This is a genomic window from Streptomyces sp. NPDC096152 (assembly GCF_044763235.1).
GTDB lineage: Bacteria > Actinomycetota > Actinomycetes > Streptomycetales > Streptomycetaceae > Streptomyces.
Window position 1 is genome coordinate 1 of the sequence record NZ_JBIWFW010000001.1, and the last position, 457,192, is coordinate 457,192.

The 457,192-nt window shown below is 72.3% G+C and carries 372 protein-coding genes, 11 tRNA genes, 2 rRNA genes, 1 other RNA gene and 14 pseudogenes (1 of these 400 cut by a window edge); 242 read left to right on the top strand and 158 right to left on the bottom strand.

Translation table 11 applies throughout. The features are described 5' to 3' along the window. Positions 1-73, top strand: a 23S ribosomal RNA gene (locus ACIQ9G_RS00005); the annotation flags it as partial. A gap of 86 nt (positions 74-159) precedes the next feature. Beyond that, positions 160-276: ribosomal RNA gene (gene rrf, locus ACIQ9G_RS00010) — 5S ribosomal RNA — on the top strand. A gap of 114 nt (positions 277-390) precedes the next feature. Here the strand turns inward: rrf and ACIQ9G_RS00015 are convergent. Genes ACIQ9G_RS00015 through ACIQ9G_RS00035 form a run of 5 tightly spaced genes read right to left on the bottom strand, consistent with a single transcriptional unit; the run spans position 391 to position 6,049 of the window. After that, a complete protein-coding gene (locus ACIQ9G_RS00015) occupies positions 391-1,701 on the bottom strand; it encodes a DUF58 domain-containing protein (protein WP_403603887.1) in 1,311 nt (436 codons plus the stop codon). Continuing rightward, positions 1,701-2,690 carry an AAA family ATPase gene (locus ACIQ9G_RS00020; protein WP_402441139.1) on the bottom strand — a complete coding sequence of 330 codons (990 nt, stop codon included), beginning with the start codon at positions 2,688-2,690 and terminating at the stop codon, positions 1,701-1,703. The genes ACIQ9G_RS00015 and ACIQ9G_RS00020 overlap by 1 nt, the downstream gene beginning before the upstream one ends. Next, complete coding sequence (locus tag ACIQ9G_RS00025) at positions 2,690-3,886, bottom strand: DUF4350 domain-containing protein (RefSeq protein ID WP_403603890.1); 1,197 nt, start codon at positions 3,884-3,886, stop codon at positions 2,690-2,692. Before ACIQ9G_RS00025 ends, ACIQ9G_RS00020 begins: the two co-directional genes overlap by 1 nt. Next, positions 3,883-4,659, bottom strand: a complete 777-nt coding sequence (locus ACIQ9G_RS00030; protein WP_403603893.1) for a DUF4129 domain-containing protein — start codon at positions 4,657-4,659, stop codon at positions 3,883-3,885. Before ACIQ9G_RS00030 ends, ACIQ9G_RS00025 begins: the two co-directional genes overlap by 4 nt. Positions 4,660-4,663: 4 nt before the next feature. Further along, positions 4,664-6,049: a glycerophosphoryl diester phosphodiesterase membrane domain-containing protein gene (locus tag ACIQ9G_RS00035; RefSeq protein WP_403603896.1), complete on the bottom strand. Its 1,386-nt coding sequence runs from the start codon at positions 6,047-6,049 to the stop codon at positions 4,664-4,666. A 140-nt stretch (positions 6,050-6,189) separates the two neighbouring features. On the opposite strand from ACIQ9G_RS00035, the gene mtnA reads away from it, so the two are divergent. The 7 genes from mtnA (at position 6,190) to ACIQ9G_RS00070 (ending at position 15,123) form a co-directional block, all read left to right on the top strand. Continuing rightward, positions 6,190-7,332 carry an S-methyl-5-thioribose-1-phosphate isomerase gene (mtnA, locus tag ACIQ9G_RS00040; protein WP_403603899.1) on the top strand — a complete coding sequence of 381 codons (1,143 nt, stop codon included), beginning with the start codon at positions 6,190-6,192 and terminating at the stop codon, positions 7,330-7,332. A 189-nt stretch (positions 7,333-7,521) separates the two neighbouring features. Continuing rightward, on the top strand, positions 7,522-8,211 hold the full coding sequence (gene mtrA, locus ACIQ9G_RS00045; protein WP_003975799.1) for a two-component system response regulator MtrA: 690 nt from the start codon (positions 7,522-7,524) through the stop codon (positions 8,209-8,211). 1 nt (position 8,212) lies between these two features. Continuing rightward, the gene (mtrB, locus tag ACIQ9G_RS00050; protein WP_403603903.1) at positions 8,213-10,294 is read left to right on the top strand and encodes an MtrAB system histidine kinase MtrB; all 2,082 of its coding nucleotides are present in this window, start codon (positions 8,213-8,215) and stop codon (positions 10,292-10,294) included. Next, complete coding sequence (locus tag ACIQ9G_RS00055; RefSeq protein WP_403603906.1) at positions 10,284-12,155, top strand: LpqB family beta-propeller domain-containing protein; 1,872 nt, start codon at positions 10,284-10,286, stop codon at positions 12,153-12,155. Before mtrB ends, ACIQ9G_RS00055 begins: the two co-directional genes overlap by 11 nt. 124 nt (positions 12,156-12,279) lie before the next feature. Beyond that, positions 12,280-13,167, top strand: a complete 888-nt coding sequence (locus ACIQ9G_RS00060) for a ComF family protein (RefSeq protein WP_403603909.1) — start codon at positions 12,280-12,282, stop codon at positions 13,165-13,167. A 309-nt stretch (positions 13,168-13,476) separates the two neighbouring features. Continuing rightward, positions 13,477-14,172: a ribosome hibernation-promoting factor, HPF/YfiA family gene (gene hpf / locus ACIQ9G_RS00065; protein WP_403603912.1), complete on the top strand. Its 696-nt coding sequence runs from the start codon at positions 13,477-13,479 to the stop codon at positions 14,170-14,172. Positions 14,173-14,376: 204 nt separating this feature from the next. Next, the gene (locus tag ACIQ9G_RS00070) at positions 14,377-15,123 is read left to right on the top strand and encodes a response regulator transcription factor (RefSeq protein ID WP_356189612.1); all 747 of its coding nucleotides are present in this window, start codon (positions 14,377-14,379) and stop codon (positions 15,121-15,123) included. A gap of 67 nt (positions 15,124-15,190) precedes the next feature. Here the strand turns inward: ACIQ9G_RS00070 and ACIQ9G_RS00075 are convergent, their stop codons facing one another. Together ACIQ9G_RS00075 and ACIQ9G_RS00080 are read right to left on the bottom strand one after the other, a co-directional pair. After that, positions 15,191-16,366, bottom strand: a complete 1,176-nt coding sequence (locus tag ACIQ9G_RS00075) for a winged helix-turn-helix domain-containing protein (protein WP_403603915.1) — start codon at positions 16,364-16,366, stop codon at positions 15,191-15,193. 56 nt (positions 16,367-16,422) lie between these two features. Beyond that, the gene (locus ACIQ9G_RS00080) at positions 16,423-17,001 is read right to left on the bottom strand and encodes a GNAT family N-acetyltransferase (RefSeq protein WP_403603918.1); all 579 of its coding nucleotides are present in this window, start codon (positions 16,999-17,001) and stop codon (positions 16,423-16,425) included. 270 nt (positions 17,002-17,271) lie between these two features. On the opposite strand from ACIQ9G_RS00080, the gene secA reads away from it, so the two are divergent. Continuing rightward, the gene (gene secA, locus ACIQ9G_RS00085; RefSeq protein ID WP_403603921.1) at positions 17,272-20,085 is read left to right on the top strand and encodes a preprotein translocase subunit SecA; all 2,814 of its coding nucleotides are present in this window, start codon (positions 17,272-17,274) and stop codon (positions 20,083-20,085) included. Positions 20,086-20,183: 98 nt separating this feature from the next. Here secA and ACIQ9G_RS00090 read toward each other — a convergent pair whose 3' ends face one another. Then, positions 20,184-20,903 carry an Rv3235 family protein gene (locus ACIQ9G_RS00090; protein ID WP_403603924.1) on the bottom strand — a complete coding sequence of 240 codons (720 nt, stop codon included), beginning with the start codon at positions 20,901-20,903 and terminating at the stop codon, positions 20,184-20,186. A gap of 329 nt (positions 20,904-21,232) precedes the next feature. On the opposite strand from ACIQ9G_RS00090, the gene ACIQ9G_RS00095 reads away from it, so the two are divergent. From ACIQ9G_RS00095 to ACIQ9G_RS00115, 5 genes are all read left to right on the top strand, one after another. After that, the gene (locus ACIQ9G_RS00095) at positions 21,233-21,748 is read left to right on the top strand and encodes a DUF6912 family protein (RefSeq protein ID WP_403603927.1); all 516 of its coding nucleotides are present in this window, start codon (positions 21,233-21,235) and stop codon (positions 21,746-21,748) included. Positions 21,749-21,832: 84 nt separating this feature from the next. Beyond that, complete coding sequence (locus tag ACIQ9G_RS00100; RefSeq protein ID WP_403603930.1) at positions 21,833-22,498, top strand: HAD family hydrolase; 666 nt, start codon at positions 21,833-21,835, stop codon at positions 22,496-22,498. Positions 22,499-23,298: 800 nt separating this feature from the next. Continuing rightward, positions 23,299-28,227 (top strand): NAD-glutamate dehydrogenase, encoded by a 4,929-nt coding sequence (locus ACIQ9G_RS00105; RefSeq protein ID WP_403603933.1) that lies wholly within the window; start codon positions 23,299-23,301, stop codon positions 28,225-28,227. Positions 28,228-28,418: 191 nt separating this feature from the next. Then, positions 28,419-28,916, top strand: coding sequence for a GtrA family protein (locus ACIQ9G_RS00110; protein ID WP_403603935.1), 498 nt, complete (start codon positions 28,419-28,421; stop codon positions 28,914-28,916). Then, positions 28,897-30,411, top strand: a complete 1,515-nt coding sequence (locus tag ACIQ9G_RS00115) for a hypothetical protein (RefSeq protein WP_403603938.1) — start codon at positions 28,897-28,899, stop codon at positions 30,409-30,411. Before ACIQ9G_RS00110 ends, ACIQ9G_RS00115 begins: the two co-directional genes overlap by 20 nt. A gap of 23 nt (positions 30,412-30,434) precedes the next feature. On the opposite strand, the gene ACIQ9G_RS00120 is transcribed toward ACIQ9G_RS00115, so the two are convergent. Both ACIQ9G_RS00120 and ACIQ9G_RS00125 read right to left on the bottom strand, forming a co-directional pair. Continuing rightward, on the bottom strand, positions 30,435-31,277 hold the full coding sequence (locus tag ACIQ9G_RS00120) for an ABC transporter ATP-binding protein (protein WP_403603941.1): 843 nt from the start codon (positions 31,275-31,277) through the stop codon (positions 30,435-30,437). Next, the gene (locus ACIQ9G_RS00125; RefSeq protein ID WP_403603944.1) at positions 31,270-32,181 is read right to left on the bottom strand and encodes an ABC transporter permease; all 912 of its coding nucleotides are present in this window, start codon (positions 32,179-32,181) and stop codon (positions 31,270-31,272) included. The genes ACIQ9G_RS00120 and ACIQ9G_RS00125 overlap by 8 nt, the downstream gene beginning before the upstream one ends. Before the next feature lie 172 nt (positions 32,182-32,353). Here ACIQ9G_RS00125 and ACIQ9G_RS00130 point away from each other — a divergent pair, with 172 nt between their 5' ends. Next, positions 32,354-32,992 (top strand): TetR/AcrR family transcriptional regulator, encoded by a 639-nt coding sequence (locus ACIQ9G_RS00130; protein WP_403603947.1) that lies wholly within the window; start codon positions 32,354-32,356, stop codon positions 32,990-32,992. Between the two features lie 98 nt (positions 32,993-33,090). Here ACIQ9G_RS00130 and galE read toward each other — a convergent pair whose 3' ends face one another. The 4 genes from galE to ACIQ9G_RS00150 form a co-directional block, all read right to left on the bottom strand. Further along, positions 33,091-34,071, bottom strand: a complete 981-nt coding sequence (gene galE / locus ACIQ9G_RS00135; protein ID WP_392196070.1) for a UDP-glucose 4-epimerase GalE — start codon at positions 34,069-34,071, stop codon at positions 33,091-33,093. Positions 34,072-34,174: 103 nt separating this feature from the next. Continuing rightward, entirely contained in the window at positions 34,175-35,776 is a 1,602-nt protein-coding gene (locus tag ACIQ9G_RS00140; protein WP_403606668.1) for a glycosyltransferase family 2 protein, read from the bottom strand. A 44-nt stretch (positions 35,777-35,820) separates the two neighbouring features. Next, the gene (locus ACIQ9G_RS00145; protein WP_403603950.1) at positions 35,821-37,107 is read right to left on the bottom strand and encodes a glycosyltransferase 87 family protein; all 1,287 of its coding nucleotides are present in this window, start codon (positions 37,105-37,107) and stop codon (positions 35,821-35,823) included. Positions 37,108-37,170: 63 nt separating this feature from the next. Continuing rightward, positions 37,171-37,674, bottom strand: coding sequence for a MarR family winged helix-turn-helix transcriptional regulator (locus tag ACIQ9G_RS00150; protein ID WP_403603953.1), 504 nt, complete (start codon positions 37,672-37,674; stop codon positions 37,171-37,173). A gap of 143 nt (positions 37,675-37,817) precedes the next feature. On the opposite strand from ACIQ9G_RS00150, the gene ACIQ9G_RS00155 reads away from it, so the two are divergent. Further along, positions 37,818-38,231: an organic hydroperoxide resistance protein gene (locus ACIQ9G_RS00155; RefSeq protein ID WP_356189642.1), complete on the top strand. Its 414-nt coding sequence runs from the start codon at positions 37,818-37,820 to the stop codon at positions 38,229-38,231. A gap of 213 nt (positions 38,232-38,444) precedes the next feature. Here the strand turns inward: ACIQ9G_RS00155 and ACIQ9G_RS00160 are convergent. The 4 genes and pseudogenes from ACIQ9G_RS00160 to ACIQ9G_RS00175 all read right to left on the bottom strand — a co-directional run. Beyond that, positions 38,445-39,711: pseudogene (locus ACIQ9G_RS00160) on the bottom strand (glycosyltransferase); the annotation flags it as partial. A 201-nt stretch (positions 39,712-39,912) separates the two neighbouring features. Continuing rightward, on the bottom strand, positions 39,913-40,824 hold the full coding sequence (locus ACIQ9G_RS00165; RefSeq protein WP_403603957.1) for a carbohydrate ABC transporter permease: 912 nt from the start codon (positions 40,822-40,824) through the stop codon (positions 39,913-39,915). Continuing rightward, positions 40,821-42,101 carry a carbohydrate ABC transporter permease gene (locus ACIQ9G_RS00170; protein WP_403606671.1) on the bottom strand — a complete coding sequence of 427 codons (1,281 nt, stop codon included), beginning with the start codon at positions 42,099-42,101 and terminating at the stop codon, positions 40,821-40,823. The genes ACIQ9G_RS00165 and ACIQ9G_RS00170 overlap by 4 nt, the downstream gene beginning before the upstream one ends. Positions 42,102-42,218: 117 nt before the next feature. Next, positions 42,219-43,607 (bottom strand): ABC transporter substrate-binding protein, encoded by a 1,389-nt coding sequence (locus tag ACIQ9G_RS00175; RefSeq protein ID WP_403603960.1) that lies wholly within the window; start codon positions 43,605-43,607, stop codon positions 42,219-42,221. Between ACIQ9G_RS00175 and ACIQ9G_RS00180 the strand changes: the two genes are divergently transcribed. Beyond that, positions 43,597-43,734 carry a hypothetical protein gene (locus tag ACIQ9G_RS00180; RefSeq protein ID WP_403603963.1) on the top strand — a complete coding sequence of 46 codons (138 nt, stop codon included), beginning with the start codon at positions 43,597-43,599 and terminating at the stop codon, positions 43,732-43,734. The two genes, ACIQ9G_RS00175 and ACIQ9G_RS00180, sit on opposite strands and share 11 nt — an antisense overlap. 113 nt (positions 43,735-43,847) lie before the next feature. Here ACIQ9G_RS00180 and ACIQ9G_RS00185 read toward each other — a convergent pair whose 3' ends face one another. Continuing rightward, on the bottom strand, positions 43,848-48,143 hold the full coding sequence (locus tag ACIQ9G_RS00185) for an FtsK/SpoIIIE domain-containing protein (protein ID WP_403603966.1): 4,296 nt from the start codon (positions 48,141-48,143) through the stop codon (positions 43,848-43,850). Between the two features lie 513 nt (positions 48,144-48,656). Between ACIQ9G_RS00185 and ACIQ9G_RS00190 the strand changes: the two genes are divergently transcribed. The 4 genes from ACIQ9G_RS00190 to ACIQ9G_RS00205 all read left to right on the top strand — a co-directional run bounded on the left by ACIQ9G_RS00190 (position 48,657) and on the right by ACIQ9G_RS00205 (position 55,147). Further along, entirely contained in the window at positions 48,657-50,309 is a 1,653-nt protein-coding gene (locus ACIQ9G_RS00190) for a protein kinase (RefSeq protein ID WP_403603969.1), read from the top strand. Between the two features lie 206 nt (positions 50,310-50,515). Next, a complete protein-coding gene (locus tag ACIQ9G_RS00195) occupies positions 50,516-51,760 on the top strand; it encodes a serine/threonine-protein kinase (RefSeq protein WP_403603972.1) in 1,245 nt (414 codons plus the stop codon). A gap of 1,102 nt (positions 51,761-52,862) precedes the next feature. After that, a complete protein-coding gene (gene prfB, locus ACIQ9G_RS00200; RefSeq protein ID WP_403603975.1) occupies positions 52,863-53,975 on the top strand; it encodes a peptide chain release factor 2 in 1,113 nt (370 codons plus the stop codon). 293 nt (positions 53,976-54,268) lie between these two features. Continuing rightward, a complete protein-coding gene (locus ACIQ9G_RS00205) occupies positions 54,269-55,147 on the top strand; it encodes a hypothetical protein (RefSeq protein ID WP_403603978.1) in 879 nt (292 codons plus the stop codon). A gap of 105 nt (positions 55,148-55,252) precedes the next feature. On the opposite strand, the gene ACIQ9G_RS00210 is transcribed toward ACIQ9G_RS00205, so the two are convergent. Further along, entirely contained in the window at positions 55,253-55,444 is a 192-nt protein-coding gene (locus ACIQ9G_RS00210; RefSeq protein ID WP_356189733.1) for a hypothetical protein, read from the bottom strand. 238 nt (positions 55,445-55,682) lie between these two features. Here ACIQ9G_RS00210 and ftsE point away from each other — a divergent pair, with 238 nt between their 5' ends. The 5 genes from ftsE to ssrA all read left to right on the top strand — a co-directional run bounded on the left by ftsE (position 55,683) and on the right by ssrA (position 59,642). After that, on the top strand, positions 55,683-56,372 hold the full coding sequence (gene ftsE, locus ACIQ9G_RS00215; protein ID WP_067235911.1) for a cell division ATP-binding protein FtsE: 690 nt from the start codon (positions 55,683-55,685) through the stop codon (positions 56,370-56,372). Positions 56,373-56,405: 33 nt separating this feature from the next. Continuing rightward, a complete protein-coding gene (gene ftsX / locus ACIQ9G_RS00220) occupies positions 56,406-57,323 on the top strand; it encodes a permease-like cell division protein FtsX (RefSeq protein WP_403603981.1) in 918 nt (305 codons plus the stop codon). Between the two features lie 67 nt (positions 57,324-57,390). Continuing rightward, positions 57,391-58,560, top strand: a complete 1,170-nt coding sequence (locus ACIQ9G_RS00225) for a S41 family peptidase (RefSeq protein ID WP_403603984.1) — start codon at positions 57,391-57,393, stop codon at positions 58,558-58,560. Positions 58,561-58,631: 71 nt separating this feature from the next. Continuing rightward, entirely contained in the window at positions 58,632-59,111 is a 480-nt protein-coding gene (gene smpB, locus ACIQ9G_RS00230) for an SsrA-binding protein SmpB (protein WP_403603987.1), read from the top strand. 162 nt (positions 59,112-59,273) lie between these two features. Continuing rightward, positions 59,274-59,642: a transfer-messenger RNA gene (gene ssrA, locus ACIQ9G_RS00235) on the top strand. 106 nt (positions 59,643-59,748) lie between these two features. On the opposite strand, the gene ACIQ9G_RS00240 is transcribed toward ssrA, so the two are convergent. Then, a complete protein-coding gene (locus tag ACIQ9G_RS00240; protein WP_403603990.1) occupies positions 59,749-61,038 on the bottom strand; it encodes an MFS transporter in 1,290 nt (429 codons plus the stop codon). Between the two features lie 590 nt (positions 61,039-61,628). On the opposite strand from ACIQ9G_RS00240, the gene ACIQ9G_RS00245 reads away from it, so the two are divergent. From ACIQ9G_RS00245 to ACIQ9G_RS00280, 8 genes are all read left to right on the top strand, one after another. Beyond that, positions 61,629-62,594, top strand: a complete 966-nt coding sequence (locus ACIQ9G_RS00245; protein WP_403603993.1) for a LysR family transcriptional regulator — start codon at positions 61,629-61,631, stop codon at positions 62,592-62,594. A 159-nt stretch (positions 62,595-62,753) separates the two neighbouring features. Further along, the gene (locus ACIQ9G_RS00250) at positions 62,754-63,866 is read left to right on the top strand and encodes a translation initiation factor IF-2 (RefSeq protein ID WP_403603997.1); all 1,113 of its coding nucleotides are present in this window, start codon (positions 62,754-62,756) and stop codon (positions 63,864-63,866) included. After that, entirely contained in the window at positions 63,866-66,196 is a 2,331-nt protein-coding gene (locus tag ACIQ9G_RS00255) for a glycosyltransferase (protein ID WP_403604000.1), read from the top strand. Before ACIQ9G_RS00250 ends, ACIQ9G_RS00255 begins: the two co-directional genes overlap by 1 nt. Then, on the top strand, positions 66,193-67,557 hold the full coding sequence (locus ACIQ9G_RS00260; RefSeq protein WP_403604003.1) for an acyltransferase: 1,365 nt from the start codon (positions 66,193-66,195) through the stop codon (positions 67,555-67,557). Before ACIQ9G_RS00255 ends, ACIQ9G_RS00260 begins: the two co-directional genes overlap by 4 nt. 89 nt (positions 67,558-67,646) lie before the next feature. Next, positions 67,647-68,303 carry a hypothetical protein gene (locus tag ACIQ9G_RS00265; RefSeq protein WP_403604006.1) on the top strand — a complete coding sequence of 219 codons (657 nt, stop codon included), beginning with the start codon at positions 67,647-67,649 and terminating at the stop codon, positions 68,301-68,303. Beyond that, positions 68,291-69,322 carry a hypothetical protein gene (locus ACIQ9G_RS00270; protein ID WP_403604009.1) on the top strand — a complete coding sequence of 344 codons (1,032 nt, stop codon included), beginning with the start codon at positions 68,291-68,293 and terminating at the stop codon, positions 69,320-69,322. Before ACIQ9G_RS00265 ends, ACIQ9G_RS00270 begins: the two co-directional genes overlap by 13 nt. Positions 69,323-69,437: 115 nt before the next feature. Beyond that, positions 69,438-69,983: an ArsR family transcriptional regulator gene (locus ACIQ9G_RS00275; protein ID WP_403604011.1), complete on the top strand. Its 546-nt coding sequence runs from the start codon at positions 69,438-69,440 to the stop codon at positions 69,981-69,983. Continuing rightward, complete coding sequence (locus ACIQ9G_RS00280; protein WP_403604014.1) at positions 69,983-70,450, top strand: hypothetical protein; 468 nt, start codon at positions 69,983-69,985, stop codon at positions 70,448-70,450. Before ACIQ9G_RS00275 ends, ACIQ9G_RS00280 begins: the two co-directional genes overlap by 1 nt. A 201-nt stretch (positions 70,451-70,651) precedes the next feature. Here ACIQ9G_RS00280 and ACIQ9G_RS00285 read toward each other — a convergent pair whose 3' ends face one another. From ACIQ9G_RS00285 to ACIQ9G_RS00295, 3 genes are all read right to left on the bottom strand, one after another. Continuing rightward, positions 70,652-71,110, bottom strand: a complete 459-nt coding sequence (locus tag ACIQ9G_RS00285) for a GNAT family N-acetyltransferase (protein ID WP_356189683.1) — start codon at positions 71,108-71,110, stop codon at positions 70,652-70,654. Positions 71,111-71,303: 193 nt separating this feature from the next. Further along, positions 71,304-71,486, bottom strand: a complete 183-nt coding sequence (locus ACIQ9G_RS00290; RefSeq protein ID WP_403604017.1) for a DUF397 domain-containing protein — start codon at positions 71,484-71,486, stop codon at positions 71,304-71,306. A 12-nt stretch (positions 71,487-71,498) separates the two neighbouring features. Then, entirely contained in the window at positions 71,499-72,353 is an 855-nt protein-coding gene (locus ACIQ9G_RS00295; protein ID WP_356189687.1) for a helix-turn-helix transcriptional regulator, read from the bottom strand. Between the two features lie 261 nt (positions 72,354-72,614). On the opposite strand from ACIQ9G_RS00295, the gene ACIQ9G_RS00300 reads away from it, so the two are divergent. The 10 genes and pseudogenes from ACIQ9G_RS00300 (at position 72,615) to ACIQ9G_RS00345 (ending at position 83,760) form a co-directional block, all read left to right on the top strand. Further along, entirely contained in the window at positions 72,615-73,112 is a 498-nt protein-coding gene (locus ACIQ9G_RS00300; protein WP_403604021.1) for an ATP-binding protein, read from the top strand. A 122-nt stretch (positions 73,113-73,234) separates the two neighbouring features. Next, entirely contained in the window at positions 73,235-74,587 is a 1,353-nt protein-coding gene (locus ACIQ9G_RS00305) for a nitrate/nitrite transporter (protein ID WP_403604024.1), read from the top strand. Positions 74,588-74,740: 153 nt separating this feature from the next. After that, a complete protein-coding gene (locus tag ACIQ9G_RS00310; RefSeq protein ID WP_403604027.1) occupies positions 74,741-75,916 on the top strand; it encodes a uroporphyrinogen-III synthase in 1,176 nt (391 codons plus the stop codon). A gap of 222 nt (positions 75,917-76,138) precedes the next feature. After that, positions 76,139-76,480, top strand: a pseudogene (locus tag ACIQ9G_RS00315) (ABATE domain-containing protein); the annotation flags it as partial. An 84-nt stretch (positions 76,481-76,564) separates the two neighbouring features. After that, the gene (locus ACIQ9G_RS00320; protein ID WP_403606674.1) at positions 76,565-77,080 is read left to right on the top strand and encodes a CGNR zinc finger domain-containing protein; all 516 of its coding nucleotides are present in this window, start codon (positions 76,565-76,567) and stop codon (positions 77,078-77,080) included. A gap of 279 nt (positions 77,081-77,359) precedes the next feature. After that, entirely contained in the window at positions 77,360-77,941 is a 582-nt protein-coding gene (locus ACIQ9G_RS00325) for a sigma-70 family RNA polymerase sigma factor (RefSeq protein WP_356189700.1), read from the top strand. Further along, positions 77,941-78,753: an anti-sigma factor family protein gene (locus ACIQ9G_RS00330; RefSeq protein WP_403604029.1), complete on the top strand. Its 813-nt coding sequence runs from the start codon at positions 77,941-77,943 to the stop codon at positions 78,751-78,753. Before ACIQ9G_RS00325 ends, ACIQ9G_RS00330 begins: the two co-directional genes overlap by 1 nt. Before the next feature lie 149 nt (positions 78,754-78,902). Continuing rightward, positions 78,903-81,299, top strand: coding sequence for a HelD family protein (locus ACIQ9G_RS00335; protein ID WP_403604032.1), 2,397 nt, complete (start codon positions 78,903-78,905; stop codon positions 81,297-81,299). A gap of 408 nt (positions 81,300-81,707) precedes the next feature. Then, a complete protein-coding gene (locus ACIQ9G_RS00340; RefSeq protein WP_403604035.1) occupies positions 81,708-83,132 on the top strand; it encodes an NAD-dependent malic enzyme in 1,425 nt (474 codons plus the stop codon). Between the two features lie 346 nt (positions 83,133-83,478). After that, the gene (locus ACIQ9G_RS00345) at positions 83,479-83,760 is read left to right on the top strand and encodes an HU family DNA-binding protein (RefSeq protein ID WP_003990598.1); all 282 of its coding nucleotides are present in this window, start codon (positions 83,479-83,481) and stop codon (positions 83,758-83,760) included. A gap of 270 nt (positions 83,761-84,030) precedes the next feature. Here the strand turns inward: ACIQ9G_RS00345 and murA are convergent, their stop codons facing one another. Next, a complete protein-coding gene (murA, locus tag ACIQ9G_RS00350; RefSeq protein ID WP_403604038.1) occupies positions 84,031-85,371 on the bottom strand; it encodes a UDP-N-acetylglucosamine 1-carboxyvinyltransferase in 1,341 nt (446 codons plus the stop codon). A 274-nt stretch (positions 85,372-85,645) separates the two neighbouring features. On the opposite strand from murA, the gene ACIQ9G_RS00355 reads away from it, so the two are divergent. The 8 genes from ACIQ9G_RS00355 (at position 85,646) to ACIQ9G_RS00390 (ending at position 95,115) form a co-directional block, all read left to right on the top strand. Beyond that, positions 85,646-86,215 (top strand): YqgE/AlgH family protein, encoded by a 570-nt coding sequence (locus ACIQ9G_RS00355; RefSeq protein WP_403604041.1) that lies wholly within the window; start codon positions 85,646-85,648, stop codon positions 86,213-86,215. Positions 86,216-86,243: 28 nt separating this feature from the next. Continuing rightward, on the top strand, positions 86,244-86,531 hold the full coding sequence (locus tag ACIQ9G_RS00360) for a DUF3039 domain-containing protein (RefSeq protein ID WP_403604044.1): 288 nt from the start codon (positions 86,244-86,246) through the stop codon (positions 86,529-86,531). Between the two features lie 74 nt (positions 86,532-86,605). Next, entirely contained in the window at positions 86,606-88,267 is a 1,662-nt protein-coding gene (locus ACIQ9G_RS00365) for a beta-N-acetylhexosaminidase (RefSeq protein WP_403604047.1), read from the top strand. A gap of 369 nt (positions 88,268-88,636) precedes the next feature. Next, a complete protein-coding gene (locus ACIQ9G_RS00370) occupies positions 88,637-89,530 on the top strand; it encodes an FAD binding domain-containing protein (protein WP_392196103.1) in 894 nt (297 codons plus the stop codon). Beyond that, a complete protein-coding gene (locus ACIQ9G_RS00375) occupies positions 89,527-91,755 on the top strand; it encodes a 2Fe-2S iron-sulfur cluster-binding protein (protein ID WP_403604050.1) in 2,229 nt (742 codons plus the stop codon). The genes ACIQ9G_RS00370 and ACIQ9G_RS00375 overlap by 4 nt, the downstream gene beginning before the upstream one ends. Beyond that, positions 91,752-94,055 (top strand): xanthine dehydrogenase family protein molybdopterin-binding subunit, encoded by a 2,304-nt coding sequence (locus tag ACIQ9G_RS00380; protein ID WP_403604053.1) that lies wholly within the window; start codon positions 91,752-91,754, stop codon positions 94,053-94,055. Before ACIQ9G_RS00375 ends, ACIQ9G_RS00380 begins: the two co-directional genes overlap by 4 nt. Then, a complete protein-coding gene (locus ACIQ9G_RS00385; protein ID WP_403604056.1) occupies positions 94,052-94,192 on the top strand; it encodes a hypothetical protein in 141 nt (46 codons plus the stop codon). The genes ACIQ9G_RS00380 and ACIQ9G_RS00385 overlap by 4 nt, the downstream gene beginning before the upstream one ends. Before the next feature lie 281 nt (positions 94,193-94,473). Then, a complete protein-coding gene (locus tag ACIQ9G_RS00390; protein ID WP_403604059.1) occupies positions 94,474-95,115 on the top strand; it encodes an SUKH-4 family immunity protein in 642 nt (213 codons plus the stop codon). Positions 95,116-95,130: 15 nt separating this feature from the next. On the opposite strand, the gene ACIQ9G_RS00395 is transcribed toward ACIQ9G_RS00390, so the two are convergent. Beyond that, positions 95,131-95,228, bottom strand: a tRNA-OTHER gene (locus tag ACIQ9G_RS00395). A gap of 217 nt (positions 95,229-95,445) precedes the next feature. On the opposite strand from ACIQ9G_RS00395, the gene ACIQ9G_RS00400 reads away from it, so the two are divergent. The 4 genes from ACIQ9G_RS00400 (at position 95,446) to ACIQ9G_RS00415 (ending at position 100,840) form a co-directional block, all read left to right on the top strand. Next, entirely contained in the window at positions 95,446-97,002 is a 1,557-nt protein-coding gene (locus ACIQ9G_RS00400; protein WP_403604062.1) for an MFS transporter, read from the top strand. 149 nt (positions 97,003-97,151) lie between these two features. Continuing rightward, entirely contained in the window at positions 97,152-98,951 is a 1,800-nt protein-coding gene (locus ACIQ9G_RS00405) for a DEAD/DEAH box helicase (RefSeq protein ID WP_403604065.1), read from the top strand. A 347-nt stretch (positions 98,952-99,298) separates the two neighbouring features. After that, a complete protein-coding gene (locus ACIQ9G_RS00410) occupies positions 99,299-99,940 on the top strand; it encodes an IclR family transcriptional regulator (RefSeq protein WP_392195062.1) in 642 nt (213 codons plus the stop codon). A 108-nt stretch (positions 99,941-100,048) separates the two neighbouring features. Further along, on the top strand, positions 100,049-100,840 hold the full coding sequence (locus ACIQ9G_RS00415; protein WP_403604068.1) for a S16 family serine protease: 792 nt from the start codon (positions 100,049-100,051) through the stop codon (positions 100,838-100,840). Here ACIQ9G_RS00415 and ACIQ9G_RS00420 read toward each other — a convergent pair. Genes ACIQ9G_RS00420 through ACIQ9G_RS00430 form a run of 3 tightly spaced genes read right to left on the bottom strand, consistent with a single transcriptional unit; the run spans position 100,837 to position 102,809 of the window. Beyond that, positions 100,837-101,649, bottom strand: coding sequence for an ABC transporter permease (locus tag ACIQ9G_RS00420; protein ID WP_403604071.1), 813 nt, complete (start codon positions 101,647-101,649; stop codon positions 100,837-100,839). The genes ACIQ9G_RS00415 and ACIQ9G_RS00420 overlap by 4 nt on opposite strands. After that, complete coding sequence (locus ACIQ9G_RS00425; protein ID WP_403604074.1) at positions 101,646-102,293, bottom strand: ABC transporter permease; 648 nt, start codon at positions 102,291-102,293, stop codon at positions 101,646-101,648. Before ACIQ9G_RS00425 ends, ACIQ9G_RS00420 begins: the two co-directional genes overlap by 4 nt. A gap of 36 nt (positions 102,294-102,329) precedes the next feature. Continuing rightward, complete coding sequence (locus ACIQ9G_RS00430) at positions 102,330-102,809, bottom strand: Lrp/AsnC family transcriptional regulator (protein WP_403604077.1); 480 nt, start codon at positions 102,807-102,809, stop codon at positions 102,330-102,332. Between the two features lie 123 nt (positions 102,810-102,932). Here ACIQ9G_RS00430 and hppD point away from each other — a divergent pair, with 123 nt between their 5' ends. Beyond that, on the top strand, positions 102,933-104,081 hold the full coding sequence (gene hppD, locus ACIQ9G_RS00435) for a 4-hydroxyphenylpyruvate dioxygenase (RefSeq protein WP_403604080.1): 1,149 nt from the start codon (positions 102,933-102,935) through the stop codon (positions 104,079-104,081). Between the two features lie 105 nt (positions 104,082-104,186). Here hppD and ACIQ9G_RS00440 read toward each other — a convergent pair whose 3' ends face one another. Next, positions 104,187-105,809: a tetratricopeptide repeat protein gene (locus ACIQ9G_RS00440; RefSeq protein ID WP_403604083.1), complete on the bottom strand. Its 1,623-nt coding sequence runs from the start codon at positions 105,807-105,809 to the stop codon at positions 104,187-104,189. A 93-nt stretch (positions 105,810-105,902) separates the two neighbouring features. Between ACIQ9G_RS00440 and ACIQ9G_RS00445 the strand changes: the two genes are divergently transcribed. Further along, a complete protein-coding gene (locus ACIQ9G_RS00445) occupies positions 105,903-107,318 on the top strand; it encodes an FAD-binding oxidoreductase (protein WP_403604086.1) in 1,416 nt (471 codons plus the stop codon). Between the two features lie 18 nt (positions 107,319-107,336). Here the strand turns inward: ACIQ9G_RS00445 and ACIQ9G_RS00450 are convergent, their stop codons facing one another. Beyond that, positions 107,337-107,771 carry an SsgA family sporulation/cell division regulator gene (locus ACIQ9G_RS00450; RefSeq protein WP_403604089.1) on the bottom strand — a complete coding sequence of 145 codons (435 nt, stop codon included), beginning with the start codon at positions 107,769-107,771 and terminating at the stop codon, positions 107,337-107,339. 289 nt (positions 107,772-108,060) lie between these two features. Here ACIQ9G_RS00450 and ACIQ9G_RS00455 point away from each other — a divergent pair, with 289 nt between their 5' ends. After that, positions 108,061-109,671 carry an RDD family protein gene (locus ACIQ9G_RS00455; protein ID WP_403604092.1) on the top strand — a complete coding sequence of 537 codons (1,611 nt, stop codon included), beginning with the start codon at positions 108,061-108,063 and terminating at the stop codon, positions 109,669-109,671. A 135-nt stretch (positions 109,672-109,806) separates the two neighbouring features. Beyond that, entirely contained in the window at positions 109,807-110,544 is a 738-nt protein-coding gene (locus ACIQ9G_RS00460) for an RDD family protein (protein WP_403604095.1), read from the top strand. Positions 110,545-110,704: 160 nt separating this feature from the next. On the opposite strand, the gene ACIQ9G_RS00465 is transcribed toward ACIQ9G_RS00460, so the two are convergent. Continuing rightward, the gene (locus tag ACIQ9G_RS00465) at positions 110,705-111,019 is read right to left on the bottom strand and encodes a hypothetical protein (protein WP_403604098.1); all 315 of its coding nucleotides are present in this window, start codon (positions 111,017-111,019) and stop codon (positions 110,705-110,707) included. Between the two features lie 451 nt (positions 111,020-111,470). Here ACIQ9G_RS00465 and ACIQ9G_RS00470 point away from each other — a divergent pair, with 451 nt between their 5' ends. Both ACIQ9G_RS00470 and ACIQ9G_RS00475 read left to right on the top strand, forming a co-directional pair. Beyond that, positions 111,471-113,822 (top strand): immune inhibitor A domain-containing protein, encoded by a 2,352-nt coding sequence (locus ACIQ9G_RS00470; protein ID WP_403604101.1) that lies wholly within the window; start codon positions 111,471-111,473, stop codon positions 113,820-113,822. A gap of 120 nt (positions 113,823-113,942) precedes the next feature. Then, positions 113,943-114,275, top strand: a complete 333-nt coding sequence (locus tag ACIQ9G_RS00475; protein WP_403604104.1) for a hypothetical protein — start codon at positions 113,943-113,945, stop codon at positions 114,273-114,275. 93 nt (positions 114,276-114,368) lie between these two features. On the opposite strand, the gene ACIQ9G_RS00480 is transcribed toward ACIQ9G_RS00475, so the two are convergent. Then, positions 114,369-114,962, bottom strand: coding sequence for an isochorismatase family protein (locus ACIQ9G_RS00480; RefSeq protein WP_403604107.1), 594 nt, complete (start codon positions 114,960-114,962; stop codon positions 114,369-114,371). Positions 114,963-115,317: 355 nt separating this feature from the next. Continuing rightward, the gene (locus ACIQ9G_RS00485) at positions 115,318-116,664 is read right to left on the bottom strand and encodes a nicotinate phosphoribosyltransferase (RefSeq protein WP_403604110.1); all 1,347 of its coding nucleotides are present in this window, start codon (positions 116,662-116,664) and stop codon (positions 115,318-115,320) included. Positions 116,665-116,846: 182 nt separating this feature from the next. Here ACIQ9G_RS00485 and clpS point away from each other — a divergent pair, with 182 nt between their 5' ends. The 8 genes from clpS (at position 116,847) to ACIQ9G_RS00525 (ending at position 122,451) form a co-directional block, all read left to right on the top strand. Next, the gene (clpS, locus tag ACIQ9G_RS00490) at positions 116,847-117,164 is read left to right on the top strand and encodes an ATP-dependent Clp protease adapter ClpS (protein ID WP_356192980.1); all 318 of its coding nucleotides are present in this window, start codon (positions 116,847-116,849) and stop codon (positions 117,162-117,164) included. Positions 117,165-117,218: 54 nt separating this feature from the next. Continuing rightward, positions 117,219-117,824, top strand: a complete 606-nt coding sequence (locus ACIQ9G_RS00495; protein ID WP_403604113.1) for a DUF2017 domain-containing protein — start codon at positions 117,219-117,221, stop codon at positions 117,822-117,824. Between the two features lie 316 nt (positions 117,825-118,140). Beyond that, entirely contained in the window at positions 118,141-119,601 is a 1,461-nt protein-coding gene (locus tag ACIQ9G_RS00500) for an amino acid permease (RefSeq protein ID WP_403604116.1), read from the top strand. Positions 119,602-119,734: 133 nt separating this feature from the next. Beyond that, positions 119,735-120,157, top strand: a complete 423-nt coding sequence (locus ACIQ9G_RS00505) for a Mov34/MPN/PAD-1 family protein (RefSeq protein WP_403604119.1) — start codon at positions 119,735-119,737, stop codon at positions 120,155-120,157. Between the two features lie 143 nt (positions 120,158-120,300). After that, positions 120,301-120,396: a putative leader peptide gene (locus ACIQ9G_RS00510; protein WP_403604122.1), complete on the top strand. Its 96-nt coding sequence runs from the start codon at positions 120,301-120,303 to the stop codon at positions 120,394-120,396. Positions 120,397-120,483: 87 nt separating this feature from the next. Beyond that, on the top strand, positions 120,484-120,762 hold the full coding sequence (locus tag ACIQ9G_RS00515; RefSeq protein ID WP_356192992.1) for a MoaD/ThiS family protein: 279 nt from the start codon (positions 120,484-120,486) through the stop codon (positions 120,760-120,762). Between the two features lie 5 nt (positions 120,763-120,767). Next, positions 120,768-121,718, top strand: a complete 951-nt coding sequence (locus ACIQ9G_RS00520; RefSeq protein WP_403604125.1) for a PLP-dependent cysteine synthase family protein — start codon at positions 120,768-120,770, stop codon at positions 121,716-121,718. A gap of 181 nt (positions 121,719-121,899) precedes the next feature. Next, complete coding sequence (locus tag ACIQ9G_RS00525) at positions 121,900-122,451, top strand: hypothetical protein (RefSeq protein ID WP_403604128.1); 552 nt, start codon at positions 121,900-121,902, stop codon at positions 122,449-122,451. 15 nt (positions 122,452-122,466) lie between these two features. Here the strand turns inward: ACIQ9G_RS00525 and ACIQ9G_RS00530 are convergent, their stop codons facing one another. Further along, the gene (locus ACIQ9G_RS00530) at positions 122,467-122,919 is read right to left on the bottom strand and encodes a type II toxin-antitoxin system PemK/MazF family toxin (protein WP_403604131.1); all 453 of its coding nucleotides are present in this window, start codon (positions 122,917-122,919) and stop codon (positions 122,467-122,469) included. 215 nt (positions 122,920-123,134) lie between these two features. Here ACIQ9G_RS00530 and ACIQ9G_RS00535 point away from each other — a divergent pair, with 215 nt between their 5' ends. Beyond that, positions 123,135-123,887 (top strand): MBL fold metallo-hydrolase, encoded by a 753-nt coding sequence (locus ACIQ9G_RS00535; protein WP_403604134.1) that lies wholly within the window; start codon positions 123,135-123,137, stop codon positions 123,885-123,887. Positions 123,888-124,000: 113 nt separating this feature from the next. Here the strand turns inward: ACIQ9G_RS00535 and ACIQ9G_RS00540 are convergent, their stop codons facing one another. Continuing rightward, positions 124,001-125,266: a PTS transporter subunit EIIC gene (locus tag ACIQ9G_RS00540; RefSeq protein WP_403604137.1), complete on the bottom strand. Its 1,266-nt coding sequence runs from the start codon at positions 125,264-125,266 to the stop codon at positions 124,001-124,003. A 313-nt stretch (positions 125,267-125,579) separates the two neighbouring features. Here ACIQ9G_RS00540 and ACIQ9G_RS00545 point away from each other — a divergent pair, with 313 nt between their 5' ends. The 4 genes from ACIQ9G_RS00545 (at position 125,580) to rdgB (ending at position 127,960) form a co-directional block, all read left to right on the top strand. Beyond that, positions 125,580-125,813 (top strand): glucose PTS transporter subunit EIIB, encoded by a 234-nt coding sequence (locus tag ACIQ9G_RS00545; RefSeq protein WP_055495256.1) that lies wholly within the window; start codon positions 125,580-125,582, stop codon positions 125,811-125,813. A 96-nt stretch (positions 125,814-125,909) separates the two neighbouring features. Beyond that, positions 125,910-126,647 (top strand): ribonuclease PH, encoded by a 738-nt coding sequence (rph, locus tag ACIQ9G_RS00550; RefSeq protein WP_403604141.1) that lies wholly within the window; start codon positions 125,910-125,912, stop codon positions 126,645-126,647. Positions 126,648-126,820: 173 nt separating this feature from the next. Beyond that, positions 126,821-127,228 (top strand): hypothetical protein, encoded by a 408-nt coding sequence (locus ACIQ9G_RS00555; RefSeq protein WP_403604144.1) that lies wholly within the window; start codon positions 126,821-126,823, stop codon positions 127,226-127,228. Positions 127,229-127,357: 129 nt separating this feature from the next. Beyond that, the gene (gene rdgB, locus ACIQ9G_RS00560; RefSeq protein WP_356193015.1) at positions 127,358-127,960 is read left to right on the top strand and encodes an RdgB/HAM1 family non-canonical purine NTP pyrophosphatase; all 603 of its coding nucleotides are present in this window, start codon (positions 127,358-127,360) and stop codon (positions 127,958-127,960) included. A gap of 52 nt (positions 127,961-128,012) precedes the next feature. Here rdgB and ACIQ9G_RS00565 read toward each other — a convergent pair. Beyond that, positions 128,013-128,096, bottom strand: a tRNA-Leu gene (locus tag ACIQ9G_RS00565). 39 nt (positions 128,097-128,135) lie between these two features. Continuing rightward, positions 128,136-128,603 (bottom strand): thioredoxin-dependent thiol peroxidase, encoded by a 468-nt coding sequence (gene bcp / locus ACIQ9G_RS00570; RefSeq protein WP_403604147.1) that lies wholly within the window; start codon positions 128,601-128,603, stop codon positions 128,136-128,138. 149 nt (positions 128,604-128,752) lie between these two features. Between bcp and ACIQ9G_RS00575 the strand changes: the two genes are divergently transcribed. Continuing rightward, positions 128,753-129,082 carry a DUF3618 domain-containing protein gene (locus tag ACIQ9G_RS00575; RefSeq protein ID WP_392195033.1) on the top strand — a complete coding sequence of 110 codons (330 nt, stop codon included), beginning with the start codon at positions 128,753-128,755 and terminating at the stop codon, positions 129,080-129,082. A 57-nt stretch (positions 129,083-129,139) separates the two neighbouring features. Then, positions 129,140-129,496 carry a GroES family chaperonin gene (locus tag ACIQ9G_RS00580; protein ID WP_403604150.1) on the top strand — a complete coding sequence of 119 codons (357 nt, stop codon included), beginning with the start codon at positions 129,140-129,142 and terminating at the stop codon, positions 129,494-129,496. A gap of 80 nt (positions 129,497-129,576) precedes the next feature. On the opposite strand, the gene ACIQ9G_RS00585 is transcribed toward ACIQ9G_RS00580, so the two are convergent. Next, positions 129,577-132,351: a transglycosylase domain-containing protein gene (locus tag ACIQ9G_RS00585; RefSeq protein ID WP_403604153.1), complete on the bottom strand. Its 2,775-nt coding sequence runs from the start codon at positions 132,349-132,351 to the stop codon at positions 129,577-129,579. Positions 132,352-132,553: 202 nt separating this feature from the next. On the opposite strand from ACIQ9G_RS00585, the gene ACIQ9G_RS00590 reads away from it, so the two are divergent. The 4 genes from ACIQ9G_RS00590 to ACIQ9G_RS00605 all read left to right on the top strand — a co-directional run bounded on the left by ACIQ9G_RS00590 (position 132,554) and on the right by ACIQ9G_RS00605 (position 136,185). Then, on the top strand, positions 132,554-133,354 hold the full coding sequence (locus ACIQ9G_RS00590; RefSeq protein WP_403604156.1) for an ABC transporter permease: 801 nt from the start codon (positions 132,554-132,556) through the stop codon (positions 133,352-133,354). Positions 133,355-133,445: 91 nt separating this feature from the next. Then, a complete protein-coding gene (locus ACIQ9G_RS00595; RefSeq protein WP_403606677.1) occupies positions 133,446-134,270 on the top strand; it encodes an ABC transporter permease in 825 nt (274 codons plus the stop codon). A gap of 128 nt (positions 134,271-134,398) precedes the next feature. Then, positions 134,399-135,373 (top strand): ATP-binding cassette domain-containing protein, encoded by a 975-nt coding sequence (locus ACIQ9G_RS00600; RefSeq protein ID WP_403604159.1) that lies wholly within the window; start codon positions 134,399-134,401, stop codon positions 135,371-135,373. A 59-nt stretch (positions 135,374-135,432) separates the two neighbouring features. Further along, entirely contained in the window at positions 135,433-136,185 is a 753-nt protein-coding gene (locus ACIQ9G_RS00605) for a DUF1707 domain-containing protein (protein WP_403604162.1), read from the top strand. A gap of 149 nt (positions 136,186-136,334) precedes the next feature. Here the strand turns inward: ACIQ9G_RS00605 and ACIQ9G_RS00610 are convergent, their stop codons facing one another. Further along, positions 136,335-137,717 carry an SGNH/GDSL hydrolase family protein gene (locus ACIQ9G_RS00610; protein WP_403604165.1) on the bottom strand — a complete coding sequence of 461 codons (1,383 nt, stop codon included), beginning with the start codon at positions 137,715-137,717 and terminating at the stop codon, positions 136,335-136,337. 196 nt (positions 137,718-137,913) lie between these two features. Between ACIQ9G_RS00610 and ACIQ9G_RS00615 the strand changes: the two genes are divergently transcribed. The 3 genes from ACIQ9G_RS00615 to ACIQ9G_RS00625 all read left to right on the top strand — a co-directional run bounded on the left by ACIQ9G_RS00615 (position 137,914) and on the right by ACIQ9G_RS00625 (position 141,713). Next, positions 137,914-139,278 (top strand): DUF445 domain-containing protein, encoded by a 1,365-nt coding sequence (locus ACIQ9G_RS00615; RefSeq protein WP_403604168.1) that lies wholly within the window; start codon positions 137,914-137,916, stop codon positions 139,276-139,278. Positions 139,279-139,536: 258 nt separating this feature from the next. Then, positions 139,537-141,054 (top strand): MFS transporter, encoded by a 1,518-nt coding sequence (locus ACIQ9G_RS00620; RefSeq protein ID WP_403604171.1) that lies wholly within the window; start codon positions 139,537-139,539, stop codon positions 141,052-141,054. Between the two features lie 185 nt (positions 141,055-141,239). Next, a complete protein-coding gene (locus ACIQ9G_RS00625) occupies positions 141,240-141,713 on the top strand; it encodes a carboxymuconolactone decarboxylase family protein (protein ID WP_403604174.1) in 474 nt (157 codons plus the stop codon). A gap of 138 nt (positions 141,714-141,851) precedes the next feature. Here ACIQ9G_RS00625 and ACIQ9G_RS00630 read toward each other — a convergent pair whose 3' ends face one another. Further along, positions 141,852-142,154, bottom strand: a complete 303-nt coding sequence (locus ACIQ9G_RS00630; protein WP_356195630.1) for a hypothetical protein — start codon at positions 142,152-142,154, stop codon at positions 141,852-141,854. A gap of 157 nt (positions 142,155-142,311) precedes the next feature. Here ACIQ9G_RS00630 and ACIQ9G_RS00635 point away from each other — a divergent pair, with 157 nt between their 5' ends. Together ACIQ9G_RS00635 and ACIQ9G_RS00640 are read left to right on the top strand one after the other, a co-directional pair. Beyond that, positions 142,312-142,734: an Hsp20/alpha crystallin family protein gene (locus tag ACIQ9G_RS00635; RefSeq protein ID WP_403604177.1), complete on the top strand. Its 423-nt coding sequence runs from the start codon at positions 142,312-142,314 to the stop codon at positions 142,732-142,734. 125 nt (positions 142,735-142,859) lie between these two features. Then, a complete protein-coding gene (locus ACIQ9G_RS00640; RefSeq protein WP_403604180.1) occupies positions 142,860-143,438 on the top strand; it encodes a DUF2267 domain-containing protein in 579 nt (192 codons plus the stop codon). Here the strand turns inward: ACIQ9G_RS00640 and ACIQ9G_RS00645 are convergent. Together ACIQ9G_RS00645 and ACIQ9G_RS00650 are read right to left on the bottom strand one after the other, a co-directional pair. Then, complete coding sequence (locus tag ACIQ9G_RS00645; RefSeq protein ID WP_403604183.1) at positions 143,431-143,628, bottom strand: DUF397 domain-containing protein; 198 nt, start codon at positions 143,626-143,628, stop codon at positions 143,431-143,433. The genes ACIQ9G_RS00640 and ACIQ9G_RS00645 overlap by 8 nt on opposite strands. Next, the gene (locus ACIQ9G_RS00650) at positions 143,625-144,473 is read right to left on the bottom strand and encodes a helix-turn-helix domain-containing protein (RefSeq protein ID WP_403604186.1); all 849 of its coding nucleotides are present in this window, start codon (positions 144,471-144,473) and stop codon (positions 143,625-143,627) included. The genes ACIQ9G_RS00645 and ACIQ9G_RS00650 overlap by 4 nt, the downstream gene beginning before the upstream one ends. Before the next feature lie 212 nt (positions 144,474-144,685). On the opposite strand from ACIQ9G_RS00650, the gene ACIQ9G_RS00655 reads away from it, so the two are divergent. Next, positions 144,686-145,156: an ATP-binding protein gene (locus ACIQ9G_RS00655; protein ID WP_403604189.1), complete on the top strand. Its 471-nt coding sequence runs from the start codon at positions 144,686-144,688 to the stop codon at positions 145,154-145,156. A 21-nt stretch (positions 145,157-145,177) separates the two neighbouring features. Here ACIQ9G_RS00655 and ACIQ9G_RS00660 read toward each other — a convergent pair whose 3' ends face one another. Then, complete coding sequence (locus tag ACIQ9G_RS00660; RefSeq protein WP_403606680.1) at positions 145,178-148,327, bottom strand: DUF3427 domain-containing protein; 3,150 nt, start codon at positions 148,325-148,327, stop codon at positions 145,178-145,180. Positions 148,328-148,483: 156 nt separating this feature from the next. Next, the gene (locus tag ACIQ9G_RS00665; protein ID WP_403604192.1) at positions 148,484-149,515 is read right to left on the bottom strand and encodes an SEC-C domain-containing protein; all 1,032 of its coding nucleotides are present in this window, start codon (positions 149,513-149,515) and stop codon (positions 148,484-148,486) included. Between the two features lie 474 nt (positions 149,516-149,989). Between ACIQ9G_RS00665 and ACIQ9G_RS00670 the strand changes: the two genes are divergently transcribed. The 10 genes from ACIQ9G_RS00670 (at position 149,990) to ACIQ9G_RS00715 (ending at position 159,597) form a co-directional block, all read left to right on the top strand. After that, the gene (locus ACIQ9G_RS00670; RefSeq protein ID WP_403604195.1) at positions 149,990-150,295 is read left to right on the top strand and encodes a hypothetical protein; all 306 of its coding nucleotides are present in this window, start codon (positions 149,990-149,992) and stop codon (positions 150,293-150,295) included. Positions 150,296-150,302: 7 nt separating this feature from the next. Next, positions 150,303-154,712 (top strand): RHS repeat-associated core domain-containing protein, encoded by a 4,410-nt coding sequence (locus tag ACIQ9G_RS00675; protein ID WP_403604199.1) that lies wholly within the window; start codon positions 150,303-150,305, stop codon positions 154,710-154,712. 224 nt (positions 154,713-154,936) lie between these two features. After that, complete coding sequence (locus tag ACIQ9G_RS00680; protein ID WP_403604202.1) at positions 154,937-155,233, top strand: hypothetical protein; 297 nt, start codon at positions 154,937-154,939, stop codon at positions 155,231-155,233. A 245-nt stretch (positions 155,234-155,478) separates the two neighbouring features. Continuing rightward, positions 155,479-155,727, top strand: coding sequence for a colicin immunity domain-containing protein (locus ACIQ9G_RS00685; RefSeq protein ID WP_403604204.1), 249 nt, complete (start codon positions 155,479-155,481; stop codon positions 155,725-155,727). Between the two features lie 90 nt (positions 155,728-155,817). Further along, positions 155,818-156,387 (top strand): Imm50 family immunity protein, encoded by a 570-nt coding sequence (locus tag ACIQ9G_RS00690; protein ID WP_403604207.1) that lies wholly within the window; start codon positions 155,818-155,820, stop codon positions 156,385-156,387. Then, positions 156,377-156,784 (top strand): Imm50 family immunity protein, encoded by a 408-nt coding sequence (locus tag ACIQ9G_RS00695; protein ID WP_403604210.1) that lies wholly within the window; start codon positions 156,377-156,379, stop codon positions 156,782-156,784. Before ACIQ9G_RS00690 ends, ACIQ9G_RS00695 begins: the two co-directional genes overlap by 11 nt. 22 nt (positions 156,785-156,806) lie before the next feature. Continuing rightward, the gene (locus tag ACIQ9G_RS00700; protein WP_403604213.1) at positions 156,807-157,223 is read left to right on the top strand and encodes a contact-dependent growth inhibition system immunity protein; all 417 of its coding nucleotides are present in this window, start codon (positions 156,807-156,809) and stop codon (positions 157,221-157,223) included. 172 nt (positions 157,224-157,395) lie between these two features. Next, entirely contained in the window at positions 157,396-157,716 is a 321-nt protein-coding gene (locus ACIQ9G_RS00705) for a DUF6412 domain-containing protein (RefSeq protein ID WP_403604216.1), read from the top strand. A gap of 137 nt (positions 157,717-157,853) precedes the next feature. After that, complete coding sequence (locus ACIQ9G_RS00710; RefSeq protein WP_403604220.1) at positions 157,854-158,567, top strand: YidC/Oxa1 family membrane protein insertase; 714 nt, start codon at positions 157,854-157,856, stop codon at positions 158,565-158,567. Positions 158,568-158,739: 172 nt separating this feature from the next. Beyond that, on the top strand, positions 158,740-159,597 hold the full coding sequence (locus ACIQ9G_RS00715; protein WP_403604223.1) for a fumarylacetoacetate hydrolase family protein: 858 nt from the start codon (positions 158,740-158,742) through the stop codon (positions 159,595-159,597). A gap of 129 nt (positions 159,598-159,726) precedes the next feature. Here the strand turns inward: ACIQ9G_RS00715 and ACIQ9G_RS00720 are convergent, their stop codons facing one another. From ACIQ9G_RS00720 to ACIQ9G_RS00730, 3 genes are all read right to left on the bottom strand, one after another. Next, positions 159,727-160,605, bottom strand: coding sequence for an LLM class F420-dependent oxidoreductase (locus tag ACIQ9G_RS00720; protein WP_403604226.1), 879 nt, complete (start codon positions 160,603-160,605; stop codon positions 159,727-159,729). 91 nt (positions 160,606-160,696) lie between these two features. After that, positions 160,697-161,212: a heme-degrading domain-containing protein gene (locus ACIQ9G_RS00725; RefSeq protein WP_403604229.1), complete on the bottom strand. Its 516-nt coding sequence runs from the start codon at positions 161,210-161,212 to the stop codon at positions 160,697-160,699. Continuing rightward, positions 161,209-162,282 carry a Gfo/Idh/MocA family oxidoreductase gene (locus ACIQ9G_RS00730; protein WP_403604232.1) on the bottom strand — a complete coding sequence of 358 codons (1,074 nt, stop codon included), beginning with the start codon at positions 162,280-162,282 and terminating at the stop codon, positions 161,209-161,211. Before ACIQ9G_RS00730 ends, ACIQ9G_RS00725 begins: the two co-directional genes overlap by 4 nt. 109 nt (positions 162,283-162,391) lie before the next feature. Here ACIQ9G_RS00730 and ACIQ9G_RS00735 point away from each other — a divergent pair, with 109 nt between their 5' ends. The 5 genes from ACIQ9G_RS00735 to ACIQ9G_RS00755 all read left to right on the top strand — a co-directional run bounded on the left by ACIQ9G_RS00735 (position 162,392) and on the right by ACIQ9G_RS00755 (position 168,704). Further along, positions 162,392-163,873 carry an ROK family protein gene (locus ACIQ9G_RS00735; protein ID WP_403606683.1) on the top strand — a complete coding sequence of 494 codons (1,482 nt, stop codon included), beginning with the start codon at positions 162,392-162,394 and terminating at the stop codon, positions 163,871-163,873. 286 nt (positions 163,874-164,159) lie between these two features. Next, on the top strand, positions 164,160-165,089 hold the full coding sequence (locus ACIQ9G_RS00740; protein WP_403606685.1) for a hypothetical protein: 930 nt from the start codon (positions 164,160-164,162) through the stop codon (positions 165,087-165,089). 161 nt (positions 165,090-165,250) lie between these two features. Further along, complete coding sequence (locus ACIQ9G_RS00745) at positions 165,251-166,030, top strand: HAD-IIA family hydrolase (RefSeq protein ID WP_403604235.1); 780 nt, start codon at positions 165,251-165,253, stop codon at positions 166,028-166,030. Positions 166,031-166,418: 388 nt separating this feature from the next. Next, a complete protein-coding gene (locus tag ACIQ9G_RS00750) occupies positions 166,419-167,291 on the top strand; it encodes a sortase domain-bontaining protein (RefSeq protein ID WP_403604238.1) in 873 nt (290 codons plus the stop codon). Between the two features lie 369 nt (positions 167,292-167,660). Continuing rightward, a complete protein-coding gene (locus tag ACIQ9G_RS00755) occupies positions 167,661-168,704 on the top strand; it encodes a glycoside hydrolase family 6 protein (RefSeq protein WP_403604241.1) in 1,044 nt (347 codons plus the stop codon). A gap of 81 nt (positions 168,705-168,785) precedes the next feature. Here ACIQ9G_RS00755 and ACIQ9G_RS00760 read toward each other — a convergent pair whose 3' ends face one another. The 4 genes and pseudogenes from ACIQ9G_RS00760 to ACIQ9G_RS00775 form a co-directional block, all read right to left on the bottom strand. Continuing rightward, positions 168,786-170,723 (bottom strand): galactose oxidase-like domain-containing protein, encoded by a 1,938-nt coding sequence (locus ACIQ9G_RS00760; RefSeq protein WP_403604244.1) that lies wholly within the window; start codon positions 170,721-170,723, stop codon positions 168,786-168,788. Then, positions 170,720-172,831, bottom strand: a complete 2,112-nt coding sequence (locus tag ACIQ9G_RS00765) for a glycosyltransferase family 2 protein (protein WP_403604247.1) — start codon at positions 172,829-172,831, stop codon at positions 170,720-170,722. Before ACIQ9G_RS00765 ends, ACIQ9G_RS00760 begins: the two co-directional genes overlap by 4 nt. A gap of 468 nt (positions 172,832-173,299) precedes the next feature. After that, positions 173,300-173,440 (bottom strand): annotated as a pseudogene (locus ACIQ9G_RS00770) (GntR family transcriptional regulator); the annotation flags it as partial. A gap of 121 nt (positions 173,441-173,561) precedes the next feature. Then, a tRNA-Lys gene (locus ACIQ9G_RS00775) sits at positions 173,562-173,635 on the bottom strand. A gap of 303 nt (positions 173,636-173,938) precedes the next feature. Between ACIQ9G_RS00775 and ACIQ9G_RS00780 the strand changes: the two genes are divergently transcribed. From ACIQ9G_RS00780 to ACIQ9G_RS00790, 3 genes are all read left to right on the top strand, one after another. Continuing rightward, positions 173,939-174,916: an SPFH domain-containing protein gene (locus tag ACIQ9G_RS00780; protein WP_403604249.1), complete on the top strand. Its 978-nt coding sequence runs from the start codon at positions 173,939-173,941 to the stop codon at positions 174,914-174,916. Between the two features lie 97 nt (positions 174,917-175,013). Continuing rightward, the gene (locus tag ACIQ9G_RS00785) at positions 175,014-175,619 is read left to right on the top strand and encodes a lytic polysaccharide monooxygenase (protein WP_403604252.1); all 606 of its coding nucleotides are present in this window, start codon (positions 175,014-175,016) and stop codon (positions 175,617-175,619) included. Positions 175,620-175,778: 159 nt separating this feature from the next. Then, a complete protein-coding gene (locus ACIQ9G_RS00790) occupies positions 175,779-176,243 on the top strand; it encodes a hypothetical protein (RefSeq protein ID WP_403604255.1) in 465 nt (154 codons plus the stop codon). Positions 176,244-176,293: 50 nt separating this feature from the next. Here the strand turns inward: ACIQ9G_RS00790 and ACIQ9G_RS00795 are convergent. From ACIQ9G_RS00795 to ACIQ9G_RS00825, 7 genes are all read right to left on the bottom strand, one after another. Next, a tRNA-Lys gene (locus ACIQ9G_RS00795) sits at positions 176,294-176,367 on the bottom strand. Positions 176,368-176,498: 131 nt separating this feature from the next. Further along, a complete protein-coding gene (locus ACIQ9G_RS00800; RefSeq protein ID WP_403604258.1) occupies positions 176,499-177,257 on the bottom strand; it encodes an IclR family transcriptional regulator in 759 nt (252 codons plus the stop codon). 206 nt (positions 177,258-177,463) lie between these two features. Beyond that, positions 177,464-178,252, bottom strand: coding sequence for an ectoine/hydroxyectoine ABC transporter ATP-binding protein EhuA (ehuA, locus tag ACIQ9G_RS00805; RefSeq protein WP_403604261.1), 789 nt, complete (start codon positions 178,250-178,252; stop codon positions 177,464-177,466). Beyond that, positions 178,242-178,892, bottom strand: a complete 651-nt coding sequence (gene ehuD / locus ACIQ9G_RS00810; RefSeq protein ID WP_392194999.1) for an ectoine/hydroxyectoine ABC transporter permease subunit EhuD — start codon at positions 178,890-178,892, stop codon at positions 178,242-178,244. The genes ehuA and ehuD overlap by 11 nt, the downstream gene beginning before the upstream one ends. After that, entirely contained in the window at positions 178,889-179,617 is a 729-nt protein-coding gene (gene ehuC, locus ACIQ9G_RS00815; protein ID WP_403604264.1) for an ectoine/hydroxyectoine ABC transporter permease subunit EhuC, read from the bottom strand. Before ehuC ends, ehuD begins: the two co-directional genes overlap by 4 nt. Further along, positions 179,614-180,525: an ectoine/hydroxyectoine ABC transporter substrate-binding protein EhuB gene (ehuB, locus tag ACIQ9G_RS00820; protein ID WP_403604267.1), complete on the bottom strand. Its 912-nt coding sequence runs from the start codon at positions 180,523-180,525 to the stop codon at positions 179,614-179,616. The genes ehuC and ehuB overlap by 4 nt, the downstream gene beginning before the upstream one ends. A gap of 123 nt (positions 180,526-180,648) precedes the next feature. Beyond that, positions 180,649-181,596, bottom strand: a complete 948-nt coding sequence (locus ACIQ9G_RS00825) for a D-2-hydroxyacid dehydrogenase (protein WP_403604270.1) — start codon at positions 181,594-181,596, stop codon at positions 180,649-180,651. Positions 181,597-181,974: 378 nt separating this feature from the next. Between ACIQ9G_RS00825 and ACIQ9G_RS00830 the strand changes: the two genes are divergently transcribed. Both ACIQ9G_RS00830 and ACIQ9G_RS00835 read left to right on the top strand, forming a co-directional pair. Then, positions 181,975-182,706 carry a decarboxylase gene (locus ACIQ9G_RS00830; RefSeq protein WP_403604273.1) on the top strand — a complete coding sequence of 244 codons (732 nt, stop codon included), beginning with the start codon at positions 181,975-181,977 and terminating at the stop codon, positions 182,704-182,706. A 229-nt stretch (positions 182,707-182,935) separates the two neighbouring features. Continuing rightward, complete coding sequence (locus ACIQ9G_RS00835; RefSeq protein ID WP_403604276.1) at positions 182,936-184,036, top strand: LLM class flavin-dependent oxidoreductase; 1,101 nt, start codon at positions 182,936-182,938, stop codon at positions 184,034-184,036. 216 nt (positions 184,037-184,252) lie between these two features. Here ACIQ9G_RS00835 and ACIQ9G_RS00840 read toward each other — a convergent pair whose 3' ends face one another. Then, the gene (locus ACIQ9G_RS00840; RefSeq protein WP_403604279.1) at positions 184,253-186,340 is read right to left on the bottom strand and encodes a putative bifunctional diguanylate cyclase/phosphodiesterase; all 2,088 of its coding nucleotides are present in this window, start codon (positions 186,338-186,340) and stop codon (positions 184,253-184,255) included. A 403-nt stretch (positions 186,341-186,743) separates the two neighbouring features. Between ACIQ9G_RS00840 and ACIQ9G_RS00845 the strand changes: the two genes are divergently transcribed. Beyond that, entirely contained in the window at positions 186,744-188,111 is a 1,368-nt protein-coding gene (locus tag ACIQ9G_RS00845) for a M6 family metalloprotease domain-containing protein (protein ID WP_403604282.1), read from the top strand. 110 nt (positions 188,112-188,221) lie between these two features. On the opposite strand, the gene ACIQ9G_RS00850 is transcribed toward ACIQ9G_RS00845, so the two are convergent. From ACIQ9G_RS00850 to ACIQ9G_RS00880, 7 genes are all read right to left on the bottom strand, one after another. Then, positions 188,222-188,295: transfer RNA gene (locus tag ACIQ9G_RS00850), tRNA-Lys, on the bottom strand. Continuing rightward, the gene (locus ACIQ9G_RS00855) at positions 188,286-188,999 is read right to left on the bottom strand and encodes a bifunctional DNA primase/polymerase (protein ID WP_403604285.1); all 714 of its coding nucleotides are present in this window, start codon (positions 188,997-188,999) and stop codon (positions 188,286-188,288) included. Before ACIQ9G_RS00855 ends, ACIQ9G_RS00850 begins: the two co-directional genes overlap by 10 nt. A 206-nt stretch (positions 189,000-189,205) precedes the next feature. After that, positions 189,206-189,580, bottom strand: a complete 375-nt coding sequence (locus ACIQ9G_RS00860; protein ID WP_356193125.1) for a hypothetical protein — start codon at positions 189,578-189,580, stop codon at positions 189,206-189,208. 142 nt (positions 189,581-189,722) lie between these two features. Further along, positions 189,723-191,072, bottom strand: a complete 1,350-nt coding sequence (locus ACIQ9G_RS00865) for an AAA domain-containing protein (RefSeq protein ID WP_403604288.1) — start codon at positions 191,070-191,072, stop codon at positions 189,723-189,725. Then, positions 191,069-192,727 carry a hypothetical protein gene (locus ACIQ9G_RS00870; RefSeq protein ID WP_403604291.1) on the bottom strand — a complete coding sequence of 553 codons (1,659 nt, stop codon included), beginning with the start codon at positions 192,725-192,727 and terminating at the stop codon, positions 191,069-191,071. The genes ACIQ9G_RS00865 and ACIQ9G_RS00870 overlap by 4 nt, the downstream gene beginning before the upstream one ends. Continuing rightward, the gene (locus ACIQ9G_RS00875; protein ID WP_403606688.1) at positions 192,718-193,926 is read right to left on the bottom strand and encodes a hypothetical protein; all 1,209 of its coding nucleotides are present in this window, start codon (positions 193,924-193,926) and stop codon (positions 192,718-192,720) included. Before ACIQ9G_RS00875 ends, ACIQ9G_RS00870 begins: the two co-directional genes overlap by 10 nt. After that, positions 193,877-194,833 carry a phosphatase PAP2 family protein gene (locus tag ACIQ9G_RS00880; protein ID WP_403604294.1) on the bottom strand — a complete coding sequence of 319 codons (957 nt, stop codon included), beginning with the start codon at positions 194,831-194,833 and terminating at the stop codon, positions 193,877-193,879. The genes ACIQ9G_RS00875 and ACIQ9G_RS00880 overlap by 50 nt, the downstream gene beginning before the upstream one ends. A 212-nt stretch (positions 194,834-195,045) precedes the next feature. On the opposite strand from ACIQ9G_RS00880, the gene ACIQ9G_RS00885 reads away from it, so the two are divergent. Beyond that, positions 195,046-195,642, top strand: a complete 597-nt coding sequence (locus tag ACIQ9G_RS00885) for a histidine phosphatase family protein (RefSeq protein ID WP_403604297.1) — start codon at positions 195,046-195,048, stop codon at positions 195,640-195,642. A 458-nt stretch (positions 195,643-196,100) separates the two neighbouring features. Here the strand turns inward: ACIQ9G_RS00885 and ACIQ9G_RS00890 are convergent, their stop codons facing one another. Continuing rightward, a complete protein-coding gene (locus ACIQ9G_RS00890; RefSeq protein ID WP_403604300.1) occupies positions 196,101-197,555 on the bottom strand; it encodes a tetratricopeptide repeat protein in 1,455 nt (484 codons plus the stop codon). Between the two features lie 329 nt (positions 197,556-197,884). Between ACIQ9G_RS00890 and ACIQ9G_RS00895 the strand changes: the two genes are divergently transcribed. Continuing rightward, positions 197,885-198,280 carry a hypothetical protein gene (locus ACIQ9G_RS00895; RefSeq protein WP_403606691.1) on the top strand — a complete coding sequence of 132 codons (396 nt, stop codon included), beginning with the start codon at positions 197,885-197,887 and terminating at the stop codon, positions 198,278-198,280. A 357-nt stretch (positions 198,281-198,637) separates the two neighbouring features. Beyond that, positions 198,638-199,507 carry a spermidine synthase gene (locus ACIQ9G_RS00900; protein WP_403604303.1) on the top strand — a complete coding sequence of 290 codons (870 nt, stop codon included), beginning with the start codon at positions 198,638-198,640 and terminating at the stop codon, positions 199,505-199,507. 27 nt (positions 199,508-199,534) lie between these two features. Here ACIQ9G_RS00900 and ACIQ9G_RS00905 read toward each other — a convergent pair whose 3' ends face one another. Beyond that, positions 199,535-200,053, bottom strand: coding sequence for a hypothetical protein (locus ACIQ9G_RS00905; RefSeq protein ID WP_403604306.1), 519 nt, complete (start codon positions 200,051-200,053; stop codon positions 199,535-199,537). Between the two features lie 139 nt (positions 200,054-200,192). Here ACIQ9G_RS00905 and ACIQ9G_RS00910 point away from each other — a divergent pair, with 139 nt between their 5' ends. The 3 genes from ACIQ9G_RS00910 (at position 200,193) to ACIQ9G_RS00920 (ending at position 203,898) form a co-directional block, all read left to right on the top strand. Beyond that, the gene (locus ACIQ9G_RS00910; protein ID WP_403604309.1) at positions 200,193-200,897 is read left to right on the top strand and encodes a response regulator transcription factor; all 705 of its coding nucleotides are present in this window, start codon (positions 200,193-200,195) and stop codon (positions 200,895-200,897) included. Next, positions 200,894-202,297: a sensor histidine kinase gene (locus tag ACIQ9G_RS00915; protein WP_403604312.1), complete on the top strand. Its 1,404-nt coding sequence runs from the start codon at positions 200,894-200,896 to the stop codon at positions 202,295-202,297. The genes ACIQ9G_RS00910 and ACIQ9G_RS00915 overlap by 4 nt, the downstream gene beginning before the upstream one ends. A gap of 110 nt (positions 202,298-202,407) precedes the next feature. Further along, the gene (locus ACIQ9G_RS00920; protein ID WP_403604315.1) at positions 202,408-203,898 is read left to right on the top strand and encodes a cellulose binding domain-containing protein; all 1,491 of its coding nucleotides are present in this window, start codon (positions 202,408-202,410) and stop codon (positions 203,896-203,898) included. 140 nt (positions 203,899-204,038) lie between these two features. Here the strand turns inward: ACIQ9G_RS00920 and ACIQ9G_RS00925 are convergent, their stop codons facing one another. The 4 genes from ACIQ9G_RS00925 to ACIQ9G_RS00940 form a co-directional block, all read right to left on the bottom strand. After that, positions 204,039-205,484, bottom strand: a complete 1,446-nt coding sequence (locus ACIQ9G_RS00925; protein ID WP_403604318.1) for a GH1 family beta-glucosidase — start codon at positions 205,482-205,484, stop codon at positions 204,039-204,041. A 188-nt stretch (positions 205,485-205,672) separates the two neighbouring features. Continuing rightward, positions 205,673-206,575, bottom strand: coding sequence for a carbohydrate ABC transporter permease (locus tag ACIQ9G_RS00930; RefSeq protein WP_403604321.1), 903 nt, complete (start codon positions 206,573-206,575; stop codon positions 205,673-205,675). Between the two features lie 11 nt (positions 206,576-206,586). Beyond that, positions 206,587-207,600, bottom strand: a complete 1,014-nt coding sequence (locus ACIQ9G_RS00935; RefSeq protein ID WP_403606694.1) for a carbohydrate ABC transporter permease — start codon at positions 207,598-207,600, stop codon at positions 206,587-206,589. A gap of 5 nt (positions 207,601-207,605) precedes the next feature. Next, positions 207,606-208,931 (bottom strand): ABC transporter substrate-binding protein, encoded by a 1,326-nt coding sequence (locus tag ACIQ9G_RS00940; RefSeq protein WP_403604324.1) that lies wholly within the window; start codon positions 208,929-208,931, stop codon positions 207,606-207,608. A gap of 369 nt (positions 208,932-209,300) precedes the next feature. Between ACIQ9G_RS00940 and ACIQ9G_RS00945 the strand changes: the two genes are divergently transcribed. Beyond that, entirely contained in the window at positions 209,301-210,365 is a 1,065-nt protein-coding gene (locus tag ACIQ9G_RS00945) for a LacI family DNA-binding transcriptional regulator (protein ID WP_403604327.1), read from the top strand. A gap of 124 nt (positions 210,366-210,489) precedes the next feature. On the opposite strand, the gene ACIQ9G_RS00950 is transcribed toward ACIQ9G_RS00945, so the two are convergent. From ACIQ9G_RS00950 to ACIQ9G_RS00965, 4 genes are all read right to left on the bottom strand, one after another. Beyond that, positions 210,490-210,562, bottom strand: a tRNA-His gene (locus ACIQ9G_RS00950). A gap of 115 nt (positions 210,563-210,677) precedes the next feature. After that, positions 210,678-211,280 (bottom strand): oligoribonuclease, encoded by a 603-nt coding sequence (gene orn / locus ACIQ9G_RS00955; RefSeq protein ID WP_356192343.1) that lies wholly within the window; start codon positions 211,278-211,280, stop codon positions 210,678-210,680. A 147-nt stretch (positions 211,281-211,427) separates the two neighbouring features. Then, complete coding sequence (locus ACIQ9G_RS00960; protein WP_403604331.1) at positions 211,428-212,669, bottom strand: helix-turn-helix domain-containing protein; 1,242 nt, start codon at positions 212,667-212,669, stop codon at positions 211,428-211,430. A 378-nt stretch (positions 212,670-213,047) separates the two neighbouring features. Then, entirely contained in the window at positions 213,048-213,380 is a 333-nt protein-coding gene (locus ACIQ9G_RS00965; protein WP_403604334.1) for a hypothetical protein, read from the bottom strand. 343 nt (positions 213,381-213,723) lie between these two features. Between ACIQ9G_RS00965 and ACIQ9G_RS00970 the strand changes: the two genes are divergently transcribed. Beyond that, a complete protein-coding gene (locus ACIQ9G_RS00970) occupies positions 213,724-214,251 on the top strand; it encodes a universal stress protein (RefSeq protein ID WP_403604337.1) in 528 nt (175 codons plus the stop codon). 138 nt (positions 214,252-214,389) lie between these two features. Further along, complete coding sequence (locus ACIQ9G_RS00975) at positions 214,390-214,953, top strand: GPR1/FUN34/YaaH family transporter (protein WP_403604340.1); 564 nt, start codon at positions 214,390-214,392, stop codon at positions 214,951-214,953. 164 nt (positions 214,954-215,117) lie between these two features. On the opposite strand, the gene glmS is transcribed toward ACIQ9G_RS00975, so the two are convergent. The 3 genes from glmS to ACIQ9G_RS00990 all read right to left on the bottom strand — a co-directional run bounded on the left by glmS (position 215,118) and on the right by ACIQ9G_RS00990 (position 218,316). Next, entirely contained in the window at positions 215,118-216,935 is a 1,818-nt protein-coding gene (gene glmS / locus ACIQ9G_RS00980) for a glutamine--fructose-6-phosphate transaminase (isomerizing) (RefSeq protein ID WP_403604343.1), read from the bottom strand. Between the two features lie 24 nt (positions 216,936-216,959). Further along, positions 216,960-217,217, bottom strand: a complete 258-nt coding sequence (locus tag ACIQ9G_RS00985; RefSeq protein WP_392194969.1) for a hypothetical protein — start codon at positions 217,215-217,217, stop codon at positions 216,960-216,962. Between the two features lie 214 nt (positions 217,218-217,431). Beyond that, positions 217,432-218,316: a DUF4429 domain-containing protein gene (locus ACIQ9G_RS00990; protein WP_403604347.1), complete on the bottom strand. Its 885-nt coding sequence runs from the start codon at positions 218,314-218,316 to the stop codon at positions 217,432-217,434. A gap of 144 nt (positions 218,317-218,460) precedes the next feature. On the opposite strand from ACIQ9G_RS00990, the gene ACIQ9G_RS00995 reads away from it, so the two are divergent. Further along, positions 218,461-220,077, top strand: coding sequence for a beta-N-acetylhexosaminidase (locus tag ACIQ9G_RS00995; protein WP_403604350.1), 1,617 nt, complete (start codon positions 218,461-218,463; stop codon positions 220,075-220,077). Between the two features lie 133 nt (positions 220,078-220,210). On the opposite strand, the gene ACIQ9G_RS01000 is transcribed toward ACIQ9G_RS00995, so the two are convergent. From ACIQ9G_RS01000 to ACIQ9G_RS01045, 10 genes are all read right to left on the bottom strand, one after another. After that, on the bottom strand, positions 220,211-221,980 hold the full coding sequence (locus ACIQ9G_RS01000; protein ID WP_403604353.1) for an IucA/IucC family protein: 1,770 nt from the start codon (positions 221,978-221,980) through the stop codon (positions 220,211-220,213). Then, positions 221,977-222,501 carry a GNAT family N-acetyltransferase gene (locus ACIQ9G_RS01005; RefSeq protein ID WP_403604356.1) on the bottom strand — a complete coding sequence of 175 codons (525 nt, stop codon included), beginning with the start codon at positions 222,499-222,501 and terminating at the stop codon, positions 221,977-221,979. Before ACIQ9G_RS01005 ends, ACIQ9G_RS01000 begins: the two co-directional genes overlap by 4 nt. Then, positions 222,498-223,781: a lysine N(6)-hydroxylase/L-ornithine N(5)-oxygenase family protein gene (locus ACIQ9G_RS01010; protein WP_403604359.1), complete on the bottom strand. Its 1,284-nt coding sequence runs from the start codon at positions 223,779-223,781 to the stop codon at positions 222,498-222,500. Before ACIQ9G_RS01010 ends, ACIQ9G_RS01005 begins: the two co-directional genes overlap by 4 nt. Further along, positions 223,765-225,231 (bottom strand): pyridoxal phosphate-dependent decarboxylase family protein, encoded by a 1,467-nt coding sequence (locus ACIQ9G_RS01015; protein ID WP_403604362.1) that lies wholly within the window; start codon positions 225,229-225,231, stop codon positions 223,765-223,767. Before ACIQ9G_RS01015 ends, ACIQ9G_RS01010 begins: the two co-directional genes overlap by 17 nt. Before the next feature lie 147 nt (positions 225,232-225,378). Next, positions 225,379-226,245: a siderophore-interacting protein gene (locus ACIQ9G_RS01020; RefSeq protein ID WP_403604365.1), complete on the bottom strand. Its 867-nt coding sequence runs from the start codon at positions 226,243-226,245 to the stop codon at positions 225,379-225,381. 40 nt (positions 226,246-226,285) lie between these two features. Then, positions 226,286-227,335 carry an ABC transporter substrate-binding protein gene (locus tag ACIQ9G_RS01025; protein ID WP_403604368.1) on the bottom strand — a complete coding sequence of 350 codons (1,050 nt, stop codon included), beginning with the start codon at positions 227,333-227,335 and terminating at the stop codon, positions 226,286-226,288. A gap of 147 nt (positions 227,336-227,482) precedes the next feature. Continuing rightward, positions 227,483-228,643 (bottom strand): acyl-CoA dehydrogenase family protein, encoded by a 1,161-nt coding sequence (locus tag ACIQ9G_RS01030; RefSeq protein ID WP_403604371.1) that lies wholly within the window; start codon positions 228,641-228,643, stop codon positions 227,483-227,485. A gap of 6 nt (positions 228,644-228,649) precedes the next feature. After that, positions 228,650-229,600, bottom strand: coding sequence for a hydroxymethylglutaryl-CoA lyase (locus ACIQ9G_RS01035; protein WP_403604374.1), 951 nt, complete (start codon positions 229,598-229,600; stop codon positions 228,650-228,652). Next, positions 229,597-231,537, bottom strand: a complete 1,941-nt coding sequence (locus ACIQ9G_RS01040; RefSeq protein ID WP_403604377.1) for an acetyl-CoA carboxylase biotin carboxylase subunit — start codon at positions 231,535-231,537, stop codon at positions 229,597-229,599. Before ACIQ9G_RS01040 ends, ACIQ9G_RS01035 begins: the two co-directional genes overlap by 4 nt. A gap of 16 nt (positions 231,538-231,553) precedes the next feature. Continuing rightward, entirely contained in the window at positions 231,554-233,170 is a 1,617-nt protein-coding gene (locus tag ACIQ9G_RS01045) for a carboxyl transferase domain-containing protein (RefSeq protein WP_403604380.1), read from the bottom strand. Between the two features lie 96 nt (positions 233,171-233,266). Between ACIQ9G_RS01045 and ACIQ9G_RS01050 the strand changes: the two genes are divergently transcribed. Next, the gene (locus ACIQ9G_RS01050) at positions 233,267-233,872 is read left to right on the top strand and encodes a TetR/AcrR family transcriptional regulator (RefSeq protein WP_403604383.1); all 606 of its coding nucleotides are present in this window, start codon (positions 233,267-233,269) and stop codon (positions 233,870-233,872) included. Between the two features lie 54 nt (positions 233,873-233,926). Here the strand turns inward: ACIQ9G_RS01050 and ACIQ9G_RS01055 are convergent, their stop codons facing one another. Further along, the gene (locus ACIQ9G_RS01055; protein WP_403604386.1) at positions 233,927-235,519 is read right to left on the bottom strand and encodes an alpha/beta hydrolase; all 1,593 of its coding nucleotides are present in this window, start codon (positions 235,517-235,519) and stop codon (positions 233,927-233,929) included. Between the two features lie 287 nt (positions 235,520-235,806). Here ACIQ9G_RS01055 and ACIQ9G_RS01060 point away from each other — a divergent pair, with 287 nt between their 5' ends. From ACIQ9G_RS01060 to ACIQ9G_RS01070, 3 genes are read left to right on the top strand one after another with little or no spacing between them, the layout of a single operon-like run. Then, a complete protein-coding gene (locus ACIQ9G_RS01060; RefSeq protein ID WP_392194954.1) occupies positions 235,807-236,964 on the top strand; it encodes an acyl-CoA dehydrogenase family protein in 1,158 nt (385 codons plus the stop codon). Positions 236,965-236,998: 34 nt separating this feature from the next. Further along, complete coding sequence (locus ACIQ9G_RS01065) at positions 236,999-237,874, top strand: acyl-CoA thioesterase (RefSeq protein WP_403604390.1); 876 nt, start codon at positions 236,999-237,001, stop codon at positions 237,872-237,874. 24 nt (positions 237,875-237,898) lie between these two features. Continuing rightward, a complete protein-coding gene (locus tag ACIQ9G_RS01070; RefSeq protein WP_403604393.1) occupies positions 237,899-238,576 on the top strand; it encodes a maleylpyruvate isomerase N-terminal domain-containing protein in 678 nt (225 codons plus the stop codon). A gap of 234 nt (positions 238,577-238,810) precedes the next feature. On the opposite strand, the gene ACIQ9G_RS01075 is transcribed toward ACIQ9G_RS01070, so the two are convergent. Both ACIQ9G_RS01075 and ACIQ9G_RS01080 read right to left on the bottom strand, forming a co-directional pair. Continuing rightward, positions 238,811-239,599: a phosphatase gene (locus ACIQ9G_RS01075; RefSeq protein ID WP_403604395.1), complete on the bottom strand. Its 789-nt coding sequence runs from the start codon at positions 239,597-239,599 to the stop codon at positions 238,811-238,813. 70 nt (positions 239,600-239,669) lie between these two features. Continuing rightward, entirely contained in the window at positions 239,670-241,502 is a 1,833-nt protein-coding gene (locus ACIQ9G_RS01080) for a helix-turn-helix domain-containing protein (protein WP_403604397.1), read from the bottom strand. Positions 241,503-241,703: 201 nt separating this feature from the next. Here ACIQ9G_RS01080 and ACIQ9G_RS01085 point away from each other — a divergent pair, with 201 nt between their 5' ends. The 8 genes from ACIQ9G_RS01085 (at position 241,704) to ACIQ9G_RS01120 (ending at position 254,066) form a co-directional block, all read left to right on the top strand. Continuing rightward, a complete protein-coding gene (locus tag ACIQ9G_RS01085) occupies positions 241,704-243,170 on the top strand; it encodes a sodium:solute symporter (RefSeq protein ID WP_403604400.1) in 1,467 nt (488 codons plus the stop codon). A 56-nt stretch (positions 243,171-243,226) separates the two neighbouring features. After that, positions 243,227-244,195, top strand: a complete 969-nt coding sequence (gene speB, locus ACIQ9G_RS01090; RefSeq protein WP_403604403.1) for an agmatinase — start codon at positions 243,227-243,229, stop codon at positions 244,193-244,195. A gap of 35 nt (positions 244,196-244,230) precedes the next feature. Beyond that, complete coding sequence (locus ACIQ9G_RS01095) at positions 244,231-245,916, top strand: thiamine pyrophosphate-binding protein (protein WP_403604406.1); 1,686 nt, start codon at positions 244,231-244,233, stop codon at positions 245,914-245,916. A 176-nt stretch (positions 245,917-246,092) separates the two neighbouring features. Next, on the top strand, positions 246,093-247,019 hold the full coding sequence (locus ACIQ9G_RS01100) for a serine hydrolase (protein WP_403604409.1): 927 nt from the start codon (positions 246,093-246,095) through the stop codon (positions 247,017-247,019). Positions 247,020-247,136: 117 nt separating this feature from the next. Next, a complete protein-coding gene (locus ACIQ9G_RS01105; RefSeq protein WP_403604412.1) occupies positions 247,137-248,198 on the top strand; it encodes an esterase-like activity of phytase family protein in 1,062 nt (353 codons plus the stop codon). A gap of 88 nt (positions 248,199-248,286) precedes the next feature. Beyond that, positions 248,287-252,006, top strand: coding sequence for an ABC transporter ATP-binding protein (locus ACIQ9G_RS01110; protein WP_403604415.1), 3,720 nt, complete (start codon positions 248,287-248,289; stop codon positions 252,004-252,006). Between the two features lie 82 nt (positions 252,007-252,088). After that, complete coding sequence (locus tag ACIQ9G_RS01115; protein ID WP_403604418.1) at positions 252,089-252,478, top strand: hypothetical protein; 390 nt, start codon at positions 252,089-252,091, stop codon at positions 252,476-252,478. 136 nt (positions 252,479-252,614) lie between these two features. Beyond that, positions 252,615-254,066, top strand: coding sequence for a S28 family serine protease (locus ACIQ9G_RS01120; RefSeq protein WP_403604421.1), 1,452 nt, complete (start codon positions 252,615-252,617; stop codon positions 254,064-254,066). Between the two features lie 25 nt (positions 254,067-254,091). Here the strand turns inward: ACIQ9G_RS01120 and ACIQ9G_RS01125 are convergent, their stop codons facing one another. From ACIQ9G_RS01125 to ACIQ9G_RS01135, 3 genes are all read right to left on the bottom strand, one after another. Beyond that, positions 254,092-254,736, bottom strand: coding sequence for a hypothetical protein (locus tag ACIQ9G_RS01125; protein WP_403606697.1), 645 nt, complete (start codon positions 254,734-254,736; stop codon positions 254,092-254,094). A gap of 141 nt (positions 254,737-254,877) precedes the next feature. After that, positions 254,878-256,734, bottom strand: coding sequence for a glycoside hydrolase family 3 protein (locus ACIQ9G_RS01130; RefSeq protein WP_403604424.1), 1,857 nt, complete (start codon positions 256,732-256,734; stop codon positions 254,878-254,880). Between the two features lie 321 nt (positions 256,735-257,055). Beyond that, positions 257,056-257,973 carry a LysR family transcriptional regulator gene (locus ACIQ9G_RS01135; RefSeq protein WP_403604427.1) on the bottom strand — a complete coding sequence of 306 codons (918 nt, stop codon included), beginning with the start codon at positions 257,971-257,973 and terminating at the stop codon, positions 257,056-257,058. 145 nt (positions 257,974-258,118) lie between these two features. Between ACIQ9G_RS01135 and ACIQ9G_RS01140 the strand changes: the two genes are divergently transcribed. After that, positions 258,119-259,069, top strand: a complete 951-nt coding sequence (locus ACIQ9G_RS01140) for an EamA family transporter (protein ID WP_403604430.1) — start codon at positions 258,119-258,121, stop codon at positions 259,067-259,069. Between the two features lie 452 nt (positions 259,070-259,521). On the opposite strand, the gene ACIQ9G_RS01145 is transcribed toward ACIQ9G_RS01140, so the two are convergent. Both ACIQ9G_RS01145 and ACIQ9G_RS01150 read right to left on the bottom strand, forming a co-directional pair. Then, complete coding sequence (locus ACIQ9G_RS01145; RefSeq protein WP_403606700.1) at positions 259,522-262,098, bottom strand: SpoIIE family protein phosphatase; 2,577 nt, start codon at positions 262,096-262,098, stop codon at positions 259,522-259,524. 264 nt (positions 262,099-262,362) lie between these two features. Next, positions 262,363-263,163: a sugar phosphate isomerase/epimerase family protein gene (locus ACIQ9G_RS01150; RefSeq protein ID WP_403606703.1), complete on the bottom strand. Its 801-nt coding sequence runs from the start codon at positions 263,161-263,163 to the stop codon at positions 262,363-262,365. Between the two features lie 480 nt (positions 263,164-263,643). Between ACIQ9G_RS01150 and ACIQ9G_RS01155 the strand changes: the two genes are divergently transcribed. Continuing rightward, entirely contained in the window at positions 263,644-264,450 is an 807-nt protein-coding gene (locus ACIQ9G_RS01155) for a CAP domain-containing protein (RefSeq protein WP_403604433.1), read from the top strand. A gap of 66 nt (positions 264,451-264,516) precedes the next feature. On the opposite strand, the gene ACIQ9G_RS01160 is transcribed toward ACIQ9G_RS01155, so the two are convergent. The 8 genes and pseudogenes from ACIQ9G_RS01160 to ACIQ9G_RS01195 all read right to left on the bottom strand — a co-directional run bounded on the left by ACIQ9G_RS01160 (position 264,517) and on the right by ACIQ9G_RS01195 (position 273,278). Next, positions 264,517-265,578 (bottom strand): LacI family DNA-binding transcriptional regulator, encoded by a 1,062-nt coding sequence (locus ACIQ9G_RS01160; protein ID WP_403604436.1) that lies wholly within the window; start codon positions 265,576-265,578, stop codon positions 264,517-264,519. A 535-nt stretch (positions 265,579-266,113) separates the two neighbouring features. After that, positions 266,114-266,503: a D-ribose pyranase gene (rbsD, locus tag ACIQ9G_RS01165; protein ID WP_403604439.1), complete on the bottom strand. Its 390-nt coding sequence runs from the start codon at positions 266,501-266,503 to the stop codon at positions 266,114-266,116. Continuing rightward, a complete protein-coding gene (locus tag ACIQ9G_RS01170; protein ID WP_403604442.1) occupies positions 266,500-267,402 on the bottom strand; it encodes a ribokinase in 903 nt (300 codons plus the stop codon). Before ACIQ9G_RS01170 ends, rbsD begins: the two co-directional genes overlap by 4 nt. A gap of 68 nt (positions 267,403-267,470) precedes the next feature. Further along, positions 267,471-269,423: a substrate-binding domain-containing protein gene (locus ACIQ9G_RS01175; protein ID WP_403604445.1), complete on the bottom strand. Its 1,953-nt coding sequence runs from the start codon at positions 269,421-269,423 to the stop codon at positions 267,471-267,473. Next, complete coding sequence (locus ACIQ9G_RS01180) at positions 269,413-270,999, bottom strand: sugar ABC transporter ATP-binding protein (RefSeq protein WP_403604448.1); 1,587 nt, start codon at positions 270,997-270,999, stop codon at positions 269,413-269,415. Before ACIQ9G_RS01180 ends, ACIQ9G_RS01175 begins: the two co-directional genes overlap by 11 nt. Beyond that, positions 270,996-272,042, bottom strand: a complete 1,047-nt coding sequence (locus ACIQ9G_RS01185) for a LacI family DNA-binding transcriptional regulator (RefSeq protein WP_403604451.1) — start codon at positions 272,040-272,042, stop codon at positions 270,996-270,998. Before ACIQ9G_RS01185 ends, ACIQ9G_RS01180 begins: the two co-directional genes overlap by 4 nt. Before the next feature lie 196 nt (positions 272,043-272,238). Next, positions 272,239-272,827: pseudogene (locus ACIQ9G_RS01190) on the bottom strand (hypothetical protein); the annotation flags it as partial. 46 nt (positions 272,828-272,873) lie between these two features. Then, positions 272,874-273,278, bottom strand: a complete 405-nt coding sequence (locus ACIQ9G_RS01195; RefSeq protein ID WP_403604454.1) for an ATP-binding protein — start codon at positions 273,276-273,278, stop codon at positions 272,874-272,876. A gap of 201 nt (positions 273,279-273,479) precedes the next feature. Here ACIQ9G_RS01195 and ACIQ9G_RS01200 point away from each other — a divergent pair, with 201 nt between their 5' ends. From ACIQ9G_RS01200 to ACIQ9G_RS01215, 4 genes are all read left to right on the top strand, one after another. Next, positions 273,480-274,316 carry a DUF5753 domain-containing protein gene (locus ACIQ9G_RS01200; RefSeq protein ID WP_403604457.1) on the top strand — a complete coding sequence of 279 codons (837 nt, stop codon included), beginning with the start codon at positions 273,480-273,482 and terminating at the stop codon, positions 274,314-274,316. Between the two features lie 8 nt (positions 274,317-274,324). Then, positions 274,325-274,510: a DUF397 domain-containing protein gene (locus ACIQ9G_RS01205; protein WP_403604460.1), complete on the top strand. Its 186-nt coding sequence runs from the start codon at positions 274,325-274,327 to the stop codon at positions 274,508-274,510. Between the two features lie 44 nt (positions 274,511-274,554). Next, positions 274,555-276,807, top strand: coding sequence for an ATP-dependent RecD-like DNA helicase (locus ACIQ9G_RS01210; protein ID WP_403604463.1), 2,253 nt, complete (start codon positions 274,555-274,557; stop codon positions 276,805-276,807). Positions 276,808-277,048: 241 nt separating this feature from the next. Continuing rightward, positions 277,049-278,338 carry a citrate synthase gene (locus tag ACIQ9G_RS01215; RefSeq protein WP_356192495.1) on the top strand — a complete coding sequence of 430 codons (1,290 nt, stop codon included), beginning with the start codon at positions 277,049-277,051 and terminating at the stop codon, positions 278,336-278,338. Positions 278,339-278,963: 625 nt separating this feature from the next. Here ACIQ9G_RS01215 and ACIQ9G_RS01220 read toward each other — a convergent pair. Beyond that, complete coding sequence (locus ACIQ9G_RS01220; protein WP_403604468.1) at positions 278,964-279,203, bottom strand: heavy-metal-associated domain-containing protein; 240 nt, start codon at positions 279,201-279,203, stop codon at positions 278,964-278,966. A 145-nt stretch (positions 279,204-279,348) separates the two neighbouring features. On the opposite strand from ACIQ9G_RS01220, the gene ACIQ9G_RS01225 reads away from it, so the two are divergent. Then, a complete protein-coding gene (locus tag ACIQ9G_RS01225) occupies positions 279,349-280,392 on the top strand; it encodes a zinc-dependent alcohol dehydrogenase family protein (protein WP_403604471.1) in 1,044 nt (347 codons plus the stop codon). Between the two features lie 149 nt (positions 280,393-280,541). On the opposite strand, the gene ACIQ9G_RS01230 is transcribed toward ACIQ9G_RS01225, so the two are convergent. After that, positions 280,542-280,742: a helix-turn-helix transcriptional regulator gene (locus ACIQ9G_RS01230; protein WP_403604474.1), complete on the bottom strand. Its 201-nt coding sequence runs from the start codon at positions 280,740-280,742 to the stop codon at positions 280,542-280,544. 475 nt (positions 280,743-281,217) lie between these two features. Between ACIQ9G_RS01230 and ACIQ9G_RS01235 the strand changes: the two are divergent. The 10 genes and pseudogenes from ACIQ9G_RS01235 to ACIQ9G_RS01280 all read left to right on the top strand — a co-directional run. Continuing rightward, positions 281,218-281,316: pseudogene (locus tag ACIQ9G_RS01235) on the top strand (5-deoxy-glucuronate isomerase); the annotation flags it as partial. Positions 281,317-281,347: 31 nt separating this feature from the next. Next, positions 281,348-281,540, top strand: a pseudogene (locus ACIQ9G_RS01240) (3D-(3,5/4)-trihydroxycyclohexane-1,2-dione acylhydrolase (decyclizing)); the annotation flags it as partial. Between the two features lie 14 nt (positions 281,541-281,554). After that, positions 281,555-283,057 (top strand): CoA-acylating methylmalonate-semialdehyde dehydrogenase, encoded by a 1,503-nt coding sequence (gene mmsA, locus ACIQ9G_RS01245; protein ID WP_403604477.1) that lies wholly within the window; start codon positions 281,555-281,557, stop codon positions 283,055-283,057. A 377-nt stretch (positions 283,058-283,434) separates the two neighbouring features. Next, positions 283,435-284,832 carry an APC family permease gene (locus tag ACIQ9G_RS01250; protein WP_403604480.1) on the top strand — a complete coding sequence of 466 codons (1,398 nt, stop codon included), beginning with the start codon at positions 283,435-283,437 and terminating at the stop codon, positions 284,830-284,832. Positions 284,833-285,364: 532 nt separating this feature from the next. Further along, positions 285,365-288,016, top strand: a complete 2,652-nt coding sequence (locus ACIQ9G_RS01255) for an alpha/beta fold hydrolase (protein WP_403604483.1) — start codon at positions 285,365-285,367, stop codon at positions 288,014-288,016. Then, a complete protein-coding gene (locus tag ACIQ9G_RS01260) occupies positions 288,013-288,930 on the top strand; it encodes an ABC transporter permease (RefSeq protein WP_403604486.1) in 918 nt (305 codons plus the stop codon). The genes ACIQ9G_RS01255 and ACIQ9G_RS01260 overlap by 4 nt, the downstream gene beginning before the upstream one ends. A gap of 128 nt (positions 288,931-289,058) precedes the next feature. Then, positions 289,059-289,887: pseudogene (locus ACIQ9G_RS01265) on the top strand (AMP-binding protein); the annotation flags it as partial. A 237-nt stretch (positions 289,888-290,124) separates the two neighbouring features. Next, entirely contained in the window at positions 290,125-290,394 is a 270-nt protein-coding gene (locus ACIQ9G_RS01270) for a hypothetical protein (protein WP_403604489.1), read from the top strand. 253 nt (positions 290,395-290,647) lie between these two features. Then, entirely contained in the window at positions 290,648-290,875 is a 228-nt protein-coding gene (locus tag ACIQ9G_RS01275) for a chaplin (RefSeq protein ID WP_403604492.1), read from the top strand. 115 nt (positions 290,876-290,990) lie between these two features. Further along, a complete protein-coding gene (locus ACIQ9G_RS01280; RefSeq protein WP_403604495.1) occupies positions 290,991-291,566 on the top strand; it encodes a chaplin in 576 nt (191 codons plus the stop codon). Positions 291,567-291,825: 259 nt separating this feature from the next. Here the strand turns inward: ACIQ9G_RS01280 and ACIQ9G_RS01285 are convergent. Next, positions 291,826-292,233, bottom strand: a pseudogene (locus ACIQ9G_RS01285) (glycosyltransferase); the annotation flags it as partial. 385 nt (positions 292,234-292,618) lie between these two features. Here ACIQ9G_RS01285 and ACIQ9G_RS01290 point away from each other — a divergent pair. The 4 genes from ACIQ9G_RS01290 (at position 292,619) to ACIQ9G_RS01305 (ending at position 294,823) form a co-directional block, all read left to right on the top strand. Beyond that, the gene (locus ACIQ9G_RS01290; RefSeq protein WP_402436052.1) at positions 292,619-292,858 is read left to right on the top strand and encodes a chaplin; all 240 of its coding nucleotides are present in this window, start codon (positions 292,619-292,621) and stop codon (positions 292,856-292,858) included. A 238-nt stretch (positions 292,859-293,096) separates the two neighbouring features. Continuing rightward, positions 293,097-293,375: a hypothetical protein gene (locus ACIQ9G_RS01295; RefSeq protein ID WP_403604499.1), complete on the top strand. Its 279-nt coding sequence runs from the start codon at positions 293,097-293,099 to the stop codon at positions 293,373-293,375. A 98-nt stretch (positions 293,376-293,473) separates the two neighbouring features. Beyond that, positions 293,474-293,989, top strand: a complete 516-nt coding sequence (locus ACIQ9G_RS01300; protein WP_403604502.1) for a hypothetical protein — start codon at positions 293,474-293,476, stop codon at positions 293,987-293,989. A 414-nt stretch (positions 293,990-294,403) separates the two neighbouring features. Continuing rightward, positions 294,404-294,823, top strand: coding sequence for a DUF6416 domain-containing protein (locus ACIQ9G_RS01305; protein ID WP_403604505.1), 420 nt, complete (start codon positions 294,404-294,406; stop codon positions 294,821-294,823). Between the two features lie 14 nt (positions 294,824-294,837). Here the strand turns inward: ACIQ9G_RS01305 and ACIQ9G_RS01310 are convergent, their stop codons facing one another. Together ACIQ9G_RS01310 and ACIQ9G_RS01315 are read right to left on the bottom strand one after the other, a co-directional pair. After that, positions 294,838-295,137: a hypothetical protein gene (locus tag ACIQ9G_RS01310; protein WP_403604508.1), complete on the bottom strand. Its 300-nt coding sequence runs from the start codon at positions 295,135-295,137 to the stop codon at positions 294,838-294,840. 119 nt (positions 295,138-295,256) lie between these two features. Further along, positions 295,257-295,778 carry a hypothetical protein gene (locus tag ACIQ9G_RS01315; RefSeq protein ID WP_403604511.1) on the bottom strand — a complete coding sequence of 174 codons (522 nt, stop codon included), beginning with the start codon at positions 295,776-295,778 and terminating at the stop codon, positions 295,257-295,259. Positions 295,779-295,912: 134 nt separating this feature from the next. On the opposite strand from ACIQ9G_RS01315, the gene ACIQ9G_RS01320 reads away from it, so the two are divergent. From ACIQ9G_RS01320 to ACIQ9G_RS01335, 4 genes and pseudogenes are all read left to right on the top strand, one after another. Next, on the top strand, positions 295,913-296,128 hold the full coding sequence (locus ACIQ9G_RS01320; RefSeq protein WP_403604513.1) for a hypothetical protein: 216 nt from the start codon (positions 295,913-295,915) through the stop codon (positions 296,126-296,128). A gap of 284 nt (positions 296,129-296,412) precedes the next feature. Beyond that, positions 296,413-296,670, top strand: a pseudogene (locus tag ACIQ9G_RS01325) (hypothetical protein); the annotation flags it as partial. A 164-nt stretch (positions 296,671-296,834) separates the two neighbouring features. Then, positions 296,835-297,155, top strand: a complete 321-nt coding sequence (locus tag ACIQ9G_RS01330; protein ID WP_403604516.1) for an ArsR/SmtB family transcription factor — start codon at positions 296,835-296,837, stop codon at positions 297,153-297,155. Beyond that, the gene (locus tag ACIQ9G_RS01335; RefSeq protein ID WP_403604519.1) at positions 297,152-297,562 is read left to right on the top strand and encodes an SRPBCC domain-containing protein; all 411 of its coding nucleotides are present in this window, start codon (positions 297,152-297,154) and stop codon (positions 297,560-297,562) included. Before ACIQ9G_RS01330 ends, ACIQ9G_RS01335 begins: the two co-directional genes overlap by 4 nt. Before the next feature lie 256 nt (positions 297,563-297,818). Here ACIQ9G_RS01335 and ACIQ9G_RS01340 read toward each other — a convergent pair whose 3' ends face one another. Continuing rightward, on the bottom strand, positions 297,819-298,007 hold the full coding sequence (locus tag ACIQ9G_RS01340; RefSeq protein ID WP_250399453.1) for a hypothetical protein: 189 nt from the start codon (positions 298,005-298,007) through the stop codon (positions 297,819-297,821). Positions 298,008-299,348: 1,341 nt separating this feature from the next. Here ACIQ9G_RS01340 and ACIQ9G_RS01345 point away from each other — a divergent pair. Continuing rightward, positions 299,349-300,836 (top strand): FG-GAP repeat protein, encoded by a 1,488-nt coding sequence (locus ACIQ9G_RS01345; RefSeq protein WP_403604522.1) that lies wholly within the window; start codon positions 299,349-299,351, stop codon positions 300,834-300,836. A 93-nt stretch (positions 300,837-300,929) separates the two neighbouring features. On the opposite strand, the pseudogene ACIQ9G_RS01350 reads toward ACIQ9G_RS01345, so the two are convergent. Then, positions 300,930-301,052 (bottom strand): annotated as a pseudogene (locus ACIQ9G_RS01350) (GntR family transcriptional regulator); the annotation flags it as partial. Between the two features lies 1 nt (position 301,053). Continuing rightward, positions 301,054-301,590, bottom strand: a pseudogene (locus ACIQ9G_RS01355) (transposase); the annotation flags it as partial. Between the two features lie 236 nt (positions 301,591-301,826). Here ACIQ9G_RS01355 and ACIQ9G_RS01360 point away from each other — a divergent pair. Beyond that, positions 301,827-302,522, top strand: a complete 696-nt coding sequence (locus ACIQ9G_RS01360; RefSeq protein WP_403604525.1) for a DUF4190 domain-containing protein — start codon at positions 301,827-301,829, stop codon at positions 302,520-302,522. Between the two features lie 218 nt (positions 302,523-302,740). Here ACIQ9G_RS01360 and ACIQ9G_RS01365 read toward each other — a convergent pair. After that, positions 302,741-302,920, bottom strand: a pseudogene (locus ACIQ9G_RS01365) (NUDIX hydrolase); the annotation flags it as partial. A 49-nt stretch (positions 302,921-302,969) separates the two neighbouring features. Between ACIQ9G_RS01365 and ACIQ9G_RS01370 the strand changes: the two are divergent. Further along, entirely contained in the window at positions 302,970-303,554 is a 585-nt protein-coding gene (locus tag ACIQ9G_RS01370) for a hypothetical protein (RefSeq protein ID WP_403604528.1), read from the top strand. Positions 303,555-303,639: 85 nt separating this feature from the next. Here the strand turns inward: ACIQ9G_RS01370 and ACIQ9G_RS01375 are convergent, their stop codons facing one another. Then, positions 303,640-304,119: an NUDIX domain-containing protein gene (locus tag ACIQ9G_RS01375; protein ID WP_403604531.1), complete on the bottom strand. Its 480-nt coding sequence runs from the start codon at positions 304,117-304,119 to the stop codon at positions 303,640-303,642. Here ACIQ9G_RS01375 and ACIQ9G_RS01380 point away from each other — a divergent pair. Continuing rightward, on the top strand, positions 304,114-304,530 hold the full coding sequence (locus ACIQ9G_RS01380; protein ID WP_403604534.1) for a site-specific integrase: 417 nt from the start codon (positions 304,114-304,116) through the stop codon (positions 304,528-304,530). The genes ACIQ9G_RS01375 and ACIQ9G_RS01380 overlap by 6 nt on opposite strands. 164 nt (positions 304,531-304,694) lie before the next feature. Here ACIQ9G_RS01380 and ACIQ9G_RS01385 read toward each other — a convergent pair. Then, a tRNA-Arg gene (locus tag ACIQ9G_RS01385) sits at positions 304,695-304,770 on the bottom strand. Positions 304,771-305,090: 320 nt separating this feature from the next. Here ACIQ9G_RS01385 and ACIQ9G_RS01390 point away from each other — a divergent pair. The 9 genes from ACIQ9G_RS01390 (at position 305,091) to ACIQ9G_RS01430 (ending at position 316,022) form a co-directional block, all read left to right on the top strand. After that, complete coding sequence (locus ACIQ9G_RS01390) at positions 305,091-306,701, top strand: dynamin family protein (RefSeq protein WP_403604537.1); 1,611 nt, start codon at positions 305,091-305,093, stop codon at positions 306,699-306,701. Positions 306,702-306,704: 3 nt separating this feature from the next. Then, entirely contained in the window at positions 306,705-309,032 is a 2,328-nt protein-coding gene (locus ACIQ9G_RS01395) for a GTPase (RefSeq protein ID WP_403604540.1), read from the top strand. A gap of 450 nt (positions 309,033-309,482) precedes the next feature. Beyond that, positions 309,483-309,947: a single-stranded DNA-binding protein gene (locus ACIQ9G_RS01400; RefSeq protein ID WP_403604543.1), complete on the top strand. Its 465-nt coding sequence runs from the start codon at positions 309,483-309,485 to the stop codon at positions 309,945-309,947. Positions 309,948-310,282: 335 nt separating this feature from the next. Next, complete coding sequence (locus ACIQ9G_RS01405) at positions 310,283-311,650, top strand: Cys-Gln thioester bond-forming surface protein (protein ID WP_403604546.1); 1,368 nt, start codon at positions 310,283-310,285, stop codon at positions 311,648-311,650. A 325-nt stretch (positions 311,651-311,975) separates the two neighbouring features. Further along, entirely contained in the window at positions 311,976-312,482 is a 507-nt protein-coding gene (locus ACIQ9G_RS01410; protein WP_403604549.1) for a hypothetical protein, read from the top strand. Positions 312,483-312,557: 75 nt separating this feature from the next. After that, positions 312,558-312,824 (top strand): hypothetical protein, encoded by a 267-nt coding sequence (locus tag ACIQ9G_RS01415; RefSeq protein WP_403604552.1) that lies wholly within the window; start codon positions 312,558-312,560, stop codon positions 312,822-312,824. A gap of 398 nt (positions 312,825-313,222) precedes the next feature. Next, positions 313,223-314,887, top strand: a complete 1,665-nt coding sequence (ettA, locus tag ACIQ9G_RS01420; protein WP_403604555.1) for an energy-dependent translational throttle protein EttA — start codon at positions 313,223-313,225, stop codon at positions 314,885-314,887. Positions 314,888-314,889: 2 nt separating this feature from the next. After that, positions 314,890-315,336 (top strand): acyl-CoA thioesterase, encoded by a 447-nt coding sequence (locus tag ACIQ9G_RS01425; protein ID WP_403604558.1) that lies wholly within the window; start codon positions 314,890-314,892, stop codon positions 315,334-315,336. Beyond that, positions 315,333-316,022 carry a hypothetical protein gene (locus ACIQ9G_RS01430; protein ID WP_403604561.1) on the top strand — a complete coding sequence of 230 codons (690 nt, stop codon included), beginning with the start codon at positions 315,333-315,335 and terminating at the stop codon, positions 316,020-316,022. The genes ACIQ9G_RS01425 and ACIQ9G_RS01430 overlap by 4 nt, the downstream gene beginning before the upstream one ends. 78 nt (positions 316,023-316,100) lie before the next feature. On the opposite strand, the gene ACIQ9G_RS01435 is transcribed toward ACIQ9G_RS01430, so the two are convergent. From ACIQ9G_RS01435 to ACIQ9G_RS01490, 12 genes are all read right to left on the bottom strand, one after another. Continuing rightward, positions 316,101-316,505 (bottom strand): globin, encoded by a 405-nt coding sequence (locus tag ACIQ9G_RS01435; RefSeq protein WP_403604565.1) that lies wholly within the window; start codon positions 316,503-316,505, stop codon positions 316,101-316,103. A gap of 249 nt (positions 316,506-316,754) precedes the next feature. Next, entirely contained in the window at positions 316,755-318,080 is a 1,326-nt protein-coding gene (locus ACIQ9G_RS01440; protein ID WP_403604568.1) for an FHA domain-containing protein, read from the bottom strand. A 93-nt stretch (positions 318,081-318,173) separates the two neighbouring features. Continuing rightward, on the bottom strand, positions 318,174-319,556 hold the full coding sequence (locus tag ACIQ9G_RS01445) for a VWA domain-containing protein (RefSeq protein ID WP_403604571.1): 1,383 nt from the start codon (positions 319,554-319,556) through the stop codon (positions 318,174-318,176). A gap of 136 nt (positions 319,557-319,692) precedes the next feature. Continuing rightward, positions 319,693-321,069 carry a protein phosphatase 2C domain-containing protein gene (locus tag ACIQ9G_RS01450; protein WP_403604574.1) on the bottom strand — a complete coding sequence of 459 codons (1,377 nt, stop codon included), beginning with the start codon at positions 321,067-321,069 and terminating at the stop codon, positions 319,693-319,695. A gap of 3 nt (positions 321,070-321,072) precedes the next feature. Beyond that, the gene (locus tag ACIQ9G_RS01455; protein ID WP_403604577.1) at positions 321,073-323,622 is read right to left on the bottom strand and encodes a tetratricopeptide repeat protein; all 2,550 of its coding nucleotides are present in this window, start codon (positions 323,620-323,622) and stop codon (positions 321,073-321,075) included. Next, positions 323,619-324,953 carry a hypothetical protein gene (locus ACIQ9G_RS01460; protein ID WP_403604580.1) on the bottom strand — a complete coding sequence of 445 codons (1,335 nt, stop codon included), beginning with the start codon at positions 324,951-324,953 and terminating at the stop codon, positions 323,619-323,621. Before ACIQ9G_RS01460 ends, ACIQ9G_RS01455 begins: the two co-directional genes overlap by 4 nt. Positions 324,954-325,005: 52 nt before the next feature. Beyond that, positions 325,006-326,025: a glutamate ABC transporter substrate-binding protein gene (locus tag ACIQ9G_RS01465; protein ID WP_403604583.1), complete on the bottom strand. Its 1,020-nt coding sequence runs from the start codon at positions 326,023-326,025 to the stop codon at positions 325,006-325,008. A 14-nt stretch (positions 326,026-326,039) separates the two neighbouring features. After that, the gene (locus ACIQ9G_RS01470; RefSeq protein WP_403604586.1) at positions 326,040-327,497 is read right to left on the bottom strand and encodes a hypothetical protein; all 1,458 of its coding nucleotides are present in this window, start codon (positions 327,495-327,497) and stop codon (positions 326,040-326,042) included. A 203-nt stretch (positions 327,498-327,700) separates the two neighbouring features. Then, the gene (locus tag ACIQ9G_RS01475) at positions 327,701-328,684 is read right to left on the bottom strand and encodes an N-acetylglucosamine kinase (protein ID WP_403604589.1); all 984 of its coding nucleotides are present in this window, start codon (positions 328,682-328,684) and stop codon (positions 327,701-327,703) included. Then, positions 328,675-329,940, bottom strand: a complete 1,266-nt coding sequence (locus tag ACIQ9G_RS01480) for a 6-phospho-beta-glucosidase (RefSeq protein WP_403604592.1) — start codon at positions 329,938-329,940, stop codon at positions 328,675-328,677. Before ACIQ9G_RS01480 ends, ACIQ9G_RS01475 begins: the two co-directional genes overlap by 10 nt. An 85-nt stretch (positions 329,941-330,025) precedes the next feature. Continuing rightward, positions 330,026-331,237 (bottom strand): ROK family protein, encoded by a 1,212-nt coding sequence (locus ACIQ9G_RS01485; RefSeq protein ID WP_403604595.1) that lies wholly within the window; start codon positions 331,235-331,237, stop codon positions 330,026-330,028. A 204-nt stretch (positions 331,238-331,441) separates the two neighbouring features. Then, entirely contained in the window at positions 331,442-332,539 is a 1,098-nt protein-coding gene (locus ACIQ9G_RS01490; protein WP_403604598.1) for a mechanosensitive ion channel family protein, read from the bottom strand. A 323-nt stretch (positions 332,540-332,862) separates the two neighbouring features. Between ACIQ9G_RS01490 and ACIQ9G_RS01495 the strand changes: the two genes are divergently transcribed. Continuing rightward, the gene (locus ACIQ9G_RS01495) at positions 332,863-333,399 is read left to right on the top strand and encodes an HNH endonuclease (protein WP_356180599.1); all 537 of its coding nucleotides are present in this window, start codon (positions 332,863-332,865) and stop codon (positions 333,397-333,399) included. Positions 333,400-333,489: 90 nt separating this feature from the next. Here the strand turns inward: ACIQ9G_RS01495 and ACIQ9G_RS01500 are convergent, their stop codons facing one another. From ACIQ9G_RS01500 to ACIQ9G_RS01515, 4 genes are all read right to left on the bottom strand, one after another. Next, complete coding sequence (locus tag ACIQ9G_RS01500; protein WP_403604601.1) at positions 333,490-334,860, bottom strand: ABC transporter permease; 1,371 nt, start codon at positions 334,858-334,860, stop codon at positions 333,490-333,492. Continuing rightward, positions 334,857-335,546 (bottom strand): ABC transporter ATP-binding protein, encoded by a 690-nt coding sequence (locus ACIQ9G_RS01505; RefSeq protein ID WP_403604604.1) that lies wholly within the window; start codon positions 335,544-335,546, stop codon positions 334,857-334,859. The genes ACIQ9G_RS01500 and ACIQ9G_RS01505 overlap by 4 nt, the downstream gene beginning before the upstream one ends. Beyond that, positions 335,543-336,076 carry a PadR family transcriptional regulator gene (locus tag ACIQ9G_RS01510; protein WP_403604607.1) on the bottom strand — a complete coding sequence of 178 codons (534 nt, stop codon included), beginning with the start codon at positions 336,074-336,076 and terminating at the stop codon, positions 335,543-335,545. Before ACIQ9G_RS01510 ends, ACIQ9G_RS01505 begins: the two co-directional genes overlap by 4 nt. A 127-nt stretch (positions 336,077-336,203) precedes the next feature. Then, on the bottom strand, positions 336,204-339,299 hold the full coding sequence (locus tag ACIQ9G_RS01515) for a beta-N-acetylglucosaminidase domain-containing protein (protein WP_403604610.1): 3,096 nt from the start codon (positions 339,297-339,299) through the stop codon (positions 336,204-336,206). A gap of 230 nt (positions 339,300-339,529) precedes the next feature. On the opposite strand from ACIQ9G_RS01515, the gene ACIQ9G_RS01520 reads away from it, so the two are divergent. The 3 genes from ACIQ9G_RS01520 (at position 339,530) to ACIQ9G_RS01530 (ending at position 342,515) form a co-directional block, all read left to right on the top strand. Next, positions 339,530-339,772, top strand: coding sequence for a hypothetical protein (locus ACIQ9G_RS01520; protein WP_403604613.1), 243 nt, complete (start codon positions 339,530-339,532; stop codon positions 339,770-339,772). After that, on the top strand, positions 339,773-342,043 hold the full coding sequence (gene malQ, locus ACIQ9G_RS01525) for a 4-alpha-glucanotransferase (protein WP_403604616.1): 2,271 nt from the start codon (positions 339,773-339,775) through the stop codon (positions 342,041-342,043). A gap of 211 nt (positions 342,044-342,254) precedes the next feature. Further along, positions 342,255-342,515: a hypothetical protein gene (locus tag ACIQ9G_RS01530; protein ID WP_403604619.1), complete on the top strand. Its 261-nt coding sequence runs from the start codon at positions 342,255-342,257 to the stop codon at positions 342,513-342,515. Positions 342,516-342,700: 185 nt separating this feature from the next. On the opposite strand, the gene ACIQ9G_RS01535 is transcribed toward ACIQ9G_RS01530, so the two are convergent. Continuing rightward, positions 342,701-343,288, bottom strand: a complete 588-nt coding sequence (locus ACIQ9G_RS01535) for a TetR family transcriptional regulator (protein WP_403604622.1) — start codon at positions 343,286-343,288, stop codon at positions 342,701-342,703. A 178-nt stretch (positions 343,289-343,466) separates the two neighbouring features. Between ACIQ9G_RS01535 and ACIQ9G_RS01540 the strand changes: the two genes are divergently transcribed. Continuing rightward, positions 343,467-344,966, top strand: a complete 1,500-nt coding sequence (locus ACIQ9G_RS01540; protein WP_403604626.1) for an FAD-dependent monooxygenase — start codon at positions 343,467-343,469, stop codon at positions 344,964-344,966. 350 nt (positions 344,967-345,316) lie between these two features. Here ACIQ9G_RS01540 and pepN (ACIQ9G_RS01545) read toward each other — a convergent pair whose 3' ends face one another. Together pepN (ACIQ9G_RS01545) and ACIQ9G_RS01550 are read right to left on the bottom strand one after the other, a co-directional pair. After that, on the bottom strand, positions 345,317-347,896 hold the full coding sequence (pepN, locus tag ACIQ9G_RS01545; RefSeq protein ID WP_403604629.1) for an aminopeptidase N: 2,580 nt from the start codon (positions 347,894-347,896) through the stop codon (positions 345,317-345,319). Positions 347,897-348,077: 181 nt separating this feature from the next. Continuing rightward, positions 348,078-349,094, bottom strand: a complete 1,017-nt coding sequence (locus ACIQ9G_RS01550) for an aspartate-semialdehyde dehydrogenase (RefSeq protein ID WP_403606706.1) — start codon at positions 349,092-349,094, stop codon at positions 348,078-348,080. A gap of 356 nt (positions 349,095-349,450) precedes the next feature. Between ACIQ9G_RS01550 and ACIQ9G_RS01555 the strand changes: the two genes are divergently transcribed. Beyond that, positions 349,451-349,984, top strand: a complete 534-nt coding sequence (locus tag ACIQ9G_RS01555; RefSeq protein ID WP_403606711.1) for an RNA polymerase sigma factor — start codon at positions 349,451-349,453, stop codon at positions 349,982-349,984. 1 nt (position 349,985) lies between these two features. Then, on the top strand, positions 349,986-350,852 hold the full coding sequence (locus tag ACIQ9G_RS01560; protein WP_403604632.1) for a hypothetical protein: 867 nt from the start codon (positions 349,986-349,988) through the stop codon (positions 350,850-350,852). A gap of 343 nt (positions 350,853-351,195) precedes the next feature. Here ACIQ9G_RS01560 and ACIQ9G_RS01565 read toward each other — a convergent pair whose 3' ends face one another. Further along, positions 351,196-354,498 carry a S8 family serine peptidase gene (locus ACIQ9G_RS01565; protein WP_403604635.1) on the bottom strand — a complete coding sequence of 1,101 codons (3,303 nt, stop codon included), beginning with the start codon at positions 354,496-354,498 and terminating at the stop codon, positions 351,196-351,198. A 391-nt stretch (positions 354,499-354,889) separates the two neighbouring features. Here ACIQ9G_RS01565 and ACIQ9G_RS01570 point away from each other — a divergent pair, with 391 nt between their 5' ends. Continuing rightward, positions 354,890-355,342, top strand: coding sequence for an NUDIX hydrolase (locus ACIQ9G_RS01570; protein ID WP_403604638.1), 453 nt, complete (start codon positions 354,890-354,892; stop codon positions 355,340-355,342). A 261-nt stretch (positions 355,343-355,603) separates the two neighbouring features. Next, positions 355,604-357,373 (top strand): TIGR03767 family metallophosphoesterase, encoded by a 1,770-nt coding sequence (locus tag ACIQ9G_RS01575; protein WP_403604641.1) that lies wholly within the window; start codon positions 355,604-355,606, stop codon positions 357,371-357,373. A 90-nt stretch (positions 357,374-357,463) separates the two neighbouring features. Here ACIQ9G_RS01575 and ACIQ9G_RS01580 read toward each other — a convergent pair whose 3' ends face one another. Both ACIQ9G_RS01580 and pepN (ACIQ9G_RS01585) read right to left on the bottom strand, forming a co-directional pair. Then, positions 357,464-358,525 carry a hypothetical protein gene (locus tag ACIQ9G_RS01580; RefSeq protein ID WP_403604644.1) on the bottom strand — a complete coding sequence of 354 codons (1,062 nt, stop codon included), beginning with the start codon at positions 358,523-358,525 and terminating at the stop codon, positions 357,464-357,466. Positions 358,526-358,692: 167 nt separating this feature from the next. Continuing rightward, complete coding sequence (gene pepN / locus ACIQ9G_RS01585; protein ID WP_403604647.1) at positions 358,693-361,293, bottom strand: aminopeptidase N; 2,601 nt, start codon at positions 361,291-361,293, stop codon at positions 358,693-358,695. Between the two features lie 173 nt (positions 361,294-361,466). Between pepN (ACIQ9G_RS01585) and ACIQ9G_RS01590 the strand changes: the two genes are divergently transcribed. Then, positions 361,467-362,129, top strand: a complete 663-nt coding sequence (locus ACIQ9G_RS01590; RefSeq protein WP_403604650.1) for a DsbA family protein — start codon at positions 361,467-361,469, stop codon at positions 362,127-362,129. A 158-nt stretch (positions 362,130-362,287) separates the two neighbouring features. On the opposite strand, the gene ACIQ9G_RS01595 is transcribed toward ACIQ9G_RS01590, so the two are convergent. Then, a complete protein-coding gene (locus ACIQ9G_RS01595; RefSeq protein ID WP_403604653.1) occupies positions 362,288-363,670 on the bottom strand; it encodes an amino acid permease in 1,383 nt (460 codons plus the stop codon). A gap of 433 nt (positions 363,671-364,103) precedes the next feature. On the opposite strand from ACIQ9G_RS01595, the gene ACIQ9G_RS01600 reads away from it, so the two are divergent. Further along, complete coding sequence (locus tag ACIQ9G_RS01600) at positions 364,104-364,685, top strand: biotin transporter BioY (protein ID WP_356180663.1); 582 nt, start codon at positions 364,104-364,106, stop codon at positions 364,683-364,685. A gap of 398 nt (positions 364,686-365,083) precedes the next feature. On the opposite strand, the gene ACIQ9G_RS01605 is transcribed toward ACIQ9G_RS01600, so the two are convergent. Beyond that, a complete protein-coding gene (locus ACIQ9G_RS01605; protein ID WP_403604658.1) occupies positions 365,084-366,562 on the bottom strand; it encodes an amino acid permease in 1,479 nt (492 codons plus the stop codon). Between the two features lie 218 nt (positions 366,563-366,780). Here ACIQ9G_RS01605 and ACIQ9G_RS01610 point away from each other — a divergent pair, with 218 nt between their 5' ends. The 4 genes and pseudogenes from ACIQ9G_RS01610 to ACIQ9G_RS01625 form a co-directional block, all read left to right on the top strand. Continuing rightward, the gene (locus ACIQ9G_RS01610) at positions 366,781-367,266 is read left to right on the top strand and encodes a ribose-5-phosphate isomerase (RefSeq protein WP_403604661.1); all 486 of its coding nucleotides are present in this window, start codon (positions 366,781-366,783) and stop codon (positions 367,264-367,266) included. 191 nt (positions 367,267-367,457) lie between these two features. Further along, a complete protein-coding gene (locus tag ACIQ9G_RS01615; RefSeq protein ID WP_403604664.1) occupies positions 367,458-368,279 on the top strand; it encodes an Fpg/Nei family DNA glycosylase in 822 nt (273 codons plus the stop codon). 189 nt (positions 368,280-368,468) lie between these two features. Continuing rightward, a complete protein-coding gene (locus ACIQ9G_RS01620) occupies positions 368,469-369,650 on the top strand; it encodes a PP2C family protein-serine/threonine phosphatase (RefSeq protein ID WP_403604668.1) in 1,182 nt (393 codons plus the stop codon). Between the two features lie 29 nt (positions 369,651-369,679). Next, a pseudogene (locus tag ACIQ9G_RS01625) lies at positions 369,680-370,132 on the top strand (HD domain-containing protein); the annotation flags it as partial. A gap of 85 nt (positions 370,133-370,217) precedes the next feature. On the opposite strand, the gene ACIQ9G_RS01630 reads toward ACIQ9G_RS01625, so the two are convergent. Continuing rightward, complete coding sequence (locus tag ACIQ9G_RS01630; protein WP_403604671.1) at positions 370,218-371,321, bottom strand: acyltransferase family protein; 1,104 nt, start codon at positions 371,319-371,321, stop codon at positions 370,218-370,220. Positions 371,322-371,884: 563 nt separating this feature from the next. Between ACIQ9G_RS01630 and ACIQ9G_RS01635 the strand changes: the two genes are divergently transcribed. Continuing rightward, positions 371,885-372,079, top strand: a complete 195-nt coding sequence (locus ACIQ9G_RS01635) for a hypothetical protein (RefSeq protein WP_392192896.1) — start codon at positions 371,885-371,887, stop codon at positions 372,077-372,079. An 896-nt stretch (positions 372,080-372,975) separates the two neighbouring features. On the opposite strand, the gene ACIQ9G_RS01640 is transcribed toward ACIQ9G_RS01635, so the two are convergent. Together ACIQ9G_RS01640 and ACIQ9G_RS01645 are read right to left on the bottom strand one after the other, a co-directional pair. Further along, positions 372,976-373,173: a hypothetical protein gene (locus tag ACIQ9G_RS01640; RefSeq protein ID WP_403604674.1), complete on the bottom strand. Its 198-nt coding sequence runs from the start codon at positions 373,171-373,173 to the stop codon at positions 372,976-372,978. A 177-nt stretch (positions 373,174-373,350) separates the two neighbouring features. Then, a tRNA-Gly gene (locus ACIQ9G_RS01645) sits at positions 373,351-373,421 on the bottom strand. Positions 373,422-373,621: 200 nt separating this feature from the next. Here ACIQ9G_RS01645 and ACIQ9G_RS01650 point away from each other — a divergent pair. The 6 genes from ACIQ9G_RS01650 (at position 373,622) to ACIQ9G_RS01675 (ending at position 379,015) form a co-directional block, all read left to right on the top strand. Further along, positions 373,622-373,698: transfer RNA gene (locus tag ACIQ9G_RS01650), tRNA-Pro, on the top strand. A gap of 180 nt (positions 373,699-373,878) precedes the next feature. Next, positions 373,879-375,273 (top strand): trigger factor, encoded by a 1,395-nt coding sequence (gene tig, locus ACIQ9G_RS01655; protein WP_403604677.1) that lies wholly within the window; start codon positions 373,879-373,881, stop codon positions 375,271-375,273. 403 nt (positions 375,274-375,676) lie between these two features. After that, positions 375,677-376,282: an ATP-dependent Clp protease proteolytic subunit gene (locus tag ACIQ9G_RS01660; protein WP_189705719.1), complete on the top strand. Its 606-nt coding sequence runs from the start codon at positions 375,677-375,679 to the stop codon at positions 376,280-376,282. A 132-nt stretch (positions 376,283-376,414) separates the two neighbouring features. Next, positions 376,415-377,095 carry an ATP-dependent Clp protease proteolytic subunit gene (locus ACIQ9G_RS01665; protein ID WP_356180691.1) on the top strand — a complete coding sequence of 227 codons (681 nt, stop codon included), beginning with the start codon at positions 376,415-376,417 and terminating at the stop codon, positions 377,093-377,095. Between the two features lie 168 nt (positions 377,096-377,263). Further along, positions 377,264-378,550 carry an ATP-dependent Clp protease ATP-binding subunit ClpX gene (gene clpX, locus ACIQ9G_RS01670; RefSeq protein WP_403604681.1) on the top strand — a complete coding sequence of 429 codons (1,287 nt, stop codon included), beginning with the start codon at positions 377,264-377,266 and terminating at the stop codon, positions 378,548-378,550. A 126-nt stretch (positions 378,551-378,676) separates the two neighbouring features. Beyond that, positions 378,677-379,015, top strand: coding sequence for a hypothetical protein (locus tag ACIQ9G_RS01675; RefSeq protein WP_403604684.1), 339 nt, complete (start codon positions 378,677-378,679; stop codon positions 379,013-379,015). Positions 379,016-379,084: 69 nt separating this feature from the next. Here the strand turns inward: ACIQ9G_RS01675 and ACIQ9G_RS01680 are convergent, their stop codons facing one another. Beyond that, complete coding sequence (locus ACIQ9G_RS01680; RefSeq protein ID WP_403604687.1) at positions 379,085-380,032, bottom strand: hypothetical protein; 948 nt, start codon at positions 380,030-380,032, stop codon at positions 379,085-379,087. Positions 380,033-380,168: 136 nt separating this feature from the next. On the opposite strand from ACIQ9G_RS01680, the gene ACIQ9G_RS01685 reads away from it, so the two are divergent. The 12 genes from ACIQ9G_RS01685 to ACIQ9G_RS01740 all read left to right on the top strand — a co-directional run bounded on the left by ACIQ9G_RS01685 (position 380,169) and on the right by ACIQ9G_RS01740 (position 396,700). Continuing rightward, positions 380,169-382,826: a valine--tRNA ligase gene (locus tag ACIQ9G_RS01685; protein ID WP_403604690.1), complete on the top strand. Its 2,658-nt coding sequence runs from the start codon at positions 380,169-380,171 to the stop codon at positions 382,824-382,826. An 83-nt stretch (positions 382,827-382,909) separates the two neighbouring features. Further along, positions 382,910-384,427, top strand: a complete 1,518-nt coding sequence (locus ACIQ9G_RS01690; RefSeq protein ID WP_403604693.1) for a bifunctional folylpolyglutamate synthase/dihydrofolate synthase — start codon at positions 382,910-382,912, stop codon at positions 384,425-384,427. A gap of 6 nt (positions 384,428-384,433) precedes the next feature. Next, positions 384,434-384,796 (top strand): DUF4233 domain-containing protein, encoded by a 363-nt coding sequence (locus ACIQ9G_RS01695; protein WP_403604696.1) that lies wholly within the window; start codon positions 384,434-384,436, stop codon positions 384,794-384,796. 65 nt (positions 384,797-384,861) lie between these two features. Next, positions 384,862-385,275 (top strand): nucleoside-diphosphate kinase, encoded by a 414-nt coding sequence (gene ndk / locus ACIQ9G_RS01700; RefSeq protein WP_403604699.1) that lies wholly within the window; start codon positions 384,862-384,864, stop codon positions 385,273-385,275. Positions 385,276-385,599: 324 nt separating this feature from the next. Next, positions 385,600-386,619, top strand: a complete 1,020-nt coding sequence (locus tag ACIQ9G_RS01705) for a rod shape-determining protein (RefSeq protein WP_356180712.1) — start codon at positions 385,600-385,602, stop codon at positions 386,617-386,619. A 231-nt stretch (positions 386,620-386,850) separates the two neighbouring features. Further along, positions 386,851-387,792, top strand: a complete 942-nt coding sequence (gene mreC, locus ACIQ9G_RS01710; RefSeq protein ID WP_403604702.1) for a rod shape-determining protein MreC — start codon at positions 386,851-386,853, stop codon at positions 387,790-387,792. Positions 387,793-387,806: 14 nt separating this feature from the next. Next, positions 387,807-388,481 carry a rod shape-determining protein MreD gene (gene mreD, locus ACIQ9G_RS01715; RefSeq protein ID WP_403604705.1) on the top strand — a complete coding sequence of 225 codons (675 nt, stop codon included), beginning with the start codon at positions 387,807-387,809 and terminating at the stop codon, positions 388,479-388,481. 130 nt (positions 388,482-388,611) lie between these two features. Beyond that, a complete protein-coding gene (gene mrdA, locus ACIQ9G_RS01720; RefSeq protein ID WP_403604708.1) occupies positions 388,612-390,861 on the top strand; it encodes a penicillin-binding protein 2 in 2,250 nt (749 codons plus the stop codon). Continuing rightward, positions 390,858-392,057 carry a rod shape-determining protein RodA gene (gene rodA, locus ACIQ9G_RS01725; RefSeq protein ID WP_403604711.1) on the top strand — a complete coding sequence of 400 codons (1,200 nt, stop codon included), beginning with the start codon at positions 390,858-390,860 and terminating at the stop codon, positions 392,055-392,057. Before mrdA ends, rodA begins: the two co-directional genes overlap by 4 nt. Before the next feature lie 104 nt (positions 392,058-392,161). Continuing rightward, on the top strand, positions 392,162-393,661 hold the full coding sequence (locus ACIQ9G_RS01730) for a CHAD domain-containing protein (protein ID WP_403604714.1): 1,500 nt from the start codon (positions 392,162-392,164) through the stop codon (positions 393,659-393,661). Positions 393,662-393,731: 70 nt separating this feature from the next. Then, positions 393,732-395,702 carry a TIGR03960 family B12-binding radical SAM protein gene (locus tag ACIQ9G_RS01735; RefSeq protein ID WP_403604717.1) on the top strand — a complete coding sequence of 657 codons (1,971 nt, stop codon included), beginning with the start codon at positions 393,732-393,734 and terminating at the stop codon, positions 395,700-395,702. Positions 395,703-396,154: 452 nt separating this feature from the next. Then, a complete protein-coding gene (locus ACIQ9G_RS01740; protein ID WP_403604720.1) occupies positions 396,155-396,700 on the top strand; it encodes a PH domain-containing protein in 546 nt (181 codons plus the stop codon). Between the two features lie 108 nt (positions 396,701-396,808). On the opposite strand, the gene ACIQ9G_RS01745 is transcribed toward ACIQ9G_RS01740, so the two are convergent. Together ACIQ9G_RS01745 and ACIQ9G_RS01750 are read right to left on the bottom strand one after the other, a co-directional pair. Then, the gene (locus tag ACIQ9G_RS01745) at positions 396,809-397,405 is read right to left on the bottom strand and encodes a hypothetical protein (protein WP_403604723.1); all 597 of its coding nucleotides are present in this window, start codon (positions 397,403-397,405) and stop codon (positions 396,809-396,811) included. A 373-nt stretch (positions 397,406-397,778) separates the two neighbouring features. Continuing rightward, a pseudogene (locus ACIQ9G_RS01750) lies at positions 397,779-398,106 on the bottom strand (transposase); the annotation flags it as partial. Between the two features lie 59 nt (positions 398,107-398,165). On the opposite strand from ACIQ9G_RS01750, the gene ACIQ9G_RS01755 reads away from it, so the two are divergent. Beyond that, positions 398,166-399,104 carry a DUF5996 family protein gene (locus ACIQ9G_RS01755; RefSeq protein ID WP_403604726.1) on the top strand — a complete coding sequence of 313 codons (939 nt, stop codon included), beginning with the start codon at positions 398,166-398,168 and terminating at the stop codon, positions 399,102-399,104. 274 nt (positions 399,105-399,378) lie between these two features. Here the strand turns inward: ACIQ9G_RS01755 and ACIQ9G_RS01760 are convergent, their stop codons facing one another. Continuing rightward, complete coding sequence (locus tag ACIQ9G_RS01760; protein WP_403604729.1) at positions 399,379-399,852, bottom strand: VOC family protein; 474 nt, start codon at positions 399,850-399,852, stop codon at positions 399,379-399,381. 132 nt (positions 399,853-399,984) lie between these two features. Between ACIQ9G_RS01760 and ACIQ9G_RS01765 the strand changes: the two genes are divergently transcribed. Beyond that, entirely contained in the window at positions 399,985-400,338 is a 354-nt protein-coding gene (locus ACIQ9G_RS01765) for an antibiotic biosynthesis monooxygenase family protein (protein WP_403604732.1), read from the top strand. A gap of 48 nt (positions 400,339-400,386) precedes the next feature. Here the strand turns inward: ACIQ9G_RS01765 and ACIQ9G_RS01770 are convergent, their stop codons facing one another. Together ACIQ9G_RS01770 and ACIQ9G_RS01775 are read right to left on the bottom strand one after the other, a co-directional pair. Continuing rightward, positions 400,387-400,998: an FMN-binding protein gene (locus ACIQ9G_RS01770; RefSeq protein WP_403604735.1), complete on the bottom strand. Its 612-nt coding sequence runs from the start codon at positions 400,996-400,998 to the stop codon at positions 400,387-400,389. A gap of 63 nt (positions 400,999-401,061) precedes the next feature. After that, a complete protein-coding gene (locus ACIQ9G_RS01775) occupies positions 401,062-402,393 on the bottom strand; it encodes a ferric reductase-like transmembrane domain-containing protein (protein WP_403606714.1) in 1,332 nt (443 codons plus the stop codon). A 312-nt stretch (positions 402,394-402,705) separates the two neighbouring features. Between ACIQ9G_RS01775 and ACIQ9G_RS01780 the strand changes: the two genes are divergently transcribed. Then, positions 402,706-402,942 (top strand): hypothetical protein, encoded by a 237-nt coding sequence (locus ACIQ9G_RS01780; RefSeq protein ID WP_403604738.1) that lies wholly within the window; start codon positions 402,706-402,708, stop codon positions 402,940-402,942. 18 nt (positions 402,943-402,960) lie between these two features. Here the strand turns inward: ACIQ9G_RS01780 and ACIQ9G_RS01785 are convergent, their stop codons facing one another. Then, on the bottom strand, positions 402,961-404,067 hold the full coding sequence (locus tag ACIQ9G_RS01785) for a glycosyltransferase (RefSeq protein ID WP_403604741.1): 1,107 nt from the start codon (positions 404,065-404,067) through the stop codon (positions 402,961-402,963). A 204-nt stretch (positions 404,068-404,271) separates the two neighbouring features. Between ACIQ9G_RS01785 and ACIQ9G_RS01790 the strand changes: the two genes are divergently transcribed. Beyond that, a complete protein-coding gene (locus tag ACIQ9G_RS01790) occupies positions 404,272-405,783 on the top strand; it encodes a glycosyltransferase family 39 protein (RefSeq protein ID WP_403604744.1) in 1,512 nt (503 codons plus the stop codon). Between the two features lie 103 nt (positions 405,784-405,886). Here ACIQ9G_RS01790 and ACIQ9G_RS01795 read toward each other — a convergent pair whose 3' ends face one another. After that, complete coding sequence (locus tag ACIQ9G_RS01795) at positions 405,887-406,669, bottom strand: hypothetical protein (RefSeq protein ID WP_403604747.1); 783 nt, start codon at positions 406,667-406,669, stop codon at positions 405,887-405,889. Between the two features lie 311 nt (positions 406,670-406,980). Then, positions 406,981-408,132, bottom strand: coding sequence for a glutathione-independent formaldehyde dehydrogenase (locus ACIQ9G_RS01800; protein WP_403604750.1), 1,152 nt, complete (start codon positions 408,130-408,132; stop codon positions 406,981-406,983). A gap of 284 nt (positions 408,133-408,416) precedes the next feature. On the opposite strand from ACIQ9G_RS01800, the gene ACIQ9G_RS01805 reads away from it, so the two are divergent. The 12 genes from ACIQ9G_RS01805 (at position 408,417) to ACIQ9G_RS01860 (ending at position 428,343) form a co-directional block, all read left to right on the top strand. Beyond that, positions 408,417-409,571, top strand: a complete 1,155-nt coding sequence (locus tag ACIQ9G_RS01805; RefSeq protein ID WP_403606717.1) for a hypothetical protein — start codon at positions 408,417-408,419, stop codon at positions 409,569-409,571. A 48-nt stretch (positions 409,572-409,619) separates the two neighbouring features. Next, positions 409,620-410,405 carry a TIGR03936 family radical SAM-associated protein gene (locus ACIQ9G_RS01810; RefSeq protein ID WP_403604753.1) on the top strand — a complete coding sequence of 262 codons (786 nt, stop codon included), beginning with the start codon at positions 409,620-409,622 and terminating at the stop codon, positions 410,403-410,405. Positions 410,406-410,666: 261 nt separating this feature from the next. Continuing rightward, a complete protein-coding gene (locus ACIQ9G_RS01815) occupies positions 410,667-415,055 on the top strand; it encodes a ribonuclease E/G (protein WP_403604756.1) in 4,389 nt (1,462 codons plus the stop codon). 242 nt (positions 415,056-415,297) lie between these two features. Next, entirely contained in the window at positions 415,298-415,618 is a 321-nt protein-coding gene (gene rplU, locus ACIQ9G_RS01820) for a 50S ribosomal protein L21 (protein WP_003990208.1), read from the top strand. Positions 415,619-415,632: 14 nt separating this feature from the next. Then, positions 415,633-415,887: a 50S ribosomal protein L27 gene (gene rpmA / locus ACIQ9G_RS01825; RefSeq protein ID WP_171107435.1), complete on the top strand. Its 255-nt coding sequence runs from the start codon at positions 415,633-415,635 to the stop codon at positions 415,885-415,887. 130 nt (positions 415,888-416,017) lie between these two features. Next, positions 416,018-417,454, top strand: coding sequence for a GTPase ObgE (gene obgE / locus ACIQ9G_RS01830; RefSeq protein WP_403604761.1), 1,437 nt, complete (start codon positions 416,018-416,020; stop codon positions 417,452-417,454). A 254-nt stretch (positions 417,455-417,708) separates the two neighbouring features. Continuing rightward, positions 417,709-419,109: an FG-GAP repeat domain-containing protein gene (locus ACIQ9G_RS01835; protein ID WP_403604765.1), complete on the top strand. Its 1,401-nt coding sequence runs from the start codon at positions 417,709-417,711 to the stop codon at positions 419,107-419,109. Between the two features lie 94 nt (positions 419,110-419,203). Continuing rightward, entirely contained in the window at positions 419,204-420,685 is a 1,482-nt protein-coding gene (locus ACIQ9G_RS01840; RefSeq protein ID WP_403604768.1) for an FG-GAP-like repeat-containing protein, read from the top strand. 220 nt (positions 420,686-420,905) lie between these two features. Further along, positions 420,906-422,456, top strand: coding sequence for an alkaline phosphatase D family protein (locus ACIQ9G_RS01845; protein ID WP_403604770.1), 1,551 nt, complete (start codon positions 420,906-420,908; stop codon positions 422,454-422,456). Between the two features lie 540 nt (positions 422,457-422,996). After that, positions 422,997-424,496, top strand: coding sequence for a D-ribitol-5-phosphate cytidylyltransferase (locus ACIQ9G_RS01850; protein ID WP_403604773.1), 1,500 nt, complete (start codon positions 422,997-422,999; stop codon positions 424,494-424,496). A 255-nt stretch (positions 424,497-424,751) separates the two neighbouring features. Further along, a complete protein-coding gene (locus ACIQ9G_RS01855; RefSeq protein WP_403606720.1) occupies positions 424,752-426,842 on the top strand; it encodes a hypothetical protein in 2,091 nt (696 codons plus the stop codon). Positions 426,843-427,116: 274 nt separating this feature from the next. After that, positions 427,117-428,343, top strand: coding sequence for a glycosyltransferase family 2 protein (locus ACIQ9G_RS01860; protein ID WP_403604776.1), 1,227 nt, complete (start codon positions 427,117-427,119; stop codon positions 428,341-428,343). Between the two features lie 110 nt (positions 428,344-428,453). On the opposite strand, the gene ACIQ9G_RS01865 is transcribed toward ACIQ9G_RS01860, so the two are convergent. Further along, complete coding sequence (locus ACIQ9G_RS01865) at positions 428,454-429,791, bottom strand: polysaccharide pyruvyl transferase family protein (protein WP_403604779.1); 1,338 nt, start codon at positions 429,789-429,791, stop codon at positions 428,454-428,456. A 273-nt stretch (positions 429,792-430,064) separates the two neighbouring features. Here ACIQ9G_RS01865 and proB point away from each other — a divergent pair, with 273 nt between their 5' ends. From proB to ACIQ9G_RS01890, 5 genes are all read left to right on the top strand, one after another. After that, positions 430,065-431,246 (top strand): glutamate 5-kinase, encoded by a 1,182-nt coding sequence (gene proB / locus ACIQ9G_RS01870; protein ID WP_403604782.1) that lies wholly within the window; start codon positions 430,065-430,067, stop codon positions 431,244-431,246. Positions 431,247-431,389: 143 nt separating this feature from the next. Then, positions 431,390-431,851, top strand: a complete 462-nt coding sequence (locus ACIQ9G_RS01875) for a hypothetical protein (RefSeq protein ID WP_403606723.1) — start codon at positions 431,390-431,392, stop codon at positions 431,849-431,851. 61 nt (positions 431,852-431,912) lie between these two features. After that, positions 431,913-433,199, top strand: coding sequence for a glutamate-5-semialdehyde dehydrogenase (locus ACIQ9G_RS01880; protein ID WP_403604785.1), 1,287 nt, complete (start codon positions 431,913-431,915; stop codon positions 433,197-433,199). 116 nt (positions 433,200-433,315) lie between these two features. After that, positions 433,316-433,912 carry a hypothetical protein gene (locus ACIQ9G_RS01885; RefSeq protein WP_403604788.1) on the top strand — a complete coding sequence of 199 codons (597 nt, stop codon included), beginning with the start codon at positions 433,316-433,318 and terminating at the stop codon, positions 433,910-433,912. A 99-nt stretch (positions 433,913-434,011) separates the two neighbouring features. Next, positions 434,012-435,082, top strand: coding sequence for a hypothetical protein (locus tag ACIQ9G_RS01890; protein ID WP_403604791.1), 1,071 nt, complete (start codon positions 434,012-434,014; stop codon positions 435,080-435,082). A 12-nt stretch (positions 435,083-435,094) separates the two neighbouring features. Here ACIQ9G_RS01890 and ACIQ9G_RS01895 read toward each other — a convergent pair whose 3' ends face one another. Continuing rightward, a complete protein-coding gene (locus ACIQ9G_RS01895; protein ID WP_403604794.1) occupies positions 435,095-436,267 on the bottom strand; it encodes a M48 family metallopeptidase in 1,173 nt (390 codons plus the stop codon). Between the two features lie 105 nt (positions 436,268-436,372). On the opposite strand from ACIQ9G_RS01895, the gene ACIQ9G_RS01900 reads away from it, so the two are divergent. The 10 genes from ACIQ9G_RS01900 (at position 436,373) to ACIQ9G_RS01945 (ending at position 441,650) form a co-directional block, all read left to right on the top strand. Beyond that, positions 436,373-436,537, top strand: coding sequence for a hypothetical protein (locus ACIQ9G_RS01900; RefSeq protein WP_403604797.1), 165 nt, complete (start codon positions 436,373-436,375; stop codon positions 436,535-436,537). 129 nt (positions 436,538-436,666) lie between these two features. Next, entirely contained in the window at positions 436,667-436,822 is a 156-nt protein-coding gene (locus tag ACIQ9G_RS01905) for a hypothetical protein (protein ID WP_356180821.1), read from the top strand. 112 nt (positions 436,823-436,934) lie between these two features. Further along, positions 436,935-437,609: a nicotinate-nucleotide adenylyltransferase gene (gene nadD / locus ACIQ9G_RS01910; protein WP_356180824.1), complete on the top strand. Its 675-nt coding sequence runs from the start codon at positions 436,935-436,937 to the stop codon at positions 437,607-437,609. Positions 437,610-437,625: 16 nt separating this feature from the next. Further along, positions 437,626-439,338 carry a LytR C-terminal domain-containing protein gene (locus ACIQ9G_RS01915; RefSeq protein WP_403604801.1) on the top strand — a complete coding sequence of 571 codons (1,713 nt, stop codon included), beginning with the start codon at positions 437,626-437,628 and terminating at the stop codon, positions 439,336-439,338. Positions 439,339-439,444: 106 nt separating this feature from the next. Beyond that, positions 439,445-439,891: a ribosome silencing factor gene (gene rsfS, locus ACIQ9G_RS01920; RefSeq protein ID WP_403604804.1), complete on the top strand. Its 447-nt coding sequence runs from the start codon at positions 439,445-439,447 to the stop codon at positions 439,889-439,891. Next, entirely contained in the window at positions 439,888-440,559 is a 672-nt protein-coding gene (locus tag ACIQ9G_RS01925; protein ID WP_403604807.1) for a histidine phosphatase family protein, read from the top strand. The genes rsfS and ACIQ9G_RS01925 overlap by 4 nt, the downstream gene beginning before the upstream one ends. 118 nt (positions 440,560-440,677) lie before the next feature. Beyond that, a tRNA-Ala gene (locus ACIQ9G_RS01930) sits at positions 440,678-440,750 on the top strand. A gap of 279 nt (positions 440,751-441,029) precedes the next feature. Continuing rightward, positions 441,030-441,203 carry a hypothetical protein gene (locus ACIQ9G_RS01935; protein WP_403604810.1) on the top strand — a complete coding sequence of 58 codons (174 nt, stop codon included), beginning with the start codon at positions 441,030-441,032 and terminating at the stop codon, positions 441,201-441,203. 3 nt (positions 441,204-441,206) lie between these two features. Then, positions 441,207-441,440, top strand: a complete 234-nt coding sequence (locus ACIQ9G_RS01940) for a hypothetical protein (protein WP_019523121.1) — start codon at positions 441,207-441,209, stop codon at positions 441,438-441,440. Positions 441,441-441,577: 137 nt separating this feature from the next. Next, positions 441,578-441,650: transfer RNA gene (locus ACIQ9G_RS01945), tRNA-Ala, on the top strand. Positions 441,651-441,762: 112 nt separating this feature from the next. On the opposite strand, the gene ACIQ9G_RS01950 is transcribed toward ACIQ9G_RS01945, so the two are convergent. Together ACIQ9G_RS01950 and ACIQ9G_RS01955 are read right to left on the bottom strand one after the other, a co-directional pair. After that, positions 441,763-443,367, bottom strand: a complete 1,605-nt coding sequence (locus ACIQ9G_RS01950) for an NADH-ubiquinone oxidoreductase-F iron-sulfur binding region domain-containing protein (protein WP_403604814.1) — start codon at positions 443,365-443,367, stop codon at positions 441,763-441,765. Continuing rightward, entirely contained in the window at positions 443,364-444,662 is a 1,299-nt protein-coding gene (locus ACIQ9G_RS01955; RefSeq protein ID WP_403604817.1) for a cytochrome b/b6 domain-containing protein, read from the bottom strand. Before ACIQ9G_RS01955 ends, ACIQ9G_RS01950 begins: the two co-directional genes overlap by 4 nt. Before the next feature lie 433 nt (positions 444,663-445,095). Here ACIQ9G_RS01955 and leuS point away from each other — a divergent pair, with 433 nt between their 5' ends. From leuS to holA, 8 genes are all read left to right on the top strand, one after another. After that, complete coding sequence (leuS, locus tag ACIQ9G_RS01960) at positions 445,096-447,978, top strand: leucine--tRNA ligase (protein ID WP_403604820.1); 2,883 nt, start codon at positions 445,096-445,098, stop codon at positions 447,976-447,978. Positions 447,979-448,136: 158 nt separating this feature from the next. Continuing rightward, positions 448,137-448,865, top strand: coding sequence for a hypothetical protein (locus ACIQ9G_RS01965; RefSeq protein WP_403604823.1), 729 nt, complete (start codon positions 448,137-448,139; stop codon positions 448,863-448,865). Positions 448,866-448,937: 72 nt separating this feature from the next. Then, complete coding sequence (locus ACIQ9G_RS01970; RefSeq protein WP_403604826.1) at positions 448,938-449,783, top strand: DegV family protein; 846 nt, start codon at positions 448,938-448,940, stop codon at positions 449,781-449,783. A gap of 837 nt (positions 449,784-450,620) precedes the next feature. Further along, entirely contained in the window at positions 450,621-451,307 is a 687-nt protein-coding gene (locus ACIQ9G_RS01975; RefSeq protein WP_403604829.1) for a helix-hairpin-helix domain-containing protein, read from the top strand. A 290-nt stretch (positions 451,308-451,597) separates the two neighbouring features. Further along, positions 451,598-454,252, top strand: a complete 2,655-nt coding sequence (locus ACIQ9G_RS01980; protein WP_403604832.1) for a ComEC/Rec2 family competence protein — start codon at positions 451,598-451,600, stop codon at positions 454,250-454,252. A gap of 4 nt (positions 454,253-454,256) precedes the next feature. Beyond that, positions 454,257-455,123, top strand: a complete 867-nt coding sequence (locus ACIQ9G_RS01985; RefSeq protein ID WP_403604835.1) for an arylamine N-acetyltransferase — start codon at positions 454,257-454,259, stop codon at positions 455,121-455,123. 33 nt (positions 455,124-455,156) lie between these two features. Beyond that, positions 455,157-455,402, top strand: coding sequence for a hypothetical protein (locus ACIQ9G_RS01990; RefSeq protein WP_403604838.1), 246 nt, complete (start codon positions 455,157-455,159; stop codon positions 455,400-455,402). Between the two features lie 344 nt (positions 455,403-455,746). Continuing rightward, entirely contained in the window at positions 455,747-456,736 is a 990-nt protein-coding gene (gene holA / locus ACIQ9G_RS01995; RefSeq protein WP_403604841.1) for a DNA polymerase III subunit delta, read from the top strand. A gap of 306 nt (positions 456,737-457,042) precedes the next feature. On the opposite strand, the gene rpsT is transcribed toward holA, so the two are convergent. After that, positions 457,043-457,192: the 3' portion of a 30S ribosomal protein S20 gene (gene rpsT / locus ACIQ9G_RS02000; protein ID WP_356180869.1), read on the bottom strand. 117 nt of this gene lie beyond the right edge of the window; only the last 150 of its 267 coding nucleotides appear in the window; the start codon falls outside the window, past its right edge — the gene reads right to left on this strand; the stop codon is at positions 457,043-457,045.

Consider the following 457,192-nt stretch of genomic DNA (forward strand, 5'->3'; position numbering starts at 1 on the left):
GTTGATAGGCCGGATCTGGAAGCACGGTAACGTGTGGAGGTGACCGGTACTAATAGGCCGAGGGCTTGTCCTCAGTTGCTCGCGTCCACTGTGTTGGTTCTGAAACCACGAACAGCCCCGCCCGTAATGGGTGGTGTGGCGTTCACAGTTTCATAGTGTTTCGGTGGTCATAGCGTGAGGGAAACGCCCGGTTACATTCCGAACCCGGAAGCTAAGCCTCACAGCGCCGATGGTACTGCAGGGGGGACCCTGTGGGAGAGTAGGACGCCGCCGAACAATTTTTGGGAAAACCCCGCACCTCACGGTGCGGGGTTTTCTGCGTTTTGGCCCGGATAACGAGAATGGGGCCGACGGCCGGAAAGCCCGGCCGTCGGCCGACCGATGGGGATCTCACAGCCGACCCGCCGCTTTCAGTGCGAGGTAGGCGTCCGCGAGAGCCGGCGCCAGGTCGTCCGGTGTCGCGTCGACGACCGTGACGCCGTGGCGGCGGAGCTGCTCGGCGGTGCGATGGCGTTCGGTCCGGGCCTGGGCCGCCGCGGCGGCTTCGTAGACGGCCTCCGCCTTGCCCCGGCCCGTGGCCATCCGGGCCACATGGGGATCCGCCACCGAGGCCACCATCACCGTATGGCGCTGGGTGAGCTGCGGGAGGACCGGCAGCAGACCCTCCTCGACCGGGGCGGCGTCCAGGCTGGTCAGCAGCACGATCAGCGAGCGGCGCGGAGCCGTGCGCAGTGCTGTGGCCGTGAGCCCCCGGGCGTCCGTCTCGACGAGAGCCGGCTCCAGCGTGGCCATGGCGTTCACCAGCGACGGCAGGAGGTCGCCCGCCGCACGGCCCTGGACGAGGGCGCGCATCCGCCGGTCGTAGGCGAGCAGGTCGACGCGGTCCCCGGCGCGGGAGGCCAGCGCCGCGAGCAGCAGGGCGGCGTCCAGCGACGCGTCCAGCCGAGGGGCGTCGCCCACCCGGCCCGCGGAGGTGCGGCCGGTGTCGAGAACGAGGAGGATGTGGCGGTCGCGTTCCGGACGCCAGGTGCGAACGGCGACCGAGGACTGGCGGGCCGTGGCGCGCCAGTCGATCGACCGGGTGTCGTCGCCGGGGACGTACTCGCGCAGGCTGTCGAACTCCGTGCCCTCGCCGCGGGTGAGCAGGCTGGTGCGGCCGTCGAGCTCACGGAGCCGGGCGAGCTTGGCCGGCAGGTGCTTCCTGCTGGTGAACGGGGGCAGCACGCGGACGGTCCAGGGGACCTTGTGGGCGCCCTGGCGGGCAAACAGCCGGAGAGGGCCGTAGGAGCGGACGGTGACGCGGTCGGCCTGGCGGTCGCCGCGCCGGGTGGGGCGCAGGTGGGTGGTGACACGGCGGCGTTCGCCGGGCGGCACCGTGAGGCGGTGCCGGGAAGCCTCGGTCTCCGTGCCGGGCAGCCAGCTGCTGGGCGGCCAGGCGTCGCGCAGCTCGGCGCGCAGAGGGCGACGGGACGGGTTGCCCACGGTGAGCGTGACGTCGGCGGACTCGCCCAGGCGTACGGAGGTGTCGCCGGAGCGGGTCAGGCCGAGGCGGCGTACCGGCGCGGCGAGGGCGTAGTCGCAGGCGCAGGCGACGGCCAGCGGCGCGTTGACCGCCAGGATGCCCGCCCAGCCGGGACCCCAGATGCCGACCGGGAGCGAGCCGAGTGCCGCGAGGAGCGCGGCGCGTCCGGTGAGGGCCATCAGCGGGGGACCGGCACGTGGGCGAGGATCGCGTTGATGACGGAGTCGGCGGTCACGCCCTCCATCTCCGCCTCCGGGCGCAGCTGCACGCGGTGGCGGAGGGTGGGCAGGGCGAGGGCCTTCACGTCGTCGGGTGTGACGTAGTCGCGGCCGGTCAGCCAGGCCCACGCACGGGATGTCGACAGCAGGGCCGTGGCCCCGCGCGGGGAGACACCGAGGGTGAGGGACGGCGATTCGCGGGTGGCCCGGCAGATGTCGACCACGTAGGCGGTGATCTCGGGGGAGACGGTGGTCTCGGCGATCGCGGCGCGTGCGGCGTCCAGGTCGGCGGGCCCGGCGACGGGGCGTACGCCGGCGGCGCGCAGGTCGCGCGGATTGAAGCCCCCGGCGTGCCGGGCGACGACGTCGATCTCGTCCTGGCGGGACGGCAGAGGGATCGTCAGTTTGATCAGAAAGCGGTCCAGTTGGGCCTCGGGCAGCGGGTAGGTGCCCTCGTACTCGACCGGGTTCTGAGTGGCGATGACCAGGAACGGCTCGGGGAGCGGGCGCGGGGTTCCGTCGACGGTGACCTGGCGCTCCTCCATGGCCTCCAGCAGCGACGACTGGGTCTTCGGCGGGGTGCGGTTGATCTCGTCGGCGAGGAGGAGGTTGGTGAAGACCGGGCCGGGCTGGAAGGAGAACTCGGCGGTGCGGGCGTCGTAGACGAGCGAGCCGGTCACGTCGCTCGGCATGAGGTCCGGGGTGAACTGGACGCGCTTGGTGTCGAGTTCGAGCGCGGCGGCGAGGGTGCGGACGAGCAGGGTCTTGGCGACTCCGGGCACGCCTTCGAGAAGGACGTGTCCGCGGCAGAGCAGGGCGACGACGAGGCCGGTCACGGCGGGATCCTGGCCGACCACGGCCTTGGCGATCTCGGCGCGCAGGGCCTCCAGGGAGGACCGCGCGGGGCCGGCGTCCCCAGGGTGCCCGGCGTTGTCGGTGGTCGGGTCCATCATGGACGGCGTACCTCTCTTTCGAGGGCGTCGAGTTGGTCGGCGAGGGAGACGAGGGCCGCGTCGTCGCCGGGCGGCGGGCCGAAGAGGAGGGAGTGCAGGGACTGTCGGTCGCCGTGGAGGTGGGCTGACAGCGCGGGGAGCAGGGCCTCGGGCGCGTGCGCCTGGGCCACGGGCACGCCGACCAGGGGGGCGAGGCGGGTGCGGGTGGTGGAGCGCAGAGCGTCGGCCGCGCGGTCGCGGGCGTTCGCCTTGCGGTAGAGGCGGGCGCGGCCTTCGACGGTTTCGGAGGCCCGGATCGCCACGGGGAGTCTTTCGGGCACGAGGGGGCCGAGCCGGCGTGCCCGCCACAGGGCGGCCAGGGCCGCGGCGACGAAGAGCTGGAGTGTGGCCCACAGCCAGCCGGAGGGGAGCAGGTCGAAGAAGCTGCGGGTGCCCGTGTCGGGGGCCGGTTCGTCGGCGAGCGAGGGGAGGTACCAGACCAGATGGGGGCGGGAGCCGAGGAGTTGGAGGGCGAGCGAGGCGTTGCCCTGCTTGTCGAGGCGGGTGTTGTAGAGGATGTCGGGCGCGCCGAGGACGACGGTGTCGCCGCCCTTGGCGGACCGCGGCAGGAGCAGCAGGGTGGGCAGGCCGTCGCTCGGGTAGCAGGAGCCGGCGCCGGGGACGGTGGCCGAGTAGCGGAGGCCGCCGCCGGTCTCGGCGCTGCCCGCGCGCCGGGCGGCGGGCAGCGAGCAGCCGGGGGAGAGGGTGGTGTCGAAGCTGGGGGCGCCGGCGGCGATGACACCGGGGGCCAGTCTGCCGACGGACGGGGTGTCGGGGGCGACCAGGACGGTGCGTCCGCCGGATGCGGCGGTGGCGGTGTAGAGCCGGGACTGCTGATTCTTGGTCAGCAGGTCGGGGACGGCGACCAGAAGGGTGGTGTCGGGACCGGCCGCGGCGCGCGCCTGGCCGAGGGTGGTGACCGTGCGCGTGGACACGCCGTGGTCGGCGAGCAGCGCGGTGACGGCGTGACTGCCGTAGGGGTCGGCGGAGCGCGGGTCGAGACGGCCGTGCTGGGTGCCCGAGTGGAGCAGGGCGAAGGCCACGGCGCCCGCCAGCAGGAGCACGAGCGCGAGCAGGATGCCTCGCGTGCGGGTCCACATCTGGCGGGTGGTGGGCGAGGCCGAGGTGGACGGGAGCGTGGCCTCGGTGGTCATCCGGCGGCTCCCTGGCGGGCGTTGCGGGCGACGCTCGGGTCGCTGCTCGCGGTCTGTGGCCTGGTGCGCTCCAGGTCGCGGTCGAGTTCGGCGATGCGGTGGTACGACTGCTCGCTCGCCCCGCGCCCGCCGTATGTGACGTCGTCGAAGTCCCGGGCGGCCGCGCGCAGTCGGTCCGTGTGGGCGGGCAGGGAGCGGCCGGCCTCGGCGGCCGCCTCGTCAGCGGTGCGGCCGGGGCGGACGTCGAGGAGGGCGCGTTCCTCCAGGGAGCGGACGATGGCGCGCATCCGTTCCTGCACGGCCTGGCTCCAGTGGCCCTGGGCGGCGTGCGCCTCGGCGGCCGCGCGGTGCTCGGCGGCGCTGCGGGGCCGGTCGTCGAACAGGGCGGCGGACGAGGCGGCCTCGCGGCGCGGTGTGCCGAGCCGCCACCAGAGTGCGGCCAGCACCAGCAGTACGGCCACGAGGAGGACGACGAGGCCGAGGGTGCCCCCGGGTGCCGCGGCCGAGGCGGTGTCGAAGAGCTTGGCGACCCAGTCCCAGAAGGCGTTGAGGGCCCGTTGCAGCAGGCCGGGGTCGTTCTCGTGGTACATGCGCTTGGACAGCTCGCGCCGGGCCGCCTCCCGCGCGGGATCACGCGGGATGGTCACCGGCGGCTCTTCGCCGCCGGCGCGCGCCAGTGCCAGGGCGGCTGTGCCGCGGGCGCGCCCCAGCGCTCGTACGCCCGTGTCGGCCGCCCCGGTCAGCGCCGTGAGCGCTCCCCCCGTCAGGCTCACGCCATCAGCTCCCCGAGGAGGTGCTGTCGCCGCCGTAGCCCTGGACACCGGCGGCGCGGGCCAGTTCGAGGTCGAGGGCCTCGCGGCGGATGCGCTGGTCGATGTAGAGGAGCACCGTGACGCCGGCCGAGATGGGAAGCGTGATCGTCGATCCGATCACCGCTCCGACGCCGCTGATCAGGAGGTACGTCCAGCCGAACTCGACGGTGCCGTTGAGGAGGCCGCCGACGCCGTCGCCGCCGAACGCGGAGGCGATGAGGGTGAAGGGGATGACCACGATCGCCGAGATGATGCTCGCGATGAGCACGGCCAGCGACTGGATGCCGCAGACCCGCCACCAGGAGCCGCGGACCAGCTTGGCGGAGCGGCTCATCGCCTTCACGATGCCCTGCTTCTCCAGCATGAGAGCCGGGGAGGCGAGGGCGAAGCGGACGGCCAGCCACAGCGCGACGACCGCGGCGCCGAGGCTGCCCAGGACGGCGAGCCCGAAACCGGCGGCGGGCGAGCCGGCGACGGCCACGAGGATGCCGGGCAGCGCGCCGACGCCGATCACGGTGGCGCCGATGAGCAGCAGCAGGAGGATCAGGCCGAACAGCCGGGGCACCTGCGGCCGGGCGTCCCGCCAGGCCTCGCCCGCGGTGACCGGCTTGCCGAGCACCGCGCGGCTGGTGACGGTCGTGAGCAGCGCGGTGGCGAGGACGGTGCCGATCATGGAGACGACGAAGAGCAGGCCGGAGCCGAGCATGGTGTCGCGCATGGCGCCGAGCAGTTCGTGGGGGGTGGCGTTCGGGTCGTTGAGGACCTGAGTGCCGGCGCTCTGGTCGAGGGCGAAGCGCTGCAGCAGGATGACGAGGATCTCGGTGACGACCGCGACGACCAGGGAGATGCCCAGGACCGTGCGCCAGTAGGTGCGCATGGTGGACACCGCGCCGTCGAGGATCTCGCCGACGCCGAGCGGGCGCAGCGGGATCACGCCGGGCTTGGCCGCGGGCGGCGGACCGCCCCAGCCGCCTCCCCAGGCGGCGTATCCGCCGGGACCGCCGTAGCCGCCCGGTGCCGGACCGCCGTAACCGCCGTGGCCGTACCCGCCCGGGCCGCCGTGGCCGCCCTGGCCGCCGCCCGCCGGGGGCGTGCCGCCCCAGCCGGGGCCGGGGGGCGGGGGCGGCGGGGTCGCGCCGGGGGCCGGGGTTCCGGTGGGGGCGGACCACTGACCGGGGGGCGGCTGCTCCTTCGACCACTTCGTGCCGGGGCCCTGCGGCTGCGCGCCAGGCTGGTCCGCGGGCTGTGCGGGGCCGGGACGGCCGGCGGCGTCGGCAGGCCCGGACGCACCGGGTTCCTGCCCGTCGGACGGGGCGGATCCGGGCGAGGCCCAGCCCGGAGTGTCGTTCATCGTCGCTCCTTCACGGTGCCCGTCCGCGGTCGCGGTGGCAGGTTGGCAGCCATCGTGCCATGGGGTGGTCTTCGGCGGATCGGCCGCGGTGGAGGCCGCACACCTTCAATTGTCCGCCCGGTACGGGGCAGACTGACGGCATGGCTGATCAGTACGCGCAGACCCGCGAGGACAACCGGCCGGCCGGGACACCGGCGATCCGCTGGGAGGAGCCGCCCGAGGGCCCGGTCGTGGTCCTCCTCGATCAGACGAGGCTGCCGGCCGAGGAGGTCGAGCTGGTGTGCACGGACGCGCCCGCGCTGGTGGAGGCGATCCGGTCGCTCGCCGTGCGCGGGGCACCGCTGCTCGGCGTCGCGGGGGCGTACGCCGTCGCGCTCGCCGCCGCGCGCGGTTTCGACGTGGACGATGCCTCGGCCACGCTGGCGGCCGCCCGGCCCACGGCGGTCAACCTCTCCGTCGGCGTGCGCCGGGCGCAGTCCGCGCACCGGGCCGCGCTCGCCAGGACGGGTGATCCGCGGCAGGCCGCCGCGGCGGCGCTGGCCGCGGCGCGCCAGCTGCACCAGGAGGACGCGCGGGCCAGTGCGCGGATGGCCGAGCACGGGCTGACGCTGCTGGACGAGCTGGTGCCCGGCGGCGGGCACCGCCTGCTCACCCACTGCAACTCCGGGGCGCTGGTGTCGGGCGGGGAGGGCACGGCGTTCGCGGTGGCGCTCGCCGCGCACCGCGCGGGCCGGCTGCGGCGGCTGTGGGTGGACGAGACCCGGCCGCTGCTGCAGGGCGCCCGGCTCACGGCGTACGAGGCGGCGCGCAACGACATGGCGTACACGCTGCTCACCGACAGCGCGGCGGGTTCGCTGTTCGCGGCCGGCGAGGTGGACGCCGTGCTGGTCGGCGCGGACCGCATCGCCGCCGACGGGTCGGTGGCCAACAAGGTCGGCAGCTACCCGCTCGCGGTGCTGGCGCGCTATCACCACGTGCCGTTCATCGTGGTCGCGCCGGTGACGACGATCGACCTGGAAACGCCGGACGGGGCGTCCATCGAGGTCGAGCAGCGCCCCGGGTACGAGGTCACCGAGATCATCGCGCCCCAGGTCCCGGTGATGGGCGCCGGCGGGGGCATCCCGGTCGCGCCGCTCGGTACGCAGGCGTACAACCCGGCGTTCGACGTGACCCCGCCGGAGCTGGTGACCGCGATCGTGACGGAGGAGGGCGCCGTGTCGCCGGTGACCGCCAAGGCTCTCGGCGAGCTCTGTGCCCGCTCGCGGCACGAGAGGGTCGGCTAGCACGGACGTCGTACGGATCGCGTGATCGGGCCCTGCCACCGGGGGCGTCCCACCCCCGGTGGGCGCCTCCCGCGCCCCGCCGGCATCCCCGGCCCCGGACCGAGGGCAGACAGTAGCGGCTCCATACGACTATCGTCACGGGCCAGTGACGTGCCTCACCAGTAGCTTCGTCACTGTTACGAGAATGGGATGATGTCGTTTATGAAGGGACGAGTCCTTGTCGTCGACGACGACACCGCACTGGCCGAGATGCTCGGCATTGTGCTGCGTGGTGAAGGTTTCGAGCCGTCTTTCGTAGCCGACGGCGACAAGGCGCTGGCCGCTTTCCGCGAGACCAAGCCCGATCTGGTGCTGCTGGACCTGATGCTGCCCGGCCGGGACGGCATCGAGGTGTGCCGCCTGATCAGGGCGGAGTCCGGGGTGCCGATCGTGATGCTGACGGCCAAGAGCGACACGGTCGACGTGGTCGTCGGCCTGGAGTCCGGCGCCGACGACTACATCGTGAAGCCGTTCAAGCCCAAGGAGCTGGTCGCCCGTATCCGGGCGCGGCTGCGCAGGTCGGAGGAGCCCGCGCCCGAGCAGCTCGCCATCGGTGACCTCGTCATCGACGTGGCCGGGCACTCGGTGAAGCGGGACGGGCAGTCGATCGCGCTGACGCCCCTGGAGTTCGACCTGCTGGTCGCCCTGGCCCGCAAGCCGTGGCAGGTGTTCACCCGTGAGGTGCTCCTCGAGCAGGTCTGGGGCTACCGTCACGCGGCCGACACCCGCCTGGTCAACGTGCATGTCCAGCGGCTGCGTTCCAAGGTCGAGAAGGACCCGGAGAAGCCGGAGATCGTGGTGACCGTCCGCGGTGTCGGCTACAAGGCCGGGCCGAGCTGACGTGTCCGGGGACAGTGCCGCTTCGCCGCCCGGGCGGACCGGGGCCGGCGCGCGGCGGCCTGTCGGCCGGACCGGCGGCTCCCGCTGGGCGCGCCTGCTGGAGGGCGGGTTGCTGAACGGCGGCGTGCAGGGCAGTCCGGTCCTGCGTCTGTTCATGCGCTGGGTGCGCCGTCCGCTGCTGCCCGTGATGCGGCTGTGGCGGCGCAACATCCAGCTCAAGGTCGTCGCCACCACGCTGCTGATGTCGCTGGGCGTCGTGCTGCTGCTGGGCTTCGTCGTCATCGGCCAGGTGCGCAACGGCCTGCTCGACGCCAAGGTGAAGGCGTCGCAGAGCCAGGCCACCGGCGGATTCGCCGTGGCCAAGCAGAGGGCCGACGAGGCGGCGAGCGGCACCGGCGACAACGGCTCGGCCGCCGACGGCCACGCCTCGCAGAACGTCATCCAGTGGATGAGCGACCTGGTGTCGTCCCTCTCCAGCGGCGGCCAGGGCGCGTTCGACGTGGTCACGCTCCCCGCGGGCGACGACAGCGGCGGCGGGCGCGGCCCGCGCTCCTCCGGCGACGTGGACCCCACCGCGAGCGTGCCCGAGGACCTGCGGGCGCGGATCAACGGCAGCACGGTGGCCGCCCAGAGCTACACCCGGATCCTCTACAAGGACGGCGGCAAGGAGTCCCAGCCCGCCCTCGTCATCGGCAAGCAGGTCAACGACCCCAACGGCGACCCGTACCAGCTCTACTACCTCTTCCCGCTCACCCAGGAGGAGAAGTCGCTGAGCCTGGTCAAGGGGACCCTCGCGACGGCCGGCCTCTTCGTCGTCGTACTCCTCGGGGCCATCGCGTGGCTCGTGGTGCGGCAGGTCGTCACACCGGTGCGGATGGCCGCGGGGATCGCGGAGCGGTTGTCCGCGGGGCGGCTGCAGGAGCGGATGAAGGTCACCGGCGAGGACGACATCGCGCGGCTCGGCGAGGCCTTCAACAAGATGGCGCAGAATCTGCAGCTGAAGATCCAGCAGCTGGAGGACCTGTCGCGGATGCAGCGCCGGTTCGTCTCCGACGTCTCCCACGAGCTGCGCACACCGCTGACGACCGTGCGGATGGCGGCCGACGTCATCCATGAGGCACGGGTGGACTTCGACCCGGTGACCGCGCGGTCGGCGGAACTGCTCGCCGACCAGCTCGACCGGTTCGAGTCGCTGCTCGCGGACCTGCTGGAGATCAGCCGCTTCGACGCGGGCGCGGCGGCGCTGGAGGCCGAGCCGATCGACCTGAGGGAGGTCGTGCGCCGGGTCGTCAGCGGGGCCGAGCCGCTCGCCGAGCGCAAGGGCACGCGGATACGCGTGGCCGGCGACCAGCAGCCCGTGGTCGCCGAGGCCGACGCGCGGCGCGTGGAGCGCGTCCTGCGCAACCTCGTCGTCAACGCCGTGGAGCACGGCGAGGGCCGGGACGTCGTCGTGAAGCTCGCCGCCGCCGGCGGCGCGGTCGCGGTCGCGGTGCGCGACTACGGCGTCGGGCTCAAGCCGGGCGAGGCGACCCGTGTCTTCAGCCGCTTCTGGCGGGCCGACCCGGCACGCGCGCGGACCACCGGCGGCACCGGCCTCGGGCTGTCGATCGCCCTGGAGGACGCCCGGCTGCACGGCGGCTGGCTGCAGGCCTGGGGCGAGCCGGGCGGCGGCTCGCAGTTCCGGCTGACGCTGCCGCGGACCGCGGACGAGCCGCTGCGGGGCTCGCCGATCCCGCTGGAACCCAAGGACTCGCGGCGCAACCGCGGCCTCGACGACGCCGGTCTGCCGCGCGGCGGCGACAAGCTCGCCACGGTGCCGGCGCAGGCGTCGGGCGAGCATACGGCGCTCCCGGCACGGGACCCGCTCGCGTCCCGGTCGGCCGCGGCGGCCCCCACGGCCGACCCGACGGCGCTGCCGGGCAACGGCGCGCGCGTGGTGCCCCGTCCCGCCTCGGGCGTACGGCGACCGGAGGCCCTGCCCGCCGCGGACAGGGCGGGCAACGACAGCACGAGCCCCACGGAACCGGGGGGAGCCGGGCCGCGGGGCGCGCAGAAGCAAGGGGAGGCATTTCGTGGGCGCTGACCGCGAGGGGGGCGCGCGGCGGCGGCCGATACGCGCGGTGGCGTACGCCGCTTGCGGGGTCGTACTGCTGGCGGGATGCGCCTCGATGCCCGACAACGGTGATCTGCGGGACGTCGAGTCCACCCCGCGCCAGGACGCCCAGGTGCGCGTGTTCGCCATGCCGCCCCGGGAGGACGCCCCGCCCGTGGAGATCGTCCAGGGCTTTCTTGAGGCGTTGACCAGCGACGATCCGCAGTACGCGACGGCCCGGCAGTATCTGACGCCGACGGCCGCGCAGCAGTGGAGGCCCGAGCGGTCCACGACCGTGCTGGCGGGTGGGCCGGACATCCAGGTCGACCACAGCATCGGGCGGGACGACACCGACGACTACGCGTTCAGGCTGACCGGCAGCAAGGTCGCCCGGGTCGACGCGCAGCAGGCCTACACCCCGCTCGGCGGCGACTACGGCGAGCCCGTGCACCTCAGGCGGGACCGCAAGACGAGGCAGTGGCGCATCGACGGGCTGCCCCAGGGCGTCGTCATGGGGCAGTCGGACTTCCAGCGCAACTACATGTCCGTCAACAAGTACTACTTCGCCTCGAACACCTCGAGTGCCGCCGGCGCTTCGGGTGCGGCGGACGCCCCGGCCGCGTCCGGGGAGCACGCGACGGCGGTCGCCGACCCGGTGTACGTGCGCCGGCGGGTGGACGCGATGACGCAGATGGTGCGCTCCCTCCTCAGCGGGCCGACGCGCTGGCTGGGGCCCGTGGTCAGGTCGAGCTTCCCCACCGGTACGGCGCTGCGCAAGGGCGTGACCTCGCTGACGCCCGACGACCAGAACAAGCTGACCGTGCCGCTGAACGAGAAGGCCTCCCGGGTCGGGCACGAGAAGTGCGTGGAGATGGCGACGCAGCTGCTGTTCACGCTGCAGAACGTCACCCCGACCGTGGACACCGTGGCGCTGCAGCGAGCCGACGGCACGTCGCTGTGCACGCTCGGCGAGGGCCGTGCCGAGGCCGTCGCCACCCGCGGGTCGGTGAAGCAGCCCGAGTTCCTGTACTTCGTCGACGACAAGGACCGGCTCGTCCGGATCGCCGGCGGCAGCGCCGACACGGCCGCCAATCCGGTGCCGGGTGCGCTCGGCGAGGGCACACGGAAGCTGCGGTCGGCGGCCGTGTCGTGGGACGAGCAGAGCGCGGCCGGGGTCGGCCTCGACGGCAGGTCGCTGTACGTCGGCTCGCTGGTGTCCGGCGGTTCGCTCGGGGAGCCCGTGCTGCAGAGCAGGGGCAGGACCGAGGACGACCGGCTGACGACGCCCAGCTGGGACGCGCGCGGTGACCTGTGGGTGGCCGACCGCGATCCGGCCCGGCCGCGGCTGCTGGTGGCGGAGCAGGGCGCGGGACAGCCGCTGGAGGTGCGGGTCCCCGGGCTGAGCGGGCGTGTCAACGCGGTGCGGGTGGCTGCCGACGGGGTGCGGATCGCGCTGGTCGTGGACAAGGGCGACAAGCGGTCCCTGCTGGTCGGGCGCATCGAGCGGGACGTGAAGAGCGGGGAGCGGCCTACGGTGTCGGTCCTGGAGCTGCGTCCCGCCGCGCCGGAGCTGGAGGACGTGACCGCCGTGTCCTGGGCCGGCGACAGCCGGCTCGTGGTGGCCGGGCGCGAGCAGGGGAGTGTGCAGACGATCCGGTACGTCCAGGTCGACGGCTCCGCTCCGGAGGGGCCGACGCCCGCCGCGCTGACCGGGGTGAAGTCGGTCGCCGCCTCCGAGGACGACCGGCTGCCGCTGGTGGCGTACTCGGAGGACGGCATCGTGCGGCTCCCGTCCGGTGCGCAGTGGCAGCAGGTGGTCAAGAACGGGTCGGCGCCGGTCTATCCGGGGTGACCGGCGGGGCCCTCACCAGGGCCCACTCGTGTGGGTGAATCCCTGGTCGGCGCGGTGGCGGTTGTCCACAGGGTGTTTTCCACAGGGGTGGCCGCGAGGGGGCGGCCTTGGCACAGTGGAGGACATGCGCGGGTGGTGGCGGGACCTCACCGACCTGGTACTGCCGACCGAGTGCGGAGGTTGCGGCAGGCCGCGCACGGTGCTCTGCCCGGAGTGCCGGGCGGCGCTGAGCGGGGCGGTGCCGTGCCGGGTGCGGCCGCTGCCGGAGCCGCCCGGTCTGCCGGCCGTGCACGCGGCGGCTCCGTACACGGACGAGGTGCGGGCCACGCTCCTGGCCCACAAGGAGCGCGGCGCCCTGGCCCTGTCCGGCCCGCTGGGCGCCGCCCTGGCCGGTGCGGTGCTGGCGGCGCTCCGGGCCGGGCTGAAGGCGGATTGCGGGGTGCGGGTGGGTCTCGGGACGAGGGCGGATCCCGGAGCGCGGACGGATCCCGGGGCGGGCGGGCCGGTGCTGCTCGTACCCGTGCCGTCCGCGCGGAGTGCGGTGCGGGCCCGGGGGCACGATCCGGCGCGGCGGATCGCGCTCGCCGCGGCGGGTGAGCTCAGACGGTCCGGGACGCCGGCCCGGGTCCTCGCGGTGCTGCGGCAGCGCCGCGCCGTGGCCGACCAGGCGGGGCTGAACTCCCGACAGCGCATGGGCAATCTCGCGGGTGCGCTGGAGGTGGCCGCCGGCAGTGCCCGGCTGCTGCTCGGCGGTCCGGTCGTGCTCGTCGACGACCTGATGACGACGGGGGCCTCGTTGAGGGAGGCGGCGCGTGCCCTGAATACGGCCGTGTACGTCGCGGAGACCCGGGAAGAGATGGGGGAACGGAAGATCGGAACGGGGTGGAAGGGGGCGAGCTCGGTGTATCGCGCACCGGAAATGGCGAGTGCGCACCGCGCCCGTGAGGTGATCTGCGCGGCCGTCGTCGCGGCCCCGCCGGATTCTTTCGCAATAAACCGGAACTGGCAGTGAAGTTGCGTCGTTGCAGGCAATGAGAGGACCAATTCACCTGATCGGAGGTACGTCGCAGTAGAGGGTGACGTCATCCGTCCGGGCGAGATATGTTCGGTTGGTAGGGAAAGGCGCAGGCCATCCCCGTCATATCCGATTGCCGCGCCGCGGGTTTTTCGCAATCACCCGCGCCGACGGGGTGGAGATCTCGCCCACGGGGGAGGAGGAGGTGGACGTCACCGAGTCCGAGGTTCCGGGCCTGACCGGAACCGGGTGCAAAAGGGAGATGCTCCGCCAGTGGAGCGGAGTGATCCGGGAACGGAGTTCTGCGTGGACATCGTCGTCAAGGGCCGCAAGACCGAGGTGCCCGAGCGGTTCCGCAAGCACGTGGCCGAGAAGCTGAAGCTGGAGAAGATCCAGAAGCTCGATGGCAAGGTGATCAGCCTCGACGTCGAGGTGTCCAAGGAGCCCAACCCCCGACAGGCCGACCGGTGCGACCGAGTGGAGATCACGCTCCGCTCCCGCGGTCCGGTGATCCGGGCGGAGGCAGCGGCCAGCGATCCGTACGCGGCACTCGACCTCGCCGCGGAGAAGCTGGACGCCCGGCTGCGCAAGCAGCACGACAAGCGGTTCTCGCGTCGCGGCGCGCGCCGGATCTCGGCCGCCGAGGTCCCCGACCACGTGCCGGACGCGGCGACGCTGAACGGGAACGGTGTACCGGTCCGGGAGGAAGAGGAAGAGGGCCAGGTGCCCATCAAGAGGATCGGCTCCCTGGAAGTGCAGGGGGACGGGCCGATCGTCGTCCGCGAGAAGAACCACGTCGCCGCCCCGATGACCCTCGACCAGGCTCTCTACGAGATGGAGCTGGTCGGGCACGACTTCTATCTGTTCGTCGACTCCGAGTCGAAGGAACCGAGCGTCGTCTACCGGCGCCACGCCTACGACTACGGCGTGATCCACCTCAGGACGGACACGATGGTCACGCAGGCGCCCCCTCCCGAGGCGGGCGGCACGCTGGGCGGCTGACCCGGCGGACCGGCAGTTGAGACGGTGCCCCTGGAGCGCGCGTGCGCCCCCAGGGGCACCCGTGTGCGACCCCTTCGCGCACTGCTCTGTCACCGCGGCGCCGTCCGAGCATGAAATCATGGCCGCAACGGCTCAACCGATGGGCCGTTGCCTTGGGTTGGCGATGGCGTCGAACAGCAGGCCAAGCCTTCAGGGGGAGGAACGATGGCGGACAGCTTCGGACCGATGCGGGACGAGGATGCCGGCGGCGGCGTCGTCGGCATGGGCCCGGAGGCGGGCACTTCACGCAAGGAGCCGATCAGAGTCCTTGTCGTGGACGACCACGCCCTCTTCCGCCGCGGCCTGGAGATCGTGCTGGCGGCCGAGGAGGACATCCAGGTCGTCGGCGAGGCGGGCGACGGCGCGGAGGCCGTGGACAAGGCCGCCGACCTGCTGCCGGACATCGTGCTGATGGACGTGCGGATGCCGAAGCGTGGCGGGATCGAGGCGTGCACCTCCATCAAGGAGGTCGCGCCCAGCGCCAAGATCATCATGCTGACGATCAGCGACGAGGAGGCCGATCTCTACGACGCCATCAAGGCGGGCGCGACCGGCTATCTCCTCAAGGAGATCTCCACCGACGAGGTGGCCACGGCCATTCGCGCGGTGGCCGACGGCCAGTCGCAGATCAGCCCCTCGATGGCGTCGAAACTGCTCACCGAATTCAAGTCGATGATCCAGCGGACCGACGAGCGACGTCTCGTCCCCGCTCCCCGGCTGACCGACCGTGAGCTGGAGGTCCTGAAACTCGTGGCCACCGGGATGAACAACCGGGACATCGCCAAGGAGTTGTTCATCTCCGAGAACACCGTGAAGAACCACGTGCGCAACATCCTGGAGAAGCTCCAACTGCACTCCCGGATGGAAGCCGTGGTCTACGCGATGCGTGAGAAGATCCTCGAGATCCGGTAGACCCGTCGGCCCCGCCGGCCGTCGCCCCCCGGTCCCCGAGCCGCCGGGGACCCGTCGCCGGCAGCGGTCAGGCGACGGCCCGTGCCAGTTCCCGGACGAGAGGTTCGCGGAGTTCGGACGCGTCCACCCGCTCCACGCGTACGTCCGTGCAGTCCACCCAGCTCGCCGCCTCGACGAGCGCCTGCGCGACGGCGGACACGGCCCGGGCGCCGTCCAGGGTGACCTGCTTCGCCACCAGCGTCCGGCCCTCCCTCGCGGGATCCACCCGGCCGACGAGGCGCCCCCCGGCCAGCACCGGCATGGCGAAGTAGCCGTGCACCCGCTTCGGCTTCGGGACGTACGCCTCCAGGCGGTGGGTGAAGCCGAAGATTCGCTCCGTGCGCGCCCGCTCCCAGATCAGGGAGTCGAAGGGGGACAGCAGCGTGGTGCGGTGGCGGCCGCGCGGGGGCGTGGCGAGCGCCGCCGGGTCCGCCCAGGCCGGCTTGGACCAGCCCTCGACCGCGACCGGGACCAGACCGGAGTCCGCGATCACCGCGTCGACCTGCTCGCCCTTGAGCCGGTGGTAGTCGGCGATGTCAGCGCGGGTGCCGACGCCCAGGGACTGGCCGGCGAGTCCGACCAGGCGGCGCAGGCACTCGGTGTCGTCCAGCTCGTCGTGCAGGAGCGCCTGCGGCACCGCGCGCTCGGCCAGGTCGTACACCCGCTTCCAGCCGCAGCGCTCCACGCAGACCACCTCGCCGTACATCAGGGCGCGTTCGACGGCGACCTTGGTGCCGGACCAGTCCCACCACTCGCTGGTCCGCTTCGCGCCGCCCAAGTCGGTCGCCGTCAGCGGGCCTTCGGCCCGGAGCTGCTTGACGACCTGCTCGTAGGCGCCGTCGGGCAGTTCGTGGTTCCAGTGCGGGCGGTTGCGGTAGGCGCGGCGGCGGAAGGCGAAGTGCGGCCACTCCTCGATGGGGAGGATGCACGCGGCGTGCGACCAGTACTCGAAGGCGTGCGTCCCCTTCCAGTAGGCGTCCTCGACCGTCCTGCGGCCGGCCGCGCCGAGGCGGGCGTAGGGGACCAGTTCGTGGGAGCGCGCGAGGACGGAGATGGTGTCGAGCTGGACCGCGCCCAGATGGCGCAGCACGCCGCGGACGCCGGACCTACGGTCGGGGGCGCCGAGGAGGCCCTGGGCGCGCAGGGCGATGCGGCGGGCCTCGTCCGCGGAGAGGGCGGTGGTGGGACGCGGGGCGGTCGTCATGGGCGGCACCTTAGGCGGTGGCACTGACAGCGCGGCCTGAGCTGCGCCTTCGCCGGCTACACCGGCCGGGTGGGGGCGGGCAGGTACGGCGCCGCCGACGCCAGTTCCAGGTCCGACGGCAGCAGGGAGCCCACCCAGCAGTCCCGGCGCACACCTCTGCTGTTGAGTGCCGAGCGCAGAGTGCCCTCCAGCGTGAACCCCGCCCGCTCGGCCACCGCGCGGGAGGCGGCGTTGCCGACCTCGGCGCGCCACTCCAGCCGGTCGACCGACAGCGCCGTGAAGGACCAGCGGGCGGCGGCGAGGGTCGCCTCGGTGATGTAGCCGTTGCGGCGGTGCTCCTTCGTGGCCCAGAAGCCGACCTCGCCCTCGCCCAGGGAACGCATGGTGATGCCGACCACCCCCGCCAATTCGCCCCCGGGCAGGAAGACCCCGAAGGTGAACATCGACCCGTCGGCCCAGCCCCCGGGGACCATCTCCTCCGTGAAGCCCCGCGCGTGCTCCGGCAGGTACGGGGAGGGGACCGTGGTCCAGCGCTGGATGTCGGGGTCCTGCGCGGCGGCGTACACCGCGTCGGTGTCCTGCGGGCCCACGGTGCGCAGCAGGAGGCGGTCGGTGGTGAGCGTGACGGGTTCCATCGGCCGATTCTGCTCGGGAGGCCCGGACGAACGCCATTCCTTTGCCGCCGGTGAGCGGGCGATCACAATTCGCGCAATTCGCGGCCCCGGCGCGGCACCATCCGCGACCCCCGTCCGTTGTCCCCTGTGAAGGCGCCGCGAAGCCGCCGAGAACCGCCGTCACGGCAGGCCCTCCCGGCTTGGCGGGGTCCTCGCATACGATGGCCGTTGCTCAGTACGTCCAATGGAAACCGACCGTCCCAGGCCCGACCGGCAAGGAGACCAACCCCCGTGTCCGTCCTCTCGAAGATCATGCGTGCAGGCGAAGGCAAGATCCTGCGCAAGCTGCACCGCATCGCGGGCCAGGTCAACTCCATCGAAGAGGACTTCGTCGGCCTCTCCGACGCCGAGCTGCGGGCCCTCACCGACGAGTACCGCCAGCGGTACGCGGACGGGGAGAGTCTGGACGACCTGCTGCCCGAGGCCTTCGCCACCGTGCGCGAGGCGGCCAAGCGCGTCCTCGGACAGCGCCACTACGACGTCCAGATGATGGGCGGCGCCGCGCTCCACCTCGGTTACGTCGCCGAGATGAAGACCGGTGAGGGCAAGACGCTGGTCGGCACCCTGCCCGCCTATCTGAACGCCCTGTCGGGCGACGGCGTCCACATCGTCACGGTCAACGACTACCTGGCCGAGCGCGACTCCGAGATGATGGGCCGCGTCCACCGGTTCCTCGGCCTGAGCGTCGGCTGCATCCTCGCCAACATGACGCCGGCCCAGCGCCGCGAGCAGTACGCGTGCGACATCACCTACGGCACGAACAACGAGTTCGGCTTCGACTACCTGCGCGACAACATGGCCTGGTCGCAGGACGAGCTCGTCCAGCGCGGGCACAACTTCGCCGTCGTCGACGAGGTCGACTCCATCCTGGTCGACGAGGCCCGTACGCCGCTGATCATCTCCGGCCCGGCCGACCAGGCCACCAAGTGGTACGGCGACTTCGCCAAGCTGGTCACCCGTCTGAAGAAGGGCGAGGCCGGCAACCCGCTCAAGGGCCTCGAGGAGACCGGCGACTACGACGTCGACGAGAAGAAGCGCACGGTCGCCATCCACGAGGCCGGTGTCAGCAAGGTCGAGGACTGGCTGGGCATCGACAACCTCTACGAGTCGGTGAACACCCCGTTGGTGGGCTACCTGAACAACGCCATCAAGGCCAAGGAGCTCTTCAAGCGCGACAAGGACTACGTCGTCATCGACGGCGAGGTCATGATCGTCGACGAGCACACCGGCCGTATCCTCGCCGGCCGCCGCTACAACGAGGGCATGCACCAGGCGATCGAGGCGAAGGAAGGGGTGGACATCAAGGACGAGAACCAGACACTCGCCACGATCACCCTGCAGAATTTCTTCCGCCTCTACAACAAGCTCTCCGGCATGACCGGTACGGCGATGACCGAGGCCGCCGAGTTCCACCAGATCTACAAGCTCGGCGTGGTCCCGATCCCGACCAACAAGCCGATGGTCCGCAAGGACCAGTCGGACCTGATCTACCGCACCGAGGTCGCGAAGTTCGAGGCGGTCGTCGACGACATCGCCGAGAAGCACGAGAAGGGCCAGCCGATCCTGGTCGGCACCACCTCGGTCGAGAAGTCCGAGTACCTCTCGCAGCAGCTCAGCAAGCGCGGGATCCAGCACGAGGTGCTCAACGCCAAGCACCACGAGCGCGAGGCCCAGATCGTCGCGCAGGCCGGCCGCAAGGGCGCCGTGACGGTGGCCACGAACATGGCGGGCCGCGGTACGGACATCAAGCTCGGCGGCAACCCCGAGGACCTCGCCGAGGCGGAGCTGCGCCAGCGGGGCCTGGACCCCGAGGAGCACATCGAGGAGTGGGCCGGGGCCCTGCCCGAGGCGCTCCAGCGCGCCGAGCACGCGGTCAAGGCCGAGAAGGACGAGGTCGAGCGCCTCGGCGGCCTCTACGTCCTCGGTACCGAGCGGCACGAGTCGCGCCGGATCGACAACCAGCTGCGCGGTCGTTCCGGCCGTCAGGGCGACCCGGGCGAGTCCCGCTTCTACCTCTCGCTGGGCGACGACCTGATGCGCCTGTTCAAGGCCCAGATGGTCGAGCGCGTCATGTCGATGGCGAACGTGCCGGACGACGTGCCGATCGAGAACAAGATGGTCACCCGCGCGATCGCCTCCGCCCAGTCGCAGGTGGAGACGCAGAACTTCGAGACCCGTAAGAACGTCCTGAAGTACGACGAGGTCCTCAACCGCCAGCGCGAGGTCATCTACGGCGAGCGGCGCCGCGTCCTGGAGGGCGAGGACCTGCACGAGCAGGTCCAGCACTTCATGGACGACACCATCGACGCCTACATCCAGGCCGAGACCGCCGAGGGCTTCCCGGAGGACTGGGACCTCGACCGGCTGTGGGGCGCCTTCAAGCAGCTCTACCCGTGCAAGGTCACCATCGAGGAGCTGGAGGAGGCGGCCGGTGACCGGGCGGGCCTGACCGCGGAGTTCATCGCCGAGTCCATCAAGGACGACATCTACGAGCAGTACCAGGCCCGTGAGGCTCAGCTCGGCTCGGAGATCATGCGTGAGCTGGAGCGCCGGGTCGTCCTGTCGGTCCTCGACCGCAAGTGGCGCGAGCACCTCTACGAGATGGACTACCTCCAGGAGGGCATCGGCCTGCGCGCGATGGCGCAGAAGGACCCGCTGGTCGAGTACCAGCGCGAGGGCTTCGACATGTTCACCGCAATGATGGAGGGCATCAAGGAGGAGTCCGTCGGCTACCTGTTCAACCTGGAGGTCCAGGTCGAGCAGCAGGTCGAGGAGGTCCCGGTCGAGGACGCCGAGATGGTGCCGGAGGGCGTCCAGGAAGCGGTTCCGGCGCAGGCGGGTGCCCGCCCCGAGATCCGCGCGAAGGGCCTCGACGCCCCGCAGCGGCGGGACCTGCACTTCTCCGCGCCGACCGTGGACGGTGAGGGCGGCATCGTCGAGGGCGAGTTCGCCACCGACGACGAGCCGTACCGCTCCGAGTCCGACGGCCTCACCCGTGCGGAGCGCCGCAAGCAGGCCAAGGCGGGCCGTCGCCGGAGGAAGTGACGGCGGCTCCGTCAGGAGCAGCGACCTTCGAGGGCCGGGCATCCCCAGGGATGCCCGGCCCTTCGTCTTCCGGTCCTTCGACGTCCCGCCGGTGGTTCTCAGTCGTCGTCCGGGCGGGGCATCCGGGGGCCGCCCAGTTCCACCGCCGTGCAGCGCCAGCGCAGATCGCGGCCCTGCTCCAGGCGGAAGGCCATGGCGCGCAGTTGTTCGCCGGCGCCGATGCGGGCGAAGGCCTCCAGGGCGCCCGGCCGGGCTTCGTAGTAGCCGATGTCGCGGACGACGGGACGGGTGCCGCGGGCGCGCAGGGGGCCGCGGTCCGCGAGCCAGGCCAGTTCGTCGTAGGCGCGGCCCGCGGTGTGGCGGAGCATCCAGTGCACCGGCCGCTGCCCGCTCAGCACGGCCAGCAGCCGGTCGGCGAAGAGCTCGGCGGTGACCGGGTGGGGGCAGGCACCGGGCCGGCCGGGGGAGGTGCCGCTCCGGCCGGCGTCGGCGCTGCTCCGGCCGGGTGGGGCCGCACCCGGGCCCGGGGCAGTCGCGCTCGGGCCCGGGACGGCGGCGCTGATGCCCGGGGCGGACGAGGGGCGGGTGGCCGTGACTGAGGACGGGCCGGCCGGGGAGGCCGGCGGGCGGGTGTCGGCGGGACGGGTGCGGGTGGCGGGTGTGGCGCGCGGTGGGCCCGGAGGGCGGCTGCCTCCTGCCGTACGGGTGGGGGTGCCGCCGGGTGTGCGGGGCGGGCCGCCGCCGGGGCGGCGGGAGTCGTGACGGCCCGCGGGGCGGGTTCCGGGGCGGCGCTGGTTCCTGGTCATGACCTTGTTCATGGAGTCCCCGATCGAGGTCGCCCGGGTTGTACCGGTCGGTAACTTGCTGTCGAGGATCTTGTACGGGGCCGGGACCGGCGACGGCAAACGCGCCGCGGCCCTGAGCGGCCGACGGACGAATTCACCTATCCGAGTGGTCGCGGTGGCGGAAAAGCCCGAGGGGACGGGGATGTACCGGGTGACGGGGGAGGCGTGAGGTGGACGGGTCCGGGGGTGCGGCCGGGGACCCGAAAGGGGACGGCCGCACGTATCCTGAAGGGCGTCCGGGAGGCGGGTTCGCAGCCGCCCGGAGCCCCTGCGGAACCCACCGACCACGAAAGCGGCCAGCCATGCGCGTCTACGTCCCCCTGACCCTCCCCGGGCTCGCCGAGGCGTACAAGACGGGTGAGCTGGCCGCGGGACCGTTCGTCGCGTACGCGGTCACGCCCGCGCTGCGCGAGTGGTACGTCTCCGACGACATCGAGGAGCTGGAGTACGCGGCGCTCAGCCGGTCCGCGCTGGCCTCGCTGCGTCTTCTCGCGGCGGACCCGGACGCCCCGCGGCGCCGGGTCGTGGTCGCGGTCGACGTGCCCGACGGCGCGGCCGCGGCCGACCCCGACCGTGGGCTCGACCCGGCGGCGCTCGGCGAGGTGCGGGTGGCCGGAAGCGTGCCGCTGGCCAAGGCGGCGGCGGTGCACGTCGACGCCGGCGACGCGGAGGCCGATGTGGCCGCCGCGGCCGGGGCGCTCCAGGCGGCGGACGGGGGCGACGACGACGCGCAGTTCGTCGTGGACGGCGCCGAGGACCACGAGCTGCTGTGGTACGCCACGCAGGAGATCCCCAACCTGGTGGGGCTCGGCGACTGAGCCGCCGGCCGTGCGCCGGGCCCGCCCCGGTACGCTCGTCCGCCGTTCTCTTGTTTGTCGGTGGCGGGGGGTAGGTTCTTGGACATGGGGAAGTCAGGGGCGCACATCGTCTGGGACTGGAACGGCACGCTGTTCCACGACAACGAGGCGATCATCGGGGCGACGAACGCGGCCTTCGCCGAGCTGGGCCTGGAGCCGATCACGCTGGAGCAGTACCGGGCGCTGTACTGCGTGCCGGTGCCGAAGTTCTACGAGCGGCTGCTGGGGCGGCTGCCGACCGAAGTCGAGTGGCTGATCATGGACGAGGTCTTCCACCGGCACTACACCGAGCACCGGGTCCGCTGCGCGCTGACCGACGGCGCGGTGGAGCTGATCACGGGCTGGGCCTCGGCCGGGCACAGCCAGTCGATCCTCAGCATGTACGGGCACGACGACCTCGTGCCCCTGGTCCGGGGCTTCGGCATCGAGGCCCACTTCCTGCGCGTCGACGGGCGTACGGGGCCGTCCGGCGGCAGCAAGGCCGAGCACATGGTGCGCCACCTCGGCGCCCTGGCGGGGGCGGTGCGTGCCGAGCGCACGGTGGTGATCGGCGACGCGGCCGACGACGCGGTGGCCGCGCGGCACGCGGGGGCCCGGGCGGTGCTGTACACCGGCGGTTCGCACAGCCGGGCCAGCCTGGAGGAGGCGGGGGTGCCGGTGGTGGACACCCTGGCGGAGGCCGTCGCCGAGGCGCAACGACTCGCCGCCTGACCGCACGACCGGCCCGCGCCTGGACCTGCACAGACCCGCGCACCCGGCTCGCGCCTGACCGCGCCACCGCCGCGCCTGGCCGCGCAACAGGCCCGCACGACGCGCCTGGCCGCACGACCGGCCCGCACGACCGGTCCGCACGACACCCCTGGCCGCGCGACCGCCCGCGTATGACCGCGCCTGGCTGCGCAACCGCCCGGCGCGACCGCCCGCGTATGACCGCCCCTGGCCGCGCAACCGTCCGCGCATGACCGCGCCTGGCCGCGCCCCACTGCGCCGGGCCGGGCGCCCCACCGCCCAAGGCCGCGCGCCCCGCCGGGACGCCCCGCCGGGACGCGCCCGGCCCGGATACGACGCCCGCGCTTCCGCCGCCCCTGTGCAGATCGTCAAAGTTCGCCCCCTGTATTTGTACACATACGGCTCATGACGGGTCCCCCGTCGGGAGCGATAGCCTGGTGGCGTGATCAGCGCGATAGCTCGCGGAGGCACCGGCGCCTCCGCCCCGCGCCCGGCGTGCACGGACGACATCCGTGACCGGGCGGCACTCGCTGGTCCGCGCGGGCGGGACGGGTCCTCGACGGCCCCCAGGACGCCGCACGAGGGCCGGATGCCGACGCCGCCGAGAGCAGCGTCACACGCATCGGTCGGGTCGAAAATGGCCGACAACCCCCCGCTCATCTCACCTTGCGGCATAGCGTCGGAACGGACCGGACACCCCGGGCCGCGGCGTCACGCCGAAGGGGAAGAGACCGTACTTCCTTCTACGTCACGCAACGGCGCGCGACAGGAGCCAGAGGACAATGCAGACCAAGCTGGACGAAGCCAAGGCCGAGCTGCTCGAGAGGGCCGCCCGGGTAGCTGAGAACAGTCCGGTCGGGGGGCACCTACCGACCGGTACGACGGGCGGGGGCACCCCGGACCGGGATTCCGTGCTCGCGTTCCTCCAGCGCTACTACCTGCACACCGCCCCGGAGGACCTCGCCGACCGCGACCCGGTCGACGTCTTCGGAGCCGCTTTCTCCCACTACCGCCTCGCCGAGAACCGCCCGCAGGGCACGGCCAACGTCCGGGTGCACACCCCGACCGTCGAGGAGAACGGCTGGACGTGCAGCCACTCCGTGGTCGAGGTCGTCACCGACGACATGCCGTTCCTCGTCGACTCCGTCACCAACGAGCTGACCCGGCAGGGCCGGGGCATCCACGTCGTCGTCCACCCGCAGTTCGTCGTCCGCCGCGACGTCACCGGCAAGCTCCTGGAGGTGCTGCCGAAGCCGCCCGCCGGCGAGTCTCTGCCCCACGACGCGCACATCGAGTCCTGGATCCACGTCGAGATCGACCGCGAGACCGACCGCGCCGACCTCAAGCAGATCACCGCCGACCTGCTGCGTGTCCTGTCCGACGTCCGGGAGGCCGTCGAGGACTGGGAGAAGATGCGCGACGCGTCGATCCGCCTCGCCGAGGCGCTGCCCGGCGAGCCCAGGCCCGCCGACCTGCGCGCGCAGGACGTCGAGGAGGCCCGCGAGCTGCTGCGCTGGCTGTCCAACGACAGCTTCACCTTCCTCGGCTACCGCGAGTACCAGCTGCGCGGGGACGACTGCCTGGCCGCCGTGCCCGGCACCGGGCTCGGCATACTGCGCGCGGACCCGCACCACGCCGGTGACGACGCCCACCCGGTCAGCCCGTCCTTCGAGCGGCTGCCCGCCGACGCCCGCGCCAAGGCCCGCGAGCACAAGCTGCTCGTGCTGACCAAGGCCAACAGCCGCGCCACCGTGCACCGGCCCTCGTACCTGGACTACATCGGCGTCAAGAAGTTCGACGAGCAGGGCGAGGTCATCGGCGAGCGCCGCTTCCTCGGGCTGTTCTCGTCCGCCGCGTACACCGAATCGGTGAGGCGGGTTCCGGTCATCCGGCGCAAGGTCGAGGAGGTCCTGGAGCGCGCCGGCTTCTCGCCCCACAGCCACGACGGGCGCGACCTGCTGCAGATCCTCGAGACCTACCCGCGCGACGAGCTCTTCCAGACCCCGGCCGACGAGCTGCAGGCCATCGTCACCTCCGTGCTGTACCTGCAGGAGCGCCGGCGGCTGCGCCTGTACCTGCGCCAGGACGAGTACGGCCGCTACTACTCGGCGCTGGTCTACCTCCCGCGCGACCGCTACACCACCGGTGTCCGGCTGCGGATCATCGACATCCTCAAGGAGGAACTCGGCGGCATCAGCGTCGACTTCACGGCCTGGAACACCGAGTCGATCCTGTCCCGGCTGCACTTCGTGGTCCGGGTCCCGCAGGGCACCGAGCTGCCGCAGCTGTCCGACACCGACAAGGAGCGCATCGAGGCCCGTCTGGTGGAGGCCGCCCGCTCCTGGGCCGACGCCTTCTCCGAGGCCCTGACCGCCGAGCTCGGCGAGGAGCACGCGGCCGAACTGCTGCGCCGCTACCACAACGCCTTCCCCGAGGGCTACAAGGCCGACCACTCCCCGCGCGCCGCGGTGGCCGACCTGGTGCACCTGGAGCGGCTGAACGCCGACCGGACGTTCGCCCTGAGCCTGTACGAGCCGGTGGGCGCCGCGCCCGAGGAGCGCCGCTTCAAGATCTTCCAGAAGGGCGGCTCGGTCTCCCTGTCCGCCGTCCTGCCGGTGCTCAGCCGGCTCGGCGTCGAGGTCACCGACGAGCGGCCGTACGAACTGCGCTGCGCCGACCGAACGACCGCGTGGATCTACGACTTCGGCCTGCGGATGCCAACCTCGGGCACCGGCGACTACCTCGGCGACGACGCCCGCGAGCGGTTCCAGGACGCCTTCGCGGCCGCCTGGACCGGCCGGGCGGAGAACGACGGGTTCAACGCCCTGGTGCTGAGCGCCGGGCTGACCTGGCGGCAGGCGACGGTGCTGCGCGCGTACGCCAAGTACCTGCGCCAGGCGGGCTCCACCTTCAGCCAGGACTACATGGAGGACACCCTCCGCGACAACGTCCACACCACCCGCCTCCTGGTCTCCCTGTTCGAGGCGCGGATGGCGCCGGAGCGGCAGCGCGCCGGGCACGAGCTGGTGGACGCGCTGCTGGAGGAGGTCGACGCGGCGCTCGACCAGGTGGCCTCGCTCGACGAGGACCGGATCCTGCGGTCCTTCCTCACCGTCATCAAGGCGACCCTGCGCACCAACTTCTTCCAGGCGGCGGCGGACGGCGGCCCGCACGCGTACGTCTCCATGAAGTTCGACCCGCAGGCCATCCCGGACCTGCCGGCCCCGCGTCCGGCGTACGAGATCTGGGTGTACTCGCCGCGGGTCGAGGGCGTGCACCTGCGCTTCGGCAAGGTCGCCCGAGGCGGCCTGCGCTGGTCCGACCGGCGTGAGGACTTCCGCACCGAGATCCTCGGCCTGGTCAAGGCGCAGATGGTGAAGAACACCGTCATCGTGCCGGTCGGCGCCAAGGGCGGCTTCGTCGCCAAGCAGCTCCCGGACCCGAGCGTGGACCGGGACGCCTGGATGGCGGAGGGCGTCGCCAGCTACAAGACCTTCATCTCCGCGCTGCTCGACATCACCGACAACATGGTCGCCGGGGAGGTCGTCCCGCCCAGGAACGTGGTCCGGCACGACGGCGACGACACCTACCTGGTGGTGGCGGCCGACAAGGGCACGGCGACGTTCTCGGACATCGCCAACGAGGTCGCCGAGTCGTACGGCTTCTGGCTCGGCGACGCCTTCGCCTCCGGCGGCTCCGCGGGCTACGACCACAAGGGCATGGGGATCACCGCCCGCGGCGCCTGGGAGTCCGTGAAGCGGCACTTCCGGGAGCTGGGCGTGGACACCCAGACGGAGGACTTCACGGTCGTCGGCATCGGCGACATGTCCGGTGACGTGTTCGGCAACGGCATGCTGCTGTCGGAGCACATCCGCCTGGTGGCGGCCTTCGACCACCGGCACATCTTCATCGACCCGAACCCGGACGCGGCCACCTCCTACGCCGAGCGCCGCCGCCTGTTCGAGCTGCCCCGCTCCAGCTGGGCCGACTACGACACGGGGCTGCTGTCGGCGGGCGGCGGGGTGTTCCCGCGGAGCGCCAAGGCCATCCCGGTCAACGGGCACATCCGCGAGGCCCTCGGCATCGAGCCGGGCGTCACCAAGCTGACCCCGGCCGACCTGATGCGGGCGATCCTCAAGGCGCCGGTGGACCTGCTGTGGAACGGCGGCATCGGCACCTACGTCAAGGCCAGCACCGAGTCCCACGCGGACGTCGGCGACAAGGCCAACGACGCCATCCGCGTCGACGGAGCCGACCTGCGCGTCCGGGTCGTGGGCGAGGGCGGCAACCTCGGCCTGACCCAGCTCGGGCGGATCGAGTTCGCGCGCCACAACGGCAAGATCAACACGGACGCGATCGACAACAGCGCGGGCGTGGACACCTCCGACCACGAGGTGAACATCAAGATCCTGCTCAACGGCCTGGTCGCGGACGGCGACATGACCGTCAAGCAGCGCAACAGGCTGCTCGCGGAGATGACCGACGAGGTCGGCGCGCTGGTGCTGCGCAACAACTACGCGCAGAACACGGCGATCGCCAACGCGCTCGCCCAGTCCAAGGACATGCTCCACGCCCAGCAGCGCTTCATGAAGCACCTGGTGCGCGAGGGCCACCTGGACCGGGCGCTGGAGTTCCTGCCCACCGACCGCCAGGTCCGCGAGCGGCTGAACTTCGGCCAGGGCCTGAGCAGTCCGGAGACGGCCGTCCTGCTGGCCTACACGAAGATCACGGTGGCCGAGGAGCTGCTGCACACCTCGCTGCCGGACGACCCGTACCTGCGCGGACTGCTGCACGCCTACTTCCCGACGGCGCTGCGCGAGCGGTTCCCGGAGGGCGTCGACGGCCATCCGCTGCGCCGTGAGATCACCACGACCGTGCTGGTCAACGACACGGTCAACACCGGCGGCACGACCTATCTGCACCGGCTGCGCGAGGAGACCGGCGCCTCGCTCGAGGAGATCGTCCGGGCGCAGACCGTGGCCCGCGCGATCTTCCGCTCCGGCCCGGTGTGGGACGCGGTCGAGGCCCTCGACAACAAGGTCGAGGCCGATGTGCAGACCCGGATCCGGCTGCACTCCCGCCGCCTGGTGGAGCGCGGCACGCGCTGGCTGCTCAACAACCGGCCGCAGCCGCTGGAGCTCACCGACACCGTCGCGTTCTTCGCCGACCGCGTCGAGCAGGTCTGGTCCGAGCTGCCCAAGCTGCTGCGCGGCGCGGACCTGGAGTGGTACGAGCAGGTCTACGACGAGCTGACCGCGGCCGGGGTCCCGGACGAGGTGGCCACGCGGGTGGCCGGCTTCTCCTCCGCCTTCCCGGCGCTGGACATCGTCTCGGTGGCCGACCGGATGGGCAAGGACCCGATGGACGTCGCCGAGGTGTACTACGACCTCGCCGACCGCCTCAGCATCACCCAGCTGATGGACCGCATCATCGAGCTGCCGCGCGCCGACCGCTGGCAGTCCATGGCCCGCGCGGCGATCCGTGAGGACCTGTACGCGGCGCACGCGGCGCTGACCTCGGACGTCCTGGCGGCCGGCAACGGCAGCTGCACGCCGGAGCAGCGCTTCAAGGTGTGGGAGCAGAAGAACGCGGCGCTGCTGTCCCGGGCGCGCACCACCCTGGAGGAGATCCGCGGCTCGGACGAGTTCGACCTCGCCAACCTGTCCGTGGCGATGCGGACGATGCGTACGCTGCTGCGCACCCACTCGTAACCGCACCGCGTTCCGCGTCATCGAGGGCGCCCCGGGCCGCACCGGCCCGGGGCGCCCTCATGTCGTCCTCACGCCGTCCCCTGGCCGACCTCACACCGTTCTCATGCCGTCCTCCGGACGGGCCCCGCACGGCGCCACACGGCACATTTACCTTTTCCTGCTAATCGGGATGATTCGGATAAAGTCGCCGGGTGTCTGTGAATCTCACCGAGAGCCGTCCGGCCACGACCGCACCCGTGCGGATCACCGCGATCCCCCGGGCTCCGGCGCGGCCGGTCGCGCGAGTCGTCCTCGAAGTCGTGAAGTTCGTCGTCGTCGGCGGCAGTGGTGTTCTCGTCAACTTCCTGGTCTTCAACCTGCTGCTGCACGGCCTGGGCCGGCCCGCGATGGCCGCGACGGTGCTCGCCAGCTGTGTCGCCATGGGCACCAACTACCTGGGCTTCCGGTATTTCGCCTACCGAGACCGGTCCTCGCGCACCCCCCGGCAGATCGCGCTCTTCTTCCTCTTCAGCGGACTCGGCGTCGTCATGGAGAGCGGCCTCTTCTACGCCGGGTACCACGGACTCGGCCTGGACGGCCCCTGGGTGTCGAACGCCGTGAAGGCGCTGTCCATCGTGCTCGCCTCCGCGTTCCGCTTCCTCGTCTACCGCACCTGGGTGTTCCCGCACGATGCGCGCCGCGCCGCCTGAGGCGCCCGCCGCCGGCCGGGCCGCCTCCCGGCCGGCGAGCCTCGCCGGCGGAGCCCGCGTGCCCCTGACGGCCGTCGTGCTCGTCGCCGTCCTGCTGCTCGTGGTGGTCGTGCGGCTGCCCTGGGCCGGCGACCTCGGCATGCACGCGGCGACCATCGCGCGCCTGCGCCACAACCTTCTGCACCCCGGCAACCCGCTCGTCGCCGCCGACACCCCGAGCCCGTACTACTCGCCGTGGATACTGCTGCTCGGCTGCGTCGCCGAGGTGACCGGCTGGTCGGTCTTCGACGTGTTGCGGCTCGCCGCCCTGGCCGGACTCGGGCTGCTGGCGACCGGGGTGTGGGGCTACGTCCGTACGCTGAGCGCCCACCGGGCCGCGCCCGCGCTGGCGGCCCTGAGCCTGGTCCTGCTGTGGGGCACGGACCTCATCAACTGGAGCGGCTTCCTCGCCCTCAACTCCCTGGCGCTGACGGTGTCCTATCCGAGCGTGTTCGCCCTCGGCCTCGCCTTCCACTTCTGGGCCTGGCTGACCCGGGCGCTGCGCGGGCCGACCGGGTGGGGGAGCTGGTTCGGGATCGGCGCGCTGTGGGCGCTGATCCTGCTCTGCCACCAGTTCACCGGGGTCGTCGCCACGCTGGGCGGGACCGCCGCGGTGCTCGCGGCCCGGCCCGCGCGGACGCTGTGGCCGCGGCTCGGCGCCGGGGCGGCGCTCGGCCTGCTGGCGCTTTGGCTGTGGCCGTACTACGACTTCTTCGCCCTGTTCTCGGCCGGCGGCGACCTGGAGGAGGTGCACCGGGCGCTCTACGAGCACTTCCTCGCCCGGTACTGGCTGGCGCTGCTCGGGGTGGCCGCCCTGGCCCTGCGGGCGCGCCGGACGCGGCACGACCCGCTGGTGCTCTTCTTCCTGCTCGGCGCCCTGGTGTGCGCGGCGGGCTGGGCGAGCGGCCACTACTCCTGGGGGCGCGCCCTGCCGGCCGCGCTGATCCCCGCCCAGCTCGCCGCCGCGCTGGAGGTCGCCGAGGGCGGGCGGCGGGCCGTGCGGATCCGGTGGGCCGCGGCGCTCGCCGCCGCGCTCGCGGTGGGGGCGTGGACCCAGGCCGGCGTGCTCGGCTACGTCGCGGGGCGCGCGTCACTGCCGAAGGAGCTGGCGGAGCGGTACACCACGCCGTGGACCGGATACCAGTGGATCACGCCGTACGTGCGGTACGGGCAGGTCGTCATGGCCCGTTCCTGGCCCAGCCGCGTGATCCCGGCCTACGGCGCCTACACGGTCGCCCCCGGCTATCCGGACTTCTTCCTGCCGGACGAGGCCCGGCGGCAGGCGGCCGTGGAGCGCTACTTCGCGCGGGCGACACCGAGCGGTGTGCGCCGGGACATCCTGCGCAGGTACGGGGTGCGCTGGGTCCTGGACCGCGGCCGGACCGCCGGGGAGGGCGGACTGCGCGCGGTGGCGTACGGGCCGGGCGGCGAGGTGCTGTACGCCGTGGTGCGCTGACCGGCCCGTACCGGAACCGGTGACTAGCCCTTCTTCGCCTTGTCGCCGCCGCCGGTGAAGGCCTCGTAGGCCTCGAGGACCTCCTCGGTCGGCCCGTCCATGCGCAGCTCGCCGCGCTCCAGCCACAGCACCCGCTCGCAGGTGTCGCGGATCGACTTGTTGTTGTGGCTGACCAGGAACACCGTGCCCGCGTGCCCGCGCAGCTCGCGGATCCGCTCCTCGGAACGCCGCTGGAAGCTGCGGTCGCCGGTGGCCAGCGCCTCGTCGATGAGCAGCACGTCGTGGTCCTTGGCGGCGGCGATGGAGAAGCGCAGCCGGGCCCCCATGCCGGAGGAGTACGTCCGCATCGGCAGGGTGATGAAGTCGCCCTTCTCGTTGATGCCGGAGAAGTCGACGATGTCCTGGTAGCGCTCCCTGATCTGCTCGCGGGACATGCCCATGGCCAGGCCGCCCAGATGGACGTTGCGCTCGCCGGTCAGGTCGTTCATCAGGGCCGCGTTCACGCCGAGGAGGGAGGGCTGGCCGTCCGTGTAGATGGCGCCGTTCTCCACCGGGAGCAGGCCGGCGACGGCCTTCAGCAGGGTGGACTTGCCGGAGCCGTTGGTGCCGATCAGCCCGATCGCCTCGCCCTTGTAGGCGACGAACGAGACCTTCTTCACCGCGTGCACCCGGCGCACGCCGGCCGCCTTCTCCGCCTGCTTGGGGCGCAGGATGCGGTTGAGCGCGGCGGTCGCGGAACCGCGGCCGGCGCCGGTGCCGTGCACCCGGTAGACGATGTCGACCTGGTCGGCGACGACGGTGGGGATGCGGTCGCCGGCGGCCTCGGGGGCGGCGGCGCCGATGCGTTCGATGGTCTGCTCAGCCACGGCCGTACGTCTCCTCAGCCTTCCAGAAGTAGATGAACCCGCCGACGCCGGCCAGCAGCGCCCAGCCCGTCGCGTACGCCCACACGTGGTGCGGGAGCTGGTGGGCCTTGAAGCTGTCGATCAGCGCGAACCGCATCAGGTCGATGTAGACGGCGGCCGGGTTCGACTCCAGCAGCACCTTCGCGGAGTTCGGCATGCCGCTGTGCTTCAGCGTGTTGTCGATGCTGAACATCACGCCGGAGACGTACATCCAGGTGCGCAGGATGAACGGCATCAGCTGCGCGATGTCCGGCGTCTTGGCGCCCATCCGGGCCATGATCATCGAGACGCCCGAGTTGAAGACGAACTGCAGGAACAGCACGGGCGCGATCAGCAGCCAGGAGACGCTCACCGGGATGCCGAAGCAGAGCAGGATGACCACCAGGGCGGCCATGGAGAACAGCAGCTGCTGGAGCTGCTGGAGCGCGAACGAGATCGGGAGCGCGGCCCGGGGGAAGTGCAGGGCGCGCACCAGGCCCAGGTTCCCGGAGATCGCCCGGGTTCCCGCCATGATCGAGTTCTGGGTGAACGTCCAGATGAAAACGCCCGTCACCAGGAACGGGATGTAGTCCGAGACGCCCCGGCTGGTGCCCAGGAGCACGCCGAAGATGAAGTAGTAGACCGCCGCGTTCAGCAGGGGGGTCGCCACCTGCCAGATCTGGCCGAGCTTCGCCTGGCTGTACTGGGCGGTGAGCTTGGCGGTGGCGAAGGCGGTGATGAAGTGCCGCCGCGCCCACAGCTGGCGGACGTACTGGCGCAGGGAGGGGCGGGCGCCGCTGACGGACAGGCCGTGGCGTGCGGCGAGCGCCGCGAGGTCGCCCTCGGCCGGGGCCGGGGCGGGCGGTGTGTGGAGGACCTGGCTCACATCCGTTGCTTTCGCTCGGGGGGTGGGGGTGCGGGCGCGTCCGGTTCCGTGGCGTCGCCCGTTTCCTTACGGTTCTCTTCACGTATTCTTACGTCGGGACGGGACCGTATCGTCGCAACGTGAGCGTAGGACGGATCGACGTCGGAACGCAACTGTTTCGTCGTAACGCCCTATGCTGGAGTGCATGACGACGAACGCCGATCAGCCCCGGACGCCCGCGCGCCGCCGGACCCCCGCGGGGGCGGCCGTGCTCCGCGAGGACGTGACCGAGGCCATCCGGGCCGCCGTCTTCGAGGAGCTCGCGGCCGTCGGCTACGCGCGCATGTCCATCGAGGGGATCGCGCGGCGCGCGGGCGTGGGCAAGACCGCGGTGTACCGGCGGTGGCGTTCCAAGCTGCACCTGGTGCTCGACATCGTCTCGGCGCTCGCGGTGCAGGGCCTGCCCGCACCGGACACCGGCTCCCTGGAGACCGACCTGCGGCTGCTGTACGAGGTCACGTCCCGGGCCCTGCGCCACCCCGTGGCCTCGCAGATCATCCCCGACCTCCAGGCGGAGGCGGCGCGCAACCCCGACATCGCGGAGGCCATGCAGAAGGCCCTGCGGGACGGGCAGGAGAGTGTGGCCAGCAGCATCCTCGCGGCGGCCGAGCGACGCGGCGAGATCCGTCCCGGCCCGGACCAGGACCTGGCCCTCGACCTGATCTCGGGCCCCCTCTACTGGCGCGCGGTCGTCATCCGCAGCCCGAAGCTCCCCAAGGGCTACCTGGACGCCCTGGCCCGCGGCACGGCGGAGGCCATAAAGGCACTCTGACGCCGTGCCGGGCCCGGACAGGCCCTAAGGTCCCGTCGTCGAACTCCCGCCTGCCGTGCGACGGACGACGGGAGTTCGACGGCAGGACCTGGGAGTCGTCACCGGCGGGCTGCCTCCGGGTGGTGGTGGGTCCAGCCGTCCCAGGCCGAGGTGATCATGTCCTGGACGTCACGCTTGGCGTGCCAGCCGAGTTCGGTGGCGATACGGTCGGCGGAGGCGACGACACGGGCCGGGTCGCCGGGGCGGCGCGGGGTGACCGTCGGGGGGCGGTCGTAGCCGGTGACCGCGTTGATCGTGTCGATCATCTCGCGGACCGAGACCCCCTCGCCGCGGCCGATGTTCAGGGTCAGGTCGAGGCCGGGGTTGGCCTGGAGCGCGCGGGCCGTGGCCACATGGGCCTCGGCCAGGTCCACCACGTGGATGTAGTCCCGGATGCAGGTGCCGTCGGGCGTGGGGTAGTCGTCGCCGAAGATGCGCGGGGCGGCGTCCTCGGTCAGCTTCTCGAAGACCATCGGGACCAGGTTGAAGACGCCGGCGTCCGCCAGTTCGGGGCTCGCCGCGCCCGCCACGTTGAAGTAGCGCAGCGACGCCGTGGACATGCCGGTCGCGCGGCCCGTCGCCCGGACCAGCCACTCGCCCGCGAGCTTGGTCTCGCCGTACGGGGACATGGGCGCGCACGGAGTCTCCTCCGTGACCAGGTCCACGTCCGGCATCCCGTACACGGCCGCCGAGGAGGAGAACACGAACGACGGGACATCGGCCGCCGTCACCGCCTCCAGCAGGACGCGCAGCCCCTCGACGTTCTCCCGGTAGTAGTGCAGCGGCCGGTCCACCGACTCGCCCACCTGCTTCTTCGCGGCGAGGTGGACCACGCCGGTGACCTCGTGCTCGGCGAGGGCGCGCGCCACCCGGTCCCCGTCCAGGGTGGAGCCCACCACCAGTGGGACCCCGTCCGGGACGCGTTCGGCGATGCCGGTGGACAGGTCGTCGTACACCACCGCCCGCTCGCCCGCTTCCGTCATCGCGCGGACGACGTGCGCTCCGATGTAGCCGGCGCCGCCGGTGATCAGCCAGGTCATGTGCGGCCGTCTCCTCCTCGGTTGACCCGCGGGGGATCCGTTCGGGAGATCCGCGGGGTCGGTTTCTCGGTCAGCTGGTCGGGTCGCTCCCCGTGGCCCGGGCTCAGCGCATCAGGCGCCGCAGCCGGTTGCGGAGCACGTCGGCGACCCCGCGCACCCCGGCCGCCACGCGTACGGAGAGCGAGCCGGAGTGGGTGGCGTAGGGCTGGACCAGCAGAACGCCGTACCGCAGGCTCGCCACGGCGCTGCGCCGCAGCCGGCCGTCGCCCGTGCGCGCGTGCGCCGTCGTCTCGCGGGCCGTGCCGTCGGCGAGGCGGACGTGCAGCCGCAGGTCCCAGGTGCCGGCGCCCAGCGCGGCCAGGTCCACGGGCGTCTCGGCGGACCAGGTGCCGTCCGCGCCGGGCGTCAGGGGGAGCGTGGCGCGCTGCGCCGTACTCCCCTCCTCGCGGTGCCGCCACTCCACCTCCAGCGCCTCGGGACCGGCCTCGGCCAGCCGCCCGTACATCTCGTGCAGGCGCAGCCGCAGCCGGGTGTCCCCGGTCCGCGGGCGCAGCTCCCCGTCCACGGCGAGCGGCAGCAACTCCACCGCGCGGGTCAGATACGGCTCCAGGGTGAGCTGCGGCAGGTCCCGCGACCAGATCGGCGTGCCGTCCTCGGCGCGCACGTAGGGCGGGCAGAGGCGGGCCGGGCGGGCGGCCAGCTCCCGCAGGCGGGGCAGGTCGCGCGGTTCGGGGGAGGCCAGCACGACACGGGCCAGCAGACGGCCGGGGGCAGCGGGGTTGAGCGCCCAATCAGCGGCGTCGTACTCCGTGAGGTACTCCCGGGTGAGGGTCCACCAGGCGCTCCGGTACTCGGCGTCGCGCAGGCCCAACTCCCGTGCGTACATGCGCAGCTCGTGGTCGAGGAACTTGGCCCGGGCGGCCCGCGCCAGCTCCTTCTGCCCGGCGTTCAGCAGGATTTCGTACGCCGTCCGGGACGCCTCGATGCGCGCCCGCCAGTTGTCGATGCCCGCCCGGTCCAGGGAGATGGACAACTGCTCGGCGGACCGGCGCACATGCCACACGTACACCTGCTCGGGGACGAGGGCCAGGCGCGGGCCGGCGGCCAGCACGCGCGCGGTGAAGACGAAGTCCTCGTAGGGGAAGCGGCCTTCGGGGAAGCGGATGTCGTGCTCGCGCAGGAAGTCGCTGCGGTACAGCTTGTTGACGCACAGGGTGTCGTGCACCAGGCGCGGCAGTTCCGCGGGGCGGGCGAGCACGGTGTTCTCGGCGTACAGGCGGTCCTGCCAGGGCACCTCGCGCCCGGAGGGCAGTTCGCGGCGCACGCACAGGCCGCCGGCCACCTCCGCGCGCTCCTTCACGGCCGCCGCGAGCAGCGCGTCGACCGCGCCGGGTGGCAGTACGTCGTCGCTGTCGAGGAACATCACGTACGGCGACGTCACCGCGTCGATGCCGGTGTTGCGGGGGCTGCCGCAGCCGCCGCTGTTGCTCTCGCGCCGGATCACCCGCACCTTCGGCTCCGTCCCGGCGAGGCGGGTGAGCAGCTCGAAGGTGCCGTCCGACGAGCAGTCGTCCACGGCGACGACCTCGCGGACCGCTGGGCCCTGCGCGAGCGCCGAACGCACAGCGTCGGCGATGTGGGCGACGTCGTCATATCCGATGACGACGACGCTGACGTGTGGTGCCTGCTGGGGGTGCGGGTGCATGGAGTCCACGGGCCGGAAGGGTAGGTGTGGTAGGTAATTTCCCGTTAAGAGGGGCTTAGGGCCCCGTGCGGAAGACGGTTGGATCCCCTCGCGGGTTCCCCCGGCAGCGGCACCAGTTTCGTCGATCGCCACAACCGGACGAAAGAGGTTACCGCGGCGGCGGCCAGCAGTCCGTTGCGCGTCAGCATCAGCGCGCAGCCGGTCCAAGTGCAGCTTGCCACTTCGTGGTAGAGGGCCGGGTAGGCGACGACGCTGACCGCGCTCGCCACCGCGACCAGCGCCGCCACGGGGCGCTGCGTGGTCGCCCGTGAGGTCAGGCAGACCGCGGCCAGGCCCAGCAGCCAGACCATGTACTGCGGGCTGATCACCCGGCTGGTGACGGTGAACAGCAGCACCGCGCTCAGCGCGGCGTCGTAGGGCGTCGCGGGCGTCCGGCGCCGGGCCCGCAGCCGCCACAGCACCAGCAGCGCGAGGGCCGCCGCAGTCAGGGCGAGTGAGAGATGTCCCACGGCCGCGACGTGCGGTCCGGTGAACTCCAGGGCCCCGTACCGGTACCGGACCCGGCCCGGCCAGCCCGCGTGCGTGGCGAGGGCCAGCGCCGTGCCGCCGAGCGACTCGATCTGCACGCCCCGCCCGCCCTGCTGGCGCGCGAAGGCGAGCGGGTTGCGGAACAGGGCGGCGAACGCCGCGAAGGAGACGGACCCGGTGACGGCCGCCCACAGCCACGCCGACCGGGTGACGCGGCCCGGCGGCACCCCCAGCAGCACCAGGGCCGGCCACACCTTCACCAGCGCGCCCAGCGCGGCCAGCGCGGCGCCCGCCCGCGGGAAGCGTGTCAGGGTCAGCAGGGACAGCACGGCCAGGGCGGTGACCTGCACGTCGTACCGGGCCAGCGGGACGTGCAGCAGGAGCGGCAGCCCCAGCGTCCAGTAGCCGGCCCCGCGCAGGCTGCGGCCGGGGCGCGTGCCCGCGCGGGCCAGTGCCACCGCGACCACCGCGTCGGTGACGAGGGTGAGCGCGACGAACGCCTGGAAGTACGTCAGGCCCGGCAGCAGCGCGGGCGACAGCAGCACCGCCCCGGCGCCGGGCGGGTACTGCCACAGCGTGTCGTGCGCCGGGAAGGCGCCGTGCGACAGCACGACGTACCAGTGCTGGTACAGCTTCCACACCTCGCGGGCCACCGCGCCCCGGCCCAGCAGGGGCAGGGTGTCGTGGGCGAGCAGGGCCAGCATGGCGGTGCGGGTGACGAGCCAGACGGCCGCCAGGGCGAGGAGGCGGTGTCTCGTCGGCACGCGGGTGCGGGCGGGCGTCACGCTCTGGAAGGGACTCATCACCGCGGATGATAATCGGCATGAATGACGCAATCCGGTTCATACGCGGTCGACGTCGGGGGCTCACGGCCGGCCCGTGGTCTCCTCCGGTGCCGCCGCGTCCAGTGCCGCCGCGTCGAGTGCCGAGGTGAGCCGGTCGAGGCGGGTGCGCAGGTCGCGGATCTCGTCGAGGGTGAAGCCGGTCGCCGAGACGATCCGGCGCGGCACCTCGCTCGCGCGCTCGCGCAGGGCGGCGCCTTCCGCCGTCAGGCGCACCTGGACCGACCGCTCGTCCCGCGCGCTGCGCTCGCGCCGCACCAGTCCGGCCGCCTCCAGCCGCTTGAGCAGCGGGGACAGGGTGCCGGAGTCCAGGCGCAGGTGCTCGCCCAGCCTCTTCACGGGCGTCTCGCCGTGCTCCCACAGCACCAGCATCACCAGGTACTGCGGATAGGTGAGGCCCAGCTCCTTGAGGAGGACGCGGTAGACGCCGTTGAAGGCGCGTGAGGCGGCGTGCAGGGAGAAGCAGATCTGGCCGTCCAGGCGCAGCCAGTCCTCCTCGGGCGCGGGCCGCGGGACCTCGGTGTTCATGGCTCCAGGGTAGCCCGGGCGAGCAATTTGGTTGTGCACAACTTAATTGTGTGCTCTACTCGTGGTCGTGGGCGGCCCGGCCGTGAGGCCGCAGACCGGCCGCCCGGACACGCACCCGACGCATCGAGAGGGATGGTTTTCCCATGGACGCGCTCTACACCGCCGTCGCCACCGCCACCCACGGCCGCGAGGGCCGCGCCTTCACCTCCGACGGCAAGCTGGACGTGCAGCTGGCCCCTCCGGTGGAGCTCGGCGGCAACGGGCAGGGCACCAACCCCGAGCAGCTCTTCGCCGCCGGGTACGCCGCATGCTTCGCCAGCGCCCTCGGCCTGGTCGGTCGGCAGGCGAAGGTGGACGTGAGCGACGCCGCCGTCACCGGCGAGGTCGGCATCGGCAAGCAGGGCGAGGGCTTCGGGCTCGCCGTCACCCTCCGCATCGAGCTGCCCGGTTCCGTGGACGAGGCCACCGGCCGCAAGCTGGTCGAGCAGGCCCACCAGGTCTGCCCCTACTCCAACGCCACCCGCGGCAACATCCCGGTCGAGCTCGTCGTCGAGTGACCCCACGGCCCGGCGGCGTCGCGGCCCACGGCCCGACGCCGCCGGGCCGCACCCGCTCCCGGTGTCACCTCATCGAGGGTCGTCGCACCGCTGCCGATTCACCTCATCGTGTGATCGGGCCCTCGTCCGGCTTCGTCAGGCTCTCGTCCTCGGTCCGGCGCGGTGCCGGGATGCCGTCGGCGGGGCGGCGGGCCGGGGCGCCGGTGAACACAGGCCGCCGTGCGCGTAGTGGGCGCGGGCCGGCACCACGAAGCGCGGGCCCAGCCGCCACAGGAAGCGCTCCAGGTCGAGGGCGGGCCGCCGGGTGCGCCGGTAGTAGCGGTGGGTGGCCGCGTACAGCAGCGCGACCGTGCCCTCCGGGATGCCGAGCGACGCGCGCAGCCGGAGCACGTCCGCCGCCGTCGCCGTCTGGAGGCGGAAGGCACAGCTGGACGCGGTAGTGCAGCTGGAGGAGGGCGGCCCGCAGCGCGCGCAGCGACTTGGCGGTGACCTTCGCCGCCCTGCGGCGGAGTGCCATCGCCCGCTGCAGGGCGCGGAACGTGCGGTGCGGGCCCAGCCGGACCAGCGCGTGGCGCAGCCGCGAACGCGGCGGCACGGGGAAGCCGGTGGTGCGATAGCGGCGGTAGTACGTACGGGCCCGGCGCAGGAACTCGGCGCGGCAGCCGCGGGGCCGCCGGCCGGGCCGGGTGAACACGGTCGTGAAGTGGTCGACCATGCGGCGGAACAGCACCGGCCGCCACCGCGCCAGGTCGGCGCGCCGGTCGAGATGGGCGAAGACCCGGTCGTACTGCTCGAAGACGTCGAAGTGCCGGCGGCTGGTGCTGCCGAGGATGCTGCCCTGCCGACGCTGCCGGTAGTGCACGCACACGCGGTCCACGGTGGCGATCGTCTCCGCCGCCATCAGGACCGGGTACGTCCACGGCGCGTCCTCGTAGCAGCCGCTGGGGAAGGCGAAGCCCGCGCGCGCCACGAACTCCCGCCGGCAGGCCTTGTTCCAGGCGACCATGAGCACCCTGAGCAGGTCGGGGCGGTCCGCCAGGCGGAACGGGGCCGGGCCGTCCTCGGACAGCGGTGCGGTGACCGAGGCGCGGACGGGCAGGCCCGTCCAGTCCGTGTGCGCGTAGTCGTAGACCACGACGTCCGGCTCGCCGGTCTCCTTGACGCGGTCGGCGATCGCCCGCAGCGCGTCGGGCGTGAGGGTGTCGTCGCCGTCCAGGAAGACCAGGTAGTCGCCCCGGGCCGCGGCCATCCCCGCGTCGCGGGCACGGCCCAGGCCCTGGTTCTCGGGCAGGTGGACGGGCCGGACGCGCGGGTCGCGGGCCGCGAACTCCTCGATGATCGCGCCGCAGGCGTCGGGCGAGCAGTCGTCGACGGCGATCAGTTCCAGGTCCATGAACGACTGGGACAGCACCGACTCCAGGCACGCGTGCAGGTACGCCTGAACCTGATACACGGGAACGATGACACTGAACCTGGGCAAGGGGACATCCAAGGGGCGGCGCGCTGACGTCTTGCCGGAAACGGCCGATGGAGTGAATTGGTTACGGTTCCTCGGGCATGTGGGGGGGCGTCCGGGTGAACGGCGAAGGGCGAGCCGGTGCCGGCCCGCCCCCGTGTTCCGCCTGCTCGACCGCGTCCCGCCTACCTGCCTGCCGGCCCGGTCACTTGCCCGCTGTCCCGCTCACTTGACCGCGCCCGCCATCACGCCGGACACGAACTGCCGCTGGAACGCGAAGAACACGGCCAGCGGGATCACCATCGAGATGAAGGCGCCCGGCGCCAGCACATCGATGTTGTTGCCGAACTGGCGTACCTGCGTCTGCAGGGCGACCGTGATCGGCTGTGTGCCGGACTTGGTGAACACCAGCGCCACCAGCATGTCGTTCCACACCCACAGGAACTGGAAGATGGCGAGGCTCGCGATCGCGGGGCCGCCGAGCGGCAGCACCACCCGGGCGAACAGGCGCAGTTCGCCGGCCCCGTCGAGCCGGGCCGCCTCCAGCAGCTCCCGGGGGATCTCCGCGAAGAAGTTCCGCAGCAGGAACACCGCGAAGGGCAGGCCGAAGCCGGTGTGGAAGAGGACCACTCCGAAGATCGTGCCGAACAGCCCAAGTTTTCCGAACAGTTCGGCGATCGGGATGAGCGCCACCTGCACCGGCACCACCAGCAGACCGACCACGGCGAGGAACCACCAGTCGCGGCCCGGGAACTCCATCCACGCGAACGCGTAGCCCGCGAGCGCGCCGACCACGACCACCAGGACCGTCGCCGGGACCGTGATCAGCACGGTGTTCACCAGGGAGCCGGTGATGTCGCCGTTCTCCAGCAGCTTCTGGTAGCTGTCGAAGGTGAGTTGGGAGGGCTTGGTGAAGACGGTCCACCAGCCGCTGCCGCTCATGTCCTCCGGCGAGCGCAGCGACGACAGCAGCAGCCCGATCGTCGGCACCAGCCAGAACAGGCCCACCACGATCAGGAACGCCCGGACCGCGCCGCCGCTGACGGCGTCCGCCAGCCGCGACCCCAGCGACTCCTTCGCCCGCACCCCCGCCGGCGCGGCGGCCGCCGCGGAGCGGCCCTCGGCCTCGGCCGTCATCGCCGCACCTCCCGCCTCAACCTGCGCATGTTGAACAGCATCACCGGGATCACCAGCAGCAGCAGGAACACCGCGATGGCGCTGGCGATGCCCGGCCGGCCCTCCGAGAAGCCCTTGCGGTACAGCTCCAGCGCCAGCACGTTGGCGTCGTCCTGGGAGGAGCCCGGGGCGATGATGAAGACCAGGTCGAAGACCTTCAGCACGTTGATCATCAGCGTGACGGCGACGACCGCGAGCACCGGCGCCAGCAGCGGCACCGTGACCCTGCGGAACACCTGCCACTCGTTGGCGCCGTCCACGCGGGCCGCCTCCAGCAGTTCCCGGGGCACGCCCGCGAGCCCGGCGGCGATCAGCACCATCGCGAAACCGGCCCACATCCACACGTACGACCCGATGATGGCCGGCGTGACCAGCGACGGGCCCAGCCAGTCCACCCCGTTGTACGGCTCCCTGAAGTTGGCCGCCGGGAGCCGCAGCCGGGCCCCGTCGGCCTTCGCGGGCAGGGTGAACGTGCCGTCGGCGGCGGCCTTCGCCGACGCCACCACCGTGCCGTCCCTGACCGCCTCGATCCGCATCCCGGCGTAGCCCAGCTCGGACGGGTCGACCGCGCCGAGCGTCCCGACCCCCTTGCCGCGCGTGAAGTCCTGCCAGGTGGTGCCGGTGATCTTCCCCGGTTCGGGGCGGGCCCGCGCGGCCTTCCGGGCGCTGTCGGGCATCTGGTCCGGCGCGACGCCGACGAGCGGCAGGGCGACCGACTGGCCCGTGTGCACCGGGCCGGTGGTGACGAAGCCGCCCCCCTCGGGCGTGAGCGGGGACTTCCGGCCGGGGTGGGCCTTCGGGAACGCCGAGGACTGGGCGAAGGTGTCGTGGACGCCGACCCACACCGCGTTCGCCACGCCCTTGTCGGGGTCCTGGTCGTACACCAGCCGGAAGATGATCCCGGCCGCCAGCATCGAGATCGCCATCGGCATGAAGACGACCAGCTTGAACGCCGTGCCCCAGCGCACGCGTTCGGTGAGCACCGCGAAGATCAAGCCGAGCGCGGTGGAGACGGCCGGCGCGAACACCACCCAGATGACGTTGTTCTTCAGCGCGGTGCGGATGCCGTCGTCGGTGAACAGGGCCTTGTAGTTGTCGAACCCGGCGAAGCCGCCGCCGGAGGAGTCGTAGAAGCTGCGGACGATCGAGTACCCGATCGGGTAGACCACGAGCGCGCCGAGCAGCACCAGGGCGGGCAGCAGGAAGAGCACCGCCACGGTCCTGCGGGTGCCGGTCACGCTCTTGCGCCGCCGGGGGGCGGAGGGCGTCGCCGGTGTCTCGGCGACGCCCTCCGCCGCTGCCGACGTCATCGCCGGACCGTCCCGCGTCCGTCGTGGAGCCGGGTCATCGCGGGATCAGCTCCCGCTCCCATAGGCGGCCGCGGCGTCCTTCTCCAGCTTCGCCTGGGTGCCCGCGACGTCCTTAGGGTTCTTCAGGAAGTCCTGGAGGTCCTTCCACTCGCCCTTGCCGGGCGTGCCGCCGAAGGCCTGCGGGGCCTGGTCGGACATGTCGAAGCGGAAGGAGTCGCCCGACGCGATCAGCGCCTTGGCGATCCTCTGCTGCACCGCGTTCGGGTACGCCGAGTCCGGCACGTTCTTGTTCGGGGAGAGGTAGCCGCCGAGCTTCGCCTGGATCATCGCGGCGTCCGGCGAGGCGAGGAAGGTGACCAGCGCCTGCGCCGCCTTGGAGTCCTTCAGGACCACGGCCGCGTCGCCGCCGGAGACCACCGGCGCGGTGCCGCCCACGGCCGGGAACGGGAACACCTTCGCGCCCGTGCCCACCTTCGCCTTGGTCTCACCGATGTTGACCTGCACGAAGTCGCCCTCGTAGACCATGCCGGCCTTCGGCTGGTCGCCGCCGGTGAAGGTCTGGGTGACGGAGGCGGGGAACTCGGTCTGCAGCGCGCCGTCCGGGCCGCCCGCGAGATAGTCCTTCCTGCCCCAGATCTGCGCCAGCGTGGTCAGCGCGTCCTTCACGGACGGGTCCGTCCACTTGATCTTGTGCTGGGCGAGCTGGTCGTACTTCTCCGGGCCCGCCTGGGAGAGGTAGACGTTCTCGAACCAGTCGGTGAGCGTCCAGCCGTCGGCGCCGCCCACCGAGAACGGGGTGACACCGGAGTCGTAGACCTTCTGCGCGGTGGACAGCAGGTCCTTCCAGGTCTTGGGCTCCTGGGCGCCCGCGTTCTCGAAGACCTGCGCGTTGTACCAGATCAGCGACTTGTTCGCGGCCTTGTAGTAGACGCCGTACTGCTTGCCGCCCACCGTGCCGATGTCCTGCCAGCCCCGCGAGTAGTTCTTGGCGAGCTGGGCCCGCGCCTCGGCGCCGAGGGGCTTGGCCCACTTCTTGTCGACGGCCTGCTTGATCGCTCCGGGCTGCGGGAGCAGCGCGACGTCCGGCGGCTGGCCGCCCGCGATCTTCGAGCCGAGGAAGTTGATGATCGGGTCCTGGGCGGGGACGAAGGTGACCTTGGCGCCCGTGCGCTTCTCGAACTCCGCGAGGACCTTCTTGAAGTTGGCCTGTTCGGCGCCGGTCCAGACGGCGGCGACCTCCAGGGTCGTGCCGTTCAGCTTCGGGAGGGTGACGGTGGCGCCGGTCTCCGTGCCCTTGCTGCTCCCGTCGCCGTCGCTCTTCTTGTCGCCGCTTCCGCCGCACGCGGCCAGCGAGAACGCCAGCGCTCCCGCCGCGACGGCCGACGCTGTTCTGGCGGCCCTGTGTGTCCGGATGGTGCTGCTCGTGCTGCGCATCACTGCCCCGTTCTTCGTCCTCGTCGAACGTCCGAGCGCTGTCCCGTGCGATCTGGTCTACGCCCGGGCTCCCGACGTCTGCAAGAGCGCCCACACTGTCAAGTGGACGATCGTGACCACGTCGTGACGGTACGTTCGGTCCCCGGCCGGAGCGGAGAGCGGCGCACGGAGCCGAGGCGGGAAGCGGGGACGGGAACGGGAACAGGGACGGGAAACGGGCGGGGGAGCAAGGGGCGGGGGTCAGAGCAGGGAGGGCACCTCCGCCGCCGACACCTCCCGTGCCGCCCGCTCCAGGGCACTGGCCAGCAGGGCCAGGTCCGTGGGCCCATTGCCCAGCTCCCGGACGGAGCGGCGGGCGGGCGGGTCGCCCATCCGGTGCCACTCCAGGGCCACCACCGTGGGGCGCTGGGTCGCCGTCCGCGGGATACGGCCCGTGACCCGGCCGCCCTGGAACGGCGTCATCCGCCCGTCCTCCGCGGTCAGCCGGCCGCGTCCGGGCGCCGGTTCCTCCGGGCCCGTGGCCGGGGCGTCCAGCGTGACGCGCAGCGTGGCCCGGCGCGCCGGTTCCGACTCCGCCGTACGGCCGTCCGGCGCGGCCGCCGCCACCAGGTGCACGCCGAGCCGCTCGCCCTCCCGGGCCACCGCCTCCAGCGCGCGTACGACGGAACCGGCCGCCGGCCGGCCCGGCGAGCCGAGCGCGGGGGAGACCAGGGCGTCCAGGTCGTCGACGACCACGACCAGCCGGGGCAGCGGCGGGGCGGCCTCGGTCCGCGCGGCGGCGGCCGAGGGGCGCAGCCGCAGCGTCGCGCTGGGCGGGCTGTCCAGGTCGGCGGCCCCCGGTCCGGCGTGCGCGCCACGGCCCGGCGCCGTGCGCTGGGCGACGATACGGCCGGACACCGCGCGAGCGGTGTGCCACTCGACGAAGTCGGCCCGCCCGAGCAACTCGGCCCGCCGCTTCAGCTCGGCACTCAGCGACTGGGCGAACTCCCGCATCCGGACCGGGTCGTTGGCGGTGAGATGGGTGGTGACGTGCGGCACGTCCGTACAGACCCGCAGGCCGTCGCCCGCGCCGGTGCCGTCCCGCCCGTCGACCAGGACGATGCCGAGGCGGTCGGGGCGCTCGGCCGCGGCGAGCGAGGCGACGACGGACCGCAGCAGCTCCGTACGGCCGCTGCCCGCCGGGCCCTCGATCAGCAGATGCGGGCCGCCGGCCACGAGGTCCGCGCAGACCGGTCCGCGCGGACCGGCCCCGAGTACGGCCCGGGCCCGCCCGCCGAGGGCGGCGCCGTCGTCGGCCGCGTCCGCCCAGCGGGCCAGCAGCGACGCGGGGGTGGCCCGGGCCAGGCCCAGCTCGTCCAGCAGCCGCGCCGACAGCGGCAGCGGCGCCGACACCCGCGCCGGCCGGTCCCCTGTGGTCCCGTCCGTCCGCAGCGGGGCCAGGGCCCGCGCGAACCGCTCGGCCCAGGCGACGGACACGGCGTCGACGACGGCGACGGTGCCGGGGGGTATGGGGGTGGGGGTTATGGAGGTGTGGGCGGGCGTCGCGTTGGGGGTGGGGTGCGGGTGCCGCCCAGGGGCTGGTGGTGTCGCGGTGGCCGGTGTGGTTTCCGTGGTCGCGCGGGGGTGGCCGGTGGGGGTGGAGGCGGCGCTGTTGGCGGTTGCGGCGGGGTGGCCGGTGGGACCGCCGAAGGCCGGGTGGTCCGCCCCGGTCCCGGGAGGCACGGGGGCGTGCGCCGCGACGCGCATCAGCCGCAGTGCCGTCGCCACGTCACCGCTGAGCAGTGCCACCGCCCCGCACGCGCGGAACACCGGGGACAGCGCGCACGCGGCGTCGTACGTCTCCGTCACCGGGGACGCCGGTGAGGCGGGTGGCGTCTCGGCGAGGCACATGAGGTGGATGCCGGCCCGCGGTCCTTCCTGGGCCAGCCGCGCCAGCGCCTCCCGCGCGGCGGCCTCTCCGGGATCGCCGTCCACGACGACCACGGTGTACGGCCCCGCGAAGCCCTGCTCGTCCGCCGCGTCGTCGGTTCGGGCCCAGGAGGGACGGCGCACGGCGCCTCGGGCGCCGCCGTCGGCCGGACCGGCCCACGCGGCGAGGGGTGCGCGCCGGCCGGCCGTCCCCGGGGCCGTGCCCGGAGCGGCCGGTGCCGGGTCCGCGACGGGGCCCCGGGTGTCCGACAGGTGGTCCTCCAGCCGGCGGAGGAGTTCGCCCGTGCGGGCCTCGGCCTGCTCGTCGTCGTAGGCGAGGAGGAGCCGGCAGTCCTGGCCGTGGCCGGGCCGCACATGGGGGAGCCAGCCGAGCCAGGACCATTCGGCGGTGCGCTCCTCCAGGGGGCGGGCGCGGTCCGTGCTGAGCAGGACGATCTCGAGCGTGTCGGGGGAGTGCAGCGTGGCGAGCTGGGCCAGCACCGCGCGAGCGAGGCCGGAGAGACGGGCGCGCGGTCCGGCCAGGCCCAGCGCCCCCACCTCGCGCAGACCGGCGGTCACCGGGACCGCGGGCAGCAGCCCCGAGCCGTCGAGGGCCGCCCGGTCGGTGGTGCCGAGCCGCACGGTGAGCGCCTCGGGGTGCCCCGGCCCGCGCTCCCACAGGCGCCGGCCCGGCCCCAGCGCGGTCAGCAGCAGCGCGGCGGGGTCCGGCCAGGTCTCGGGCAGCTGCGGTCCGGTGGGGGCGGGGGAGGCGCTGTACGCCGTCACCTCGGGCGCCGGTCCGGCGTCGTACGCCCCGGCCTGGTCCGGCGTCTGCTCCCCGCGTCCCCCGGCCAGCCGCCGCGCCCACGCGCCGAGTCCGCTGCGCCTGCGCACGCCCTGCGGCACGTCGGTGCCCCTCAGCGGGGTCCCCTTGCGCCCGCTCGAACCGGCCCCGCCGTCCGTCCGTCCGTCGGGGGCGGCCGCACCGCCGTACCCGTGGATCTCGGAGGAGCCGTAGGTGTCGTGAGTGATGCCGGAGGGCGCGGGTGTCCCCCGAGACCCAGGAGCTCCCAAAGCCCCGCCGGCCGCAGCGGTGGCCCCGGCCCCGTGAGATCCATGGGGCCCGGGGTCTCCGGAGCGGGCGGATCCTGCTGCTCCTGCGGGTCCTGCGGGTCCTGCGGGTCCTGCGGGTCCTGCGGTTCCGCCGGTGGAGCCGGTCGCTCCGGATGTGAAGGGAGCCCCGTGTCCGGCCGCGCCCAGGGGACCGCCGTGCGTGTCCCCGGGGTCGGCCGGCCCGGCGCCTCGGGCGTCCGTGCCCCGCGCGCGGCCCTGGTCCTCCATCCGCGGCGCGTGGCTCTGCGCCGGGAACACTGGAGGTTCGCCGGGCCCGTGCTCCTGCGCGCCCGGGGCGGCGTCCCCCGAAGCGCCCCAGCCCGCCGAGCCGTACGCGAGCCGCTGCCGCCCCTCAGCACCGGTCGCCGGGGGACCCGCCGGACCCGTACCGCTGCCCGCTCCCGGGCCGCCGTCGGCACCAGGGCGGCCGTCCGCGCCCCACCGGCCGCCGGTGGCCTGCCCGCCGGTGCGCCCGCCGTGCGTGTCCCACCCGCCGCCGGTGCCATGCCCGCGGTCGGCGCTCGTGGCGCCGCCCGAGCCTCGCCCGTCGCCTGTGCCGCGTCCGCGGTCCGTGTTCCACTCCCCGCCGGTGCCGCGCCCACCGTCCGCGCCAGGACTGCCGTCCGCGCCCCATCGGCCGCCGGTGGCACGCGCGCCGTGCGTGCCCCGCCCACCGTCCGCTCCAAGGCCGCCCGTCGGAGCCGACGTCCCGCCCGTCGTCGCGGCGGGGGCGTCCGGTCCGTGTTCGCCGTCGGAGGGGACGCGCACGTGCCCCTCGCCGTCGGGTGCGGTCCGGGCCCGGGCTCCCGGGCCCGCTGCCGGCGTCAGCCGCAGGGCCGACTCGCCGATCCGCAGCAGGGAGCCCGGCGCGAACCGGACCGGGCGGGTGCCCACGGGCCTGCCGTCCAGCACCGTGCCGTTGGTGGAGCCGAGGTCGGCCACCGAGACACGGCCGTCGGAGCCGACCGTGACCGCGCAGTGCAGCCGCGAGACGTCGGGGTCGTCGAGCGGGACGTCGGCGTCGGCGGAGCGGCCGACGGTGATCTGGCCGCCGTGCAGCAGGTGCACCCCGCCCGCGTCCGGCCCGGCGACCACGTGCAGCTGGGTCGGGGCCTCGTCGAGCTCGGGATGCGGCTCGGGGTCGGCGGGGGCGCCCAGGGACAGCACCGCGCCGTCGAGCAGCGGGGGCTCGCCCAGCGTGCAGCGCTGGACGTCGAGCCGCTCCGCGCCGGCGTACAGCACGACCGGGCCCGCGCCCGGTTCGCGGCCGCGCTCGCCCGTACCCCGCTCCCGGCCGCGCTCGGACGCACCGCGCTCGCGGTCCCGCTCGGCGGCACCGCGCTGTCCGCGCTCGGACCCGGACCCGTCGCCGGCCACCGCGGCGGCGAGCGCCGACGCCACCGCGGCCAGGGCCGTGCCCGCGGGCGCCGTCACCAGCACGTCGCAGCTCGCGGCGCGGCCCGCCGCCGCGGAGGACGGGCCCAGCGGGTCTACGACGGTCAGCCGGATCTGCATCGCCGTCTGCGGTCCCTTCTGCGCGGGCGCCCGCGAGCCGGGGACGAAGCCCTGCCGCGATCCCCCACCACCGCGGACTTCCCCACCGCCGCACGAGCACGTCGGCCAGTAACTGGAGGCATCCTTGCACCTGGCACTGACACCGCGCCCGCCGCCCACCGTCAAGTGATCTTGATTGGTCGGCTCTGCCCGCAAAAGTGCCTGACCAGTGCCCCGCGAGTGTCCTCTTGGTACCCGCTTGAGATCGGTCACGTCCGCACCGGGCAACCAACCGACCCGAGTCGAGCGTCTTTCCGTCGAACATGTACGGCGTCCGGTGCGTACTCGCCCGAAGGGGCCGGTGCCGCGCGCACGGACCACCGGGCGCAGTAACACGACAGCCCGGCACCGAGGGTGGCGGCACTACAGTGGGTCGGAACACCCTGTCCCCCCTCTCGACTCCGTTCGAATGGGGGACCCCACCGGGCCGGACGCGGCGCGGGGACCAGGCAAGCAAGCAGCAGGGAGCGCGACGTGCGGCCGGTAGGCAGCAAGTACCTGCTCGAGGAGCCGCTCGGACGCGGCGCCACGGGCACCGTCTGGCGAGCCCGCCAGCGGGAGACCGCGGGCGCCGAGGCCGCCGTGCCCGGCCAGCCCGGCGAGACCGTCGCGATCAAGGTCCTGAAGGAGGAGCTGGCCAACGACGCGGACGTCGTGATGCGGTTCCTGCGGGAGCGTTCCGTGCTGCTCCGGCTGACCCACCCGAACATCGTCCGAGTCCGCGACCTGGTGGTCGAGGGCGATCTGCTGGCGCTGGTCATGGACCTCGTCGACGGCCCCGACCTGCACCGCTACCTGCGGGAGAACGGCCCGTTCTCGCCCGTGGCCGCCGCGCTGCTCACGGCCCAGATCGCCGACGCGCTGGCCGCGAGCCACGCCGACGGGGTAGTCCACCGCGACCTGAAGCCAGCGAACGTCCTGCTCCAGCAGGGTGGCGGCCAGATGCACCCGATGCTGACCGACTTCGGCATCGCGCGCCTCGCCGACTCGCCCGGTCTCACCCGCACCCACGAGTTCGTCGGCACGCCCGCCTACATCGCGCCCGAGTCCGCCGAGGGCCGCCCGCAGACCTCCGCCGTCGACATCTACGGCGCCGGCATCCTGCTGTACGAGCTGGTCACCGGCCGTCCCCCGTTCTCCGGCGGTTCGGCCCTCGAGGTCCTGCACCAGCACCTGAGCGCCGAGCCCCGCCGCCCGTCCACGGTCCCCGACCCGCTGTGGACGGTCATAGAGCGCTGCCTGCGCAAGAACCCGTCCGAGCGGCCCAGCGCCGAGAACCTCGCCCGCGGCCTGCGCGTCGTCGCCCAGGGTGTCGGGGTGCACGCGGGAGCCGCGCAGATCGCCGCCGCGGAGGGCGTCGGCGCGCTGCTGGCCCCCGACCCGGAGCCCGCCACCGTGCCGGGGGGCATGCCCGGCGCCGCCGACGCCACGCAGGTGCTCCAGCACGGCGCGGGGGCCTACGACCCCAACGCCGCGACCAGCGTCCTGCCGCACACCGGCGGCCCGCAGGGCGCGGCCGACCCCACCACCGTCCTGCCGAACCACGGCGCGGCCGACCCGACGCGCATGATGCCGCCGATGCCGCAGAACCAGCCCGGCGCCGGCCCGCAGGGACAGCCCGACCAGCCGCACCCCTGGCAGACCCAGTTGCGCGCCGCCCGCGACCGCAACGAGCAGACGCAGGTCCAGTACCTGGACCCGAACGAGGACCCGCTGCGCCGCCGCCCCCAGCGGCAGGTCGCCCGGCCGCAGCAGCAGCGGCCCCAGTCGGGCTACGGCCATCCGCAGCAGCAGCAGCAGCGGCCCCAGCCCCAGCAGTACGCCCCGCCGCAGCACCGCCAGCCGCAGCGGTACGCCCCGCCCCCGGCGCCGGAGCCCCGGCGTCCCGCGCGGGAGCCCAGGCAGCGCAGCGCCAACCCGATGAAGATCCCCGGCCTCGGCTGCCTGAAGGGGTGCCTGTTCACGATCGTCATCCTGTTCGTGGCGGGTTGGCTCATCTGGGAGCTGAGCCCGCTGCAGGACTGGATCGGGACCGGCAAGAGCTACTGGGGCGAGATCAGCCACCTGTTCGACAAGGTGACCGGCTGGGCCAAGGACCTGGGCGGGAGCACCTCGAAGGGCAACTGACGGCCGGGCGGACCGGGCGTACCGGCGGGCGGACCGGGCGGACCGGACGACCCTCCGGACGGGCGGACGGGTGGAGGGCACGCCGTGGTTCTCCACCGCGATCCTGGAGATTTATCGACATCCGACGGTCGATTTCCGTCTCCGCGGTGAAGGTTGGTTCGCCGGACGCGTAGCTTTGTCGGCAACACGCGTCTGTAGGAGCAGTCTTGGCACGGAAGATCGGCAGCCGGTACACCGCCCACCAGATCCTGGGACGGGGCAGCGCCGGCACGGTGTGGCTGGGCGAGGGGCCGGACGGGCCCGTGGCAATCAAGCTGCTGCGCGAGGATCTCGCCTCCGACCAGGAGCTCGTGGGCCGCTTCGTGCAGGAGCGGACGGCCCTGCTGGGCCTGGAGCACCCGCACGTGGTCTCCGTACGGGACCTGGTGGTCGACGGCAACGACCTGGCCCTGGTGATGGACCTCGTCCGCGGCACGGACCTGCGCACCCGCCTGGAGCGGGAGCGGCGGATGGCGCCCGAGGCGGCGGTGGCCGTCGTCGCGGACGTCGCCGACGGGCTGGCGGCCGCCCACGCGGCCGGGGTCGTCCACCGGGACGTCAAGCCGGAGAACGTGCTGCTGGACATGCAGGGCCCGCTCGGCCCGGGCGGGTCGCACCCGGCGCTGCTGACCGACTTCGGGGTGGCCAAGCTCATCGACTCGCCGAAGCGGACCCGCGCGACGAAGATCATCGGCACGCCGGACTATCTGGCGCCGGAGATCGTCGAGGGCCTGCCCCCGCGCGCCGCGGTCGACATCTACGCCCTGGCCACGGTCCTGTACGAGCTGCTCGCGGGCTTCACCCCGTTCGGCGGCGGGCACCCCGGCGCGGTGCTGCGGCGGCACGTCACGGAGACGGTGGCGCCGCTGCCCGGCATCCCGGACGAGCTGTGGCAGCTGCTCGTGCAGTGCCTGGCGAAGGCCCCCGCGTCCCGGCTGCGCGCCTCAGAGCTGGGGGTGCGGCTGCGGGAGCTGCTGCCGATGCTCGCGGGGATGCCGCCGCTGGACGTGGACGAGCCGGACACGGAGCCGGAGGGGGAGCCGCAGGAGGAGACGTCCGAGGAGGCCGTGGAACCGGCCGGCGAGCGGGCGCGGCGGCGGGGCGCGGTTCCGCTGGTCCCGGGGGCCAGGCCGGACTCCAACCGGGACACCCACACCTCGATGCGGGTGCCGGGCCCGGACGAGCTGGCCGGCGGCGCCCGCGGCACCGCCCGGGTTCCGCGCGCCACGGGCTCCCCGCGCCCCGGCTCGGCCCGGCACCGGGCGGTCGCGCGACGGCGCCGGATCACCCTCGGCGTGGCCGGGACCGTGCTGGCTGCGGCGGTCGGCGTCGGGGCATGGCTGGCCTCCTCGGACGACGACCCGGCCCCGCCACCCCAGGACAAGGGCCACTCGGCACCGGCATCCCCCTGACCCGCCCCCGTCGCCCCGCGCGGCGGGCGCAGCAGGGGCCGGAGAGGGCGTAGGGGAGCCAGAAACCGGCAGGGGTCGGAGAGTCCGTAGGGGACAGAACCGGCAGGGGGCGGAGAGGCCGGAGGGGGAGAACCGGCGGGGACCGGAGCGCCGCTGGGGGCCAGGGCCCACAGCCCCGGGCGTCTCTGCCCCGGGCGCCCCGCGTGGCGAGGACGGCCGGGGCAGGAGGGTCCGGAGAGTTCGGAGAGTCCGCCGGGGCTCCGGAGGCCGGGAGGACCGCCCCGGGACGGCAGGGGCCGCAGGCCCGCGGCGGCGTCCGGGGCAGGGTCTTCCGCCTCGGCGGCCCGGGGGCCTCCTGATACGGGTCTCGCCGCGGTCTCGACGGCCCGGCGGCCGCCCACTGGCGGCCCGATGACCCCGGCACCGGGTCCGTCCTGGTGGCCCGATGACCCCAGCCTGGGATCCTGGCGGCCCCGGGACTCCCCCTCGATCGGGTCCGGGTGGCCCGGGGACCCCCTGTTCCGGGCCCCCGGCGGACCCGGCACCTCCGTTCCGGGTCCTGGCGGTCCGGGGGCGCCCAGCTCCGGGGTCCTGGCGGTCCGGGGGCGCCCAGCTCCGGGGTCCTGGCGGTCCGGGGCCCCTGCTCGGGGTCCGGGTGGCCCGGGGGCCCCGGCTCCGGGTCCCCGGCGGCCCCGGGACCTCCTGTTCCGGGCTCTGGCGGTCTGGGGCCCTGCTCCGGGTGGCCGGGGCCCAGCTCCGGGGTCCTGGCGGTCCGGGGGCGCCCAGCTCCGGGTTCCCGGCGGTCCGGGGCCCCTGCTCGGGGTCCGGGTGGCCCGGGGGTCCCGGCTCCGGGTCCCCGGCGGCCCCGGGACCTCCTGTTCCGGGCTCTGGCGGTCTGGGGCCCTGCTCCGGGTGGCCGGGGCCCTACTCGGGGGCCTGGCGGCCCAGGGACGCCCAGCTCCGGGCCCTGTCCCGGGCTCTGGCGGCCCGGGGCCCCAGCTCCAGGCCCCGGCGGCCCCGGGCGCCCCCTGCTCCGGCCCCGCCGCCCGCCGACCGTCCGCGCCCGGCGTTCCCCACTTGGCGGAGCCGTTACGCTGGAGGCGTGGCAGTCGTCGATGTATCCGAAGAGCTCAAGTCCCTCTCCTCGACCATGGAGTCGATCGAGGCCGTTCTGGACCTCGCCAAGCTGAGGGCAGACATCGCCGTGCTCGAGGAGCAGGCGGCCGCGCCGTCCCTGTGGGACAACCCGGACGAGGCGCAGAAGATCACCAGCAAGCTCTCCCACCTCCAGGCGGAGGTCAGGAAGGCCGAGGCCCTGCGCGGACGGATCGACGATCTCGCCGTGCTCTTCGAGATGGCCGAGGAAGAGGACGACCCGGACACCCGTGCCGAGGCCGACTCGGAGCTCGCCGCCGTCAAGAAGGCGCTCGACGAGATGGAGGTCCGCACCCTCCTCTCCGGCGAGTACGACTCCCGCGAGGCGCTCGTCAACATCCGTGCCGAGGCCGGCGGCGTCGACGCGGCCGACTTCGCCGAGCGGCTCCAGCGCATGTACCTGCGCTGGGCCGAGCAGCACGGCTACAAGACCGAGATCTACGAGACGTCGTACGCCGAAGAGGCCGGCATCAAGTCGACCACCTTCGCCGTGCAGGTGCCGTACGCCTACGGCACCCTCTCCGTCGAGCAGGGCACGCACCGGCTGGTCCGGATCTCCCCGTTCGACAACCAGGGCCGCCGCCAGACCTCCTTCGCGGGCGTCGAGGTGCTCCCCGTCGTCGAGCAGTCCGACCACGTCGAGATCGACGAGTCCGAGCTGCGCATCGACGTCTACCGCTCCTCCGGCCCCGGCGGCCAGGGCGTGAACACCACCGACTCCGCGGTGCGCATCACCCACCTGCCCACCGGCATCGTGGTCTCCTGCCAGAACGAGCGGTCCCAGATCCAGAACAAGGCCACCGCGATGAACGTCCTCCAGGCCAAGCTGCTGGAGCGGCGGCGCCAGGAGGAGCAGGCCAAGATGGACGCCCTCAAGGGCGACGGCGGCAACTCCTGGGGCAACCAGATGCGCTCGTACGTCCTGCACCCGTACCAGATGGTCAAGGACCTGCGTACGGAGTTCGAGGTCGGCAACCCCGAGGCCGTGTTCAACGGCGAGATCGACGGGTTCCTGGAGGCCGGGATTCGCTGGCGCAAGCAGCAGGAACAGCAGAGCTGAGCGCTTTGTCGGCAAGGCAACTGCCGCCCTCGGGGCGGCAGTTGCCTTTTGTGTGCCCCGATGTCCGGGATTCGCGTCACACTCACATGATTCACTCCCCGGCAAAGGACGCGAACCCGGACATCGCCCGCGCAACGGCCTTGACGCTGCTGTGAATTGTGGGAAGGGTAAAGCGCGGCATGCGTATCTCTGGGGCGCATGTGAACCGGGGGGCTCCATTCGTGCTGCACCTCCGTCGATCACTGCCCCGTGCGCGGCCTCATTGACGATCGGCTACTGGGGGTAGCAACCACATGACCAAGAAGACACGGATCCGTGTCGCGCGTATAGCCGCGGGTGCCGTGATCGCCGCGGGCGCCTCGCTGACCGCCGCGGGTGCCGCTTCCGCGCTCGACCTCGGCGTGACGCTGGACGCGGGCGTCGGTGTCGCCGCCGACGGGGGTACGACCGCGGGCACCGACGGCGGTTCCTCGTCGAACGGTGGCAGCGAGGGCACCACCGAGGGCGGCGCCTCGGTCGGCGTGACCGAGGGCACCACCGGCGGGTCCTCCTCGGACGGCGGCACGTCCAGCGACGGTGGCACGTCCACTGACGGCGGCACGTCCAGCAACGGTGGCACGTCCTCCGACGGCGGCACGTCCAGCAACGGTGGCACGTCCTCCGACGGCGGCACCACGGACGGTGGTGCGGTCAACGGCGGCACGGCCATCGGCGGCGTGATCGCCGGCTCCACGGGCGGCAGCACCACCAGCGGTGGCAGCACCACCACCGGCGGCTCCTCGAACGGCGGGACCACCACCGGCGGTTCGACCACCGGCGGGTCCACCGACGGCGGCTCCGGCAACACCGGCGGCAACGGCACCTCCGGCGGCACCGGCGGTTCCACCACCGGCGGCGGTTCCACCACCGGCGGCGGTTCCACCACCGGCGGCCCCGACGTCAACGGCGGCGGCAACGACAACACCGCCCAGGAGGAGGGCTCCTCGGCCCTCACCGACACCGGCTCGGACGCGCCCAACACCTCGGCCCAGGGCAACGGCAAGCAGCTCGCCGAGACGGGTGCCGGCCAGACCGCGTTCCTGCTGATCGGTGCCGCCACGATGATCGCCGGCGGTATCGGCTTCCGCGTCCTGCCGCGCGTCATGGCGGGCCGCGGCGGCGCTGCCGCCTGAGCGTAGCCGAAGCCCTACGGGGCGTATGCGGCTCGATCACGCGTAAGGGCCCGGAGCTTCCCGCTCCGGGCCCTTCGTCAGTCCTTCGGCAGCCGCTTCGGCCGCTCAGGCCGTCTGGTGCGCCAGCAGCGCCACAGCGGCGATCAGCACCGCGAGCAGCGCGATCAGCGCCATGGGGTTCAGCCCCGAGAAGAAGTTCTCCTGCTGCAGTCGCTCGCGGTTCGCGCGGCACACCGGGCACCGGCCCTCGCTCACGGGCGCCGCGCAGTTCGCGCACACCAACCGGTCGTACGTCATGCGCTCGCCCTCCTTGCACGTCTCCACCTACACAACGCTCGCGGACACACGAACGTTCCCCACCCCACTGTGCCAGGTTCCGTGGATTTCAGCGCGGGTTCCCCAGGAGGCCCACTTCCGCGACAAAGTCCCGTACAAAAACCCACAAGCCGCGCGCAACCGCGACCGGCGACTGCGCTCGCCCACCCGGGTCGCGTATGGTCACGCTCATCTACCCCCGGCGACCCGTGGTGCATCCGTGATCCGATTCGACAATGTCTCCAAGGTCTACCCCAAGCAGACCCGCCCCGCCCTCAGGGATGTCTCCCTCGAGGTGGAGAAGGGCGAGTTCGTGTTCCTCGTGGGGTCCTCCGGCTCCGGAAAGTCCACCTTCCTGCGGCTGGTCCTCCGCGAGGAGCGGTGCAGTCACGGTCAGGTGCACGTCCTGGGCAAGGACCTCGCGCGCCTCTCCAACTGGAAGGTGCCGCAGATGCGACGCCAGTTGGGGACGGTCTTCCAGGACTTCCGCCTGCTGCCCAACAAGACGGTCGCCGAGAACGTGGCCTTCGCGCAGGAGGTCATCGGCAAGTCCCGCGGCGAGATCCGCAAGTCCGTGCCGCAGGTGCTCGACCTCGTCGGGCTCGGCGGCAAGGAGGACCGGATGCCGGGCGAGCTGTCCGGCGGTGAGCAGCAGCGCGTCGCCATCGCGCGGGCCTTCGTCAACCGGCCCAAGCTGCTGATCGCCGACGAGCCCACCGGCAACCTCGACCCGCAGACCTCCGTCGGCATCATGAAGCTGCTCGACCGGATCAACCGGACGGGCACGACCGTGGTGATGGCAACCCACGACCAGAACATCGTGGACCAGATGCGCAAGCGCGTCATCGAGCTGGAGAAGGGCCGCCTCGTCCGCGACCAGGCGCGCGGCGTCTACGGCTACCAGCACTGAAGAGTTCACGTCGGAAAGGCTTGACCAGACGTCATGCGCGCCCAGTTCGTCCTGTCGGAGATCGGTGTGGGTCTCCGCCGCAACCTGACGATGACGTTCGCCGTCATCGTCTCCGTCGCCCTGTCCCTGGCCCTGTTCGGCGGTTCGCTGCTGATGAGCGACCAGGTGAGCACCATGAAGGGCTACTGGTACGACAAGGTCAACGTCTCGATCTTCCTCTGCAACAAGAGCGACGCCGAGAACGACGCCAACTGCGCCAAGGGCGCGGTGACCACGGACCAGAAGAAGCAGATCCTCGCCGACCTGGACAAGATGTCGGTGGTGCAGAAGGTCACGTACGAATCGCAGGACGATGCGTACAAGCACTACAAGGAGCAGTTCGGCGACTCCCCGCTGGCGGCCTCCCTCACGCCGGACCAGATGCAGGAGTCGTACCGGATCAAGCTGAAGAACCCGGAGCAGTACAAGGTCATCGCGAGCGCCTTCAACGGGCGTGACGGCGTGCAGTCCGTGCAGGACCAGAAGGGCATCCTGGACAACCTCTTCGGGCTGCTGAACCTGATGAACAACGCGGCGCTCGGCGTGATGGCGCTGATGCTCGTCGTCGCGCTGCTGCTGATCGTCAACACGGTGCGCGTCTCCGCGTTCAGCCGCCGGCGCGAGACCGGGATCATGCGGCTGGTCGGCGCCTCCGGCTTCTACATCCAGGCGCCGTTCATCATGGAGGCCGCGGTCGCCGGGCTCATCGGCGGTGGCCTGGCGTGCGTCTTCCTGGTCGTCGGGCGGTACTTCACGATCGACCACGGCATGGCCCTGTCCACGAAGCTGAACCTGATCAACTTCGTGGGCTGGGACGCGGTGCTCACCAAGCTCCCGCTGATCCTCGCCGCGAGTGTGCTGATGCCCGCGCTGGCCGGGTTCTTCGCGCTGCGCAAGTACCTGAAGGTGTGACACATGCCAAGGGGGTCGTACGGTCAAGCGGCCGTACGGCCCTCTTGCGTTGTCTAGACTCACCGCCATGTCAGGCCGTGACCTGTTCTGCCCGCCCCGCCGCCTCCGCCGCGGGGCCGCCCTGGCATTGGTGTTCGCGAGCGTGCTCGTGGCCGGTGCGGCGACGGGTTCCCTCCCTGGCCCCGACACGGCGCCGCGGGCCGAAGCGGCCGGTTCGCCCGTCACCGTCGGCCGTCACCAGGAGGTGGCGAGGGCGGCCGCCCGGGCCATGGCCGACGGCACCTCGCCGATGGAGGCCGCCGAACGCGCCGTGAGCCGCAGCGGGGACCGCTGGGACGCCGTCTACTCCCAGGGGGAGTACAAGGAGTTCGAGCAGGCCCTCGACGGCCGCTACACCGGCGTCGGCCTGTGGGCGCGGCGCGAGCGGGACGGCCGGATCGAGGTGACCCGGGTGAGCGGCGGCTCGCCCGCGGCCGTCGCCGGGATCCGCGGCGGCGACCGGCTGCGCACCGTCGACGGCGAGAAGGTCGACGGGCGGCCCGTCACCGAAGTCGTCTCGCTGCTGCGCGGGGACGCCGACGACGCTCCCGCAGGGACCTCCGTCACCCTCGGCCTGGAGCGCGGCAAGCGCGCGTGGAGCCTCACGCTGCGCCGGGCCCGCCTGTCCACCGACTCGGTCACCGTCCACCGGCTCCCCGACGGCGCCACCGTCATCAAGGTCGCCGCCTTCACCCGGGGCGTCGGCGGCACCGTCCGCACCGCCGTGCGCGACGCCCCGGCCGACGCCGGGATCATCCTCGACCTGCGCGGCAACTCCGGCGGGCTGGTCACCGAGGCCGTCACCGCCGCCTCCGCCTTCCTCGACGGCGGCCTGGTCGCCACCTACGACGTCGACGGCCGGCAGCGCGCCCTGCACGCCGACCCCGGCGGCGACACCGCGCGCCCCCTGGTCACGCTCGTCGACGGCGGCACCATGAGCGCGGCCGAGCTGCTCACCGGCGCTCTCCAGGACCGCGGCCGCGCGGTCGTCGTGGGCTCGCGCACCTTCGGCAAGGGCTCGGTGCAGATGCCGAGCCGGCTGCCCGGCGGCTCCGTCGCCGAGCTCACCGTCGGTCACTACCGCACCCCCTCCGGTCACGCCGTCGACGGCCGGGGCATCACCCCGGACCTGGACGCGGGCCGGGACCCGCTGGGGCGCGCGGAGCGGGTGCTCGGCGGGCTCGGCGACCCCTCGTAGCCGCCCGCGCGCGGCGATCCGTTAATCGGCTTTCCGCACACCCCCCGCGTAGTGCGAAAATGGGTCGCACTATGGCTAAGGAAAAAGGGCGCAAGCTGATCGCGCAGAACAAGAAGGCGCGGCACGACTACCACATCCTCGACACCTACGAGGCCGGCCTGGTCCTCACCGGGACCGAGGTGAAGTCGCTGCGTCAGGGGCGGGCGTCGCTGGCCGACGGCTTCGTGCAGCTCGACGATCACGAGGCGTGGCTGCACAACGTGCACGTGCCGGAGTACAGCCAGGGCACCTGGACCAACCACAGCGCCCGCCGCAAGCGGAAGCTGCTGCTGCACCGGGTGGAGATCGAGAAGCTGGAGGCCAAGTCCCAGGAGACGGGGCACACGATCGTGCCGCTGGCCCTGTACTTCAAGGACGGCCGGGCCAAGGTCGAGATCGCGCTGGCGCGGGGCAAGAAGGAGTACGACAAGCGGCAGACGCTCCGCGAGAAGCAGGACCGCCGCGAGGCGGACCGCGCCGTGGCGGCGGTCCGGCGCAAGCAGCGGGCGTAGCGGCGCAAGCAGCGGGGTAGCTGCGCGGGCAGCGGCCGCGGGCCCCGAGCCGCCGCCCGGGAATACGCTGGCATCGACCTGTGTTGGTCACGTACGATGGCAGCGCACCTCACAGAGGGTGCGGGTCTCTCCCCGGAGAGGCCGGCTTTGAAAAATCAACATGGGGATGATCGGTTTCGACAGCGGCTGTCGAAGCAGGGGAAGCGTGTCGAGGAAGCGGCCATGATCTCGTAAACCACAGGCCGAAAAAAATAATCGCCAACACCAAGCGCGATTCCTTCGCCCTCGCTGCCTAAGTAGCGACTTGCGAAGTGTCAGCCCGGGGCTGTTCCCGACCCGGATCCTGGCATCAGCTAGGGGACTAAACCTTGATCCCGGTCACGGGGTGAAGAGGGAAATCAAACAGTGACTGAGCCCGTCGGAGACTTGTCCGCGTGATCTCCGGGGCCGAGAAAAGCGAAGCGGACTGCACACGGAGAAGCCCTGATTCCGCACCGTTGGACGCGGGTTCGATTCCCGCCATCTCCACTCATCCCATGTGGGCACGGGCCCCGCCGCTTCCGAGCGGCGGGGCCTTTGTCGTGCGCGGTCTTCGTCGTGTGCGGTGCGCCGCGTACCAGCTGGGGCGGGCCCCGGATCAGGCGTCGTCGGCCGGCTGTGCCAGGGAGATCAGCAGCGCGGCCGCCGCGGCCGTCACCGGTACGCCGTAACCGGCCGTCGGTGAGAGGTGCTCCACCACCCAGCCGCCGGCCGCGCTGCCGCAGGCGATGCCGCCGAGCAGGCCGGTCACCGCCAGGGTCATGCCCTCGTTGAGGCGGCCCTCAGGGGTGTGCTGCTGGACCAGGGTCAGGTTGGTGACCATCGTCGGAGCCGTCGCCGTGCCCGCCACCAGCAGCGCCAGCGCCACCAGCGGCAGGGAGCCGGTCAGCGCGGCGGCCAGCAGCGGCAGCGTCATGAGCGCCGTCATCGCCGCGACGCACCACGGCAGCCGCCGTGCGGCCGGGCCCGAGGGCCGCAGCGCCCCGTACACCAGCCCCGCCACGCAGGAACCGGCCGCCTGGAGCCCCAGGGCGACCCCCGCCGCCGACCGGTGGCCCCGGTCGTCGGCGAACGCCACGGTGACGACCTCCATCGCGCCGAAGACCGCACCCATGGCCAGGCACACCGCCAGCCGGCCCGGCATCCCCGGTGCGCGCAGCGGCGCCTTGGCGGGTGTACGCGGCCGGGGCGGCGGCTCGGTCGAACGCTGGGCGGCGAACAGCACCACCCCGGTCAGCAGCAGCACCGCGCCGGCCAGCGTGCCCGCCTCCGGGAAGAACGTCCCGCACAGATAGGCGGCGAGGGCCGGGCCCAGCATGAAGCACAGCTCGTCCGCCGCCTGTTCGAAGGAGTTCGCGGTGTGCAGCGCCCGCGCGTCGCCCGCCAGCAGGTGCGCCCAGCGGGCCCGGGACATGCCGCCGGTGTTGGGCGTGGTCGCGGTCGCGGCGTACGCGGCGAACAGGGTCCAGTCGGGGGCGTCGTAGTGCACGCACAGCAGCAGCGCCAGGCTGCCGAGCGCGGCGCACACCGTGGCGGGCACCGCGATCCGCGCCTGGCCGTACCGGTCCACCAGCCGGGCGATCCAGGGGGCGGTCAGCGCGGTGGCCGCGAGGCCGGTGGCGGTGACCGCGCCGGCGAGCGCGTACGAGCCGCGGGAGGCGGCGATCATCACCACCGCGCTCACGCTGAACATGCCCATGGGCAGCCGGGCGACCAGGTTCCCCGCGGTGAAGGCCCGGGCCCCGGGCACGGTGAACAGGCGGCGGTACGGGCCCGGCGGACGGTGCCGGGTGCGCGGGGCGAAGTCGACGGCGACGAGGGTGTCGGCGGTGACGGTGAACAGGAGAGACCGGGCGGTCGCGTGGTCACGCGTGGGCGGCTGCGGCATGGAGTCCACCGTCCCGGCCGCCGGAACGGGCGTCCAACACCTTCGCGGCACCCATTCACGCAGCTGTGTTGTGAAAGCCGCCGAGCTGCCGCGCTCCGAGCCGCGCCCCTGAGCCGCCGCGCCCCCGAGCTGCCGAGCCTCCGTGTCGCCGAGCCGTGGAGCCTCCGTGTCGCCGAGCGTCGAACGCCGAGCGTCGAACGCCGAGCCCCGAGCCCCCGGGCCGCCGCGCCCCAAGCTGCCGAGCTTCGGAGCCCCGTGCCTCCGAGCCCCGTGCCTCGGTGCCTCCCAGCCCCGGGCCGCCGAGTCCCGCGACCCCGCGACCCCGAGTCCCGCGACCCCGAGTCCCGCGACCCCGAGTCCCGCGACCCCGAGTCCCGCGACCCCGCGTCCCGCGACCCCGAGTCCCGCGACCCCGAGTCCCGCGACCCCGAGTCCCGCGACCCCGAGTCCCGCGACCCCGAGTCCCGCGACCCCGAGTCCCGAGCCGCGAGTTGCCGGGCCGCAAGCCTCCGAGCCCCGAGCCCCGAGCCCCGAGCCCCGAGCCCCGAGCCCCCGGAAGGGTGCGCACAGCGCCGTTGTAGGTTCGGCCCATGCCCGCCCACCTGGACCCGCGCCTGCTGCGCGCCTTCGTCACCGTCGCCGAGGAGCTGCACTTCACCCGGGCCGCGGTCCGGCTCTACCTCGCCCAGCAGGCGCTCAGCAGGGACGTACGGCGGCTGGAACGGGAGCTGGGCGCCGAGCTGTTCGTCCGGACCACCCGGCAGGTGACCCTCACGGCGGACGGCGAGCGGCTGCTGCCGTACGCACGGCGCGCCCTGGAGGCCCAGGACGAGCTGCTGGCCGCCTTCGGGCAGGCCCGGCCCCTGCTCGTCGACCTCAACTCCCCGAATCTGGACACCGGCCGCCGCGTGCTGCACCGGGCCCGCGAACTCGCCCCCGAGCACGAGATCATGGCTCGCTTCGAGAGCGGATTGGCCCACGCCGCCGCCGAGGTGCTCGCGGGGCGGCTGGACGCGTCCTTCGGGCGGTTCGCCGGTCTGGACCCGGGACTGCGGACCCGGCTGGACCACCAGCACGTGCGGTACGAGCCGATGGCCCTGCTGCTGCCCGAGGAGCACCCGCTGGCACCGCTCGCGGCCGTCCCGCTGGCCGCGCTGGCGGGCGAGACCGTGTACGCCGGCGCGGGCAACCCGCGCACCCCGGAGTGGACCGACCTCGCGCACCGCCTCTTCGACCCCCGCGGCATCGCGGTCGCGCCCCCGGCCCCGCTGGCGGTGGGAGAGGAGGAGTTCCAGCGGCTCATGGCCAAGTCCGGGCACCCGGTACTCGCGGTGGTCGGCTTCGCCGCCCTGCCGGGCACCGTCGTACGGCCGCTCGTCGACCCGGTGCCGCTGTCCCCGGTGTCCCTGGTGTGGCGCAAGGGGCTGACGCACCCGGCGTTCGGCGCGGTGCGCCGCGCCGCCGCGGAGATCGCCGAAGCGGAGGGTTGGCTGCGACGACCCGAAACGGGATGGATTCCGGACGTCGACGAATCGGTCAATTCCGTTCACCATTGAAACATCGCAAATCCGCGCGTCCCGCGGACGCTACGTTCGTGTCTGCCGAGCACGGTGTGACAAGGGGGGCGCTCGGACCGGTGGGGGCCGAGTCCGGCGACGCGGGCTCGGAGTCGTATGCGCACCCGGAACACTCCCGTGGGGGGAACGTACGTGCGCGTGAAACACCTGAAGAACGCCCTCAAGGGCCGGGAAGGCACCCAGCCGGAATGGCCGGCGACCGCCGCCGCGACCGGTGAGGTGCCCACTGCCGAGGGCGCCGTCCGGACGGTTGGGGAGACCGTCCTCACCGGCGCCCTGCGCGTCGAGGACCCGTGGCAGGACCCCGAGCCCGGCAGCGGGACCGGCGGCGGCCCCAGCGGTGGGACCGGCGGCGGGCCCGGCGACGGGCGGAGCACCGGCGACGCCCCGGATCCTGCCGAGGTGACCGTCCAACTCGACCGTGTGGCTGGTCGGCTCGACCGTGGGGCGGGCCGGTCGCCGGGCCGGTCCGCCCCACGCGGCGCGTACGGCCGGGACGGCGGCTCCGACGGACCCGTCTTCGTCGACGAGTCCGGCCGCCGCAGCCGCCGGTTCCGCCGTATCGGCATGGCGGTCGGCCTCACCTGCGCGGTCTACGCCGTCGTCATCGTCGTCACCCTCGTGTCGGGCAACTCCAACGCGCCCTGGCTGCCGGTGCCGGGCCAGGCGGACGACCCGCCCGCGAGCACGGTCGACGCCTCTCCCGCCCCCTCGGACCCGGCCCGCCCGCCCGGCGCCGACGGCAGCGGCGCCCTGCCCGGGATCCCCCCGACGGCCGCCGCCGTCGTCCGGCCCACGCCCGGCACCACCGCCGGCGCACCCCGCGTCTCCGCCGGACCGACCAAGCCGGGCGCCTCCGCCACGCCCCGGCCGTCCGTCACCGGCACCCCGAAGACCCCGGGCACCGGCGCCACCGTCCCCGCCGTGGAGCCGTCCCCGCCGCCGGTCTCCGCCTCGCCCGACCCCAGCCCGTCCGCGGGCGGCGGCGAGTCCTCGCCCGGCCCGTCCCCGTCCCCGGTCTCGGGCGGCTCCGGCCCGGGCGGCCCCGGCACGGTGGCCGACGGCCCCAGCACGCCCACGCCGGTGGCCCAGGAACCCGGCCCGAGCGCACCGGGCACCACGGCCTCCGAGCCCCCGGCCACCACGGCCTCCGAGCCCCCGGCCACCGAGGGATCCGGCTCGCCCACGCCCGCCGCCGGGGACACGGCCCCGGCCGGCTCCGGCGCCTCCCTCACGGTGCAGGTCGTCTGATGGCCCCGCCCACCCGCCGCCGGCCGAGGACCGGGGGCCCGGCCCGCGACGGCTCGCGCGCCCGGCGCACAGCGCCCGGCACGACCCGCGGCTCGCGCCCCGGCCGTACCGCTCCCGCGTCCGCGGCGCGCGGGACCGCCCGGCGCCGCCTGCCCCTGCGCCTGCTGCTGCCCACCCTCTTCCTCGGCGCGCTGATGGCGATGCTGATGCTGCGCGGATACGTGCACAGCGAGATCCTGGCCGACCACCGCATCCAGTCCGAGAGCGCCACCGACCAGGTCCCCGAGAAGATCCTCGACGGGGGCCCGGTCATCGACACCCGGGGCGGCCGCGCGACCAGCCTGCGTGTGCCCGACCACCGCCTGGTGCTCACCTTCGACGACGGCCCCGACCCGACCTGGACGCCGAAGGTGCTGGACGTGCTGAAGAAGCACCACGCGCACGCGGTCTTCTTCGTCACCGGCACCATGACCTCGCGCTACCCGGAGCTGGTCCGGCGCATGGTCGCCGAGGGCCACGAGGTGGGGCTGCACACCTTCAACCACCCCGACCTGTCATACCAGTCGAAGAAGCGCATCGACTGGGAGCTGTCCCAGAACCAGCTCGCCATCACTGGCGCGGCCGGCATCCGCACCTCGCTGTTCCGGCCGCCGTACTCCTCCTTCGCCGACGCCATGGACGACAGGTCCTGGCCGGTGACCGAGTACATCGGCTCCCGCGGCTACATCACCGTCGTCAACAACGCCGACAGCGAGGACTGGCGCAAGCCCGGCGTCGACGAGATCATCCGCCGCGCCACCCCGCAGGGCGGCAAGGGCGCCGTCGTCCTGATGCACGACTCCGGCGGCGACCGCCACCAGACGGTGCGGGCGCTGGACCGGTTCCTGCCCGAACTCCAGGCCCGCGGCTACCGGTTCGACAACCTGACCGAGGCACTCGACGCGCCGAGCGCGCACACCCCGGTCACCGGGGCCGACCTGTGGAAGGGCCGGGCGTGGGTCTTCCTCGTCCAGGCCTCCGACGACATCACCGGCGCCCTCGTGGTCTGCCTCGCGGTGGTCGGCGGCCTGGTCATCGCCCGCTTCGTGCTGATGTTCCTGCTGTCCGGGGCGCACGCCCGGCGCGTGCGCCGCCCCGGGTTCCGCTGGGGGGATCCGGTCACCGAACCCGTGTCGGTGCTGGTGCCCGCCTACAACGAGGCCAAGTGCATCGAGAACACGGTCCGTTCACTGACCGCGAGCGAGCACCCGATCGAGATCCTCGTCGTCGACGACGGCTCCAGCGACGGCACGGCCCGCATCGTTGAGGACATGGGCCTGCCGGACGTCCGGGTCGTCCGCCAGCTGAACGCGGGCAAGCCCGCCGCCCTCAACCGCGGCATCACCAACGCGAGCCACGATCTGATCGTGATGATGGACGGCGACACGGTCTTCGAACCGTCCACCGTGCGCGAGCTGGTGCAGCCCTTCGGCGACCCGCGCGTCGGCGCGGTCGCGGGCAACGCCAAGGTCGGCAACCGCGACTCCCTCATCGGCGCCTGGCAGCACATCGAGTACGTGATGGGCTTCAACCTCGACCGGCGCATGTACGACATCCTGCGCTGCATGCCGACGATCCCCGGCGCGGTGGGTGCCTTCCGGCGCTCGACCCTCGAACAGGTCGGCGGCATGAGCCACGACACGCTCGCCGAGGACACCGACATCACCATGGCGCTGCACCGGGCCGGCTGGCGGGTGGTCTACGCCGAGAAGGCCCGCGCCTGGACCGAGGCGCCGGAGTCGGTCCAGCAGCTGTGGTCCCAGCGCTACCGCTGGTCGTACGGAACCATGCAGGCGATCTGGAAGCACCGCGGGGCCCTGCTGGACCGCGGCCCCTCCGGCCGCTTCGGCCGCGTCGGCCTGCCCCTGGTCTCCCTGTTCATGGTGGTGGCCCCGCTGCTGGCCCCCCTGATCGACGTGTTCCTCCTCTACGGCGTCGTCTTCGGCCCGACCGGGAAGACGATCCTGGCCTGGCTGGGCGTCCTGGCCGTCCAGGTGGTCTGCGCGGCGTACGCCTTCCGCCTGGACCGCGAACGCATGACCCACCTGATCTCACTGCCGTTGCAGCAGATCCTCTACCGCCAGCTCATGTACGTGGTCCTGCTCCAGTCCTGGATCACCGCACTGACCGGCGGCCGCCTGCGCTGGCAGAAACTGCGGCGCACGGGGGTGGTGGAGGCGCCCGGGGGCGGGGCCTCGGCGCCGTCTTCGGCCCCGGCAGCTTCCCTCCCCCAGTCGTCGGCGGCGGAGGGGCGGACGGACGACGCAGCGGAACGGAGGCCGGTGCGATGACACAGGGACACCTGGGCGCGGAGCCGACGCCGGAGCCGATGACGGCGAGCGCCGAGCCGACGCCGGAGTACGGATTCCCGCGCCGGCGGACGGAGGCGGCCGAGCCGGCGCCGGCCGCGACGAGCACGCAAGACACGAGGAGCGCGGCGAGCGTGAAGGCCGCCGATTCGTCAGTCGCCTCGGGAGTCGCCTCGGGCGGGAAGCCGTCCGGCCGGGACCGCTACCTGGACCTGCTCCGCTCCCTCGCCCTGGTCCGGGTCGTGCTCTACCACCTCTTCGGCTGGGCCTGGCTGACGGTCCTCTTCCCGTCGATGGGCGTGATGTTCGCGCTGGCGGGTTCGTTGATGGCGCGCTCGCTCCAGCGCCCGGCGCTGAGTGTGATCCGGGGCCGGCTCCGCCGACTGCTGCCGCCGCTGTGGGCGTTCAGCGCGGTACTGCTGACGCTGATGTTCACCGCCGGCTGGAACCCGGCGAAGGACCCGGACATCGGCGGCACCCTGGGCCTGACGCGCCTGCTGGACTACATCGTCCCGATCGGCGCCCCGCCGTACCCCTGGCACCTCGGCTCCGACTCCGGCCTGCTGGAGAGGACTTGGGCGGACGACGCGGCGGGTCCGCTGTGGTACCTGCGCGCCTACCTGTGGTTCGTGGTCGCCTCCCCGCTGCTGCTGTGGGCCTTCCGCCGCGTCCCGTGGCCGACGCTGCTGGCCCCCCTGGCGCTCACCGCGGTCGTGGGCACGGGCGTGGTGACCATTCCCGGCGAGACCGGCAACGCGGTGACGGACTTCGCGGTCTATGGCGGCTGCTGGGTGCTGGGTTTCGCGCACCACGAGGGCATGTTGGCGAAGTTCCCGCGCTATCTGGCCGTCTCCCTCTCCGTCTTCCTGATGGCCTTCGCGCTGTGGTGGGCCTCGGGCCACCAGGGCCCGGACCACTGGGACCTGAACGACATTCCGCTGGCCCAGGCGTTCTGGTCCTTCGGTTTCGTCGTGATCCTGCTCCAGTACTCCCCGTCCTGGCGGGAACTCCCGGGCCGCCTGCGCCGCTGGGACAAGCTGGTCACGCTGTCCAACAACCGTGCGGTCACGATCTACCTCTGGCACAACCTGCTCATCACGGCCACGGTCCCGCTCATCGACCTGGCCTACGACCTCCCCTTCCTCCAGAGCGACGCCGCCACCTCCGCGCTGGACTCCTCCTACACCCTGTGCATGTTCCTGCTGGTGTGGCCCCTGATCGCCCTGGCGATCCTCACCTTCGGCTGGATCGAGGACGTGGCGGCGGGACGGAGGCCGCGGCTGTGGCCGAGCGGATCACGGAGGCGCGCATTCCGTTCGCGTACTTCTGATGTGAGGGCGTAACAAACGCAATGCCGTGTGGTGTGGCAGCCGGTGACCTCGATACGGTAACGGCTGCTTCACCCACCACAGACGCCCCATCAGGAGCCCCAGTGACCCGCCGAACCCGCTTGCTCAGCACAGCCGTTGCCGGAACAACGGCCGCAATCCTCCTCACGGGGTGCGGCGGAGGCGACAGCGGCTCAAAGGGCAACGACAAGATCGCGGGGGCGGACACGGGGAAGTCGGCATCGCCCTCGCCGAGTACGACGGCGTCGGCTTCGGCGAGCCGCCCCAAAGTCGAGTTGCCTTCGGATGTGACCCTGGTCTTCGAGGAGACGAAGACAGGTGACCCTGTGAAGGACGTTGTGTTGGCGGACAATGCAGAGCGCATGCGCGCTGTTGACGCGGCCATCACAGGCACGGATCCCAAGGGTGAGGCTCTCGCCTTCTACAACACCGGCAAGGCGCGCGAAGCTGCGCTGTCCTGGGTCGGCCAGTTCAAGGCGGCCGGGGTCACGATCACCGGAAAGGCGCGCTACTACGACCGCAAGGTGACGCTGCGGACCAAGACGTCGGCCGCTCTCACCTTCTGCGCCGATGAGACCAAGGGCTACAGCAAGGACAAGAAGACAAACAAGATCAACAAGACGTCGCCCTCCAAGGATGATTACGTCTTCTACAACACCCGGCTCGACAAGAACGCTGACGGTGTCTGGCAGACCTCTCAGATCATCTCCACCAGGGGGGCAGCCCAGTGCCAGCAGTAGCCAGGATCTCGGCGTGCGTCGCGATCGCCGCAGTGGCAGTGTGGGCCTCTGGCTCCGTGGCCTGGGCCGGCTGGAAGCCTGGGAGCGGCAAGAGTGGGTCCGAGACCCAGGTGCATGGAGGCGAGCACAGTCAGAAGATCTCGGCGACCGCCGGCGCCGTGGTCTTCGACCGTTCCAAGAACGGCTCCGGTGAGTCGGCCGGTCCGGTGGCCTCCGCCACGACATGGACCCCGCCCGCCTGCTACTACGCGCCCAAGTACAGCCCCGCCGAGCTCAAGGCGTACCTGGAGCCGATCTGGGAGGCGGGCTCGACCGGGTACGAGTGGGAGGCCCAGCAGCGAGACCGCTACGTGAACGGTCACCCGTACAAGGACTTCAACAAGGACAAGGCCGGCAAGGGCTATTGGTGGGACTCGTACGTCACGGCAGGCCGTGAGGGCGACCCGGGTGCCCTCGACTGTGACAAGCCGATCTTCTGGGTCGACAAGGGCGACCCCCCGCCGGCGGACACGCCGCAGGCGGTCACGCCCGAAATCCTCGCGGAGCTGGCCTACAACGAGATCCGCGTTCCCAGTACCAAGGTCACCCTGGCGCCCGCCGGTACTACGAAGGTGAATCTGCCGACCTGGGCCTGGCTGGACGGGGCACAGTTCAAGCCGGTGTCCGTCACCGCGTCCGTCCCGGTGCTGGGTATCTCGGCCACGACCACGGCGGAGCCGATCTCCCTGAAGATCGACCCGGGAACCTCCGACGCGGAGACCTACCCGGCGTCCGGTGTCTGCCCGATCGACGGCGGCCGGATCGGTGAGCCGTACGCCAAGGGCAAGGCGAACGAGACCCCGCCATGTGGGGTGAAGTACCTGCGCTCCTCGGGCAACGGCTCGTACCAGCTCAGGGCCACCCTGACGTGGAAGATCCACTGGACCGGTACGGGCACCCCCGGTGGAGACCTGCCCGAAGGCACCTTCGGCGCCAGCCAGGACGTCGTGGTCCAGGAGATCCAGTCCGTCAACCGCTGACCCGAGCTCTACCCTCAGTGACTATTTAAGTGCTGGTTGTTACTTTCATTGGACGCTTGATATCCTGCGTCCGATGAAAGTATCGCCGAGCCTGCTTCCTGTCCTGCGATCCCGTATGCAGGGCGAGCTCCTTGCACTCGTGCTGCTGCACCCGGAGCGCGAGTACACCATCACCGAGCTGGCCGCGGAGATCGGAGTGTCACCTACGGCCGTCCTGCGCGAGGTCGACCGGTTGACCGGTGGTGGCATCCTGACCGATCGGAAGGTGGGGCGCAGTCGCCTCGTCAAGGCTCGTACGGACACCCCGCTGTACCGTCCGTTGAGCGACCTCATGTCGGTCTCCTTCGGCCCGATGCCCCTGCTCACCGAGGCGCTGGCGAAACTCGACGGGGTGCGGCAGGCCTACATCTACGGCTCCTGGGCCGCCCGGTACAGCGGTGAACCGGGGCCACCGCCCGCTGATGTCGATGTCCTCGTCGTGGGAGATCCCGACCCCGATGCGCTCTTCGACCTTGCCGAGGATGCTTCTCGTCGGCTCCGCCGTGAGGTCAACGCCCACCGGGTCTCCGTGGAGGCGTGGGAGGCTCGCACGGATGATCCGTTCCTCACCAGCGTTCGCGAACGCCCGCTGGTCCGGCTGAACCTTGACCTGGAGACTTAGTGACGCGCTGGAATCAAGGCCGGTCGACAGTCGACGCGCTCATCGGCAGTGGTGAGCTCGAGCGCGTACCCGCTTCCCAGCAGGCCGCCGAAGCGGAACTGGTCCGGGCCCGTAAGCATGTCGGCTCCGCCCGCAAGCTGTTGGCCACGGATCCGGAGGGTGCCTACACACTCGCTTATGATGCCGCCCGCAGAGCGTTGGCCGCGGTACTCCAGAACCAGGGGCTGCGCGCCACCAGCCGGGGTGGTCATGCGGTCATCTACGAGGCCGTGCGAGCACAACTCGACCCGCCGCTCGGATCCCTGCTGCGTCCCTTCAATCGCATGCGAGCCCGGCGCAACGAAGTCGAATACCGGTCTTCGGAGGCTCCGGCCGTGACACCGGGCGAGGTCGAGGCCGACCTGAAGAAGGTCGAGGCGCTCATCGAACTCGCGGAGAAGGCGATCCCGAACATGCCCCGATACTGAGGCCGCCCCGCAGCTGAAGGTTCCGCTTCGTCTCGGCATGGAATGCCTGGCGCTGCTTTTCGGCCGGATCGGATGGCCGTGCGTTGCGTGTAGTCCGGTCCGGCCGAAGGGTGCCCTCCGCGCACAGGGCAGCGGGCTCTTGTGGCTGTTTCCCGCTGACTCGCGACCGGCCGCAGAACTCATAGCTCCTGGCTCTGTGCGTCATTCGCCAGCAGGGATGGTCGTTTCCTTGCTCAGCAGAGTGCCGCGAGGCCCGAAGCCGGACGCGGAGTAGAAGCCCGCAGCCTCCTTGTTCGGAGCGAAGACGCCGGCGTAGAGGATGGAGACACCGTGGTCTGCGGCCGTCTGCTCCGCCGCCGCGACCAGAGCCGACCCCACACCGCGGCCGCGATGCTCGTCAAGGACGACCGTGTGGATGTCGGCTCTGCGCCGCGGTATCAGGATCTGGTGGTCCGGGGGGTCATCGAGCAGGACGACCTCTGCCATGCCCACCACCGCGCCAGCCATCTCCGCGACGGAGATCAGCACTTTCACGCCGTCCGCGAGCACCTGTTCGAAGTGCCTCGTCACGGCCTCGAGGTCAGGAACCCGATAGATGTCGGGAGCGAGCCGCACATGCCGTTCCGCGTTAGCGAGGCGCAGACGGACAAGAGCGAGCACGTCTCGGTGTTCAGCAGGTCGGACCAAGATCGACGTCGCAGAGCTTCCCACAGCGCGAACCCTCAGCCCTTCTGGATGCGGCGGCCCTCGGCCACGAGACCCGGGAGGCAGGGCGGGGCCAGCACGTGCGTGATCCTCGGTCCATCCGTCAGGACGGTATCGAGAGTGGAGGATTTCTCCTGCGTGCGGCAGCTCAGCGGTCCCGTCCCGCTGCGTAGGAGAGGAAGCCCGCCCAAGCGGTGGGTGGGAAGGTCAGGTGGGGGCCGGTGGGGGTTTTCGAGTCGCGGACGTGGATGGTTCTGGGGGCGTGGGATATCTCGACGCAGTTCGAGCCGTCGCCGCTGTAGGTGGACTTCTGCCAGTGGATGTCTTGCACGGTGGGTGCCTCTCAGGTGTCCTGTGTGAGGTGGTGGATGAAGTCACGTGAGGCTTCAGGGGGCAGCGCGCAGGACTCCATGCGGTCCAGCACCGCGCGGTACTTGTGCAACTGTGCCTCCGCGTCGAGGAACTCGCAGGCGCCGTGTGCCGAATCCAGTTGGACGGTGTCCAGTTGGGGGACTGCTCCCTCGACGTAGTCGAAGGACTGGCCCGTGGTGGGGAAGCTGTCCGTGCCGAAGGGGATCACCCTGACTGTGACGTGCGGCAGTTCGCCCATGTCGTTGAGGTGCTTGAGCTGGCCGCGGGTGATGACGGAGCCGCCGAACCCCATGCGGAGTGCGGCCTCGTGAATGATCGCGGTGTAGGACGGCGGGCCGTCCCGGTGCAGGATGCCCTGCCGTTTCATGCGGTGGGTCAGGCGGTGTTCGACCTCGTACTGCCGCATGGGTGGTACCACGCCCTGGAAGAGGGCGCGGGCGTGATCCGCGGTCTGCAGTAGCGCCGGGATGTTGATGATCAGCGCCACACGCAGTGCTGTCGCGTGGTGCTCCAGCTCGGCGAGGTCGACCAGCGCGGCGGGGACGTGGTCGCGGTACTCCTCCCACCAGTGGCGCGTACGCCGGCCGGTCATCGCGGCAAGAGCCTCGACGAGCTGCTCGTCGGAGCAGTCGTAGGCGTGCGCCATGGCGCGCAGCTTCTCCGCGCTGATGGGTGTGCGCCCTGTCTCGATCATGCTCACGCGCGCCTGGTTGACGCCGAGCAGTTCGCCGGCGGCAGTCGCGGTGAGGCCGGCCCGCTCGCGGAGTTTGCGCAGCTCGGCGCCGAATCTGCGTTGCCGCAGCGTGGGGTTGCTGGTGGGCGGCACGGTGTTCCCTTTCCGGCTGCGACAGGCCGACCTTCTCCCTCACACGAGTGAAGGTTAGATGCTTCTGGTTCGTTTGGTTAGAGGTATCTAACCATCTGTCCTACGGTTCTCACGTACCGCCCAACTCCCCCCGCCCATAAGCCGGAAGCGCACCACCCCAGGCACTGCCACCGCCCGGCGCGGACGTTGGCGCATGCGGCCCACGCAGCCCACGCGGCGCGTGCAGCGCATGCACGCCCCCCTTCTTCTCCGGAGGTCTTCATGGTCACCGTAGCCCTGCCCGACACCTGGGTGTACGCCCTCCGCCTGCCGCATGACCCCCGCGCCGCACGCGTCGCACGGATGACCGTACGGGCAGCCCTGAACAGCCATGGAAGAGAAGAAGTCCTCGATGCCGTCGAGCTGTTGACCTCCGAGCTGGTCACCAACGCCTACCGGCACACCCACGGGCCCGCCTCCCTCCGGCTGACGGCCCTGAGCGGCGGGCGGCTGCGCGTCGGGGTCTGGGACAGTCATCCGCACATTCCCGCCCCGTTCGACGGGCCTCCCCGCGACCGCGTCCCGCCGGCCCCGGCCGGTGCCGAGGGCGGGCGGGGGCTGTTCCTCGTACAGCAGTACGCGGACTCCTGGGGCGGGTGGACACTCGGCGGCGATCTGCTCGGGCGGGGAGCCGGGAAGCTGCTGTGGTTCGAGGTGGGCGGCGGGCACCCCGCACGAAGGGGGTCCACCCACCTCTCATCCCCCCACCCCGCCGGGTGAGAGCAACGTTCCCTTCCGGTCACCCACGGCCACAGCGCGGAAACGCGTCCTCCCTACCTTCGGGACTCAGCCACTCGCAGAACCAGCCGAGCACCCGAGCACCGGAGCACCGTGGAGGCGTCATGACAGCCAGGCGTTGGATCGAGCACTGGGATCCGGAGGACGAGGTCTTCTGGGCGGAGACGGGGGAGAAGGTCGCCCGGCGGAACCTCCTCTTCTCCGTCCTCTCCGAGCACATCGGGTTCTCGGTGTGGACGCTGTGGTCCGTGCTCGTGCTGTTCATGGGGCCGGAGTACGGGCTCACCCCCGCCGACAAGTTCCTGCTGACCTCGATGGTCACCCTCGTCGGCGCGGTCGTCCGCGTGCCCTACACCTTCGCCGTCGCCGTCTTCGGCGGGCGGAACTGGACGATCATCTCCGCCAGTCTGCTGCTCGTGCCGACCGTCGCCGCGTTCACCGTGATGGAGCCGGGGACCTCCTTCTCCACCTTCCTGTGGGTCGGGCTGCTGGCCGGCATCGGCGGGGGCAACTTCGCCTCCTCCATGACGAACATCAACGCCTTCTTCCCGCTCCGGAAGAAGGGGTGGGCCCTCGGGCTCAACGCGGGCGGCGGCAACATCGGGGTTCCGGTGATCCAGCTCGTCACGCTCGCGATCATCGGCGCGAGCGGCGGCCCGCGCGTCCTGCTCGGGATCTACATCCCGCTGATCGTCGTCGCCGCCGTCCTCGCCGCCCTCTTCATGGACAACATCGCCTCCGTGAAGAACGACACCGGCGCCGCCGTGGACGCCGCCAAGGACGCCCACACCTGGATCATGTCGTTCCTCTACATCGGCACGTTCGGGTCCTTCATCGGCTACAGCTTCGCCTTCGGCCAGGTGCTCACCAACCAGTTCGGCAGGACCCCGCTCCAGGCCGCCTACCTCACCTTCGTCGGGCCGCTCCTCGGCTCCCTCATCCGGCCCGTGGGCGGCCGGCTCGCCGACCGCTACGGCGGAGCGCGGATCACCCTGTGGAACTTCGTCGCCATGGCCGCCGCGACCGCCGTCCTGGTCGTCGCCAGCATGGAGAAGTCGCTGCCGCTGTTCGTGGCCGTCTTCGTCGTGCTGTTCGTGCTCAGCGGGCTCGGCAACGGATCGACGTACAAGATGATCCCCGGCATCTTCCAGGCCAAGGCCCTCGCCAAGGGGCTGGAGGGGGAGGAGGCCGCGGCGTACGGGCGGCGGCTGTCCGGCGCCTCCATGGGGCTGATCGGTGCCGTGGGCGCGCTCGGCGGCGTCGGCATCAACCTCGCCTTCCGCCAGTCCTTCCTCTCCTACGGCTCCGGCACCGGCGCCTTCGTCGCCTTCCTCGCCTGCTACGGCGCCGCCTTCGCGGTCACCTGGGCCGTATACCTTCGCCGCCCGGCCCGCCAGATTCCGGCCAAAGCCGCCGCGACGGAGGCGGAACCGCAGCTCAGCTATGCCGAGGTGTGACGTAACACTGGTGACATCAAGTCGAACCGAGCCTGTCACGCGCCGTTGACAGGCTCGTTCGGCATACAGGGGCGGCCCCCAGGGACGCACGCGGGGACACGCCCTTGTGCGGTCCCCTCGCAGGGACGACGACTCGAGTGCGGGACGAGAGCCATGTACGACGAACAGCAGCGACCGGGACAGCGGACGGGACAGCGGACGGAACACGGGCCCCTCGCCGGGTTCACCGTGGGCGTGACGGCCGCGCGCCGCGCCGACGAGCTCGGCGCGCTGCTCCAGCGGCGCGGGGCCACCGTCGTGCACGCGCCCGCCCTGCGCATCGTGCCGCTCGCCGACGACGGCGAACTCCTCGCCGCCACCAAGGAGATCATCGGCCTGGCGCCCGACGTCGTGGTCGCCACCACCGCGATCGGCTTCCGCGGATGGGTGGAGGCGGCCGACGGGTGGGGTCTCGGCGAGGCGCTGCTCGCCCGGCTGCGCGAGGTCGAGGTGCTGGCGCGCGGGCCCAAGGTCAAGGGCGCCATCCGGGCCGCCGGGCTGACCGAGAAGTGGTCGCCGTCGTCGGAGTCCATGGCCGAGGTGCTCGACCGGCTCCTCGAGGAGGGCGTCGAGGGGCGCCGGGTCGCCGTACAGCTGCACGGCGAGCCGCTGCCCGGGTTCGTGGAGGCGCTGCGGGAGGGAGGCGCGGAGGTCGTTCCCGTCCCCGTGTACCGGTGGATGCCGCCGGAGGACCTCAGCCCGCTCGACCGGCTGCTCGACGCCGCCGTCTCCCGCGGCCTGGACGCGCTCACCTTCACCAGCGCGCCCGCCGCCGCCTCGCTGCTGTCCCGGGCCGAGGAGCGGGGGCTGCTGCCGGAGCTGCTGACCGCGCTCGGGCACGACGTGCTGCCCGCGTGCGTCGGGCCGGTCACCGCGCTGCCGTTGCAGGCCCGCGGCATCGACACCGTGCAACCGGAGCGGTTCCGGCTCGGGCCGCTGGTGCAGCTGCTGTGCCAGGAACTGCCCGGCCGGGCGCGGTCCTTGCCGATCGCCGGGCACCGGGTGGAGATCCGGGGGCACGCGGTGCTGGTGGACGGGGACCTCAGGCCCGTGCCGCCGGCCGGGATGTCGCTGCTGCGGGTGCTGTCCCGGCGCCCGGGATGGGTGGTCGCCCGCGCCGAACTGCTGCGGGCGCTGCCGGGGGCCGGGCGGGACGAGCACGCGGTGGAGACGGCGATGGCCCGGCTGCGTACGGCGCTGGGCGCGCCCAAGCTGATCCAGACGGTGGTCAAGCGCGGGTACCGGCTGGCCCTGGACCCGGCGGCCGACGAGAAGTACGCGGACGCCTAGGGCCGGCGGCCGACGAGAGAGAGGTACGCGGATGCCCAGGGGCGGCGACCGAGGAGAAGGGCGCGGACGCCCAGCGCGGGTGGCCGAGTGTCGGGGCCCGGCGGTACGAGGGGTTCCGGTGGCGGGGGCGGACGGGCACTGTGGAAGGGAACGCTTTCCCAGCCCTGACGAGCACCCCGCCCACCTCTGCTGACCGGGGTGACCCTAGGCGGTGACAGGCACATGGCACTGGGCACGGCGACGGCCCCGTACGAGCTGCGGTTCGACGCGGGGCGGATCTGCCTGGATCTCCTCTCCACCACCCACCCCGAGGAACGCCTCGGCTCCGTCGCACCGTTGCGTGCCTGGATCACGGGCTCCGGCCTGGTCCCGGCGGCCACCGAGCTGGCGCACGTCGACGCCTCCTGGCCGGTCGCCTTCCGCGAACTGCGCGGTCACCTGGGCCGCCTGGTGACCGGCTGCCTTCCGCCCGGGTCCCGGCCGTACGCCCTCGCCCCCATCCGCGCCGAGGACCTCGCCCCCGCCCGAGCCGACGGGCTCCCGCCCGACCGGCCCGACGGCCTCCCGCCCGCCCACGCCGAGGGACGTACCCACGCCGAGGGAGGCACCCACGTCGACGCCCTTCCGTCAAGCCCCGCCGAGGGCCTCCTGCCCGCCCGCGCCGACGGGCTCACGCCTGCCCGCGCCGACGGGTTCACGCCTCCCCTCCCCGATGGCCTCCCGCCTTCCCTCCCCGACGGGCTCACGCCTGCCCTCCCCGACGGCCTCCCGCCTTCCCTCCCCGACGGCCCCACCCCCTCCTGCCCCAGCCGGTTCACCCCCGCCCGCCCCTACGACCTGGCGCTCGCCCGGGTCAACGAGGTCGCCCGTGCCGCGCCGCCCGTGCCCCGTCTGGTGCGGTCCCAGGACGGGGTGCTGGTGCGGGAGTTGGCCGAGCCGCCCGGGTGCGCCGCGCTGCTCGCGGCGGTCGCGCGGGACGCCGTCGAACTGCTCACCGACCCCGTCGCACGGGCCGGCCTGCGCCAGTGCGAGGGCGACAACTGCCCGATCGTGTACCTGGACACGTCCCGGGGACGCAGGAGGCGCTGGTGCTCCAGTGAGGTGTGCGGCAACCGGGAACGGGTCGCCCGGCACCGCCGCCGCGCGGCCCTCGCCCGCGCCTGACGGCACTCCGGCGCCCCAATTGCTGCTTCTGTGCGTCCACTTGTGAAGTGATTTCGGCAACACCCGGTTTCGCCGCACCGGCGGACGGGCATGTTCGCAGACTCTCCGACTCCGTTCCCCATGTGCCGGATATGTAAAGATCGCGCGGGAGGAATGTGTATTCATGTCCCTCTCGTCACGTCACCCCGCAGAAATTCGTCGCCTCGCTTTGAACACGAGGCACTCCGCGTCCGTACCCGTCGGTGCGAGACCGACTGGGGGAACCCCCGGACACCGGAGGTGGGCGTGCGCAAGGATTCCGTCGTGGCCAATGAACGTGGACAGAGGGCCCGACATCGCATGTCCCAGCCTTCGGAACCCGACGAGGAGTTGATGCGTGCCCTGTACCGGGAGCACGCCGGACCTCTGCTCGCGTACGTCCTGCGGCTGGTGGCCGGAGACCGGCAGCGCGCCGAGGACGTGGTGCAGGAGACGCTCATCCGTGCCTGGAAGAACGCCGGCCAGCTCAATCGAGCGACCGGTTCGGTACGCCCCTGGCTGGTGACGGTCGCCCGGCGCATCGTCATCGACGGCCACCGCAGCCGGCAGGCCCGGCCGCAGGAGGTCGATCCGTCGCCGCTGGAGGTCATCCCCGCGGAGGACGAGATCGACAAGGCGCTGTGGCTGATGACGCTGTCCGACGCGCTCGACGACCTGACCCCGGCCCACCGGGAGGTGCTCGTCGAGACGTACTTCAAGGGGCGTACCGTCAACGAGGCGGCCGAAACGCTGGGTATACCCAGCGGCACTGTGCGCTCACGGGTGTTCTACGCCCTGCGGTCGATGAAGCTGGCTCTGGAGGAGCGGGGGGTGACGGCGTGATGAGCATGTACGGGGGGTTCGGAACGGGTGGTTCGGGTATGTCTGGGTCCATGCAGGGATCACCGGCCCCGAACGAGCACGAGACCGTCGGCGCCTACGCCCTCGGCATTCTCGACGACGCCGAGGCAACCGCATTCGAGGCGCATCTCGCCACCTGCGAGTGGTGCGCCCAGCAGCTCGACGAACTGGCCGGAATGGAACCGATGCTGGCCGCGCTCGCGGACCTGCCCGGCTCCGGCACGCCCGCGGTCGGCGAGTCCCTGTCGGCCAGGCCCAGCCCGCGTCTGATGGAGAAGCTCGTCGACGAGGTGGCCGAGCGCCGCGCCCACAAGCGCCGGCGCGGCTTCTACCTGGTGGCGGCCGCGGCCGCGCTGATCGTCGGCGGACCGCTGACCGTGCTCGCGGCGACCGGCGGTTCGGACGACGGCGGCGATCACAACATGGCGGCGGGGCCCGCGCAGACCGCGTTCCAGACCATGTCCGACAAGCGCACCGCCACGGACCCGGGGACCCACGTCACCGCGACCGTCGCGATGGAGAAGCGGGACTGGGGCACCCACGCGGTCCTCCAGCTCAAGAACGTCACCGGCCCGCAGAAGTGCTCGCTGATCGCCGTCGGCAAGAACGGCGAGCGGGAGACGGTCACCTCCTGGGCCGTCCCCAACTGGGGGTACGGCGTTCCGAACGCCAAGACGGAGGAGGCCAAGAACCCCCTCTACGTCCACGGCGGCGCCGCCTTCGCCCCCAACCAGATCGACCACTTCGAGGTCATGACGTTCGACGGCAAGCGGCTCGTCGAGGTCGACGCCTAGACGTCCGGTCCCGCCCGGCACGATCCGCCGGACCCGCCCGGCACGATCCGTCGCACCTGCCCGGCACGATCCACCGGGCAGGTCCGTAGCCTCGCGGGGCCCCCTTCGCGTACGGTTGACGGCTGCCCAGCACGTCAGAAGGGGGCCCGGTGGCCGCTCAGGCTCAACAGGAAACCGCGGTCGGCTCGGTTCACGACGCGGCGCACGAAGCGGCGCACGACTCCGTACGCGACCGAGAGATCAGCGTGGAACAGGCACACCTCGACCGGGTGTACCGGCGCCTCGAGGAGAAGATCCACGAGGCCGAGTTCCTCATGCACGACGCGGCCCGGCGCGGCCAGGTCGGCACGCCCGGCGCGCTGGCCGAGCGCGACGCCCAGGTGTTCCGGGCGGGCGTCCACCTCAACCGCCTGAACAACGAGTTCGAGGACTTCCTCTTCGGCCGTATCGACCTGCTGCTCGGCAAGGACGGCAAGAAGGGCCCGGACGGCGCCTACACCGCGGTCGAGCCGGCCGAGGGCGCGGTCCGTCCCGACCGCACGGCCGACATCGCCGAGACCCTGCACATCGGCCGCATCGGCGTGCTCGACGAGGACTACGCGCCGCTGGTCATCGACTGGCGGGCGCCCGCGGCGGGCCCGTTCTACCGCTCCACCCCGGTCGACCCGGGCCGGGTCGTGCGCCGCCGGGTCATCCGCTCCAAGGGCCGCCGCGTCCTCGGTGTCGAGGACGACCTGATGCGCCCCGAGCTGACGGCCTTCCTCGACGGCGAGGAACTGCCCGTGATCGGCGACGGCGCCCTGATGGCCGCGCTCGGCCAGGCCCGCACCCACACCATGCGGGACATCGTCGCGTCGATCCAGGCCGAGCAGGACATGGTGATCCGCGCGCCCGCCTCCTCCGTCACCTATGTCGAGGGCGGTCCCGGCACCGGGAAGACCGCCGTCGCCCTGCACCGGGCGGCCTACCTCCTCTACCAGGACCGGCGCCGGTACGCGGGCGGCATCCTCATCGTCTCGCCGACCCCGCTGCTGGTCGCCTACACCGAGGGCGTGCTGCCCTCCCTCGGCGAGGAGGGCCAGGTCGCCATCCGCGCCATCGGCTCGCTCGTCGACGGCGCCGAGGCCACCCTCTACGACTCCCCGTCGACGGCCCGCGCCAAGGGCTCCTCGCGGATGCTGAAGGTGCTGCGCAAGGCCGCCCGCGGCGCCCTGGAGCTGAGCGGCGCGCCGGACCGGCTCCGGGTCGTCGCCTTCGGCCGCCGGCTGGAGCTCCAGGCGGAGGAGCTGGACCGGTGCCGCCGCGCCGTGCTCGGCGGCACCGCCCCGGTGAACCTGCTCCGCCCGCGCGCCCGCAAGCTGCTGCTCGACGCGCTGTGGGAGCGCTCCGGCGCGGCCGGCCGGCACACCGACCCGGAGCTGGCCGCCGAGCTGCGCTCCTCCTTCGACGAGGACGTGGCCGGCGAGGACGAGTTCATCGCCTTCCTCGACGCCTGGTGGCCCGAGCTGACGCCGCGGGCCGTGCTGGAGGCCATGGCCGACGAGCGGCGGCTCGGCCGCTGGGCGCGGCGGGTCCTCAACCCCGGCGAGGTGCGCCGGGTCGCCCGCTCGCTGCGCCGGGAGGGCCACTCGGTGCACGACATCGCGATGCTCGACGAACTCCAGGCGATCCTCGGCGCCCCGGCCCGCCCGCGCCGCAGGCGCGAGATGGACCCGCTGGACCAGCTCACCGGCCTGGAGGAGCTGATGCCGGTGCGCGAGGAGACGCAGCGCGAGCGGGCCGAGCGCCTGGCGCAGGAGCGCACCGAGTACGCGCACGTCATCGTCGACGAGGCGCAGGACCTCACGCCGATGCAGTGGCGCATGGTCGGCCGCCGCGGCCGGCACGCCACCTGGACGGTCGTCGGCGACCCGGCCCAGTCCTCCTGGTCCGACCCCGACGAGGCCGCCGAGGCCCGTGACGAGGCCCTCGGCACCCGCCTGCCCGGCTCCCGGCACCCCGCCGGGGGAGGCGGCTCGGGCCGACTGTCCCGCGGCCGCCGCTTCGAGCTGACGGTGAACTACCGCAACCCCGCCGAGATCGCCGAGCTGGCCGCGAAGGTGCTCGCGCTCGCCATGCCCGGCGCGAAGGCACCCTCGGCGGTGCGCTCCACCGGCGTGGAGCCGCGCTTCACCGTCGTCAACGAAGTAATGCCGTCAGGCACACGGGACACGCTGGAGCGGACCGTGCGGGCGGAGGCGGAGCGGCTGCTGGACCAGGTCGACGGCACGGTCGGCGTGGTCGTCGCCATGAACCGGCGCGAGGAGGCCCGGCGCTGGCTGGCCGGGCTCGGCGACCGGGTGGTGGCGCTCGGCAGCCTGGAGGCGAAGGGCCTGGAGTACGACGCGACGCTCGTCGTCTCGCCCGCGGAGATCGCGGACGAGTCGCCGGCCGGCCTGCGGGTGCTCTACGTCGCTCTGACCCGGGCCACCAGGCAGCTCACCGTCGTCTCGGGCGAGCGGGACAAGCCGGACCCGGCCGGGGTGCCGGACCTGCTCCGGGACTGACGGGCGGCCGGCGCCGTGGGGCCGACCGGGGGACGGGAAGAGGAACTCCCGCCACGGGAATTGCCCTACCGGATCCGTTTGTTAGCCTGGACGTGACACCGGCCCGATCCAAGCCCCCGGGCCCAACCTTCGTCGCTACGAGCGACCACTTGCCGCGAGGCGAGCATGGCGGGTCGGTGTCACTGAACGTGAGAGAGGCCCGCGTCGCACTGTGACGCGGGCCTCTTTCGCTGCCCCGACGCCTGACACGGCCTGATCCACTCTCGTATGGTGGAAGTGATTTTCCGATGTCAGCCCCCCCTCGTGAACAAAACGTCCGCAATCCAGTGCGGCTACCACGTACTCAGGGGTAGGTGCGACGATCGGACGGCACAACCCGCTACACGGTGAAAGCAGAGGAAGTCGGCCATGGCAACGGCGCCCAGCGTCTCCTACTCGATGACGGTCCGGCTGGAGGTGCCCGCGAGCGGAACCGCGGTCTCCCAGCTCACCACGGCCGTCGAGTCCCACGGAGGCTCGGTGACCGGCCTCGACGTCACCGCGTCCGGCCACGAGAAGCTCCGTATCGACGTCACCATCGCGGCCACCTCCACGGCGCACGCCGAGGAGATCGTCGAGCAGCTGCGCGGCATCGAGGGCGTCACGCTCGGCAAGGTCTCCGACCGTACGTTCCTCATGCACCTCGGCGGCAAGATCGAGATGGCGTCGAAGCACCCCATCCGCAACCGTGACGACCTGTCCATGGTCTACACGCCGGGTGTGGCCCGCGTCTGCATGGCGATCGCCGAGAACCCCGAGGACGCCCGCCGCCTGACCATCAAGCGCAACTCCGTTGCGGTCGTGACGGACGGCTCGGCGGTGCTGGGCCTGGGCAACATCGGCCCCAAGGCCGCGCTGCCGGTCATGGAGGGCAAGGCGGCCCTGTTCAAGCGCTTCGCAGGCATCGACGCCTGGCCGATCTGCCTGGACACCCAGGACACCGACGCCATCGTCGAGATCGTCAAGGCGATCGCCCCCGGGTTCGCCGGCATCAACCTGGAGGACATCTCCGCCCCCCGCTGCTTCGAGATCGAGGCGCGGCTGCGCGAGGCCCTGGACATCCCGGTCTTCCACGACGACCAGCACGGCACCGCGATCGTCGTGCTCGCCGCCCTGACCAACGCGCTGCGCTGCACCGGCAAGGCGATCGAGAACATCCGGGTCGTGATGTCCGGGGCCGGCGCGGCCGGTACGGCCATCCTGAAGCTGCTGATCGCCGCGGGTCTGAAGAACGCGGTCGTCGCCGACATCCACGGCGTGGTCCACGCGGGCCGCGAGGACCTGCTCGACGCCGCCCCCGACTCGGCGCTGCGCTGGATCGCCGAGAACACCAACCCCGAGAACCTCACCGGCACGCTGAAGGAGGCCGTGCGCGGCGCGGACGTCTTCATCGGCGTCTCGGCGCCCAACGTCCTCGACGGCGACGACGTGGCCGCCATGGCCGACGACGCCATCGTCTTCGCGCTCGCGAACCCCGACCCCGAGGTGGACCCGGCGATCGCCCGCCAGACGGCGGCAGTCGTGGCCACCGGCCGCTCGGACTTCCCCAACCAGATCAACAATGTGCTGGTCTTCCCGGGTGTCTTCCGCGGCCTGCTGGACGCGCAGTCCCGCACCGTCAACACCGAGATGATGCTGGCCGCGGCGCAGGCCCTGGCCGACGTGGTGACCGAGGACGAGCTGAACCCGAACTACATCGTCCCGAGCGTCTTCAACGACAAGGTCGCGGGCGCGGTGGCCGACGCGGTGCGGGAGGCGGCCAGGGCCGGCGGAGCGGCGCCGTCCGTCTCGTAGGGGACTGTGAGGATTGCCACGATTGGTACCCGGCGCGTCGCGGAACCCGGGTCCTTGTGTCGCCCTTTATGGTGTCGGCCAGGATCAAGCCCTCCCTTCGTGTGACTCCCACGGGTGTTCTCACGACTCCACCGGGTGCCGGATTGGCTTTCCCGCCGCAGGTAGGGGCAGGATGCTCCCTCAGGACCGCGTCCCCGGGGGCACCCCAGGGGCGCGAGGGTCAGAGGGACGGACCCGGGTCCGGGGACTCACCGAGGACCTGGCAGCATCGGCTTCGCTGGTGCCCGACATGCGGCCTTCGCCGCGTGGCACGCCTCAACGGCAAGAAGAACACGGGAGTAAGAACATGAACCGCAGTGAGCTGGTGGCCGCGCTGGCCGACCGCGCCGAGGTGACCCGCAAGGACGCCGACGCCGTGCTGGCCGCGTTCGCCGACGTCGTCGGCGACATCGTCTCCAAGGGGGACGAGAAGGTCACCATCCCTGGCTTCCTCACCTTCGAGCGCACCCACCGTGCCGCTCGCACCGCCCGCAACCCGCAGACCGGCGAGCCGATCCAGATCCCGGCCGGCTACAGCGTGAAGGTCTCCGCGGGCAGCAAGCTCAAGGAAGCGGCCAAGGGCAAGTAAGCCCCGCCGCTCGTGCGCCACGTGACGGCGTACGGGGCCCACGGGGCCCTGTGAAGCACGAAAACGCCCATGGGGCGGCCCCCCGGTGAAGGGGGCCGCCCCATCGGCGTACACGGGACCGGACGGTGCCGCCGGCCGAGCGCCGCCCAGGCGCCACGGCCACCCGGACCCCCGGCCGGGACCGTGCAGGGCCCGGGCGGAGCGAAGTGGTCGGCGCCGGCCCAGCGTGCCCTGGCGGTGGTGTGCCCGGCCGGAGTGGGAGGGTGGGCGTCAGCCGAGTGCCTTGCCCGGCAGTTCGACCTTCGCGCCGAGCTCCACGAGCTTCTCCATGAAGTTCTCGTAGCCCCGGTTGATGAGCTCGATGCCGTGGACCCGGGACGTGCCCTGGGCCGCCAGGGCGGCGATGAGGTAGGAGAAGCCGCCGCGCAGGTCCGGGATGACCAGGTCGGCGCCCTGGAGCTTGGTGGGGCCGGACACGACCGCGGAGTGCAGGAAGTTGCGCTGGCCGAAGCGGCAGTCGGAACTGCCGAGGCACTCGCGGTAGAGCTGGATGTGGGCGCCCATCTGGTTCAGCGCGGAGGTGAAGCCCAGCCGGGACTCGTAGACCGTCTCGTGGATGATCGACAGGCCCGTGGCCTGGGTGAGCGCCACCACCAGCGGCTGCTGCCAGTCCGTCTGGAAGCCGGGGTGGACGTCCGTCTCCAGCGCGATCGACTTCAGCTGGCCCCCGGGGTGCCAGAAGCGGATGCCCTCGTCGTCGATCTCGAAGGCGCCGCCCACCTTCCGGTAGGTGTTGAGGAACGTCATCATCGAGCGCTGCTGGGCGCCGTGGACGTAGATGTTGCCCTCGGTGGCGAGCGCCGCGGAGGCCCAGGACGCGGCCTCCAGCCGGTCCGCGAGGGCGCGGTGGGTGTAGCCGCCGAGCTTGTCCACACCGGTGATGCGGATGGTGCGGTCGGTGTCCATCGCGATGATCGCGCCCATTTTCTGCAGGACGCAGATCAGGTCCTCGATCTCCGGCTCGACGGCCGCGTTGGACAGCTCGGTCACGCCCTCGGCCAGCACGGCCGTCAGCAGGACCTGCTCGGTCGTGCCGACCGACGGGTACGGCAGCCGGATCTTCGTACCGCGCAGCCGCTGCGGAGCCTCCAGGTACTGGCCGTCGGCCCGCTTCTCGATGGTCGCGCCGAACTGCCGCAGCACGTCGAAGTGGAAGTCGATGGGCCGGCCACCGATGTCGCAGCCGCCGAGGCCCGGGATGAACGCGTGCCCGAGGCGGTGCAGCAGCGGGCCGCAGAACAGGATCGGGATACGCGACGAGCCCGCGTGGGCGTCGATGTCGGCGACGTTCGCGCTCTCCACGTGCGTCGGGTCGAGGACCAGCTCGCCCGGCTCGTCACCCGGACGGACCGTCACCCCGTGCAGTTGCAGCAGACCGCGTACGACCCGGACGTCACGGATGTCCGGAACGTTGCGCAGTCGACTTGGCTCACTGCCCAGCAGAGCGGCGACCATGGCCTTCGGTACGAGGTTCTTCGCACCGCGGACACGGATCTCGCCCTCCAGCGGGGTTCCGCCGTGGACAAGCAGGACATCGTCGTTGACGGTCATGAATCTCGCGTTCCGATGAGTCGGGCAGGGGCCGGCCGATCATTTGGGGAGGGGCCGGAGAGACAGAGTAATCGCCGTGTGCCCCCCTTCCGTAAGCCCAGGCGCGACCCAGCCATGTCATTGCCGTGTCACAACACGAACCGTTCCGCGGTGGGCACATGGGGTCACCGGGCCGTCCCTGCGCCCGGACCGCACCGGTGCGCCCTGAGCTGCCTTCACCCCCATGACCCGATTGCCTCCCCATGCCGAGGCAAGATGCGGGATCATGTCTGGCATGACCGAGGTGTCCTCGCTCACAGGGCGGCTGCTCGTGGCCACCCCCGCCCTGGCGGACCCGAACTTCGACCGTGCGGTGGTGCTCCTTCTCGACCACGACGAGGAGGGCTCCCTGGGTGTCGTCCTGAACCGTCCGACGCCGGTGGACGTGGGCGACATCCTGCAGGGCTGGGGGGACCTCGCCGGAGAGCCCGGGGTGGTCTTCCAGGGCGGCCCGGTGTCGCTGGACTCCGCGCTGGGCGTCGCCGTCATCCCCGGTGGCTCCGGCGAGGGCGGCCCGCTGGGCTGGCGCCGGGTGCACGGCGCGATCGGTCTCGTCGACCTGGAGGCCCCGCCGGAGCTGCTGGCCTCGGCCCTGGGCTCCCTGCGGATCTTCGCCGGATACGCCGGCTGGGGCCCCGGCCAGCTGGAGGACGAGCTGGTGGAGGGCGCCTGGTACGTGGTGGAGTCCGAGCCGGGGGACGTCTCCTCGCCGGCCCCGGAGAGACTCTGGCGCGAGGTGCTGCGCCGCCAGCGCAACGAGCTGGCCATGGTCGCCACGTATCCGGACGACCCTTCGCTCAACTGATGGCTGTGAGCTTCAGTACCCTTGCCGTATGAGCACTCTCGAGCCCGAGCGCGGGACTGGTACGGGGACCCTCGTAGAGCCGACGCCGCAGGTGTCCCACGGTGACGGCGACCACGAGCGCTTCGCCCACTACGTCCAGAAGGACAAGATCATGGCGAGCGCCCTCGACGGCACGCCCGTCGTGGCGCTGTGCGGCAAGGTCTGGGTGCCGGGCCGCGACCCGAAGAAGTACCCCGTGTGCCCGCTGTGCAAGGAGATCTACGAGTCCATGAGCAGCGGCGGCGACGGCAAGGACGGCAAGGGCGGCGACAAGTAGCCGGCCGAGAGTGGTTCAGACCTCTGGGGTGCGGGCCTCTTGTGGGCGTCCCCGGCGGTCCCTAGGCTCCGGCCGTGCCGCGGGACGAGCTCGCTCATGACCTGATCCCGGCGCCGCGCGCCGTCGAGCACGGCGAGCGCGGCGCCGTGCTGCTGGACGCGGACACCGCCCTGTGGGCCGCCCCCGGCACGGGCACCTCCGCACGCTGGATCCGCGCCACGCTCGGCGCGGCCCTGGGCCTGTCCTTCCCGCCCGCCGCCGCGCAGGACGCCCCCGGCTCCGTACGGCTGCTGCTGGACGGCTCGCTCGGGTCCGAGGCCTACCGGCTCACCGTCGCCGCCGGCCGCGGGATCGAGATCCGCGGCGGCGACGCGTCCGGTGTCTTCCGGGGCGCCCAGACCCTGCGCCAGCTGCTCGGCCCGGACGCCTTCCGGCGCGCCCCGGTACGGCCCGGGGTCACCCGTTCCGTCCCGGCCCAGCGCGTCGAGGACGCCCCGCGCTTCCGCTGGCGCGGTCTCCTGCTGGACGTGGCGCGGCACTTCACGCCCAAGGACGGCGTCCTGCGCCACCTCGACCTGATGGCCGCGCACAAACTCAACGTCCTCCACCTCCACCTGACGGACGACCAGGGCTGGCGCCTGGAGATCAAGCGGTATCCGCGGCTGACGGAGGTCGGCTCCTGGCGGGCGCGCACCAGGTTCGGCCACCGGGCGTCCCCGCTGTGGGAGGAGAAACCGCACGGCGGCCACTACACCCAGGACGACATCAGGGAGATCGTCGCCTACGCCGCCGAACGGCACATCGCCGTCGTCCCCGAGATCGACGTACCCGGTCACTCGCAGGCCGCGATCGCCGCGTACCCGGAACTCGGCAACACCGACGTCGTCGACACCGGCGCCCTGACCGTCTGGGACGACTGGGGGATCTCCCCGCACGTGCTCGCGCCCACGGACCACACCCTGCGCTTCTACGAGGGCGTCTTCGAGGAGGTGCTCGGCCTGTTCCCGGCGGACGCCGCCGAGTTCTCGGAGTTCGTGCACATCGGGGGCGACGAGTGCCCCAAGGAGCAGTGGCGGCGGTCGCCCACCGCGCAGGCCCGCAAGGCCGAACTCGGGCTCGCGGACGAGGACGCGCTCCAGGCGTGGTTCATCGGCCATTTCGACCGCTGGCTGGCCGCGCGCGGGCGCCGGCTCATCGGCTGGGACGAGATCCTGGAGGGCGGACTGGCCGCGGGCGCCGCCGTGTCCTCCTGGCGCGGTTACGCGGGCGGGATCGCGGCCGCGCGGGCGGGCCACGACGTCGTCATGTGCCCTCATCAGCACGTGTACTTGGACCACCGCCAGGCGCCCGGCCCGGACGAGCCCGTGCCGATCAGCCATGTGCGCACCCTGGAGGACGTCTACCGCTTCGAGCCGGTTCCGCCGGAGCTCGACCGGGAGCAGGCGCGCCGGGTGCTGGGCACCCAGGCCAATGTGTGGACCGAGGTGATGGAGGACGCCGGGCGCGTGGACTACCAGGTCTTTCCCCGGCTGGCCGCGTTCGCCGAGGTCGCCTGGAGCGCCCTGCCCGCCTCCGGGGAACGGGACTTCGCCGGCTTCGAGCGGCGGATGGCCGCCCACTACCGGCGCCTCGACGCCCTGGGCGTCGCCTACCGGCCGCCCGCCGGACCGCGGCCGTGGCAGCGCCGGCCCGGCGTCCTCGGCCGCCCCGCCGAGGGTCCGCCGCCCCAGGAGTAGCGGGTCCCGGTCACCGCTGGGCGCCGGTTCCGGTCACCGCGGGGAGCTGGTTCCGGTCGCCGCGGGGAGCCGGTTCCGGTCACCGCGGGGAGCCGGTTCAGGCCGCCGCGAGCGCCGCCCCGCGGGCAGCCGTATCGAACAGACGGTGGAAATAGACCGCAGGAGTCAGCGAAGAGGGGGAATTCGCCCGCACCGGTGATGTGGTGCCAAAACGGGCGAGGTCCCCGGTGAGATGGGTGAAAGGCTCCTGACGGACCCCCGCGTTCGAGCCCTGCGAAGATGTGCCAGAGTTGCCACGTCCGGCCTGTCAGCACGTACCGTACGGCACACAGGTGGGACCAGTGGGGGCAGCGGGAAGGGGCAGCCGGTTTGACCACGCACGCACCGCAGGCGGCGCAGGCCGTCACGCTGCCCACGACGCTGGACGAGGCCGTGGCGGCGCTCACCGCCACGCCGGCCGCCGTGCCCGTGGCGGGCGGCACCGACCTCATGGCCGCCGTCAACTCCGGGCAGCTCAGGCCCGCCGCGCTGGTCGGCCTCGGCCGCATCAGCGAGATCCGCGGCTGGCAGTACCAGGACGGGCACGCGCTGCTCGGCGCGGGCCTCACCCACGCCCGTATGGGCCGCCCCGACTTCGCCGCCCTGATCCCCGCGCTCGCCGCCGCCGCGCGTGCCGCGGGCCCGCCGCACATCCGCAACGCGGGCACCCTGGGCGGCAACATCGCCTCGGCCGCGCCCACCGGGGACGCGCTGCCCGTGCTGGCCGCCCTGGAGGCGACGCTGATCGTCGCGGGCCCGGGCGGAGCCCGCCGGGAGGTCCCGGTGTCGCATCTGCTGGCCGGGGTGGAGATGCTCCGCGGGGGCGAACTCGTCGGCTACGTGCGCGTGCCGCTGCTGCACGCACCGCAGGTCTTCCTGAAGGCGACCGGCCGGACCGGGCCGGGCCGCGCCGTCGCGTCCGTGGCGCTGGTCCTCGACCCGGCGCGGCGCGGAGTGCGGTGCGCGGTCGGCGCCATAGCGCCGATGCCGCTCAGGCCGCTGGACGCCGAGCAGTGGGTGGCCCAGCTCATCGACTGGGACAACAGCCGCGCGATCGTCCCCGAGGCGCTCAACGCCTTCGGCGAGTACGTCGCCGCGGCCTGCATCCCCGACCCGGCCCCGGCCGAGGACGGGTCCGTACCGCAGCTTCCGCCCGCCGTACTGCACCTGCGGCGCACCGTCGCCGCGCTGGCCCGACGAGCACTGGGGAGGGCGTTGTCGTGACCGACGACCAGCACGCCGAGGGGACGCCCGCGAGCGGCGGCCGCTGGGACCCGCTGCCGCAGGGCGACTACGACGACGGCGCCACCGCCTTCGTGAAGCTCCCCGAGGGCGGCATCGACGCCCTCCTGGCCGCCCACAGCCCGCTGGCCGCGCCCGGTCACGGCTATGTGCCGCCGCAGATAACGGCGACGTCGGCCCAGGCCGCGGCGGCCGACCCGTCGGCCACGGGCCACTGGGCCGTGCCCGCCGAGGGCGCCCAGTGGCCCGACCCGAACGCGGTGCCCCAGGACCCGGGCGCGGACGACCGGTTCACGTACCAGCCGGGCGCCACCCAGCAGTGGCACTTCACGGAGCAGCACGGGACCCACGGGGGCCAGGGGCTCCCGGGGGGCGGAGCCGCCCACGGAGACCAGGGGCCCTACGGCGGCCAGGAAACCCACGGCGGCCAGGGGCCCCGTGGTGGTCAGGCGCCCGACGGTGGTCAGGGAACTCATGGGGGCCAGGCCGAGGACGGGCCCGGACACGACGTCACCGGGCAGTGGTCGATCCCCGTCGCCGGAGGTGACCTTCCGGACGAATCGGGCGAGTTCACCACGTCGTCCCTGATGCAGCAGTGGGGCGGCACGCCTCCCGCCACGCTCCCCGGCGGCGCGCCCGCGCCCTGGGCGACGGAGGGGGCGGGCGCGCCGTGGGGGCAGCAGCCCGCGCCGGACGGCGAGCACCGGCCCGGGGGAGCGTACGCCGACGGACCCGGGGCGGGTGCCCCGTACGCGGAGGAGCGGCCGCCGGGCGCTCGCTACGCCGATGAGCGGCCGTACGCGGATGAGCGTTCGTACGCGGACGACGGGCGGCGGTACGCCGACGACCAGCCGTACGCCGACGAACAGCCGTACGCCGACGAACAGCCGTACGGGGAAGACCAGTCGTACGGAGAGGGCCGGTCGTACGCCGACGAGCGCGGGTACGCCGAGCCGCCGGGGTATGCCGACGAGCAGGCGTCGCACGCCGCCGCCGAGCCCGCGGGCGCCGATGGGGACCCGGGGCACGCGCACGGCGGTCCTGGAGCGCACCCGGGCGACCACCCGGCGCACACCCCCGCGCGGCCCGCCCCGCACGCCCCCGAGCGGCACGGTCCGCAGCACGCGCCGTACCCGGACGGCACCGCGGCGGCGGACGAGGACGCCGTGGCCGGCACGGACGGCGCTCCCGATCCGTACGACGCTCACGAAGCGGGCGGCGCGGACGGCGCCGAGCCGTCGCCCGGACGCGCCGACGAGGCCGCACCCCCCACCCACTTGACCGCCGTCGCCCCCGAGGACGCCGAGGGGGCCGTGGAGGCCCCCGGCGGGCCCGCTGAGCGGCCCGCGGGTCCCGCCCCGGCCGAGGAGGCCGCGCCGGGCGCCCGGGCCGCCCAGGAGCCCGCCACGGCCTCCGGCTCCAAGGCCCCGGACGCGACGTCCGCGGATTCCGGCGACGGGGACCCGGACCCCGTGGACCCGGACCCGAACTCCCTTGCCCCGGAGGCCCGTTCCGAGGGCGAGGCACAGGGCCCGGCGCCCGCGGACGACGACACGCTCTCCGCCACCCCGCACGACGAGCACCCGCTCGCCTCGTACGTGCTGCGCGTCAACGGCGCCGAACGGCCCGTCACCGACGCCTGGATCGGCGAGTCGCTGCTGTACGTGCTGCGCGAGCGGCTCGGGCTCGCCGGTGCCAAGGACGGCTGCTCGCAGGGCGAGTGCGGCGCCTGCAACGTGCAGGTGGACGGACGGCTCGTCGCCTCCTGTCTGGTGCCCGCGGTCACCGCGGCCGGCAGCGAGGTGCGCACCGTCGAGGGCCTGGCCGCCGACGGGCGGCCCTCGGACGTGCAGCGGGCGCTGGCCCGGTGCGGGGCGGTGCAGTGCGGCTTCTGCGTGCCCGGCATGGCGATGACCTTGCACGACCTGCTGGAGGGCAACCCGGCGCCGACCGAACTGGAGACCCGCCAGGCCCTGTGCGGCAACCTGTGCCGCTGCTCGGGCTACCGGGGCGTCCTGCGGGCCGTCCAGGAGGTCGTCGCCGAGCGCGAGGCGGACGCGGGGGGCGGCGCCTCCGAGCCGGACGCCGGCGAGCCGCGCATCCCGCACCAGGCGGGCCCGGGCGCCGGGGGAGTGCACCCCTCCGCGTTCGAGTCCCCCGAGACCGGACCGCACGACCCCTACGGCCAGGACGGAGGCCGGGCATGAGCAACGAGGCCGCCACCGCCCCCGCGGAGACCGCCCCCGTCCCCGAGCCGCTGCCGCACGGCATCGGTTCCTCCCTGCCGGCCGCCGACGCCCCGGCCAAGACGGAGGGCACCTTCCCGTACGCGGCCGACCTGTGGGCCGAGGGCCTGCTGTGGGCGGCCGTGCTGCGCTCACCGCACCCGCACGCGCGCGTGCTGTCCATCGACACCAGCCACGCGCGCGAGATGCCCGGCGTGCGCGCCGTCCTCACCCACGAGGACGTGCCCGGCACCCCGCTGTACGGCCGCGGCACGGCCGACCGCCCGGTGTTCGCCTCCGACGTCGTACGCCACCACGGCGAGCCCATCGCCGCCGTCGCCGCCGACCACCCGGACACCGCGCGGATGGCGGCGGCCGCCGTCATCGTCGAGTACGAGGTGCTCGACCCGGTCACCGACCCCGAGCAGGCCTTCGAGGCCGAGCCGCTGCACCCCGACGGCAACCTGATCCGCCACATCCCGCTGCGGCACGGCGACCCGGACGCGGCCGGCGACGTCGTCGTCGAGGGTCTGTACCGCATCGGCCGCCAGGACCCGGCCCCGATCGGCGCCGAGGCCGGCCTCGCCGTGCCCCGCCCGGACGGAGGCGTCGAGCTGTACCTGGCGTCGACGGACCCGCACGCCGACCGCGACACGCTCGCCGCGTGCTGCGGGCTGGACCCCGAGCGCGTGAAGATCGTCGTCACCGGTGTGCCCGGCGCCACCGCCGACCGCGAGGACCAGGGCTTCCAGCTCCCGCTCGGCCTGCTGGCGCTGAAGACCGGCTGCCCGGTGAAGCTGACGGCGACCCGCGAGGAGTCCTTCCTGGGCCACGCGCACCGCCACCCGACCCTGCTGCGCTACCGCCACCACGCCGACGCCGAGGGCAGGCTGGTGAAGGTCGAGGCGCAGATCCTGCTCGACGCGGGCGCCTACGCCGACACCTCCTCCGACGCCCTGGCGGCCGCCGTGGCCTTCGCGTGCGGCCCGTACGTCGTCCCGAACGCCTTCATCGAGGGCTGGGCCGTGCGCACCAACAACCCGCCGTCCGGCCATGTCCGAGGCGAGGGCGCGATGCAGGTGTGCGCCGCCTACGAGGCGCAGATGGACAAGCTGGCCAAGAAGCTCGGCCTGGACCCGGCGGACGTCCGCCTGAGCAACGTCATGGCCACCGGCGACGTCCTGCCCACGGGCCAGACGGTGACCTGCCCGGCCCCGGTCGCCGAACTGCTCCAGGCGGTACGGGACCACCCCCTGCCGCCGCTGCCCAAGGACTCCCCCGAGGAGGAGTGGCTGCTGCCGGGCGGCCCCGAGGGCGCGGGCGAACCCGGCGCCGTACGGCGGGGCGTGGGCTACGCCCTGGGCATGGTGCACATGCTCGGCGCGGAGGGCGCCGACGAGGTGTCCACGGCAACCGTGAAGGTCCAGGGCGGCGTGGCGACCGTGCTGTGCGCGGCCGTGGAGACCGGCCAGGGCTTCACCACGCTGGCCCGGCAGATCGTGCAGGAGACGCTCGGCATCGACGAGGTGCACGTGGCGCCGGTCGACACCGACCAGCCCCCGGCGGGCGCGGGCTGCCGCGGCCGGCACACCTGGGTCTCGGGCGGCGCGGTGGAGCGCGCGGCGAAGATGGTCCGCACGCAGCTCCTGCAGCCCCTCGCCCACAAGTTCGGCATGTCCACCGAGCTGCTCCAGATCACCGACGGCAAGATCACGTCGTACGACGGGGTGCTGTCCACCACCGTGACGGAGGCGATGGACGGCAAGGAGCTGTGGGCCACCGCCCAGTGCCGTCCGCATCCCACGGAACCGCTCGACGAGTCCGGGCAGGGCGACGCCTTCGTGGGTCTCGCGTTCTGCGCGATCCGCGCGGTGGTCGACGTGGACATCGAGCTCGGGTCGGTCCGGGTGGTCGAGCTGGCCCTCGCCCAGGACGTCGGCCGGGTGCTCAACCCGGCGCAGCTCGCCGCCCGCCTCGAGGCGGGCGTCACGCAGGGCGTCGGCATCGCCCTCACGGAGAACCTGCGCACCCCGCGCGGGCTGATCCGGCACCCCGACCTCACCGGGTACGCGCTGCCCACCGCCCTGGACGCGCCCGACATCCAGATCGTCAAGCTCGTCGAGGAGCGGGACGTGGTCGCCCCCTTCGGCGCGAAGGCGGTCAGCGCGGTGCCCGTGGTGACCTCCCCGGCGGCGATCGCCTCCGCCGTGCGCGCCGCCACCGGCCGCCCGGTCAACCGCCTTCCGATCCGCCCCCAGGCCGCGGTGGTGAACGCCCCGTGAGCGGCCGCCACCCGGACCCGGACCCGGAGGGCCCGCGCTACGAACCCCCGCCCAGCGTCGGCAAACTGCTGGTCTGGGTCCTGGTCTTCGCCATGGCCGCACTCGCGGTGGTGCTGGGCGGGGTGTACTTCACCTAGGGCCGCTCTTCCGGTTCTTGCCGGGGTCCCGGGCCCCGGCACGCGCTCCCGCCGCCTCGTGAGTCGGGCCCGAGCCGGGCGCGTGCCGATGAGTGCCGGGGCACGGGCAACGGATTCGGGCCGCCCGGCGTCTTCCCCCGCGGATATTCCGGGGCCGTTGTCAGTGCCCCGGCGTAGTCTTCGAGGCAGTGGGGACCGCGGGTTCGCCTCCGCCCAGGAGCGGGGGCCGGCCGTACCCTGCCCAGCACTGTGGATCTTCATGCGCGGGGGGAGCGATGAACATGACCGGCACCGTTGCGGCGACCGTCCCGACCGGAGCCGACCCGGACCACCGCGTCGCGTGCGCGCCGACGCGCGCCCGGCCGATCGGGCCGGGCCTGATGGACACCCGCCCGCTCGCGCCCTGCCTGGAGACCCTGGTCCGCTTCGTGGCGATGACCCGTGAACTGGCGGGCTCGCACGGCGGGTTCGCCCTCCGTCCGGGACGTCACGGACTGACCCTGGACCTGCCCGCGCGTCTGCCGGCCCGCGAGTTCGGCCCCGGCCGCGTCGCCCGCTTCGAGGACGTCGACTTCCCCGCGGCCCTGACCCACGAGCCGACCCGCCGCTTCCTGCGCGAGACGGGCCTGCCCGACGACGGCCGTCTGCTGTGGACGGACTCCGACATCCCCCTGCCGACGCTCGCCGAGTACTGCGCGGACGAGCACCCCGGCCCGACCCTCACGGCCGAACTCGCCGCCGACGCGGACCGTTTGATCCATCTCGGCCGCCTGATCGACGGCACCACCGTCCTCCTGGACGGCACGACGGGCGCCATCCTGAACTGGCCGGGCCCCGGCCACCCCGGCCGGAACCCACGCCCACTGACCACGGACGTCTCCACCCTGACCCTCACCCTGTGCCTGCTGCACCGGGGGATGTGACGGGGGCGTCCCCGGGGGCCGTGGCGGGAATCGAACCCGCGTGACTCCCCGCGAGCGGAGCTCGCTGATGAATGCTGCGCAGGCGAGTCCCCGAACCACTCGGGCACACGGCCGTGCCGGGGGCGACGGGGGGCCGCCGGTCCGAACTCGGCGAGTCGACCGCAGGGCGGGGGAGCGGGGGGCTCAAGGAATGCGGCGGGGGTGCAACAGGACCGCTGTACGGCGTTCACGAACGGGGCCGGGGGCGGCCGGTCGTACGACCAAGGTCTCGGTGCGGGACCCTCCTCCCGACAGGGGTCAAACTCGGTCGTGGACCTTACCCTGGCGACCATGACCACCCCGGAACCGCGCGACACCGGTGTCGCCGACGTCCCCCTCGCCCCAGAGGCCTCTGTCGCCTCAGAAGTCTCCCTCGCCCCCCTCGCTGCCGCCCTCCCCGACGCCGCCGGGCGGCCCGAGCCCGGCGACCCGGGGGGCGACACCGTGCTGGGCCGGGCCTACCGGGCGCTCAGTATCGGCATCGTCACCGTCGTCCTCCTGATCGCCTTCGAGGCGACCGCCGTCGGGACCGCGATGCCGGTCGCGGCACGGGAGCTGGACGGGGTGTCGCTGTACGCGTTCGCGTTCTCGGGGTACTTCACGACCAGCCTGTTCGGGATGGTGCTCGCCGGGCAGTGGTCGGACCGGCGCGGCCCGCTGGGGGCGCTGACCACGGGCATCGGCGCGTTCGCGGCCGGGCTGCTGCTCTCCGGGACGGCGGGCACGATGTGGGTCTTCATCGCCGGGCGGGCCGTCCAGGGCCTCGGCGGCGGCCTGGTGATCGTCGCCCTGTACGTCGTCGTCGGCCGCGCCTACCCGGAGCGGCTGCGCCCCTCGATCATGGCGGCGTTCGCGGCGGGCTGGGTGGTCCCGTCGATCGTCGGCCCGCTCGCCGCGGGCGCGGTGACCGAGCACCTCGGCTGGCGCTGGGTGTTCGTCGGCATCCCGGCGCTGGTGGTGTTCCCGCTCGCCATCGCCCTGCCGCAGATCAGGCGGCGGGCCGCAGGGCCGGTGGGCGAGGAGGGCGCGCCGCCGGAGCGGACCTCCTTCGACCTGCGCCGCATCCGCCTCGCCCTCGGCATCTCCTGCGGCGCCGGGCTGCTGCAGTACGCGGCCCAGGACCTGCGCTGGCTCTCGCTGCTGCCCGGCGCGGCGGGGGTCGCGCTGCTGGTGCCGACGGTGCGAGGGCTGCTGCCGCACGGCACCTGGCGGGCCGCCCGCGGACTGCCGTCGGTCGTGCTGCTGCGCGGGGTCGCCGCGGGCTCCTTCGTCGCCGCCGAGTCCTTCGTGCCGCTGATGCTCGTCACCCAGCGGGGGCTCTCCCCGACCCTGGCCGGGTTCTCGCTCGCCGCGGGCGGTGTCACCTGGGCGCTGGGGTCGTGGGTCCAGTCCCGGGCCCGCCTGGCGCCGTACCGGGAACGGCTGATGACGCTCGGGATGGTGCTGGTGGCCGCGGCTGTCGCCGCCGCGCCCAGCGTGCTGATCCCCGCCGTCCCCGTCTGGACGGTCGCCGTCGCCTGGGGCTTCGGCTGCTTCGGCATGGGCCTGGTCATCGCCTCCACCAGCGTGCTCCTGCTGCGCCTGTCCGCCCCCCGGGAGGCGGGCGCCAACTCGGCGGCGCTGCAGATCTCCGACGCCCTGTCCAACGTGCTCCTGCTCGCCGCGGGCGGCGCCGCCTTCGCCGCGCTCGGCGGCGGCGCGGTGGCCCATACGGCCACGACCGCCACGGCCGCCGCGGCGGGCGGCCGGGCGAGCTCCCATCCGGCCGCGTTCGCCGCGGTGTTCCTGCCGATGGCGGCCGTGGCGCTGGCCGGAGCCTGGGTCACCACCCGGGTGCGGGAGCGGTGAACGGGCCGCGCCGCCACCGGTGATCTGTGACGCGTGTCGCACCCGGGGCCGGTGCGGCCATGCATGACCGAGTGACGGGTGAGCACACCGGTAGGGTGGCCCGGTTGTCATACGTAGCCGAGCCGCTCGACCCCACCGAACCGGAGACCGTGACTACTACAGCCGCCAGCTCGTCCCACTCGCACCACCTCTCGCCGGCCTTCCCGGGCCGCGCCCCCTGGGGCACCGCCAGCAAGCTGCGTGCCTGGCAGCAGGGCGCGATGGACAAGTACGTACAGGAGCAGCCGCGTGACTTCCTCGCGGTCGCCACGCCCGGCGCCGGCAAGACGACCTTCGCCCTGACGCTGGCCTCCTGGCTGCTGCACCACCACGTCGTGCAGCAGGTGACCGTGGTGGCGCCGACCGAGCACCTGAAGAAGCAGTGGGCCGAGGCGGCCGCGCGGATCGGGATCAAGCTCGACCCCGAGTACAGCGCCGGCCCGCTCGGCAGGGATTACGACGGGGTCGCCGTCACCTACGCCGGTGTCGGCGTGCGCCCCATGCTGCACCGCAACCGCGTCGAGCAGCGCAAGACCCTGGTCATCCTCGACGAGATCCACCACGCCGGTGACAGCAAGTCCTGGGGCGAGGCCTGCCTGGAGGCGTTCGAGCCGGCCACCCGCCGCCTCGCGCTCACCGGCACCCCGTTCCGGTCGGACACCAACCCCATCCCCTTCGTCACGTACGAGGAGGGCCAGGACGGCATCCGGCGGTCCGCCGCCGACTACACCTACGGGTACGGCAACGCGCTCGCCGACCATGTCGTCCGGCCGGTGATCTTCCTCTCCTACAGCGGCAACATGCGCTGGCGGACCAAGGCCGGTGACGAGATCGCCGCCCGGCTCGGCGAGCCCATGACCAAGGACGCCGTCAGCCAGGCCTGGCGCACCGCCCTCGACCCGCGCGGCGAGTGGATGCCCAGCGTGCTGCGCGCCGCCGACCAGCGGCTGACCGAGGTCAGGAAGGGCATCCCGGACGCGGGCGCCCTCGTCATCGCCTCCGACCAGGACTCGGCCCGCGCCTACGCCAAGCTCATCCGCGAGATCACGGGTACGAAGGCCACCCTCGTCCTCTCCGACGACGCCGGCGCCTCGAAGAGGATCGACGACTTCAGCGGGAACGACGACCGCTGGATGGTCGCCGTCCGGATGGTGTCCGAAGGCGTCGACGTGCCCCGGCTCGCGGTCGGCGTCTACGCCACCACCATCTCCACCCCGCTGTTCTTCGCGCAGGCCGTCGGCCGTTTCGTGCGGTCCCGGCGGCGCGGCGAGACCGCCTCCGTCTTCCTGCCGACCGTCCCCGACCTCCTCACCTTCGCCAACGAGATGGAGGTCGAGCGCGACCACGCCCTCGACAAGCCGAAGAAGGAGGGCGAGGAGGACCCGTACGCCGAGTCCGAGAAGGAGATGGAGGAGGCGAACAAGGAGCAGGACGAGGACACCGGCGAGCAGGACATGCTCCCCTTCGAGGCGCTGGAGTCCGACGCCGTCTTCGACCGGGTGCTCTACGACGGCGCCGAGTTCGGTATGCAGGCCCACCCGGGGAGCGAGGAGGAGCAGGACTATCTCGGCATCCCGGGGCTCCTCGAACCCGACCAGGTGCAACTGCTGCTCCAGAAGCGGCAGGCCCGGCAGATCGCGCACAGCCGCAAGAAGCCGGACACCGAGGCCGACCTGCTCGAACTGCCCGCCGAGCGGCGGCCGGTGGTCAGCCACAAGGAGATGATGGAGCTGCGCAAGCAGCTCAACACGATGGTGAGCGCCTACGTCCACCAGAGCGGCAAGCCGCACGGGGTGATCCACACCGAGCTGCGGCGGGTGTGCGGCGGCCCGCCGAGCGCCGAGGCGACCGCCGGGCAGTTGCGTCAGCGCATCGCCAAGGTGCAGGAGTGGGCGACCCGGATGCGGTGACGCGGGCCGGCCCCCGCACCCGGGGCCCGGTGGGCGGGGGAGTCCGGTGCGGACTCGACGCCGCAGGTGAGCGTACGTATCGGGACGAACGAACTTACTCCGTACCGGCCGTTGCCCGGATTCTGGACGAAGTCTTCCGCTGAGCGAACCGGCTTCGCTACTGTCCCGCTACGCACACGCCCCGTGGCAGCGCCGCCGCGGAGCGCAGCCGTGAAGCGACTGAGTCCGGGACGACCGACCCGGACGGCCGGCCGATCGGCGGCCTCTGACGCGCGTCACTGACGGGACTCGGTGACGCATCCGCCGCGACGAGGTCCGCCGACCTCACCACTGAAGGAGTGGGCGTCGTGACCGCGGAGACCTCCCAGACGCTCGACCGGGGACTCAAGGTCCTCAAGCTGCTGGCCGACACCGACCACGGGCTGACCGTCACCGAACTCTCCCAGAAACTGGGGGTCAACAGGACCGTCGTGTACCGGCTGCTCGCCACGCTGGAACAGCACTCGCTGGTACGCCGCGATCTCGGCGGGCGGGCCCGGGTGGGACTGGGGGTGCTCCGGCTGGGCCGCCAGGTGCACCCGCTGGTACGCGAGGCGGCGCTCCCCGCGCTGCGGTCGCTGGCCGAGGACATAGGGGCGACGGCCCATCTGACGCTGGTGGACGGGGCGGAGGCGCTGGCGGTCGCCGTGGTCGAGCCGACGTGGACGGACTACCACGTGGCCTACCGGGCCGGGTTCCGCCACCCCCTGGACCGGGGTGCCGCGGGCAAGGCGATACTCGCGGCCCGCCGCCGGCCGCCCGAGGAGCCCGGCTACACCCTGACCCACGGCGAGCTGGAGGCCGGGGCCAGCGGCGCGGCGGCACCGCTGCTCGGCGTCACGGGAGTGGAGGGCAGCGTCGGCGTGGTGATGCTGGCGGACTCCGTGCCGGAGCGGGTCGGCCCGAGGGTCGTGGACGCGGCACGCGAGGTGGCGGAGGCGCTGCGCTGACGGAACGCGACGGGGCCCGCCGCGACCGGCGCGGACGGGCTCACGGCGGGCCGCGGACGGGATGCGACCGGCGGATGGCCTGAAGTCGTCGTCGCGTAGATTGATGGCGTGCTCTCTCGTCTCACACGCCTCCAGGCCGTCGCCGTCTGCGCTCTGCCCGTCGTGGCTCTGCTCGCCGCGGCGGTCCTCGCGCCGCTGCCGTTCTCGGTGGCGCAGCCGGGGATGACGGCGGACGTGCTCGGGAAGAACAAGGGCACCCAGGTGATCACCGTCTCCGGCGCACCCACCCGGGACACCGAGGGGCAGCTCCGGATGACGACGATCGAGGCGACCGGCCCGGACGCGCACGTCTCGCTCGGCGACGTGCTCGACGGCTGGTTCGCCACCGACCAGGCGGTCATGCCGCGCGACGCGGTCTACCCGAGCGGCGACAGCGTCAAGGAGATCGAGCGGCACAACACCCAGCAGATGCGGCAGTCCCAGGACGCGGCGACCCGGGCCGCCCTGAACTACCTGCACCTCGGCGACAAGAACGTCAGGGTGAGCCTGAAGCTGGCCGACGTCGGCGGTCCCAGCGCGGGCCTGCTGTTCTCCCTGGGCGTCGTCGACAAACTCGACGGCGACGGCAGCGGCGGCGACCTGACGGGCGGCCGTACGGTCGCCGGGACGGGGACGATCGGCGCCGACGGCACGGTCGGCGCGGTGGGCGGCGTCTCCCTGAAGACGCGGGCCGCCCGGCGCGACGGCGCCACCGTCTTCCTGGTGCCGAAGGCCGAGTGCGCCGACGCGAAGGCCGAACTCCCCAAGGGCCTGCGGCTGATCCCGGTGACCACGCTCAAGGGCGCGGTCGACGCTCTGGTCTCCCTGAAGAAGGGCGGGGGCCCGGTCCCGAGCTGCTAGGTCCCCGGCCGCTCCTCTCCCGCCCGGCCCGCCGGCCGCCACAGGTGGGGCAGCAGGGTGGTGACCCAGTCGGCCAGCAGGGCCAGGGTGAGGGCGAGGACCGAGCCCAGGACCAGGACCGGGGTGCGCTGTTCGGTGATCCCGGCGCTGATCAGGGTCCCGAGGCCGCCGGCCCCGCCGAAGGCCGCCAGGGTCGCCGTACCGACGTTCAGGACGAGGGCCGTGCGCAGGGCCGTCAAGAACAGGGATACCGCCGATGGCGGTGTCGCCCGGGCCGGCCTCTCCGGCGTGGGCGACTGGGCCGGCCGGGTGGGCGGCACCGGGCCGGCCGCGTGCGCCTCGGCGACCGTTCGGGACAGCACCGGCAGGAAGGCGTACGCGACCAGGGCGGTCACGGCGGCGGGGGTGCCGGTGCCGAGCCGGAGGACCGCCAGGCCGAGCACTCCGAGCGCGGGGACCGCCCGGCCGGCCCGGACGAGGGCCCGGGGCACCGGGGCCGCCCGCAGGACGGTGCCGCGCGTCAGCGCGACGGCCGGGGGAAGCACGAGGGCCAGCACGAGGACGGTCGAGACCACGGTGAGCTCGACGTGCCGCCACAGGGCGCCGGGCACCTGGCCGTGCGCCAGGGCGTCCACGGAGACCGGGTCTAGACGCGCCCGCCGGAACCACAGCCAGGTCAGGAGCAGGACGGCGACGATCAGGGCGGGCCGGACGGTCAGCCGCTGCCAGGTGACCCGGCCGAGCGGCCCGGCGGGCGCCGCGGCGGGCCGGGGGGCGTCCCGGGTCTCCTCCACCTCCGGAGCACTCACGCCACCCGCCCCCTCCGCACGGTCAGCCGTCCCAGCAGGACGAGTACGGCGTCGAACAGCAGGGTCAGGGCGGCGATCCCGAGGGTGCCCGCGAGGATCTGGGCGGGGGCGTCGGCGCTGTCCGGGGCGGTGAGGCCGCGGAAGATCTCGTTGCCGAGGCCGGGGGCGGAGACGTAGGCGGCGACCGCCGCGATGCCGGTCAGCTGCCGCGTGGCGGTCCGGACCCCGTCCAGGATCGGCGGCCAGGCCAGGGGCAGTTCCACCCTGAGCAGCCGGACCTGGCGGGACATGCCGAGGCCGCGGGCCGCGTCCACCGGCGAGGAGCCCACCGTGTGCAGGCCGCGGACCGTGTTCCGGGCCACGGGCAGCAGTCCGAGGAAGGTCAGTGCCGTCAGGGTCGGCGGCAGCCCAAGGCCGAGGACGGCGACGAGCAGGCCGATGAGGGCGAGGGACGGGACGGCCAGGAGGGTGCGGGCGGCCGTGGCGGCGAGATGGGCCGCCCGCTCACCGCGGTGGGCGACGACCCCGACCAGCACGCCGAGCACCGCCCCCGCGGCCACGCACGGCAGGACGAGCCCCGCGTGCCCGCCGGCCTCCGCGAGCAGCAGCGCACGGCGGCTGTCGAGGTACTCCCAGAACGTCACGCGCACCCCCAGCCACCACCGGCGTCAGGTCCTCGGTCAACTCCTCTCCCGGTCCTCCGCGGCCTGCTCCACCAGCGGGATGATCCGCAGCGGAACGGCATTCTCCATGACGATCGCCGTGGAGGCCCGGACGATGCCATCAAATCCGACAACCCGGTCGATCACCCGCTGGAGGTCGGCGTTCGAGCGGGCCACCAGACGGCACAGCATGTCGCCGGTGCCCGTGGTCGTGTGCAGCTCCAGCACCTCCGGCACGGTCGCCAAGTGCGCCCGTACGTCGGCCCCTTGACCCTGACGGATCTGCAGCGTGGCGAACGCGGTGACCGGGTAGCCCAGCGCCGCCGGATCCACCTGCGGACCGAATCCGCGGATGACTCCGTTCGACTGAAGCCGGTCCAGCCGGGCCTGCACTGTCCCCCGGGCCACCCCCAGCCGTCGCGACATCTCCAGGACACCGATGCGCGGCTCGCGCGCCAGCAGCACGATGATGCGGCCGTCCAGATGATCGATCGCCATGGCAGCCTCCCGGAGTGGTCATCCTGTACAGAAAGTCCGTCGACGCGGGTCGTTCACTGGTCGTATTGCCCAGTGAATACGCAGACTATTGCGCACCTTGCAGGGCCAGGTGAGGCTTCGCCCATGACGCAGACCACACACGACACTCCCGAAGCGACCGCCCGGCAGGCCGACCCCTTCCCGGTCAAGGGAATGGACGCGGTCGTCTTCGCCGTGGGCAACGCCAAGCAGGCGGCGCACTACTACTCCACGGCCTTCGGCATGAAGCTGGTGGCGTACTCCGGACCGGAGAACGGCAGCCGGGAGACCGCGAGCTACGTGCTGGAGAACGGCTCCGCGCGCTTCGTGTTCACCTCCGTGATCAAGGCATCCACCGACTGGGGCCGCTTCCTCGCCGAGCACGTGGCCGAGCACGGCGACGGCGTCGTCGACCTCGCCATCGAGGTGCCCGACGCGCGCGCCGCGTACGCGTACGCCATCGAGCACGGCGCCCGCCCGGTGGCCGAGCCGTACGAGCTGAAGGACGAGCACGGCACGGTCGTCCTCGCCGCGATCGCCACCTACGGCAGGACCCGCCACACCCTCGTCGACCGCTCCGGCTACGACGGCCCCTACCTGCCCGGCTACACCGCCGCGCGGCCGATCGTCGAGCCCCCGGCCCAGCGCACCTTCCAGGCCGTCGACCACTGCGTCGGCAACGTCGAACTCGGCCGGATGAACGAGTGGGTGGAGTTCTACAACAAGGTCATGGGCTTCACGAACATGAAGGAGTTCGTGGGCGACGACATCGCGACCGAGTACAGCGCGCTGATGTCGAAGGTCGTGGCCGACGGCACGCTCAAGGTCAAGTTCCCGATCAACGAGCCCGCCATCGCCAAGAAGAAGTCGCAGATCGACGAGTACCTGGAGTTCTACGGCGGCGCCGGCGTCCAGCACATCGCGCTCAACACCAACGACATCGTGCAGACGGTCCGCACGATGCGCGCCGCCGGCGTCGAGTTCCTGGCCACGCCCGACACGTACTACGACACCCTCGGCGAGTGGGTCGGCGACACCCGCGTCCCGGTCGAGACCCTGCGCGAGCTGAAGATCCTCGCCGACCGCGACGAGGACGGCTACCTGCTGCAGATCTTCACCAAGCCGGTCCAGGACCGCCCGACCGTCTTCTTCGAGATCATCGAACGGCACGGCTCGATGGGCTTCGGCAAGGGCAACTTCAAGGCCCTGTTCGAGGCGATCGAGCGGGAGCAGGAGCGCCGCGGCAACCTGTGACCCGCCGGCCCGGCGCCGGGGGTCCGGCCCCGGTCCGGCCCTGCTCCGGCGCCGCCGGCCCCCCGGGAAAGGGGCGGCCGGCGGCGCCGGAGCCGTGCGACGCCCTCAGCGGGACGGCCCCGGGACGCTCGGCGGGGGTCCCTCGCCGGGCGCGGGTGCCTCGGTGGGCGGTGGCGCGGGTGCCTCGGCGGGCCCCTGCGAGGGCCCCGCGCCGGACGGCGGCGAAGGCTCCTCGGCAGGGGGCGGCGAGGGCGCGTCGGCGGACCGCGGCGCGGGCTCCCCGGCAGACGGGGGCGGCGTCTCCTCGGCCGGGGGTTCGCCCAGGTCCGCCAGCGCCGTCCGGGCCGACGGCACCCACAGCGGCGAGAAGTAGGGATTGGTCCGCAGCGCCAGTTCCAGATGCCGCCGGGCCGGCCCGGACAGGTCCAGCGCCCGTTCGATCATCCCCCGGTGGTAGGCGTACAGCGCGTCGCGCACCCCGCCGCCCTTCACCGCGTCCGTCGCCGCCGCGGCGAACTTCAGCGCCTCCTCGTCCTGCCCGGCCCGGTGCAGCGCCCAGCCGAGCGCGTCGGCCACCGCGGTCCCCGGCTGCCGTTGCCACTCGCCCCGCAGCCGCAGCACCGCCGACCGCGCGTAGCCGTGGTCCGCCTCGAACCGCCCCAGCACCAGCTCGTCGTCGACGCCCTCCGCCGCGTCCTGCCGCACCCGCGTGCGCAACAGGTCGTACTGCGTCCTGGCCTGCGGACCCAGCCCCAGCGCCTGGTACAACTCGCCCAGCTCCAGGGCGTACTCGGGGCAGGGACGATGGGCGAGCGCCCTGCGGTACGCCTTCACCGCGTCCACGTCGCGGCCCAGCGCGGCCAGCGCCCGCCCCTGCCCGACCCGCGCGGCCCACTGGTCGGGATCGAGCCGCACCGCCGCCTCGAAGTGGCGCAGCGCGTCCTCGCGGTCGCCCCGCTCCCACGCGATCCGCCCGGCCTGCTCCAGATACTCCGCCCGCTCCGCCGGCGCGGTCGCGGCCGCCGCGGCGTCCGACAGCTGGGCCGCCGCGTCCTCGCGCCGGCCCAGGTCCCAGTACACGCCCGCGGCCCGCGCCTTCGCGGCCGGTCCCTGGTGCAGCTTCAGCAGCCTGTCCAGGGTGCGTTGCACGGCCTTGTGGTCGCCGAGCCCGGTGTAGGCGTCGATCAGCGGCGGATACGCCGTCCACCGCCCCGGCTCCCGCTTCAGCGCTTGCTCGCCCCACGCCCGCGCCGCCCGGAAGTCCCGGCGTGCGACCGCCAGCGCCGTCATGCCGTCCAGCGCCGCGCCGTTGCCCGTCGCGCGCAGCCGCAGCGAGGTCCGCAGCGCCCGTTCGGCCTTCGGATAGTTCCGGGCGTCCGCCGTCCGCCGCCCCCGCTCCACGTAGGCGGCCCCGAGCACCGCCCACGCCCCCGCGTCCCGCGGATGGGCCCGCACCAGCCGCTCCCGGTCGTCGATCAACGCCGTCAGGCCGGACAGTGAGGCCGGCGCGCCCGCCGACACCGCCGCCAGGGCCCCCGCCGCGGGCGCCGCCGCCGGGTGCTCCGGCTGCCGCTGAGACGCCAGCAACGCCCAGCCACCGCCCGCCACGGCACCGCACGCGGCCAGCGCGGCGAGCGTGCGGCGCGCCGTGCGGGCCCGGCGCCGCCGCGCCGTCTCCGGGCCGGTCTCCGGTCGGATCTCCGTACCGCGCACCGTGCGTCTCTCCATGCAGCACACTGTGCGTCAATACGATGAGCGCCACCCGGTAGGCGGAGGGGTGCCGTCCACGGGGTTCACACCGATGGCCCCGAGTGCGACGCTGTGATCATGAGCCGCATCCAAGCCGTGCCCGATGGAGGCACCGAAGCCCAGGGCGACCTCACCGACCGGCTCCTTGCGGGCCTGCCGGCCGAGGCGGTCCTCACCGATCCCGACGTCACCGCCTCCTACGCCAACGACATGGCGAGCTTCTGCCCGTCCGGTGCCCCGGCCGTCGTCGTCCTGCCGCGCACGGTCGAAGAGGTCCAGCACGTCATGCGCACCGCCACCGAGCTGCGCGTGCCGGTGGTCCCGCAGGGCGCCCGCACCGGCCTGTCCGGCGCCGCCAACGCCTCCGACGGCTGCATCGTGCTCTCCCTGACCAGGATGAACCGCATCCTGGAGATCAACCCCGTCGACCGCATCGCCGTCGTGGAGCCGGGCGTCGTCAACGCCGAGCTGTCCCGCGCGGTCAACGAGCACGGTCTGTACTACCCGCCGGACCCCTCCAGTTGGGAGATGTGCACCATCGGCGGCAACATCGGCACCGCCTCCGGCGGCCTGTGCTGCGTGAAGTACGGGGTCACCGCCGAGTACGTGCTCGGCCTCGACGTCGTCCTCGCCGACGGCCGCCTGATGTCCACCGGCCGCCGCACCGCCAAGGGCGTCGCCGGATACGACCTCACCCGGCTGTTCGTCGGCTCCGAGGGCTCCCTCGGCATCGTCGTACGGGCGGTGCTGGCGCTCAAGCCGCAGCCGCCGCAACAGCTCGTGCTCGCCGCCGAGTTCGCCTCCGCGACCGCCGCCTGCGACGCCGTGTGCCGGATCATGGCGGGCGGCCATGTGCCGTCGCTGCTGGAGCTGATGGACCGTACGACCGTGAAGGCCGTCAACGACCTCGCGCACATGGGCCTGCCGGAGACCACCGAGGCGCTGCTGCTCGCCGCCTTCGACACCCCGGACCCGGCCGCCGACCTGGCCGCCGTCGGGGCGTTGTGCGAGGCGGCCGGGGCCACCCAGGTCGTCCCGGCCGACGACGCGGCCGAGTCCGAGATGCTCCTGCAGGCCAGGCGGCTGTCGCTCACCGCGCTGGAGGCGGTCAAGGGCACCACGATGATCGACGACGTGTGCGTGCCCCGCTCCAAACTCGGCGAGATGCTCGACGGAATCGAGCGGATCGCCGAGAAGTACCAGCTCACCATCGGGGTCTGCGCGCACGCCGGGGACGGCAACACCCACCCGACCGTCTGCTTCGACGCGCAGGACCCCGACGAGTCGCGGCGCGCCCGCGAGTCCTTCGACGAGATCATGGGCCTCGGCCTCGAGCTCGGCGGCACGATCACCGGCGAGCATGGCGTGGGCGTCCTGAAGAAGGAGTGGCTGGCGCGCGAGATCGGCCCGGTGGGCGTGGAGATGCAGCGGGCCGTCAAACATGCCTTCGACCCGCTGGGGCTCCTGAACCCGGGCAAGCTGTTCTGACACGTGGCGTCCCCGCGCTCAGACGCCCGGGGCGAGCAGCCGGGCGAGGCCGTCGTCGAGGCCGCGCCGCTCGCCCTCGCTCCCCGGCGGCACCACGCGCAGGGTGCGCTCCAGCCAGGCCGACAGCTGCGCGGCCGGTGCCTCCAGCAGCGCCCCGCCCTCGGGCGAGGCCGGCGCCGGCAGGACGACGGCGCGGCCCTCCGCCTTCGACGGCCACACCCTCACGTCCCCGTGCCCGCACGGCCGGCACACCCCCTCCACGAGCAGCGCGCGGGCGAACGCCCAGTGCACGGGGTGCTCGGAGTCGACGTGGAGGGCGATGTGGACGGCGTACGGGTCGTCGGTCCGGTAGCCGAGCCGAGCCGAGCCGCGCCGCGCCGGGCACGGGACGCCGCGCTCGGGCGACAGGACGAGCCTGAGTTCGAGCTCCCGCTCCACCACGGTGTACTGCATGGCGTGTTCTCCTCTCCGGTCGGGGCCCCGCGAGGGGCCGTACGGCCCGCTACGGGTCGGTCCGTACGAGCCCGCCGCGGGCGGTCCGCACCGCCCCGCGACGGGGTCCGTACGAGTGAGAGGCGCCCCGGCGGAGTTTTTTCTCCGGTACCGCTTCCGGGGTTGTGAAGTACGTGCACGAGGTTGCCCGGAAAGGAGTGGGTCCGGTCGGACTGGCGGTACCGGATGCGCCGGTCTGATAGATGTGTAGGCCCCCAGACGACCCCCGAGCAGATACGGGACGACGGACATGAGCGCCCCAACCCCGGCACCCGGCGACGACAGGCCCCGCGAGGGGTACTACCCGGACCCGTCCATCCCTGGATACGTCCGGTACTGGAACGGTGCCGCCTGGGTACCGGGCACCAGCCGGCCCGCGCCGACCGACGGCGAGCCGCTCAGCCCGCCGCCCGGTGCGCGCCCCGCGCCCGCCGCGATCCCGGCGGTCGAGGAGACGGGTCCGCACTTCTTCGACGAGGACCCGATCGACGCGCCGGGCCCGGCCGGGGCGCCGCATGGCGGCCGGCCCGAGCCGGCGTCCGCGTGGGGCGCCGACCGCTCCCACCAGTCCGGCTTCGGCGGCGACCAGGACCGACGCGTCTCCTGGGGCGCCCCGGCCGCGGCCGACCCGAGGGCCGCACTCGGCGACCCGGCCGTGGGGCAGCCGGACGGCCGCGCCGCCCGCACCGACGGCACCGCGACGATCCCGCCCGCGGACCCGGAACCGGCCTCCGCCGACGGCACGTTCGTCTTCCGCCGCCCGACGGCGCAGGCCCGGGGGACCGGACCGGCGACGGACGGGACCACGGGGACCGCGCCCGGTACGCCCGCTCCCGGCGGCCCGCCCGCCGACGAGGGCACCATGACCTTCCGCCCGGTACCCCGCACGGACCGGCCGGCCGGCCGGGCGAACACCCCGGGCACCCCCGCCTTCCCCGCCCAGGGCTCGGCCGCGTCCGCGGGCTCCCGTGGGGGCGGCTCGGGCGGCCCGGGGACCCCGAGTGGCTCCGCGGGGGCCGGTACGCCCGCTCCCGGCGGGGCCGGAGGACCGGGCTTCGGCGCCGGCAAGGAGGCCGCCGCCCGCGCGGCCACGGGCCGGCCGGAGACACCGGCATCGCAGGCCTCCGCCCTCTCGGCGGGGGCGAGTTCGCCCGCCGCCGCACCCTTCCCGCCCTCGGCCGCGTCCGTCCCCCAGCAGTCCGCCGCCCCGGCCGCGTCCGCCTCCGTGGGCACCCCGGTGACCAGCGGCCCCGGCGGCGGCCAGTCCTCCTGGGCCCAGCAGGTGCACCGGCTCGCGGGGGCCGACGACGACCAGCCGGTCGTGCCCTGGAAGCCGCCGGTGGAGGACGTGTTCGCGGCCGCCGCGCGGCGGCAGTCGGAGGCCAGGCCCGCGGGTCTCGGCAAGCGGCTGGCCGCCCGGCTCGTGGACACGGTCGTGCTCGCGGGCGTCACCGCCGCGGCCGCCGTACCGCTCGGCACCAGAGCCGTCGACCACGTCAACGCGAAGATCGACGCGGCCAGACTCTCCGGCCGCACCGTCACGGTGTGGCTCCTCGACGGCACGACGGCGAAGTATCTCGGCATCGTCCTCGCCGTCCTGCTGCTGTTCGGCGTCGTCTACGAGGTGCTGCCCACCGCCAAGTGGGGCCGCACCCTCGGCAAGAAGCTGTGCGGCCTGGAGGTGCGGGACATCGAGGCCCACGAGCCCCCGGCCTTCGGCGCGGCCCTGCGCCGCTGGCTGGTCTACAGCGTGCCCGGTCTGCTCGGCGTCGGCGTGGTGGGCGTCCTGTGGTGCCTGTTCGACCGGCCGTGGCACCAGTGCTGGCACGACAAGGCGGCGCACACGTTCGTGGCGCGCTGACCGGAACCGCCACTCGGTGCCCCGGCCGGGACCGTCTTACGGGGCGCCGACCCGGACGGCGTGCGGGTGGCGGTCCGTCGCCCGTACGGCCGCGCGCCGGATGCGGGCGCGCCGTGATCGCGGTGCACTCGGCCCATGAGCACCGAACCGCCCTCCGGCTCCGGACCGCAGCCACCGCCCCCAGGCGGCGGCCCGTACGACGGCGGCTCCTCCGGCGACGGCCCGCACGGAGGCGGCCCTCCCGGCGGCGGCCCCCCGCCGGGAGGCACCCCACCTGAAGGCCCGCCCCCCGGCGGCGCCGGGAGCGGCCCTCCCGGCGGCGGCTGGCAGGGGGGCGGCCCACCACCCGGAGGCGGCCCCTACGGAGGCGGCCCCTACGGCGGAGGCCCGCCCGGCGGCCCGTACCCGCCCGACCCGCTCGCCGGTATGCCCCCGCTCGCCGACAGCGCCAAGCGCACCGCCGCCCGCATCATCGACATGATCATGGTGGGTGTCGTCGTCTGGCTGCTCACCCTCGGCTTCCGGGTGAACGACTACACGATGAACGCGGACCGCTTCCAGTTCGGCGCATCCGTGGCGCAGGCGGTCGTCGGAGCCGTGCTCTACATCGCCTACGACACCTTCATGATCTCCAGGTCGGGGCAGACCCTCGGCAAGAAGTGGCTGGGGATGCGGGTGGCCAACCTCGCGGACGGCTCCACGCCCTCCGTGTCGACGGCGCTGGGCCGCGCCGCGGTGCTGTGGCTCCCCTTCTACTTCTGCTGCCCCTGCCTCTGGCTCGCGCTGGCCGGCGGCTGGAGCTACTTCGACCGGCCCTACAAGCAGGGCCTGCACGACAAGGCGGCCAGGACGGTGGTGGTCAGCGTCGAATGACGCACACCGATCGGCGCACACCGATCGGCGCACGGGAAAGAGAACGGCGGGCCCGTCGGCAGGGGCCCGCCGTTCCCGCGTCAGACGTCCAGGCGTTCAGGCGCACAGGTGTTCAAGAGCCCGGGTGTTCAAGAGCCCGGGCGTTCGCGTCGGGGGCGCCTCAGGAGCCCGTCGGCTCCCGCACCGGCTCCACGCGGGCGGAGACGGGCTCCCGTCGTACCGGCACCCGCACGGGCTCCGGAGCCGCCGGGGACACCACCGGGGGAGCCGTCGCGGACGCCGTCCCGGGCGTCGTCGCGCGGGACTTCGGCAGCGGCACCGTCATGGCGACCAGGAGTCCCAGGGCGAGCGCCGCCAGGGCGACGACCGTGATCCCCAGCGCCGAACTCGTCTGTGACAGCAGCAGCATGGCGAGCGTCGAGAAGATCACGGTGCACGAACCGTAGGCGAGCTGTGCGGCGGTCGGACGAGGCATGGCAATCGGTCCTCGGAAGTGGGGTCTCCCCCCTGCCTCTCACTGAGGGGAGGTGCGGACAGAATCTGGGGTGAGACAAGGAGGTCGGCCTGGCTTTCCTCCGACTCCCGGGCACGGGGCCCATCGACTCTATTCGGCTGCATGCCCGAACGGAACGGCCGGTAAGCGTGACCTAACCCACGGTGCCGAAGCATGGGGGGCGCACGGAGTCATACCGTCCGCCAAGTGGACGGATCCACGCGCCCGGAGGGCGTCGTCCGGGCGTCCGTAAAGCGAACGTCCGCTCCGCATAATGCACTTGAGCTGTTCAAGTCAAGGTCTGTCTTTTCTTGTAAACCTCTAGTCAAATGTCGTCACTTGACTACACGCGTTGAGCGCGTGCGGACCTTCCTGGGCAGAGGCAGAGACCCCCCTTCCGCGCGCTTGCACACGCGTCAGGGGAGGACATCAAGTGATCAGCAGAACCTGGACGTTCAGAACGGCCGCGATCGCTGTCGCGCTTGCGGCGGGGACCGCCACGTTCTCGACGTTCGCCGTTGCGGAGGCCGCGACCACCGGCACGTCCGCCACCGTGGACCGGCACGACCCCGCGCCGGTCGGGCAGCAGAAGCACGACCTCGACGGGCCGCTGAGCAAGACTCAGGAGGCCCAGCGCCAGGAGGCGCTGAACCAGGTCATCGCCGGCAAGGCCCAGGTGAAGGACCGCAACGGTTCCAAGGTCGTCCAGCTCAAGAGCAAGAAGGGCGACAGCAAGTACGTCGAGATGAGCCGGGAGAAGACCGACAAGATCTTCACCATCCTGGTCGAGTTCGGCGACAAGACGGACCCGAAGTACGGCGGCACGGCCGGCCCCCTGCACAACACGATCGCCGCGCCGGACCGCACCAAGGACAACAGCACGGCCTGGCAGAAGGACTACAACCAGCAGCACTTCCAGGACATGTACTTCGGCACCGGCAAGGGTGTCGAGTCCGTGAAGAAGTACTACGAGAAGCAGTCCTCGGGCCGCTACTCGGTCGACGGCGAGGTCTCCGACTGGGTCAAGGTCCCGTACAACGAGGCCCGTTACGGCTCCAACTACTGCGGCTCCACCAACTGCCCGAGCGTGTGGAACATCGTCGGCGACGGCGTCACGGCCTGGGTCGCGCAGCAGAAGGCGGCCGGCAAGTCCGACGCGGACATCAAGACGGACCTGGCCAAGTACGACCAGTGGGACCGCTACGACTACGACGGCGACGGCAACTTCAACGAGCCCGACGGCTACATCGACCACTTCCAGATCGTGCACGCCGGTGAGGACGAGTCCGCCGGCGGCGGCGTCCAGGGCACCGACGCGATCTGGGCGCACCGCTGGTACGCCTTCGGCACCGACGCCGGCGCCACCGGCCCGGCGAACAACAAGCTCGGCGGCGCCCAGATCGGCGACACCGGCATCTGGGTCGGCGACTACACCATCCAGCCGGAGAACGGCGGACTCGGCGTCTACGCCCACGAGTACGGCCACGACCTCGGCCTGCCGGACGAGTACGACACGGCCGGCGGCGAGAACTCCACCGGCTTCTGGACGCTGATGTCCTCCGGTTCCTGGCTGGGCCGGGGCAAGGACGCCATCGGTGACCTGCCGGGCGACATGAACGCGTGGGACAAGCTCCAGCTCGGCTGGCTCACCTACGACACGGCCAAGGCCGGCGTGAAGTCCTGGCACAAGCTCGGCCTCGCCGAGTACAACACCAAGTACCGCCAGGCGCTGGTGGTCTCCCTGCCGGACAAGGCGGTCACGACCGAGGTCGTCACCCCGGCCCAGGGCGCGACCCAGTGGTGGAGCGGCAGCGGTGACGACCTCAAGAACACGCTGACCCGTTCCGTGGACCTCACCGGCAAGAAGTCGGCCACCCTCACCCTCGACGGCTGGTACGACATCGAGGCCAACTACGACTACCTCTACACCGAGGTGTCGACCGACGGCGGCGCCAACTGGACCGCCCTGGACGGCACGGTAGACGGCCAGGCCATCCCGCGCGACGGCAGCGACAAGCCGGCGCTGACCGGTTCGGTCGACACCTACAAGAAGCTGGCCTTCCCGCTGGACGCCTACGCGGGCCAGAAGATCCAGCTCCGCTTCCGCTACCAGACCGACGGCGGTCTGGCCATGAAGGGCTTCGCGGCCGACGAGATCGCGGTGACCGCGGACGGCGCGGCGCTCTTCTCCGACGACGCGGAGAACGCGGACGCGGCCTGGACGGCGAACGGCTTCTCCCGCATCGGCGCGTCCTTCACCAAGGACTACAAGCAGTACTACCTCGCCGAGAACCGCCAGTACGCGTCGTACGACAAGACGCTGGCGACGGGCCCGTACAACTTCGGCTTCTCGACGACCCGTCCGGACTGGGTGGAGCACTACCCGTACCAGAACGGCCTGTTGATCTGGAAGTGGGACACCTCCCAGGCGGACAACAACACCAAGGCCCACCCGGGCGTGGGTCTGATCCTCCCGGTCGACTCGCACCCGCAGCCGCTGAAGTGGTCCGACGGCACGCTGATGCGCAACCGCATCCAGGCCTACGACTCGCCCTTCAGCCGCTTCGCCACGGACGGCATGATGCTGCACAAGGCGGGCGTCGCGGCCATCATCGATTCGTCGAAGGGGGTGCCGGTCTTCAACGACCACACCAGCACCTACTACGACGCCTCGAACCCGGCCGCCGGTGTCAAGATCACTGACACCAACACCACGATCAAGATCGAGAAGGAGGCCCGGGACGGGTCCACGATGGAGCTCGAGGTCGGCCGCGCGGTGAAGTAGGTCGCATCGTCGCAGGTCACAAGCGTATCGGCGGCAACCCCTTGGCGGGTTGCCGCCGATCGTGTTTAGGTGCGTCCTGTGGCTTTCTTATTGACACCGACCGAAACGGGGATGTGACGCATGGCCGCAGGAGGCTTCAACAAGCTGCCGAACGGCACGGTGGTGGTGGCGCTGAATCTGCCCAGCCCCGCCGCGGACGGCGCCGGCAGTGTCCGCGTCCTCGTCCACGCCCGCAACCGGGCCCGCGCCCTGACGCGGCTGCGCAACCAGGGACTGCGCGCCGTCTACCTGCGGGGCAACGCGGCCCCGCCCACCCCGGACGAGATCACGGCCGTACTGCACCATCCCGACGGCCTGATATGGCGTACCGCCCCCGACAACGCTGTCGGCCGGCCGCCGGAGCTGTGGCGCCCTATCAGGTCGCTTGTCGGGCGTCCGGCGGTGCGGGCCTGAGACGGGCCGGTCCGCCCGGTCCGCCCGGTCCGCCGGGCGGACGCCGGTCTGGGTCTGGGTCACAACGGCTCCGCCGGGCGGGGCGGCCGGGGCTCAGGTCCCGGCCACGACCGGCTTGCCGGTGAGCTCGACCCCCGCCTGCCGCATCTCCTCCAGCGCCCGCTCGGTGGTCTCCTGGGCCACCCCGGCGGTGAGGTCCAGCAGCACCTGGGTGCGGAAGCCCTCCTTCACCGCGTCCAGGGCGGTGGCCCGCACGCAGTGGTCCGTGGCGATGCCGACGACGTCCACCTCGTCGATCTCCCGGCCCCTGAGCCAGTCGGGGAGGGACACCCCGTTCTCGTCCGCGCCCTCGAAGCCGCTGTACGCGGCGGCGTAGGCGCCCTTGTCGAAGACGGCGTCGACCGCTCCGGAGGCGACGACCGGGGCGAAGTTCGGGTGGAAGCCCACCCCCTCCGTGCCCGCAACGCAGTGCGCGGGCCAGGAGCGGACGAAGTCGGGGTTGTCGGCGAAGTGCCCGCCGGGTGCGATGTGGTGGTCGCGGGTCGCCACCACGTGCCGGTACCCGGCGGGCGCCTGGCCGATCAGCTCGGTGATCGCGGCGGCGACATCGGCACCCCCGGCCACCGCGAGACTCCCTCCCTCGCAGAAGTCGTTCTGAACGTCAACGACGATCAAGGCGCGGCGCATGGTCGGTGTCCTTCGGCTATCGGGTCGGGAGCATGGCGTGCGGTTGCCCGGCCGGTGCACTTACGAGCCTAGAGACTCCCGCGGTCGCGCGGGAGAGGGCGGGGTGCCGGGCGGGCGGTCGGGCGGCCATGGGCCGGACGGGCTGAGGCGGGCGGTCGGGTCACTGAGGGTGGACGGCCGACGACAGGGCGGACGGCCGGGACGGGCGGAAGCGGGGCCGATGGCCGGGCGGCTCGGCGCGGACGGGCGGGACGCCGCAGCCGGGCGGGCCTGCGGAGGCCGGACGGACGGGCGGGGACGGACGGGACGGGCACGGGCGGGCGGGGGCGGGGCCGTGGGCCGGGTGGCACTCGCTTTAGCTACCCGAGCCGCCGTGCACGTACTCCGTCGCGATGACCGGTTCCCCGCGCGAGAGCTGGGTCGCCGACAGGGGCAGGCCGGCACGGGCCGCCGCGTGCCGGTCGCGGGCCGCGTCCAGCGGCTCCCGGGCGACCACGTCGCCGCCCTTGACCAGCTCCACCAGAAGCTGCCGTCCGGCGAGCTCCGCGGGCACCGCCCCGGTGCCGACCACCTCGGCCTCCGCCACGCCGTGCTCGTCCAGCCGCCGGGCCGCCCACTTGCGGCCGCCGACGGACGTCTTGCCCCCGCTGGACCTCTTCGCCACCGGCACCAGCGGCGCCGCCGTGTCGGCGGACTCGGCCCGCGCGACCAGCTTGTAGACCATCGAGCACGTCGGGTGCCCGGAGCCGGTCACCAGCTGGGTGCCGACGCCGTACGCGTCCACCGGCGCCGCCGCCAGCGAGGCGATCGCGTACTCGTCCAGGTCGGAGGTGACGACGATCTTCGTGCCGGTCGCGCCCAGCTCGTCCAGCTGCTGCCGCACCCGGTGCGCGACCAGCAGCAGGTCCCCGGAGTCGATGCGCACCGCGCCCAGCTCGGGCCCGGCCACCTCCACCGCCGTACGGACCGCCTCGGCGACGTCGTAGGTGTCCACCAGCAGCGTGGTGTCCCGGCCGAGCGAGTCGACCTGCGCCCGGAAGGCGTCCCGCTCACGGTCGTGCAGCAGGGTGAAGGCGTGGGCGGAGGTGCCCACGGTCGGGATGTTGTAGCGGAAGCCGGCGGCCAGGTCGGAGGTGGAGGTGAAGCCGCCGACGTAGGCGGCCCGGGAGGCGGCGACCGCGGCCAGCTCGTGGGTGCGGCGGGCGCCCATCTCGATCAGCGGCCGCCCGCCGGCGGCGGAGGCCATGCGGGAGGCGGCGGCCGCGATCGCCGAGTCGTGGTTGAGGATCGACAGGATCACCGTCTCCAGCAGCACGCACTCGGCGAAGGACCCCTCGACCCGCAGGACCGGCGAGCCCGGGAAGTACACCTCGCCCTCGGGATAGCCCCAGATGTCACCGGCGAACCGGTAGTCGGCCAGCCACCGGAGCGTGGGCTCGTCGACGATCCGGCGCTCGCGCAGGAAGTCGAGGACGCCGGTGTCGAAGCGGAAGTTCTCCACCGCGTCCAGCACGCGCCCGGTGCCCGCCACCACGCCGTAGCGGCGCCCGTCCGGCAGCCGCCGGGTGAAGACCTCGAAGACGCTGCGCCGCCCGGCGGTGCCCGCCTTCAGCGCGGCCTGCAGCATCGTCAGCTCGTAGTGGTCGGTGAAGAGCGCCGTCGAGGGGACGTCCACCGGCAGCCCAAGGTCCGCTACGCCCACCGGAATCTCCTAGTTCATGTCTCGCGGGCCGACCCCCGGTGTCGGCCGGGGGCCCGGGGGGGTCGCCCCGGAAATGCAGCATGGCGAAGGATCGTACTCCCATTTCGTCAGTCTGACGATTTTGGATGCCGGCCCGCGCCGGCCCGGGCCGGTTTGTGCTCCCACCCCCCTGCGGTGGCAGCATGGGCTGTGTGACGTCACCCGCGCCCGTAGAGATCGAACGCCCCGAGTCGGCGGAGGAAGCGCTCGCCGTCCCCGAGCCCGACGTCCCGTGGGTCACGATCGTCCACAACGACCCGGTCAACCTCATGAGCTACGTCACGTACGTCTTCCAGTCGTACTTCGGCTATCCCAAGGACAAGGCCACCAAGCTCATGCTCGACGTCCACCACAAGGGCCGGGCGGTCGTCTCCAGCGGCAGCCGCGAGGAGATGGAACGCGACGTGCAGGCGATGCACGGCTACGGCCTGTGGGCCACGCTCCAGCAGGACCGCAAGTAGCCCCGAGACCGCAGACCGCGAACCGCCCCGGACCGGAAGCAGCGAACCCCCTTCATGCCAGGAACCTTCGAACCGCTCCCCGGCGGCGGCGCGGCCGTCGCGCTCGACGAGGTCGAGATCTCGATCATCCGGTCGCTGGCCGTGCAGCTCCTGGAGCTGATCGGCCCCGGCCCGGGCGAGGACCGGCCCGACGACCCGCTCGCCGAGCTGTTCGCCGAGGGCCCGAGCGAACCCCCCGCCGACCCGGTGCTCAAGCGGCTCTTCCCGGACGCCTACAGCGACCCCGAGCAGGACCCCGGCTCGCCCCGCGAGGCCGAGGAGCAGCGCGCCCACTCCGCCGAGTTCCGCCGCTACACCGAGAACGACCTGCGCGCCGGCAAGCGCGAGAACGCCCTGGCGGTGATCCGCTCGCTGGACGAGCTGTCGTCCCCCGGTGAGGGCGGAGCCGTGCTGAAGCTGTCGGTCCAGGAGTCCCGGCAGTGGCTCGGCGCCCTCAACGACCTGCGCCTGGCCATCGGCTCCCGGCTGGACATCGTCGACGAGGACGAGACCGACGACCTCTACCGCCTGCCGGACGAGGACCCGCGCAAGCCGATGGTGATGGCCTACCTGTGGCTCGGCGGACTCCAGGAGACGCTCGTCTCGACGCTTATGCCCTGATCTCTCCGGTTTTCGTGTTCGCTCAGAGGACGCTCAAATCCGGATAACGATCGAGTCACCGTGGCGGCCCCGTATGGCCATTTGGGGCAACTTTTGTCCACTTCTTCCTGTGTGATGCGCCACAGGACCTTCCGGCGATCAGTGTTGCGGCCGTGATAGATCTTCACGACCGCCCGACGGACACCACCCATGTCCCGTCGGGTGCGCCACCGAGCCGGCGACCGCCGGCCAGGCACAGCTCCAGTTCCGGGGGGATCGCAACCCGATCCGAGGTCGACCAGCGGCCCGGGTCGGCATGGAGAAAGGCGCACCACACATGACCTCGTCGCAGGTCGGTAAGAACGGTACGAGCCGGGCCGGCAGTGAGGCCGTGAGCGGCGACGCCCCCGAGGAGGGGTACGAGCGCGGGCTCGGCAGCCGTCAGGTCCAGATGATCGCGATCGGCGGCGCCATCGGCGTCGGCCTCTTCCTGGGTGCCGGGGCGAACATCGCCAAGGCCGGACCCAGTCTGATCTTCATGTACGCCCTCGCGGGCGTCATCATCTTCTTCATCATGCGGGCGCTCGGCGAGCTGCTGCTCTACCGCCCCGTCTCGGGCTCCTTCGCGGAGTACTCCCGTGAGTTCCTCGGCCCGTTCTTCGGCTACTTCACCGGCTGGACCTACTGGCTGATGTGGGTGGTGACCGGCATGGCCGAGCTGACGGCCGCCGCGATCTACGTCCACTACTGGTTCCCGCACATCCCGCAGTGGGTGACGGCCCTGGTCTTCCTGGTGGTCCTCTTCGTGGCCAACCTGATCTCGGTGAAGCTGTTCGGCGAGATCGAGTTCTGGTTCTCGATGGTCAAGGTGACCGCGCTCATCGGCATGATCGTCATCGGCCTGGGCGTGCTGACCTTCGGCTTCAGCGCCGCCGGCGACACCGCCTCGGTCGCCAACCTCTGGCAGTTCGACGGCTTCTTCCCCAAGGGCATCGGCTCCTCCCTGATGACCCTCCAGGGCGTGATGTTCGCCTACCTCGCCGTCGAGCTGGTCGGCGTCACCGCGGGCGAGTCCGAAAACCCGGAGAAGACCCTCCCCAAGGCGATCAACACCCTGCCCTGGCGCATCGCCCTGTTCTACGTCGGCGCGCTCACCGTCATCCTGTGCGTGGTGAAGTGGACCCAGTTCGCGGAGGGCGTCAGCCCCTTCGTGAAGGCGTTCGCCGTGATCGGCATCCCGGCCGGCGCGGGCATCGTCAACTTCGTGGTGCTCACCGCGGCCCTGTCGTCCTGCAACTCCGGCATGTACTCCACCGGCCGTATGCTGCGCACCCTCGCGGACAACGGCGAGGCGCCCCGCGTCTTCAGCCGGCTGTCGGCCTCCAAGACCCCGGCCCTCGGCATCACCGTCTCGGTCGCCTTCATGGGCATCGGCGTCGTGCTGAACTACATCGTCCCGGAGAAGGCCTTCGGCTACGTCACCTCCGTCGCCACCGCGGCCGGCATCTGGACCTGGCTGATGATCCTGGTCAGCCACGTGCTCTACCGCCGCGCGGTCGACGCGGGCCGGCTGCCCGCCTCCGCCTTCCCGGCGCCGGGCGGCGCGAAGTGCAGCTGGGTCGCCATCGTGTTCCTGCTCTTCGTCACCGGCCTGATCGCCATCGACGCCGACTCCCGCGTCTGCCTGTACGTGATGGCCGTCTGGGCCGCCGTCCTGGCCGCGGGCTGGGCGGTCCTCAAGGCCCGCAACCCCCAGGTCGCCGAGCGCCGCGACCCGGAGCTCGAGAAGGTCGGCTGACCTCACCCGCACGGACGTCCGGCCGCCGGGGCTGCTCGTGGAAGCCCCGCGGCCGCCGCTCAGGGCGTCCGTCATATGGGCCGTTCCGTACCACCTTCCGGTACGGGACGGCCCTCTGCTTATGCTGGCCGTCATGCTGACCCTCACCCAGGCCCTCTACGACCAGATCGTCGCCCACGCCCGCGCGGACCACCCCGACGAGGCGTGCGGCGTGGTCGCCGGCCCCATGGGCTCCGGCCGCCCGGAGCGCTTCGTCCCGATGCTGAACGCGGCCCGCTCGCCCACCTTCTACGAGTTCGACTCGCAGGACCTGCTCAAGCTGTACCGCGAGATGGACGACCGCGACGAGGAGCCGGTGATCATCTACCACTCCCACACCGCGACCGAGGCCTACCCCTCCCGCACCGACCTCTCCTACGCGAACGAGCCCGGCGCCCACTACGTCCTGGTCTCCACCGCGGACACCGACGGCGCGGGCGACTTCCAGTTCCGCTCCTTCCGCATCGTCGAGGGCGAGGTCACGGAGGAGGAGGTCAAGGTCGTCGAGGCCTACTGAGCGCCTGCCGAACGCCCGCCGCGCCCGCCGAAAGCCCGCCGAGCGCCCGCCGGGCCCGGTCGCATCCCGCAATTCGGTCAGAATTCATCCACGATGCGAGATCACATGCCGGTGGCCGGACCGGGAATCGATACGATGACCGCATGGTTGTTGATGACGTGAGCGACAGGACGCCGGGCACGCTGCTCGTGGCGCGGCTGCACGTCGACCTGTGCAGGCTGAACAGCGCCATCTGTTGACGCACCCCGCCGCCGTACGGCCGTGAGCCGCGGTGCGCTGTCGCGCGCCCGTCCAACCCCCAGACTTACCGACAGGAGCCCCAAGCCATGGCCATCGAGGTCCGCATCCCCACCATCCTGCGCCAGTACACCGACGGCCAGAAGGCCGTCGAGGGCACCGGGGACACCCTCGCCGACCTGTTCGCCGACCTCGAGACCCGGCACCCGGGCATCCAGGCCCGCATCGTCGACGGCGGCCAGCTGCGCCGCTTCGTGAACGTCTACCTCAACGACGAGGACGTCCGCTTCCTCGACGGCATCACCACCAAGCTCGCCGACGGCGACAACGTGACGATCCTGCCGGCCGTGGCCGGCGGTATGGCCTGATCCCCATGCGCTACGACTCCCCACTGGCCGCGGTCGGCAACACCCCGCTGGTGCGCCTGCCGCGGCTCTCGCCGTCCGACGGCGTCCGCATCTGGGCGAAGCTGGAGGACCGCAACCCCACCGGCTCGGTCAAGGACCGCCCCGCCCTGTACATGATCGAGCAGGCGGAGAAGGAGGGCCGGCTCACCCCGGGGTGCACGATCCTGGAGCCGACCTCCGGCAACACGGGCATCTCCCTGGCCATGGCGGCGAAGCTCAAGGGCTACCGCATGGTGTGCGTGATGCCCGAGAACACCTCGCAGGAGCGTCGGGACCTGCTCGGCATGTGGGGCGCGCAGATCATCTCCAGCCCGGCGGCCGGCGGCTCCAACACCGCCGTACGGGTCGCCAAGGAGCTGGCCGCCGAGCACCCGGACTGGGTGATGCTCTACCAGTACGGCAACCCGGACAACGCGGGCGCCCACTACGCGACGACCGGCCCCGAGATCCTCGCCGACCTGCCGTCGATCACGCACTTCGTGGCCGGCCTCGGCACCACCGGCACGCTCATGGGCGTCGGCCGCTACCTGCGCGAGCACAGGCCGGACGTGCGGATCGTCGCCGCCGAACCGCGCTACGACGACCTCGTGTACGGCCTGCGCAACCTGGACGAGGGCTTCGTCCCCGAGCTGTACGACGCCTCCGTGCTGACCACCCGCTTCTCCGTCGGCTCCGCCGACGCGGTCACCCGCACCCGCGAACTCCTCCAGCAGGAGGGCATCTTCGCCGGCGTCTCCACCGGCGCCGCCCTGCACGCGGCCATCGGCGTCGGCCGGAAGGCGCTGAAGGCGGGGGAGAGCGCCGACATCGTGTTCGTCGTCGCCGACGGCGGCTGGAAGTACCTCTCGACCGGCGTCTACACGGCGGCCACCACCGAAGAGGCCATCGAGACGCTCCACGGCCAGCTCTGGGCGTAGCACACCCCGACTTCCATGGGCCCCGGCCGCGATACGCGGCCGGGGCCCCGGCGTGCGCGGCGCCAGGGATCCTGATGTGCTGGAGAAACGTCACATCCGAGAACGGCACCACAGCGGAAGAGCACAACGACAGGACCGACAGGACACGGCACCCCGGGCACGGCAGAAAGGCGGACGCCCCATGCGCCGTACGACGCTTCCCCGCACCACCGTCACCGCCGCCGCGGCAGCGGCCCTCCTCCTCACGGGCTGCACCACGCGGGACGGCGGCGGAAGCCCGGGGAGTGGCGCGGCCTCCCCACCGGCGTCCGGGCCGGTGTCCTCGCCCGCGAGCCCGTCCGCCTCGCCCCCGGCGTCCGCCTCGGGATCACCCTCCGCGCCCACCTCCGGGCCGTCGTCACCCACGACGGCCCGCTGCGCCGACCGCGCCGAACTCGGCGCCGCCGACTCCGGCCGCACCCTCTGCCTGAAGACGGGCGGGCAGGTCCGCCTCACCCTGGACGGCACCAGGGACCGCCCGTGGTCGCCGGTCCGTACGACCGGCGGCGCGCTGCGCGCGGCCAACGCGGGCATCGTCATCCTGCCGGGCGACGCGGTGGCCGCCTTCGACGCCGTCGCCCCGGGCACCGCGCGCCTGACCTCGTCCCGGCCCGCGTGCGCCACCGGCGGTGGGGGCGTCTCGTGCAAGGGAGTCCAGGAGTGGACGGTCACCGTGAAGGTGACGCGGCCATGAGGTCCGCGCCGCCGCTCATCCCGCCAGGTAGCGCACCTGGTCCCAGAGGACGGGGTCCACGACCCCCACCCGGCGCCGGAAGTCCCACACCGGCACCTCCCGCACCTCGTCGGTCTCCAGGAAGCTGGTCCGCCCCTGCGCGTCCCCCACCGAGCCCGGCGGGAGCGGGATGACCCCGGACCGCTCGTCGTGGTACTTGCTGGTGATCTTGGCGACCCTGGCCCGCTTGCCGTGCACGGAGAGCACCAGACAGGGGCGGTCCTTGACCCCCGCGCCGTTGTCGAACGGCACGTTCGCCCACCAGATCTCCGCCGGCCGCGGACGCGCCGCGGCCCGTCCGGCCGGGCGCCCGGGAGGCCGCGTCCGCCGCCCCTCGGGCCGGCGGCCCCGCCCCCAGCCGTCGACGAGCGTGGCGACGAGCGCGAGCAGCACCACCGCCGCGAGCGCGAGCCACCAGGACGTGTCCATGGGGACGACGTTACCGGCGTGCGATGCCCGGCGCGCGCCCTTCTCCGCGCTACCCGCGCCCCACGTCCAGCCGAACCGGTGACACCACAGGTGAGTTCGCCCACAACAGCCCTTGGTGGAGGAGCTACCGGAGGTTTTGCGCCTTACTCTCGACGGACCGCACGACCCCCGTCACTGTCTGTTCGATGTTTCCCGCCAGCGGAGGTTTCTGCTCCATGAAGCTCACCGTCGTCGGCTGCTCGGGGTCGTTCCCGTCCGCGGAATCGGCCTGCTCGAGCTACCTCGTCGAGGCCGACGGCTTCCGGCTGCTCCTCGACATGGGCAACGGCGCCCTGGGCGAGCTGCAGCGCCACTGCGGTCTCTACGACCTCGACGCGATCTTCCTGAGCCATCTGCACGCCGACCACTGCATCGACATGCTCGCGTACTTCGTCGCGCGCTACTACCGGTACGACGGCGGCCGCTGCGACCCCCTCCCGGTCTACGGACCCGAGGGCACCGAGCACCGGCTCACCACCGCCTACGCCGACACCCCGACCGCCTCGTCCATGAGCGAGGTCTTCGACTTCCACACGGTGAAGCCGGGCACCTTCGACATCGGCCCGTTCACCGTGCACACCGAGCGGGTCGCCCACCCCGTGGAGGCGTACGGCATCCGGATCGAGCACGGCGGCAGGACGCTGACGTACTCCGGCGACTCCGGCCCCAGCGACGTGCTGGAGGAACTCGCCCGGGACGCCGACCTGTTCCTGTGCGAGGCCGCCTTCACGCACGGCAAGGAGGACATCCCCGACCTCCATCTGAACGGCCGCGAGGCGGGCGAGACGGCCGCCCGGGCCGACGCCCGGAGCCTGCTGCTCACCCACATCCCCCCGTGGACCGACCCGCAGATCAACCTCGCGGACGCCCGCGCGGTCTACGGCGGCCCTGTCGAACTGGCGGCGCCCAGGGCGTCGTACGAGATCTGAGGCCCGTACGGCCGAGGCCGCGATCCGAGCCCCGGCAACGGCCGCGGCCCCGGAACGGAGACGTTCCGGGGCCGTCGTGGTGCCGCTGCCGTGGACTACACGGTCGCCGTGGCCTACTTGGCCTCGGCCTTCTGGAGTTCCGCGAGCTCCTCGTCGGACTCGCGGCCCGGCGTGGGCAGGTTGAACCGGACGATCGCGAAGCGGAAGACCGCGTAGTAGACGACCGCGAAGCACAGACCCACCAGGACCAGGCCCCACGGGTTGCTCGCGATGCCGAGGTTCAGCCCGAAGTCGATCGCGCCCGCCGAGAAGCCGAAGCCGTCCTTCATGCCGAGCGCCCACGTCAGCGCCAGAGATATGCCGGTGAGCACCGCGTGGATGGCGTACAGGACCGGCGCGATGAACATGAACGTGAATTCGATCGGCTCGGTCACGCCCGTCACGAACGAGGTCAGCGCGACCGAGACCATCATGCCGCCGACCACCTTGCGGCGCTCCGGACGGGCGCAGTGCACGATCGCCAGGCACGCCGCCGGCAGACCGAACATCATGATCGGGAAGAAGCCGGTCATGAACTGGCCCGCGGTCGGGTCGCCGGCCAGGAAGCGGGCGATGTCACCGCTCTTGCCGTGGTAGTCGCCCGCCTGGAACCACGGGAACGAGTTGAGCAGGTGGTGCATCCCGATCGGGATCAGCGCGCGGTTGGCCACACCGAAGATGCCGGCGCCGACCGCGCCCGAACCCACCAGCCACTCACCGAAGTTGTGCAGGCCCGTGCCGAGGACCGGCCAGATGTAGCCGAAGACGATGCCGAGGAGCAGGCCCGCGAAGGCGGACAGGATCGGGACCAGCCGGCGGCCGCCGAAGAAGCCCGCCCAGTCCGGCAGCTTGGTGCGGTAGAAGCGCTGGTACAGCAGGGCCACCACGAGACCCATGACCACACCGCCGAGGACCTTCGCGTCCACCGGGGCGTTCACCATGACGACCTTGCCGTCGACGGCCTGCGCCACCTTCGGCAGGTTCTTGTCGGTGAACGTGCCCAGCACGTTCTTGAAGACCAGGTAGCCTACGACTGCCGCGAGAGCGGTGGAACCGTCCGACTTCTTGGCGAAGCCGATCGCGATGCCCACGGCGAACAGCAGCGCCATGTTGTCGAGGATCGCGTTGCCGCCGGCCGCCATGAAGCCCGCGATCTTCGTCAGGAAGGCCGGGAAGTCCGGGCGACCGAGCATGTCGGTGTTGCCGAGGCGCACCAGGAGAGCGGCGGCGGGCAGGACCGCCACCGGCAGCATGAGGCTGCGGCCGATGCGCTGCAGCACGGCCATCACGCCGGCGCCCTTCTTCTTGTCGGCCGCGGGAGCGGCGGTGGCCGTGGTCATGACGTCCTCCAGTGGGCATGGCGCCGCCCGGGACCAAGGGGGACGGCGGCGTCTGTGGTCTACACCACTCAGTGGTGTAGACCTGTTGTAGCACGATGAAGGGCGGGTAAGGAACCCGCGATTCCCGCTACCGAACCACTACGCGCCGTACCCGCCGCAGGCCCGCCCGCGAGGCGGCGACGAGGCGGCGGCGGGGGAGCCGCGAGTAGGCGGAGGACGGGGCCCCCGGGACCCCCGACCGCGTTTGGCCCCCGTCCGCAAGGTGGTGTAGACCGGTCGGTCAAGAATGCGGTTCGGATCAGGGAGAAGGAACATGGCCAGCAAGGCTGAGAAGATCGTCGCCGGGCTCGGCGGCATCGACAACATCGACGAGATCGAGGGCTGCATCACCCGCCTGCGCACCGAGGTCAACGACCCCTCACTGGTCGACGAAGCCGCACTCAAGGCCGCCGGCGCCCACGGCGTCGTCAAGATGGGCACCGCCATCCAGGTCGTCATCGGCACCGACGCCGACCCGATCGCCGCGGAGATCGAGGACATGATGTGAACACGTGAACCCCGGACCCGCTCCGGGATTCACTCCTCGGGGCTCCTTCCCACCGCGGAAGGAGCCCCGACGCCCGAGGGGGCTAGGCTCGAGGCCATGTCTCGAATCGACGGCCGCACCCCCGAACAGCTCCGCCCGGTCACCATCGACCGCGGCTGGAGCAAGCACGCCGAGGGCTCCGTCCTCGTCTCCTTCGGCGACACCAAGGTCTTCTGCACCGCCTCCGTCACCGAAGGGGTCCCGCGCTGGCGCAAGGGCAGCGGCGAGGGCTGGGTCACCGCGGAGTACGCCATGCTGCCCCGCTCCACCAACACCCGCGGCGACCGCGAGTCCGTCCGGGGCAAGATCGGCGGCCGCACCCACGAGATCTCCCGCCTCATCGGCCGCTCCCTGCGCTCGGTCGTGGACTACAAGGCACTCGGCGAGAACACCATCGTCCTCGACTGCGACGTCCTCCAGGCCGACGGCGGCACGCGCACGGCGGCCATCACCGGCGCGTACGTCGCCCTGGCCGACGCCGTCGCCTGGGCCCAGCGCAAGAAGCTGATCAAGGCCGGCCGCCAGCCGCTGACCGGCACCGTCAGCGCGGTCTCGGTCGGCATCGTCGCCGGCGTCCCACTGCTCGACCTCTGCTACGAGGAAGACGTCCGGGCCGACACCGACATGAACGTCGTCTGCACCGGCGACGGCCGCTTCGTCGAGGTCCAGGGCACCGCGGAGGCCGAGCCCTTCGCCCGCGACGAACTCAACGCCCTGCTCGACCTCGCCGTCGCCGGCTGCAGCGACCTGGCCACCATCCAGCGCACGGCCCTCGAGGCGACCCTCACCCAGTAACCCGACGGCACAAGGTAAAGGGCGCCCCAAGAAGCCCGCCCGCTCCGGGCAACCCGCCCGGCCCCTCCCGCGTCCCTACCGGTACGGGCGTACGGCCCACCGCCGTACGCCCGGCCACGCACCACGCACGGGACCGCCCCCGCGGCGGCCGCACACGGGGAGGGAACCCAGCCATGGCCGCGAGCCGACGCCGACGCCCGGGCCGCACCACCGCCATCGCCGCCGCGGCGGCCGCCGTCGCACTCACCGGCGCGGCCCTCACCGGCTGTGGCGCGGTCGACAGGGCCCTGGACTGCGTCCAGACCGCCGACTCCATCGCCGACAGCGTCACCGACCTCCAACAGGCCGTCGAGAACGCGGCGAACGACCCCACCCAGGCCGACGAGTCCCTCACCGCCATCGAGAAGGACCTGGGCAAGATCGGCGACCGGACCGACAACGCCGACGTCAACAAGGCCGTCGACCACCTGAACAAGGCCGTCCACAACGTCCGTACCGCGATCAGGAACGGCGACCGGACTCCGGACATCACCCCGGTCACGGACGCGGCCGGCGAACTGACCAAGGTCTGCACACCGTAGGCGGGAGGGCAGGCACCGCCCGGACCGTGTGGCCCCTGGCGCCGCCGGGACCGCGCGCTCCGGGCCGCCCGCGGCCGCTTCGGACCGCCCGCTCCGGGCCGCTCGGGACCGCCCGCGATACTGGACGGCATGACCCGCTTGATCCTCGCCACCCGCAACGCCGGAAAGATCACCGAACTCAGGGCGATCATCGCCGACGCAGGCCTGCACCACGAACTGATCGGCGCCGACGCCTACCCCGACGTCCCCGACGTCAAGGAGACCGGCGTCACCTTCGCCGAGAACGCCCTGCTCAAGGCCCACGCCCTGGCCCAGGCGACCGGCCTGCCCGCGGTGGCGGACGACTCCGGCCTCTGCGTCGACGTCCTCGGCGGCGCCCCCGGCATCTTCTCGGCCCGCTGGGCCGGCCGCCACGGCGACGACAAGGCCAACCTCGACCTGCTCCTGGCCCAGCTCGCCGACATCGACGAGGCCCACCGCGGCGCCCACTTCGCCTGCGCGGCGGCGCTCGCCCTGCCCGACGGCACGGAACGCGTCGTCGAGGGCCGCCTCACCGGCACCCTGCGCCACGCCCCCTCCGGCACCAACGGCTTCGGCTACGACCCGATCCTCCAGCCCGAAGGCGAGACCCGCACCTGCGCCGAACTGACCCCACCCGAGAAGAACGCCATCAGCCACCGCGGCAAGGCCTTCCGGGCGCTGGTACCGGTGGTACGGGAACTCCTGGGCTGACGACGACGAAGGCCCGGCTCATGTGTCCTCGAGCCGGGCCCCGAAGCGGCAGTGCGGCCGGAGGGACTCGAACCCTCACGGGAGTTACCCCACTGGGACCTAAACCCAGCGTGACTGCCAATTCCACCACGGCCGCCTGGTGTTGCCCGGCCATGTTACTGGCCGGGCAGCCCCGTCAGATCCCCAGATCCTTGATGATCTTGGCGACGTGGCCGGTCGCCTTGACGTTGTACAGGGCGCGTTCGACCTTGCCGTCCTCGCCGACGACGACCGTGGAGCGGATGACGCCGACGACCGTCTTGCCGTACAGCTTCTTCTCGCCGAAGGCGCCGTAGGCCTCCAGGACCTGCTTGTCGGGGTCGGCGAGCAGGGTGACGCGCAGGCTCTCCTTCTCGCGGAACTTCGCCAGCTTCTCGGGCTTGTCGGGGGAGATGCCGATGACGTCGTAGCCCGCGCCGGCCAGGAGCTCCAGGTTGTCGGTGAAGTCGCAGGCCTGCTTGGTGCATCCGGGCGTGAGGGCGGCCGGGTAGAAGTAGACGATGACCTTGCGGCCCTTGCGGTCGGCCAGGGACACCTCGGTGCCGTCGGCGTCGGGGAGGGTGAAGGCGGGGGCCGTGTCCCCGGGCTGGAGTCGCTCGGTCATCGGGGTCGTCTCCTCGTACGTCTGTTCAGTGAAGGTGCGGCGGCCATGCCGTCCCGGTCCGAGGGTATCCGGGGGTGCCGACAGTACGGTCGGACGCAGAGCTGACAGACTGTCCCGAACAGGCATCAGTTGACTTCGGAGGCGGAGCGGTGGCGGACACGGCGGACACCAGGACCCCGGCTGAGATCGAGGCGGACATCAGGCGCCGTCGCGAGGTGCTGGCCGAGACGCTCGACGAGATCGGGGTGCGCGTGCACCCGAAGACCATCGTCGGAGACGCCAAGGCCAAGGTCGTCTCCAACATCGACCACACGCTCGGCCGGGCCTATGTACAGGTCAACCGGGTCGTGACGGATGTGCGGGCGCAGTTCGTGGACGAGGAGGGCGCGCCCCGGCTGGAGCGGATCGTGCCGGTCGCGCTCGTCGCCGTCGGGATCGTCGGGCTGCTCGCCCTGGGTGTGCGGCGGAGCCGGGACTGACGCGGGGGCGGCGACCCACCGGCGTACGGATGTGCGGAAGGCAGGTAGGTTCGAGGGGTGAGCGCCAACAGACATGAGCACAGCACCCACCACGACAAGCTGCCCATCCGCATGCTGCACGACCGTGTGCTCGTGCGGCAGGACACCAGTGAGGGCGAGCGGCGTTCGGGCGGCGGCATCCTGATTCCGGCCACGGCTGCGGTGGGACGCCGGCTGGCCTGGGCGGAGGTCGTCGCGGTGGGGCAGAACGTCCGTACCGTCGAGGTCGGCGACCGGGTGCTGTACGACCCGGAGGACCGGGCCGAGGTGGAGGTGCGGGGCATCGCCTACGTGCTGATGCGCGAGCGCGATCTGCACGCGGTGGCCGCCGACCGCTTCGAGGGGTCGGAGGACTCCACCGGGCTGTACCTGTAGGACGCGCGGGCGGAGAACGGGAAGAGGGGCCGGTGACCTTGGTCACCGGCCCCTCTCGCGTTCCGTGTCGCCGGTCGGTGTCACCGTGGCCAGGCGGCCGGTGTGCCTCCGGTGCCCGTCGTCGTTCCCCCGTCGCCGTTCGTGCCGTCGGTGGTGGTGCCGGTGGTGTCGCCCGTGGTGCCGCCCGTGGTCGGGGTGGGACCGCCGTTCGTGCCGCCGGTGGTGCCGCCCGTCGTGCCGCCGGTGGCGGCCCCGCCGTTCGTGCCGTCGGTGGGGGTGCCGCCGGTGGTGCCGCCCGTGGTCGGGGTGGCGCCGGTGGTGCCGTCGGTGGGGGTGCCGGTCTGGCCCTGCGTCGCTCCCGCGTCCTGGCCCTGGGTGTCCTGGCCGCCGGTCGGGGGCCAGGTGCCGTCGTCGCCCTGCCCGCCGGTGCCCGGCGTCTGCCAGGGGTCGGTGGGCGGCGCCGGCGTCTCGTCGGCGCCGTTCTGGAGCTGGAGGTCGAAGTCGGTGGCCGGGGTGTCCTTCAGGGCGTCCCTGGTGAACTGGGACCAGATCTCGGTGGGCGCCCCGCTGCCGTTGATCCGGGGCAGGCCCAGCGCGCCGTAGAGCGGCTTGTGGGCGGCGGTGACCGGGTCCTGGCCCATCACGGAGACGACGGTGGCGAGGTCGGGGGTGTACCCGGCGAACCAGGCCGCGGTGTCCTCCTCGGCGGTGCCGGTCTTGCCGGCGGCGGGCCGGCCGACGGCCTGCGCGGGGGTGCCGGTGCCGTTCTGGACGACGCTCTGCAGCACCGCGGTGGTGGTGTCGGCGGCCTCCCGGCTGACCGCCTGCGAGGTGGTCCGCTGCGGCAGCTCGACGACCTCGTCGCCGCCCTTGGTGACCTTTTGGATCATCGTGTACGTGCCGCGTTCCCCGTGGTTGGCGAGCGTCGCGTACGCCTGCGCCATGTCGAGGACGCTGGCGGTGGCCGGGCCGAGGGCGATGGAGGGGGTGGCGGTCAGGTCGGGGGTGGTGGCGGGCAGACCGAGGGCGATCGCGGTCTCCTTCACCTTGTCGGGTCCGACGTCGACGGCCATCTGCGCGTACACCGAGTTGACGGACATGTCCGTCGCCTCGCGGGCGGTGATGTCGCCGTACGAGCGGCCGTCCTCGTTCTCGGGGGCGTAGGAGCCGTTCCAGCCCTCGACCGGGCGCTCGTTGGTGCCGTCGTAGACGGTGTTGGGGTTGATCATGCGGCCGTCCTGCGTCTCGGAGTGGTTCTGCACGGCCGAGGCGAAGACAAGCGGTTTGAAGGTGGAGCCGACCTGGAAGTCGCGGCGGGTGGCGTTGGGCGTGTACTGCTTGACGTAGTCGACGCCGTTGTACATCGCGACGACCTTGCCGGTCTTGGGGTCGATCGCGGCCCCGCCGGCGCGGACGTAGGAGTCCACCTTGCGGTTCTTCGGGTCGAGTCTGGCCATCAGCTGGTCGTCGACGGCCTTGACGAAGGCGTCCTGCTTGCTCTTCTCCAGGGTGGTGGTGATGCGGTAGCCGCCGGCGGCGAGCTGCTCCTCGTCGAGGATCTTGTTGCCGGTGAGGTAGTCCCGGATGATCCGGACCAGGTAGCCGCGCTGCCCGGACATCCCGGCGGAGACGCTGGACTCCTTCGGCATCGGGAAGGTGAGCCCGGCCCGCTCGGACCTGGCGAGCCAGCCCTGCTTGACCATGCCGTCCAGGACGTAGTTCCAGCGGGCCACGGCCGCGCTCTTGTTCTCCGGGTGGGCGACGACGTCGTACTCGCTGGGCGCGTTGACCAGCGCGGCGAGGTAGGCGGCGCGGGCCGGGTCGAGGTCGGTGGCCTTCCTGCCGTAGTAGGCCTGTGCGGCGGCCTGGATGCCGTAGGCGTTGCGGCCGAAGTAGCTGGTGTTGAGGTAGCCCTGGAGGATCTCGTCCTTGGTCTCGTTGCGGTCCAGCTTGATCGCGATGAAGAACTCCTTCACCTTGCGGGTGACGGTCTGTTCCTGGCCCAGGTAGTAGTTCTTGACGTACTGCTGGGTGATCGTGGAGCCGGACTGCCTGCCCTTGCCGGTGACGGTGTTCCAGCCGGCCCGCAGCATCGCCTGGGGGTCGACGGCGGACTCGGTGTAGAAGTCGCGGTCCTCGGCGGCCAGGACGGCGTGCTGGGCGTTCTTGGAGATCTGGGCGAGGCCGACGTTCTCCCGGTTGACCACGCCGTCGCGGGCGATCTCGGTGCCGTCGGCGTAGAGGTAGACGTTGCTCTGCTTGAGCGCGAGGGCGTTGGCGGGCGGGATCTTGACCAGGGAGTAGCCGAGGAAGAACCCGCCGATCAGCAGCAGGAGGGCGAGGAGGAAGCCGCCGAGCACCATGCGCCAGGTGGGCAGCAGCCGGCGGAGTCCGGTGCGTCCGGGGCGCCTGGCCGTTCCGCTCTCCGCCACGGTCGTCCCGCTCTCCGCCGCGGCTGCCTCGCTCCTCGCCGTGGCTGTCTCGCTCTTCGTCATGCGCGGGCCGGCCTCCGCCGCGGCTGTCCCGCCGTGCGCCACGCGCGGGATGACCGCCGTCGCGTCCGTCCCGTTGTCCGTCGCGTCCGTCCCGTTGTCCGTCGCGCGGTCCGCCGCGGGTGTCCCGCTCTCGATCGCGGCCTCCCCGCCCTCCTCAACGCCCGGGCCGCTCTTCGTCGATGCGGTCCCTCGGTCCGCCGCGGGCGTCCCGCTCTCCGGTGCGTCCGGGCCACCCTCCGCCGCGGGTGCCGTGTCCTCCGCCGAGGGTGCCGCGGGCGGCTCCTCGGAGACCGGGCCCTCCGCCGGTTCCCGCGGCTGCTGCGGCTGCGCCGGTTGCTGCGGCTGCGGCTCGTCGCTCATCTCGTGCGGGTACTCCTGTTTCGCGTCGTACGCCTCGTTAGCCCATATGCGCCTGCTGCGCCCCTGATGAAGACTCCCGCGCCCCGCGTTCCGTTCCCGGTCGAGGGAGATGGGTCCCGTCCGGAAAACGCGTGGCACGCCCACTCAGGTGCGCACTAAGCTCCTGCGCTTCGGTGTCGGCGGACCTTGGAGGGCGGTTGGCGTGGGCGCTGGACGGTTGTACACGGCCGTCGCGGCGGGCGGGTTCAGACGGTACGCGACGTATCGGGCGGCCACGGCGGCCGGGGTGTTCACGAACACGGTGTTCGGCCTCATCCTCGTGTACACGTATCTTGCGCTGTGGGACGCCCGGCCGCACCTCGGCGGATACGACCGCGCGCAGGCCGTGACGTACGTGTGGCTGGGGCAGGCGTTCCTCTCGACGCTCGCGATCGGGGGCGGCGGCGTCGAGGCCGAGTTGATGGAGCGCATCCGTACGGGTGATGTCGCGATCGACCTGTACCGGCCCGCGGACCTCCAACTGTGGTGGCTGGCCGCCGACCTGGGCCGGGCGGTGTTCCAGCTGCTGGGCCGGGGTGTGCTCCCCTTCGTCTTCGGGGCGCTGTTCTTCCCGGTGGCGCTGCCCACGGACGTGCGGACCTGGGTGGCGTTTCTGATCGCGGTGCTGCTGGGGATGCTGGTGAGCTTCGGGATCCGGTTCCTGGTGGCATTGAGCGCGTTCTGGCTGCTGGACGGCAAGGGGGCGCTGCAGATGATGATGATCACCGGGACCTTCTGCTCGGGGATGCTGCTGCCGCTGAACGTCTTCCCGGGCGTGCTCGGCGAAGTCGTACGGGTTCTGCCGTGGTCGTCCCTGCTCCAGGCGCCGGCGGACATTCTGCTGGGACGGGCCGGGGCACTGGGCACGTACGTCTTCCAGGGCGCGTGGGCGGTGACGCTGCTGCTGGCGGGGCGCCTGCTGCAGTCGGTGGCGACGCGGCGGGTGGTGGTCCAGGGTGGGTGAGACCCGCGCACCGGGCCCGCGCGCCACGGCGGAGGGGAGCGGCGACGGCCCCGCCGGCCTGCGTGCGCCGGCGGACGCGAGGAGCGGTCCCCTGGGCCGGCGCCGGCGTGCCCTGGCGGACGGGCTGCGGGCCTACCGGCTGATCGCCGGGATGTGGATCCGGTCCACGATGGCCTACCGGGCCTCGTTCGTGATGACCGCCTTCGGCAACTTAGCGGCGACCACGCTGGACTTCGTGGCGATCCTGCTGATGTTCTCCCGGGTCGACGGGCTCGCCGGCTGGCCGCTGCCCGACGTGGCTTTCCTCTACGGGCTCTCCGCCGTCGCGTTCGGGCTGGCCGACCTCGCGATCGGTTCGGTGGAGGGGCTGGGGCGGCGGGTCCGCGACGGCACGCTGGACCTGCTGTTCCTGCGGCCCGCGCCGGTGCTCGCGCAGCTCGCGGCGGACCGCTTCGCGCTGCGCCGCCTCGGCCGGATCACGCAGGGACTGCTCGTGCTGGGCTTCGCGCTGGTCGCGCTCGACGTGGACTGGACCCCGCTGAAGGTGCTGCTGATGCCGGTGACGGTGGTCAGCGGGGCGGTGATCTTCGGCGCGGTGTTCGTGGCCGGCTCGGCCTTCCAGTTCGTCGCGCAGGACGCCTCCGAGGTGCAGAACGCCTTCACCTACGGCGGGGTCACGCTGCTGCAGTACCCGCCGACGGTGTTCGCGAAGGAGCTGGTGCGCGGGGTGACCTTCGTACTGCCGCTGGCCTTCGTCAACTGGCTGCCGGCGACCTATGTGCTCGGGCGGCCGTATCCGCTCGCGCTGCCGGCCTGGATGGCGTTCGCGTCGCCCCTGGCGGCCGCGGGCTGCTGCGCGCTGGCGGGGCTGGCCTGGCGGGCGGGGCTGCGGTCGTACCGGAGCACGGGGAGCTGAAGGGGTGTGAGGACGTGACGGTGGACGGCCGTACGACGGCGGGCGGAGGCGGGCCGGTGGGCGGTGATGGGGCCGGGGGCGGTCGCGGATCCGGGGGCGGAGACGGGCCCGGGGGAGGCGGTGGGCCGGTGGGCGGCGGCTTCATCGAACTCGACCGGGTCGAGAAGGTCTTCGACGTGCGCAAGCGGACCGGGTTCCTCAGGAGCGAGCGGCGGCAGGTGCGGGCGGTGGACTCGCTCTCCTTCACCGTGGCGCGCGGCGAGATGGTCGGTTACATCGGCCCGAACGGCGCGGGCAAGTCGACCACGATCAAGATGCTCACCGGCATCCTGACCCCGAGCGGCGGCCGCCTGCGGGTCGCCGGCATCGACCCCGCACGCGAGCGGACGCGGCTCGCGCAGCGCATCGGCGTGGTGTTCGGCCAGCGTACGACCCTGTGGTGGGACCTGCCGCTGATCGACTCCTACCGGCTGGCGCACCGCATGTACCGCATCCCCGTGGCGCGTTACCGCGAGAACCTCGACCGCTGCGTCGAGCTGCTCGAACTGGGCGACCTGCTGGACGTGCCGGTCCGGCAGCTCTCGCTCGGGCAGCGGATGCGCGGTGACATCGCGGCGGCCCTGCTGCACGATCCGGAGGTGCTCTACCTCGACGAGCCGACGATCGGCCTGGACGTGATCAGCAAGGCGAGGGTCAGGGAGTTCCTGCGGGACCTGAACGCCGAGCGCGCCACCACGGTGCTGCTGACCACGCACGATCTGCAGGACATCGAGCAGCTGTGCTCGCGGGTCATGGTCATCGACCACGGGCGCCTGATGTACGACGGTCCGCTCGCCGGGCTGCACGAGGCGGGGGAGAGCGAGCGGACGCTGGTGGTCGACCTGGAGCGGGAGATGCCGCCCGTGGAGGTGCCGCCGGCGCGTGTGGTGCGCGTCGAGGGGCCCCGGCAGTGGCTGGCCTTCCCGGCGGGGGAGTCGGCCGCGCCGCTGGTGGCGCGGATCGCCGCCGCGTACCCGCTGGTGGACCTGTCCGTGCGGGAGCCGGACATCGAGGCGGTGATCGCCAAGATGTACGCCTCCGCCTCGGAACGCGCGGTCCCGTAGCCGCCCTGGCCCGCCGGCAGGGGGTGCCCGCGGCCGCCGGAACTCGTAGGCTGCTGTGCATGACCGACGATGCTCCGGAGCTGCGCGCCTCCGATGCCGATCGTGAACGAGTCGCCGAGATCCTGCGGGACGCCCTCGCCGAAGGGCGTCTGGACATGGGGGAGTTCGAGGAGCGGCTGGAAGCCACTTACAAGGCGCGCACGTACGGGGAGTTGGCGCCGATCACCCGGGACCTCCCGGCCGCCGGTGCCGCGGCTCCCGCCGTGCCGCTGAGCAAGGAGACGGCAGGGGAAGGGAGTTGGCCGGGGCGGATCACCGGTGGCGAGGGGTCCTCGGCGTGGGCGGTGGCCGTCATGTCCGGCTTCCAGCGCAAGGGCCGCTGGACGATGCCGAAGCGCTTCCACTGCTTCGCCTTCTGGGGCGGCGGCGAGATCGACCTGCGCGAGGCGGACTTCGCCGACCGCGAGGTGGAGATCAACTGCGTGGCGATCATGGGCGGAGTGCAGGTGATCGTGCCGCCCGGTGTCGAGGTCGTCGTGCGCGGCATCGGTGTCATGGGCGGCTTCGACCACAGCGAGGAGGGCGTGCCGCCGGAGCCGGGCGCCCCGCGCGTGGTGGTGACGGGCTTCGCCTTCTGGGGCGGCGTCGGGGTCGAGCGCAAGCTCACCAGGGCCGAACGCCTCCGCCTGAAGGACGAGCGCCGCCAGGAGCGCCTGGACCGCCGCACCGAACGCCGCGAACTCCAGTCCGCCCGCCGCGAGGAGCGCTGGGCGGCCCGCGAGCGGCGCAGGCAGGGGAACGGCCGCCCCTGAGGCCCCGGGATCCGGAGGCCCGGAGGCCCGGAGGCCCCGGAACCGGGAGTCCCGGAGACCCCAAGGCCCACACGCCGGAAGTCCCGGGAACGCCAAGGCCCGTATGCCGGGAAGCCCTGAGCCCCTCGGGCCAGGAGGCCCCGCGCCGCCTACAGCTCCGCTTGCCCCGCGCCCTTCAGGCTCTCCAGGTCGAAGACCTGCCCCATCTCCTGGAAGCCCAGATCACTCGGGTGCAGGTGGTCGCCCGAGTCGAAGTCGGGCCGCAGGCGACGCGGGTCGGCCGGGTCCCGCAGCGCCCGGTCGAAGTCGACCACCGCGTCGTACACCCGGCCCGCCCGGATCTGCGCGTTGATCTGCTGGCGGACCGCCTCACGGGCCTCCGTGTAGCCGCGGTGCCCCTGGAAGGGCATCAGCGTCGCGCCGACGACCTTCAGGCCGTGGGCGTGGGCCCGCCGTACGAGCGTGCGCAGTCCCTCGGTGATCCGCACCGGGTCGGCCAGTCGCGGGTTGCGCAGGATGTCGTTCACGCCGAGGTCGATGACGACGACCTTGACGTTCGTGCGCTCCAGCACGTCCCGCCCGAACCGGTTCAGGCCGCTGGGGTTGTCCGCGGGCCGTCCCAGCCCGTCCGCGAGCACCTGGTTGCCGCTGATGCCCTGGTTGACCACGCTGTAGCGCGGCACGTTCCGGCCCGCCTGCACCTCGGCCCGCAGCCGGTCGGAAAGCACGTCGGTCCAGCGGCGGTTGGCGTCCATGGTGGAGGTGATGCCGTCGGTGATCGAGTCGCCCAGGACGACGACCGTACCCACGGACTCGTTGCTGAGCACGTCCAGCGCGGTCAGGTAGCGCCAGTGATTCGTCCGCTCCGCGTACGGCACCCCGGTCACGTCCTCGGCGCGGTCGCCCTGGGCGACGTAGGAGATCTGACGCGCGTGCGGGTGGTACGTGACCGGGCCGGACGGGGTGGGGGAGTACGTGGTGACCAGGACGTTGCCGCCCTGCGGGACGGGGACGCGCACGGCGTCGCTCATCACCTGCCCGCCGGCCGGGACCACCACGGAGGCGGCGCCGGAGAAGGTGAGCCGCCGCATGGTGCCCGTCGTGGCGGCCGCGGTGTCACCCGCGGCGACGGCGAGCGAGGCGTGCGTGATGGTCAGCGGCGACTGGCCGTAGAGATTGGACAGCGTGATACGGGCACTCGTACCCCCGACGCTCGCGTGCACGACGTTGCGCACCGAGCGGCCCGCCAGGCCCGCGGTCTCCGTGCCCGGCTCGGCGCCGGCCGGCGAGGTGGACCAGGTGCCCACCCAGGTGCCGGTGGAGGCCGGGGCGGCCGGATTGCGCGGGGCGCGGTCGGCGGCGACGGAGTGCGGGGGCGTGCCGTCGTCGGAGACGACGGAGACGTAGAAGGCGGTCGACAGGACCGCGATCAGCGCGACGATGGCGGCCGGCAGGGCGCGGTGTTTGGCGGGGGCTGCGGGCAGCGGCTGCTGCGTGGCCGGCCCCACGCCGCCGACGTGACGCTTGGTCATGCGGGCGTTGTTCTCCTCGGGCGATGGGAGCCCGGGGCTCCGATCTGATGAGTTCATGATGCGTCATGAACGCGGGGGAGTTGACAGGGCCCTGCCTGATTCTCCCCCACCGACAGACGCCGGGAACTCCGGTTCCGTTCCGGAAGTAGCTCAGCAAGGGACAATTGTGTGCGGGATCACCGGACAGGTGGAGCGTATGGAACGGACGACACCGGAATCAGCGACCGATCGGGCGACGGACGCCGCCCCGGACCGCGCGCCCCAGCAGGCGGCCGCGCAGGCGGCCTCGTACCGCGCGATGACCGTGTTCAGCGCCGCCGACGAGGAGCGCCGGCGCGGGGTGCGCCGGATGAAGCTGACCGCGACCGGGCTGCTGCTGGCCGTGGCCGTCGTGTACGTCCTCGCCAAGTGGGGCCAGAGCGCGGGCGCCGGCGGATGGACGGCGTACGTCGCGGCGGCCGCCGAGGCGGGCATGGTCGGTGCGCTGGCCGACTGGTTCGCGGTCACCGCCCTCTTCCGCCACCCCCTCGGCCTGCCCATCCCGCACACCGCGATCATCCCCACCAAGAAGGACCAGCTCGGCATCTCCCTGGGTGAGTTCGTCGGGGAGAACTTCCTCTCGGAGGACGTCGTGCGCCAGCGGCTGCGCGCCGTCGGCATCGGCAGCCGCCTCGGCTCCTGGCTCGCCGTCCCCGAGCACGCCGACCGCGTGACGGCGGAGCTGGCCACCGCGCTGCGCGGCGCCCTGACGGTGCTGCGCGACTCCGACGTCCAGGCGGTGGTCGGCGAGGCGATCACCCGCCGGGCCAACGCCCAGGAGATCGGCCCCGGCATCGGCAAGATGCTGGAGAAGGTCGTCGCCGACGGCGGCCACAAGCGGGTCGTCGACCTCGTCGTCTCCCGCGCGCACGACTGGCTGGTGCTGCACAGCGACTCCGTGATGGACGCCGTGCAGGGCGGCGCGCCCGGCTGGACGCCGAGGTTCGTCGACAAGAAGGTCGGCGAGCGGGTCTACAAGGAACTGCTGCGCTTCACCACCGAGATGCGCGACATGCCCTCCCACCCGGCGCGCGGCGCCCTCGACCGGTTCCTCACCGACTTCGCCGGCGACCTCCAGTCCGACACCGAGACCCGCGCCCGGGTCGAACGGCTCAAGGGCGAGGTGCTCGGCCGCGGCGAGGTGCAGGACCTGATCGCCTCCGCCTGGACGGCCGTACGATCCATGATCGTCTCGGCGGCGGAGGACGAGCGCAGCGAGCTGCGGACGCGGGTCCGCGCCTCCCTGCTGTCCCTGGGCGCCCGCACGGCGGTCGACTCCCGGGCACAGGGCAAGGTCGACCGCTGGGTCGAGGGCGCGGCGGTGTACGTGGTCACGACCTACCGCAAGGAGATCACCTCCCTGATCACCGACACGGTCGCGAGCTGGGACGCCGAGCACACCACCCGCAAGATCGAGGCCCACATCGGCCGCGACCTCCAGTTCATCCGCATCAACGGCACGGTCGTGGGCTCCCTGGCGGGCCTGCTGATCTACGCGGTGTCGCGGGCGGTGGGGGCGTGAGGGGGCTTTCGGGCGCGGTCAGCAAGTTGAGCCCGTCCGGCGATTGAGGACGAGGCCGTTCAGGCCGAAGCGGGGGGTCTGGGGGCGGCAGCCCCCTGGGACGGCACACCGACCCAGGGTGACCACTCACCGGCGTACACCGCGCACCGGCGTACACCACTCCCCGGCGTACACCGCGCACCGGCGTGGCCAACCCCCGGCGTAAAGCCGCAGCGCCCGGGCACCCGATGGTGGTTCCGCTCGCTGAGGAGGGAGCCCATGGCCACCACGCAGGCCGAGACCGGCCGAACCATCACCACCAACATCCCCGCCCGCCTCGACCGGCTGCCCTGGTCGCGCTGGCACTGGACGATCGTCATCGGTCTCGGCACCGTGTGGATCCTCGACGGTCTCGAAGTCACCGTCGTCGGCAACATCGCCGGCCGTCTGTCGGAGCCCGGCAGCGGCCTCGCCATCAGCTCCGCCCAGGTCACCGGTCTCGCCGCCGCCCTGTACGTGGCGGGTGCGTGCCTCGGAGCCCTGTTCTGGGGACGCCTGACCGACCGCTTCGGCCGTAAGAAACTGTTCATGATCACCCTGGCGGTCTATCTCGGGGCCACCGCGCTGACCGCGGTGTCCTTCAACGCCTGGTGGTTCCTCGCCTTCCGCTTCCTCACCGGCTTCGGCATCGGCGGCGAGTACGCGGCCATCAACTCCGCCATCGACGAGCTCATCCCGGCGAAGTACCGCGGCCGCGTCGACCTGATGATCAACGGCAGCTTCTGGGTGGGCGCCGTCGGCGGCTCCCTGCTGTCGATCTTCGCGCTGAACACCGACTTCCTGGCCGCGAACGTCGGCTGGCGGCTGACCTTCGCCCTCGGCGCCGTCCTCGCCCTGGTCATCCTGCTCGTACGGCGGCACGTCCCCGAGAGCCCGCGCTGGCTGCTGATCCACGGCAGGGATCGCGAGGCCGAAGAGGTGGTCTCCTCGATCGAGAGCCGGATCCGGGCCGAGCAGAGCGAACCGCTCCCGGAGCCGGACAGCGAGATCACCATCCACCAGCGCCGCAGCGTCTCCTTCCTGGAGATCGGCCGCACGGTCTTCGCCGACTACCGCAAGCGGGCCGTCCTCGGCTTCTCCCTCTTCATCGGCCAGGCGTTCCTCTACAACGCGATCACCTTCGGCTTCGGCGCGATCCTGACGAAGTTCTACGACGTCCCCGCCGACCACACCGGCTACTACTTCGCCGTCATCGCGGTCGGCAACTTCGCGGGCCCGCTGCTCCTCGGCAAGCTCTTCGACACGATCGGCCGCCGGGTGATGATCGCGTCGACGTACCTGCTCTCCGGTCTGCTGCTGTTCGGCACGGCCTGGCTGTTCGACCAGGGCGCGCTCGACGCCGGGACGCTCACGGCGTGCTGGTGCGCGGTGCTGTTCTTCGCCTCGGCCGGCGCCTCCAGCGCCTACCTGACCGTGTCCGAGGTCTTCCCGATGGAGACCCGGGCGATGTCCATCGCCTTCTTCTACGCCCTCGGCACCGCGGCCGGCGGCATCAGCGGCCCGCTGCTGTTCGCCGACCTGACCGGCACCGGCAAGGTCGGCGACACGGTCCTCGCCTTCGGGATCGGCGCGGTCCTGATGTGCGCGGCGGGCCTGGTGGCCGCGTTCCTCGCGGTCAACGCCGAGCGCCGTTCCCTGGAGGACATCGCCAAGCCGCTGACGGCGGTGTCGCAGAAGGCGAAGGCGGCGACCGCCGCCCGGGGCGGCATGACTCCCCCGTCTTCCCGCACGGCCTGACGAACACGGGGTCCTCCCGGGCCTCCGGGCTCCACGAGTGACGAGCGAGCAGCGGGCGTGACCCAGGTCACGCCCGCTGCTCGCGTGCTGCTGTCACACCCCGCGGCCGCGCTCCGTCGTATCTGTGCACCCATCAGGCGAAGCTGACACTCGCACAGGCTCAGACGCAGACCAGGGAGACCACGATGGAAGCACGCATCAACCTCTTCGGCAGCCCCGTCGCGACCAAGTTCCTCCGGTACATCAACTCGGCGGGCAAGGTCCTGTCGGACTCGACCCTCCCGGCGGCGACGCAGGAACTGGTGAAGCTCCGCGCCAGCCAGATCAACGGCTGCGGCTTCTGCACCGACATGCACTACAAGGACGCCGTGCACGCCGGGGAGAGCCCGTTGCGCCTCAACATGGTCGCCGCCTGGCGCGAGGCGAAGGTCTTCACGGAGGCCGAGCGCGCGGCCCTGGAACTGACCGAGCAGGGCACCCGCATCGCCGACGCGGCAGGCGGGGTCACCGACGCGGCCTGGGAGAACGCGGCCAAGCACTACGACGAGGCCCAGCTGGCCGCCCTGGTCGGCGCGATCGCCTTGATCAACGCCTACAACCGGATGAACGTCATCGTCCAGCAGCCGGCGGGCGACTACGAGCCGGGCATGTTCGACTGACCCGAGCGCCCGCCCATCCGGCGGCGACGGCCGGTCCCGAGGGGCGCGGCCGTCGTCGCCGCAGGACCGGTCTCCACCAGGGGCGCGGACGCACCAGCCCCGCATCCGGAGTTCGCTCCCTAGCTCGCTCCCTCTACGTCACCCGCGCCGGTCGGCGACGGCCCAGGAGGCCAGCGCCATGGCCCCGGCCACCCCGAACACGGACGGCCAGGCGCCGACCTTCTTGGCCAGGGGGTGCGACCCGGCGAAGGCGGCGACGTACGCGGCCGTGAGCGCCCCCGCGGCCTTGCCGCCCGCCCGCTCCTGCCACTGCCGCGCGGCCGCGGCTCCGGCGACGGCCAGCACGGCCCCGCCCAGCGGCCGCTTCCGCGTCCAGCGCGCCACGCCGTACCCGCCGACCAGCCCGCCCGCGGCGACCACCGCGCTCGGAACCTTCGCCATGAGATGCCTCCTACGTCCCGTTTCGGATGGCGTGAAGGTTATCCATGGATCGCGATCCACCCCGAACCTGAGCCTTCGCTTGTCAACTTTCCTCCTCCGCGCTATATAAGAAGCCGTAGGGCATCGCACCCAGTACCGACGAAGGGAGTGACCTGTGATGCTCATGCGCACCGACCCGTTCCGCGACCTCGACCGACTCGCGCAGCAGGTCTTCGGTTCCACCACCCGCCCGGCCGCGATGGCGATGGACGCCTACCGGTCCGGTGACGACTTCATCGTCCACTTCGACCTTCCGGGTGTGGACCCCGAGACCATCGACCTGGACGTCGAACGCAACGTGCTCAATGTCCGCGCCGAGCGCCGCAATCCGGCCCCGGAGGGCGCGGAGATGCTCGTCGCCGAACGCCCGACGGGCACCTTCACCCGCCAGCTCTTCCTCGGCGAGACCCTCGACACGGAGCGCATCGACGCGTCCTACGCGTCCGGCGTCCTGACCTTGCGCATCCCGGTGGCCGAGCAGGCCAAGCCGCGCAAGATCCAGATCACCGGGGGCGACGACCGCAGGCAGCTCAGCGGCTGACCGCACCCCGCCGAAAGCGTCCCGCAGGCCCGGCCTCGCCTGCGGGACGCCGTCACGTCACATCATGTCGCCCACGCCCGCCCGGCCGGTCCCGCGGTGGGCTGCCCCGAAGGAGGACCCGCACGATGACCGCGACCACGGTGCCGAGCATGACGGTGCCGCGAGTGACGGTGCCCGGCCCGCCGCAGACAGGCGTCGCGCGCCCGGGCGAACAGCCGCTGAAGGCTCTCTTGACGACGCGGACGAGGTCACGGCTGCCCGCGGGGCCCGACGCCGTGGCCACGTGGCGGGACCTGACCGAACGGGTGCGGTCGGCCGGCCAGTATGCGGAGCGAGCGGAGGCGGAACGCATCACCCGCATCGTCCTGTCGGCCCTCGGCGGCCACGTGGTGGGCGACGAACGCGTCGAACTGGCCCGCGCCCTGCCCGAGGAGGCGGCAAGCGTGATCGCCGCCCAGATCCCCGTCGTCCGGCCCCTGACGGCCGCGCAGTTCGTCGACTCGGTGGCCGAACGCATCGCGGGAGCCACCCCCGCCACGGCCCGCTGGCACGCCGGCTCGGTCCTGAGCGCCCTGGCGGCCCTGCTGCCCGACGACCTCCTGACCCGCATCCTGGCCGAGCTTCCCCGCGGGTACGCGCTGCTGTTCGGCAGGGGGGAGTTGGGGGTGACGTCGCGTAAGGAGTCGATGTCGAGGCCTACTTGAGCGCGTCCCGCGCCAAGGCCTGCACGAACGTGCGCCAGGCTCCCGAACGAACCCGGACAAGCGGACCGTCAGCCCGCTTCGAGTCGCGTATGAGCGTGCTGTCGTGGGCGTACGCGCACTCCAGGCACTCGGTCCCGCTGCCGCCGCTGTAGGAGGACTTGAACCAGTGCGACTCTGACGGTGCCGTCATTGAGGCTCCCTGCTGATCCGGTCGACGAGCTCGGCTGAGGACTCCAAGTCGAGCGCCTGTGCGCTGAGGTACTCGAACGCCAACCTATAACGCTCCAGTTCCTGAGGCTTCTCCATGAAAAGGCCCCCGCCGAGGAGGTCGACGTACACGACGTCCAAGTCGGGGGCCTGCCCGCGCAGCACGGCGAAGCTGCCGACCGCCGCCGCGTGGGCGCCGCGTGCGAACGGCAGTACCTGGACGGTGACGTGAGGGCGTCGGGACATGGTGAGCAGGTGCTCCAACTGCTCGCGCATGACTTCATGGCCGCCGACCTGCCGTCGGAGCGCCGCCTCGTCGATCACGCACCAGAGGTGCGGCGGCTCCTCCCTCTCTAGTAGTTCCTGTCGCTTCATGCGGATATCGACCATGTGCTGCACCTCGCGCTCCCCGCACTGCACTTCCGAAGCCCGATGCACGGCCTCGGCGTATGCGCGAGTCTGGAGCAGGCCGGGGACGTACATGCAGGCGAAGTGGTCCTCGCGTACCACTTCGTCTTCGAGGGTGAGCATGAGGTTCATGGATTCCGGGATGGGGTCCGCGAGAGATCGCCACCAGCCCTGGATCTTGGCGCCTTTCGCGAGCTCGACGAGTGCAAGGCGCTCCTCATCGGTGGCCGCGTACTCCCGGCAGAGCGCGTCGACGGCCGGCCACTTGACCGCGCCTTCCTTCGTCTCATAGCGGCTGAGCGTGGCCTTGGAGATTCCGACGCGCGCTCCCGCCTCCTCGAGGGTCAGTCCCTTGCGTTCCCGGAGGCGGCGCAGGTCGGCGCCCAGCTGGCGCCTGCGAGTGGTGGGTCCAACTGTCATGCCAACGGCCCTTCATATCGGTCTGGTCGATCGTCGTCGGCTCACGGGGTGGGCGGCAAGGTGGTGTGCGCCGGGGCGCGCTTGGGGAGGCCGTGCTCCCACTCGCGCATTATGAGAGTTCCATTTTGAAAGTCTCACTGCCACTCTAAGTTGTCATGAGACCACAGAAAGTGCGGAGCGCTCGGCGTGCGGATGGCGGACTGGACCAGCGCATGGACCTCACCGGCTGTATGCCGAGAACGCCTTGGGATCTTTCGTTCCTGGCCGAGCCCGAGGAGGTGGCCGCCTTACGGCGCATCCTGTGGCTCCGCTTGGAGCTCTGGGGCCTGCAGGAGCTCAGCGAAGCCGCCCAGTTGTGCGTCAGCGAGCTGGTCGCCAACGTCGTCAAACATGTCGGTCCCGGCACGCCGACCACGCTCGCTGTCTCCATGCGCGGCGCTCACCTGCGCATTGAAGTGCGCGATCCCGATCTCCGGGCTCTGCCCACCCTGACCGAAGCAGGACCGGACGCCGAGTCGGGCCGGGGCCTGGCGCTTCTCGACGCCCTCGCCGACCGGTGGGGCGTCGAGCTCACCGCGGACCGCAAGTCGACATGGTGCGAACTGAGTACGGGCATCTCCGCAGTCCACAATCCGCTCGACCGGGCTCAAGTCCATTTCGAGGCGGAGCCCGGCGCGTACTGACTGTGGGTAGCGGCCCGGGCGTCAGCTGGCCGTGATCGCCGAATACGTCCACACGTCGGCCGGGAGTTCGTGCTTCAGCCGCCAGGTGATCGCCATCGGCTTGCTGCCGGTGTGGCTCTCGTAGGTCGCCGGGCCGAGGAGCATCCAAGGCTGCGACTTGCCTATGTCGGTGTTCTTGTAGCGCCGCATGAACAACAGGACGTGGCTGCCGTGCTGCTTGTGCTCCCGGTACCGCAGGCCCGTACGGGAGTCGGCCGCCGTGGCGTTCTGGGACTCCCAGTGGAAGAGATTCGGACTCAGCGCGTAGTCCTTGTAGCGGATAGTGGGCGAGAAGTCCTTCTCGTTCTTCTCCAGGGTGACGAGCAGGGCGTCCGTCTGGAGTTCCTCGACCCATTGCACGCCCTGCGCGAAGGAACGGGGCATCTGCCCGCCGAAGCGGGCGACCCCGAGAGCGGCGAGGATCTCCGAGCGGTTGTACGCGCTGTGGACCTTCAACGGGACCTGGCTCAGACGTCCGGAGAGCGAGAGAGGTACATGGTCCGCCTGCTCCATGACGTGCGACAGCACCTGCCTGAGCTCATCGCTGAAGGTCCGCTGGGATCGCAGTGACGCAAGGCCTTCCTGGAAGGTGGTGAACCCGCCCGCGTCGTCCCAGAGGTTGAAGAACAACATGCGGGCGTAAGACTGGTCACGCGGACCCAGATCGTCGTACGGCGGCGAGTCGTCCTGGAGGAGCCGGAGGTATGCGGTGGCGCGCTCGGGGTCGTCGACGTGGAGGAACGCGTGCACCCGCTTCAAGAGTGCTGCCTCGCCGGGCGGTTCGGCCTCATCGATGAGGCCGGCCCGGCGCAGCACGGTCGTCCAGGAGTTGCCGCTCTTGTACAGTTCCTTGATCTCCCGGCGGCTCTCGCGCAGGTAGTCCGCGAGATGCGGCGTGCCGTAATCCCTCACCTCTCTGACCAGCGTCTTCACGGTGGCGCCCAGTTGCGTCCGGATGTTGTCCAGGACGAGGTCCTTGGACTTGCCCTCCAGGATGATCTGGCAGCCGGACGGCAGTTGCGGGAAGTCGTGCTCGATGTGGTCCACGAGCCGGTTCCGCGACAGATTGGTCAGGGCCCGGAACTGCTCCTCGAAGCGGAACTCCGCCCGATGCTGACCGATGAAGTCGAGCACCGTGAGGACCGGCTTGGTTTCGGTGCGCCGCAGCCCCCGGCCCAACTGCTGGAGGAAGACGGTGGCGCTGTTGGTCGGGCGGAGGAGGAGCAGGGTGTCGACGTCGGGGATGTCCAGGCCCTCGTTGAACAGGTCGACGGAGAAGATCACCTGAAGCTTCCCATCGCGCAGATCGGACAGCGCCCCGGCACGCAGGTCAGCGGGGGAGTCACTGTCAAGCGCCATGGCCTGGAAACCGGCCGCGCGGAAGAAGTCCGCCATGAAGTGGGCGTGCGCCTTGGTCACACAGAAGCCGAGCGCCCGCATGGCGCCGGGATTGGAGACCTTGTCCCGGATCTGCTTGACCACGATCCGGGCGCGCGCGTGGTTGCCCGTGTAGAGGTTGCCGAGGTCCTGGTCGGCGTAGGAGCCCTTCTGCCAACCCAGGTTCGTCAGGTCCGTACCGTCCGGGATGCCGAAGTAGTGGAAGGGGCACAGCAGATCGTTTTCCAGGGCCTCCCACAGCCGCATCTCGGCGGCGATGCGGCCCTCGAAGAACTCGTCCTGGACGTTACGCCCGTCCATCCGCTCCGGTGTGGCGGTGAGCCCCAGCAACTCCTGCGGCTCGAAGTGGTCGATGACGCGCCTGTAGGTAGTGGCGGTGGCGTGGTGGAACTCGTCGATGACGATGACGTCGAAGTGGCCCCGGGCCAGTTGCTCAAGGCGCTGTACGTTCAGTGACTGGACGCTCGCGAAGACGTGATCCCATGCGCGCGGTTCCCTGCCGGCGTGGAGCAGCTCACCGAACGAGGCGTCGTCCAGCACTTCCTGGTAGGTGCGCAGCGACTGCCTGAGGATCTCCTTGCGGTGGGCGACGAACAGCAGCCTCGGCCGGCCGCCGTCCGTCTTACCGCACAGGCTGCGGTAGTCGAGAGCGGCCATCACGGTCTTCCCGGTACCGGTGGCCGCGACCAGCAGGTTCCGGTGCCGCCCGCGGATCTCGCGCTCGACGGTGAGCCGTTCCAGCATGTCCCGCTGGTGCGGGAAGGGCCGCACCTCCAGGCCGGAGAGGTTGATCTTCAGGTCGGTGTTCGGGCCGCTGCCGCTCGCCTGCGTCAGGGCCTCGTCGAGGCGTTCCCTGTGCAGGTCGGGGTCGTACGTCTCGAAGGCGGTGTCGTTCCAGTACGCGTCGAAGGTCGCCTCGAACTTGTCCAGGACCGCGGGCGTGGCGATCGAGGACAACCGGACGTTCCATTCCAGGCCGTCGAGCAGTGCCGCTCGGGACAGGTTCGAACTGCCCACGTAGGCGGTGTCGAAGCCCGTCTCGCGCCGGAACAGCCAGGCCTTGGCGTGCAGGCGGGTGGAGCGGATCTCGTAGTTGACCTTGACGGTGGCACCGAAGTCGCGGACCAGGCGGTCGAGCGCGTGGCGGTCGGTGGCGCCCATGTAGGTGGTCGTGATGACCCGGATCTTCACACCTCGCTCCCTGGCGGAGCGCAGGGCGTCTTCCAGGACGCGAATGCCGTACCACTTCACGAACGCGCAGAGCAGGTCGATCCGGTCCGCTGTGGCCAGCTCGGCCCGCAGCTCCGAGCCCAGACTCAGATCCTCCGGCGAGTTCGTGAGCAGCGACGTCTCGGAGAGGGGAGTGAGCGGGCGGACGGCGTAGGCCCCGGGCGCTTCCTGCTTTGCGAGGGCGAGCAGCTGCCGGGGACCCTCGGCGACCGTGCTGAGGGGATCAGCGTCGCCCTGGCCGGGGACTTCGCTCGCCAGCGACTTCAGGACCTGGTTGGCGAACGGGACCTGCTGGTGGGGCGGGAGCTGGTGGAGCCTGCGGGCGACCACGTCACTTATGTGGCGCGCCAGGACGTGGGGCGAGGACTCGGCGCTGACCTCAGCGTCGACGGCCTTCCACCCCACGGACTCGAGCCGCTCCAGCTCGTCCTGCACGCTGTGGGTGATCAGCTTCTCGTACACCCCGGCCACCGGCTGCGCCAGATCCCCCGCTTCCGCCACCATGTCCCCCTCGGCCACGCGTCAATGTGTCTCTGTTCTAACAGGAGCCACTGACAACCGGAGCCAAAGTGGGGGACGAGAACGAGCTCACCTCCAGACCCACCTTCGGCCCCACCCTTGGCACCGAAAAGAATTGCTCTGACGGACGTGGCCGGACTCTCAGGCGGTCGCCGCCGCTTCGGGCGTGCCGTGGCACTCCCCATAAGCCCGCCCCGACCCGCACCAGCACCCCGCCGCCCGCTGGGGCGGCCAGGTGACCGCTCGCCCCCGGGCGGCCAGCGTCGTCGCGTACTGCGGGAGCAGGGTCGCGTCCGACGGGGAGGAGCCCTCCGAGGCGGCGAAGGCCTCGTAGGAGGGGACCGTGCCCGTGACGATGCCCAGGTTGGGGGTGCCCGAGGAGGCGAGTTCGCGCAGGGACGTCTCTATCGTCGCCAGGTGGGCCTCGTAGGAGGGGTACTCCATGGCCAGGTCCGGGTAGTCCGTGACCAGTTCCGACAGCTCCCCGGCCGGCCAGTGGAGGACCGCGACCGGGAAGGGGCGGGAGAGGGCCTCGCGGTAGGCGCCCAGTTCGGCGCGGAGGCGGTTGATCTCCGCTTCCAGCTCCGCCGGGTTCTCCGAGCCCAGGGACCAGATCCGCTTCGGGTCGTGCAGCTCGTCCAGGGAGACCGGGAACGAGTGCAGGGTGTCGGCCACCCCGTCCCACTCGTCGTGCGACAGGCCCAGCATGCGCCGCACGCGGTGGCGGCCGAAGAGCAGCGAGCGCGTGGCGTACGGGGGCTCCGCGACGTCCGTCAGCAGCAGCTTCGTCCCCTCCGTGAACGTCTCGTGGGCCGCCTCCAGCTCGTCGTGCGACTCCAGCGCCTCCGCGACGATCACCCAGGGCGCCGGGTCCCGGGGAGCGGAGGTGCGGACGCCCTCGATGATCGCCCTGGCCTCCGCCTCATGGTCGTACTCCCACAGGTTCGACGCCTTCAGGGCGCGCACCAGGTGGGGGTTCTCCAGGCCGTCGGAGGACGACAGCAGGCGGTCGTAGAGCGTCGTCGCGGCGGGGCGGTCGCCGGACAGTTCCAGGTGGGCCGCGGCCTGGAGGAGCAGGGCTTCCGCGTCCTCGGGGTACAGGCCGGCGGTCCGCTCCAGGCGGGCCGCCTCGGCGGCGTGGTCGACGTTCTCGGCAGGCGTGTCGGGGCGCATGGGGGACACCGTACTGCCGTGCGGTGACAAAAGTGAGATATCTGCAGGCCAGGGTGGTCGTACGTGCTCTGGGGTCCGGGGCGCGCCCCGGTGGTCGGCGCCGTCGTGCGCCGCCACCCCTCCGCGCCCTCACGCGCCTACGCGCTCGGGGCCGTACACCCGCTGACCGGCGGACACGTCGGCCCTGTCCTGGTCCCCGACAGCCGCGCCAGGCAGACATGCATGCAGGAGCCTTCGCGTCGCCACCTCACCATGACCCCCTGCCCACCGGAGTGCACGTCCCGCTCCCGGCTCGTCGCCGGGGGACGTTCCCCGCAAGGGCGCGACTCCGAGACATCCCAACTGCGGTTCGCCGCAGGCCATCTTTGCGCGTGCTTGACCCTTCCCATACTTCCGGCATAACCGCTGTCCCTAGGGTCGGTCGGGTTGGCATCTGCACAGAGTGAAGCGACGTACGTACGGGGGATGGGCGGTATGTCGGACCTGAGGAAGGAAGCCGCGTCGATGCACAAGGCGGCTTCCGGGCTGCGGGCGGTGGGGCATCACACGGCGAAGCCGTTGCAGGAGTTCAAGGCGGCCGCGCACGACCTGGACGCGCTGGGCGCGCTGGGTTCGCTGATGCACGCCAAGAGCCAGGTGCGCGAGGGCATGGACACGCTCGTCAAGCTGACGAAGCAGCTGGACGAGGAGTGGCAGGGGGAGGCGAAGCTGATGGGCGAGGTGTCCGACGCGTTCGACCTGCTGGACCTGCTGCTGGCCGCGGCGCAGAAGAAGGGCTGAGCGGCTCGTGGTCGACCTCAATCCGCTGCACTACGTCAACAAGTTCAACCATATGTTCGGCGACACGGTCGCCAGCGGACTGGAGTTCCTCGGAATCTCCGATCCGGCCGTGGACCCGGACGGTGTGCGGGAGATCGCCAAGAAGTGGCGCCACCTGGCCGGCGGGCTGGACGGTGCGGCGGCCGCCGCGGAGAAGTCGCTGGCCGGTGTGGAGTGGGAGGGCAAGGCGGCCAAGGCGTTCGCCAAGCGCTCCAAGGCCGCCCGTAAGCAGGCCACGGACATGGCGCACGCCCTGCGCAAGGGCGCCAAGGCACTCGACGACTTCGCCGACAAGGCGCACGAGATGCTGTCCGAGATCGGCGTACTGCTGGCGGAGATCGCCGAGTTCGAGATCGCGGGCCTGGCTCTGGACGTCCTGACCCTGGGTGCCTCCTCGGTCGCCTCCAGCCTGATGGCCGGTGAACGGGCCTTGAAGGTGGTCGCGTTGATCGGACGGATCGAGGAGGAGGGCACCGCCCTGGGCGCGGTGGTCCGGGGTGTGCTGGAGGTCATCCGGAACGTGGAGCGGGCGCTGAAGGTGCTCAAGGAGGTCCGCGGGGTCAGGGCTGTGGGGAAGATGGCCGCGGAGGGTGCCAAGTTCTCCGCGTTCACCACCGCGCTGGAGGACCCGGGTGCCTTCAAGGACCCGGAGAAGCTGGCCGGCATCCTCACCGAGGGCGCGCTGATGGGCGTCGGGTTCGGGGTGCTGGGCAAGGCGCTGGGCAAGGGGCTGAAGGCGCTGGGGCCGGCGGCGCTGGCCAAGCTCGGCAAGTCCCTCGGCCTGGACTGCGCGGCCTTCGAACGGCTCAAGCTGCGGCCCGGGTTCGACAAACTGCCCGCCTCGATCCGCAACGCGTTCAAGAAGTTCGTCCGCGACCCGATCGACGTCGCGACCGGCGACATGGCGCTGACGCGGACGGACGTGACGCTTCCGGGGGTGCTGCCGCTGGTCCTGGAGCGGGTGCACGTGTCGTCGTACCGCTTCGGTGGCTGGTTCGGGCCGTCCTGGGCCTCCACGCTGGATCAGCGTGTCCAGGCCGACGAGGAGGGTTTCGTCTACGCCGCCGCGGACGGCGCCCGCCTGTGCTTCCCGGTCCCGGACACCGAGAGCGGTGAACCCGTCCGCCCGGAGACCGCCGGCTCCCGCCTGCTGCTGTCCTGGGACGACGAGACGGACGGCGCGCTGCGGATCACGGACCCCGACACCGGCCTGATCCACGTCTTCCACTCCCCGGTCGCGGCGGACGGTGACACGGCCGTCGACCTGCCCCTGCAGCACATCCAGGACCGCAACGGCAACCGCATCACCATCGAGTACGACCGCGGCGACATCCCCGCGCGGGTCGTCCACTCCGGCGGATACCGCATCGCCCTGGACCACGACGCGTCCGCCTCACGCATCACCGGCCTGCGCCTGCTCGACCCGGACACGCCCGAAGGGCCGGGCATCACCCTGCTCACCTTCGGCTACGACGAGACCGGCCGCCTGACGGAGGAGACCAACTCCTCGGGCCTCCCCCTGCGCTACACCTACGACACCGACGGCCGCATCACCTCCTGGTCCGACCGCAACGACACGACGTACTGGTACGCCTACGACGACCGCGGCCGGGTCACCGCCACCGGCGGCACGGGAGGCGCCCTCGCCTCCACGCTCACGTATGAGGACGCGACTCGTACGACACGGGTGACGGACTCGCTCGGGCATACGCGGGTCTACGAGCACAACGAGGCACTGCGGTTGGTTCGGGAAACCGACCCCCTTGGGCACACACGCCATCTGGAATGGGACGCTGACCACCAGCTGACCAAGATTACTGACCCTCTTGGCTTCACCACGCGGTTCTCCTACGACAAGAACGGCCGAGTGGCGTCGATCGTGCGACCTGACGGCCACGCGGCACATGCCCAGTACAACGGGCTCGGTCTTCCGACCGCCGTGATCGGCCCCGATGGCGGGACGTGGTTTCAGGAGTACGACGAGCGCGGAAATTGCACCGCGGCATCGGATCCCCTCGGCATGACCACGGTTTTTTCGTATGACACGGCAGGATGTTTGACCGCTGAGACCGACGCTCTGGGCAACACCACCCGTCTACGGTGCAACCAGGCAGGGTTGCCCATAGAGGTCACTGACCCACTCGGCTCAGTGACTCACTATGAGCGTGACTCTTTCGGCCGCATCGTCAGGATCGCCGATGCGCTCGGCGCCGAGACCTGCCTTGAGTGGACTGTGGAAGGTCGGCTGAGTCGCCGAATCGTTGCGGACGGGACCACCGAGTCGTGGGCCTACGACGCGGAGGGCAACTTGACCTCTCATAGCGACCCCGCAGGAGCTGTATCGAGAATCGGCTATACCTATTTCGACTTGCCTGCCACGCGGACCGGCGCCGACGGAGTCAGCTACTCCTTCGTCTACGACACTGAGCTGCGTCTGATTGCGGTCACGAGCCCGCAGGGCCTGATCTGGCGGTATGTGTACGACCCAGCAGGGCGACTTGTCGCCGAGACTGACTTTGATGAACGAACTATCACCTACGCTTATGACGGGGCGGGACGGCTTACATCACACACCACTGCCTTGGGGCAGATCATCACCTACGAACGTGACGCCCTCGGCCAGGTCACAAGTAAGGACGCCGCAGGAGTCGTCACTAGCTATGCCTACGACCTCGCCGGACAACTCGTCCACGCAGCCAGCCCGGACGCGATACTGGGCCTGGAGCGCAATGCACTCGGCCACGTGGTCTCAGAGAGCGTCAATGGCCGTACAACCACTTACACTTACGACGCCCTAGGGCGCCGCTCGCTCCGTACTACGCCCAGCGGAGCGATCAGTAAATGGAGCTACGACGAGGTGGGCCGGTGCGCCACACTGGCAGCCGGCCGACGGGTCATCCGCTTCGACCATGACGCTGTGGGACGCCAATTGGCGCGCCAGATAGGAGAAAAGCTCACACTGACCAACTGCTTCGATGTCCTCGGTCGTGTGACCACGCAAGCAGTCGTTGACATCGATGGGCGCAGCATCCAGCGTCGTGAATATCGTTACCGGCCGGACGGCATCCTGATGCATGTCGATGACCAGCTCAATGGAAGCCGCCACTTCGACCTGGATCTCGTGGGTCGCGTCACCCAGGTGCGAGCTGCCAGCTGGACCGAACGCTACGCGTACGATGATGTGGGCAACCAGACCGAGGCTGTGTGGCCTGAGGTACACCCAAACCGCGAAGCGATCGGCGTTCGCACGTATTCCGGCAGTCGAGTCAAGCGTGCCGGTAGTATCCGCTACGAATACGATGGTCTTGGGCGCACAGTTGTTCGTCAGAAGGTTCGACTTTCCCGTAAGCCCGACACCTGGCGTTTCAGTTGGGATGCCGAAGACCGTTTGACTTCCGTCACCACACCGGATGGCACCCGTTGGCGGTATCTCTATGATCCTCTTGGTCGTCGTATTGCGAAGCAACGACTCAGAGGAGACGGAGAGAGCGCGGTCGAAGAAGTGCGCTTTGTCTGGGATGGGAACACGCTCTGCGAACAGACCTCTACTCTCGAAGAGTCTCCGAATTTGGTCACGCTTACATGGGAGTACGAAGGTCTGCGCCCCATCGCCCAGACTGAGCGGATCACGTTTGTTGAACAGTCTCAGCATGAGATCGACTCGCGCTTTTTCGCGATCATTACTGACCTAGTCGGTGCTCCCACTGAACTACTCGATGAGACTGGTGACATCGCCTGGCGCTCACGTAGCACTATCTGGGGTACGACTTCCTGGGCGTCAGACAGTACCGCGTACACGCCCATCAGATTCCCAGGGCAATACTTCGATCCCGAAACGGGTCTGCACTACAACTACTTCCGGCACTATGATCCTGAAGCTGCCCGGTACCTCACCCCCGACCCGCTTGGACTGGCACCATCTCCGAACCCGGTCGCCTATGTACACAACCCGCTCACCTGGGCGGACCCACTAGGCCTGAAATGCGTTGATCTGCCTGAAGGGCATACTTCACAGCCTGCGTTCATTAACGACCCGTACAATCCAGATGTAGTTAATCGGCGCATTCTGGACATGCGTAAGCTGTATGGGGTCAAGGAGCCCGTGCCGGGCGGAATGATCGGTGCCAACGGCACCCAACTCACCAGCAAAACGCTGTGGAATCACGGTCCATATCGCATCGACGTCGAGAACCCTAACCCCGGCCAGCGGGCCGGTCAGCTACATTTCCAAGATCAGAGCAACCTCGGCGCCAAGTACCAATACAATTTCGAAACTGGCAAATTCGACGGCCTTCCGCGTTCCGTCGAAAAAGAAGTTAGCAAAAACCCTGGGTTCCAGGCTGGAATCCGAAAAGGGCTTCGATTTCTGGGAGAGTAGCTGCGATGAGGATGAATGTCAAAATGTCTCGTCTTCTCGGGTCGTGTCAAATCCGTGCCCACGAGGCAGACGTTCCTGAGCCTTTCCGCGCCGTAGTGCGCGAAGGGTGGACGATGGATTGCGGTGCGAATCTCCTTGCGGCTTTGAAGGCTGGTTATGTAGGCGGCGGTTGCGGGGAATTCTCCGACGCTGTCCACTACGAGGCAACGGTCAACGGTCGCGGCATGATTGACTACGACCTGCCGAAATCAGGGGCCGAGCGCACTGAAGTGCTTCTGCGTCGTTCCCTCGGGTACGCCTGCATGGCGCTGGTGGCGGCACCCGGAAATCAGCAATGGCCAGTCCTGGCATACATCTCATTGTCCGAGGGTGGCCTGGAGGATGATTTTCTGACTTCAAATGTCACTTTCTGTTCTGATCGCCCGGACCTGCCGCGTTATGTGGACGACGTAGAGTCCTACACGCAGGAAGCGCTCCTCGAGCTCTCTGCGGCGGACGCCACCATGATGCTCACGCAGTGAAAGCCCGCAGGCCCCGACTCATTCGTGGGACCTAGAACGCTACGTGGCGACCATGAAGAACCGTGACCTGATCCAGGCGGCCCTGTCCGCTGCCGGGGAGTTTCGTGCCGACTGGCTGGGCGCGTCGGGCGGTTGAAGAGCCACACCTCGGGGCGGTGGCTGCGGGCTTCCCCCCACTGAACAGGTCATGGAATGCCCCCAGCGAGATCCCCGCTGATAGCTACACGGGGCGGCAGTTGACGTTGATGCGCGAGCTCTCGGACGGTGCCGTCGGTGGAGCGACTTTCGCTCGACGGTGGCTTGCGGGACGTCGCCATGCGATGGGTGCGGGAGAGCGCCCGAGTGATGCAATCACCGCTGCCCTGGACGAGGTCTTCTATGGGTTGGAGGACTACGCCCTCGACCCCACCCTTCAGGATGAGGAGGACCTGACCGACGAGGAACTGCGCCGGCATGTGACGGATGCTGTGCAGCGAATTCGCGATCTCAGGTGAGACCGGACCCTGATGGAATGGTGCGCGCGTGTACCGAAGTCTGTCGCCCGACGAGGTCGACCTAACCATTTATCCAAGAGGTGTACGGGCATGGCCGTACGTAGTGGCGGAGAGCTTCAAATTATGGTCTCAGATTATCAATTCTTGGGGCGTGTCATTTCTGTGATCGGCGAGTTTCACCTGGTGAACCACGAGTTGCTTGGTTCGCTCTACGGGCGTGTTCCGGACCTCTCCGATGTCAGGATTCGGTCGATGAATCTGAGTCGGGCCGGACCAACGTTGACTTTGAGGATCGACCTGCCGTACTTTCCGCGTTCGGCGCCGCGGAAATGGATTGATGCCGGGGCGGACACGGTTCAGTGTCAGTTCCAGTTCCTGGCAGTGGAGAACATTTCTTTGACGTGCTGGGCTCCGCCGACCCGAGGGACACTTGTGGTGCAGCCCTTGGGGCGCGAGCGTCGTATGCGGGTTTCTGTCAGCGGTCATGGGATCGCGTTGACATTCGAGAGCAGTGAGTTCGTGCAGGTCGGCCATGTGAGCGCCTTCAAGGTGGAAGCTGATGGCTCGGATGGTGGGCGGCATTTCTTCGTGAGCAGGGTCGATGCACGAAAGTACGAATCACTTCCCGGCACTGACGAAAAAACCTTCTATGAACGCTGACTGGTCGCAGCTTCTCGCATCGCCGGAGCATCTGGGAGAGTTGTATGACGGCCGTCTGCCATCGCCTCAGACGTGTGATCTCTTCTACGTGCACATCGATGAGCGCGAGAAATCGGTGACTCTGGGATTCGATACCCGTGAGTTCCCTGTCAATCCGCCTGAACAATGGGTGTTGAAGCGGTTCAATGCCTTTGAATTCTACCTTGTATTTACTGGCGTGGAGGATCTTTGGGTTACAGGGTGGGGAGCCTCTGTGGCGAAACTGGCAACTGTCGGTCATTTGGGCGCTCAGGTATTTGAGGTGATCCTGGGGTCAAGGGAATCAGGGATAGGCTTTCGCGGTTCGGCTGCTCGCATGGCTAAGACGCGGGCGTATCTTGCCTCCGGCAGTCCGTAAGCCGTTCCAAAAAGGATCCCGTATGTCTCAGCTCATCGATCGTGGCAAGTCGCTCGAACAGTTGGAGGGCCGATGCTGGCCGGACCCCCCGGAGGAGACGACCTCGTTGGTCAGGAGCGTTCACGCGCTCCGTCGACGACCGATCGGTGCGCTGCAGTCGCATGAACTCGCCAGGTTGATCGGTCAAAGTGTCGGTTTGCCGTGGCTGCTCCCCTTGGCGGTGGAGATCCTGCGGGACACCGCGCCCGACCGGGCCGCAGGAGGGTTCTACGATGACGATCTGCTGTACGCGGTGGTAACCGTCAGTCCGGAAGTGTGGAAGGAAATGCCTGCCCTCGCCTCTGATCTGAAAGCCACCGTGACAGAGCTCACTGATTTGTCGAGTTACGTAAAACCTGACGTCGATCAGTTCCTGGCCTCTCTCCCCGAGGGAGTCTGACCGAGCTGTACCTCACTTTTCCCCAGCCGCCAGCGCCGGCCTCGCCAGCTGCCCCGTCCCCTGCTGGGGAACCTTCGGGCGGGCGCGGACGTCCCCCTAGAGGTGGGGTCGGACTGGGCCCGGCAGGCGAGTCCGGGTCCTGCTTGGGCACGGTTGAGGCGGGGAGGGGTGCGTGATCCGGAGTCGGGCCGGCGGGCGTTGCGGCGGCGTGCTTCTGCTTCTGGTGCTTCAGCTTGTGCTGCTCGATGCCGGCAGTCTTTCCGCGACCGTGGCCCTTGCCGCTACCGCGGCCGCCGGGTCCGCTCTCCTCGTCTGCGCGTTGTTCGCCGCGCGGCTCGCGCCCGCTGTGCCGCCGACCCGGGTGCGTACTGCGATTCGCGACCGTGCCCGCCGTACGGCCTTTTTGCCGCAGCGGGATCCCGATGCCGCCGGTCGGCCCCGGCCTCGTGCTCCCGGGCGCGCCCTCCTGGCGACCCTCGCACAGGGCTTGTAGGCGAGCACGCGTGTAGCGCGCGTCGCGTCAGGAGCGCCCCACGGCTTCCTGGGTGTGGGTCGTCATGCCGTTTTTCGCAGGTGCGCACGAAGACACGTGCGCGCTCCCGGCACGACGAGACCCCGGAGGGCTCACCCATGTCCGTTTTCGCCAAGCTGGTCGAGCAGCTCGCCGATCTGCTCCAGCCGCTGTTCCACGCCTCCGCGGCCGCCGCCGCGATCGTCCTGTTCACCGCGCTCGTACGGCTGCTCGTGCACCCGCTGTCCCGGGCCGCCGCGCGGGGTCAGAAGGCGCGGGCCGCGCTCCAGCCGCGGGTCGCCGAGTTGCGGAAGAAGTATCGGAAGGACCCGGAGAAGCTTCAGAAGGCGGTGCTGGAGCTGCATGCCGAGGAGAGGGTGTCGCCGTTGTCCGGCGTCCTGCCGGGGCTCCTGCAACTGCCTGCCTTCTTCGTTCTCTACCAGCTGTTCTCCAACACGACGATCGGCGGTGACGCGAACACGCTGCTCGGGCATCGGCTGTTCGCGGCGCCCCTCGGTGGGCGGTGGGCCGACGTCTTGGCGCAGGGCGGGGTGGTCGGGGCTGCCGGGCTCGTCTACGTCGGGCTGTTCGTGGTCGTCGCCGTCGTGGCGACGTTCAACTTCGTTCGTGCCAGGCGGGCGACCGCGGTGAACGGCCCCGCGGCGGTCGCCGGTGGAGAGCAGGTCCCCGGGCTCGCGGTGGTCGGGAAGGTCGTGCCGTTCATGTCCTTCTTCACCCTTGTCACCGTGGCCGTCGTGCCGCTGGCCGCCGCGCTGTACGTCGTCACCAGTACGGCGTGGAGCGCCGTTGAGCGGGCCGTGCTCTATCGGTGAGTTGACGGGGGCTGGGTGGCCCGCGTTCACCGTCCGTGGTCCAGTACGTGAACCGGGTCTTGCGGACTGGACTTCGAGCTTGGACGATCGACCAGTCCTCCGGTCGTCGCGTCCGCCGCACCCGGGTCGTCTTCGTCGGCGGACGGCCCGCGATCGAGGGAGATGGTGGAACATGAAGCTGCTGCGAGTCGGTACGGCCGGGGCGGAGCGGCCCGCGCTGCTGGACGCCGAGGGGACCTTGCGGGACCTGTCCGGCATCGTCGCGGACGTCGACGGCGGCCTGCTCGCGGACGACGCGGTGCTCGAGCGTATCCGTGCCGCCGCCGAGGCCGGGGAGCTCCCCGCGCTGGACGCGGCGGGGGTGCGGATCGGGGCGCCGCTGGCGCGGATCGGCAAGATCGTGTGCATCGGGCTGAACTACCACGACCACGCCCGCGAGACCGGCGCCGAGCCGCCGGCCGAGCCGGTGATCTTCTTCAAGGCGCCGGACACCGTGGTGGGGCCGTACGACACCGTGCTCGTGCCCCGCGGGTCCACCAAGACGGACTGGGAGGTCGAGCTCGCGGTCGTCATCGGGCGTACCGCCCGCTACCTGGAGACGGACGAGGAGGCGCTGGCGCACGTCGCCGGGTACGCCGTCGCGCACGACGTCTCCGAACGGGAGTTCCAGATCGAGCGGGGCGGGACCTGGGACAAGGGGAAGAACTGCGAGACGTTCAACCCGCTGGGGCCCTGGCTGGTGACGGCGGACGAGGTGCCCGATCCGCAGGCGCTCTCGCTGCGGCTGTGGGTGAACGGCGAGCTGAAGCAGGACGGCAGCACCGCCGAGCAGATCTTCCCCGTCGCCGAAGTCGTGCGGTACGTCAGTCAGTTCATGACGCTCTACCCCGGGGACGTCATCAACACCGGGACGCCGGCGGGGGTGGCGATGGGGAGGCCTGAGCCGAAGCCGTATCTGCGGGGTGGGGATGTCGTCGAGTTGGAGGTGTCGGGGCTCGGGCGGCAGAGGCAGGAGTTGAAGGACGCCTGAGGGGGAGTTTTGGGACGCCTGAGGGGGTGGGGGCTGCGGTGCGGGCGCGGCTGTGGGTGCGTCGTGGCCGGTCGCGCAGTTCCCCGCGCCCCCTTGCGCAGTTCCCCGCGCCCCTTCAGGTCGGTCCGGTCACGCCAGTAGAGACGCCAGCCTGCGCCACTCCTGCCTCGGCAGGGCGTCCCGGTCGCTGCTTCCCGTCACGACCTGAAGGGCTACGTGGTCCGCGCCCGCCGCGTGGAACTCCTCGACGCGGGCGCGGATGCGGGTGTCGTCGCCCCAGGCGAACACCGCGTCGACGAGGCGGTCGCTGCCGCCGTCCAGCAGGTCGTCCTCGGTGAATCCCAGGCGCAGGAAGTTGTCGGTGTAGTTGGGGAGCGCCAGGTACATCACGAGATAGGCGCGGGCCACCTCCCGGGCGCGGGCCGGGTCGGACTCCAGGACGACCTTGAACTCCGGGGCCAGGAGCGGGGCTTCGCCCAGGATCTCGCGGGCCCGGGCGGTGTGCTCCGGCGTGACCAGGTATGGGATCGCGCCCGCCGCCCGGTCCCGGGACAGCTCCAGCATCCTGGGGCCGAGGGCGGCCAGCACACGGCGCTCGGTGGGCACGCCGGCCCGGTCCAGCTCGTCGAGGTAGCCGACCATCGCCGAGTACGGGCGGCGGTACTGCTCCGCGAGCTTGGCGTGGCTCACCCCGAGGCCTAGCACGAACCGGCCGGGGTGGGCCGCCTCCAGCTCGGCGAAGTCGGCCGCGCTCGTCTCGGCGTCGTGCTGCCAGATGCTCTGGATGCTGGTGCCTACGGCGAGCCGCGAGGTCGCCGCAAGCAGCGGGGCGGCATTGCCGGGGGCGCTGCTGCCGCCGAGCCAGGCGATTCCGTAGCCGAGGGACTCCAACTCGGCGGCGGCCTCCTCGATCTCGCCGCGCCGGGCCGGGTCCTCGGAGCGGAGGCCGACGCTCCAGACTCCGTACCGTCCGACCGTCTCCTTCAGTGAAGCTGCCGTGTCGCTCATCGGTTGTCCATCCCTCCGGGCGGGGTGCCGTGATCATTCCGCGTACAGCCACCCCAACCCGGGGGAACGCGCCGGTAATCCCCCGACGGGCCTACCGGTCCAGGAACCGCTCCAGCGCCTCCACCACGAACCGGTGGTCCTGGAGCTGCGGCAGCCCGGACACCGTGACCGCGCCGATCACGCCCACGCCCTCGACGGTGATCGGGAAGGAGCCGCCGTGCGCCGCGTAGACGTCGGGGTCGAGCCGCGAGGAGTCCTCGAACGTCGTGCCCTTGGCCCGGAAACGGGCTCCCACCAGGTACGACGCGGAGCCGTAGCGCTCCACCACCCGGCGCTTGCGGGCGATCCAGGCGTCGTTGTCGGGGGTGGAGCCGGGGAGGGCCGCGTGGAAGAGCTGCTGGCCGGCGCGGTGGATGTCCACGGCGACCGGGGCCTGCCGCTCCCGGGCCAGTTCCACCAGCAGGGAGCCCAGCGCCCAGGCGTCGTCGCAGGTGAACTGGCGGAACACCAGGCGGCGCTCCTGCGCCTCCAGTTCCTCGACGCTCGGCGTGGTCTCAGGGGCGGACTTCGGAGTGGGCTTCGCGGTGGGCTTCGGGGTGCCGGTCACAGCGTCACCTCCACGCGGTCGCGGGCCGAACGGCGGGCGGCCTCCAGGACGTCGAGAGCGGCGGCCGCCTCGAGCGCGGTCACCGGGTTGGGGGCGCCGTCGCGGAGGGCGGCGGCCACGGCGGCGTAGTACGCGGGGTAGTCGCCGGGCAGGGTCGGTACGGGGCGGCCGCCGCCGGTCACCGGGGACTCCCCGGCGCCGAGCCGGCCCCAGAGCTCCTCGGACTCCGTGCCCCAGTCGGGCGCCGTGCCGGGGCGCCGGCCCTCGCGCAGGGCCGGCTCCTGCGGGTCGAGGCCGTACTTCACATAGCCCGCCCGCGAGCCAAGGACCCGGAAGCGCGGGCCGAGCTGGGCGGTGGTGGCGGAGACGTAGAGGTGGGAGCGGACACCGCTCGCGTGCGTGAGGGCGATGAAGGTGTCGTCGTCGGCCTCGGCGCCCGGGCGGCGCACGTCCGACTCCGCGTACACGGCGGTCGCGGGGCCGAACAGGAGGAGGGCCTGGTCGACGACGTGACTCCCGAGGTCGTAGAGCAGACCGCCGATCTCCGCGGGGTCGCCGGACTCGCGCCAGCCCCCCTTCGGCAGCGGCCGCCACCGCTCGAACCGGGACTCGAAGCGCCATACGTCGCCCAGCTCGCCCTCGGCGATCAGCGCGCGCAGGGTCAGGAAGTCGTTGTCCCAGCGGCGGTTCTGGAAGACGGAGAGCAGCAGTCCCCGCTCCTCCGCCAGGGAGGCGAGGTCGCGGGCCTCGGCCGCCGTGCCGGCGATCGGCTTGTCCACGACCACGGGCAGACCGGCCTTGAGGGCGGCCGTGGCCAGCGGGACGTGCGTCTTGTTCGGGGAGGCCACGACGATCAGGTCGAGCTCGTCGGCGCGGGCGAACAGCTCGTCGGGGGCGGCGGCGACGCGGACGTCCGGGAACTCCGCACGGGCCTGTGCCTGCCGCTCGGGGTTCGAGGTGACGACCGTGTCGAGGGTCAGGCCCTCGGTCGCGGCGATCAGCGGGGCGTGGAAGACGGAGCCCGCGAGGCCGTAGCCGACGAGGCCCACGCGGAGGGGAGTACCAGTCATGGCTCTACTTTCGCAACGCTGTTGCCAAAGTGCAAGCGCGGGCGACAATGGGGGTGTGAGCAGCGAGAAGGGTGGCGCGGTGGCGGGCTGGAGCGGCACGGTGGCGGCGATGAGGGGAGCGACCGCGGGGGTGAATCTGCTCGCGTTGCGCAGCCACAACACCGCGCTGGTGCTCGATCTGCTGCGGGCCGCCGGGCCGGACGGGATCAGCCGGCTGGAGCTGGCCGAGCGGACGGGGCTGACCCCGCAGGCGGTCAGCAAGATCACCGCCCGGCTGCGGGAGGAGGGGCTCGCGGCGGAGGCGGGACGGCGCGCCTCCACCGGGGGCAAGCCGCGCACGGTGCTGCGGCTGGTGCCGGAGGCGGGGCACGCGGTGGGCGTGCACGTCGACCGGGACGAGGTGCGTGCGGTGCTGGTCGATCTGAACGGCGCGGTGATCGGGGAGCGGCGCCGCCCGCTGGATCTGGAGGCGGGGACGGGGGCGGAAGCCGTGGTGGAGGCCGTGGCGCGGGAGGTCGAGGGCCTGGTGGCCCGGGTGGTGGGGGAAGGAGGGTGGCTGCGGGGCGCCGAGGGGGCGCCGCCCGGGGTTCCGGTGGCCGGAGTGACGGCGGCTGGGCAGATGACGGCCGGGCAGGTGACGGCCGGGCAGGTGACGGCCGGACAGGTGGTTGCCGGGCCGGCCGGGCAGGCGGCGGCCGAAGGGCCCGCGCCGGGGAGGCCGGTGACCGGGCAGACGGCGGCCGGGCAGACGGCGGCCGGACAGGTGGTTGCCGGGCCGACCGGGCCGGTGGCGGCCGAAGGACCCACGCCCGGGACGCCGCTGACCGGGCAGGCGACGGCCGACGGGCCGGGGGGCCAGGCGCTGGCGGGAGGGGCCGGGGCGCAGGCGCCGGAGGCGGTCGGCGCGGCGCCGCTCGCCCGGGTCGGGACCCTGCTCGGCGTCGGGGTGGCGCTGCCCGGTCCGCTCGACCATGTGCGGGGGGTGCTGCACCGGGTGACCGGGTTCCCGGAGTGGGACGGCTTTCCGTTGGGGGAGGCGCTCGCCCGGCGGCTCGGGGTGCCGGTCGTCGTCGACAAGGACACCAACGCGGCGGCGCTGGGACTGGCCGTCGCGGGGGAGGGCGGGGCGTTCGCTTACCTCCACCTCGGCACGGGACTCGGCGCCGGGCTGGTGATCGGCGGGAGCGTGCACCGGGGGGCGCGGACCGGGGCGGGGGAGTTCGGCCACCAGGTCATCCAGCTGGACGGGCCGCCGTGCGGCTGCGGCGACCGCGGCTGCGTCGAGGCGCTGTGCCTGGCGGCCGTGGAGCGCGGGGAGACGGCGGAGGCGGCGCGCGTGCTCGGCGCCGGTGCGGCCAATCTCGTGGGGCTGCTCGACATCGACCTGGTGCTGCTCGGCGGCCGTACGGTCGCCGCCGCCCCGGAGGCCTTCGTGGCCGGCGTGGGCGCGGTGCTCGCCGCGCGGGCCCGGCGCGAGGGGGTGCCCGGCGGGGCCGTCCCCGTGCGGATCGCCCCCGGCGGCACGCGGGGGGTCGCGGAGGGCGCGGCCCAGCTCCTGCTCGCACCGCTGTTCGGCCGGGGCGACGGCTGACGAAGGGTGGCCGGAGGCGGTGTGGGATCAGAGGCTGTCCGGGCCGGGGCGGTCCAGCACCGGACGATCCCTGACCCCGACCGCCGCCGGACCGCCCAAGCACCGGACGTCCCCTGATCGCGACCGCCGCCGGACCGCCCCGGCACCGGACGTTCCCGGAGCCCGCACCGCCACGGACGGCCCCGGGTCCAGTGCAGCCGGTCGGGTAGATCCGTACGGCCGTTCGTGGTCTGTGTCCGGAGTGGCTCCACCGCAGGCCCGGTTCCTCCGGGATGGTCATGTGTTCATGCGACTGTGCACATTATTGTCCCCCTGCCTTGCCGCAGCCGCCGTCCTCCTGTCCGGGCCGGCCCACGCCGACGCGCGTCCCACCTGCGCCGGGCCGGACGACCGCAGCTTCCCGATCACGACCCGCATCCACGGTGGTCCCGGCACCTTCGAGGCCGGCGGTGGGTACGGCACCTTCCTGCTCGACCTCACCAACACCACCGACCGCACCTGTGCCGCCATCCACCCCGTGCTGGTGCTGGTCGACTCCCGGCACGCGCTCAAGGTCGGCCAGCCCCGGCTGGAGTTCTACGACGCCGGCCGCCCGCACCCCGTGCGCTTCTCGGCCACCGACCAGGACGAACTCGTCGGCCCCTTCGACGCGGGGCTCCCGGGCTTCACCGTCGAGCCGCGCCGGACCGTCACCGTGAAGGTCCGGCTGGCGCTCACCTCCGACGCCGTGGCCAACGACGTCACCGCCAAGGCCGCCGTCGTGCAGCGGCACGAGGACGACGGGGACTGGGTGGGGCAGTCCAACGACTACCGCTTCCGCGTGCACGGCGCCCCGGCCAAGGACGCGGCCAGTGACCCGCCGGCCAAGGATCCCGGCTCCACCGCGCGTCCCGACGCGAGTACGGCCTCCCACGCGACCGGGGCCTCCGACCCCGCGACCCGCCCCCGTCCCACGGCCGACTCCAGCACCGGCACCGGCACCGGCAACGGCACGGGCACAGGCAACGGCACAGGCAACGGCACAGGCACCGGCAACGGCACCGGCAACGGCACCGGCACCCCGCCGTCCCCGGCCCCCACCGCCTCGGACAGCGGGCTGCCGTTCGCCGACGAGCTGGCCGGCACCGGCCTCGACACCCCGCTCGGCGTGATCACGGCGACGGCGCTGCTGCTCGCGGCCGGCGGAACGGTGGTGCTGACCTGGAGGCGCCGCTGATCCGGAGGCCGGGACCACCGACCCGGAGACACCGGGACCGCCGGTCCTGAGGTGCGTGGGGAGCGGAATGCGGGGCACCGGAGACGGACCGTTCCGGCACGATTCGGCCACTGGCTAGGCTGGGGCCACGCTGGCCCCGCGTACGGCAGGAGATCCCGCACATGGCAGACCGCAAGCCCATCGAGTCGTGGCTCACCGACATGGACGGCGTCCTGATCCACGAGGGTGTGCCGATCCCCGGCGCCGACGCCTTTCTGAAGAAGCTGCGTGAGTCCGGCAGGCCGTTCCTCGTCCTCACCAACAACTCCATCTACACCCAGCGCGACCTGCACGCCCGGCTGCGGCGGATGGGCCTGGAGGTGCCGATGGAGAACATCTGGACCTCGGCCCTGGCCACGGCCCAGTTCCTGGACGACCAGCGGCCGGGCGGCAGCGCGTACGTCATAGGCGAGGCGGGCCTGACCACCGCGCTACACGAGATCGGGTACGTCCTGACCGACCACGAGCCCGACTTCGTGATCCTCGGCGAGACCCGGACGTACTCCTTCGAGGCCATGACGAAGGCCGTACGCCTGATCAACGACGGGGCCCGGTTCATCGCCACCAACCCCGACAACGTCGGTCCCTCGGCCGAGGGCGCGCTGCCCGCCACCGGCTCGGTCGCGGCCCTGATCACGGCGGCCACCGGCAAGAAGCCGTACTTCGTCGGCAAGCCCAACCCGCTGATGATGCGGGCCGGGCTGAACGCGATCGGCGCGCACTCGGAGACCTCCGCCATGATCGGCGACCGGATGGACACCGACGTGCTCGCGGGTCTGGAGGCCGGGATGCGGACCTTCCTGGTGCTGACCGGCGTCACGCGGCCGGAGGAGGTCGACCGCTACCCGTACCGGCCCTCCATGGTCGTCGACTCCATCGCGGACCTCGTCGAGCGGGTCTGACCGGCCGCTCAAACCTGTGTTAACCCGTATGGAGCAGCGCGGCCGTCGCTGCGGATGCGGGGCCCGGCCCCCGGGAGTCTGCTGGATCCCGGAGGTCTCACGATGGGTTCACTCAACCTCACTCTCTGTACGGGGGTTCTGGTGGCCGCCGCGTCGTCCCCGGCGGCCGCAGCCTCGCCGGCCGGCGCCTCGGTGGGCGTGCCCGCGTCCCGGGACGGCGCCTCCGGGCGTCTCGGGCCCGCCGGTCCCGGTGCGGCACAAGCGGTGACCGGGCTGGTCCTCGCCGGTGCCGCCGGCGCCTTCCTGCCCCGGGCTCCCGGTTCGTCCCGGAGCGGGGAAAGCCGTCCGGCGGACCGTGGCCGGGGGGCGGAGGAAGGAGGCGATCACGGTGTCCGGCGGTGAGCGCTCCCTCGCCACCGGCCGGCTCCTGGCGGGCCTGGCCTGGGTGGTGCTGCTGCTCGGACTGTGGCTGTGGGGACGCGATCTGACCGACGCGCGCCCGCAGTCGACAGGACCGGCCATCGGGGACATGGCCGCGGTCGGCCGCCCCCCGCAGGACGACCTCCTGCCGCCGGCCGCCGCGCCGCTCAAGGGCGCCCTGCCGCAGGCGCTCGACATCCCCGACCTCGGCGTGCGGGCGCCCGTGGTGGCCCGCGGCCTGGACGGACGGGGTTCCGTCGAGCCGCCCCCGGCCGACCGGCCCGGCCTCGTGGGCTGGTACGGCGCCGGTGTGCGGCCGGGGGCGCCCGGGACCGCGCTCCTGGTGGGGCGCGCCGGCACCGGGACCCGGCCCGCCGTGTTCGCCAGGCTGCGCGCGCTGCGCCCCGGCGAGACGGTCCGCGTGCTCCGGGACGACGGACGGGCCGCCGCCTTCACCGTCGAGGACGTCAAGGTGCTCACCCGCGACCCCGGCCCCGCCTCCGGCCCCGTCCTCAAGCCCGACCCCGCCCCCGAGCCCGACCCCGGCCTGAACACCGCCCCTGACCCCAACCCGAACCCCGACCCCGGCCTGAGCCCCGCCCCCAACCTGAACCCTGCCCCCAAGTCCGGCCCTGACCTGAACGCCGCCCCCAAGTCCGGCCCCGCCTCCGCCCCCGATCCCCGGCCCGCGCACCCCCGACAGGCCCCCACCCCCACCCCCCACCGGTCGGACCGCGCCGAGCTGCGGCTGATCACCTGCGAAGGTGCCTCCGGCCGCGCGGGCGGCGGCTGTGCCGCGGACGTGGTGGTGTCGGCGTACCTCACCGGGACCGTTCGCTGAGATCACCTGGCCCGGTCGGCGACCCGCTCCCCCGGAGCCGCCGGCCGGGCCGGTCCTCGACCGCCTCCGGCTGCGGGAGTGACCAGGCGACCGGCCCGGGAGCAACCCGGTGACCGGCGCGGGAGGCCTCGGGCCTCCTGCGCGGGCGGTGGGCCACGGTGGTGGGCCACGGCGATGCGCGATGGCGGTGCGCCACGGCGGTGGGCCGGGACCGTGCGGCACGACTCCAGAACGCGCGAACAGCCATGATCTAGAGGCGAGTTGACGTAATGCCCCAGAGCGGTGGCGCTGCGTTGCTCAGGAGCCCGCCGTCGCCGCACCGGCTGTGTCAGCATGGTGACTTGGCCGACTGCACCAAGGGGGAGTGGGATGTACGGCATGAGGGGGGCCTTCCCGTGCGCCCCTTCGGCGGGGGTACGGGCGTCCGCGGCGGTGCTGGGGGCGGCGCTGCTGGTCGCGGGGTGTTCTTCGGAGGGCGGGGGCGAGAAGGACGGCGACAGGGGCGGGGGCGCCACGATCACCCAGCAGCCCCGGGAGGCGGACCCGTTCTGGGTCAACCCGGACAGCAACGCGGCCCGGCAGGTCGCAGCCCATGTCAAGGCGGGCCGCAAGGCGGACGCCGAGCAGATCCGGAAGATCGCCGCGCAGCCGACGGGGGAGTGGATCGGCCCGGAGAATCCCGAGGCGGAGGCGCGCGGTTTCACCGAGGCCGCCGACCGGGCGGGCCGCACCGCGCTGCTCGTCCTGTACGACATCCCGCACCGCGACTGTGGCCAGTACTCGCAGGGCGGTGCCGCCGACGGCGACGCCTACCGGGCGTGGCTCGACGGCGTGGCCCGGGGCATCGGGGACCGCGCCGCGACGGTGATCCTGGAGCCGGACGCCGTGCTGCACCTGGTGGACGGCTGCACCCCGGGCCAGTACCAGGAGGAGCGCTACGACCTCCTCAAGGGCGCGATCGGCAAGCTGAAGTCGCTGCGGAACACCAAGGTCTACCTGGACGCGGGCAACGCCGGCTGGGGCCACCCCGACCAGATCTTCCAGCCGCTGCGCCGGGCCGGTGTCGACCGGGCCGACGGCTTCGCGGTCAACGTCTCCAACTTCTACTCCACCGAGGAATCCATCGCCTACGGCAAGCGGCTGTCCGCCAAGATCGGTGGCAAGCACTTCGTCGTCGACACCAGCCGCAACGGCAACGGCCCCTACGCCGACGGCGATCCGGGCGAGCGCTGGTGCAACCCGCCCGGCCGGGCGCTGGGCGAGCCGCCGACGATCAGGACGGACGACCCGCTGGTCGACGCCTACCTGTGGGTCAAGCGCCCCGGCGAGTCCGACGGCACCTGCAAGGGCGGGCCGAAGGCGGGGGACTGGTGGGCCGCTTACGCGCTCAAGCTGGCGGAGGCCACCCGGTAGTTCTCCGTTCCGGCGGTTCTCCGTACGTCACTGGGGTCGCCCTCCGCGGCGGAGGGCGACCCCAGTGACGTAGAGGCGTTTCTAGGGCACCTTGACCCACTGCGCCTTGCTGGGCGTCCCCTGGTCGTCGTCCGCGAACAGCATGTACCAGCCCGACTGCACCAGGTTCCGGTTCTTCGGCACCGTCACCGTGATCCGGTCGCCGGAGGACTTGAAGTCCAGTGCGATCGAGCGCTGGTCGACGTCCGTGACGTGGGTGGAGGCGCTCGGGCGGATCATCCGCACCTTCCTGATGGCCGACGCGTGCCGTGACGTGAACGTCCCGGACGCGCCGCGCGCGATGGTCCGCGGGCCGCCCGCCAGGGAGGGCCGCGCGCCGCGGTACAGGTAGGGCGGCGTGTAGATCTCGATGCGCTGCTCGAAGGTGCCCGGCTTGGTGTTGGCCTTGTCGCCGTAGAGCGAGTCGGAGCCGAAGAACATCACCCGGCCGTCGGGCAGCAGGATCGAGCCCGAGTGGTAGTTGCGGCCCACCAGCGGGTCGGCGACCCGCTTGAAGGTGTTGGCCGCCGGGTCGTACAGACGCGCCTGGTGGATGTTGGAGTCGCCGCGGCCCCGGTAGTCCTCCGAGCCGCCGGAGACCAGCACCGAGTCGTCCGGCAGGATCGAGGACTGCGGATAGCGGGTTCCCTTCTCCAGGGACGGCCCGTCCACGAAGTGCGGGTTCCCGGCCTTCAGGTCGACGACCCGCGTCCTGCGGCTGGACAGCTTGGACTCGCCGACCCCGCCGCCGCCGATCACCAGGAACCTCTCGTTCTGCGCCGGAGGCAGCAGGACCGTGCCGGAGGTCTCCATCATGTTCGCGTCGCTGAGGCCGGGCAGCTTGGTGAACCGGTTGCTGGCCACGTCCCAGACGCCCGGCTCGCGGCCCACGTCGTCCGGACCGTAGCCCGCGTTGGAGCCCGAGTAGAACAGCTTGCCGTTCTGCAGCAGGAACAGCGCCGGGTAGGTCGGGAACTGACGGATCTTCGGGGTGTACGCCCACTTCCGGGTCGTCGGGTCGAAGATCTCGTTCTTGCCCGGGACGAGCTGCCCGATGTCGTCGAGGCCGGAGACGCTGAGGATCCGCCCGTCGCTCAGGGTGGTGAGCGTCGGGTACCAGCGGGCCTCGTTCATCGGGTCGACCTTGATGTACCTCTCGGCGACCGGGTCGAACTCGTAGGCGTCCCGGATCCCCTGGAAGTCCTTCTTGTCCAGGGCGAGCTTCTGTGCGATGCCGTAGGTGTTGCGGGCGTCCACGCCGGTCAGGCCCTGGATGCGGTAGTTGTCCTGGGTGCCGGTCTCGTACCGGCTGCCGCTGCGCTGCGCCTCGACGTAGATGCGGCCCAGGCCCGGGTCGTTGCGCAGGAACCTGCCGGTGCCCCGGTCGAAGACCTTCTTCGCGCGCGGCACGAGGACGGGGTCCTTGGAGACGAAGGTCCTGCCGTTCGCCTTGCCGGTGAACCGGGTGCCCGCGGGCAGCGTGATCGGCTTGTCCGGGTTCTCGTTGTGGACGATCATCAGGCCGCCCGCCTTGGTGACGTCGCCCTTCAGCTTCTCGTACCGCTTGGTGCCGCCGGCGATCAGGATGTTGCCGTTGGCGAGCTGGGTGTGGCCGGTGCAGAACAGGTCCTTCGGCGTGGGCACCTTCTTGACGGTGCCCTTGACCGGGTCCCAGATCCGGCTGTCGAACTTCTTGGCGTCGAAGTTGTCCTGGTTGTTGCCCGAGCCCGCGACCAGCAGGACCTTCCCCGTGTGCAGCAGCACGGCGTGGATGGTGTCCTGGCGGTACCGCCGGGGGAACTCGACGATCTCCCAGTGGCCGTTGGCGGCCTTGTACTCGGGCTTGTTGATCACGTACTGGTGGTAGCGCTCCGTGCCGAAGCGGTACAGCCACGGCCCGTTCATCCCGGCCAGCGCGATGACCACCACCGCGCCGATTCCGAGCCGACGGGCGCGGCGGAGGCCGGCCTGGTCCCTCATTCCTTACGACCCCCCGGTCCACCCAGGGCGATCTGCATGGTCTGGCCGCCCGTACCCGTCTCTCCGGCCTCCCCGGCCGTCCCGTCCGCCGCGCCCTCCGCGTCGGGAGCGGGTGGGCCCGGCGGACCGTCCGGCCCGGCCCAGCTGGGCCGTGGCCGCGGAGGGTGCGCCGGGTGCGGCGACGGCGGGGCCGCCGCGGAGGTGGGCGCTCCCGGCGCGGGCGGGTGCGCCGCGTACGCCGGTACGGCGTCCCGCGGCTCCGGCGCGGCGGCGGACGCCGCACGCCCGCGGCGCTCCTGCCGCAGCGTCCACCGCCAGGCGAAGATCGGGGACGCGGTGATCAGCAGGGCGAACGCGCCCCAGGTGATCATCGCCGGGTGGGAGTGCCCGAGGGCGAAGCCGGCGGCGAGGGAGCCGCCGAAGACCAGAATGAAGAACCAGTGGACGCGGAACGTCCCGAACAGGGTGTCGGGGCTGGCCGACTCGCCCTTCGGGGTCACCACGAACGTGCTCTTGCGGCGCAGCGCGGCGTCCATCAGGGAACGGGCGTAGATCGGCGCCGACAGCGCCGACATCACCATGCCGGCCACCCCGCCGGAGCCCTCCGGCTCGTGCGGGGAGACGTTGTGCCGGCGGTTCCAGATGTACAGGCCGATCTGGAGCGCGGAGGCGTTGCCGTACAGCATCAGCCACACGGTCGGGTCGATGTTGACGCCGGAGGCGCCCAGGCCCAGGAACAGCGCGCAGCTCAGCGCGGCCAGGATCCAGTTGAGGGCCGACATCGGATAGAAGATGATCATCATGGTGTAGTTGAAGAGCTTGCCGGGCGGCATCGAGCCGAAGCCCTTCCAGTACTGCTTGAGTATCGTCTCGTACGTCCCGCGTGACCAGCGCAGTTGCTGGGTGAAGAAGTCCGTCCAGGCGTTCGGGCCCTCTCCGACCGCGAGCACGTCCGGGGTGTAGACCGAACGCCATTTGCGGCCGGTCGCCGGGTTCTTGGCGCGGTGCATCTCGAAGCCGGTGGCCATGTCCTCGGTGATCGAGTCGTACAGGCCGCCGATCTGCTTCAGCGCCTTGATGCGTACGGCGTTCGAGGTGCCGACGAACATCGGCGCGCCGTAGCGGTTGCCGGCGCGCTGGATGAGGGCGTGGAAGAGGAACTGCTGCGACTCGGCGGCCTTGGTGACGAAGGTGTCGTAGTTGCCGTACACCTGCGGGCCGATGACGAAGCCGACGTCCGGGTCGCGGAAGTAGCCGAGCATCCGCTCCAGGTAGTTGGGCAGCGGGACGTGGTCGGTGTCGACGGAGGCGAAGAAGTCGTACGCGTCGCCGTGCGCCGCCAGCCAGGCGTTGTAGTTGCCGTGCTTGGTCCTGGCGCGGTGCGGGCCCGTGGGCTGGTTCCACCGCGCGACGCCCTTGCGGGAGAAGTGGTGGACGCCGAGCCGGGCGCAGACCTCCTTGACCTCCGGGTCGTCGCCCTCGTCCAGCAGCCAGACGTGCAGCAGGCCCCGGTGGCGCAGCCGTACGGCGGCCTCCAGGGTCCTGGTGACCATCTCCAGCGGCTCCTTGCCGGGCACGAAGGAGGTCAGGAAGGCGACCCGCGTGCCGGTCTCCGGCACCACGGGCACCGGGTCGCGGGCGACCAGGGTCGCGTGCGCGTTCGACAGTACGTTCATGCAGCGGAAGAACTCGATCAGGCCGATCGAGACCAGCATCACGGTGTCGAGGGCGGGCAGGAAGTCGTGGGCCGGGTAGTCCCGTTCGGTCCAGTGCTCCGGCTGCAGCAGCCAGCCCAGCAGGACCAGCGACAGCAGCGGGGCGGCGGCCAGCATCAGCGCCACCCGTATCCGGTGCGGTTCCTGTGAGATCAGCGACCGGTACTGCACCCGGTACGGCTTGTCCGGGTCGGGCTGGGTGAGAGGTCCTGCCAGGCGGCTGTAGTGCTCGTAGTCGTATCTCGGCAGGGTCCTCTTGATTCTCCGGAAGGTTCCGGTGGTGGTGCTCGTGGTGGTCCCCGTGGCGGCACCGGAGCGCTGCGCGGGCGGCCTGGCGGCGGCCGCCGGTGAAGAATGGTGAGTGTGTCCGGCGCCGGTCGGCGTCGACGTCATGAGTCATCCCCCCACACGCAAGATCAGCGCGTGTTCGTTCGGTTCGTTCGCCTGCTTGAGGTCCCCCTCGACCGGCACAGGCGTCTGCGTGGTGGGCCGCAGGCACCACCTCGTCCCTACCCCATGGACTGAGGACCGCGGCCATCCGGTTGCATGGTTGCCCCCCTCGGCAGCCATCGACGCACGGGGCCCCTTTTCCCCGCAGATCCGGCAACCGGCCCTTTACCCCCCAAGTGCCGCGCGAGGGCGGCAGCTCGGCGTCCAGGGTTCTACGGTGTCCAGCATGATCGCAAGATGCGAAACTCGGAGTTTACCGGTCATACAAGCGCATTGTGGCGCGAGTGGGTGACCTGTGAGCCGGTACCGGACAGGCGGGAGCGGATGGTGCCGAAGTGGTCCCTTACCGCCTTTTTGGCGGCCTCCTCTTCCATACGGGCGAGGAGCGACTTCAGTTCAACGAGGTCCGCACTTGAGCGTCTGACACACCGCGTTCCGGCTCGCCCCGAGGAACTCCAGCAGCTCGGGCTCGGTCGGCAGCGGGGCTCCGGAGGCCGGCCGGCGGTCGACGATCAGCTTCTTGATCCGCTCCTGGAGGTCGCGCGCTGCCATGGCGGGAGGGTATCCGGTCAAAACAGGGGGAAGGCGGTGTTCCGGCCAGGCGGAGAGATGCGGAAACAGCGATGGCGAGCCGATCCGCGCTGTTCGCGGACGTGGCTCGCCATCGTCGTCGTGCGCCGCCAGGGACTCGAACCCCGGACCCGCTGATTAAGAGTCAGCTGCTCTAACCAACTGAGCTAGCGGCGCCTGGTGACGTCGTTAACTCTACATGACGTGCGGAAGTGCTCCGGACCGGCCGCCCCCGCCTGGCGGCGGGCCCCGCCGGGGGTGGGCCCCGGGCCGTCCGTGTACGTCGTTCGGACCGTCGACATGCGCGTCCGGCGGGCGCTGGCGACACTGATCTTCGTACACCGTTGCGGACATGTCCCCCGAGAGGTGAGGTGACGCGCACCCCGTCGTACCCCCTGGCCGGCCGCACCCCGGCTCCGGCGCCCGCCCGGTGGGCGGCCCACTGTCCTGAACCGACCGGCGCGGAGGCTGGAGGCAGGTTTGCGTACGACGGCCACGTCCCCCACCCCCGATCCCGCGGAGTCCGGCGGGCAGGCGGGAGCCGGGGACGGCCAGGGCGGCCGCCCTGCCCGGCTCATCCACACCGAGGTGACCACCGAGATCCCCGTCCACCTGCTGTTCCGTGACGAGGCCGCTCCGGCGCCGGTGCCGCCCGGGTCCGCGGTCGTGGCACGCCGGCCGGGCACGGGTGAGCAGTCGCGGCCGCGGAACCGGAGCGCCGCGGCGGTGCGGGCGGTGCCGGAGGTGGAGGCCGGTCTGGAGGAGCGTGCGGCGCGGGTGCTGCCGGGGGTGGCGGGGGTGGCCGCCGGGGGCGTCGGCACCGCGGGCTGTGTGCTCGCCTCCTGGTGGGCCGGTGTGCTGCCGTCGCTCGTCGCAGGGGTGCCGCTGCCGGACATCGCGGGCGCCGGGCCGGGGCTGCCCCAGTTGGCGGCGTGCGCCGGGGCCGGGGCGCTCGGGCTGGCCGGCTTCGCCGGGCTGGCCCGGGGGCGGGCCGGGCGGGCCTGGGTGCTCGGCCTGTTCGGCCGCTACCGGGGGACGGTGCGGCGCACCGGGCTGCTGTGGGTCAACCCGCTGGTGTCACGTCGCCGGGTGGACGTACGGCTGCGGCACTGGCGCAGCGAGCCGATGCAGGCCGCCGACCCGGACGGCCTGGCGCTGCGGGTGGCGGTGCTCGTGGTGTGGCGGGTGCGGGACACCGCGCGGGCCGTGCTCGGGGTCGACGACCACGAGACGTATCTGCGTGCCTGTGTGGAGGTCGCACTGGCCCGGGTTCCGGTGGAGCCGCCGGGGACGGGACGGGGTCCGACGGAGGCGGCCGAGGGTGTGCTGACCCGGCTGGTGGCTCGGGAGACGGCGCCGGTCGGCCTGGAGGTGTTCTCGGTGCGGCCGGCCCGGGTGGAATGGGCGCCGGAGGCCGCCGTGGAGTTCCGCGCGGACTGCCGCGAAACAGGCCCGTGATTGGTATGGACATGTTCAACTACCGGTCATAATCTGAGACTTGGTCTAGACCTGCACGGCTCACCGAACCTCCCCCACGTTCTCCAGGAGCGGCAGCATGCGCACACAGGCCACGTTGTACGCCGCCGTGCTGGGCCTCACGACCGCCGGAGCCCTCGTGCTCTCCACCGGCGGCGCCAGCAGCCACGGCTACACCGATCTCCCCGTCAGCCGGCAGAAGCTCTGCGCGAACGGCACCGTGCCGAACTGCGGCGACATCCAGTGGGAGCCGCAGAGCGTCGAGGGCCCCAAGGGCTTCCCGGCGTCCGGTCCGGCCGACGGCCGGCTCTGTTCCGGCAACAACACCCGGTTCGCCCAGCTCGACAGCCCGCGGACCCCGTCGGGCGGCGCCTGGCCCACCACGCGAGTCACCGGCGGGCAGAGCTACACCTTCCGCTGGCAGTTCACGGCCATGCACGCCACCACCGACTTCAGGTACTACGTCACCCGCCAGGGCTGGAACCAGGACCACGCCCTGACCCGCGCCGATCTCACCACCACACCGTTCCTCACGGTGCCCTACGGCGGTCAGCGCCCGCCCTCGACCCTCAGCCACAGCGGCACCCTGCCGTCCGGGCTCAGCGGCCACCACGTCATCCTCGCCGTCTGGACGGTCGCCGACACGGGCAACGCGTTCTACGCCTGCTCCGACGTCACCTTCTGACCCCCCGCGGGCAGGCCGCGCGTGCCCCGGTACCGGCCGTACCGGCGCACGCGCGGCCCTGATCTCTGAGCCTCCCTTGAGCCACCGGACGCGCCCGCCTGGGTAGGTTCCTGGCACGCCGACCGAACGGGGGGAGGCGGACCGACCACGGGGGATCTCATGAACGCGCTGATGTATGCCGTACCCGTCCTGATCATGGGCGTGGCCCTGTTCCTCGCGTACCGCGTGGTGCGCCGCGCGATACAGCTGCGGCGGGCCTGGAACAGCGGGCTCACGGCCGAGGGCCGCTGTCTGCGGATGTTCACGACGACGCACGGCGGAGCACACGACACCTCCGTCCGGACCGAGCTCCACCACGTCTACGAGTTCACCGCGCGGGACGGCCGCCTGGTCCGGTTCGAGGAGGAGGGCGGCCCCGCGACCGTCCTCGAGGGGGACGTCGTCACCGTCTACTACACGCAGGGCCGCGAGATCGCCGCCACGGCCCGGCGGCCGAGCCGGGGGAAGAACGCGGCCGCCACCCTCGGCACCCTCGCCTTCCTCGGCGCGGTCGTCGGATTCTGCGTCGGCTTCATGGTCACGTACGCCGACACCTTCGGCCTGACGGGCGCCGGCGGCTTCTGAGGCGGCCGACGCAGAAGGGCCCCTCGTGTGCACGAGGGGCCCTTCACCGGTGCGCCGCCAGGGACTCGAACCCCGGACCCGCTGATTAAGAGTCAGCTGCTCTAACCAACTGAGCTAGCGGCGCATGACTCCCGCCGTCCGCTTCCCGCGGCCGACGACGAAGAAAATACTACCTGGTCCCCAGGGGTGCTCCCGACCAATTTCCCGGGGGCCGGGACCGGCCCGGCCCCCGGGAAGATCCGAGAGAGGGATGTCCTAGATCGCCAGGGACAGCAGCACCGGCGCCGCGCTCCGGTTCAGCTGGTCCGCGGCCCGGCGCAGCCGGTGCGCGTGCTCGACGGGAAGCGACAGCGCCAGGCAGCCCACCGCGGAGCCGGCGGTGATCGGGACGGCCGCGCAGACCGTGCCTATCGCGTACTCCTGGAGGTCGAGGACCGGCACGGTGGGCGGCTGCGCCGCCAGCCGGGAGAGCAGCACCCTGTCGCTGGTGATGGTCCGCGAGGTCAGCCGGGCCGGCTTGTGCCGGGCGAGGTGGTCGCGCCGGGCGTTGTGGTCGAGCTGGGTCAGCAGGCTCTTGCCGACCGCGGTCGCGTGCGCCGAGTAGCGGAAGTCGACCCACTCGTTGACCGCCGGGGTGGCCGGGCCGTCGGCGTACTGGGTGACCCTGACCTCGCCGTCGATGTACCGGCTGATGTAGACGGCCGCCCCCACCGTGTCGCGCAGCCGGTCGAGGTTCTGCTGGATCTTGTCGCGCAGGGCCTGGTCGCGGCCGCGCGCCGAGCCCAGGCGGGCCAGTGCGTCCCCGGTGACGTACGCCCCGTCGCCACCCTGTTCCACGTACCCCTCGCGGCGCAGCATCCGCAGCAGGGCGGTGAGCCGCTCGGGGCCGAGGCGGGTGGCGCGGGAGAGTTCTCCGCCGGTCACTCCGGCGGCGTGCTGTGCCACGGTCTCCAGGACGCGCAGGGCGTCCTGGGCCGATTGGTACGGTGCGGTCGGCTCGTGCATCAGCGCCACGGTTTCCCCCTGCGCTCGCTTACTGTGCCGTGATCTGGTCAGCGATCGCTTCCACGATAACGGGCAAACGCCCTGCGGGGAGCGGGGGTTGGCGAGATCGTGCCACTTTCAACTGTATGGTCGGCACCCTGGCACATGCCATGGCCATCACCCGATGCGCGGACCTCGGGTGATGGATCGATCTCGCACGTCCCGTCTTCAGATCGTCAGATCACGGCGCTGAGGAATTCCCGGGTCCGCTCCTGCTCCGGATCCCCGAAGATCTTCTCCGGCGGCCCCGACTCGACGACCCGGCCCGCGTCGAACATCAGGACCTGGTCGGAGATGTCCCGGGCGAAACCCATCTCGTGGGTCACGCAGAGCATCGTGATGTCGGTGGTGCGGGCGATGTTCCTGAGCACGTCCAGGACACCCGCGACCAGCTCCGGATCCAGCGCCGAGGTCACCTCGTCCAGCAGCAGCACCTGCGGCCGCATCGCCAGCGCACGGGCGATCGCCACCCGCTGCTGCTGGCCGCCGGAGAGCTGCGAGGGCCGGGCGTCGCACTTGTCGGAGAGGTCCACCATCTCGAGCAGCTCGCGGGCGCGCGCCTCGGCCTCGTCCCGGGACAGGCCGAGCACGGTGACGGGCGCCTCGGTGATGTTCCTGAGCACCGTCATGTTCGGGAACAGGTTGAACTGCTGGAAGACCATGCCGATCTTCTTGCGGACCTCGCGGACCTGCTTCCCGGTGGCCGGGAAGAGCCGCTCCCCGTCGACCGTGATCGTGCCCTCGTCGGGCCGGGTCAGGGTCATCAGCATCCGCAGGATCGTGGTCTTGCCCGAGCCGGAGGGGCCGATGAGGGTGACGTGCCTGCCGGCGTCGACGGAGAAGTCGAGGCCGTCGAGGACGGTGTGGTCGCCGAACCGCTTGGTGACGTTCTCCAGCCGGATCAGTTCACCGGTGCGCGGGTCGGTTCCGGGGTGTTCGGTGTTCTTCGTGGCGTCAACGGACAAGACGTCGCTCCAGTGTTCGCAGGAGGAGGGAGGCCAGGTAGGACACGAGGATGAAGGCCACCCCGATCACGGTCAGGGGCTCGGTGAACTGGAAGTGCTGCTGAGAGAAGAGGCGCGCCCGCCCCAGCATCTCCAGCACGGTGATCACCATCAGCATCGGCGTGTCCTTGAGCATGGCGATGACGTAGTTGCCGAGGGCCGGGACCACCCGGCGGATCGCCTGCGGAAGGATCACCGCCGTCCAGGTCCGGCGCCGCGGCAGGTTCAGCGCCGTCGCCGCCTCCCACTGGCCGGCCGGAACCGCCTCGATGCCGGCCCGGTAGACCTGCATCGTGTACGTCGAGTAGTGCAGCCCGATCGCGAACACACCGGTGGTCAGGGCCGAGAAGGTCAGCCCCCACTCGGGCAGCACGTAGAAGAGGAAGAACAGCTGCACCAGCAGCGGCGTGTCACGGACGAACTCCGTCACCGCCCCCACCGGCCAGCGCACCCACCGGGTCGGCGTCCGCATCAGCAGCGTCCACACCAGCCCCAGCGCGAAGGAGATCAGCGAGCCGAGCGCCAGCGCCTGGAGGGTGACGAGCAGTCCGTCCCAGAAGTGCGGGAGGAAGTCGTGCACGGCGTTCCAGTCCCACTTCATGCCACACCACCGCCCGCGGCGCCCACGCCGGTCGTCTCGGCGCGCTTGGTCTCCCGCGGGGCCGCGGCGGTCGGTGCGCCCTTGCCGACCCCGGCCTTGAGCCGCTTCTCCAGCCCGCGCATCAGCCGGGTCAGCAGGAACGCGATCACGAAGTAGATCAGCAGCACGTAGGTGTAGATCTGCGCGCTCTCCTGGAGCGCCAGCCGCACCAGGTTGCCGCTGAAGGCCAGGTCGCCCATGCCCATGACGGACACCAGCGAGGTGCCCTTGAGCAGTTCGACCAGCAGGTTGGAGAAGGACGGGATCATCTCCGGCACCGCCTGCGGCAGCAGGATCAGCCGCATCCGCTGCCAGGGCGTGAAGCTGAGCGCGACACCGCCCTCCCGCTGCGCCGGGTCCACGGAGTTCAGCGCGCCGCGCACGATCTCCGAGCCGTACGCCCCGTACGTCAGCCCCAGCGCCAGGGTGCCCGCCCACAGCGGCACCAGCTGCCAGCCGAAGGCGAGTGGCAGCACGAAGAAGACCCAGAAGATCATCACGAGGGCCGACGTACCGCGGAACACCTCGGTGTAGAACCCCGCGAGGAAGCGCACGAGCCGGCGCCTGTGGGTGCGGGCCATGCCGACCACGAAGGAGACGGCGGCGGCCAGCAGCGCGCTGAGGACGAGGAGTTGGAGGGTGGTCCATGCACCCTTGAGGACGAGTTCCCAGAGCCCTGTGGTCATCCGCCGCACAGCTCCTTCATGGTCAGGTCCGTCATCTCGGCCCGGGTGAACCCGAAGGGCCGCAGGATCCGGAACAGCTCGCCGCTCCGCTTCAGCTTGCGCAGCTCCACGTTGAAGGCGTCCCGCAGTGCCGTCTCGGTCGGCCGGAAGGCGAAGGCGCCGCCGTCGACGTGCGGTTTGCCGCCGACCAGCGGCGCGAACTGTTTGGTCGCCTCGGCCTTGGCCGACTTCTTGACCACCTCGCGGACGGTCAGCGCCGTACCGGCGAACACGTCGACGCGGCCGGCCTCGACCGCGTTCAGGCCGGCCACCTGGTCGGGCACGATGAGGATGTCGCTCTCCTTGTACCCGGCCTCCACCGCGTACTGGATCTCCGCGTATCCGGTGCCGGTCGCGAACTTCGCCTTCTTCGCGACGATGTCCCGGTAGTTGTGCAGCCCCTTGGGGTTGCCCTTGCGCACGATGAACGCGTCGAGCATCTGGTAGTCGGGATCGGCGAAGATCACCTGCTTGCACCGCTCCGGAGTGACGTACATCCCGGCGGCCACGACGTCGAACTGCTGGGAGTTCAGGCCCGGGATGAGCGAGCCGAACTCGGTCGGCACGGGCTGGACCCGGTCCACGCCCAGCCGTTTGAAGATGATGCGCGCCAACTCCGGTGCCTCACCGGTGAGCCGGCCGTCACGGTCGATGTATCCGAAGGGGATCTCGCCGGCGATGCCGAGCTTGACTACCCCCTGCGCTCTGAGCCTGTCGAGCAGGTCACCGCCCTTCGCGGTGGACGCCGTGGCCACCCGGCTGCATCCGGCGGCGCCCAGCGCGCCGAGCGCCGCGACCCCCGCGAGCAGCGACCGGCGGCTGGGCCCTGGTATCTGTCTGTCTTTACGGCCTGGAAGTGGTGGAGCCATGGGCGCGCGGCTACCCAAGGCGATACGAGTCATGCCGCCGCACCCTGTGGGGGTCCGGTGCCCGCTGTGTGGCGATCCGGTGCCCTGTCAGCAGAGGTGTGACGGCAGGCGGTTGGGCTGCGGTCAGTGCCCGGGGACGTAGCCGAGCTGCTTGTCGACCACGTTCGGCAGCGGCCTGCCCGCCTGCCAGCGCTCGTACAACTCAACGAACTGTGCCCCCAGTTCGTCCCGCCATCCCACCGTGTCCCCGCTCATGTGCGGGGACACGATCAGCCCCGGCACCTGCCACAACGGGCTCTCGGGGCCTAGCGGTTCGTCCTGGAACACGTCCAGGGCGGCGCCCGCGATCCAGCGCCTGGCGAGCGCCTCCGCCAGCGCCTCCTCCACGACGAGCCGCCCCCGGCCGACGTTGACGAAGCGGGCCGAGGGCTGCATCACCCCGAACCGGCGGGCGTCGAACATGCCCCGGGTCCGCTCGGTCAACGGCGCGGCCGCGACGACCCAGTCCGCGCGGGCGATCAGCCGGTCCAGGTCGTCGGGGCCGTGGATGCCGGTGCGCGGCACCCGGCCGACGATCGCGGTCGTCACGTCGAGCGCCCGGAGCGCGCGGGCGATCGCCCGGCCGATCGGCCCGGAACCGACGACGCACGCGCGGGTGCCCGCCACCCGCTGCGCCTCACGGTGCCGCCACGTCCGCTCGCGCTGGAGATCGAGGGTTCGCGGCAGATCCTTGGCCATGGCCAGCACGAGGGCCGCGACGTACTCGGCGACCGGCTGTTCGAAGACACCGCGCGCGTTCGTCACCACCGTTTCGCCGGCGGCGAGTTCGGCGCACATCAGATGGTCCACGCCCGCGCTCGCCGTGTGCACCCAGCGCGGCCGGGGGCCGCCGCCCGGCCAGGCCCGGCGCACCGCCGTCGAGGTGAAGTCCCACACCAGCAGCACGTCGGCCTCCGGCAGCCGCGCGGCGAGACGGGCCTCGTCCGTGTGCACCACCCGGGCCCGGCCGGTCAGGCGGCCCAGCCGGGGCGGTGGGTCGGCGTCGAGGACGAGCAGGACGGGGACGGTCATGGCGAGCCGTTTCTCCAGGGGGCAGCCGTCTGACGTGCACGGATCGACCACGCTCGCACCCCGACCCGGCGCCGTCAACACGGCCTCCGCCCGGGCGGCCGGGGTGTGGTGCCGCTCGGGCCCCGGGGTGCGAATCCGTACGGGGCCGGGGCGGGCGGTGCCCTACGGGACCGGGTGCGGCGCCGCGCCACGACCGGCCTGCCTTCGGCCAACCCGGTCATGAGATGCGCGCCGCCGCGCCCACGGGGTACCTGAGCCATGGGGCCGCCACGGGCGCCGCCGCGCACGCCGGTGCGCGCCCGGGCCCGCACGGCCGGACCGACGGCGGAAGGCCGCCGCCCGGCCCGTACCGCCGGACCGACAGCAGGAAGGCTGGACATGACCGCACTCGGATTCCTCTACCCGGGCCACTTCGCCGAGGACGACTATCCGCGCATCGAGCAGCTCCTGGGCAGCGACATCCGGGTGGACGTGGTCCACACCGAAGCGGGCGAGGGCGCGCACCGGCCGGCCGTGCCGCGCGAGCCCGGGGCGGCCGAGCGGCTGGCCCGGGGCGTCGAGGGGCTGCGGCTGTCCGGCGCGGAGGCGGTGGTCTGGGCGTCCGCGAGCGGCAGCTTCGCCGACGGCTGGGAGGGCGCGCACGAGCAGGTCCGCACGCTGGCCCACGCGGCCGGGATGCCGGCCTCCTGCACGTCCTTCGCCTTCGTCCACGCGGTACGCGAGGTCGGCGCACGGCGGGTCGCGGTGGCCGCGACGTACCCGGCCGAGGTCACCGGCCTCTTCACGGACTTCCTGCGCGCCGCGGACGTGGAGGTGGCCGCGGCGCACAGCGCCGGACCCGTCGCGGCGGCCGAGGCGGCGACCTGGGGCGAGTCCGAGATCCTGGCGCTGGCGCGGGAGGCGGACACCCCGGACGCCGAGGCGGTCCTGCTGCCCGACTCCGCCCTGCACACCGCCTCGCACATCCCCGCCCTGGAGAAGGACCTCGGCAAGCCGGTCCTCACGGCCAGCCAGGTCACCGTCTGGGAGGCGCTGCGCCTGACCGACCGCCGGGTGAACGCCCCGACCCTGGGCGCCCTCTTCACCCGCGAGCCGATCGTGCAGGTCTGACGCGGGGCCGGGGAGGTCCGAGCGCCGGGACGGGGTAGATGCGACGGCCGGGGTCGGGCAGGTCCGGGCACCCGGAATGGGTAGGTCCGGCTGCCGGGAACGGGGGCCGGCCGCCGGGAACGGGCAGGTCCGACGGCCGGGGTGGAGCCCGGCACGGGGAACAACCGGGGGCCGTCTCCTGTTGACGCCGGGCGAGACAGCGCACGGCCACGAAACAGGAGGCACCCCCGTGTCGGCAGACGAGATCCGCGGCGAGGCCCACGGCACCGCACCCGTACCCCTCTCCGTACTGGACCTGGTCACCGTGGGCGCGGGCCGCACCGCCTCCGACGCGCTGCGCACCAGCGTCGCGATCTCCCGCCTCGCGGAGTCCCGCGGCTACCACCGCTACTGGGTCGCCGAGCACCACTCCATGCCGGGCGTCGCCTCCTCCTCCCCGGCCGTGATCCTCGCCCACCTCGCCGCGCACACCGAGCGCATCCGCCTGGGTTCCGGCGGCGTCATGCTGCCGAACCACGCCCCGCTGGTCATCGCGGAGCAGTTCGGCACCCTGGAGGCCATGGCCCCGGGCCGCGTCGACCTCGGCCTCGGCCGCGCGCCCGGCACCGACGGCGCCACCGCCGCGGCCCTGCGCCGCACCGAACGTCTGAACGAGGGCGCCGACGACTTCCCCCAGCAGCTCGCCGAGCTCACCCGCTTCCTGGACGACGACTTCCCGGACGGGCACCCCTACGGCCGTATCCACGCCGTCCCCGGCCCGGTCCAGGCGACCTCCCCGGGCGGGGTCCAGTCGCCGCACCGCCCGCCCATCTGGCTGCTCGGCTCCTCGGGCTTCAGCGCCCGGCTGGCCAGCGTGCTCGGCCTGCCCTTCGCCTTCGCGCACCACTTCTCCGCGCAGAACACCGTCCCGGCCCTCGACCTCTACCGCGAGTCCTTCCGGCCGAGCGAGGTCCTCGACGCCCCCTACGCCCTCATCGGCGTCGCCGCCCTCGCCACCGACGAGGAGCGGGAGGCCCGCCGGCAGGTGCTCGCCGCGGCGCTCAACATGGTCCGGCTGCGCTCCGGCCGCCCCGGTCTCGTGCCCACCCCGGAGGAGGCGGAGGCGTACGACTTCAGCCCGATGGAGCGGGAGTTCGTCACCTCCTGGAACGCCAACGTCGTCCACGGCACCCCCGACGAGGTCCGGGCCGGCCTGGACGACCTCCAGAAGCGCACCGGCGCCGACGAGCTGATGATCACGAGCAACGCGCACAGCGGCGACATACGCCTGCGCTCCTACGAACTCATCGCGGACGCCTACGACCTGCCGGGCGGGCCCGGGTCCGCCTGACGGACCTCACGGTCTGACGGTCTGACGGAGTTCACGGCCCGACGGAGTTCACGGCCCGACGGAGTTCACGGTCTGACGGCCTGACGGAGTTCACGGCCTGGCGACCTGACGGCCGGATGGGCTGACGGAGCTCACGGCCTGGTGAAGCTCACGGCCTGGTGCAACTGACGGCCTGGACGTCCGAAGGCCCGGGCGGCCGGGCGGCCGGGCGGTGGCTCACGGCCTGCGGCAGGCGCGTCCGTCCAGCAGGTCGGAGATGCGGTCCGCCGACACCGGGCGGGAGTACAGCCAGCCCTGTCCGGTGTCGCAGCCGATGCGGCGCAGCCGGCTGGCCTGGTCGGACGTCTCCACGCACTCCGCGGTCACGGTCAGCCCCAGCCGGTGGGCGAGCTGGATCATCGCCTCGACGATCACCTCGTCGGCGGGGCTCGGCCGCGCCGCCGCGTCCCGCTCCGTGTGCTCGAAGCCCCGTACGAAGGCCCCGTCCAGCTTCAGCCCGGACACCGGGAGCCGGCTGAGGTAGGCGAGGTTCGAGTAGCCCGTGCCGAAGTCGTCGATGGCGATGCCCACGCCCATGTCGCTGAGCGCCTGCAGGACCTGGATCGGGCGGCCGGCCGAGCCCATCACCGCCGACTCGGTCAGCTCCAGTTGCAGCAGCCGGGGCTCCAGCCCGGTCTCCGCCAGGATCGCCGCCACGTCGGCGATCAGGTCGGAGTCCCATACCTGCCGAACCGCCACGTTGACGCTGACGAAGATCGGCGGCTCGTCCGGGTGCTCCAAGTGCCAGCGGCGGGCCTGGCGGCAGGCGGTGGCCAGGATCCAGCGGCCGAGCGGCACGATCGCGCCCTCCTCCTCCGCCAGTCCGATGAACCGATTCGGCGTCAACATGCCGAACTCCGGATGGTTCCACCTGACGAGGGCCTCGACCCCGCGCAGCCGCCCGTCCTCCATGCCGACCAGCGGCTGGTACTCCAGGGTGAACTCACCGCGCTCGATGGCCTGGCGGAGCGTCGAGGCGAGGGCCTGGCGGGTCATCCGGTGCGCGTTGCGCTCGGGGTCGAACAGGGTCCAGCGGGCCTTGCCGTCCGCCTTGGCCCAGTACAGGGTCGTGTCGGCCGCCTGCATCAGCGCGGTCGCCGTCGTCCCGGCCGCGTGCCGCTCGACCACGCCGATGGACGCCGACACCGACAGCCGCCGACCCGAGATCTCGAACGGCGCCTGGAGCGCCTCCAGCACCGACTCGGCCAGCCCGGCCAGTTGCTCGGTGCCGGTCGACTCCTCGACGAGCAGGGCGAACTCGTCGCCGCCGAGCCTGGCCACGAGGGGAGCGCTCGGCCGGCCGTACCCCGCCTCGTCCGCGCAGCGCGTCAGCCGCTCGGCGACCGCGGCGAGCAGCCGGTCGCCGACCCGGTGGCCGAGGGTGTCGTTGATCGCCTTGAACCCGTCGAGGTCGAGGTAGCACAGGCCGATCCGCCCGGTCGTGCTCTGCTCGTACGACTCCGCCTCCAGCGCGGCCGACAGGCGTTCGAAGAACAGCGTGCGGTTGGGCAGCAGGGTCACCGGGTCGTGCATCTGCAGGTGCCGCAGCCGGGCCTGGAGTTCGCGGCGGGCGGTGATGTCGGTGAGGGACAGCAGCACCCCCTCGGACTCGGGCGCCAGGGGCGCGGCCGTGACCTGGACCCACAGGGAGTGGCCGTCGGGGTGCTTGAGGCGGCGTGTGCAGCGCAGCCGGGCCTGGCGGCCGCGGAGCACCTCGCGGTAGGCGTGCCAGGTACGGGCGTCGGAGGCCAGGTCCACCAGATCGGTGGCGACCTGCCCGGCGAGCGTGTCGGCCGGGACGCCGAGCAGGGACCCCAGGGCGTCGTTCGCCACGACGACCAGCCCGTCGCGGTCGACGACGGCCAGGGGGACGGGCGCGAGACGGAAGGCGGGGCGGAAGGGCGCGGAAGACGGCTCGGCCGAACCTGCCGATGCGGCCGAACGGGTCGGGTCGGCCGGTGCGGCGGGCTCGGGCGGCGCGGGCGGTGTCAGCTCGGTCAGTCCGGGGAGCGGTTCGGCGGGGCCGGCCGGGGCGGACTGCGCCAGTTCGGTGAAAACGGGCGAGGGTTGGGCCAAGTCGGTGAAGACGGCGGCCGCGGCGGCCTCGGCCAGGTCGGTGAGCGCAGGGGCGGCGGCATCCGTGAGCCGCCCGCCGGAGGCGGGCGCGACCGGCCCGGCACCCGGCGACTTCGCGACGTCACTCTCGGTGATGCCCGGCCGGGTGAGGCCTGCCGCGGGCGTGGGCCCTTCGGACGTTCCGCTCACTGCTAGCTCCCGCAGTGCACTCGGTCTTCGTATCGGTCTCGTCGGGTTGGCCGACCGGGTGACGATCGGCCGCTCGGTCCGTGTCCGCGCAGGAAAGTGCCACCAAAGTGTGCCGATCATAGATGCTGTCGCGCAGCCCCTTCCAGCCACTTGCCGGTCTCCGGTCACACCCCGACCCTCTGGCAGATCGTTTCTGCCCGCACCTGGCCGGGTTCTTCAGGTGGCCGATCACTTGTGACGTTCCGTGAGTGGCTCGGGGGTGTCGCATCCCCGGAACCCCGCCGATTCTCGGGCCCGGTGGATCCGGGCCTTTCACTCTTCCGGTGTAGGCAAACAGGGCGTACAACAACAAACTCGCACAATCTGGGTGCGGTGTCCCCGCGCAACGCACCCGGAGGTCCCCGTGCCGCGTCAGCTCCCGTTGAAGGCACTCCACTGTGAGGCCCTCAAGGTGCTCGGACGTGCCGGGGTGCGGCCCCGACTGCGCAGTACCGCGGCCGTGTTCACCACCCTGTCGGCGGTGGCCGCGACCTCGATCCTGACCGGGCCGTCGGTCGCCGAGCCGTTCTCGGCCACCCCCTGCGCCCTGCGGCGGACCGACGCGCACCACTCGGAGGGGTTGGACACCTGGAACGCCGCCTACACCCGGCCCGCCCGGCAGTTGAACGCCGTGTTGGTGTTCCTGTCGTTCCCGGACTCGACCCCGCTGACCCCCCCGGCCGAGCTGGCCGCCGACCACTTTCCCGCCACCAGCCGCTTCTTCGAACAGGCGTCGTACGGGAAGTTCACGCTGCGTCCGCACCCGCTGCGGCACTGGCTCCGGATGCCGCGGCCGTCCACGGCGTACGCGATGCACCGGGACTGGCAGGCCGCGGACCGGTCCGCCTATCTGAGTGACGCGCTGGCCGCGGCCGACCCGGAGGTGGACTTCTCCCGCTACGACGTCGTCTACTTCGTCGCCGACCCGGACGCGCCCGGCGTCGACTCGGACGCGACCAAGGTCGTCAACCTGGACACCCCGCTGCGCGCCGACGGAGTGGACATCCGCCGGGTGGTGACGGTGTTCGAGCGGCATCCGCCGGACCGGCTGGTGCTCGCGCACGAGACCGGCCATGTGTTCGATCTGCCGGATCTGTATCACCGGCCGGCGGACGACAAGGGCGACTGGGACACCTATGTCGGGGACTGGGACCTGATGGGCAGCCAGTTCGCCGATTCGCCCGACCTGTTCGCCTGGCACAAGTGGAAGCTCGGTTGGCTGGACGCCCACCAGGTGGTGTGCGTGCGCGGGACCGGGCCGACCCGGCTGACCCTGGAGCCGGTGGAGGTGGGACCGCGGGACGCGGGCCCGGCGGTGACCGGCGCGGCGGGAGCGGTGGCCAGGGGGGAGGGCGTGGCGGGGGCGGGCGCGGCCGGGAGGCCGGGGTTCGGGACGGGGAACGGGACGAAGCTGGCGGTGGTGCGCACCGGCAGCGACAGCGTGCTGGCCTTCGAGGCTCGGGCCTCCCTCGGGAACGACGCGGGCGGCTGCCGGCAGGGCGTGCTGGTGTACCGGGTGAGCAGCGGGGCGGAGTCGGGCGGCGGCCCGGTCCAGGTGGTCGACGCCCATCCCCACTCCGAGGCCTGCTGGGAGAACTCGGTCTACCCGCCCCTCGCGGACGCTCCGGTCGCGGAGGGGGAGACGTTCACCGTGCCGGGGGACGGCGTCCGTGTCGAGGTGGAGTCCCGCATGGCCTCCGGGTCGTACACCGTCAAGATCACCCCGGGGTGATGCCGGGTGCGGGTGCGGGTGGCGAAGCCGTGCGGGGCCGACGGCCGTACAAAACAGCGATGGCGAGGCTCGTTCGCCTTGTCCGCGAACATGCCTCGCCATCGTCGTCGTGCGCCGCCAGGGACTCGAACCCCGGACCCGCTGATTAAGAGTCAGCTGCTCTAACCAACTGAGCTAGCGGCGCCTGCTGACGTCGTAGACCTTAGCATCCTGATCGGCGGGAGGAAAAATCGATATGCGTACGGCGGCCCGGGCCGCCCGCACCGCCGCCCAGAGCAGGATTTCCGGGCCCGGCAGCCAGGGATGACGGGTGTCCGGGGCGACGAGCCAGCGCGAGGCCGGGCGGCCCGCCGGGGCGTCGTCGGCGGGGCCCGCGTCGACCGTGGCTCGGGCGACCGGGGTGCCGTCGGCCGCGGCGTGGGAGGCGGGGGTGCCGCCGGCCAGGACCGGTGCCGGGACGGTCACCGCGTCGCCGGTGCCGTGGCACAGCAGCGGTGGCACGTCTTCGGTGCGGCCGCCCTCCCTCCCCACGGAGGACCCCCACTCCTCCCACTCCAGCAGCGAGGGCAGCCGCTGGGCGGTGCCCGGCGCGGCGAACAGCAGCATCCGCCCCCGGTGGACGGCCACCGGGCCCGACCCCGGGCCCTCGTCCCACAGCCGGTCCAGCATCCGGCGCCCGAAGATCACCGGTGCGTTGACCACGTCGAAGGCGATGCCGCAGGGCAGCACGACCGGGGCGTCCGGCCGCTCCCGCCAGAAGGCGAGCGTGCTGCGGGGATACGTTCCTGCCGAGGCCAGCCAGGCGGCACCCTCCGCGGTGACGCCCGTGGCCCCGTGGCGGCGGTCGTCGCACTGGTCGAAGAACGGCTCGTTCCCTATAGGGCTCATGCCGGATACATCTACCGGCCGTGACGGTCCGGTTCCCCAGGGTTGCGGGAAACCGGGACAAGGAGAGCCGGCAAGGGGTATCGTCCGCGCCCGGCATATGCCAGAGCGGGATGCGGGGGCGGGACGCGCGGGCGATGCGCCGGGTCAGGGGCGTCGGGCGCGGGCGCCGGGCGAGGGCGTCCCGCGGAGGTGCCGGGCGTCCCGGGTCACACGGGGTCGGCGGGGCTGGCGTGTCCGCCGCCCTCGGCTCCCCGCAGCAGGTCGCGGCCGAAGTCCACCATCTTCTTGGCGTAGTCCTCGGTCCACTCCGCCCGCTCGGCGATGTCCGCCGGGGTGAGCCGGTCGAACCGGCGCGGGTCGGCGAGCTGCGCCGCCGCGATCGCCTGGAACTCCACCGCGCGGTCGGTCGCCGCCCGGAACGCGAGCGTCAGTTCCGTCGCCCGCGCGAGCAGCTCCCGGGGGTCGTCGATCGACTCCAGGTCGAAGAAGTGCTCGGGGTCGGCGGCCGCCTCGGCGGGCTCGAAGATCAGGGGCGCGGGGCGTAGCCGCGGCTCGTTGCGACGCGGCGTGGGCTCCGCCATGTCTTCTCCTCCTCGTACGGTTCGGGTGGCGCCGCCTTGTGGAAGGGCCACCGTCCATTGTCGCGCGGCCGCGCAAGGGGGCCGCTGCCACCGGCACGTGCGCCGGGCAGCGGCACGTCGCGGGCCGGGGGCGTCCGGGGTCTCAAGGCGTCCAGGCCACGCGATGTTCCCGCAGGTGGGCCAGTACCGCGTGGTTGGCCTCCCAGCCGTCGGGGAACTTCACCGTCACCCCCAGCTGCACCGGCTCGGTCGAGGGATGCTCGTCCAGCAGTTCGCTCACCCCCGCCCGGCACACCACGACGCAGGCGTGCCGGTGCCGGGACGCGAGCACGCACAGGCGGCCGGTCTCCAGGTGGAAGGCGGTGGCGTCGGGGCGGCCGGAGAGCGGGTGCAGGACCACCGTGACGTCGAACTCCCGGCCCTGCAGCCGGTTCGCCGTGTCCACGGTGACGTCCGAGACGCCCAGCTCCGCCAGGGCCGCCCGTACGGCCGCCGCCTGGTCGCGGTGCGCGGTGCCGACGGCGATCCGGTCGGCGGTCAGCGGGGCGGGGTCCGGCGACCGCTCCGAGGCGGTCGCGCCGCCCCGGTCCAGCAGCCGCCGTACGACCGCGGCGACCGCCCGCACCGCCTCCGGGTCGGTGCGCGGGGTGTGCCGCGGGGGAAGCTCCAGCAGGCCCCAGCCGGAGGCGGCCGCCTCGTCGATCACGCGGTCGGGGCCGGAGCCGTCGGACGGCACCGCGAAGGCCAGCCGCCGGTCGCCGTGGCCGGTGCCGCTGCGGAACGGCGTGTACGGGTAGAAAGCGGCCGAGACCAGCGGCGCCGCGGAGGCCGGCAGCCGCCAGGACACCGGCAGCCGGTGCTGCGGCAGCTCGGGGTTGTGCGCGAGCAGCGTCGTCACGGCGGAGGCCGAGGGGTCGTACGACAGCCCCGCCCACTGCTCGCCGCCGACGATCGAGAACGGGTCCAGCTGCCCCGGGTCGCCCACGAAGAGGGCCCGCTCGAACAGCCCCGCCACGGCGAGCAGCGCGTCCGAGCGCATCTGGTAGGCCTCGTCCACGATCGCGTGCCGCCACGGCTCGTCGGTCTTCACGTGCGCCCACTTCGCGGCGGTCGACAGCACCACGTCCAGACCCGCGAGGTCGGCGGCCTTCGCCGACTTCCGTACGTTCGGCAGGGCGTCCAGCGCCTTGTCGTAGGCGTCGGTGTCGCTGCTGTGCAGCCGTCCGACCGGCAGCTCGGGGTTCTTCTCCGCCAGCCGCAGGACCAGGTCGTCGACCTGGGCGTTGGTCTGCGCGACCACCATCAGCGGCCGCCCGGCGGCGGCCAGTTCCAGCGCTGCGCGCACCACGAGGGTGGACTTGCCGGCCCCGGGCGGGGAGTCCACGACGACGCCGCGGTGCGAGCCGTGCAGGGTGTCCCGGAGGATCGCCTCGGTGGCACGGGCGGCGGCCGCACCAGGGTCGAAGGCGGTCTCCGGGGCGTGGGTCGTCACAGGGCGTCCTCCTCGGTCACCGGGTCGGCGGCTTCGGGCGCGGCGGCCTCGCCCGGCGGCCCGCCGTGGGTCCACGGGGTCTGTTCCGGGTCGGGCAGCTTCGCGCCGCCGCGCTGCTCGTGCTCGAAGAGCGTGAAGCAGAGGCGGTCGCCCTTCTCCGGCACGGAACCGGCCTCGGGCTCCTTGCCGCGGCCCATCTTGTCGAGCACGCGGAGGACGACCAGGGCGCCGCCGGTGCCGTCCGCCCCCGCGGCCCCCTCCGGGACCTCCGCACCGTCCGAACCGTCCGCCCCGTCGTCCGCGTACCCGACGAACTCGGCCGACTGCGGCTTGCCGCCCAGCGAGCGGTACACCCTGGCCCGCTCGCCCAGGTGCGGCCGGTCCTCCGTGCGCACGGTGACCAGGGGCCGCGGACTCGGGCGCTTGCCCTCGCCGTACGCCATGACGACGTCCGTGACCTCGCCCGCGAACGCCTCCCCGGCCAGCCGGCGCCCGGCCATCACCAGCGGATCGTCCAGCGCCTCCTGCGCCTCCAGGCGGGCCTGCTCGCGCTCGCGGGTGGCGAGCTTGTTCGCGGCGGTGACGGCGTCGTCGTGGCGCGGCTGCGGGGGCTCCCCGGCGAGGACGCGGTCGCGGTGCCCGGTGAACGACCAGCGGTCGCGCGTCCACCGCTCCTCGACATGCGCCCCCTCGGGCAGCGCCCGCAGCAGGTCGAGCCCCTCCCACACCGCGTCCCAGGCCGGGCGCGTACGGCTCTCGACGAGGGCGCGGATCTCGTGCTCGGCCGCGGTGAGGGCGCCGAGCCGGTCGTCCGCCTCCAGTCCGTCCTCGGCGGCGGCCAGGGCGGTGCGGGCACGGTCGTAGCGCTCGATGGCGGGGGCGAGCAGCCTGTTGTCGAACGCCGGGTCGGTGGCCGGACCCGCGGGCGGGCACACCAACTGCCCGGCCGCGTCCCGCGCGAGCTCCGCCCGCAGCGCGGCCTCCGCACCCGAGGCGCCCTCCGGCGGGGCGATCCAGGCCAGCAGGGCCCCGAGGTGCTGGTCCTCCAGACTGGACTGGCCGGTGATCCAGTGCCCGGCCAGGACGTCGCTCAGCGCCAGCAGCAGCGAGGAGCCGGGTACCCGGGCCCGCTCGCCGAAGTGGGTCAGCCACCGCCCGAGCAGCGGCACCCGGGGCGGGGCCGGATGCGGCGCCTCCGGCTCCTGCTCGGCGGTGCGCCGGAAGCGCATGGAGCGCCCGAGCAGCCGTACGAAGTCGATGCCCGCGCGGCTCGGCACGATCAACTGGGCTGCGTCCGCGCACAGTTCGACCTCCACCTTGACCCGCTTGCCGGTCTCCGGGTCGGTCTCGCTGCGCTCGGCGGCCTCGACCGTCCCGGCGTACGCGTCGATGTACGGCAGGACCACGTCGGCCAGCTCGGCGAGGAACGCGAACCTCAGGTCGCGGTCGCGCGGCTGCGGCACGGCCAGCAGCCGCGGCGCGGCACGGTCCGTGCCGACCAGCGCGCCGAGCGGGGCGCCCGCCTCACCGGCGGTGGTCAGCGGCACGAAGACCAGCGGGCGCGCGGACAGATGCCGGTGCCGGACCGTCGCGGCGGGCTGGGCGCGCCCGGACCGCACGGCCTCCAGCCGGCCGAGGGTGGCGATCAGCGACACGGGGCCACCTCCCGGCCGCCGGCGCGGGACGGATCGTCCCCGGCGGTGCCCGGCGGCCGGTGTCCGGCGGCCGCGAGCGCCTCCGCGCGCAGGGCGGCCGCCCGCCGCAGCGCGGCGACCGCCGGGTCGTCCGGGTCGCCGGCCTCGCCCTGGGCCGCCGCCAGGACGTCCTCGACCGTGGTCAGGCCGCCCAGTTCGGCGCGGACCGAGCGGCCCAGGGCGGTCACCGCGCCGGCCGCGCGGGACCGTGCGCGGCAGTGGAAGGCCAGCTCGCAGGCGGCCAGGCACTCGGGCGCGTACGCCGCCGGGACCGCCTCGACCGCGGCCGTCAGCTCGTCGGGCGGCAACTCGGGGGAGAAGCAGACCCCTTCGGGGAGCGCGTCGGCGATGTCCTCGACGCGGGTCAGCCGCGCCAGCTGGCGGGCCGTCACCGCGCGCTGCTTGCGGACGTCGACGGCGGAGGCGGTGGGCAGGTTGGAGAAGTCCTTGGGGCACACGAGCAGCACCTGGTGCCGCACGGGCGGGGCAGGGTCGAGCCGGGCGGCGACGTCCTCCAGCGCCAGCACGTACACCGCCGACTGCCGGGCGGCCGCGCCCACCTTCGCCGGGTCCGCGGAACCGTCCAGCATCGGGAAGGACTTGATCTCGACGACCGTCCAGCCGCCGTCCGGGTGCACCACCACCGCGTCCGGCTCCAGGAAGGCGGGGGAGCCCGCCACGTCCAGCGCGAGCATCGGATGGTCGAGCAGCGTCCACGCGCCCGTGCCCGTGCCCGAGTCGGTGTCCGTGCCGGTCGCCTCGCGCAGAGCCAGTGCCGTACGCGTCGCGCGTCCCTCGGGACCGGCGGCCGTCAGGTCGGGCACCTGGGCCCGCCCCGGAGGTTCGGCGCCCGGGTCCAGCGTCCGGTGCACGAGCCGCAGCAGCTCCGCGCCGCCGTCCGCCTTGACCCGCGCCTCGAACGCGTTGCCCCGCATGAAGGCGAACTGGGACTGCCCGAAGCCGGAGGGCGTGCCGAGCGCCCCGGCCAGCGCCGCCTTGTCCACCCCCGCGCCGTCCAGGATCGCGCGCCGTCTGCACCCCGGGTTCGCGGCGAGCGCCGCGAGGGCGCGGGCGTCCAGCGCCCTGGCCGGTACGCCGGGGCCGCGCAGTTCAGCGAGCCGGTGCCGGAGCGCCGTCCCCCGCGTCCGTGGGGGAGGCACCCGGCTCGGCTCGGGGTCCGAACCGCGACTCGCGCTGCCGTGGAATTCGCTCACCCGGGGAAGTCTGGCATCCGCCACTGACAATCGAGGAACCCGCGACGGGAGCGGCGCCCGCGGCGGCCGCGACCCGGGCCGCCGGCAACGCCGCGCGGACCCGGTCCGCGGCGCGCAGCACGTACGGCGTCAGCAGCAGCCCGGCGCCCATCACGGCCACGCCCGCGACCGCGTCCAGGAAGTAGTGGTTCGCGGTGCCCATCACCACGAGCGCGGTCAGCAGCGGATAGGCGACGCCCGCCGCCTTCGCCGTCCGCGTGCCGCCGTGGCGCCACAGCATCACCCCGCACCACAGCGCCCAGCCCACGTGCAGGCTCGGCATGGCCGCGTACTGGTTCGTCATACCGCCCAGGCCCCGCGGGGCGCTGGCCTGGCCGCCCCACCAGCCGTACGAGCTGTACTGGGCCATCGTGTCGACGAAGCCGTGGCCCGGCGAGAGCAGGCGGGGCGGGCAGGTCGGCACCAGGGTGAAGCCGATCAGCCCGATGAAGGTGGACGTCATCAGCCAGGTGCGGACCGCGCGGTACAGCCCGGTGCGCGTCCTGAACAGCCACACCAGGATCGCGGGCGTGACCAGGTAGTGCAGCGACGCGTACCAGAAGTCGGCCGGGACGCCGAGCCAGGCCTCGCGCGTGAACAGGCGGTTGAGCGGGTGCTCGGCGTTGAGGTGCAGCAGCTTCTCGGCGCGCAGGACCGCCAGGCCGTGGCCGACGGCGGAGGAGACGTCGCCGCGGGCGAGGAGCCGCCCCGCCGAGTAGCACCCGTACACCAGCACGATCAGCGGCAGCTCGGTCCACCAGCGCAGCCGGATCCGCGGGGCCGTCGCGGTGCCCGGTGCCTCGGTCTGAAGCATCCGATGCCCCTCCCCCTGATCGATGTGATCGATGTCGCCCCGGCGCCCGGTGCGGTCCGGCCGGACGTGTCACTTTACGGTGTATGCGCCCCCTGCGGAGGGGCGCCCCCGGCCCTGATAGACGCCCGGATCGCCCCCCGGGTTGCCCGCGCGGGGCGTGCGCGATGATGGGAGGAATTCACGGCACGTTCTCTCCCGGGAAGGTCTTCTTCATGGCACCGCGCATCCTGCTGGCCCGGCACGGACAGACCGCGTGGTCGCTGTCCGGCAAGCACACCGGCAGGACCGACATCCCCCTCCTGGAGGAGGGCCGGCGCGGCGCCAAGCTGCTCGGCGAGCGGCTGCACCGGACGCCGTTCGACGGCCTGCCCGGGGTCGAGGTCCGCACCAGCCCGCTGGCCCGCGCGCGCGAGACGTGCGAACTCGCCGGGTTCGGCGACCGCGCGGCGCGCTGGGACACCCTCATGGAGTGGGACTACGGCGCCTACGAGGGCATGACGCCGGAGGAGATCAAGGCCGAGCGGCCGGGCTGGCTCATCTGGCGGGACGGCGTTCCGCGCGGTGAGAGCCTCGCCGACGTGACCGCGCGCGCGGACGAGGTGGTGACCTGGGCGCGGGCCGAGGACCGTGACGTGCTGGTCTTCGCGCACGGGCACATCCTGCGCTCGATCGGCGCGCGCTGGCTGGGCCTCCCGCTGGACTTCGCGGCCCGGATACGGCTCAACCCGACGTCCCTGTCCGTCCTCGGCTGGGCCTACGGCGAACCGGCGATCGAGAGCTGGAACGACCTGGGGCACCTGGCGGGGTAGCACCCGCGGGTCGCGTCGCGCCCTGCCTGCCGCTTGGCGGGCCGCCCACGGGCGCCGGCCCGGTGGTGCGCCGGCCTGGCGCGGAGCGGGCGTCACTCATCGATCGGCGCGACCGTGTCGAGCCCGGCGTGACGCAGGCTCCGCCGGGCGGTGCGCCGCGTGCCCCGGACGGTGAGCCCCGCGATCGCGGGCCATCCGCTCGCAGCTCGCAGCTCGCAGCTCGCAGTCTGGCGCGTCTGCCGCCCGCGTCCCGCCGTCTGCTGCCCGCGCGGCCTCCCGCCTGCCGCTCTTCTTCCTCTCCTCGCGGCGCGCGTCCCGCGGTCCGTCGGTGATCGTGGCCGTCGTCCACCCGGGCTGCTTCGCGTCCCGCGGTCCGTCGTCCGCCGCCGCCGAACCCGGGGCCGGCTGCCCGGGTGTCCGCACCGCGTCGTGCGGGGCGGGCTCGCCGGGTTCGCGGCTCACGCCGTCCGCGGCGCGTTCGCGTGGCGTTCCAGGAAGACGGACACCCCCGACGCCCGCCGGTGCGGCAGCAGCACCCGCGCCGTGCCCGCCAGCATCGTCTGGATGCGCGACGACTGGACCTCCTCCAGCAGGTCCAGCACCCGCATCCCGGCCGTCGCCGCCTCGTCGGGCCGCCCCCCGCGCGCGAGGTCGTCTGCCAACTCGGCCGTGTAGAGGGCGATGTTCCGGGTGAAGTGCGGATCCTGCAGCTGGGCCGCGCGCCGCGCGTGCCGGGCCGCCCGCGGCCAGTCGCCCAGCGTCGACCAGCACTGCGCCTCCAGGCCCTCCAGCTCGGCCTCGCCGTAGAAGCTCATCCACTCGGGGTCGGCGTCCGAGGTGCCCCGAACGTACAGCGCCTGGGCGCGGGCGAGCGCCTGCTCGCACGCGGTGCGGTCGGCGAGCCCCGCCCAGCCGCCCGCCTCGCGCAGCGCGAGCAGCGACATCAGGCGCGCGGAGCCCAGCCCGCGCGCGATGCGCTGCGCCGCCTGCGCCGCCCGCACCGCCTCCCGGGGCCGTCCGGTGTCCCGCGCGAGGAACGCCGTGTTGCAGAACGCGTGCGCCTCCAGCGCCGCGTCCCCGGTCATCCGGGCGGTCGCGAGCGCCTCCGCGTAGTGCGAGCGGGCGTCGTCGAAGCGCCCCGAGTCGTGCGCCAGCCAGCCTACGGAGATGGCCAGTTCACCGGCGCCGGCGTGCAGCCGGTCGGCGGTGGTCTGCCGGGTGGCACCGGCGTCGAGCAGCGCGTACGCGGCGCGCAGCGGAGCGGCGGCGCGCCGGTAGAGGCCGTCCGCGCCGTGCCGGTCGTCGAGCAACCGGATCCTAAGGACGGCCTCTTCGAGGGCGCTCGCCTCGCCCGAGCCGGCGCGGCGGACGGGACGGTCCGCGGCCGACGCGTCGAAGGCGAGCCCCAGGGGGCCCAGCGAGGCGGCGGCCACCGTGGCGCCCCCGCGGGTCATGAATGCGCGACGCAGCACGTCGCTCTCCTCGTGGTCTTCGTGCGGGTGGTACGGGTCGTGCGTGTTCTGCGTGTCATACGGGTGGGTCGCCCCTCGCGTTTCATGCGGGGCGCCGGCGGGGCTCGTGGTGCACGAGGGGGGCGCGTCGTCCGTGGAGGCGCGCGCCCCGCGTCCGCGCACGGACGAGCGCGGCGCGAATCCCAGGTCGGCCAGCGTGCTGCCGGGGAACATGTGCAAGAACACCCGTTCGTATGCGTAGTTGGGGCAGCGGATCTCACCCGCCTCGACCCGGCCGATGTAGCGCGCGTCACAACTGACCCGCTCACCGATCTCGCGGGCCGCCCGCCGCACCGCCGCGGCGAACTCCGCCGGCGAGCGCTGTCCGCGCAGCCGCCGGAAGGCGAGATTCGGCCGCGGTGGCCGGGGGGACTGAGACGAGGTCACCGCTGACGACGCCATGGCCGGGCCCTCTCTGCGAACCGTCGAACCGTGCCGGTTTCGGGGTGAGTTGTCCGAGTGGCACCCTTGTTTCCGGCGAGCAAGAACGTACCTGCTGTATCTGGTCCGCCATGCGGTGTTTAGCTACAAACCGGATATCTCATCCACGATCTGCCATGAACTGCCATCCTTTGCGGCTGACTTCCGCCGTAGCCGTTGACGCGCTGCCGCGTTGTACCCCGTGGACCGGGAGCCGCCAGACTCCCGACCCGCTCGCCCACGAGGAGGGTTCCGTGAGGGAAGCACGGAGGGACACCGACCAGAGCGTCGACCATGGTGTGCTGTCGGCGGTGGCCTGGCCCCTGCCGACCGCGCCGAGCGACGGGCCGCCGGGCGCGCAGGCCGCGTGCGACCTGGTGACGGTGCCCGCCCGGCAGGGGCTGGAGGCCGTGGACATCCTGCGCCGCGGCGCGGGTGACGCGGTCGGGCCCGTACTGCACGACGACGGGGGCGGCACGCTCGGGTTCGTGGTCCCGGCCGGCACGGCCGCCGGGTGGGACCTGCCGGGGAGCACGTGCACCGGGACCGACGGGCGGGGGCTCCGGCTGGTCCCGGAACCGGCGGTGCGGGGGGCGGACTGGCTGCTGCCGCCCGGTGAGGCCGATCCCGCGACGGATCCCGCGGTGCTGCGGCGGGCCCTGGGCGAGGCGGCGCGAATGATCGAGGCCGCGGACGGCTGCTGCTGAGCCGAGGAGACGGGCCGCCCAGCCGCTTCCTCCGTCGAGCCGCGAACGGGCACGGGCGAGTCGCGAACCGTCTCCGTCGAGTCGTGAACCGGCACGTTCGAGTCGCGAACCGTCTCCGCCGAGCCGCGAACCGTCTCCGCCGAGCCGCGCACCGTCACGGTCGAGCCGCGACAGCCTCCGCCGGGTGGCGCGACAGCCTCCGCCGGGTGGCGCGGCAGCCTCCGTCGAGCGCGCGCGGCCGTCGCCGAGTAGCGGACCGTCTGCGCCGAGTCGCGGAGAGCCACCGTCGGCAGGTGCCGGCGGCGGCCGCCCTCCGCGCCGATCGCCGGCTCCTCCGGAGCCCCCGATAATGGGGTGGTGGGAAAGTCCAGGAGTGCCCGCCGTGCGCGCGGCGCCGTCGAAGCCGTCGTCGAGCGGGTCGACGGCGGGCTCGCCGAACTCATACCCGACCGGGAGCGGGCGCGGGCCTGGACCCTGCTGATCGACGGCGCACCGCAGTCGCACGTCGACCTCGACGACCAGGCCCACCTCTCCTTCGAGTACCAGCGGCGGCTCGGGCACGTCATCGACCTCGCCGCCCCCGCCGGGAAACCGGTCCACGCGGTGCATCTCGGCGGCGGGGCGTTCACCCTCGCCCGGTACGTCGCAGCCACCCGCCCCCGGTCCACCCAGCAGGTCGTCGAACGCGACGCCGCCCTCGTGCAACTGGTACGCCGCAAGCTGCCGTTGGACCCGAACGCCCGGATCCGGGTGCGCTCCACGGACGCCCGGGAAGGACTGGCCAAGGTGCCGGACGGGTGGGCCGACCTCGTCATCGCGGACGTGTTCAGCGGGGCCCGCACCCCCGGTCACCTCACCTCGACGGAGTTCCTCGACGAGGTCCGCAGGGCCCTGAGACCGGGCGGGGTCTACGCCGCCAACCTCGCCGACGGGCCGCCGCTCGCCCATCTGCGCGGCCAGATCGCCACCGCGGCCGCCCGGTTCGCGCAGCTCGCACTGGTCGCCGACCCGACCGTGCTGCGGGGCAAGCGGTTCGGCAACGCGGTGCTCGTCGCCTCCGACCTGCCGCTGCCGGTCGCCGAACTGACCCGCCGGGCCGCCTCCGACCCGCATCCCGGCCGCGTCGAGCACGGCAGGGCCCTCACCGACTTCACCGGCGGCGCCGCCCCGGTGACGGACGCCGCCGCGGTGGCCTCCCCGGCCCCACCCGCCTCCGTCTTCCGCTGACCAGGCGCCCCCGGTCTCCGACAGGCCCTAGTAGGTGCCCACCTCCACGTGCGGCGGTCCGTCGTGCCAGGTGCAGAACACCGACACCCGGTCGGCGCCCGAGGTGAACTCCACGCGGATCCAGGACTCGGTCTTCCACACCTGCATCGACCAGCCCGTGCCCGGAGTCGCCGAGACCAGGGAGGCGGAGGCCGGACCGAGGTCGAACACCACCCGGCCGCCGCCGGTGTCGTAACCCCTGACCCGGCCCGCATCGCCGGGGGACGGGCTCAGGCGCGCGGGGGACGTCGGCTTCGTGGCGGTGGCCGACGGGCGGGGCGATCGGCTCGGGCGCGCCGACGCGCTCTTCGAGGGGGCCGGCCGGCGGGTCGAGGAGGCGCTGGGATCCGACGCGGGAGCGGCCGCGCCGGCCGCGGTGATCGGCAGCGCGCGCGGCGGGTCGTAGGCCGTGCCCGCCATCACCGTGTGGACGCCCCACCACGACAGCGTGACCGCCGCGCCCGTGGCGAGCGTCCAGGCCAGTACGTGAACGAGTCCTCTGCGCATCGCGGCCATACTGCCTCACCCGTCCCATCCGTGTCCCCCGAGCGCGGTCCGGGTGAGGTTGTCCACAGGCCCTGGGCGGCCAGGGGGAGTTGTCCACAGGCCCGCACCCGCTCCGCCCGCATGGCGTACGGTGCGGCGCATGGCAAGTGTGCTCGTGGTCGAGGACGACCAGTTCGTACGCTCGGCGCTGATCCGGCACCTGACCGACGCCTCGCACACCGTGCGCAGTGTCGGTACGGCACTGGAGGCGCTGCGCGAGGTCGCCCATTTCCGCTTCGACGTGGTGATCCTGGACCTCGGACTGCCCGACCTGGACGGTTCCGAGGCCCTGAAGATGCTGCGCGGCATCACCGACGTCCCCGTCATCATCGCCACCGCGCGGGACGACGAGGCGGAGATCGTCCGGCTGCTCAACGCCGGGGCGGACGACTACCTGACCAAGCCCTTCTCCGTCGAGCACCTCTCCGCGCGCATGGCCGCCGTGCTGCGCCGCTCCCGCTCCGGCGCCGGGGACGCACCGCCGTCCACCGTGATCCGCGTCGGCGGCCTGACCCTCGACCCGCTGCGCCGCCAGGCCGAGTTGGACGGGACGCGCCTGGACCTCACGCGCCGCGAGTTCGACCTGCTCGCCTTCCTGGCCGGCCGTCCCGGAGTCGTCGTCCCGCGCAAGGAGCTGCTGGCCGAGGTGTGGCAGCAGTCCTACGGCGACGACCAGACCATCGACGTCCATCTGTCCTGGCTGCGGCGGAAGTTGGGGGAGACCGCCGCACGGCCCCGCTATCTGCACACCCTGCGCGGGGTCGGCGTGAAGCTGGAGCCCCCGGGAGCGGAGCCGCCGCGATGAGATGGGCACTGGTCAAGGTCTGTCTGGCCGTCACCGCCATGGTCGTGGTCGCCTTCGCCGTCCCGCTGGGACTGGTGGTCAAGGAGATGGCCCGGGACCGCGCGTTCTCCAACGCCGAGCGGCAGGCCGCGGCGGTCGCCCCCGCGCTGTCCATCACCACCGAGCGGGACCAGCTGGAGCGGGTCGTCGCCTCGGCGGGCTCGGACACCGAGATGGCCGTGCACATCCCGGCGGTCGACGGCCAGGCGGCCGTCGACATCGGGCGCCGGCGCGCCGCGGGCGAGGACATCGCGACCGTGCGGAAGCTGGGCCGCGCCTCCACCACCGAGGTGCCCGGCGGCTCCACGCTCCTTCAGCCGGTCGCGCTCAGCTCCGGCGCGATCGCGGTCGTCGAGGTCTACGTCCCCGAGTCCGAGGTCAGCAACGGCGTCGGCACGGCCTGGGCGGTGCTCGCCGCGGTCGGCGTGGCCCTCGTCGTCGGCTCGGTCGCCGTCGCCGACCGGCTGGGCGTCCGGATGGTGCAGCCCGCGCAGCGGCTCGCCGAGAGCGCGCACGAGCTGGGGGAGGGCAAGCTGGGCGCCCGGGTGCCCGAGGAGGGGCCGACCGAACTGCGCCTGGCCGCCGTAGCGTTCAACTCCATGGCCGACCAGGTCGTCCAGCTGCTGGCCAACGAGCGGGAGCTGGCGGCCGACCTGTCCCACCGGCTGCGCACCCCGCTGACCGTGCTCCGGCTGAACGCGGCCTCGCTCGGCGAGGGGCCGGCCGCCGAGCAGACCCGGGAGGCGGTCGCCCAGCTGGAGCGCGAGGTCGACACCATCATCCGGACCGCGCGGGAGGCCAAGCCGCAGACGGCGGTCGCCGGACCCGGCGCCGGATGCGACGCGGCCGAAGTGGTCCGGGAGCGGATGGAGTTCTGGTCGGCGCTCGCCGAGGACGAGGGGCGCAAGTGGCGGCTGGCCGGCGTCGAGCGGCCGGTGCGCATACCCGTGGCCCGCGCCGACCTGGCCGCCGCCCTGGACGCCCTGCTCGGCAACGTCTTCCGGCACACCTCCGAGGGCACGGCCTTCGCGGTCGACGTGCACAACGGCGACGACGCGGTGATCGTGCTCGTCTCCGACGCGGGCCCCGGCATACCCGACCCCGAGGCGGCCATGGCGCGCGGCCGTGGCTCCGGCGACGACGGCTCCACGGGGCTCGGCCTGGACATAGTGCGCCGGCTGGCCGAGGCGACCGGCGGTGACGTGCGGATCGGCTCGTCCGTGCTGGGCGGCACGGAGGTGCGGATCTGGATCCAGCTGGACGGACGGCAACCGGTGCGCCGGGGGCACCGGGGCACCGTGCGCCGCCGCCGGCCGGGCAAATTGGTCTCGACCTTTAACCGTCCCCGATCCCTCCCTTAAGCGCACCCTAAGATCCTCGACGGCCGTCCCGTTCAAGCCGTTTGCCCGATTCCTGGTCGCTAGCGTGCTGCCGCATCCCACCCCCCGTGAACAGCGAAGGCAGGCACGCGATGAGCACGCACCGGCGACGTATCAGTGGCAGGAACAAGGCGATCGGCGGTCTCGTCGCCGCGGCCGTGGTCGGCGGCGGCGCGCTCGTGTTCACCGGTATCGCGCAGGCCGCGGGCGTCGGCGCCGCGTACACGAAGACCAGCGCATGGCCGACGGGGTACACCGCGCAGTACGTCGTCACCAACAACACCGGCCAGGACGAGAAGGACTGGACGCTGGAGTTCGACCTCCCCGCGGGCAGCAGGCTCGGCTCGCTGTGGAACGCCGAGTCGAGCGCCAGCGGGCAGCACGTCACCGTGAAGCCCGCGAAGTGGGACACCGACGGCCTCGCCCCCGGCAAGTCCGTCACCGTCGGCTTCGTGGTCGACGGCACCGGCGACCCGGCCGGCTGCCGTATCGACGGCGCCTCGTGCTCCGCCGACGGCGGGGCCACCCCGGAGCCGAGCGGCCGCCCGACCCGGTCCGCCACTCCGGCCCCCACCGCCACGCCCACCCGGTCAGGCACACCGACCGCCACCGCGAAGCCGACGGCCACGCCCACCCCGACGGCCACCGCCTCGCCCTCGCCCTCGCAGACCACCGGCACCGGCACGAAGGCCGCGGCCGGCTTCGCGCCGTACGTCGACACCTCGCTCTCCCCGGTCTTCGACCTGCTCGCGAGCGCCGACGCCACCGGTGTGAGGAACTACAACCTCGCCTTCGTCACCGACGGCGGCGGCTGCACCCCGAAGTGGGGCGGCGTGACCGACCTCGCCGGCGACGGCGTCGCGGCCCAGATCGGCGCGCTGCGCGCCAAGGGGGGAGACGTGCGTGTCTCCTTCGGTGGCGCCTCGGGCGCGGAGCTGGCGACCACGTGTTCTTCGGCGGACGCGCTGGCCGCCGCCTACGGCAAGGCCGTGGACGGGTTCAAGCTGACGAAGGCCGACTTCGACATCGAGGGCGGCGCGCTGCCCAACACGGCCGCCAACACCCGCCGGGCGCAGGCCATCGCCAAGCTCCAGCAGCAGCACCCCGGCCTGGACGTCTCCTTCACCCTCCCCGTCATGCCCGAGGGACTGACCCAGGACGGTGTGAACCTGCTGTCCGACGCCAAGTCCCACGGCGTGCGGATCTCCGCCGTCAACATCATGGCGATGGACTACGGCGCCTCCTACAACGGTGACATGGGCACCTACGCCGAGCAGGCCGCCACCGCCACCCAGGCCCAGATCAAGGGTGTCCTCGGCCTGTCCGACAGCGCCGCCTGGAAGACGGTCGCCGTCACCCCGATGATCGGCGTCAACGACGTCTCCACCGAGGTCTTCAAGGTCGACGACGCCACCCAGCTGGTGAACTTCGCCCGCTCCAAGGGCATCGGCGCGCTGTCGATGTGGTCGGCGACCCGCGACAAGCAGTGCGCCGGCGGGCCCAAGCCCACCGCCGACGCGACGTGCAGCTCCGTCGCCCAGGAGAAGTTCGCCTTCTCGAAGGCCTTCGGCGCCTTCAACTGAGCGGTCGAGGGGCCGGATTCCCCACGTCCGGCCGGGGCGCGGCACTCCCCTAGGTCTTCTGTGCCGCGCCCCGCCCCCTGTTCAGCCGACGCCGGATGCCCGGATGCCCGGCTGCCGGGACGTCCGGCCCCCGGCCGCCGTCAGACGGCGTCCACCGGGGCGAGTTCCCCGCTCCGGGCGGCCTTCGAGTACCACAGCGCGCTGGACTTGGGCGTCCGGGCGAGCGTCGCGTAGTCCACGTAGACCGCGCCGAACCGCTTGCCGTAGCCGTAGGCCCACTCGAAGTTGTCCATCAGGGACCACAGGTAGTACCCGCGCACGTCCGCGCCGTCCGTGATGGCCCGGCGGACCGCCGCCAGGTGGCAGCGCAGATAGGCGATGCGCTCCGGGTCGTGCACCCGGCCGTCCGCGTCCACCTTGTCGTCGTAGGCGGCGCCGTTCTCCGTGATGTAGAGCGGCAGGCCGGGAGCCTCCCGGGTGTAGCGCATGATCAGCTCGTGCAGACCCGTCGGGTCGATCGTCCAGCCCATCTCCGTGCGGTCGCCCGGGGTCTGGTGGAACATCACGTCGTCCGCGCCCGGCCACGGCGAGAACGCGCTCGCCCCGTGGCCGTCCGCGCGCGGGCCGTCCGCCGCCGCGTCGGCCGCCGACACCAGTGCCGGGGTGTAGTAGTTGAGGCCGAGGGCGTCCAGCGGCTGGTTGATGCTCCGCAGGTCGCCGTCGAGGACGTACGACCAGTCGGTGATGGACGAGGTGGCCTCCAGGAGCGTGGCCGGGTAGGCCCCGTGCAGCATCGGGCCGTGGAAGACGCCGTTGGCCAGGTCGTCGATCCTCCGGGCCGCCACCAGGTCCGCCGGGTCCTGCGAGACGGGCCGTACCACGGAGGAGTTGAGGCTGACGGCGACCGTGTTGCGGGCGGGCATCACCGACCGCAGCGCCTGCGTGCCCAGCCCGTGCGCCAGGTTCAGATGGTGGGCCGCGCGCAGCGAGGCCTGCGGGTCCGTGCGGCCGGGTGCGTGCACGCCGGAGCCGTAGCCCAGGAAGGCGCTGCACCACGGCTCGTTGAGCGTGATCCACTGCTCCACCCGGTCGCCGAGCGCCTCACCCACGATCTGCGCGTACTCGGCGAAGCGCAGCGCGGTGTCCCGCTCCGGCCAGCCGCCCGCGTCCTCCAGCTCCTGCGGCAGGTCCCAGTGGTAGAGCGTGACCGCGGGCTTGATCCCGTGGGCGAGCAGCTCGTCGACCAGGCGGCGGTAGAAGTCCAGGCCCACCTGGACCGCGGGGCCGCGTCCCGTGGGTTGCACACGCGGCCAGGAGACGGAGAAGCGGTAGGCGTTCAGGCCCAGCTCCGCCATCAGCGCCACGTCCTCGCGGTAGCGGTGGTAGTGGTCGACAGCGATGTCACCGGTCTCGCCGCCGGCCGTCTTTCCCGGCGTATGGCTGAAGGTGTCCCAGATCGAGGGGGTGCGGCCGTCCTCCCGCACCGCCCCCTCGATCTGGTACGCGGAGGTCGCCGCGCCCCAGAGGAAGGAGGGAGGGAAGGTCACCGGGGTCACCGGGGTCACCTGCTGTGCGGACTCAGACATGGAAGCGCTCCCAGAGGAGGTCGTTCGGACCGACGGGTAGGGGGAGGGAAAGAAAGAGGGAAGGAGAAGGAGAAGAAGGGGGAGGGAGAAGAAGAGGAGGGAGAAAGAGGGGCCGAGACTTCGGTGACCCGGCCCCCTGGGGCGTACGCGGTGCGCGGCAGTCGTACGGCGGCGCGCGCCGCGGGAGTTCAGCCCTTGACCGCCCCCTGCATGATGCCGCCCACGATCTGCTTGCCGAAGATCGCGAAGACCAGCAGCAGCGGCAGCGTGCCGAGCAGTGCGCCCGCCATGATCAGCGACTGGTCGGGGGTGTAGCCGCGGCCCAGGCCCGCGATGGCGACCTGCACGGTCGGGTTGCCGGTCTGGGTCAGTACCAGGAACGGCCACAGGAAGTCGTTCCACGTCTGCACGAACATCAGCATGCCCAGCACCGCCATCGCCGGGCGCGCCGCCGGGAACACCACGTGCCACACCACGCGCCAGCTGCTCGCGCCGTCCACCCGGGCGGCCTCGATGATCTCGTCCGGCAGCGCCTGCAGCAGGTACTGCCGCATGAAGAACACGCCGAACGCGCTGACCAGCGAGGGCAGGATCACCGCCTGCAACTGGTCGGTCCAGTCGAGCTTGGCGACCATCATGTACAGCGGGATCACGCTGAGCTGCGGCGGCACCATCATCGTGCCGATCACGATCAGCATCAGGGCGCCCCGGCCCCGGAAACGCAGCTTGGCGAAGGCGAAGCCGGCGACCGTCGACAGGAAGACGATCGTCAGGGACGACACGCCCGCCACGATCGTGGTGTTGAGGAAGGCCTTGCCGAGGTTGGCGTCCGTCCAGGCGACCGAGAGGTTGTGCGGCAGGTTCGAGCCGAACCAGAAGGGCGGTGGGGTCTGCGCCAGCCGGTTGTTGTCGCGGGAGGCGGCGATCGCCGTCCACACCAGCGGGAACAGCGAGCCGACGGTGAAGAGGGCCAGGACCGCGTACCCGAGCGGGCCGGCGTAGCGCTGCCCGCCCGCGCGGGCGGCCCGGGGCCTGCGCACGCGGCCCGCCTCGGCGGTCGGCGTCCCGGGGTTCGTCAGGATCGTCGTCACGGCCGTACTCCTTAACTACTGGCGCGCAGCCGGCGCGAGATGACGTAGTTGACGATGCCGATCACGATCAGGATCAGGAACATCATCCAGGCGATCGCGGAGGCCCGGCCGAGGTGCTGGTTGACCCAGCCCTGCTCGTACAGGTAGAGCCCCAGCGTCTGGAACTGGTGCTCGGCACCGCCCGAGGCGCCCTTGTTGGCGTCGAACAGCAGCGGCTCGCCGAAGACCTGGCTGGCGCCGATGGTCGACACCACGGCGGTGAACAGGATCGTCGGCCGCAGCTGCGGCAGCGTGACGTGGACGAACTGCCGCCAGCGGTTGGCGCCGTCCAGCGCCGCCGACTCGTATAGCTCCTGCGGGATGGCCTGCATCGCCGCGAGGTAGATCAGCGCGTTGTAGCCGGTCCAGCGCCAGATGATGATCGTGGACACCGCGATCTGGGAGGGCCACTTGCCGCCCTGCCAGTCGATGGCGTCGACGCCGAAGAAGTGCAGCCCCCAGTTGATCATGCCGTAGTCGCGCCCGAAGAGCAGCACGAAGACCAGCGAGGCGGCGGCGATCGACGTCGCGTACGGCGCGAGCATCACGACCCGGTAGAAGGTCGAAGCCCGCAGCTTGTAGTTGAGGATGTGGGCGAGCCCCATCGCCATCGCCAGTTGCGGAACGGTGGAGAGGACGCCGATGGTCAGGGTGTTGCGCGCCGCGTTCCAGAAGAAGTCGTCGTCGAGGAGCCGGGTGTAGTTGCGCAGGCCGGCCCAGTGCATGTCGGTCGGCGCGGTCAGCTCCACCGTGTGCAGCGAGGCCCACGCGGTGTAGATCAGCGGGAACAGGCCGAACGCGACGAACAGCAGGAAGAACGGCGAGACGAACGCGTACGGGCTCCAGCGCACGTCCCGCTGCCAGCGGCGGGACAGCCGGGCCCGGTGCCGCAGCTCCGCCTCGGACACGGCGCCCGCGGCCGGGCGGGCCGGGGCCGCGCCCCCCTCCTTCACGGGGGGCGCGGCGATGTCGTGCCGGGTGGCCATACCGGTCACTGCTCCAGGTTGTTGTCGATGGTCTTGGTGGCCGTCTTCCAGGCCTCGGCGGGCGACTTGCCCTTCGTCACGAGGATGACGCCGTTGTCGGTCAGACCCTGCTGGATGATCTGGTCCTTCGGGCCGATCGTCTGGACCGGGATGGCCTTGGCGGCGTTCGCGAAGATCGTGCCGATCGGCGCGTCACCGGTCATCTCGTTCTTCGCGCCGGTGACCGCGGCACTGCTGTAGGCGGCCGGTGCGCTCGGGAAGCTGCCCTGGACGGCGAACAGCTTCGCCTGCTGGGCGGGGGCGGTCAGCCAGGTGATGAAGGCCTCCGCCTCCTTCACGTGCTTGCCGCTCTTGGGCACGGTCAGGAAGCTGCCGCCCCAGTTGCCGGACTTGGGCGCGACGGCCACGTCCCACTTGCCGGCGGCCTCCGGCTTGGACTTGCCCTTGAGGTAGCCGAGCATCCACGGCGGGCAGGCGACGGTGGCGAACTTGCTGTTGGCGATCGTCTGGTCCCAGGCCGGCTGGAACTGCGTCTGGGCGCCGACCAGGCCCTGCTGGGCGGCCGTGGCGGTGAGGTCGAAGGCGCTCTTGACGGCCGGGTTCGTCTTGTAGACGACCTTGCCGGAGGCGTCGTAGAACTTGTCCTTCTCGCTGCTGAGGACCGCGTTGAGCAGACCGCCGGGGGAGTCCATGAAGTAGGTGCCGCCGGGCGCCTTCGCCTTGAACTTCTTGCCGGTCTCCACGAACTTGTTCCAGTCGCCCGCCCACAGCTTGCCGACCGCCTCGCGGTCGGTGGGCAGGCCGGCCTTCTGGAAGAGGTCCTTGCGGTAGCAGATCGCCATCGGGCCGATGTCGGTGCCGAGGCCTATGGTCTGGCCGTCCTTGGTGGTGGCCTGCTGCCACTTCCAGTCCAGCCAGTCGCTCTTGTTCACGCCGGAGACCTTGGAGAGGTCCTCGAGCTTGGCCGCCTGCGTGTTCACCACCTCGGCGATGTTGCCGACCTCGACGGCCTGGACGTCCATCAGGCCGCTGTTGGTGGTGAGGTGGTTGACGAGCGCCGGGTAGTAGTTCTCGTTCCGCTCGGTGACGTTCTCCTGGATCTTGATGTTGGGGTGGAGCTTCTCGTACTCGGTGTAGAGGCCGGCTTCCTTGAAGCCCATGGTGCCGAAGAGGCCCAGGGTGATCGTGGTCTTGCCGTTCGAGCTGCCACCGTCCGACGAGCCGGACGAGTTCTTGCCGTCGTCGGCACAGCCGGCCAGCAGCCCGGCGCCCAGCGTCGCGACTGCCGCCAGGGCCACCGCCCTCGTGGCGGTACGGGTACGTGCTCGCATTGCGTCCTCCTGTTGCCCTGACGTGCCGACCCCCCGGCCAACTGAATCTGCTGGGCCCCTATGTTCTCGCTGCGGCTCGGGCGGGGAACGTGCGGGTTGTGTATGTGCCAGGTACCGTGGGAGCGCTCCCACGAATGATGTGTTGAAGGGTCGCGGGTTCGGGCGGGGGTGTCAAGGGAGTCGGCAAGCGGAGATGGCTTCAGTTATCGGCCTGTTAACTGGGCCCGTTCGCACCCGGTCCGAGGTGCGGGGCGAGCCGGTGCGGGCCGGGGGGCGGCCCGCGGTGGCACACCCGCGGACGGCCGCTCTCCCTGGTGCGGCTGTTAGATTCCAGCTCAGCGTGATGACGACGGCGGAGAGGCGGGGCCCATGGCAAGCCACGGAGCGCGGAGCCGGAGCGGTGGGCGGCCGACGCTCGAAGAGGTCGCCGCACGGGCGGGCGTGGGACGCGGCACGGTCTCCCGGGTGATCAACGGCTCGCCCAGGGTCAGCGACGCGACCCGCGCCGCGGTCGAGGCCGCGGTCGCCGAACTCGGCTACGTCCCCAACACGGCGGCGCGCGCCCTGGCCGCCAACCGCACCGACGCGATCGCCCTCGTCGTCCCCGAGCCGGAGACCCGCTTCTTCGCCGAGCCGTACTTCTCCGACATGCTGCGGGGCGTCGGCTCCGAGCTGTCGGACACGGAGATGCAGCTGCTGCTGATCTTCGCGGGCAGCGACCGGGAGCGCAGGCGGCTCGCGCAGTACCTGGCGGCGCACCGCGTCGACGGCGTGCTGCTGGTGTCGGTGCACGCCGACGACCCGCTGCCCGACCTCCTGGCCCAGCTGGAGATCCCGGCGGTGATCAGCGGCCCGCGCTCCGCGGGGGAGACGCTCACCTCGGTCGACTCCGACAACTACGGCGGCGCCCGCTCGGCGGTGGAGCACCTGCTCGCCCGTGGCCGCAGCACCATCGCGCACATCACCGGCCGCATGGACGTCTACGGCGCCCAGCGCCGCGTCGACGGCTACCGGGACGCGCTGCGCGACGCCGGCCAGGATGTGGACGAACTCCTCGTCGAGCCGGGCGACTTCACCGAGGAGGGCGGCCGCCGCGCGATGGCCCGGCTGCTGGAGCGGCGCCCCGGCCTGGACGCGGTCTTCGCGGCCTCGGACGTGACGGCGGCCGGCGCCCGCCAGGTGCTGCGCGAGGCGGGCCGCCGCATTCCGGAGGACGTGGCCCTGGTCGGCTACGACGACTCGGCCATAGCCCGCCACATGGACCCGCCGCTCACCAGCGTCCGCCAGCCGATCGAGGAGATGGGCCGCGCGATGATCGACCTGCTGCTGACGGAGATCGCGGACCGCCGCCCGGCGGTCTCCCGGGGGCTGGAGCGGCGGCACGCGGTGCTGCCGACGGAGCTGGTGGTGCGCACGTCGTCGGAGCGGTCGTAGCGGTCGCGGCGGCCTGACCCGCCCGGTCGCCCGGCCCGCCGGCCGTGGGGCGCGGGCTGTGGGGCGTGGGCACAAAAGAATCAGCCGGTGACTCCGTTTCCGAAGTCACCGGCTGAATCACCAGGGTGAGTGACGGGACTTGAACCCGCGGCCACCTGGACCACAACCAGGTGCTCTACCAACTGAGCTACACCCACCATGACCGGCGGTTTGCTTGGCGGCTTCCCGACCGGACGAGAAAAAGTGTACAGGGTCCGGAGGGGTGCTCGCGCACGGCTTTCTCCGGGGCCCCGCCACGTGTCCCCGGCGCCCCTACCGCGCGGGCAGGACGTGCTTCGCGGCGATCGCCTTGGCGGTGTCGGAGTCCGGGCCGGGCTGCGGCACGAAGACGGCCTCGCGGTAGTAGCGCAACTCCGCGATGGACTCGCGGATGTCGGCGAGGGCGCGGTGGTTGCCGTTCTTCTCCGGGCTGTTGAAGTACGCCCGCGGGTACCAGCGCCGGGCCAGCTCCTTGATCGAGGAGACGTCGACGATCCGGTAGTGCAGATAGCCCTCCAGCGTCGGCATGTCGCGCAGCAGGAAGCCGCGGTCGGTGCCGACCGAGTTGCCGCACAGCGGGGCCTTGCCCGGTTCCTTCACGTGCTCCCGCACATAGGCCAGGACCTGCTCCTCGGCGTCCTTCAGCGTCGTGCCGCCGGCCAGCTCGTCGAGCAGGCCGGACGCGGTGTGCATCTGACGCACCACCTCCGGCATCGTCTCCAGCGCAGCGTCCGGCGGGCGGACGACGATGTCGACTCCCTCGCCGAGCACGTTCAGCTCGGAGTCGGTGACGAGGGCGGCCACCTCGATGAGCGCGTCGTCGGACAGCGAGAGGCCGGTCATCTCGCAGTCGATCCACACCATGCGATCGTTCATGTGTCTAACCTTACGGCGCGCCGCGGCGGGCTGAGCCGACCGTGCGGCGACCTTGTTCCGGGGGCCGTCCGAAAGATCCCCGCGAGCGGCTTCTACGTCGGTCGAGCCGGGCGGGTGGGCGAGGGATCCCCCGCCCACCCGGTCCGGTCAGCTTCCGCTGCGCTGCCCCGGCAGGCTCGCCATCGGTGCCGGCGTACGGCGGCCGTGGTGCGGCAGCGGTCCCGGCCCCTCCGGGTGGAGGGACGGTGCCGGGGCGGACGGACCCGGCAGCCCGAGCGGGCCGGACGGAGCCGTCGAGCCGCCGGTCCCCGCGGGTCCTGCGGGGTTCGCCGGTCCCGTCGGCCCGTCGCCGTCCATGGGCCGCTCACCCTGGGGGCGGCGCGCCCGGTAGGCCGCCCGGTAGGCGGCCGGGGACGAGCCCAGCTGCCGCCGGAAGTGCCCGCGCAGCGCCACCGGCGAACGGAAGCCGCAGCGCCCCGCGACCTCGTCCACCGAGTAGTCCGACGTCTCCAGCAGGCGCTGCGCCTGCAGCACCCGCTGGGTGATCAGCCACTGCAGCGGCGCGCTCCCGGTGAGGGAGCGGAAGCGGCGGTCGAACGTACGGCGGCTCATGTACGCCCGTGCCGCGAGCGTCTCCACGTCGAACTGCTCGTGGAGGTGCTCCAGTGCCCAGGCGACGACCTCGGCGAGCGGGTCGGCGCCGATCTCCTCCGGTAAAGACCTGTCGAGATAGCGCTCCTGCCCGCCGCTGCGGCGCGGGGGGACCACGAGGCGCCGGGCGAGCGCGCCCGCCGCCTCGTTGCCGTGGTCCGTCCGCACGATGTGCAGGCACAGGTCGATCCCGGCCGCCGTACCGGCGGAGGTGAGCACGTCGCCGTCGTCGACGAACAGCTCTCTCGGATCGACGTGCACCGACGGATAGCGCTTGGCCAGCGTCGGCGCGTACATCCAGTGCGTGGTCGCCGGGCGAGCGTCGAGCAGGCCCGCCGCGGCCAGTACGAAGGCGCCCGTGCACAGCCCGACGATGCGGGCGCCCTCCTCGTGTGCCCGGCGCAGTGCGTCGAGCGCCTCCTCCGGTGGCGGAGAGGTGATCGAGCGCCAGGCCGGCACGACGACCGTGCCCGCGCGTGAGATCGCCTCCAGGCCATGTGGCGCGGTGAGTTCCAGGCCCCCTGTGGTCCGCAGCGGGCCTTCCTCGCCACCGCACACCAGCAGGCGGTAGCGCGGCACTCCGGCGTCCTGGCGGTCAATCCCGAACACCGAAAGCGGTATGGAACTCTCGAAGATGGGGCCGCCGCTGAACAGCAGCACCGCGACGATCTCCTTGCGACGTCGCCCGGAGAGTTTCCGGGCCGCGGCTTCCGGCGCGGCAGTGGAGTCGTGGCTCATACTGCTAAGCCCCCCTCGGTGGTCGCGGCTCCTCGGTTGTGTCGCTCCTGCACGTTTCCCCTCGGTTTTGCACGAGTCCCCCGCCGTAAGACAGTCAAGATCGAATCTACTGGGTCCCGCCGTGCCGACGTGGCCGGTTCAGCACCCGGCGGATTGTCGACATGGCAACTTGGCGTAAAGCATTCGATCACGAAGCGTTGCACTCGGGGAGCGTGCAGGGAAGTGCGCCTTGTGGCGGTGGCCAATCCACATAGGGTGCGCGGGGCCCTTCGGACCCTTTCGGTGCAGGTGGAACGGGGGTTGGGGGGTACCTGGGGGCGGTGATGCGCCATCGCGAGAAGTTGGCTGAAAAGATACGGGCAGGAGTGCGGAAACCGGTCAGCCGACCGGTGTGGATCCGCCGGTGTGCCGTCCGCCTCGGTGGGCTCCGGTGCCCGTCCGGTGCCGGCGGCCGCGATGCGGACCGCGCTCTTCGGCGAGCAGCCGGGCCGCCCCGCGCTCCGACTGGCGCAGCAGCACGCGGCAGGCGGCGGTGACGGCCGCCAGGCCGAACGCGGTGCCGGTCGCGCCGGCCGGCGAGGTGCCGTACCAGAGCAGGACCACGGGGACGAGGGCGCAGCTGAACGCCGCCCAGCGCACCACGTCGCTCGCGGTGTCGGTCGCGGGGGGCGGCGACGGGCGCCGCTCGGGGACGGTGCGGGGTCCGGACACGAAAGGTGCTCCCTACGGCGGTGGTTCACCGGGTTCAACGCCTGTTCGAACCGCCGGTCACTGTGCGGAACGCGTCACCCTGCGGTCGCGTTGGGTGAACGCCGTGCGAACCGCCTGTACGGGGCAGCGACCATTGCCATCCGGGCGTCACTCGTGCATGCTCCGGGGAGCCGCGACCACGGGGGTCCCCCTGTGCCCCGAGAAGTCGGGGGAGTGCGCGGTAACTGGGCCAAGGAGGCGTGCCGCCGTACCCTTGGGGGTATGGGGACGGGAAGACTATTCCCGGACACAGCTCCGCCGCAGACCGAAGTCCCTCATAAAGGATCACATCGCCGAGACAGCCATGGCCGGTCACGAATTCTTCGAACCCGCGGACCGCAAGCGTCCGGTCGCCGACCCCACGGCGGCCGATCCCCTGGCGGCCGAAGAGCCGCGCGCCGCGTGCGATCCCGCCTTCCAGCACGGCGTCGTCGTCGGCTTCGACGGATCCACGTCCAGCGAGCGCGCCCTCGCCTACGCGATCGGCATGGCGCACCGCTCCCGGGCCGGGCTGATCATCGTCCATGTCGCCAACCGGCTGCCCACCACGGTGTGGGCGGGGTGCGAGCCGCCCGTCTTCGTGGACGTGCCGGACCACCGCACCGAGGTCCTCGGGCTCGAACTCGCCTGCGCGGAGTACCTCGCCGAGGTGCCCTGGATCCTGGTGGAGCGCGGCGGCGACATCTGCCACGAACTGGAGGAGGTCGGCAAGGAGTACGAGGCGGACGCGATCGTCGTCGGCTCCACGCACGGCCTGGTCGGACGCCTCTTCGGCTCCGTGGCCGGCCGGCTCGCCAAGCGCGCGCAGCGGCCGGTCGTCGTCATCCCGTAGGCACCCGCGCACGGGCGCCCGCGCACGGCGCGACTTCCTTCCCCGAGCGCTGAATCTCCCCTCGCGCAGAGGTGTTTGTGCCCTTGTGAAGGGCATATACCGGTCACGCACCCTGCGCACGCATGAAGGGAGCCCGCCGTGGACAACGACGTCTCCGCGGGAAGCACCACCACCATCGCCGGCCGACTCGCCCTGGGTATCACCCTGTTGGCCTTCGGCCTCGGACACACCAGGGTCATCCACGGCGTCACGGCGGCCGACGCCGTGACACTCGCTCACTATGTGGGCGGCGTGGCCCTGTTCGTCACCGGCCTGCTCGCCCTGCGGGACCAAGACACCGCGAGCGGTACGGCGTTCACCGCACTCGGCGCCCTGTGGTTCACCTGGGCCCTCTCGGCCGGCGGCCCGGCCTCCGGCAACGGCGCGGGAGTCTTCCTGCTGCTGTTCGCCCTCGTGGCCCTCACCCTGACCCTCGCCGGCGGCGACCTCCTCGGCCAGGGCACCTACGGGCTGTTCCTCGTCTCCCTGCTCCTGCTCGCCGTGGCGGAGTTCGCCGGCAGCGGCAGCCTGGCGAAGGCCGGCGGCTGGTTCGCCGTCGCGGCCGGCGCGGTCTCCTGGTACGCGGCGACCGCGGCCCTCACCCACTGGCCCACGGCACTTCCGCGACGCGCTGCCGGCCGGGGGGTGACGGCCACCGGCTGAGGCAGCCGCGGGCCGGGCAGTTGGGCGGACCCCGGCCCCTGTGAGGAGCGACCCCCTGCGCCGGTGGCACCAGGGGGTCGCTCATGTCCGATCGGTCGCGGGGGAGTTGGGTCCGATCGACCGCTACTCCGCGACCTCGCGGCGGAGTTGCTCCGCCGCCGCGGTCACTCCACGGTGACGGACTTGGCCAGGTTGCGCGGCTTGTCGATGTCCCGGCCCAGCGCCAGCGCCGTGTGGTAGGCGAGGAGCTGAAGCGGAATGCCCATCAGGATGGGGTCCAGCTCGTCCTCGTTCTTCGGCACGACGAGCGTCTGGTCGGCCTTCTCCTGCTCCTGGTGCGCGACCGCGAGGATCTTGCCGCTGCGGGCCTTGATCTCCTCCAGCGCCGCCCGGTTCTTCTCCAGCAGGTCGTCGTCCGGCACGATCGCCACCGTCGGCAGGGCGGGCTCGATCAGCGCCAGCGGGCCGTGCTTGAGCTCGGAGGCCGGGTAGGCCTCGGCGTGGATGTAGGAGACCTCCTTGAGTTTCAGGGAGGCCTCACGGGCCACCGGGTAGCCCCGCACCCGGCCGATGAAGAGCATCGAGCGGGCGTCGGCGTAGCTCTCCGCCAGCTTCTTGATCTCCTCCTCCTGCTTCATGATCTGGGAGATCTGCTCCGGCAGCCGGCGCAGGCCCTCGATGATGCGCTTGCCGTCGCGGACCGAGAGGTCCCGGGTGCGGCCGAGGTGCAGGGCGAGGAGCGCGAAGGCGACCGTGGTGTTGGTGAAGCACTTGGTGGACACCACGCAGACCTCGGGTCCGGCGTGCACGTAGATGCCGCCGTCCGCCTCGCGGGCGATCGCCGAGCCGACCACGTTGACCACGCCCAGCACCCGGGCGCCCTTGCGCTTCAGCTCCTGGACGGCGGCCAGCACGTCGTAGGTCTCACCGGACTGCGAGACCGCGACGTACAGCGTGTCGGGGTCCACGACCGCGTTGCGGTAGCGGAACTCGGACGCGGGCTCGGCGTCCGCGGGGATGCGGGCCAGCTCCTCGATCATCTGGGCGCCGATCATGCCCGCGTGGTACGAGGTGCCGCAGCCGAGGATCTTCACGCGGCGGATCTGGCGCGCCTCGCGGGCGTCCAGGTTCAGGCCGCCGAGGTGCACGGTGGAGAAGCGGTCGTCGATGCGGCCGCGCAGCACGCGGTCCACGGCGTCGGCCTGCTCGTGGATCTCCTTGTGCATGTACGTGTCGTGGCCGCCCATGTCGTACGACGCGGCCTCCCACTCGACGGTGGTCGGCTCGGCGGTCGTGCGGGTGCCCTCGGTGGTGTACGTACGGAAGTCGTCGGCCTTGAGGGTGGCCATCTCGCCGTCGTCGAGCGTGACGATCTGGCGGGTGTGGGCGACCAGCGCGGCGATGTCCGAGGCGACGAACATCTCCTTCTCGCCGATGCCGAGGACGACCGGGGAGCCGTTGCGGGCCACGACGATGCGGTCCGGGAAGTCGGCGTGCATCACGGCGATGCCGTAGGTGCCCTCGACGACCCGCAGCGCCTGGCGGACCTTCTCCTCCAGGGTCTCGGCCTGGGAGCGGGCGATCAGGTGGGTGAGGACCTCGGTGTCGGTCTCGGAGAGGAACTCGACGCCGTCCGCCTCCAGCTTGCGGCGCAGGTCGGCGGCGTTGTCGATGATGCCGTTGTGCACGACGGCGACCTTGTCGTCGGCCGACATGTGCGGGTGGGCGTTCACGTCGGAGGGGGCGCCGTGGGTGGCCCAGCGGGTGTGGGCGATGCCGGTGGTGCCCTTGAAGCGCGCCGGGACCTTGGCCTCCAGGTCGCGGACCCGGCCCTTGGCCTTGACCATCTTCAGGCCGGCCGTCTTGGGCGAGGTGACGACGATGCCCGCGGAGTCGTACCCGCGGTACTCCAGGCGCTGCAGCCCCTCCAGGAGCAGCGGCGCGACGTCACGCTTCCCGATGTATCCGACGATTCCGCACATATATACGCATCCCTCAGTCTGGACTCAGCCGTAGACGATGCGCCGCAACTGCCGGAGGGTGAGCTCCGGCGGCGCCACGGCCCGGTATTTCAGGTCCGCCGCGATCCGTTCGAAGATCGTCGCGTTCACCAGGCCCTGGGCCTGGAGCTCGCGGTGGCGGCGACGGACGTATTCCTCGGTCGTCTCGTCGAAGTAGGCGAGCACGTCCTGGATCACCCGCAGCGCCTCGCCCCGGCTCAGGGGCGTGGAGCGCGTCAGATGATCAACAAGTTCGTCGTGCACCCGGTTGATCCTGGGGTACCGGCGCGGCTTTCGCAACCAGCCTGCCCGATTTCGGGCACGATCCCGTTCAAACTGTCGTGGATCTCTCGTCGCGGGCGGTCCGGGGGCAGGCCGGTGGCCGCCCGGTGACGGCTCGGTGGCAGTCCGCCGGCAGTCCCGCCCGTCCCGGCCCGGTGGCTGCCCGGTCGCGGTTCCACTGCCCTCCGGGGTGCCGTTACATGCGCCGGAGCACCGCCTGCTTGGCCAGGGAGAACTCCTCGGCCGTCAGTACGCCGGTGCGGCGCAGCTCGCCCAGCTCCCGCAGCCGCCGCAGCAGCGCGTCGTGGTCGTCCTCGGCGGCGGGCGGGAGTGGCCGGGGAGCCTCGGGCTCCGGCGCCCGCACGGCCCCCGCGCCGGGCGCGCAGGGGTGCGGCAGCCGCGCCTGCACGGCCGCCGCGACCAGCGCCATCAGCGGGTCCTTCCGGAAGCCCCACAGTTCCACCGCGTTCGGGTCGAACTTCGGCGGGGCCTTGGTGGGCGCGTTGCGCACGGTGAAGCGGAGGTGGCCGTTCTCCAGCCCGGCGGCGGGCAGCCACTCCACCGCGGTGATGTCGGACAGGGCCAGCGTCCGGGTGCCGGCGGCGGCCTTGGCGTCCTCCGTCTTCCAGTTCCACTCCATGCGCACCTGCTCGCCGTCGAAGCTCGCCGTGCCGTCCCCGGCGGACGCGGACAGCGGCACGGGCGGGCCGGGCAGCAGGTACTCCGTCACCGGATCGGACGCAACCTCGTCCAGCAGCAGCGCGTTGCGGACCTCGTCCACGACGTACTCGGCGACGCCGTAGCGGTCGGACTCCACGAGCAGCTGATAGGGGTCGTGCGGCTCGGTCAGCCGTCCGCCGGTCGCGTGCAGCAGCGGATCGGCGCCGTCGCGCAGCCGCAGCCTGAGCCGCCCGGACTTCCTTCCCTGTTCGAACGACACACCCGCCAACGCCACCAGCGGGACGACGAGTTCACCCAGACTCTTACGGAGCACGCTGACGTTCTTGTCCCGTCCCGGCGTCAGCCGCAGGGCGTCGCCGTCGAACACCCACGTGCCGTCCTTCTGGATGATTTCCGCCATGGGGGGATTGTTTCACCGCAGCCACTTCTGCGAGAGAGTGGTCTATACCCGTCGGGGCCGCCGGGCCCCGGAGTCGAGTTCAGTCGAGTTCAGCCGAGTTTCAGTCGAGACCAGTCGAGAACAGCCGAGTTCAAGGGAGCGCATGTGAGACGGCACCCCAGCACGACTCCCCGCACCCCCCGGTTGACCCGCGTCCTCGGTTCGCTGCTGCTCGTGGCGGCGGCCGGGGTCTTCGCCGTCGGCGCGGCCCCCGCCGGGCAGGAGCGGGCCGACGCGACACCGCTGGACCGGATCGTCCCGGCCCCCGCCTCGGCCGAGGTGTTCGGGCCTCCGTACCGCATCACCCGCGACACCCGCATCCGGATCGACGCCGGGCGCGAGGACACACGCCGGATCGGCGCCTACCTCGCGGACGTCCTGCGCCCCTCGACCGGCTATCCGCTGCCGCTGACCACGCACGGCCGCGGCGGCATCCGGCTGCGCCTGGCGAACGGCCGCTTCGGCGCCGAGGGCTACCGCCTCGACAGCGGCGCCCAGGGCGTGACGATCACCGCCCGGGAGCCAGCCGGCCTCTTCCACGGCGTGCAGACCCTGCGGCAGCTGCTGCCCGCCGCCGTCGAGCGCAAGTCCGCGCAGCCCGGCCCGTGGCTGGTCGCGGGCGGCACCGTCGAGGACGCCCCGCGCTACGCCTACCGCGGCGCGATGCTCGACGTCTCCCGCCACTTCTTCGCCGTGGCCCAGGTCAAGCGCTACATCGACGAGCTGGCCCTCTACAAGATCAACAAGCTGCACCTGCACCTCAGCGACGACCAGGGCTGGCGCATCGCCGTCGACTCCTGGCCGCGCCTGGCGACCTACGGCGGCTCCACCCAGGTCGGCGGCGGCCCGGGCGGTTTCTACACCAAGGACGACTACCGGGAGATCGTCCGGTACGCGGCCTCCCGCTACCTGGAGGTCGTCCCCGAGATCGACATGCCCGGCCACACCAACGCGGCCCTCGCCTCCTACGCCGAGCTGAACTGCGACGGTGTCGCGCCCCCGCTCTACACCGGCACCAAGGTGGGCTTCAGCTCGCTGTGCGTGGCCAAGGACCGCACCTACGACTTCGTCGACGACGTCGTCCGCGAACTGGCCGCCCTCACCCCCGGCCGCTACCTGCACATCGGCGGCGACGAGGCGCACTCCACCAGCCACGACGACTACGTGAAGTTCATGGACCGGGTGCAGCCGGTCGTCGCGAAGTACGGCAAGACGGTGATCGGCTGGCACCAGCTCACCGGCGCGGACCCGGCCCCGGGCGCGCTCGCCCAGTACTGGGGACTGGACTCCACCGGCGCCGCGGAGAAGGAGCAGGTCGCCAAGGCCGCACGGAACGGCACCGGGCTGATCCTCTCCCCGGCCGACCGGGTCTACCTCGACATGAAGTACACCAAGGACACCCCGCTGGGGCTGGCCTGGGCCGGCTACGTCGAGGTGCGGCGGTCCTACGACTGGGACCCCGGCGCCTACCTGCCCGGCGCCCCCGCCTCCGCCGTCCGGGGCGTGGAGGCCCCGCTGTGGTCGGAGACCCTCTCGACCTCCGCCCACATCGACTACATGGCCTTCCCGAGGCTGCCCGGCGCCGCCGAACTCGGCTGGTCGCCCGCGGCCACGCACGACTGGGAGACCTACAAGGTGCGCCTCGCGGCTCAGGCACCCCGCTGGGACGCCCTGGGCATCGGCTACTACCGCTCGCCCCAGGTGCCCTGGCCCAGCCGGTGACCCGGTAGGACACGGCCACGCACGGGTGCCCCGGAGGACCGTACTCCGGGGCACCCGTCCGCCCGGGCCATCGCCCCGCGGGGGGCTTCACCCGCCCGGGCCATCGCCCCGCGAGGGGCTTCACCCGTCCGGGCTACCGCCCCGCGAGGGGGTTGGGCAGCGTGCCCGCCAGCCGGAGGGAGCCGGCCGGGTCGGTGAGGTCGACCATCCGGCCGTTGTCGCGCAGCTGGAGGCGGTTGAGGCAGGAGAGGGCGAACTCGGGGGCGAACAGGTCGTACCGGCGGAACCGGTCGGCCAGTCCGGGCGCCGAGTCCTGGTACTCCCGGACGACCTCCGCGACCGTGCGCCAGAAGTCGTCCTCCGGCAGGACTCCCTCGGCGGCGAGGCCGGCGGCGAGGAAGCGGAAGAAGCAGTCGAAGACGTCCGTGAAGACCGACAGCAGCTTCCTGTCCTCCGGCACGTCCACCCGGATCCGCCGCACCTGGGGCGGCAGCGCGGCGTCCGGGTCCATCACCGCGATCTCCTCGGCGATGTCCTTGAAGATCGCGCGCCGTACGGCACCTTCCTCCAGGACCAGGATCACGTTCTCGCCGTGCGGCATGAAGACCAGGTCGTAGGCGTAGAAGCAGTGCAGCACAGGGACGAGGTACGCCCGGAGGTAGCCGCGGAGCCACTCGGCCGGCCGCAGCCCGGAGCGTGCGATCAGCGCGCCGGCGAAGGACGCGCCCTCGTGGTCCGCGTGCAGCAGCGAGGCCATGGTGGCCAGGGACTCGCCCTCCTGGAGGGAGGGCACCGGGCTCTCCCGCCACAGCGCGGCCAGCATCTTCCGGTGCGGCGAGTGGCGGTCCGTCGCCGCCTCGTACTCCAGGTGCCGGTAGCCGACCGCGGCCCGCTCCCGGACGATCGACAGGCCCGTCGCCTTCAGCGCCGGGTCGCCCTCGATCAGCCGGGCCAGCCAGTCGTTGACGGCCGGGGTGACCTCCATGTAGGCCGCGGACAGCCCCCGCACGAAGCCCATGTTGAGGACCGACAGCGCCGTCTTGACGTAGTGCCGGTGCGGGTGGGAGGTGTTGAAGAAGGTCCGTATGGACTGCTGGGCCAGGTACGTGTCGTCGCCCTCGCCGAGACACACCAGGTGCCGGCGGGCGACCTCGGCGGCGAAGGTGACGGAGAGCTTGTTCCACCACTGCCAGGGGTGGACCGGCATGAGCAGGTAGTCGGCGGGGTCGAGCCCCTGGCCGCGCAGGACGCCGTCGAAGCGCTCGACCGTCTCCGCGCCCAGCTCCTGCCGTACGAACGTCTCGTACGCGATCCCGGCCCCGGCCGTGAACACCGCCCGGGAGCGGTGCGCGGCCAGCCACACCAGCCGGACGGGACGCGCGGTCTCGGGGGCGTACGCCAGGTACTCGTGGATCCCGAAGCCGAGCCGCCCGTTGTTGGCGACGAAGCAGGGGTGGCCCTCGGTCATGCCGGTCTCGACGGCCTGGAAGCCGCTCGCCGCCAGCTCGGCCGACGTGACGCGCGGCTTGGCGAGCTTGTAGCAGGTGCCGGCCAGGGTGGAGGAGATCTCCTCCAGGTAGACCGGCAGGATCTCGTCGCTCAGGCCCAGGGAGTCCTTCAGCTCGACGACGAAGTCCATCGCCGAGAGGGGGAGTTCGGTGCCGCCGCGGTGGCGGGTGACGGAACCGGCGTCCACCTGCCAGTGGTCGAGCGCGCGGCGGACGGCGGTGAAGCGGTACCGGGTGCGGCCGTCGTCGCTGCGGACGGTGTAATGGCCGCCGTCCCGCTCGGGGGCGATCAGCCGCTCGTGCGCGAACTCGGCGAGCGCCTTGCGCACGAGGAGGCGGTTGGCGGTGTCCCAGCGGTCGGGGGAGAGGTGGGCCACGGCGTCGGCGGGGTTCACGCGCCCACCGCCCTCTCGAACCGCTCCCGGGTGCAGAAGCTCAGCAGCGCCGTCTTCTCCGGCGTCTCGATCTCGCGCTCCGGCACGAACCCGACGGCCGCGTTCAGCGCGTGCACGGCCGTGTTGCGGACATCGGGCTCCACCACGACCCGGTGCGTCGCCGGATCCTCGAACAGGTGCCGCATCACCGCGGTGATCACGGCCCGGGTGAACCCGTGCACGGGCGTTTCGGCCGGTGCGACCAGGAAGTGCATCCCGACGTCGCCCGGACGCGCCGCGTACAGCCCGGCCAGTTCCCGGTGGGCGGGGTCGTAGCGCTCCATCAGGAAGACCGGCTCGCCTCCGTGCAGCCCGAGGAAGGCGTCGTGGTGCTCGTCGGCCGCGATCCCCTCATAGACGCGCTCCACGTCCTCCGGTCGCGCGTCCCGCATCATCCAGAACGCCGCCTTGGGGTGCGTGACCCAGCCGTGCAGCAGTCCGGCGTCCCGCGCCGGGTCGAGCGGGCGGATGGTGAAGGTCATACGGCGAACTCCTGGAAGGCGATGGTCTTCTCGACCGGGTAGTACTCGCTGCCGAGCAGCTCGCGGATGATGCAGCTGTTGCGGTAGGCGCCCATGCCGAGGTCGGGGCTGGTGATGCTGTGGGTGTGGACTCCGGCGTTCTGCAGGAAGACGCCGCGTCCGGTGACGTCGATCGCGTAGTTGCGGGCGACGTCGAAGTTGCCGTGGGAGTCGCGGCGCAGGCGGTCGCGGACGGGCGCGAGGAAGTCCGGCTCCCGGTACCGGTAGCCGGTGGCCAGGACCAGGCCCTCGGAGCGCAGCTCGAAGTCCTTCCCCTGCTCCTCCTGGCGGAAGGTGAGGGTGTACGTGCCGTTGTCGTGCCGCGCGCCGTTAAGGCTGGAGTTGGTGAGCAGGCGGGTCGGGACCGGGCCGGCGAGGTTCTTCTCGTAGAGCAGGTCGAAGACGGCGTCGATCAGGGCGCCGTCGATGCCCTTGAACAGGCCCTTCTGCTCGGCCGTGAGGCGGTAGCGGGTGGCCTCCGGGAGCCGGCGGAAGTAGTCGACGTACTCCGGGGAGGTCATCTCCAGGGTGAGCTTGGTGTATTCGAGCGGGAAGAAGCGCGGGGAGCGGGTCACCCAGTTCAGCCGGTAGCCGTGGACGTCGATCTCGCCGAGCAGGTCGTGGTAGATCTCGGCGGCGGACTGGCCGCTGCCGACCAGGGTGATCGACTCCTTGCGCTGGAGCTCCGCCCGGTGCCGCACATAGCGGGAGGTGTGGATGAAGTCGCCGCCCAGGCCGCGGCAGGAGTCGGGGAGGTGAGGCGAGGTGCCGGTGCCGAGGACCAGGTGGCGGGCCCGGTACGTCTCGCCGTCCGCCGTCCGCACCGCGTAGAGCCCGTCCGCCTCGTCGTACGTCACCTCGGTCACCGTGGTGCCGAAGCGCACGCCGGTCAGTTTCGAGGCGGCCCAGCGGCAGTAGTCGTCGTACTCGACGCGCAGCGGGTAGAAGTTCTCGCGGATGTAGAACGAGTACAGCCGTCCCCGTTCCTTGAGGTAGGTGAGGAAGGAGTACGGGGAGGTGGGGTCGGCCAGGGTGACCAGGTCCGACAGGAACGGGGTCTGCAGGTGGGCGCCGTCGAGGAACATCCCCGAGTGCCACTCGAAGCCGGGCTTGGACTCCAGGAACACGCCCGTCAGTTCGGGGATCGGCTCGGTGAGGCAGGCGAGGCCGAGGTTGAACGGGCCCAGGCCGATCCCCACGAAGTCGTACTCGGCGCCCGGGCCTTCAGGATGCGCGGTCAAGGGACTCTCCCAGGTACTGCTCGGCGTGGCCGGCGATCAGGTCGAGGACGGCGGCGAGATCGGCCGTCGTGGTCTCGGGGTTGAGCAGGGTGAACTTCAGGTGGTGGCGGCCGCCGACCTTGGTCCCCGCGACGACCGCCGCACCGGAGGCGAACAGGGCCTTGCGGGCGTGAAGGTTGGCTCGGTCGATCTCGGCCGGGTCGGTGGGGGCCGCCGGGACGTGGCGGAAGACGAGGGTGGACAGCGCCGGTTCGACGACCACGTCGAAGCGGGGGTCGGCGGCGAGCATCCGCCAGCCCTCGGCGGCCAGGTCGCACACCTCGTCGAAGAGGCGGCCGATCCCGTCGGCGCCCATCACGCGCAGGGTCGTCCACAGCTTGAGGGCGTCGAAGCGGCGGGTGGTCTGCAGGGACTTGTCGACCTGGTTGGGGATGCGCTCGCTCACGGTGCGGCGCGGGTTGAGGTACTCGGCGTGGTAGGTGGCGTGCCGCAGGGCGGACGCGTCCCGGACCAGCAGGGCGGAGGAACTCACCGGCTGGAAGAAGGACTTGTGGTAGTCGACGGTGACCGAGTCGGCGCGCTCGATGCCCGCCAGGAGGTGGCGCCGGGTGGGGGACACCAGCAGGCCGCAGCCGTAGGCCGCGTCCACGTGCAGCCACACGCCGTACCGGTCGCACAGCTCGGCGATCTCCGGCAGCGGGTCGATGGAGCCGAAGTCGGTGGTGCCGGCGGTGGCGACCACGGCCATCGGGACCAGGCCCTCGCGGCGGCAGCGCTCCAGTTCGTGGGCGAGCGCGACGGTCCGCATCCGGCGGTCCCGGTCGACGGGGAGGGACACCACCGACTCGGGGCCGAGGCCGAGCAGTTTCGCCGCCTTGCGCACGCTGAAGTGACCCGCCTCGGAGACGAGGATCCGCAGCCCGCCGAGGGAGTCCGCCCCCGCGCGCCCCGCCTGCCCCGGCTTGGCCTCCTCGCGGGCCAGCAGCAGCGCCTGGAGGTTGGACTGGGTGCCGCCGGAGGTGAACACGCCGTCGGCGGCGGGGCCGAGGCCGATGCGGGAGGCCGTCCAGTCGACCAGCTTGCGCTCGATGAGGGTGGCGCCGGCCGACTGGTCCCAGGTGTCGAGGGAGGAGTTGACGGCGGAGAGGACCGCCTCGCCGAGCACCGCCGGGATCACCACGGGGCAGTTGAGGTGGGCCACGTAGCGGGGGTGGTGGAAGTGGACCGCGTCCCGGAGGTAGACCTCCTCCAGTTCGTCGAGGACCGCCGAGGTGTCGTGCAGCGGCCGGTCCAGGTCGATGCCGTCGATGCGGGGGGCGAGGGCGTCGGCGGTGATACCGGTGAACGGACGGTCGGTGGCGGCGAGGTGGGCGGCCACCCGCTCTACTCCTTCGGTCACGGAGCGGCGGTAGTGCTCCGCGGTGAGGTCATTGAGCAGGTGCGAGCGCATGTGGGGGTCCTCCGGTGGCGTGGGGACGGTCCGTGCGGACGTGGACGAGGGGCGAAGCTCCGCGGCATTAACTTAGGTTAGCCTAACCTAAGTTATTCCTGGAACTCCGCCCCTCGGTGACCGCGTCACGTCACCGCTGCCGCCGCGTCACTCCCGGGTGCGCAGCTCCTCCTCGCTCAGGCCGTGCCGCCAGTAACCGACGAAGGTGACGCGCCGCCGGTCGATCCCGCGCTCTCCGACGAAGTGCCGGCGCAGTTCCCTGACGCATCCCGACTCGCCCGCGAGCCAGACGTACGGGCGCGCCCCGGAGGGCAGCCGGACGTCCCGTACGGCGTCGAGGGCAAGGGGGGACCGCGCGGCCCGTCCGGGGCCTTGGACCAGCCAGTTCACCTCGGCGTCGGCCTCGGTCGGCACGTCCTGGATGTCCCCGGCGTGCCGCACCTCCAGCCAGGCGCGCACCCGGGTGCCGGCCGGCAGGGACTCCAGGACGGCGCTCGCCGCGGGCACGGCGGTCTCGTCGCCCCACATCAGGACCAGGTCGGTGTCCCCGGGCGGGCGGAAGCGGATCGCGCGGTTGTCCGCGACGGCGGGGCCCAGCAGCAGCACGCGGTCCCCGGGGGCGGCCCGGGAGGCCCAGCGCGAGGCGGGGCCCGCCGGGGCCGTGGCGCCCGGCCCGACCCCGTGCAGCACGAAGTCGATGTCGATCTCGGCGGTGCGGCCGCGGGCGTCCCGGCGCAGGGCGCGCAGGGTGTACGAGCGCATCACCGCCCTTCGGTCGTCCGGGAGTTCGCGCCAGGCCTGCCACCACCCGTCCCCGAAGCCGACCGGGACGACGGGTTCGCTCGAGCCGGGGCGCGGCAGGAACAGCGACAGGGACTGGTCGCGTCCCCCGGAGTGGAAGGCGTCCAGGCCGGGGCCGGTGAAGGTGACGCGGGCGAGCGAGGGACCGAGCCGCCTCGTCGCCACGACCTGGAGGGAGAAGAAACGGAACGGGGCGGCCACGGCGGTGGTCATCGGGGCTCCTGAGAACGTCGTCCGGGGTGGGGCCGGGCTGTCAGCCGACCTTCTGGGCCTTCTCGATGGCCGCGGCGAGGTCGTCGAGCAGGGGCGCGCACTTGTCGTACGACAGGATCGGCTCGGGATTGCGGGCGATGACCTGGCCGGCCTTGACGGCGGGGAGCTTCTTCCAGGTGCCCTCGGTGATGTCCGCGGGCTGGATGGCCGAGGTGCGGTTGTCCATCATGATGATGTCCGCCGCGTACTTGTCGACGTTCTCCCAGCTCAGCGACTCGTACCAGCCGCCGCCCTCGGCCTTGGCCCGCTCCGGGGGCTCGACGAAGGTGACGCCCAGGGCCTTGAAGTACTCGAGGTCGACGGAGAGGTCGGTGCCGGAGACGTAGAACAGGTCCTGGGCGGCCGAACCGGCCAGCACCCTGATGCCGGGGTTGGCCCGGGCGGCGGCACGCAGCCGGGCCGCCGCGTCCTCGAAGCGCTTCCGGGCCTGCTTGATCTTCTGCGTGGTGACATCGGCGCCGAGCGACTCGGCGAGGGCGAGCATGCGCCGCAGCGGTTCGGTGAGTTGACGGTCGTAGACGGAGAGGCCCACGGTCGGGGCGCCGACGGCGAGGATCTTCTTCTTCGACTCCTCGGGGACGTACCAGAGGGTGCCGGCGTCGTCGAACATCGTGGAGACGAGGAGGTCGGGGGCGAGGGCCGCGTACTTCTCGATGTTGAACCGGCCCCACGCGTTGCCGAGGACGGTCACCTTGCTGACGTCCATGTCGCCGGCCTGCACGTCGGCCCTGCCGTCCTTGGTCCTGGTCGGGCCGAAGACGCCCTTGGCCTGGATGCCGTAGTCGTACAGCGCGGCCGCGACCCCGACGAAGGCGACGATGCTGGACGGCACCCGGTCCGCCTTCGCGCTCCGGCCGCGGTCGTCCCGGAAGGACCAGCGGCCGGACCCGGCGGACCCCGCCGCATCGCCCGGGCCACCGTCTTCCGCGTCCTCGCCGCCGCAGGCCGCGAGGACGGCGCCGAGGCCGAGGGCGCCGCCCGCGGCGAGGATGCCGCGGCGGGAGAGGTGGGTGGCACGGGACTTGGGCATGGGTGCGACTGCTTTCGAACGGGGCGGGGCGCCCGCCGGACGGAGTGAAAGTTAGGTTAGCCTAACCTCACTCCCTGTCCAGGGGTGGTGCCGCGCCCGGCCCGGTCGGCGGCCCGTGCGCTGTTCGGTTGTCGGTTCGTCAGCTCGTCAGGTGGTCAGTCCCAGCTCTCGTGCGATGAGCATCCGCTGGACCTCGCTGGTGCCCTCGCCGATCTCCAGGATCTTGGAGTCGCGCCACATGCGGGCGACCGGGTACTCGTTCATGAAGCCGTAGCCGCCGTGGATCTGGGTGGCGTCGCGGGCGTTGTCGACGGCGATCGTCGAGGAGTAGAGCTTCGCCAGCGCCGCCTCCTTCTTGAAGGGCTCGCCCGCCACCAGGCGGCTGGCCGCGTCGCGCCAGGCGAGGCGGGCCGTGTGGGCCTTCATCTCCATGTCGGCGATCTTGAACTGGACGGCCTGGTTGGCGCCGATGGGCCTGCCGAAGGCGTGCCGCTCCTTGGCGTACTTCACCGACTCGTCGACGCAGCCCTGGGCCAGGCCGGTCGCCAGGGCCGCGATGGCGATGCGGCCCTCGTCGAGGATCCGCAGGAACTGCGCGTAGCCGCGGCCCTCCTCGCCCAGCAGGTTCGCGGCCGGCACGCGGACGTCGGCGAAGGACAGCTCCCGGGTGTCGGAGGCGTTCCACCCGACCTTCGAGTAGGCGGGCGCCACCGTGAAGCCGGGCGTGCCGGAGGGGACGATGATCGCGGAGATCTGCGGCCGTCCGTCGGGCTTGCGGCCCGTCACCGCCGTGACCGTGACCAGGCCCGTGATGTCGGTGCCGGAGTTGGTGATGAAGCACTTGGTGCCGTTGATCACCCACTCGTCGGTGTCCGGGTCCAGGCGGGCCGTCGTCCGGGTGGCACCCGCGTCGGAGCCGCCGTCCGGTTCCGTCAGGCCGAACGCGCCGAGCATCTCACCGGAGCACAGGCGCGGGAGCCACGTGCGCTTCTGCTCCTCGGTGCCGAAGAGATGGACCGGCATGGCACCCAGCGAGACGCCCGCCTCCAGGGTGATCGCCACCGAGGAGTCCACCCGGGCCAGCTCCTCCAGGGCGATGCCGAGGGCCAGGTAGTCGCCGCCCATCCCGCCGTACTCCTCGGGGAACGGCAGCCCGAACAGGCCCATGCGGCCCATCTCCCGCACGATCTCGTACGGGAACTCGTGGCGCTCGTAGAAGTCGCCGATCTTGGGCGCGACGACGTCGTGCGCGAACGCCTCCACGGTACGGCGGAGTTCTTCCAGCTCGGGGGAGAGACGGTGGTCCATCGGTGATCACTGCTCCTTGTGGGAGAGGGCTCGTACGGTGCGGGACGGGCTGGGCCGGCCCAGCCGCTCGGCCATCCACTCGCTCGTGGCGACGAGGCGGCCGAGGTCGACTCCGGTGTCGATGCCGAGGCCCTGCAGCATCCACACGAGGTCTTCGGTGGCGAGGTTGCCGGTGGCGGACCTGGCGTACGGGCAGCCGCCGAGGCCGCCCGCGGAGGCGTCGACCGTCGTGACCCCGTGCTCCAGCGCCGCGTAGGTGTTGGCCAGTGCCTGGCCGTAGGTGTCGTGGAAGTGCACCCCGAGGACGCTCGTCGGCACGCCCGCCTCGTTCAGCGCGGCGAGCAGCTCCCGCACATGGCCGGGGGTGGCGACGCCGATGGTGTCGCCGAGGCTCAGCTCGTCGCAGCCCATGTCCGTCAGCGCCCGGCACACACCCACCACCTGGTGCAGCGGGACCGCCCCCTCCCAGGGGTCGCCGAAGCACATGGAGACATAGCCGCGGACGTGGGCGCCCTCCTCCTTGGCGCGGGCGACCACCGGCTCGAAGACGGCGAGGGACTCCGCGACCGTGCGGTTGAGGTTGGCCTTGGCGAAGGACTCGGTGGCGCTGGCGAAGACGGCGATGCGGTCCGCGCCGAGGGCGAGCGCCCTCTCCAGGCCGCGCGCGTTCGGCACCAGGACCGGGAGCCGCACCCCCGGCAGATCCTTGACCTGCGGGAACAGCGCCTCCGCGTCGGCCAGTTGAGGCACCCACTTCGGGTGCACGAAGCTGGTCGCCTCCACGGTCGTCAGGCCCGCCCCGGCGAGACGGCGGATGAACTCCGCCTTCACCTCGGTCGGCACCGCGTTCTTCTCGTTCTGCAGGCCGTCGCGCGGGCCGACCTCGTGGATCCGCACCCGCTCGGGCAGGTTCCGGGCCGGGACGACCATGGGCAGGCCGATCTCGGATGCGCTCATTCCGGCTGCGCCCCTTCCTCCTCGTGCGGCGCGATCACGGCCAGCACCTGGTCCATGGCGACCGTGGTGCCCGGGGCCACGTCCAGGCCGGTGACGGTGCCGGCGTGCGGGGCGGAGATGACGTGCTCCATCTTCATCGCCTCCACCACGAGCAGGCTCTGGCCCGCGGTCACCTCGTCGCCGACGGCGACCTTCACCACCGTCACCGTGCCGGGCATGGGGGCGGTGAGCGAGTCGGCGCCGCTGTGCGCGGCCCGGCTGAGGGACGCGGCCACCGGGTCGTGGTCGCGCACGTGCCAGGCGTCGCCGTCGCGGCCGAGCCAGTCGGCGGCGCGGTGGAAGGTGTGGCGGACGCCGTCCAGGGTGACGGAGACCGTGTCGCCGGTCACGGTATGGGTGCCGCGCGGGGTGTGCTCCACGGGGTCGGCCACCCGCAGCGGGAAGGCCGCCGGCTTCGGCTCCCCGCCCATGCGCCAGCCGCTCGGCACCGAGAACGGGTCCTTCCACCCGTCGCCCGTCGGGCGCAGGGCGTCGAGCCGCACCGCCGCGGCGGCCTCGTAGACCTCCTCCGGCACGTCCGCCGGGACCAGTTCGTCGGCCACGCGCTCGACCAGCCCGGTGTCCAGCTCGCCCGCGACGACCGCCGGATGCGCCAGCAGCCGCCGCAGGAAACCGGCGTTGGTCTGCACCCCCAGCGTCACCGTCTCCGCCAGGGCGGCCCGCAGCTTCCGCAGCGCGGTGGCACGGTCCGGCCCGTACGCGATCACCTTGGACAGCATCGGGTCGTACAGGCTGCCGACCTCGGTGCCCTCGCTGAGCCCGGAGTCGGTGCGCACCCCGTCGCCCTGCGGCTCGCGCAGCCGCAGCACGGTGCCGCCGGAGGGCAGGAACCCGCGCGCGGGGTCCTCGGCGCAGAGGCGCGCCTCGACGGCGTGCCCGGTCAGCCGGACGTCCTCCTGCGTGAACGGCAGCGGCTCGCCCGCGGCCACCCGCAGCTGCCACTCCACCAGGTCCAGGCCGGTGACCAGCTCGGTGACCGGGTGCTCCACCTGGAGGCGGGTGTTCATCTCCATGAAGTAGTACGACGACGGGTCGCCGCCGGGGACGATGAACTCCACCGTGCCCGCGCCCCGGTACCCGCAGGAGCGGGCCGCCTGGACCGCCGCCTCGCCCATCGCGGCGCGGATCTCCTCGTCGAGCAGGACGCTCGGCGCCTCCTCGATGATCTTCTGGTGGCGGCGCTGGAGCGAGCACTCGCGCTCGCCGAGGTGGATCACGTTGCCATGGCCGTCGGCGAGGACCTGGATCTCGATGTGGCGGGGGGTGTCGACCCAGCGCTCGACGAGCAGGGTGTCGTCGCCGAAGGAGGCGCGGGCCTCGCGGCGGGCCGCCGCGATCTCGTCGGCCAGCCGGCCCTCGTCGCGTACCAGCCGCATTCCCTTGCCGCCGCCGCCCGCCGAGGGCTTCAGCAGCACCGGCATGCCGATCTCACGGGCGGCCTCGGCCAGTTGCGCGTCGGTCAGGCCCGAGCCGCTGGAGCCGGGCACCACCGGCACCCCGGCGGCCCGGACCGTCTCCTTGGCGCGGATCTTGTCGCCCATCAGGGCGATGGCGTCGGCCGGCGGCCCGATGAACGCGAGCCCGGCCTCGGCGCACGCGCGAGCGAAGCCCGCGTTCTCCGCGAGGAAGCCGTACCCGGGATGGACGGCCTGGGCTCCGGTGCGGGCGGCGGCCTGAAGGAGCCGCTCGGCCGACAGATAGCTTTCGGCGGCCGCCGCCGGGCCGATCCGGACCGCGGTGTCCGCCTCCCGGACGTGCCGGGCGTCGGCGTCGGCGTCGGAGAAGACGGCCACCGACCGCACGCCCAGGGCGCGCAGCGTACGGATGACCCGGACGGCGATCTCGCCGCGGTTGGCCACAAGAACTGTCTCGAACATGGTCGGAAGGTCCCCCTCACATCCGGAAGACGCCGAACTGGGGTTCACCCAGCGGGGCGTTGGCGCACGCGGTCAGTGCCAGGCCCAGCACCTGACGGGTCTCCAGCGGGTCGATCACGCCGTCGTCCCAGAGGCGGGCGGTGGCGTAGTAGGCGTTGCCCTGGTGCTCGTACTGGGCGCGGATCGGCGCCTTGAAGGCGTCCTCGTCCTCGGCGGGCCACTCCTCGCCCCGGGCCTCCATCTGGTCCCGCTTCACGGTGGCGAGGACGGAGGCGGCCTGCTCGCCGCCCATGACGGAGATCTTGGCGTTGGGCCACATCCACAGGAAGCGGGGCGAGTAGGCCCGGCCGCACATGGAGTAGTTGCCCGCGCCGTAGGAGCCGCCGACGACGACCGTCAGCTTCGGCACGCGGGTGCAGGCCACCGCCGTGACCATCTTGGCGCCGTGCTTGGCGATGCCGCCGGCCTCGTAGTCCCGGCCGACCATGAAGCCGGAGATGTTCTGCAGGAACAGCAGCGGGATCCCGCGCTGATCGCACAGCTCGATGAAGTGGGCGCCCTTCTGGGCGGACTCCGAGAACAGGATGCCGTTGTTGGCGACGATGCCGACCGGGTGGCCGTGGATGCGGGCGAAGCCGGTGACCAGGGTCTGCCCGAACTCGGCCTTGAACTCGGCGAAGCGGGAGCCGTCGACCACGCGCGCGATGATCTCCCGGACGTCGTAGGGGGTGCGCGAGTCGACCGGGACGGCGCCGTAGAGCCCGGCGGGGTCGACCTTCGGCTCGATCGCCTCGGTGACCTCCCAGGGCAGCGCCCCGCGCGCGGGGAGGGTGGCGACGATGTTCCGCACGATCCGCAGCGCGTGCGCGTCGTCCTCGGCGAGGTGGTCGGTGACGCCGGAGGTCCGGGAGTGCACCTCGCCGCCGCCGAGCTCCTCGGCGGTGACGACCTCGCCGGTGGCCGCCTTCACCAGCGGCGGGCCGCCCAGGAAGATGGTCCCCTGGTTGCGGACGATCACGGCCTCGTCGCTCATCGCCGGTACGTACGCCCCGCCGGCCGTGCAGGAGCCGAGCACGGCCGCGATCTGCGGGATGCCCGCGCCGGACATCCGCGCCTGGTTGTAGAAGATCCGCCCGAAGTGCTCGCGGTCGGGGAAGACCTCGTCCTGCATCGGCAGGAACGCGCCGCCGGAGTCGACGAGGTAGAGGCAGGGCAGCCGGTTCTCCAGCGCCACCTCCTGCGCGCGCAGGTGCTTCTTCACCGTCATCGGGTAGTAGGTGCCGCCCTTGACGGTGGCGTCGTTGGCGACGACCACGCAGGCGCGGCCGCTGACCCGGCCGATACCGGCGATCACCCCGGCGGCCGGTGCCTGTCCGTCGTACAGCCCGTCGGCGGCCAGGGGGGCCAGCTCCAGGAACGGCGACCCGGGGTCCAGAAGAGTGTCCACGCGCTCGCGGGGCAGCAGCTTGCCGCGCGCGGTGTGGCGGGCGCGCGCCTTCTCGCCGCCGCCGAGCCGGGCCGCGGCGAGCTTGCCGCGCAGCTCCTCGACGAGCGCCCGGTGCGCCTCCTCGTTGGCCCGCCAGGCGTCCGACGCGGGATCGGCCGCGCTCGTCAGCTCCGGTGCCTCGTGCATCCTGCGGTACCCCTCACCCAGTGGTCGACTGTTAATGAGCGTTAACCATTTCCTTCAGGTTAACGACCGCTAACCTCGCTGTCTAGAATTGTTTTCATGGCCACCAGAACCGACGCCCCCACCCGCCGCGAACAGATCCTCAAGGAAGCCGCCCGGCTCTTCGCCGAACGCGGCTTCCACGGCGTCGGGGTCGACGAGATAGGCGCCGCGGTCGGGATCAGCGGGCCCGGTCTGTACCGGCACTTCGCCGGCAAGGACGCGATGCTCGCGGAGCTGCTGGTGGGCATCAGCGGCCAGCTGCTGACCGGAGCGAAGCGGCGCCTGGCGGAGGCCGGCGCGGGGGCCGACCCCGGGGCGGTCCTCGACTCGCTCATCGAGGGGCACATCGACTTCGCGCTCGACGACCGCCCTTTGATCACCTTGCACGACCGCGAGCTGGACCGCCTGCGGGACAGCGACCGCAAGCTCGTGCGGCAGCTCCAGCGGCAGTACGTCGAGCTGTGGGTGGAGGTGCTGCGCGCGGTCTACCCGGCGCTGGCCGAGCCCACCGCCCGCTCGGCGGTGCACTCGGTCTTCGGCCTGCTCAACTCCACCCCGCACCTGGGCCGCCCCGGCTCCCTGCCCGGACGGCAGACCACGGCGACCCTCCTGCACCGCATGGCGCGGGGCGCGTTCGCGGCGGCGGCCGCCGGCGACGACTGACGCGCGCTGAGGGCGGCCACCCCGGAGTACGTGGGCCGTGCCGGGGAGGCGCTCTCACTTGCCGGGCGCGCGGGCGTCCGGCGCGAACGGCCGGACGTCCTGGCCGCAGACGGCGCCGCGGGGCGGCAGGGCGCCGGAGAGGAAATAGCGGACCTCGTGGTTCCCGACGCAGGAGCTGGGGTTCAGCAGCGTGGTGTGCCCGTAGCCCCGCACGGTGACGAGTCGGGCGTCGGCCAGGTGCCGGGTCAGGTCCACCGCCTGCTGGTACGGGGTGGCCGGGTCGAAGGTGGTGTTGACCGTGAGCAGGGGAGGGGTGGGCCGGTTCCACGGTCCGGTGTAGCGGTCGGCCGCCCGCGCGGGCCAGGTCGCGCACGGCTCGGCGAGCCAGGTCCAGTACCGGCCCACGTCCCCCGACCGGGCATAGGCCTGCTGTTCGAAGGTGTGGTAGCGGCGGGTGTCGCGGGGGACCGGGCTCTCCGAGCACTGCACCGCGTACGGGGGCTCCACCTCGGGGTAGGCGGCGGGCTGGAGCGCGCCGGTGCCGGCGGTCGTCCTGGCGAACGGGGACGTCCTGGCGGCGGGGGCACCGCCGTCCCACAGGGCCTGGAGGACCTCGGCCAGTTCGGTCCACCCGGGATCGACGACGTACAGCCCCTCGACGACCGCCGAGACGGTGGCCGCGTAGGTCCACTCGCCCTGGGGGTGCGCGCTCAGGCGGCGCAGCAGCCGCTCGTACTTGTCCCGGGTGGCCCGCGGGGTGCCCGCGGAGAAGGCGCAGCGGTCCGTCGTGGTGCGGCCGCACAGGTCGAGGAAGCGGGCGAGGGTCCGCGCGGACCCTATGTCGGCGCGCCGGCGCAGCTCCGTCGGCAGCGGCGGGGACAACCGCACCCAGGTGACGGGATCGACGGCGCCGTCCAGCACCATGGCCCGCACGTTGCGGGGGAAGAGGTTGGCGTAGGTGGCGCCGAGGAAGGTCCCGTAGGAGACGCCCAGGTAGTTCAGTTTCCGGTCGCCCACGGCGCGGCGCAGCAGGTCCAGGTCGCGGGCGGTGTCCGTGGTGGAGACGTGCCGGAGGAGATCCGGGAGGCGCTGCTCGCAGATCCGGCCCAGTTCGGCGAAGGCGGAGATCCACGACGCCCGCTCGCGGGCACCGACCGGGAAACCGTCGGGCACCCGCGCGCTCCAGGCCGCGAACTCCTCGGCGCTCCTGAAGCATCGGACGGCCGTGGAGCGTCCGACCCCGCGGGGGTCCCAGCTGACGATGTCGAACCGCTCGCGCAGCTCCCGGGGGAAGGCCTCGTACGCGGCGGGAAGTGCCGCCGTTCCGGCCGTCGCGTTTCCGGGGCCACCGGGATTGAAGAACAGTGAGCCGGCCCGGTGGGCCGGGTCCGTCGCCGGCCGCCTGATGACGGCGAGTTCGACGGTGCGCCCTTGGGGGTGCCGGTGGTTCAGCGGCACCTTCGCCGTCGCGCACTCGAACCCGGGCGCGTAGGAACAGGGGCTCCAGGCCAGGCGGGGCACGGGCGCTGCCGCCGCCGGGCGCCCGGCCGCGGCCGGGGCGGCCGCGGCCACCGTGGTCACGAGGCAGGCCACGGCCGCCGTTGCGGCGACGGCGGCCCGCCACCGGGGCCTTCGGGGAGATGACATGCGTGCGGCCTTCCTTCAGATCACTGCCCGGCAGCCTGTGCGACGCCCGTGAGGCGGACTTTTCGCAGCCTGCCGCGGCGCGGAGGGGCGCGCCCGGTGGGGCGGGCCGTACGGGGGCCGCGTCCCGGCCGGCCGGGTGAATGGCGTGACCCGTCGGCCGCGCGGCGCGGCGAGGGTGACGAGCGTTACGCGGACCCCTCTGGACGCCTCCGCCTACTCGCCGGTACGTTGACATGAGCAAGCGCTTAGACATGCTCAGACATGCCGAAGTACGTGGAGGTGGCGGCGTGCGCCGTACGGTGTTCAACGAGGATCACGAGGCGTTCCGGGAGACCCTTCGCGCCTTCATCGAGGCCGAGGTCGTCCCCGTCTACGACGAGTGGTTCGCCGCGGGCCAGGCGCCGCGCGACTTCTACTACAAGCTCGGCGAGCTGGGCATCTTCGGCATCAACGTGCCCGAGGAGTTCGGCGGCGCGGGCATGGACAGCCACAAGTTCGAGGCCGTCCTCTACGAGGAGACCGCGCGCGCGGGCGTCCAGTTCGGCGGCTCCGGCGTGCACGTGCTGCTCGCCCTGCCCTACATCAAGATGCTCGCCACCGACGAGCAGAAGAAGCGCTACCTGCCGAAGTTCGTCACCGGCGAGGAGATGTGGGCCATCGCGATGACGGAGCCGGGCACCGGCTCCGACCTCGCGGGCATGAAGACCACCGCCAAGCTCTCCGAGGACGGCACGCACTACGTCCTCAACGGCGCCAAGACCTTCATCACCGGCGGTGTGCACGCCGACAAGGTCATCGTCTGCGCCCGGACCTCCGCCCCCACCGCCGAGGACCGCCGCTTCGGCATCTCCCTCTTCGCCGTGGACACCAAGTCCGAGGGCTACTCCGTCGGCCGCAAGCTGGACAAGCTCGGCCTGCGCACCTCCGACACCGCCGAGCTGGCCTTCGTCGACGTCAAGGTGCCGGTCGAGGACCTGCTCGGCGAGGAGAACAAGGGCTTCTACTACCTCGGCCACAACCTGGCCTCCGAGCGCTGGGGCATCGCCTTCGGTGCCTACGCCCAGGCCAAGGCCGCCGTCCGGTTCGCCCAGCAGTACGTGCAGGAGCGCACCGTCTTCGGCAAGCCGGTCGCCCACTTCCAGAACACCAAGTTCGAGCTGGCCGCCTGCCAGGCCGAGGTGGACGCCGCCGAGGCCGTCGCCGACCGTGCCACGGAGGCCCTGGACGCCGGTGAGCTCACCCCCGCCGAGGCCGCCAGCGCCAAGCTGTTCTGCACCGAGGTCGCGCACCGCGTCATCGACCGCTGCCTCCAGCTGCACGGCGGTTACGGCTACATGAACGAGTACCCGATCGCCCGCCTGTACGCGGACAACCGCGTCAACCGCATCTACGGCGGCACCAGCGAGATCATGAAGTCGATCATCGCCAAGAACATGGGGCTGTAAGGTCCCGGAAACCGGTGCAGGATACAACTGACGCATGAGTCAGGCACTTCAGTCGCTGCTCGATCTGCTCGACCTCGAGCGGATCGAGCAGGACATCTTCCGAGGCCAGTCCCGCTCGGCGGTCGTCCCGCGCGTCTTCGGCGGCCAGGTCGCCGCGCAGGCGCTGGTCGCCGCCGGCCGCACGGTCCCGGCCGACCGGCACGCGCACTCGCTGCACGCGTACTTCCTGCGGCCCGGCGATCCCGGCGCGCCCATCGTCTACACCGTGGACCGCATCCGCGACGGCCGCTCCTTCACCACCCGGCGGGTGGTGGCGGTCCAGCACGGGCAGCCGATCTTCCACCTCTCGGCCTCCTTCCAGACGGACGAGGAGGGACTGGACCACCAGGCCCCGATGCCGTCCTCCCCGGACCCGGCCACCCTGCCGACCTCCCAGGAACGCCTGCGCGACTACGGTCACCTCGACCCGGCGGTCGTGGAGAAGTTCCTGGAGGCGCGGGAGGCGGTCGACCTGCGCTACGTGGACGAGCCGCCGTACGGCAGGTTCGGCGAGCCGCGCGAGCCGCACTCCCAGGTGTGGTTCCGCACCAACGGCAAGCTGGAGGGCGGGATCGACGAGCCGCTGCTGCACGTCGTGCTCGCCACCTACGTCTCCGACATGACGCTCCTGGACTCGGTCCTGCTCGCGCACGGGCGCGGCGGCTGGGCCGTCGGCGACGTCGTCGGGGCCTCGCTCGACCACGCGATGTGGTTCCACCGCCCGTTCCGGGCCGACGAGTGGCTGCTGTACGACCAGGAGTCCCCGTCGGCGCACGGCGGGCGCGGCCTGGGCCAGGCCCGCATCTACACGCAGGACGGCCGCCTGGCGATCTCGGTGATCCAGGAGGGCGTGGTCCGGGTTCCCCGGTGACCGGCTCCCCGCTTGGATAGGGACATGACAGTCACCGAAGAGCCGTGGAACTGGCGGGGCGGACGGGTCCGGGCGGCCTTCCTGGAGGCGGCCGGACACGTCGCCGACCTACTGGCCGAACCCGCCGTCGCCCACGCCTGGAACGACCCCAGCGCACTGAAGGACTTCAGCGTGCGCGGGCTCGCCGGGCACACCTTCCGGCAGGAGCTGGAGCTGCCCGGCCTGCTCGCGCGGCCGGTGCCCACGGAACCGGTGGTGTCGTTGCGGGAGTACTACCTGGAGCGCGTCGTCTGGCTCGACGCCGGTCCCGACGCCGCCGTGAGCGCGCGGATCCGCCGGAGCGGCGAGGACACCGCCGCCGACGGGCACGCGGCCCTGCTCGCCCGTGTACGCGAGGCGGTCGGGAAGCTGCGCACCGTCGTACCCGAGGCTCCCGCCGGACGGCCGGTCCACGTGCCCACCTGGGGCGAGTGGTCCCTGGACCTCGACGACTTCCTGCTCACCCGGCTGATGGAACTCGTCGTCCACGCCGACGACCTGGCGTGCAGCGTGGGGCTGCCGGCGCCCGAGTTCCCCGAGCACCTGACGGCCCCGGTCGTCGACCTGCTGGCCCGTCTCGCGGTCCGCCGCCACGGCCCGGCCGACGTCATCCGGGGGCTCGCCCGCGTCGAACGCGCCCCCGCCTCGATCGCCGGGATCTAGTGCTGTGGCCGGAGAGGTTCACCGGCTCGCGACGCCCGGCACGGCTCCCCCAAGCTCTGCGAGCAGGGGGACCCCCAGCCGCGTTGTCGCATCACCCGAGTACATCCAGTACGCGGGCGATGCTCCGCCTTGCGATGCTCCCCCACAGCCTGAACGGCGTGGGAGGTGCCCCCAGCACCGGACGCCGCGAGCTTTCCGGCAAACCGTTCCGGCCGCAGCACTAGAAAGCGGGGGTCACTCCAGCCCCGCCTGCTCCAGCAGGTATGCCGTCATCGGGTCGTAGTGCCGGGGGCTGACCACGTGGTCGTCGAGGGGCACCGTCACCTGGAGGGTGCCCTCGGACTCGGCGAGGAAGAGGGCCGGGTCGTTGCTGTCGGCGTAGCCGACGGAGTCGATCCCGTGCTGCCCGGCGTATCCGGCCCAGCCGTGGTCGGCGACCACCAGGTCGGGCAGCGGGCGGCCCTCGCGCTCCAGGCCGGTGAGGACGGCCCGCATCGGCGCGCCCGAGTGCGTGTGCCACAGCGTGGCGCCGTGCTCAAGCACCGCCACGTCCGCGAACTGCATCACGTACCCCTCGTCCGTCTGCAGCCCGTCCGGGATCACGACGATCTCGCACCCGGCGGCGCGCAGCGCGGCGGCCGTGGCCCGGTGCACGTCGAGCAGGCCGCCGGGGTGGCCGGTGGCGAACAGCACCCGCTGCCGCCCCTCGGCCGCCTTGCGCAGACGCCCCGCCAGCCGCTCCAGGGCGTCGACGGTCAGCTCGGGGTCGATGGTGTCCTGGCCGTACCGGTGCTCCGGGTCGTCGTTGACGCCGACCCGCTCCGCCATCACGGCGAGCACGTCCTGCTCGTCCCGCCAGCGGTCGCCGAGTTCCAGGCCGAGCCAGAAGTTGCGGTCGCCGTTCGCCAGCTTGCGGTAGTGGGAGAGGTTGTTCTCGCGGGGGGTGGCGACGTCGCCCGCGATACGGGTTCTGACGAGGTGGTCGACGAGCTCGGCGCGGCTGGGAGTCCCGGGTATCGGCATGGCTCCCATTGTGGGGCAGCCGCCTGTCCCCGTGTCCCGGGCGGAGCGCGCTGGGACGCGGGTCACGCCATCAGATCCGCCCCAGGGCGAACCACAGTTCCATGCGGACGTCGGGGTCGTCCAGGTCGGTGCCGAGGAGGGCCGCGCAGCGGGCGACGCGCTGGCGGACGGTGTTGCGGTGCACGGACAGGGCGACGGCGGTGCGGTCCCAGCTGCCGTGCAGCGACAGCCAGGTGCGCAGGGTCTCGGTGAGCGCCGGAACCGCCGTGACGGGGGCGAGCAGCGCGCGGGCGTGGGCGTCTGCCTCCTCGTGCGGGACCAGGTCGGCCAGGCCGCGCCGGGCGGTGTGCCGGACCAGCGGGGTGCGGGTGGCCCGGGCGCGGGCCAGGGCGCGAGCCGCCTGGGTGTCGGCGGCCGGCCAGTCGCCGGGGGCGACGGCGGCGCTGACGCCGAGGGTCCAGCCGGGCTGCGCGGCCGGTTCCCGCCCGGCGGGGACGAGGACCCGTACGGCCTCGTCCGCGAGGTCGACCAGCGCGGAGCCGAGGGCGGCGCCGAGGGCGGAGGCGGCCACGGCGTCGGGGGCCTGCGCGTCGGGCCGCGCGTGCACCACGAGCCACTGCCCGGCGCCCAGCAGCGGGGCCACGTCCTCGGGCGGCGCGCCCAGCAGCAGCCGGACCAGGGCCGAGGAGCGCGCCGCGCCCGTGGCGCTCTGGTGCTCGCCGGTGAGGAGGGAGAGGAGGACGGCGGCGACGGACACGACGGTGTGGTCGCCGGGCTCCCGCCGCGCGGCGGCCACCCCGAGCACGAAGCCCTGGCCGGTGCCGAGCGCGTAGGCGGAGAGATGACCGCCGGGGACGGTGTCGGTGGCGGAGGAGGGGGCGGGGCGGGTGGTTGAGGGCGGGGTGGTGCGCCCGGTGGCGGGCGTCGCGACGGGACGGCCGGCGGGCGTCGCGACGGGACGGCCGGTGGGGGACGGGGCAGCGGGGTGGCCGGTGAGGGACACGGCAGGCCGACCGGTGGGCGAGGCGCCAGGGCGGCCCGCGGGGAAGGCAGCGGGCCGGTCGGCGGGTGCGGCGGCGGGGCGGTCCTCGGGGGAGGCCGCGGGACGGTCGGCGGGCGCGGCGGGGCTGCCGGACGGGGAGGGCGCAAGGCCGTCGGGCCGGGAGTGCGTGGGGCTGCCGGGCCGGGAGGGTGCCGTGTCGTCGGGAGCCGTGGGGCGTACCACCTGTGCCAGTCCGGCCAGGGCCTGCCGTACCTCCTCGTCCGGCTCCCGGCCCGCCGCCGCGATCTCCGTCCCGTCCGGTCCGTAGAGCACCGCCCGGCCCGCCACCCGCTGGGCCAGTTGGCGCAGCACCGCGGGCACGGGGTCGGGCCGGGAGGCCGCGACGGCCAGGCTCCGCTGGGCCTCGGTCACCCGGCGCAGTTCGGCCAGCCGCGCCTGGGCCATCAGCTGCCAGACCGCGCGGGCCACGCCCGAGAAGGTGGTCTGCGGCGGGACCTCCAGGAGCGGCAGCCCCTGCGCGTCGCAGGCCTCCACCAGCGCCCGCGGCACCGTGTCGTGCACCGGCGCCAGACCGAAGCCGAGGGCCGCGCCGCCCGCCGCCACGATCCGCGCGACGTAGCCGTCGAAGTAGTCCCCCCAGCGCTCGGCCTCGCTCGTGCCGGGGGGATCCCCGTCCGGGTCCGCCGCCCCCGGGACGTGCACGCCCGCCGTCAGCAGCAGCTCGCCGCCCAGCAGGTACGGATAGGGGTCGGCCATCTCCGAGGTGTGCGCCCAGTGGATCACGGTGGCGGGGTCCGCCGGCCCCGCGATCCGGCGCAGGCCCAGGTCCTCGCGGGCCAGCAGCGCCGCCAGCGGGACCGGTGGGGTCGGCGGGACCGCCGGGGCGGCCGAGTCCGGCATGTGCACTCCCTCCATCCGGCTCCGCTGGAATGGATGAAACGTACACTTCGCAGTCGCTTTCCGGCCACCTAGGGTCAAGCGCAGACCGGCGGCCGCGGGTACGGGCGGATGTCCCCGCGAACCGCTGCCGGCGTCCCTGTTTCCAGGAACCCCCCACGTACCTGCACGACACGCCACCGGAATGTGCGCGAAGGAGGGCCCATGGCCGTCGACTACACAGTGATCGTCGTCTATCTGGCCGGAATGCTGGCCATGGGCTGGTGGGGCATGCGCCGCGCCAGGTCCAAGAGCGAGTTCCTGGTGGCGGGCCGCCGCCTGGGGCCCGCGATGTACTCCGGCACCATGGCGGCGATCGTCCTCGGCGGCGCGTCCACCATCGGCGGCGTCGGCCTCGGCTACCAGTACGGCCTCTCCGGCGCCTGGATGGTGTTCACCATCGGCCTCGGGCTGCTGGCCCTGTCCGTCTTCTTCTCCGCCCGCATAGCCCGGCTGAAGGTCTACACCGTCTCCGAGATGCTCGACCTGCGCTACGGCGGCCGGGCGGGCGTCATCTCCGGCGTCGTCATGTGGGCGTACACCCTCATGCTCGCGGTCACGTCCACCATCGCCTACGCCACGATCTTCGACGTGCTGTTCGACATGAACCGCACCCTCGCGATCGTCCTCGGCGGCTCGATCGTCGTCGCGTACTCGACCCTCGGCGGCATGTGGTCGATCACGCTGACCGACATGGTGCAGTTCGTCGTGAAGACGATCGGCGTGCTGCTGCTCCTGCTGCCCATCGCGGTCGTCAAGGCGGGCGGCTTCTCCGAGATGAAGGCCAAGCTGCCCACCGAGTACTTCGACCCGCTGGGCATCGGCGGCGAGACGATCTTCACCTACGTCCTGATCTACACCTTCGGCATGCTCATCGGCCAGGACATCTGGCAGCGCGTGTTCACCGCCCGCAGCGACACCACGGCGAAGTGGGGCGGCACGGTCGCCGGCACCTACTGCCTGGCGTACGCCCTGGCCGGCGCCGTCATCGGCACCGCCGCCAAGGTGCTCTACCCCAAGCTCGGCAGCGCCGACGACGCCTTCGCGACCATCGTCAAGAACGAACTCCCCGTCGGGGTGCGCGGACTGGTGCTCGCCGCCGCCCTGGCCGCGGTGATGTCGACGTCCTCGGGCGCGCTGATCGCCTGCGCGACCGTCGCCAACAACGACATCTGGTCCCGGCTGCGGGGCCTGACCCGGCGCGCCTCCGACGGGGACGAGCACGACGAGGTCAAGGGCAACCGGGTGTTCATCCTGATCATGGGGCTCGCCGTGATCGGCACGGCGATCGCGCTCAACAACGTCGTCGAGGCGCTGACCGTGGCGTACAACCTCCTCGTCGGCGGGCTGCTCGTGCCGATCCTCGGCGGTCTGCTGTGGAAGCGCGGCACCGTGCACGGCGCGCTGGCCTCCGTGATCGTCGGCGGTCTCGCGGTCATCGGCCTGATGGCCACGTACGGCATCCTCGCCAACGAGCCCGTCTACTACGGCCTGCTGTCCTCCCTGGCCGCCTACGTCGCCGTCTCCCTGGCGACGAAGCCGACCGACGCGGCCGTCCTCGCCGCCTGGCGCGAGCGCCTCGCCGGGCGGACCCCCGAACTCGCGTCCGAACCGGTCCCGGCTCACCAGTAGAGTCGTACGGAAAGCAGTACATGCGCGACCAAGCGCAGGAAAGAAGGCATTTCACCATGAGCAGCAGCGAGACGCCCCGCGGTCCCGTCGACTCCTCCCGCATCCCGCGGTACGCCGGTCCCGCCACCTTCGCCCGGCTGCCCCGCCTCGACGAGGTCGGCGCCGCCGACGTCGCCGTCGTGGGCGTGCCGTTCGACTCCGGCGTCTCGTACCGGCCGGGCGCCCGCTTCGGCGGCAACGCCATCCGCGAGGCGTCCCGGCTGCTGCGCCCCTACAACCCGGCGCAGGACGCGTCCCCGTTCGCGCTCGCCCAGGTCGCGGACGCCGGTGACATCGCCGTCAACCCCTTCGACATCAACGAGGCCGTGGAGACCGTCGAGGCCGCCGCGGACGAGCTGCTCGGCGCCGGCGCCCGCCTGATGACCCTCGGCGGCGACCACACCATCGCGCTGCCGCTGCTGCGCTCGGTCGCCAAGAAGCACGGCCCGGTCGCCCTGCTCCACTTCGACGCCCACCTCGACACCTGGGACACCTACTTCGGCGCCGAGTACACCCACGGCACCCCGTTCCGGCGCGCGGTCGAGGAGGGCATCCTCGACACCGAGGCGCTCTCCCACGTCGGCACCCGCGGCCCGCTGTACGGCAAGCAGGACCTCACCGACGACGAGAAGATGGGCTTCGGCATCGTCACCTCCGCGGACATCTACCGCCGGGGCGCCGACGAGGTGGCCGACCAGCTGCGGCAGCGCATCGGCGACCGCCCGCTGTACATCTCCATCGACATCGACTGCCTCGACCCGGCGCACGCCCCCGGCACCGGCACCCCCGAGGCCGGCGGCATGACCTCCCGCGAACTGCTGGAGATCCTGCGCGGCCTGGCGTCCTGCAACCTGGTGTCGGCGGACGTCGTCGAGGTGGCGCCCGCCTACGACCACGCCGAGATCACGTCGGTGGCGGCCTCCCACACGGCGTACGAGCTCACCACGATCATGACCCGCCAGATCGCCGCGGCCCGCACCGCGTAACTCCCGCGTACGACCTCCGAGGAGACCGAGCACCAGTGACCCACGACCACGACCTGGTACTTCGCCCGACGCCCGCCCAGAAGGAGGCCGCTCTCCGGCCTCCCCCCGGCCGCATCGGCGGAGACCTGGTCGTGGAGACCCTGGCCGGGCTCGGCGCGACCACCGTCTTCGGCCTGCCCGGCCAGCACGCCCTCGGCATGTTCGACGCGCTGCGCCGCTCGGAGCTGCGGTACGTGGGCCTGCGGGTGGAGAACAACGCGGGCTTCGCGGCGGACGCGTACGGCCGGATCACGGGCGAGGCGGCGCCCCTGCTGCTGTCGACCGGCCCGGGAGCCCTCACCTCCCTGGCCGCGCTCCAGGAGGCGGCGGCCGCCTCCGCGCCGGTCCTGGCGATCAGCAGCCAGGTCCCGACGGCCGGGCTCGGCGGCGGCCGGCACGGCTATCTGCACGAACTGCCGGACCAGGCGGCCTCGTTCCGCGGCGTGGTGAAGTCGGTCCACACGGTCCGCACCCAGTCCCAGATCCCCTCGGCGATCGCCGCCGCCTGGAAGTCGGCGCTCACCGTGCCGCACGGCCCGGTGTGGGTGGAGATCCCGCAGGACGTGCTGCTGGCCGAGGCACGGCTGCCGGTGGTGACGGCGATGGACGCGACTCCGGAGGAACTGCCCCCGCGCCCCGAACTGACGGCGCTGGCGGCCGAGTCGCTGTCGAAGTCGGTCCGTCCGGCGATCATCGCGGGCGGCGGGGTGGTCCGGGCGGACGCCTCGGGCAAACTGCTGGCGCTGGCCGAGAGGCTGAACGCGCCGGTGGTGACCACCTTCGGCGGCAAGGGCGCGTTCCCCTGGGAGCACCCGCTGTCCCTCCAGTCGTGGCTGGAGGACCGGCACACCACGGACTTCCTGGAGGACGCGGACGTCCTGCTGGTCGTCGGCTCCGGCCTCGGCGAACTGTCCTCGAACTACCACACGTTCCGGCCGCGCGGCCGGGTGATCCAGATCGAGGCGGACGCCGGCAAGCTGGAGTCCAACCATCCGGCACTGGGCATCCACGCCGACGCCCGCCTTGCCCTGCAGGCGCTGCTGGAGACGGTCGAGGACCGCGTGGACGAGGGCGCCGAGCAGCGCGTACGGGAGCTGCTGGTCAAGGTGCGCGACCGCATCGCGGCGCAGGAACTCACCCTGGAGCAGGACGTGCTGGCCGCGGTCCGGCGCGCCCTGCCCGCGCACGCACCGTCCTTCTGGGACATGACGATCCTGGCCTACTGGGCATGGTCCGCCTTCGACCCGCGCGCCGCCAACACCATGCACTCGGCCCAGGGCGCCGGCGGCCTCGGCTACGGCTTCCCGGCGGCCCTGGGCGCCGCCGCCGCGGACCCCACCCGCCCGGTGCTGGCGGTCTCCGGCGACGGCGGCGCCCTGTACTCGATCGCCGAACTGGCCACGGCCCGCCAGTACGACCTGGACGTCACCTGGCTGATCGTCGACGACGGCGGCTACGGCATCCTCCGCGAGTACATGACCGACGCCTTCGGCCGGCCCACGGCGACGGAGCTCACCCGCCCCGACTTCGTGGCCCTGGCCGAGTCCTTCGGCGTCCCCGGGGTCCGTACGACCCCGCGAACCCTGGAGACCGACCTCGCCAAGTCCCTGTCGGAACCGGGCCCCTCGGTCGTCGTGCTCCCGGCGGTGCTGCGCATGTTCGCGCCGACGCACTCGAGCTGAGGGGGCCTGGTCGCGGTGACCCGCACCAGCCTCGCCGCCGTACGGGCCCGCCCGGTGCGCCACGGCGAGCGCCGCTGCTTCGGCCCGGCCCGCGACCCGGCCCCCGGCGGGTAACGACTCGTCAAACCCTTCCCGGCGCGTACAACCTTTCCCGCGAACTCGCGCGTCAACTCAGCATGACTTACTCGATATCCCGACGCGCCAGAGCGCTCGCGGCCGTCGGCGTCGGCGCCGGGATGCTCGTCCCCTGCGTGGCCGCCGCGACGCCCGCCGCGGCCACCACCCCGACGGTCAGCTGCACCTCCGGCAAGGCGGGCCTCGCCGCCAAGCTGGAGAAGGACATCACCGCGGCCATGGCGACCCGCAAGGGGACGATCGCCGTCGGTCTGCGCGACCGCAGCACCAACACGACCTGCACGCTGCGCGAGTCGACCGCCTACGACTCCGCCAGCGTCGTCAAGGTCACCGTCCTCGCCACCCTGCTGTGGGACGCCAGGAAGCACAACCGCTACCTCACGCAGCGCGAGGCCGACCTCTCCAGGGCCATGATCACCCAGTCGGACAACAGCGCGACCACCACGCTGTGGAAGCAGCTCGGCATGACGAAGATCAATGGCTTCCTCACCGCCGCCGGCATGACGCAGACCAAGCCGGGCGCCAACGGCTACTGGGGCCTGACCCAGATCACCGTGCGCGACGAGCAGCGGCTGCTCGGCCTGATCACCGCGAAGAACACGGTGCTGAGCGACAACTCCCGCGCCTACATCCTGAAGTTGATGGGCCAGGTCATCTCCTCCCAGCGCTGGGGCACACCCGCCGGGGCGCCGTCCACCGTCGCCGTGCACGTCAAGAACGGCTGGCTGCAACGGGCCACGCACGGCTGGCGGGTGCACAGCGTCGGCACCTTCAACGGCGCCGGCCACGACTACATGATCACGGTGCTCACCCAGGACAACAGCACCATGAGCTACGGCGTCACCACCATCCAGAACATCGCCAAGGCCATCCACAAGGACATCGTCCCCACGACGACGAGCACCCTGCGGTACACGCCGACGAGCACGCCCCGGGAGGCGTTCGTGGCGGTCCCGTCGAACGGCTGACGCTCCATGAGGCGACGCGGGGCGAGGGCTGACGCTCCATGAGGCGGTGCCGTCCGACGGGCGTCGCTTCACGGGGCGGTCTCCCGCCGGTCACCGGCACGTCCTACGGTGACGGTCATGCGCCTGAGAACCACACTCGCCACCTTCGCCGCCGGCCTGGCGGCGGCCACCTGCCTCACCGCCGGTCCGGCCGCCGCCGACAGCGCCTGGCCGATCGCCGCCGGGCCGACCACCACCACGACCGGCGGCCACGCCTGCTCGCCCGCCGTCTCCATCGACCGCTTCTCCGACGCTCTGGACAAGACGACGTACCAGGGCACCTTCGTCGGCAACCTCTCCGCGCTCGCGGTGGACCGCGACGGCTCCCTCGCGGCGCTCTCCGACCGCTCCGCCCTCTTCCGCCTCGACCCGAAGACGCCGCGGCCCACGGGCGTCGTCCGGCTCGCCGACGAGAACGGCGCGGAACTGGACTCCGAGGGCCTGGCCATCGCCGGCGACGGCACCCGCCTGATCACCTCCGAGACGGAGCCGTCCGTACGCCGCTACTCCCGTGACGGCCGTATCCTCGACCGCCTGCCCGTGCCGGACGCCCTCCGCGTCGCCCCGGCCGGCCGCGCCACCGCGAACCAGACCTTCGAGGGCCTGACCCTGCTGCCCGGCGGCCACCGGCTGCTCGCCTCGATGGAGTACGCGATCTCCGGCGACACGCCGGGCATCGTCCGCTTCCAGAGCTGGGAGCGGGCGCGGACCGGTCACTTCCGCCTCGCCGCCCAGTACGCCTACCGCACCGACCCCGGTCTGGGCGTCCCCGAGATCCAGGCGACCGGCGACGGCCGGCTGCTCGTCCTGGAGCGCGGCTTCACGGCCGGCGTGGGCAACACGGTCCGCCTCTACCTCGCCGACCCGCGGCAAGCCACCGACACCCGTGGCGTGGACCACCTCACCGGCCAGGCGGGGGTGCGGCTGATCAAGAAGACGCTGCTCACCGACCTCGTCTCCTGCCCGTCCCTGGGCGCCACCGCCAAGCAGCCCCAGCCCAACCCGCTCCTGGACAACATCGAGGGCATGACGATCACGGGCCGGGACACCGGCGGCCGTCTGAGGGTGCTCCTGGTCAGCGACGACAACCAGAACCCGGCCCAGACGACCCGCCTCTACTACCTGCGCGTGCGCGTCTGACCGAACCCCTGTCGCCGCGGAGGGATGAAATCCGCTCGGTCGCGCGTTGGTGCCTTCCGGCAGATCATGTTTACAGGGAGGCACCGACGTGGCAGCGCAGCCGGGATGGGCGCGAAGACTGGCCGGATACGCCTGGCGGTATCCGAAGGACGTCGTCCTCTCCCTCGGCGCCTCGCTCGGCGGCATGGCCGTCATGGCGCTGGTCCCGCTGATCACCAAGGTGATCATCGACGACGTGATCGGCGGCCACAGCCGCGCCATGGCCCCCTGGGCGGGCGCCCTGATCGGCGCCGCGCTCGTCGTGTACGTCCTCACCTACATCCGCCGTTTCTACGGCGGCCGGCTCGCGCTCGACGTCCAGCACGACCTGCGCACCGAGATGTACGGCACGATCACCCGCCTCGACGGCCGCCGCCAGGACGAGCTGTCCACCGGGCAGGTCGTCGGCCGCGCCACCAGCGACCTCCAGCTGATCCAGGGCCTGCTCTTCATGCTGCCGATGACCATCGGCAACGTGCTCCTCTTCCTGATCTCCCTGGTGATCATGGCCTGGCTGTCGCTGCCGCTGACCCTGGTCGCGCTGGCGGTGGCGCCCGCGCTCGGCTGGATCGCCCGGCGCAGCCGCACCCGGCTGCACCCGGCCACCTGGTACGCCCAGGCACAGGCCGCCGCCGTGGCGGGCGTGGTCGACGGCGCCGTCAGCGGCGTACGCGTGGTGAAGGGCTTCGGGCAGGAGGAGCAGGAGACCGGGAAGCTGCGCGAGGTCGGCCGGCGGCTGTTCGCCGGGCGGCTGCGCACGATCCGGCTGAGCGCGAGGTTCACCCCGGCCCTCCAGGCCGTGCCCGCCCTCGGCCAGGTCGCGATGCTGGCGCTCGGCGGCTGGCTGGCGGTGCGCGGGCACATCACGCTCGGCACCTTCGTCGCCTTCTCCACCTACCTCGCCCAGCTCGTCGGCCCGGTCCGGATGCTGGCCGTGGTCCTCACGGTCGGGCAGCAGGCGCGGGCGAGCTCCGAGCGCGTGCTGGAGCTGATCGACACCGAGCCGACGACGGCCGACGGCACCAAGGAGCTGCCCGCCGACGCGCCCGCGACCGTCGAGTTCGACGACGTCTCCTTCGGCTACGCGGACGGCCGCCCGGTCCTCCAGGGCCTCTCCTTCGAGATCCGCCCCGGCGAGACCCTGGCCGTCGTCGGCTCCTCCGGCTCCGGCAAGTCCACGGTCTCCCTGCTGCTGCCGCGCTTCTACGACGTCACCCACGGAGCCGTCCTGGTCGGCGGGCACGACGTGCGCGAACTGACCCTCCAGTCGCTGCGGGCCGCGATCGGCCTGGTGCCCGAGGATTCCTTCCTCTTCTCCGACACCGTCCGCAACAACATCGCCTACGGCCGCCCCGACGCGACCGGTGAGGAGATCGAGGCCGCCGCCCGCGCCGCCCAGGCGGACCGTTTCATCACCGAGCTGCCCGACGGCTACGACACCAAGGTCGGCGAACACGGCCTCACCCTCTCCGGCGGCCAGCGCCAGCGCATCGCGCTCGCCCGCGCCCTGCTCACCGACCCCCGGCTGCTCGTCCTCGACGACGCGACCTCCGCCGTGGACGCCGGCGTCGAGCACGAGATCCACGAGGCGCTCAAGCAGGTCATGGAGGGCCGCACGACCCTGCTCATCGCCCACCGGCGCTCCACCCTCGGCCTCGCCGACCGCATCGCCGTCCTGGACGGCGGCCGGCTGGCCGACCTCGGCACCCACGACGAGCTCCAGCAGCGGTCCGCCCTCTACCGCCGCCTGCTCACCGACCCCGACGAGCTCGGCGGGGTCTCCCCGGGCCACGCCCTGCCCGCCGTGCCGCAGGAGGACACCTCCGTCCGCGAGGAACTGGACGCCGAGTTCGACGCCGAGCGCGGCATCACGCCGGCGCTCTGGGCGGGGGAGCGCGAGCCCCGGGACGCGGCCATGGACGGGATGCCGGCCACCCCCGAAATCCTCGCCCAGGTCGAGGCCCTGCCGCCCGCGACCGACACCCCGGCCGTCGACGAGGCCCGCGCCGTGCGCCCCGAGGAGTCCTACGGCCTGCGCCGCCTCCTGCACGGCTTCGGACTGCCGCTGCTGGTCAGCCTGTGCCTGGTCGCCGTGGACGCGGGCATGGGCCTGCTGCTGCCGATCATGATCCGGCACGGCATCGACCAGGGCGTCTCCCGGCTCGCCCTCGGGGCCGTCTGGTCGGCGTCCCTGCTCGCCCTGCTCGCCGTGCTCGTGCAGTGGGCGGCGCAGATCGGCGAGACCCGGATGACCGGCCGCACCGGCGAGCGCGTCCTGTACGCGCTGCGCCTGAAGATCTTCGCCCAGCTCCAGCGGCTCGGCCTCGACTACTACGAGCGCGAGCTGACCGGCCGGATCATGACGCGGATGACGACCGACGTCGACGCGCTGTCCACGTTTCTGCAGACCGGCCTGGTCACCGCGTTCGTCTCGCTGGTCACCTTCTTCGGCATCATGGTCGCCCTGCTGGTGATCGACCTTCAGCTGGCGCTGGTCGTCTTCGTGACGCTGCCGCCGCTGATCGTCGCCACCTTCTTCTTCCGCCGGGCGAGCGTGAAGGCGTACCAGCTGGCCCGTGAGCGGGTGTCGGTGGTCAACGCCGACCTGCAGGAGTCGGTGGCCGGGCTGCGGATCGTGCAGGCCTTCGGGCGCGAGCGCGACGGCGGGCGCCGGTTCGCCGAACGCAGCGACGGCTACCGCCAGGCACGCGTGCGCGGCCAGCGGCTGATCTCGGTCTACTTCCCCTTCGTGCAGTTCCTGTCCTCGGTCGCGGCGGCCTCGGTGCTGATCGCGGGCGCCGGCCGGGTGGAGGCGGCCACGCTCACCACCGGCGCGCTGGTGGCGTACCTGCTCTACATCGACCTGTTCTTCGCGCCGGTCCAGCAGCTGTCCCAGGTCTTCGACGGTTACCAGCAGGCGACCGTCTCCCTCGGCCGCATCCAGGAGCTGCTCCGGGAGCCGGCGTCCACCGGGTCCGCCGAGAAGCCGCGGCCGGTCCACTCGCTGCGCGGCGAGATCGCCTTCGAGGACGTGCGCTTCGCCTACGGCACCGACGAGGACGCCCTCACCGGCATCGACCTGACCATCCCCGCCGGGCAGACCGTCGCCTTCGTCGGCGAGACCGGCGCGGGCAAGTCGACGCTGGTCAAGCTGGTGGCCCGGTTCTACGACCCGACCGGCGGCCGGGTGACCGCGGACGGCACGGACCTCAGGGACCTGGACCTCACCTCGTACCGCCACCGGCTCGGGGTGGTGCCGCAGGAGGCGTACCTCTTCCCGGGCACCGTCCGCGACGCCATCGCCTACGGCCGGCCCGAGGCCACCGACGCCGAGGTGGAGGCGGCGGCCCGGGCGGTCGGCGCGCACGAGATGATCGCCACGCTGGAGGGCGGCTATCTGCACGCGGTCGCCGAGCGCGGCCGCAACCTGTCGGCCGGTCAGCGCCAGCTGATCGCGCTGGCCCGCGCCGAGCTGGTCGATCCTGACGTGCTGCTCCTGGACGAGGCGACGGCCGCGCTGGACCTGGCGACCGAGGCACAGGTCAACCAGGCCACCGACCGGCTCGCGGGCCGGCGGACGACGCTCGTGGTCGCGCACCGGCTGACCACCGCGGCCCGGGCCGACCGGGTGGTGGTGATGGACCACGGCCGGGTCGTCGAGGACGGCACCCACGAGGAACTGCTCGCGCTGGACGGGCGGTACGCGCGGCTGTGGCGCACCTTCATCGGCGCGAGCGAGCCCGAGGAGCCGGTCGGCGCCTCCCGCTGATCTCCCGACGCAACCATCGGACTGGTGTACGGCGTCCGTACACCAGTACGTTGCTGTGTTTGCCGTAACGGGAGGGACGACCGTGGACAGTGGTGCGATACGCCGGCGACTGACGCTCGGCCTGGGCGTGCTGACGGCGTCGCTGGTGCTGGCCTGCGCCGTGCCCGGCACCGCGCAGGCGGCCCCCTCCACCTGCTCCGGCCGCCAGGTCAGGACCCTGTGGTTCGCGGCCGGTTCGGTGCACGTCTACAAGCGCGACGGCTACGTCTGCGCCGTCACCCGGGCCCGCGTGCCCGGCGCCAAGCGGCCGATGTCGGTGACCGTGCAGGCCCGCGGCAACCGCCCGGTCACCGACCAGGGCTGGTTCGGCAGGCTCGCGGGTCCGGTGACCGTGCACGCCGGCCACCGCTGTGTGCGGGTGGGCGGATCGGTGGGAGGCACGTCGGTGAAATCGGGCTGGATCCTGTGCTGACCGTCCCGGCCGCCTGGACCGCCGGGCGCACCGAGGGATTTCCCCACCTTCCCCGGCGCGTCGGCCAACTCCCCTGGTGCGTGACCGAGTTGCTCCGATAGCTTCCGGCGCACATCTGTCTCACAGGGGAGTGTGCATGCGCAAGGCGCTCAGATGGCTGCTCGCGCTCACGGTGTCCGTCGGCACGCTGAGTTCGGCGGGGGCGGCCACCGCGGCCCAGCCGGAAGCCACCGCCACCACCGCGAGCACGACCGACGCGGACATCAAGGACCGGCTCCTCGCGATTCCGGGCATGCGCCTGGTCGAGGAGAAGCCCTACACCGGCTACCGGTACTTCGTCCTCACCTACACGCAGCCCGTCGACCACCGCCACCCGTCCGAGGGCACGTTCCAGCAGCGGATCACCGTGCTGCACAAGGACGTCGACCGCCCGACGGTGTTCTACACCGGCGGCTACAACGTCTCCACGAACCCGAGCCGCCGCGAGCCGACGCAGATCGTCGACGGCAACCAGGTCTCCATGGAGTACCGCTTCTTCACCCCGTCCCGGCCCGACCCCACCGACTGGTCCAAGCTCGACATCTGGCAGGCGGCCAGCGACCAGCACCGCATCTTCCAGGCCCTGAAGCCGATCTACGGCAAGAAGTGGATCGCCACCGGCGGCTCCAAGGGCGGCATGACGGCGACCTACTACGAGCGCTTCTACCCGCGGGACATGGACGGTGTCGTCGCGTACGTCGCGCCCAACGACGTCGTCAACGACGAGGACTCCGCCTACGACCGCTTCTTCACCACCGTCGGCACCAAGGAGTGCCGGGACCGGCTCGACGCGGTGCAGCGCGAGGCGCTGGTGCGCCGCGAGCCGCTGGAGAAGAAGTACGCGCAGGCCGCGGCCGACAACGGCTGGACCTTCACCACCATCGGCAGCCTGGACCGGGCCTACGAGGCGGTCGTCCTCGACTACGTGTGGGGCTTTTGGCAGTACAGCCTGCTGAAGGACTGCGACACGATCCCGGCGGACGCCGGGAACGCCACCGACCAGGAGATCTGGGACTCCGTCGACACCATCTCCGGCTTCTCCGCCTACACCGACCAGGGCCTGCAGACGTACACGCCGTACTACTACCAGGCGGGCACCCAGCTCGGCGCGCCGACCATCCACTTCCCGTACATCGAGAAGCAGTTGATCCGCTACGGCTACCAGCCGCCGCGCAACTTCGTGCCGCGCTCGATCCCGATGCGCTTCCAGCCGTGGGTGATGCGGGACGTGGACGGCTGGGTGCGTCACCACGCCGAGCACATGCTCTTCGTCTACGGCCAGAACGACCCCTGGGGCGCGGAGCGGTTCCGGCTCGGCCACGGGGCGCGGGACTCCTACGTCTTCACCGCGCCGGGGCTGAACCACGGCGCGAACGTCGCGGGCCTGGTCCCGGACGAGAAGGCGCTCGCCACGGCCAGGATCCTCGAGTGGGCCGGTGTCGCCCCCGCCGCGGTGCGGGAGAACCCGTCGGTGGCCAGGCCGCTGGCCCGCTACGACGCGAAGCTGGACGTGCGGGACGTGGAGCGTGAGCCGGCCCTCAGGCCGTGACGCTCCGGGGCCGCGCCCGGAGGCGTCACAGTCTCCGGGCGCAGCCCACCGGCCGCTCCCCGCCCAACTGCACGTACAGGGCCGTCGAGGCCGGGCACTCCGAGCGGTCGCGCACCGCCCGCGTCACCCGGTACTCGGGCTTCCGCTTCCCCGAGCCGTCGCACGCGGTCTCCCGGACCTCGCCCCGGCCGGCGCCGTAGACGCAGTCGCCGACGACGGTGCGCGGGCCGCCCCCGCCGCCGGGGTCGCCGGGGTGCGGCGGCTCCAGGTTGCGCATACAGGCGTAGCCCTGCGGGATCGTGCCGTCGCCGTCCTCGCCGGAGGACCGCCGCTGGGCGCTGATGTGCAGCACGAAGTCGCTGGTGGGCGGGCAGGGCGGGCCGTCGCGCACCGCGCCGTCGTGCCGGGCGATCACCCGGGCCGCCGCCCGTTCCCCGGAGCACGGCACCTCGGTGAAGCTGGTCGTACCGAAGGAGCTGCACTCGTCCACCGCGAGGAACACCGCCCCGTAGCCGGAGGGCCGCGAGGCCGTCGGCGTGCCGCCGGGCGGGCCGTCCTGCGCGGACGCGCCGGCCCCCACCTTCTGGCAGCCCGTCAGCACGGTGGCCAGGAACACGGCGGGCAGAGCCGCCCGGGCACACGCCTGCCCCACGGACCACATCTCGCGCATCGCCATCCCCCCGGTCCACCCGGGGTCCAGCGTGGCCCGCCGCGGCGGCGCCACGCCAGACATGTGGGGTGGTTCGGTCCAGTTGGAGGCGGTGCGCCGGGTGCGCGTCGTACGTCTGGTACGTCCGACGCGCGAGCCCGGTCAGTACGTCAGGCCGTACCCGAGGGGATACAGCACCGTCGCCGGGTCGTCCGCCCGCTGCACGGGCACCGGCAGCTTCCCGTTCGGCTCCACCCGGCCGGCCACGACGCGTGCGGCCGCGCGCAGTTCCACGTCCGTCCAGGAGTACGCCGCCAGGAAGGCCGGGACGGAGGGCAGTTGGGCGACGTCGTAGGGATTCCTGATGGCGATGGCCACCACCGGGCGGCCGGTGGCCACGAGCCGTTCCACCAGGGTCTGCTGCGAGCTGCCCGCGCCGACGTTGTACGTGCCGACCACCACCGCGTCCGCGTCCCGGGCCGCCGCGACCGCCTTGTCGATGGTGGCCGCGGACGGGGTGATGCCGGTCGACAGGACGGTGGCCGTGAAGCCCAGTTCGGTGAGGGCGGCGGCGAGCACGCCGGTGGGCGGGCCCGTGGTGCCCGACGGGGAGGCGGGATCGGCGCCGACGACGAGCAGCCTGCGGTGCTCGCCGCGGGACAGCGGCAGCAGCCGGTCCCGGTTGACCAGCAGCGTGGTCGTGCGGTCGGCGATGCGGGCGGCCGTGTTCCGGTGCGCCCAGGTGCCGACTGTCATGGCGACCTGGCCCCGGCTGGTGTAGGGCTGCTCGAACAGCCCGAGCCTCGTCTTCAGCCGCAGGATGCGCAGGATCGATTCGTCGAGCCGGGACTCGGTCAGCTCCCCCTCGCGCACGGCCTGGAGCACCGCGTTCCAGGCGACGTCCAGGGACGGCGGGTTGAGCAACTGGTCCACGCCCGCCTTCAGCGCGAGCACCGGCACCCGGTCGTCGCCGTACTTGGTGCGGACGCCCTGCATGCCGAGGGAGTCGGTGACCACGACCCCGTCGTAGCCGAGCTCGCCCCGCAGGATGCCGGTCAGGATCGGGTGCGAGAGGGTGGCCGGGTCGCCGGAGTCGTCGAGCGCCGGGAACTGGATGTGCGCGGTCATGATCGAGTCGATGCCCGCCTCGATCGCGGCCCGGAAGGGCACCGCGTCCAGCTTCTCCCACAGGTCGCGGCTGTGCGTGATGACCGGGAAGCCGTAGTGGCTGTCGGTGGCGGTGTCGCCGTGCCCGGGGAAGTGCTTGGCGGTCGCCGCGACCCGCGAGCCCTGGTAGCCCTCCACCTCGGCCGCCACCAGGGCGGCCACCGCGTCGGGGTCGGCGCCGAAGGACCGCACGCCGATGACCGGGTTGGCCGGGTTGACGTTGACGTCGGCGTCGGGGGAGTAGTCCTGGTTGATGCCCATCGCGCGCAGCTCGGCGCCCGAGATGCGGCCCAGGGCGCGGGCGTCGGTGCGGGAGCCGCCGGCGCCGATCGCCATCGCGCCGGGGAAGAGGGTGGCCGGCTTGCCGATCCGGCAGACGATGCCGTGCTCCTGGTCGGTGGTGACGAGCACGGGCAGACCGCGCGGCTGCTCCAGCGAGGCCCGCTGGATGCCGTTGGAGAGGTCCGCGATCTGGTGCGGGTCACGCGTGTTGTGCGCCCAGGTGAAGTAGATGATGCCGCCGACCCGGTACCTGGCGATGAGCTCGGCGGCCGTGCGGACGCCGATCTCCTTGAGGTTGGCGTCGATGTCGGCCTGGTCGGGGGCGGTGGCCGAGTGGCCGTAGACCCGCATCACGAAGAGCTGGCCGACCTTCTCCTCCAGCGTCATGCGGGAGATGAGGGCGCGGAGCCGGTCGTCGTCGGCGGGGGCGGCGTGCGCGGAGCCGCCGACCGCCAGGGCGGCGGTGAGCCCCGCCGTCGCGGCGAGGACGGAACGCCTGGAGGGCCCCGCGGCCCGTCTGTTCCCCGCGCCTTCCGTGCTTCCCTTGCTTCCCGTGCTGGTGTCGTGCACGTGCGCTCCTTCCGGAGGTGATCCGCTGGAGTGTCGCTGAAGGAAACTTCCGAGGAGTCACCAATATCCGGGAAGTTTCTGCCAGTCAAGGGAACGCACAGGACTCGGCGGGGGGCCGCCATCGGCGCTGTGAAGGGGGCGCGCCGACGGCGGCGTGCTGCCGGCCGCGGTACGGCGGAGAGGGTGGTCGGCGATCGCAGCCAGCAGCGAGGGCCGACACCGCACGGCGGAGACTCATCCGGCAGCCTGTGCATGGGACGAGCGGGGAGGGGGCCGGGTTCCCGGCCGGGCGCGGATCGCCGGAAGTTGGTGAGGGCGTGCTCAGCGGGGTGTGTGAGCCGACACCGCCGGCCAGTGTTCCCGCAGGGTGCGCACCGTCTCCGCGATCGACGGACGGCGCGCGGCGCCCTGACGCCACAGCGCGTACAACCGCCGTACGGGCAACGGGTCCAGCGGGACCTCGACCACCCCGTCCGGGAGCGGGCCGCGGCCCAGGCGCGGGATCAGCGCGACCCCGAGCCCGGCGGCCACCAGGGCGACGAGCGTGGGGTTCTCGTCGGCCTGGTGCACCACGTCCGGTTCGTGGCCGGCGGCCCGCAGCGTGCGCAGCAGCCAGTCGTGGCAGACCCGGCCCGGCGGCTGGCAGATCCACCGCTCACCGCCAAGCTCCGCGCGGTGCACCGCCGTCCGCCCGGCGAACGGGTGCCCGGCCGGCACGAGCAGGTCGCACAGGTCGTCCCCGACGAGCGCGTGCTCCACCCCGGGCGGGGCGGGCAGCGGCGCGATGTCCCAGTCGTGCGCGACGGCGAGGTCCACCGCGCCCTTGGCCACCAGGTCCACGGACAGATGCGGGTCGATCTCGCTGAGCCGGGCGTCGAGGGCGGGGTGCCGCCGGGCCAGGTCCGCCAGCACCGGCGGCATGAGCCCGCGCGCCGCCGAGGCGAACGCGGCCACGGTCAGCCGCCCCGAGGGCAGCCCGCGCCGCTCCTCGAGCTCGGTCTCGGCCCGCTCCACGATCGCCATCAGCTCCCGCGCCGTGGCGACCAGTTGGTGCGCCTCGTCGGTGAGCCGGACCCCGCGCCCCGCGCGTTCGAGCAGCACCGTCCTGGTCTCCCGCTCCAGCTTGGCGATCTGCTGGGACACGGCGGACGAGGTGTAGCCGAGCGCGGCGGCGGCCGCCCCCACGGTGCCGTGCGCGGAGACGGCGTGCAGGGCGCGCAGACGCTGGAGATCGAGCATGGCGGGGCCTCCCGGGGGACTGGACCGTCAGCCTAGGCTCACCGGGTCGGCCCGTCGCCGCCACGGTATCCGTAAGCAGTGCTTCATCCGTCCCGGTAGGAATCCGCGCTGGTGCTGCACGGTCCGGCGGGCGAGGCTAGACCGCATGAGACCCGCACACCTCCTCCTCGCCGTCCTGGTCGCCGCCGTCTGGGGCGTGAACTTCACGGTCGTCGAGGTCGGCCTCGGCCACTTCCCGCCCCTGCTGTTCTCGGCGCTCCGCTTCCTGGCGGCCGCGGTGCCCGCCGTCCTCCTCGTGGGCCGGCCGAAGGTCGCCTGGAAGTGGATCGTGGCGGTAGGACTGGTGCTCGGCGTCGCCAAGTTCGGGCTGCTCTTCGTCGGGATGAGCGCGGGTATGCCCGCCGGGCTGTCCTCCCTGGTCCTGCAGATCCAGGCGGTGTTCACCGCGCTCATCGCCTGCGCCGTCCTCGGCGAACGGCCCACCCGGCCGCGGGCCCTGGGCATGGCGGTGGCCCTCGGCGGCGTGGCGCTGGCGGCCGTCGACGAGGGCACGGCCGGGCCGCTCGGCGCGTTCGCCCTCGTGGTCGCGGCGGCCGCCTGCTGGGGCCTGTCCAACGTCCTCACCCGCAGGGCGTCCCCGCCGGACCCGCTGAACTTCATGGTCTGGGTGAGCACGGTGCCGGTGCTCCCGCTGCTCGGCCTGTCGCTCCTGACGGAGGGTCCGTCCCGCGACCTCGCCGCGCTGCGCGCCCTGGACTGGCAGGGCGCGGGCGTCGTCCTCTACGTCGCCTGGGTCACCACGGTGTTCGGCTTCGGCGCCTGGGGCTGGCTGCTGCGCCGCCACCCCGCCTCCACGGTCGCGCCCTTCTCCCTCCTCGTGCCGGTCTTCGGCATGTCGTCCGCGGCACTGTTCCTCGGCGAGCCGGTGAGCCCGCTGCGCTGGTGCGCGGCGGCCCTGCTGGTCGGCGGGGTGGCGCTGACGTCCCTGGCACCGGCGAGGGCGCGGGCTGCGGACGGTGCGGCGGAGACGGGGGCGGGGGATCCGGTCGGGGTGGTGGGGGACACGGTGCGGCCGGCGGAGGCGGCGGGACGGTAGGGCTCGTGGCGCCGGGCGCGGGCGTGGGAGGGCAGGACCTGGGCGCGCCGGAGGACGGTGCGGCGGGGCTCGTGGCGCCGGGGCGCGGATGTCGTCGGGAGGGGCTGGGGCGTCGGGTGGAAGGTGCGGCTGGGCTCGTGGCGCCGGGGCGCGGGTGTCGGAAGGCGGGGCCCCGTGCGTGCGGGGAGGACGGTGCCGTAGGACTCGCCCGCGCCGGCGCGGGCGCCGGAGGGCAGGGATCGGACCGCTCGGAGGGTGGTGCGGGGGCGCCGGTGGGGCGGTGCGGGGTGGCTCGGAGGGCGGTGCGGGGCGCCGGAGGGCGGTGCGGGGCGCCGGAGGGCAGGGACCGGGCCGCTCGGAGGGCGGTGTGGTGTGGGGGCGCCGGTGGGGCGGTGCTGAGTGGCTCCGAGGACGGTGCGGGGCCGTCTGAGGGGCGGTGCGGGGCACCGTGCTCAGCCGAGCGGGCGGCTTACGGGCCGTGGGGGCGGTTCCGGTCCCGGCTCGTGGGGCGCGGGTGCCTCCGGACGGGCCGCCACCGACCGGGCGCGCTGCCCGGTCCGGGGTGCCGTCGCCGGGCCGGGCAGCGCGACCAGGAGCAGGGTCACGTCGTCGTCGTGGGCCTCCGTGTCCGGGATGAGCGCCTCGACCAGCCGGTCCGCGGCCCGGTCGAGGGCGTCGGAACCGGCGGGGGCGCCCTCCAGCGCGCTGCCGAGGGCGTGGGCGAGGAGGTCGATCTGGGCGTCGATGTCGGTGCCGGGCCGTTCGACCAGCCCGTCGGTGTAGAGGGCGAGCGTGCTGCCCGGCGCCAGCGGCAGGGTCACCGCCCGGTACGGCGTGCCGCCGCCCGGATCGTTGACGCCGAGGGGCACGTCGACCGGCACGGGAAGCCGCCGGGCGGGGCCGCCGGGCGGCAGCGCGATGACCGGCAGATGCCCGGCCGAGCACAGGGTGATCTCGTCCGTCTCCTGGTCGATCACCAGGTAGCAGCAGGTGACGAGCTGCTCCGCCAGGTCGGCGACGAACGCGTCCAGCCCTGCCATGAGCCGGCCGGGCGCCATGCCCGTACGGGCCAGGGCGTGGGAGGCGGCCCGCAACTGCCCCATGACGGCCGCCGCCTCCAGGCCCCGGCCCATCACGTCGCCGATGACGACGCCCGTGCGGTGCTCGTCCAGGGGGACGAGGTCGAACCAGTCGCCGCCGACCCCGGGATCCTGGAGGGAGGCGAGGTACCGGTGGGCGCTGGGCAGGTGCGGCAGACGGGGCGGCACGCCCATGAGGCTGTGCTGCAACGTGTAGGCGATGCGCCGCTGCTGCTCGTAGCGTTCGGCGCGTTCGGCCTCGGCCTGTCTGCGTTCGGTGATGTCCCGGACGGTCAGGAAGACCAGGGTGTCCTGCTCGGCCTGCAGGGTGCTGACGCTCACCTCGGCCGGGAACTCGCTGCCGTCCCCGCGCAGCCCGTAAAGACCCCGGTCCACGACCGTCGGCTCCGGATCGCGCAGCCGCAGGTACGCGTCGAGGAGCGCGGTGTGGTGCCGGCGCCGCGAGCCGGGCACCAGCTCGTGCACGCTGCCCCCGACGAGATCGCGCGGCGTGCGGCCGAACAGCGGCTCCACCTGGGCGTTGGCCATGACGACGATGCCGTCGCCGTCGGTGATGAGGGTGGCGTCGGGAGCGGACTCCAGAAGGGCGAGGAAGCGCCGGGTGGACCGCGCGATCTCGTGCTGCGCCGCGACCCGTTCGTTGATGTCGGTGGAGACCCCGCACACGGCGTAGGGGCGGCCGGACGGATCGGTGAGCGCGAAGAGGGTGGTCAGGTAGTGCCGCGGCGCCTCCGCCACCCCGAGGAGGTCCTCACGCTGCACGGGCGTGCCCCGGGCGAGCATCTCCAGGTCGGCGGCGCGCGCGTGCCGGGCGACCTCCGGCGGCAGCACGTCCTCGTCCCGGCGGCCCAGCGCCTGCCGGCGGGAGACGCCGGTGCTCTCCTCCCACCGGGTGTTGACGGCGAGGAAGCGCCCGTCGAGGTCCTTGATGAACACCACCGCGGGCGTGTGGTCCATGAACGCCTGGAGCAGTTCGTTCTGCCGCACCTGCCACTCGGCGCGGGCGTGCGCCACCTCGACCCGGCGGCCCACCGCCAGCGCGGCGAAACTCACCGCGGTGAACACGGCCACCTGGCCGCACACCAGCAGCGCGGTGGCCAGGTGCTCCTCGTACAGCCCCGCGTTCTGGCCGGCCAGCACGAGCCAGCCCAGCAGGGGCGGAGCGACCAGGATGGCGGCGAGCAGCCTGCGGCCCAGCGCGCCCGTGGTCCCGACGTTCGTCACCAGCCCGGCCGGGCCCTCGTCCGGCCGGGCCAGGAAGGCCGCGACGCCCAGCAGCACCATGGCCAGCGCGGTGTGCAGGGCCATGCCCCGGAAGGCGCCGAGCCGGTCCAGCTGCGGCACGTCGTAGAGGAACCCGTAGAACCGGAGCAGGCCCAGGGCGAAGACGGTCAGCCCCGGGATCTGGGCCGTCCAGGCGGGCAGCCTGGCCGTGCTCCCGCACAGCGCCGCCACGCCGCCGAGCACCAGCGCCCCGGCAGCGGTCGGCGCCATGCGCCCGGGTGCCAACGTCTCCACCTGGGCCGTGTTGTCCTTGAACAGCAGCTCGTCGATGCCCAGGCTCTTCCCGGTGGCGTACTCGAGGAGTGTCAGGGCGCCGATCACAACGGCCAGGGCGGCGGCCGCGCGGGCCGCCGCGAGCGCCTGCCGGGAGGTGGGGGCGCGGGCCACCACGAACAGGGAGAGACCCAGCGCCAGCACGGCCACCGCGGTGTCCGCCTTCATGGACGCGGTCACGCCCGGGAGCACGCTCTTCAGGACCTCGATGCCGAGGATCCAGCCGGACAGGCCCACCGCGCCGAGGGCGGCGGCCACCAGGGCGGCGACCTGCGCCACCGCGCGGGCGGCGGCCAGGCTGGGGCCGTGGAACGGCAGACCCTCCGCTCCCGGGGCGGCGGGCCCCCCGGGCCGCCGCCGCTGTGCGCGCATCACGGGCCCTCTGTCCTTCGGGGACGAAATGTCTTAGATCCGTATCAACAGCTTAAATAGTGCGGCTGGGACACGACCGGGAGACATGCGCCCACTCGCGCGCTCGAGGTCCGGTGGAGCGCCTCACGAGATCCGTGGAACCCCTCACGAGCCCCGGTGGAGCGCCTCACGGGCTGCGGTGAAGCGCCTCACGGGGCTCTCAGGTGGAACGCCTCACGGGGCTCAGGTGGAACGCCGCACGGGCCCCGTGGAGCGCCCGGCGGCTCACGCCGAGTCGCTGAGCAGCCGGACCAGGTGCTCCCGGCCGGGGCCGAGCAGGTCCGGCAGCGGCGCGGCGGCCTCGTGCCACCGCTTCTCGTACTCCCAGCACAGCCAGCCGTCCCAGCCGTTGCGGGAGAGGACCTCCACGCACTCGGTGAGCGGCAGGACGCCGGCACCGAGCGGCAGCGGGCTGGTGTCGTCGGCCGAGGCGATGTCCTTGACCTGGACGTAGCCGAGGTAGGGGGAGAGGGCCGCGAAGGTCTCCTGCGGCTGCTCGCCGCCCAGCAAGGTCTGCATCACGTCCCACAGCGCGCCCACGTTGCGGTGGCCGACCGCGCCGAGGACGCGGAGGGCGTCGGTCCCGGTGCGGTGCGAGTCGTGGGTCTCCAGCAGGATCCGCACCCCGAGGTCGGCGGCGTACTGGGCGGCCGTGCCCAGGCGACGGGCCGCGGTGGCGTCGGCCTCCTCCGGGCTCTGCTCGGGCGGGGCGCCGGGGAAGACGCGGACGAAGGGGGCGCCCAGGTCGTGGGCCAGGTCGAGGAGGCCGCGGATCTCGGCGAGCACGGGGCCGTCGTCACCCGGCGCGGCCACGCGCGCGTACCCCCCGAGCCCCAGGATCTCGACCCCCTGGGCCTTGAACTCCGTGACGACCCGGTCCCGCTCGGCCTGGTCGATGCCGGGGTGCACGGGCTCCTCGGGATGGGCGCGCAGTTCGACTCCGTGATAGCCGTGGGCGGCCGCGAGCCGGACCACGTCCGGTATCGGAAGGCCAGGGACACCGAGGGTGGAGAACGCCAGCTTCATGCTCACGGACCCTACTCGCCGCACCCCGGCGGCGCCTGTCGTCACCGGGGCGTTTCGCGCGGGTCGAGGCCGGCCGGCGGTGGGGGCGGAGGCTGCGGTTCCGTGACGTCGGTCACAGGGGAATCGGCGATTAGGGGTGCGGGATAGTAGACGGCGGCCCAGGTGACATAGTCGACTATGTCCGTCTTGGTGTGACCTGTCGCGGCGCCGGGCGCTACGGCATCCCCTCTCTCCGCCGCGCCCGCCGACTTCTCCCGCCCGGCACCGTGCTGACGGGGCGTCGCCTTCTGGCGGGGTCCGCGGAGGGCGCGCCCACCCGCCGTCAACCCTCGGCAAGATCCACCGCGCGCCTACGAGGACAGGTAGTAGAAGCGCCCTTTGCGCCGGGTCCGGGGCCGTCCCAAGAATGACGACCCGCAAGGCGTCGCCGCAGACCGGAAGCGGAGTTCAAGCCTCGGCGATCACCGAGTGAGGTCACGCATGGGCAAGCATCGCAAGGACAGCCGCTACCGGCGCATAGTCGTCGCCGCCGTCGCCGTGGGCGCCGTGGGCGTGCCGTCCGTGGCCATGGCCTGCGTCGACTGGCAGGACGACGGTGGTGACACGTCCGCCGCCGCGAGGGACACCTCCCGGGACTGGTGGAACGACAGCGACCTGTACCGCGCCTGGAGCACCGACGGGGGCGGTGAGCGGTCGGGGACTCCGACCCCCTCCGCGAGCGCTTCGAAGACGGCCGGGCACCGGCACTGGCCGAAGGCCGCCAAGCCGTCGCAGCGGACCAGGCACCACACCCCCAGGGCCACCGCGTCCCACCCCACCCCGAAGGCCACGGCCTCCACCCCCGTGGCGAAGGCCACCGCCTCCGCGACCCCCACGGCGCCGAGCACCCCGAAGCCCACCGCCACGGCGTCCGGGGTCACCGCCCGGATCGTGGAACTCGTCAACGCCGAGCGCGCCAAGGCCGGTTGCTCGCCCGTGACACTGAACGCGACCCTGACCAAGGTCGCCCAGGCGCACAGCGAGGACATGGCCGCCCACCAGAACATGTCGCACACCGGCTCCGACGGCTCCTCCCCGGGCGACCGGATCACGCGGGCCGGCTACGACTGGAGCACCTACGGCGAGAACGTCGCCTACGGCTACTCCACCGCCGACCAGGTCATGTCCGGCTGGATGTCCAGCCCCGGCCACCGGGCCAACATCCTGAACTGCTCCTTCAAGGAGATCGGCGTAGGCCACGCCGGCCCCGGCGACTACTGGACCCAGGACTTCGGGGCCACCCGGTAGGAAGCGGCTTCGGGGCCACCCGGTAGGAAGCGCTGAGGGGCGCGGGGAAGCGGGGCCGCGAAGGCCCTACGCCCCTACGCCCCCACCCCGAGGCACCCCCGAGGACCCCCGCACCATCAACTCCCCGCGCAACGTGGCGATCCCGCCGGGTGGGGGCTCCTCGCGCCCCATCGCTATGCGGCCCGCCCGGGCGCCCGCCTCCGCGAGGGGGAGCCGGACCGTGGTCAGCGAGGCCACCGCGTCGACGCTGAAGGGGAGGTCGTCGAAGCCCGCCACCGAGACGTCCTCCGGGATGCGCAGCCCGGAGTCGCGCAGCGCGGCGCACGCGCCGAGCGCGACGGAGTCGTTCGCGGCGACGACGGCGGTCAACGTCGCGTCCCGGCGCAGCAGTTCCAGCGTCGCCTCGTAGCCGGACCGCCGGTCGTAGCGGCCGTACACCGTCCGGCGCGGGTCCTCCTCGATCCCCGCCGCCGCCAGCGCCGCGCGGTGCCCCTCCAGGCGGTGGCGGGTCGTGGTGCGCTCCTCGGGACCGGCGAGGTAGCCGAGCCGCCGGTGGCCGAGGCCGATCAGATGGTCCGTGAGCTGCCGGGCGCCCCCGCGGTTGTCGAAGGCCAGCGCCACCGCGTCGGTGTCCGGGGCCGGCGGCCGGCCGCACAGCACCACCGTCGTCCCGGCGTCCGCCAGCCTGCGCAGCTTCGCCGTCATGGCCGCCGCGTGCGAGGCGTCCTCGATGGCCCCGCCGGTCAGCACCACCGCGGCGGCCCGCTGCCGTTGCAGCAGCGTGAGGTAGGTCAGTTCGCGCTCCGGGGAGCCGCCCGTGTTGCAGACCACCGCCAGCCGTTCCCCGCCCGCCCGGCCACCCGGACCGCCGATCTCCGACTGGATCGCGCTCGCCATGATCCCGAAGAACGGGTCGGCGATGTCGTTCACCAGGATGCCGACGAGATCGGAGGTGGCGGCGGCGAGCGCGCTCGCGGGGCCGTTGAGGACGTAGTCCAGCTCGTCGACCGCCTTCAGCACCCGCTCGCGCGTGGTGGCGGCCACCGGGTAGTTGCCGTTCAGCACGCGCGACACCGTCGCGGGCGAGACCTGGGCGCGGGCCGCCACGTCCGCCAGGGTCACCGTCATGTCGTCGTCCTCCGGTCGCGCGTCTGGTCGTACGTCCTCGCCGGCGCGGCCCCCGGCTGCCCGCCGCCGGCCACACCCCCACGGCCCGCGGCACCCCCGTCGGCCACGCCGTGCTGCCGACCTTACGGCCCCGGCTCCCTCTCGTTCGACCCCTCGAACAACACGGCGTGGACACAGTCTTGTCCCGGCCACCGCCCGACGCCCGGCTTCATACGCGGGTGCGCCGACGTGGGCGCAGGACGTCCGGGAGGTGCCGGCCTGGACCGCGACGCGGTTCGTCGAACACGCGAGTGGAACGCGTAGGGGGACTCGCGCCGGCGCGCCGGGCGGGGGAGCGGATCGGCCCCTGAGCACGGTTCATAAGAAAATCCGGAATCCGTGCAACCTTTTCCGCGCTGCCGGTGTCGTACCTGGCATCAGAACTTCTGGAGGGGGATCTGGGGGGATCGCGGGGGTTCTGATGCAGGAGGGGAAAGCCGAGGGGGCCCGGTCCATCGGACCGGGCCCCCTCCAGGCTTCGTGCGCCTGACCGCGCCTAGAAGAACACCCCGCACCGCAGCAGCACGTTCGCGTACGGCCGTGCCTCCCCGGTCCGTACGACCAGACGCGCGCCCGCCGACAGCTCCTTGAGCCGCTCGTGGGGGACGAGTGCGAGATCGGGGAAGTGCCCGTCCAGCAGCGCGGATGCCGCCGGGTTGGCCCCGCGCACCTCCGCCGCCGCCGTCGCCCCCTCCACCACCAGCTCGGCCAGCAGCCCCTCCAGCACCTCGGCGAAGGACGGCACCCCGGCCCGGAACGCCAGGTCCACGATCCGCGGGCCGTCCGGCACCGGCATCCCCGCGTCGCACACCAGCACCCCGTCGCCGTGGCCCAGCTCGGCCAGCGCGCCGCACAGGTGACGGTTCAGAATCCCGGCCTTCTTCATACGGCCGCGACCTCCGCCGCCGTCGGGAAGGACTCCTGCGCCCCGGGCCGGGTGACGGCCGCCGCCCCGACCCGGGCCGCGTACGCGGCCGCCTCGGCCAGGGCCGCGCCCGTGCCCAGCTTCCAGGCCAGCGCGGCGGTGAACGCGTCGCCCGCGCCCGTGGTGTCCACGGCGTCCACCCGCACCGACGGCACCCGTGTGACCTCCGTGGCGGACGCCACCAGCGCGCCCCGCGCGCCCAGCGTGACCACCACCGAGCGCGGGCCGTGCGCGAGCAGCGCCCGCGCCCAGTCCTCGGGCGCGTCACCGGCGCCGGAGGAGCCCAGGATCACCTTGGCCTCGTGCTCGTTCACGATCAGCGGGTCGCACGCGGCGAGGAGCTCCCGCGGCAGCGCGCGCGGCGGCGACGGGTTCAGCACGAACCGGCTGCCGGGCGCCAGGTTCCGCACCACCTCCACGACCGTCTCCAGCGGGATCTCCAACTGCGCCGAGACCACCCGGGAGGACCGCAGGAGGCGGTCCGCCGACCGGACGTCCTCGGGGGTGAGCCGCCCGTTGGCACCGGGGGAGACCACGATGCTGTTGTCCCCGGACGGATCCACCGTGATCAGGGCGACCCCGGTCGGCGCCCCGCCGGCGAGCACGCCCGCCGTGTCGACCCCGGCCGCCCGCTGCGCGTCGAGCAGCAGCCGCCCGTGCGCGTCGTCGCCGACCCGGGCCAGCAGGGCCGTACGGGCTCCGAGCCGGGCGGCCGCGACGGCCTGGTTGGCGCCCTTGCCGCCCGGGTGGACGGCCAGGTCGGAGCCCAGCACGGTCTCCCCGGCGGCGGGCCGCCGCTCGACGCCGATCACCAGGTCGGCGTTGGCCGACCCCACGACCAGGAGGTCGTAGTCGTACATGTGTTGACTCCCCTGAGAGATGACGGGAGGCGGGCGGTCGCCGTGACCGCCCGCCGCCCGCCCGATGTTCAGCCGCTGAAGCCGGCCACGTTCTGCTTCGTGACCACCTTGACCGGCACCTTCACCGTCGTGGCGACCTTCTTGCCCTGGGCGGCCCGCAGTGCGTTGTCCACCGCGATCCTGCCCAGCCGGCTCGGCTGCTGCGCCACGGACGCGTACAGCGTGCCGCCCTTGACCGCCGTCAGGCCGTCCGGCGTGCCGTCGAACCCGACCACCTGGACCGACTTGCCGGCCTTCGCGCCCAGCGCCTTGACCGCGCCGAGCGCCATCTCGTCGTTGGCGGCGATGACACCCTGGACGTCCGGGTGCGCCTGGAGCAGGTTCGACATCACGTCGAGGCCCTTGGTGCGGTCGAAGTCGGCGGGCTGCTGGGCCACGACCTCGATGCCCGGGTAGTCCTTCAGGCCCTGGGCGAAGCCCGCGGCGCGCTCCCGGGCGGCCGAGGTGCCGGCCTGGCCCTGCAGGATCACGACCTTCCCCTTGCCGTCGAGCTTCTGGGCGATCGTCTTCGCGGCGAGCTCGCCGCCCGCGACGTTGTCGGACGCCACCAGCGCCTTCGTCGTCGCCTTGTTGACGCCCCGGTCGACGGCGATCACCGGGATCTTCGCCTGGGCGGCGGTGCGGACCGACGGTCCCGCCGCGTCCGAGTCCACCGGGTTGACGATGATCGCGCCGAGGCCCGAGCTGGTGAAGTTCTGCAGCTGGTTGGCCTGCTGGGAGGCGTCGTTCTGCGCGTCCGTGACCGTCAGGTCCACGCCCAGCCTCTTCGCCTCGGCCTGCGCGCCCGCCCGGATCTGCACGAAGAACGGGTTGTTCAGCGTGGACAGCGACAGGCCCATCTTCGGCGCGGCGGTGGCGGCGGAGCCGGAGTGCAGCAGCGAGGTCGCGGCCACCACGGCCGCGGTGACCACGGCGGCCAGGCCGTACAGGGCGGCCTGCCTGCCCTTTCCGCCCGGGGAGGTGCCGGCGGCGACGGGGGTGGCCCCCGCCTTGCGCCGCACCGTGTCCAGCAGCACCGCCAGCGCGATCACGACACCGATGACGACCTGCTGCCAGAAGGCCGACACCGACAGCAGGTTGAGGCCGTTGCGCAGCACCGCCAGGATCAGCGCGCCGACCAGCGTGCCCGAGGCCTTGCCCGTGCCGCCGGCCAGCGAGGCGCCGCCGATGACGACCGCCGCGATCGCGTCCAGCTCGTAACCCTGCGCGGCCTGCGGCTGCGCGGAGGACAGCCGCGCGGCGAGCACGATGCCCGCGGCCGCGGCGAACAGCCCGGACAGGGCGTAGATCGCCAGCTTCTGCTTCTTGACCTTCAGACCCGACAGCCGGGCCGCCTCCTCGTTGCCGCCGATCGCGTACATGGAGCGGCCGATGTACGTCCGGCCCAACACGAAGGCCGTGAGCAGGCCCATGACCACCATCACGAGCACCGGCACCGGCAGCCAGCCGCCGAGCGTGTCGCCGAGGTGCGAGACGGAGTCCGGCAGGGCGATCGGGGAGCCCTGCGAGATCACCAGGGACAGACCGCGGCCCACGGACAGCATGGCCAGCGTCGCGATGAACGGCGGCAGCTTCCCGTACGCGATCAGGAAGCCGTTGACCAGGCCGCAGACGATGCCGGTGGCGACGGCGAGGACGACCGCCAGCACCACCGGGACCCCGGCCGAGGTGGCGCTCCAGGCGAGCACGGTGGCCGACAGCGCCGCCACCGAGCCGACCGACAGGTCGATGCCCGCGGAGACGATCACGAAGGTGACGCCGAAGGCGAGGATGGCGGTGACGGCCGCCTGGACGCCGATGTTGAGCAGGTTGTCCGTCGTCAGGAAGTCGCCGGACAGCGCCGACAGGGCTATGACGAGGACGACGAGCGCGGTGAGCGCGCCGTTGTCGAGCAGGACGCGGCGCAGGCCGCCCGAGGCGCCACCCGCGCCCGTCGTGCTCTTGAGCGTGTCAGTGGCCACGGGTGGCCTCCCGTCCGGTGGTAGGGGACTTGGGGGACTTGGGGGACTTGGGGGAGTCGGGGGCGCCGCCGGGCGTGTCCGGCGTGCCGGGGGTGCCGACGGCGAGCGCCATCACGGCGTCCTGCGTCGCCTCGGCGGCGGGGAGTTCACCGGCGATCCGGCCCTGCGCCATCACCAGCACCCGGTCGCTCATGCCGAGCACCTCGGGCAGATCGCTGGAGATCATCAGGACGGCGGCTCCGGCGGCCGTCAGCTCGTTGACGAGCTGGTAGATCTCGACCTTGGCGCCCACGTCGATGCCGCGCGTCGGCTCGTCGAGGATGAGCACCTTGGTGTCGGCCAGCAGCCACTTGCCGATGACGACCTTCTGCTGGTTGCCGCCGGACAGCGTCCGCACGTGCTGCCCGAGCCCGGCCATCCGCACCCCGAGCTGCCCGGCGATCCGCTCGGCCGCCGCGTGCTGCCCCTTGCGGTCGACGAGCCCGGCGCGGGTCGCCGAACGCAGGGTCACCAGGCCGAGGTTCTCCTCGACGGAGGCGTCCAGCACCAGCCCCTGGCCCTTGCGGTCCTCCGGCACCAGCCCGATCCCGGCGGCCATGGCCGCGCCCACGTCGTGGCGGCGCAGCGCGGCGCCGTCGACCCGCACCGCGCCCCGGTCGTAGGGGTCGGCCCCGAACACCGCCCGGACGACCTCGGTGCGCCCGGCGCCGACGAGCCCCGCGACACCGACGACCTCACCGGCGCGCACCTCGAAGCTGACGTCGTGGAAGACGCCGTCCCGGGTCAGTCCCTCGACGGTGAGCAGCGCGGAACCGGTCTCGGCGCGCTCGCGCGGGTACTGCTGCTCGATGGACCGTCCCACCATGAGCCGTACCAGCTCGTCCTCGGGGGTGGACGCGGGCACCTGGCCGACGCTCCTGCCGTCCCGGATGACCGTGACCCGGTCGCCCAGGGCGGCGATCTCCTCCAGGTGGTGGGTGATGAAGACGACGCCGACCCCGTCCGCGCGCAGCGCCCGCACGATCGCGAACAGCTTCTCCACCTCCTCGGAGGTGAGCACGGCGGTCGGCTCGTCCATGATCAGCACGCGCGCGTCCAGGCTGAGCGCCTTGGCGATCTCGACCATCTGCAGCCGGGCGATGCCGAGTTCGCGCACCCGCGCGCGGGGGGACACGTCGACGCCGACCCGCTCCAGCAGGACGGCGGCGTCCGCCTCCATCCGCTTCCGGTCGATCATCCCCAGCCGGCGCGGCTGGCGCCCCAGGAAGATGTTCTCGGCGACCGTCAGATCGGGCACCAGGTTGAACTCCTGGTAGATGGTGGCGATGCCGAGGCGCTCGGAGTCCCCGGCGCCCTGGATGCGCACCTCCTCACCGTCGACCAGGACACGTCCGGCGTCGGGGGTGTAGGCGCCGGAGAGCATCTTGATGAGGGTGCTCTTGCCCGCGCCGTTCTCACCGAGCAGTACGTGCACCTCGCCGCGGCGCAGATCGAAGTCGACGCCGTCGAGCGCCACCACGCCGGGGAAGGTCTTCCGTATGCCTTCGATGCGCAGCAACTCGTCCGGGTTGCTCACGGAGTGCTCCTTTGCAGGGGGGAGAGCCGCGCAGCGGGGGCCTGCGCGGCGGCCGGCTCGCCGCACGAGCGGCGGACGACGAGCCGGGCGGGGAGGGTGACGGACCGGGGAGGCCGCCCCTCGATGCGGTCCACCAGCGCGCGCACGGCGGCGCGCCCCAGCTCGCCCGTGGGCTGGGCGATCGCGGTGATCGGCGGGTCGGTGTGCACGAACCAGCGGATGTCGTCGAACGCGGCGAGCGAGATGTCGTCGGGCACCCGCAGCCCGCGCGCGCGGAGGGCGTCCAGCGCGCCGAGCGCCATCAGGTTGTCGGCGGCGAAGACGACCTCGGGCGGCTCGGGCAGGTCGAGGAAGCCCTCGGTGACCCGGCGGCCGCTCTCGGCCTGGAAGTCGCCCTGGCCTATGTAGGCGTCCGGGAGCGGGATGCCGTAGGCGGCCAGGGCCTCGCGGAAGGCGTCGACGCGCTCGCGGCCGGTGGTGGTGGCCGCCGGGCCCGCGATGATGGCGAGCCTGCGGTGTCCCAGCCGGTGCAGATGCGCGACGAGGTCCCGGACGGCGGCCCGGCCGTCGGAGCGCACCACGGGCACGTCCACCCCCTCGATCCACCGGTCGACGAACACCATCGGCGTCCCCGCGCGGGCGGCGTCCAGCATCAGCGGGGAGCCGCCGTCGGTGGGGGAGACCAGCAGACCGTCGATCCGGCGGTCCAGCAGGGTCCGTACGTGGTGGTCCTGGAGGTCGGGGCGCTCGTCGGCGTTGCCGATGATCACGCTGTAGCCGAGGGCGCGGGCCTCCTCCTCCACCGAGCGGGCCAGTTCGGTGAAGTACGGGTTCATTACGTCGCTGATGACCAGGCCGAGGGTGCGGGTCTGGTCGGTGCGCAGGGAACGGGCGACGGCGTTCGGGCGGTAGCCCAGCGACTGGACGGCGGCCAGCACGCGCTCGCGGGCGTCGGCGCTGACCGACGGGTGCTCGTTCAGGACGCGCGAGACCGTGGCGACCGATACGCCCGCCGCGGCGGCGACGTCCTTGATGCTCGCCATCGCCGTTCCACCTCCTCGTGGAATCGATTACACGGAGGATTGGAATCGATTACACGCGCGCAGGCAAGGGTGTGTTGCCGAATCGTGATGCGCGGCTGGTGGTGCGGTGACCGTCCTGCGGGGCTCGCCGGCTGTCGTCGTGGGGCGCGCCCGCCGGGCCACCCACTGAACGGCGGGCGGCCCGGCGGACGGTCGCTCACTCCTCGGTGAACAGTTCCTGTGCGGCGGTGGCGTGCAGGGCCCTCCGGGCCCAGATCTCGAGACGGTCGAGGTCCGTGCAGGCTTCGACCCGCTCGCGGACGTCGTGCGGCACGGGGATGTCGCGCCACTCGAGGATGCGGACAACCATTTCGGCCCTGACCTCTGCCCTGCCCTGCTCCCGCCCCTCTTCCCGTACCTGTTCGGCCAACGGGTGGCGCCAGAAGTACTGAATCGCCATCAGGTCCGTCCCTCCGCCTCTGCTTCGCCTGGGAGTCGGCCAGGCATGAATCGACGAACTGCACGAAGACCGCGGCGCTGTCGGGGTCGATGGTCCGCAGGGCGGATGCCAGGGACTCCAGTATTGCCGGAGCCTGCGGGCCACGCCCGTGTGTCATCGCCGAGAGAACCGCAAGAGGTACGTCGTGTTCGGCCTGCCGCTCGTCCGCGATGCCCGGCACGTTGTCCGGGCCCAGCACCAGCGGCCGGACGGTCAGCGAATGCCAGCCGGAGAAGCCGAGCCGGATCGGCCGCGACGCCCAGCGCGCCGTGGCACTGCTCTGCGTGATGACGATGAGCACCGGCTCACGAGCCGACCATCAGCTCTCCTTTCCGTACGACGTGATCAACGAGCTAGGCCGCCGCAAGTTCGCACCACACGTACTTCCCCCGGTCCCCGAAGCGCGCCGACGGGTGCCAGCCCCAGAAGTCCGCGCACGCCTTCACCAGTCCCAGCCCCCTTCCGCCCTCCGCCTCCGCGACCTGCTCCAGGGGGCGTGGCGGGTCCGGAGGTGCGGGATCGGTGTCCCACGCCCCGATCCACACCACTCCTTCCGGGGTCCGGCGGACCCGCAGCGCGGCCGGCCCCTTCGTGTGGCGCACGGCGTTGGAGACCAGCTCCGCGGCCAGCAGCTCGGCCGTGTCGGTCAGCCCGATCAGACCGTGCAGGGTCAGGATCAGGCGCAGGGTGCGGCGGCAGACGGTCACGGCTCTCAGGTCGTTGGGGATGTAGAGGGTGTAGTCCCAGGTTTCGGGCATGCGTCATCAACTCCCTTGACGGGGAGGGGATTTGGCGCACGGTGGCATTGCCGCAGCCGTCATGGCACGGCGGAGCGGTGCGCTTCCGCTGCGTGTGCGTTGCGTCACCGACGGTAGATCTAAATTTAGGGACGCGGCAAGCCGGTCGCGTAATCTGCCCCCTAACGAGTCGCGCCTGCGGCGCGTTAGGAGGGCCGGTAGATGGTGAAGAGGCGTGAAACCACGGCACGCCAGATGCGACTGGCCACTGAGCTGCGCAGACTTCGCGAGGCCGCGGGCCTCAACTCCCGTCAGGCAGCCGCGCTGCTCGGTGTCGGAGCCGCACAGATCACCCATATCGAGTCGGCGCTCGCGGGTGTGAGCGAGCAGCGAGTCCGTCGCCTCGCATCTCACTACGCCTGCACGGACCAGGAGTTCGTGGACGCCCTGGTTGCGATGGCCACCGATCGGACGCGCGGCTGGTGGGAGGACTACCGGGGTCTGCTGCCCACGTCCTTCCTGGACTTGTCGGAGTTGGAGCATCACGCGCGGTTCCTACGGCACGTGGCGATCCTTTACGTGCCGGGCCTGCTGCAGACTGAGGACTACGCACGTGCCGTCTTCGAGTCGAGGGTGCCGGAACTGACCGGCGAAGAGGTCGAGTTGCGCATCCAGCACCGAAAGGCGCGCCAGGACTTCGCCGTCCCGTACGAAGCCGTGATTCATGAGGCGGCACTCAGGATCAGAGTCGGCGACCGTGTCACGGCAAGGGCTCAACTCACCCGGCTTCTCGAATTGTCCGAAGCGGACCACATCACCGTACGCGTCATCCCCATGGACCTGGACGGCTTCGCCACGGCGTCGAGCACGATGACGTATGTCGGTGGCCCCTTGTCCAAGTTGGACACAGTCGTGCGTGACGCGCCCCATGGCTCACTCCTCATCGACGCCGAGGCACAGCTCACCACTTATCGAACGCGCTTCCATAGAGTGGAAGCCGCATCACTTGCCCCCGACCGGTCGCGCGACTTCATCCACAATCTGACGAGAGAGCTGTGAGGCCCCCGATGGACAACTGGCGGAAGTCGTCCTACTCCGGCGAGGGTGACGGCAACGAATGCGTCGAGATCGCGAACCGCCCCACCCACATAGCCGTCCGCGACTCGAAAGTCCCCGCCCGAGCCACCCTCACCTTCCCCACCCCCGCCTTCGCCGCCTTCCTCGCAGACCTCAAGAAGCGCCCGCGCCCGTAAGGCGGACCGTGTCCGTTGTCGTACCCCGCGGGTACCGTCGGATCATGGCGCAACAGGCGGGGACCGACACGGGCGAACGGCGGCTCGCCGTGCTCGAAGGCGTGCTGGAGCGGATCACGTACGCCAACGAGGAGAACGGGTACACGGTCGCCCGCGTCGACACCGGCCGCGGCGGCGGTGACCTCCTCACGGTCGTCGGCGCGCTGCTCGGCGCGCAGGTCGGCGAGTCCCTGCGCATGGAGGGCCGCTGGGGCTCCCACCCGCAGTACGGCAAGCAGTTCCACGTCGAGAACTACACGACCGTCCTGCCGGCCACCGTCCAGGGCATCCGCCGCTACCTCGGCTCCGGCCTGGTCAAGGGCATCGGCCCGGTCTTCGCCGACCGCATCACCCAGCACTTCGGCCTGGACACCCTGAAGATCATCGAGGAGGAGCCCAAGCGGCTGATCGAGGTCCCCGGCCTCGGCCCCAAGCGCACCCGGAAGATCGCCGACGCCTGGGAGGAGCAGAAAGCGATCAAGGAGGTCATGCTCTTCCTCCAGACCGTCGAGGTGTCCACGTCGATCGCGGTGCGCATCTACAAGAAGTACGGCGACGCCTCGATCTCGGTGGTGCGGAACCAGCCGTACCGGCTGGCGTCGGACGTCTGGGGCATCGGCTTCCTCACCGCCGACCGGATCGCGCGGTCCGTCGGGATCCCGCACGACAGCCCGGAGCGCGTCAAGGCGGGCCTGCAGTACGCGCTGTCGCAGTCCACCGACCAGGGCCACTGCTTCCTGCCCGAGGAGCGGCTGATCGCGGACGCGGTCAAGCTCCTCCAGGTCGACACCGGCCTCGTCATCGAGTGCCTGGCCGAGCTCGCGGAGCCCGCCGAGGAGGGCGCCGACCCCGGAGTCGTACGGGAGAAGGTGCCCGGCCCGGACGGCGGGGACCCGGTGACGGCGGTCTACCTCGTCCCCTTCCACCGCGCCGAACTCTCCCTGGCCGCCCAGGTGCTGCGCCTGCTGCGCACGGAGGCCGACCGGATGCCGTCCTTCCGGCAGGTGGACTGGGACCGGGCCCTGGGCTGGCTGCGCGGCCGCACCGGGGTCGAGCTGGCGCCCGAGCAGGAGGCGGCCGTGCGGCTGGCGCTCACCGAGAAGGTGGCCGTGCTGACCGGAGGCCCCGGCTGTGGCAAGTCCTTCACCGTGCGCTCGATCGTGGAGCTGGCCCGGGCCAGGAAGGCCAAGGTGGTGCTGGCCGCGCCCACCGGCCGGGCCGCCAAGCGGCTGGCCGAGCTGACCGGCGCCGAGGCGTCCACCGTCCACCGCCTGCTGGAGCTCAAGCCCGGCGGGGACGCGGCGTACGACAGGGACCGCCCGCTGGACGCCGACCTGGTGGTCGTGGACGAGGCGTCGATGCTGGACCTGCTGCTGGCCAACAAGCTGGTCAAGGCGGTGCCCCCGGGCGCCCATCTGCTCTTCGTCGGGGACGTGGACCAGTTGCCCAGCGTCGGCGCCGGCGAGGTCCTGCGGGATCTGCTGGCCGAGGGCGGCCCGGTCCCCGCCGTCCGCCTCACACGCGTGTTCCGGCAGGCCCAGCAGTCCGGCGTGGTGACCAACGCGCACCGGATCAACGCGGGACAGTACCCGGTCACCGACGGCATGAAGGACTTCTTCCTCTTCGTCGAGGACGACACCGAGGAGGCCGGCCGGCTCACCGTGGACGTGGCGGCGCGGCGGATCCCGGCCCGGTTCGGGCTGGATCCGCGCCGGGACGTGCAGGTCCTCGCGCCCATGCACCGGGGCCCGGCGGGCGCCGGCACCCTCAACGGCCTGCTCCAGCAGGCCGTCACACCGGGCCGGCCCGACCTCCCGGAGAAGCGGTTCGGCGGCCGCGTCTTCCGCGTCGGAGACAAGGTCACCCAGGTCCGCAACAATTACGAGAAGGGGAGGAACGGTGTCTTCAACGGCACCGTGGGCGTGGTCACCTCGCTCGACCCGGTCGACCAGCGCCTGACGGTGCTGACGGACGAGGACGAGGAGGTGGCCTACGAGTTCGACGAACTGGACGAGCTGGCCCACGCGTACGCGGTGACCATTCACCGCTCCCAGGGGAGTGAATACCCCGCCGTGGTGATCCCCGTCACCACGGGCGCGTGGATGATGCTGCAACGCAACCTGCTGTACACGGCGGTGACCCGGGCCAAGAAGCTCGTCGTCCTCGTCGGTTCCCGCAAGGCGCTCGGACAGGCGGTCCGCACGGTGTCGGCGGGGCGGCGCTGCACGGCACTCGACTTCCGGCTCGAACGGGCCTGAACCGGCCCGAACAGGCCGTCGGAGCCCGGCATCCCAAAAAATGATCGATCAAACGAGTCGCAAAGGTCACACAGCACTTCCCGTGACCGGATCGAGCGGGCAGGATGAGCAGGTTGGCGGCACTGAGTGCCGCCAATAGGCCCAACGGTCGACCCCGAGTGCACTCTCCTGAGCCAAATGGGGGATGGTAGAGACAGTCAGGGCACCTCGAAGATGAGGCACTACGTCGGTGAGGGAAGACGTGAGCGACAACTCTGTAGTACTGCGGTACGACGGCAGCGAGTACACCTACCCGGTGATCGACAGCACCGTCGGCGACAAGGGCTTCGACATCGGGAAGCTGCGCGCCCAGACCGGTCTGGTGACCCTGGACAGCGGGTACGGCAACACGGCCGCCTACAAATCCGCCGTCACCTACCTCGACGGTGAGCAGGGCATCCTCCGCTACCGCGGCTACCCGATCGAGCAGCTGGCGGAGCGCTCCACCTTCCTGGAGGTGGCCTACCTGCTGATCAACGGTGAGCTGCCGACCGTCGACGAGCTCACCACCTTCAAGAACGACATCACGCAGCACACCCTGCTGCACGAGGACGTCAAGAACTTCTACAAGGGCTTCCCGCGCGACGCCCACCCGATGGCGATGCTGTCGTCCGTCGTCTCGGCGCTGTCCACCTTCTACCAGGACAGCCACAACCCGTTCGACGAGAAGCAGCGCAACCTCTCGACCATCCGGCTGCTCGCCAAGCTTCCGACGATCGCCGCGTACGCGTACAAGAAGTCGATCGGTCACCCGTTCGTCTACCCGCGCAACGACCTCGGCTACGTCGAGAACTTCCTGCGCATGACCTTCTCGGTGCCGGCCCAGGAGTACGACCTCGACCCGGTCGTCGTCTCGGCGCTCGACAAGCTGCTGATCCTGCACGCGGACCACGAGCAGAACTGCTCGACCTCCACGGTCCGCCTGGTCGGCTCCTCGCAGGCCAACATGTTCGCGTCGATCTCGGCCGGCATCAACGCCCTGTGGGGCCCGCTGCACGGCGGCGCCAACCAGTCCGTCCTGGAGATGCTGGAGGGCATCCGCGACTCCGGGAACGACGTCGACACCTTCATCCGCAAGGTGAAGAACAAGGAGGACGGCGTCCGCCTGATGGGCTTCGGCCACCGGGTCTACAAGAACTTCGACCCGCGTGCCAAGATCATCAAGGCCGCCGCGCACGACGTGCTCTCGGCCCTGGGCAAGGATGACGAGCTCCTCGACATCGCCCTGAAGCTGGAGGAGCACGCCCTCTCCGACGACTATTTCGTCGAGCGCAAGCTCTACCCGAACGTCGACTTCTACACCGGTCTGATCTACCGGGCCATGGGCTTCCCGACCGAGATGTTCACGGTCCTGTTCGCCCTCGGCCGCCTGCCGGGCTGGATCGCCCAGTGGCACGAGATGATCAAGGAGCCGGGCTCCCGCATCGGCCGCCCGCGCCAGATCTACACGGGCGTGGTCGAGCGCGACTTCGTCCCGGTCGAGGAGCGATAGACCTCGGGCGCACAGCGGACAAGCGGAAGGCGCCCTGGCGCCGGTCCCCCCACGGGCCGGCGTCCAGGGCGCCTTCCCATGTCCCGGTGCGGATTCCCCCCACGGGATCCGGCCGGGCGTCTATGAGGCCAGCGCCTGAATTCGCTGTGTGAGCAGAACGAGCAGAAGTCGTCGTGCTCCCGCACTTCCGTGCGGTCGTGCCATTGTGCTGTCGTACTGCTGTGCGATCTGCCGGGACGCGCACGCGCGGGAGGGCCGCTCAAAGCTTCCCGGTGTACGTGCCCCGGCAACGCTCCCCCAAGCTCTCAACGTCGTGCGAGCAGGGAGGTACCCCCAACTGAGGAAGTCCCCCAAGACATCCTCAGATGCCAGCCAACGCCCCCCAAGACGCTGTCTGACATCGCCAACTTAGACCTTCGAACCCCTTCGATGGTTACATTCGCATCACTGTGATCTGCATCTCTTGCATCTGTCCGTTTGATGCGCAAGGTCCCCGATACGGCGATCGAGGCTCCAGCGTAAGGAAGATGCGCGAGCCTTGTGAAGAGCTTATGTGAGGCGCGCGCCCGACTCTAGAGGGACTCTTACTTCCGCCGCAGTGAAATCGCCGCGGCCGGAGCGCGGTTCAGGCCGTGCCGACGAGTTCGAAGCCCGCCTCGTCGATGGCGGCGCGCACGGCCTCCTCGTCGAGCGGCGCCGCGGAGACGACCGTGACCTCGCCGGTCGAGGCGACGGCCTTCACCGAGTCGACGCCGGGCAGCTCCGAGAGCTCGGCGGAGACGGAGCCCTCGCAGTGTCCGCAGCTCATTCCGCTCACCTGGTAGACGGCGGTGACGGTGTCCGGGGTGCCGGTGTGGACGGTCATGGCGTTTCTCCTTGTCGAGGCGGACGAAACCGGTGTGGCCAACGAGGAGAACTATACCCCTAGGGGGTATAAAGCCCGCTTCGCCCCGCCGGACGGGGGCTACCGTTCCGCCAGAGATCCCGGCGGAAGGACGGCGAGGCGGCGGATGCGGGCTGTGGTGTTCGAGCGGTACGGAGAGCCGGCCGAGGTGCGCGAGGTGGCCGACCCGCGGCCCGCGGAGCACGGGGTCGTGGTGCGGGTCGAGGCGACCGGCCTGTGCCGCAGCGACTGGCACGGATGGATGGGCCACGACCCCGGCATCACGCTCCCGCACGTGCCGGGCCACGAACTCGCCGGGCTGGTCGAGGCGGTGGGCCCCCGGGTGACCCGATGGCGGCTCGGCGACCGGGTCACCGTCCCCTTCGTCTGCGCCTGCGGCAGCTGCCCCGCCTGCGCGGCCGGGGACCAGCAGGTGTGCGAGCGGCAGACCCAGCCCGGTTTCACCCACTGGGGCTCCTTCGCCCAGTACGTCGCGCTCGACCACGCCGACGTCAACCTGGTCGCCGTGCCCGAGGCGCTCTCCTTCGCGACGGCGGCCTCGCTCGGCTGCCGGTTCGCCACCGCGTTCCGCGCGGTGGTGCGGCAGGGCCGGGTCGCGCCCGGCGAATGGGTCGCCGTGCACGGCTGCGGGGGCGTCGGCCTGTCGGCGGTGATGATCGCGGCGGCCTCGGGGGCCCGGGTCGTGGCGGTCGACGTGTCGCCGAAGGCGCTGGAACTGGCGCGGACGTTCGGCGCGGCCGCGTGCGTGGACGCGGCGGCCGCGCCCGACACCGCCGCGCGGATCCGCGAGGTGACCGGCGGCGGCGCCCACCTCTCCCTCGACGCGCTCGGATCCGCGGCCACCTGCGCGGCCTCCGTGAACGGGCTGCGCCGCCGGGGCCGCCACGTCCAGGTCGGCCTGCTCCCCTCCGCGACGGGCACGACCCCGGTGCCGATGGCCCGCGCGGTCGCCCTGGAACTGGAACTGCTCGGCAGCCACGGGATGGCCGCGCACGCCTACCCCGAGATGCTGCGCCTGGTCGAGGCCGGCGTGCTGCGCCCCGACCTCCTGGTGACGGCGACCGTCCCGCTCGCGGCGGCCCCCGGCGCCCTGGCGGCGATGGGGACGGCGCCGGGCTCCGGGGTGACGGTCGTCGAGCCGTGGGACTGACTCGTCGAGCCGTGGGACTGCCCATCGGGCCGGGGGACTGACTCGTCGGGTCGTGGGACCGACTCGTCGGGCTGTGGAGCCGACATGACGGCGCCCCACTCATGGGTGGGGCTCACCGTCACGCAGGGCCGCGGGGGAGAAGCCGCGGGTCAGTCGCCTCTTTGGCTGCGGTTGCGGGGCCGGGAGGCGACCCAGGTCCGGACCGTGTCGGCGTACCAGTAGGGCTTGCCGCTCTCCACGTGGTCGGGCGGGGGCAGCAGGCCGTGCTTGCGGTAGGACCGCACCGTGTCCGGCTGCACCTTGATGTGCGCCGCGATCTCCTTGTACGACCAGAGCCTTCGGTCGGTCATGCGTGGCACCTCCCCGCGCGCGCCGCGGCGGAGGCCGGGTGGGCCGTCGGGGGAGCCGGGCGCTGTGCTGGCGATCACAAAGCCTGTGTACCGGGAACGACCCACGCCGAGGAGCGGCAAGTGCCTGTCGAGGGGGTGTGACGGACAACCCGCCTACACGCGACATGTGTGACACGGGTGAGGTCTTTGTGACGGAACCGATGCACAGGACACCCGTGACCGGAGAGGTGACGGGACGGTGGACAGCTGGAGAATGTCTAGTCCGAATGTCCGGACAAAACATTGACAGGGCTCCATGTCCGGCACTACAACCGGGGGAGGCGATGCGAAAGGGAGCCGATGGCGTACGACCTCGTCACCGGGGCGGAGCGGGGTGGGCCCGTGTCCGCCGCCCGGAGACGGGGAGCAGCGCATCCCGGGCCGTGCGGGCGTGTCCGGCGGGGCCGCCCGCCCCGTCCCCGCGCGTTGCGCCACCCGGGTACAGATCGCCTCCGGCGCGGGAGGCCGCTTCGCCCTGGCAGGAGCGAAGTGCGAGCGTCGACTCCCCGCCCGCCACGGCCCCGCGCCGGAGGTTCTACCCCCGGGCACCGTCGAGGTCCGGTGGCCTCGCGGGGGCCCCGGGGGCGCACACTCCCACATGTGTCTACACGGGGACCGAAACCGCAGACACAGTGTCGGGCGCGCCCTCGCCGCCGGCCTGGTGGGATGGACCTGTGACCGCGGCCGCGACGATCGTCGGCGGCCGGGGCACATGAGCCGCACGCACGGCACGTCTCGACCCGACGCCGCCACTTGTGAAGGAGTTACCGGGCATGACGAAGATCGTCAACCACTGGATCGGCGGGAAGACCGTCGAAGGCGCCTCGGGTACGTACGGGCCGGTCACCGACCCGGCGACCGGTGAGGTCACCACCAAGGTCGCCTTCGCGACGGTCGACGAGGTGGACGCGGCGGTCGCCGCCGCCAAGGACGCGTTCGCCGGCTGGGGCCGGTCCTCGCTGGCCCAGCGCACCTCGATCCTCTTCAAGTTCCGCGCGCTGCTCGACGCGCACCGCGACGAGATCGCCGAGCTGATCACCGCCGAGCACGGCAAGGTGCACTCCGACGCGCTCGGCGAGGTCGCCCGCGGCCTGGAGATCGTCGACCTCGCCTGCGGTATCACCGTGCAGCTCAAGGGCGAGCTGTCCACGCAGGTCGCCAGCCGTGTCGACGTGGCCTCGATCCGGCAGCCGCTGGGCGTGGTCGCGGGCATCACGCCGTTCAACTTCCCGGCGATGGTCCCGATGTGGATGTTCCCGATCGCCATCGCCTGCGGCAACACCTTCGTACTGAAGCCGAGCGAGAAGGACCCCTCCGCCTCCCTGAAGCTCGCCGAGCTGCTGGCCGAGGCGGGCCTGCCGGACGGCGTGTTCAACGTCGTGCACGGCGACAAGGTGGCGGTGGACCGCCTCCTGGAGCACCCGGACGTCAAGGCCGTGTCCTTCGTCGGCTCCACCCCGATCGCCCGCTACATCCACACCACCGCCTCCGCCAACGGCAAGCGCGTCCAGGCCCTCGGCGGTGCCAAGAACCACATGCTCGTGCTGCCGGACGCCGACCTGGACGCGGCAGCCGACGCCGCAGTCTCGGCCGCCTACGGCTCCGCGGGCGAGCGCTGCATGGCCATCTCCGCGGTCGTCGCGGTCGGCGCCATCGGCGACGAGCTGGTGGAGAAGATCCGCGAGCGCGCCGAGAAGATCAAGATCGGCCCCGGCGCCGACCCGGCCTCCGAGATGGGCCCGCTGATCACCAAGGTCCACCGCGACAAGGTGGCGTCCTACGTCGAGGGCGCGGCGGCCGAGGGCGCCGAGGTGGTGCTCGACGGCACCGGCTTCACGGTGGACGGCTTCGAGGACGGCCACTGGATCGGCATCTCGCTGCTCGACAGGGTGCCGACCACCGCCAAGGCGTACCAGGACGAGATCTTCGGCCCGGTGCTGTGCGTGCTGCGCGTGGACACCTACGAGGAGGGCGTGGCCCTCATCAACGGCTCGCCGTTCGGCAACGGCACCGCGATCTTCACCCGGGACGGCGGCGCCGCCCGCCGCTTCCAGCTGGAGATCGAGGCCGGCATGGTCGGCGTGAACGTGCCGATCCCGGTGCCGGTGGGCTACCACTCCTTCGGTGGCTGGAAGGACTCCCTCTTCGGCGACCACCACATCTACGGCAACGACGGGACGCACTTCTACACCCGCGGCAAGGTGGTCACCACCCGCTGGCCGGACCCCTCCGAGGCCCCCACGGGCGTCGACCTCGGGTTCCCGCGCAACCACTGATCGTCACCGAACGCCGTCGTCAGGCCGTCCGTTATGCGGACGGCCTGACATTTTTTTGCCCCCCGCGCTGCGGATGTCGTGCGCGTGGGACGAAAAGGGTGATGCAGGCCACGTGTTGTGATGGCATTGGAAAGCAAGGTCAGTTTCCGAACAGGCTTTCTGAATGCCCTGTTGTGGTCTCGACGCCTGGGAAAGTGATGTCAGCTCAGGCGATCGACGAGTACGGATTCCGTAGGTAAACGGCCATTGACGTGGCGGTTTTCGTCGGGGTTCCATTCAGCGCCGGGAGCGGACGACAGTACGTAGGACCGAAGCCGCCGGAGGCGATAACGCTCCCGAAGCCCTCATCTGCTGCACGAGTCGATCGGAACCGCCGCATGACCGACACGCTCCGCCCTGTCGAGAACGCCGTCCCACAGGCGACAGACAGCCCCCAGACGCTCAAGCGCTCCATCGGGGTGGTCGGCGGCACGCTCCTCACCCTCTCCTGCGTGACGCCGGCCTCCACGCTGTTCGTGGTCGTCCCGGACCTGTTCGGATCCCTCGGCACCGCCACCGCCCTGACGATCGCCATCGGCTCCCTCCTCTGCATCGCCGTGGCGTTCTGCTACTCGGAGCTGGGCACCCTCATCCCCAGCGCGGGCGGCGAGTACGCCATGGTGTCGACGATGGCCGGACGGCTGGCGGGCTGGCTGGTCTTCGTCCTGTCGCTGCTGGTCGTGATGATCGTGCCGCCCGTGATCGCCATCGGCACGGCGGACTACCTGGCCCCGATCGTGCACCTCGACGCGTCCTGGACCGGCGCCGGCGTGATGCTGCTGGCCACTCTCGCCGGTCTGCTGGACCTGCGCGCCAACGCCTGGATCACCGGCATCTTCCTGGTCCTCGAAGTGATCGCCGCCGGTGTCGTGGCCCTGCTGGGCTTCGCCCACAGCCACCGCGGGGTGGGCAGCCTCGTCTCGATGCAGGTGGCCGGCACCGACGGCCACACGGACACCGTGACGGCCATGCTGATCGTCTCCGGCCTCGCCATCGCGCTTTTCGTCACCCAGGGCTTCTCGACGGCCGTCTACCTCTCCGAGGAGCTGGAGCACCCGCGCCGCAACGTGGCCCGCACGGTGCTCGCCACCCTCGCCATCTCCACCGTGATCATCCTGGTGCCGGTCGTCGCCATCACCATGGGCGCCTCCGACGTCAAGGAGCTCACCGGCGGCGACCTCAGCGGCATGGTGACCGCCTGGTCCAACTCCGCCGTCGGCACCTTCGTCAGCCTCTGCGTGGCCCTCGCGATCATCAACGCGGGCATCGTCATGGTCATCCAGAACTCCCGCGTCCTCTTCGCCTCAGCCCGCGACAAGGCCTGGCCCGAGCCGGTCAACAACGTCTTCGCCAAGCTCGGCCGGTTCGGCTCCCCGTGGGTCTCCACGCTCGCGGTGGGCGTGCCCGGGGCGGCCCTGTGCTTCGTCAACCTGGACACCCTCTACGGCGTCACGGGCGTGTCGGTGACCGGCATGTACCTGCTCGTCGCGGTCGCCGCCCTGCTCGCCCGCCGGGGCTCGCACAAGCACACGCCCGCCTGGCGGATGCCGCTGTGGCCCGTGATGCCCGTCCTGCTGATCGCCGTCCTGACGTACGTCCTCAGCCAGCAGGAGACCGGCTACCTGCTGTGGACCGGTGGCATCACCGCCGTCGCCACCCTGTACTGGGCCTTCTACCTCCGCCCGCGCCGCGACACCCGCTGGCTGGTGTCCGTCCCGGAGGACGCCCGGGTCTGACCCTCGGGCGAGGTCCCAGGTCATCACCGAGCACGATCGTCGTCCTTGCCCCCGCACTGCGGTAGGTGGCAAGGGCGACGTCGTTTCCGGCGTCGACCAGGACCCACATGCCGTGGCAGCCCGCCTCCCGGCCCAGCGCTGCGAGCCGCCCGATCAGGGCCCGCGCGCCCCCCGCCGCCGGTACGGCTCGGCGACCGCCACCTCGTACAGGAGCAGTTCGGCGCCCTTGTCCGGACGCACCGTCTCCACGCCGGACACGAAGCCGACGGGCGCCTTCGCGTCGTCCGCTTAGGCGGGGAGGAGATGGTGCCCGGCGGCGGTCAGGAAGCACTCGGCCCCTTCCGGACGGACCGGATTGCCGAACAGGTGCTCGGCAGCGGCCGGTTCGGAGACAGTGGCGGCCCTTCGAGTCTCCACGGGCCTTCGTACCACGGCCGCAGTATGCCGCGGCAGGCCCGTACTCCCCGGGGAGGGCACCGGGTTCGGCCCGACGGGCGCTTCGGATGTCGGTGGTGGCCCGTACCGTGGACGCATGGATCTTCGACTCCCCGCACCACGGGGCCTGCTGCGGGGACCCCGGCGCCTGCTGGCCGCCGGGGCCGCCGTCGCGGTGCTCGCCGGTGCCGGCGCGTGGACGGCGGCCGCCTCCGACGGGCCGGCCCCGGTGCACCGCGCCGACCGGGTCGCGGACATGGGCGGCGGAGTGCGCGTCGACACCTCGTACTTCACCTCCGGCGGCACCGCCCGCCGCCCCGCCGTCCTGCTCGCGCACGGCTTCGGCGGCAGCAAGGACGACGTGCGGCAGCAGGCCCAGGACCTGGCCCGGGACGGGTACGCGGTGCTGACCTGGTCCGCGCGCGGCTTCGGCCGCTCCACGGGGAAGATCGGGCTGAACGACCCCGGGGGCGAGGTCGCCGACGTCTCCCGGCTCGTCGACTGGCTGGCGAAGCAGCCGCAGGTCCGGCTCGACGCGCCCGGCGACCCGCGCGTGGGCGTGGCCGGCGCCTCCTACGGCGGTGCGGTGTCGCTGCTCGCCGCGGGGCACGACCGCCGGGTGGACGCCATCGCCCCGGCGATCACGTACTGGAACCTCGCGGACGCCCTGTTCCCGAACGGCGTCTTCAAGAAGCTGTGGGCGGGCGTCTTCGTGAACTCCGGCGGCGGGTGCGCCAGGTTCCGGCCCGAGCTGTGCCGGATGTACCAGCGGGTCGCCGAGTCCGGCAGCCCGGACGCCGAGGCCCGCCGGATGCTCCAGGAGCGCTCGCCCTCCGCCGTCGGCGACCGCATCAAGGTGCCGACGCTGCTGGTGCAGGGCCAGTCCGACTCCCTCTTCCCGCTCGGCCAGGCCGACGCGGCCGCCCGGGCGATCCGCGCCAACGGCGCCCCGGTCGACGTCGACTGGATCGCGGGCGGTCACGACGGCGGCGACCTGGAGACCGGCCGCGTCCAGGCGCGGGTGCGGGCCTGGTTCGACCGGTACCTCAAGGGCGACCGGGGCGTCGACACCGGCCCGGCCTTCCGCGTCACCCGCACCGGAGGCGTCGACTCCACCGACGGCGCGGCCCGGCTGCGTGGCGCGGGCGGCAGCGCGTACCCGGGGCTGGCGGGCGGACGGCGCCCGGTCGCGCTCACCGGCGGCGAGCAGCGCTTCGAGAACCCGGCCGGGGCGAACCCGCCCGCCGTCTCCGCCCTGCCCGGCCTCGGCGGCTCCGGCGGCCTCGCCCAGCTGTCCTCGCTCGGCGTCGGCGTGTCCCTGGACTTCCCGGGCCAGCACGCGCGGTTCGACTCCGCCCCCGTCCGCGACGACCTGCGGATCACCGGCTCGCCGACGGTGCGGGTCCGGGTCGGATCGACCAGCGCGGACGCGGTGCTCTTCGCCAAGCTCTACGACGTCGGGCCGGGCGGCGCGCGGCCGGTGCTGCCCTCCCAGCTGGTGGACCCGGTGCGGGTCGAGGGCGCCCGGGCGGGCAGGGACGTGACGCTCACCCTCCCGGCGATCGACCACGAGGTGCAGAAGGGCCACCGGCTCCGCCTGGTCCTCGCCTCCACCGACCTCGGCTACGCGTCCCCGCTCTCCCCGGCGACGTACACCGTCTCCCTCCGGAGCGACCTGGAGGTGCCGACGGCGGCCGGTGTGACCAGCGCGGCGGCTCCGCTGCCCGCCTGGGTGTGGTGGCTGCCGCTCGCGGGCGCGGCCGTCGCGCTCGCGCTGCTGTCGACGGCCCGCCGCCGCACGGCCGCCCCCGCCCCCGACCCGGAGTCGGCCGAGGTCCCGCTCCGGATCACCGGCCTGAGCAAGCGGTACGCGAAGTCGGCGGACCGGTACGCGGTCAGGGACCTGTCCTTCCGCGTGGAGAAGGGCCAGGTGCTCGGCCTGCTCGGGCCGAACGGGGCGGGCAAGACCACCACCCTGCGCATGCTGATGGGCCTGATCACCCCGGACGACGGCGAGATCCGCGTCTTCGGCCACGCCGTGCGGCCAGGCGCGCCGGTGCTGTCGCGGGTCGGCGCGTTCGTGGAGGGCGCGGGCTTCCTGCCCCACCTGTCCGGCCGGGAGAACCTGGAGCTGTACTGGCGGGCCACCGGCCGCCCCCGGGAGGACGCCCACCTGGAGGAGGCCCTGGAGATCGCGGGCCTCGGCGACGCCCTGGCCCGCGCGGTGCGCACCTACTCCCAGGGCATGCGCCAGCGCCTCGCCATCGCCCAGGCCATGCTCGGCCTGCCGGACCTGCTCATCCTGGACGAGCCGACCAACGGCCTCGACCCGCCCCAGATCCGCGAGATGCGCGAGGTGATGATCCGGTACGCGGCCGCCGGCCGGACGGTGATCGTCTCCAGCCATCTGCTGGCGGAGGTCGAGCAGTCCTGCACGCACCTGGTGGTGATGGACCGCGGCCGGCTGGTCCAGGCGGGCCCCGTCGGCGAGATCGTCGGCTCCGGGGACACCCTGCTCGTCGGCACCGGCACGCCCGTGGACGAGCCCGTCGCGGAGAAGGTGGCCGCGCTGCCCGGCGTGGCCTCGGCGGTCCGGACGGAGGACGGGCTGCTGGTCCGGCTGGAACCGGGCGGCACGGCCGAGCGCCTCGTCGTGGAGCTGGTCCGGCTGGAGGTGCCCGTCGCCTCCGTGGGCCCGCACCGCCGCCTGGAGGACGCCTTCCTCACCCTGATCGGAGGTACCGCATGAGCACGCTCGCCGATCACGCCGATCACGCCGATCGCACCGATGGCCCGGTGCGCGGTGAGCCCACCGGGCCGCGTGAGACCGCATCCGGCTACCGGGCCGGCCGCACCCTGCCCCTGAGGGTGGAACTGGTGCGGCAGCTGAAGCGGCGCCGCACCCTGGTCATGGCCGGGATCCTGGCCGCGCTGCCCTTCGTGCTGGCCGTCGCCTTCGCCGTCGGCGGCGACCCGGGCGGCCGCAACGACCGCGTGACCCTGATGGACACCGCCACCGCGTCCGGCGCCAACTTCGCCGCGGTGAACCTGTTCGTGTCGGCGGGCTTCCTGCTGGTCGTCCCCGTGGCGCTGTTCTGCGGGGACACGGTGGCCTCGGAGGCGAGCTGGTCCTCCCTGCGCTATCTGCTCGCCGCGCCCGTGCCGCGGGCCCGGCTGCTGTGGTCGAAGCTGGTGGTGGGGCTCGGGCTGAGCCTGGCGGCGATGGTGCTGCTGCCGGTGGTGGCGCTCGCCGTGGGCACGGTGGCCTACGGCTGGGGCCCACTGCAGATACCCACCGGCGGCGCGCTGGACACGGCCACCGCGACCGGGCGGCTGGCGGTGGTCGTCGGGTACGTCTTCGTCTCCCAACTGGTCACCGCCGGGCTCGCGTTCTGGCTGTCGACCAGGACCGACGCCCCGCTCGGCGCGGTCGGCGGCGCGGTCGGCCTGACCATCGTGGGCAATGTGCTGGACGCCGTCACGGCGCTCGGTCACTGGCGCGACTTCCTGCCCGCGCACTGGCAGTTCGCCTGGGCCGACGCCGTGCAGCCGCACCCGGAGTGGTCCGGCATGATCCAGGGCACGGCGCTCTCCGTCGGCTACGCGCTCGTCCTGTTCGCCCTGGCCTTCCGCTCCTTCGCCCGCAAGGACGTCGTGTCGTAGGGCCGGGACGGCGGCCCTACGCGGTGTGCGGCCCATTGACCTTTCCTTACGCGTGAGTAAGTTGACCTTCTGGTAAGTACGTACGGCAGCAGTTCGGTTCCAGCCGCGACCGGGAGCCGTCATGGGCGGTCCACCGGCGCGTCCGCAAGGAGCTCGGCGGTCGGATGCGCTACGCGATCAGCGGCGGCTCCCCGCTGGACGCGACCTCAACCTCTTCCTCCTCGCCGCCGGCATCGTCGTCTACGAGGGCTACGGCCTGACCGAGACGACGGCCGCGGCCACCGTCGTCCCGCCGCTGCGGCCACGCCCCGGCACGGTCGGGCTCCCGGTCCCCGGCACGGCGGTCCGGATCGCCGACGACGGCGAGGTGCTCGTCAAGGGCCCGGTGGTCTTCGGCGCGTACCTGAACAACCCGGCGGCCACGGACGCGGTGCTCGACGACGGCTGGTTCGCCACCGGGGACCTCGGTTCCCTCGACGACGAGGGCCACCTCGCCCTCACCGGCCGCAAGAAGGACATCCTCGCCATCACCGGCCGCAAGAAGGACATCCTCGTCACCTCCGGCGGCAAGAACGTCTCCCCGGCCGTCCTGGAGGACCGGCTGCGCAGCCGGCCGCCGGTCGGGCAGTGCCTCGTCGTCGGCGACAACCGCCCCTTCGTCGCCGCCCTGATCACCCTCGACCCGGAGTCCGTCGCACACTGGCTCTCGGTCCGCGGGCTGCCCGCCGGCACCCCCATGTCCGAGGTCGTCCGGGATCCGCGGCTGCGCGCCGACGTCCGGAAGGCCGTGGACCACGCCAACCGGGCCGTCTCCCGCGCCGAGCCGATCCGCGCCTTCACCCTGGTCGGGGCGAGTGCAGCGAGGAGAACGGGCTGCTCACGCCGTCCCTGAAGGTAAAACGGCACGCCGCGGTGACGGCATACGCGACGGAGATCGAGGCGCTCCACTCCCGCTGAACCGGGCCGCGGTCGCCGGACCGTCCGCGTTCTGGTCGACTGCGCGGATCGTGCGTGGCTTCCGCCGTTCACCCCGCCGGTGGATGTCGCGGGCTGGTTGTGTGTTTTCCCGACCCGGTGATTTTCCGGCGTTCCGAGGGGCGTGCGGGCCAACCGGGTGAACCCCCGAAACCAAACCCCGGATGCCGTGTTGAACGAGGCGTAGGGCATGCGTCGCCACGAGGAAAGGAACGCGAAGTGCTCAGGAAGGCAATGGTCGCCGCCGCGGCCGCCGCTTCTGTCGTCGGAATGGCGGTGGCGGCCGCTCCATCGGCGCTTGCCATCGGCAACGACAACGGACCGGCGGTGACGAACGGTACCGGCGCCACGTCGTCGTTCGGCAACTCGGCGGCGAACGCAAACTTGAGCCCGCAGCTCTCACCGGTTCAGGGAACAATGCGGGACAGTGCGCTGTCCCGCGCCCTGGAGAAGCTGTCGGGCCTGTCGGCCAACGGCGAGCAGGGCTGAGCCGATTGAGACCGGCCTGGGCCGACCGCCGCTGCTTTCGCGGACTTCCCGGGCCTTTTCCAAAAAAGTGTTTTCGGCACTCCGGTCGAGGGTGAAACGTGTGACGGACGGATGCGATCGAGTGAATAGCCCGCCGCGTTACGTTCCATCAGTTCCTATTTCGTACAACCCTCGTTCAGTGCTGCGAATTTTCAGGTCGTGCTCATCCGGTTCCGGCCGGAATGGGGGCATGACCCCGAAGAAGGGAACATTCATGAAGAAGAGCTTCGCCGTCGTCACGGGCACCATCATGGCCCTGGGTATGGCTGCCCCCGCTTTCGCCGACGCGGGTGCCGACGGTTCCGCGGCCAACTCCCCGGGTGTCCTGTCGGGCAACGTCATCCAGGTTCCGGTGCACGTCCCGGTCAACGTGTGCGGCAACACGGTCGACGTCATCGCCCTGCTGAACCCCACGTTCGGCAACGCCTGCGTCAACGGCTGACCTCGTCACGCACCAGCCGTCCCGGCTGTGCCGCAGCCGGCCTTGGACCGTCTCACCCCGGCCAAGGCCGGCTTTCCCACTTCTCCACGTTCTTCAAGTAGGAAGATCAACGATAGTGCGACAGACCCTGAGCAGGGGAGTGTTCGTGGCGGCCGCCGCGACGAGCGTGCTGTCCCTGTACGCCAACCCCGCCCTGGCGGACACGTACGCGAACGGCAGCTCCTCGGGCTCGCCGGGCGTCCTGTCCGGCAACACCGTGCAGGCCCCCGTCGACGTGCCGGTGAACGTCTGCGGCAACACCGTGGACGTCGTCGCGGGCCTGAACCCGGCGTTCGGCAACTCGTGCGCCAACCAAGCGGACGCGACGGCGACGACGGACACGCCCACCCCGCCGGTCCGCAGTACCCCGGAACCCGGCTCCGGCGACGAGCAGCCGCCCGCCGGGGAGTACCACACGCTGCCCGCCCCGACCGACAAGCACTCGACTCCTCCGGGGCACGGCGACCAGGAGCCCGGTCCGACGCCCCCGCGTGGCGCGGCCATGCCTCCGGTCGAGCACATGCAGCCGCACGCGCCCGAGCTGGCCCAGACCGGCACCGGCGCCCTGCTGGCCACCTCGGCCGCCAGCGCGGCCCTCATCGCGGGCGGCGCGGTCCTGTACCGCCGCGCCCGGTCCACCGCGCGCCGCTAGGCAGCGTCCCACCGGGACAGACCGTGGGCCCCGGGTGCCGGCCCCGCACGATCCGGCACCCGGGGCCCACAGCCATGTCCGCAAGCGCGCCGGCGACAGCTGCCTGCCGCCCACCTCCTCTTCGGCACGGTCCTCGGGCCCGATCCCCCGAGCGGGGAATCCCGGCACCCGAAGGCCGTAGCGGCGGTGGTGACGTCTCCTCTCCCGCGCCTGCTTTTTTATGACTGTCCGTCAATAATGTCCGCGATGGCGGTACGGGACGTTCCCACGCGCGCGCGAGGGCCGCGGTGATTCCGTCGACCGCCTCGAACGGCCAGGCGTGCGGCTGGACACGGTCGGGACGCGTCCGCGCACCGCGAGCCGTCCGGCGAGTCCGGCCTTCGCGCTGTGCGCGTGCACCGGATCGGGGCGCACCGCGCGGACCACCCGGGCCAGATCCCGTACCTCCCGAGCGAGCGACGGACCCGGCGATCGCGTGGCCTACCAGGGCCGTACGTCGCACCGAGCGCCCGGAGCCGGGCGGCGAGGTCACCGCCGGGACAGGCCTCGGCGACGTCCAGGCCGTCCGCGGGCTGAGCCCGCACCGGGTCCGTCACGACGCGCGCGACCCCGCCGTCACGGGCTGGGTGAGACGCAGGGCCCGCGGGCCGGAGTTGGTGGGTGACAGGTGTGGGCGCGGATTTCCGTGCTCGTGATAGCACTTCGTACGGGCGGGGACGTGTCTCACTGCCGGGCGTCGGCGGCGGAGTGGGCGCCGGCCCATGCCGTGCCCCGCTGCGAAACGAGCCGTACGGCCGGTCGGTCACCCCCGCGGCGGGGCCGTTCCGGGGCGTACGCGGCGGATTCGTGGCCGAGGCGGTTCGTCTACGCCGGTTGGCGCGCCGGGGGAGCCGCCCCCGGCGCGCTGACCGCGGGATTCGGAGTGCCGGCACGGAGGCGCCCCCTGGTCGAGATCACCCCTTTGGCGGCACAACTCCCCGGCACGCCAGCCGTTGACTAAGCGCCGGGCATCCGCCCAGGTGTTTTGCGTCAACCCCAAGGAGTACCTCTCGATGTCGCGTATCGCGAAGGGCCTGGTCCTTACCTCCGTCGCCGCCGCGGCCGTCGCCGGCGGTGCCGGCCTCGCCTCCGCCGACAGCGGGGCGACCGGAGCCGCCGCGCAGTCCCCGGGCGTGCTGTCGGGCAACGTGATCCAGGCCCCGATCCACGTCCCGGTCAACGTCTGCGGCAACACGGTCAACGTCATCGGCCTGCTGAACCCGGCCGCTGGCAACGCCTGCGCCAACACCTGACGTCCGCGCGTCCGCTGAGCCGGCCGTCCTCCTCGGGGCCACCGTGGGAGGGCGGCCGGCCGCGTTTCCGCACCCGGTCCGGCTCATGGCCGCGGCCGCCACCTCATACGAAGTCATATGACGTCTTCGTATGACGACTCGGCAATCCGGCGCCCCGGGGTTTCCGTCCCCCGGAGGGCTCGTTAGGCACGGCGACGAAGACACTCCGGTGACGCACGTCGCCGAGGAAAGGAACACGATGAAGTCCTTGAAGGCCGCCGCCGTCATCGCCGGGTCCCTGGTGGTCGCCGGCGCCGCCGCGCCCGCGTTCGCCCAGGGCCCCGCCGACCTCACACCCACCAGCCTCAACGACGGCGTGAGCACGCTCGCCAAGGGCCCCATCGACGTGATGCCGCTGAAGCACCAGTCGGACGCGCTCGACACCGAGAACAAGGGCTCGGTGCTCAGCACCGTGAAGGGCACCACCACCGACCTGAACCGCAACTCGCTCCTCGGCGGCCTGCCCCTGAAGGGCTGAGACAGCCCGCCGGCGCGCGCCGGGCCCCGAGCTCCGGACGCCCGGCCCCGAACTCCCGACGATCGACCTCTGTGTACCTGAAAGGGACCGTAGCTGAGATGAAGTCGACCACCCGACGAACCCTCGCCGCCGTCATCACGGGCGTCGCGGCCGCAGTGGGAGCCGCGGCGACCCCCGCGGCCGCGGCGGGCACGGTGCCCGTGACCGTGCCGCTGAACGGTGCGGAGAAGGCTCTCGGCACGGAACTGCCCGAGGTCGGCGGAGAGATCCCGCTCCCCGCGGCCGACAGGCCGGAGGCCCCGCGCTTCGTCACCGGACGGCTGCTGCCGGAGCGGACGGTACCGCAGGTGCCGGTCAACGGCGGCCTGCCCGGCCTGGGCGCGCGGGCCCCGCTGGCCCACGTGCTCGGTGACGGCTTCGACCACGTCGGCGTCGCCGCGCCCGCCACGCCCCTGCGCACGCTGACGCCCGGCCTGTCCCTGGACGCCCCGCTGACCGCGCCGAACCCGGCCGGCTCCCACCTGCCGGACCTGAAGCAGCCGGAGATCGGCATTCTCGCCCCCGTGCTGCGGACCGACCCCGCGGCCGCCCTGACGGCGGGGACGGGCCGGTAACGGCGCCCACCGCGAGGCCCGTCCGGTAACGGCGGCCCCCTGGTAACGGCGGCCACCGGGAGGCCCGCCGGGTAATGGCGCGCACCGCGACGGCCGTCCGGTAATGGCCGCCACGGGGCGGCCCACCCGGTGACCTGCGCCGCTCACCGTCCTCGCGGCGCGTGGGTGACGGCGTGAGGCGTCCGGTGTTGACGCCGTGAGGCGTACGGCGGCGACGGCGTGGGGCGTCCGGCGCGAACGGCATGTGGCGTCCGGCGGTGACCGTGGGAGGCATCGCCCGAGACGTCCCGGTCAACCACAGTCCCGCCTTCGCGCCCGTCACGCAGCCGACCCTGGACACCGGCGTCAGCGCCCTGACCGTCGCAGCCCTCGCATCGGACGGAATGATGGCACTCAAGAGATGCGGAGGCGGGCATGACGGCGTATTTGACTGAGGTCGATCCGCGATGGGCTGAGCACTCAGGCGGAGAGGGACACCACGGTGCCCCGGAATGGGGCCCGGAGGACTTGGAGCGCGCCGCAACGTTCTTGGCCGAACTCGCGCCGCAGGCCGGGCGGGTGTTCGAGTATCTGCTGCGCCACCCTGGCCGGAGGATCCACTGCACGGAGCTGGTGGACAAGGCCCTGGGCGGGCCGAACGAGGGCGATCCGGCGCGGCGCGTGGCAGGCGTGCTGTCCGGGATGAGCAAGGCGTACAGCAATAGTGGGCGGCGGTTTCCGTTCTACTGGTGGGAGGCTCCCGAGGGGAGCGTCGGCGCAACGTACGCGGTCCGCCCCTCGGTGGCAGCGGTGTTCCTGGCCGCTCAGCTCGGACGGCGTCCTTCAGGAGCGTGAGCGCCGTGCAGCCGTCATACGCGAAGGCGGCCGGCGCGCCGGCCGACGTACTGCAACACCCCACCGCAGATCAGCATGAGCAAGCCGCAGGCGAAGACGACGCCGGACGTGGTGAGGTCGCGTACCGTGCCGCCACAGCGGCACAGCGCCAACCCCGCGCCGAACAACAGGGCTCCGTAGCCCCACACCCGCGGCCGCAGGATGTACCCCCGCTGCCATGGCACGGCCCGGCCGGTCGTGATGGCCAGGACACCCGCCACGGCATAGAGCACCACGACAGCCGCCACCGCGACCAGTGAAACGACGTGGAACATCGACCCCCCTCGCCCAGGTACCCGATCGTGGCACCGCGTGCTGAGGACGGCAACCGACGTCATCCGTCACGGCGCCAGGCCGGCTGTGCCATCTCACGACGTCGGTGCCACGGTCACGATTACTGCGCGGGAGGGTCGTTGTAGTCGTTGAGAAGGGGGCTGTGGCGTTCGGTGAGTGGGCCGACGCCGAGATCTTCACGCATGAGCTTGCGCATCTTGGCGGCTGCTTGGCCGCGTGCCTCCCAGCGGGTGCGATCCTCTGGACTGCTGACAGCAGTGCCGTCGATGTAGCCGTCGCAGATGCGTCGCAGGCAGTGGAACACGCTGTTGGAGGCCTTGACGACGGGTTGGGGCGCGATGAGCCACATCCGTTCCGATGCGCTGGCTATGCCTGAATCCCGAAAGGCTTCGCGCAGCGCGAGCGCCCGCTCGTCGTCGGAAGGGTGCTCTCGCTCGGCCAAGGCCCGCAGGCTCTCACCGAGGACCTTCACGGTGGTGGTGTACTGCGTGTAGATGTCGAGCCGCAGACGGAGCGCTTCTTTGACATCCTCGTGCTTCCACCGATTTCGATCGGCGACGAGAGTGGCGACGATGCCGATCGCGGCCCCGGCCAGGGTGGAGAGCAGTGGCAACCAATCCATGCGGGCCAGCTTGGGCCATCCCCTGATGGCCGCGCCAGGTGGGCTTCGAGGACTGGGCGGCGGCTCTGCGACAATCCCGCGATGGCGACGCTGTTCATGGCGCAGGGGGAGGAAAAGGCGTGGTTCTCCGCGGGGTGCTCGCACTGATCGCGGGCAGCGCTCTCATCGTGGTGGCCTGCGGTTACCGCGGCGTGGACGTGTGGGTATGGGACTGGGCAGATGTGACGTTCTCGCAGCGTTACAGGACCCGATGGGGAACGCCCTGGAAGAGCCTTGAACGCATGAGAATGCAATTCGGGTTCCTTGGAGTCGTGTTCGTGGTGCTGGGGCTGGTGACCGTAGCGCGCTGAGATCGCGGAGCGGACCGCCGGCCACGACGGGGTTCTCCCTCGTCTCATGGCCGCGTCCGCCGGTCCGGCCGCTGGCCCGGTGCGGGATCAGCGGGCCGTACGAACACACCCGCGCGCCCGGCAGCGCCGGCCCGTCGGCGCCTTGCCGCTACCGTGCCGGGCCGCCCAGCGCCGCTGACGTCCATCGTCGTTGCCGTCAACATCGCCGTCACTGTCGTTGGCACCGTGGCGGCGAACAGACGACCCGGCAGCACTCCCCCACCACGCGGGGCAATTTTGCCGCCGTGACACGCGCAGCGCAGCGCCCCGCCCTCTTCCTCGACGTTGACGGTCCGCTCATCCCGTTCGGGTCGTCGCCCGGCTACATACACGCCACTGGTTCCGAATCCGCGGCGCCTGTCGATCAGGGAAACCCGCTGCTTGAGCGGATCGACCCGGCGATAGGGCCGCGCCTCATGGCCCTGGGCTGCCAGCTCGTGTGGGCCTCGACCTGGACGGAGGACGCGAACGAGGCTGTGGCCCCACGCCTCGGACCGCCGCAGGGGCGGCACCCGCGGCGGAGCCGGGAAGCGCGCCCGGCGGAGCGGACCGCAACCGGGGCTTGATGAACGTGAGGAACCTCTTCCCCCGCTGAGATGAGGTGCCTGCCGGCACAACGCGTCGGAGATTCTTGACGCGTCGGATTCTTCCGACGCATACTCGGGTCATGCCTACCGACGTGTTCGGCGTGCTGGCCAATCCAGTGCGCCGCAGACTGCTGGAAAGCCTGCGTGAGGGGCCTCGTTCCACGGGGGAGCTGGCCGGCTTGTTCGAGCTCGGGAGGCCTGCGGTCTCCGAGCACCTGGCGGTGCTCCGGACCGCTGGACTGGTGCGTGAGGAGCCACGTGGCCGGCACCGCTTCTACCACCTCGAACCGGCCCGGCTGGCCGAGGTGAGTGAGTGGCTGCACCCGTTCGAGCACTACTGGAGACAGCGCATGGACGCACTGTCCGATCTCCTGGACGAAGAAGAAGGAAACGAGAGATGACCCAGCCCGACACCATCACCTGCGAGAAGTTCCTGACCCACTCTCCAGCGGCGGTATGGAGGGCCCTGACCGACCCCGACCTGCACGCCCGCTGGTGGGCCGCAGGCGACGTCAAGCCGGTCGTCGGGCACCGCTTCACCCTCGACATGGGCAACTTCGGCCACCAGCCTTGCGAGGTGACGGCGGTCGAGCACGAGCGCCTCCTCGCGTACCGGTTCGCCGAGGGGACCCTCGACACCACCATCACCTGGACGCTCCACCCGCAGGGCGAGGGCACCCGGCTCGTCCTCACCCACGCCGGCTTCGACCTCGACTCCCCGCTGGGCCGACAGGCATACGAGGGCATGGGGAAGGGCTGGCCCCACGTCTTGGAGCGCCTCGACGCGGTCCTGGGCGAGTTCGCCTGACGCGCACACGACCCGAGCATCCTTGCTATTGATGTCACCTGTGGATGTAGCCGGGTTTCGACCACTTCGTCATCAGCTCTTCCCACCAGGCCGAAGGGCTGGACATCGGGTGATCCGCAGGCCAAGTCAAGCTGTTCGCATTCACCCAAGGATGCCGACGCTTTGCTGAAATTGGCGGGCGACGCGTTCGGATGCCTTCCATGGAGTTGGAGTCGTAGCGCCCCGCAACGCGTGGCTGCGGGGCGCCTAGTGGGGTTTAGTCGACCATCTGCCCGTCGTACATACCGCCACTGCAGGTGTTGGTCGCCCAATTGACCGTTCCGCCGCCCTGCTCGCACTCACCCGGGGTGAGGCTGGCGGCGGTGGCAGTGGCGGCGCCTGTGAGGCCGAGTCCGGCGAGGGCTGCCGTGGCTATGACGGCGGCGAGGATTCGTCGAATACGCATTTGGTTCGCCTTTCACGGATTGCCTCGGTTGGGACACTACTCAGCCAATTGTTCATCCATGTGGGCGACACGTCATGTTGGGCTGTCGGGTGCCGGGGATCGGTGATGCGACCCGTCAGACAGGCCCCAGTGGGCGGTGCTGCGCGCGGCCACCTCGCGGTCCCGTTCTTAAGGAGATTGCCGGTCCACGGGCCGCAAATGGTTGAACTGACAAGTTCAGTCGAGGACTCACAGGGAGGAGTCTGGGCTGCCTGCGATGTGGCGGCCTGGGCCCGGGCTACCGCCCGCGCCATGTAGCGCCGCACGGCGCGGCTGACGAAGTGGCTCAACGACGGCATCCCGCCCGCGCAAGTGGCGGAGTGGGCCGGCAACAGCGTCGCCGTGCTCCTGGCCACATACGCCCGCTGCATCGACGGTCAGCTGCCGGATCTGAAGCGGCGACTGGAAGTCGCGGGCGACCTGCCACAGATGCCGGGTGCCGGCTGAGCCCTGGCCGAGAACTTCGACACGTATTCGACACAGCCACCCGCGAAAACCCGGTGACAGCCGGACAGCCCCGGGCCCGCCCTTGATCGTCAAGGGGGTGTCCGGGGCTTCGTCGTGTCGAGCGTTACCCGTTCTGACCAGCGAAAAAGCCCTCCCGAGGGGAGGGCCCCCAGTGGCGCCCCCGGCAGGACTCGAACCTGCGGCCAAGCGCTTGGAAGATGCGGGCACGCCGTGGTGGGCCGGTCAGATCGTCTCGTGCCGCCACCGTGCCGGGCTGCCCCGTGCCGCGGCTGTCCGCCGCCGTTGCCGTCAGCGCTGCCGTCATTGCCGTCGCGGCGTAGGGCAAGGATCGGAGTGCGAGCATGGTCAGGTGGACGTAGAGACGCAACTGCGCAGTCTCATAGGTTCCTTGTCACGGGAATATGGCGTCTTCGGTCGCGTGGTCGCTGCAGCTGGCGCCTCTGTTCCGGACCTCGTTCGAGAGGTGGCCGCAAAGGCGGAACGGCCCCTGAGGGGAGTACGGGCGCAAGGTACGCGGTCCGCCCCACCGGTGGCAGCGGTGTTCCTGGCTGCTCGACTCGGCGAGTGACCTCATCGCCCATGACCTGGGGGCCGGTGCTCTCGTTGTGGCGCCTCGCCGACGACCGTCTGTCGTCGGCGGGGCGCACGCCTTTTGAACCTCGCACGGCGCATGTCAGTCGCCCTGCGAGCAGCAGCTGCTGTAACCGATTCAGGAACTCCCGCCGTCTTTCAGGGCAACCCTGCCACCACCACGGGAGTCGTACTGGCGGCGGAGTGAGGATCTTGACTTCTCCGTCGGGCAGCTGCACTTTCAGCGCGGGAGTTGGGTTCCACATGAGAAGACGCAAGTTTCGTTCCCGCCTCGGACTCCTGGCCGCCGTGGCCGTCGCCGGAGCCGTTGTCGGCCCGGTGAGCGCGCACGCGGCCGGTACGGCGAGCGCCGGGGCGACGAGCGTGCGCGCCGACTTCAACGCCGACGGCTACACGGACCTCGCCGTCGCCGCCCCCTGGGGCACGGTCGGCGGGTACGCCCGTGCCGGGTACGTGAGCGTCGTGTACGGCTCCTCGCAGGGGCTGGACATCAAACACCGGCAGGTCATCAGCCAGAACACGGCCGGCATACCCGGCGCCGCCGAGACCGGCGACTGGTTCGGCTGGGGCCTGTCCCTCGGCGACCTGGACGGCGACGGGTACACGGACCTGGTCGTCGGTGCGAGCGGCGAGGACATCGGGACCGTGGATGACGCGGGCACCGTGACCGTCGTCTGGGGCGGGAAGGCGGGGCTGTCCGGCGGCAAGGTCGTGGCGACTGGCGGCACGCTCGGCCTGATCGCGCCCCGGCATGTCACCGTCGGCGACTTCAACGGTGACGGTCACCCCGACGTGGCCACGGACAACCGCCTGCTGAGCGGTCCGTTCACCCGCACCGCCGGCGCCGCGGCGTCCGCGGACATCGCCTTCGACCTCAGCTACGAAGACGCCGGCTTCGTCATCGACGACGTCGCCGCCGGGGACGTCGACCACGACGGCATCACCGACCTCGTCGGGCTCGTCCACACCCCCACCGAGGAGGGGCCGCCGGGCGCCGCCTATCGCATCGCCTACCTCCACGGCACCAAGCAGGGGCTGAGCGACCCCGTCGTCCTGAAGCGGTCCGACGGCACCAACATGCCCGGCGGCTCCAGCCTCGGCATCGGCGATGTGAACAAGGACGGGTACGCCGACCTGGTCGTCGGGCGCCCCGTCGACGGCCAAGGTGAGCGATCCGTCGAACCGGCGCTCCTCGGCGGGCAGGTCGGCGTGGTGTACGGCTCGGCGAGCGGGCCCGACACCTCCCGTACGACGGTGATCAACCAGGACACGGTGGGCGTGCCCGGAGTGTCCGAGTATGGCGACGACTTCGGCCTGGGCATCTCCGTCGGGGACACCAACGGCGACGGGTACGCGGACGTGGCCGTCGGCTCCCCGGGTGAGGACATCGGCACGGTCGCCGAGGCGGGCGGCGTGGCCGTGCTGCGCGGCGGAGCGTCCGGCCTCACCGGCAGCGGAGCCGTGTCCTTCAGCCAGAACACCACGGGTGTGCCCGGCACCGCCGAGAAGGGCGACCTCTTCGGCGGGCACACCGCACTGGCCGACACCAACCACGACGGCCGTGCCGAGCTGTACGTCGCCGCGCACGGCGAGAACACCTACGACGGCGCCGTCTGGGCCTTCCGCTCCACCAGCACCGGCCCGACCGCCTCCGGCTCGGTCGCCTTCGGGCCCGCCGACGTCGGCGCGCCCGTCACCGACGCCTGGTTCGGCTACGGCTTCGCCCGCTGACGCACAGCCCACGCCCTGTCCCGGGCAACAGCCCCGGCGGACATGTTCCGCCGGGGCTTCCCCTTGCCTGGCGCGGCGTCAGCAACACTCAAGCTAACGGTTGATCGGGATCTCGTAGACGATCTCGCAATGAGCGGCGGGCACCACGATGTCCGCCGTCTCCACGGGCCGCCCGTCGTCGCTGTAGTGCGTCCGCCGGATGTGCGTGACGAGGGCTTCCGGCGGCTGAGGCCAGGTGGCCGGCGTCGGTGTAGGCGGTCATGTCGCCCGAGGCGACGACGAACTCGGCTCCGAGGATGGGGCCCATGCCGGGCAGTGACTCGATGATCTCGGCTTGTGGGTGGGTGCGGAAGGCGTCGCGGATCTACCGGTCGATGCGCTTGAGTCGGTCGTCCAGGGCCAGGATCTGAGTGGCCAGGTCGGGGACGATCTGTGCGGCGGCGTCTTCGCCGGGCAGGGCGGTCTGCTGGGCGGCTTCCATGGCCGTGGCGGCCACGCTGTCCGCGTCGCGGACGCCTCGATTGACCAGCCAAGAGGTCAGGCGGGCCAGGCCGCGTCGGCGCAGGGCGGCCGGGGTCTGGTAGCCGGTCAGCAGCACCAGTGCGCCCTTGCGGGCCGAGTTGTCGAAGGCTCGCTCCAGGGCGGGGAACATGCCGGGGAGCACGTCGCGGAGCCGGTTGACCGTTCGCACTCGGTCGGTGACCAGGTCGGTGCGGTGAGCGGTTAGAAGTGCGAGGTCGGCGGCCGGCTGCGCGCTCGACGCTCTCCCGGCGCACCACGGGATAGCCGTCGTAGGGACCATTAAGTGCCCCCGGAAACGGCCTCTCTGACGCCCACCCGCAAGCTCACTCACTGACAGGCAGCGGGGCCCGGCCTCGCAGCCCCCGGCAGTTCATAACGATCAGGTGAATAACACCAGATCGAGGCAACCACACAGCAGCTCCACAAGTCACACGCAAGCAAGTCACAACCCAAGCCCCAGGGGGGACCATGAGCCAGCAGTACCCGCCCCAGCCCCAGCAGCCCGGCTACGGCGAGCCCCAGCAGCCCGGCAGCAACGGCCTGGCCACCACCGCACTCGTCCTCGGCATCATCGCCGTCGTAGTCAGCTTCATCCCTGTCCTCAACGTGGTCGTCTGGCCGCTCGCGATCCTTGGCATCATCTTCGGCGCCATCGGCCTCTCCAAGGCGGGCAAGGTCCTCAAGGGCAAGGGCGCCGGCATCACCGGCCTCGTCACGTCGGCCGTAGCGATCATCATGTTCTTCGCCATGAACGCCCTGTTCTTCTCCGCCGTCGACAAGGCCGGTAAGGAGCTGGACAAGTCGTACGACTCCACCACCGTCGGCGACGGTAAGTCCAAGACCGGCGGCGCCAAGGAGTCCGAGGTCATGAAGGACTTCAAGGTCACTAAGTGCGACGTGGTCACCGGCGACCTCGGCATCAAGGAGATGGCCATCCACGTCGACTACGCCAACAACGGCGACCGCCGATACTCGTACCTCGTTGAGGGCGAGGTCCTGGCCGACGGCAAGAAGGTCAACGACTTCATGTCAACCGCCGAGAACCTCGCCCCGGGCCAGAAGTTCACCGACAAGGACGCTGGTGCGCTGGTGAACGCGGACGAGATCAAGGACGCCAAGAAGCTCGAGTGCAAGACCATCAAAGCGTCCCGAACTGACTTCTGATCGCTGACGTCGCGCGACGCTGACCACCACCCCGAGGCCTCGCCGCGCACCCCGCAGCGGCGGGGCTCGCTGCATCATGGAGACCATGGAGTCGCAGCGCGGCACGGGCGCCGGCCGGGCTGGAGCGGGGCGGAGACATGAGCGCAGGCCCAGCCGGGGGCCGGGCCGTGCGCGGGGAGCGGAGCGAGCCGCCTTGATGAACGTAGGGAAAGTCTTATCCCGCTGGGATGAGGTTGCCTGCCGTCGTGGCTCCGTACGTGTGGCCCGTCGCCCTCCAAGGCATCCAGGACTTTGATCGCGAAGATCTCGGACATGTGCCGGCGGATCTCGTCGGGCGTGAACCAGCCGACGGCAGCCGACTCACTGGACGTGCGCTCCGTGCCGACCGCTGGCTTGCAGCTGGTTGGCCCACGGATCGTTGTCAGAGGCGCGCTGTAACTTCCCCACATGGGTGTGTACCTGGTGAGCGTCGACGCGGAGGAATGGTTCGGTGAGGAGGAAGACGGGTGGGGGGAAGTTGCGTCAGCGCTCAACGCTGAACTCCGGCGGCGGGGCCTGCCGCCCTACGAGGACGTCCCCCCGGAGACGGACTTCGCAGCTGGCTCAGGCCAAGCCTTCGAGGAGAAGCTGACCCCCTCCATGGCCGGGTTCCTCGCCTTGTGTCAGACGCACTTGTCACCAGAGGAATCGGAGATCCTTTGCGGCTGGACCGTGCTCGTGCCCGTCTCGCTCGATGAGGAGATCTGGTTGCCTGTCGACTCCGGCTACTGCGAGTCGACCATGGTCGTCGGTGCTCCCCAGGTGCTACCGCTTGCGGAGAAGCTGGCGGCAGCCATCGAACTGCCGTCCGAGGCCCCAGCGACATGCGACAACCTCGACCTGAGTATGTGGTTCAGGAACCAAGCAAAGGGGCTGGCCACTACTCGAACGGGATTGTGGAGCACGGACCTGGGCACAGCCTTCTACGTGGCACTGTTTCTGCGCGCTGCCCAGCACTCGATCCGGCGCGGCTGCCCCATCGTCTGCACCTGAGGCCCATTCTGCCGTCTCCCCGCACGGTGAGTCCGGCGACTGAGCCGAGTGTTGTGGGCTCCCGTTGCACTTGCCCGCGCTCCCGCTACGCCGCCGCGTCACCTGGCGCCTGGCCGTGCTCGAGGTACACCGGGGCGCTCTTGGCCCGGGCCTCGATCGCTGCCAGGATCCGGCGGGCCAGTCGTGGGATGGTGCGGTCTGGGCTCTCGTGCGGGGGTACGAACCTGACGGCCTTCAGCTCGTCTGCCTGCGGGCGGATCCGCTCTACGGCCTCGGGGGCGAGCTGGCCCCCGTCGAAGAGCACCTTGTCGCCTTCGGTGGCGTTCGGTGCCCAGTCGACGGCCAGGAGGCGGCCGAGCGCGGTCGTGATGCCGAGTTCCTCCTGGACCTCGCGGGCGGCAGCGTGGAGCGGTGATTCGCCGGTCTCGACGTAGCCCCCGGGAATGTCCCAGTGGTCCTTGTACGTGGGCTCCACCGTGAGGGCGCGTCCGCCGGCATCAACAGCGCGGCCTACGTGCTCGCGCTGTACCTGGGGCTCCGACGGGGTGAACTGCTTGGTATGCACTGGTCGGACATTGACCTGAGCGGTGGATCTCTGGAGATCCGTACGGCCCTTCAACGGGTCAACGGAGAGCTGACGCTGACGGCGCCCAAGACGCGCCGCTCAGAGCGGCCGGTACCGCTTCCGGCCGTATGTGCCGACGCCCTCCGCCGGCACCGTGCGCGCCAGGCCGAAGAGCGTCGGGCGGCGGGGGAGCAGTGGCAGGAAACCGGCTTGGTCTTCACCACCAGGCGGGGGACTCCGATCGAGCCGCGGAACCTGAACCGGCACTTCTACCCGATCCGTGAGCGGCTGGGCCTGGAGGTGCGCTTCCACGACCTGCGGCACACCTGCGTGACGCTGCTGCTGGGCCTCGGTATCCCGCCGCACATCGTCCGCGACATCGTAGGACACAGTGCGCTGGACGGACCATGAACATCTACGCGCACGCCCACATGACGGAGAAGCGGGCCGCCCTGGATCGGCTCGGGGGGCTGCTGGCCGACGAGTGACGGGGTCGTTGCCGTCAGCGTTGCCGTCAGAGACACGAAACGCCCTGGAGGGAAGATCCCCTCCGGGGCGTTCTTGCTGGTGGCGGGTGGCGCCCCCGGCAGGACTCGAACCTGCGGCCAAGCGCTTAGAAGGCGCCTGCTCTATCCACTGAGCTACGGGGGCCGGTGTGGTGGCCTCTGTCGTGGTGCCCGAGTGCGGGCTGATCCGTGACGTCGCCGGGGACAAGGATAGGGCTCCCCGCTCCTTGTCCCTGTTGCTTCGCCTCCGTGGCTCAATGTGGAGGTTCGGTGAAGCGGTCCTGATAATCGCAGGCAGGTACGAATCGTGCACCGCTTTTGGCGTCTGGCGCACCGGGTGTTGTGCACTCGTTATGCCTGGACTGTACCCGCGTCCCAGTCATCCCTTCCGTCCGTTGTGTTCGGTCGGCGCGCAGACATGCTCATATGCTTCAGAATTCCCCTAAAATTGGGCATTCTTCCCATGTGGTGACCTTGGACGTACGGCCTCAGCTGCTCGACGCACTCTCCGCCCTGCGCGACCGTGTCGCCGCCGCACGCTTTCCGCTGCCCCTCCCCGGGGCTCCACGCGCGCGTGCCAACCGCGACGAACTGCTCGCCCAGCTCGACGACTACTTGGTGCCCCGGTTGAGACACCCCGAAGCGCCCTTGCTGGCGGTTGTCGGGGGTTCCACCGGCGCGGGCAAGTCGACCCTCGTCAACTCCCTCGTGGGCAGACGGGTCTCTGAGGCCGGAGTGCTGCGCCCGACGACCCGGACCCCGGTGCTCGTCTGCCATCCGGAGGATCACCACTGGTTCAGTGGAGTGAGGATCCTGCCCGACCTCGCGCGCGTGTGGCTGCCCCGGCAGGACCCCGGGGAGGACCCGCCGACGCCGGCGGAGGACGACACCACCCGCGTCCTGCGCGTGGAGACCGTCGACACCCTGCCGCCGGGCCTCGCGCTCCTCGACGCCCCCGACATCGACTCGCTGCTGGCCGAGAACCGCGTCCTCGCCGCGGAGCTCGTCTGCGCCGCCGACATCTGGGTCATGGTCACCACGGCCGCCCGGTACGCCGACGCCGTCCCCTGGCATCTGCTGCGCACCGCCAAGGAGTACGACGCCACGCTCGTCACCGTGCTGGACCGGGTGCCGCACCAGGTCGTCTCCGAGGTCTCCCGGCAGTACGGGGCGCTGCTCACCAAGGCCGGGCTCGGGGACGTGCCGCGGTTCACCGTGCCCGAGCTGCCCGAGTCGGTCTGGGGCGGGGGGCTGCTGCCCGCCTCCGCCGTGGCGTCGCTGCGCACCTGGCTGGTCCACCAGGCCCAGGACCCCGTGGCCCGGCAGCACACCATGGACCGCACCGCCCACGGACTCCTGGACTCGCTGAAGGCCCGCCTGCCCGAGCTGGCCGGTGCGTCCGCCGCCCAGTACGCGGCCGCCCTGCGGCTCACCTCCGCCGTCGACAGCGCGTACGACACCGAGTACGCGCGTGTGCGGGGGCGGTTGCGGGCCGGGGCCGTGCTCGCCGGGGACGCCCTGAAGCGGTGGCGGGCCTTCCCCCTCGACTGCACCGCGAGCGAACTGCTCGACGCCCTCGTGGAGAGCCTCAGCTCCCTCCTGATGTGCGCCGTCACCGCCGCCGACGAACGCGTCGACGACGCCTGGCGCCGCGAGCCGGCGGCGGGCGCGCCCGGCCTCTCCGACCCCGACTCCTCCCTGCAGAACGCCGAGCACCGCATCGGGATGGCCGTACGGCGGTGGCGGCGGGAGCTCGAGGAGGTCGCCGAGGACGAGGTGCGCGGACACGACCGGAGCCCCGCACCGGATCCCGAGGCCGTCGCCGCCCTCGTCGCCGCCGGCCTGCTGGGCGGCCGCCGGGCGCGCACCGCCGGCGAGGGCCTCGCCGAGCGGATCGGCGCCCACGGCGCGCTGCGGCTGCGCGAGCGCGCCGCACGGCTGCTCACCGACCACCTGGACCGCGTGATGCACACCGAACGCGAGCGGCGGCTGGCCCCGCTCGACGTCCTGGAGGTGCACCCGGAACCCCAGGCCGAACTCATTGCCGCGCTGTCCGTACTGCTGAAGGAGAGATGACCGGTGGCCGCCGTCACTGACCAGGACCGCAGGGAGCACGCCGATCGGACGGAGGGCTTGGTTTCCGAGGACACGAAGGGCGCCGGGGACACCGGAGGTGCCAGTGGCATCGGAAGCGGCCCGCCCGGGCAACGGGCGCCGAGCGCGGGAGGACGCGACGCGACGCGGGCCACGCGGGCCGCGTCGGCCGACGACTCTGGAGCGGGCGCCCCGGGAACGGCCGCCTCGGGAGCGGGCGCCCCGGGAACGGCCGCCTCGGGAACGGGCGCCCCGGGGACGGCCGCCTCGGGAACGGGCGCCCCGGGGACGGGCGGGCCGGAGACCGAGCAGCCCCGAGCACGAGCCAAGGACGCCCCCGCGCGCGTGCACCACGACCCGCACGACCCACACGGCCTGCACGACCCGCGCGACCTGAAGGACGGCGACGGGCACGCGCGTGCGCGGAGGGAGGCTGTGGGCGGCGCAGGACCCGCCCGTCCCGCGTGCGGTCCGCCGGGCGGTGCCGGGCTCTCCCGTACGACGGACGACTCGGCGGGGGGTGACGAGCACACGCGCGCGGGACAGCACGGGCCGCACGCCGACGGTCACGCGCGCGGGCAGGACGACGACTCCGCCTCCGGCCGTACGGAGCCCACCGACGTCTGGGACGACGGCCTCATCGCGCGGCGCGTGACGGAGAGCACCGCCCCCGAGCACGTGCCCGCCGCGGAGACCCGGGTACCCGGCCCGCTGCCGGTGCCCCCGCTCGCGTACGACGGCCCGTTGCGGTCGCGGCTGGACGCGCTGCGCGAACTGGTCGGCCTGTCCCGCACCCGGCTCGACAGCCGCACGCTGGCCGAGGCCGGCCGCGTCCTCGACGAGGCGGCGGCGCGGCGGCGGCTGTCCGGGCAGCACACCGTCGTGGCCATCGCGGGCGCCACCGGCAGCGGCAAGTCGCAGCTGTTCAACGCGCTCGCCGGGGTGGCCATCTCGGAGACCGGCGTACGGCGGCCGACCACCGCCGCCCCCATCGTTTGCAGCTGGAGCGACGGCGCGGCGACCCTCATCGACCGGCTCGGCATCCCGGGGCGGCTGCGCAGACGCCCGGTGCAGAGCCCGGACGCCGACCCGCAGCTGCGCGGTCTCGTCCTGGTCGACCTGCCCGACCACGACTCTGCCGCCGTGCAGCACCGTGAGCACGTGGACCGTATCCTCGGGCTCGTCGACGCCGTGATCTGGGTCGTCGACCCGGAGAAGTACGCCGACGCCGTCCTGCACGAGCGCTACCTGCGGCCCATGGCGGGCCACGCGGAGATCATGTTCGTCGTCCTCAACCAGATCGACCGGCTGCCCGGGGAGGCCGCCGACCAGGTCCTCGACGATCTGCGGCGCCTCCTGGACGAGGACGGGATCGCCCTCGGGGAGTACGGCGAGCCGGGCGCGACGGTGCTGGCGCTGTCCGCGCTCACCGGGGACGGAGTCGGGGAACTGCGGGAGGCGATCGGCCAGTTCGTGGCGGAGCGCGGGGCCGCGGCCCGGCGGATCTCCGCCGATGTGGACGCGGCGGCCGAGCGGTTGCGGCCCGTCTACGCCGCGCGGCGGCGCGCCGGGCTCAGCGAGGAGGCACGCGAGGAGTTCGCGGCGCGGCTGGCGGACGCCGTCGGTGCCACCGCCGCGGGCGACGCCGCCGAACGGGCCTGGCTGCGCAACGCCAACCGCGCCTGCGGCACCCCCTGGCTCCGGCTGTGGCGCTGGTGCCACGCCCTGCGCGAGCCCGCCACCGGACGCCACGCGGTGCGCACGCAGCCGGACGAGGAGGCCACGGCCCGGCAGCGCGTCGAACAGGCGGTGCGTACGGTGGCCGACCAGGCCGCGACCGGTCTGCCGGCGCCCTGGGCTCTGGCGGTGCGGGAGGCCGCCGTACGCGGGGCCCAGGGGCTGCCCGAGGCGCTGGACGAGCTGGCGACCCGGGCCGGGCTGCCCCCGGGGCGGCCGCCGCGGCCGGGCTGGTGGCCGGCGGCGGTGCTCGGGCAGGCGGCCATGACGCTCCTTCAGATTCTGGGCGGCCTGTGGCTGGTGTGCCAGATCGCCGGTGTCATGGCGCCGAACCTGGGCGTGCCTGTGCTGCTCATGCTCGCGGGCATCGCCGGCGGTCCGCTCGTCGAGTGGAGCTGCCGGATGGCGGCGCGCGGCCCGGCCCGGCGGTACGGCCAGGAGGCGGAACGCCGGTTGCGCGAGGCGGCGGCGGGGTGCGGACGGGCCCGGGTGCTGGACCCCGTGGCGGCGGAGCTGTTGCGGTACCGGGAAGTGCGGGAGCAGTACGTACGGGTGTTGGGGTCGGGGGCGGGATGAGCCAGCGGGGGCGGTAGAAGTACAAGGCCTTCGACATACGAGGTCTTCGGCATACGAGGTCTTCGGCATACGAGGTCTTCGGCATACGAGGTCATCCACGCACGAGGTGTTCGGCGTACGGGACCTTCCATGCACGAGGTGTTCGGCGTACGAGGCCTTCCACGCACGAGGTGTTCGACGTGCGAGGTCTGCGAAGTACGGAGGGGACGGGACGGCGTACACGTGCACGTACGGGGACGAGGGGGCCGTGGGCCGGTCGTCCCCGTACGGGTGGCGGAGTTTTCCACAGGCAGGTGACGGTCCACAGGGCTCAGCGGGCTCGTCCCGGCGGAGGCAGTCTGGTGGCGCGGCGATCGCGACGGACGCGGTCGGCGCGGCGGACGCAGCCGTACGGGACGGGCCCGTACGCGTGTCGGCCCGGCGAGCGGCCGGGCGAGGGAGGGACTCACGATGAACGAGACGATGGTCTGCGCGGTGGGAAACGTGGCCACACAGCCGGTGTACCGGGAGCCGGCGTCGGGCGCGGCGACGAGGTTCCGGCTCGCGGTGACCTCGCGCTACTGGGACCGCGAGAAGAGCACATGGACGGACGGGCACACCAATTTCTTCACGGTGTGGGCCAACCGCCAGCTCGCCACGAACGCGATGGCCTCGCTGAACGTGGGCGACCCGGTCGTCGTGCAGGGCCGGCTCAAGGTGCGCGTGGAGACCCGGGACGGTCAGAACCGGACCTCGGCCGACATCGACGCGGTGTCGATCGGCCACGACCTCGCGCGCGGCACGTCCGCCTTCCGTCGCTCGGGCAGGCCCGAGCCGGGCCCGACGGCCTCGCCCCAGCAGCCGCCCGAGCCGGCATGGGAGACACCGGCGGCCGCCGAGGACCGGCCGCAGGCGGAACCGGCGGCCGTGACGTGACGTCGGAGAGGTGCTGAGGCTCCCGGGCCGAACCGCGCCTCGTCGACGAGTGCGCTCGGGAAAGCTCCGGCGGCCCGGCCGATGTGCCCTGCTTGCAAAGGGTGTTGGCGATAACGATTCCGATTCGGATCAGTCATCCGACCATATGACGGGGGGTGGCGCTGCGGGTGATCTCTAGGATGCCGGACATGGTCCTCGGGGCCTGAAGATTCTGCAGGTGGGACCGTGCCCCCCACGTCAACGGGTCCTGCTCGAAGGGGAATTCTGTGTGTGCTTCGTTCTCTGCGCCGACCGCGCGCAGGCGGGGGGCGGCGCGTCTCGCCGCCGCGACCCTGATGTCCGGGCTCGTCGCCGCCGGCGTGCTGACCGCCGCCGGCCCGGCCGCCGCGGGTACGGCACCGCAGAGCCAGGGCGGCGCGACCGCCACCATGGGCGGCCTGAAGACCTACGGCACCGCGGTCGTCCATGACGAAGGCGGCGACTACCAGGTCTCCGCGGGCCTGTTCGAGATGTTCGTCGACGGTGGCGGCATGCTGCAGACGTACTGCGTCGACCTGCACAACCCCACGCAGCGGGACGCCAAGTACCACGAGACGCCGTGGAGCGGCTCCTCGCTCGGCACCAACAAGGGCGCCGGGAAGATCCGCTGGATTCTGCAGCACTCCTACCCGCAGGTGAACGACCTCGCGGCACTCGCCGCCAAGGCGGGCGTCACCAACCTCACCGAGCAGGACGCGGCGGCCGGCACCCAGGTCGCCATCTGGCGCCACTCCGACGGCGCGCGCGTCGACGCGCTCGACCCGCAGGCGGAGAAGCTCGCGGACTACCTGGACAAGAGCGCACGCGACCTGCCCGAGCCCGCGGCCTCGCTGACGCTCGACCCGCCCGCCGTCTCCGGCCACCCCGGCGGCCGGCTCGGCCCGGTGACGGTCCACACCAACGCGAACGCCGTCACGATCACGCCTCCGGCGGACGCCGCCGCCAGTGGCGTGCGGATCGTCGGCAAGGACGGCAAGCCGGTCACCTCCGCCACGAACGGCAGCCAGATCTTCTTCGACGTGCCCGAGGAGACCCCCGGGGACACCGCCCACGGGTCGGGCGACGGGGCGGGATCCGCGGAGCTGACCGTGCAGGCCTCGACGACCGTGCCGGTCGGCCGTGTCCTCACCTCCGACAGCCGCAGCCAGACCCAGATCCTGGCCGGCTCCAGCGAGTCGACGGTGGCGGCCACCGCGAGTGCCACCTGGGCCGGCGGGGGCGCGATACCCGCGCTGTCCGCGGCGAAGGACTGCGTCAAGGGCGGCGTGGACATCACCGCGGCCAACAAGGGCGACGAGGCGTTCGCCTTCGAGCTGATGGGCGTCGAGCACAGCATCGCCGCGGGGGCGTCGCAGAAGGTCCTGATCCCGTTGCAGGAGGACCAGGCCTACGACTTCACGATCAAGGGACCCAACGGGCTCGGGCAGCGCTTCACGGGTGTCCTCGACTGCCGGACCCAGGGCGCCGCGGGCGGCACTGCCACGCAGACGCTCAGCGAACCGAGCCCCGCGACCGTGGGCGGTACCGCCGGCGGCACCAACCTCGCCGACACGGGCGGCACCAGCACCACACCCGTGATCGCCGCCCTGGGCCTCAGCCTGCTGATCCTGGGCGCCACGGCCCTGAGTATCGTCCGCAAGAAGAAGGCCCCGGCCCAGGACTGAGCGGCGCCCGCCGCGTCACCTGCCGTGGCGCGACGGGCCCTTCGCGCGGACGACCTCGAACGGGGTGTCACCGGTGTACCGGGACTCGCCCCCCGGCAGGCAGTTCAGGGCTGGCGTCGCGTGGTGCTTGACGTCTGTCTCAATACTCCAGCTGTAGGTCGCGATCTTCGTAGTGCGCGGCCGGCCGGGCCGTCTCTCGTCCCGGGTTGGTCCGACTGGTCGGATCTGACGGTGGGTCGCGCCGGGACGTACCGGGCGGCGGCAGAGCCGAGGTTATGAATGTGTCATCTGACCATTCATGAATATCAACCTCAGGAGCCACACGATGCGCCCCATCAGGGCAGCCTGTCTCGGCACGGCCACTGCGCTGGTCACCCTTCTCGCCTGCGCCCCTGTCGCGGCCACCGCGGCGGGCACCGATTTCGCCCACGCCACGGGCGGAGACCGGGTCATCACACTCATCGGCCATCTCGCGCAGCAGACGCGCTTCCCCGTCAACCCCGGCGGCAGCCCCGCCCAGGGCGATCGGACCGTCTTCCGCTCGGACCTCTTCGACCAGCTCGGCAACCAGGTCGGCGACACCGGCGGCACCTGCGTCACCACCCGGGTCGACAAAGGAGGAGCGGAGGAGTGTGTCGTGAACTACAACCTCCCGGGCGGCCAACTCACCGTGCAGGGGATGGTCTTCGGCATTCTCAACCCGGGCCCTCCCCCTTCGTTCGACAACGCGATCACCGGCGGCACCGGGGTATTCGACCGGGCTCGTGGCTCGGTCCACGCCGACACGATCGGTACGGGCACGAGGCGCTTCACGATCGACCTCGACCGCTGACTGACCCTGCCCCCGCCCGGTGAGAAGGCCGGGCCGTCCACGGCACGGCCCGAAATAGGTGCGCCGGCCCTGTTGGTGGCGCTGGCTGTCCGGTACGTCGTGTTGGCCCTCCGGCTCTGGGGGCATCCCGAGGCCGCTCCCGATGCCGCGCAATCGTTCAGTGTGAGAGGGGCGCCGGGATGGGTCCTCACACGTGGCGTCGTGGTCGTTGCGGCCAACTTCGTTCTGATGGCCGTCATGATGATCGCGCTGGTCGTAGGACTCGCAATCACGCGGACCCAGAAACCGGCCGAGCATTGGTTGCGGATTTCGGCGGTGGCAGTCGGCGGGATGATGCTCTGATGGCTGCTGATCATCCTGATCGGGATCTTCAACAGGCCGCGTTTCCTGGTGGTCCCCTAGGTCCGGCACCTCGCCGTCGGCGCATACGAGCAGGCCCGTCTTGGCTCCCACAGTCCCTCCCCAAAGCCTCACCCTCGACGGCGATCGCACCACAGCCGCCCGCGCTGACAGTGGAAGGAGCCGAGATCACCCGTCATGTACGGGGCCGTCTGTGGGCCGTGCGAGGGCGCCCGAGGTCACTCGTCGACGACCGACAGTGACAGTCGAGCTGCGGATGCCAACCGTGAAGCCGCAGGTCAGAGCCCTTCGGTCATACGGGTTTCCCCCGAGGGGTGGCGGTCGGGCAAGATGGGGTGTATCTGCCCACTGCCAGATTTCAAGCTGCCGGACGGTTTCTCTTGGCTGAGTTCATTTACACCATGCGCAAGGCGCGCAAGGCGCACGGCGACAAGGTGATCCTCGACGACGTCACCCTGAGCTTCCTTCCGGGTGCGAAGATCGGCGTCGTCGGCCCGAACGGTGCCGGTAAGTCGACCGTGCTGAAGATCATGGCGGGGCTGGAGCAGCCCTCCAACGGTGACGCCTTCCTCTCACCCGGGTACAGCGTCGGCATCCTGCTGCAGGAGCCCCCGCTGAACGAGGAGAAGACGGTCCTGGAGAACGTCCAGGACGGCGTCGCCGGGATCAAGGGCAAGCTCGACCGGTTCAACGAGATCGCCGAGCTGATGGCGACCGACTACTCGGACGCGCTGCTCGACGAGATGGGCAAGCTCCAGGAGGACCTCGACCACGCCAACGCCTGGGACCTCGACGCGCAGCTCGAGCAGGCCATGGACGCCCTCGGCTGCCCGCCCGGCGACTGGCCCGTCACCAACCTCTCCGGTGGTGAGAAGCGCCGCGTCGCGCTCTGCAAGCTGCTGCTCGAGCAGCCCGACCTGCTGCTCCTCGACGAGCCCACCAACCACCTCGACGCCGAGTCCGTGAACTGGCTGGAGCAGCACCTGGCCAAGTACGAGGGCACCGTCGTGGCGATCACCCACGACCGGTACTTCCTGGACAATGTCGCCGAGTGGATCCTGGAGCTCGACCGCGGCCGCGCCTTCCCGTACGAGGGCAACTACTCGACGTACCTGGAGACCAAGGCCACCCGCCTCAAGGTCGAGGGCGCGAAGGACGCCAAGCGGCAGAAGCGTCTGAAGGAAGAGCTCGAGTGGGTGCGGTCCAACGCCAAGGGGCGTCAGGCCAAGTCCAAGGCGCGTCTGGCCCGCTACGAGGAGATGGCCGCCGAGGCCGAGAAGATGCGGAAGCTGGACTTCGAGGAGATCCAGATCCCGCCGGGCCCGCGTCTGGGCAGCGTCGTCGTCGAGGTCAGCAAGCTCAACAAGGCCTTCGGCGAGAAGGTCCTCATCGACGACCTCAGCTTCACCCTGCCGCGCAACGGCATCGTCGGTGTCATCGGCCCGAACGGCGCCGGCAAGACCACCCTGTTCAAGATGATCCAGGGCCTGGAGACGCCCGACTCGGGCGACATCAAGGTCGGCGAGACCGTCAAGATCTCCTACGTCGACCAGAGCCGCGAGAACATCGACCCGAAGAAGACGCTGTGGGCCGTCGTCTCCGACGAGCTGGACTACATCAACGTCGGCCAGGTCGAGATGCCCTCGCGGGCGTACGTCTCCGCCTTCGGCTTCAAGGGTCCGGACCAGCAGAAGCCGGCCGGTGTCCTCTCCGGCGGTGAGCGCAACCGCCTGAACCTGGCGCTCACCCTGAAGCAGGGCGGCAACCTGCTGCTCCTCGACGAGCCCACCAACGACCTCGACGTCGAGACCCTGTCGAGCCTGGAGAACGCGCTGCTGGAGTTCCCCGGCTGCGCCGTGGTCGTCTCCCACGACCGCTGGTTCCTGGACCGCGTGGCGACGCACATCCTCGCCTACGAGGGCGACTCCAAGTGGTTCTGGTTCGAGGGCAACTTCGAGTCGTACGAGAAGAACAAGATCGAGCGGCTCGGCCCCGACGCGGCCCGTCCGCACCGCGCCACCTACAAGAAGCTGACCCGGGGCTGATCTTGCGCCACATCTACCGCTGCCCCCTGCGCTGGGCGGACATGGACGCGTACGGCCACGTCAACAACGTGGTGTTCCTCCGCTATCTGGAGGAGGCCCGTATCGACTTCCTGTTCCGCCCGGACAAGGAGTTCAAGCAGGGGTCCGTGGTGGCGCGTCACGAGATCGACTACAAACGCCAGCTCGTCCACCGGCACGCGCCGGTGGACATCGAGCTGTGGGTCACGGAGATCAGGGCGGCGTCCTTCACCCTCACCTACGAGGTCAAGGACGGCGACCAGGTCTACGTGCGGGCCTCGACGGTGATCGTGCCGTTCGACTTCGAGGCGCAGCGGCCGCGCCGGATCACCGCGGAGGAACGGGAGTTCCTCGAGGAGTACCGGGACGACGCCGGCGGCGCGGACGGAACCGAGGGCGAGGACGACGAGGAGGGGGCCGTCGCCGCATGACGGCCCTCCACCTCGCCGACGAGAGGGAGGCGGCGGACCTCGCGGCCTTCCTCTCCCGGCTGCTCCACTACGACCGTTCCGCCGCCGTGCGGCTGCAGGCGGCGGGCACGGCGCTCGCGGTCTTCGGGCGGCCCGCCTCCTTCGAGGTCCTGGCGGTGCGCACGGTCCGGCTCGCCAAGCCCTACGAGAACGGGCTCGACATCACCCTCGACCGGACCGTCTCCGCGGGCGAGTTCCTGGAGTCGGTGGACGAGCCGGCGGCCACCGCCCAAGTGCCGGTTGCGGTGACCGGGCCGCCCTGGGCGGGCGTGCTCCCGCCGCGCGGCGGCTGGCGGTCTGAGCCGGGGCTGCCGCCGGCGGACTCCCTGCGCGCGACGGTCGCCGCCGTCGTCGCCGAGTTCCGTTCCCGGACGGAGGAGTTGGCGTCCGAGCGGCGGACGCGGGCCGAACTGGACCGGATCGGGCGGGAAATCTGGTCCCGGCCGGTCGGGGAGACCCCCCTGCCCGTGCGGGCCGTGCACGCGGCCCAGTCCCTGGGGTTCCTGAGGGCCGCGCGGGCCGCCGAGGGCGAGGAGGCCCCGGCGGAGCTGTTCGCGTCGGGCGCGTGGCTCCGGCTGCGCACCCCGTACGGATCGATCGCGGTCCGGCGAGCGGGTCTCGGCCCGCTGGGCGTCAGCGTCCGCTGAGTCCTCCGGCACAGCGTCGTGCGGTGCGCGGAGGGAGGGACGCGGCGCGACCCGGCACCCCCCGGTGCGGGGAGCGGGTCACTCGGGGGTGTTCACCATCGACGCGGCCGCGTAGGTCAGGTAGTTCCACAGCGTCTGCTCGTGCTCCGGCGACAGGCCGAGCTCGTCGACGGCGGTCCGCATGTGCCTCAGCCAGGCGTCGTGCGCCGCCCGGTCGACGGTGAAGGGCGCGTGCCGCATCCGCAGCCGGGGATGACCTCGCCGCTCGCTGTACGTCGTCGGGCCGCCCCAGTACTGCATCAGGAACAGCCGCAGACGCTCCTCGGCCGGGCCCAGGTCCTCCTCCGGGTACATGGCCCGCAGTTCCGGATCCCCGGCGACTCCCTCGTAGAAACGGTGGACGAGCCGGCGGAAGGTCTCCTCCCCGCCGACCTGCTCGTAGAAGGTCTGCTCCTGAAGCGTGCCGCGCGGAATCTCTTTCACCCGTCCATGGTCTCAGACCGCCGGGCCGAGGACTCAAGCCCTACGTCCACCCCGTCCGGCGGCGGAATGCCCGCGGCCCCGAGCGTCGGCCCGCGGGAGGCGTACGCCCGGGGGAGCGGGAGGGACGGCCGCCGTGCGCACGGTGGGGGACCACCGTGCGCGGCCGGCCCGCCGGTGGACGTGGCCGGACCACCCGGAGGGGCCGGGTGGAGGCCCCTCCCGGTCCGAGGGCCCTGGTCGGGACGGGTCCTAGCCGCGCCGGACGGTGATCGTCGTCCAGGCGCCGACGTGGACCCGGTCGCCGTCCTGCAGCGGTACCGGGACGAAGGGCTGGATCGGCTCCTCCGAGCCGTTGACCGTGGTGCCGTTCGTCGAGTTCTGGTCGACGACCGCCCAGCCGCCGTCCGGCTGCTGCACCAGCACCGCGTGCTGGTGCGAGACGCCCGGGTCCTCCGGCGGCACCGACAGGTCGATGTCGGGGGTGTCGCCGGTGGAGTGCCGGCGGCGGCCGATGGTGACCTGGTTGCCGGTGAGCGTGCGCTGCTGCTCGGGCGAGTACGCCGGCAGGTTCAGGCCCGCGGCCTCGGGGCCGGAGCGGTGCATCATCGCCATGAAGTACTCGCGGTCCGGACCGATGGTCGCCGTCCAGGTCGCCGGCTGCTGCGGCTGGTGCGGGAAGCCGGACGTGGGCGGGGCCTGCGTGGAGCCGGGCTGCGGATAGCCGTACCCGCCCCGGCCGCCGGGACCGCCCGGGGAGGTGGACGACGGCGGCGAGATCACCCAGTCGTCGTCACCGCCGAAGGACGGCGCGCCCGGCTGCGGCCGGTTCGTCTCCTGCGGGAAGCCGGGCGGGGCCGGCGGACCGGACGGCTGGAACGCCTGCGGGGCGCCACCAGGGGCCCCGGGACCGGCGGGCGGCGTCGGGCCGGGCGGCGGAACCGGCCGCGAGGGGTCGGGGCCGAAGTGGGAGGGGCCGGACGGGCCGGGGAAACCGGAGTCCTGGCCGAAGCCCGAAGATCCGGGGCCGCCAGGACCGCCCGGCCCACCGGGACGGCCCGGCGGCTCGGTGCCGAACGGCGGGCCCGGCGGGATCGGCTCGGCGGGCCGGTTCACCTGCGAGGGCCGGGAGCTCTGGTAGTCGAACGCGTCGCCGCCACCGCCGAAGGCGGGGCCGGGCGGCTGCGGGAAGCGGGCGCCCGGGCCGGGCGCCGGCGGGCGCGGCGCGGCCGGGGTGTACGAGGTCGCCGTGTTCGTCAGGAAGTTCCACCGGCACTCCTCGCAGAACGGCGCGCCGCCCTCGCGGGGCGTGCGGCACTGCGGGCAGAGCTCCGGCTCGGCGTCCGGCACGGCGGACAGGTGCGAACGCCCCGCGGGCCCACCGGGCTGACCGTGGCCACCGGGCTGACCGTGGCCACCGGGATGACCGGGGCCGCCGGGGCCCGGCGCGGGCGGGAAGCCGTAGCCGCCGACCGGGGGCGGCGGGGGAGGCGGAGGCACGGCACCGGCCATGCGGTGACCGCAGACCTCGCACCAGTCGTCGGAACCCGACTGGTGTCCGTTCGGGCAGGTCGGCATGTCGGCGCTTCCCCCTTTCCTCTTCCGGCCGCTACGGCCGGATTTCTCCCACCCCGAGGGGCCGGGCTCGCTGGTGCCGGAGTCTCCTCCGGCTCACTTCTTCACGCGAACGGTCTTGGTGGACCGAGTCTCGAGAGTCATCTCGTCGGCCTCCGCGACCTTCGCCTTCAGTCGCACAGTACCCGTCGCCGCATCGACCACGTCCACCACCTTCGCAAGGAGTTTCGCAGTATCCGCGTTCCCGGAGGCGCCGGCGAGCTGTACGGCCCGGCCCAGTTTGGCGGTCGCTCCATCGAAATCGCCCGCTTTGCGGAGTTCGAGGCCCTGCTGGATGGCCTGGGCCAGTTCGGCCTGGCCGGTGTAGTGGGCCACCTGGGGGTTGATCGAGGTGGAGGCGGCCATGTCGTCGGTCCACACCGCCCGTACCAGGCCCTGGGCGCCGAGGTTTTGCGCCGTTCCTCCCGCACTCTCGACTTCGCTCGAGCGGGAGGTGCCCCCAGCTTGCGGCACGACCAGGGAGATGCGCGCGGCGAGCATCTCCTGGCCGACCTGGGCCTCGGGGACCCGTACGCAGAGGTGGTAGTCGCGGGACTCGTCGCCCCACGACCCGGTGGGGTAGTCGCCCGCGCGCGGCCCGGCCTCGGTACGGCGTTCCGTCAACTCCTCGACCGTGGGCGCGACTTGCTTGACGAACCGGATGGTGCTGCCGACCGGCGTCCACACCCGCAGGGCGACGTCCGCGACCTCCTTGCCCATCGCGGTCTCCATCATGTGCGTGAAGTCGGCGGCGAGGGCCGCCGGATCGGCGACGATGTCGGCGGTGCCGAGGAGCGCGGAGGCGATCCCTGTGACGTCTTTCACTTCCCAGTCGGTGCCCACGCCCCGGGCGTCACAGGTGAACCGTCCGGCGCAGGCGTCCAGCGAGGCCTTGAGGTCCTGGGGCGACTCGTGCTCGTTGCGGCCGTCGGTGAGCAGGATGCCGTGCCGGATGGCGACGTCCGCCGACGACAGCAGCCGGTCGGCCAGCCGCAGCCAGGTGCCGATGGCCGTGCCGCCGCCCGCGGCGAGCTTGCGCAGCGCCTGCTTGGCCTGGTCGCGGGTGGTGGCGTCGGCGACCGCGAGCCGGCCGGCGCCCGGGTAGATCTCCTTGGCGACGTGCGTGCCGCCGATCACCGCGAAGTGCACGCCGTCGCGCAGGGTGTCGATCGCGGCGGCCGTGGCGTCGCGGGCGTTGCGCATCTTCGTCGGCGGGTAGTCCATCGAGCCCGAGCAGTCGACCATGATCGCGACGGCCGCGGACGGGCCCTGGCCGGGCGCGTACAGATGCGGTGCCGTGACCGCGCTCCCGATCGTGCCGCCCCCGGTCGCCGACACCGTGACGATCGCGTTGACCTCGCGGCCGCCCTCCGGCAGGTACTCGTTCTGGTACACGTCCACCGAGAACTGCGGCACGTTCGACTTCGAGAAATTGGCCATGCCTTATCGGATCCCCCTCATGCCCCCCGCGGGCGGGGGCGACGACAGTGAGCGGACCGGTCCCCTCCGGGCCGCAGGAGCTTCCCCGTGCCAAGGGGTGCGCCGGGATTGCCGTCGTCCCTCCCGGTGTACGCCCTCAGGCCGATCCTGCCCCCTGCGACGGCGCCGGGAACGGCAGGACGGCCACTGTTACGTTGTCGTGGCCCCCGCCGTCCAGGGCGTGGCCGACCAGCACCCGCGCGCTGTGCAGAGGGCGCACGGCGGCGTCGAGCGGGACCGCCTCGGCCATCTCCTCGGCCGTCTCCGCGTAGTTCCACAGCCCGTCGGAGCAGACCACGACCACACCCGGCCGGTCCGGCTTGAAGGAGGCGGTGTGCGGCTCCAGTTCGTAGGCGTCCGCACCGAGCCAGCCGGTGATCGCGTGGGCGCGCTCGTCGGCGTACGCCTCCGCGTCGCTCATCAGGCCCGCGGCGACCATCTGCGCCGCCCAGGAGTCGTCCTCGGTGAGCCGGGCCGGGGGTGCGTCGCGGTCCACCGGGACCCAGTAGACGCGGGAGTCGCCGACCCAGCCGACGACCAGCAGGCCCGCGGTGACCACCGCGCCGACGAACGTGCAGGCCGGCGCGTTCTGGTGGGGGGCGTGCTCGCGGGCCGTCGCGGGCTCCTCGGCGAGCGCCTCGACCGCCTGCGCGGCGGCGACGATCGCCTCGTGCATGGCCTGCTGCGGGTGGGTGCCGCGGGGCAGCGCGGCCAGCAGGGATTCGCTCGCCGCCCGGGAGGCGGCCAGTGAGGCGTCGTCCGGGCGGGTCGCCGAGGAGACGCCGTCGCAGACGACCGCGATGAGCGCGGGGGAGCCGTCGGGCAGCGCGGTGCCGCCGACGGCGAACGCGTCCTCGTTGCGGTGGTGGCGCAGGCCCCGGTCGCTGACCGCGGCCACCGGACCCGACTCCTGCTCCATGTGGTCCCGCTCGCGCGGCTGGGCGTGCCCGCAGTTCTCGCAGTAGCCGTCGCTGTCGACCCGGCCCGCCCGGCAGGCCACGCACACCGCGGCGCCCTCGGCCGGTGTCCCGCCCTCGGCCGGCGCGGCCTGGCCGGCCGCCGGACGCGGGTCCGGCGCCTGGAGCGGGTACTCCTCGGGCTCGGCCGGGCGGTCGAAGCGGACGCCGGAGGCCGGGGAGTCCGGCGAACCGGTGGCCGGTGGCTGCGGCCGGGCCGCGCCCGGCGACAGGGGCGAGCCGCCCGAGTCCGTGCCCGGCAGGTCCGACGGCAGATGAGCGGAGGCCGGGGCCCCGGAGGCGTCCGGCGGGCCGGCGGCGGGCCACCCGGCGCCGCCGTCGCCGGGCGCGGCGGGGTGTGGCAGCACCGCCCCGTCGCGCATGGTCAGCGTCGGCGTGTCGGGCGAGGGCGCGGCGGCCGCGGACAGGTCGTATCCGCACGCGCCGCAGAAACGGTCACCCGACTCGAGGGGCTCCCTGCAGCTCGGGCAGGCGGACAACTGGTGCGTCTGCGACATCGATTACACCCACGTCCGGGGGCGGTAACGGTTGGCACGTTCCACCAGGTCGATCCTCTCCTCGCCGCCGGGCGCCAGCCGGGCCAGCATGCGGTACGAACGCTCCAGGCCGAAGCGGAGGCCCCGCTCGTCCAGGTCGCTGCCGAGCAGCACCCGCCGGGAGGCCGGGCCGGAAGCCCCACCTCCGGAGAGTATCCAGTCCAGGGCGCAGCCGAGGACTTCCGCCGACAACTGCTCGCGCCGCGCCGGGTCCAGACCGTACGCCTCCAGGGCCTCCACCTGCCGCGCGGCGGCGGTCAGATCCTCCAGGAACGGCGTGTCGGACGCGACGGCCGTCCGGTGCCGCAGCCGCGCCCGTACGGCCGCCACCCGCGCGGCGGTGCAGTGGACGGACGCCTCCGGCACCGACTCCAGGGTCCGTACGGCGGCCCGCCGGTCACCGGCGGCCAGCTGGACCCGGGCCAGGCCGAACGCGGCGCTGACATGGCTGGGGTCGGTCGACCACACCAGCCGGTAGTACTCGGCGGCGTTGTCGAGCTGGCCGAGCACCTCCGCGCACAGGCCGAGCGCCAGCTTCGGGGCGACCTCGCCCGGGAAGGCGTCGTAGATCGCGTCGAAGGCGAGGGCCGCCTCCTCGTGGTCGCCGGTGACGAGGGAGGCCACGCCCCGGTACCAGACGATCCGCCAGTCGTCGGGGTCCTGTTCCTCCAGCGAACGCAGCCCCCGCAGCGCGGTGGCCGACTCGCCGGTCTCCAGCCAGGCGCGGACCTGGCGCAGCCGGGTCTCGGGCGAGGGGGCCGGCGCCGCCGCGAGGGCCTGGACCAGTTCCCCGGGCGAGGACGTCAGCAGACCGGCGAGGAAACCCGCGTTGGGGTCCGACGGGGCGACGTGCGGAACCGGGAGGGCGAGGGCCGCGGCCGGGGTGTGCACGGGCTTCACCAGGCTCACGGTGCCCGGCGCGCCGATGCCGGGCGCGACCCCGGCCGCCCCGCCCGGTGCCCCGGGGCCCCCGGCCGTGACGGCGGGCGCGCCCGCCCGGCGGCGCGCGGGCAGCGCCCGGGCCCCCAGCCGTGACACGTCCCCGTCCAGCCTCGGGAACAACTCCGTGTCGGTCACCTTCAGTTCGGGGCCGAACAGGGTCGACAGCGCGGGCCGGGCGTGTCCCGTCTGCAGGGAGACGACCTCCCGCAGGACGCCCGTGAGCTGCTCCGCCATCTCCTGCGCGGAGGAGAACCGGCGGGCCGGGTCCGGGTCCGTGGCGCGGACCAGCAGCCGGTAGAAGGACTCGTAGTGGCGGAAGACCTCGATGTGGTCGGGGTCGGGCAGGGAGTCCACGAAGACGTTCGTGTAGCCCTGGAAGTCGAAGGTGAGCACGGCGAGCGTACGGCCGACCGTGTACAGGTCGCTCGCCACCGACGGGCCGGCCTCCGCGACCTCCGGCGCCTGGTAGCCGATCGTGCCGTAGATGGCCGACTCCTCGTCGTCCATCCGGCGCACCGCGCCCATGTCGATCAGCTTGAGCTGGTCCTCGGTCTGGATCGCGTTGTCGACCTTGAAGTCGCAGTAGAGCAGGTTGCGGCTGTGCAGGTGGCCTAGCGCCTCCAGGGCCTCGATGCCGTACGCGCAGGCCTGCTCCACCGGCAGCGGCTCGCGCCTGCCGTCCGGGGTGCGGCGGGAGTTGGCGATCTCCTTCAGCGACTTGCCGCCGACGTACTCCATCACGATGTAGCCGTCGAGGGAGCCCGTGCGCTGGTCCAGGTGCTCCACGAAGTTGTAGATCCGCACGATGTTGGCGTGCTCGATCTCCGCGAGGAAGCGCCGCTCGGAGATCGCCGCCGCCATCGCGTCCTGGTCCCCGGTGTCCAGCAGGCCTTTGAGCACCACCCAGCGGTCGGCCACCGCGCGGTCCACCGCGAGATAGATCCAGCCGAGGCCGCCGTGCGCCAGACAGCCCGCGACCTCGTACTGGCCGTGCACGATGTCACCGGCCCGCAGCTTGGGCACGAACGAGTACGGGTGGCCGCACTTGGTGCAGAAGCCCTCCGTCCGGCCGGGCCGGTCCCCGCGGCCCCGCCCCACCGGAGCCCCGCAGTCCGAGCGCGAGCAGAACCGCTTCCGCTCCGGCACCTCGGGGTTCTCCAGCACCACCGAACGCGGATCGGGCCGCGGCACCTGCGGCACCTGCACCAGCCCCGCGCCCAGCCGGCCGCGGCCGCTGCTGCCCGAACCCGTGCCGGAGCCGCGCACCGACACCGAGCGGCCGCCGGTACGCCCCGAGAGGGAACGCGAGAGCCGGCCCGACACCGAGCGGCGCGACCTGGAGGACTGCGAGGAGGTCCGGGCGCTGCGGGCGCTGGAGGGGGAACTCCCGCTGCCCGAACCGCCCGAGTCCCCGCCGCCGCCGGTGACGCCGGTGGGTGGCAGGCTCACCGAGCCGTTCGCCGAGACCACCGGCGCCAGCCCGCAGGTGTCGCAGTACAGCTCGCCGCCGCCCACGTCCTCGTAGGCGCCGCCGCAGCCCGGCCGCTGACAGGTCTGCCCCGCCTGGCTCATGACTCCCCCCTCCCGTCCTCGGGCCCGCCCTGCTCCGGCACCCGCGGGGCGCCCAGCAGTTCGGCGGCCGCCCGCTGGTATCGCAGCACGGCCTGCTCGGCGACCCGCAGGTCGCACGGCGCGCTCCACAGCATGCGGCGCGCCGCGTCGTACCGCTCCACCAGCAGCGGGTCCTCCGCCAGCCCGTGCCGGGCCACCTTCGCCCGGTACGCGTCGAGACGGCCGCGCAGCTCGGCGCGCACCGCCAGCGGCGCGGTCACCGCGGTCAACGACTCGCGCGCCCGCAGCAGTTCGTCCTCCGCCTTCTGCTCCAGCGACTCCAGGAGCGGGGACAACCGGTGCCACTGGGCCTGTCTGCGGTACTCGGCGGCCGTCGCCAGCTGTTCCTGCAGCACGGTCGGCGGGCCGCCGACCACCGGCACCTCCGTCGCGGCGATCTTCGCCAGGACCTCGCCGCGCGCGGTGCGCGCCTCGGCGAGCGTGCGGTCCGCGCGGGAGAGCAGGTCCCGCAGCTTGATCAGCCGCTGCTCGGCGTCCTGCCGGACGGAGAGCACGGCGTCGATCTCCCGGCGCACCTCCTCCAGGGCCCGCGCCTCACCGTCGTACACCGTGGTGTCCGGGCGGCCGCCGCCCGGTGCCGAACTGCCCTGCGCCGGGACCCAGAAGGCGAGCGGGTCGGAGACGACCTCCGCGCGCAGCTTCGTCAGCGTGCGCGTGATGTGCTCCAGGTCGTCGCCGGCCGGGTGCTCGCCGGGGCGCACGCCGACGGAGTGCGCGAGCTTGCGGGTGCGCTGAAGCTCCGCGGCCAGTAAATCTATCCGGGCGGGCAGCGCCGACCACACGGCGTCGGCGGCGACCACCATGTCGAGGCTCGTCGCGTACAGGTCGTTCATCCGGTCCACGAGCGCCGTCAGGGAGAACCGCTCGCTGAGCCGGGCCGCGCCGCCGTGGAGCGTCGGCGCGTTCGCGGTGGCGGCGGCGGTGGCCGCGCCGGCGACCGTGACCGACTCGCCGCGCAGCAGCTCGGTCAGCTCCACCAGGTCCTCACGGCTGGACCAGCGGCGCCGGGCGCGGATCTCGCGGGCGGTGCGCAGCGCGCCGGTGTACGCGTCGAAGTACGCCCACAGCAGCGTGATCGACGCCTCCGCGGCCGCCCAGCGCTCCTTGGTGCGGCCGGTCAGCTCGGCGCCCTCGAGAAGTCTGCGGCCCGCGTGGTCCTGCAGGGCGAGGAGCGAGGTCTCGATCGCCTCGTGCTCCGCGCCGAGCCGCGCCAGCGCACGGTCCACCTCGTCCCGGTCCATCACCGGCCCGGCGGGGTCCGTGACGCCCATCGATCACCTCTCGCTGCTCGTGCGGTCCGTCGTACAGGGGTGCGGCCGGCGGTCACCGGTAGCTCGCCGCCGGCGGAGTCGCCGACTCCGAGTCCCTACCCAGCGTGGGGGAAAGCCACTTGTCGTACGACGCCTTCCAGCCCCCGTCCCTGCGGTAGTCCTCCAGCACGCGGTTGACCCGGCGTACCAGATCCTCGGCGCGCAGATTCATCGCCACGCCGTAGTACTCCTTTGTGAAGGTGTCGCCCTTCAGGGCCACCGCCGGGTCCTGCGCGGCCTGGCTGGCGGCGAGCGCACCGTCGGTCACCACCGCGTCCACCTCGCCGAGTTGCAGCCGCACCAGGCAGTCCAGCTGGTTGGGCACGGTGGTGGAGATGTCGGCGGAGGCGGGGATCTTGCCGGACGCGCGGTCCGCGGCCAGGCGGTCGTGGGCCGTGGAGCCGCTGGCCGAGCAGATCCTGCGGCCGGCGAGCGACGCGTCGTATCCCTTGATCGTCGACGTCTTCGGGGCGAGCACCTGCTGGCCGGTCAGGAAGTAGGGCGCGGAGAAGGCCACGTCGCCCAGGCGGTCGCAGTTGATCGTCATGGTGCGGACCACCATGTCGACCCGGCCGTTGCGGATCGCGGGGATCCGCTCGTTGGTGGGGATGGCCTTGAACTGGACCTTCGTCTCGTCGCCGAGGATGTCCCTGGCGATGCGGTGGGCGAGGTCGATGTCGAAACCCTCCAGCTCGCCCGAGGAGTTGTTCGGGTTGCGGTAGCCCCAGCGGTAGCTGTTCTGGTCGACGCCGACCGTGAGGTAGCCGCGCTCCTTGATGGCCCGCACCGTCTCGCCGTCGGCGCCCGACGGGGCCGGGCTGCGGTTCTGGGCGTCGCCGTCCTTGCAGTCGCCGGCCCTGGCCTGGGTGGCGTGGGCCGTCCGCCCGCCGCCGGACGGGACGCCGTCGGGGCGGTCGTGCGGGCGGGTGAGCGGCAGCAGCAGGACGAGCGCCAGCGCGAGGGCGCAGACGGCCGCCATCGCCCCGACCCCGCCCCAGCCCTTCAGGCCGGCCCGCAGACGTCGTGCTCGCATCGTCACGCCCCCTTTCACCGGTACTCCGACAGCCGTCGCCCGATGCCGAGCAGGGCTCCGGCCGCGGCGAGGACGGCGAGCGCCGCGGAGCCCGCGGTCAGGCCGGTCATCGCGGCCCGGCCGTCGCCGGCGGCCTGCTGGAACTCGCCGGTCTCGTGGGCGAGCGCCGACTTCAGCGATGTGTCCACGTTGTCGAAGCACTCGCCGGTCGACTGGTCGGCGGCGGCGGTGCCGATGACCTTGTCGCGCGCCTTCTGGTAGTCGCCCGAGTCGTTGGCCTGGCGGGCCAGCGCGTGCCGGGACTTCCACACCTTCATCGACTGGCCGGCGACCTTCACCGGCTTCACCCCGGCCGAGTCGTCCGCGAGGGCGCCGGCCCGGGCGAGCGTTCTGCCCAGGGCGGCGATCTCCTGGTCGTACGCCCAGTCGTAGGCGTCCATGACCGTGCCGTCCGGCAGCTTCTTCGTCTCCGCGCCGCGGCTGACCAGGGTCAGGTTCTCGTCGCTGCGGGCCTTCAGGGAGGCGATGCGGGCGTCGTGCAGCACGCTGAGCGAGCGGACGCCGTGCGCGTAGGAGCCGTTGAGGCCGGACCGGGCGACGGTGTGGCCGACGACGACCCACAGCAGCACCACGGCGGTGGCGGCGGAGGCGGCCACCAGACCGTGGTTCAGCACCCGGTTGGTGCGCCGGTAGTTGCGGTGCTGGGCCCAGGCCAGCGCGGCGAGGGCGAGGACACCGAGCGCGATCGCGGCCCACGGGTAGGGGGTCGCGTCCGCGTAGTCGGCGCGCAGGCGCTGGTTCTCCTTCTGGTAGAGGTCCTCGGCCGCCGGGAGCATCTGATTCTGCATCGTGTCGTTCGCGGTGCGCAGGTAGGCGCCGCCGACCGGGAAGCCCTGCCGGTTGTTGGCGCGGGCGGACTCCACCAGGCCCTTGTAGCGCGGCAGGAGTTCGTTGAGCCGGGTGATGGTGGCCGCGGACGGCGAGCCCGGGTCGGAGTTGGCGGCGGCCGTGACGAGCTTCGCGGCCGCCGTGCGCACGTCGCTCTCGTAGCGCTCGCGGGTGGCGGTGGTCTCCTGCAGGCCCGCGAGATAGCCGCTGGTCGCCATGGTGTTGGCGTCGGCGAGCGAGCGGTAGATGTCGGCGGCGTCGGAGCTGAGCGGCTGGCTGCTGTGCAGCACGTCGTCGGCGGCGGTGGCCCGGTCCGTCGTCTGCCAGGCGGTGACGGCCCCGAAGGCCACCACGAGGAGGGCGAGGACGGCGCCGATGATGCGCAGCCGGCCGGGCTCGGTGGTGGCGGCGGCGCGCAGCCGGTCGACGCCCTCGGCGAACGCGGTGCGCCGCGGCGGCTCGGGCGGACCCGGCGGCACGGGTGCCGGGGGGACGGGCGACGGGCCGGGCTGCGGTGGAACGGCGGGCATCGTGGGCAGGACGGAACCCGCGGGCGCCGCACCGCTGTTCGGCGGGTGTGTCACTGCTGACCTCCCCCATGGTCATCCGTCGCCGCAAGTATCGCTGCCGGGGCCGACATCCGCACCGGCCTTCGCCCGATCTTGATCCGATCGCAGCGCGGTCCCCTCGCGGAGGGCGCACGGCACGCCACTGCGCACCACCCCCCGCCCATGAATACGCCGGGGGGATCGGTTCGGTTCCCATGGCGGGGAGGCGGTGCGGACGCTCACCGCTCGAAGTGCGCCCGCACCCTCGACCGCGCCCCGGCCGGCGCTCCCACGTGGTCCAGGCCCAGCAGCGCCGCGCCCAGCACCGGAGGCGCGGTGACCACGTGCGGCACGGCCTTCGGGGCGCGTTCCGCCAGCAGCGCGCGGACGCGGTCGTCCAGCCGCGGGTGCCGCGCGGCCAGGACGCTCCCGCCGAGCAGCACCGGCGTCTCCTCGTCCAGCAGGCCCAGCCGGGTCAGCGCCACCGCCGCCATCACCACGACCTCCTCGGCGAGCCGGTCCACGAGGGCGCGCGCCACCGCGTCACCGGCCGCCGCCGTGGCGAACAGGACGGGGGACAGCTCGTGCCGGCGGTGGGCGCCGACGTGGCCGAGGTGCAGTGCCTCGACGAGGGCGTACATCGAGCCGAGCCCGAAGTGGGCCGGGAGCGTGCGCGCCAGCGCCGTGGGCGCCCCGCGGCCGTCCTCCGAGCGGGCGGCGTGCCACAGCGCCTCCTCCGCCAGTACCCAGCCGCCGCCCCAGTCCCCGGAGACGCGGCCGAGTGCCGGGAAGCGGGCGGTGCGTCCGTCGGGGCACATGCCGACGCAGTTGATGCCGGCGCCGCAGACCACCGCGACCCCGCGCGGCTCGGCCACGCCCGCGCGCAGGATCGCGAACGTGTCGTTGCGCACCTCGACCGTCGCGCCCCACGCGCGCGCGTGCAGGGCCGCCGCCAGCCGCTCCTCCTCCACCGGGAGATCGGCGTTGGCCAGGCAGGCCGAGACATGGGAGACGGCGGTGACGCCGGCCGCCGCGCGGGCCCGCCCCATCGCCTCCTCCACCGCCTCCTCCAGCGCGTCCACCGCCGCCTCGACACCCACGGCCGGCGGGCGGAACCCGCCGCCGCGGGCCGTGCCGAGGACGGTTCCGTCGGCCGCGACGACGGCGACGTCGGTCTTGCTGTTGCCCGCGTCGACGGCGAGGACGCTCGCGGTCATGCCCACGGGAGATGCTCCCGGTTGTGCGCGATCAGCCGGTCGGTCAGGGCCTCGGCGAGGGCGTACCGGCCGATCAGCGGGTGGGCGAGCAGGGCGCGGAACACCCGGTCGCGGCCGCCGCGCAGCGCCGCCTCCAGGGCGAGGTCCTCGTACGCCGTCACGTGCGCCATCAGGCCCGCGTACAGCGGGTCCACGGCGGCCACCGGCAACGGGGCCGCCCCCTTCGGGCCCACCGCCGCCTGCACCTCGATCACCGCGTCGTCGGGGAGGAAGGGCAGCGTGCCCCGGTTGGGGGCGTTCACCACCTGGTACGGGCTGCCTCCCCCGCCGAGCAGGGCCGCCGCCAGGTCCACCGCCGCCTCCGAGTAGTAGGCCCCGCCGCGCCGGGCGAGCAGGGCCGGCTTCTCGTCGAGCGCCGGGTCGCCGTACATCTCCAGCAGCTGCCGCTCCATCGCGGCCACTTCGGCGGCCCGGGACGGTTTCGTGCGCAGTTCGTCGACGACCTGGTCGTGCGCGTAGTAGTAGCGCAGGTAGTAGGAGGGGACCACGCCGAGGCGGTCCAGGAGCGTGCGGGGCAGGCGGAGGTCCTCGGCGATGCGGTCGCCGTGCCCGGCCAGCAGCCCGGGCAGGACGTCCTCGCCCTCGGGGCCGCCCAGGCGCACCCCGGTCTCCCAGGTGAGGTGGTTCAGGCCCACGTGGTCCAGGTGGACGTCCCCGGGGGAGAGGTCCAGCAGGGCGGCGAACTTCCGCTGCAGGCCGATCGCCACGTTGCACAGGCCGACCGCCCGGTGCCCCGCTCGGAGCAGGGCGCGGGTGACGATGCCGACCGGGTTGGTGAAGTCGATGATCCAGGCCCGCGGGTTGGTACGGCGGACCCGTTCGGCGATGTCCAGCACCACCGGGACCGTGCGCAGGGCCTTGGCGAGGCCGCCCGCGCCCGTCGTCTCCTGGCCGACGCAGCCGCACTCCAGCGGCCAGGTCTCGTCCCGCTCGCGGGCGGCCTGCCCGCCGACGCGGAGCTGGAGCAGGACCGCGTCCGCGCCCTCGACGCCCGCGTCCAGGTCGGAGGTGGTGACGATCCGGGCGCCGTGGCCCTGCCGGGCCAGGATGCGCCGGGCCAGGCCGCCCACCGACTCCAGGCGGTCCGCGGCCGGGTCGACGAGCACCAGCTCCTCGACGGGCAGGGTGTCCCGCAGACGGGCGAAGCCGTCGACGAGTTCGGGGGTGTAGGTCGAGCCTCCGCCGACCACGGTGAGTTTCACAGGCGGTTCAACCCTTCACTCCGGTGAGCGTGACGCCCTCGGCGAACGCCTTCCGGGCGAAGAGAACAGGAGAGGTCTACGGCGGTCAGCGCGCGGTGTCGAAGACCTCGTCGCGGGTGGCGGCGAGCGCGCTCTCCAACGCCCCGCGCAGCACCGGCTGTTCGCGGACCTCGCCGACGACGAGCCGCGGGCGCGAGGCGGCCAGCTCCGCCAGCTCGGCCTGGACGAGCGCGCGCAGCACCTCGCCGCCGGAGGTGAGGGCGGCGCCGCCGAGGACGACGAGCTCGGGGTCGAGGACGGAGACGAGGGAGGCGAGACCGGTGGCGAGCCGGGTCGCGTACGCGCGCAGCAGCTCGTGGTGGGGGCCGGTGGCGTGGTCGGCGGCGCGGGCGAGCAGCGCGGCGGCGGCCTCCGCGTGCGGGCCGGTGGGCACGCCCTCGACGCCGAGCCGCCGGGCCAGCTCCGGCAGCGCCCGGGAGCCCGCCAGCTCCTGGTAGCCGCCACTGTTGGCCCTGGTCACCCGGCGGACCAGCGGCGCGCCGGGCACCGGCAGGAAGCCGACCTCGCCGGCGCCACCGGTCCAGCCGCGGTGCAGCCGGCCGCCGAGGACGAGGGCGGCGCCGAGGCCCTCCTGGTTCCACAGCAGGACGAAGTCCCGGTGGCCGCGGGCCGCGCCGAGCCGCTGCTCGGCCAGGGCGACGAGGTTGACGTCGTTCTCGTACTCGGCCGGCACGGGCAGCGCGGCGGCCAGTTCTTCGAGCAGGGTGGGGGAGTGCCAGCCGGGCAGGTGGGAGGCGTAGCGCAGACGGCCGGTGCGGGGGTCGAAGGCGCCGGGGGTGCCGATGACGAGCCGGTGGACGTCGGCCCGGGACAGGCCGGCCGCCTTCACCGCGCCGTCGAGGGCGTCGGTGACCTGCCGGACGACGGGCCGGCCCGGGCCCCGGCCGGGGGTGGGCAGCTCGTACGTGCCGACCGTGCGGCCGGTGACGTCGGCGACGGCGGCGAGGATCCGCTCGGGCGTCACGTCCAGCCCGGCCGCGTACGCGGCGGCCGGGTTGACCGCGTACAGCTGGGCGCCGGGGCCGGGCCGGCCCTCGGTGGTGCCGGTGGCCAGGACCAGCCCCGCGGCCTCCAGGCGGGCCAGGAGCTGCGAGGCGGTCGGCTTGGACAGGCCGGTGAGCCTGCCGATCCGGGTCCGGGACAGCGGCCCGTGCTCCAGGAGCAGGTCGAGGGCGGCGCGGTCGTTCATGGCGCGCAGGACGCGCGGGGTGCCCGGCGTACCGGCGGTTCCGGCCATGCGTCGTGCCACCTCCCCTTCGGCTGCCCGGTCCGCGCGGGCACGGGTGATCGGCGACGCTCACCGCCGGCACTGTCAGGAAAGTTTCCTATTCCGAGGGGAGGAACGTATTCCCGGCGCGCGGGCGCGTCAAGAGAGACGACGCCCCCGCGGCGACGGAGGTCGTCGCCTGCGGGGGCGTCGTGCCGCCTGCGGAGGTGCGGCCTACTTCGGGGTCGGCCGCGACGCGGTGAGAGGGGTGGCCGCCTCCGACTGCGGCGACGCCGAATTGGAGTACACCGAGGGCGCGGCCACCGTCGCCGTCGGGTCGGCGGGCTGCTCCTCCGCCGGGGCGGTCGCGCCGCCGACGATACGGATGTCGGCCGCGTCGAAGGCGCGCTTGACGCGCCAGCGCAGCTCCCGTTCGACCGAGAGGGCCTTGCCGGGCATGGTCTTCGCGGAGACGCGGACCACCATCGAGTCGAGCAGGACGCTGTCCAGGCCGAGGACCTGGATCGGGCTCCACAGGAGCTCGTTCCAGGGCTCCTCCTTGGTCATCTTCTCGGCGACCTCGTCGAGCGTGGCCTTGACCCGGTCCAGGTCCTCGGCCGCCTTGACGGTCACGTCCACCCCGGCCGTCGCCCAGCCCTGCGAGAGGTTGCCGATCCGCTTCACCTCGCCGTTGCGCACGTACCAGATCTCGCCGTTGTCGCCGCGCAGCTTAGTCACGCGCAGCCCGACCTCGATCACCTCACCGGAGGCGACGCCCGCGTCGATCGTGTCGCCGACGCCGTACTGGTCCTCAAGGATCATGAAGACGCCGGAGAGGAAGTCCGTGACCAGGTTGCGGGCACCGAAACCGACCGCCACACCGGCGACACCGGCCGACGCCAGCAGCGGGGCCAGATTGATCTGGAAGGTGGACAGCACCATCAGCGCCGCGGTGCCGACGATCAGGAAGCTCGCCACCGAGCGCAGCACCGAGCCGATCGCCGCGGAGCGCTGCCGGCGGCGCTCGGCGTTCACCAGCAGGCCGCCCAGCGCCGTCCCGCCCGCCCCCTGCGCGGCGGTGCGGTTCATCCGGTCGATGAGCTTGGTGATCGCCCGCCGCACCGCGACTCTCAGCACCGCCGCGATCACCAGGATCAGCAGGACCCGCAGACCGATCGCCAGCCAGGTCGACCAGTTCTGCTCGACCCAGCCGGCGGCGTCCGTCGCGCTCTGCTGGGCGTCCTGGAGCGTGGGGACCGCCGGGTCCGTCGTCCCGGACCGGGACGGCGACGGCGACGGACCTGCGGCCAGCAGGGCGGCGGGCAAGGACACGGCAGGTACCTCCAGATGCGTCCGCCCTCCGGCGCGGCGGTCAATGTCGTCTGGGTCACGATCAGGTCACCGGACGGGCAGAGCCCCCACATTATCGGGGCGCGGTGTGCCGATTCCCGTGAACTTCCGAGGAGGTACGGCGCCCACCGCCCCTGAACTGGCCGTGTGAACGGGCCGCCCCGTGGGGGATGAATACGGATGTGGTCGAAAACACTCCCAGCCCGTTACCGGGACATGGTGGCGCCTCCACCAGGTATGAGGAGAGACTGGCTGCAGATCGTCCCGGCGCGAGCCACGCGCCGCCGACGCCCAAGGAGGCATCCGTGCCGCATGTCCTGGTCCTCAACGCGTCGTACGAGCCACTCGGCGTCGTACCGCTCCGCCGCGCGCTGGTCCTCGTCCTCGAGAACAAGGCGGTCTGCCTCGAGGAGTCCGGCGCCTTCCTGCACAGCACGACCGTCACCGTCCCCGCACCCAGCGTGGTCCGGCTCAAGCGATTCGTGCGGGTTCCCTACCGGGGGCCCGTTCCGCTGACCCGGCGGGCGCTCTTCGCGCGTGACGGCGGCCGGTGCATGTACTGCGGTGGCGTCGCAACCAGCGTCGACCACGTCATCCCGCGCTCACGCGGGGGCAAGCACGTCTGGGACAACGTGGTGGCCTCCTGCCGCCGCTGCAACCACGTCAAGGCCGACCGCCACCTCGTCGAACTGGGCTGGCGGCTGCGTCACAAGCCCGCGCCGCCCACCGGTCTGGCCTGGCGCATCATCGGCACCGGGCATAGGGACCCGCGCTGGCTGCCCTACTTGCAGCCGTTCGGCGCGGACGACGCCCTGGCCCGGATCGACGGCATTTCCGCCTGACGATCCGGGCTTTCGTATGGCCGCGCGGCGCGGGGGTGCGCTCGGGCACGGTGGCGCGCTCGGGCACGCGCGCCCCGGCGCGGGGTGCGCTCAGGCGTAGCGCAGTTCCGCCGGGTGCGTGGAGCGCTGGAGCAGGGGCAGGGAGGCGGCCGCGGCCAGCAGGCAGACGGCGTACACGCCGAGCGGGACGAGCAGTGCCGCGTAGGGGACCGACCAGCCGGCGTGGCCCCCGGAGACCAGCCGGCCGTACCCGGTGCCGACGGCCAGGCCACTCGCGCCCGCCGCCAGGACGGCCGGGGCCAGCGGCAGGCCGGTCTCCAGCAGCAGCGCCCGGGCCAGCACCGTGCGTGGCACCCCGGCGGCGACCTGCGCGGCCAGTCCGCGCCGCCGGGTGACCACGGACTCGGCGGTGCCCACGGCGAGCCCTGCGACGGTGATCGCGAGCGCGACCAGGACGGCGAGGGCGGTGAGGTCCAGCCCCGTTGTGTAGAAGGACATGTCGATCCCCAGTCGGCCCAAGCGGCGCGCCTCGCGCAGATCGGCGAGAAGCACCTGCCGGACGCCCGCGAAACCGGTCCCGACGACCGTCACCAGGAGCACCGCAGCGTGGGTGCGGGCCGCCGCCCACGGGTCGTCGCGCAGCCGCTCCGCCGCGATCAGCACGGCCGCCGACCCGGTGCGGGCCGCGAGCAGCCGCCCGGTCAGCCGGGAGACGGCGCCCGCCAGGAGCACGGCGCCCGCGCCGACCACGAGCACCGTCCCGAACAGGACCAGCGGCACGGTCCCCGTCGGCCGGCCGGACTCACCGGAGGACGTACTGGCGACGGCCACCGGCGCAGCCACGGCCACGACCAGCAGCGCGCCCAGGAACAGCAGTCCCGGCCCCCGGCCCGTCCCGGGCCGCGTCCGGCGTGCCCAGCCGAGCGGCGAGGCCACCACCCGGCGCAGCGCCAGCACCCCGGCGGCCGTGCCCAGCACCGGCACCCCGGCCGCCACCAGCGCGACCCCGGCCCAGGCGAGCGCGGACGGGCGCTGCCAGGCGCCCAGCAGCACCGTCACCGCGACGGCGGTGGCGAGCGCCGAGCCCAGCAGGCAGGCCAGTCCGGTCTCCAGCGCGGCGATCCGCCGGACCCGGCCCGGCTCCGCGCCGGCCAGCAGCAGGGCAGCCGCCCGCCGGTCGCGGTGCACCGCCCCGATCCGGGCGCACTGGCCGAGGAAGCCGAGCACCGGGACCAGCAGGAGCAGCAGGACGACGATCACCCCGGACCGCTCGCCCGGGTTGTCCAGCAGGCCGTCGCCCACGGACACGCTGAAGTGGCCGCGGAGCGAGGCGAGCGTTGCCGCCGCGAGGCCGAGTCCCGTCGCGCACAGGGCCCCCACCGCCGTGAGCGCGATCCGCCACCACTCGTGCCGGTCGGATCCCCGGATCAGCAGCCGGGCCAGCCGCAGGTCGGACCTCATGCGGTCACCCCCAGCGGAACCGTCACGCCGTCCCGCAACCGCACCTCGCGGTCGGCGTACGCCGCGACCTGGGCGTCGTGCGTGATCAGCAGCACCGCGGTGCCCGACGCGCGGGCCGCGTGCACGAGCGACGTCATCACCTGCTCGCTCGCCAGCGAGTCCAGCGCCCCGGTCGGCTCGTCCGCGAAGACCACCTGCGGACCGGTCACCAGCGCCCGCGCCAGCGCCACCCGCTGGGCCTCGCCGCCGCTCAGCTCCCCGGGACGCGCCTCCCGCCGTGCCCCGGCGCCGAACCGCTCCAGCCACGTGCCGGCCTCCTCCCGGGCCCGCGCCCGCGCGGTGCCGGCGAGCATCAGCGGCAGCGCCACGTTGTCGAGGGCGGTCAGCTCGGGTATCAGCTGGCCGAACTGGAAGACCACGCCGAAGTCGGTGCGGCGCAGTTCGCCGAGGCGCCGCTCCGGCAGCGTGTCGAGGCGCTCCCCGCGGTACGTCACCGAGCCCTCGTCCGGCCGGACGATCCCGGCCAGGCAGTGCAGCAGCGTGGACTTGCCGCTGCCGCTGGCACCGGTCACGGCGACGATCTCACCGCCGCCCAGTTCCAGACCGGCGCCGCGCAGGGCCGGGTTCCGGCCGTGGGTCTTGACGAGGTCTCGGGCCACCAGAAGGGGCACCCGTGGGGTGGTCATGCTCGGTCGACCTCCGTGGTCAGATGGGTGAGGCGGGCCTGAGTGGTGGTCATCCAGCGCAGGTCGGCGTCGAGGTGGTTGAGGGCGTAGTCCGCCGAGAGGACGGTCGCCAGGGCGGCGCCGGGGGCGGTCTTGACCGCCGTCAGCTCCCGCATCCGCGCCATGTGGGCGGCCCGCTGCGCCGCCAGGTGCGCGGCCGGGTCGCCGTCAGTGAGGACGGCGACGACGACCTTGGCGAAGATCTCGTTCGTCACGAACGGCGCGGGAGGCGTGACCCGCGCCGCCCAGCCGGCGACCTCCCGGACGCCCTCGGCGGTGACGCGGTACAGGGTCCGCTCCGGGCCGCCGTCGGAGTCGGTGCCCTCCACCTCGGCGAGTCCGTCGCGCACCAGGCGCTGCAGGGTCGTGTAGACCTGCCCGTAGGCCAGCGGACGGGCCTCGGGGAAGTGGTCGTCGTGGCGTCGCTTGAGGTCGTAGCCATGGCTCGGCCCTCCGGCGAGCAGCCCCAGCAGGATGTGGCGGGTGCTCATGACGATCATTATGTACTCAAGATATGTACTGAGTGAATAGCCGCGCGAAGAAAGCTCCGGCGAGGGAAGAAACCTCCGGGAGGAACCCCCGGAGAAGCCTCCGGGAGGCCGCCCGAGAGCGGAGAGGCTAGTCGGCGGCGACCGCGTACGCCTCCACCGACCACAGCGAGTACCCGAATCGCGTGGCCCGCTTGTCGCCCTGCACGCGCACGTACCGCACGTCCCGCTCGTCCATCCGCAGGACCTCGCGGCCGCCCCGGCCGTCCCGCACGGTCGTGGCGGTGCGCCAGCGGCGGCCGTCCGCGGAGACCTGGACCCGGTACGCGGCGGGGTAGGCGTCCTGCCAGCGCAGCGCCACCTGGCCGAGCCGCACCGGGGCGGCCAGCTCGACCTGCCACCAGGCGCCGTCGTCGACCGGTGAGGACCAGCGGGTCCCCGGGGCGCCGTCGTTCGCCGCGGACGCCGGGAAGTCGGGGGTCTCGTCGCCGGACGAGCTCGCGGTGCCGGTGCGGGCCACGTCGGGGCCCGCGGTGCGCGGGAAGGTGCGGACCGTGAGAGCGCGGGTCACCCCGGCGAAGGAGACCCGGACCTCGTACGGCCGGGACGGCGCGTCCTTCGGCACGGTCACCTCGACGGGCACGGTCACCGTCGTGCCGCGCGGCACCGTGAGCGGCCCGGCCGGGGCGTGGACCGTGATGCCCTTGGGCGCCTCGACCGTCACCCGGCCGGTGGCGTCGGCCGGGCGCAGGGCGGTCAGTTCGGCCGTCACCCGCTGGGTGCCGCCGATCTGCGCGTCCACCTCGGTACGCGCAGGCTCCAGCCGCACCGCCGGGGAGTCGGCGAACCACGGCACCAGATGGCGCACCCGGGACGGGGCGGCCCCGGTCACCCGGACCGCGTCGACGAGCGTGCCGGCGGCCGGCGGCGGCACCACGGCCGGGGGCCGCGTCCAGGCGCCCGACGTCGTGGGCGAGGGCGGCGCGACGGCCGGCGGGCGGGTCCGCGCACCGGTCGCCGGGAGCTGTCCGGCCCCGAATTCCGTCGCCCCGCTCCGCGCCAGCGTCCCGACCCCGCGCCAGCCCTGCCCGGGGACGTGGACCTCGACGTCGCCGCCGGTGCCGGGATCCGCCAGCACCGTCACGGCGGCCAGCGGGCGCGCGTGCGGGAGGCGGACCGTGCGCCCGTCCGCCGCGGTGCCCAAAGCGGCGGCCGGCTCGTGCGCCAGGCCCGCCCAGGTCTCGTACGCCGTCTCCGCCCGGTCGAGGAAGGGGTCCAGCACGCCCTTGCCGACGGTCGCCCCGCCGCGCCGCACCTCGGCCCGCAGCCGGCCCAGCGTCCGGTACGCCGTCCAGGCCGCCGCCGCGTCACCGGCGCGCTGGGCGCGCAGCATGTCGAGCGCCACCGTCCCGGCCTCGCCGTAGCGCGCCGACTGCGCCGACCACGGGGCGACCTCGGCCGCCAGCCCGGCGTCCGAGGCCAGGCGCCGCGGCATCTCGCGCAGCACCGCGAAGGCGGCGCGCAGCCGCTGCTCGGCGGTGTCGTTCGCGGCCCGGTCCGTGCCCGTCCGGGCCTGCCACAGGGCCGCGATCAGCGGGCGCAGATACGCCGACTCGGTACCGCCGAGCACCGACGAGGCGTCGTTCCCGGCCAGCGCCGACAGCGCCTCGGCGCGCCGTCCGTCGCCCCCCGCCAGATCGGCGATCGCCGCCCGCCAGGAGGCGTCGGGGCGGTAGTCGCGCGGGTTCCAGGCGTAGTCGGCCGCCGTGAACAGCGGGATGCGGGACGCCTCCGCCTGCTCCATCGCGTTGGCCAGCAGCGCCGCCGAGCCGCCGGCGACGGCCGGTTCGCGGCCCGTGTAGGGGCCGAGGAAGATGCGGTCCTCGGCGTAGTCGTTGACCGGGTAGTTGTCCATGGTCACCAGGGGGTGCCCGAAGGCCTCCCGGGCCCCGGCCAGCTCCTGTCCGGTGATGGTCCGGGGCACCACGCCCACGCCCGTCCACGCGACCTGGACCTCCTGGCCCAGCGCGGTAGCCAGTGCCGTCCGGTAGGGCGTGGCACCGTCCTCGTAGTACTCGGTCGGCATCAGGGAGAGCTGGGCCGCTCCGGGGTGGCGCTCGGCCAGGTGGCCGGCGACCGCGTTCGCCACCCGCGCCTGCGCCCGCGCCGCCGCCTCGGGCCCGGAGCCGAACCGCCCGGCGTCCGCGCCGCAGTGCCACTCGCTGTAGCTGACGTTCTGGAACTGCAGCTGGAAGGCCCGGAAGCCGAGCGCCCACATCGCGTCCAGCTTCCGCGTCAGCGCCCGGACGTCGGCGTCCGAGGCGAAGCACAGGGACTGGCCGGGGGCCACCGCCCAGGCGAGCGTGACGTGGTTGCGCCGGGCCCGCTCCGCCAGCTCGCGGAATCGCGCGCGCTGCCCGGCCGGATACGGCTCGCGCCAGCGCTCCTGCCGGTAGAGGTCGTCGCCGGGGGCGTAGAGGTAGCGGTTCTGCTTGGTCCGGCCCATGAAGTCGAGCTGCCCGAGCCGCTGCTCCTGCGTCCAGGGGGTGCCGTAGAAGCCCTCGGCGGTGCCGCGCACGGCGGTGCCCGGCCAGTCGCGGACGGTGACCCGGGGGATCGTCCCGTCCGGGCGCACCAGCTGCCGCAGCGTCTGCACGGCGTGGAAGAGGCCGTCCTCGCCGGCTCCGGTGAGGGTGACGGTGGCCGGGGCGGCGGTGGCTCCCCGTCCGGTGACGCCGGGACCGATGACGGCCCCTGCGGCGGTGGCTTGGCCGGGGGTGGCCTGGCCGGGGATGCCCCGGTCCACGGTGAGGAGGTAGCCGCCGGAGGGCAGGGCGTGGCGCGGGTCGCCGTGCGGGCGCTCGCTGTCCGCCCGCACCACCAGGGCACCCGCCGGAACCGGCTCACCGGCGCCGACCTCCGTGATCGTCCGCGCCCCGGCCCCGCGCAGCAGCGCGCGCAGCGCTTCCAGGGCGTACGGGTCCGCCGTCGCGTCGGTGACCAGCGCGACCTGGTCGGTGACCCTGACCGTGCCGCCGGCCGTCCGCAGGGACTGCGGACGCGGCCACACGGCGACGTCGGAGGAGGACGTGGCGGGCTGCTCCGGGTTCGTGGTCTCCGTGCCGGGCGCCGGCGGAGCCGCGACGGCCGCCGGAGCGGCCCCCAGAGTGCCGGCGACGACAGCGAACGCGAGGGCGGCCGCCCCCTTCCCGCGCCGAAGCTGCACGGACCCCCTCCTCCTCGTCGGCCTTCCCCAAGGCGGTGTCGAAGAGCTTCGAGCCCACCATCCGGGCGCCGGGGTGTCAATGAGAGTGGCCGTTGTGTCGCTTTTACCCCAGCCTGAAGAAAGTGGAATGTGAGCAGTGGCACGGTCTTCACGTTTGTACGTCTGCGATCGCGCGCACTGGGTAGGGCTGCGGTAATCCGCTGATGTCGTTTCGACAAGGAGGCCCACCCGTGGCGCACCTTCTGCTCCCGGCCCCGTCCAAACCCACCGCGGAGCCGCTCACCGCGGACTCCGCCGCCGACCCCTACCTGCCCGTCTACAGCGCGGAGAGCGCCTCCACCGAGGCTCCCCTGACCAGTGAGCCGCCGCTGCCCGACGCCGAGCCGCTGACCAGCGAACCGCCGCTCGCCGAGACCACCCCCCTCACCAGCGAGACCGCCGCCGAACCGGACCCCTGCTGCGCGGAGATGTAGATGACGTCGTTACGGCCGGCCGAACCCCCCGACGCGGATCTGACCCGCCTCGCCGACCTGCACGGCGTCGCGACCTCCTACAGCCCCTCGCCGGACCGTACGGTCGCCGCCTCCGCCGCCGCGGTCGTCGCCGCCCTGGCCGCCCTCGACGTCGACGCGAGCACCCCCGGGGCCGCCCGCGCCGCACTCACCGCCCGCGAACGGGAACTGGGGGCACGACTGCTGCCCCCGACGGTGGTGTGGTGGGGCGATGCCGGGGCGAGTGCGGGGGGTGATGAGGGGCCCGCCGGGGGCGAGTTCGGTGCGCGCGGGGCGCACGGAGCCGGTGATGCGCCGGGTACGCGCGAGGCCGGCGACGAGCTTGGTGTCGGTGAGGCCGGCGATGCGGCCGTAGCGCCTGACACGCCCGGGACCCCGGGCTCGCCCGAGGCCCTCCTCGCCGCGCTGCCCACCGGCACCCGGGTGCGAGTCGAGACCGAGCAGGGCGAGGTCCGCGACCGCGTCGACGGCCTCCCGTACGGAGTGCACCGGCTGACCGTCACCGCGCCGGACGGGCGCACACAACTGACGCACCTCGTCGTCGCCCCGGCCCGGCTGCCCACGCCGTCGGGACGCTCGTACGGCCTGCTCGTCCAGCTCTACTCCCTCCTCTCCCGGCGCTCCTGGGGCATGGGCGACCTCGGTGACCTGGCCGAGCTGAGCGCCTGGGCGGGGCGGGCCCTGGGCGCCGGATTCGTGCAGGTCAACCCGCTGCACGCGGCCGTGCCCGGCGCGCCGACCGACCCCTCCCCGTACCGCCCCTCCTCGCGCCGCTTCCCCGACCCCGTGCACCTGCGCGTCGAGAGCATCCCCGAGTTCGCGTACGTCGAGGACCGCGAACGGGTGCGGACCCTGCTGGAGCGGGCCGAACGGCTGCGCGCCGGTGTCCTCGACAAGGGCGCCCTGATCGACCGGGACGCGGTGTGGGAACTCAAGCGGCAGGCGCTGGAACTGGTCCGCCGGGTCCCGCTCGGCCCCGGCCGCCGCGCCGCCTACGCCGACTTCCTCGCGCGGGAGGGCCAGGCCCTGGAGGACCACGCCACCTGGTGCGCCCTCGCCGAGGTGCACGGCTCCGACTGGCACGGCTGGCCCGAGGGGCTGCGGAACCCGAGGTCCGCGGAGACCGCCCGCGCCCGCGCCGAGCTGATGGACCGCGTCGACTTCCACTCCCGCCTCGCCTGGCTCACCGACACCCAGCTCACCGCCGCCCATAACACGGCACGCGAGGCGGGCATGCCGATCGGGATCGTGCACGACCTCGCGGTGGGCGTGCACCCCGAGGGCGCCGACGCCTGGGCCCAGCAGGACCACTTCGCGGCCGGCATGTCGGTCGGCGCCCCGCCGGACGCCTTCAACGCCCGCGGCCAGGACTGGGGCCTGCCCCCGTGGCGGCCCGACCGGCTGGCCGAGTCCGGGCACGCCCCGTTCCGCCGCCTGCTGCGCGCCCTGTTCCGCTGTGCCGGAGCGCTGCGCATCGACCACGTCATGGGCCTGTTCCGGCTGTGGTGGGTCCCGCAGGGACGACCGCCGACCGAGGGCACCTACGTCCGCTACGACGCCGAGGCCATGCTGGCCCTCCTGGTCCTGGAGGCCTCACGGGCCGGGGCCGTGGTGATCGGCGAGGACCTCGGCACCGTGGAGCCCGGGGTGCGCGAGACCCTGGACCGGCGCGGAGTGCTCGGCACCTCCGTACTGTGGTTCGAACGGGACTGGGACGGCGACGGCCGCCCCCTGCCCCCGGAGCGGTGGCGCGCCGACTGCCTGGCCACCGCCACCACCCACGACCTGCCCTCCACCGCGGCCCGGCTCACCGGCGAGCACGTCGAACTGCGCCACCGCCTGGGCCTGCTCACCCGGCCGCTGGAGGAGGAGCGCGCGGAGGCGGCGGCGGACACCGGGGAGTGGCTGGCGCTGCTGACGGAGCTGGGGCTGCTGCACGGCACGAGCGGCGGCCGCGGCACGCCCTCGGAGGAGGCTGAGATCCAGGCCGTGCACCGCTTCCTGCTGCGCACCCCCGCCCGCATGATCGGTCTCTGGCTCCCGGACACCGTGGGCGACCGCCGCCCGCAGAACCTCCCCGGCACCTGGGACCAGTACCCGAACTGGCGCCTTCCGGTCGCCGACGCCGAGGGTCGCCCGGTGACCCTGGAGGAACTGGCGTCCTCCCCCCGGCTGCACGCGCTGACGGACGTACTGCGGGAGGGAGTGCCCGGGGAGCGCCGGGAGGGCTGAAGGCCGGCGCGGACCTCACGCCCCGCCGCACGCGCTCCCGCACCCGCACCCGCACGGCCTCACGCCCGGACACGTACGGCCTCACGCCCGGACATGTAGGGCCCCCGCGCGGCCACATGACGTTCCCGCGCCCCGCCGTGCGAGGGTGCCGCTCCGGCCCATACGGCACCCCGGGCGCGCGGCCCGTTCCGGCGTTCGCTACTTTTGCACCGTGGACAAGAAGAACGCCCTGCGCGCCGGCGCCCTGGCCGCCGGTACGACGCTGATGATGCTGCTCATGTCGTCCCCCGCGCTCGCGCTGACCCGCGACGACGGCGACGACCCCGGCTCGAGCCTGAGCGTCATCCAGACGCTGGGTCTCTACGTCGTCCTCCCGATCGTGCTGTTCGTGGTCATCGCCGGCCTGGTGATGGTGCTGAGCAAGTCCAGCGACAGGCAGGACACCGGCCGCAGCGCCGACGCCAAGGTCTGAGTCACCGGCGCCGCCGGACCGGCGCGCCGCCGCACACACCCGCCCCGAGGGCGCCGACCCCGCCGTACGTACAGGCACCGCCGTACGACGCCGAGGCCGGCGCCCTCGGCGTTTCCGGCGGGCGCCCGCCCCGGCCTCGGCGGGGGCCGGCCCCGGGGAGCCGGGGTCCGCGTGGACGCCGGGGGTCAGGGACTCGGCGCGGTCAGGTACCGCTGCAGGGTGGGCGCCAGCCAGGCCACGATCTCCGGACCGGACAGCTCCACGGCCGGCCCGAAACGCAGGACGTAGCGGGTGAGCGCGAGTCCCAGCAACTGCGAGGCGCACAGCGCGGCCCGCCCGGACACCTGCTCGGGGTCGGGGCACACCTGCTGGGCGACCGGCAGCAACTGCTCCCGGAACACCGACTGCATCCGCTCGGCCCCGGCCGGGTTGGTGACACCGACCCGCAGGATCGCGGTCAGCTCGCCGTTCCCCTCCCACAGTGAGAGGAAGTGCGACACCAGCGCCCGCCCGATCTCGTCGCGCGGCAGCGCGGTCAAATCGGGCAGCCGCAGATCGAGGGAGACGGCCGCGGCGAAAAGACTCTCCTTGTTGCCGAAGTAGCGCATGACCATCGACGGATCGATGCGCGCGTCCTTGGCGATGGCCCGGATGGTCGCCCGGTCGTACCCGTCGGCGGCGAAGCGCCGGCGCGCCGCGTCGAGGATGGCACCGCGGGTGGCGTCGGAGCGGCGTGCGGGGGAGGGCGGTGGGCCCTGACTGGAGTCGACCATGCCAACAACCGTAGGCCAACGTACGTAGGCAAACAAGCGTAGGCGTGTGTCAACGCCCGTTGGCCAACAAGCGTTGACAGGCTTGCCCTGCGGCGCCTACGCTTGCCAACAAGCGTTGACCAACGTCTGTTTGCCAACGACCGCTGGCAAACGACTGTTGGCGCCCCAGGAGGCCCACATGACCGGCACCAATGGCACCACGGGAACCACCGACACCAACGCATCCACCTCAACCCCCACCCCCACCACCGCCCCGGTGATCGTCGTCGGCGCAGGCCCCACCGGCCTCCTTCTCGCCGGCGACCTCGCCACCGCCGGCGTACCCGTCACCCTCGTCGAGAAGCGGCCGCACCGGATCAGCAACCTCTCGCGCGCCTTCGTCCTGCACGCCCGCGCCCTGGAGCAACTCGACGCCCGGGGACTCGCCGACGGCCTGGAGGCCGTGGGCCGTCCCCTCGACCGGCTCCAGCTCTTCGGGCGGCTCGGCGTCGACCTCACCGACCTGCCCTCGCGGTTCCGCCATGTGCTCGTGCTCCCGCAGTACGAGGTGGAGGAGGTGCTGGAGCGACGCGCGGTCGAGGCCGGCGTGGACTTCCGTTACGAGACCGAGGTGACCGGACTGGCCCAGGACGGCGACGGCGTGACCGTCGAGGTCCGCGGGCCCGGCGGGCGGGCGGAGTCGCTGCGGGGCGTCTACGTCGTAGGCGCCGACGGGATGCGCAGCGAGGTGCGGGAGGCGATCGGGGTGCCGTTCCCGGGGCGGTCGGTGATCCGGTCCGTCGTGCTGGCGGACGTGCGGCTCGCCGAGCGGCCCGGGACGCTGCTCACCGTCAACGCCGTCCGGGACGCCTTCGCCTTCCTGGCGCCCTTCGGGGACGGCTACTACCGCGTCATCGGCTGGCGGCGCGGCCACGAGGTCTCCGACCGTGAGCCCCTGGACCTCGACGAGGTCAGGGAGATCACCCGGCTCGCCCTCGGCCGTGACTACGGGATGCACGACGCCCGCTGGATGTCCCGCTTCCACAGTGACGAGCGGCAGGCGCCCGCCTACCGGGTCGGCCGGGTCTTCCTCGCCGGCGACGCCGCCCACGTCCACACCCCGGCCGGCGGTCAGGGCATGAACACCGGCCTGCAGGACGCGGCCAACCTCGGCTGGAAGCTCGCCCAGGTCGTGTCCGGCCACGCTCCCGAAGCCCTCCTCGACACCTACCAGGCCGAACGCCACCCCGTCGGCCGGTCCGTGCTCCGCAGCAGCGGCGGCATCATCCGGCTCGCCATGGCGCACCGCCCCTGGACCCTCGCCCTGCGTGCCGCGCTCGTCACCGTCCTCGACAGGGTCGGTCCCGCCCGCCGAAGGGCGGCCGGCCGGATCACAGGCATCGGCTACCGCTACGCCGCTCCGCGCGGCTCCCACCCTCTGGTGGGCACCCGTGTCCCGGACGTGGCCCTCGCGGGCGGCGGCCGCCTCTACGAGGCGCTGCGCGGCGGCCGCTTCGTGCTGATCGCTCCCCGCTCCCACGACGTCGGCCCCGACCGCGCCGCCCGGCTGACCGCCGCCCGCTGGGCGAGCGACCGCCGTACGGCCGTGCTGGTGCGCCCCGACGGACACGTGGCCTGGGCCGCCGACAGCGCCGACCCCGCCGCGATCGAGTCCGCGCTCGCCGCACACGTGGGCTGATCGACCCACCCGGCACAGAGGTCTTGTCCCTGCCCGGGCAAGCCCGCGCACCCTGCGCCTCGGTCAGCAACCACCCCGGTAGACATGCCGGTTGGGGGCGCCAGGGCAGGCGTGGGGCCGCTCGCGCTAGCCGGGTGGCGACTGACCGAGAGTGGTCTGCTGATCGCGCCCGTCGCCCTCCTGACCGAGGGAGCGCCACCCGCGCCACCGCGCCACCCGTGCCACCCGCGCTGGACGGCCGGGCCGCCGGCCGCCACCGGCCACCGGCCACCTCGCCCTGGCCCCGCGCCGACGGCGAAGGGGCACCCGGCGGATTGCCGGGTGCCCCTTCGCGCGCAGGTGCGAGGCGGTTACGATCCGGCCGCCGCCGCGTCCGCCGCCTGGGCCTTCAGAGCCCGTTCGACGCCCGCGCGGGACTCCGAGACCAGCCGGCGCAGGGCCGCGCTCGGCTCGGCGGAGGCCAGCCAGGCGTCCGTCCGGCGCAGGGTGTCCTCGGACACCTGGATCGCCGGGTACAGGCCGACGGCGATCTGCTGGGCCATCTCGTGGGAGCGCGAGTCCCAGATGCCCTTGACCGCCTCAAAGTAGGTGTCCGTGTACGGCGCCAGCAGCTCGCGCTGGTCGGTCTGGACGAAGCCCCCGATGACGGCCTCCTGCACGGCGTTCGGCAGCTTGTCGGACTCGACGACCGACGCCCACGCCTCCGCCTTGGCCTCCGGGGTCGGCCGGGCGGCCCGGGCGGTGGCCGCGTGCCGCTCGCCGGCGGCCGTCCGGTCACGCTCGTACTCGCTCGCGATCTCCGCCTCGTCGAAACGGCCCACGGCCGCGAGCCGCTCCACGAACGCCCAGCGCAGCTCCGTGTCGACGACCAGGCCCTCCACCGTCTGCGAGCCGTCCAGCAGGGCGTCCAGCAGGTCGAGCTGCTCCGGCGTCCGGGCCGTCGCCGCGAAGGCGCGGGCCCAGGCCAGCTGGTGGTCGCTGCCCGCCTCGGCGGCGCGCAGATGGGCCAGGGTGGCGTCGGTCCAGCGGGTGAGCAGGGTCTCGCGGGCGGCCGGGTCGGCGTACAGGTCGATCGCCAGCTTCACCTGGCGGTGCAGCGACTGCACGACACCGATGTCGGACTCCTTGCCGATGCCGGACAGCACCAGGGACAGGTAGTCGCGGGTGGCGAGCTCGCCGTCGCGGGTCATGTCCCAGGCCGAGGCCCAGCACAGGGCGCGCGGCAGCGAGTCGGCGAAGTCGCCCAGGTGCTCGGTGACGAAGGCGAGCGACCGCTCGTCCAGGCGGACCTTCGCGTACGACAGGTCGTCGTCGTTGAGCAGGACCACGTCCGGGCGGCGCCGGCCGGCCAGCTGCGGTACGGCGGTCAGCTCGCCGTCGACGTCCAGCTCCACGCGCTCGACGCGCACCAGCCTGCCGCTCGCCTCGTCCCGCTCGTAGCAGCCGACGGCGATGCGGTGCGGGCGCAGGGTGGGCTCGCCCTTCGCGCCGGCCGGGAGCGCCGGGGCCTCCTGGCGGACGGCGAAGGAGGTGATGACCCCGTCGGCGTCCGTCTCGATCTCCGGGCGGAGGATGTTGATGCCCGCCGTCTCCAGCCACTTCTTCGACCAGGTCTTCAGGTCGCGGCCGGAGGTCTCCTCCAGGGCGCCCAGCAGGTCGGACAGACGCGTGTTGCCGAACGCGTGGCGCTTGAAGTACGCCTGCACGCCCCGGAAGAACTCGTCCAGGCCGACGTAGGCGACGAGCTGCTTGAGGACGGAGGCGCCCTTGGCGTAGGTGATGCCGTCGAAGTTGACGAGCACGTCGTCCAGGTCGCTGATCTCCGCCATGATCGGGTGGGTGGAGGGCAGCTGGTCCTGGCGGTAGGCCCACGTCTTCATCGAGTTCGCGAAGGTGGTCCACGCGTGCGGCCAGCGGGAGTCCGGCGCGTACGCCTGGCAGGCGATGGAGGTGTAGGTGGCGAACGACTCGTTCAGCCACAGGTCGTTCCACCACTCCATGGTGACCAGGTCGCCGAACCACATGTGCGCCAGCTCGTGCAGGATGGTCTCGGCGCGCATCTCGTAGGCCGCGTCGGTCACCTTGGAGCGGAAGACGTACTGGTCGCGGATGGTCACCGCACCGGCGTTCTCCATCGCGCCCGCGTTGAACTCGGGGACGAAGAGCTGGTCGTACTTCCCGAACGGGTAGGCGTAGTCGAACTTCTCCTGGAACCACTCGAAGCCCTGCCGGGTCACCTCGAAGATCGCGTCGGAGTCGAGGTACTCGGCGAGGGAGGGCCGGCAGTAGATGCCGAGCGGCACGCTCTGCCCGTCCTTCTCGTACACGCTGTGCACCGAGTGGTAGGGGCCGACGATCAGGGCCGTGATGTACGTCGAGATGCGCGGCGTCGGTTCGAAGACCCAGACGTTGTCCTGGGGTTCGGGGGTGGGCGAGTTGGACACGACGGTCCAGCCCTCGGGCGCGCGCACGGTGAACTGGAAGGTGGCCTTCAGGTCCGGCTGCTCGAAGGAGGCGAAGACGCGGCGGGCGTCCGGCACCTCGAACTGGGTGTAGAGGTAGGCCTGGTCGTCGACCGGGTCGACGAAACGGTGCAGGCCCTCGCCGGTGTTGGTGTACGCGCAGTCGGCCGCGACCCGCAGGATGTTGCGGCCCTGGAGCAGGCCCGGCAGCGCGATCCGCGAGTCCTTGAAGACCTCGGCGGGGTCGAGCGGGTCACCGTTGAGGGTGATTTCGTGGACGACCGGGGCCACCAGGTCGATGAAGGACTCGGCGCCGTCCTGGGCGGTGTCGAAGCGCACCGTGGTCACGGACCGGTAGGTGCCGCCCTCCTGTGCTCCGGAGAGGTCGAGATCGATCTCGTACGAGTCAACGGTGAGCAGCTGCGCCCTCTGCTGCGCCTCTTCGCGAGTCAGGTTTGTGCCAGGCACGCGGTCATCTCCTCGTGATGTGTGGGTGTGGTCATCCTTCCACGTCACATCTCCGTCGGACGCCTCCTGGGCGATCCCCGAGGCCGCGGCGCGGCCGAACGCGTTCGACGGCCCGTGCGTGGCGCTCGTCCACGTCCGGGCCGTCGGGTACGGCTGCCCGCTGTGCGGGGCGGAAGGCGCGCTAGCCGCGCAGCTCCGCCGCCACCAGCTCCGCGATCTGGACGGCGTTCAGGGCCGCGCCCTTGCGGAGGTTGTCGTTGGAGAGGAACAGCGCCAGGCCGTTGTCCACGGTCTCGTCGCGGCGGATGCGGCCCACGTACGACGGGTCCTTGCCGGCCGCCTGGAGCGGGGTGGGGATGTCGGAGAGGGCCACGCCCGGGGCGCCGGACAGCAGCTCGGTCGCGCGCTCCGGCGACAGCGGCCGGGCGAAACGGGCGTTGACCTGGAGGGAGTGGCCGGAGAAGACGGGGACGCGCACGCAGGTGCCGGAGACCTTCAGCTCGGGGATCTCCAGGATCTTGCGGGACTCGTTGCGGAGCTTCTGCTCCTCGTCGGTCTCGTTCAGGCCGTCGTCGACCAGGTTGCCGGCGAGGGGGAGCACGTTGAAGGCGATGGGGCGCTGGTAGACGGCCGGCTCGGGGAAGTCCACCGCCCCGCCGTCGTGGGTGAGCTTGTCGGCGTCGGCGATCACCTTCTGCGCCTGGCCGTGCAGCTCCGCCACGCCCGCGAGGCCCGAACCGGACACCGCCTGGTAGGTGGCGACGACCAGCGCCTGCAGGCCGGCCTCCTCGTGCAGCGGCTTCAGCACCGGCATCGCGGCCATCGTCGTGCAGTTCGGGTTGGCGATGATGCCCTTGGGCCGGTTCACCGCGGCGTGCGGGTTCACCTCGGCCACGACCAGCGGCACGTCGGGGTCCCGGCGCCAGGCCGAGGAGTTGTCGATCACCACGGCGCCCTGCGCGGCGACCTTCTCGGCCAGCGCCTTGGAGGTCGCGCCGCCCGCGGAGAACAGCACGATGTCCAGGCCGGTGTAGTCCGCCGTCGACGCGTCCTCCACCGTCACGCCGTCGAGGACCGTCCCCGCCGAGCGGGCCGAGGCGAACAGGCGCAGCTCGGTGACCGGGAAGTCGCGTTCCGTGAGGATTCTGCGCATGACCGTGCCGACCTGACCGGTGGCTCCGACGATTCCGACCCTCACCATGACTCCCTACGTACGTGTGCTGTGCGTGCGTGTGCGCTCGGCCGAGCCTTTCCATCATGCGGCCGACCCCGACCCACGTGTCCAGTTCTTTGCGCGGCGTGCCCGAGGAGTGGGACGGGCGGGCCCGCCCCACGGTTGCGGCCCTTCGGGCCGCACCCGCGTTGAGCTGCAGAAATTCGCCCGGCGGGGCCCGCGGGCCGCAAGCTGTGCTGCCCCGCCCCTGCCCGGTCCGGCCCGGCGCATACGGCGATGTGACGTAAGCCTCTGCTCCGCGGCGTGGAGTCCCGGGGCCGCGGACCGAACGTTCCGGGCGGCCGCGGCGTCGTAGAGGGGACACGGTGAGGGGGTGGCTTGTGCTGCGCGGAAGGGCGCGCCGCGGGCGCGGGACGGACCGGGGTGCGGACGATCCGCTGGACGCGGACCAGGAGCGGCGGGTGCGGGCGGTGCTCGCGCTCGGCGGGGTACCGCAGGCGGACCTGCCGGACGGGGTGCAGCAGGTCCGCCTGCGGCTGCTGGAGCGCGCCGCGAGCGGGCAGGAGGCGCCGCGGGACGTCTCGGCGTGGGCCGCGGTGGTCGCCTCCCGCCTGGCGATGGACTGGCACCGGGCCAAGCGGCGGCAGGAGCGGCTGGGGGAGCGCCTGGCGGCGCTGCGGCCGGCCGAGCACGCCGCGGGCGAGGAGGCCCGGCTGCTCTCCCTCGCCGTCGCCCAGGGCGTGGACGAGCTGCCGGACGCCCAGCGGCAGGTCCTGGTGCTGCGCTTCTACGCCGACCTGCCGGTCCGCTCGATCGCGGAACAGCTCGGCCTTCCCGAGGGCACGGTCAAGAGCAGGCTGCACACTGCGGTCCGGGCGCTGCGCGACCGGCTGCACGAGAACGAGGTGGTGTGACATGGCCGCCGCAGACGGGCGCCACGACGGCGTCGACCCGCTGCTGGCCGCGCTCGCGGACGAGCCGCTGCCGCCCGGGGCCCGCGCGGACCCCGCGTTCATGGCCGCCTACCGGGCGTCCCGTGCGGACCTGGACCTGCTCCGCCGGCATCTGCACATCGTCGGAGACGCGCTGGCGGAGCCGCCCGAGCCGCCCGGGTCACGGCCCCACCGGGCAGGCGAGGGGTGGCAGGAGGGCCGTCCGGCGGACAGGCGGCAGCGGACCCGTCCGGCCGGTGAGCGCCCGGCGGGCCGCCCCGCCCCGGAGGCCGGGCGGCGGTCGCGGGGGCGGCGGGGCGTGCGGGCGTTCGTGCTCGGGGCCGTCGGCGCGGTCGCCGTGGCCGCCGTCGGGTCCGGTGTGCTCGGGCCGGGGTGGCTCGCGGCGCCGGGCGGCGGCAACGACAAGGCGAGCAGTGCGGACAGGGCGAGCGGGGACGAGAAGGCGAGCGGTGACGCAGGGGCGAAGGGTGACGGCGAGGCGGGCGCCGGGCGGGGTCCCGGCCCCTCCTTCGCCGCGCCCGGCTACCTCGCCTGCGCCCGCCTGGTCGTCGAGGGCGACGTCACCGGCGTCCGGCCCGTCGCGGACACCGGCCGGGAGCGGGTCACCCTGCGCGTGACCCGGTCCTACAAGCCCGCGAAGGGGAGGGCCGAGGTCACGTTCCCGGTCGACGGCCCCGGCGTCTTCCGACGCGGCGAGCACGTCCTGGTCGGCATCCCGGGGCGCGCCGCCTCGCCCGACCTCTGGGCCGTGGGCGAGCGGGACGTCGCCCGCGAACGGGCCGCCGTCGAGCGCACGTTGCCCGAGTCGGCATCCCTTCCCTGCGACTGAACCCCGGCCTGTACGCCGGCACCGCCCCCGGGCACAGGCCGGGCGGGTCCGCACCCGGGCGCCCCCGGACGCCCCCGGATGCCCCCGGACAGGGGCCGGCGCGGCCGCCCGCACCGGCACCGGCCCCGGACACGGCAGTGCGCAGCCGCTCGCGGCATCACCCACCCCGGGGGCGGCTGGGGGCGGCCCCCCGGCATCTGCGCTCCCCGGGGGCGGGTCCGGTGCGGCGCCCGCGCCCGCACCCCCCGGGGTGGGTCCGGCGCGCCGCCCGCGCCACCGCCCCCGACACGGCCGAGGGGCGGGCGTCCGTCCGGACGCCCGCCCCTCCTGTGCGTGTATCGCCTTACTGCGTGACCTTCTCGATCTTCACGCTGCCCAGGCCCGCGACCGTGCCGCGCGCGTCGACCAGCTGCACCTGCCCGAAGAACTCACGTCCCTCGGGGGCCGCGGCCGCGGCCGTGACCTGCCCGGTCACCGTGGCCGATTCGCCCGTGCCCAGCTTGACCGGCGCCGAGCCGTCCACCGTGACGGTGCCGAGCGCGGAGGAGAAGAACACGTCCCGGTAGTCGTACGCCGTCGAGCCGGACGGCACCGAGTAGCCGACGACCTCGACGGTGTAGGTGCCGGCGGCCGGCTTGGCGATGGACACCGCCTCCTCCGAGTCGCCGTCCGCGGACTGCGCGACCTTCTTGCCGCTGGCGTCGTAGACCGTCAGGTCCAGGTCGGCGGCCGTGTCGCTGACGTTGCCGATGGCGACGTCCAGCGACTGGGCGCCCTCGGGGACGACCACGGTCGTGGTCTGCTTCTCGGCGTTCTTGATGGTGGGCCGGGCCGTCTTGGACGAGCCGAGCGGGCCGCCGACCAGCTTGCCGTCGAGCGGCGCGAACTTGTTGGTGACCTTCCAGGAGGCGGTGGCCGGGGTGCCGACCTTCGCCTCGGGCACGGTCACGGTCTCCGGGTCGAAGACCGCGCCGAGGACGGAGACGTCCAGCTTGTAGGGGTTGTCGAGCAGCGGCGAGGTGCGGCGCGACTCGACCTCGATCTCCCACACGCCCGGCTGCGGGTCGGCGTAGGACCGCACGTCGGGCTTGCAGCCGTTGCCGTCGAGGTAGTTGTTGTAGCAGTACGGCGTGGAGGTGTTGTCGGCCGGAGTGCCGTACGGGTGGATGGCGATGAACCGGGTCTGGCTCTTGTCCGCCAGCCCGCCGATCGCGACCTCCAGCGACTTCGCGCCCTCGGGCACGGTCAGGAAGTACGACCGCGTGCTGTTGCGCTGCACCGACCCCGACGTGGAGTAGGTGTAGGCGACCGGCGACGCGACCACGACGGTGGTCAGGATCTGCTTGTCGACGCCCTCGGTGAACGGGTCGTCAACCTCGAGGATCGCGCTCTTGACGCCCGCGGAGCGCGGAGCGGCCTGGACCCGCACGGTCACCGGCTGGTTCAGCGGCAGCTTCACCAGCGGCGAGCCGACGATCCGGAAGGTGTCACCGGCGTTGTTCGCGAACTCCAGCGTGTGCCAGACCCCGCGGTCGGGGCCGGAGGTGCGCGTGACGGTGACGTCGTACGTCTTCTTCTCGCCGGCCTTGAGACCGCCCTCGCGGTCGTACAGGCCGGTGCCGAAGCCCGGCGTCTTCAGGAACTGGTCCAGCGCGGTGTCGACCGGGGCCCTGACGGTGTAGTCGTGGGCGGTCGCGTCGAAGCGGATCGCGTCCCAGGCGTCGACGACGTCGATGCGGCCCGCGCCCTCCTCGTAGGCCTGGACGCCCTTGATGTGGTGGGCGGTCGAGGTCAGCGCCGTGCGCAGATCCGCGGGCTTGAGCTCGATGCCCTCCCGCTTCGCCGCGCTCAGCAGCAGCGCGGAGGCGCCGGTGGCCTGCGGGGACGCCATCGAGGTGCCCTGGAGCATGGAGTAGCCGGCCGGCAGCGAGTAGCCCGCCTCGGCGACCGGGGAGCCCGGCAGCCAGGTCTGGGTGGTGTTGATCGCGGCGCCGGGGGCGACGAGGGTCGGCGTGAAGCCGCCGTCCTCACGCGGGCCGCGCGAGGAGAAGGGCATCATCGCGTACGGCTTCTCCACCGCCGAGCCGTAGTTGGCGGCCCAGGTCTCCTTGGAGATGCCCGCGCCGACCGAGATCACCTTGTCGGCGAGGCCGGGGTCGCCGATGGTGTTGGCGCCGGGGCCGGAGTTGCCCGCCGAGATCACCAGCTGCACGCCGTAGGTGTCGATGAGCCGGGTGTAGAGCTCGGCGCGCGCGTTGTTGCCGTCGTTGAGCGCGGGGAGGCCGCCGATCGACATGTTGACGATGTCGACGCCCCGGTTGACGACGAGGTCGATCATGCCCTCGGTGAGCGCGACGTTGGTGCAGCCCCCGCTCCAGGTGCAGGCGCGCGAGGAGACGAGCTTCGCGCCGGGCGCGGCGCCGTTCATCTTCCCGCCGAACAGGCCGTTGGCGGCGGTGATGCCGGCGACGTGGGTGCCGTGCTCCGACTCGATGACGCCGATGTTGACGAAGTCGGCCTTCTTGCCGACCCAGGACCCGCCGTAGGGGTCCATCGAGACGTCCTTGCGGATCTGCACCACGAACGGCTGGCGCTCGACGACGTCCGTCTTCGGGTCGTCGGTGCCGAACCAGCCGATCTGGAAGCCGTCCTTGTACGGCTTCATCGGCTCGTCGTCGGTGAAGTCGTTGTTGTTGTTCAGGTCGACGCGGACCGTGCCGGCGGCGGCGTCGTACAGGACGCCCCAGGCGTCGGTCGTGTCGCCGTCGCGGTTCGCGTCGCCCTTGGCGTCGCCGCCCGCGGTGACGGACTCCCTGAAGGTGCTGACCTGGTAGGAACCGGCCGGAGCGGTCCAGGTCTGGTTGCCGTAGGTGAAGCTGGGCCCGGAGACGGAGGTCACCATCGGGCGCCAGGTGGCGTCGCCGTCGACAATGGGGTCCGTCGCCGTCACCCAGTCGACGATCTTCCGCTCGCCGGTGGTCGTCTTCTGCAGTGCCGGGTGGCCGAGGTCCACGCCGGAGTCGAGGATGCCGATGGTCACGCCCCGGCCGTCCGCCTTCGGGTTCTGCCGTACGAAGTCGACGGCGCCGGTCTCGAAGGAGGGGTTGTACGGGTTCGCGGCCGGGGTGTCCTTGCCGGGCCCGGAGTAGGTGGCCGCCGCGGTGCCCTGGGCGCCCTTGGCGGTGTCGGCGCTCGGCGTCGGGTCGTCGAGCGCGATCTCCTGCCGCAGGTCGATGGCGTGCACGGAGGACAGCTTCGCGGCGGCGGCGATGGCCGCGTCCGCCTCGGCCGTGGGCACGGTGGCGCGGACGTAGCCCAGCTTGTCGTAGGTGCGGCCGACGGAGCCGCCGTCGACCGCGTCGAGCTGCCGGGCGACCTGCTCGGTCTGCCCGGGCGCCGTCGCGACCATCATGGTGACGTTCTTGGCGCCGTCGGCCTTGGCCTCGGCGAGCAGGTCGGCGTCGTCCGAACCGAGCTTGGCGCTCGCCGACTTGACGGCCGGGTCGGCCGGGGAGGGGCTGTCCTGGGCGGTGGCCAGGGGAACGGGCCCGGCCGCGGAGAGCGCGGCCACCACGCCTGCGGCCACGGCGATGCGGGCCAGGCGTCTCGCGCCCGTGAGCGGAGCGCGCTGGGGATCGGAGGTCATCGGCATCCCTTGGAGGTAAAGGAACCAGGCGAGTTGCGATCGAGTCGATCGCCTCAGTCCGGATTTCGGAGCCGGACGATCGCTCAGCTTTACCCAAAGGAAAGTTGTTTGGGGAGAGTTGACCCTGACGGGATGGACTCATGGCGTACTTCCGCCATGCGCCACAGGGAAGATAGCCGTGCAAAGGGTGACGTGTCTCCCGATGGTGCCCCGTTCGGCCGGGGTGTCCGGCCGGCGCGGTCGCCGGCGGCCGGAGACCGTCGCGGGCGGCGACCCCGGCTTCGTCCGGGTGCTGTCGCCGCGCGAACCGCGGACCCGGCGGGACAGGGCCCGTCCGGCGGATCATCCGCGTCCGCGGCACGGTGCGCCGGACAGGCCGTAATGTCGCGGTGTGCGACAGAAGTTGAGGGTGGCGGCCTACGCCGTGTGCGTCCGTGGCGGGCACCTCCTGCTGGCCCGCGGCCGGGACGACGACGGCGTACCGGAGTGGACCCTGCCGGGCGGCGGGGCGGAACACGGCGAGGACCCCCACGACACCGTGCTGCGGGAGGTGGGGGAGGAGACCGGCTACCGCATCGAGATCGCAGGCCTGCTCGGCGTGGACTCCCTGCGCCACCGCGTCCCGCGCCGTCTCGGCCGCACCGTCGACCGGCACGCCGTACGGCTCCTGTACGAGGGCCGGATCACCGGCGGCGAACTGCGCCACGAGGTCGGCGGCACGACCGACATGGCGGCCTGGCACCCGCTGGACCAGGTGCCCGCCCTGCACCGGATCGCCCTGGTCGACACCGCGCTCGTGCTGTGGCGCGAGCGGCCGCCCACGGGTCGCGCGGCACGCCCCTAGGCCCTGGCGTCGAACTCCCGCCTGCCAGCTCTCCGGTACCCCGGAAGATGAACACCGCGTGACCGGTTCCGGGCCGCCCGGAGAGCGCTCGCGGACGCGCGTGGTGGGCCGAGATCCACGTACCGTGATCGGCGCCGCGCGTTGCCGTCGCGTTCACGCGCAGGCCACTCCCGGTGCGAAGCATCGAATGCGAGCGGGAAGTTCGCGGCAGCGAGCGCCCGTGACCACTGCCGACGCGTTCGCACCCGGGGAGACCGCGCCATGTCGCGCACACGCTCTGTCACCGCCTCCATGCCGGGGGTCCACCGGCGCTCCGTCCTCGCCGCCGCGGGAGCGGTGTCCCTCGCCGCGGGCGTCGCCCACGCCCTGCGGCCCACCGACAGCCAGGCCGCCACCGGTCACGGCGCCGGCGCCGAGGGCTCCGGCCAGGCGCCGGTGGCTTCCTCGCGCAAGGCCCCGGCGGCGCCCCTCGCGCCGTACACCAAGGGCACCACCGTCGCGGGCGTCGCCGCCCCCCGCACCGCGTCCGGCTACCGCCGGCTCGGCGACGGACCCGGCTGGCAGCGCGTGGTGCGCGGCGAGCTGGCCGCGCCCAAGTCGGGCCGCGCCGCCCGGCGCACGGCGCTCGCCGCGTTCGTGCAGTTCACCGACCTGCACCTGATGGACGTCCAGCACCCGCTGCGCCTGGAGTACCTGCGCTCCGGGGACCCGCACGCCTGGCGTCCGCACGAGGCGCTCACCGTGCCGGGCGCCGTCTCGCTGGTCGAGCGGGTCAATGCGCTGCGGGGCGCCCCCGTCACCGGCTCCCCGCTGCACTTCGTGATGACCACCGGCGACAACACCGACAACAACGCCCACTCCGAGCTGGAGTGGTTCATGAAGATCATGAGCGGTGGGCGCATCACGCCCAACTCCGGCGACCCGCGCCACTACGAGGGCGTCCAGAACAGCGGGCTGAAGCTGTACTGGCAGCCCGACTCGGCCACGCGCGACGCCGACAAGCAGCTCGGCTTCCCGCACCTGCCCGGCTTCCTGGCCGCCGCGATCCGCGAGGTCCGCAGCCCCGGCCTCAACCTGCCCTGGTACTCCACGGTCGGCAACCACGACGCCCTGCCGCTCGGCTGCTACGCGCACGGCGACTCCTACCTCACCGAGTACGCCATCGGCGGCCGGAAGCTCATGAACCTGCCGGCGGCCCAGGCGAAGAAGCTCCAGGACGCCGTCAAGAACGGCACGGACCCCAGGGGCGTGGACTTCCGCGACCTGCTCAAGTCCCACAGCCGCGACATGCGCGCGGTCACCCCGGACGAGAAGCGGGCCCCGTACACCCCCGCCGACTACCTCAAGGCCCACCTGGACCCGGCCCACGCGGGTCTCGGCCCGGCCGGCCACGGCTACTCCTCCGCCAACCTCGACGCGGGCACCCAGTACTACGGCTTCCGCATCGCCGACGACGTCATCGGCATCAGCCTCGACACCACCGACCCGAGCGGCCACTACGAAGGGTCCGTCGGGACGGCCCAGTTGAAGTGGCTGGACCGCACACTGCGCGAGAACAAGGACGCGTACGTGGTCGTCTTCAGCCACCACACCAGCAAGACGATGACGAACACCCGCCCCGACCCGACCCGCCCGGGCGAGCGCCGGCACAACGGAGCCGAGGTGGTCGCCCTGCTGGGCGGCCACAGCAACGTGCTGGCCTGGGTGAACGGCCACATCCACCGGAACGTCGTCACCCCGCACTCCGCGTCCGGCGGACACTCCTTCTGGGAGATCTCCACCGCCTCGCACGTCGACCACCCGCAACTCGCCCGTGTCGTGGAGCTGGTGGACAACAAGGACGGCACCCTGTCGCTGTTCACCACGCTGGTGGAGTCCGCGGCCCCGCACCGCACGGACTTCGCCGACCTGAGCCAGACCGGACTGGCGGCGCTGTACCGCGAGCTGGCCTTCAACGCGCCGGGCGCCAACAAGGCGCTGGCGGGCGATCCCGAGGACCGCAACACGGAACTGGTGCTGAAGAAGGGCTGAGCGGCGGCGGGGCCCGGGACCCCGGCGCACGAGGAGGGCCCCGTTCGAGCGGTGGCCCCTCCCCTCCCCTCCTGGCGATCCGGTGGCTCCCTACCGGGGCAGCACCACCACGTACGCGGCGGGGTCCCGGTCGGCCGCCGCCATCAGCGCCGTACGGATCACCGTCGCCTGCTGGTCCATCGTGTCGCGCAGCCTTCGCGGGGTGATGTGCACAACCGTGATGCCGAGACGCTCCAGATGCTCCCGCTTGCGGGTGTACTCCGACCACCCGGCCTCGTCCTCCGGCCGGTCGCCCGGGCGGGGCGCGCGGGTGTCCAGCTCGACGGCGACCGCCCGCTCCGGCCAGTACGCGTCCACGCCGCCCAGGTGAGGCCCGCCCGGCAGCCGCAGGTCCACGTTCCACACCGGCTCCGGCAGGCCGTACTCCCGCACCATGCGGTACAGGCGGGTCTCCGCGAGCGCCCGCCCCTCGGCCAGCAGCGAGTTCACCGCGTCCACCACGTGCGCCCGGCTCAGCAGCCGCGCCTCGGTCAACTCCCGTACCACCGAGGCGGGTTCGCAATACCCGCCGCGCACCGCCTCGGTCAGCAGCCGCCGTACGGCGTCCCCGTCGGTCAGTTCGGCCACCGCGTCCGCGAGGGCGCGCGGCACCGGGGCCACCGGCAGGCCCGTGACCGTCTCGGGCGCGGGCAGGGCGGCGGTGCGGACGATCCGCGCCGGGCCGGCCGAGCGCACCCGGCGCAGCCGCGGCACCAGCACGTCGATCCGCTCCAGCGACGGCAGCGGCGGCGCGGCGCGGAAGCCGTGCAGGGTCAGCGCCGCCAGGCCCGTGATCAGCGCCTCCGCGTACACCGGGCGGTGCGGCTCGCCCGCGGTCGGCTGGACCGGCACCCCGGGGGCGGTGTGCGGGACGGACTCGCGCGCCGCGTACATGAGCACCGCGTGCAGCCGCTCCTCGCTCGTCGGCGGGCCCGGGTGGAGCAGGTAGACGCCGGGGAGGAACTGCTGCCAGCTGCCGCCCGGGCGGCACCGCTCGTCGGCCTCGGCCGCCGAGACGCCGTGGGCGCGGAGCTGAGCGGCCGTCAGAACCCGCCGGGGGCCGTCGGCGAGGTGGCGGAGGGGGCGGGGGGAGAGGGGGGTGTTGTGGTTCATGCCCCGGGGATTCCCGTGTCCCATCCCTCCTTTAACCCCTGTTACACGCCTGTCGGCAAACCCGGACAGGCCCGCCCTGAAGGACGGGTGTTCGGGTGCCGAAAACCCCTGGTCCGCTCGGGGGCGGGCCAGGGGTTACGGCATGTCCTGCCTGAATTTCGTAACGGTTACCGAGGACTGAATCCTTGGCCAGAGGCGGCGGCCTCGTCGCACGCCTGTCCGCGCAGCGCCCGCGCCAGGTCGTCCCGCGCCTCCAGCACCAGGCGGCGCAGGGCGGGGGCGGCCTGCTCGTGCGCGGCGAGCCAGGCGTCCGTCGCCTCCAGCGTCTCCCGGGAGTCCCGCAACGACGGGTACAGGCCGCCCACCACGTCCATCGCGATCTGGATCGACCGCTCGGCCCACACCCGCTCGATCGCGGCGAAGTACTTCGGCGCGTACGGTGCGAGCAGCTCGCGCTGCGAGGGCTGCGCGAAGCCCGCGATGGTCGCCTCGGTGAGCGCGTTCGACAGGGCGTCCGACTCCACCACCTGCGCCCATGCCTGCGCCTTGACGGCGGCCGAGGGGCGCGCGGCCAGGCAGCGCACCTGGTGGCGTTTGCCGGAGGCGGTGTCGTCCCGGGCCAGCTCCTCGGCGAGCGTCTTCTCGTCCGCGACCCCGTGCACCGCCAGCGGCTCCAGGAACGCCCAGCGCAGCTCCTGGTCGACGTCGAGACCGTCGATCCCGGCCGTGCCGGCCAGCAGGTCCGACAGCAGGTCCAGATCCTGCGGGGCGTGGGCCACCTTCGCGAAGAAACGGGCCCAGGCGAGCTGGTGCTCGCTGCCCGGCTCGGCCTGCCGCAGCTCGCGCAGCGCGCCCTCGGCCACGAGCGCCCCGCCCGTCTCCCGCCAGGCGGGCGCCGCGTAGCGGACGAGCGCGGAGTCCGTCCAGGCGTGCAGCATCTGCAGCACGCCGATGTCGGACTCCCGCCCCGCGAACCGCAGCACCAGGCCGACGAAGTCCCGCGCCGGCAGCAGCGCGTCCCGGGTCAGGTTCCACAGGGCCGACCAGCACAGCGCGCGGGCCAGGGGGTCGGTCAGCTCGCCGAGGTGCTCGCGCAGCGTGGCCAGCGAGGTGTCGTCGAAGCGGATCTTGCAGTACGTCAGGTCGTCGTCGTTGACCAGGACCAGCTCGGGCGCGTCCGCGCCGGCCAGCTCCGCCACGACCGCGCGCGGGCCCTCGACGTCCACCTCGGCGCGCGCGTACCGCTCGAGGGCGCCGCCGTCGCCGCGCCGGTACAGGCCCACCGCCACCCGGTGCGGGCGCAGCTCCGGGTGCGCCTCGGCGGCCTCCTGGAGCACCGCCAGCTCCTGGATCCGGCCGTCCGGGCCGAGCAGCACCTGAGGCGTCAGCGAGTTGACCCCGGCCGTCTGCAGCCACGCCCGCGCCCACGCGCCCATGTCCCGGCCGCTGGTCTCCTCCAGCACCTCGAGCAGATCGCCCAGCCGCGTGTTGCCGTACGCGTGCCGCTTGAAGTAGCGCCGCGCGCCCTCCAGGAACGCGTCCTGGCCGGCGTACGCCACGAGCTGCTTCAGCACGGAGGCGCCCTTGGCGTAGGTGATGCCGTCGAAGTTGAGCTTGGCGTCCTGCAGGTCGCGGATGTCCGCCGTGATCGGGTGCGTGGAGGGGAGCTGGTCGGCCCGGTACGCCCACGCCTTGCGGCGGTTGGCGAAGGTGATCCAGCCGTCGGTGAAACGGGTCGCGCCGACCAGCGAGAACGCGCCCATGAAGTCCGCGAAGGACTCCTTCAGCCACAGGTCGTCCCACCACTCCATGGTGACCAGGTCGCCGAACCACATGTGCGCCATCTCGTGCAGGACGACGTTCGCCCGGCCCTCGTAGGACGCCCGCGTCACCTTGCCGCGGAAGATGAACTCCTCCCGGAAGGTCACCAGGCCCGGGTTCTCCATGGCGCCGAGGTTGTACTCGGGCACGAAGGCCTGGTCGTACTTCCCGAAGGGGTACGGGTAGTCGAAGTGGTCGTGGAAGAAGTCCAGGCCCTGCTTGGTGACCAGGAAGACGTCGTCGGCGTCGAAGTGCTTGGCCAGGCCCTTGCGGCAGAGCGCGCCGAGCGGGATCTCCAGCCGGGTGCCGTCCTCGAAGACCCGCTCGTAGGAGTCGGTCACGTGGTGGTACGGGCCCGCCACGACACAGGTGATGTACGTGGAGATCGGCTTGGTCTCCGCGAACCGCCAGACCCCGTCGTGCAGTTCGCCCTCGCCGTTGCTCCACACCGTCCAGCCCTCCGGCGCGCGCACCTCGAAGCGGAACGGTGCCTTGAGGTCGGGCTGCTCGAAGTTGGCGAAGACCCGGCGGGAGTCGGCCGGCTCGTACTGGGTGTAGAGGTACACCTCGCCGTCCTCGGGGTCGACGAAGCGGTGCAGGCCCTCGCCGGTGCGCGAGTAGGCGCACTGGGCGTCCACGACCAGCTCGTTCTCCGCGGCGAGGTCCTCCAGCCGGATGCGGCAGCCGTCGAAGACCTCGCCCGGGTCGAGGTCCTTGCCGTTGAGCGAGACGGCGGTGACGCTCGGCGCGAGAAGGTCCGCGAAGCTCGTGGCGCCGGGCTCGGCGCAGCGGAAGCGGACGGTGGTCACGGAGCGGAAGGTCCGCGCCCCGTCCCCGGTCTCCCCGCCCACCGCGGAGCGCACGTCGAGGGATACCTCGTAGCCGTCGACCGACAGCAGGGCGGCCCGCTCCCGGGCCTCGTCGCGGGACAGGTTCTCACCGGGCACGGGCGGTACTCCCTCAGCTGGGTCTCGGATGCCGGACACGACGTAACAGGACCGATCCTGCCATGTGCTCCTGTCGCCGGACAGCAGGGAATGGGACGCGAGAGGGCGATGTTGCCTGTTGAAGTACGTGTACGGTCCGCAGCCCGGATACCGGGCTCCGTCCGAGGAGAAGCATGTCCGAGACCGCGACCCCGTCCGGCAAGACCCCCGTCGACTTCTGGTTCGACCCGCTGTGCCCGTGGGCCTGGATGACGTCCCGGTGGGTGCTGGAAGTGGAGAAAGTGCGGGACATCGAGGTCCGCTGGCACGTCATGAGCCTCGCGGTGCTCAACGAGCCCAGGCTGGACGAACTTCCCGAGAAGTACCGGGAGCTGCTGACCACCAAGGCCTGGGCGCCGGTACGGGTGGTGACCGCGGCCTGGCAGAAGCACGGCGAGGACGTCCTCGGCCCGCTCTACACCGCGCTCGGCACCCGCTTCCACAACCGCGGCGAGGGCCCGACCGTCGAGGCGATCGCGGGCGCGCTGCAGGACGCGGGCCTGCCCGCCGACCTCATCGAGTACGCGGGCCAGGAGGACTTCGAGTACGACGCCGAGCTGCGCGCCTCGCACAAGGAGGGCATCGACAAGGTGGGCCAGGAGGTCGGCACCCCGGTCATCGCCCTGCCCGGCGCCGACGGCGAGCAGATCGCGTTCTTCGGCCCGGTCGTCACCCCGGCCCCCAAGGGCGAGGAGGCCGCCCGCCTGTGGGACGGCACCGTCGCGGTCGCCTCGGTCCCCGGCTTCTACGAGATCAAGCGGACCCGCACGGCGGAGCCGGACTTCAGCAACCTGTGAGCCGTCCCCGACCGGCTTCACCGGCCTGACCGGCCTGGCCGGAATGTGCCCCGCGAGCCACGTCCTCGCGGGGCCCGTCCCGTGCGAGGCGGCAACGGAAAGGCCCCCACAGATCCTGGGTTCCAGGTGTGGGGGCCTTTCGGGTGGGGAGTGGCGGGTCAGGCGCGGGCGCGGGCGCGCTGCCAGGCGTAGCCGATCGCGGCCAGGACCAGGGTCATGACGCCCGTCGAGTAGAGCTGCACCCGGGTGTCGGGCTGCCGGGCCATCAGGACGAAGATCGCCGCCATGCCGGCCAGGGCGACCCACGTCAGCCACGGGAAGCCCCACATCCGCACGACCAGCTTCTCCGGCGACTCCCGCTCCAGCCGGCGCCGCAGACGCAGCTGCGAGGCGGCGATGAAGATCCACACCACCAGGATCACCGCGCCGATCATGTTCAGCAGCCAGGGGAAGACGTCGTCCGGCCGCCAGTAGCTGAGCAGCACGCACGCGAAGCCGAAGACGCAGGACACCAGGACGGCGATCCGAGGGGCGCCGCCGGAGACCCGGGCCAGCGCGCGGGGGCCCTGGCCGCGCCGGACCAGGGAGTACGCGATGCGCGAGGAGCCGTAGACGTTGGCGTTCATCGCGCTCAGCAGCGCGACCAGCACCACCACGTTCATCAGCTGGCCGGCACCCGGGATGCCCAGGTGGTCGAGCGCGGCAACGTACGGGCCCTTGGCCACGACCTCCTTGGAGTCCCAGGGGACCAGGGTGACGATGACCGCCATGGAGCCGATGTAGAACACCGCGATCCGCCACATCGCGGTGCGCACGGCGCTCGCGACGCCCTTGACCGGGTTCTCCGACTCGGCGGCGGCGATGGTGACCGTCTCCAGGCCGCCGTAGGCGAACACCGAGGCGAGCAGCCCGACGACCAGGCCCTCGCCGCCGTGCGGGAGGAAGTCGGTGAGGTTCGAGGAGCCCGGGGAGGAGGTGCCGGGCAGGACACCGGCGATGGCCAGTACACCGAGGACCAGGAACAGCGTGATCGCGCCGACCTTCAGCGCGGCGAACCAGAACTCGAACTCGCCGAAGTTCTTCACCGCGGCCAGGTTCGTGGCGCAGAAGACCACCATGAACAGCGCCACCCACGCCCACTCGGGCGTGCCCGGCAGCCAGCCGGTGACGATCTTCGCCGCGCCGATTCCCTCCAGCCCGACGGCCGTGCAGAGCAGGACCCAGAAGGACCAGCCCGCGGTGAAGCCCGCCCAGGGACCGAGGGCCCGCTCGGCGTGCGCGGAGAAGGACCCCGACGACGGGTGGGCGGCCGACATCTCGCCGAGCATCCGCATCACCAGCATCACGAGGATCCCGGAGAGGGCGTAGGCGACGACGATCGAGGGGCCGGCGGCGGCGATTCCCGCGCCGGAGCCGACGAACAGGCCGGCGCCGATGACGCCGCCGAGGGCGATCATCGACAGATGGCGCTGCTTCAGGCCGTGGGACAGGGTGGCGTCGTCCGCCTCGCGTGGCGTCTCGACGGTGGTGCTGCTTGGCATGGGCGCGACTCGTCCAGTACGGGTGTGGGGGGCGAAAACGTCAACAGTCTGGGCAGCCTCTCCGCCCGGACGAAGCGGGCGCCCACCATCCGGACACGCGACGTACGAAGGGTGAACGGGCGGCTACGCGGCGGCCGGTACGGCGACCGGCACCCCGGCCGGGTGGCGGGGGAGTGTCCGAGGGGCGAACCGCGCCACGACCGGACGCGGGACGTTTGGCGGAACCCTACAGTCGCCTCACCGGCCCCCGATGTGAGGTGGGCGCCCCTGCCTCCGTGACCGGCATCACGCCATCTCGCGTGTAGGGCGCACCGTTTGTGCGGAGCCCACCAAGCCGTGGTTCCCGCCTTTGTCGATCGCTGACGGTGATCGGCTCGACCGCCCTGGGATAGCGTCACCGTGTCCCACCATGTCCCTCACCTGCGGAGTCCCCATGAGCACCGCCACCGCCACCGCTCGCCCCGGCGAAGTCCTCGCCGATCTCCTGCCCGCGTCGCGCGTGCGCGACGTCGCGCTCGTGCTCGGCGGTGCCGCGCTCACCGGCCTCGCCGCCCAGATCTCCGTGCCCGTGCCGGGCTCCCCGGTGCCGGTGACCGGCCAGACGTTCGCCGCCCTGCTCGTCGGCACGACGCTCGGCGCCGGCCGCGGCTTCCTGTCCCTGGCCCTGTACGCGCTCGCGGGCGTCGTCGGCGTGCCGTGGTTCGCGGACGGCGCCTCGGGCGCGGGTGCCGTCTCCTTCGGCTACGTCCTCGGCATGATCCTCGCCTCCACCGTCGTCGGCGCCCTGGCCCGCCGCGGAGCCGACCGCGGCGTGCTGCGCATGGCGGGCACGATGATCCTCGGCGAGGCGGTCATCTACGCGGTCGGCGTCCCCTACCTGGCCGCCGCCACCGGGATGTCCGCCTCCGCCGCCGTCGCGGCCGGCCTCACCCCGTTCCTGATCGGCGACGCCCTCAAGGCCGCCCTGGCGATGGGCGCGCTGCCCACCGCCTGGAAGTTCGCCGGCAAGCGCTGACGCGGCGACGCCCCTGGAGAAGGCTCGCCGGGCCGAAGTCCTACCGCGACTTCGACCCGGCGAGCTTTTTCATGTCCGGGGGTCGAGGAGCCGACCGGGACCTGGCTGCTCCTGTCGGCCTCGGTGCCGACCACGCCCTCGCCGGGGCCCGATCAGCCCTGCCCTCGGTCCCGTGGCCGTCCCCGCGAGCACCACAGCCCGGCCACGCCCGCCGCGATGAGCGCCCCGGCCGCCGCGCCCAGCGGCGGCACGTCCCGGTACGACCGGCTCAGGGAGAGCTTCACGGTCCTCTGGAAGAAGCACGGTCCTCTGGAAGAAGCACGGTGCTCCGGAGGAAAGAAGAAGGAGAGGGAGTCCCGGGGCGGGACTCCCTCTCCTGCGGTCTGCGCGAGGCTCGGTCAGCCGGCCGAGACCTTCTCCGACTCGGCGGCGGGCGCCGCGACCGCCGCCCGGTCGCCGGTCACCTTCTGCTTGACGACGGCGATCACGATCACGACCGCGGCGACCAGCAGCGACAGCAGCACCGTCGTCCGCCCGCTGCTCTCGCCCTCGGTGTCGGTCAGCATGTAGCCGAGGACGAAGACGATGAGCGCGGCCGTGGCCCAGGTCAGGTACGGGTACAGCCACATCTTCACGACGAGCTTCTCCGGTGCCTCGCGCTGGATGATCCTGCGCATCCGCAGCTGCGAGAAGCAGATCACCAGCCACACGAACAGGGCGACCGCACCGGAGGAGTTGACGAGGAAGAGGAAGACGGAGTCCGGGAACTTGTAGTTGAAGAACACCGCGACGAAGCCGAAGACGACCGACACCACGATCGCGGCCATCGGCACACCGCGGCTGTTGGTCCGGGCGAACGCCTTCGGGGCGTCACCGCGCTCGCCGAGCGAGAACGCCATGCGGGAGGCGGTGTAGAGGCCGGAGTTCAGGCAGGACAGCACCGAGGTCAGCACGATGAAGTTCATGATCTGGCCGGCGTGCGCGATGCCGAGGGAGTCCAGGGCGGCGACGTAGGAGCCCTTGTCGGTGATCGCCTTGGAGTCCCAGGGGAGCAGGGAGACCACGACGAGGATCGAGCCGAGGTAGAAGACGCCGATACGCCAGATGATGCTGTTGGTCGACTTGGTGACCGCGCGCTGCGGGTCCTCCGACTCGCCGGCGGCCAGGGTCGCGATCTCGCTGCCCATGAAGGAGAAGACGACGAGCAGCACGCCGGTGAGGATGGCACCGGGCCCGTGCGGCAGGAAGCCGCCGTGGCCGGTCAGGTTGCCGAAGCTCGCCTGGTCGGCGTGGACGCCGGGCAGCACGCCGAAGATGGCCAGCAGGCCGACGACGATGAACGCGCCGATCGCCACGACCTTGATGCCGGCGAACCAGAACTCGAACTCGCCGTAGGAGCCGACGGAGACGAGGTTGGTGGCGGTGAGCACCACCATCACGATCAGGGCCCATCCCCACTGGGGCACGGCGGGGATCCAGCCCTCGAGGATCTTGGCGCCTGCGGTCGCTTCCACGGCCAGTACGACGACCCAGAAGAACCAGTAGAGCCAGCCGATGGAGAAGCCGGCCCAGCGGCCGAGCGCGCGGTCGGCGTGCGCGGAGAAGGAGCCGGAGGTCGGGTTGGCTGCGGACATCTCGCCGAGCATGCGCATCACGAGCACGACGAGCGTGCCGACGAGGGCGTACGACAGGAGGATGCCGGGTCCCGCCGTGGCGATACCGGAGCTGGAACCGACGAACAGTCCCGCACCGATGACACCTCCGATGGCGATCATCGTCAGGTGTCGGTTCTTGAGTCCGGCCTGGAGCCCGGAACCTGGTTCTTCCGGGCTTCCGTGGCCGCTTCCGGCCTTCTGCAGGGTCGGCTGCGAGGTCATGAAGGGATTTCCTTTGCGCCGGGTGAGCGGTTTCCCCGTACGAGCGGTGTACGAGTCGGACCAGTGAATCCGAGGCAAAGAGATTCGTGAACCTTCGAAATCCAATCGTTACTTGAGGTTCTTTTGAGGTTTGTAATGTCGCTCACATTTTTTCGGGGGGTGTGATAACTGCCTAACCCGGCCCGTCTGCCCGGGAACCGGCGTGTCACACTCGGACCATGCGCGTGTATCTCGGCTCGGACCATGCGGGCTTCGAACTCAAGAACCACCTCGTCGAGTGGCTCAAGGCGGCGGGCCACGAGGCCGTCGACTGCGGGCCGCACATCTACGACGCCCAGGACGACTACCCGCCCTTCTGCCTGCGGGCCGCCGAGCGCACGGCCGCGGACCCCGACGCCCTCGGCATCGTGATCGGCGGCTCCGGCAACGGCGAGCAGATCGCCGCGAACAAGGTCGAGGGCGTCCGGGCGGCCCTCGCCTGGAGCGAGGAGACCGCCTCGCTCGGCCGGCAGCACAACAACGCGAACGTCGTGGCGGTGGGTGCGCGCATGCACACGGCGGAGGAGGCGACGAAGTTCGTCGAGACCTTCCTCGCCACCCCCTTCTCCGGTGACGAGCGCCACATCCGCCGCATCGACATGCTTACGGCGTACGAGACCACGGGCGACCTCCCCCCGATCCCGGCCCACCACCCTCAGCAGTAACCCGCGCCCGCCGGTCCGCGGCGGCAACGGCTCCCGCACCCGGGTGTGGGGCGGGAGCCCGGGACGGGCGCCTCTCACCCGGCCGCCGGTCCGAGCCGGGGCGCCGGTCCGAGCCGGTTCGCCGGTCCGAGCCCGGGCGCCGGGTGGGGCAGGCGGCCGGACGTCACGACGGCCGAAAAGGAGACCCGCACGTGCCAGAGGGGCACACCATTCACCGGCTGGCCCAGGACTGCGCGGCCCGCTTCGCGCACGGCGCCCCGCTCACCGTCCGCAGCCCCCAGGGCAAGTTCGCCGACTCCGCCGCCCTCCTGGACGGCAGCCCCCTGCACACCGCCGAAGCCCACGGCAAGCACCTCTTCCTGGGCTTCCGCGACGGCGACTGGGTCCACATCCACCTCGGCCTCTTCGGCAAGGTCACCTTCGGCGACGCCCCGGCGCCCCCGCCCACGGACACCGTGCGCCTGCGCCTGGCCGACGCCGCCTCCTACCTCGACCTCCGCGGCCCCACGACCTGCGCGCTGATCACCGACGCCGAGAAGGCGGCCCTGCACGACCGTCTCGGCCCCGACCCGCTCCGCCCGGACGCCGACCCGGACGCCGCCTACGCCCGTGTCCGCGGCAGCCGTACGACGATCGCCGCACTTCTGATGGACCAGAAGGTCGTCGCCGGCGTCGGCAACGTCTACCGCGCCGAGGTCCTCTTCCGGCACGGCATCGACCCGTACCGCCAGGGCCGGGACATCACCCCCGGCGAGTGGGACGCCCTCTGGAGCGACCTGGTCGAGCTCATGCGCGAGGGCGTCCGCAACAACCGCATCGACACCGTCCGCCCCGAACACACCCCGGAGGCGATGGGCCGCCCGCCCCGCCGCGACGACCACGGCGGCGAGGTGTACGTCTACCGCCGGGCCGCCCTGCCCTGCCACGTCTGCGCCACCGAGGTCCGCACCGCCGGCCTCGCCGCCCGCAACCTCTTCTGGTGCCCCACCTGCCAGGCCGGCGCCGGCCGGTGACCGTTCTGCCGCGGCGCGGGCGGCCGTCCTGCCCCAGCGGGTGGCCGCAAGCGCGGTGAGGTGTCAACGGCTGAGCACGGAAGCGGCTGTTGACGGCCTGGGAGGCGTCTGTGAAGTTGAGTCTCCAACGAGGGATAAGTCAGACCTCCCGTGCGAAGAGGCTGCTCGGCTGGATAGGGTCCCGAACTGATGGCAGCAGGACGAGGGCGGCGCGCGGAAGCCGAGACGTTCACGGCCCGGTTGAAGAAGCAGTGGCACCGGGCCCGCGTCGGCGTGCGCAGAGCCGCCGTCGACTACTTCCGCGGGAACGGCTCCGACTGGGTGGCGCTCGGTGGCCTGCTGCTGACCATCCCGGTGATCGCGGCCGTGACGCTCGCCAACCCGGTGTGGTTCGCGCCGGTCGCGCTGGTCCTGCCCATCGTCGCCGGAGGGCTGCTGCTGCGCCCGGCCAGCCTGCTCGGCCTGTACGCGGCGGCGGCCACCGCGCTCATAGTGGAGTCCGTGCGGCTCGGCCCGTACACCGAGGGCCCCTCCCGGGTGACCCCCGGCACCGTGCTGGTGGTCGCCGCGTGCGGGTTCTTCGGGCTGCTGATCGCGCAGTTCCGCAGCCGGGTCGGCGTGCCCTGGCGGCGCGGCGGCACCATGCTGTTCGACCTGCGGGAGCGCATCCGCGTACAGAGCAAGCTGCCGAAGCTGCCCGACGGCTGGCACCGGGAGATGGCGCTGCGCCCGGCCGGCGGCCAGTCCTTCTCGGGCGACTTCGTGGTCGCGGCCCGCACCAACGGCGGCCGTACCCTGGAGGCCGTCCTCACCGACGTCTCCGGCAAGGGCATGGACGCCGGCTCCCGGGCGCTGCTGCTGTCGGGTGCGTTCGGCGGCCTGCTGGGCAGCCTGCCCCCGCACGCCTTCCTTCCGGCGGCCAACGGCTACCTGCTGCGCCAGGACTGGGAGGAGGGCTTCGCCACCTCGATCCACCTGGTGCTGGACCTCGACTCCGGCGACTACGAGCTGTACTCCGCGGGGCATCCGCCGGGCCTGCAGCTCAGCGCGGGCAGCGGCCGCTGGGAGGAGAAATCGGCCGAGGGCCCCCTCCTCGGGGTGTACGACGGCGCACAGTTCGACCCCGTCAAGGGCTCGCTGAGACCCGGCGACGTCCTGATGCTGTTCACCGACGGCCTGGTGGAGACCTCCGACCGGGACATCGTCGAGGGCATCGACCGCCTCACCGGCGAGGCCGACCGCTATGTCGCCGGCGGCTTCCACGGCGCCGCCTGGCATCTGATCGAGGCGGTGGCGAAGGACGTCAACGACGACCGGGCGCTGCTGCTGATCTGCCGCGAGGGCCCGACGGCCCAGGCGATGCCGCGCTGAACGGCCACCGCGACCGGCACACTGGCGCCATGACCGACACGCGCCCCCCGCTCACCCCGGCCGAAGTCGAGGCCGTCGCCCGCGCCGCCCACGAGGGCCAGACCGACAAGGCGGCCCGGCCCTACGCCGAGCACCTGAGGGCCGTAGCCGAGGGGGTGCGGGCCCGCGGCGGCGACCCGGACCAGATCGCGGCGGCCTGGCTGCACGACTCCGTCGAGGACGGCGCGCTCTCCGCCCGCTGGCTGCACGAGGCCGCGCTGAGCCGCCGTACGAAGGACATCGTGCTGGCCGTCACCAAGCGGGCGGGGGAGGAGCCGGAGGCGTACGCGCGGCGGATCCTCGCCACGCCCGGCGCCCGGCTGGTGAAGGAGGCCGACCTGGCGCACAACGCCGACCCACGCCGTCTCGCGGCCCTGGACGACAGCACCCGGAAACGACTGACCGAGAAGTACGCACGGATGCGCGCGCTTCTCGGTCTGACGGAAGAGGGGGACGAGACGGACGAGGTGGCCCGAGGGGGCCAGGAGAGCCGGGGGAGAGGCGGGAACTTCGGCAGCGGCGGCCGGGCTAGGCGCTGACCTTCTCCCGCTCGCGCCGTTCCGCCTTCGAGCGCTCGCGGGCCAGTTCGGCCGCGTCCTGCTTGAAGGCCCACTCCATCTTCGGCTCCATCGCGAACCGGAAGACCCGCCGCACCGGCGCGGTGCACAGCAGGGTGACGACGGCCGCGGCGAGCACGGTCAGGGCGATCTCGCCGAGCGGGCGGTGCAGCGCGGGGTGGTCGAACCAGCCCCGGAAGTCGCCGGCCTTGATGAGGAAGCCGTGCAGCAGGTAGCCGTAGAGCGTGCCGGCGCCGAGCGAGGTGAACCACATGTTCCGGCGCGGCACCCAGGCGAAGAAGCAGGCGGTCAGCAGCAGCGAGCAGCCGAACATCGCCAGCACCATGATCGGGCCGGTCCACCAGGGCGCGCCCAACTCCTGCGCGGAGTCGCGGTGGTAGAACCAGGCGGTGCTCATGTGGGGCACCGCCCACCAGCCCACGGCCAGCGCCGCGGCGAACACGGGCACCGACAGGATCCGCACCGACCGGCGGCGCACCATGTGGAAGTGCTCGGCCTTCATGCACAGCCCGAGCACGAAGTAGGGCAGGAACTGCAGGACCCGCTGGAGGTCGAGGTCGTCGCCGATGCTGGAGGCGACCGACGCCAGCATGGCGATGCCGAGGGCGATCGGCAGCGGGTGGCGCACCAGCTTCCAGATCGGGGTGGTCAGCCGCCAGATGAACAGCGCGCACAGGAACCAGGTGAGGAACCAGGGATCGAGGAGGCTGATGTCGTGGTCGGGGGCGTGGTCCACGACGCGCTTGAACAGCGAGTAGCCGGTCTCGAAGACGACGTACGGCACGACCACGCCGGTGATCAGGCGCTTGAGCCGGTCGGGGCGCATGTCGAAGCTGCGCGAGAAGAAGCCGGAGATGATGATGAACGCCGGCATGTGGAAGCTGTACACGACCGTGTACGCCGCCTCCACGATCCGGCTGTCGTCCTTGAGCGGCTCCCAGACGTGCCCCATCGCCACCAGGACGATCGCCAGATACTTGGCGTTGTCGAAGAACGCGTCGCGCTGCTTGCCCGGCCTGCCGCTCTGTTCGGCGGGCTTGCGCGGGCTCGGCACTCCAGGCGCCGGCGACTGTGCCGGAGGGAGCGGCGATCTGTTCTGGCCGGGGGACGAGGCAGCGTGGAACATCTGAGGCACCCTAGCGTTGTCTGCGGGATTCCGTAAAACCCCCGACGTCATTCCTGGCTATCCGCTGCGGGTACCCGGGATTTGGCGAAGAAGACGTGACCGTGGGGGTGACTGCCGACACATCCCGAGTGTCCTTTGTGCACATCCCATGCACCCTCAATGTCCTGATACATCATGACTGATGGGGTCATAGTGCCGTGTCTGCGCCAACAATTCGAATTACCTGCGCACGCGATGTGTGGACATGGAAACGACAGTGCTCCATTTCCGTCGCGGGTGCGCCCTCGAATTGCCGTACGGCGCGGGCCCCTTGACCGCCTCCCACCGGGGGTTCCGCCCCGCGCGGGGCGGTTGGTGACGAGGCCGTGACCGATGTTGCGTCAGCGGCCGCATACGCGGGGCAGGTTGGTGGCACGATGGTTCTGGCGGGGGCGTGCGGGGCAGGCGTCCCCGGGCCGGGAGAGCGGAACCGACCGAGGGTGTGATCAGTTGTGGCCATTTCACTGTCTGTGGTGGTGCTGTTGGCGATCATCCTGGTGGTGTTGCTCCGGGGAGGATCGATCAAGGCCGGGCCGGCCATCGTCGCCATGCTCTTCGGCTTCTTCCTCGCCTCCACCGGCATGGCCCCGTCGATCAACCGCTTCCTGAACTCGATAGCGGAGACGATCAACTCGATCAGCTTCTGACCGCCGCACGCAGGGATCAGCAGCCGCTCATGCTGCCGGCCGGGTAGCACTGGTCCGGGCGGTCGCCCTGCACGGGGCTGTGATCCAGGGTGACCCGGCCCGCCGGGAAGAAGACGCCGTTCCAGATGCCGCCGCCCTCGCGGCCCGCGGTGTTTGACGCATGCTCTGCCCTTCCTTCGCGACATGGGCGCGTTGATGCGGGAAACGGGAAAGGTGGACCGTAGTGACATGTCCCGCGAGAGGCCCCGCTTCGGACCGGCGGCGTGTTCCGCTCGATCGATCGAGTTATTGAATGCGAGCGGAGGATGTCGAGTGGCCGAATGCGCGGGGGGCGGGTCGGCCGGCGCGGGCCCGGACGCGGACCCGGAAAGCACTCGGGCCGGGTCGGAAGGGAGAACCTCCGACCCGGCCCGGGCCGTACAGAGCGGGCGACGGGAATCGAACCCGCGTAGCCAGTTTGGAAGAGTGCGTATGCGGATGTGTGGTGACCTGGCGAGACGCTGACCTGCGCGTTTCTGAACTGGTCGCCGTGACTCCCCGCTGTTCCCCGTGCGGTACCCCCTCATCGGGCACGCAGGGGGCACGTGTGGCTCTCTGCCGCGTTCTCAGCCCTCCTGCGCCCCCCCACGCCTGCCCCGGGCCCTGCTCGCTCTCACGCGGTGCTCTGAGCCGCTCCCCTGGCGCACAGGCTTTGAGGCTGGGCCTCATCCTTATCAGGTCGATCACCACAGACTGTGGTTGCAGGCGCTCGCCGGTGGTGAGGCGGTCTGGTGACCGCCACGGTCCGCGCTGAGGCGTGCTCGTCCGGGGTTGTTGGTGTCAGGCGTTGGTGTCAGCCCCCAACGGGCCACTCGAACGTTGATAAGCCGACGTGTAGCGGGCCTCCGGTCGTGCGATCAAGGCTTGTGCGTGTAGAAGATCCACATGAGCCCTTCCGAGGCGACCCCTGCGCCGAACCACGCCAGGAATTTCGGGAACGTCGGCCGCTCCATGCCCTGCCGCCAGCCGATGAACACCAGCAAGGCGACGTAGAGGCAGAAAAATCCGAGCAAAAGGAAACAGCTACCGATAAGCCAGAACAAAAAGTCCACCATGTGTTCCCCCTAGGTCCCGCACCGAGTCCTTGAGGGTACTGATCCTGGGCGCCAACTGACCACAAGGGTCTGCGCGGCAAGGGGCACGCGGGGGACACGCAGGACTGAACGGAGCCCCGGGAAACGATCAGGGCCAGTCGGAGGAAATAGCCTCCGAACTGGCCCTGATTCATGCAGAGCGGGCGACGGGAATCGAACCCGCGTAGCCAGTTTGGAAGACTGGGGCTCTACCATTGAGCTACGCCCGCACACATCGCGCCGCGGACCAGGTGATCGCGGCACAGAAGGCATCGTAGCGGGTCGTACGGGGTCGACGCACACCCCTTCTCCGAAGGGCGGGGTGCACGGGTGCGCCGGAGTGGGTCGCGCGCGCCGCGATGCGCCGGGATGCTCGTGAAATGCGGCAGCCCCGCTGCCTGCGGGCATGTACCCTACGTGTCGCACCAGACGGGGTGTGGCGCAGCTTGGTAGCGCGTCCGCTTTGGGAGCGGAAGGCCGTGGGTTCAAATCCCGCCACCCCGACCACCCGCCGGCTCCGGGTCGGCGCCACCTCGCATGATCGCCTTTTGGGGCGCTGTGCGGCTGCGGTTACTATGCAAGCTGCGCGCCCGTGTCTCAGTATCTGAATCCTCCCGGGCGGCGAAATCCGCCGGACCTGTCTGGCTCCGGCAGAAACCAAGAAGTCAGCCACAAGGAGACCGAACCGTGAAGAGCGCCGTGGAGACCCTGAACCCGACCCGGGTTCGGCTCACTGTCGAGGTGCCCTTCGAGGAGCTCAAGGACAGCCTCGACGCGGCGTACAAGAAGATCAACCAGCAGGTCACGGTGAAGGGCTTCCGCAAGGGCAAGATCCCGGCCCGCGTCATCGACCAGCGGTTCGGCCGCGGTGCCGTCCTGGAGGAGGCCGTCAACGACGCGCTTCCGAAGTTCTACACCGAAGCGGTCAACGAGGCCGAGCTGAACCCGCTGGGCCAGCCCGAGGTCGACATCACCGAGCTGAAGGACGGCGAGACGCTGAACTTCACCGCCGAGGTCGACGTCCGCCCGACCGTCGAGATCCCGGACTACTCCGGCATCGAGGTCGAGGTCGACGCCGTCGAGGTGACGGAGGAGGACGTCGAGAAGGCGGTCGAGCAGCTGCGCGAGCGCTTCGCCTCGACCAGCCCGGTCGAGCGCGCCGCCGAGGACGGCGACGTGGTCACCATCGACCTGGAGGCCAAGGTCGACGGCGAGGTCCTCGAGGACGGCGTCGCCAACGGCGTCTCCTACACCATCGGCTCCGGCGAGCTGCTGGACGGCATCGACGACGCCGTGAAGGGCCTGTCCGCCGACGAGGAGGCCACCTTCACCTCCGAGCTCAAGGGCGGCTCGGCGGCCGGCAAGGAGGCCGAGGTCACCGTCAAGGTCACCCAGGTCGCCGCGCGTGAACTGCCCGAGCTGGACGACGACTTCGCGCAGCTCGCCTCCGAGTTCGACACCCTCGAGGAGCTGCGCGCCGACAGCCGCAAGCGCCTGGAGAGCATGAAGCAGTACGACCAGGCCACGCAGGCCCAGGAGCGCGTCCTGGACAAGCTGCTCGAGCTGGTCGAGGTCCCGGTCCCCGAGAAGCTGCTCGAGGACGAGATCAACACCCGCAAGCACAACCTCGAGCACCACCAGCTCGGCCAGATGGGCCTCACCCTCGACAAGTACCTGGAGATCCAGGGCAAGACCGCCGAGGAGTTCGACACCGAGACCCGCGAGGCCGCGGTCAAGGGCATCAAGACCCAGTTCGTGCTCGACGAGCTCGTCAACAAGGAGAAGCTCAACGTCAGCCAGGAGGAGCTCACCGAGCACCTCATGCGGCGCGCGGCCTCCTCCGGCATGTCCCCCGACGAGTTCGCCCAGGCGGTCGTCCAGCAGAACCAGGTTCCGCTGCTGGTCGGCGAGGTCGCCCGCGGCAAGGCCCTGGCCGTCGTGGTCGAGGCCGCGACCGTGAAGGACACCAACGGCGAGATCGTCGACCTGGAGGACGAGGACGAGGCGGAGGAGACCGCCGAGGCCGTCGAGACCGAGGCCGCCTCCGCCGAGGGCGAGGGCGAGGAGAAGGCCGAGGCCTGATCCCCGCGCCCCCTCCGACGCGGCCACGACGGGCCCCGGGACGCTCACCGCGCCCCGGGGCCCGTCGCCGTACCGGCCCGCTGCCGTACCCACCCGCGGCCGTACCGGCCTGCCGCCGTGCCGGACCGCCGCCGGGGCGGCCCGCCGCCGTGTCGGCCCGCGAGTCGTGCCGGGTCATGGCCGTACCACGTACGGGATTGTCGCCGGACATGCGCTGACAGCGAACAGTCGCGGAACCGGGATGGCACCCGCCTGCCTGCGCGTTAGGGTCCATGAATACGAGGGCAGGGGAGTCCCCGAAGCCGCCCCGGACGGCGGCGAGCCGGGGTCCCACGCCCCGGCAGAACACGTGAGACGGCCCGGCGCCGTCGTAAGACGAGCAGGTGGATACGTGACGAATCTGATGCCCTCCGCCGCCGGCGAGCCTTCCATCGGTGGTGGCCTCGGCGACCAGGTCTACAACCGGCTGCTCAACGAGCGGATCATCTTCCTCGGCCAGCCGGTCGACGACGACATCGCGAACAAGATCACCGCGCAGCTGCTGCTCCTTGCCGCCGACCCGGACAAGGACATCTACCTGTACATCAACAGCCCCGGCGGCTCGATCACGGCCGGTATGGCGATCTACGACACCATGCAGTTCATCAAGAACGACGTGGTGACCATCGCCATGGGCCTCGCGGCCTCGATGGGCCAGTTCCTGCTGAGCGCGGGCACCCGCGGCAAGCGCTTCGCGCTGCCCAACGCCGAGATCCTGATCCACCAGCCCTCCGCCGGCCTGGCCGGCTCCGCCTCGGACATCAAGATCCACGCCGAGCGGCTGCTGCACACCAAGAAGCGCATGGCCGAGCTGACCGCGTTCCACACCGGCCAGTCGGTCGAGCAGATCACCCGGGACTCGGACCGCGACCGCTGGTTCGACGCCCACGAGGCCAAGGAGTACGGCCTCATCGACGACGTGATCCCCACGGCCGCCGGCATGCCGGGCGGCGGCGGCACCGGGGCCTGAGACGCTCCCGCGGGGCCCTGACGGCCCCGTGGGCCCAGCCGCGCCCCGCAGGGCCCTGCCGACCCCCTGCGGGGCCGCAGCAGCCCCAGCCCGCCCCTCAGCCGACCGCCCAGCCCCTTCCCAGGAGACACCGTGAACGACTTCCCCGGCAGCGGCCTCTACGACCGCACGCGCGCCGAGTACACCGGCCCCTCGGCCGAGTCCCGCTACGTGATCCCGCGCTTCGTGGAGCGCACCTCGCAGGGCGTCCGCGAGTACGACCCCTACGCGAAGCTCTTCGAGGAGCGCGTGATCTTCCTCGGCGTCCAGATCGACGACGCCTCCGCCAACGACGTCATGGCGCAGCTGCTGTGCCTGGAGTCGATGGACCCCGACCGGGACATCTCGGTCTACATCAACAGCCCCGGCGGATCCTTCACCGCGCTGACGGCGATCTACGACACGATGCAGTTCGTGAAGCCGGACATCCAGACGGTGTGCATGGGCCAGGCCGCCTCGGCCGCGGCCGTGCTGCTCGCCGCCGGCACCAAGGGCAAGCGCATGGCCCTGCCCAACGCCCGTGTGCTGATCCACCAGCCCTACAGCGAGACCGGCCGCGGCCAGGTCTCCGACCTGGAGATCGCCGCCAACGAGATCCTGCGGATGCGCTCGCAGCTGGAGGAGATGCTGGCCCGGCACTCCAACACGCCGCTGGAGAAGATCCGTGAGGACATCGAGCGCGACAAGATCCTCACGGCCGAGGAGGCGCTGGAGTACGGCCTCATCGACCAGATCATCTCGACCCGCAAGATGAACAACGAGAACGTGCGCTGACGCGCCGGATGTATCGTCTGCCGCCCCTTGGCCCGGTTTGACCGTGCACGTCGCAGTGAACCGCGCCAAGGGGGGCCCGAACCAGGGGCCCGGCAAGGTACCGTCGACATAAGGCAGCACCAGGAGCCGCTGGACCTAGGCGTCTCCCAGGCGAAGGGGAAGCACACCGTGGCACGCATCGGTGACGGCGGCGATCTGCTCAAGTGCTCGTTCTGCGGCAAGAGCCAGAAGCAGGTCAAGAAGCTCATCGCAGGGCCCGGTGTGTACATCTGCGACGAGTGCATCGATCTCTGCAACGAGATCATCGAGGAAGAGCTCGCGGAGACCAGCGAGGTGCGCTGGGAGGAGCTTCCCAAGCCCCGCGAGATCTACGAGTTCCTCGACGGGTACGTCGTCGGCCAGGAGCCCGCGAAGAAGTCCCTGTCCGTCGCGGTGTACAACCACTACAAGCGGGTCCAGGCCGGTGAGAACGGCGGCGCGCAGGGCCGCGACGACGGCATCGAGCTCGCCAAGTCCAACATCCTGCTCCTCGGCCCCACGGGCTCGGGCAAGACACTCCTCGCCCAGACCCTCGCCCGCATGCTGAACGTGCCCTTCGCCATCGCCGACGCCACGGCGCTGACGGAGGCGGGCTACGTCGGCGAGGACGTCGAGAACATCCTGCTGAAGCTGATCCAGGCCGCCGACTACGACGTCAAGAAGGCCGAGACCGGGATCATCTACATCGACGAGATCGACAAGGTCGCGCGGAAGAGTGAAAACCCCTCGATCACGCGGGACGTGAGCGGCGAGGGCGTCCAGCAGGCCCTGCTGAAGATCCTGGAGGGGACCACCGCGTCCGTCCCGCCGCAGGGCGGCCGTAAGCACCCGCACCAGGAGTTCATCCAGATCGACACGACGAACGTGCTGTTCATCGTGGGCGGTGCCTTCGCCGGCCTGGAGAAGATCATCGAGGGCCGCGCGGGCGCCAAGGGCATCGGCTTCGGCGCGACGATCCGCTCCAAGCGGGAGCTGGAGGCCAAGGACCAGTTCGAGGACGTCATGCCCGAGGACCTGGTCAAGTTCGGCATGATCCCCGAGTTCATCGGCCGGCTGCCCGTCATCACCTCGGTCCACAACCTCGACCGCGAGGCCCTGCTCAAGATCCTGGTCGAGCCGCGCAACGCGCTGGTGAAGCAGTACCAGCGCCTGTTCGAACTCGACGGAGTGGAGCTGGACTTCGAGCGCGAGGCCCTCGAAGCCATCGCCGACCAGGCCATCCTCCGCCAGACCGGCGCCCGCGGTCTGCGCGCCATCATGGAGGAGGTGCTGATGTCGGTGATGTACGAGGTCCCCTCCCGCAAGGACGTGGCCCGCGTCGTCATCACCGCCGACGTCGTGCACTCCAACGTCAACCCGACCCTGATCCCGCGCGACGCCCGCGGCCGCGGCCCGGGCGAGCAGAAGACGGCCTGAGGGTCTCAGCGCCGACGGGCAGGCACCCAACTCAGGGTGCCTGCCCGTCGGCGTGTCGGACCAGAGACGATCTGATCGAGCCATCCCTCCGGCGCGAACTGGGGCCCACCCTGTTTTCGTGATCAGATGAATCCGACCAAGTCGGACGTGCATTCGAATGTCTGGCTGTGCAACAAAACGGGAGGATTTCGAATGACGTTCCAAAGGGTGAAGCGCATGGCGGCCGCGGCCAGTGTGATGGTGGCGGCAGGGGCCCTGCCGATCCTCGTGGCCTCACCAGCGAGCGCCACGCAGGGCGCCTGCAGCAACTACGTGGCCAGGCATGGATACTTCGCCGGCCCGAAGGTGAAGGCGGCCTGCGGTCACGAGCATCACCCGATCGGGGCCAGCCCTCTGTGCCTGGCAGGCCTGCTCAGCATCCGAGTGGACATGGCCACCGCACAACGCGCTTGCACGCTCGCCTGAGCTGAGCCGCTAGGACGGGACGGGGCGCCTACGGAAACCGCTGGGCGCCCCGTTGGGTGTATGTCTGCGTCAGGCCTTGACGCGGACGTCGTTGCGGAGCTTGGCCGCCAGGGACGCCGTCTCGTCGACCGAGTCGCTCCCGCCGGTGGCCAGGGAGGCGAGGCTGAACGACATCACGTCGGCCACGGTGCTGTGGTCGCCCCAGATGCAGATGGGCATCTTCACCGTCTTCGCGGCACCGGCGGCCGCGGAGGACGAGCTGTCGTTCGCGAACTCCGCCACCTGGCACTTCATGACGCCGTTGGTGAATCCGGACGGAGTCACCGTCTGCGGGCTGCCGACCAGCCGGCCCTTGTCCTTCTCGTCCTTCTCGGACTCCGCCTTGATCTTGGCGAACATGGCGTCCACGACGGCCTCGGGGTCGTCGACGGTGCCGTACACGCCGCTGAAGGTGAGGTTCTTGGCGGACAGTCCCGTGCCGTTCTCGTACGACGCGCTGACGTCCTTGGCGTCCTTCACGCCCCACTTCTTGAAGTCGGACAGGTCGTCGTGGCTCATCGAGTCCGGCGAACCGCTCTTGGTCGACTTCTTGTACGTCCCGTCGATCACCGTCGCCGGGGTCGTCAGCTTGTGCGGGCCGTCGTCGGCCACCGAGCCGCCGCCGGTGCCGGAGAGCAGGAAGTACGCCCCCACCGCGATCACCGCCACGACCGCCACCGCGCCGATGATCAGGCCCGTCTTCTTGCCGCCGCCACCGGAGGCCGGGGGCTGCGGGGCGCCGTAGGGCTGCTGACCGTAGGGCGGCTGCTGGCCGTACGGGTTGGGCTGGGGCGGCACGCCCTGCGCGGGCTGCTGCGGGTAGCCGTAGCCGGGCTGCGGCTGGGCCGGAGGAGCCTGCTGGGGGTAGCCGTAACCGGGCTGGGGAGCCTGCGGCTGCTGGCCGTGGGGACCCTGCTGACCGTACGGTCCGGGCTGCTGGGGCTGCCCGCCGTACGGGCCCGGCTGGTTGTGACTCATTTCTGGGTTCCCCTCCAGATACTTATGTGTTCACGACATCCTGGCGCAGACCCCTCCGACCAGGGGTGGCGGGGTGCGGACCGTTACACAACAAACGCGTTTCGGGACGGCGTCGTGACACCTCTAAACTGACCCCGTGACCGAGAACGCTCAGCAGCAGCCACCAGCGCCCCACACCGAACTGCCGACCCAGTACGCGCCGGCCGACGTAGAGGGGCCGCTGTACGAGCGCTGGGTAGAGCGCGGTTACTTCGAGGCGGACGAGAAGAGCGACAAGCCGCCCTACACCGTCGTCATCCCCCCGCCGAACGTCACGGGCAGCCTGCACCTCGGCCACGCCTTCGAGCACACGCTCATCGACGCCCTCACCCGCCGCAAGCGCATGCAGGGTCACGAGACGCTGTGGCAGCCCGGCATGGACCACGCCGGCATCGCCACGCAGAACGTCGTCGAGCGGGAACTCGGCAAGGAGGGCAAGTCCCGGCACGACCTGGGCCGTGAGGCGTTCGTCGAGCGCGTCTGGCAGTGGAAGGCCGAGTCCGGCGGCCAGATCAGCGGTCAGATGCGCCGCCTCGGCGACGGCGTCGCCTGGTCGCGTGAGCGCTTCACCATGGACGACGGCCTCTCCCGGGCCGTCCAGACCATCTTCAAGCGGCTCTACGACGACGAGCTGATCTACCGCGCCGAGCGCATCATCAACTGGTGCCCGCGCTGCCTGACCGCCATCTCGGACATCGAGGTGGAGTACCAGGACGACGACGGCGAGCTGGTGTCGATGCGCTACGGCGACGGGGACGAGTCCATCGTCGTCGCCACCACGCGTGCCGAGACCATGCTCGGCGACACGGCCGTCGCCGTTCACCCCGACGACGACCGCTACCGGCACCTGGTCGGCAAGCTCATCAGGCTGCCGCTGACCGACCGCTCCATCCCGGTCGTCGCGGACGAGCACGTCGACCCGGAGTTCGGCACCGGCGCCGTCAAGGTGACCCCGGCGCACGACCCGAACGACTTCGAGATCGGCCGGCGCCACGACCTGCCGTCCCTCACCGTCATGGACGAGCACGCGGTCATCACCGCGCACGGCCCCTTCCAGGGGCTGGACCGCCTGGAGGCCCGCTCCGCCATCGTCGGCGCGCTGCGCGCCGAGGGCCGGATCGTCGCCGAGAAGCGCCCGTACGTCCATTCGGTGGGCCACTGCTCGCGCTGCAAGACCACCATCGAGCCGCGCCTGTCGATGCAGTGGTGGGTCAAGGTCGGCCCGCTCGCCAAGGCCGCCGGTGACGCGGTCCGCGAGGGCAAGGTCAAGATCCACCCGCAGGAGATGGAGAAGCGCTACTTCGACTGGGTCGACAACCTCCACGACTGGTGCATCTCACGGCAGTTGTGGTGGGGCCACCGCATCCCGGTCTGGTACGGGCCGAACGGCGAGGTCGTCTGCGTCGGCCCCGACGACGAGGCCCCCACGGGCGAGGGCTGGCGCCAGGACACCGACGTCCTCGACACCTGGTTCTCCTCCGGCCTGTGGCCGTTCTCCACGCTGGGCTGGCCCGAGCGGACCGAGTCGCTCGCGAAGTTCTACCCGAACTCCGTCCTGGTCACCGGCTACGACATCCTCTTCTTCTGGGTCGCCCGGATGATGATGTTCGGCCTGTACGCGATGGACGGCACCCCGCCGTTCCACACCATCGCCCTGCACGGCATGGTCCGCGACCAGTTCGGCAAGAAGATGTCGAAGTCCTTCGGCAACGCGGTCAACCCGCTGGACTGGATGGACAAGTACGGCTCCGACGCCCTCCGGTTCACCCTCGCCCGCGGCGCCAACCCCGGTGTCGACGTCCCGATCGGCGAGGACTGGGTCCAGGGCTCGCGCAACTTCGCCAACAAGATCTGGAACGCCACCCGCTTCGCGCTGATGAACGGCGCGACGGTGGACGGTCCGCTGCCGGACCGGGCGCGGATGTCGTCGACCGACCGCTGGATCCTGTCCCGCCTCAACTCGGTCGTCGCCGAAGTCGACGCGTTCTACGACGACTTCCAGTTCGCCAAGCTCTCCGACGCCCTCTTCCACTTCGCCTGGGACGAGGTCTTCGACTGGTACGTCGAACTGTCCAAGACCACCTTCCAGGCGGGCGGCGAGGCGGCCGAGGTCTCCAAGCGCGTCCTCGGCGAGGTCCTCGACGTCACGCTCAGGCTGCTCCACCCGGTCGTCCCGTTCGTCACGGAGACCCTCTGGACCACCCTCACGGGCGGTGAGTCGGTCGTCGTCGCCGAGTGGCCGGCCGCTGTGCTTGTTCCTGGGTCCGACGCCCCGGGCCCGGGAGGCTTCCGCGACGCGGCGGCCGAGCGGGAGATCGGGACCCTCCAGTCGGTCATCACCGAGGTCCGCCGCTTCCGCGCCGACCAGGGCCTCCAGCCCGGCCAGCGGGTCCCGGCCCGCCTCAGCCTGGACGGCACGACCCTGGCCCCGCACGAGGCCGCCATCCGGCAGCTGCTGCGGCTCCAGCCGGAGGGCGAGGGCTTCGCCGCCACGGCGACCCTGCCGGTCGCGGGCGCCGAGGTCGCGCTGGACCTGTCCGGCACGATCGACGTGGCCGCCGAGCGCAAGCGCCTGGCCAAGGACCTCGCCGCCGCCGAGAAGGAGAAGGCGCAGGCCACGGCGAAGCTCGGCAACGAGGCGTTCCTCGCCAAGGCCCCGGAGAACGTGGTGGACAAGATCCGTACCCGCCTGGCCAAGGCCGAGGAGGACATCGCCCGCATCCAGGCCCAGCTGGAGCGCCTGCCGCAGGCGTAGGACAGCGACCGAAGGCCCCCGGAACCGTACGGCTCCGGGGGCCTTCGTCCACGTCTGTCACCGGGGCTCCGTAGACTGGCCCCGTGAGCGACCTCCCCCGGCACGACGACGCGCAGCCCGACCCCCTCGACTCCTTCGACGAGATCGTCTCGGCCGAGACGACCCGCGACCCCGACCTGGCGGTGATCGAGGCCGGCAGCCGCACCCTGCGCACCCAGGGCGGCCCGCCGTCTGCCGAGGTGCCGGCCCGGCCGGAGGACCCCGAGGTCGACAAGGCCCTGCGCGAGGTCGAGGGTGAGCTGGCCGGCCGCTGGGGCGAGACCAAGCTGGAGCCCTCCGTCAGCCGCATCGCCGCGCTGATGGACGTCCTGGGTGAGCCGCAGCGGTCGTACCCGTCGATCCACATCACCGGCACCAACGGCAAGACCTCCACCGCCCGCATGATCGAGGCCCTGCTCGGCGCCTTCGAGCTGCGCACCGGCCGGTACACCTCGCCGCACGTGCAGTCGGTCACCGAGCGGATCAGCCTGGACGGCGCCCCGATCACCGCCGAGCGCTTCATCGAGACGTACCAGGACGTCAAGCCGTACGCGGGGATGGTCGACGCCGCGCAGGAGTACCGCCTGTCCTTCTTCGAGGTGCTCACCGGCATGGCCTACGCCGCCTTCGCGGACGCGCCCGTCGACGTGGCCGTCGTCGAGGTCGGCATGGGCGGCACCTGGGACGCCACCAACGTGATCGACGCCGACGTGGCCGTGGTGACCCCGATCGACCTGGACCACACCGACCGCCTCGGCTCCACCCCCGGCGAGATCGCGGGCGAGAAGGCCGGAATCATCAAGCAGGGCGCCACCGTGATCATGGCGCAGCAGCCCGTGGACGCGGCCCAGGTGCTGCTGAAGAAGGCCGTCGAGGTGGACGCCACCGTGGCCCGTGAGGGGCTGGAGTTCGGCGTCGTGGCGCGGCAGGTCGCCGTCGGCGGCCAGCTGCTGACCCTGCGCGGCCTCGGTGGCGAGTACCCGGAGATCTACCTGCCGCTGCACGGCGCCCACCAGGCGCACAACGCCGCGGTGGCGCTCGCCGCGGTCGAGGCCTTCTTCGGTGTCGGCGCCCAGCGCGCCGAGCCGCTGGACGGCGAGACCGTCCGCAAGGCCTTCGCGTCCGTCGCCTCACCGGGCCGCCTGGAGATCGTGCGCCGCTCGCCCACCGTCGTCCTGGACGCCGCCCACAACCCGGCGGGCGCCCGGGTGACGGCCGAGGCGATCGGCGAGGCGTTCGACTTCAGCCGGCTGATCGGCGTGGTCGGCGCGAGCGGCGACAAGAACGTGCGGGGCCTGCTGGAGGCCTTCGAGCCGGTCTTCGCCGAGATCGTCGTGACCCAGAACTCCAGCCACCGCGCGATGGACGCCGACGAGCTGGCCGCGATCGCCGTCGAGGTGTTCGGCGAGGACCGCGTCCAGGTCGAGCCCCGGCTGCCGGACGCGCTGGAGGCCGCCATCACGCTCGCCGAGGAGGAGGGCGAGTTCGCGGGTGGCGGTGTGCTGGTCACCGGGTCCGTCATCACCGTGGGTGAGGCCCGACTGCTCCTCGGGAGGGGCTGACATCTCGTGCGTACGCTCTGTTCCTCGACCCTGATCGGCGAGTTCTTCGTCATCGGCTTCGCCGCGCTGGTCGCGATGAAGGACCCGGACCTGTCCACCGCGACGGTGTGGACCGTCAGCGGCGCCGCCATGCTGCTGAGCGTCCTGCTGTGCGGCGTGGTGACCCGCCCCGGCGGCGTGTACCTCGGCTGGGCCCTGCAGCTCGCGCTGATCGCCTCCGGCATCGTGGTGCCGATGATGTACTTCCTGGGCGTAATCTTCGCGGCGCTGTGGTGGGCCTCGGTGCACTTCGGCCGGAAGGTCGACGCGGCCAAGGCGAGATTCGCCGCCCAGGCCGGGGCCGCCTCCTCCGAGGCTGACGCTGCGTAACAGGGCCGAGGACACGCCCTGTAACCTCGTCCCACCGCACCCTTGTCAGGAGAAGGAGTCTCCCCGTGACCCAGCGCACCCTCGTCCTCCTCAAGCCCGACGCCGTCCGTCGTGGCCTGACCGGCGAGATCATCAGCCGTATCGAGCGCAAGGCCGGCTGGCAGATCACCGCGCTGGAACTGCGCACCCTGGACCAGGACACCCTGGAGCAGCACTACGGCGAGCACCAGGGCAAGCCCTTCTACGAGCCGCTGGTGGAGTTCATGTCCTCCGGCCCGGTCGTGGCCATGATCGTCGAGGGTGAGCGGGTCATCGAGGGCGTGCGCGCCCTGGCCGGCCCGACCGACCCGATCGCCGCCGCACCCGGCTCGATCCGCGGCGACTACGGCGTGATCGTCCGGGAGAACCTGATCCACGCCTCCGACTCCGAGGAGTCCGCCGCGCGCGAGGTGAAGATCTTCTTCCCCGGCCGGGCCTGAGTCCCCTCACCCGACCAGCGCACGGCCGACACGGCTGTCTTCTGACGCCGCGTCAGCCTGACGACCCGCCTGACCTGGGGCGGCCGGAAGAAATCGGCCGCCCCGGGGCATATCCGCGCCGATCGGGGGAACGCGTGCCCCCGATGGCCCGTCTCCGGAAGCGAGCCGGTACGCCATCTGCTGACAATGGCGGAGACCCTCGCGCAGTGTTCGTGCAGGCGCGTCTACGATGGAAGCCTTCACGTCACAGCACCCACCTCGCCGTACCTGAAATGCCCTCAAAAGCTCCCAGGGAAGGCCAGACGAATCCTGATGGGGAACTCAATGTCGTTCATCGGCCGTGACATGGCTGTCGACCTCGGGACCGCCAACACGCTGGTGTACGTCAGGGGTCGCGGGATCGTACTCAACGAGCCGTCCGTCGTCGCGATCAACACGAACACCGGTGGAATTCTCGCGGTCGGCGCCGAAGCCAAGAAGATGATCGGCCGCACGCCCGGCAACATCGTCGCCGTCCGTCCGCTGAAGGACGGCGTGATCGCCGACTTCGAGATCACCGAGCGGATGCTGCGCTACTTCATCCTGAAGATCCACAAGCGGCGGTATCTGGCCCGGCCGCGGGTCGTCGTCTGTGTGCCCTCCGGCATCACCGGCGTCGAGCGCCGTGCCGTCATCGAGGCGTCGTCCCAGGCCGGCGCCCGCCAGGTGCACATCATCGAGGAGCCCATGGCCGCGGCCATCGGCTCCGGCCTGCCGGTCCACGAGGCCACGGGCAACATGGTGGTGGACATCGGCGGCGGCACCACGGAGGTTGCGGTCATCTCGCTCGGCGGCATCGTCACCGCCCAGTCCATCCGCGTCGCCGGCGACGAACTGGACAACGCGATCATCCAGCACGTCAAGAAGGAGTACTCGCTCCTGCTGGGTGAGCGGACGGCCGAACAGATCAAGATCACGGTCGGTTCGGCGTACGAACTGGACACTGACGAGCACACCGAAATCCGCGGCCGGGACCTCGTCTCCGGGCTGCCGAAGACCGTCGTCATCTCGGCCGCCGAGGTCCGCAAGGCGATCGAGGAGCCGGTCAACGCGATCGTGGACGCGGTCAAGACGACCCTCGACAAGTGTCCGCCGGAGCTGTCCGGCGACATCATGGACCGCGGAATCGTTCTGACCGGCGGCGGAGCGCTGCTGCGCGGTCTGGACGAGCGGCTGCGCCGGGAGACCGGTATGCCGATCCACATCGCCGAGGACCCGCTGGACAGTGTGGCGCTCGGATCCGGCAAGTGCGTCGAGGAGTTCGAGGCGCTCCAGCAGGTCCTGGACGCCCAGCCGCGCAGATGACGCAACTCTTCGATTCCGCCGTGCGAGACGTTCTCCTCTCGTGCGGCGGATCGTTGATATAGAGGCATAACATCCCCCAAACGGGCTCCACGGGCCGGTGTTTCCGGCATTGCCGGCCCGGTCGGCGTTCTCCGGGCCATTCGGGTCATGCGGGTTGTCCGGGGCGTTCACGTCGTCCGGCTCGTCTGGGGGCAATACCCGATTCCTATGAGGAAGGCACGGCCGCCGCACGTGAGGGACACGAAAGAGAGCCGGCTGCTCCTGGTACTGCTGATCGCCATCGCGTTCGCGTTGATCACGGTGGACATCCGCGGGGGGCAGAACTCCCCCGTGGACGGCGCACGGCAGGCCGCCGCCACCGTCTTCGGCCCGATCGAGAACGGCGTGTCGGCCGCGGTGAACCCGGTCGGCAACGCGGTCTCCGCGGTCCGAGACTCCGGTGAACGGCACGACCGGCTCGCCGCCCTGGAGAAGGAGAACGCCGCCCTCAAGGCCCGGCTCGGCAGCGACGACCGCAGCCGCAGCCGCCTCAAGCAGCTCGACAAGATGCTGAAGGTCGCGGGCCAGGGCCAGTACGGCATCAAGGGCGCCGAGGTCATCGCCATAGGAGCCGCCCAGGGCTTCTCCTGGACCATCACCATCGACGTCGGCGCCAACGACGGCATCAGGCGGGACATGACCGTCCTCAACGGCGACGGCCTGGTCGGCCGGGTCACCACCGTCGGCCCCGACTCCGCCACCGTACTGCTCGCCAACGACCCCGACTTCACCGTCGGCACCCGCATGGAGAGCAGCGACGAACTCGGCTTCGCCTCCGGGCAGGGCGACCGCCCGCTGCGCGTGCAGCTGCTCAACGGCAAGGCCGACGTGAAGAAGGGCGACCGCCTGGTCACCTTCGGCTCGCAGGCCGACCGGCCCTTCGTGCCCGGCGTGCCGGTCGGCGTCGTCTCCCGCGTCGACCCCTCCGGCGGCGACCTGACCCGCACCGTCTACGTCACGCCGTACGTCGGCTTCAGCAAGCTGGACATCGTGGGCGTGGTCGTCGAGGCCCCGAAGAAGGACCCGCGCGACGAGGTCCTGCCGCCGAAGCCCAAGCCGACCCCGACGCCGACGGTGACCGTGACGGCCACCCCGTCCGCCGACGCGACCGCCACCGACCAGCCGCAGCAGTAGGAGCTCGAAGTCCCATGCGTCTCAACCGGATCCTGCTCTCCAGCGCTCTGGTCGTCGTCGCCCTGGTCGTCCAGGTGAGCGTGCTGTCCCGGCTGCACCTGCCGGGCGCCGTGCCCGATCTGCTGCTGCTCACCGTCCTCGGCCTGGCGATGGTCTACGGCCATGTCGGCGGCGCCCTCGTCGGCTTCGGCGCCGGGCTGCTCGCCGACCTCGTCCCGCCCGCCGACCACGCCGCCGGCCGCTACGCCCTCGTCCTGTGCGTCATCGGCTACTGCGCCGGGCTCATCAAACCGGAGACCGGGCAGGTCAAGTCGGCCACCGGCCCCATGGCCGTGGTGGTCGCCGCCGCGATCGGCTCCACCCTGCTGTACGCCGGTGTCGGCGCCCTCGTCGGCGACACCGCCGCCCGCCATGTCGGCCTGGCCGGCCTGCTGTTCACGGCCGCCCTGTACGACCTGCTGCTCGCGCCCTTCGTGGTCCCCGGCATCATGGCGCTGGCCCGCCGCGCGGAGAACGACCCGTTCGCCGAGACCACCGGCGCGGCCGGCAAGGCCACCGACATCTCCGCCGGCTGGCTCTCCGCCGGCACTGGTCTGCGCATCGGCGGCCAGCGCAACGGCCTGCGGGTCAAGGTGGCCCGCGCCCGCACCGCCCGGGCCGGCCGCATCAAGGGGGTCAAGCGGCTGTGAATCCACGGCAGTCGGCCGCAGCCGGCCGCACGGCTCCGCCGTGTCCGGCCGATACGGCCGAGACAGGTACGACCACGACCCGCACGCCCGCGCACCACCGCGCTCACCCGGAGAGGGGGAGGCAGCCGCAGTGACCAATATTCCCGAGACCGGTCGGACCCCGCGGGTCCAGACCCGGCTCGTCGTCGTCCAGATCCTCGTCCTCTCCCTGCTCGGCACCCTCGGCGGCCGCCTGTGGTTCCTGCAGATCCGCAACGGCGCCGAGTACCAGAAGGAGGCCTCCGGCAACCACGTCCAGCAGGTCGTCCAGCCCGCCGTACGCGGGTCGATCCTGGACGCCCGCGGCGTCCCGATCGCCGACAACGAGACCCGCCTGGTGGTCTCCGCCTCCCGCACCGACCTGCTGAAGCAGAAGGACGACGGCAAGGCGGTTCTCGCCAAGCTCGGCGCGGTCCTCGGGATGGACCCCAAGGAGGTCGAGCAGAAGGTCCGGCTGTGCGACGCCCAGACCCCGCAGCCGTGCTGGAACGGCTCGCCGTACCAGCCCATCCCCATCACCGACGAGGCCACCCCGAAGCAGGCCCTGCAGATCCGAGAGCGCGCCGAGGACTTCCCCGGCATCACCGCCGAACCGGAGGCCGTGCGCCGCTACCCCGCGCCCGGCAAGTCCAACACCTCCCAGGTGCTCGGCTACCTCTCGCCGGTCACCGACGGCGAGATCCAGCAGGCCAAGGACACCGAATCGCCCTATCTGCGCTCCGACATGGTCGGCCGCTCCGGTCTTGAACGCCAGTACGACAAGGAGCTGCGCGGCAAGGCCGGCGTCACCCGCTACGAGGTGGACAACCTCGGCCGGGTCATCGGCAAGGCCCGGTCCGACGCCGCCGAGCCCGGTTCCAACCTCGTCACCTCCATCGACTCCCGCGTCCAGCGGGTCGCCGAGTACCAGCTGGACAACGCGATGAAGGTCGCCCGGCAGCAGTTCGACAAGATCACCGGCGAGAACTACAAGGCCGACTCCGGCGCCGTCGTGGTGATGGAGGCCAAGACCGGCCGCATCGTCGCCATGGCCTCCAACCCGACGTACGACCCGAACGTCTGGGTCGGCGGCATCTCCGCCAAGGACTACAAGGCGCTGACCGGCAAGGACTCCGACTACCCGCTGCTCAACAGGGCCATACAGGGTCAGGCGGCGCCCGGCTCGACGTTCAAGGTCGTCTCCACGGCCGCCGCCGTCCAGGCCGGCTACGTCTGGGACGGCGACTATCCGTGCACCAGCTCCTACTCCGTCGGCGGCCAGGTCTTCAAGAACTTCGAGGGGGAGAACTTCGGCCCGATCTCGCTCGGCCGGGCGCTGGAGGTCTCCTGCGACACCGTCTTCTACGGCCTCGCGGACCGCGAGTGGAAGAGGGACGGCGGCATCAACCCGAAGAAGGGCCAGCCCAAGGACTACTTCTTCAAGACCGCCCACCAGTTCGGCCTCGGCAAGGAGACCGGCGTCGACCTGCCCAACGAGGTCACCGGCCGCGTCCCCGACCGCCAGTGGAAGCTGAACTACTGGAAGGCCAACAAGGACGCCTGGTGCAAGAGCGGCAAGAAGGACGGCTCGTACGTGGAGAAGATCGCGTACGAGAACTGCCTCGAGGGCAACAAGATGCGCGAGGGTGACGAGATCAACTACTCCATCGGCCAGGGCGACACCCTCGTCACTCCGCTCCAGGAGGCCGTGATCTACGGCGCCGTCGCCAACGGCGGCACCATGTACCAGCCGACCATCGGCAAGGCGGTCGTCAGCGCCGACGGCAGGACCGTCCAGGAGATCAAGCCGAGGAAGAAGGGCAGGCTGCCGGTCAGCCAGGCCACCCTCAAGGGCATGAACGACGCCTTCGCCGGGGTCATCACCCGCGGTACCGCCGCCTGGAAGTTCGGCGGCTGGCCACAGGACAAGATCGCCCTGCACGCCAAGACCGGCACCGCCGAGGTCTACGGCAAGCAGACCACGTCCTGGCTGGCCACGTACTCCAAGGACTACACGGTCATCATGACCATCGCCCAGGCCGGTACGGGTTCCGGCGCCTCCGGTGAGGCCGTGCGCAACATCTACAGCGCCCTGTACGGCGTCCAGGCCGACGGCTCGATCGACAACAAGAAGGCCCTGCTGCCCAGCCCGGAGAAGAGCCTGCCGAAGATCCAGCCCGACGGCTCGATCAAGGCGCCCAAGGTCTCCAAGGACCCGGCGGAGGACCAGCAGGCCACCGAGAAGGGCGACACCGCCCCGGACGGCCAGCAGACCCCGGCGACCAGCCCGTCGCCCACCACAGGCAACCGCGACACCCGCAGGCGAACGCGGAAGAGGGGAAGCCGGAGGATCCTCACATGACCGGCGCGAACAGCTTCTCCGTCTCCGGATACGGCCCCGAGCGGGCCGGGTGGACCCGGGTCTTCGCCCGCGACTCGATAGCCCGCCGGCTCGACTGGCCGATGCTGCTGTCGGCGCTCGCGCTGTCGGCGATCGGCTCGGCCCTGGTCTTCTCGGCCACCCGCAACCGGACCGAGATCAACCAGGGAGACCCGTACTACTTCCTGCTCCGGCACCTGATGAACACCGGCATCGGGCTCGCCCTGATGATCGGCACGGTCTGGCTCGGCCACCGCGCCCTGCGCAACGCCGTGCCGATCCTCTACGGCCTGTCGCTCTTCGGCATCCTGCTGGTGCTCACCCCGCTCGGCTCCACGGTCAACGGCGCGCACTCGTGGATCGTGTTCGGCGGCGGCTTCTCGCTCCAGCCCTCGGAGTTCGTGAAGATCACGATCATCCTGGGCATGGCGATGCTGCTCGCCGCCCGGGTCGACGCGGGCGACAAGCCGTACCCCGACCACCGCACGGTCGTGCAGGCGCTGGGCCTGGCCTCGGTGCCGATCCTGATCGTGCTGCTCATGCCCGACCTCGGGTCGGTCATGGTGATGGTCATCATCATCCTCGGCGTGCTCCTCGCCTCCGGCGCCTCCAACCGCTGGGTCCTCGGGCTCATCGCCGCGGGCGCGACCGGCGCGATCGCGGTCTGGCAGCTGCACATCCTGGACGAGTACCAGATCGCCCGCTTCGCGGCCTTCGCCAACCCCGACCTCGACCCGGCGGGCGTCGGCTACAACACCAACCAGGCACGCATCGCCATCGGCTCCGGCGGCCTGACCGGCGCGGGCCTGTTCCACGGCTCGCAGACCACCGGCCAGTTCGTGCCCGAGCAGCAGACCGACTTCGTCTTCACGGTCGCGGGCGAGGAACTGGGCTTCCTCGGCGCCGGTCTGATCATCGTCCTGCTCGGCGTGGTGCTGTGGCGGGCCTGCCGCATCGCCCGCGAGACGACCGAGCTGTACAGCACGATCGTCGCCGCCGGAATCGTCGCCTGGTTCGCCTTCCAGGCCTTCGAGAACATCGGCATGACCCTCGGCATCATGCCGGTCACCGGTCTGCCGCTGCCGTTCGTCTCCTACGGCGGCTCGTCGATGTTCGCGGTGTGGGTGGCGGTCGGGCTGCTCCAGTCGATCCGGGTGAAGCGGCCCATGTCGGCCTGAGCCCGCGGGCCGGACCAGCCGCGCCCTCCAGGGGCAGTGGGGAGCGGGGCAGTGGGCCCCGAGGCCCACTGCCCCGATCGCCGCGCTGCGACTAGATTCGGTTCATGGCGGACACCAAGCGCGAGATCGAGCGGAAGTACGAATCCGACGAGAGCGGTCTGCCGGACCTGACCGGCGTCGGCGGCGTCGCGGCCGTCCTCGACAAGGGCGTCGCCGAACTGGACGCCGTCTACTACGACACCGCCGACGAACGCCTCGCCGCCGACGGTCTCACCCTGCGCCGCCGCACCGGCGGCTCGGACGCGGGCTGGCACCTGAAGTTCCCGGTCGCCCCGGACGTGCGCGACGAGATCCGCGCGCCCCTGTCCGACACCGTGCCCGACACCCTCGCCGGGCTCCTCCGCTCCCGTGTGCGCGGCGCCGAACTCCTGCCCCTGGTCCGGCTCCGCTCCCAGCGCGACGTCCGCCACCTGGTCGACGCGGACGGCACACTGCTCGCCGAGGCCAGCACCGACGCCGTACGCGCCGACCGGCTGACCGGCGACGGCGGCTCGGCCCAGTGGACCGAGATCGAGGTGGAACTCGCGGACGGCGGCGACCCCCGCTTCCTCGACCGGGTGGAGAAGCGGTTGCGCAAGGCGGGCGTACGGCCCTCCGCGTCACCCTCCAAACTCGCCCGCGCCCTCGCCGAGACCGCCCCGGACCGGCCCCCGGCACGCGAGGAGACCGCACCCGTCACCGCCGGCGACCACGTCCTCGCCTACCTGCGCGCCCAGCGGGACGCCGTCGTCGCGCTTGACCCGGCCGTGCGCCGGGACGTCCCCGACTCGGTGCACCGGATGCGGGTCGCCACTCGCCGGATGCGCAGCGCCTTCCGCAGCTACGGCAAGATCCTCGACCGCACGGTCTCCGACCCGCTCGGCGCTGAGCTGAAGTGGCTCGCCGGCGAGCTCGGCCTCGACCGCGACCAGGAGGTCCTGACCGAACGCCTCACCGCCGACCTCGACGCCCTCCCCGCCGAGCTGGTCTCCGGACCCGTGCGCGACCGCCTCACCGCCTGGTCGCGGGAGCGGCGCGGCGGCTCGCGCCGCCGGCTCCTCGCCGTCCTGGACGGCCCGAGACATCTGGTCCTGCTCGACGCGCTGGACGCCGTGCTCGCGGACCCGCCGCTGCGTCCGGCGGCCGCCGGCAAGCCGTCCAAGGCCATCGCCACAGCCGTACGCAAGGACTTCGCCACCCTCGCCCGGCTGCTCGACCACGCCCTGGAGCTGCCGCCCGGTGACGAGCGCGACGTCGCCCTGCACGAGGCACGCAAGAAGGCCAAGCGCGCGCGGTACGCGGCGGAGGCCGCCCTGCCCGCGCTCGGCGACCCGGCCGCCGCCCTGGTGCGCTCCGCCAAGACCCTCCAGGGCCTGCTCGGCGACCACCAGGACAGCGTCATGGCCCGCCTCGCCCTGCGTGAGCTCGCCGCCCGGGCGGAAGCGGCGGGGGAGAGCGCCTTCACCTACGGACTGCTGTACGGACGGGAGGAGCGGCGGGCGGCGGACGTGGAGGCGGAGCTGCCCGGAGCCCGGGGGACGCTCGGCGCGGGGGCGGCCGGCTGAGCGTACGGGGCAGCCCTCCGACCGGGTTACGCTAGATGGTCACCCCTGTCAGCTCACGAAGGTTTGCGAGATGCCTGCCGAAGCCGCCGAGTCGGTGTTCCCGCAGCTCGAAGCACTGCTCCCGCATGTGCAGAAGCCCATCCAGTACGTCGGCGGAGAGCTCAACTCCACGGTCAAGCCGTGGGAGTCCTGTGACGTCCGCTGGGCGCTCATGTACCCCGACGCCTACGAGGTCGGCCTGCCCAACCAGGGCGTCATGATCCTCTACGAGGTCCTCAACGAGCGGGAGGGCGTCCTGGCCGAGCGCACCTACAGCGTGTGGCCGGACCTGGAGGCGCTGATGCGGGAGCACGGCGTCCCGCAGTTCACGGTGGACAGCCACCGGCCGGTGAAGGCCTTCGACGTGTTCGGCCTCTCTTTCTCCACGGAGCTGGGCTACACGAACATGCTCACGGCCCTGGACCTGGCGGGCATCCCGCTGGAGTCCAAGGACCGGACGATCGACGACCCGATCGTGCTGGCGGGCGGCCACGCGGCCTTCAACCCCGAGCCGGTCGCGGAGTTCATCGACGCGGCGATCGTCGGCGACGGCGAGCAGGCCGTGCTGGACATGACCCGGATCATCCGGGAGTGGAAGGCGGAGGGCCGCCCCGGCGGCCGCGAGGAGGTCCTCCTCCGGCTGGCGAAGACGGGCGGGGTCTACATCCCGGCGTTCTACGACGTCGAGTACCTCGCGGACGGCCGTATCGCCCGCGTGGTCCCCAACAGGTCGGGCGTCCCGTGGCGCGTGTCCAAGCACACGGTCATGGACCTGGACGAGTGGCCCTACCCCAAGCAGCCCCTCGTCCCCCTGGCCGAGACGGTCCACGAGCGCATGTCGGTCGAGATCTTCCGCGGCTGCACGCGCGGCTGCCGCTTCTGCCAGGCCGGCATGATCACCCGCCCGGTGCGCGAGCGCTCGATCACCGGCATCGGCGAGATGGTCGACAAGGGCCTGAAGGCGACCGGCTTCGAGGAGGTCGGCCTGCTGTCCCTGTCCTCCGCGGACCACAGCGAGATCGGCGACATCGCCAAGGGCCTCGCGGACCGCTACGAGGAGGACAAGATCGGCCTGTCCCTCCCCTCCACCCGGGTGGACGCCTTCAACATCGACCTCGCCAACGAGCTGACCCGCAACGGCCGCCGTTCCGGACTCACCTTCGCCCCCGAGGGCGGCTCGGAGCGCATCCGCAAGGTCATCAACAAGATGGTCTCGGAAGACGACCTGATCAGGACGGTCTCGACGGCGTACGGCAACGGTTGGCGCCAGGTGAAGCTCTACTTCATGTGCGGCCTGCCCACGGAGACCGACGACGACGTCCTCCAGATCGCCGACATGGCGACGAAGGTCATCGCCAAGGGCCGCGAGGTCTCCCGCTCCAACGACATCCGCTGCACGGTCTCGATCGGCGGCTTCGTCCCCAAGCCCCACACCCCCTTCCAGTGGGCCCCGCAGCTCTCCGCCGAGGAGACGGACGCCCGCCTGGAGAAGCTCCGCGACAAGATCCGCGGCGACAAGAAGTACGGCCGCTCGATCGGCTTCCGCTACCACGACGGCAAGCCCGGCATCGTCGAGGGCCTGCTCTCCCGCGGCGACCGCCGCATCGGCTCGGTGATCCGCGCGGTCTACGAGGACGGCGGCCGCTTCGACGGCTGGCGCGAGCACTTCTCCTACGACCGCTGGATGGCCTGCGCGGACAAGGCGCTGGCCCCCTTCGGCGTCGACGTCGACTGGTACACCACCCGCGAGCGCACCTACGAGGAGGTCCTCCCCTGGGACCACCTCGACTCCGGCCTCGACAAGGACTGGCTCTGGGAGGACTGGCAGGACGCCCTCGACGAGACAGAGGTCGACGACTGCCGCTGGACCCCTTGCTTCGACTGCGGGGTGTGCCCGCAGATGGATACGGCCATACAAATCGGCCCGACCGGCAAGAAGTTGCTGCCTCTGACGGTCAAGAACGCAGGTCAGGCGCCGGCTTCGAGCGGTCACACGCACTGAGGTGGGCGGGTCACTCGATCGGGTGATTGAGGCGCTGGCGGGGGTGAACGGGGAAGAGGTGGCCGCTGCGTTGGCTGCGGTTTGCGTTGCTGTCCCTCACCCGTCGACGCCACCGGCGTCCTCTCGGACGCCGCTGCCGGGCCCTGGAAGTTCCCCGCAGATCGTCTCCGAGGTGGAGTGGGTTTGAAGCCGTTCTGCAGGCTTGCATCGCGTGTGACCTGTCGAGTCCCCTCCCGGATGGGAGGGGGCTGGTTGGTGTCTGATGGCGTGTGAGGTGCTTGGGTGCAGACCTTATGTAGATGGCTGACACAAGATTTGACCAACTATGCGTTACCCGTCTTTACAGGTCATCACATGTTCGACACCCTTCCGCCGTGAGAAGCGCACAATGCGCTCTCGATATCGCTACGGGGGCCTTTGGCGCTCCCATGCAACATGCGCGGAGGAACGACATGGTGAAGATTCCCGAAGGGCTACGCGGCGACCTGGCCGAGGCGGTCGCGCAGGAGAACTCCCTCTGGGGGTCGAAGAAGAGCCTGGTCGTTGCCTCTGGTGCCCTGCGTGACGACGAGCGCGTGCTTGCCGCGACGACGACGTTCCGCAAGCAGGGCAACGTGAACCAGCAGGGAGCGCTGATCGTCACCGACCAGCGGCTGCTGTTCGTCCACGCGCGGGCGTTCGCCTCGGCGACGGAGGAGATCCCCCTGGCGAACATCTCTGGAGTCGTCGACCGCAAGGGCCTTCTCCAGGGTGCCATCGTCGTAACGGGGGCTGGCGGCATCACGACCAGCTTCAGCAACATCACCAAGGATCGTGTCGGGCCGGTGATGGAAGCGATTCGCTCCCACCTCCGTGTGCCGGGGAACGCGACCGTCGCGCCTACTGGGGCCAGCCCGGACTCGGCGGATCAGATCAGGAAGCTGGCCGAGCTGCGGGATGCCGGCATCTTGACCGAGGAGGAATTCACGGCCAAGAAGCGGCAGATCTTGGGGCTGTAATCGGGAGGGCGGCCGGGTCGGTGGCTCTTGCACGACGCACGGCGCAGGCGCAAACCTGTGCCATGCCGAGGGGTGGTATGCGATCTACCTCGGGGGAAGGAAACAGCCCTAATCTGTGTCCCTCCGATAGCAATTTGAGGACGTGCCGGACGAGGCGAACTTGGGCAAGTCGTTGCGGAAGAAACGGATCGTTTGATCCGGTGGCTGGGGATTTTGTAGTTCGTTGACCGCTGACTCGGAAGCGATCAAGCAGAACCTCTTGATCAAGGGAGCCTGGCCTCCTGAACGGAGCAGTTCAAGCGAACCTTCATATCGCCCCGCTTTGTACATCCAGTTGTCGGCCAGGAACTCGAAGGACGGCTGTTGAGGTTTGTCCTGGCTGACAATAAATGGGGCAGGATCGCCCCCCCAGTGATTATTGACTGTGTCCGTATTCAGGTCGTAGTACCATGTGACACTCTCCCTCCAATAAAATGCCGGCTGCTTCGAAGCAGGTATGGAGCCAGTAAGGGTGAGCTGCAGGCGCGCGTTACGGATTACTACGACATTCTCGCTCTTTAACCTCGTTGACACGGTCGGCTGAACGTAGAACCGCACGCCGTTGCCGTGCTTCTCAAGGCGAAGAAGGTGGGGAAGTGTCACATCGACGTTGGGCTGGCGCTGTAGCTGGGCAAAATTGTAAAGCGAAATGATCAAGGCGACCACAGCTGCAGCTGTAGCAGACCATTTGTGCACGGCATCGAATTGTCGTCTCCTGCGAGACCTACTCGGCCTCTGCGTAACATCTTCCATTCCCCCATTCTGCCCGGAAGGCGCAGTTTCCCGTCTGCTGAGTTACTCCGTATGGTCCGCTAAAATGATGTCCCCCGAGCTGGTACTCGCGCCGCCAGGTCCGTCGCAAAGTGTCGTGCCTGTGCAGCCCGGTGCAGCGTGAGCGGCTGTCCCGCTGGGGAGCTGTGCGCGTGGGCACGTCGCCGGTTACAGGGACTTGGGGCTGGAGCTGCCCGTACGCTGGCTTGGCGAATCGGGCAGGAAATCGGCGTGTCCGTTGTAGTGCCTGGTTGCCAATGTGTGGACTTGCGCGCCGGAGCCGGGCGGCCCCGACCACCTGGGTGAAGGGCCAGTGCCGGGCGAGGTGGATGGCGGCGGTGGCCGGTGGTGACGAGCTGGGCGGCGGCCGGGAAGAGCCGCAGCCGCAGGCGTTCGGGCTCCCAGAGCCCGGCGGCGCCTGAGAGGGCGAGCATCGGCATCCAAGCCGGCAGGTCCAGGGCGATGGAGGCGATCTCCAGTCGGATCTGGATCTGGGCGGCGTCATGGAGCGGGAGGTTGCGTAGGCCGGTGGCGCGGGCGGCGCGGACGCGGTCCTCGGCGCGGGCGCGCTGTCGGTGCCGCAGCTCCAGCGCGGCGCTGCCTCCGGCCACCCGGCGCGGGTGCCGGACGCCGCCCACGAGGTCATCATGGGACCATGACGGAGCTTTTCCCACCGATGCCGTTGGCGGAGTGGCGGGACACCAAGGAGACCCTGCACCGCTTCGAACAGATCGTCGGCAAGATCCGCCTGGCGGCGAGCGCCCGGCGCAACCACTGGTGGAACGTCCCGTTCCATGTCACGGGGCGGGGCATCACCACGCGTCCGATGGGTCAGGTCGACGGGAATCCGATCTTCACGATCGACTTCGACTTCGTCGACCACCGGCTCATCGTCGCGACGCTGGACGGCGAAGAGCGGTCCTTCCCGCTTCTGGGCCAGTCTGTCGCGTCCTTCCACGACGCGACCCTGGCCGCTCTGACCGCGCTGGGCGTCCGGGTGGACATCGCCATTCCCAGGCCCTTCGACCTGCCCGACGCCGACCGGCCGTTCGCCCAGGACACCGAGCACGCGACCTACGATCCGCCGGCCGCCAACCGCTACTGGCGGGTCCTGAGCCAGGTGGCGTCCGTGCTGGAGGAGTTCGCGGCGGGCTACTCGGGAAAGACCAGCCCGGTGCACCACTTCTGGCACACCTTCGACATCGCCCACAGCCGGTTCTCCGGGCGACAGATCGACCAGCCTCGGCAGGCCGACCCGGTTACCCGGGAGGCGTACTCCAGGGAAGTGATCAGCTTCGGCTTCTGGTTCGGCGACGACACCTTCACCGAGCCCGCCTTCTACTCCTATACCGCCCCCGAGCCCGCCGGCCTGGCCGGGGAGTCGCTCAGCCCCGCCTCCGCGCGGTGGGTCACGCGCGGCGACAACCACCTGGCCGTGCTGCGCTACGACGCGGCCCGCGTCGAGACCGATCCCCGTGCCGCCGTCCTCGCCTTCTACGAAAGCGCCTACCGGGCCGGGGCCGGACGCGCCGGATGGGACGTCGCGACGCTCGCGTGCCCCGGAGGCATCACGGACGTGGTCCGGCGGATCTGACTCCCGGTCCGGAAAGTCCGACGATCGAGCGCGGTCAGTGGAGCTGCCGCTCCCAGTCCCCAGGGACCTTGTCCCCGGAGTGGGCTGGAAAGGGTGTCCCGCCTCGGGCGCGTGCTCCGTTCGGTGCTGCAAGGGTGAGGAACTGCGGCGCCGCGAGGCGTGCGTTGCCCGCCATGCACTCCGCGCGGCCTTCTCCACTGGGAGTGGCGGCCGGATCGAGGCCTGGGGTCTGGGCGCGTGGCACGAGGGATGCCTCCCTGATGAGGCTCCGTCGTCAGGTTTCGGTGCCGGTGCGCGCCAGGATGCCTTTGAGCAGCCCCGTGGCCTGGCCCACCTCGATGAGGTAGCCGTCCGGATCGCGCATATAGCAGCGCAGCTCGGCGCGGCGGTCGATGGGCGGGGTGAGGAACTCGGCCCCTTTGGCGCTCGCCGTGGCGTAGAAGTCGTGGATGTCCGCCACCCGTACGTTCAGAAAGCTGGAGACGGTGTGGGGGTTCTCCGGTGTGCGCAGGACGACATCGGGTTTGTCGTCGGTGGGCCCGCCGCCTGGGTTCATGATGATCCAGCTGTTGGCGACCTTGACGATGCAGGGGTTCTCATCCAGCACCACCCTTCCACCCAGTATGTCGGCGTAGAACGCGCGCGAGCGAGGGACATCGCTGACCGTGAGGAAGTGCGTGAGCACCAGGCCCTCGGCCGGTGCGGGAAGGTCGTCGGCTGTGGCGCCGGCAGACGTGACGTCGGACATGTGTCGAGCGTATGGCGCGCATGGCCGTGCGGCATTCTCGGCCGGTGCGCCTCTCGTGGGCTCCATCGGTTTCCGGTGGGGTGTGAGGCCGCGGACCTGGTGGCGCGGCGCATCCTGCTTCACAGTGGCGCCATGAGCGATCACTCCGAAGCGTCTGTCGTGCCCGTCGAGGCCTTTGAGCCTCCCTACTACGTGGCCGTCTTCACCTCGGTGTTCACCGAGGACCCGAGCGGCTACGGGGAGACCGCCGCACGCATGGAAGACCTGGTGAAGGACGTCCCCGGGTTTCTGGGGATGGACCACGCGCGGACTCCCGGTGGGCTGTCCATCACGGTCGGGTACTTCCGCGACGCCGACGCCCTCACGGAGTGGCGGAGCAATGCCGAGCACCGCGCGGCGCAGAAGCGCGGGCGAGGCGAGTGGTACCAGAGCTACACGCTGCACGTGGCGAAAGTGGAGCGCAGCCACGGGTTCATGCGGGCGTAGGTGCCCGTGGATCCCCGCGGACGGAGACCTCGGGGACCCGGCGCCTCGTCAGCCGGCCTGGTCCAGCGCGCTCTGCAGGGACTGCTTGTAGCCCTGGCTGGTGTAGGTGGCTCCGGACACCGAGTCGATGTTCGCGCTCTGCGCTGCCAGGGTCTCCCGGTTGAGCTGGGGGATCGCCGTGGAGGAGATCTCCTGGCTCCTCGGCGCGGACGAGGGGGACTGGACGGCGGCCGCATCGGTGATCTTGCCGCCGGTGAGGGTGATCCGTACCTGGACGGGACCGTACTTCGTCTGGACGGTGCCACCCGTGACGGTTCGCGTCGTGGGTGCGGCGGGTGCGGCCGACGTGGTCTTCGGAGCGGAGGGGGCGCTGCTGGTCTTCGCCGGTGCCGCTGACGAGGAGTGCGACGCCCGCGCGGTCGGGGAGGAGGACGCACGCTTCTTGGCCGTCTTCGTGGGGGAGGCCGACGCGGACGACGAGAGCGACGGCGAGGGTGAGGAGGACGGGGAGGCGATCACCGCGCCAGGGGAGGTGGAGGCCGTGTCGCCCTGGGCGAGCGCGGGATCCGTGTGCGGCTTGAGGGCGAGGAGCAACACCACGGTGGAGACGGTGGCGGCGCTGACCAGCACCAGTTGTCGCAGGGGATGCCTTTTCCTCATGCCTCTCTCAGCGCTCTTCTGGCCACCGTTGTCACAGGGGTGCCGGTTTCGGGGGTTCCAGGATCAGAACTCGAAGGATTCGTGGTGGATGCGGCGGTCGGGTACACCCGCCGCGCGCAGCGCCGCGTAGGACTCCTCGGCGAGGCCCGGCGGCCCGCACACGTACACGTCGTGCAGGGCGATGTCCGGCAGGATCCTGCGCAGCAGCTTCGCGGTGATGGCGGGCCGCCTGCCGTCGGCGCTGTTGACCGCGTACAGCAGCTGGGCGTGGCGGGCGTCCGCGATCGCCTCCAGTTCGGCCCGGAGCGCCAGTTCCTCGGCGGTACGGGCCCGGTAGAGCAGCGTCAGGTCTCCGGGGCCGCCCGGCAGGGTTTCGAACAGTGCCCGCAGGGGTGTGATGCCCGCGCCACCGGCCAGCAGCAGCACCTTGCCGCGGCTGCGGCGGGCCGCCGTCATCGCGCCGTACGGGCCCTCCGCCCACACCCGTGTGCCCGGCCGGAGCCCGGCGAGCGCGCGGCTGTGTTCGCCGGCCGCCTTCACGGTGATCCGCAGCAGGTCGGGGCGGGGTGGAGCCGAGAGCGAGTACGGGTTCGCGCTCCATCGCAGTCCCTTGGTCAGGAACCGCCAGCGGAAGAAGTGACCGGCCTCCGCGCCGAGCCGGTGGAGCCGTCTGCCCCGGATCAGTACGGAGACCACGCCGGGTGCCTCCTGTGTCACCGACTCGACCCGCATGCGGTGCCGGAGGTTGAGCCGCACCGGGACCAGGACCCGGTACCAGAGCACGAGGGCGCCGACCACGACGTAGAGGGCGTACCAGGCCGTGCGGGCGGTGGTGCTGTCGACGAAGTCGCCACCGGTGGCCAGTTGGTGCCAGAAGGCGAGGTAGACGGCGATGTAGGTGAGCAGGTGCAGGTAGTACCAGGTCTCGTAGCGCATGCGGCGCCGTACGACGCCTGCGGAGACGAAGCCGATGAGGAGCAGGATCAGCGTGCCGACCGTCGCCTTGATCATCTCGGGGTAGCCGGTCACGACGGAGACGGTCTCCGGCACGATGCCGGTGCCCCCCTGGAGCGCGTACCCGTAAAGGGTCAGAAGGACATGGGCGATGGTCAGGCACAGCGCGTAGCGGCCGCTCATCGCGTGCCAGCGTGTCACCCGGTCCGAACCCACCCGGCGTTCGAGGGCGGGGACGCGTGCCATCTGCGCGACGGTCAGGGCGATCACGTAGCCGGCGAGGAGCCCGAAGATCCGGCCCGCGTTGGTGAGCCGGTCAGCCGTGGTCGCGGCGACGGCGGGGGTGTTGTGCCACCACAGCCAGAGGACGGCTGCCGCTCCGGCCCAGGCGAGGGCGAGAAGGGGTATCGCGGGGGAGCGCCGTGGGCGGATCCGGCGCATGGCCTGTCGTCTTCCCGCCCGGCTGTGCCGGATCGTGGTCAAGGCTGGTTTCCTTCGGTCGCCTGATGCCCAGGCACCCTACATCGGCCGGAACCCTTCACAACATGGCCGGAAGTTTTGCATCAGGTATGCGCAGTCGCACTTCTTCAGAGGGCCGGTTCCCGGATTTCGGGTGACCGCGTTGGCCGGAAACGACGAGTCGGTGCCGGGTGTCGTACAAGCTTGCGGTTTCACCGGCTCGACCTAGGAGACAGCGAATGGAAGCCATCCCACCCCTCAGGCCCGGCGACGGCACCGGGCAGTCCCACCGAGATGACCGTAGTTCTCACCACACCCGACGGCACGCTCCGGACGCCCGTCTACTCCAGCGCGACCGTCGCCTACTCACCACGCGAGGTCGATCTCTCACGTCAATTGATCAGCCGTTTCACCGCGGGCACCGCCACGCCCGCCCTCATGACCGAGTGGTGGGAACAGCGCCGGCCGGCCGAAGTCCTCCGGTCCCGGGAGCGGGAGGAACTGCTCGCGTTCTGGCTCGCACGTGCCTGACCGGCAGGCCCCGCGCCATCAGGTGGCGGCGAGGGTTCGCGCGTCCGGGCCGGTGCTCAGGCGGAGTTTGGCGAGCGCGAAGTCCCTGTTCGCGACGACTCTTTGGCGGTGTTCCTCGGGAAGCTTCCCGCCGTCCAGGAGCTTCTCGCAGCACTCCAGCGTTTCGCGGTACTCGCCCGTCCAGTAGGACGCCACGGCCAACTCGTCCAGCGCCCGCCATTCGTACCAGCTGTGCTCCAGGAACAGGATGTCCGGCGGCATCGGGATCTCGACCGCGCGCCGCGCGAACAGGTAGGCGAGCGGCCAGCGTTCCCCGTCCGTGCGGCACAGGCGGGCGAGTTCGCCGAGCGGTTCGGCCCGGGTGGGCCGGGCCTCGTGCGCCTCCAGGAAACGGGTCATGACCTCGGGCGTCCGGCGCTTGAGCGTCACCGCGAGCCGGGCTGCGTAGAGCTTGGCGCAGAACACCTCCTCGGCGAAGCCGCCCATGCCCGCGCGCCGGTCGTAGGCGGCGAGCGCCTTCGCGGGTTCGTCGGCGTCGCGCCAGCTCTGGGCGAGGTAGAAGGCGTAACGGGTGTTGTCCGGCTCCTTGCGGAGACCGTCCTTGAGGATCGCGGCGTCGCGGAGGTACTTCTCCCGCTGGCTGCCGGTCAGGCGCCCGCCGCCGCCCAGGATGACCATGCGCGCGCCGTCGAGGGTCGCCCGGCTGAAGCGGGTGCCGCACTCCAGGTACTCGTGCAGGACGCCGACGTACCGCCAGGGGAGACGGGTCGAGACCATCGTCGAGCGCCAGTGGACGATGGGGCCGTGGCGCACCTCGAAGTCGTAGCACTCGTGCGTCAGTTCCGGCATCGTGAAGCCGGGGGCGGTCTCGATGACGTCGTCGGCGTCGATGAACAGCAGGTAGTCGGCTCGCTCCCGCGCCAGGTCGATCGCCTCGGTGCGGCTCAGGTCGAACCCCTTCCAGGGGCTCTCGTGCAGTTCCCCGGGCAGGTCGGCGAGCGTCTCGCGGATGATGTCCTGGGTGCCGTCGGTCGAGCCGGTGTCGAGGATGACCCAGGTGTCGACAAGCGGGCGCACGGATTCGAGACAGCGCCGAATCACATGGGCCTCATTCTTGACGATCATATTGAGGCAGACCGTTTTCATGACTTTTTCTTTTCTGTAATGAAAAGGATCGAGCGGCGACTTTACCGGGCTGAAGAACCCCCTGCAAGGAACACCGCCGTGGCTTTACCTCCATACAGGTGACGGCCGTGACCCGCCTGCCGATCCGGTTGCCCGCGGCTGTGTATAAGTGGGCAGTTCCTGACCCCGGCATGGGAGATTCTCATGGTCATCACCGCGCCGCTTCCGTCGCCACGCGACGAAAAACAGAGCGTCGACACGGCGGATTCCGGCTGGCGCCGGGCCGGCCTGTGGCTCTGGCCGTTCGTCCTCACCTTCGGCCTGACCTGCTACGGACTGACCGACTCTCTGCTCGGCCGCGACGAGCTGGTCACCTGGGACATGGTGAACCGCGACACCGGCCAGATCCTCGCCACCCTCCGGAACGTCGACGCCGTGCACGGAACGTATTACCTGCTGATGCACCTGTGGGTGGGTCTGTTCGGCGATTCCGTCATTTCCCTGCGGCTTCCCACCGCATTGGCCGTGGCGGGAGCCGCGTCCGTCACCGGTCTCATCGGAGACCGGCTCTTCGGGTACCGGGCCGGAATTCTCGCCGGAATTCTCTTCGCGGTCGTGCCGGCGGTGAGCCGCTATGGGCAGGAGGCCCGCAGCTACGCGCTGGTGGTGTTCGCCGTCTGTCTGGCGACGCTCCTGCTGCTCCGGGCGCTGGACCGCCCGCGCAGCCCCTGGCGATGGGCCGCCTACTCCCTCACGCTGGCCGTCGTCGGACTGCTCCACCTGATCGCGCTGTCCGTCGTGCTCGCCCATCTCTGCCTGCTGGTGCCCCAGGCCCGGCGGAACCGCTCCCTGTGGTGGAAGTCCGCTCTCGCCCTGCTGGCGGTGGCCGTCTGTGTCACCCCGGTCGTCCTGCTCGGGAGCGCGCAGGTCCAGCGCCAGCTGTACTGGGTGCCGAAGCCCGACGGCTGGGCGCTGACGTCCCTCATGCGCGACGTCTTCGCCTCCGCCCCGTGCGCCGGAGCCCTCATCACCCTCGCCCTGCTGGCCCGCTCACCGCGCAGGCCGGCCCTGCTCATGTGCGGCGCCTGGGCCCTGCTGCCCGTCGCCCTCGTCTGGTGCGCCTCGCAGGGCCGGGTCTCCTACTTCCGGCACGTCTACGTCCTGTTCACCCTTCCGGCCTGGGCGCTGCTCGCCGGTGCCGGGCTCGCCGCGCTCGCCCGGTCCCGGAGGGCCACGGCCGTCCTCGTCGTGGCGCTGGCGGTGCTGACGCTGTCCGACCAGAAGGAGATGCGGAAGCCGTTCGAGCACGACGTCCCCGTGCCCGTCGACTACAAGGCGGCGGCCGACCTGGTCCGTCGGGGCCACCAGCCCGGGGACGCCGTCGTCTACGACCGTGAGAACACCTGGAAGCTCGACGGCGGGGTCCAGTACTACCTGCCCCGTGGCCTCGGGATGCGCGACGTCTTCCTGGCGAAGGCCCCGGTCGCGATCAACGACCTCTACACGGTCCAGTGCTCCGTACCGGTCCGGTGCCTCCGGGGTGAGCGGCGCATCTGGCTGCTGTCCCAGGGGACCGACTTCCCCTTCGGCGCCATCAACCCGGCGCAGGCGAACGCCTTGCAGAGCCGGTACGAGCTCTTCAAGAGCACGCCGGTGACGGGGATGACCGTGAGCCTCCTCGTGCTCAAGAACGAGGGCGGGGTCCGCGGCCGGTGACGCAAGGGGTGTCCGAGTGGTCTTCGCCGACCGCTCGGACACCCCTTATGCGTCGTTCACCGGACCGGCGGACTCAGTGGCTGAGCGCCGGGACGGGCCACGGTCAGAGGGTGATGTCCCGTCCACCGTTGACCGCGCCGACTGCCGGCTGGTAGTTGACCTCGACCCAGGGGTCGTCGCAGGTCAGGTCGGCCGGGTTGCTGCTGAGGTTGACGGAGCAGGTCGTCTCCCAGACCTGCCCCGTGGTGGTGAGGGCGTCGATCTTGATGGGTTCGCTGTTGCCCGTCCCCGGGGTGAGCCCGTTGATGGAAACGGCGCAGGGGGTGCCGATGGGGAACCCTTGCGGGTCGTTGCCGCCGTCGGGGTAGTCGGCGTTGTTGCTGAGGTCGGTCCACAGGAAGGGCCGAGGGGAGCTGCCCCGGAGGTCGTGGACGCCCGCGTACACGATTCCACCGGTCAGGGCGGCGCGGAGCTCGTAGGCGCCGTTGTTCTGCTGGGCGTCGATGTCCGAGCAGGGGCCGGGGGTGCCCGTGGCGCCGGTGGCACCGGTGGCTCCCGTGGCGCCGGTGGCGCCGTTCTCCCCGTTCTCGCCGGTGGCTCCCGTGGCGCCGGTGGCGCCGTTCTCCCCGTTCTCGCCGGTGGCTCCCGTGGCACCCGTGGCACCCGTGGCGCCCGTGGCACCCTTGGGTCCGGTCGCGCCGGTCGCGCCCTTGCAGTGGTCCTTGTCGTGGCCGCCGTAGACGGTGACGTGCGACGACCCGTACCTCGAGTGGTCGTCGCACTTGTCGCCGCCGCCGGCCACCGTGTGCTGACCCACGCTGCGCGCCGAGGCGAGGGCGGGGCTGGCCACGCCCGCCGCGAGGACCAGCGCGAGCGAGGCCACCATGCCGGCTTTCCTGAACCCGTCTCGCGCCACCGGCCCGAGAAGTGAAGAGGTCCTGTACTCAGGACTCATTCGTTTGCTCCTTGTGTGCACCGGTTCGGGCAGTTCCCGAAACCCGGGGCGATCATGGGGCAGATGTCCTCGCGGTTGTGGCAAATGCAACCGAAACACGGCCGTTTGTCCATGGCTTGGACCAATCCGCACACACGGATGGCGCACTCCGCGCCTCCCGGGGCGGGAGCGCGGGGGACACGGGTGGGCCCGGGCGCTGAGCGTCCGGGCCCGTGGCGCACCCCGTCAGGGCGTGGCGTGTCTCATGCCGCGAGGGCGTGGCCGGGGTGCAGTACGACCTTCGTATAGCCCTCGATCCGCTTGTCGAACTTCTCGTACGCCTCCGGCGCCTGGTCCAGCGGCAGTTCGTGGGAGACCACGAAACTCGGCTTGGCGCGCTCGGCGATGATCAGGTCGCGCAACTGGCGGTTGTACCGCTTGACGTTGCACTGACCGGTGCCCATCTTCTGGCCCTTCTCGAACATCCTGCCGATGGACACCAGCAGTTGGCCGTGCTTGGCGTGCTCGTCGGGGGCACCGGGGTCGGAGGGCACGTACAGACCCGGTACGCCGAGCCTGCCGGTCGCCCGTACCGTGTCGACGAGCGCGTTGAGGACGACGGCGGGCTCCTCGTGGCTGGCGTCGTGCGCCTGGGCCTGGTAGCCGACGGCGTCCACGCCCTTGTCGGTCCCCTCGCCGCCCATCTTCTCCTTGATCTGCTCGGCCGGGTCTCCCTTCGTGAAGTCGATGGCGATGGCGCCGATCTCCTCCGCCTTGGCGAGCCGCTCGGGCACCCGGTCGACGGAGAACACCTTCGACGCCCCGCGCAGCAGCGCGGAGTAGGCGGCCATCAGCCCCACCGGGCCGGCGCCGTAGACGGCCACGCTCTCGCCGGGGGACACCTGGGCGAGTTCGCATCCGTGGTAGCCGGTCGGGAAGATGTCGGCGAGCAGGATGAAGTCGGTCTCGAACTGCTCACCCGGCGGCAGCTTCAGGCAGTTGAAGTCGGCGAAGGGCACGCGCATCCGCTCCGCCTGGCCGCCCTTGTACGGCCCCATTGCCACATATCCGTAGGCCCCGCCGGCGAAGCCGGGATTGACCGTCAAACAGAACCCGGTCTCCCCGGCAAGGCAGTTCTTGCAGAATCCGCAGGCCACGTTGAACGGCATCACGACCCGGTCTCCCTCGGAGAGGGAGGTCACACCGCTGCCGACCTCCTCGACGATGCCGAGGTTCTCGTGCCCGAACACGATCCCCGGCTCCGCGGCCGTACGGCCTTCGTACATGTGCAGGTCCGACCCGCAGATCGCGGACGACGTGATCCGTACGAGGACGTCGTTCGGGTGCTGGATCTGGGGATCGTCGACGTCCCTCACGGCCACGCTGAAGGGCTTCTCGTAGACGACGGCTTTCACCTGGGTCACCTCCGCGTCGAACGCTCGATGACGGCGGCGACGTACCGGCCGCTCCGGGGGACGCACGCGGGGGGCGCACACGAAGTGCCGGCTCCCGGCTCGTGCCGCTTCGGCTTGGGTGCTCTCGCTTCGCCGCCGGTTGGTTCCAGTACCTCCAGAAAACGCCCGTGCCAGGAGGCCTGCAACCCGCGGCGGACGGGCGCTCCGGAGCGGCGCGGCGGGCGGCCTTCCGGACGGGCTGGGCGGGCTGCATCCGTTCGTACGGTCCGGGCGTCTACGCCGGTATGGATGTGGAGAAACCGCCACCCGGCCCGTCGCCGTCGCGGCCGTCGCCGTACGGTCCGTCGTCGTACGGTCCGCCGCCCGAGGGGTGCCTGGTCCGCGCGATCCGGCTGCCCGTGCGGATCGTCGTGCTCGTGCTGGTCCTGCCCGTGCGGATGCTGTGGGACGCGCTCGTCGTCGGCGGGCGGTTCGCCCGCGACACCGTGCTGCGGCCGCTCGGGCGGGCGGCGGCCGTGCTGGGGTGGGCGCTGTTCGTCTGGCCGTGGACGGCGCTGTGGCGGTACGCCGTCGTACCCGTCGGCAGGGTGCTCGGCCTGCTCGGCCACCTGCTCGTCGTCGTGCCGCTCGCCTGGCTGTACCGCCGGGTGCTGACCCCCCTCGGGCACGCCCTCGCGTGGGCGGGGCGGGGGACCGCCGCCGCGCTGGCCTGGCTGTACGCGCGGGTGCTCACGCCGGTCGGGCACGCTCTGGCCCTGCTGTTCCGGGCGATCGCGCTGATGCTCGCCGCGGTCGCCGCCGGGGTGTACGCGGGCCTGGCGTGGCTCGTGCGCCGGCTCGTCGTCGTCCCCGCCCGGTGGCTGTACCGATGGGTCCTCGTGCCCGTCGGGCGGGCGGCCGCCCGGTGCGGGCGCGGGCTGTGGTGGCTCGGGACCGCGGCCGTCAGCGGTGTCGGGTTCGTCCTGCACTGGATCGTCCGTGTGCTGCTCGTGCTGCCCGCGAGCGCGGTGTGCCGCTGGGTGCTCGTCCCCGTCGCCCGGGCGCTCGCCGTCGTCGCGCGCGAGGTGGGGGAGGCCCTCGGGCACGCATGGCGGGTCGCCGGGCGGATCTCGCTCGCCGTCGGGCGCTTCCTCGGGACTCTCTTCCGTTGGATCCTCGTGGAGCCGGTGCGATGGGTGTACCGCACCGTCCTCACGCCGGTCGGGCACGTCGTACGGGACACCGTGCTGCGGCCCGCCGCCGCGGCCGCGCGCGCCGTGGGGCGAGCCACCGGGCAGGCCCTGGCCGCCGCCCGCCGGACCGTGCGGCAGGCCCGCGCGGACGTCCGCAGGGCGCTGTTCGGCGAGCCCCGGCGACCGCGGCCGGCGGCCCGGCGGGAACCTCCGGTCCGCGAGACACGTACTCTTGGTAGCAGTACGACCGCTCTCACGAAGGACTGAACGACACTGGGCAAGCGACAGCCCGAAGGCCCGCCGCCCGCACCCGCGGTGCAGCGCATCCGACTGCGCTACACCAAGCGCGGCCGCCTCCGGTTCACCAGCCACCGTGACTTCCAGCGCGCCTTCGAGCGTGCGCTGCGCCGCGCCGAGGTGCCGATGGCGTACTCGGCGGGGTTCACGCCCCACCCGAAGGTGTCGTACGCCAATGCCGCACCCACCGGCACGGGCAGTGAGGCGGAGTACCTGGAGATCGCGCTCACCGCGCCCCGCGACCCGGAGCAGCTGCGCGTCCTCCTCGACGAGTCGATGCCCGCCGGGCTCGACATCGTCGAGGCGGTCGAGGCCCGCACCTCGGGACTCGCCGACCGGCTCACGGCCTCCGTGTGGGAGCTGCGGCTGGACGGCGTGGAACCGGCCGAGGCCGGGCACGCGGTCGCGGCCTTCAACGGAGCCGGGACCGTCGAGGTCCAGCGTCTGACCAAGAACGGCATGCGCACCTTCGACGCCCGCCCCGCGGTCGTGAGCCTGGAGAGCGCCGCAACACAGAGTCAGCAGGCTGATAGGCCGACCGAGCAGCCCTGTGCGATACTGCGGCTGGTTGTTCGGCACGTGACGCCTGCCGTACGACCCGACGACGTCCTGTCCGGTCTCCGCGCCGTGGCCGACCTGACGCCGCCGGTCCCCGCAGCGGTGACCAGGCTGGCGCAGGGGCTGCTCGATGAAGAGACCGGCACCGTGACCGACCCGCTCGCACCCGACCGCGAGGCAGACCCGGCCGCCCCGGCCGCTTCAGTAGGGGCCGCCGACACCGCCGCCGCGAAGGCGCCGGCTTAGGGAAGGTTCCGTAAGGACGGACGCCGAAGCGCCGCCCTCGTACTCGGGAGCCACCTGGGTCGGGCAGCGCACCGACCACAAGACTTTCGCCAGGCCGTAAGCGACAAGGCGTACGGAACCGGCGAGACAGGACACAGAAAGCTCCCGTGCGGCGCCCGCGCCCCGGACGGCGGCACCGCGCATCGCGCGAGCCGCGGACGTCACCGGCCATCCCGCCGGACCAGGCGCGGCGCCCGGGAGCCTGACGGGAGATACGCCCGCATGCTCGAGCCGATCGAACCCACCGGGTCCAAGACGGACTCCGAATCGAACACCCCCAGCGACACCCTGCCGCCGCGTCGCCGGCGCCGTGCCGCGTCCCGCCCGGCGGGCCCGCCCGTCGCCTCCTCCGAGGCCACGGCGGAGGTCACCGCTCCGGCCATACCGGCCGCCGAGTCCGCCGACCTCGCGGACGACGCCGCGGACCGGGCCGCCGAGGCGGAGCCCGTCGCGGCCACCGGGACCGTCGAGGGCGCCGAGGGCGCCTTCGCGGCCGAAGCCGCCGAGGCCCTCCAGACCGAGGAGGGCGAGGAAGTCCAGGAAGGCGAGGAGGGCGAGGGCCAGGAGGCCGTGGCCGCCGAGCCCGCGCCCACGCGTCGTACGCGCCGCCGGGTCGCCGTGCCCGCCGGTACGCCGAAGGGCGCCCAGGGCGAGGCCGCCGCCGAGACCGTGGTCCCGGTCGCCGACGAGGCACCGGCCGCCGCCGAGCCCGCCGCCGCGTCCGTGGAGGCGGCGACGGACGAGGACGCCGCTCCCCGGCGGACCCGCCGTCGTGCCACGCGCCGAGTCGCCGCGCCCGCTGCCTCCCCTGCGTCCGCCGAGACCCCCGAGACCGCCGAGACCCTTGTTCCCGCCGCCGCGCCGAGCGCCGCCGCGGAGAGCGGGGCGCAGGAGGCCGTCGGCGCCGCGTCCGCCGAAGCCGCGGCCGAGACCGCGGCCGAGGTCGCGCCTCCCGCCCGTACGCGCCGCCGTGCCACCCGCCGGGCGGCCGCGCCCACCGGAGCGCCCCAGCAGACGGAGCCCGGCGAGTCCGCCGAGCCCGTCGTGTCCCCGGAGGCCGCCCCGGCCGCCGAGGCCGCCGTGGGCTTCGCGCCGAAGTCCGCCGAGTCCGCCGAGCCCGCTGCGCAGCAGCCCGCCGAGAGCGGCGAGGCCGCCGCCGAGGAGACGGCCCCGCGCCGGACCCGCCGGCGCGCCACGCGCCGTGTGTCCGCGCCCGCCGAGGCCGCCGCCGGTCAGGAGTCCGCCGCCGAGGCGGCGCCGGAGTCCGCCGCGGCCGTGAGCGAGTCCGCCCAGGCCGCCCCGGCGGCCGCCACCGCCGAGCCCGTCTCCGAGGCGCCCGCCGAGGCGAAGGCCGAGGCTCCCGCCGCCGAGGAGGCCGCCGAGGAGGCCGCCCCGCGCCGCGCCCGGCGCCGGGCCGTGCGGCGTGCCGCCACCGGCTTCGCCGAGCCCGGGCGGACCGGCGGCTCCGCCGAGACCGAGGGCGAGGGCCCGCGCCGCCCGGCGCGTCCCGCCGTCGCCGTGTTCCAGGCGCCGGTCTTCGCCGAGCCGCAGTTCCAGACCCCGGAGCGGGCGGCCGCCGCTGCCGCCGCCCAGGTCGAGGAGCCCGAGGTCACCGAGGAGCCCGAGGTCACCGAGGCGCCCCGCAAGGAGCGGGCCGGGCAGCCCGAGCAGGGCGAGCAGGGCGAGCAGGGCGGCGCGCGCCGACGCCGTCGCCGCCGGGGCGCCGCTTCCGGTGAGGAGCCCGAGGCCGAGACCGCCGAGACCGCCGCGGAGGACGAGGAGGCCGAGTCGGCCGAGGAGGCCGCCGACGGCGATGACTACGAGGACACCGGTTCGCGCCGCCGCCGTCGCCGCGGTGGCCGTCGCCGCCGCCGGGGCGAGTCGCAGGACGCCTCCGGTGACGAGGAGGCGGAGGAGTCCGAGGAACTCGCCGCCGAGCAGGCCGAGCAGGACGCCGAGGACACCGCCGAGCAGCTCGAGGAGGACGAGGAGGGCCGCGAGGCCGACCAGGAGCAGTCCTCCGGCGGGGGTTCCAGCAGCAGCCGTCGCCGTCGCCGTCGACGCCGTCGCGCGGGCGACTCCGGCGGGGAGGGCGAGCCGTCCGTCGACGACCCCGAGCGCACCGTCGTCAAGGTCCGCGAGCCGCGCAAGCCCTCCGAGCCGTCCGACGAGGTGCAGTCCATCAAGGGCTCCACCCGTCTGGAGGCCAAGAAGCAGCGCCGCCGCGAGGGCCGTGAGCAGGGCCGCCGCCGGGTGCCGATCATCACCGAGGCCGAGTTCCTGGCCCGCCGCGAGGCGGTCGAGCGTGTGATGGTCGTCCGCCAGTACGGCGACCGCACGCAGATCGGCGTCCTGGAGGACGGCGTGCTCGTCGAGCACTACGTCAACAAGGAGCAGTCGACCTCGTACGTCGGCAACGTCTACCTGGGCAGGGTGCAGAACGTCCTGCCGTCGATGGAGGCCGCCTTCATCGACATCGGCAAGGGCCGCAACGCCGTCCTGTACGCGGGCGAGGTCAACTTCGAGGCGCTGGGCATGGCGGGCGGGCCGCGCCGCATCGAGGCCGCCCTGAAGTCCGGCCAGTCCGTGCTCGTCCAGGTGACCAAGGATCCGATCGGGCACAAGGGTGCGCGTCTGACCAGCCAGGTCTCCCTCCCGGGCCGCTACCTCGTGTACGTGCCCGAGGGCTCGATGACCGGCATCAGCCGCAAGCTGCCCGACACAGAGCGGGCCCGGCTGAAGACCATCCTCAAGAAGATCGTCCCCGAGGACGCGGGCGTCATCGTGCGCACCGCCGCCGAGGGCGCGAGCGAGGACGAGCTGCGCCGGGACGTCGAGCGGCTGCAGGCGCAGTGGGACGAGATCAAGAAGAAGGCCAAGAGCGGCAACGCGCCGACGCTGCTGTACGGCGAGCCGGACATGACCGTCCGGGTCGTGCGCGACATCTTCAACGAGGACTTCTCCAAGGTCGTCGTCAGCGGTGACGACGCCTGGGAGACCATCCACGGCTACGTCTCGCACGTCGCGCCCGACCTGGCCGACCGGCTGTCGCGGTGGACCTCCGAGGTCGACGTCTTCGCCACGTACCGGATCGACGAGCAGCTCGCCAAGGCGCTGGACCGCAAGGTCTGGCTGCCGAGCGGCGGTTCGCTGGTGATCGACCGGACCGAGGCGATGGTCGTCGTCGACGTCAACACCGGCAAGTTCACCGGTCAGGGCGGCAACCTCGAGGAAACGGTCACCCGGAACAACCTGGAGGCGGCCGAGGAGATCGTGCGCCAGCTCCGGCTGCGCGACCTCGGCGGCATCATCGTCATCGACTTCATCGACATGGTCCTGGAGTCGAACCGCGACCTGGTGCTGCGGCGCCTGCTGGAGTGCCTGGGCCGGGACCGTACGAAGCACCAGGTGGCCGAGGTGACGTCGCTGGGCCTGGTCCAGATGACCCGCAAGCGGGTCGGCCAGGGCCTGCTGGAGTCGTTCTCCGAGACCTGCGTCCACTGCAACGGCCGCGGTGTCATCGTGCACATGGAGCAGCCGGCGGCCGCCGGGAACGGCGGCAAGCGCCGCAAGCGCGCCCGCGCCGGTGCCGAGGTGCCGCACGAGCACGAGGCCGTGGAGGCGGCCGAGACCGCGGAGGAAGAGGCGGAGCGCGAGGCCGAGACGGAGGCGGTCGCGGAGGTCGCCGCGCCGGCCGCGACGCCCGCGCCGGTTCCGCTGCCGGAGGCCTTCGCGCCGGACGAGGAGCTGTACAGCAGCGTCGCCGAGGCCGAGGCCGCGGCCACCCGTGGCCGTTCGCGGCGCCGGGCGACCCGGCGGGTGTCGGCTCCCGCGGGCGCGCCGAAGGCCGGTGCCGACGGGGCCGGTCCGGCTCCGACGGCGCAGGAGGTGACCGCCCGGCAGGAGGCCGAGCGCCCGGTGCGTCCGGAGCCGGCCGAGGAGGCCAAGGCCGAGCCCGCGGCGGTGGAGGACCCGGTCGTCGCCGCCGCGCGTGCCGCGGCCGCTACCGCGGAGGCTCCGGCCGCCGAGGAGGCCGCGCCCAAGGGCCGTACGCGCCGTCGCGCGACCCGCAAGGTGTCGGCGCCGGCCGGTTCCCCGACGGGGGCCGAGGCGGCCGTGGTGACGGTGCCCGAGTCCGCGCCGCAGGCCGAGGAGGCCGCCCCGGCGGCCGGGCAGGCGGAGCAGGCCGCACAGCCCGAGGCAGTCGCGGAGAGCGCCGCCCCGGCCCGTCCGCGGCGCCGTGCCGTGCGCAAGGCCACCGCGCCGGCCGCGACCGAGGAGACGGCCGTCGTGGTCGTCCCGTCGGCTCCCGAGGCCGAGGGCGTCACCGCCCAGGAGCCCGGTGTCCAGGAGGGCGCCGAGGCGGCCGGGGCCGGCGAGGAAGCGGCTCCGGCCAAGAAGACGGCCCGCAAGGCCGCCAAGAAGGCCACGGCGAAGAAGGCCGCGACCAAGAAGACGGCGGCCAAGAAGACCGCCGCCAAGAAGGCCACGGCCAAGAAGGCGGCGAAGACCGCCAAGACGGCCACGGCCGCGAAGAAGTCGGCGTCGAAGAAGACCGCGGCGGCGCAGCAGACGCTGCCCTCGGTCTCGGCCGCCACCGACGAGGGCTGACGTCCGTCGGCCCCGGGGTGTGCGTGCGGTCCGCGTGACCGGACGCACACCCCGGGGGCCCGGCCCGGTTTGACCCCCTCGGCCGTGGCCCCGTAACCTGGACCGTCGGCGTGTCACTGAGCGCGCCACATCCCCGTAAACCTCTTCCTCCCGGACACGGTGTTGGCCGGGAGAGGTCGCCCACGCATGTCGGGCGGCTGGACTGCGGGGGTGCCGTTCCCGAGCGAGAGAGTGAGATCCGCGTGTACGCCATCGTGCGCAGCGGTGGTCGCCAGCACAAGGTTGCTGTCGGCGACATCGTTGAGGTTGACAAGATTTCCACCGCCAAGGTTGGCGACACGGTCGAGCTCTCGACCCTGCTCGTTGTCGACGGCGACGCTGTGACCAGCGACCCGTGGGTGCTGGCCGGCATCAAGGTCCAGGCCGAGGTCGTGGACCACCACAAGGGCCAGAAGATCGACATTCTGCGCTACAAGAACAAGACCGGCTACCGCCGTCGTCAGGGCCACCGCCAGCAGTACACGGCGATCAAGGTCACTGAGATCCCCACGGCTGCGAAGTAAGGGACTGAGAACAGATGGCACACAAGAAGGGCGCATCGTCCACCCGGAACGGTCGCGACTCCAACGCCCAGCGGCTCGGCGTGAAGCGCTTCGGCGGTCAGGTCGTCAACGCGGGTGAGATCCTGGTCCGCCAGCGCGGCACCCACTTCCACCCCGGCGCGGGCGTCGGCCGTGGCGGCGACGACACCCTGTTCGCGCTGCAGGCCGGTGCGGTGGCGTTCGGTACCCACCGTGGCCGCAAGGTCGTGAACATCGTTCCGGTCGCCTGAGTCGCCTGAATCCCAGGGCTCAGACCGAACGTCTCGCGAGGCGGACCTCACTTCCCGGGTGGGAAGGCGGGTCCGCCTTTCGCGTGTTGTCACCCCGTAGTAGATCCACACGTTTCTGGAGGCACTCACCATGACCACCTTCGTGGACCGCGTCGAACTGCATGTCGCCGCGGGTAACGGAGGCCACGGCTGTGCCTCCGTCCACCGTGAGAAGTTCAAGCCGCTGGGCGGACCGGACGGCGGCAACGGCGGGCGCGGCGGCGACGTGATCCTCACCGTCGACCAGTCCGTCACCACGCTGCTCGACTACCACCACTCCCCGCACCGCAAGGCCACCAACGGCAAGCCCGGCGAGGGCGGCAACCGTTCCGGCAAGGACGGCGAGGACCTGGTCCTGCCGGTGCCGGACGGCACGGTCGTCCTCGACAAGGCGGGCAACGTCCTCGCGGACCTGGTCGGCCACGGCACCTCGTTCGTCGCCGCGCAGGGCGGCCGGGGCGGCCTCGGCAACGCGGCGCTGGCCTCGGCCCGGCGCAAGGCACCCGGGTTCGCGCTGCTGGGCGAGCCGGGGGACCTGCGGGACATCGTCCTGGAGCTGAAGACCGTCGCCGATGTGGCGCTGGTCGGTTACCCGAGCGCCGGCAAGTCCTCGCTGATCTCCGTGCTGAGCGCGGCGAAGCCGAAGATCGCCGACTACCCGTTCACGACCCTCGTGCCCAACCTCGGTGTGGTGACGGCGGGTTCGACCGTCTACACCATCGCCGACGTGCCGGGCCTGATCCCCGGCGCCAGCCAGGGCAAGGGCCTGGGCCTGGAGTTCCTGCGGCACGTCGAGCGGTGCAGTGTGCTCGTGCACGTCCTGGACACCGCGACCCTGGAGTCCGACCGCGACCCGGCCTCCGACCTCGACGTCATCGAGGAGGAGCTGCGGCAGTACGGCGGGCTGGACAAGCGTCCCCGTATCGTCGTCCTCAACAAGATCGACGTGCCGGACGGCAAGGACCTCGCCGAGATGGTCCGCCCCGACCTGGAGGCGCGCGGCTACCGCGTCTTCGAGGTGTCGGCGGTGGCGCACATGGGGCTGAAGGAGCTGTCGTTCGCGCTGGCCGACCTCGTCGCCAGGGCGCGGGCCGCCCGGCCGAAGGAGGAGGCGACGCGCATCGTCATCCGGCCGAAGGCCGTCGACGACGCGGGCTTCACGGTGACCCGCGAGGAGGACGGGCTGTTCCGGGTGCGGGGCGAGAAGCCCGAGCGCTGGGTGCGGCAGACCGACTTCAACAATGACGAGGCCGTCGGCTACCTCGCCGACCGCCTCAACCGCCTCGGTGTCGAGGAGCAGCTGATGAAGGCGGGCGCCCGCGGCGGCGACGGCGTCGCCATCGGCCCCGAGGACAACGCGGTCGTCTTCGACTGGGAGCCCTCGGTGACGGCGGGCGCGGAGATGCTCGGCCGGCGCGGCGAGGACCACCGCTTCGAAGAGGCCCGCCCGGCCGCCCAGCGCCGCCGCGACCGCCAGGCCGAACGCGACGAGTCCGAGCGCGAGTACGACGGCTTCGAGCCGTTCTGAGCCGTCCTCAGCCGTTCTGAGCCGTGCGAGGCGCAGGACGCACGCCGTGACATGAGGGGTGCCCCCGCTTCGGGGGTACCCCTCTTTGATCAACACCCGGGAAAATCGCGCTCCCTTCCAGAGCAACCCCGTCCCTCTCCGGCGAGTCGTACTGGGCACCGCGGCGGGATCTCGCGCCTCCGCGGCCAAGTCCCCCGCAGATTCCCGGAGTCGATGTGTCCAAGACCGTTCCGCAGAGAACGCGCCGTACCGTAGTGACGGCCATCGCGCTGCTCGCGGCGACCGGCGCCGTGGTCTCGTCCGCTCATGCCGGGCCCGCCACCGCCCCCGCCGCCAAGGTCACCAGGACCCTGGAGCAGGACTTCAACGGGGACGGCTACGAGGACCTGGCGGTGAGCGCCCCCCTCGCGACGGTGGGCGGCAGGGCCAAGGCCGGTTACGTCGCCGTGCTGTACGGGGCCGCGGGCGGCCTCCGTTCCGGGGCGAAGAAGGTGTACACGCAGGCGTCCCCCGGTGTTCCCGGCAGCGTCGAGGCGGGAGACCTCTTCGGTTCGGGGCTCGTCGCGGCCGATCTGGACGGGGACGGGTTCACCGACCTGGTCGTCGAGGCCCAGGCCGAACAGTGGCGGCAGGACGGCATCGACCGGACGGGCCGCCGGACCGTGCTGTGGGGCGGGCCCGGCGGCCTCGTCACGGGCAAGGCGCTGCCCGCCGAAGGCACCGGGCGGTACCAGGCCCCCATGTCCGTCACCGGCGACTTCGACGGCGACGGACACCAGGACCTGGCCCGCAACGGTCTCGTCTCCTTCGGGCCGTTCCATCGCGACGGGGTTCCCGCCGCCGTCCAGAGCGGCGCGGACTTCAGCGAGGGCGACCTGAGGAATGTCGCCGTGGCGGCCGGGGACACGGACGGCGACGGCACCGACGACCTCGTGACGGTGGCCCGGGCCGACGACTGGGACGACGAGACGAACTACGGCAACTACGTGTACTACGCGCGCGGCGGCCGCGACGGACTGCGGGCGTCCGTCGAGCTCAAGGACCTGGCGGGGCAGCAGGCGGACTCCCTGGCGCTCGGCGACCTCGACGGCGACGGCCGCGCAGACCTCGTGCTGGGGGAGAACTCGCTCCGGGTCCTGCGCGCCACCGCGAACGGGCTCCCCGCCGGCGCTCCCCGGGTGATCACCCAGGACACGCCCGGCGTGCCGGGTGTCCAGGAGGCCGGGGACGAGTTCGGCCGGTCGGTCTCGATCGGCGACGTAGACGGCGACGGGTACGGGGACATCCTGGCCGGGATTCCGTACGAGGACTTCGGCGCCCTGAAGAACGCCGGCACCTTCGCCGTGCTACCCGGCGGCCCGCACGGCGCGACCGGCGCCGGCACCAGGGTGTTCAGTCAGGACGGCGCCGGCGTGCCCGGCACGGCCGAGAGCGGCGACCTGTTCGGTACGGGCACCCACCTCGTGGACGGCAACGGCGACGGCAGGGCCGAGCCGGTCGTGGCCGCGCTCGGCGAGGACGCCCAGGCGGGCGCCGTCTGGGTCTTCGGCGCCGCCTCCACCGGAGCCACGGCCACCGGCTCCTTCTCCTTCGGCGCCCGCACCCTGGGCACGGTCGCGAGCGGGGCCCGGCTGGGCGAGGAATTCCCGCGCTGATCCACCCACGCATACGCACCACAGCACTGTCGACGACGGAACGGCGCCTCGCCGAACGGCCGATGCGACGTACCACCACCATGGAGGCAATGAGATGACCGGACGCGGAGGGGTGTGGCGCACGGGCCTCGCCGTCGTGCTCGCGGTGACCGGCGCGGCCCTGCTGCCCGTCACGCACGCGGTGGCCGGCACACGGACCGTCGGGGCGGCACCGCGCGACGACTTCAACGGCGACGGCTACGCCGACCTCGCCGTGGCGGCGCCCTCGGCCACCGTGGGCGGCAAGAAGGGCGCCGGCTACGTCGCCGTGCTCTACGGCTCGGCGAGCGGGCTGCGCACCGAGACGAAGCAGGTGTTCAGCCAGAACACGGCGGGTGTCCCCGGCGGCGCGGAGACGGACGACGAGTTCGGCAGCGCGCTGGCCACCGCCGACCTGGACCGGGACGGGTACGCGGACCTGATCGTGGGGGTGGCCCACGAGGACACGGCCGGCGGCGGCACCGACTCCGGGCTGGTCGAGGTCCTGTGGGGCGGCGCCGAGGGGTTGTCCGGCGGGGCGGCGCTCGCCACGGGACACGCCTACGACGGGCTCGGCGCGCGTGGTCACCTGGCGGCGGGCGACATCGACGGCGACGGCGCGCCGGACCTGGTGACGGTCCAGCACCAGAACGACCTGCGGGTGCTGAGCGGCCCGTTCGCGCGGAACGGCTCCACCGCCCGCGCCGAGCAGGTGGTCACGGACGAGTTCGACAGCCGCGTCCTCGACCTGGCGGCCGGCGATGTGAACGGCGACGGCCTCGCCGACGTCGCCGCGACGGAGAACGACGGCGACGAGTACGACGCCCGCCGGGTCGTGTACTGGCCCGGCTCCCGCGACGGGCTCACGCCGTACCGGCTGGTGCACGACGCCGACGGCACCCGCCTGCAGGGCGGGGAGAACCTCGACATCGGTGACGTCGACCGCGACGGGTACGGCGACATCGTCGTGGGCCGGACCGTCGACGGTTACGACAGCGACCTCGACACCCCGCTCCCCAAGGGCGGCCGTATCGCCTGGATCCCCGGCGCCGCCGCCGGCCCGGACGGGGCGCGGACGACGTACGTCAACCAGGACAGCGCCGGGGTGCCCGGCGTCGCCGAGGCCCGGGACGGCTTCGGCACCGACGTCTCGGTCGCCGACGTCGACGGCGACGGGTACGCCGACATCGCGACGGGCGTCCCCGGCGAGGACTTCGACGGTGTGACCGACGCCGGCGCCGTCGTCGTCCTGCGGGGTTCGGCCGGGGGACCCGCGGGCAACGGGGCCAAGGTGTTCAGCCAGAACACCGCGGGTGTCCCGGGCACCGCCGAGGGGGCCGACACCTTCGGCGGGGCTCTGCACCTCCTCGACGCCGACCACGACGGCCGGGCCGACCTCGCCGTCGGCGCTCCGGGGGAGAACGCGAACGCCGGTTCGGTGTGGGTCTTCAGGTCCACGTCCACGGGCGTGACGCCGACGGGCTCCCTCACCTTCGGCGCGGGCACCCTCGGCACCGTCGCGGCCGGCGCCCGCCTCGGCCTCGGATTCGCCCACTAGGGCGGTTCCGGTACCGGGTGCCCCGACACGCCCCGGTGGGCGGGCACCTTCCACGGCCCGTTGTGGCACGCTCACGTCCCTCGCGGCGTGCGTGCCGCGACGGGTCTTCCGCCGTCCGCCGACGCGTCGTGCGCCTGAGCACTCCCGTCCAGCGACCGGACCGTCCGGCCGCGGGAGCTTCCGGTTGTCCAAGAGGACCGTGAGGCAGGGGAGTTCGCCGATGACCGCAGCACCGTCGACCGACCGCCGCCGCTTCCTGAGCGCCGGTGCCGCCGTACTGGGCGCCACGGCCTCCGCCCCGCGGTGGCTCCCGGCCGCCGCCCGGACCGCCACAACCCCGCTGCCCGAGCACGTGTTCGGCCTCGGCGTCGCCTCCGGCGACCCGCTGCCGGACGGCATCGTGCTGTGGACCCGGCTCGCCCCCGACCCGCTGAACGGCGGCGGCATGCCCCGCCGGGGGGTCCCCGTGGAGTGGGAACTCGCCGCCGACGAGCGGTTCGCGAAGACCGTGCGCCGGGGCGTGGCGGGGGCGCGGCCCGAGTACGGGCACAGCGTGCACGTGGACGTACGGGGTCTGCTCCCGGACCGCGTGTACTGGTACCGCTTCCGCGCCGGCGGCCGGCTCTCGCCCGTCGGCCGCACCCGCACCGCGCCCCATCCGCACAGCCGGAACCGCGCGCTGCGCCTGGCGCTGGCCTCCTGCCAGAACTGGCAGCACGGCTACTTCACGCCGTACGCCGACGTGCTCCGGCAGGACCCGGACGTCGTCCTGTTCGTCGGCGACTACATCTACGAGTCCGCGCCGTCGGCGGCGGCCGTGCGCCGGCACGAGGGGGCGGGGGAGCCGCACACCCTGGAGCAGTACCGCAACCGCCACGCGCAGTACCGCACCGACCCGGAGCTCGCGGCCCTGCACGCGCACACCCCCTGGGTGGTCGCCTTCGACGACCACGAGGTCGACAACAACTTCGCCGGTGAGATCCCGCAGAATCCCCGCAGGCAGACGCACCACGCGTTCGTCGCCCGGCTGACCGCGGCCTACCGGGCGTACTACGAGCACATGCCGGTCCGGGCCACCGCGGTCCCCTCGGGTCCGCACATCCGGATGCACCGGCGCCTCGAGTTCGGCCGGCTGGTCCGGCTGAACGTCCTGGACACCCGCCAGTTCCGCAGCCGCCGGCCGGCCACGCAGGCACGGGCCGAGGACCCGGCGCGGACCATGCTCGGGGCCCGGCAGAGGGCGTGGCTGCTCGACGGGCTGCACCGCTCGCCCGCCCGCTGGAACCTGGTGGCCTCGCAGATCATGATGGCCGAGGCCGACCTCCGGGCCGGCCCGGGCACGCTGTGGTACTGCGACGCCTGGGACGGCTACCAGGCCGAACGCAAGGCCCTGCTCAAGGAGTTCAGGACGGTGCGCAACCCCGTCGTGCTGAGTGGCGACCGGCACCTGACGATGGTCAGCGACCTGAAGGAGGACTTCGCCGACCCCCACTCCGCCGTCGTCGGCGCCGAGTTCGTCGGCACCTCCGTCTCCAGCAACGGCGACCAGGACCAGGCCGCCTTCCGCGCCGAGTGGGACCCGCGCCGGGCGGACAACCCGCACTGGAAGGTGGTCGACGCCCACCGCGGCTACCACCTCTTCGACGTCCGCCAGGACGGCATCGACGCGAGGGTGCGGATCGTGGACACGGTGGAACGGCCCTCGGCGGTCACGAGCACGCTGGCCCGGCTGCGCGTCGAGGCGGGCCGGCCCGGCGTCGCGGTGGTCTGACCGGCACGCCGTCGAGGTGGGGGCCGGGCCGCGCCCGGCGAATCGCTCCGCCACCCGTGCCGAGACCGGAATGCCGCGGAATCTTGATGTGGAATTCCGGGGCAATGTCCTTACTGCCGAGCCCTATTACCGACTCGTCCGCAACGGCGCGGTGCCGCTTATGAAGAACGCGTGCGGTCCGGCATCCGGGGACGTGGAGACCCGCCCCGCCCTCCCGCCGCCGGCGGCCCGGCCACGGGCGGCGGCGGAATCACCATAAACACCCGAAGTGTCCGAAGTGTTGCTGCGGCGCTGGACCGACGGGACGTCATCCCCCGTGTCACCCGCCGCGCGACGCGGGGTCACGCACGGCAATGATCGAACCCCTGTGGAGTTACTCACAGCAATTACCGGGGGGTTCCGGGGCGTCGCCAATCACCAGCCGTGCAAGGTTAATGACAGGTTGCGCGCGGATATGCGCCGGAGGTCGCTCACCTTGCACAGCGGTAACCACAAGTGGGAGCATTTCCGAGTTCCCGATTGCCCCAAGGTAGGTCACCTGTGTCCCAGCACATAGCCAAGCCCCGTACCACCGCAGTGATCCTGGCCGGTGGCACCGGTCAGCGCGTGGGTCTGTCGATTCCCAAGCAGCTGCTGAAGATCGCCGGCAAGGCAGTCATCGAGCACACCCTGACCACCTTCGAGAACGCCGACTCCATCGACGACATCATCGTGCTGATGGCGCCGGGCTATGTGCCGGACATCGAGAAGATCGTCGCCAAGGCCGGGTTCCGTAAGGTCACGAAGATCATCGAGGGTGGCTCGACGCGGAACGAGACCACCGAGCGCGCCATCTCCGCCCTGGGCGAGGGCCTGGCCGAGGGCGAGGACCGCAACGTCCTCTTCCACGACGCCGTGCGCCCGCTGCTGTCGCAGCGCGTCATCGACGACTGCGTGACGGCGCTGGACCGCTTCCAGGCCGTGGACGTCGCCATCCCCTCGGCGGACACCATCATCGTCACCCGCACCCACGGCGAGGACGGCGAGTTCATCACCGAGATCCCGGACCGCTCCCGGCTGCGCCGCGGCCAGACCCCGCAGGCCTTCAAGCTGTCCACGATCCGCCGCGCCTACGAGGTCGCCGCCGGCGACCCCAACTTCCAGGCCACGGACGACTGCTCCGTCGTGCTCAAGTACCTGCCGGACGTGCCGATCCACGTCGTCGCGGGTGACGAGTACAACATGAAGGTCACCCAGCCCGTCGACGTCTTCATCGCCGACAAGCTCTTCCAGCTGGCCTCCACGGCCGCGCCGGAGCAGAAGGGCGAGGAGGTCTACCGGGAGCTCCTCTCCGGCAAGACCGTGGTCATCTTCGGCGGCTCCTACGGCATCGGCAAGGACATCGCCGAGCTCGCCGAGTCCTACGGCGCGCGCGTCTACGCGCTGGGCCGCTCCACCACCGGCACGCACGTGGAGAACCCGGAGGAGGTCGACGACGCGCTGTCCAAGGCGTACGCGGAGACCGGCCGGATCGACTACGTCGTCAACACCGCGGGCGTGCTGCGCATCGGCAAGCTCGCCGAGACCGACAACGCCACCATCGAGGAGGCGCTGAAGGTCAACTACCTGGCCCCGGTGCAGATCGCGCGCTCCTCCTACAAGTACCTCGCGGAGACCAAGGGCCAGCTGCTGCTCTACACCTCCAGCAGCTACACCCGCGGCCGCGCCGAGTACAGCCTGTACTCCTCCACCAAGGCCGCCATGGTGAACCTCACCCAGGCGCTGTCCGACGAGTGGGCGGGCGACGGCATCCGCGTCAACTGCGTCAACCCCGAGCGCACCGCCACCCCCATGCGTACCAAGGCCTTCGGCCAGGAGCCCGCGGGCAGCCTGCTCTCCTCCGAGGCCGTGGCCCGCACCTCGCTCGACGTGCTGCTGTCGGAGCTGACCGGACACGTGATCGACGTGCGTCAGCAGGACCCGACGGCGGGCGCCTCCAAGGCCTCCGGATTCGAGCAGGCGCTGGCGGGAGTCCTCGACCGCCAGGACGGCGTGGCATAATCATCTGCTAAACAGACATCTGCCCTTCAGGCCTCTGTGGTTTCCCGTTCGCCGGGGGTTCACAGAGGCCTGAGTCCGTCAGTTTCCCCCTCGTTTCGAAATATTCACAGCGTTTCGCAAGGTCCTTTTCCCGTCGATTCGGTATTCCGGCACATTTACGGCGATTCAAGACCATGCAGAGCATGCACTGACAAAACCGGCACCCCTCCCAGAGCAGGTTCCCCCGTGATATCCACCGCTATACGCGTCGCCCGGGTGGGCAGCGCGGCCGAACTGGCCGCGGCGGCACTCATGATGCTGGGCTTCCCCTGCGTCATGCTGGCCGCGCTCGTCCCGAGCGTGTACGCCTTCGCGGCCGCGGCCGCCGTGACGTACCTGGCGGACCACTATCTGCACCGCAAGGGCAGCTACCTCGTCAACCGCCTCGGCAAGGTGCGGGCGGGTCTGTCCATCCGCTTCCTGGTCCGCCAGCTGCTCCTGGTCCTGCTGCTCGCCCGCCTCGACCTCTCGGACGACCTGGTCTTCTACGTCGCCACCGCCGGCTTCATCGCCTTCTACGGCCTCCAGGCCCCGCACGGCGCTCTGGTCACCCTGATCCGCAACCGCCGCCGGATGCCGGTCGCCACCCGCAACGTGGACCTGGCCTCCCGCATCCGCATCCCCGACGCGCCGCCGCGCCGTCTGCTGCACCGCTCCGCGGAGAAGATGCTCCACCTCGACGTCCCGGCCGTGGCGGGTGTCCTGGTCGCGGCGGCCACCACGCGTGCGCTGTACGCCTACCTCGGCATCGCCGCCACCCTGGGGCTCGGCATCCTCTATATCCTCGCCCTGGTGCCGTACGTCCGCGGCCGGAAGGTGCCGCCGCGGGCCGAGACGGTGCTCGCCGCCGTCGACGACTGGCTGCGCGCCTACCAGCCGCAGACCGTGCTGTACTTCTCCGGCTCCCGGGACTCCGCGTACCAGGTCAACATGTGGCTGGAGACGATGGAGCAGCTGGACACCCGGCCGCTGATCATCCTGCGCGAGCGGGTCATCCTGTCCAACCTGGCGCCCACCACGGTCCCGGTCGTCTGCGTGCCCGGAGGGGTGCACCTGATGAACATGGACCTGTCCAGCGTGCGGGTCGCGCTGTACGCGGCGAACGTGGGCAAGAACATCCACATGCTGCGCGTGCCCACCATGAAGCACGTCTTCATCGGCCACGGCGACAGCGACAAGCTGGCCAGCGTCAACCCGTTCAGCAAGGTCTACGACGAGGTGTGGACCGCCGGCCGCGCGGGCCGCGACCGCTACGCCATCGCCGACGTCGGCGTCCGCGACGACGACATCGCCGAGGTCGGACGCCCGCAGCTCGCGCCGATCCAGACCTGGCAGGGCGTGCCCGAGGGCCGTATCCCCACGGTCCTGTACGCCCCCACCTGGGAGGGCTGGGACGACAACCCGGGCAATACCTCCATCCTTCTCGCGGGTGAGAACATCGTGAGGAAACTGGTGCAGGCCGACCCGCCGGTCCGCGTCCTGTACAAGCCGCACCCCTTCACCGGAACCCGCAGCGCGCAGGCCAAGGCCACGCACCAGCGGATCATCGCCCTGGTCGAGAAGGCCGCCGCCGCGCGCGCCGCCGACCCGCGCTTCACCGCCGGGACCGCCGACCAGGCCGCGACGCGGGCGCGGGCCAAGGCCGAGCTGGCCCGTATCGAGGCCCGCCTCGCCGCGCTGGCCGGCAAGGGCGGCGAGAAGCGCGACGAGGCCGAGGCCACCCGCGACGGCCTGCTCGACGTGGCCCGGCACGAGGAGACCGCCCGGCTGCGCGCCGAGTGGAACGAGGCCTACTGGCGCTCCTTCGGCGACTGGCAGCACCGCGTCATCACCGGCGCCGAGCCCCGGCTGTACGACTGCTTCAACGTCTCCGACGCGATGGTCTCCGACATCTCCAGCGTGGTCTCCGACTTCATCGCCAGCGGCAAGCCGTACGCGGTGACGGACTCCGCGGAGCTCGGCGCCGAGGAGTTCAAGCGGAACAACACCGCGGTGCGCGCCGCCGTGATCCTCTCCAACAGCGCGGCCGAGCTGGGCGAGCTGCTAGCCGCGGTGCGCGACCCGGCGGCCGACCCGCTGGCCGGGGAGCGCGCGGAGCTCAAGCAGTACCTGCTCGGCCCGGACGAGCCCACGTCCATCGAGCAGTTCAACACCGCGGTGGCCGACCTCGCGCTCAAGGCCGAGACCCGCAACGTCGGCCAGGCCACCCGCGCCGCCGGCGGCACCGCCGAGACGGCGCTGGCGAACGCGGTGCCGGGACAGCGGATGGCGTCGGCCGGTGAGACGGACGGCGTGACCGCGGGCTGACCGCCGCCGGACGCACGGCCACCGGACACACCGGCCCCACGCCTCCAGGCCCATTGGCCCGGTTCCGAGGACAAGACCCTCGGAACCGGGCCTTTCCCGTCTCTTACTCCCGCCGCCTAGCGTCGGTATTGGACCGCTCGCCATGTGACCCGTGTCACGAATCCACGTGCCGCGCGCAACCGCGCACCGGGGTCGGCCGTCTTAAGAGGTAGTGATTGATGCGATACGGGAGAAATCTTCCGTTGGCCTGGGGGATATGTGAACAGGGGGACGTGTGACCGTGCCGCAGCCTGACGTCAGCGTGATCATCGGGGCGTACGAGGCGATGCCGTACCTGGTCGACTGCCTGGCGTCGGTGGAGGCACAGACCATGGACCCGGCCCGGATCGAGGTCGTCGCGGTCGACGACGGTTCCACCGACGGCACGGGGGAGTACCTGGAGGAGTTCGCCGCCCGCGCCCCGATGTCCGTCACCGTCATCCACCAGGAGAACTCCGGGGGCCCCAGCGGCCCGCGCAACATCGGCCTCGGCAAGGCCACCGGGCGCTACGTCTTCTTCCTGGACGCCGACGACCGGCTCGGCCCCGAGGCACTGGAGCGCATGACCGCCATCGCCGACGAGAACGGCACGGACGTCGTGCTCGGCAAGGTCGAGGGCATCAGGCGCACCGCTCCCAAGTCGATGTGGGGCAGGACGGTGGGGCGCACCGACGTGTTCTCCTCCAACATCAAGTTCACCCTCAGCGCGCAGAAGCTGTTCCGCCGGGCGCTGCTGGAGCGCCACGACATGCGCTTCGACGAGTCGCTGTTCACCGGCGAGGACGCACTGTTCACCATGGAGGCCTATCTGCGGGCCGACGGCGTCTCGGTGATCGCCGACCACACCTGCTACTACCTGGTCGGCCGCGACGACGGCAAGCACGTGACCAGGAGCGGCAGCTACACCCTGCGCTTCGACTCCGCGCGCGCCCTGATGGACCTGATCTCCGAGATGGTCCCCGCGGGCGCGAGGCGGGACAGCCTCATGGTCCGCCCCTTCCTCATCACGCTGCTGCCCCAGTTCGGGCCGAAGTTCCTCAAGGACTCCGAGCAGGTCCGGCGGCACAAGATGGAGCTGGCGGGACCGCTGATGGACGCACACTGGAACGAGGGCGTGGCCTGCCGCCTCCGGGTGCACGAGCGGCTGCGGCTGCACCTGGTGGCCCGGCGGCGGCCCGATCTGCTCAAGGACGTCGTGGAGTTCGTCCGGGCCAAGAAGGAGCCCGAGGCCGTGCTGGAGCGGCGGGGCACCCGGCTCTACCTGGCCTACCCGCACTTCCGTTCCGACCAGGCGGGCATCCCCGACCGGATCTACCTCGCCGAGCCGCGCGAGGCCCGCGCCTTCCCGGGCTGGCGGGAGACGCCGTCCTCCTCCTTCGCGCGCCGCGCGGCCCGCAGGGTCCGGCGCCTGCTGCGCGGCCTCCGCCCGACGGCCCCGGGCGGACGGACCACGGCGGCCTGAGGAGCCTTCTGGGCCGCCGTGCTCCCCGGCTGCCGTCCCCGGTCGGGCCACAGCGCTCGGCGGGGTGGCCGAAGGCGTTCCTCCTGCCGCCGTTCCTCCAGCCGGTGCCCCTACTGCCGCCCCGACTGCAGCGCCCGCCGGAGCGGGCGCCCCACCGCCCGCCGTGCCCGCCGGTAGACCGAGGACGGCGGGACGGAGGCCGTGACCGTCCGCGACCCGGCCCGCGCCAGATCGCGCTTCAACCGGGTGTTCTCCAGGGAGAGTTCGAGGACCTGGCGCTGGAGCCAGCCGAACCGGCCGGCGAGCGAGGCGATGTCGGCGTCGTTCCAGGGGCGGATGCCCGGTGGGAAGGCGAGCGAGCGCATCCGCTCGTCGAAGGCGGCGCCGCCGTCGCCATGGGTGAACGTGTTCTCCAGCCCGTTGCGGTCCAGGAACGCGGTGAACCGTTCGAACCGCTCCCGGTGCCCGCCGGTCAGACCGGTGAAGTCGGCCTGTGCGTACAGGTCCGCCGGATCCAGGTCCTCGGGCAGCCGGTCGATCCGCCGGTGCGGGATGCCGAAGTAGCGGCACAGCTCCAGGGTGCGCGAGTCGCCGCACAGCACGGTGGCGGGAGTGCCGGCGAGCAGCGCCGCGATGTTGCCGTGGATGCGGGAGCCGAAGGAGAAGTCGAAGTCGCGCAGGTCGTCGATCCAGGTCACCGGGTCGATGTAGACGCGGACCTTGTCCTCCCGGTACATCGGGTGGTCGGGGTGCGTCGGCATCGCCGCCAACTGCCCGTTCGGGTCCGACAGGTCCCGCCAGTGCAACTGCCGTGCGTCGCTGAGGTTCTGGCCGACGAAGCGCAGGTGCGGATAGCGCGCGTGGGCGCTCTTCAGGACCCGGTCCAGGCCCTGGGACCGTACGGCGGTGTGCGAGCCGTTGACGGCGACGCGGGAGTCGGCGGTCAGCTCCGGTGCCCGTTTGCGCACGGTGAGCCGCTCGCCGTGCAGGAACAGCGAGGGGCAGCCGATGACCTCGACATCGCGGAAGCCGAGGTCCCGCAGGTACTTCTCGGTGAACTCGCCCCGCACGCCGATCGAGGCGCTGCGGTCGAGCACCGCGGAGCAGAACGCGCGCACGGCCGGCTCGATGGACTTCAGCCGTGCCGCGTCGTAGCTCAGGCCGGTCTGTGCGCCGACGCCCATGACCACGACCGGAATCCGCAGCTTGCCGATCAGTCGCGTCAGCCGCTTCAGCCCGGTCTGGAACGAGGGCCGGAAGGCGTTGGCGAGGGGGACGACGAAGGCGTCGTACTCCTCGTTGATGCGCTCGGCCTCGGCCGCGGCGGCCCGCATCCCGTTGGAGACGACCTCGGTGCCCGGCGTCTGCAGGATCTTGTGGGCGGCGTCGCTGAAGATCAGGTTGCCGGAGTTGGTCGCGATCACGTCCCGCTGGAGTGCTTCCTCCACGGGGACGACGTCGAAAGGGCTCTTCCCCGACCGGAGAAGGATGCGCTTCGTGGGGCGAAGGGTAGCTGACACGCAGTTCACCCTAAGTTTGTCGGATCTTTAATTTCTATGCGCAACCACCACAACCTTTTTGCCGTACGCATTCCGTGAGCGCGCGACTACGTGGCGCCTACAGGCATCCCGTCCGTACCCTGGACCGATGCGCGGTGAGCGATCCGCTTCGCGTAGATTCGGGCGGGGCAGCCGGAACCGGGCGAGGGGACAGACAGCAAGGTGGCAGGGGTAAGGCAGGCCGTGTGCGAGGCCCGCAGGATCGTCGTCAAGGTGGGTTCCTCGTCGCTGACCACCGCGTCGGGCGGCCTGGACGCCGACCGGGTCGACGCGCTCGTCGACGTGCTCGCGAAGAGCCGAGAGGGCGGGGTGGCCCGGAGGGCCTCGGACGAGGGTGGTGACGGGAGACGGGTGGGCGGCGGAGAGCGGGAGGTCGTGCTGGTCTCCTCCGGCGCCATCGCCGCGGGCCTCGCCCCGCTGGGCCTGCGCCGCCGTCCCAGGGACCTGGCCCGCCAGCAGGCCGCGGCCAGCGTCGGCCAGGGCCTGCTCGTGGCCCGCTACACCGCTTCCTTCGCCCGCTACGGCGTCCGGGTCGGCCAGGTCCTGCTGACCTCCGACGACATGAGCCGCCGCGCCCACCACCGCAACGCCTCCCGCACCCTCGACAAGCTGCTGGCGATGGGCGCCCTCCCGGTCGTCAACGAGAACGACACCGTGGCCACCGACGAGATCCGCTTCGGCGACAACGACCGGCTCGCGGCGCTCGTCGCCCACCTCGTCCGCGCCGACCTGCTGGTCCTGCTGTCCGACGTGGACGGCGTGTACGACGGTGACCCCAGCCGGCCCGGCACCTCACGGATAGCGGAGGTGCGCGGGCCCGCCGATCTGGCGCACGTGGAGATCGGCAGCTCCGGCAAGGCCGGCGTCGGCACCGGCGGCATGGTCACCAAGGTCGAGGCGGCCCGGATCGCCGCCGCGGCCGGCATCCCCGTCGTGCTGACCAGCGCGGTGCACGCGACCGACGCCCTCTCCGGCGGCGACACCGGCACCTACTTCCACGCCACCGGGAAGCGCTCCGCCGACCGGCTGCTGTGGCTTCAGCACGCCTCCACCCCACAGGGCTCGCTCACCCTCGACGACGGGGCGGTGCGCGCCGTCGTCGAGCGCCGCAAGTCGCTGCTGCCGGCCGGGATCGCCGCCGCCGAGGGCGAGTTCACCGCGGGCGACCCGGTCGAGCTGCGCGACGGCTCGGGGCGCCCGGTGGCCCGCGGGCTCGTCAACTTCGACGCCAAGGAGATCCCCCGGCTGATCGGCCGCTCCACCCGTGAACTGGCCCGCGAGCTCGGACCGGCGTACGAACGCGAGGTCGTACACAGGGACGACCTGGTCATCCTGGAGCCGTAATGGGCCGAAACGTCCGTCCACCTCGGTCCTGAAGGTTGGGGGACGTTCCGTAAAACCGCCCCACGGAGCCGTGCGGCCTGCTCCACTTTTGTCTCAGGGACATTCCGCATGAGCGCTGCGTGAAGGAGGTCGTCGTGAGACGAGTGCGCCCGGGGGCGGCGGCGTACCGCGGGGGTGCCGGCGGGTCCCCCTCCCGCGCGGTCGGGGAGGAGCGCGCCCTGACCAGCGTGGCGGCGGGGGACCGCTACGAGGAGCCCAGAGACCTGCCGCGGCTGTGGCACATCACCCTCAGTGTCTCCGGTGAGGAGGCCCCGCTGAAGGAGGTGCGGCGCGGCCTGGAGCAGCTCGCCCACGACCACCCCTTCCTGCTCACCAGCCGCTACGCCAACGACCACGCGGAGATCCGCTACTGGGAGGAGGCCCGCGACCTGCACGACGCGGCCGCCGTCGCGCTGCGGCTGTGGGGCGAGCACCGGCAGACCGCCAAGCTGCCGCCCTGGGAGATCGTCGGCCTGGAGGTCATCGACCGCGAGACCTATCACCAGCGCCTCGCGGAGGGATACGGCCCGCCGCCCGCGACACCGGTCGGGGTTCACCCGTTTTGACCGCGTCTCGCGGTGTGGAACAACCGCCGGACGGGCCTGCCCGGCGCACTACCCTTCCTTCATGACCACGCTCTCGCCGTACGACTCGATGTCCCCGGTCATCCGGGCCGCCTACCGCGCCAAGGCCGCCGCCGCCGACCTCGCGCCGCTGCCGCGCGTGGAGAAGGACGACGCGCTGCTCGCCGTCGCGGACGCCCTGGAGGTCCGTACCAGCGAGATCGTCGAGGCCAACGCCAAGGACGTCGCCAAGGCCCGCGAGGCGGGCACCAGCGAGTCCGTCGTCGACCGGCTCACGCTCACCCCGGAGCGGGTGCGCGCGATCGCCTCCGACGTGCGCGACGTGGTGGCGCTGCCCGACCCGGTCGGCGAGGTCGTCCGCGGCAACACGCTCCCCAACGGCATGGACCTGCGCCAGGTGCGCGTACCGCTCGGCGTGGTCGGCATCGTCTACGAGGCCCGCCCGAACGTCACCGTCGACGCCGCCGCGCTCTGCCTGAAGTCCGGCAACGCGGTGCTGCTGCGCGGCTCGGCCTCCGCCTACGAGTCGAACACCGCCCTGGTCCGGGTGATCCGCGACGCCGTGGGCGGGGCGGGGCTGCCCGCCGACGCCGTGCAGCTGGTGCCCGGTGAGGGCCGGGACAGCGTGCGCGAGCTGATGCGCGCCCGCGGCCTGGTCGACGTGCTGATCCCGCGGGGCGGCGCCTCCCTGATCCGGACCGTCGTCAACGAGTCGACCGTCCCGGTGATCGAGACCGGCACCGGCAACTGCCACGTCTACGTCGACGCCCACGCCGACCTCGACATGGCGGTCGACATCCTGGTCAACTCCAAGGCGCAGCGGGTCAGCGTCTGCAACACCGCCGAGACGCTCCTCGTCCACCAGGACATCGCCGCGGACTTCCTGCCGCGCGCCCTGGACGCGCTCGCCGAGGCCGGGGTCACCGTCCACGCCGACGAGCGGGTCATGGGATACGCCAAGGACTCCAGGGCCACGGTCGTCGAGGCGACCCCGGAGGACTGGGAGACCGAGTACCTCTCGTACGACATCGCCGCCGCCGTCGTCGACTCCCTCGACCGGGCCGTCGAGCACATCCGGCTGTGGAGTTCCGGCCACACCGAGGCGATCGTGACCACCTCCCAGCAGGCGGCCCGCCGCTTCACCCGGTTGGTCGACTCCACCACGGTCGCCGTGAACGCCTCCACCCGCTTCACGGACGGCGGCCAGTTCGGCTTCGGCGCGGAGATCGGCATCTCCACGCAGAAGCTGCACGCCCGGGGCCCCATGGGGCTGCCGGAGCTCACCAGTACCAAGTACATCCTCACCGGAGACGGGCACATCCGGCGCTGAGCGCCATACCGGGGCATATGTGACCGGCATGCGCCGGCCGGTCGTGCCGGGGTGCCGGGAGAAGGGCGGAGGGAACGTCTCATCAGGCGGATGAATTTCCATACCGTCTGCCCAAATTGACCCCCCAGGTCTACTCTGGATCCGTGCCGGAGGACGTGGGGGGCACGCCGTTCCCTGACGGCTGGGAGCCCGACGACGACCACGACCGCGGGGTGTCGGACGAAGAGTTCGCCTCCGTGGTCTTCGACGAGGCCTTCGTGCGGGCGGCCGTGATCCACGAGCCCACCGCCGTCGAACGCCTCCTGGCCGCCGCGCAGGCCAGAGCCGAGGCCTCCGAGGCGGAGGCCCACCGCGCCCGCACCAGAGGCGAGCGCTACGAGGACGGCTACGGCCCCGAGGGCCCCGGCTTCGGCCACGACGTCGACGACCTGGACGACCTCGACGTCCTGGAGGACCGCTGGGGCGCCCCGGGAACGTACGGCAAGCAGGTGCGCTGGCACCGTCCCGTCGCCTGGCTGCTCGCCCTCGTGATGGGCATCGGCATGGTCGCGCTGGCCTTCGCCGCCGTCTACCGCGGGGCCTCCTCCGGCGGTCGCGACCAGGCCCCGCCACCCGCCTCGACGGGCCCGGACCAGGGCGGCGCCGCGCCCCCCTCCGCGTCCGCCGACCACTACTCCCAGCGGCCCGTCCCGGCGACCCCGCGCACCCCCTGACGGCCCCCGGCCGCGCCGTGCCGTTTCTGGTGAGAACCTGTCAGAACTTGACGTGGAGCAGGGCGTTTATGCGGGCTTCCCGAGACCTACCCTGAAGGTATGGGAGGGCCTGGAGACCCACCTGAGGGGACACCCGAGGGTGCCCCGGGAGGTGCGGAGGACGAATACGGATCCGTCGTGTTCGACGAGTCGTTCATCCGCGCTGCCCGGATTCAGGAGTACTCCGCACGCGAGCGCATGACCGACCACACCCCCGCCGTACGCCGCCGTCCGCCCCTGCACCGCGGTCTGTCCCGGCAGGCTCTGATCCTCGTGCTGCTGATCGCCCTCGCCTTCGGCACCGCGATCTACATGGGTGTGCGCCACCCCTACCGGACCTCCGAGGCCCAGCGCCCCGTCGAGCCGCTGCGGATGACCGTGATCCCGCTCGCCCCCCGGGGCAGGGTGCCGGGGGCCGCCGACCCCGAGTACCTGTACGCGCACAGCCCCGCCGCCCAGTTCGGCGTCGGCGCCGAGGGCATCCCGCTGCCCGCCGTCCGGCGCACCGCGCACTTCTCCGACAGTCAGGTCGTCGCCGCCCTGACCACCGCCAAGGACTACCTCGTCGTGTCCTCGCTCCGCCCCGAGGTGCTCACCGGCGGCCAGGTCCACCCCGTGCGGGCCCTGCTCGACGCCGACCAGCTCGACCAGTTCGACCAGAGCTACGCCCACCCGGCCGCGGACGGCCGGCACGCGCCCACCGGATGGCTCGTCCGGTTCGACCCGGCCCAGGCCGAGCTGGCCGACCGCGGCATCCGGGTGGAGGGCACCCTGCAGGCCGTGGAGGCCGACTCCGGCACCCTGGAGGTCACCGCGGACCACACCTTCGTCTACGCGCTGCGTGCGGCCGGCACCGGCGCGAGCACCGAGGCCTCGCTGTTCACCGTCCGGCGCGAGGTGCGGTTCCGCTTCACCCGCGACGACCTGCGCCTGCACCAGGCCCAGCTGGTCGTCTCCTCCGTCGTGGCGGGCCCCCTGTCCTGCGCCGGGGACTCCGCCGGCCACCTGCACCCGCTGCTGGCCGGTCAGGCCGCCAGGACGGGCGGCCCGGCCGGCACGGACCCGTACGCCACGGGCAGCGCTCCGGCACTCTGCGGCACCCTGGCGACGAGCGCCCAGCCGAGGATCTGAGCCGAGCCCGGCTCAGTCCCCGTCCCGCGGCGGCGCGTCCGTCCCCGGCCGCTCGTCGGCGGACCCGTCCTGAGCCGATCCGTCCTGAGCCGATCCGTCCTGAGCCGGCCCGTCCTGAGCCGGCCCGTCCTTCGGCGGTGCCGGGGCGGTGAAGCCGTTGAAGCCGCGCCGCACCCGGCCGCCCAGGTCGCCGGCCCCGCCCGCCAGATCGCTGACCAGCTTCATCAGCGGGTCCTTTGAGCTCTTCACGTGGTTGGCGTAGTGCGCCGCCGACTCGCGGAACGAGTCGCCGACGGAGGTGTCCTTGTCCTCGCTGCGCCGCGGGTAGTGGCCGTCCATGAGCCGCTGGTAGTCGCGGGACTCCGCCCACTTCTTCAGCTCGGCCGCCCGCACCGTGGTGAAGGGATGCGTGCGCGGCAGCACGTTGAGGATCTTCAGTACGGAGTCGCGCAGGTCGCCCCCGGCCTCGTACTCCTCGGCCTGCTGGAGGAACGCGTCCACGTTCATCTCGTGCAGGTGGTTGCCGCCCGCCATCTTCATCAGCCCCCGCATCGAGGCCCGCAGGTCCTGCCCCGCCAGCAGCCCCGCCCGGTCCGCCGACAGCTCGGACTTGCGGAACCACTCGCGCAGCGCCGTCACGATCGCCATGATCGCGAGATTGCCCAGCGGGATCCACGCCACCCGCACCGCCAGGGTGGTCAGGAACAGCAGGATGGTGCGGTACACGGCGTGGCCGGACAGCGCGTGGCCCACCTCGTGGCCGACGACCGCCCGCATCTCGTGCTCGTCGAGCAGCTCGACCAGGCCCGTGGTGACCACGATGATCGGCTCGTCCAGGCCGATGCACATGGCGTTGGGCTGCGGGTTCTGGCTGACGTACATCGGCGGGACCTTCTCCAGGTCCAGGATGTAGCAGGCGTCGCGCAGCATGTCGTTCAGGTGGGCGAACTGCTGATCCGAGACGCGTACCGAGTCGGACAGGAACAGCAGCCTCAGGCTGCGCTCGGGCAGCAGGCCGCTGAGGGCCTTGAACACCGTGTCGAAGCCGCTGAGCTTGCGCAGGGCGACCAGGGCGGAGCGGTCCGCCGGGTGCTCGTACGCCCGCGAGGAGAGCCCGGGGAAGCGCCTGCGCTGCCTGCTCGGCACGCGCTCGTGCCCGTCGTGCCCGCGACCGTCTTCGGACATGTGGTCCCCCCATGATGTGCGTCGGTGTGTCCAGCGCCCCCCGAAGCAGCGCCCAGCCTAGGCGGAGTTACCGTGGACCGGCAGTACAGAGAAGGAGTCCACGTCATGGAGCACAGCCCCGCAGCCGCCCGGCTCACCGAGGCCGCGAGCGTCGCCGCCCAGCACCAGGGGGCGGGTGACCTGCTCCGGATCGTACTGGTCGTGATGGTGGTGGGCTGTGTGCTCACCGGCTGGTTCCTGTTGCGCGGGTACAAACGGAACGACGACTGAGCCGACCGGAAGGTTCCCGGGGCGACCGCCGTCGTCGACAGGCGGAGTCGGCGTGTTCGGCGCGGAGGCGGCCGCTTACGATGAGCCGACGTCTTTAACCCGCCCACACCCGGATAGGTACTGCCGAAGATGAGCTTCCCCAGCACCGCTGCCCAGTTGGTCAACCTCGCCGAGGGCGAGGGCGGCAACCACGAGAGCCTCAGCCCCTACGTCACCGGCGGCAGCGCCCTCCTCATCCTGCTGCTCCTGCTGTGGATCACCACCCGCTTCAACCGCGACCGCTGAGCGCTTCCGAGCCTCACCGGGGCCCGTCCCGGGACCGCTCCCGCACGCCGGGGGCCGTTCGCGGGGATCTGTCGGCCGGAGCCCTCAAGCCGGGCCGGTAGGGTCTGCACGCATGGGAGAGCAGGACATGCCTACCGGTCCGGCGAGTGACACGGTGAAACGCCCCGAGCACGGGAGCGGCGGCGGCCCGTCCGTGACGGGCAGGCGCCGCCTCGGTGTCATGGGCGGAACGTTCGACCCGATCCACCACGGGCACCTCGTGGCGGCCAGCGAGGTCGCCGCGCAGTTCCACCTGGACGAGGTGGTGTTCGTCCCGACCGGCCAGCCGTGGCAGAAGACCCACCGCAAGGTCTCCCCGGCGGAGGACCGCTACCTGATGACGGTCATCGCGACCGCCGAGAACCCGCAGTTCTCCGTGAGCCGTATCGACATCGACCGCGGCGGCCCCACCTACACCGTGGACACGCTGCGGGACCTGCGCGCGCTCAACCCCGACACCGACCTGTTCTTCATCACCGGCGCCGACGCGCTCGACCAGATCCTCACCTGGCGGGACTCGGAGGAGCTGTTCTCCCTCGCGCACTTCATCGGGGTCACCCGGCCGGGCCACCACCTGGCCGACCCCGGGCTCCCGGAGGGCGGGGTGTCCTTCGTCGAGGTGCCCGCCCTCGCCATCTCCTCCACGGACTGCCGTGCGAGGGTCGCCAAGGGAGACCCCGTCTGGTACCTGGTGCCGGACGGAGTCGTGCGCTACATCGACAAGCGCGAGCTGTACCGCGGCGAGTGAGCCGAGAGGGGCACCGGTGAACGACCGATACGACGCTGGGTACGGGGGCGACCAGTACGAGCTCGTCGGCTACGACGAGTACGGGCAGCCTGTCTACCAGCAGGTCCCGACGCAGCAGGCTCCGCGGGAGACGTACGACGCGTACGGGCGGCAGGGCCACGGCTACGGCCCGTACGCCACCGGCGGGCAGCAGCAGCCCCCGCCGCAGTACGGCGGCTACGACACCGGCCGCGGGTCGCCCGCCTCCCCCTACGGCCCCCAGGGCGGCCAGGGCTCCTACGACCCGTACGGCTCCGGCGCGGGCGACCCGGGGGCCACGACGGCGCCGTACGACCCGTACGGCCGGACCGGGCCCGGCGGGCAGCAGCCCCGGGCCGCCGGGCAGACCGCGTACATCCCGCAGCAGGCCGGGCCCGCGCACGAGAGCGCGGAGCGGCGTGAGGGGCGCGAAGGGGACCACGGCACCGAGCAGTTCGCGTTCGTGGAGGAGCCGGACGGCGACCCCGAGGACGTGATCGACTGGCTCAAGTTCACCGAGAACCGCACCGAGCGCCGCGAGGAGGCCCGCCGGCGTGCCCGCAGCCGGGTCGTCGCCCTCGTCGTGGTCCTCGCACTGGTCGCGGTCGGCGGCGTCGGCTACCTCTGGTACGCCGGGAAGCTCCCCGGGCTGTCGTCGTCCGGCCACACGTCCGGCGGCACGACGCCCGCGGCCGCCCAGAAACGCGACGTGATCGTCGTCCATCTGCACAACACCGCCAAGGGCGGCACCGCGACGGCGCTGCTCGTCGACAACACCACCACCCGGCGCGGCACCACCGTCCTGCTGCCCAACTCGCTCGCCCTGACCGGCGACGACGGCACCACGACGACCCTCGCCAAGTCGGTCCGGGACGACGGCTCCTCCGGCACCCGCGACCAGCTCGACTCCGTCCTCGGCACCGACATCGAGGGCACCTGGCGGCTGGACACCCCCTACCTGCAGAACCTGGTCGACCTGGTCGGCAACATCGACGTCGACACCAACACCGACGTGCCCGACCCGGACGCCAAGAAGAAGGGCTCCGGGCCGCTCGTCCACAAGGGTCAGGGGCAGACCCTCAGCGGCAAGATGGCCGTCGCCTACGCCACCTACCGGGCCCCGGGAGAGGCGCAGAACGCCCAGCTGGAGCGGTTCGGCCAGGTCATGCAGGGCACGCTGCGCAAGCTGTCCTCCGACCCGCAGGGCGCGACGACGACGGTGCAGACGCTGGCGCAGATCCTCGACCCCTCGCTCACCGACAAGGACCTCGGCACCTTCCTCGCCAAGCTCGCCGACCTCGCCAAGGGCGGCGACTACGGGACGGCGGTGCTGCCGGTGCAGAGCGACGGCACGCTGAGCGCCCAGACCAGTGACAGCGTCGTCAAGCAGATCCTCGGCGGCACCGCGAAGAGCCCCGAGCAGGGGGCGGCCGTCCGGGTCTCGGTGCAGAACGCCACCGGCGTCAAGGACAACACCGAGAAGGCCCGCGTCGTCCTGCTCAACGGCGGCTTCACCTTCCTGGAGGGCGGCAGCGCCTCCGCCGTCCGGACGACGTCCCAGGTCCTCTACTCCGACCCCAAGGACAAGGAGAACGCCACCGAGGTCGCCAAGACCCTCGGCCTCCCCGCCACCGCGGTGACCAAGGGCACGGTCCGCTCGAACGCCGACGTCTCCGTCGTCCTCGGCCAGGACTACAGGCCGTCGTCCTGACGCGGGAGCCCCGGGCGCCCCGCGCGGGCCCCGGGGCACGCACCGCATGCGGCCGGCGGTCCGTGAGACCCTTGAGGTCAAAAGACCGCCGACGGAAAGCCGTGCAGTGACCGCAACCGACCGTTCCCTCGAGCTCATCAAGACCGCCGCCCAGGCGGCCGCCGACAAGCTCGCGCACGACATCATCGCCTACGACGTCAGCGACGTACTGTCGATCACGGACGCCTTCCTGCTGGCGTCCGCGCCCAGCGACCGCCAGGTCAAGTCGATCGTCGACGAGATCGAGGAGCGGCTCCAGAAGGAGTGCGGCGCCAAGCCGGTGCGCCGCGAGGGCGACCGCGAGGCCCGCTGGGTCCTGCTCGACTACGTCGACATCGTCGTCCACGTCCAGCACAGCGAGGAGCGCGTCTTCTACGCCCTGGAGCGGCTGTGGAAGGACTGCCCCGAGCTGGAGCTGCCGGCCGACGCCAAGGCCACCCGCGGCAAGGCCGAGGAGCACTCCAAGCTGAAGGCCGCCGAGGAGTCGGCGGACCTGGGCGGTGAGTGGCGATGACCGGAGCCGGTGAGGCGCCGGGCGGGGAACCGGGCCGGGGCCGCCGCGTCATCCTGTGGCGGCACGGCCAGACCTCCTGGAACGTGGAGCGCCGCTTCCAGGGCACCACGGACGTCGAGCTGACCGAGACCGGCGCCGGGCAGGCCCGCCGCGCCGCCCGGCTGCTGGCCTCCCTGCGTCCGGACGCGATCGTCTCCTCGGACCTGCGGCGGGCCGCCCTGACGGCGGCCGAGCTGGCCGCCCTCACCGGCCTCGACATCACCCACGACGAGGGTCTGCGCGAGACCTACGCGGGCGTCTGGCAGGGCCTGACCCACGAGGAGATACTCGCCCGGTACGGCGAGGAGTACGCCGCGTGGAAGCGCGGGGAGCCGGTGCGCCGCGGCGGCGGCGAACTGGAGACCGAGGTCGCCGACCGTGCCGCCCCCGTCGTGCTGCGGCACGTCGACAAGCTGCCCGAGGACGGCACGCTCGTGGTGGTCAGCCACGGCGGCACGATCCGCACCACGATCGGGCGCCTGCTCGGTCTGGAGGCCCACCACTGGGAGAGCCTCGGCGGCCTCTCCAACTGCTGCTGGTCCGTCCTCGGCGTGGGCGCGCGCGGCTGGCGTCTGCTGGAGCACAATGCCGGCACCCTGCCGGAGCCCGTCCTCGGCGACGACGACTGAGCCGCCCCCGGCACTCCGGACCCCGGATTTCACTTTCCGGCAGGTCGCAGGCTAAAGTTCTTCTTGTTCGGCCCGCCGAGCGGGACGAAACACCACACGGTTCCACCGCGTGGCACGAGGGGCTATAGCTCAGTTGGTAGAGCGCCTGCATGGCATGCAGGAGGTCAGGAGTTCAATTCTCCTTAGCTCCACGGACCGACACTCGCACGAGTCGTCGAAGATCGGTGAAGAAGATCCCGCTCCCGGCAAGGGGGCGGGATTTTTTCTGTGCTCCGCCGCCTTGAGTCACTTGGGCGCCATCAGGCGTATACCTGTGCGGAGGCGCTTCCGGCGTGCGCATTCGCGCAGACCGGGACGGCCGCTGCGGGTGCCGTGGCCGGACTGGTACCGAGGCGTCGCTGACCGTATTGGTCCGGCCGTGGCAGAATCAAACGGCCGGAAGGGGGCGCGGCCCACGGGAGGGAGTGGCGATGCCTGCGAGCATCCTCGAGGAGGTCGGTCGCCTCCTCGGCGCGGTGTTGACCCGGGACACGGTCACCCGCCTCATCTGCCCCTCCTGCGGCTCGCTCCATGTGGCCCAAGTCCTCGGCGACAACGGGGGGATCTCGTACGTGTGCACGGCCTGCGGCCACAGCTGGAGCTGATCGATGGGTGCACACAGGCGGAAGTGCGACTGGTGCGGCAGCGGCACGCCGATCGTCCGGGACATGGAGCCGCTCAACCCCGACTACCAGTACTGGTGCGAGGAGTGCGCGCGGGCGCTGATCATAAAAGGCGACCCCATCGAGACGTACCGCGAACTCGAGGGTGAGCCGATCTATGGCAGGCTCCTGGAGGAGCACTGCACGCTGAAGCGCTTCTATTCGTTCGTGACGGCGTGAGGGTGTGTGAGGCCCGACCGGCCCGGCATCATCCCCCAAGCGGTCAAATCGGGCGTGGGGAAAACCGATTTGGTGCTGCGCTCCGTCCACCTGTAATGTTGGCGTCGCCGCCGGGGAAACCGGGCGGGACGAAGCAAGGGGCTATAGCTCAGTTGGTAGAGCGCCTGCATGGCATGCAGGAGGTCAGGAGTTCAATTCTCCTTAGCTCCACAGAAGTCGAAGGCGGGTCATCCGATCAGGATGGCCCGCCTTCGGCGTTGAGTCGATGTCCCGTACGAGCTGCGGGCCCGCCCCGGGAGGGGAGGACCCGCCGTACGGCTGCTCAGCGGCCCAGAGCGCGCCGGCCCCGGCCCTGGGAGAGGACCGGGAGGTTGCTGCGCGAGGACGCCTGCGAGCGGGTGTCCTCCTCCAGACGCAGGGCGAGCGCCGGGCACCGGCGCACCGCGCGCAGCGCCTTGGCCTCCGCGTAGCGCGGGACCTGTGCCTGGGCGACGGTCGGGAAGCCGTCGGCGCCCAGTTCGAAGACCTCCGGGAGGATGTCCGCGCACAGGCCGTGGCCCCGGCACAGCGTCCAGTCGACGTAGATCTTCTGGCGGCTGGGGCCGCTCTCCTCGGCCTCCATGCCGCCGGCCGGGGCCCTGCCGCCCTCGAAGAGCGGCAGCACGCCCTCCACGCGCCGCCCGCAGCCGTTGCCGAGGACGTGCGCGGCGAGGTCGTCCGTGAACGCCTTGATGGTCGACTCCAGGAACATCGCGGAGCCGTCCGGGTGCGAGCACGCGCCGCGCCGCTTGACGTTCTTGGCGACCTGCTTGAGCGCCTCCAGGGCGGCCGGTCCGCCGCCGTTCAGGATGTCCTCCATGCCGCGCGCCGCGGCCGGCAGGCCCAGGTAGCAGGGGCCGCACTGGCCCGCGCTCTCCTCGGCCAGCCACCGGGCCACCTGGAGCGACTCGCCCAGCGGGCAGGTGTCCTGGCCGATCGGCAGGATGGCGCCCGCGCCCAGCGAACCGCCCACCGCGTCCAGCGAGTTGCGGGAGACGATCGCCTCGTTGACGGTGGCCGAGTCGATCCACTTGCCGTGGTAGCCGCCGGTCAGCACGCCCTGCGGCACCGGCGGGGCGCCGGCGAGCTGGAGGATGTAGCGCAGCGGCACGCCCGTCGGGACCTCGATCACCATGGGGCGGGCGACCGCCCCGGAGACGGTGAGCATGACGGTGCCCGGCTCGTCGTACAGGCCGGTGTTGCCGTAGCGCTCGGGACCGATCCGGGCGGCGATCGCCAGCTGGGCGAAGGTCTCGGCGTTGGACAGCAGGGTCGGCGCGCCGCCGACGCCGTTCTGCGAGGCGCTGACCTTGCGGCCCGGCGGGATCGCCGGGCCGCCGTCGATGGAGCGGACCAGCGACGCGGCCGCTCCGGTGACCATGCGCACCGGGTTGCGCTGCACGCTCGCGCGCAGCGCCGACCGGCGGCTGTTGCTGAGGCCGCGTTCGGCGAGCGCGGCCTCCATGGAGCGCTGGGTGGACTCCCGGGTGACCCCCACCACGAGCGTGCGGGCACCGAGCGCCTCCGCGCAGAGCAGGGCGCCGTCCAGGATGAGGTGCGGGGCACGGTTGATGAGCACCGTGTCCTTGCGGCAGGCCGGTTCGTCCTCGCTTCCGTTGACGACGACGACCGGCCGGACGCCGCGCTTGATCGCCGCTTCGGCGACCGAGCGCAGCTTCTTGTGGAAGGGGAAGCCCGCGCCGCCGCGGCCCTTCAGGTTGATGGCCTCGGAGAGCTGCGCGAGCTGCTCGCCGCCCATCGGTTCGAGCGGCCCGTGCACCTTGAGGTGCATGGGCAGATCGAGTCGTTCGACAAGGTCGAAGCCTGACGTGAGCTGGGGAAGACCGACCACGCGGACTTCTGGTACGTCGGGCAGGGCCTCGTTCACCTATAGCCTCCGGAAGGCGTGTTCCAAGGTTCGCCCGAACCCGGTGCGTCGAAGGAGGCACCGGGGGGTGTTTCAGTGGCGGGACCGCTGTTGTACGTGTCGTTGGAGTTGTACGTGCCGTAGAGCGGGTTCGTCTCACCGGTGTCGTACATGTCACGTCCGCCGTAGCCGTCCGCGCCGGAATTGTTATAGGTGGGGATGTTGTATCCGGTGTCGATCATCGGGTCGTAGGCCGAGCGCTGCGCCTCGCCGACCGGGGGCGGCGACGGGATCGGCCAGCTGCCCGAGGTGCTGCCGGAGCCCTCCACGCGCGGCATCGCCTCGGTGGCCCGCATGTCGTACGGCAGGTCCATGCGGGTGGTCTGACCGGCCGCGAAGGGCTGCCCGCCGCCCGGGGGCGTCGAGACGGCCCGGTAGGCGGCCGCGAAGCCGGGGGCGGGCGCCGGGGTGTCGTACAGCGGCGAGGACGGGCCCGGGACGCGCGGCAGCGGACCCGTCGCGCCCGCGGCGGCGGAGGGCCGGGCCGCCCGGGGGCTGTCGTAGCCCGGCAGCGCGGACTCCGCCGTCCTGGCCCGGCTCGCGTCCAGGTCGTCGAGCTCCGGCCGCTCGCCGCCGCCGAGGAGCGTCACGAGCCGGTCGGCGATCCTGCGCTTGACCGGCCGCGGCGCGCCGCGCAGCGCCAGGGCCGCCATGACGCCGAGCAGGGAGAGGCCGTAGAGGATCACGAAGATCGGCTTGGCCTGGCGACCCGCGTAGAGTCCGTGGATCAGCGCGGCGCACCAGGCCGGGTAGGCCAGCATGTGCATGGCCCGCCAGCGGGCGGCCACCGGGGCCGGGGAGGCGAAGTTGCTGCGCAGCGCGCCCGTGATGCCCACGAAGATCATCAGCAGGCCGGCCACGGAACCGAGGCCGATCAGGCCGCCGCTTCCGGTGACGCCGAGCGAGAACGGGATGATCGCGGCGATGAACTGCGTGTGGTCAAGCGCGATCTTCGTGGTGATGTGCAGCAGCAGGAAGGCGATCGAGGCGACGGCCGTCGTGCGGTGCACGGCCTGGCCCACGATCCGCTGGCGGGTGTTGAGGAAGATCCGGTCCTGGGCGACCAGGCCCCAGATCACCGAGCAGCTCAGGGAGACCAGGGAGAGGACGCCCGCGCCGAAGTTCAGGAAGTCCCTGACCGTGTCACCTCCGACCAGCACGATCATGGGTATGAGGAGCAGGACGACAGCCGACGCCACCCCGTAGGCCGAACGGCCGGGTTTGGGAAGCGAGCTGTTACTGCGACGAGGGTTCATGGGGGCAACTCCGAGCGGTCATGTCGGGCAAGCGGTCCCGAGGACGAACTCTAAGCGGCTCAAAACTGAGCAGTAGGCCGTTTCAGTTATTGCGCTGTTATCAAAGAGGCCGCAGGGCAGCGCGTTGTCCCCATAGGTTCTGTTACGCCGGGTAATGTTTGAACCTAGTTCAACTTTTCCGTACCTTCACAAGCGGGTGCGGACCCTCCTGGGGGTGCGGCCGGAAGTCCGTCGCAGCGTGCTCGACGGCTGCGGTACCCTGACGCCATGCGTGCCGTACGCCTTCTGCTTAGCGAGCCGCGCTGATCAGTCCCGACCACCGGGCGAATCGGATGGTCGGAATCGGCGCGGCGTCCCCTCCTGTGCGAGGGGATTTTTCGTTTCCTGGACGACACAGCCGCTGGCACAGACCATCGATGGAGCTTTGAGGATCATGAGCGAGACGAACCCCGCCGCAGCCGCCGCCGTTCCGGCTGAGACGGCGCCGCACCGCTACACGGCCGCCGTGGCGGCCGAGATCGAGGCGCGCTGGCAGGACGTCTGGGACGCCGAGGGGACGTACGCCGCGCCGAACCCGAAGGGCGACCTGGCGGGCGATCCGGAGCTGGTCGCCAAGCCCAAGAAGTTCATCATGGACATGTTCCCGTACCCCTCCGGTGCGGGCCTGCACGTCGGTCACCCGCTGGGCTACATCGCCACCGATGTGTACGCCCGGTTCCAGCGCATGACCGGCCACAACGTCCTGCACACCCTGGGCTTCGACGCCTTCGGCCTGCCCGCCGAGCAGTACGCCGTGCAGACCGGCACGCACCCGCGCGTGTCCACCGAGGCCAACATGGAGAACATGAAGGCCCAGCTGCGCCGGCTGGGCCTGGGCCACGACAAGCGCCGGTCCTTCGCCACGATCGACCCGGACTACTACAAGTGGACCCAGTGGATCTTCCTGCAGATCTTCGGCTCCTGGTACGACGAGGAGGCCGGCAGGGCCCGCCCGATCTCCGAGCTGGTCGCCCGGTTCGAGAGCGGTGAGCGTGCCGTACCGGGCCACACGCGCGCGTGGAGCGAGCTGAGCGAAGCCGAGCGCGCCGACGTCCTGAGCGAGTTCCGCCTGGCCTACGCCTCCGACGCGCCCGTCAACTGGTGCCCCGGCCTGGGCACGGTGCTGGCCAACGAGGAGGTCACCGCCGAGGGCCGCTCCGAGCGCGGCAACTTCCCGGTCTTCAAGGCCAAGCTGCGCCAGTGGAACATGCGGATCACCGCCTACGCGGACCGGCTGCTGGAGGATCTGGAGGAGCTGGACTGGCCCGAGGCCATCAAGCTGCAACAGCGCAACTGGATCGGACGCTCCGAGGGCGCCCGCGTCGACTTCCCGATCGACGGCGAGCGCATCACGGTCTTCACCACCCGCCCGGACACCCTGTTCGGCGCCACCTACATGGTGCTGGCCCCCGAGCACCCGCTGGTCGAGAAGTTCACCCCCGACGCCTGGCCCGAGGGCACCCACGAGGTGTGGACCGGCGGCCACGCCACCCCGGCCGAGGCCGTCGCCGCCTACCGCGTGCAGGCCGCCTCCAAGTCGGACGTCGAGCGGCAGGCCGAGGCCAAGGACAAGACCGGCGTCTTCATCGGCGCGTACGCGACCAACCCGGTCAACGGCGAGCGGGTCCCCGTCTTCATCGCCGACTACGTCCTGATGGGCTACGGCACCGGCGCGATCATGGCCGTCCCGGCGGGCGACCAGCGCGACTTCGAGTTCGCGCGCGCCTTCGAGCTGCCGATCCACTGCGTGGTCGAGCCGACCGACGGCCGCGGCACCGACCCGTCGGCCTGGGAGGGCGCCTTCGCCTCCCACGACGCGAAGCTCATGAACTCCTCCAACGACGAGGTCAGCCTGGACGGCCTGGGCGTCGCCGACGCCAAGGCGCGCATCACCGAGTGGCTGGAGCGCAAGGGCATCGGCGAGGGCACGGTCAACTTCCGCCTGCGCGACTGGCTGTTCAGCCGCCAGCGCTACTGGGGCGAGCCCTTCCCGATCGTCTACGACGAGGACGGCGTCGCCCACGCCCTGCCCGAGTCGATGCTGCCGCTGGAGCTGCCCGAGGTCGAGGACTACGCGCCGCGCACCTTCGACCCGGACGACGCCGACACCCAGCCCGAGACGCCGCTGTCGCGCAACGACGACTGGGTCCACGTCACCCTGGACCTGGGCGACGGGCCGAAGAAGTACCGCCGCGAGACCAACACCATGCCCAACTGGGCCGGTTCCTGCTGGTACGAGCTGCGCTACCTGGACCCGCACAACAGCGAGCGGCTGGTCGACCCGGAGATCGAGCGCTACTGGATGGGCCCGCGCGAGGGCCGGCCGCACGGCGGCGTGGACCTGTACGTCGGCGGCGCCGAGCACGCCGTGCTGCACCTGCTGTACGCGCGCTTCTGGTCGAAGGTCCTGTACGACCTGGGCCACGTCTCCTCGGCGGAGCCGTTCCACAAGCTGTTCAACCAGGGCATGATCCAGGCCTACGTCTACCGCGACAGCCGTGGCATCGCGGTGCCGGCCGCCGAGGTGGAGGAGCGCGACGGCGCCTACTACTACCAGGGCGAGAAGGTCACCCGCCTGCTGGGCAAAATGGGCAAGTCCCTGAAGAACGCGGTCACCCCGGACGAGATCGCCGCCGAGTACGGCGCCGACACGCTGCGCCTGTACGAGATGGCGATGGGCCCCCTGGACGTCTCCCGGCCCTGGGACACGCGCGCGGTGGTGGGCCAGTTCCGTCTGCTGCAGCGGCTGTGGCGCAACATCGTCGACGAGACCACCGGCGAGGTCACCGTCACCGGTGCCGAGCCCGACGAGGAGACGCTGCGCGCCCTGCACAAGGCGATCGACGGCGTCCGCCAGGACCTGGAGGGCATGCGGTTCAACACCGCCATCGCCAAGGTCACCGAGCTGAACAACCACCTGACCAAGGCGGGGGGTGCAGTGCCGCGCTCGGTCGCCGAGCCGCTGGTGCTGATGATCGCGCCGCTGGCCCCGCACATCGCCGAGGAGCTGTGGCGCAGGCTGGGCCACACCGACTCGGTCGTCCACCGGGACTTCCCGGTCGCCGACCCGGCGTACGTCGTGGACGAGACCGTGACCTGCGTCGTCCAGGTCAAGGGCAAGGTCAAGGCCCGCCTGGAGGTCTCCCCGTCGATCTCCGAGGAGGAGCTGGAGAAGGTGGCGCTGGCCGACGACAAGGTCGTCGCGGCACTGGGCGGCGCGGGCATCCGCAAGGTGATCGTGCGGGCGCCGAAGCTGGTGAACATCGTCACGGCGTGACCGGCCGCGTCACGGCGTGACCGACGGCGGGGCGAGACCGCCTCGGGGTCGTCCCCTACGGGCAGGTTCGGGGTTCTCGTGGAACTCCGGGCCTGCCCGTTGCGTTTACCGTTGAAGAGCGGCGCGGTGTGTGCCGCGATGACCGGAGGAGGAGCGTCGTGGAAACAGTCGCCGCAGTCTTCGCCCTGCTCTTCCTGCTCTTCGTGGTGCTCGGCGCCTACGCCACCGTCAAGGTGGTCGGCGCCGCCAGGCGCAGCGTGGACCGCACCCTCACCCAGGCCCGCCGCACCGTCGAGGACCACACGCTGCGGGCCAGGTCCTTCGTCCAGCCGGGCGCGGCGGGCGAACTGGCCCAGCTCCGGCTCACGCTGCGCACGTCGATGCGTGCCACGCAGGAGGCGCTGCGCACGGGCGTGCGCGAGGACGAGTCCCTGAAGGAGTCCCTCGCCCTCTTCGAGCGCCTCAGCGCGCACGGGCACGAACTGGACGGCGAGCTCAGGCGCCTGGAGGCCGAACCGGACCGGGCGACCCTCGCCGAACGGCTCCCCGCGCTGCGCGAGCGGACCCGGCGTGTCACACAGTCGGCCGACTCCCTGCGCTGGGCGGCCCGCGACCGCGCCCACCGCTTCGCCGACGACGACCTGGACACGCTGAGCGCCCAGATCGACGTGGAGGCCGGCGCCCTGCGCCACTGGACCCTGGCCGAGGCTCCGGACGCGCCGCCTCCGTGGCCCGAGCCCCCGGTCGCCGACGCGGCCGGGCAGACCTGGCCGGACCCCCCGGCGCCGTCCCCGGCGAGGGAGCCGTCCCGGCCCGCCCTCACCCCCGCGGAACGCCGCGCGGCGCACCCCTGGCAGAAGAAGACCCGTCCCGAGAGCACGACTTGATCCGGCCACGCGCGCACCCGGTGGAAGGGCCCGGGCTGCCGTCCGGGCACCACGGCAGGTAACCTCCAGCTCATGTCCCGCCATGTCGCGATCGTCACCGATTCAACGGCCTACCTGCCGCCGCGGACGATGGAGCGCCACGGCATCACCGCCGTTCCCCTGACCGTGGTCCTCGGTGACCGGGCGCTCGAAGAGGGCACCGAGATCTCGACCCGCTCCCTGGCCCAGGCGCTGCAGAAGCGGCGCTCCGTCACCACCTCGCGCCCCAGCCCGCAGCTCTTCGCCGAGACCTACCGCCGGGTCGCGGAGTCCGGCGCCACCGACATCGTCTCCCTCCATCTGTCCGCCGAACTCTCCGGCACCCACGACGCCGCGGTGCTCGCGGCGCGCGAGGCGCCGGTGCCGGTGCGGGTGGTGGACACCGGGATGGTCGGGATGGCGCTCGGCTTCTGCGCGCTGGCCGCCGCGGAGGCCGCCGAGGCGGGCGGCACCGCCGACGAGGCGGTCACGGCCGCGGAGAAGCGCGCCGGCAGCACCTCCGCCTACTTCTACGTCGACACGCTCGACTATCTGCGCCGCGGCGGCCGGATCGGTGCCGCGCAGGCCCTGCTCGGTTCCGCGCTCGCCGTGAAGCCCCTGCTCCAACTCCAGGGCGGGCGCATCGAACTGCTGGAGAAGGTGCGCACGGCCTCCAGGGCGATCGCCCGGCTGGAGGAGGTCGCGGCCGAACGGGCGGGCGGCGCCGAAGTCGATGTCGCCGTCCACCATCTCGCCGCCCCGGAACGGGCGTCGGCCCTCGCGGACCGGTTGCGGGCGCGGCTGCCCGGGCTGGCCGAGCTGCATGTCAGCGAGGTCGGCGCGGTGATCGGGGCGCACACGGGGCCGGGGCTGCTGGGGGTCGTGGTGTCGCCTCGCTGACGGGGCGACGGCGTGACAGGGGGACGGCGTGACGGCGAGGGCGTGACGGCGAGGCGGCGGGGCAGCGTGACGGCGGGGCGGCGGGGCGGCGTGACGGGGGACGTCGGTGAGGGCGGGACGTCGGTGACGTTGCGGGGCTGGGGACTGTCACTCGTTCGGGTGGTGGAGTTGTCCACAACCGGGCGGTAGTCCCCAGGAATCGAGCAAGATCATCGCGGCCCGGCCGACCTGCCCGATCCTCGTCGCATGGCACTTCGATCACGCTCACGACGCACAGCGACCGCGACCAGTGGCCCGGGCCGGGGCCCCGCCTCGGACGGCCGGACCAGGCATCGCCGCCCACCCGACTGGCGTGGGGCCCGGCGCCGTCACCGTCGTGCTCCGGGTGGGGCTTCGGGCTCGGGTTGGGTCTCCGGTTCGGGCTCGGGTTCGCGTGCGGCTTCGACTTCGGCTTCGGCGGAGGAACTGCGCCGCCGGGCGGAGGCGCTGTTCGGCGAACGTGCCGGGCGGGTGGGGGAGTCGGGGAGCGGACCGCCGGGGATCTGGGAGCCCTCCGCTGACGCTCCGCAGCACGCGGCTGCTCCGCCGTACCCGGCAGGGGGCGCCCGGGCTGGCGTGCGGCGCAGGCCGTCGTGGGCCGGGGACCCCGAAACGGCCGGTCATGACACGGAGTCGGGGGACGCACGCGAGGGCGGCACCGGCCCCGCGGCAGCGGTGGGCACGGCCTCACCGGCACCGGCACCGGCGCCGGCCCCGGAGTCGGCATCGGCATCGGAATCGGCGCCGGACGCGGCTCGGGCCTGGCGGGAGCGGGCCGGGCTCGCGCTACGGGACCGGATGCCACTGTGGCTGCAGGCACGGTGCGGTCTGGAGCCTAGGAACGTCGTCGCGCTGACGGCGCTGCTCGTCCTCGCCGCGGTCCTGGCCGCGCAGCACTTCTGGACCGGCCGTACCGAGTCGGTGCGGGCGCCCGAGGCCGTGCGGGCGGTGGTGCCCTACGGAGGTCGGGGGGAGAGCGGGCAGGCCGCGTCCGGAACCTCGGCCGCTCCACCGGGCGTCGGCGCATCGCCCGGCCCCGGGATCGTGGTGGACGTCAGCGGCAAGGTCCGCCACCCCGGGATCCGGCGCCTTCCCGCGGGATCCCGGGTCGCCGACGCGCTGCGGGCGGCGGGCGGGGTGCGGCCCGGTGTCGAGACCGACGGCCTGAACCGGGCCCGCTTCCTCGTGGACGGCGAACAGGTCGTCGTCGGTGGCCCGGCCCAGGCGGCGGGCGCACCGGCCGGCTCGGCCGCCGGCGGCGCGGTCGGTCCGGGGGCGGCGGGGGCCCCCGCGACACCGGTCTCCCTCAACACGGCCACGGCGGACCAGTTGGAGACCCTGCCCGGCGTCGGCCCCGTACTGGCCCAGCACATCGTCGACTACCGCACGCGGCACGGCGGCTTCCGCTCGGTCGACCAACTGCGCGAGGTCACAGGCATCGGCGACCGCCGCTTCGCCGACCTGCGCCCCCTGGTCCGGCCATGAACCGGGCCCCCGAAGGTGCGGCGCCTGACCGGCCGCCGTCTCGCGGTCGCACCTCGCCCGGAGGTGCGGCTCCTGACCGGCGGTCGTTTCCTGGCTCCGTCGCCGCCGGAGGTGTGGCGTCCGACCGGCCGCCGTCTCCCCGGCACACCGCGCCTGGAGGTGTGGCGCCCGGCGGGCTGTCTCCCGGTCGCACCGCGCCCGGAGGTGGGGCGTCCGACCGGCTGTCGTCTCCCCGTCACACCGCCCCCGAAGACTCCCCGGGCCGCACCGGGGCCCGCCCGCGCCGGTCCGTGCACGCCGTCGCGGGTGGCCGGCTCGGTGTCGCCCATCCTCGGCAGGAGGGACCGGCGGATCTGCGGCTCGTCCCGCCCGCGCTCGCGGCCTGGGCCACGGCTGCGTCGGCCGTGGACGCCGCGCCTGAGCTGGTAGTGGGCTTCGCGGTCGTCTGCCTCGCTGTCGCGGCCGCACTCCTGGTCGGCCGCCGTCGGCCCCGCGCCCCCGGGCCACGGCCCCTCCGCCCGCCGCGAGGGCTGCTCCGTCCCGCCGGGTCCGCCGGCTCCCCTCGTCCCGCCGGGTCCGCCCTGCCCGCCGGGCCCACCCACCCGGCCCGCCCCGCCGGGTCCGTGTGGGCGCGTGCCTCCGTGGCCGCCGCGCTCCTGGCTGCCGCCGCGTCGGCCGTGTCCGCCGGGTTGCACGGGGCGGATCTGCGCCGGGGGCCGGTGCCGGGGCTGGCGCGGCAGTTCGCCACGGTGACCGCCGAGGTGGAGCTGACCTCGGACCCGCGGCTCACCCGCCCCCGGGTCAGAGGCGATCGTATGGGGGCGCCGGCCGTACTGATCGACGCCGAGGTCCGGCGCGTGGAGCGGGGGGACGGCGCGACGGCCGTGGACACACGGACGCCGGTGCTGATGCTCGTCGACACCCGCTCCCGGCCGGCGGTCTTCTCCCGGGACGCCTCGGCCGGAGTCCGGGGCTCCCGTGGCTCCCGCGGCTCCCCGGACGGGCCGGAGCGCTCGCCCTGGCTCGGGCTGCTGCCGTCCACGCGGCTGAGGGTGACCGCGCGGCTGGCGCCCCCGCTCACGGGCGGCGACCGGATCGCGGCGGTGCTGCGGGTGCGGGGCCGGACGGCGCCCGAGGTCGTGGGCGGCCCGTCCGGCACGCAGCGGCTGGCGGGACGGCTGCGGGCCGGGCTGCGCACGGCGACCGACGGCCTGCCGGCGGACGCGCGGGCGCTGCTGCCGGGGCTGGTCGTCGGGGACACCTCGCGGATCACCCCCGAGCTGGACGAGGCGTTCAAGGAGACGGACCTCACGCACACCCTGGCCGTCTCCGGCAGCAACCTCACGATCCTCCTCGCCCTGCTGCTGGGCCCGCCCGGCCTGGCCCAGCGCGCCGAGCGCCGCGGTGCGGCACCGAGGCTCGGCCTCTCCCTGCGGACGACGGCGCTGCTGGGCGGCGCCCTCACCCTGGGGTTCGTCGTCGTGTGCCGGCCCGACCCGAGCGTGCTGCGGGCCGCGGCCTGCGGAGCCGTGGCGCTGCTCGCCCTGGCGACCGGCCGCCGCAGATCGCTTATCCCGGCGCTGGCGACCGCCGTCCTGCTGCTGGTGCTCTACGACCCGTGGCTGGCCCGCACTTACGGTTTCCTGCTGTCGGTGCTGGCCACCGGCGCCCTGCTCACGCTCGCGCCCCGCTGGAGCGCCGCACTGCGCGGGCGCGGGGTGCCCGCCCGGCCGGCCGAGGCGCTGGCCGCGGCCGCAGCGGCGCAGGCACTGTGCGCGCCGGTCGTGGCCGTGCTGTCGGCGCGGGTGAGCCTGGTGGCGGTGCCGTGCAATCTGCTCGCCGAGGCCGCGGTCGCGCCGGCGACCGTGCTGGGCTTCGCGGCGCTGGCGACGGCGCCGGTGTCGATGCCGGTGGCCAAGGCGCTCGCCTGGTGCGCGAGTTGGCCGACCGGATGGATCGCGGGCGTGGCCCGGACGGGGGCCGGACTGCCCGGCGGGGGAGTGGACTGGCCGGGCAGTTGGGGCGGGGCGCTGCTCCTGGCCCTCGCCACGGGCGCCGTGCTGCTCGTGGGCCGGCGGCTTCTGGGGCACCCCTGGCTGTGCGGTGTCTGCGCGGTGCTGCTGGTGCTGGTGGTGGTGCGGCCGCCCCCGCTGACCAGGGTCGTCACGGGCTGGCCGCCGCCGGGGTGGCGGTTCGCCGTGTGCGACGTGGGCCAGGGGGACGCGACGGTCCTCGCGGCGGGCGAGGGCACCGGCGTCGTCGTGGACGCCGGGCCCGACCCGGCGCTGGCCGACCACTGCCTGCGCGCGCTGGGCATCACGAGAGTCCCGCTGGTCGTGCTGACCCACTTCCACGCCGACCACGTGGCCGGACTGCCGGGGGTGCTGCGGGGGCGCGCGGTGGGCGCGATCGAGACGACTGGGTACGAAGAGCCCGCGGAGCAGGCCGAGTTCGTACGGAGGGAGGCGGCCGAACGGCACATCCCGCTCACCCGCGCCGTCGCCGGGGAGCAGCGGCGCACCGGCGCGCTCTCCTGGCAGGTGCTGTGGCCACCGCCGCCTCCGGCCCCGGAGCCGGACGGGCCCAACGACGCCAGCGTGGCCCTGCTCGTCCGGACCGGCGGTCTGCGGCTGCTGCTGCTCGGAGACCTCGAACCGCCGTCCCAGCAGGCACTGCTGAGATCGCCGGCGGCCGCGCTGCTGACGGCCGTGGACGTCCTCAAGGTCGCCCACCACGGTTCGGCGTACCAGGACCCGGACCTGATACGCGTGGTGGCTCCCCGGCTGGCGATCATCTCCTGCGGCACGGACAACCCGTACGGGCACCCGGCCCCCGGTACCGTCGCCGCCCTGCGGTCGGCGGGTGCCGCGGTGCTGCGGACGGACCGGGACGGTGCGCTGGCCGTGACCGGGACCGGTGCGCGGTTGCGGGTGGCGAGAGACTGACCCCATGAACACCGCTCAGGTCGACGCCTACCTCCGCCGCCTCGGTGCCGAGCGCCCGGCGCGCCCCACCGCCGACGCCCTGCGCCGGCTGCATCTGCGGCATCTGCAGGCCGTGCCCTTCGAGAACCTGTCCGTCCATCTCGGCGAGGAGATCCTGCTGGAGGAGAAGCGGCTGCTGGACAAGGTGGTGGGCGCGCGCCGGGGCGGGTTCTGCTACGAACTGAACGGGGCGTTCGGGGCGTTGCTCACGGCGCTCGGCTTCGAGGTCACGCTGCTCGCCGCGCGGGTGTACGGGGAGGAGGGGCGGCTCGGCATCCCCTACGACCATCTGGCGCTGCGGGTGCGCACGGTGGACGGGGGCGACCGGCTGGCCGACGTGGGGTTCGGGACGCACAGCCACTTCCCGCTGGCGTTCGGGGAGCGGGGCGAACAGGCGGACCCCGGAGGCACGTTCAGGGTCGTGGAGGCGGGGCCCGACGGGGCCGGGAGACGCGGGCCGGGCGCGGCCGGTGCGGGCGGCGCGGACGGCACCCCGGGCGGCTCAGCCGACCTGGACGTCGTCCGGGACCGGAAGCCGCAGTACCGCCTGGAGGTGCGGCCGCGGGTCCTCGGGGACTTCGTGGCCGGGGCCTGGTGGCACAGCACCTCGCCCGCCTCGCACTTCACGCGGTCGCTGGTGTGCTCCCGGCTCACCGAGGGCGGAGGGCGGATCACCCTCGGCGGCCGGACCCTCACCACGACGAGCGGTGACGGGACGCGCGTGGTCCGGGACCTGGACACGGACGAGGAGGTGCTCGCGGTGTACCGCGACCGGTTCGGGCTGGAGCTCGCCACCGTCCCGGCGGTGCGCGGCGGTGCGGACGGCGGCTGAACCGGGCTCGCGGCGGTGCCGGAGAATGGCCGGGTGAGTGATGTGAGACACGTGCTGGTGCTGCCGGACCGCGAAGCCGCCGAGGAGGCCGCACAGGCGTTGGCCGAACGGTTCGGGACCGACGAGGAGCCGAGGATCGTGCGGGACGCCCTCGCCGGGGAGGACGACGCGGAGGACGCGCAGTGGCTCGTACTGCTGCGCGACGACACGGAGCGGCTCGACCCCGCGGAGCTGGACACGTTCGCGGGGGAGTGGGACGGCTGGCGCGAGGAGCCGTAGGACTCCGGCCCCGCCGCCGGGCCCACTGGCCCGCCCGGCCCACGTCCCCCGCGCCGGTGCCGCGCCCTCACTCTGCCCGCGTCCCACCCCGCCGTCGCTCCACCCCGCCCGCGCCGGCGCCGCGCCCTCACTCTGCCGGTGTCCCACCCCACCGGCGCTCCACCCCGCCCAAGCCGGTGCCCCGCCCACGCCAGCGCCCCGCCCCTCATCCCGCCGGCGCTCCACCCCACCCCCACCCGCGCCGCTGCTCCACCGCCGCCCACGTGGACGCCCCGCCCGTGCCTCCGCCCCACCCCCTCCCGCCTCCACCCCCGTTGTCGGTGCCGCGTGCGATGCTTGGGCCGATGGCCAGGAACACTGCGAACGACGACCCGCTTGCCCCGGTGACGCTTGCCGTGGGGCAGGAGGACCTGCTGCTCGACCGTGCCGTGCGGGAGGTGGTGGCCGCCGCCAGGGCCGCCGACGCCGACACGGACGTACGGGACCTGACTCCGGACCAGTTGCAGCCGGGCACGCTCGCCGAGCTGACCAGCCCGTCGCTCTTCGCGGAGCGCAAGGTCGTGGTCGTACGCAACGCGCAGGACCTGTCGGCCGACACGGTCAAGGACGTGAAGGCGTATCTCGGGGCGCCCGCCGAGGAGATCACGCTGGTGCTGCTGCACGCGGGCGGCGCCAAGGGCAAGGGTCTGCTGGACGCGGCACGCAAGGCGGGCGCACGGGAGGTGGCCTGCCCGAAGATGACGAAGCCGGCCGACCGGCTGGCCTTCGTGCGGGCCGAGTTCCGCGGGCTCGGCAGGTCGGCCACGCCGGAGGCGTGCCAGGCGCTGGCCGACGCCATCGGCAGCGATCTGCGGGAGCTGGCGTCGGCGGTGGCGCAACTGGTCGCCGACGTCGAGGGCACGATCGACGAGGCGGTCGTCGGGCGGTACTACACGGGGCGGGCCGAGGCCTCCAGCTTCACCGTCGCCGACCGGGCCGTGGAGGGGCGGGCGGCCGAGGCGCTGGAGGCCCTGCGCTGGTCGCTCGCGACGGGTGTGGCGCCGGTGCTGATCACCAGTGCGCTGGCGCAGGGCGTGCGGGCGATCGGCAAGCTGCTGTCCGCGCGGGGTGGCCGTCCCGCCGACCTGGCGCGGGAGCTGGGGATGCCGCCGTGGAAGATCGACCGGGTGCGGCAGCAGATGCGCGGCTGGACGCCGGACGCGGTGTCCGTCGCGCTGCGATCGGTGGCCGAGGCGGACGCCGGGGTCAAGGGCGGCGGGGACGACCCCGAGTACGCCCTGGAGAAGGCGGTCGTGACCATCGCCCGCGCGGCTCGCTCCCGGGGCCGGGCCTGACCCTGCCCCGCTCGGTGCGAGAGGCGCCCCGCACGCCGAAGACCCTCCCCCGCTCGGTGCGAGAGGGGCCCCGCACGCCGAAGACCCTCCCCCGCTCGGGGGAAGAGGCGCCCCCGCACGCCGAAGACCCCGCCCCCTCCCTGGGGAAAGGGAGGGGCGACGGGGTCTTCGGTTCACGCTGTTCACGCCGTTGAGCCCGTACCCGCGTGGCGAACGCAGGCCGCGTACGAGCTCGGGTGTGCCGGCCGGGAGCGGATGAGAGAGGGCCCGCTCTGGGTCCTGCCGGCGGTCAGATCAAGGAGTGGGTCAGCCCTTGAGGGAAGCGACCTTGGAAGCCAGCGCCGACTTCTTGTTGGCGGCCTGGTTCTTGTGGATGACACCCTTCGAGACGGCCTTGTCGAGCGCACGCGCGGCAGCGCGCTGCAGCTCGGTGGCCTTCGCGGTGTCACCCGCGGC

Excerpts from the sequence above, each read along its gene's own strand:
- ACIQ9G_RS00015 (WP_403603887.1), bottom strand. The coding sequence starts at position 1,701 with ATGGCCCTCACCGGACGCGCCGCGCTCCTCGCGGCACTCGGCTCGCTC.
- ACIQ9G_RS00020 (WP_402441139.1), bottom strand. The coding sequence starts at position 2,690 with ATGGACCCGACCACCGACAACGCCGGGCACCCTGGGGACGCCGGCCCC.
- ACIQ9G_RS00025 (WP_403603890.1), bottom strand. The coding sequence starts at position 3,886 with ATGACCACCGAGGCCACGCTCCCGTCCACCTCGGCCTCGCCCACCACC.
- ACIQ9G_RS00035 (WP_403603896.1), bottom strand. The coding sequence starts at position 6,049 with ATGAACGACACTCCGGGCTGGGCCTCGCCCGGATCCGCCCCGTCCGAC.
- mtnA (WP_403603899.1), top strand. The coding sequence starts at position 6,190 with ATGGCTGATCAGTACGCGCAGACCCGCGAGGACAACCGGCCGGCCGGG.
- mtrA (WP_003975799.1), top strand. The coding sequence starts at position 7,522 with ATGATGTCGTTTATGAAGGGACGAGTCCTTGTCGTCGACGACGACACC.
- ACIQ9G_RS00060 (WP_403603909.1), top strand. The coding sequence starts at position 12,280 with ATGCGCGGGTGGTGGCGGGACCTCACCGACCTGGTACTGCCGACCGAG.
- ACIQ9G_RS00070 (WP_356189612.1), top strand. The coding sequence starts at position 14,377 with ATGGCGGACAGCTTCGGACCGATGCGGGACGAGGATGCCGGCGGCGGC.
- ACIQ9G_RS00075 (WP_403603915.1), bottom strand. The coding sequence starts at position 16,366 with ATGACGACCGCCCCGCGTCCCACCACCGCCCTCTCCGCGGACGAGGCC.
- ACIQ9G_RS00080 (WP_403603918.1), bottom strand. The coding sequence starts at position 17,001 with ATGGAACCCGTCACGCTCACCACCGACCGCCTCCTGCTGCGCACCGTG.
- ACIQ9G_RS00090 (WP_403603924.1), bottom strand. The coding sequence starts at position 20,903 with ATGAACAAGGTCATGACCAGGAACCAGCGCCGCCCCGGAACCCGCCCC.
- ACIQ9G_RS00095 (WP_403603927.1), top strand. The coding sequence starts at position 21,233 with ATGCGCGTCTACGTCCCCCTGACCCTCCCCGGGCTCGCCGAGGCGTAC.
- ACIQ9G_RS00100 (WP_403603930.1), top strand. The coding sequence starts at position 21,833 with ATGGGGAAGTCAGGGGCGCACATCGTCTGGGACTGGAACGGCACGCTG.
- ACIQ9G_RS00105 (WP_403603933.1), top strand. The coding sequence starts at position 23,299 with ATGCAGACCAAGCTGGACGAAGCCAAGGCCGAGCTGCTCGAGAGGGCC.
- ACIQ9G_RS00115 (WP_403603938.1), top strand. The coding sequence starts at position 28,897 with ATGCGCGCCGCGCCGCCTGAGGCGCCCGCCGCCGGCCGGGCCGCCTCC.
- ACIQ9G_RS00130 (WP_403603947.1), top strand. The coding sequence starts at position 32,354 with ATGCTGGAGTGCATGACGACGAACGCCGATCAGCCCCGGACGCCCGCG.
- galE (WP_392196070.1), bottom strand. The coding sequence starts at position 34,071 with ATGACCTGGCTGATCACCGGCGGCGCCGGCTACATCGGAGCGCACGTC.
- ACIQ9G_RS00140 (WP_403606668.1), bottom strand. The coding sequence starts at position 35,776 with ATGCACCCGCACCCCCAGCAGGCACCACACGTCAGCGTCGTCGTCATC.
- ACIQ9G_RS00145 (WP_403603950.1), bottom strand. The coding sequence starts at position 37,107 with ATGAGTCCCTTCCAGAGCGTGACGCCCGCCCGCACCCGCGTGCCGACG.
- ACIQ9G_RS00150 (WP_403603953.1), bottom strand. The coding sequence starts at position 37,674 with ATGAACACCGAGGTCCCGCGGCCCGCGCCCGAGGAGGACTGGCTGCGC.
- ACIQ9G_RS00155 (WP_356189642.1), top strand. The coding sequence starts at position 37,818 with ATGGACGCGCTCTACACCGCCGTCGCCACCGCCACCCACGGCCGCGAG.
- ACIQ9G_RS00165 (WP_403603957.1), bottom strand. The coding sequence starts at position 40,824 with ATGACGGCCGAGGCCGAGGGCCGCTCCGCGGCGGCCGCCGCGCCGGCG.
- ACIQ9G_RS00175 (WP_403603960.1), bottom strand. The coding sequence starts at position 43,607 with ATGCGCAGCACGAGCAGCACCATCCGGACACACAGGGCCGCCAGAACA.
- ACIQ9G_RS00185 (WP_403603966.1), bottom strand. The coding sequence starts at position 48,143 with ATGCAGATCCGGCTGACCGTCGTAGACCCGCTGGGCCCGTCCTCCGCG.
- ACIQ9G_RS00205 (WP_403603978.1), top strand. The coding sequence starts at position 54,269 with ATGACCAAGAAGACACGGATCCGTGTCGCGCGTATAGCCGCGGGTGCC.
- ACIQ9G_RS00210 (WP_356189733.1), bottom strand. The coding sequence starts at position 55,444 with ATGACGTACGACCGGTTGGTGTGCGCGAACTGCGCGGCGCCCGTGAGC.
- ftsX (WP_403603981.1), top strand. The coding sequence starts at position 56,406 with ATGCGCGCCCAGTTCGTCCTGTCGGAGATCGGTGTGGGTCTCCGCCGC.
- ACIQ9G_RS00225 (WP_403603984.1), top strand. The coding sequence starts at position 57,391 with ATGTCAGGCCGTGACCTGTTCTGCCCGCCCCGCCGCCTCCGCCGCGGG.
- smpB (WP_403603987.1), top strand. The coding sequence starts at position 58,632 with ATGGCTAAGGAAAAAGGGCGCAAGCTGATCGCGCAGAACAAGAAGGCG.
- ACIQ9G_RS00240 (WP_403603990.1), bottom strand. The coding sequence starts at position 61,038 with ATGCCGCAGCCGCCCACGCGTGACCACGCGACCGCCCGGTCTCTCCTG.
- ACIQ9G_RS00245 (WP_403603993.1), top strand. The coding sequence starts at position 61,629 with ATGCCCGCCCACCTGGACCCGCGCCTGCTGCGCGCCTTCGTCACCGTC.
- ACIQ9G_RS00255 (WP_403604000.1), top strand. The coding sequence starts at position 63,866 with ATGGCCCCGCCCACCCGCCGCCGGCCGAGGACCGGGGGCCCGGCCCGC.
- ACIQ9G_RS00260 (WP_403604003.1), top strand. The coding sequence starts at position 66,193 with ATGACACAGGGACACCTGGGCGCGGAGCCGACGCCGGAGCCGATGACG.
- ACIQ9G_RS00275 (WP_403604011.1), top strand. The coding sequence starts at position 69,438 with ATGCAGGGCGAGCTCCTTGCACTCGTGCTGCTGCACCCGGAGCGCGAG.
- ACIQ9G_RS00300 (WP_403604021.1), top strand. The coding sequence starts at position 72,615 with ATGGTCACCGTAGCCCTGCCCGACACCTGGGTGTACGCCCTCCGCCTG.
- ACIQ9G_RS00305 (WP_403604024.1), top strand. The coding sequence starts at position 73,235 with ATGACAGCCAGGCGTTGGATCGAGCACTGGGATCCGGAGGACGAGGTC.
- ACIQ9G_RS00310 (WP_403604027.1), top strand. The coding sequence starts at position 74,741 with ATGTACGACGAACAGCAGCGACCGGGACAGCGGACGGGACAGCGGACG.
- ACIQ9G_RS00330 (WP_403604029.1), top strand. The coding sequence starts at position 77,941 with ATGAGCATGTACGGGGGGTTCGGAACGGGTGGTTCGGGTATGTCTGGG.
- ACIQ9G_RS00340 (WP_403604035.1), top strand. The coding sequence starts at position 81,708 with ATGGCAACGGCGCCCAGCGTCTCCTACTCGATGACGGTCCGGCTGGAG.
- ACIQ9G_RS00345 (WP_003990598.1), top strand. The coding sequence starts at position 83,479 with ATGAACCGCAGTGAGCTGGTGGCCGCGCTGGCCGACCGCGCCGAGGTG.
- murA (WP_403604038.1), bottom strand. The coding sequence starts at position 85,371 with ATGACCGTCAACGACGATGTCCTGCTTGTCCACGGCGGAACCCCGCTG.
- ACIQ9G_RS00355 (WP_403604041.1), top strand. The coding sequence starts at position 85,646 with ATGACCGAGGTGTCCTCGCTCACAGGGCGGCTGCTCGTGGCCACCCCC.
- ACIQ9G_RS00360 (WP_403604044.1), top strand. The coding sequence starts at position 86,244 with ATGAGCACTCTCGAGCCCGAGCGCGGGACTGGTACGGGGACCCTCGTA.
- ACIQ9G_RS00380 (WP_403604053.1), top strand. The coding sequence starts at position 91,752 with ATGAGCAACGAGGCCGCCACCGCCCCCGCGGAGACCGCCCCCGTCCCC.
- ACIQ9G_RS00390 (WP_403604059.1), top strand. The coding sequence starts at position 94,474 with ATGACCGGCACCGTTGCGGCGACCGTCCCGACCGGAGCCGACCCGGAC.
- ACIQ9G_RS00400 (WP_403604062.1), top strand. The coding sequence starts at position 95,446 with ATGACCACCCCGGAACCGCGCGACACCGGTGTCGCCGACGTCCCCCTC.
- ACIQ9G_RS00430 (WP_403604077.1), bottom strand. The coding sequence starts at position 102,809 with ATGGCGATCGATCATCTGGACGGCCGCATCATCGTGCTGCTGGCGCGC.
- hppD (WP_403604080.1), top strand. The coding sequence starts at position 102,933 with ATGACGCAGACCACACACGACACTCCCGAAGCGACCGCCCGGCAGGCC.
- ACIQ9G_RS00440 (WP_403604083.1), bottom strand. The coding sequence starts at position 105,809 with ATGGAGAGACGCACGGTGCGCGGTACGGAGATCCGACCGGAGACCGGC.
- ACIQ9G_RS00450 (WP_403604089.1), bottom strand. The coding sequence starts at position 107,771 with ATGCAGTACACCGTGGTGGAGCGGGAGCTCGAACTCAGGCTCGTCCTG.
- ACIQ9G_RS00455 (WP_403604092.1), top strand. The coding sequence starts at position 108,061 with ATGAGCGCCCCAACCCCGGCACCCGGCGACGACAGGCCCCGCGAGGGG.
- ACIQ9G_RS00460 (WP_403604095.1), top strand. The coding sequence starts at position 109,807 with ATGAGCACCGAACCGCCCTCCGGCTCCGGACCGCAGCCACCGCCCCCA.
- ACIQ9G_RS00465 (WP_403604098.1), bottom strand. The coding sequence starts at position 111,019 with ATGCCTCGTCCGACCGCCGCACAGCTCGCCTACGGTTCGTGCACCGTG.
- ACIQ9G_RS00475 (WP_403604104.1), top strand. The coding sequence starts at position 113,943 with ATGGCCGCAGGAGGCTTCAACAAGCTGCCGAACGGCACGGTGGTGGTG.
- ACIQ9G_RS00480 (WP_403604107.1), bottom strand. The coding sequence starts at position 114,962 with ATGCGCCGCGCCTTGATCGTCGTTGACGTTCAGAACGACTTCTGCGAG.
- clpS (WP_356192980.1), top strand. The coding sequence starts at position 116,847 with ATGGGCTGTGTGACGTCACCCGCGCCCGTAGAGATCGAACGCCCCGAG.
- ACIQ9G_RS00495 (WP_403604113.1), top strand. The coding sequence starts at position 117,219 with ATGCCAGGAACCTTCGAACCGCTCCCCGGCGGCGGCGCGGCCGTCGCG.
- ACIQ9G_RS00500 (WP_403604116.1), top strand. The coding sequence starts at position 118,141 with ATGACCTCGTCGCAGGTCGGTAAGAACGGTACGAGCCGGGCCGGCAGT.
- ACIQ9G_RS00505 (WP_403604119.1), top strand. The coding sequence starts at position 119,735 with ATGCTGACCCTCACCCAGGCCCTCTACGACCAGATCGTCGCCCACGCC.
- ACIQ9G_RS00510 (WP_403604122.1), top strand. The coding sequence starts at position 120,301 with ATGGTTGTTGATGACGTGAGCGACAGGACGCCGGGCACGCTGCTCGTG.
- ACIQ9G_RS00515 (WP_356192992.1), top strand. The coding sequence starts at position 120,484 with ATGGCCATCGAGGTCCGCATCCCCACCATCCTGCGCCAGTACACCGAC.
- ACIQ9G_RS00520 (WP_403604125.1), top strand. The coding sequence starts at position 120,768 with ATGCGCTACGACTCCCCACTGGCCGCGGTCGGCAACACCCCGCTGGTG.
- ACIQ9G_RS00525 (WP_403604128.1), top strand. The coding sequence starts at position 121,900 with ATGCGCCGTACGACGCTTCCCCGCACCACCGTCACCGCCGCCGCGGCA.
- ACIQ9G_RS00530 (WP_403604131.1), bottom strand. The coding sequence starts at position 122,919 with ATGGACACGTCCTGGTGGCTCGCGCTCGCGGCGGTGGTGCTGCTCGCG.
- ACIQ9G_RS00535 (WP_403604134.1), top strand. The coding sequence starts at position 123,135 with ATGAAGCTCACCGTCGTCGGCTGCTCGGGGTCGTTCCCGTCCGCGGAA.
- ACIQ9G_RS00540 (WP_403604137.1), bottom strand. The coding sequence starts at position 125,266 with ATGACCACGGCCACCGCCGCTCCCGCGGCCGACAAGAAGAAGGGCGCC.
- ACIQ9G_RS00545 (WP_055495256.1), top strand. The coding sequence starts at position 125,580 with ATGGCCAGCAAGGCTGAGAAGATCGTCGCCGGGCTCGGCGGCATCGAC.
- rph (WP_403604141.1), top strand. The coding sequence starts at position 125,910 with ATGTCTCGAATCGACGGCCGCACCCCCGAACAGCTCCGCCCGGTCACC.
- ACIQ9G_RS00555 (WP_403604144.1), top strand. The coding sequence starts at position 126,821 with ATGGCCGCGAGCCGACGCCGACGCCCGGGCCGCACCACCGCCATCGCC.
- rdgB (WP_356193015.1), top strand. The coding sequence starts at position 127,358 with ATGACCCGCTTGATCCTCGCCACCCGCAACGCCGGAAAGATCACCGAA.
- bcp (WP_403604147.1), bottom strand. The coding sequence starts at position 128,603 with ATGACCGAGCGACTCCAGCCCGGGGACACGGCCCCCGCCTTCACCCTC.
- ACIQ9G_RS00585 (WP_403604153.1), bottom strand. The coding sequence starts at position 132,351 with ATGAGCGACGAGCCGCAGCCGCAGCAACCGGCGCAGCCGCAGCAGCCG.
- ACIQ9G_RS00605 (WP_403604162.1), top strand. The coding sequence starts at position 135,433 with ATGACCGACGATGCTCCGGAGCTGCGCGCCTCCGATGCCGATCGTGAA.
- ACIQ9G_RS00610 (WP_403604165.1), bottom strand. The coding sequence starts at position 137,717 with ATGACCAAGCGTCACGTCGGCGGCGTGGGGCCGGCCACGCAGCAGCCG.
- ACIQ9G_RS00615 (WP_403604168.1), top strand. The coding sequence starts at position 137,914 with ATGGAACGGACGACACCGGAATCAGCGACCGATCGGGCGACGGACGCC.
- ACIQ9G_RS00620 (WP_403604171.1), top strand. The coding sequence starts at position 139,537 with ATGGCCACCACGCAGGCCGAGACCGGCCGAACCATCACCACCAACATC.
- ACIQ9G_RS00625 (WP_403604174.1), top strand. The coding sequence starts at position 141,240 with ATGGAAGCACGCATCAACCTCTTCGGCAGCCCCGTCGCGACCAAGTTC.
- ACIQ9G_RS00630 (WP_356195630.1), bottom strand. The coding sequence starts at position 142,154 with ATGGCGAAGGTTCCGAGCGCGGTGGTCGCCGCGGGCGGGCTGGTCGGC.
- ACIQ9G_RS00635 (WP_403604177.1), top strand. The coding sequence starts at position 142,312 with ATGCTCATGCGCACCGACCCGTTCCGCGACCTCGACCGACTCGCGCAG.
- ACIQ9G_RS00640 (WP_403604180.1), top strand. The coding sequence starts at position 142,860 with ATGACCGCGACCACGGTGCCGAGCATGACGGTGCCGCGAGTGACGGTG.
- ACIQ9G_RS00645 (WP_403604183.1), bottom strand. The coding sequence starts at position 143,628 with ATGACGGCACCGTCAGAGTCGCACTGGTTCAAGTCCTCCTACAGCGGC.
- ACIQ9G_RS00650 (WP_403604186.1), bottom strand. The coding sequence starts at position 144,473 with ATGACAGTTGGACCCACCACTCGCAGGCGCCAGCTGGGCGCCGACCTG.
- ACIQ9G_RS00655 (WP_403604189.1), top strand. The coding sequence starts at position 144,686 with ATGGACCTCACCGGCTGTATGCCGAGAACGCCTTGGGATCTTTCGTTC.
- ACIQ9G_RS00660 (WP_403606680.1), bottom strand. The coding sequence starts at position 148,327 with ATGGTGGCGGAAGCGGGGGATCTGGCGCAGCCGGTGGCCGGGGTGTAC.
- ACIQ9G_RS00665 (WP_403604192.1), bottom strand. The coding sequence starts at position 149,515 with ATGCGCCCCGACACGCCTGCCGAGAACGTCGACCACGCCGCCGAGGCG.
- ACIQ9G_RS00670 (WP_403604195.1), top strand. The coding sequence starts at position 149,990 with ATGTCGGACCTGAGGAAGGAAGCCGCGTCGATGCACAAGGCGGCTTCC.
- ACIQ9G_RS00680 (WP_403604202.1), top strand. The coding sequence starts at position 154,937 with ATGATTGACTACGACCTGCCGAAATCAGGGGCCGAGCGCACTGAAGTG.
- ACIQ9G_RS00685 (WP_403604204.1), top strand. The coding sequence starts at position 155,479 with ATGCGCGAGCTCTCGGACGGTGCCGTCGGTGGAGCGACTTTCGCTCGA.
- ACIQ9G_RS00690 (WP_403604207.1), top strand. The coding sequence starts at position 155,818 with ATGGCCGTACGTAGTGGCGGAGAGCTTCAAATTATGGTCTCAGATTAT.
- ACIQ9G_RS00695 (WP_403604210.1), top strand. The coding sequence starts at position 156,377 with ATGAACGCTGACTGGTCGCAGCTTCTCGCATCGCCGGAGCATCTGGGA.
- ACIQ9G_RS00700 (WP_403604213.1), top strand. The coding sequence starts at position 156,807 with ATGTCTCAGCTCATCGATCGTGGCAAGTCGCTCGAACAGTTGGAGGGC.
- ACIQ9G_RS00710 (WP_403604220.1), top strand. The coding sequence starts at position 157,854 with ATGTCCGTTTTCGCCAAGCTGGTCGAGCAGCTCGCCGATCTGCTCCAG.
- ACIQ9G_RS00715 (WP_403604223.1), top strand. The coding sequence starts at position 158,740 with ATGAAGCTGCTGCGAGTCGGTACGGCCGGGGCGGAGCGGCCCGCGCTG.
- ACIQ9G_RS00720 (WP_403604226.1), bottom strand. The coding sequence starts at position 160,605 with ATGAGCGACACGGCAGCTTCACTGAAGGAGACGGTCGGACGGTACGGA.
- ACIQ9G_RS00730 (WP_403604232.1), bottom strand. The coding sequence starts at position 162,282 with ATGACTGGTACTCCCCTCCGCGTGGGCCTCGTCGGCTACGGCCTCGCG.
- ACIQ9G_RS00735 (WP_403606683.1), top strand. The coding sequence starts at position 162,392 with ATGAGGGGAGCGACCGCGGGGGTGAATCTGCTCGCGTTGCGCAGCCAC.
- ACIQ9G_RS00740 (WP_403606685.1), top strand. The coding sequence starts at position 164,160 with ATGCGACTGTGCACATTATTGTCCCCCTGCCTTGCCGCAGCCGCCGTC.
- ACIQ9G_RS00745 (WP_403604235.1), top strand. The coding sequence starts at position 165,251 with ATGGCAGACCGCAAGCCCATCGAGTCGTGGCTCACCGACATGGACGGC.
- ACIQ9G_RS00755 (WP_403604241.1), top strand. The coding sequence starts at position 167,661 with ATGTACGGCATGAGGGGGGCCTTCCCGTGCGCCCCTTCGGCGGGGGTA.
- ACIQ9G_RS00760 (WP_403604244.1), bottom strand. The coding sequence starts at position 170,723 with ATGAGGGACCAGGCCGGCCTCCGCCGCGCCCGTCGGCTCGGAATCGGC.
- ACIQ9G_RS00765 (WP_403604247.1), bottom strand. The coding sequence starts at position 172,831 with ATGACGTCGACGCCGACCGGCGCCGGACACACTCACCATTCTTCACCG.
- ACIQ9G_RS00785 (WP_403604252.1), top strand. The coding sequence starts at position 175,014 with ATGCGCACACAGGCCACGTTGTACGCCGCCGTGCTGGGCCTCACGACC.
- ACIQ9G_RS00790 (WP_403604255.1), top strand. The coding sequence starts at position 175,779 with ATGAACGCGCTGATGTATGCCGTACCCGTCCTGATCATGGGCGTGGCC.
- ehuD (WP_392194999.1), bottom strand. The coding sequence starts at position 178,892 with ATGAAGTGGGACTGGAACGCCGTGCACGACTTCCTCCCGCACTTCTGG.
- ehuC (WP_403604264.1), bottom strand. The coding sequence starts at position 179,617 with ATGACCACAGGGCTCTGGGAACTCGTCCTCAAGGGTGCATGGACCACC.
- ehuB (WP_403604267.1), bottom strand. The coding sequence starts at position 180,525 with ATGGCTCCACCACTTCCAGGCCGTAAAGACAGACAGATACCAGGGCCC.
- ACIQ9G_RS00825 (WP_403604270.1), bottom strand. The coding sequence starts at position 181,596 with ATGACCGTCCCCGTCCTGCTCGTCCTCGACGCCGACCCACCGCCCCGG.
- ACIQ9G_RS00830 (WP_403604273.1), top strand. The coding sequence starts at position 181,975 with ATGACCGCACTCGGATTCCTCTACCCGGGCCACTTCGCCGAGGACGAC.
- ACIQ9G_RS00855 (WP_403604285.1), bottom strand. The coding sequence starts at position 188,999 with ATGAGCCCTATAGGGAACGAGCCGTTCTTCGACCAGTGCGACGACCGC.
- ACIQ9G_RS00860 (WP_356193125.1), bottom strand. The coding sequence starts at position 189,580 with ATGGCGGAGCCCACGCCGCGTCGCAACGAGCCGCGGCTACGCCCCGCG.
- ACIQ9G_RS00880 (WP_403604294.1), bottom strand. The coding sequence starts at position 194,833 with ATGCTTCAGACCGAGGCACCGGGCACCGCGACGGCCCCGCGGATCCGG.
- ACIQ9G_RS00885 (WP_403604297.1), top strand. The coding sequence starts at position 195,046 with ATGGCACCGCGCATCCTGCTGGCCCGGCACGGACAGACCGCGTGGTCG.
- ACIQ9G_RS00890 (WP_403604300.1), bottom strand. The coding sequence starts at position 197,555 with ATGGCGTCGTCAGCGGTGACCTCGTCTCAGTCCCCCCGGCCACCGCGG.
- ACIQ9G_RS00905 (WP_403604306.1), bottom strand. The coding sequence starts at position 200,053 with ATGCGCAGAGGACTCGTTCACGTACTGGCCTGGACGCTCGCCACGGGC.
- ACIQ9G_RS00910 (WP_403604309.1), top strand. The coding sequence starts at position 200,193 with ATGGCAAGTGTGCTCGTGGTCGAGGACGACCAGTTCGTACGCTCGGCG.
- ACIQ9G_RS00915 (WP_403604312.1), top strand. The coding sequence starts at position 200,894 with ATGAGATGGGCACTGGTCAAGGTCTGTCTGGCCGTCACCGCCATGGTC.
- ACIQ9G_RS00920 (WP_403604315.1), top strand. The coding sequence starts at position 202,408 with ATGAGCACGCACCGGCGACGTATCAGTGGCAGGAACAAGGCGATCGGC.
- ACIQ9G_RS00925 (WP_403604318.1), bottom strand. The coding sequence starts at position 205,484 with ATGTCTGAGTCCGCACAGCAGGTGACCCCGGTGACCCCGGTGACCTTC.
- ACIQ9G_RS00935 (WP_403606694.1), bottom strand. The coding sequence starts at position 207,600 with ATGGCCACCCGGCACGACATCGCCGCGCCCCCCGTGAAGGAGGGGGGC.
- ACIQ9G_RS00940 (WP_403604324.1), bottom strand. The coding sequence starts at position 208,931 with ATGCGAGCACGTACCCGTACCGCCACGAGGGCGGTGGCCCTGGCGGCA.
- ACIQ9G_RS00945 (WP_403604327.1), top strand. The coding sequence starts at position 209,301 with ATGGCAAGCCACGGAGCGCGGAGCCGGAGCGGTGGGCGGCCGACGCTC.
- orn (WP_356192343.1), bottom strand. The coding sequence starts at position 211,280 with ATGAACGATCGCATGGTGTGGATCGACTGCGAGATGACCGGCCTCTCG.
- ACIQ9G_RS00960 (WP_403604331.1), bottom strand. The coding sequence starts at position 212,669 with ATGAGCCACGACTCCACTGCCGCGCCGGAAGCCGCGGCCCGGAAACTC.
- ACIQ9G_RS00970 (WP_403604337.1), top strand. The coding sequence starts at position 213,724 with ATGGCCGGTCACGAATTCTTCGAACCCGCGGACCGCAAGCGTCCGGTC.
- glmS (WP_403604343.1), bottom strand. The coding sequence starts at position 216,935 with ATGTGCGGAATCGTCGGATACATCGGGAAGCGTGACGTCGCGCCGCTG.
- ACIQ9G_RS00990 (WP_403604347.1), bottom strand. The coding sequence starts at position 218,316 with ATGGCGGAAATCATCCAGAAGGACGGCACGTGGGTGTTCGACGGCGAC.
- ACIQ9G_RS01005 (WP_403604356.1), bottom strand. The coding sequence starts at position 222,501 with ATGACCTTCACCATCCGCCCGCTCGACCCGGCGCGGGACGCCGGACTG.
- ACIQ9G_RS01015 (WP_403604362.1), bottom strand. The coding sequence starts at position 225,231 with ATGCGCTCGCACCTGCTCAATGACCTCACCGCGGAGCACTACCGCCGC.
- ACIQ9G_RS01020 (WP_403604365.1), bottom strand. The coding sequence starts at position 226,245 with ATGACCACCGCCGTGGCCGCCCCGTTCCGTTTCTTCTCCCTCCAGGTC.
- ACIQ9G_RS01025 (WP_403604368.1), bottom strand. The coding sequence starts at position 227,335 with ATGCCCAAGTCCCGTGCCACCCACCTCTCCCGCCGCGGCATCCTCGCC.
- ACIQ9G_RS01030 (WP_403604371.1), bottom strand. The coding sequence starts at position 228,643 with ATGGACCACCGTCTCTCCCCCGAGCTGGAAGAACTCCGCCGTACCGTG.
- ACIQ9G_RS01035 (WP_403604374.1), bottom strand. The coding sequence starts at position 229,600 with ATGAGCGCATCCGAGATCGGCCTGCCCATGGTCGTCCCGGCCCGGAAC.
- ACIQ9G_RS01040 (WP_403604377.1), bottom strand. The coding sequence starts at position 231,537 with ATGTTCGAGACAGTTCTTGTGGCCAACCGCGGCGAGATCGCCGTCCGG.
- ACIQ9G_RS01045 (WP_403604380.1), bottom strand. The coding sequence starts at position 233,170 with ATGCACGAGGCACCGGAGCTGACGAGCGCGGCCGATCCCGCGTCGGAC.
- ACIQ9G_RS01050 (WP_403604383.1), top strand. The coding sequence starts at position 233,267 with ATGGCCACCAGAACCGACGCCCCCACCCGCCGCGAACAGATCCTCAAG.
- ACIQ9G_RS01055 (WP_403604386.1), bottom strand. The coding sequence starts at position 235,519 with ATGTCATCTCCCCGAAGGCCCCGGTGGCGGGCCGCCGTCGCCGCAACG.
- ACIQ9G_RS01065 (WP_403604390.1), top strand. The coding sequence starts at position 236,999 with ATGAGTCAGGCACTTCAGTCGCTGCTCGATCTGCTCGACCTCGAGCGG.
- ACIQ9G_RS01070 (WP_403604393.1), top strand. The coding sequence starts at position 237,899 with ATGACAGTCACCGAAGAGCCGTGGAACTGGCGGGGCGGACGGGTCCGG.
- ACIQ9G_RS01075 (WP_403604395.1), bottom strand. The coding sequence starts at position 239,599 with ATGCCGATACCCGGGACTCCCAGCCGCGCCGAGCTCGTCGACCACCTC.
- ACIQ9G_RS01080 (WP_403604397.1), bottom strand. The coding sequence starts at position 241,502 with ATGCCGGACTCGGCCGCCCCGGCGGTCCCGCCGACCCCACCGGTCCCG.
- ACIQ9G_RS01085 (WP_403604400.1), top strand. The coding sequence starts at position 241,704 with ATGGCCGTCGACTACACAGTGATCGTCGTCTATCTGGCCGGAATGCTG.
- speB (WP_403604403.1), top strand. The coding sequence starts at position 243,227 with ATGAGCAGCAGCGAGACGCCCCGCGGTCCCGTCGACTCCTCCCGCATC.
- ACIQ9G_RS01100 (WP_403604409.1), top strand. The coding sequence starts at position 246,093 with ATGACTTACTCGATATCCCGACGCGCCAGAGCGCTCGCGGCCGTCGGC.
- ACIQ9G_RS01105 (WP_403604412.1), top strand. The coding sequence starts at position 247,137 with ATGCGCCTGAGAACCACACTCGCCACCTTCGCCGCCGGCCTGGCGGCG.
- ACIQ9G_RS01120 (WP_403604421.1), top strand. The coding sequence starts at position 252,615 with ATGCGCAAGGCGCTCAGATGGCTGCTCGCGCTCACGGTGTCCGTCGGC.
- ACIQ9G_RS01125 (WP_403606697.1), bottom strand. The coding sequence starts at position 254,736 with ATGCGCGAGATGTGGTCCGTGGGGCAGGCGTGTGCCCGGGCGGCTCTG.
- ACIQ9G_RS01135 (WP_403604427.1), bottom strand. The coding sequence starts at position 257,973 with ATGCTCGATCTCCAGCGTCTGCGCGCCCTGCACGCCGTCTCCGCGCAC.
- ACIQ9G_RS01140 (WP_403604430.1), top strand. The coding sequence starts at position 258,119 with ATGAGACCCGCACACCTCCTCCTCGCCGTCCTGGTCGCCGCCGTCTGG.
- ACIQ9G_RS01145 (WP_403606700.1), bottom strand. The coding sequence starts at position 262,098 with ATGCGCGCACAGCGGCGGCGGCCCGGGGGGCCCGCCGCCCCGGGAGCG.
- ACIQ9G_RS01150 (WP_403606703.1), bottom strand. The coding sequence starts at position 263,163 with ATGAAGCTGGCGTTCTCCACCCTCGGTGTCCCTGGCCTTCCGATACCG.
- ACIQ9G_RS01155 (WP_403604433.1), top strand. The coding sequence starts at position 263,644 with ATGGGCAAGCATCGCAAGGACAGCCGCTACCGGCGCATAGTCGTCGCC.
- ACIQ9G_RS01160 (WP_403604436.1), bottom strand. The coding sequence starts at position 265,578 with ATGACGGTGACCCTGGCGGACGTGGCGGCCCGCGCCCAGGTCTCGCCC.
- rbsD (WP_403604439.1), bottom strand. The coding sequence starts at position 266,503 with ATGAAGAAGGCCGGGATTCTGAACCGTCACCTGTGCGGCGCGCTGGCC.
- ACIQ9G_RS01170 (WP_403604442.1), bottom strand. The coding sequence starts at position 267,402 with ATGTACGACTACGACCTCCTGGTCGTGGGGTCGGCCAACGCCGACCTG.
- ACIQ9G_RS01185 (WP_403604451.1), bottom strand. The coding sequence starts at position 272,042 with ATGGCGAGCATCAAGGACGTCGCCGCCGCGGCGGGCGTATCGGTCGCC.
- ACIQ9G_RS01195 (WP_403604454.1), bottom strand. The coding sequence starts at position 273,278 with ATGCCCGAAACCTGGGACTACACCCTCTACATCCCCAACGACCTGAGA.
- ACIQ9G_RS01200 (WP_403604457.1), top strand. The coding sequence starts at position 273,480 with ATGGTGAAGAGGCGTGAAACCACGGCACGCCAGATGCGACTGGCCACT.
- ACIQ9G_RS01205 (WP_403604460.1), top strand. The coding sequence starts at position 274,325 with ATGGACAACTGGCGGAAGTCGTCCTACTCCGGCGAGGGTGACGGCAAC.
- ACIQ9G_RS01210 (WP_403604463.1), top strand. The coding sequence starts at position 274,555 with ATGGCGCAACAGGCGGGGACCGACACGGGCGAACGGCGGCTCGCCGTG.
- ACIQ9G_RS01220 (WP_403604468.1), bottom strand. The coding sequence starts at position 279,203 with ATGACCGTCCACACCGGCACCCCGGACACCGTCACCGCCGTCTACCAG.
- ACIQ9G_RS01225 (WP_403604471.1), top strand. The coding sequence starts at position 279,349 with ATGCGGGCTGTGGTGTTCGAGCGGTACGGAGAGCCGGCCGAGGTGCGC.
- ACIQ9G_RS01230 (WP_403604474.1), bottom strand. The coding sequence starts at position 280,742 with ATGACCGACCGAAGGCTCTGGTCGTACAAGGAGATCGCGGCGCACATC.
- mmsA (WP_403604477.1), top strand. The coding sequence starts at position 281,555 with ATGACGAAGATCGTCAACCACTGGATCGGCGGGAAGACCGTCGAAGGC.
- ACIQ9G_RS01250 (WP_403604480.1), top strand. The coding sequence starts at position 283,435 with ATGACCGACACGCTCCGCCCTGTCGAGAACGCCGTCCCACAGGCGACA.
- ACIQ9G_RS01255 (WP_403604483.1), top strand. The coding sequence starts at position 285,365 with ATGGATCTTCGACTCCCCGCACCACGGGGCCTGCTGCGGGGACCCCGG.
- ACIQ9G_RS01260 (WP_403604486.1), top strand. The coding sequence starts at position 288,013 with ATGAGCACGCTCGCCGATCACGCCGATCACGCCGATCGCACCGATGGC.
- ACIQ9G_RS01275 (WP_403604492.1), top strand. The coding sequence starts at position 290,648 with ATGAAGAAGAGCTTCGCCGTCGTCACGGGCACCATCATGGCCCTGGGT.
- ACIQ9G_RS01290 (WP_402436052.1), top strand. The coding sequence starts at position 292,619 with ATGTCGCGTATCGCGAAGGGCCTGGTCCTTACCTCCGTCGCCGCCGCG.
- ACIQ9G_RS01295 (WP_403604499.1), top strand. The coding sequence starts at position 293,097 with ATGAAGTCCTTGAAGGCCGCCGCCGTCATCGCCGGGTCCCTGGTGGTC.
- ACIQ9G_RS01300 (WP_403604502.1), top strand. The coding sequence starts at position 293,474 with ATGAAGTCGACCACCCGACGAACCCTCGCCGCCGTCATCACGGGCGTC.
- ACIQ9G_RS01305 (WP_403604505.1), top strand. The coding sequence starts at position 294,404 with ATGACGGCGTATTTGACTGAGGTCGATCCGCGATGGGCTGAGCACTCA.
- ACIQ9G_RS01310 (WP_403604508.1), bottom strand. The coding sequence starts at position 295,137 with ATGTTCCACGTCGTTTCACTGGTCGCGGTGGCGGCTGTCGTGGTGCTC.
- ACIQ9G_RS01315 (WP_403604511.1), bottom strand. The coding sequence starts at position 295,778 with ATGGATTGGTTGCCACTGCTCTCCACCCTGGCCGGGGCCGCGATCGGC.
- ACIQ9G_RS01330 (WP_403604516.1), top strand. The coding sequence starts at position 296,835 with ATGCCTACCGACGTGTTCGGCGTGCTGGCCAATCCAGTGCGCCGCAGA.
- ACIQ9G_RS01335 (WP_403604519.1), top strand. The coding sequence starts at position 297,152 with ATGACCCAGCCCGACACCATCACCTGCGAGAAGTTCCTGACCCACTCT.
- ACIQ9G_RS01340 (WP_250399453.1), bottom strand. The coding sequence starts at position 298,007 with ATGCGTATTCGACGAATCCTCGCCGCCGTCATAGCCACGGCAGCCCTC.
- ACIQ9G_RS01345 (WP_403604522.1), top strand. The coding sequence starts at position 299,349 with ATGAGAAGACGCAAGTTTCGTTCCCGCCTCGGACTCCTGGCCGCCGTG.
- ACIQ9G_RS01360 (WP_403604525.1), top strand. The coding sequence starts at position 301,827 with ATGAGCCAGCAGTACCCGCCCCAGCCCCAGCAGCCCGGCTACGGCGAG.
- ACIQ9G_RS01370 (WP_403604528.1), top strand. The coding sequence starts at position 302,970 with ATGGGTGTGTACCTGGTGAGCGTCGACGCGGAGGAATGGTTCGGTGAG.
- ACIQ9G_RS01380 (WP_403604534.1), top strand. The coding sequence starts at position 304,114 with ATGCACTGGTCGGACATTGACCTGAGCGGTGGATCTCTGGAGATCCGT.
- ACIQ9G_RS01400 (WP_403604543.1), top strand. The coding sequence starts at position 309,483 with ATGAACGAGACGATGGTCTGCGCGGTGGGAAACGTGGCCACACAGCCG.
- ACIQ9G_RS01405 (WP_403604546.1), top strand. The coding sequence starts at position 310,283 with ATGTCCGGGCTCGTCGCCGCCGGCGTGCTGACCGCCGCCGGCCCGGCC.
- ACIQ9G_RS01410 (WP_403604549.1), top strand. The coding sequence starts at position 311,976 with ATGCGCCCCATCAGGGCAGCCTGTCTCGGCACGGCCACTGCGCTGGTC.
- ACIQ9G_RS01430 (WP_403604561.1), top strand. The coding sequence starts at position 315,333 with ATGACGGCCCTCCACCTCGCCGACGAGAGGGAGGCGGCGGACCTCGCG.
- ACIQ9G_RS01440 (WP_403604568.1), bottom strand. The coding sequence starts at position 318,080 with ATGCCGACCTGCCCGAACGGACACCAGTCGGGTTCCGACGACTGGTGC.
- ACIQ9G_RS01445 (WP_403604571.1), bottom strand. The coding sequence starts at position 319,556 with ATGGCCAATTTCTCGAAGTCGAACGTGCCGCAGTTCTCGGTGGACGTG.
- ACIQ9G_RS01450 (WP_403604574.1), bottom strand. The coding sequence starts at position 321,069 with ATGTCGCAGACGCACCAGTTGTCCGCCTGCCCGAGCTGCAGGGAGCCC.
- ACIQ9G_RS01455 (WP_403604577.1), bottom strand. The coding sequence starts at position 323,622 with ATGAGCCAGGCGGGGCAGACCTGTCAGCGGCCGGGCTGCGGCGGCGCC.
- ACIQ9G_RS01460 (WP_403604580.1), bottom strand. The coding sequence starts at position 324,953 with ATGGGCGTCACGGACCCCGCCGGGCCGGTGATGGACCGGGACGAGGTG.
- ACIQ9G_RS01465 (WP_403604583.1), bottom strand. The coding sequence starts at position 326,025 with ATGCGAGCACGACGTCTGCGGGCCGGCCTGAAGGGCTGGGGCGGGGTC.
- ACIQ9G_RS01485 (WP_403604595.1), bottom strand. The coding sequence starts at position 331,237 with ATGGCCGGAACCGCCGGTACGCCGGGCACCCCGCGCGTCCTGCGCGCC.
- ACIQ9G_RS01500 (WP_403604601.1), bottom strand. The coding sequence starts at position 334,860 with ATGAGGTCCGACCTGCGGCTGGCCCGGCTGCTGATCCGGGGATCCGAC.
- ACIQ9G_RS01505 (WP_403604604.1), bottom strand. The coding sequence starts at position 335,546 with ATGACCACCCCACGGGTGCCCCTTCTGGTGGCCCGAGACCTCGTCAAG.
- ACIQ9G_RS01510 (WP_403604607.1), bottom strand. The coding sequence starts at position 336,076 with ATGAGCACCCGCCACATCCTGCTGGGGCTGCTCGCCGGAGGGCCGAGC.
- malQ (WP_403604616.1), top strand. The coding sequence starts at position 339,773 with ATGACGTCGTTACGGCCGGCCGAACCCCCCGACGCGGATCTGACCCGC.
- ACIQ9G_RS01535 (WP_403604622.1), bottom strand. The coding sequence starts at position 343,288 with ATGGTCGACTCCAGTCAGGGCCCACCGCCCTCCCCCGCACGCCGCTCC.
- ACIQ9G_RS01540 (WP_403604626.1), top strand. The coding sequence starts at position 343,467 with ATGACCGGCACCAATGGCACCACGGGAACCACCGACACCAACGCATCC.
- ACIQ9G_RS01560 (WP_403604632.1), top strand. The coding sequence starts at position 349,986 with ATGGCCGCCGCAGACGGGCGCCACGACGGCGTCGACCCGCTGCTGGCC.
- ACIQ9G_RS01565 (WP_403604635.1), bottom strand. The coding sequence starts at position 354,498 with ATGACCTCCGATCCCCAGCGCGCTCCGCTCACGGGCGCGAGACGCCTG.
- ACIQ9G_RS01575 (WP_403604641.1), top strand. The coding sequence starts at position 355,604 with ATGTCGCGCACACGCTCTGTCACCGCCTCCATGCCGGGGGTCCACCGG.
- ACIQ9G_RS01580 (WP_403604644.1), bottom strand. The coding sequence starts at position 358,525 with ATGAACCACAACACCCCCCTCTCCCCCCGCCCCCTCCGCCACCTCGCC.
- ACIQ9G_RS01590 (WP_403604650.1), top strand. The coding sequence starts at position 361,467 with ATGTCCGAGACCGCGACCCCGTCCGGCAAGACCCCCGTCGACTTCTGG.
- ACIQ9G_RS01595 (WP_403604653.1), bottom strand. The coding sequence starts at position 363,670 with ATGCCAAGCAGCACCACCGTCGAGACGCCACGCGAGGCGGACGACGCC.
- ACIQ9G_RS01600 (WP_356180663.1), top strand. The coding sequence starts at position 364,104 with ATGAGCACCGCCACCGCCACCGCTCGCCCCGGCGAAGTCCTCGCCGAT.
- ACIQ9G_RS01605 (WP_403604658.1), bottom strand. The coding sequence starts at position 366,562 with ATGACCTCGCAGCCGACCCTGCAGAAGGCCGGAAGCGGCCACGGAAGC.
- ACIQ9G_RS01610 (WP_403604661.1), top strand. The coding sequence starts at position 366,781 with ATGCGCGTGTATCTCGGCTCGGACCATGCGGGCTTCGAACTCAAGAAC.
- ACIQ9G_RS01620 (WP_403604668.1), top strand. The coding sequence starts at position 368,469 with ATGGCAGCAGGACGAGGGCGGCGCGCGGAAGCCGAGACGTTCACGGCC.
- ACIQ9G_RS01640 (WP_403604674.1), bottom strand. The coding sequence starts at position 373,173 with ATGGTGGACTTTTTGTTCTGGCTTATCGGTAGCTGTTTCCTTTTGCTC.
- ACIQ9G_RS01660 (WP_189705719.1), top strand. The coding sequence starts at position 375,677 with ATGCCCTCCGCCGCCGGCGAGCCTTCCATCGGTGGTGGCCTCGGCGAC.
- ACIQ9G_RS01675 (WP_403604684.1), top strand. The coding sequence starts at position 378,677 with ATGAATCCGACCAAGTCGGACGTGCATTCGAATGTCTGGCTGTGCAAC.
- ACIQ9G_RS01680 (WP_403604687.1), bottom strand. The coding sequence starts at position 380,032 with ATGAGTCACAACCAGCCGGGCCCGTACGGCGGGCAGCCCCAGCAGCCC.
- ACIQ9G_RS01705 (WP_356180712.1), top strand. The coding sequence starts at position 385,600 with ATGTCGTTCATCGGCCGTGACATGGCTGTCGACCTCGGGACCGCCAAC.
- mreD (WP_403604705.1), top strand. The coding sequence starts at position 387,807 with ATGCGTCTCAACCGGATCCTGCTCTCCAGCGCTCTGGTCGTCGTCGCC.
- rodA (WP_403604711.1), top strand. The coding sequence starts at position 390,858 with ATGACCGGCGCGAACAGCTTCTCCGTCTCCGGATACGGCCCCGAGCGG.
- ACIQ9G_RS01730 (WP_403604714.1), top strand. The coding sequence starts at position 392,162 with ATGGCGGACACCAAGCGCGAGATCGAGCGGAAGTACGAATCCGACGAG.
- ACIQ9G_RS01735 (WP_403604717.1), top strand. The coding sequence starts at position 393,732 with ATGCCTGCCGAAGCCGCCGAGTCGGTGTTCCCGCAGCTCGAAGCACTG.
- ACIQ9G_RS01740 (WP_403604720.1), top strand. The coding sequence starts at position 396,155 with ATGGTGAAGATTCCCGAAGGGCTACGCGGCGACCTGGCCGAGGCGGTC.
- ACIQ9G_RS01755 (WP_403604726.1), top strand. The coding sequence starts at position 398,166 with ATGACGGAGCTTTTCCCACCGATGCCGTTGGCGGAGTGGCGGGACACC.
- ACIQ9G_RS01760 (WP_403604729.1), bottom strand. The coding sequence starts at position 399,852 with ATGTCCGACGTCACGTCTGCCGGCGCCACAGCCGACGACCTTCCCGCA.
- ACIQ9G_RS01765 (WP_403604732.1), top strand. The coding sequence starts at position 399,985 with ATGAGCGATCACTCCGAAGCGTCTGTCGTGCCCGTCGAGGCCTTTGAG.
- ACIQ9G_RS01770 (WP_403604735.1), bottom strand. The coding sequence starts at position 400,998 with ATGAGGAAAAGGCATCCCCTGCGACAACTGGTGCTGGTCAGCGCCGCC.
- ACIQ9G_RS01775 (WP_403606714.1), bottom strand. The coding sequence starts at position 402,393 with ATGCGCCGGATCCGCCCACGGCGCTCCCCCGCGATACCCCTTCTCGCC.
- ACIQ9G_RS01780 (WP_403604738.1), top strand. The coding sequence starts at position 402,706 with ATGACCGTAGTTCTCACCACACCCGACGGCACGCTCCGGACGCCCGTC.
- ACIQ9G_RS01785 (WP_403604741.1), bottom strand. The coding sequence starts at position 404,067 with ATGATCGTCAAGAATGAGGCCCATGTGATTCGGCGCTGTCTCGAATCC.
- ACIQ9G_RS01790 (WP_403604744.1), top strand. The coding sequence starts at position 404,272 with ATGGTCATCACCGCGCCGCTTCCGTCGCCACGCGACGAAAAACAGAGC.
- ACIQ9G_RS01795 (WP_403604747.1), bottom strand. The coding sequence starts at position 406,669 with ATGGTGGCCTCGCTCGCGCTGGTCCTCGCGGCGGGCGTGGCCAGCCCC.
- ACIQ9G_RS01805 (WP_403606717.1), top strand. The coding sequence starts at position 408,417 with ATGGATGTGGAGAAACCGCCACCCGGCCCGTCGCCGTCGCGGCCGTCG.
- ACIQ9G_RS01815 (WP_403604756.1), top strand. The coding sequence starts at position 410,667 with ATGCTCGAGCCGATCGAACCCACCGGGTCCAAGACGGACTCCGAATCG.
- rpmA (WP_171107435.1), top strand. The coding sequence starts at position 415,633 with ATGGCACACAAGAAGGGCGCATCGTCCACCCGGAACGGTCGCGACTCC.
- obgE (WP_403604761.1), top strand. The coding sequence starts at position 416,018 with ATGACCACCTTCGTGGACCGCGTCGAACTGCATGTCGCCGCGGGTAAC.
- ACIQ9G_RS01840 (WP_403604768.1), top strand. The coding sequence starts at position 419,204 with ATGACCGGACGCGGAGGGGTGTGGCGCACGGGCCTCGCCGTCGTGCTC.
- ACIQ9G_RS01845 (WP_403604770.1), top strand. The coding sequence starts at position 420,906 with ATGACCGCAGCACCGTCGACCGACCGCCGCCGCTTCCTGAGCGCCGGT.
- ACIQ9G_RS01880 (WP_403604785.1), top strand. The coding sequence starts at position 431,913 with ATGACCACGCTCTCGCCGTACGACTCGATGTCCCCGGTCATCCGGGCC.
- ACIQ9G_RS01890 (WP_403604791.1), top strand. The coding sequence starts at position 434,012 with ATGGGAGGGCCTGGAGACCCACCTGAGGGGACACCCGAGGGTGCCCCG.
- ACIQ9G_RS01895 (WP_403604794.1), bottom strand. The coding sequence starts at position 436,267 with ATGTCCGAAGACGGTCGCGGGCACGACGGGCACGAGCGCGTGCCGAGC.
- ACIQ9G_RS01900 (WP_403604797.1), top strand. The coding sequence starts at position 436,373 with ATGGAGCACAGCCCCGCAGCCGCCCGGCTCACCGAGGCCGCGAGCGTC.
- ACIQ9G_RS01905 (WP_356180821.1), top strand. The coding sequence starts at position 436,667 with ATGAGCTTCCCCAGCACCGCTGCCCAGTTGGTCAACCTCGCCGAGGGC.
- nadD (WP_356180824.1), top strand. The coding sequence starts at position 436,935 with ATGGGAGAGCAGGACATGCCTACCGGTCCGGCGAGTGACACGGTGAAA.
- ACIQ9G_RS01925 (WP_403604807.1), top strand. The coding sequence starts at position 439,888 with ATGACCGGAGCCGGTGAGGCGCCGGGCGGGGAACCGGGCCGGGGCCGC.
- ACIQ9G_RS01935 (WP_403604810.1), top strand. The coding sequence starts at position 441,030 with ATGCCTGCGAGCATCCTCGAGGAGGTCGGTCGCCTCCTCGGCGCGGTG.
- ACIQ9G_RS01940 (WP_019523121.1), top strand. The coding sequence starts at position 441,207 with ATGGGTGCACACAGGCGGAAGTGCGACTGGTGCGGCAGCGGCACGCCG.
- ACIQ9G_RS01955 (WP_403604817.1), bottom strand. The coding sequence starts at position 444,662 with ATGAACCCTCGTCGCAGTAACAGCTCGCTTCCCAAACCCGGCCGTTCG.
- leuS (WP_403604820.1), top strand. The coding sequence starts at position 445,096 with ATGAGCGAGACGAACCCCGCCGCAGCCGCCGCCGTTCCGGCTGAGACG.
- ACIQ9G_RS01970 (WP_403604826.1), top strand. The coding sequence starts at position 448,938 with ATGTCCCGCCATGTCGCGATCGTCACCGATTCAACGGCCTACCTGCCG.
- ACIQ9G_RS01975 (WP_403604829.1), top strand. The coding sequence starts at position 450,621 with ATGCCACTGTGGCTGCAGGCACGGTGCGGTCTGGAGCCTAGGAACGTC.
- ACIQ9G_RS01985 (WP_403604835.1), top strand. The coding sequence starts at position 454,257 with ATGAACACCGCTCAGGTCGACGCCTACCTCCGCCGCCTCGGTGCCGAG.
- holA (WP_403604841.1), top strand. The coding sequence starts at position 455,747 with ATGGCCAGGAACACTGCGAACGACGACCCGCTTGCCCCGGTGACGCTT.